This window comes from Aquirufa sp. A-Brett2-W8 (assembly GCF_054558755.1).
The window spans coordinates 1-377,324 of record NZ_JBPXKS010000003.1 but is presented as its reverse complement, the minus strand read 5'-3'; the positions used below and the strand labels follow the sequence as shown (position 1 = coordinate 377,324).

Here is a 377,324-nt window from a genome sequence, read left to right as displayed (position 1 = left end):
ACAAAGAAGATTGAACTATGAGAAAATAAAAACAGCCAAAGATTGCACAGAAAAAAAAGAAATTATACATTCACAAAAACACGAAACACTCCTTAAGGAAAAGTCCACTTTAGTTTGACGACGTACACACATCACCCTACTATACGATGTTGATGAAACAGGGAAAGCATCCGTGGCAAAGCTTATTAAAGATTTAAAGGAGTACCAACTTAAAAGTGTACACCTGCCATTGTCAGGCGAAAAAACAGAAAAAGATATTTCTGATTTCTTTCGCTTAAAACATTCAGCGGATGATTTAATGATGCTGTTTCGTGAGATGCTAGATCACTTGTATGAAGACACCATTGCGGTAATGAAGAGCTGTGAAATTGATTTTGAGAATCCACCAAAAGCACCCGAACCGCTTATTACCATTAACGATGTTACCATTGGAACACCTGGGAACATAGTCTGCGTAGCTGGTTCCGAAGGCAGTGGGAAGACAAATTATTTAGGTGGCATTCTTTCTGGAGCAATTAAACCAGGTGAGATAGAAATTGACACATTGGGAACAACTATCAAAGAGAACATCCATCAACAGGCAGTATTACTCTACGATACTGAGCAATCCGAATTTCAGTTGTATAAAAACTTGACCTACATCATTCGAAGATCTTCACAAGAAAAGCCACCATATTGGTTCAAAGCATTTTGTTTGGTTGGCATCTCAAGAAGTGAACGAATAAATTTAATCCTGGAATCTATGGATCGTTTTTTTTATGAGCATGGTGGCATACACATGGTTGTAATTGATGGTATCGCTGATTTACTTGAAGCTGTTAACGATGAAGAAAGCTCTGTGAAGCTCGTTGAGGAGCTATTTCGAATGGCCGCAATTTACAATACGGTTATTATTTGTGTGTTACACCTTGCACCATCGGGTATGAAACTTCGCGGACACCTAGGATCCGAAGTTCAGCGAAAGGCAGCAGGTATTTTATTAATTGAAAAGGACGACAACAACAATTGCAGTGTGGTGAAAGCATTAAAAGTAAGAGATGGTTCGCCATTGGATGTGCCGATGATGCAATTTGGCTGGAGTAAAGTTGAGGGCCGACATGTTTTCCTTGGAGAAAAAAGCAAGGAAGACTCTGATACCAGAAAAACCAGTGAGCTCAAAGATGTGGCGAGCGAAATCTTCAAGAACCGCGTGTACATCAGTAACCAAAACTTAATTAAGGCCATAATGGAAAGCATGGATGTGAAAGATAGAACAGCCAGATCGTATATAAAATTCATGAAGGATAATGAAATCATTGAGAAAAACCCCTCAAATGCCCTTGAATACTGCCTAATCACCTTGCCTTTCTAACGAAATTCGGAGTTTTTACTGCGAAATTACCAGTTTTAGCCCCCCTTTTCTGGTAAAAGTCCTACGGTTTTCCGTGGGACTTTCTTTTTTACCGCGTGGTTCCGCAGTATTACTGATTTTGACCTTAAATGGCAGAATAATTTCATTCTATGATTATGAGTAATGGCATTAATTTCCTATTTTTGACACGTTTGTCAAATACATAAAGATTATAATGATTAGAGAAATGGAAAAGCCGATTGAATTTGGATCATATATTCATGGTTTACGCAAAGAGAAAAAGTATTCTTTAAAAATCGTTGCAGATAAATTAGGTGTTGATATTTCTCTACTTAGTAAGATTGAAAATGGAGAAAGACAGCTACAATCTCACATGCTGAACGGCTTATCAGAACTATTTAATTTGGATTATAAAGAAATTCAAATTCAATTGTTGAATCAAAGGATTGATGAGCAATTTGGTAAGGAACCCTTTTTCAATGAAGCGATTAAAAAGATATCCGAATTAAAAAACAAATATTAAGACTGTAAATAAACTAGAAATAAAAATATCCAATGGCAAAACAAATAAAAGAGGTTAAAGAAAAAGCAATTGAAGTAACACTTTGGGAAGCGGCAAATAAATTGAGAGGTAGCGTAGAGCCAGCCGAATACAAGCACGTGGTACTAGGATTGATTTTCTTAAAATTTGCTAGTGACAAGTTTGAAGAACACCGCGCAAAGCTTATAGTAGATGGCAAAGAGAAGTATATTGAAATGGCGGACTTCTACAATATGAGCAATGTTTTTTTCTTAGAAGAAATATCACGTTGGAGTTATATTGTAAAAAAGGCAAGGCAAAATGATATTGCTTTAATCATTGATACTGCTTTGCACACCATTGAAAAAGACAACAAATCTTTGAAGGGCGCATTACCCGATAATTATTTTTCTCGTTTGGGTTTAGACATTACGAAGTTGGCTTCTTTGATTAGTGAAATTGATAGCATCAATACACTCAAAGACAAAGAACAAGATTTGGTAGGTCGTGTTTATGAGTACTTCTTAAAAAAGTTTGCAATTGCAGAAGGAAAAGGTAAAGGAGAATTCTATACGCCAAAGACAATTGTAAATTTGATTGCCGAAATGATAGAACCTTATAAAGGTATCATTTATGACCCTGCATGTGGTTCAGGTGGTATGTTTGTTCAATCTATTAAATTTATCAATGCACATAATGGAAGCCAAAAAGAGGTTTCTATTTATGGACAGGAATACACTAAAACCACTTACAAACTAGCAAAGATGAACCTTGCTATTAGAGGTATTTCCGCTAATCTTGGTGAAAAAGATGCCGACACTTTTGCCGATGACCAGCACAAAGATTTAAAAGCTGATTACATCATGGCAAATCCACCATTTAATCAAAAAGACTGGAGAGGTGAAAATGAATTGATTGATGATCCACGTTGGAGAGGTTATGATGTACCACCTAAAAGCAATGCAAATTATGGTTGGATTTTGAATATGGTTTCAAAACTATCTGAAAATGGAATTGCTGGTTTCATATTGGCAAATGGCGCATTGAGTGGCGGTGGCGAAGAGTATAAAATACGTAGAAAGCTCATAGAAAATAATTTGATAGAAGCTATTGTAATTATTCCTAGAGATACATTCTATACAACAGATATAAGCGTTACACTTTGGATTTTAAATAAAAACAAAAAAGCTAGAACCGTTGAAATAAATAGTAAACAGAAAAATTACCGTGATCGCGAAAAAGAAATTTTGTTTGTTGATTTAAGGCGTTGGGGACAGGAATTTGAAAAGCAGTTTATTGAACTTACCGAAGAAGATATTTCCAAAGTAGCAGAAAACTACCACAACTGGCAACAGACTGAAAATAAAAACTCTTACAAAAATGTAGCGGAGTATTGCTATTCTGCAAGCTTTGAACAAATACAAGAAAACGATTTCTCTTTGGTGCCAAGCAAATACATTGAGTTTATTGACCGTGATAGCGAAATAGATTTTGATACGGAAATGAAACGCATACAAAAGGATTTTAAAACTCTTTTGAAAGAAGAAAAACAATCTCAAGAACAATTGATTAACGCTTTTAAAACTTTGGGCTATGAGTTATAAGCGTATTGGAGATTATATACGATTGGTAAGTAACCGCAATAATAATTGGGCAATTTCTAATTTATTGGGAGTAAACATTTACAAGAACTTTATGCCTTCTGTTGCGAATACTTCTGGAGTTGATTTGTCAAAATATAAAATCATTCAGAAAGGTCAATTTGCAACAAACATTATGCACGTAAACAGAGATGAAGTTCTGCCAGTTGCATTATATCAAAATGAAGAACCTGCAATAGTCTCTCCTGCTTACATGACTTTTGAAGTTATTGATGAAAATGTATTGCTCCCCGAGTATTTAATGATGGAATTTCAAAGACCTGAATTTGACAGAAGAGCTTGGACTTATTGCGATTCAAGTGTTAGAGGTGGTTTAGAATGGAATCGCTTTTGTGAAATAGAAATTCCTATACCTGATATTGAAGAACAACGAAAATTTGTTACTCTTTATAATGGCTTATTAACTAATCAAAAAACGTATGCGAATAGTTTAGAGGATTTGCAATTGATTTGTGATACTTACATTGAAAATCTTATTAAAACCGAAGAACTTAAAACACTCGGGGAGTATATAGCAAAAGTTGACAAACGAAACGAAGACAGCTCAATTAAGGATGTGATGGGAATGAGTGTTTTGAAAGAATTTAGAACGCCAAGTGTAAAAGTAAATATGAGCAACCTATCCAATTACAGGATAGTAAATTATAATGAATTCGGCTATGTTCAAACTACCAATAACGAGAAAGTTTTAATTGTTTGCCTTTCAAAATTTAACCATCCAATCATTATTTCTTCAATTCACGTTGTTTTCAAAGTTAAAGACGAAAAAAAATTGTTGCCTGAATTTTTGCAAATGTATTTTAAACGCAAAGACATAGACAGATATGCAAGATTTCATTCTTGGGGAAGTGCAAGAGAAACTTTCAACTGGGACGATATGTGCAATGTAAAATTGCCCATTCCCTGCATCAAAATCCAGGAAGCAATCGTAACTATTTATAACACTTTGGAAACTCGCAAGCGCATCAATGAGCGATTGAAAAATACTATTAAGCCGCTTTGCCCTGTTTTGATGAAGGGTGTTGTGGAGAGTTTTCAATTTCAAAATATAGAAAACTAGAATGATAAAGCAAATAAAGAGCATTAACAATATTGGTAACTTTCGGGAATTCACAACTGGTGGGCCTATTCATTTTGAAAAACTTACATTTATTTATGGTTTAAACACTAGAGGTAAGTCAACATTAACAGACATAATCACTTCGCTGAAAGAAAATGAGCCATCATTAATAACAACCCGAAAATCCATTCCGACAATACCTACAAATCAAAGTGTTAGAATCTCAATAAAACCATTTGGGGCAATAAATCAAACGGACTATATATTTACAAATACTTCTTGGACACACATTCATTCAAATGATGACATTCATATTTTTGGTTCAGACTTTATTCACAAAAATTTATTTACTGGACTTTCAATTGAACGACAGAATAAAGAGAATTTCACAAGATTTATTCTTGGACAACAAGGAGTACAACTTGCAACACAAATTGCTGAAGATAAAAGAGAATTAAGACAGAAAAAAGGTAATATCCCGAATTTGCTCCCGTTATATTTAAGAGGAAAGCAAGAACAGGAATATTTACAATTTTTGAGCACAGACCCAAACTCTATAGATATTGAAGGATCAAGACAACAATTATCTCAAATAGAACAAAGATTAAGTCAAGAAAAGCAGAGACTTAAAAGACCAACAGAAATACTGTCAATTGAAGATATCTCCCAATTTGTAGTTCAAGAAAATAATCTTCAAGATTTAATAAATCAAACAAATGTTCTAATTGGAAGGGAGTTCAGTGAAATTAGTTCCGCTGCAATTGTTAAACTTCAAAAGCATATTGAAAATAATTTTGAAAATACTGATAATGCTACACAATGGATAAAAGATGGTTTAGACTCTCGGAAAATTGATTCTAATAACTGCTCATTCTGTGGTCAATCCCTAGAAAATGCTTCTGATGTACTTAATTCGTATCACTCTTATTTCAATGAAGCTTACAAAGAATATATTTCTGATATTGAGAATGCAATTCAAAACATAGGTAATCAATGGAGAATACTGGCTTACAAATCATTGAATGCCGTCATTGTAAAGCAAGCATTATTGTCACAATATGCTAATTTAATAAACACAGAAGAGTTCAATGGATTAGTGAATCGTATTAATGAATTAATTACATCAACTAACGAAATTGACCTTAATCATCTTTTAGCCCTGTTTACTCAGCAAGTAAATCAAATTTTTATAAATAAAGAAAGGAAGCCACATGAACGTATTCAATCAATTGATTTTATTGACATATTAAATAAGGATCTCAACTACAAGCGTAATTTAATTTCGATAGCAGAAACCATTGAAAGTATAAGAGAGGAAATTCTAGTATTTAAAGAACCCTATCGAGATTTAACTCAGATAAAAATAAGGATTTCAGAAATTGAAGCTGAAATTGAAATTAATAAAAGAGCAATTGCAAGGGTTGAACAAAATGACAATTGTATTTTATACCAAGCAGAACAAGAACTAATCTCAGTTATTGAGGCAAGAATAACTGCAAATGAACTGGCATTATTTACTAATCAAAATCAATATCTTGAAAGGTTTTATACTCGTATTGATTTTCACTTTAAGCAGTTTGGTAGCGAACATTTTACACTTGAAAGAGGTACAGACAATAGAGGTCACCAACCTGTATATTATCTCAAAGTAAAATTCAAGAACGTAGATATTAATGACTCAAATATTGCCAAGGTATTTAGTGAGTCAGACAAAAGGGCTTTGGCTCTCTCATTATTTTGGGCAAAATTAGATTTTCTCACAACCGATGAAAAACTAAGAACAATAATCGTTTTAGACGACCCTATTACAAGTTTTGATGACAATCGCATTTTGAAATCAATTAATCGCATTAAGGAAACACTACAAAGTGTAAATCAAATAATCGTATTAACACATTATTCTCATTTTATTCGAAATTTTCTAGAAAGAGGAATAAATGATGAAATTACGCCATCATTTATTCAAATTCAACAAAACAATAACACTAGTTTTCTTGAGAGAATTACCAATAAGCAATTTGTTGAAAATCCCTACGAAAAAGTTTACTCGAAAATTATGGCTTTCATAAATCGTGAAATAACAGATGATATTAGAAGCGACCTAAGACCGTTTTTAGAAAGCCAATATTTGCCACATTTTTACATCAGAAAATTTCATGAATTCAAATTAAATGGAACACCTTTAGGAACTTTAAGCGGAAAAATTGACGCTCTATTTGCTGGCAATGACCTAGTAAGAGCTAAGTTTAATGAATTTAGAACTACTCTAAACCCTGATTCACATTTGTTTACTAGTAGTAACGAAGAGGACATCAGAAGTTTTGCAAGTGAGATGATGGATTATTTGTATAATTTTTCCCATAACGTTTAGACAATGAAATTCACAAAAGAAAATTAGTGTACGTATGAACAACAGCGATATAATCATATACCAAAACCCAGATGGCAACATCAAAATTGATGTCCGTTTAGAGGAAGAAACCGTTTGGTTGACACAAGACCAAATGGCAACTTTGTTTGGAAAAGCCAAATCCACTATCAACGAACATATCAAGAATGTTTTTGCAGAAGGTGAATTAGATGAAAAAGTGGTAGTTCGGAAATTCCGAATAACCACTCAACATGGCGCTATTGCTGGAAAAACCCAAGAAGTTGAGGTGAATGGATATAACTTAGATGTTATTATTTCTGTTGGTTATCGCGTAAAATCAGCCCAAGGTACACAGTTCCGAATTTGGGCTACACAACGCCTTAAAGAATACATCATAAAAGGATTTACATTAAATGATGATCGATTTAAGTCTGGCACTTCAATGAACTATTTTAACGAATTGCAGGAACGCATTCGCGAAATACGACTGTCAGAACGTTTCTTCTATCAGAAAATAAAAGACATCTATACAACTAGTATTGATTATGAACCCAAAGACGAAAAAACAATTGAATTTTTCAAGGTAATTCAAAACAAATTGTTGTGGGCGATCAGTGAACAAACGGCAGCTGAATTGGTGTATCGTAGAGTTGATGCAAATTTACCTTTGTTAGGAATGCAATCGTTTGATAAGAAAAACGCTGTTTCCATTAAGAAGGCTGATGTAAGCATAGCTAAAAATTATCTGAATGAAGATGAAATAAAATTGCTAGGATTATTGGTAGAGCAATATTTGGCATTTGCAGAAACTATGGCACAACAGCAAACGCCTATGTACATGACTGATTGGGCTCAACGCTTAGATAGTATTTTACAATTGAATGGTAGAGAATTATTGACCCATACAGGTAAAGTTAGTCACGAATTCGCTTTGAAAAAATCAGGAGAAGAATTTGAAAAATACAAAATTGTACAAAAATCAATTGAAAAAGAGCAGAGTTTAAAAGAGATTGAAGATGATATCAAGAAATTGAAAAAGCCCAAGCAATGAAATTCACGGAAGAAAAATTAGAAAGAGCATTTACGGAATTGCTGGGGCAAGAAGGATTCCCTCACCACTTAGGCATTACCATTGCCCGAAAACCTGACGAAGTACTGATAGAAGAAGATTTACAAAACTTTTTGCTAATGCAATATGCAAGTCATGGTATCACAATAAATGAAATTAAATCTATTATTCTTCAGCTCAAATCGCTTTCAGCTACTGATTTGTATGAAAGCAACAAGACATTTTTGCAACTGCTTTCTGATGGTTTTATTCTTAAAAGAGAAGACCGAAATCAAAAGGACATTTACATCCAGTTTATTGATTTTTCAGGACTAAATAATCACCGTCAACCCGATGCAGAACAACTTCTTTCAATTGTCTCTGAGCAACGGGCAGAATATGGATTTGATAATAACATTTACAAATTTGTTAATCAATTAGAGATTCTAGGAACAGAAAAACGAATTCCTGATGGCATTGTTTACATCAACGGTTTGCCATTGGTTGTGTTTGAATTTAAAAGTGCCATACGCGAAGAAGCTACTATTCATGATGCTTTCAAGCAATTAACTATTCGATACAAAAGAGACATACCTGAACTTTTTAAATACAACGCATTTTGTGTTATTAGTGATGGCATCAATAATAAATCAGGGTCATTTTTTGCGCCATATGATTTCTTCTATGCTTGGCGAAGAGTGGCAGGCCTGGCAAAAGACGTTGACGGCATCGATAGCATGTTTACGCTTATACAAGGTATGTTTGATAAAACTAGATTAAGAGATATTATTCGAAACTTTATTTATATACCTGATAGTTCAAAGAAAAACGAAAAAATTGTTTGCCGTTATCCGCAATACTATGCCGCACGAGCTTTATATGATAACATAAAAGTTGCTCAAAAGCCTGGAGGAAATGGAAAAGGCGGTACCTATTTTGGCGCTACTGGATGCGGAAAAAGCTTTACAATGCTTTACCTCACACGTTTATTGATGAAAAGTGAATACTTTGAAAGTCCAACCATTGTATTAATTACCGACCGAACCGATTTAGATGACCAACTTTCGGGACAGTTTACCAATGCAAAAAACTTCATTGGTGACAACACAGTGATGAGTGTGGAAAGCCGAGCAAATTTACGTGAGTTGATACAAGGCCGACAAAGTGGTGGAGTTTTTTTAACCACCATTCATAAATTTACCGAAGACACTCAGTTGCTCAGTGATAGGTCAAATGTGATTTGTATTTCAGATGAAGCTCATAGAAGCCAAGTAAACCTTGACCAAAAAGTAAAAGTGACTGAGAAAGGAGTTACCAAAACATATGGCTTCGCAAAATACTTACACGACTCTTTACCCAATGCCACTTTCGTTGGTTTTACAGGAACACCAATAGATGCAACGCTTGATGTGTTTGGAAAAGTTGTTGATGCCTATACAATGACAGAATCTGTAAAGGACGAAATTACTGTTAGGATTGTTTATGAAGGTAGAGCAGCTAAAGTGATATTGAATAATTCCAAACTAAAAGAGATTGAAGATTATTACGCTAAGTGTGCTGAAATTGGAAGTAACGAAAACCAAATTGAACAAAGCAAAAAAGAAATGGCTCAGATGTATGCCATTATTGGCGACCCTGAACGCCTGAAAGCTGTAGCAGAAGACTTTGTCTCTCATTACGAAAAAAGAATTTCAGAAGGTTCAACAGTAAAAGGTAAAGCAATGTTTGTTTGTAGTACTCGTGAAATTGCCTATGAATTATATAAAAATATTATTGCTTTAAAACCTGAATGGAACGAAATACTAGCTGCGGAAGAAGGTGCTGAACTAACTGATAAGGACAAACGTGAATTAAAGCCTATTGAGCGAATTAAACTTATTGCAACTAGAGGGCAAGACGACCCGAAAGAAATGTATGATTTATTGGGAACAAAAGACCAACGTAAAGAACTTGACCGACAATTCAAAAACGAAAAATCAAATTTCAAAATTGCAATGGTAGTTGATATGTGGCTCACAGGATTCGATGTTCCATTCTTGGATAGCATTTACATAGATAAGCCGATACAAAGACACAATTTAATTCAAACTATTTCAAGAGTCAACCGCAAGTTTGAAGGAAAGAACAAAGGTTTGGTAGTGGATTATATTGGCATCAAAACGCAAATGAATCTAGCGTTAAAGCAATACAGCGAAGGCGACAAAGATAATTTTGAAGACATCGCTGAATCATTAATTATAGTTAGAAATCACATTGACCTACATGGGAAGTTGTTTCATACATTTGAGAGCTCAAAATATTTCAAAGGCACAACCATTGAGCAGCTTAATACGCTGAATATGGCTGCCGAATTCGCACAACAATCTAAAGAATTCGAGACCCGTTTTATGGGATTGGTGAAACGTTTAAAAGCTGCATATGATATATGTGCAGGAAGCGAACAATTAACCCAGTTAGAAAGAGATTATACTCATTTTTATTTAGCGGTTCGCTCAATTATTTTTAAACTCACCAAAGGAAATGCTCCCGATACTGCGCAAATGAATGCCAAAGTGCGTGAAATGATAAAGGAAGCACTGCAAAGTGAAGGTGTTGAAGAAATATTCAAACTTGGAGATGAAGCAGAAACAGAACAAGATATTTTTGATGAAGATTACCTGGCTAAAATTGATAAAATCAAATTACCCAATACAAAAATTAAATTGCTTCAACAGCTTTTAGCTAAGGTGATTGCCGAGATCAAAAAAGTTAATCGAGTAAAAGGAATTGATTTTTCAAAAAAAATGCAAGCTCTTGTCGAACGCTACAACGAACGTGACGCAAATGATATTTTGAGAAGTGAAGTGTATGAGGAAATGGCATCAGCTTTAACGGATCTGATTTGGGAAGTGCATAAAGAATTTTCAGCAGGTGATGCACTGGGAATTGACTTTGAAGAAAAAGCATTTTACGATATTTTGAAAGAGCTTTGTATCAAATACGATTTCAAATACCCTGACGAGAAAATGATTGAATTGGCTAAAGCGGTTAAAGATTTGGTTGACGGTCAAGCCAAATTCCCCGATTGGAACAAACGTGACGACATTAAATCTGCTTTAAAAGTTGGATTGATTCTATTACTTGATGAGTTCGGATATCCTCCAGTAGATAAAGACGAAGTTTATGTTGAGATTTTTGAACAGGCTGAAAATTTTAAGAAAAATCAATTACTGTAATGAATGACCTAATTAGAAATATTTTAATTGCATTTTTAGGTGGTTCATTTGCACTTGTTCTTCAATTGTTTTCGTATAGAAAAGAAAGATTAGGAAACAGAAGGAGTATTTTATACATCCTGATTGAAGTTTATGGTAACATTACTAGACTAGAAAGGCTTAAAGATTCAGATCATTTTTTAGATAAAATATTCTCAAAATTAGATATTGATCCATCAGAAACTGATCAAGTTAAACCGTTTTTAAATGGTATTTTATTTAAAGTAATGTTTGAAGATGTTATAAATGAATTAAATGAACTTAGCGATAATTATTCATCACTTATTCTTTCTTTAGCTTCCGAAAAACCTATTTTGGCTTATAAAATCAGTCATCTTGCAAAATCACTCGAGAAGTCAACGTTATACTTTGATGGTATATCCAATGATTTTAAAACTCAATTTCCTGAAAGTGAACATGAGCAAATCGACAGTTTTATAAAGAATATTTTCCACAATAATATCATTTTTAGTGAAAAGGAAAGTATTCGAAAATCAATATTAAAAGTTGGCCGATCCATTTCGATTTTTCAATATTTTAAAGCAAAAAATATCATTAAGGAGATTAATACGAATCAAATTGATGAAACTGAAATAGAAAAATTTGCAACCATAATCAAACAGGAAATAGAAAAGCAACTGAGTACTATGAACTTGATTGATTCTCAATGAGAACTTTGCAGAAATGTAAATACATTAAATATCCATACTTCCGCCAGCATTAAACCTGCCAGTGGAAGTTGCTTTTCCTTTATCAACCTGTACAATTACATCCACTTCATGGGCGTGTTCGTTAACGCCTTTGAAGTTGCCTTCTTTGGTGGTGTGATAAATGAAAATGAATGAAGTATCAGGGTGCATTTTGCGAAGTTGATCAATGGCATTGACATCCATCCCTGCCTTAGAAACGCTATCGATAAAAACGAATTGAAAATCGTTCAGGTTTTCAGGAACGCGGTCGGTGATGTACAAATTAGGATGATGTGCTTTTAAGCGTTCAATCTTTTCTTTTAGCGTATAACCAAATCCTTCCTCAATGGCACAAAACAATACCTTTCCATGGTGGGCTGCTAGGTAATTTGCAAAGTCTAAACACAAGGTTGATTTGCCTGACTTTGGCAGTCCATAAACCATTGCGGTAAAACCTACGCTTGGATCACCAATGAGCTCCTTGTATTTACCTTGGAGCCCAATTGTTTGAAAGTCCATGGCAAGCAATTCACCCGAACTCACAATCATTCCATTGTCATCATCGTAACCGTTGAGACTTTTTTTTTGACTGAACAGATTTTCTCCTAGAATTCCCATTAATCCATTAAGCTGAGCCTTGTTGATATTCAACATCGCAGAATCACCGTCAATGTAGTTTTTAAGCGTTTGGTAGGCTTCATTTAACTTATCGGCATACTTATCCGATTTCGTGATTTTTCCTTGTTCAACAGCTTTTTTAATGTGATTAAATAATCTTTGAGACCTGTCCTTTACATCACGTTTTCCGTTAAGTGCGATATAGGATTTTAACAAGGCAACAGAAAACATGCCTTCCTGACTATGCGCAATTTCTAAATAACGCTTTAAGTTTTTGCTGTCAATCTTAATTTCTGCCATGTCGCCCATTTTCTCATAGCAAGAAATCAGTTGTTTTTGCATCATGTCAATCTCTTTCGCGTAAGGGGAGTCCTTTCCTATTCTGCGCTCAATAATGGCTTTTTGAAGACTGTGTAACAGGGTTAATATTTGTGCCTGACTTTTTACTTTTCCATGCATGGCAGCGTAACGTTTGATAAACTGAACATCGGTATCAATCAGTTCTACATCTTCGCTGTCGTATTCCTCTTTTTCAACCGCTTCTTTTTTAGGTGGCATTTTACGCGTTGTAGGTGTTGGCTTTGGCGCGGCGGATTTGGTTGCAGTTGATTCTGTTTTACTTGGTAAACTTTTAGAAACGGCAGTTACAGCACTGGGATTTTTATCCAGGTACTCGTCCAGCTTTTGAAAAAAAGCATCCACCACACGTTTGAAGTTTTCGTTTGAGTTGTACGCTGCCCAATTATTTTGAGATGCCCCTTCAACGAGTTTATGTCCTTTGGCAAGGGCTTCGGGTAGATTATCCCAGTTAATGCTGGCGGCTTTTGAAAAGTAGTTGTTCGTATTTAGCATGGTTTAAAAATTTATAAGTTCGTGTTCTATTTCAAGGGCTAAAGCTTCAAGCTCTAATTCACTTGTATTGAATGTTTGTGTTGTTGTAGCTGGGGCTAAGTTTGTTCGGTATTCCAATAAGTAATTCAAGCGCTGAAATTCCGAGGCTCTATCCTGGGCACTTCTGCCTTCAACTTGCAGTGCTGATTTTTTAGCTTGTATTTCCAGCCTAAGCTCCGCCCATTTTGGCGAATTTTCATCGCCGTTATAACTTTGTGATTGATTTTAAATAGCTTGTTTTTCCGCTTCGTATTGAGCCATTACAGTACTTAAATCACTGCTAAGTGAATAACCTCTTGGCTTTAATAAGGTGCGTTCCGTTTTCCGCACCTTGCTCACATACTCTTTGAAATAATTGAGGTAGTAGCGGTTAGAAAAGTAAATTCCGAGCACCTGGTAAGAACTTTCAATTTTCCGTCCAATGGCTAGAATTTCTTTGTCTTGTTGATCCGTTGAATTCAGCACCGCCTCAATATCTTCTTTGAGTTCTTTTGCTTTCTTAGATTGCTTGTTAATCACTTCACCATCCTCGGCCACTTTTGGTGTTTCAACCAAATAATTCGATGCTAACAGCGAAGTATAAAAATAGCGGATGGCTTCAATGGATTTTTCACGGTAAATTTTGTAGTCTCTAATATCGCTTTGTACTTCTTTTAGCATTTCAATGGCTAGTCCGATTTTCTTATAATCGCGATTAAGCTGCTCTTTCGCCTGGTCAAAGAACATGCGCACCAAACGGTCAACATCTGTAATGAGTGCAAGCTTAATTTCCTCTGGATCCATACTTTCTAAATCAAGCACGTTTCCTCTATCACCCCTGAACCAAATGTCATTGATACGAGAGGTCTTCTCTTCTAGCTTCTGGAATACGAATACATCCATGGAATCCTGCACCAAAGGCATTACAATGCGCACATACTGGAACTAATTTCCCTGTCTCCAAATACGACCTTCAAGTTGACGAATGTCTGTTGGATTCCATTCAGGATAGCAGTTGTAAATAACTGTACCGCGTTTTTGTAAATCAATTCCTTCACGAATTGTGGCGGTTCCAATTATGATTTTCACCACGCCATCCAGGAAAGCTTCTTTGATAGTTTCCTTTCGCGTATCGTTGATTTCCGAGGAGATAATTTCTACTTCATCAACCTTAACTTTATCATACATGACCCCACGCTTGTAGCCTACTTCTTTCTCCAGGTATTCTTTGAAAAGCGGAAAAAACAGTTTGCCACGGTTCATGTAAATTACCTGTCCGCTAGCGGTTATCCTTTTGAGATTTTGAAGGAATTTATTGGTGGTGTTGAAATTGCAACCCTTTTCCGTTTTCAAATACATACCAAATTCTGTCACCATGTAGTTGTCGATAGATTTAATCGGCACATCGCTTACTTTGTATTTGCTTCTGAGGAAATTTGAGAAATGATTTTTGGCTGCATTATACTTTTGGCAAGTTGCATAGGTGCTTTCCTTGCCAATTAGCTTGCGAAGTCCCTCGATGTGGTCTTCCCAAATTTCAATAATCATCTTGGCTTTTGCTGTGTTTACTCCGAGTACCGCATCACGCAAAAGTTGCGGAGTAACCGTATCGTGCATAGTAATTAGCTCGCTGTATTTTTGGCGAGTTCGAGTGATAACAGAATCAATGTAGTCATTGAATTCGCGAGCTTCGTGAGAGCGACCAATTACTTTGGCGCGTTTAGAATCCCAGTCAGTAGGTTGAATACTTCGCTGGAGCTGCAAAACTACACGTTCTCCATTGATGTTAATTTTCATTAGAACAGGTACTTCTCCGTTCTTTTTTTCTTTTGTTCTGCTGATGTAAACAACCAGCGAGAAATTTGATTTTTGACTTGACGACATTTGGCACAAATTTTTTACGTTGTGCCCCCCTTTATTTATGTTACAAATGTACGTTTCCAAAGGAGAAAATATGCGCCTAACTCATTGTTTTTCAGTCTTATTATGTCTATTAGCGTCTAAGTGCTTGGTTTCTTTTTTGGCTTCCTAAAAAAGAAACCCCCTAAGAAACCAAAAGTATAGACAAACCTAGACTTTTTTAGACTTTGAAGAACATTAAAAAAGCGCGTAAAACCTTGATTTTACACGCTTTTAGACTGATTTAGAGAATCGTATGGCGGAGAGAGAGGGATTCGAACCCTCGGTACCGTTACCAGTACGCATGTTTAGCAAACATGTCCTTTCGGCCTCTCAGGCATCTCTCCTAGCATTTAAGAGAGCACAAATGTACTAAATATATTTAGTAAATGAAATTTATGCTGAAAAATTATTTAGCCATTAGGTCAAAACTAGAGATAGATTTACCTTCTAAATTAGTTTTTCCCATCAAATATAAGTCCATATTTCTAGCGGCCTCCCGACCTTCAGAGATCGCCCAAACCACTAAAGATTGACCACGTCTAGCATCACCTGCGATGAAAACTTTCTCATTATCAGATTGATATGTTGAACTTGCCGTTAAATTACCACGCTCGTCGGACTTCACTCCTACAGCCGTTAACTGCTCAAACAAGTCATTATGATCCGTATGTAAAAAACCTGCAGCAATAAGTGCTAAATCACAAGGAATCTTTCTGCTATTGATAATCTCTTGCTCCATTTTCCCTTCCTTCATCTGGTAAACTATATCACCAATAATCAGAGCTTCTAATTCACCCTTATCATTTTTAACATATTCCTGTAAGGCGATCGACCATAAGCGCTCCACACCTTCATCATGCGAAGTAGATGTACGTAACATAGAAGGCCAATTAGGCCAAGGAGTAGTGGAAGCTCTATCTACTGGAGGTTTAGGCATTACTTCAATCTGAGTTATAGAGGCAGCTTTATGGCGATTAGATGTTCCTACACAATCAGAACCTGTATCACCACCACCAATTATGACCACCTGCTTTCCTTTCGCATGTATATCATTATTACCATAGACTTCACCTTTATGGTTTACTTCTAGAGAAATCGTGGCATTACGTTTATTTTGCTGAGATAAAAATTCCATTGCTGGATAAATTCCTTTAGCATCATCTCCTTTTGCAAGAATAAAACGAGGTACCGTACTTCCTGTAGCTATCAATACTGCATCAAAATCATTAGTTAGACTAGCTAATTTTTCAGATGTTCCAATATTTGCATTTGTAATAAAGGTAATACCCTCTTTTTTCATCACATCCACCCGGCGTGAAACGACAGACTTATCTAATTTAAAATCAGGAATTCCATAACGTAATAAGCCACCAATTTGATCAGCACGCTCATAAACCGAAACTAAGTGACCTGCCTTATTTAATTGAGCAGCAGCCGCTAAACCCGCTGGACCAGAACCAATAACAGCAATTTTTTTACCACTACGTATTTTAGGCACAAAGGGAATTACCCAACCCTCTGAATAAGCTTTCTCAATAATGGATTTCTCAATTAACTCAATAGCTACTGCTGGTTTATTAATACCTAAAACACAAGATGACTCGCAAGGAGCAGGACAAATTCGTCCTGTAAACTCAGGGAAATTATTAGTGGTGCTTAGAATATCATAAGCGTATTTCCAATTTTGCTCATAAACAGCATCATTAAATTCAGGTATAATATTTCCAAGCGGGCAACCATTATGACAAAATGGAGTACCGCAATCCATACAACGACTGGCTTGTGCTTCCGTATCCGCTGTAGTATTGATTTGTTCAATTTCTTTGTAATCATTAACACGCTCAGAAACAGCTCTTTTAGGAGCTAATATGCGGTCAATTTCTAAAAATCCGGTAGGCTTACCCATTGTCTATTATTTTAAATCTACTTGAATATTTTGATACACTCGATCTTTATCTGCTAATACATCTGAAATAGTTAATTTCCGGGAGCTTAAAGCATTCTTGTAATCAACAGGTAATACTTTCTTAAATTGACTAGCTAAAGCATTAAAATTATCAAAGACTTGTTTTCCTTTAATAGACCCAGTTAAGGCCACATGCTTTTCTAGATACATCAAGATAATATTCTTGTCTTCGGGCGTTAATTCACTAATTTCTACCATTTCGCGATTTACTTTAGCATCGAACTTATTTTGTTCATCTAAGATATAAGCTACTCCGCCTGACATACCAGCACCAAAATTTCTACCCGTATCACCCAAAATAATAACTAAACCTCCGGTCATATACTCACAACCATGATCCCCTATTCCCTCTACCACGACTTTAGCGCCTGAGTTTCTTACACAAAAACGTTCTCCAGCCATACCAGCTAGATAAGCCTCTCCAGAAGTTGCGCCATAAAAGGATACATTACCTATGATGGAGTTTTCAGATGCTTTAAATGATGCCTCAGATGATGGATATGCCACTAAGGTAGCACCACATAATCCTTTACCGACGTAATCATTCGCATCCCCCTCTATTTCGAATTTAATTCCCTTCACAGAGAAGGCTCCAAACGACTGTCCTGCTGTACCTTTAAATTTAATATGAATGGTATCAGCTGGAAGGCCCTTAGCCCCGTATTTTTTAGTTATTTCATTAGATAAAATAGTACCTACCGAACGATTTACATTGATAATATCAAGTTCTGCAGAAACTGCTTGGCCTTTCTCTAACGCAGGCTGAGCTATTTTTAGTAATTCCCAATCTATCTGTTCTGATAAACCATGATCCTGCTCTTCAGACTTAAATACAGCAACTCGATCTGATAATACCGCAGGTGCTAAAATGGGACTTAAATCTAAATTCTTGAATTTCCAATGACTTGAAAGATCCTTCATCTCCAATAAATCCACACGTCCTACCATCTCTTCTAATTTACGGAAACCTAGTTCCGCCATAATCTCTCTCAATTCTTGCGCTAAGAAATGGAATAAATTCACCACATGTTCTGCTTGACCTGTGTACAAAGCTCTTAATTCAGGATTTGTTGTTGCAACTCCTACCGGACAAGTATTTAAGTGACACTTACGCATCATGATACATCCAGCTGTAACTAAAGCAGCGGTCGCTACACCGAATTCTTCTGCCCCTAATAGGGCAGCTACTGCAATATCTTTTCCCGTTTTTATTTGGCCATCTGCTTGAACTGTAACCCGACCACGTAACTTATTTTTAACTAGTGTTTGGTGAGTTTCAGCTAAACCAAGTTCCCAAGGTAAACCAGCGTGGCGAATAGACGATAAGGGAGACGCTCCAGTACCACCATCATAACCAGCAATCAAAATATGATCCGCATGTGCTTTAGCCACACCTGCTGCAATAGTTCCTACACCAGCTTCAGAAACTAATTTAACTGAAATTCTGGCTGCTCTATTCGCGTTCTTTAAGTCAAAAATTAACTGAGCTAAATCTTCAATAGAATAAATATCGTGGTGCGGAGGAGGAGAAATTAAACCTACACCTGGCGTACTATGACGCGTCTTACCAATCCAATCATCCACTTTATGTCCTGGTAACTGACCACCCTCGCCCGGTTTAGCACCCTGAGCCATTTTAATTTGAAGTTCTTTCGCATTCGTTAAATAATGTGCCGTCACACCGAATCTACCCGAGGCTACTTGCTTAATCGCTGAATTCATGGAATCGCCATTAGCCCTTTTTTCAAAACGAATCGGATCTTCACCGCCTTCGCCTGTGTTAGATTTACCACCAATGCGGTTCATCGCAATAGCTAATGTCGTATGAGCTTCAAAAGATATAGATCCAAAAGACATCGCTCCTGTGGCGAAGCGAGCTAAAATATTTTCAATTGGCTCCACTTCATCAATTGAAATAGCCGTACTTGATTTAAACTTTAGTAAACCACGTAAGGTAATGGTCTTTTTACTTTGGTCATCAATTAATTGGGCATATTTTTTATAAACAGCATAATCATTCTGCCTCGTAGCTTGCTGTAATAAATGGATTGTGGCAGGATTAAATAAATGCTCCTCGCCTCTTTGTTTCCATTGGTAGATTCCACCTACTTCTAATTTCGGTGATTCTTGTTTCAATAATTGATATCCGGAAGAGTGCTTAATAAGAGCTTCCTTCGCTATGATATCTAAACTAATTCCACCAATTCGTGAAATCGATCCAGTAAAATAAGTATCAACGACATCCTTGCCTATACCCAAAATTTCAAAAATTTGAGCCCCTTGGTACGATTGCAAAGTAGAAATACCCATTTTAGAGAAGATCTTTAAAAGCTCTCCATTCACCGCTTTGATATAATTATACTCTAATTTATCATAGCTTAAATCTTGATTAACAAAACCCTGATCTTTCATGGCTTTGATTGTTTCAAAAGCCATATATGGATTAATTGCACTCGCGCCGTATCCGATCAAAGTAGCAAAGTGGTGGGTTTCCCACACATCCCCTGCTTCAATAATAATACCCACTTTAGCGCGTTTTTTCGTACGATTCAAGTGGTTATGTACTGAGGCTAAAGCTAATAAGGACGGAATGGGTGCATGGGAACTATCGATTCCTCTATCCGTTAATAAAATGATGGAATAACCATCATCCACTGCATCTTCCGCATATTGATTAATGCGATCTAAAGCTCTCTTCAAAACACCTTCATCGTCCGACGCACGGAAAGTCATGTGAATGGTTTTTGTTTGGAAATTCTCATGATCAATCCAACGGATTTTCTCTACCTCTTTATTACGTAATACGGGTTGTTGAATTTCGATTTGACGACAATGAGATGGACTCTCTTCCAGTAAGTTAGATAAACCACCAATATCAGAAAGTAGCGACATTACCATTCGCTCACGAATTGGATCAATGGGCGGATTCGTTACTTGAGCAAATAATTGTTTGAAATATGAAGATAAATGTTGTGCCTTTTCAGACAATACGGCTAATGGCGTATCGATACCCATAGAACCAAGAGCCTCTTTTCCTGTCTCTGCCATTTGAGCTAGAACAATACGAATATCTTCTGTAGTAAAGCCAAATATCTGTTGTCTAGAAACTAATTGAATAGCTTTTGGCTGCCTAAATTCACTTCCAGCCTCTGGTAAATCCTCTACTCTAATCTTATTATTTAACAACCATTCCCCATAAGGCTGTTGTTGACAAATCTTTTCTTTTAATTCTTCATCAGGAATAATACGTCCTTGTTCCATGTCCACCACAAACATTTTACCAGGCTGTAAACGGCCTTTAGAAACTATAGTGGCTGGATCTAAATCTAAGACACCTGCTTCTGAAGCCATAATCACGTGGTCATCTGAGGTTACCCAATAACGGGATGGACGAAGACCATTACGGTCCAAAGTAGCCCCGATCATTTTACCATCCGTAAATGAAATACTCGCAGGACCATCCCAAGGCTCCATCATTGCCGCATGGTATTCATAGAAATCCTTTTTGTACTTCTTCATGCTTTCGTTACCATCCCAAGCTTCGGGGATCAGCATCATCATCACATGGGGCAAAGAACGGCCCGTTAAATACAATAATTCAATGGCGTTGTCTAGAATGGCCGAATCGGATTGTCCAAGACTACAAACAGGAAGAATCATGTCTAATTCCTCTTGAGTGAAATATTTACTTGAAAACAAGGCTGATTGAGCCTGCATCCAAGAAGAATTACCTTTTACCGTATTAATCTCTCCATTGTGCGCTATAAAACGAAAAGGTTGAGCCAATTTCCATTCTGGGAATGTATTCGTAGAGAAACGTGAATGGACAATGGCTAAAGCTGAGGTAAAATTTTCTTGAAATAGATCTAAGAAATAACCTGGAACTTGCATGGTCGTTAACATACCCTTGTAAATAATGGTACGACAAGACAAAGACGCGAAATAGAAGTTATTATCTAATCCAGAAATAGTTTCGTTTAGCAACTTAGAAACGTACTGCCTAAAAACATATAGCTTACGCTCAAAATCAATCTCTGAGGCACAATCAGCTGGTCTTTCAATAAATAATTGCTGAATCGATGGCTCCGTATTACCCGAATCTGCTCCTATAATTTCCGAATTATCAACTGGGACAGTTCTATAACCTAATACACGCAGTCCTAATTTTTTAGTCTTGCGTTCAATTACCTCTTTACATTCTTTAATCAATATTTCATCTTGGGGAAAGAAAACCATCCCCACTCCATAATTACCTAATGAAGGTAAAGCAAAACCTAGTACACTTGTTTCTTCTAAAAAGAATTCATGAGGCAATTGTACTAAAACACCAGCACCATCACCCGAATTAGGATCACATCCACAGGCACCTCTGTGATCCATCCGAATTAACATCTTAATTGAATCTTGTACAATTCGATGAGATTTAATGCCTTTCAAACTAGCAACAAAGCCAATCCCACATGCATCGTGTTCAAATTCTTTTCTGTACAAACCTACCTCATTCGGATTTCTCATAGTAAACTATAAATATTCTAATAAAATTAATAATAAATCTTAAATCGTTTTTGACTGAATACAAGACAATAAAAGATATAAAATATAAGTAATCTTAAATTTAATTAAAATTATATTTGGCAAAACTTTCTAAAGACAAAATATTCTTCTGATTTGCAAATATCAAAAAAGGAGCATAAATTTTCTTGTTATAGTGCTATTTTAATCATAATCATCGCCACTCGATTCCCCAAATTCACTCTCTCCCTCCGTATCATCCTCATCTTGGAACTCATTCTCTAAATCATTTAGGTAAATAGCATCTACACCTTCTTGTACTGTATTCAATAAAGCTAAATTTTCAATTTTCGCTGCATCTAATCTTTCTGCTATAGCTTCATTCTTAGTAACCACGACAAACAAACCACCTTCATTGGTACAAATCTTTGTTCCTTTACGTATGGCGGAAACGCCATAACCGTCAATTTCTACTGTTTTAGAAAGATTAAGAACCATATTAGCATAATCCTTCTTAAATAATAAACGAATAGCGTTCTCTAATTCTTCTGAATTAGCTGAAGCTAAGTCATTAGCCATCCAATCGATAAGGGCATAACTCTCGTTTTGTTCGAGTTTAAATGAATTTACGTCAGACATGTTGTAAAAACTTAGTTGTGTTAGTATAAATACGATTATATAAATCTTCTTGAGGCTCTTTATTAAAACTTAAGCCTGTAATTTCTTCGAAAAGAAGGATATAGCGCTCAGAAATTTGTTGTACAAATTCTTCAGTAATAGTTGGAATTTGTTGCCCCTCTTTTCCTTGAAATCCATTTGCTATTAACCATTCCCGTACAAACTCCTTAGATAACTGCTTTTGAGCTAAGCCTTTTGCAAATAAATCAGCGTAAGGTTCCCTATAAAAATAACGAGATGAATCTGGCGTGTGAATTTCATCCATTAACATAATCTTACCCTGATGTAAACCAAACTCATATTTAGTATCTACTAGAATCAAATTTTTATCTGCGGCCATTTCTTGTCCTCGTTGAAACAAACGTTTTGTAATAGCGCACAATTCATCCATGTGCATTTTAGAAACGATACCTTGTTCAATAATAGCTGCAACTGAAATATCTTCATCATGGCCTTCGCTAGCTTTAGTCGTAGGTGTAATGATAGGCTCAGGTAGTTGTTGATTTTCTTTTAATCCTTCCGGTAATTTTACACCACTAACTTCCCTTTTACCTGATTTATATTCTCTCCAAAGATGTCCCACTAGATACCCTCTTATAACCATTTCTATGGTAAATGGTTCACATTTTATTCCATAAGCCACATTGGGATCTGGCGTCGCAATTAACCAATTAGGTACTATATCAGCCGTTTTTTGTAAAAAATAAGAGGCTATTTGATTTAAGACTTGACCTTTAAATGGAATAAGTTTAGGCAATACAACATCAAAAGCAGATATACGATCTGAAGTAATCATCAAAAGATGATCTCCAATTCCATACACATCACGCACTTTTCCTTTATAAAAAGAGCGTTGATTAGGAAATTGATACGGAGCTGAAATCATAGTAAGGCTAATTAATAGATAAGGTTCTTTTGCTTTTTTTTCATCAAATCAAGTAAAGATAAAGCTTCTTGCGTATTTATTTTTTGAGATTGGCTAATCATTTGAGTTGATTGCTGTTGTTTCTTTAATTTATTCTGCGGAAAATTGAATGCATACAATTCGTATGACTTTACTAAGGTGTCCACATTGCCATTTTTAATTATAGATTGATGCAAATCCTCCAAACCAGTTGCACTATTACCTCTTAAGGCAGAAAAATGGCTTAATAATATATCGTTCGAAATTGAATTAGATTTTAATGAAACAGATTTCCTCAAATGACTAGTCGAGTGCAACTTTAATTCTAAAACGACTATTACATTTTCAAGAGCAGGATTAATAAATAAGGTAGATCTTTTTAGCTTTTGTGCATTTTGAAAAGCTAATTCATACTTCCGACTCTTTATTTGTTGATTTAATTGCAAAACCTGAAGATTATATTCTTCAGAAGATCTGGAGAATAATCCCTCATAGAATAATATAAAAAGATAAAACAGTGTTGAAAACATCTAAATTTTAATTGCTTTGGCAGTAAATGCTATATCTAAAAATAATAAAAATAGAATCAAAAATACTAAATAGAATCTCACATATGAAGCTCCTATCCAACTATTTAAAAGATTAGTAGATAAAAAAGACGAATTATTTAATTCGCGATCTTCTACTTCCCAATGACCATTTTTCACAGAATATAAAACAAACTGATCTTCTTTAGGAATACGATTTAACTTATCAGTTATAACTAATTTAGAATGAATAACTTGTGATTCATGCGCATGTTCAATTAACTGCAAAAAAGAATCCTTGTTTGTTGATGGAATTATTTGAAGCCATTCTTGCTCTTTAGGCATAAACATAGTTAAACTATAGTGTCCATCCTTAGGCATCTCACTAACCTTAGCATGGATACTCTTCCAAGTAAGACTGGAGCTGTTAGAAGCTATAGCAAACATACTAAAATTATTGCCTGACGTATTTAATTCATTAGAAGGCTTAATGCTAGTCGTATAATAACACAAGACGCAAATGCCTACCAATAAAATAAATCGATAGATATATTTAAAGACAAGCATGCGTGAAATCTTAAACACGCCTCCCCTAGCCTTATAATATTTATATGCGATTAGTAAAGAAGATGCCAAATAAAGGCTTAACAATAAAATACCTATTTCCTTTAAATTCATAAAGACGGGTAAATTCAATAAAATTTAATTGCTATTTTTACAATTCTATCAAAAATAGCATGGATATATTAAAAAGTAAACGCCTAGATCACCTTAAATACGAAATTCGTGGACCAGTTTATGATAAGGCTTTAGCTCTTCAAAATCAGGGTTACAAGATCACTTCACTAAATATAGGTAATCCAGCCGCCTTTGGCTTTGAAACACCTGATGAAATCGTCCATGATATAATTGTAAATATACGAAATGCTCAGGGATATGTTGATTCTAGGGGTTTATTTGCAGCGCGTAAAGCGGTTATGCAGTATTATCAAAACTTAGGCGTAAAAAATATACTTATTGAGGATATTTACATTGGAAATGGAGTTAGTGAGCTTATTTCTCTAGTAATGACGGCATTACTTAATACCGATGATGAAGTATTGATTCCCTCTCCCGATTATCCTCTGTGGACTACAGTAGCAGGTTTAGCAGGTGGTAGAGCTGTTCATTATGCCTGTGATGAAGAAAAAGAATGGGCTCCTGATTTAGTGGATATAGAATCTAAAATAACACCTAAAACAAGAGCTATTGTCTTAATCAATCCCAATAATCCCACGGGTGCTGTCTATTCAGAAGAAACAGTCAAGAAGGTAGTTGCTCTAGCTGTAAAGTATCAACTAGTGCTATTTGCGGATGAAATATATGATAAAATATTATTTGACGGAACGGTTCACCATACGGCTGCTGGTTTATCAGATGATATTTTAATCATTACTATGGGTGGATTATCTAAAAATTATCGCGCAGCGGGGTTTAGAGGTGGATGGATGATATTGACTGGAGCTAAACATAAGGCTAAATCATACATTGAAGGATTGAATTTTTTATTTAGCACACGTCTTTGCGCTAACGTTATTACACAATATGGTATACAAACTGCTTTAGGTGGATACCAGTCTATAAATGATTTGGTGGCTAAAGAAGGTCGCATAAATCGACAAATGAATCTAGCCTACGAGCGTATCAATGCCATAGATGGAGTTAGTGCAGCAAAACCCAAAGGAGCCTTATATCTCTTTCCTAAAATTGATCTATCTAAATTCAATTTTGAAGATGATAATCATTTTGTGATGTCGCTATTAGAAGAGCAAAAGATTTTAGTTGTGGGTGGTCGGGGATTCAATTTTAGCGGAAATGATCATTTTAGAATTGTCTTTTTACCACACGTAGAGCAATTAGGAGTAGCTTTAGACAAGATCGCACAACATTTCGAAAACTACAGAAAATGATCTTTAACCAGTTCTCTCGAAAACAAAAGTTATTTATTTTCCTATTTGGCCTATTTCTTACTAATGCTATCGTAGCAGAGATTATTGGTGTAAAGATTGTAAGTATAGAGCGAACTTTGGGATTTTCACCATTGCATTGGCAAACACCTTGGGGTGATTTCTGGGATTTAAATCAGACTGCAGGCGCGCTGAATTGGCCCTTAGTATTTATAACATCGGATATCATCAATGATTACTTTGGAAAGAAAGGCGTTCGATTCATTTCTTTTACTACTGCCCTATTCATAGCCTTTTCCTTCTTAATCATTTACACTTCCACTCTACTAGTTCCGGCTGATTTTTGGGTGGATGTTAATAAGGGCTCAGGTAATTTTAATATCAACGAAGCGTTCGCGCGCATCTTTCGACAAGGCTTAGGAATCATTTTAGGATCACTATCGGCATTTTTAGTAAGTCAAATCATCGATGCACTCGTATTTGAGAAAATAAAGGCTAGAACTGGATCAAAACATATTTGGTTAAGAGCCACCGGATCTACGCTTATATCTCAATTAATTGACAGTGTATTAGTGATTGGTATTGCCTTTTATCTTTTCGGGAATTGGACTTTTAGTCAATGGATGAACGTTTCATTCAATAATTACTTTTACAAATTCTTTGTGGCTATTTTATTCACCCCAGTCCTATATCTAGCACACTGGGGTATTGAGAAATATTTAGCTCAAGATAAAACGCCTTAAATTATCAGCAATAATCGCTGTGGAAATACCTGCGTTTAAAGATTCCGCCTCACCAAAAGAAGGAATAGTAATTCGTTCGTCTAGTAATTCTAAAACGTCCTCCCGAATTCCATTTGATTCATTTCCTAAAATGATAAAACCATTATCGGGAAACTTATACTGATGAATGTTTTCACCGTTTAATACAGCACCTATCTTTTTAACAGAAGGGTGAGCTTTAAAAAAAACAACTAAATCTACGTACGTGAATTCAATTCGAGAAAAAGAGCCCATCGAGGACATAATCACTTTGGGATTATAAAATTCAGTACAATCATCAGAAAGAACCAATTGTTTAAATCCATACCAATCACAAATGCGAATAATAGTGCCGAGGTTTCCTGGATCTCTGATCCCATCTAAAATAATGGTATAATTTTCTTTTAACTGAAAGGAAGAAAAACTTTTTTGTTGAACGACAGCTAATCCGAAAGAATTAGTAACTAAGGTACTAAGCTTTTGAATAGACTCGGCATCTAAAGAATAGATAGGAGCCTTAGATTGCAGACTAATTTGATTTATTACATCTGATTGAGATTCATTTATAACAAAGAATTCGATAACAAAATCAGATTTTACTAATTCAAACAGAGACTTCTCTCCTTCTACTAAAAATAAATCATTCTCTTTTCTTCCTTTTTTAGAATGTAGGGAATTAATTAACTTTATTTGTTTATTAGTTAGCATCTTTTGAAGAATCAATCAATTATCGGTTTTGTTATCTTGAGTTTGGGTCTCATTTCTTGTGGACAATACCAAAGCTATGAAATACAACAACCTGTTATTAATCAAATTAATATAACAGGAACTCGACAAATTTCTAATCTGGAATTGCGGTCAAATATAATCGGAATAAAAAATTCCTATCATCGATTACTACCTACAAAATTATATACTTATCTGGGCAATAAAAGGAAAAGAAAAGATTCTCTTCAAATTAAACCAAGTTTCATTCAATTCTTTAAATCTCCTAATCCAACCTACAGCCGAAGCTGGTTAGAAACTAACCAAAGTCAGATACAGCGTTATTACCGGGAGAATGGCTTTTTAAAGGCAATTGTAGCGCCTAAAATAGATACGATAGGAAAATTGATTAACGTAGCTTTTCTAATACAAGAAGGAGATCCTAGCTATTTCACTAAAGAAGATTCCGTATCAGTAGATAATCCCATTTTAGCGGAACATGTAAATGCTTATTTAAAGGAAAATAGTGTACTACACCCTATGCAAAGATTGCAGCTATCCTTATTAAAAAAAGAGAAAGAGCAATTAAGTCATCATTTGAGAAATGAGGGTTACTACTATTTTTCGACCGATGCGATAGGTATTCGTTTAAATGACTTGAAAGACAGTACACTTCGCCAAATATCTCTTTTCTATAAAATACCTGAATTTAAAAATCGCAATATAATTTCAAACTACGATCGTTTGTATCGTATAGGTGTACCCGAATTTAACATATCAGATCCATTAGGAAATCCAGCAGTAAATCCACCTTTAAAAAGTTTAAGTAAACTTATTACGTTAAAAGAAGATGATTTGTATTCGGTGGATATTTTTAACCAAAGTTTAAAAAACATCTACTTAACAGATCAATTTAAGACTGTTTCTATTCGTTTTGACACAACTCGTACTCGCCTATTTCCTAAAATTGAATTATTCCAAAATGAGAAATATAATTTTAGTTCCGAGCTAGGCGGAAGCGTATTTAGAGGAATACCAGGACCCTTTCTAACCAATTCCTTCAAAATAAGACGTCTATTTTCAAGTTTAGATTATTTCGATTTTTCTACCCGATTAGGCTACGAGGCTCAATCCGGTTTTATCAATACAACAGACACGCGTAATAATTTAGAACTAAATGTCTCCGCCTCCATTAATTTCCCTACACTCTATTTACCAAAATCACTACTTGGTAAATTAGGCTCTTATTATGGTGCAAAAACTTCAGTAGGAATTGGGTTTGATTTTATTAATAGACCGGAATACCAAAGAACAAATTTTAATATATTCCAGCGCTATACGTGGCAAAAAAGTGAGTTTAGCTATTACACATTTTCTCCTATCAATTTAAACTTATTAAATACTAATTATCCAGAAACGGCCACTTCTGATGCATTTAAAGATTATTTGTTAGAACTTCAATTAAAAGGAAATAATTTATATCGAAGTTTTAACCCCAGTTTTGTTAGCAGTATTTCCTTTCAATACATTTATCGTGACCTATTACCTACCAACGAATTAAAAAATGGAAAGATATTTCAACTGGGTTTAGAATCAGGAGGATCTACATTAAACATATTGCCTAATTATAAATTTAATTTTGTTGCTGATCTACTTAATAGTGGACAGGAGATACAATTTTACCGCTTTCTAAGAGTCAATTTTGACTACCGAAAGTATAAGATGCTGGGCCAAAATCGTAAGTCACAAATAGCGTTTAAACTACTAGGTGGTGTAGCGTATGCTTATGGTGCTGACAATGATTATCAATTGCCTTACGAAAAGAACTTTTTTATTGGAGGACCTTCTAGTGTTAGAGCTTGGAAACCAAGGCGATTGGGTCCTGGTGCGTATGTCTCCTCTTCTAATTTAGTAGAACAACCAGGAAGTATCTTACTCGAATCATCGATAGAATTTAGATTCAAGCTATTTCCTCTATTTGGTCAAATGAATGGGGCTTTCTTCGTTGATGCCGGAAATATATGGAACATGAGTCAAGGTAATACAGATCCCACTACCCAATTCCAGTTAGGAAATTTTTATAATCAGATAGCTGTAGGAACAGGTTTTGGACTACGTTGGGATTTCGACTTCTTTCTTTTGCGCCTAGATTTAGCGACAAAAGTAATTAATCCAGCAAATCCTGTTAATAAAAAATGGGTTTTGCCCGAGACTTCTTTCGAAGGTGGACAAAACCCTATTGAATTTAATATTGGTATTGGATATCCTTTCTAAGGATTATTTACGAGCCATTACTTTAATTGCTTTCTCCACAATTGCATTAGAGTTCAAGCCATATTTCTCCATTAATTCTGCAGGTTTTCCTGATTCACCGAAGGAATCATTAACGCCTACGAATTCCATTGGACTTGGGTGATTTAACGCCAAATATTGCGCAACCGAATCCCCTAATCCCCCATTATACTGATGCTCTTCTGCCGTTACAACGCAGCCAGTTTTTTTAACCGAAGCTAAAATAGCCTGAACATCTAAGGGCTTGATGGTGTGAATATTGATCACCTCTGCCTTAATTCCTTTTTCTAATAGCGCTTCTGCTGCCTGAATAGCTTCCCAAACCAAGTGGCCCGTTGCTATAATAGTTACATCAGTTCCTTCAACTAAGTGTACCGCTTTACCTATTTCAAATTTTTGATCTTCAGGAGTAAAGACAGGAACCACAGGGCGACCAAAACGCAAATAAACAGGACCTTCATAATCAGCAATGGCAATAGTGGCAGCTTTTGTTTGGTTATAATCACATGGATTAATCACTACCATGCCAGGAAGCATTTTCATTAATCCAATGTCTTCCAAAATTTGGTGCGTAGCTCCATCCTCTCCTAGCGTTAAACCTGCGTGTGAACAACAGATCTTCACATTCTTTCCTGAATAAGCAACAGACTGACGAATTTGATCATATACACGACCTGTACCGAAGTTAGCAAATGTCGTAGCAAAAGGAATAAATCCACCTAAAGTCAAACCAGCCGATATACCTATCATATTGGCTTCAGCTATACCTGTTTGGAAAAAACGCTCCGGACTATTTTTGATAAATCCTTCTAATTTTAATGATCCAATTAAATCAGCACACAAAGCGACCACTTTAGGGTTATGCTGACTTAAATACTCCATACCTGCTCCAAAACCTGAGCGCGTATCCTTTTTTGTTTCGTAAGTAAATAATGCCATTTCTATCTGATTAATAATCGCCTAAAGTTTCTTCTAACTGCGCTAATGCGTCTTCTAATTGTTGGTCATTGGGTGCTACACCATGCCATTTATGCGAATACATCATAAAATCGACTCCTGCACCCATTTCTGTTTTCATGATGATCATAATCGGTGACCCTTGACCTAATGTAGCTTTTGCTTTAATCAACGTATTTTGAATAGCTGTTGCATCATTACCGTCCATACGCATCACATTCCAGCCAAACGCTTCGTATTTTGCTTGTAAATCACGGTTGCTCATTACCTTTTCTGTAGGACCATCAATTTGTTGACCATTTTCATCAATAAAAGCAATCAAATTATCTACCTTATGGTGAGGCGCATACATAGCTGCTTCCCAAACTTGTCCTTCATTTTGCTCTCCATCACCCATTAGGCAATAAACAGTAGACGAATCGCCATTTAACTTTTTAGCCTGGGCTGCTCCAATTGAAACACTAAGTCCTTGGCCTAAAGATCCTGACGCAATACGAATACCTTCTAAATGCTCGTGCGGCGTAGGGTGACCTTGTAAACGCGTATTAATCTTTCTAAAAGAAGCTAATTCAGCTGTTGCAAAATAACCTCTGCGAGCAAGAACGCTATAAATAAGAGGGGAAATATGTCCATTAGATAAAAAGAACAAATCTTCGTTCTTTCCGTCCATATCAAATACGACCTTACCGGCTGCATCCGTTTTTAGATTCATTGTACTAAAAAATAGATCTACTAAAAGATCCGTACAACCTAATGATCCACCTGGGTGTCCTGACTGACAAGCATGAACCATTCTTAAAATGTCTCTGCGTACCTGAGAACTAATTTTTTGTATTTCTTGTGTTTGCATGTTCTATAATTAGTGGATTTGGGAACTATGATTTTTCGTGTCCACTTTTTCAATAATATCTGTAATAATTCCTGTTGAGGAGATAATAAAAGTGGTTCTAGCCACACCCATATATTGTTTTCCATACATGGATTTCTCTACCCAAACTCCAAAAGACTCGGCTAATTGATGTTCTGGGTCAGACAATAAAGGAAATTGAAGATTATATTTGGATTTAAACTTAGTATGAGATGAGTTTGAGTCAATACTCACACCTACTACCTGATAACCCTTTGCTTGAAGTGAAGATAAATTCTCATTTAAATTACATGCTTGCGCAGTGCATCCAGGTGTATTGTCTTTGGGATAAAAATACAATACAATTTTATTACTACCAGGAATAGAAAAAGCATTTCCATCGGAATCCATCATCTGAATGGAAGGGGCGGTATCACCTATTTTTAGTTTCATATTAAGAGATGGCTAATTCAAATAATTGAGATCCTTCAAGTGACCCCGTAAGTACGTCACCAATAGTCACAGGACCTACACCCGCAGGAGTTCCAGTGAAAATGTAATCCCCTGTCTTTAAAGTGAAATACCTAGAAACATCTTCGATTAATTCAGCTACATTCCAAATCATCAAGTCTGAATTCCCCTCTTGAACAACAATGCCATTCTTTTGCAAAGCAAAATGAATCGGTTTTTCTAAAATAGAGGAATCAAATGTTTGTAATGAACTAACAAAAGCAGAGCCGTTAAACGCTTTAGCCTTTTCCCAAGGTAAACCCTTTTCTTTCAACTTACTCTGTACATCTCTAGCAGTAAAATCAATACCTAGACCATAAGAATCAATATACTTATGAGCAAATTTTGCCTCAATATTTTTACCCACTTTACCTATCCTAAAAACTAACTCAAGTTCATAATGAACGTCTGAGGAGAATTTAGGATAGTAAAAGTGACTATTTGCATCTAATAAAGCCGTGTCAGGCTTAAAGAATACCACAGGTTCTGTGGGTCTCTCATTCGATAATTCAGCGATATGATCAACGTAATTACGACCGATGCAAATTATTTTCATGACTTATTTCAATACTTCTGAAACTAAACGAGCTGCATCTTTCAATAAAACAGCCGAGAATACTTTCAAGCCTGAACTATTAATAATAGCCGCACCTTCTTCTGCATTAGTCCCTTGTAGACGAACAATAATTGGAATTTTAATTTCTCCAATGTTTTTATAGGCTTCAACAACTCCATTCGCAACACGATCACAACGCACAATACCACCAAAGATATTGATCAAGATAGCTTTCACATTCGGATCTTGAAGAATAATACGGAATCCAGCTTCTACTGTTTTCGCATTAGCTCCACCCCCCACGTCAAGAAAGTTAGCGGGATCACCACCAGATAATTTAATTATATCCATGGTAGCCATCGCTAAACCAGCTCCGTTTACCATGCAACCTACATTACCATCTAATTTCACGTAGTTTAAATCATTTTCAGACGCTTCCACCTCTAAAGGATCTTCCTCTTCAATATCACGTAAAACCGCTAAGTCTTTATGACGAAATAAAGAATTATCATCAATGTCAACTTTAGCATCCACTGCTAAAATCTTATCATCAGACGTCTTCAACACAGGGTTGATTTCGAACATAGATGAATCTGTCTCCACGTAAGCACGATAAAGTGATTGAATGAACTTAACCATTTCTTTCAAAGCTGCTCCGCTTAAACCTAAAGCAAAGGCTACTTTACGCGCTTGGAAGTCTTGCAGACCTACGCGTGGATCAATCCATTCTTTGATAATTTTTTCTGGGCTATGCTCAGCCACTTCTTCGATATCCATTCCACCTTCTGTACTTGCCATGATTACATTGCAAGCTTTAGCGCGGTCTAATAAGATCGATAAATAATATTCTTTAGGCTCAGAATCACCTGGATAATACACATCCTCTGAAATTAAAACCTTATTAACCTTTTTTCCTTCGGGACCTGTTTGATGCGTAATTAATTGCATTCCCAAAATTTGAGAAACACGTTCTTTTACTTCATCTAAGCTTTTAGCTAATTTAACGCCACCCCCTTTTCCACGGCCACCCGCATGAATTTGAGCTTTAACAACAAACCATCCAGTACCTGTGGTAGCTTTTAATTGCTCAGCAGCAGAAATAGCATTATCAACTGAGTCAACCACAATCCCTTCTTGAATGCGCACTCCGTAACCTTTTAAGATTTCTTTTGCTTGATATTCGTGAATATTCATTTAGTAAAATTTTAATTTCGTGAAATTACTATTTATTTGCGTAAATATTAAATAAGAAGTCATTCATTCCCATTTTCTAAAAAAAAGACAAAAAAATGTTAGAATTAAAAAATATTTCCAAAAGTTATGGGACTCAATTAATTCTAGACGATATCTCTTTACAGGTAAAAGAGTCTGAAATGGTTAGCATTTTAGGCCCATCTGGTTCAGGTAAAAGTACACTCCTGCAAATCATTGGAATGCTGATGAAAGCAGACACAGGAAGCGTCCATTTAGATGGATTATCCTATGACTCCCTGACGGAAAAAGATCAGTCCGTTTTTAGGAACCAAAAATTAGGATTTGTTTTTCAGTTTCATAATTTACTAGGTGAATTCACCTGTGAAGAAAATATAAAATTCCCCTTATTTATAAAAGAAACAGCTTTAAGTGAATCGGATGAGGCTTTGTTTGAGAAAATTATTCAAACATTGGGTATACAGGATATTTTAAAAAAATTACCTTCTCAAATCTCAGGTGGAGAACAACAACGTGTCGCGGTAGCCCGAGCTCTCATTAATCGGCCATCCCTCTTATTGGCAGATGAACCCACCGGAAATCTAGATAATAAGAATGCGGAAAACTTATATGCTTTATTTATTGAATTAAAGGCGGTTTGGCAACAAAGAATCATCATGGTGACCCATAACGATAAATTAACCTCTCATTCAGATCAAGTAATTTATCTAAATTCTGGACGAATCGAATAGATTTACTGCCAAAATGTCATAAATTTACAATCTAAATTTCATTGATTGTAAAATGCAGGATTTAAAAGTTTTGACGAAGGAAGAAAAAGATGGCTTAGATGTTCCTAGAATTTCGGAAGATCAAGTGGTGACTAATTCTTTTGGCAAAAAGGTCTATATCGAAAGTTATGGTTGCCAAATGAATTTCGCCGATTCAGAAGTGGTTACCTCTATTCTGCAAGAAAACGGGTATACGACTACATCAAACCTGAAAGAAGCACATACTATTTTATTGAATACTTGTGCTATTCGCGAGAATGCAGAACATAAAATTCGCCATCGCCTGCAAGTTTTCACTCATTTAAAGGCGAAGAATCCAGCTTTAACTATAGGCATTCTTGGTTGTATGGCAGAGCGTTTGAAGACCAAGCTAATCGACGAGGAAAAAATTGTGGATCTAGTAGCTGGTCCTGATGCTTACCGTGACTTACCAGCCTTATTAGAAGAAGTTTCAGATGGCCAAAAAGCCATTAACGTCTTCCTTTCAAGGGAAGAAACCTACGGAAATATTGAACCAGTTAGATTAAACTCCAATGGAGTAACTGCCATGGTAAGTATTATGCGAGGTTGTGATAATATGTGTACATTTTGTGTTGTACCTTATACAAGGGGTCGAGAAAGATCACGCGATTTGCCTTCCATCTTAAATGAATGTGAAAAGCTATATGCGCAAGGATACCGGGAAGTTACTTTATTAGGTCAAAATGTGGATTCCTATAAATGGTCAAGTGATTCAGGTGATCTAGTCAATTTTGCCTCTTTATTAGAAGCGGTCGCCTTAGTTAATCCACTCCTACGCGTTCGATTCTCTACTTCTCATCCGAAAGATATTACAGATGAAGTATTGTATACGATGAAAAAATACGATAATATTTGTAAGAACATACACCTTCCAGCTCAAAGCGGAAGCAACCGCATATTAGAACTTATGAATCGTTCCTATACACGTGAATGGTATTTAGAACGCATTAAAGCTATTCGCTCTATTTTAGGTGACGAATGTGGTATATCACAAGATATGATTTCGGGATTTTGTTCAGAAACAGAAGAAGATCACCAGGAAACTTTATCCTTATTAACGGAAGTTGAATATGATTTCGGTTACATGTTTGCTTATTCTGAACGTCCTGGAACTCCCGCTGAAAAGAAATTTGCTGATGATGTTCCAGAAGAAGTAAAGATGAGACGACTGCAAGAGATCATTAATCTTCAGCGATTACATTCGGCTAAACGCAATGAAATGTGGGTAGGAAAAAAAGTGCAAGTATTAGTAGAAGGAGATTCGAAGAAATCTAAACTACATCATTTTGGAAAAATAGATTCCAATAAAGTCGTTGTTTTTTCTAAAAAGAATGAAGTGAAAGGGGATTATGTTTTTGTGAATGTAACACATTGTACATCAGGAACTTTATTAGGTGAATTATGTTAGATAACAGCCATCTTGCTAGTATAAAAGCGCGTTTTGGGATTATTGGAAACGCTCCTGCCCTATTACGCGCCATATCTGTAGCTGAACAAGTAGCGGCCACAGATATGACCGTTTTAATTACGGGGGAAAGTGGATCAGGTAAAGAATCATTTTCTAAGATCATTCATTCTCTTTCTAAGCGAAAGCATGGTTCGTTTATTGCAGTGAACTGTGGTGCCATTCCAGAAGGGACTATTGATTCCGAATTATTTGGCCATGAAAAAGGATCATTTACAGGTGCTATCGAGGCTAGGAAAGGCTATTTTGAAGTAACAGATGGCGGAACTATTTTCTTAGATGAAATTGCTGAAATGCCATTAGGAACGCAAGCGCGCTTATTGCGTGTCCTAGAAAATGGCGAGTTTTATCGGGTAGGTTCATCTAAGGTTCAGAGAACGAATGCGCGTGTTGTAGCGGCCACTAACCTTAATCTTCAGCAAGCGATAGAAAAAGGCAAATTTAGAGAAGACCTCTATTATCGTTTAAGTACCGTTCCTATTTATGTTCCACCTCTTCGAGAACGTGGAGATGATATTGAATTATTATTCAGAAAGTTTACCACTGATTTCTCAGAGTCACATCGTGTAAAACCGATTATGCTGACGAAAGAGGCTAAGGATTTGCTTCAAAAACAGCGCTTCCCTGGTAATATTAGACAACTAAAAAATCTGGCTGAGCAAATTTCTGTATTGGAAATAGGCGATCGAATTATCGATGAAATCCAATTGCAATACTATTTAGAGTTCAATGAACCTAAATTAGGCAATTCGGTTGTTAAAGCAGATGCTTTCACTGGGCCAGCAGGAATGAATGAACGAGAAATTCTTTATAAAATCTTGTTCGATTTAAAACGAGATGTAACAGAATTAAAGAAGATTCTTTTAAAAGTGGTAGAATCTGATCAGTCTAAAGGCTACGAAATCCTTCATGATAACAGGGCCGTTTTTGAAGAAGTTCGCCATACAGCTGATTCACCTACTTTAAATGCTGGCTTAACCTTGCCTATGCACGAACAGGAGGAAACAAAATTTGAGGAGGAACTCATTGATTCTAGCTTTGAAGAAGTTATCTTGCCAGCAAATGATGTAACCTTATCATTAGAAAAACAGGAAAAAGAAATCATCATTCGTGCATTAAAGAAGAATAAGAACAAACGTAAATACGCTGCTAAAGATCTTGGCATATCAGAACGGACGTTATATCGTAAAATCAAGCAATATGATTTGGAGGAATTGGATTAATATTTTTGTTTTCGCAAGTCTTATTTTAGGCCTGTCCTCCTGCTACAGCTTTAAAGGGGCTAGTTTAGACCCTAAATTACAGACTATTCAGGTTAGCAACATTCGGATGGAAACAGCTGGGGGGCCTGCTAATTTAACTTTGGAAATAAACGAGAAATTAAAAGAATATTTCCAACGTAATACCTCACTAAAAATCAACAACAAGAACCCTGATTTAACCATTGAAGGGAGTATAATTGGATACGAGTTAACTCCTCAAGCTCCTACTGGAGATGATAAAGCCGGTTTAAATCGAATTACATTACGCATTCAATTTCGTTTAACCAATAGGTTAGATGAGGACAAAAACTTTGAGCAAGAATTCTCCTTTTACCAAGATTTTTCTCAAAGTCAAACCTTAACACAAGTAGAAAAGACCCTAATCCCTAAACTAGTGGATCAAATTATTTTAGATTTGTTTAATAAAATTGCTGGTGATTGGTAAAATGAATATGTCAAAGGCACAAAAACTTTGGTTCTTATTGAACAAAATAGAACGAGCAGATCAACAAGATTTAGCAATAGATAAGTCTGCTTATCCTTTTTTCTATTTATTACATTGGAATGAGCGTTTTTCAGTCTTAAAGCAACAAAGAATAGCCTTGCAGTCTGCTCAGCGAAAACACTATTTCAAATCAATCTATGATATTTCAGCAGAGACATCTGAACAACTAATAGAAGTAATCCCTGCGGAGGAAATAAAAGCTATACAAGATACAATTATTGATCAATTCATTCTCAATCAACCCACTTTATCTAAGCCTAAGCGATCTAGTGACGAAGATGAACCAGTTGAGGATTTAGCAGCGGTAGAATTTACCTTGCCGGTTTCTGAAACTATTGCGATTCTATTAACTAAACAAGGCAAATATTTGCAAGCGATTGAATTATATGAGAAGTTAAGTTTGATTAAACCTGAAAAAAGGCTTTACTTTGCATCTCGAATTTCTGAATTACAAAATTTACTAACAGAATAAATATGTTTACTTTACTTATTTCATTGATAATTATCTTCTCTGCCCTATTAGTTGTACTTATTTTAGTACAAAATCCTAAGGGTGGCGGTATTAGTGGAGAATTTTCGTCTTCAGGTGCTACGCAAATGTTTGGTGTTCAAAAAACAGGGGACATTGTTGAGCAATTAACTTGGGGCTTCTCTATTGCTATTCTAGTATTAGTTTTAGCGACGAATTTCACTCTATCTGAAACAAAAGAGGCAAGTACTTCGGTGAATGTCGAAAAAGCAGCTACAAAAACTGTTCCCGTTGCTCCTGCTCCAGTGGCTCCGAAGCAATAGTTATTACAGTTTTTTGTTTATTTATACTGCCAAAATTTCAGCAATGAGTTTTGGCATTATTATTGTTTGACCTATTATACCATGTTTACGCATGGGAGTATAATCTCTAATTTTAAATTAAATTTATAACACATGTCAAATTTAAGTATTAAGCCCTTAGCGGATCGGGTTATTGTGGAGCCAGCTCAAGCTGAAGAGAAAACAGCATTTGGTATTATTATTCCTGACACAGCGAAAGAGAAACCACAAAAAGGATTGATCGTAGCGGTAGGAAATGGAAAAAAAGATGAGCCTATTACAGTTAAAGTAGGCGATTCTGTTTTGTATGGTAAATACTCAGGTACAGAAATCACTATTGACGGTAAAGATTACTTGATCATGCGTGAGTCTGACATTTTTGCAGTTTTATAATTTTAACAATTCATTAATTACAAAATCATATGGCAAAGGAATTATTTTTCGACAGCGAAGCGCGCGAAAAGATGAAAAGAGGGGTTGATACTCTTGCAAATGCGGTTAAGGTAACTTTAGGACCTAAGGGTCGTAACGTTATTATAGATAAAAAATTCGGATCACCCTCTATTACTAAAGATGGTGTGTCGGTAGCAAAAGAAATCGAATTAGAGGATCCAGTTGAAAACATGGGAGCTCAACTTGTTAAGGAGGTTGCTTCAAAAACAGCTGATCAAGCAGGTGATGGAACAACTACAGCAACTGTTTTGGCTCAATCAATCTACACGATTGGTTCTAAAAACGTGGCAGCCGGTGCTAACCCAATGGATCTTAAAAGAGGTATTGAGAAAGCGGTAGAGGCTATTGTAGGTGATTTGAAGAAACAATCACGTGCTATCACTACTTCTAAAGAAATCGCTCAGGTAGCTACTATCTCTGCTAATAACGATTCTGAAATCGGAACGATGATTTCTTCAGCAATGGAGAAAGTAGGTCGCGAAGGTGTAATCACAGTGGAAGAAGCTCGTGGTACAGAAACTGAAGTGAAGACAGTAGAAGGAATGCAATTTGATCGCGGATACTTATCTGCCTATTTTGTGACAAATACAGACAAAATGGAAGTTGAATTAGAGAAACCATTTATCTTAATTTCTGAGAAGAAGGTTTCCTCTATGAAAGAATTACTACCTGTATTAGAGGCAGTAGCTCAAACAGGTCGTCCCCTATTGATTATCTCAGAAGATGTCGATGGAGAAGCTTTAGCTACTCTGGTAGTAAACAAAATGCGCGGTGCATTAAAAGTGGCAGCTGTTAAGGCTCCAGGTTTTGGTGATCGTCGTAAAGCTATGTTAGAAGACATCGCTATCCTAACAGGTGGTACTGTTATCGCTGAAGAAAGAGGTTTCAAATTAGAAAATGCAACCATCGAATATTTAGGTCAAGCAGAAAAAGTAATCATTGATAAAGACAATACAACCATCGTTAATGGTGCTGGTACTAAAGACAATATTGATAATCGTGTTAATCAGATCAAAGCTCAAATCGAGAACACAACGTCTGATTATGACCGCGAGAAATTACAAGAGCGTTTAGCTAAGTTATCAGGTGGTGTAGCAATTCTTTACATTGGTGCTGCTACGGAAGTGGAAATGAAAGAAAAGAAAGACCGTGTAGATGATGCGTTGCATGCTACTCGTGCTGCTGTTGAAGAAGGAATCGTTGCTGGTGGTGGTGTTGCATTAATTCGTGCCATTCAAGCATTAGACAAACTAAAAGGCGAAAACGAAGACCAATTAACTGGTATCAATATTATTCGTCTAGCAGTAGAATCTCCATTACGTACAATCGTTGCGAATGCAGGTGGTGAAGGATCTGTTGTAATCAATGCAGTTAAAGCTGGAAAAGATGACTTCGGATATAATGCACGTGAAGATAAATATGAAAATATGATCGCTGCGGGTATTATCGACCCTACTAAGGTTACTCGTTTAGCATTAGAAAATGCAGCTTCTATCGCAGGTATGTTGTTAACAACAGAATGTGTAATTGCTGACAAACCAGCAAATGAGCCAGCACATGGACACGGCCAAGGTGGCGGTGGAATGGGTGGAATGATGTAGTTTTAATTAGATTAATCCTTGAAAACTCCCCATATTTGGGGAGTTTTTTTTTGAATAATAGAAAATGAAAAGAATAGCCATTGACATGGATGACGTTTTGGCCAAAACAACCCATGTAATTATTGATAGAATCAACCAACTAGTTTCCAAAGAATACACTTACGAGGAGCTATTAACTGGAGATGAGGCCATAAAGTTAGAATTTTATGGACATTATCTAGCTAACAATTCTTTCTTATGGGAACCTGGTTTTTTTACAAATATCCCAGTAAACGAGGATGCAGTAGAGGTCGTAAAAAAACTACATAGTCAATATGAAATCTTCATCGTTTCGGCTGCCACAGAATTCCCTAATTCCTTGAAAGAAAAATTAGATTGGATGGAAATGCATTTTCCTTTTATCACCTGGAGACATATCGTTTTCTGTGGTCATAAACACATGATTCAAGCAGATTATCTAATTGATGATCATGAGAAAAACCTACATACCTTTACAGGGACTCCACTCCTATTTACAGCTCCACATAATATACATATTCATGATTTCAAACGTGTGAATAATTGGAAAGAGATTGAAACACTTTTGTTAGATTAATGAAAAAAACACGTTTTAGTATTGGTATTTTATTTTTTATCTGTGGATTGAATTTTGCTACTTGGGCAACGCGTATTCCTGATTTTAAGACCTATCTACATTTATCCGATGCCCAATTAGGAACCGTTTTAATGGGACTTCCTATAGGTTCTTTGGTATCCTTACCTATAGCTGGGTGGTTGTTAACTAAATACGCATCCAGGTGGATTTGTGTCATGGCTGTAGCCATGTATGTAATTGTCATTCCTGGCCTAAGTTTAATGAATTCCGCTATCAGTCTATTTATTGGTTTGTTTTTCTTTGGGATGGTTGGTGATATTATGAATATAGCCATGAATACGCAGGTAGTAAGTTTAGAGGCCAAAATGAACAAAATCATTATGTCCTCCTTTCATGCCGTATTTTCGATTGGTTTAATGTCAGGCGCATTTTTAGGTGGTATTTTAGAAAGAGCAAATTTCAGTACACAAGAACATTTTGGACTAGTGGCATTATCTAATGTTTTACTTATTCCCTTCAGTATCAGGAATTTATTGACAGACAGACCCGTTCAAGACGAAAATAAACCTAAGTCATCTATATTGAATTTAGGGCCTTATTTGATCATTTTGTCCTTTATAGCCTTTTGTGGCATGTTGTGCGAAGGAGCCATGGCAGATTGGATTTCACTCTATTTTAAAGAATACATTCCTAATTCACCTTATCCAATCACCATCGGTTTTTCATCATTTGCTGTAGCTATGGTAATTGGACGGTTTTTAGGGGATAAAATTTCCTTAAAATATGATGTATCTACTATTCTTATTTTCAACGGAATACTGACCGCGCTAGGAATGATGTTAACCTTAGGAATGGAATCCATTTATTTTAAAGTGACTGGCTGTTTTATAACTGGTATTGGAATTTCTACGGTGGTCCCATTAATTTATTCTCAGGCTGGAAATCAAAAGGAAATTATGCCATCCATAGCTATTGCAGGTGTTTCTACAATTGCTTACGTTGGTTTCCTGCTAGGTCCTGTGTTAATCGGTTATTTGTCAGATTTTGTCGGTTTAGACAAAGCCTTAGTATTAATTGTAGTGCTAGGCTTTTTAGGAGCCTTTATCTCTAAAACTTGGGCAAATAAAAGATGATCATAGAATACCGTAAACCTTCAACGGCATTAGCCCCATTTGTAGACCATTTATGGTAAAAACAAGTGGATGAAGCTGGTATTATACCTTATGATATTGAAACGATTTTTCCTGAAGACCAAACAGTACTGACCTATTCTTTTGGAAAAGACTATTATCGTTCTCATGCGAACACGGAGAACTTTAGGGCCATAAATGGAGTTCAACTAGAGGGACTTCACCAGGCCCCTAATTTTTATAAACATCTGCCAGGTATCCATATTTTTGGGGTAAAATTTAGAGTGGGAGGTTTGTTTCCTTTCTTACTCTCTCCTATCTCTGCAACGAATAATGAGAGTTCAGAAGCGGACACGCTCTTACCAGATCTACCGTCATTAAGTCATACAATCGATTTTGATCAACGTTGCGAAACAATAGAGGCCTACTTATTAGCTCATTTGATTGATAAACAGGCTAAAAAGTATTTGAATTTATTACTAATGCTTCAAGAACTAGATTCAGAATCTAGTGCATTGCCTAGTTCCTATAAAAAACTATCTCGACTATTTCATGAAGTAATTGGTATTAGTCCTAAGGAATACGTTCAAATAAAACGTATTAACCAATCGCTAGCACTATTTGCATCCACAAAAGATATTAAAAGCCAGGATTTAGCTGATCAATTAGGGTATTATGATTCAGCTCATTTTATAAATGAATTCAAGAAGTATACTGGTAAAACTCCCAAAAGCCTCAAAAGCAGTCTTTTTGATATGAAAGACTCGGAATTTATAGATGAATTCAAACAATACATCTCCCCCGAGCATCTATTGCATTACACCTCCATTTTTCAAAAGAATTTATAATTGTCTGTTTTTTACAATTTATATCAACTAAAATTTTTAAATTTTGTAGGATATAAATAAGCTATGAACAAACACGTTATATTTTGGTCGATTACAGTAGGATTAGGCGGTCTACTTTTTGGTATGGACGTCGCTGTTATATCTGGAGCGGAACTAGCCATTCAACAATTATGGCATTTGGATTCTTTCACTCATGGTTTAGCAATTGCGGCTGCCTTGTATGGCACCGTCATTGGAGCAGCATTAGGTGGAGTTCCAGCAGATTTATATGGCCGAAAAAAGACCTTATTTTGGATAGGCTTAAGCTTTTTCATCTCTTCTATAGGCGCTGCTATAGCTCCAGATGTGAATTTATTCATGTTATTTCGCTTTTTAGGTGGATTAGGAATTGGAGCATCCTCCGTAGTCGCTCCTATTTATATTTCAGAAATTGCTCCTGCCAAACACCGCGGTAAACTAGTTATCTCCTTTCAATTAAATATTGTCTTAGGTATTTTAATTGCTTACGTATCTAATTACTTTATTCAAGGTATAGAAAACGATTGGCGAATCATGTTAGGCGTTGTTTCTCTTCCCTCGTTAGTATTCTCGGTGCTAATATTACTAACACCGGAGACACCACAATTTTTATTACTAAAACGCAATGATTTGGTAGGAGCGCGCAAAGTCTTAGAATTAGCCGACCCGAATCCAGAAGAAACCATTTTACGCATTCAAACAAATGCTAAAAAAAGTACTTCCAAGGAATCCTTATTTACTAAGAAATTTGTTTGGCCATTAACCTTAGCCTTTTTATTTGCTTTCTTTAATCAAATGTCGGGTATAAATGCCATCATCTATTATGCGCCTAGAATCTATGAATTAACGGGTTTAGGCAAAGAATCAGCTCTTTTATCAACTGCGGGCATAGGTATCGCTAACTTACTATTTACCCTATTGGGATGGTACTTAATTGATCGTGTGGGACGCAGAATACTCATGTATATAGGTTCGATTGGATATATTATTACACTCAGTCTTATTGCCCATGCTTTTTATACAGAATCGTATACCTTTGTCCCGATCTATATTTTTGCCTTTATAGCCTCACACGCTATAGGGCAAGGTTCAGTTATTTGGGTCTTTATATCAGAAATATTTCCCAATTCGGTTCGCGCTTCAGGTATGGCCTGGGGTTCCTTAACGCATTGGGTGTTTGCGGCATTAGTGGCTAATTTCTTTCCACTATTTACCGAAAGTTACGGTGGAACATTAATTTTTGGTTTTTTTGCCGTTATGATGGTGGCACAATTAGTCTATGTGGCCTTAATGATGCCAGAGACTAAAGGAGCCAATTTAGAAGATATAGAAAAGTCGATAATCATGCATTAATCGTGTTCTTATGATACATTTTGATCCTACCAGTAGCAAACCTAAATACCAGCAACTTATTGATGGTATCATAGATGGAATCAATTCAGGCTTATTAGAGCACGGAAAACAATTACCTTCTATCAATAAGGTGGCTAGCGATTTTAATATGGCTAGAATGACTGTCACTAAGGCTTATGATGACTTACGTGAGAAAGGGTTAATTAGTTCGCACCATGGTAAAGGATTTTACGTAGCAAGTACTAATACGAAAAATGTATTACGCGTATTTATACTGATGGATGCCTTAACACCTTATAAAGAAACATTATATGAAAGTATTATCTCAAATTTAGGCGACGAAGTAAGCCATAACTTATTTTTCCATTACCATGATCTTGAATTGTTCGAAGAGTTAATCACGAATAATTTGGGAAAATACAATCACTACATTATTCTACCTCATTTCAATAAAAATGTAGCTAGGATTATTTCCAAAATTCCTAAGGATAAATTATTGGTACTAGATATAAACGTGAAAGAGTTAAGTGATGATTACGCTATTTTATATCAAAACTTTGAGTCCAATATATATCAAGGACTACTTCAATCGTTAGAAAAAATAAAAAAATACCAACAAACAAATTTAGTATTAAGCTCTAAAAGCTTCCAATATACGCCAGATGGAATAATACAGGGTTTTACTAAGTTCTGCACTGAAAATGAACTTACATTTGATATTATCCCTGATTTAGATGACGATTATGATTTACAAGTACACCAGGTATATATTATATTCCGCGAGTATGATCTTATCAAAATGATCAATTGGACTACTAAAAATAAATTGAAAGTAGGAAAAGACATTGGCATCATCTCCTATGATGACACTCCATTGAAAGAAATAATAGCAGAAGGAATTTCCGTTATTTCAAATGATTTCAAAAAAATGGGAGAGCGCGCTGCTGAAATGATTCATAATCACGAAAAAGGTCGCGAGTCAAACGATTTCTATTTTATCGATAGAGGATCCTTATAGATCTAAATGCACATTTAGCCAACCTGAATCCATCTTTACTCCTAAGGTTTCATAAAATTCAATGGCTGGTTTATTCCAATCAAGAACTTGCCACATCATTCCCGTGCATTTCATTCGCTTAGCCTCCTGTATTGCTTCCTCAATCATACATTTGCCTAATCCTTTACCACGAAAACTTTCTTTAATGTAAAGATCTTCTAAATAGAATCGTCTCCCCTTCCAAGTAGAAAAGCGATAATACCATAAAGAAAATCCACCCAGCTCGCCATTCAAATAGATTAAGTTAGCAAAGAACAAAGGATTATCAGAAAATCCCTCTGCTCTATAATCATCTACAGTACTGCTGACTTCTTCTGGAGCTTTCTCAAAAATGGCTAATTCCAAGACTAATTCTCGAACTAATCCGATATCCTCTTTTGTAGCTCTTCTTATTTCTATCTTATCCATTAATCGCTCGTAATTTTGTTAATAATGATAAAAAATCCTCCGGAAACTTTTGTTCAAATTGCATAAATTCATTCGTAGTTGGATGCACAAATCCTAAGGAAAATGCATGCAATGCCTGTCTAGGGCAAATTTTAAACGCATTATCGATAAATGACTTATAACTAGCCATAGAAGACATGAACCTTATTTTATCGCCACCATAAGTTGAATCTGAAAATAAGGGATGGCCTATGGACTGAAAATGAGCTCTAATCTGATGCGTTCGTCCGGTTTCTAATTTAAACTTGACAAATGAAGCAAAACCATAGGATTCCACTACTTCATAATGTGTTATGGCTATTTTTCCTAATTCATGATCCTCTGGAAATATGGTCATTACTTTACGATCTTTAGGGCTTCTAGCAATCTTACCGCGTAAAGTTCCTTTAGCCTCCTTAGGTACACCCCAACATATAGCATAATAGGTACGCTCAATACTATGTTCAAAAAATTGTTGCCCTAAAAAATTTAAAGCAAACTCTGTTTTACCAATGACTAAAATGCCTGATGTGTCTTTATCAATACGGTGAACAAGACCTGGACGAATATCTTTTTTGCCTGGGAGACTTTGGCAATGAAATAATAATCCATTCACTAAGGTACCTGACCAATTACCTTGAGCAGGGTGTACGACCATTCCAGGCGATTTATTCACTAAAATAAGCTGTTCGTCTTCGTAAATAATATCAATCGGTATATCCTCAGGATAAACCTCCTTGTCGCGAGGAGGGGTTGCAAACGAAACGGATATAGAATCCAGTGGTTTAACACGATAATTAGACTTTATTAAGCCACCATTCACCTTCACTGATCCCGCATCGATACCCACTTGAATCTTATTGCGACTAGATCCCGCAATTTTAATCATCAAATATTTGTCGATTCTGAGTAATTGCTGACCTTTGTCTACAGTAAAATTAAAATGCTCAAATAAATCGTCTTCTTCGTCGGATTCTAAAGCATTCATTTCTGGATCGATGGACATAGCAAATTTTGAATTTAACGCGTTACACTTACCGTCTCCGATAGAAGAAATATTTGATGAATGCTGGAATTCAAAAGGAATTCAGGTTTTTGTCAAAAGAGACGACCTCATACATCCCATCATCTCGGGTAATAAGTGGCGCAAATTAAAAAAATATCTCCAAACCTTCTCATTAAACACTCATTCTGGACTATTAAGTTTTGGTGGAGCTTACTCTAATCACCTTTATGCTCTTGCATATGTAGGTAATAGCCTAGGAATCCCCACGGTTGGAATTGTTCGAGGTGATGAATTACACCCAGCTAGTAATGCCTATTTAAGCCAAATGAACAAGTGGGGTATGCACATGCACTTTATTAGCCGTGGCACTTATCGAGAAAAGCAGATCCCTGAAGGCTATGAGGATTATGTGGTTATAGCAGAAGGCGGTTTTGGCGAATTAGCGATTCAAGGAATGGAAGAATTGGTTACAGAAATACCCGCCTGCGATCATATTTATACAGCCATAGGAACGGGAGCAACGGCCATCGGAATTGCACAATACTATAATGGAACGGTACATGGTATTTTGACGCTAAACAATAAAACAGAAATTGAAGACCACCTAAAGTTCTATCCTAGACCTAATTTAATGATCGACGATCACTATATATTTGGCAAATACGCTAAGCAAACTATACAGTTAGATCAATTTTGTGAAGAATTCCGTACTAAGTACAACATCGCTATCGAACCAATTTATACGGGTCGAATGTTTTATGCCCTAGTCGATCACATAAAAAATGGCCACATAGCTCCCAATACGAAACTAGTGGCCATCCATACAGGAGGAGTTAAATAATTTAACCTACCGATCCTTCTAAAGAAATCGCCAGCAATTTTTGCGCTTCTACTGCAAACTCCATTGGCAATTGTTTTAATACCTCTTTAGCATAACCATTAACAATTAAAGCAATGGCTGTTTCTGTACTTAAACCGCGTTGATTGCAATAAAATATTTGATCCTCACCTATTTTAGAGGTAGTAGCCTCGTGTTCTACGGAGGCTGTGTTATTTTTAACTTCCAAATAAGGGAATGTATGTGCCCCACATTTATCCCCTAATAAAAGGGAATCACATTGTGAGAAGTTCTTAGATCCATCGGCTTTGCGCGCTATTTGAACTAAGCCACGATACGAATTTTGAGAGAACCCAGCTGAGATACCTTTAGATACAATACGGGATTTAGAATGCTTCCCTAAGTGAATCATCTTCGTACCTGTATCAGCCTGCTGGTAATTATTTGTTACCGCTACTGAATAAAATTCTCCGATAGAATAGTCCCCTTTTAAAATAACTGATGGGTATTTCCAAGTAACTGCAGAACCTGTTTCTACTTGAGTCCACGATAATTTTGAGTGAGCACCGTCACAAATTCCGCGTTTGGTTACGAAATTATAGATCCCGCCCTTCCCTTCTTTATCCCCTGGATACCAGTTTTGAACCGTTGAATATTTCACTTCAGCACCTGCATGCACATAAATCTCTACCACCGCTGCGTGCAATTGATTCTCATCACGCATAGGCGCTGTACAACCTTCTAAATAACTAACATAGGATTCATCTTCAGCCACGATCAATGTACGTTCAAATTGACCTGTACCAGATGCATTGATACGGAAATACGTAGAAAGTTCCATCGGGCAACGAACACCCTTAGGGATGTAACAAAACGAACCATCAGAAAATACAGCACTATTCAATGCCGCAAAATAATTGTCTTTTACGGGAACTACTGATCCTAGGTATTTTTTGATTAATTCAGGATATTCTCTTACTGCCTCTGAAATGGAGCAAAAAATGACTCCTTTTTCTAGCAAAGTATCTTTAAACGTGGTGGCTACCGAAACCGAGTCAATCACCGCATCTACAGCCACATTCGAAAGTCGCTTTTGCTCATCTAAGGAAATTCCTAATTTTTCAAAAGTACGACGTAATTCAGGATCAATTTCATCTAATGAATTTAACTGCTTCTTTTGAACAGGAGCAGAATAATACTTTAATTCATCGTATTTAGTAGGAGTATATAATAAATTAGCCCAATCTGGTTCAGCTAACGTCCTCCAATAGCGGTAGGCGGATAAACGCCACTCGAGCATCCAATCTGGTTCATTCTTTTTTTCAGAAATAAAATGAATAATGGATTCACTTAAACCAATAGGAGCTTCATCTGTCTCAAAATGAGACTCAAACCCGTATTTATAATCGGACGAGGTTACTTCTTGTAAAATATCGTCTACTTTCTCTGCCATGATTTTGCATTTAGAATACAAAATTACAAAAGGATTTTAGAGAAAAATAGACTTAGTTTAGAATTAATCTAAACAGCTACAATAAAGGGGTATTTCTTATTAGACTTTCTTCTAAAGAAATAAATGTTTCTGTACGTTGGATACCTGTAACACGTTGAATCTTATCATGAAGTACTTCACGCAAATGCTGTGTATCACGACAAATAATTTTAACAAAAATAGAATAAATACCTGTCGTATAGTGAATATTGACTACTTCTGGAATTTGTTCTAACTGCTTAGCGACATCTTCGTATAAACTGCTTTTATCTAAATATATGCCTAGGAAAGCAGTGATGTCCCACCCGATTTTAGCATAATCAATTAACAGTTGGGCTCCTTTAACTATTCCTAAAGATTCCATTTTTTTCATCCTCACGTGCACGGTACCACCAGAAACATCCAGTCTAGTTCCTATTTCTGTATAAGGTAAATTAGCATCTTTTACTAAAATTTCTAAAATTTTATAATCTAAAGGATCTAGCTCAAACTTCTTTTCCATTGAATTTTCGTAATTATATGAGGTACATATTATAAATTATGCAAAAAAAGACAATTTTATTTGAAAAATTTTGAAAAATTAAAAATCTCCTTTTATATTTGTCCTATTAATTATTGCAAAGGTAATAATTTTCACTGTAGGGTGATGAAATTGGCAGACGTGCCCTCCTGTCTCGGGGGTGGTGAGTTCAGGATAAACGCGGCGTAATGGGTTGACCACTAAATCAGTTCTGTGTCGAGGCTAACTGCACCTTGGAGGTTCGAATCCTTCTCCTACAGCAATTTAATTAATTTGTTTTTAGTTTGTTGATGAAGTGTAATGTTAAAAGCAATCCTATTTTAGGATTGCTTTTTTATTGTTTATAAAATCTATATATTTGGTAGACAAACTAGTTTAAATCTATAGACCCCCAACATCATGTCATTAAGATTAGGAGATATCGCACCGGACTTCAGTGCGGATACCACATTAGGACACATAAACTTTCATGAATTTATTGGAGATTCATGGGTTTTATTATTTAGCCACCCTGCTGACTTTACGCCAGTATGTACAACTGAATTAGGTAAAACGGCTCTATTAAATGGTGAATTCCAAAAACGTAACGTAAAACCCATTGCTATTTCAGTCGATAGTTTAGAATCCCACAATAAATGGGTACCAGATATCGAAGAGGTGAATTCAGTGAAGATGAATTTTCCTATCATTGCTGATCCAGAGAAAACAGTAGCCTTATTATACGATATGATTCACCCAAATGCGTCAGAAAAAGCTACTGTTCGTTCGGTGTTTGTTATCGGGCCTGATAAGAAAATCAAATTAACGTTAACTTACCCAGCTTCGACTGGTCGTAATTTTACGGAAATTTTACGTGTGATTGATTCTTTACAATTAACAGCTAACTACCAAGTGGCTACGCCTGCGGATTGGGTAAATGGAGACGATGTAATTATTGTTCCGGCTGTTTCGAATGAAGATGCGGTGGCTAAATTCCCTAAAGGCTTTACTTCGGTTAAACCATATTTACGCAAAACACCTCAACCGAATTTGTAGAATTGCGTTATTTAATAAAATGCCAACATTCATGTAACGTGGATTTTGGCATTTTTTATTTTAAAAGGCTATTTTTGTAGCTCATTAATATAATCCGCATGTTATCAACGATTAATTTCACATCTACCTCTGCTTATAAGGCACTTCAATCTGACCAAGAAAGATTAGCCTCTACCTTAATTGCTAATCTATTTGATGGCGATTCTAAGAGACAAGCTATATACAGCAAAACATTTAACGATATCTTTTTTGATTTCTCGAAGAACCTAATTGATGAAAAAAGCTTTCAGTCATTGTTGGCTTTGGCAAAAGAATGTGGATTAGAAGAAGCTATTAAAGCACAATTTAATGGCGATAAGATCAATCAAACAGAAGGACGTTCGGTATTGCATACGGCACTAAGAGCCAAACCAACAGCATCTATCCTGGTGGATGGAGAAAATATCATCCCTAAAATTCAAGCAGTAAAAGCGCTGATGAAAGAGTTTTCTAATCGCGTCATATCTGGAGAATGGAAAGGATATACAGGAAAAGAAATCACCGATGTAGTAAATATTGGAATCGGTGGATCAGATTTAGGCCCAGTAATGGTAACTGAAGCTTTAAAACCTTATAAATCAAGATTAAACGTGCATTTTGTTAGCAATGTAGACGGAACGCACATCGCTGAAACATTAAAAAAAGTAAATCCAGAGACAACCTTATTTTTAATAGCATCTAAAACCTTCACTACACAAGAAACTATGGCAAATGCCTTCTCGGCCAGAGATTGGTTTTTAGCCACAGCAAAAGATAACTCAACGGTTGCTAAACATTTTGTGGCATTATCCACAAATATGAAAGCTGTAGCTGAATTTGGAATAGATACAGCAAATATGTTTGTATTCTGGGATTGGGTAGGTGGTCGCTATTCATTATGGTCTGCCATCGGATTATCCATCTGTCTTTCAGTAGGATATGATCATTTTGAAGCATTATTAGCCGGTGCAGAAGCCATGGATACTCATTTCGCCTCTGCCCCATTTGAAAGTAATATTCCCGTTATCTTAGGATTATTAGGAATTTGGTATGTGAATTTTTTCAACGCTCCTACGCATGCCATTTTACCCTATGATCAATATATGCATCGTTTTGCGGCCTATTTCCAACAAGGGGATATGGAATCAAATGGAAAGACAATAGATCGCACAGGAAAACGAGTTAATTATGCAACTGGTCCCGTTATTTGGGGAGAACCTGGTACAAACGGACAACATGCTTTTTATCAATTAATTCATCAAGGAACACAACTGATTCCGGCTGATTTTATTGCACCCGCTGTTACTCATAATAAGATCACAAATCACCATACACTTCTAATGTCTAATTTCTTTGCACAAACAGAAGCTTTGATGAATGGGAAATCAAAAGAGGATGTGGTAGCCGAATTACAAAAAGCAGGATTAAGTGAATTGGAGATAGAAAAATTAGCTCCTTTTAAAGTATTTGAAGGCAATAAACCGACAAACTCATTCCTAATAAAAAAACTAGATCCAGCGACATTAGGTTCGTTAATCGCGATGTATGAGCACAAGATATTTGTTCAAGGGGTGATTTGGAATATCTTCAGCTACGATCAATGGGGAGTAGAATTAGGAAAGCAATTAGCTAATTCCATTTTACCTGAATTAGAAAACGAAAATATAATCACTTCACATGACTCTTCTACTAACGGATTGATTAATCAATTTAAAGCTTGGAGGTAATCATTACTTCAATAAAGTAATCATTTCAGAGATGGAGAGCAGATTCTGTTCTCCATTTTTCATATTCTTAACATTCGCTTTTCCTTCTTTCAACTCCGAATCCCCTATTACGGCTACGTAAGCGATTTTCTTCTTATCAGCGAACTCGAAAGACTTTTTAATTTTGGCAATATCTGGATAAACTTCTGTGGGAATACCTGCTTTTCTTAATTCATTCGCCATTCCTAAACTAGCTTTGCGACCGTCTGCATCAAAATAGGTAAATAAGATAGCGCTTGCACTCGTTGCAATTTCAGGGAATAGCTTTAACTCTTCCATTACATCAAGAATACGTTCAATCCCAAAAGAAATACCAACTCCAGACATATTAGGTAAACCAAATGAACTCGTTAAATCATCATAACGACCACCACCCACAATAGATCCAAAAGGTACATCCACTGACTTGCCTTCATAGATTAAACCAGTATAATAGCTTAAACCACGGGCTAACCTATAATCAAACACAAGGTTATCGGAAGAAAAACCATTCGTTTCAGATAAAGAAAGTACTTCTGTAATCTCTGCTATACCTTGTGAACCGATAACATTAGAACCAAAAAACGCAGTCAATTTGGAAATTTTCTCTTCATTTGCTCCTTCAAACAATACAAGATCCTTAATGGCATCCGTTTTCGCTTGTGAAAAACCATTTTCGACTAACTCCTTTGCCACATTATCCCAACCAATCTTATCTAACTTATCTAGTGCTACTGCAAAAGCTACAAAACGCTCACTTTCACCTAGTGTATCTACAATTCCGGCTAAAATCTTACGAGAATTAAGGTATAGATTCACCCGAAGTTGTAACGATGAAAAGATAGATTGAAATAAGGCAATCAATTCAGCCTCATTTACCAATGAATCTGAACCAATAATATCAGCATCACATTGATAAAATTCGCGATAACGACCACGCTGGGGACGATCTGCCCTCCAAACTGGTTGAATTTGATATCTACGGAAGGGGAAAGCTAAATCGTTGCGATTCATTGCCACGAAGCGGGCAAATGGTACTGTAAGATCATAGCGTAAGCCCTTCTCAGAAATCTTATTAGTTAAAGATTTTGAACCAGAATCGATGTCTGATGGAGAAACTTTGGACAAATAATCCCCACTATTTAATATCTTAAATAATAACTGATCTCCTTCCTCCCCATACTTACCAGTCAAGGTAGACAGATTTTCAATAGCTGGCGTTTCAATAGTTTGAAAGCCAAATCCTTGAAAATGAGTCTTTATAATGTCAAAAACGTAATTACGTTTTGCCATTTCGGTGGGACCAAAATCCCTAGTACCTCGAGCGTTTGCTGGTTTCTGCATGATTGTAAAAAAACAAATTTAATTAATTATGCCTTAATATTTTTGATAATAATTGATTTTAGCTATTTTTGCAAACTTAATTATCAAAGACATGGCAGTAACTAGACTAAAACGTAAAGACAGAAGAAATAAAGCAGTAGCTAACAACAAGGTTGCAGCTATCAAAATCTTAAAAGCAAGACCTATCATCAAATTAGTTGATGTAGAAGCAATCAAAGCTAGCTTCGCTAAATAAGAATAAAATTCTTTATATTTAAACCGGTCTATGCCGGTTTTTTTATGTTCAACAAATCCTCTAAACAATGAAAAAGACTCTATTAATTGTTTCAACGCTACTATTAGCGGGTACAACAAGCACTTTTGCGCAAGATCATCGTCACGTAAAGGTGAATCCGACTAATCCTAACGATACGGAATATTGGGAACCAAGTATCACTGTAGTAACTCCAGGAGCCATTCCTTCCGATGCTATTGTTTTATTTGATGGGAAAAACCTAGATAACTGGGAATCGGCAAAAGATGGTTCACCAGCACTTTGGAAAGTAGCAGAAGGAAAAATGACCGTTGTGGGTAAGACAGGAAACATATCTACAAAAGAAAAATTCACTAACTACCAATTGCACATCGAATGGCAATCCCCTATCGAACCAGAAACCCAGAAAAGTCAAGGAAAAGGAAATAGTGGCATATTTATGCAGGGCATGTACGAAGTTCAAGTAATGAACTCTTACCAAAACCCCACCTATCGTAATGGACAAGCTGGTGCCATATATAAGCAATCACCTCCCTTAGTGAATGCCAGTTCTAAAATGGGGGATTGGAATACCTACGATATTATTTACACAGCTCCTATATTTACTACGAATGGAGGAATTGATACACCTGCATATATAACTGTTATTCACAACGGTATTGTCATTCAAAATCATACAAAGATTCAAGGCACAACGGAATATATTGGTCAACCATTGAATCCTGTCCACGGACCCGGCCCAATTAGCTTACAAGATCACGGAAATCCAGTGAGCTACCGAAATATTTGGTTAAGAAAAATGTAATAAATTTCTTAATTTTGAAGGGAAGGTTTTAAATATAAAAGCCTTCCCTTTTTTTGTTTCTATGAAATACATCATTAGCTGGGTTTTACGATTTATCCCGAGAAAATTCATTCAATTATTTGCACATCGACTGATTAAAGTATACAGTATTTTCTTAACTGGAAATAAGGTGTATTGTCCCGTATGTGATCATTCCTTTCGTCATTTCTTGCCTTATGGGCGCTTAACTCCTCGTGAAAATGCACTTTGCCCATCATGCTTAAGCTTAGAACGCCATCGTTTGATGCATTTGTATTTAAAAAACGAAACATCTTTTTTCACAGAGAAACCAAAGCTATTGCATATTGCCCCTGAATATTGCTTTATTGAACGTTTTGAAAATCACTTAGGCGATAACTATATAACAGCGGATATTGAAAGTCCTTTGGCCAAAGTAAAAATGGATTTACATGATATCCCCTTCGAAGACAATACCTTCGATGTCGTATTTTGTAATCACGTTTTAGAACACGTTAAAGACGATGTTCGTTGTATGCAAGAAATTAGACGGGTATTAAAGCCATCCGGTTTTGCCTTATGCCAAAGTCCACAACGTTACGATCTTGCCACTACTTACGAAGATGCGAGCATTACTGATCCAAGAGAGCGGGAAATTCATTTCTTACAAGATGATCACCTACGGATTTATGGACGCGATTATGGAACGCAATTAGAGAAATCTGGCTTTACAGTACAAGCGGTAAATCTAATTAAAAAATTAGGTCTAACCGAAAGTACCAGAATGGCTTTACCTTTAGAAGAAATCATATACGTTTGTCGTAAATAAGATGAGATATAACCCATTTTCAGCTGAATTATTCAAAAAGAATCGGGCGAAATTGTACGCACAATTACCCCCTAAATCCATTGTAGTCATTAGTTCAAATGACATCATGCCCACCAATGCGGATGGAACCATGGGATTCAGACAGAATAGTGATTTGTTTTACTTGTCTGGTTTAGATCAAGAAGAAACCTTGCTGGTTTTGTATCCTGATGCACCTGAACCCCAATGGAGAGAAATAGCGTTTGTTAGAGAAACTTCAGAACTAATCGAAATCTGGGAGGGACATAAATACACGAAAGAAGAAGCCGCCTCTGTTTCAGGAATTAAAAATATCCAATGGACGCCTAATTTTGACTCGCTTTTAAAGACACTTATTTATTCAGCGAATCATCTTTATTTAACGGATAACGAACATTTGCGCAATGCTTCCATTGTCCAAACACAAAATGCAAGACTCGGTATAACATTAAGAGATACTTATCCACAGCATACGATTGGTCGCCTCGCTCCTATTTTGAGTGACTTACGCATGCTTAAAGAGCCAGAAGAATTACAAGCTTTACAAGTAGCTTGCGATATTACCGAAAAAGGGTTTAGACGAGTTTTAAACTTTACTAAACCAGGAGTAACGGAATACGAAATTGAAGCTGAATTTATTCATGAATTTACACGCAATCGCTCGGAAGGATTCGCCTACACGCCTATTATAGCTTCTGGTGCTAATGCTTGTGTCCTACATTATATTGACAATGCGCTTCCTTGTAAAGACGAAGATATGCTTTTATTAGATGTAGGCGCCTCCTATGCGAATTATAATGCGGACATGACTAGGACTATTCCAGTTAATGGACGATTTAATCCGCGTCAAAAACAGGTCTATCAAGCAGTACATTCCGTGCTGGACTTTGCGACAAAAATCATGCAGCCTGGTATTTTTTGGGTGGATTACCAAAAAGAAGTCGAGCGTTTCATGGAGGGTCAACTTGTCGATTTAGGATTATTTTCTAGAGCAGAAGTCGAGAAACAAAATCCGGCTAATCCATTATTTAAAAAATACTTCATGCACGGAGTGGCACACCATTTAGGCCTAGATGTTCATGATGTTTGGGATAAGTACAAACCTTTTCAGGAAGGAATGGTTCTAACCTGTGAACCTGGTATTTATATCCAAGAAGAAGGTTTAGGCGTACGATTAGAAAACAACCTAGTGATAAAAAAGGGAGAGAATAGTAATTTAATGGAAAATATTCCATTGAATTGGGAGGAAATTGAAGATTTAATGAATCAATAAAACGGGTTAAATGCCTTGTTTTGGCTATATTTGTAGCTAAGTTAACGGGGGCCGCCCCGAGGAGAAATAATTCTATATGAAACACCTGCGTAATTTTTGCATCATTGCCCATATTGATCACGGTAAAAGTACTTTAGCTGATCGATTAATTGAATTCACGAATACCGTTCAAAAACGAGATATGATGAATCAATTGCTCGATGATATGGATTTAGAGCGTGAACGCGGAATTACTATTAAATCACATGCCATTCAAATGCAATATCCGAAAGATGGGGTATTGTATACATTTAATTTAATTGATACACCGGGTCACGTCGATTTCTCTTATGAGGTATCACGTTCTATCGCTGCTTGTGAAGGTGCCTTATTAATTGTGGATGCCTCACAAGGCATTGAAGCCCAAACGATATCCAATCTTTATTTAGCCATCAGCCATGATTTAGAGATCATCCCTGTTCTGAATAAGATTGATTTACCAGGCGCTATGCCCGATGAAGTATCTGATCAAATTATAGACTTAATTGGTTGCAAGAAAGAGGACATCATTCATGCCTCTGGTAAAGAAGGAATAGGAATACAAGACATTTTAGATGCGGTAGTAGCGCGCATTCCGGCTCCTAAAGGTGACCCGGCTGCTTCATTGCAAGCCTTAATCTTCGATTCCACCTTTAATTCTTACCGCGGTATTGAAGTTATTTTCCGCGTATACAATGGTGAAATCAGAAAAGGTGATAAAGTAAAATTCATCAACACCGGAAAAGAATACTATGCTGATGAAATCGGAACATTAGGTTTAGAACAAGAGCCCAAACAAATCATTAAAACAGGCGATGTTGGATACCTAATATCGGGTATTAAAGAAGCGAAAGAAGTAAAAGTGGGTGATACAATCACTCAAGTGGTCAATCCCTGCTTAATAGCCATACAAGGATTTGAAGAAGTGAAACCGATGGTATTTGCAGGTATTTATCCCGTAGAAACATCTGAATTTGAAGATCTTCGCGATGCCATGGAAAAATTGCAGCTAAATGATGCGTCCCTTGTTTGGGAACCAGAAACATCGGCTGCTCTAGGTTTTGGCTTTCGGTGTGGTTTCTTAGGTATGCTGCACATGGAAATTGTCCAAGAACGTCTTGAACGTGAATTTGACATGACTGTCATAACGACAGTGCCATCCGTGAAATTTAAAGTGATTACGACTGCACAGGAAGAATTGTGGGTCTCCGCTCCGGCAGAATTACCTGAACCTAATTTGATTAACATTATTGAGGAACCCTACATTAAGGCACAAATCATCACAAAGTCTGAGTATACGGGTGTGATTATGAGTCTTTGTATGGATAAGCGAGGAATTTTAGTGAATCAAATTTACTTGACGACTGATCGGGTTGAGTTGACATTTGATATGCCTTTATCTGAAGTGGTTTTTGACTTCTTTGATCGCTTAAAGACAATTTCAAGAGGTTATGCTTCATTAGATTATGAATACAAAGACTACGAACCGGGTGACATGGTTAAGTTAGATATCATGTTAAACGGGGACAAAGTAGATGCTTTATCTGCCATTGTACACCGAGATAAGGCCTATGATTGGGGGAAACGTTTGTGTGAAAAATTACGTGAGTTAATACCGAGACAACAATTTGAGATTGCGATTCAAGCGGCTATTGGTCTCAAGATCATCGCTAGAGAAACGGTGAAGGCTTTACGAAAAGATGTTTTGGCTAAATGTTATGGTGGGGATATTTCTCGTAAGCGTAAATTATTAGAGAAACAGAAGAAAGGTAAAAAACGCATGCGACAAGTAGGAAACGTCGAAATCCCACAAGAAGCATTTATGGCCGTTCTGAAACTTGATTAAAGAGAATAATTATCTCATAAAATTTTTAAAAACAGGGTTTAAGGCGTAATTTTAAACTTTCAAATAAAATAAGATGGCTGAAGTTATTAGAATGCCTAAGATGAGCGATACCATGCTGGAAGGTGTGATCGCAAACTGGCTTAAAAAGGAGGGTGACGTTATCAAATCTGGTGACATTATTGCTGAAGTTGAAACAGACAAAGCAACAATGGAATTAGAAAATTATGAGGACGGTACTTTACTATATATTGGTATAAAGGTGGGTGAAGCAGTTCCAGTGGATGGCATTATCGCTATTGTGGGTAAACCTGGCGAAGATTATTCAGCTCTTTTAGCTGCACCAGCAGCAACTACATCCCCTGCTCCAGTAGCATCAGAACCTGTTGCCGCAACAGCTGCACCAGTAGCAGAAGCGATTGTAGCAAGCAAAGATTTAAGTGGAGTAAAAGCTGCCGCGGTTCGTATGCCTAAAATGAGCGATACGATGATCGAAGGCGTGATTGCTAAATGGCTAAAAGCCGTAGGCGATGTCGTTAAAAGCGGAGATATTATTGCAGAAGTAGAGACCGATAAAGCTACCATGGAATTAGAAAACTATGAAGATGGTACTTTACTATATATTGGAGCAAAAGAAGGCCAAGGAGTTATTGTAGATGGTATTATTGCTATCGTAGGTGAGCCTGGTGCTAATTTCCAATTAATTTTAGATGCGGAGGCAAGTCCTAAGGCGTCTGCCCCTGCTACAGCGGCTCCTGCACCAGCGGCACCAGCAGTCGTAGCAGTGGCTAGCGCACCCGGACCAGCTGTTACTAAAGCACCTGTTGTGGAAGAAAAATCTGCAGCGAAACCAGGTGTTGATTTAAAGGCGAGTCCATTAGCTCGTGCTTTGGCAAAAGAAAAAGGATATAACTTAAACTGGATTACAGGAACGGGAGAAGGTAGTCGTATTACAAAGGCCGATGTGGATGAATATAATCCTAGTTCAGGTGGAGCTAACGCTAATTTTACAGGTGGCGTAGAAAGCTTCGAAGATATTCCTAACAGCCAAATGCGTAAAACAATCGCGCGCCGTTTGTCTGAATCTAAATTTAGTGCGCCAGAATTCTATCTAACGATGGAAATCAATATGGACAAGGCAATGGAAGCTCGTGTAAGCATGAACGATACATTCCCTATTAAAATTTCCTTCAATGATATGGTGATAAAAGCAACAGCTTTATCATTAGCGAAGCATCCTAAAGTGAATTCGTATTGGATGGAAGATCGCATTCGTGTGAACAAACATGTACACATTGGTATGGCTGTAGCTGTTGAAGACGGTTTATTAGTCCCTGTTATTCGTTTTGCATCGGAGAAATCAATTGCACAAATTTCAGCAGAGGCTAAAGATTTAGGCGCTAAGGCTAAGAATAAATTATTGCAACCTAAAGATTGGGAAGGTAATACCTTTACTGTATCTAATTTAGGTATGTTTGGTATTGATCAATTCACCTCCATCATAAACTCCCCCGAGTCATGTATTTTAGCAGTTGGCGGAATTAAAGAGACGGTAGGTGTTAAAAATGGTCAATTCTATGCAACGAACATCATGAAATTAACTTTGACTTGTGATCATCGCGTGGTAGATGGTACGACAGGGGCTGCGTTCCTGTTAACCCTAAAACAATACCTAGAGGACCCAATCAAAATGTTTTTATAAAATTGATTCTGCAAGCCTCGAATAACATCGAGGCTTGCTTTTTTAGATATATACCCCAATGAGCACAACTACCATTCGAATTGCTGTACAAAAGTCAGGACGCTTAAGTGATGATTCTTTGAAACTTTTCAAAGAGTGCGGAATCAAATTTGAGTCCGGCAGTTCTAAGCTACGTTCGATTTCAAGCAATTTCCCGATTGAATTTTTATTCCTTCGTGATGACGATATTCCAGGTTACGTAGAAGACGGTGTAGCTGATCTAGGCGTAATCGGATTGAATGTATTAATGGAACACACTAGAAAAGTGGATATCGTAAAAGAATTAGGCTTTTCGAAGTGCCGCCTTTCTTTAGCCATTCCTCGTAGTGAAAAATATACTGATTTAAGCTATTTCGAAGGAAAAAGCATTGCGACGTCTTACCCTAATTTAACCAGTCAATTTTTACAAGCTAACGGAGTTAAGGCTGAAACGCATGAGATATCAGGTTCCGTTGAAATTGCGCCTAGCATTGGTTTAGCCGAAGCAATTTGCGATATCGTTTCTACAGGGGGTACTTTATTAAGCAATGGCTTAAAAGAGGTGGCCACGGTTTTCCAAAGTCAGGCAGTCATGATTTCAAACTCATCGTTGACTGCTGAAAAGAAAGCCCTTTTAGCCAAACTTTTATTTAGAATTGACTCCGTACAACGTGGACAAAATGCTAAATATGTCGTTTTAAATGTGCAAGAAGAGAACATACAGAAGGTTACCGCTTTATTGCCAGGAATGAAATCTCCGTCCATCTTACCCTTAGCCGAAAAGGGTTGGTTTTCTCTTCATTCCGTGATTGAAGAGAATGATTTTTGGAATATCATCGAAAACCTGCGCGATGCAGGTGCTGAAGGTATCTTAGTTTTACCAATTGAAAAAATGATTCTTTAATCATGTTCAAACAGATTCAATACCCCTCTCGATCTGAATACGCAAGCATCTGCAAAAGACCTGCTTTAGAACAAGGCACGTTAGATACGTTAATTACCGATGTATTTGCTCAAGTGAGAAAATCAGGGGATCAGGCATTACGTGATTTAACGGTTACATTCGAGAAGAGAGAAATTACAGAGATCCTATATACCGCTGAAGAAATTAGTCAAAAGGCAGCTCAAACAGATCTAGCTTTACAGAAAGCCATTGATCAAGCGTATTCGAATATTTATGCCTTTCATGAGGCGCAGAAATTAGTCACTACGAAAATAGAGATAAATCCTGGCGTATTCTGTTGGCAAAAAGCAACGGGTATAGATAAGGTAGGTATTTATATTCCTGGAGGCACCGCTCCCCTCTTTTCTACCGTTTTAATGTTAGCTATACCCGCTAGAATTGCGGGTTGTTTAGAGGTAGTACTTTGTACGCCAGCTGTTCATCCGGCCATTTTCTATGCCGCTAAATTATGTGGAGTAACTAAGATGGCAAAAATCGGTGGTTCGCAAGCCGTAGCTGCCTTAAGTCTAGGTACAGAAAGCATTCCTGCTGTTTATAAGATTTTTGGTCCTGGTAATCAATATGTAACTGCTGCTAAAATGTATGCGAATAGATTAGGTACAGCCATAGATATGCCTGCCGGTCCTTCAGAGCTAGCCGTATATGCTGATTCCACCGCAATACCTGCTTATATTGCTTCAGATCTACTTTCTCAAGCAGAACACGGAGTAGATTCTCAAGTAATATTAGTCAGCACCTCGGCTGAAATTATTTCAGAGACGATGAAAGAAATTACATCACAGTTAATTTCTCTGCCCAGAAAAGAGATGGCCGAAAAAGCCTTAGCTAATTCCAAATTTGTATTGGTAGCCAATCAAAAAGACGCCATCGACTTATTAAATGAATACGCTGCCGAACACTTAATTCTGGCCTGCGATAATGAAGAGAGTTTTTCTGATGAAATTCGAAATGCAGGTTCCATTTTCTTAGGTAATTATACCCCAGAATCAGCTGGTGATTATGCTTCTGGCACGAACCACACGCTTCCTACTAATGGATTTGCAAGAGCTTATTCCGGAGTAAACTTAGATTCATTTACGAAAAAAATAACCTTACAGTCGATTTCGAAAAAAGGGCTAGAACAACTAGGAGATACCATCATAAACATGGCAGAGGCCGAATCTCTTCAAGCACATGCAAATGCTGTTAAAGTAAGATTAAACTAAATATGAACTTCGAAGCTTTCATATTGCCACATATTTGGAACCTGAAACCTTATTCATCTGCCAGAGACGAATTTAAGGGGAAAGAGGGCGTATTTTTAGATGCAAATGAAAACCCGTTAGGATCAGGACTTTCTGAAAATTGGAATCGGTATCCCGATCCATTGCAAATAGCCATCAAAGAACAATTAGCCTATATTAAATCCTGCGATATTGATCAAATCTTCTTAGGAAATGGATCTGATGAGGCCATCGATTTAATCATGCGCATGACGTGCCGTTCAGGAGTTCATAATATCATTCTTTGCCCTCCCACCTACGGAATGTATGAGGTTAGTGCTTCGATTAATCAAATTGAGCAAAGAAAAGTTAGTCTAACAAAGGATTATCAATTAGATGTAGCTGGTATTCTTCAGTCCATTGACGAAAATACGCGCTTATTATTTATTTGTTCACCTAATAATCCGACAGGAAATAAGCTTACTAGGTCCGATATTTACACATTAATTGAATCCTTTCAATCAGGATTTATTATCATTGATGAGGCTTATATTGATTTTTCCGATGAACCTAGTTTCTTATTAGAATTAACTAAATATCCCTCCTTGATCGTTTTGCAAACACTTTCCAAAGCCTATGGACTAGCCTCCCTTCGCCTAGGCATGGCTTTCGCAAATCCTACCATAATAAGTTTACTGAATAAAATCAAACCTCCGTATAACATAGGAGGAGCTACGCAAGAAATTGTAGTGAAAGCCTTAGCGAACACTAACTTTAAGAATGAATCTGTCGATCTAATTCTAGCAGAAAGGGCCAGGTTAATAAATCGACTTTCAACCATTTCGGACGTTCTTCAAATTTATCCGTCTGATGCGAACTTTATTCTAGTGCATTTTAATAAAGCAACCGACTTATTCCAATATTTGATTGATTCTAAATTAATTACTAGAAATAGAAGTAATGTCGCTTTATGTGAAGATTCTATTCGGATAACGATTGGGATATCAGAAGAAAACGATAAATTAGTTAAACTAATCACTCAATTCTATTCAGCTTAAGATGTTGAAACGACTAAGTCTACTCTTTTTGTTTGTATGCTGCTTTTCTGAAACGAAGGCGCAAATGAAAGATTGGGCGGCAGGTTTCCGAGTAGGAGAACCAGGTGGTTTTATGATAAAGCGTTATTTACCGAGTGGAAAGAATGCAGTAGAATTTAATTTTGGGTCGTATGGAGGTCTTTGGGGCACTAATCGTTCCTATCAAGGAGGTAGCTTTCAAAACATTGGCTTTTCTATGAATGCGCTTTATTTATGGCATCGCCCTACCTTAGTCAATGCTGATTTACATTATTATTATGGTGCGGGTCCTCAATTTGTATCAAGAAGTTTATTTACAGACAATTCCCTATTCCCTGAAACAAAGCGTGGTTTAGGAGCAGCGAGTGTCGCAGGTTTAGAGTATTTTCCTATCGATGCACCTAATTTGTCATTCTTTGCAGAACTAGGCTTATATACAGAACTTTTACCGAATCCATTTTTTCTACACATTCAAGGCGGTGTAGGGGTAAAAATCAATTTTTAATGGGGATGTAGCTCAGTTGGCTAGAGCGCTTGCATGGCATGCAAGAGGTCGTCGGTTCGAGCCCGATCTTCTCCACACTTACAAACGATCTTTAAAAGATTCATATCCGAATGTTTTGAATAACTGGAATTGACCATTTTTGTCAATTTTTCCAATGCTAGGAAGATTTACCCCATTGAAAGTAGTGGTTTTTACCATAGTATAGTGAATCATATCTTCTAGAATGATTTCATCCCCCATCTGCAATTCTTTTTCAAAAGAATAATCACCGTAAAAATCACCTGCAAGACAAGTCATTCCTCCAAAACGATACGAAGGCTTTCCTGCTTCAGGATCAGAATTAGCTCCTCGTATACGAGGCTTATAGGGCATTTCCAAGGTATCTGGCATATGTGCCGCAAAAGAAACATCTAAAATAGCCACTTTAATTCCAGCTGACTCAACCATATCTAAAACGGTTGATTTAAGAAAACCAGTTTGCCAACCTACAGCTGAACCAGGCTCAAGAATAATCTGAAGGTTCGGGTATTTTACGCGAAATCTTTTTAAAAGTCCAATTAAATGCTCCACATCATAATCATCTTTAGTAATCAAATGACCACCTCCTAGATTCAACCAGGTAAGAGATGGTAATAAATCACCAAATTTTTCCTCGATTACCGTTAAGGTACGTTCCAAAACAAAAGAGTCATTTTCACATAAAGTATGCGAATGTAAACCTTCAATTCCTACAGGTAAATCACCTAGATCAGCACGTCGAATACCTAAACGAGAACCGGCTACACAAGGATTATACATTTCTGTTTCCACCTCTGCATATTCTGGATTTATACGAAGACCACAGGAGATTCCAGCCAAATGAGCCCGATCTTTAAATTGATGGTATTGATTCAAGGAATTAAAGGTGATATGACCGGCATAAGTCACGAATTCCTCCCACTCTGATTCTAAATAAGCAGGCGAATACACATGAGGTCGAACGCCCATTTCTTCAAAAGCTAAACGAGCTTCATGTAAAGAACTGGCTGTGGCTCCTGCTAAATACCGCTTAACTAAGGGGAATTCATGGTAAAAGGAGAAACCTTTTAAGGCACATATAATTTCGACACCCGCTTCTATTTGAACCTTTTTTAATAGTTCTAAGTTAGCTATCAATAAATTTTCCTCCAATACAAAACAAGGAGATGGAATCGAAGTATAAAAAGTCATCTTAATATTCGTGAGGTAATGTGATATTGTGCTGCTCGTCCCAAGGTAAACCATGAATATTTAATAATTCCATAAATGGATCTGGATTAAATTCTTCCACATTGTATACACCAGGAGCAAACCAGGTACCATCCACCATTAAGGAGGCTCCGATCATAGCCGGTACTCCAGTGGTATAGCTAACACCTTGTGCTTGTACTTCTTGATAGCAATCTGCATGATGACAGTTATTCCAAACGTAGTAAGTCACATCCTTTCCGTCTTTAATGCCCTTGATTTGACAACCAATTGACGTTTGGCCTGAATAATTTTCACCTAATGAACCAGGCTCAGGAAGAACTGCCTTTAAGAATTCTAGAGGAACAATATCCATCCCATTAAACTTAATAGGAGCTATCGAAGTCATACCTACATTTTGCAAAACTTCTAAGTGAGTCAAATAGGCTTGACCAAAAGTCATCCAAAAACGCGCTCTCTTTAGCGTGGAGAAGTTCTTTGTTAAAGACTCTAACTCTTCGTGAAATAACAAATAGGATTCCTTGGGCCCTATATTAGGGTAATCAATCGCTTTGTGGATGGACATCGGCTCAATTTCAATCCATTGTCCATTTTCCCAATATTTACCTTTCTGCGTAATCTCACGGATATTAATCTCCGGATTAAAATTCGTTGCAAAAGCTTTTCCATGATCACCTGCATTACAATCAATGATATCCAAGTAATGCATCTCATCGAAATAGTGCTTGTTCGCATAAGAAGTATAAACCCCTGTTACACCTGGGTCAAAACCACAACCTAATAAAGCCATCAAACCAGCTTTCTTAAATTTATCTTGATAAGCCCATTGCCAAGAGTACTCAAACTTAGCTTCCTCTTTAGGCTCGTAATTAGCGGTATCTAAATAGTGAACACCTGCCTCTAAACAAGCATCCATAATAGTTAGGTCTTGGTAAGGCAAAGCCACATTGATTACTAAAAATGGTTTTTCTTCCTTAAACAAGGCTACCAATTCAGGGACGTTATCTGCATCTACCTGACGAGTTCTCACTGAAGTAAGCAAACCAATGGCTGCACATTCGGCTGCGATCGCATCACATTTAGATAAAGTTCGAGAGGCTAAAACGATTTCAGAAAAAGCCGCAGGATTCATCGCACATTTCTTTACGACTACATTTCCTACACCACCTGCACCAATAATTACAATTTTTTTAGACATAGCATTTTAAAAAGAAATGCAAAAATAGCACATCAAAGGCTAAAATCCATATTAATTTTTATATGGGCGTATAATTTTGACGATCTTATCAAGCCAGAATTTTTGATAAAGTAAATCCTCCCTAACCCCATAAGTGGTACTTGCATGGATAAAACTAATGGATGGCTTATCTTTAGTAATTAGAGCTACATGATTAATAAGGCCAACTTTACCGGTAGCAAAAAACACCCAATCGCCTAACTGCACTTCATTAAGTTTAATTACATCACCAAATTTAGCTTGATCTCCAGATACTCGGGGAATTTCAAAATCATTCGATTTATAAACGGTAAATAACAAGCCAGAGCAATCCATTCCTTTTGAATCCATTCCACCAGTGCGATAAGGAACACCTTTAAACTTCTTTGCCTCTTTAATGATGCCTTTGATATCCGCAGAACTGTAATTAGAAGTAGTAGAACGATGAAAGATACGTTTTACAAAAGAACAAGAGTCTAATAATAACAGGAGAAAACCTAAATAGAGTAGTCGCTTACACATAGACTAATTCTTTAGATTCAACATAAATCAAAACACCTTCAGTCACCTGATGACCCATAGCCACTAAGGTTTGTTTATATCTATTAATTTGATCGTGATGTTCAGGCTTTTGCTTACCGGTTTTAAAATCAATCACTTGTAAATATCCTCCGATATTATTCACTCTGTCCGGCCTACTAATTTTTCCATCAGGGCATAATAAATCTACTTCCTTAAAGGCTAATTGATCTTTAGTAAAAAAACTTTGTACTGTTGTATCCTCTAATAAGGCATCCAATAAAGCTAAATCTAATGTAGATTTAGCACGTAAAGCAGGCCAGGACTCCATGTCAGGTAATTGGGCTAATAAATCATGTAATTGATTTCCTATTTCTCTTTTTTTAGAGGCAGAGGTATATAAATCAGCTTTGGCCGTATTTACTCTCAATTGAATAGTTGGAATAATGTCACCCATTTGAATTCGAACCCGCTTTTCGATCGAATTTAATTCCTTATGATCAAAAGACGGAATAAGTGCTGATTCTGAAAAAGAAAAATAGGACATCTTCCACGCTGTTTCACCAGTAAAATAAGGAACTAAAGTAGCTGATTCTATAACTGTTTGAGCGAACTCATACACTAATTTACCGACCGAATTCTCATAGGTTGAAATAGTCTTACTATGCATTTCTGGCTCTGGTACAGTCAATAAAAGATGTAAAGATTGCTTAGGGCGAGTTGTTGCTACATACAACATATTTAAAGCATCTAAAAATATCGCTTCTTTCTCCGCTTGGTTTTGAAGGGCCAAAGCAGGGAAGGCTAGTACCTCGGTCGAATTGACTCGACCATACACCTGATGCAAATGTCTTTCATCCCCCATCCATAAATCGGCAGATTCCTCCTCCCCTAGTTCGTACCAAATCTTTTCTGAATCGGCTTGAAAAGTCCAATTAACAAAAGGAACAATGACCACAGGATACTCCAAACCTTTGGCTTTATGAATGCTAGAAATCGTTACGGCATCCGCTTCATTTGAACCAGCTATGCAATAAGAATTCCTATTTTGATTGAAATGTTGTAAAAAACCCGAAACCATTTTGTCCTTCAAAAGAACATATTCGTTTATTACATCTAAAAATTTCCACAAATAATCTTGACCAGTAGCCTGATTTAATAAATCAAAAACGGAAACCAAATCATACACCCAATGTAATAGATCAGAATAGACAGGAATAACAATACCTTTTTGTGAGAAATAGTGTATAGCATTCAATAAAGCTGAATCTCCCTGCAGCGACGAGACATAGGCTAGGTTTTCTTGACTCACTTGTTCACCCTGTATTTCGGCATGTTGATAAAGTAGTTCATATAAATAAAGATTCTCTTTCGGATTCTCATACAGAGCTAAAAAAGAAAGCAGAAAACCCACAACGGGTGAATAATGAACTAATAAAGAATCAGACGAAATAACCGGGATACCCTTTTCTTTTAATCGCAAAGCTATATAACGAGAATGCTTATTTTTTCTAGTTAATACAGCCAAGTCCTTATATCTAAATCCTATCCTTCTGTTGTGCTCGATTAAATTCAATACCTGCTCAAACATGAATTCATTCTCTGGCTCCGTAAAACCGAATGTCTCTTTTGATTTATGATAAACCAATAGATCCACTTTACCACTAAATTTCGAAGCAGCTACCTTCGCATTTTGTTTCAAATTCTGACCATACAAAGGTGTTATTAATGGACATAAAGAAAGTACCGTTTGATTCTCTGTTAACGAATGATAAAAAGAATTATTAAATTCCACAACCTCCGCTGCGCTTCGGTAATTATCACGTAAAGCCTTAGGCCCTACTTGATTCAACAAATAATCAAAACGTTGTTCATCTAAAGAATCTTCCGTAAAATGACTAGAAACTAGAGTGGGGTCTTGAGTAGCTAAAGAGGCTATAAGACTAACTTCACCGCCTCGAAACTTATATATAGACTGCTTTACATCCCCTACCAATAAACTACGCTTACCAATAGAAGTAGCATTTTCAATCAGAGGCATAAAATTCTTCCATTGTAAAATGGACGTATCTTGAAACTCATCTATGAAAATATGAAAATAACGATCCCCTAGTTTTTCATAGATAAAAGGGATGGGGTCATTAGAAATAATCTCATACACACGTTTAGAAAATTCTGATATAGGAATAGCGGAATTTTCTTGTTGATACAAACGCATTTCACGTTGAATCAAATTAAGTAAGGCTATTTTTTTCAAGTCCTTCAAAACCCAATGAAGAAAGCGATGACGCTTACTATGTAATTCTTGCAGATCCAAAAATTGGGATCCTAAATTTAATAATTCGGAGGAGTAAGTTTCAATTAAAGCCTTTTCGCTGGTAGAGGCTTTAGAAGAAGTCCACGTATTATTTTCAATAGCGGAACGCAAGTAAGCATAGGGTTTATCTGCGATTTCTGGCTTAGCATAGACCGATTTCATGATACCTATAGGACCTTTAGCGCCTTGAAAATACATCGAATCTTCTAATCCAATGGTTGAAATGATTTCCAAAAAAGAAGACGCAATCGCTTTCACCTCTACAACCATTTGGTCCATGGTATCACGTAATTGATGTTCTAAACGTAAGAAATCACTAGTGTGAAAAGGAGCTAATTGTGGTTCAATAGCTAAAAACTTTTCTTCTAAGGTGATCTTTAAAAAGGAATGAAGACTATCGCGCATGCGATTCCAATTTCGACCTTCCGCTATTTCTTGATTAGCAAAAGATAAAATCAATTCACTTAATTCTTGATCACCTGTACTATTAACTTGCTCTAATAGTTGATTTATTAATTCGTGAATGAGCCCATTCGAATCCAATAATACTTCATATTGAGTAGGTAAATTTAATTCATCCACAAACGATGCACTTAGCCGCTGGACAAAGGAATCAATGGTCATAACGGAGAATAATCCGTAATCCTGTAAGATTTGCTGTAAGGTAGTCGATGCCCGAGATGCTAAATCGTCCTTGCTTAAATGAATGCCGTCTTCTGCTAATTCCGTCTGAACTTTTTCTAAAATAGCGATAAATTGAGGTTGGTCTGAAGCAGATGTATGTTCAAAGTTGGGATAATCTGCTAAACCTGCTAAAAAATGCAAAATTCTTTGACGCATTTCTTCCGCTGCTTTAATGGTAAAAGTGACAGCTAAAATACGTCGGAAATATCCTTTCATTTCTACCTCACAGAGCGCCATTTTGATATACTCAATGGTTAAGGTATAGGTTTTACCTGATCCAGCTGAGGCTGAAAAGAGGGTAATTTGTTGAGGTTTCATTCAAATATTATTATGAATGCAAGATAAAATAAAAATAGGATTAATTCGGTATGCTTTTATTTCACTATCTTTGTTTCCCGTAACCAAATCAACAATTCTTTCAATGTCTGGTAAAGGGAATCCCAAGAAATCTAAGTTCATTTTTGTTACGGGTGGTGTAACAAGCTCGTTAGGAAAAGGCATCATTGCCTCGTCTTTAGCGAAGCTACTTCAAGCGCGAGGTCTAACCTGTACAATCCAAAAGTTTGACCCTTATATCAATATTGATCCAGGTACACTGAATCCTTACGAACATGGCGAATGCTATGTAACGAGCGATGGAGCAGAAACCGATCTTGACTTAGGCCATTATGAGCGTTTTTTAAATACGCCTACGAGTCAAGCGAATAATATTACTACAGGTCGTATTTATCATAATGTGATTACAAAGGAGCGTCGTGGTGATTATTTGGGAAAAACCGTCCAAGTAGTTCCTCACATTACCGATGAAATTAAACGTAATATTTTAATTCTAGGTGAATCAGGTAAATATGATATCGTCATTACGGAGATCGGTGGATGTGTAGGTGATATAGAATCCCTTCCCTTTATCGAGGCAGCACGCCAATTAAAATGGGATTTAGGGGAGAAAAACACGCTATTTATACATTTGACCTTAATTCCCTATTTAGCTTCTGCAGGGGAATTAAAAACAAAGCCTACTCAACATAGCGTAAAGCAATTGTCAGAATCAGGAATTCAGCCTGATATCTTAGTTTGCCGTACAGAACATCCGATTCCTCAAGAAATGAAGAAGAAAATCGGATTATTTTGTAACGTTTCTGAAGCTGATGTTATCGAAGCACGCGATGCTTCTACTATCTATCAAGTTCCTCTTTTAATGCAGAATGAACGTTTAGATAGTCGTGTATTATATAAATTAGATATCTATAACGATAAGGAGGCTAACCTAAAGAACTGGACTAACTTCTTAACGAAACTGCAGAATCCGAAGTTTGAAATTAATGTGGGTTTGATTGGGAAATACGTAGAATTAAAAGATTCGTATAAATCAATCGCCGAGTCCTTTATTCATGCCGGAGCTGCTAATGATATAAAAGTCAACTTACAATGGATCTCATCCGAAACAATGGATGCGGAAAATGTATCTGAGACTTTGGCGGGATTAGATGGTATTTTAGTGGCGCCGGGTTTTGGCGAAAGAGGAATTCAGGGTAAAATTAATGCAGTGAAATATGCTCGGGAAAACAAAATACCTTTCTTAGGTATTTGCCTAGGTATGCAATGTGCTGTGATTGAATTTGCTCGAAATGTGATGGGTCTAACAGAAGCTCATTCGTTTGAGATGAATCCAGACAGTCCAGATCCCGTGATTAACTTAATGTTAGAACAAAAAGAAGTCTCTGAAAAAGGCGGTACGATGCGTTTAGGTTCTTATCCTTGTAAGATTGAAAAGGGAACTTTGGCCTATAAAATATATGGTAAATCAGCTATTCAAGAACGACATAGACATCGCTATGAATTTAATAATGACTATCTAGAGCGTTTCCACAAAGCTGGTTTAATTACTTCAGGAATAAACCCTGATTCTAATTTAGTAGAAATAGTAGAAATCGAGAATCATCCTTTCTTCGTGGGAGTTCAATTTCACCCAGAATATAAATCGACGGTAGAAAGTCCTGCTCCCCTATTTGTACAATTTGTTAAAGCAGCTCACCAACACGCTGTTCCATTCATCAAAAATTCAAAATAAACAATCATGGATAGAAATTCCATCACGGGTATCGTATTAATAATGGGTATGCTCTTAGGCTACCAATATTTCTTTGCCCCTAAAGAAGTTCCAGTCGTAAAAGCGAAAGCGCTAACACAAAAGGCAAGCGTTGCAGCCATAAAAGATTCCGCTCAAGTGGTAGCCATCGATAGTTCGTCAAAACCAGAGCAGGTATTTACGCTGGAAAACAAAGATATTGTTGTTAAAATATCTTCTAAAGGTGCTAAACTAGTTTCGGTTCAATTAAAGAACTACAAAAGCTTTGCTACTTTCAATGCAGGTAAAAAAGACGGATTGTTTTTATATAATGCTGCGAGTGATGAATTCTCTATCGAATTACCTACCAGTGCCGGAAAAATAAAAGTATCTACTCTTGATTTTGCAGGTATTCAAACCGGGAATAAAGTAGAATTCGTCAGCACTTTAACCAATGGACAGTCCATAAAATCGAGCTATAACCTCCCAGAAGAGGGTTTTTTAGTGGATTATCAATTAGATGCTAAATCTGTCAGCATCACAGGAGGTGATTATTTTATTCATTGGAAAGAACAAGTTCACCAAACAGAGAAAGACATCACGGAAGAACGCAAGGCCACAATCAATTATTTGCTGACGGAAGATGAAGAATTTGATTATCTATCGGAGAACACGAGTTCTGTGACGAGTGAAAATTTAGACAAGAGCACTAAATGGATCAGTTTTAAAAAGAAGTACTTCTTATCAGGTATCATTCCACAAGGATTTACTTTCAAATCTGCCGCCTTAACTGCTACGCCTAATTTGACTGATAGCCTTAATATCAAAACACTAGACGCACAAATAATCGCATCAGCGCAAGATCTATCTGCTGGTAAATCATCTTTTCAATTCTATTTTGGCCCGAATGATTATGAGATCGTCAATAAAGTAGAGACACCCGAGTTTGGCAAAAATGTTAAACTAAGTTATGATTTTCTATTGCCGATTACGAAATATATCTTTCTTCCCTTATTTGGTTTCTTAGAAAGTCTTTTCAGCAATTACGGTTTATTAATTATTGTTTTAGTATTAATTATCAAAACAGCCTTATTGCCATTGACTTATAAATCATACGTTTCCATGGCTAAGACGCGTATTTTAGCACCCGAAATTGCTGCTATTAAAGAGAAAATCGGAGACGACGCCGCGCGTGTTCAACAAGAAACGATGAAGTTATATGGCGAGGTAGGCGTTAACCCATTAAGTGGTTGTATTCCTGTTCTTGCGACGATGCCAGTCTTAATGGCTGTGTTTATGTTATTCCCTAATTTGATCAATCTACGTCAAGAATCATTCTTATGGGCAAATGACTTATCTACCTATGATTCATTTATCACCTTACCATTTGCGATTCCATTTTATGGATCTCATGTCAGTTTATATTGTTTATTGATGACTGTATCACAATTAGCTTACGGTTATTATAATAATCAAATTACCCCAGATCAACCGGGACAGCCAATCAACATGAAAATGATGGCCTATATAACTCCGGTTATCTTCATGTTCGTCATGAACTCCTTCCCTGCTGGCCTTAGTTTCTACTATTTTGTGTCCAACTTAGTAACGATTGGACAACAGTTAGCGATTCGCAAGTTTGTGAATGAGGATAAGATCAAATCCTTGCTAGATGCTAATCGTTTAAAAATAGCCGCTGGTGGAGGTCCTAAAAAATCCAAGTTCTCTCAATACCTTCAAACACAATTGAAGACAATGGAAGAGCAACAAAAAGCAGCACCTAAAAATCCTAATAAGAAAAAATAAGATGAATACCTTAAGTTCAGCGTATTTTGAAAGAGCCAAAGAATTAATACCTGGTGGGGTTAATTCACCTGTTCGGGCCTTTAAATCCGTTGGGGGTAATCCTGTATTTATTAAATCGGCTAAAGGCGCATACCTACATGATGTAGACGGCAATTCGTATGTTGATCTGATCGGTTCTTGGGGGCCGATGCTATTTGGACATGCACATCCAGTCATTGAAGAAGCATTACGCAACGCATTAGGAAATGGATTTTCTTTTGGGGCTCCTACTTTAAATGAAGTATTAATTGCTGAAAAAATTACTTCTATGATACCTTCCGTTCATAAGGTTCGATTAGTAAATTCAGGAACTGAGGCGACCATGGCAGCTATACGTTTAGCCAGAGCCTATACAAAACGAGATAAGATCATCAAATTTGAAGGATGTTATCACGGACATGCGGATTCTTTCTTAATAGCGGCAGGATCAGGAGTAGCTACCTTAGGTACACCGGATAGTCCTGGGGTGACTGTTTCTACTGCCCGCGATACCTTAACCGCCGTATATAATAATCTTGAAAGCTTAGAGAACCTATTAAAAGCAAATCCGACAGAAGTATCAGCTGTCATAGTAGAGCCGGTTGTAGGTAATATGGGTTTAGTTATTCCCAAAGAAGGTTATTTAGCAGGCGTTAAAAAATTGTGTCAACAATACGGAGCCCTACTTATTTTTGATGAAGTAATGACTGGTTTCCGTCTTTCAGCTAGTGGACACCAAGGATTATCCGGCATTCAACCTGATTTAACCACATTAGGTAAAATTATAGGTGGGGGACTTCCGGTGGGAGCCTATGGTGGAAGAGCAGAAATCATGGATATGATTGCTCCTGCTGGCCCAGTATACCAGGCAGGAACCTTATCAGGCAATCCTTTAGCGACTACGGCAGGTTTAGCCATGTTAAACTTAATAACCGATAATCCCGAAACATATTCCACTTTAGCTTCAAGAGGATTAGCTTTAAAGCAAGCATTAGCATCTGATCTAAAGGAATTAGGGCTAAACTATACGATTAACCAAATTGGATCCATGTTTACTTTATTCTTCACAGATAAAGAAGTGAATAATTTCGACGACGCTAAAACATCTGATACGGCCTTATTTGGTAAGTATTTTAAGGGAATGTTATCCAAAGGGATTTACCTTCCTCCCTCGCAATATGAATCATGGTTCCTATCAACCGCTTTAGGGGACTCAGAATACGATCAAATCATCACAGCTAGCAAAGCAACACTTCGTTCCTTATAACATGAAAACTCCGGCCTACAGCCTGATTATTCCCGTTTATAACCGTCCTGCGGAATTAGATGAACTATTAGCCTGTATCCAAACGCTAGAATTCAAAGATTTTGAAGTTATTGTGATTGAGGATGGATCCACCGACGATTCAGCTTCCATTGTAGAAAAGTATGAAAAATCATTTTCCCTTGCCTATTATGTGAAAGAGAATGGTGGCCAAGGTTTTGCAAGAAACTATGCATTTGAAAGAGCTACAGGAGATTATTTTATCATATTAGATTCAGATGCACTTTTAGAACCAAGCTATTTAAGCGAAGTGGACAAGGCGGTTAAAGCAGAAAATCTAGATTTATTTGGTGGACCAGATCAAGATCATCCCAGCTTCAGCCCCATCCAAAAAGCCATCAGCTATTCGATGACCTCCTTCTTTACCACAGGTGGCATTCGAGGAAAAGAAAAAAACATAGGTGGACAATTTCATCCGAGAAGTTTCAATATGGGAATCTCTAGGAAGGTCTACGAGGCTACTGGTGGATTTAAAATAACCCGAATGGGCGAAGACATTGAATTTAGTATTCGGTGTATCTCGTTAGGCTTTAAATCAGGATTAATTCCTACAGCTTTTATTTACCATAAGAGGAAAACTGATTTTAAGCAATTTTACAATCAATTGCATTTCTTCGGACGTGCTCGCATTAATATTAGTCGATTCTTCCCTAAAGAATTGAAAGCGGTACACTTCTTCCCTTTTCTCTTCTTCTGTTACTATGTGGTCACTGCATTTGCGCTTGTAGCCTTTCCACTTTACGGACTAATTCTTTTATCGGGAATAATAGCGTACAGCTTGCTTATCTTTATTGCTGCGCTGTTTAGCACTAAAAACCTCAAGATTGCCATCCTTTCCATCTTTGCCGCCAATATTCAACTAGTTGCGTATGGTAAAGGATTCGCTGAAGAAGGAGTAAAGAAAATCCTTAATAATACAGCTGCTTAGACAAGTAGTTTTGGACATAATCATTTACTCCATCTTCCAAACTAGTAAATTCTTTCTTATATCCGATAGAACGTAGTTTAGCCATATTGGCTTCCGTAAAATACTGGTACTTATCCCGAATATCAATCGGCGTGTCAATGTATTCGATACTAGGAGTTAAACCCAAAGCCCTAAAAGTCGCCTTTCCTAAATCATTAAATGATCTTGCCTTACCTGTACCTAAATTATAAATACCGGAATTCTTCCGATGCTCCATTAAATAAACACAAACATCAATCAAATCTTTTACATAAATAAAATCACGCATCTGTTCCCCATCTGCATAATCATCCCGATGCGATTTAAAAAGTTTTAAAGAGCCTTTAGATTGTATTTGATGATATGCATGCCAAATAACGGACGCCATACGACCTTTATGATATTCATTCGGTCCATAGACATTAAAGAATTTTAAACCTGCAAAGAAGAAAGGTTTCTTTGATTGGGCAATCGCCCATTTATCGAAATCGTTTTTTGAATCACCATAAGGATTCAACGGTTTCAAATTCGAAAGGGTAGATTCGTTATCATCATATCCGAATTCTCCTAAACCATAGGTAGCAGCTGAACTAGCATAAACTAAAGGGATTTGATAGTTTACACAGGCCTCCCATACCTTCTTAGAATAATCTAAATTAAGCGCATCGAAAATGGTTGTATCAAATTCAGTGGTGTCCGTTCGCGCTCCAATGTGAAAAAAGAATTCGACTTCCTTATTGTTCTTCTCTAACCAGGTAAACAAATCCTTCCGATCAACCTGCTCCATTATAGCCTTATTCGCTAAATTCAAATTCTTTTCAGTAGACGAGAAATCATCCACCGCAATGATATACCTGAATTTTAACTCATTTAATTTTTGAATCAAACAACTACCAATAAAGCCTGCGGCACCTGTAACTATGATCATATAAGAAGTATTTAAAAAACAAATTTACACAGATTCCCGGAAGGTTTATTAACTTTGTACAATTATTGGAACTCTGCTATTGTTTTCCCAGAGTCCCTTCACAAAAACTGAAAACAATGGTATACGTCATCCGAAAGGAACATTTTAACGCGGCACATCGCCTATTCAATCCAGCCTGGACAGAAGAGAGAAATCAAGAAGTTTTTGGCCCTTGTGCTAATAATAACTGGCATGGTCACAATTTTGAATTAATTGTGACTGTAAAAGGCATACCTGATCCAGACACTGGATTTTCGTATGATTTAAAGCAATTAGGGGATTTGATTAAAACGGAAATTATTGATAAAGTCGATCATAAAAACCTTAATTTGGATGTAGACTTTATGGAGGGCAAATTAGCTAGCTGTGAGATTCTTGTGATGGAATTTTGGAAGATTTTAGCTCCTAAAATATTGGCTACTTCTAAATCTGCCACGTTACACAAAATTCATTTAATAGAAACCAACAAGAATTCTGTCGAATACTTCGGAGAAAACTAATGAAATACTTCATCCTTGCAGGAGAAAAATCGGGCGATCTTCATGGATCTAATCTTATCTCAGAAATTAAACAACTGGATAAGGAGGCCGTCATTCAAGCCTGGGGTGGAGATTCTATGTCAAAACAAGGCGCTGACATCCTCGTTCATCATAATCAATTAGCGATTATGGGTATACTGGGAGTCATTCAGAATTTACAGCGCTTAAAAGGATTATTCAAAACCTTTGCAAAACAGATTGACTCCTTTCAACCAGATGCCGTCATATTTATCGATTATGGTGGATTTAATCTGAAGGCAGCTAAAATCGCGAAGAAGAAAGGCTTTCAAACACATTTTTATATTGCACCTAAAGTTTGGGCTTGGAATAAAGGGCGAGTGGATGAATTAAAGAAATGGATCGATCATTTATATGTCATTTTCCCATTTGAATTAAAGCTCTTCCGCCAGGCAGGAATATCCACAGAATATGTAGGAAATCCTCTTCAAGATTCCATTCAGGCATTTAAACCGAATGCGACATTTTCCTTAAAGGGAAAAAAATATATCGCCTTATTAGCCGGAAGTCGTAAACAGGAAATTAAGACAGCCTTACCTTTATTTGAATCTTTAGCTGAGGCTAATCCAGACCTCACCTTTGTTATTGCAGGTCTATCAGAATTGAAGGAATTATATCAAACACGTATTCCTGTCATATTTGACCAGACCTATGATATCGTACAACAGGCGGATATAGCTATTGTCACATCGGGTACGGCTACACTAGAAACAGCTTTATTGAATACCCCTCAGATAGTGGTTTATAAGACGGATTGGGTGTTTTATTCTTTGGCCAAAATCTTTATTCAAATCAAGTATATCTCACTCGTTAATATCATCTTAGATAAATTAACGGTGCCTGAACTAATTCAAGCTAAGTTCTCTGTAGAGCACATGACAGCTTGGCTACGTGAGCTTTTAACGAAAGGGACCAAGTACCAGCAGCAAAAAGAAGATTACAAACAGCTGCAAAAATTAGTAGGTGAAGCTGGGGCTTCTAAGAAGACGGCATCATTAATTTATTCAGCGGCGTCTGCTGCTAAATAATTCTTAATCCAAGATTTTTGAACGCCAGGTATAGATTGATAATAGCGAGCTATATCTAACTTATCTTTTTGAAAATCCCCTGTGGTATAAAAAGGTTCTCTGATTTTAATTTCTTTGTTGACAAAATCAAAACCTATCATAATTAACGGAACTTTTGCCCCATCTGCAATATAATAAAAACCCGTTTTTAATTCTTGTACATCTTTCCGTGTGCCTTCTGGAGCTAATACTGCATAGAAAGATTCTTCCGCATTATAAATATCAACTATCGCATCTACTAGATTAGATTTTGTGCCTCTATTAACCGGATAACCACCTAGCCACATAAAAATGCCACCGAAAGGACCATCAAATAATTCCTTTTTCCCCCAAAATAAAATCGGAATTTTTAATAAGGATCTAGCTCCCAAGCCTATCGGAAAATCTGCCCATGTAGCATGCGGACAAACGATAACCAAGGCTTTCTTTAATTCTCTAGGGACCTCTCCTACCAGCTTCCAACCGGCTAATTTAAATAATACATCAAAAATGGGGCTACTAATTAACATATCGATTAATAATTTGTTGAATTTGGTGTAAGTCTTTGCTTGGATCCACTAAAAAAGAAGGAATGCCTAAAAGATTAGCTGAATTAATATTAGCAACATTATCATCAAAAAACAATGCATCCGATGCATTCAATAAATTTTCTTCTAAGACTTGTTGATAAATTAAGGGATTAGGTTTCACTAAGCCCATTTCAAAAGAATAATAGACACGATCAAATAAACTAAATAAATTTTGACCTTCGGGACCGAGTTTTACCTGCGTGAATCTTTTTACATGAATCGAACTCGTATTACTCAATAAGTATAATTGAAAAGAAGATGTAAGGGACTCAACCCAATCATAAACTCCTTGATGAAAATCCAATAACAAAGCCGAAAATGCCTCATCAAACTCTAGATCAGTACAATTCAGAGATAAATGTTCGCATAAAAAAGCTCTAAATTCTTCATCCGATTGTAAGCCTGACTCATAAGGAACCCACAATTGATTTTCTAGAATTTTTTTTTCAATTTCGACCGCGCTTAAAGACGAATGTGCAGCAAAGGCCTCATAGGTAAGACCTAAATCGATAGGCAATAAGACATTACCTAAATCAAAAATAATAGCCTTCGCCATCTTATTCGATTACCTGTCCCATAGCACCGAACTTATCAATGCGTTGAGTAATACGCGTTGCAGGATCAAGCGCACTTAAAATAGCTAACTCCTTCTTAATTACCGCTTTTAAAGTCGCGGCAGCTGCTTCTGGAGCAAGGTGTGCGCCACCCAAAGGCTCAGGAATAATTCCATCAATTAATTTATTAGCTAACATATCATTAGCCGTTAATTTTAAAGCTTCAGCAGCTTGCTCCTTATAATTCCAACTTCTCCACAAAATAGAGGAGCATGATTCAGGAGAAATAACAGAATACCACGTATTCTCCATCATAAGCACCCGATCACCTACCGCTATTCCTAAAGCCCCACCTGAAGCTCCTTCTCCTATAATGACACAGATTACAGGAACTTTTAACATAAACATATCGCGTATGTTGCGTGCAATTGCTTCCCCCTGACCTCTTTCCTCCGCCTCTAAGCCTGGAAAAGCACCTGGAGTATCAATTAAACACACGATCGGCTTATTGAACTTCTCCGCCATCTTCATCAAGCGAAGCGCCTTGCGATAACCTTCTGGATTAGGCATACCAAAATTACGGTACTGACGATCCTTCGTATTACGACCTTTTTGCTGTCCAATAAACATCACGGAAAATTCTCCATCAATACTCCCAAAACCACCTACCATGGCTTTATCATCCTTCACATTACGATCGCCATGAAGTTCAATAAACTCATCACATAAATGCTCTATATAATCAAACGTATAAGGACGATCCGGGTGTCTTGATAATTGAACACGTTGCCACCGCGTTAAATTTAAAAATGTTTCCTTTTTCAATTCTAAAATCTTATCTGTCAAAGAGGCTACAGTAGCCGTCACATCGACATTATTATCTAGTGCAAGCTTACGCATCTCAATCAATTTATCTTCTAACTCAGCGATAGGCTTCTCAAATTCCAATAATGTTCTCATAAAGGGTAAATTTTGATACAAAAATAAAATTAAAGCTCGAAAGTCTCTTCCTTTTGAGGCAAAATAACGTCATTAAATCCCAATCGATTTAATAGCGAAGAAAATTCAAGCATACTTTCCTCTTCTCCGTGCGATAAAAACACTTTCTTTAACTTCGTCGGCTTTTGCTGCTTCACGAAATCTAATAGACCTGTTTGATCAGCATGGCCAGAGAATACGTCAATTTTACGAATTTGGGCATTTACCTTATACTCACGATCTTTAACTACAATCATATCAGCTCCAGCTAATAATTGACGACCTAAGGTCCCTTCAGCTGAATAACCAATTAATAAAATGGTAGCATAAGAATTCGAAATATTATCAGCAATATGTTGCTCAACACGACCCCCAGAAATCATTCCAGAAGAAGAAAGGATAATACAGGGTTCGCGGTAATCACGAATGGCCCTACTTTCCTTTTCTGTTTGAAGGAATATCAAATTATCCACATCAAATAACTCCTCATTTTCTTTATGAAATTCACGAGCCTCTGGATTTAAGTAGGATAAATATTTAGAATAGATCTTAGTAGAACTGCGGCCCATCGGGCTATCCGTAAATACGCGAACAGCTGGAAAATTACGCTCTTCGATTAATTTATTCAAGGTATATAATACAGCCTGTGTTCGACCTACAGAGAAAGCCGGAATAATTAATCGGCCTGGGCGATCGATACATGTCTCTTTTATCACTTTTCCCAAAGCATCCATCGGACTATCTTTATCCGCATGAATACGATTCCCATAAGTGGTTTCGCAAATCAAATAATCCACTTCAGGAAAAGGCTGAGGGTCAATATGCAAAGGATAATTCGCACGACCAATATCTCCACTAAATCCAATTTTCTTCGTCTCCCCCTTCTCCGTAACCGAAATAAGGACATGCGCGGCACCTAATAAGTGCCCTGCTGGAACAAAGGTTATTTCTAAACCGGGGAATACAATAAATCTACGATTGAACTGAAGAGTTACAAAATTCTCCAGCGCATTCTCCACATCTTTTTGAAGATATAAATCGCCCTTTCGCAAAAGGCGATCCATCTGCTTGTTCTTTTTACGACTTTCCCCTTGCGCAGCGCGTAAACGGCGTAAATGGAGACTAGCTGAATCCATTAACAATAACTCTGATAAATCAGCAGTGGGTGGAGTACACAAAATTTGACCTTCATAGCCCTCCCGATAAAGCATCGGAATATTGCCAGAGTGATCAATGTGTGCATGTGTAAGAATCACCAAGTTAATTAGTGATGCATCAAAGGAAAAAAAAGATTTTTGCTCCACGGGCTCATCGAAGTCGATTTTACGCTCCATGTCCGTTCCACAATCGATTAATATTTGATAGCCGTCGTCCAATATTAACAGAAACATACTTCCTGTTACCTGTCTAGCGGCTCCTAAAAAGGATAATTGCATAGAAAAAAGAAAATAGGGGCTGCAAGAGCCCCTTTTACCTTACAAAAATAAGAGTATTTTCTTAGAAATTAGTTGACAGCAGAGAATTCCGCTTGAATTTTGTCTAATTCGTCTTTCGTATTTAATCGATCAGATAGTAAAGTACGGTAGCGGAAAGTAACAGACTCTCCTTTTTTCAAAGTTAAATTACGTTCATCCTTTCCATTACTAAACACCTTAGCTCCTAATGGATTCACTGCAAACAAACCATAGCCACGAGCATGCCAATAGCTTGGATAAGATACATTAGATGGATGGTCAAAAATAGTCACTGAAATAGGGTGATTGTCCATTTCTCCGTGCAAATTCATCCATTTAGCGCGTGTGCTCCAAACAGCCTCTCCCTTCACTCCTTCTGAGCTCAAATAATCGCCACTCACGCCCGTATTATCCATCACGGGAACCTTCGTCTCCACTCCGTGCGCATCGGTAAATACATCCGGCTTATTAGAAGGAATTTCTAATTGACGTGCGACACGGATAGCGAACATTCCATCTTTCACATCTTTGAATAAAACTTGATCCGCTACAGCCGTTAATGTAGTGATGCGATCTACCGTTCTTGAATCTGCCGTACCTGAAAATACATAAGTCGTCTTTTCTAATAAGACTTTTTGGCCTTTACCATCATTATCAATCCAGTCAGCAGAAACCACTAGCAAACCTTTCTTCGCATCTTGCTTTACAATCGAAGAGTGAACGATCGTTCCCATCTTATGCGTTTGTAAAGAGGCGATAATATTAGTTGAGTTGTTCCAATAATCAAATCCATTCACGTCCTCATAATTTAACCACATGCCTACATGATGCGGATGATCTACACGCTCACCAGCCCGAGGAGCCATCGGATAACCACGCGTGATGGTCGTGCCTTGGGCAGAAATTAAAGGAAATAAAACCGCTTTCTTTAATACATTTTCTCCTGGGAAGAAATACGACGTAAACGGCTTTCCTCCTACGGAAACATCGACAGACGTTTTATCATTCTTAAATGAAACAGGAAGATTTTGAGCTATCGAGCTAAATCCAACAAGTCCTAAACATAAGGTTAATATCTTTTTCATAGTGCTTATTAAATAAAATTCCGAAGGCCAATTGACCTTCGGAATTTAAGTTAAGAAATCAAATTCTAACTAGTAACCTGGATTTTGAGGAAAACTGCTAGAAGTACCTTCAGCTCTGTCAATTTGTAATTGAGGAATAGGTCTCAATATATGATGTGCTTTAATAGATCCTGCAGCTTGTGGATTGTGAAGTTTGACACGCTCAACTAAGTTACCCCAACGGGCTAAATCGAACCAGCGAGATTGCTCACCTAACATTTCACGCTCACGCTCATCCATAACAAAATTTACATTTAAGTCACCAGCAGTAATTAACATTGCAGACTCTTTTCCTGGCCATGCCGCACGTTTGCGAACTATGTTATAGCTAGTAGCCGCATCCGCAGTAGCACCAGAGAAAAATTGCGCCTCAGCTAACATCAAATAAGTATCAGCTAAACGGAATGCGATAAAATCACGTCCACCTTCAAACTGAGTACGATCCACACGACCACCATCAAAATGCTTATTGATAGCTAAGAAAATACGCTCATCGTAACGTGACGGAATAAGTACTTGGTATTTCTTTTTAGCTCTTTCCTCTAAAGACATTTCAACTCCTGGTAAAAAGATAGCCGTATCACCTAGCACATACGTAACTGTCTTCTTCGATAAGTCGAAGCTTGTATTGTAAGTACCTGGCTTATTTGACAAATAAGTATCTTTAAACGTTTTTTTGTAACGACTATCATTTTCTCTGTCTTTAAATAAAACATCGAGCGTATATTTAGTAGGCATATAACGCTTAAATGGACGACCATTTTCTGTATCACGTTGCATACCCGGTAAAACATCATACTCCATACCAAAAAATACGTGCGCATTGTTACCACCAGCATTTGTTAATGGATCACGGGTATATTGAACTGACCATATAACTTCACCATTTGCTTCATTTCCTTGTTTATGAACATCGGCAAAGTTTGGCAACAAGGAGATTCCATAATTCGAAATAACATTTTTAAAGCTTACAATTGCCTTAGCATAATCATCCCCTGCTTTAGCAGAAGAAGTAGCCTTAGTTAAATAAACACGACCTAATAAGTGTTCTGCACCAGCACGCGTGATACGTCCATAATCAACCGATCTTGACTTATTTTCCAAATCTGGCAAAGCGTCTGTTAAATCTTTAATGATTTGCGCATATTGCTCAGCAACAGTGCTACGCTTAACAACTTTCGTGGGAGCTAACGTCTCCGTCAATCGCAAATCTACACCACCAAATAATTGAGTGAATATAAAATAGTGATGCGCACGAATAAATTTAGCTTCAGCGATACGCTGCTTCTTAACGGGTTCTGCTAAACCGGTCACGTTAGGTGCACGTTCAATAATAGCATTACACGTATTAATACCTTGGTAGAAATCATTCCATACTTCCGCCACTTGACCATTTCTTGTATCAAAATCAGTCGTATACGTATTCATGAATTTCCAACTACCATCCGCACCATTCTGGTATGAATCAGTACCAAATACCGTCAAATTCATTCCACGCTCAGTACCATACCATGAACGCATGGATGAATAAGCAGCACTAGTTGCATCATTTAATCCTTTCGCCGTATTGATATAATCATTACCAATACGCGAAACAACATTTTCTGTTAACAAATCATTGCATGATTGAGTACCCAAAGCAACTACTCCAATCAAACCAATATTTGCTAAAAAACTTAATTTTCTAAAAATTTGAAAGCTTTTCATATCTATAAATTTAATTAATTTGATTAAAATTTAAGGTTTACACCGAATGTAGTCACACTTGTTGCTGGTGATACGTTCGTATTAACCTCACCACCACCTACACCTTGCTCACCGTCCACAAATGTTTCAGGATCTATACCCTTGTATTTTTGACGATATTCAGCCAAAATCAATGGTTGTTGAATACTTGCAAAAACACGAATGCTCGACATCTTCAACTTTTTAGCCACATTGTCCGGAAGATTATAACCAATATTGATGTTGCGAATTTTAAAGAATGAACCTTCAAAATAAGTTAACGAACTACCATTCTTAGGGAATTCCTGCGTAACAACTGGCTGAGGGAATTCATTCGTTGGGTTATTAGGTGTCCAATAGTTCAGGTTTAGGTTATTATAACGACCAGCTAACTGATTCACGTTATCATGAAAACGGCTACGAATTAACTGCCCTACACGAGCAAAAACAAAGAACGAAAGATCGAACCCTTTGTAAGTGAAACGGTTCGTTAAACCAGCTGTGAAAGCCGGCACTGCTGAACCTAAGATCTGACGGTCATCCGCATTAATCTTACCATCACCATTAAAGTCTTCAATTCTAATTTGGCCCACTTTATCACCAAATGCCTTTGCAGCATCTGCCTCATTAGTTTGCCAAATTCCGATTTTTTTATAGTCAAAGAAAACGCTAAGCGGCTGACCAATAAAACGACCTGCACCAACATCATCAACTTTACCATTCGCAAGAGAAATAATTGATTCTCTATTGCGGTTGAAAATAAAATCTGATGTCCATTGGAATCCACCACGATCCACATTAACTGTATTTATAGTTAATTCGATACCTGTGTTTTGAGTCTCACCTACGTTCGTTGTAAATCCACCAAAACCAATAGAGGTAGGAAGTGGCTGTGGAGCTAGCAAATTCGTTGTATTTGTTACGTAATATTCAGCAGAACCAGAAATTTTACCTCGGAAGAAACTAAAATCTAAACCAACATTGGATGTGGTAGATGTTTCCCAACGCAATTCTGGATTACCAATTGTATTAGGACGATATCCATAAGCTGCCGTATTGTCCCAAGCATAAGCCGTACGACCTAACAAGGCTTGTGTTTGGTATGGATTAATCGCCTGATTACCGATAGCTCCCCACGAAGCACGTAACTTCATTTGATCAATGGCAGAAATATTCTTAATAAATGGTTCTTCAGACAAATTCCATCCTAAAGCGAATGAAGGGAAAATACCGAATTTAGTATTCGCACCGAAACGAGATGAACCATCCATACGGACTGTGGCAGTAAATAAATACTTTTCTTTATAATCGTAGTTAACACGACCCATATAAGAAAGTAAAGTCCACTCAATTAAATCTGTATTTGAACCAGTAATCTGATTAGCATCACCTAAACGATGATAAGAAGCAGACTCAGCTGGAATACCATTAACCGAAATTGATGTACGCTCATCACGATCACGTTGAATAGATTGTAAACCAGTTACGTTCAAATTGTGAACATCTTTAAATTTCTTATTGTACGTAACGATGTTCTCCAATGTCCAGTTGAACAAGAATTGCTCATTAATACTACCTGTAGCATTACCACCACGGTTATTGTTAGTAAATGCGCCGATAAAACGACCTGCTCTACCAACAGTTAAATCTGGACCAAAGTTGACACGGTATTTTAAACCTTTCGCAATATCCCACTCACCAAATAAACTATTAAAAGTTCTGTAACGCTTATTTTCATCCACATTAGCTCCTGCAACTAATTCAGAGAAAGGATTTGTACGTAAACCATCGTTTGTAGGTAAGAAAACTAAATTTCCATTTGCATCATAAGGTTCTCCTAATGGATTCTCCTGCATCGCACCTCCCAAAAGGTTCAAGTTTTCACCATTACGAATCGAGTTAACAATTAATGTTGACAAACCAATTTTGACCTTATCATTAAACTTGTGATCTAAATTGACGCGGAATGTATAACGAGAAAAATCCTGAGATTTAACCACTCCAATATCTTGAAAAAAGTTAGCCGAAATATTAAAAGTAGTTTTATCACTACCACCGGAAACGCCAACTTGGTGACTTTGAATAGCTCCAGGGCGCAACATTCCACCCACATAATCCGTTGAACGTCCAGTAGCAATACTTGCTAATTCACGTGGCTCAAAGATCTTTGCATCATCTGCAGGTGTTGCGGCTCCTAATGGGTACTGACCTACCGCACGACGAGACTCGCGCTTATATTCAGCATACTGAGACCCGTTCATCACACCAATTGTTCCTAACTCTTGGTTAACACCATAATAAGAATCTACTGATACAACAGTTGCACCCACTTTTCCACGCTTCGTAGTAATGATAACAACACCATTTGCACCACGAGCACCATAGATAGCAGTTGCAGACGCATCTTTCAATACCTCCATTGAAACGATATCATTCGGGTTGATATCATCAATACCACTAGATAGTGGAATACCGTCCACTACATATAATGGATCATTGGATGCGTTGAATGAACGACGACCACGAATACGAATTTGTGGACCAGCTCCTGGCTTAGAACCCGGCTGAACTACGTCTACACCCGCTGCTCTACCTTGCAAGGCTTGACGCGCATTTGTGATAGGTAATTCCTGAATCTCTTTAGCTCCGACAGAAGAAATAGCACCCGTCATTTGACTTTTCTTTTGCGTACCATAACCTACGACCACTACTTCTTGTAATGATTTCGTATCAGTACTTAAAGCCACATTAATTTGTGATTTAGATCCTACTGCTACTTCTTGTGAATTTGAACCCACAGCAGTGAAAACTAAAACAGCAGAACTACCGACTGTGATTTTAAAGTTTCCATCCACATCAGTTGTAGTTCCTTTAGAAGTTCCTTTAACTGAAACACTTGCTCCTGGAATTCCAAAACCATCTTCAGATGACGTTACTTTACCTGAGACCGTCCGATCTTGGGCAAAAATTTGAATACTCAATAACAGCATTATACAGCTAAGGAGCACTTTAGAAAGTAATTTTATTCTCATAGGGTTAAAAAATTAAGTTGTTTGCAAAGTCTTTTGTATCCTATCCCACAAGGCTTTGCATTCTTGTTGGGATAATCTTAAGGGTTTAATTGGGTACTTATTTACTATTTTTAATCTCTTTATCCAGCTCATTCTTTTCGATAACATTTCAATCTTATTAAGATTATATATGCCGAAAAGCAAAAATACTATACGATTTACTCAATTAAATCTTATAATTATTTCATATTAACACGCAAAGGCTTTAGTGGTCATATGTTCTTTCATGACTCTAAGCGCACCAAAAATCAAATTATAAACGGATTGGGTATTAATCTTCATTTGCTCCGATATTTGATCCGTATCCATATTTTCAAAATATTTCAAGGTAATGGCTTCTCTTTGACGCTTACTTAACTTGCTCAAGCTTTGGTACATCGTCTTATGAGACATATGCTCTTCCTCTACCATAACTAATTGTCTTTCAGGAGATGGCATATCTTCCATGAATTGATAATGGTATTGATCGTGGTGGTTTTGATTCTTTAATTGTGATTCTAAAGAGCGAATAATCTTTCGCTTAATAGAAGCCATTAAATAAAACTTAACACTCGTAGTAGGTCCAAGACTTGCATGATTTTTCCAAATCTCAACAAACAAATCGTGTAAGCTATCCTTAATCAAGTCCTTATCACTTGTAATCCCCATACAATAGGTATAAAGTGGTTGAACAAATTGTGAATATAAAATGGCAAACGCTTGTTGATCTCCCGATCTAAACTGATCCCATACCTCTACTTCATTAATGGACTTCTTCATAAATATGATCTAAAATTGTACAATAGCATTATCTTTTATAAATACAGATATATTGCTTTTGGAATATAAACCATTATTCTATAAAATATCAAAGAAAATATTTAATTTTTTCCCGTAAACGTTTACGGAAACGTTTACATTTTAAAAAAGTTTAAAAGACATCGAGTAAATCAGAAATTTTAATCGTTTCTTTGATTAAATGCTAAAAATCAGGAATTGCATTTAATCAATATATACCTCTATGAATAAAAAATTAAACACCCTAGATGCCTCGATGTTAGTTATGGGATCTATGATCGGGTCAGGTATCTTTTTAGTCAGCTCTGAAGTCGCTAGATCCGTGGGCTCCCCTATTTATTGGATTGGAACTTGGCTTTTAACAGCCTTTTTAACCATTACGGGCGCATTTGCGTACGGAAAGCTAAGTTCTGTTTTTCCGAAAACAGGTGGACAATATATATATTTAAAAGAATCGTATAATTCCTTAATTGGATTTCTATTCGGCTGGACGACCTTTTTAGTTATTCAAACAGGTACAATAGCTGCAGTAGCTGTTGCATTTGCTCGTTATGCAGGATTTATTTTTCCTGGGATTTTAAATGATACTCCTTTAGTAGGTGATTTTATCACGACACAACAAATTCTAGCTGCCTCCCTTATTGCTTTATTGACCTATGTGAATAGCAGAGGGGTGCAATTCGCTTCTTTGGTACAGAATATTTTTACTATTACGAAGATCGGAGCCATCATCATCTTAATCATTATTGGATTATATGTCGGAGTCCAAAATGAATGGATACACTTCGAAGGTTTCTTTGCCAAACCATTTACGGTGGATGCAGCTACCAATACCACACATGCGATTGGAGGGTGGGAATTGATCTCTTTGTTTGGCGTTGCGATGATAGGGCCCTTATTTTCCTCGTCTGCTTGGAATAATGTCACCTTTGCTAGCGCGGACTTTGAAGATCCTAAGAAAACCATAGCGAAGGGTTTAGTCTATGGATCCGCTTTAGTTTGCTTATTATACTTTTTAACAAATATGGCCTACTTAAGCATTCTACCTTTACAAGGGGAAGCTGAGGGAGTCAATTCGTATGCACGTGGAATTATGTTTGCCACTCAAGATCGTTTGGGTGCCGCCGCATTAGAAACGGTACTTGGTGGAATCGGAGCGCTAGTGATGGCCGTATTTATTATGATATCGACTTTTGGATGCAATAATGGTATAATTTTAGCTGGAGGACGCTTATTTCAAGCGATGGCAAATGATCGACTTTTCTTTAAGAAAGCAGCAGACACGAATGATAAAGATGTTCCTGTCTATTCTTTGGGAATTCAAGGAATTTGGGCCATTCTATTATGCTTCTCCGGATCATATGGAGCGCTGTTAGACTTCACCGTATTTGCGATCTTGATATTCTATTTCCTAACGGTAGCCTCCGTTTTCAAAACAAGAATCATGCAAAATGAATTGCCCTTGTTTCAGAAATTCCTATTTAGCGGATACCTGCTCTTATTAGTAGGAATCGCTGGAAATCTATTATGGGTTAAAACACTCTCCTCTTCCATCGGATTAGGCATCGTGCTTTTAGGAATACCTTTCTACTTCGTTATGAAGAAATCTCAAAGCAATTGATTTGCTTTCATCCAAGTAATTAGACGATCGAACCACAAGTCCCCACTTGTGGTTTTATTGTTTAGTCCAAAACCGTGACCACCTTTTGCGTAAACGTGTAAGTCAACCGGTACTTTATTAGCTGTTAAACGTTCTGCATACAATAAAGAATTTTTCAATGGAACTGCGTTGTCATCAGATGCATGTACGATAAATGCCTTAGGTGTTTGTGCGTTTACCTGCTCCTCGTTAGAAAATAGAGCTAACTCTTCCTCGGTAGGATTTTTACCCAAGAGACTTTGTGAACTTCCACCGTGGCCAAAAGGTCTAACCGAAATAACAGGATACAACAAAATAGAGAAGTCTGGTCTCAAATTAGCTCCAGCATGAATTCCCGTATAGTCTTTGTTAAAATGAGTAGACGCCGTTGCAGCTAAATGCCCTCCTGCAGAGAAGCCCATAATACCTACTTTGGCAGGATCAACATTCCATTTTACCGCATTCTTACGTACTAAAGCTATGGCTGACTGTGCATCCTGAAGAGGAGCATATTTCTTTTCAATTTGTGCAGAATCAGCTGGCAATCGATAATACAATACTAAAGCAGAAACGCCTATTTCATTAAATTTAGTGGCAATATCATAACCCTCATGAGAGGACGCTAAAATTCGGTAACCGCCACCGGGACAAATCACCACGCAAGCGCGCGCATCTTTAGCATTAGGTGCAGGAAAGAATCGATAAGTAGGAATCGTTACCTTGGAGATACGCTCTATTCCATCGGCTCCTTTTAAAGCAGTTTGCTTATTCGCCATTCCTTTATCATTCGGAATGCCGGCTGAATACAAGGGATGAAAGTCTTGAGCCATAATAGGTGAGGCTAACAATAATAAAAGAATAATTTTTTTCATGAGCACGAGGTCTTTTCAGTAGTAATTAACAAGACAGCTGACAAGATCAAACTACTTGCAAACAACAATATACTACTTAAAGACTCCCCTAGAATAATATTACCCAAAAACAACGCAATTATTGGATTCACATACGTATAAGTGGAAACGAGTGTGGCATCTAATACCTTAGATAGATACCCAAATAATCCAAAACCAAGCATAGAACCAATTAAGGCCAAATAAGCAAAAACAGCCAATGCTTTGAAGGGTAAATCCGCTAAAGCAAACTTCTGTAAATCCCCCTGGTAAATAGAAATAGATAGCAAAATAAGGCCTCCTGTAAGCATTTGGATTGCACAAACCTGCGTAAAGTGATAGGAATTAGCTTTCGTAAATTGAATATAAAATACACCTAAATTCCAAGCTACCACCGCTATTAGAAGAAAGCCCATCCCTCGATAAAAGTCAATTTCTTTCCCTGGAATAGCTAGGTTTTTTTGAGAGGCCAAAAGTATAATTCCAACAAAGCCAATAAGTGTACCTATCAACTTTCGCTTGCTTGGTTTTCGACCAGAAATCCAGAAAAACAATACTAATAATAAAGGGCCGAATGCCATAAAAACAGAGGATAAACCTGATGGAATGGTTTGGCCAGCTAAAGCCATAAATCCATTTCCCAAAGTAATAAGTAATACGCCAGCCATCAGATGAACTTTCCAATGCTGGAGAGTCAATTTCTTCCAATGTCCACCCAAAATAGCCCAAAGTAGAAATAATCCACCAGCTACTAAATTACGAGAAAAGGATATGACCAGTGGTGGAACAAATTCTAAGAGGATTCGTACACTCAGAAAGGTACTACCCCAAATAAGATACAGGCCTCCAAGTGCTAAAATAGTTGCCAACGATATAGCGTTCTTTTTTAACATCTTAGTCCAATAAATCGGGTCTTCTAGCCTGCGTACGCATTACGGCTTGCTCATGCCGCCAGTCTTCAATCTTTTTTTCATGCCCAGATAATAAAACTTCTGGTACATCCATCCCTTCAAAACTAGCAGGACGCGTATAAACTGGAGGAGCTAATAATCCATCTTGAAATGAATCTGTTAATGCGGAACTTTCGTCTCCAATTGCACCAGGGATTAAACGAATAATCGCATCAGCTGTAACAGCAGCAGCTAATTCGCCACCAGATAACACATAGTCGCCAATGGAAATCTCTTTCGTCACATACTTCTCACGTATACGTTCATCGATTCCTTTGTAATGACCACAAATAAATAAGAGGTTTTCACCTAGACTTAATTGATTCACTAAGCCTTGTTTTAAAACGATTCCATCTGGGCTAAAATAAATGATTTCAGTATAGTCACGCTCCGTTTTTAAAAATTCGATGCATTTAGCCAAAGGCTCTACCGCCATCACCATCCCCGCTCCTCCACCAAATGGGTAATCATCTATTTGCTTATGCTTCTTTTCAGAAAAATCATGTAAATCATGAAATACCACCTCGACTAATCCCGCTTTTGCCGCACGTGCGCAAATAGAATGCTCAAAAAAGCTATTCATTAAAGCCGGAACTACCGAAATAATATCAATCCGCATCATTTTCTGTATAAACTTCTAATAATCCATCCGGCAAAATACTATGAACTACTTGATTCTTCTTATCCACCTTAGGGATAATCGCATCGATTAAAGGAATCAATACTTCATGATTTTGATAAATCATCACCACTACATCCTGAGCACCCGTACTATAAATCTCTTTTACGGTACCTAAAGTACCTAAATTAGCATCGATTACCTGGTAACCTACCACTTCATGGTAAAAATATTGATCGTCTTGTAAGGTAGGCAAAGCAGATACAGGTAAAAATACCTTTAAACCGACAAAGTCCTTTGTGGCATCTAAACTATTCACTCCCTCTAGAGTAATTAAGTTTAAATTATCACGAATCTGGATATCCTCCACAAAATAAGGAACCATTTCGTTGCCCTGCTGTAAGAATATAGCATCTAAATCTTCGTAATCATACGGATCATCTACATCTAAATAAAGATGAAAAGCCCCCTTTAATCCATGTGGTTTAGAAAGGGTGCCTAACTCGAAATATTCTGTCTTTGCCATAGGTACAAAAAAAATCATACAAACTTGAGAACAAATTTGTATGATTTTAATTAAATCTAAAAATTATTTTGCTGCTGGAGCTTCTTCTGTTGCTTCTTCAGCTGCTTCTTCCGCTACTGGAGCCTCTTCAACTGCTACTTCCGCTACTGGAGCTTCTTCAACTGCTACTTCCGCTACTGGAGCCTCTTCAGCTGCTTCTTCCGCTACTGGAGCCTCTTCAACTGCTACTTCCGCTACTGGAGCCTCTTCAACTGCTACTTCCGCTACTGGAGCTTCTTCAACTGCTACTTCCGCTACTGGAGCTTCTTCAACTGCTGCTTCTGCTACTGGAACTTCTTCAAATGCTGCTTCCGCTACTAGAGAAGCCTCAGCTACTACTTCGTCAATTTCTACACCTGTTGCCTCTTCGTCCGCTTCGTTAATAGCTTCTACTACGCTAGCAACTAATGCTTCTTCAGCTACTTTGTTTTTCGCAGCAATATTGTCTGCACGCGTATTAGATACTTTAGCCTCAGCTTCTAAACGAGCCGCTTTAGACTTCGCCTTAGACTGTTGTAAAGTAGATGATTTCGTTTGAATCTTCACTTCTTTCTCTGCTTTCCAAGCTTCGAACTTCGCATCTGCTTGTTCTTGCGTGATAGCTCCTTTATTCACACCTACTTGTAAGTGTTTCGCATACATGATTCCTTTATAAGAAAGGATTGCACGAACAGTGTCAGTAGGCTGAGCACCCTTCAATACCCATTGGATTGCTTGTTTCTCGTTTAAAACGACAGTTGCTGGGTTGGTGTTAGGATTGTATGTTCCGATTTTTTCTACAAAACGTCCGTCACGTGGTGCACGAGCATCCGCAACTACAACATCGAACATGGCTAACTTTTTGCGTCCGCGACGCGCTAATCTGATTTTAACAGCCATTATACATGGGTTTATGAGGGATCTCGTCCCTCGGGTTTATAAATAGTCTGCAAAATTAAGCTTTTTTGCAGTCATATCAAAAAAAGAAATAGAGAAAATAAACCGATAAGCCGAATTCTGTCGATGGTTACCCACCGTCCTATCATTTATCTTCGATAAACATCGCTGTTTATCTGTAGCAATCTACCCACTAGCATCGGACGAGCCACCCTTTTGCCTTACGGCAGCTAGCCTATTTGATCTTGCAACGCGTGAGGTTTACCCATGCCTGTTTTGTCACCAAACCAGCGGTGGGCTCTTACCCCACCTTTTCACCCTTACCCCGAAAGGCGGTTATTTTCTGTGGCACTTGCTGTAGAATCCGAAGACTCCCCTTCCAGTTAGGAAGCACACTGCTCTATGTTGTTCGGACTTTCCTCTTTAAAAAGCGATAAGATAGTCTATTTTCTCTGCGACAAAGGTAGGATTTTATTTGGCCAAAGACCAATTCCCTTCAAAAGCCCCTTCTATTAGGACTGAGCTTTTATCAAAATACACCTTTTGAAAATGAACGCGACCGTTCTTAGCCAATGAAATTGAGCTAGGTAATCGCTTCAAAATTTGATTAGGCTGAAAACGAAAAATAGCCGCTTGAGCTTGAAGTTTATTGGCTATATTACGCTTAAATAAGGAAGCAGGAAAAGATAACCCTTCCATTTGGATATCCTTTAATTGAAAACCAAGCGAATTATCAGGATAAAGTACGAAATCAAAATCAACCGCTAAGCGAGACGATTTACCCCGAAATTGATTTAATTGAAAACGTATCCCCGAAGATTGGAATGTAAAATCACCTCTACCTTTCAGTTGAGGATTAGATTCCTTTAGTAATTCCATTAATTCTGGGCCAGATAATTGAAATTGAAAGGGCAAAATAGGCTTACCAACTGAAGGCAAATCCTTTACGGGAATAAATAAAGGCACTTTATTCATTTTACCCGCACTAACCGTGAAACCACCTGAATACCTTAATTGTCCTTTGATACTTGTTTGGTCAAATAATAAGTCACGCATATCTATAGCAGATGACGCATATGGTTCTATCCTATAACCATCGGGAGAATCAGTAAAAAAAGATTGAAACAAAAATGGCTTGGTAACGGTAGATCTAATTTTAGCATTTAACTGATTCTGCATTTGGGATACAATGACATCCTTTTTTTGATTTAACAATTGATCTACCACCGGGGTTACATTAACAGGAAATCCCATCACCTTCACCGATGGCTTCTGAATCCATTGGTAATCATAACCAAGCTCTTTAATTTGCAAAGTACTCAAGCTCGCTAAATTCCATTTTAATTGGATCTTCATCGCTAAGTCCCCAGTAACGGTTCCAGCAGAAATACCTGCAATGGCTGGTTTTGCTTGTAAGCGAACGGGTAGAGATAAATTGATTTGGTCCTTAGTAAGCGTTTGCAACGAAATAGGTGCGAGCAATCTAATGTCTAAGGGAAAATCTAACACAGACGACGCATCAACATTTTGATATAATACAGATCCAGCCTTCAATTGACTTAAGGCAAAGAGACTATCGAAAGATAAAGAAAAATCAATGGTGGTTAATCCGGGTTTTATTGTAGGAAAACGATCCACATAGACCGATTTCTCGCTAATGACAGAAGGAGCAATGGACTTAGAACAAGAGACCACTAAAACAGCTAGAAAAAAAAGTAAAACCCTCATAAAAAAATAGACCTCAATCTTACACGTAAAGACTGAGGCCTAATTATATTATACAAATGACTAAGTTAATAAACCACCGTTAACGGAGATAACCTGCCCAGTGACATAAGAACTCATATCAGAACCCAAAAACAAACAAACATTTGCTACTTCTGTCGCCTGACCACCTCTTTTCATTGGAATAGCTTTCGTCCATTCTTCAATAGCAGCTTCATTTAATTCCTCTGTCATCTCTGTCTCAATAAAACCTGGTGCGATGGCATTACAACGGATATTACGGGAGCCTAACTCCAATGCAATTGATTTAGTAAAACCAATAATACCTGCTTTCGAAGCTGCATAATTAGACTGACCCGCATTACCTTTAATTCCTACGATAGAGGTCATATTGATGATAGAGCCTGATCTTACTTTCATCATCGGCTTGGTTACCGCTTTCGTTAAATTGAAAATAGATTTCAAATTCACACGAATAACTTCATCCCATTGCTCCTCTGACATGCGCATTAATAGACCATCACGCGTAATTCCGGCATTATTAATTAAAATATCAATAGCGCCAAAATCAGCTAAAACGTCCTCTACTAATTTCTCCGATTCTGAATAGGACGACGCATCTGAACGATAACCCTTAGCGACTATGCCAAAAGCACGTAATTCTTTTTCTAATGCTTGACCTTTTTCTATAGATGATAAATAAGTAAATGCTACGTTTGCGCCCGATTGAGCAAAAGTAGTCGCGATAGCCCGACCGATACCTCGAGAGGCACCCGTCACTAAAACGACTTTATTTTGTACTAATGACATATTATTTTTTTTGTTTGGTTAATCCTTTTCTTGTTTTTCTTACCAAAGTCAAACCATCAGCTCCCTCCTCAAAATCAGCCAAAATATATTCTCCTTCTGCTAAAGCCCCTTTCAATATCTCTTCCGCTAAAGCATCTTCTAAATATTTCTGAATCGCTCTATTTAAAGGTCTAGCCCCATATTGAGGATCATAGCCCTTATCAGCCATGAAATCTTTCGCCTTATCCGTTAATTCTACTTCAAAACCAAGATTTACTAAACGAGTTTTTAACTTCGCTAACATTAAATCAATAATTTCATGAATCGCAGGACGCTCTAACGAGTTAAATACAATAATATCATCCAAACGGTTAATAAACTCAGGAGCAAATGCCTTTTTCAACGCATTTTGAATGGTGGTCTTCGCATATTCATCTAAATTATCCAACTTAGATTTAGTCGAGAATCCAATTCCAGAACCAAAATCCTTTAAATCACGCGCTCCAATATTAGAGGTCATAATGATAATCGTATTTCTAAAATCAACTCGACGACCCAAACCATCTGTTAAAATACCATCATCTAAAACTTGTAATAATAAGTTAAATACGTCAGGGTGTGCTTTCTCGATTTCATCTAATAGAACCACTGCATAAGGTTTACGGCGAATCTTCTCCGTCAATTGACCTCCTTCTTCATAACCCACATAGCCCGGAGGCGCTCCTACTAAACGAGATACACTGAACTTCTCCATGTATTCACTCATATCAATACGCACTAGCGCATCCTCCTTATCAAATAAATACGTGGCCAGAACTTTAGCCATCTCTGTCTTACCTACCCCTGTAGGACCTAAAAAGATAAATGAACCAATTGGTTTCTTCGGATCTTTTAAACCTACACGCGTACGCTGAATGGCCTTTACTAATTTCTTAATGGCATCTATTTGGCCGATAACTTGCTTAGCAAGTTCATCTTCCATCTGTAACAATTTGGCCCCTTCTTTAGCCGCTACCCGATTCACTGGTATACCCGTCATTTGAGCAATTACCTCCGCTACGTGCTCCTCGGTAACAGTAAACTTCTGTTTCTTCGAGTCTTCTTCCCAAGCTGCCTTTAATTCTTCTAATTGATCAATTAATTTCTTCTCCCGGTCGCGTAATTGCGCCGCTTCTTCATATTTCTGAGATTTCACCACTTGATTCTTCTCTTTTTTTACGATTTCTATTTGAGCCTCTAGTGCTACAATATCTTCCGGCACATTGATATTAGAAATGTGCACACGCGCACCCACCTCATCTAACACATCGATTGCTTTATCCGGCAAGAAACGATCCGAAATATACCGATCAGAAAGCTTCACAGAGGCTATAATGGATTCTTCCGTGTAAATGACATGGTGGTGATCTTCGTACTTATCTTTAATATTATGTAGGATTTCGATCGTTTCATCGACGGTAGTAGCATCTACCATAACGGTTTGGAAACGACGAGCTAAAGCACCATCTTTTTCAATATATTGACGGTATTCGTCTAACGTCGTAGCACCAATAACTTGTATATCTCCACGAGCTAAAGCTGGCTTAAACATATTAGAAGCATCTAATGATCCTGATGCACCACCAGCACCTACTATCGTATGCAATTCGTCAATAAACAGAATCACATCTGTCGACTTCTCTAATTCATTCATCACCGCTTTCATACGCTCCTCGAATTGACCGCGGTATTTAGTACCAGCCACTAAAGAGGCAATATCAAGCGTAACCACTCTTTTACCAAAAAGAACCCTTGATACTTTCTTCTGAACGATGCGCAAGGCTAAACCTTCTGCTATGGCCGTTTTACCCACACCAGGTTCACCGATTAAAATAGGATTATTTTTCTTGCGGCGAGACAAAATCTGTGCCACACGTTCTATTTCTTTTTCACGACCTACAATCGGATCTAATTTGCCATTTTCAGCAATCTTTGTTAGATCACGACCAAAATTATCTAAAACCGGTGTTTTACTTTTTTCGCCAGGCTTTGATCCAGTAGTACTACCAGAACTTGCTCCACCTGCAGAACCAGAACCAGCACTATATAAGCGTGAATCATCGTCATTATCGTCTGTATCTGAACCTGCTTTGGGATTAGATCCTTGACCATTTCCTGATTGGAATTCAACCATTTCTTTGATTAGATCATAATAGACTTGGTATTTCTCTAAAACTTGTGTCGCCACATTATCTTCATCCCGTAAAACAGCCATCAACAAATGATCTGTCTCCACGACATTGGTCTTGAAATATTTCGCTTCCAAATAGGTTAAGCGCAACACTTTTTCGGCCTGCTTAGTTAGGGGAATATTTAACATGTTCTCCCGATCAAAGGAAGAACGAGTGGTAGAAGCGGTAGAGTGTTCGATGCTTTGGCGTAAAGAATCCAAAGAAACACCAGAACGCAATAATAAATCGATGCCAGGACCTTGTCCATCCCGAATCATTCCTAACATCAAATGTTCAGTACCGATATAATCGTGACCCAAACGTAATGCCTCTTCTCTCGCTAGCGAGATGACTTCCTTCACTTTATTCGAAAATTTAGCCTCCATATCGTCTATTTATGTTCATCAACCATTTGAACACATAAATTGTTCCCTATTTTTTTAAAAACGTCAAAGACTCTTTTCCGTAATTCATTAATAAATCAAGTATTGACAAATTAGGCACAAATTCTGTCCCAAAACATTGCCTATACAGTCTATTTAAATAAATTGATCGCTCTGACCACTCTTTTTTTGCACTAATTAAATCATAACCACTTAGGCCATCAAATTTCTTAAACTCTTGTGTCACACTAAATTCTAAAGGCGAATCTAAAATATGATAAACCAAAGTCAATAAATCAATATTTAAATCTACTAAAAAAAACCTTTTTTTCGCAAAAATTTGACTTAAATATGGCACAAAATATTCGTAGTAGGGTGCATTACCATAAGCTGCTTGAATGGCTCCTTGATGTTGCTTAACCCAGTTTTGGGAATAATCGATCTTCGTATCTTTCGTATGAACTTTTTCTCCTGAAATATGAATAACTGGAACGGTTAAGCGTTCCACGCCATTCGCACCTAAAATCAAACAACGATTGCGAAAAGTTTGTTTGGGAAAATTCTCCTCCACTTCAAAAACCAAAGACGGATTCTGAAGCAAAAGCGTCATGTATTCTAAACTAGGCAAATAATGCGTCTCAATGTGCATTCCCAAAAATTAATCGGATATTTGTAAATCAAAGAACAAAGATAATAAGAATGAAAGTGTCTCCCCTGTTTCTGTACAAACTAATTGGAAGATTACCCCTACCTGTACTATACGGTTTCGCTTCTTTTTGTGCCGTTTTATTCTATCATCTAATTCCATACCGGAAAAAGGTCATTCAAAGTAATTTGAAGAATTCATTTCCGGATGCTTCAGAAAAAGAGTTAAATCAACTCACCTATCGTTTTTATGGCTATTTAACAGATCAATTAGTGGAGTTTTTCAAAGGCGTTTCCATTACAAAAGAGGAGATGTTAGATCGTTTTGAAATCAAAAACGAAGACCTAGTTACCGATTTTATTAAAAAAGGAATTCCAGTTATTTTAGTGGCAGGTCATCAAGGAAATTGGGAATGGGCGATTCACCGCTTAGCATTAAGCAAAAATCCACATGATGTTATTTACCAAAAACTAAATAATCCCACGTTTAATGAATTTACTAAACAAGTGAGATCACGTTTTGGGCATGTCAATTTATTGGAAAAAAGAGAATCAGTCTTATTAACTCGTGAACGAAAAGATATTCCTCGAGTTATCTGTTTAGCTTCTGATCAAGCACCTCAGAAACCAGAAAGTGCCTATTGGACAACATTTCTAAACCAGGATACCGCCTTCTTTACAGGCATGGAACGCTTTGCAAGAGACTATAAGTATCCAGTCGTTTTTGCGGAGGTAATTCGTAAGAAAAGAGGGAAATATACCATGACTTATGAGCTTTTAGCAAATGAGCCTTTTGAAGAATTAGCACCAGGGGAAATTATCGAGCGATTTGCGCGGAGATTAGAGAAATCAATTAATGCGTATCCAGAACAATATTTATGGTCACATCGACGCTGGAAGCATACAAAGCCCGATAAATTAAACCTAAAATGGTCTTAAGAAAAGGGCGAACAATCTCCCGCAGCTTCTCGAATAATATCAAATTCTTGATCTTTAATTTCAATGACGCTGGATGGAATATAAGCTCCTATCCCACCATCTAAGACTAGATCTACCGTATAACCCATTCGTTCGAATATCAAACTAGGATCTGTATAATCTTCTAATTCTAATCCATCTTGTGGCAAAGAAGTTGTTAAAATAGGTACACCTAACTGTTCCACTATTAAAAGAATCGGTTCGTATTCAGGTATACGTAAACCTACCGTTTTCTTTCCTTGTACTAAAATAGAGGGAACTTTTGAGCTTGCAGGCAAGACAAAAGTATAGGCTCCTGGCAGGTATCTTTTTAAGGTTTTGAAGGCGAAATCAGATACTTTGGCATAATTAGCAATTGAACTCAGATCCGCACAGATAATAGAAAAACGGTTCTTCGAGGCCTGAATTCCCTTTATTTCACAAATTCGATTAAGCGCCTTGGTAGAATTTATATGGCAACCTAAGGCATACATGGTATCCGTTTTATAGACGATTACCGCATCCTTTTCCAATGCCTTTACGATCAAATCTAGGTTCGACAGGCTGTTATTTTTATCGTATAGTCGAATTAGTTCTGCCATCATTTATTCAAAGAAATAATCTGTTTCTGCGTCCTCTTTTTCTTCTTTAACTTGATCAATACTGGCATTAATTTCGAATCCGACTAATAAAATAAGCGCGATAAAATAGAGCCAAACCATCAAAGCAATTAAAGATCCAATCGACCCATATACTTTATTATAACTAGCAAAATTGACAAGATAATAAGAGAATAAATTAGTAACTAAAATGGTTAAGATAGAGGCAGTGATAGAACCCGCATTGAAAAATTTCCATCTTTTCGTAATAGCCGGAGCGTAATAATAAATGATTGAAATAGTTAAGAAGAAAATAGCAAATATTAAAAAGTAGGTCAAAATATTCAACATATAAAAGTTAAAATCATAATCGATCAAACCCTTCCCTTTTAAATAACCGATCACTAATTTCCCAACAATAAATACGGAGAAAGCGGTGATAAGAACGAAAGTCAACAAGAAATTTAAAGAAACGGCTATCACCCGTTCTTTGAAAAAGCCTCTATTTTCTTTTGTTCTATACGTTAAGTTAAAGGATCGAATGAGTGCTTGAATGCCACTAGTAGATGCGTATAAGGCAAATATGAATCCAAAAGATAAAACACCACCTGATTTCTTGCGAATTAAATCTAATAACAATTCAGTAAAATCCTGTTGTAGATTTTTAGGAATAGATGACTTCAAAAAATTGACCATCTTCATATCAAAATTATCCACCGGAATGTAGGCCAATAAAGAGAACAAAAAGATGATGGTAGGAAAAACGGCCAACGTGAAATTATAGGCTACCGCAGCCGCGCGCACGTCAATATCAAAATGAAAAATCTTTTTATATAAAATAGTCAGGATTCGTGCCAGAATATAATGTTCCTCGCAGTCCTTCCAAAATAATTTCAGCTCCCTTATAACCTTTTTAATCATCTTTTTTATGAATTAAAATGGCTGTAGTTAACCAATCGGGAGCCTTAACTACCTTTTTACTTACTAAATCCATAAAAACCAATGTTGTCCTACCCTCATGTAGTAAAACATCTGATGGATTATAAATTTTATATTCAAATTCAATGCGAGCTGAAGGCATTTTAATTAGCGAACAGTCTATGCGTATTAAGTCATCATACAAAGCCGGCGCGTGGAATTTAGAATAGTTCTCGTAGACAGGAAGACCGATCCCAGCCTCTTCTAACACCTTATAGCTTACCCCAATATGACGCAATGTTTCTACCCGAGCTATCTCGTAGAAACGCGCATAATTCCCATAATAGACATAGCCCATTTGGTCCGTATCCGCATAACAAACTCGATAAAAAACGCTGTGCTTTAGCATCTTACTGGATTTTACGTTGGTCTAATGCTTTCTGGTAATTCGCCGCATTTTGCATATGCTCTTTGTAAGTTACCGCGAATGAATGATTTTCAGAAAAATCTTCCTTAGCACAGAAATAAATAAACTGATGATGTTCTAAATTCAAAACTCTATCAATCACATCAACAGGTACAATAGAAATAGGACCTGGCGGAAGACCCGTATTCCGGTAGGTATTGTAAGGCGAATTCAGAGCTGTATATTTACCGGTCACCCGCTTAATTGTAAAATCCTTCCAAGCAAATACCACGGTAGGATCAGCTTGTAAAGGCATATTTATTTGTAGACGATTCCAATAAACACCTGCTACGCGAGCTTGTTCTTTAGAATTCTTAGATTCACCATAAACGATACTCGCTAAAATAGCTACCTGAACAGGTGTTAAACCTAATTTCTCGGCATCACTCTTTCTTTTTGTTGTCCAAAACTTCACATAAGCCTTGTTCATTTTTTCCAAAAACTCAGGAAATGAAGTTGTCCAATTCACCTCATAGGTATTAGGAACAAAAATGGCCGGACTAGTTTCTGAATTAAAACCCCATTGTTGCATTAATTCAGTAGAATCCAAAATAGCATAAATCGCAGCAGAATCGTAAGCTGTTTGATTTGCAATCCGACCTGCCATATCCTCTTTTAATCGAAAATTGTTTATCACCACTTTATAGGCATCCTGACGACCATTTCTTAGTTTCCGCAACAACTCCCAGTTACCCATTTCACTATGAATGATATAACGACCTGGACGGATTTTTTCAGGGTAGTTTAGGACTTTAGCCAAAAAACGAAAACTCAATTGATCTCTGACTAAATCGTGTTTCTTCAGCGTATCTAAAACGGTTTCATAGGACGCCTTTTCTAAAATGAATAATTCAAATGGTTGATTAGCTTCTACCCGAAAATTAGGGGTTTTAAAAACCTGCCATACATAATAGGAAAACATGGCCGAAACCAAACTAAATAACAAGATGAAAATCTTTAAATTTTTATTCGACACCATATTAATCAATTTTAAAATCTAAAGTAAAACGCGTGGCTAACGATTTTAAATCTTCAACCACTGGGAATAATAAAGGAATTCCTTCCACTCGACGAATAGCCTCTAATTCACGTTCTGGATCGCCTGGAATAATTACTTGCTTACCTTCTACCGCTTTAGCTGACCTAAATCGACGAATCCATTTATCCATATCTCTGGTAAAATCTTCGGCAGGCCGAAAGGCATCCACTCGCATCGCCCCTAAGAAATGACCAGTTCCATTACCCACTGTTTCACCAGCTTGCATAAAACCCGCTGTCGCAAAGGGTGGCACCCAGGGCCCAAAATTGGCTCCAGATAATACGCCTGATAAAATATCTACAATAGCGCCTAAACCATACCCTTTATGTGAGCCGTGTTCTCTATCTCCTCCTAATGGCAACAAAGCTCCTCCATTTTTTATGGCAAAAGCATCATTAGAAGGATCTCCATTCGCATCTTGCACCCATCCATCTGGAGTATTCAATCCTTTTCTTTGTAAGATTTCTAGTTTACCATATGCCACTGCTGTGGAAGCGAAATCTGCTACAAAAGCTGGCTCCTCATTAGCTGGAATAGCCACTGCAATCGGATTAGTTCCTAATAATTTCTCTTTAGAAAAAGTGGGGGTAACTAAGGGAGCCGCATGAGTCATCGCCCAACCGATCATTTGAGAAGGCAAAGCCTTCATTGCATGGTAGCCGGCAATGCCAAAATGATTTGAGTTTTGAACCGCTACCCATCCTGTACCTACTAAAGCCCCTTTTTCACAAGCAATTTCCATTGCCTTAGGCGCCACTACTAAACCTAAACCTCGATCACCGTCTAACGTAGCTGTGGAAGGAGTTTCATGTAAGATTTTTACTTGTGGCTTCGTATTTAATCGGCCATTATCATATAATCGTACATAACCCGCTAAGCGAGCTACCCCATGAGAATCAATTCCTCTTGCATCAGCAGAAACCAATACATCGGACGCTAATTCAGCCTCTTGTTCACTACAACCAATTGCTGTAAATACAGAAGCTACATATTTTTTCAATAAATGATAATCTGCTTGCATAGTGTAAACTAAACCACAAAGATAATTAGAACAATTGGTAATAATATTGCAAAAATGCACCTAAATTTGAATCACAATTTCATCAAAAACTATGATCCTAATAACATCCGTTTGGTTTTGGCTAGCGCTGATTATCATTCTAGTCATCATTCGCGATATATTTCTTCAAAAAAGCCACACTATATCGCATAATTTCCCAATTGTAGGACATTTAAGGTATTGGCTTGAGACCATTGGACCTGAATTAAGGCAATATATTGTGGCCAATAATCGAGAGGAATTACCCTTTAATCGACAAGAACGCTCCTGGATTTATGCTTCATCGAAGAATGAAAATAATTTACAAGGTTTTGGGACTGATCAAGATTTTAGCGCTCCTGGCTATATTTTCATTAAAAATGCCATGATGGGGTTTAATCCATCTGCGGAACATCTTTTTACTAAAAATCCAGGTGTTTTACCGGCAGCAAAAGTCATCGGTTTATATCATCAGAGAGCGAAGCCTTTTCGCCCCTATTCTGTCGTAAATATATCAGGTATGAGTTATGGTTCTTTATCTGCCAAAGCTATCGAATCATTGAACAAAGGAGCTCTTATCGCAGGTTGTTACCACAATACCGGAGAAGGATCCTTATCACCCTACCACCAAAATGGGGCAGATGTGATGTTAAATATAGGGACGGCCTATTTCGGTGTTAGAGAACTAGATGGCCGTTTCTCCATGGAAAAACTAAAACAAAAAGTAATCGAAAACCCATGTATTAAGGCCATAGAATTGAAATTATCTCAAGGTGCTAAACCTGGTAAAGGTGGCATGTTACCTAAATCTAAAATCAACAAAGAAATTGCAGCAATTCGCCAAATTCCGATGGATAGGGATGCTATGTCCCCCGCTTTCCACTCTGAATTTTCAAATGTTCCTGAAATGGTCGATTTCATTGAAGCCATGGCAAAGGAGACAGGATTACCAGTAGGTGTAAAATCGGCCATCGGAAAATTAGAACAATGGGAAGAGCTAGCCGCTTATATGGCTAAAAATGAAAACGGCCCAGATTTTATTACCATAGACGGAGGAGAAGGTGGTACTGGAGCGGCTCCACATGCTTTTGCTGATCACGTTTCTATGCCTTTTACCTTTGCTTTCGCTAAAATTTACCAAATATTCCAACGTCATAATTTAACAGATAAGATCTTCTTTATTGCCTCAGGTAAATTGGGCTTCCCCGAAAAAGCCTTGATGGCATTTGCTATGGGTGCTGATAGTATTCACATTGCCCGCGAAGCCATGATGTCCATCGGATGTATTCAAGCACAAAAATGCCATACAAATCATTGCCCTACGGGGATTGCTACTTCCAATAAATGGCTTCAAGCTGGAATAGACGTGACCCTAAAAAGCGAGCGCTATTATCGCTATCACTACACTTTAGTGAAGGAAATCGCAGAGATTACCCATGCCTGTGGTTACGAACATCCTTGCCAAATGACTATGGATGACATTGAATGGTCTATGGGAGATAATAATAGAACAATGGCTCTGTCTAAGGCTTTAGGCTATACTAAAACAGAGGCTAGCTATGACGGCTTAGAAGAATTAGTCAAATGTCCGTATTTAGGTGGTCTAAATGCAAGAAAACGGCTATCTTTGTAAAATGTTATCAATATCTAATTTGAACTTCTATTTCGGAAGTCGCGCCTTGTACGAAGGGGCAAGTTTACACATCAAGCCTAGGACGAAAATCGGTTTAATCGGTGCTAACGGAACCGGTAAATCTACTTTATTGCGTCTCATTTCAGGAGAATATACCCCAGACGGAGGAACTATTTCTAAATCCGGGGATTGTACCATCGGCTTTTTAAATCAAGATTTATTGTCTTATCAAACAGATGATAGTATCTTAAATGTGGCGATGCAGGCTTTTGAGAAGCAATTAGAGTTACAACATGATATTGATAAGGTACTTCATAAAATGGAAACAAATTATGAAGACAAAGACATTGATGTATTAGCGAAACTTCAAGAGGATTTTGAACGATTAGACGGTTACACCATTCAATCTCGTACAGAAGAAATTCTAGAAGGTTTAGGATTTAGCACAGATGATTTAAATCGTCCCTTAAAATTATTTTCTGGAGGATGGCGTATGCGGGTTATGTTAGCTAAGCTTTTATTACAAAAGCCTGCCTTGCTCCTGCTGGATGAGCCTACTAACCACTTGGACTTACCTTCCATTGAATGGGTTGAAAAATATATACACGATTATGAGGGTTCCATTGTGGTCGTTTCCCACGATCGCTATTTCTTAGATAGAACCATAGACAGTATTGCTGAAGTTTCAGGCTCTAAAATTACCTTATATCCAGGTAATTATTCTTTCTATATGGAGGAAAAAGCGTTACGAAATGAAATTCAAAAAGGGGCATTTGAAAATCAGCAATCCCAAATTCGTCAAACAGAGAAATTTATTCAACGCTTTAAGGCCAAAGCCTCTAAGGCAAAACAGGTGCAATCCCGCGTTAAAGCTCTGGATCGCATCGATATGATAGATGAGGTAGTGGATGAAAAAGCAAAAGTGAATTTCAAATTTAACTTTGGGACAGAACCTGGTCGCTTTATCTTGTTTTTAGAACATATTTCGAAGGCTTTTGGAGAAAAAGTTATTTTAAAGAATACCTCCGCAACCATTAATAGAGGGGATAAAATTGCGTTAATCGGCGCCAATGGAAAGGGTAAATCCACCCTACTCCGAATTATTTCTGGAACCGAAAAAATACAAGGAGAAAGACGGACAGGTCATAATGTCATCGAATCCTTCTTCGCACAACATCAATTAGAGAGTTTAACAGTAGAAAACTCGTTAATTGATGAATTAAAAGCAACAGGAACGGCTAAGACCGAAATGGAATTGCGCTCCGTTTTAGGCTGTTTCTTATTCTCAGGTGAAGAAGTATTTAAAAAGATCAAAGTACTGTCAGGGGGAGAAAAATCCCGCGTTGCTTTGGCCAAAGTATTAATCTCCGAAGCTAACTTCCTCTTACTCGATGAGCCTACCAATCACTTGGATATGCAGTCGGTTAATATCTTAATTCAGGCATTACAACAATACGAAGGCACGTATGTAGTCGTATCCCACGATCGTTATTTTGTAAGTAACATTGCAAACAAAATTTGGTATATCGAAGATCATGAAATCAAGGAATATCCTGGATCCTTCGATGAATACGAAACATGGATGGCGTCGAGGGAATCAGCTAAACCAGCAGCCGTAAAATCTACAGCCAAGCCGAAAGCCGAATTAGCTCCAGTAGAGGCCAAATCTCCTAATCAAGCCAAGCAAATTGAAAAATTAGAGGCAGAAATAATCGAGATTGAAAATAGTATTTCTGCTATTGAGTTACAAATGGTTGATTTAGCTAATAAAGCTGATTATGCAGGATTAAAAGCGTTGGAAACATCCATGGCAACTGAAAAGGAAAAATTAGCTGCGACTACAGCCTCCTGGGAAGCATTAATCTAAATCGTATGAAGACCTATTTTTCACTTTTGCTGATTTTAAGTCTTCCATTTTGCGCAAATAGCCAAATACAGTCACGAATTCATCATCCGAATATTAAGACAGCTTTCATTAAAAATGAGGCTGTTTTTTTGCATCCCAATGTCGTTTTAAACTTGGGGTCTGAGAACAAATCTAGTCTTCAATTTGATGATTTAGCCCTAAATTATCCCAATTATTACTTTAGGCTCCTACATTGCCAGGCGGATTGGAATCCGTCCCCTTTAGCAGATCTAGAATATTTACAAGATTTTAATGATTTTCCACTGAGGAATCCAGAATCATCCATCGGCACAAAAGTCCCCTATATTCATTATTCAGTGCCTATTCCTTCCGTTAAAGTGAGTGGCAATTATATAGCCATGGTCTATAACAAACGAAATAAGCGAGATACGGTACTTTGCGTACGTTTCTCAATAGCAGAACAAGTAATTACGGCCGCAACTTCTTTTTCCTACGCTAAAACAAACGATTTACGGGCAAGCCATCAAAGCATTGATTTTAAATTACATATCCCTCCTAGTCTAAACTTCACGGGTGATGATCAACTTAAAATTCAATTACGCCAAAACCATCAATCCCATAATCTGTTACATCATTTACCTCCTGGCCAATTTAATAGCCAAGAAAATAGCCTGGTTTTCCCATTTTTTAACCAAGAAAATGCCATTGCAGGAACGAATGAATTCCGAATCATTGACCTTCGAAGTTCGCAACAAAAATTAAGTTTCGTGGATCATATAGAAACAGGAGAAAAAATAAACCGAATCAATACCCAAATCGAACAAGCGCAAGGATTGTATTCCTATGTCCAAAGAAATGATTTGAATGGTTCTTTTGTAATTGAATCCTACGAAAATCGAGAAAATCCCCTACAAGCGGATTATGTAGAATGTACATTTCGATTAAAGCCCGTGGAGACTAAAGATGACATTTACCTGATTGGCGGTTTTAATGACTACAAAATGTCCTCCCTATTACAAATAAATAAAGAGACTGGATTTCTTGAAAATACACAAATATTGAAACAGGGTATTTATAATTACCAGTTTAAAAGCAAAAATCCCTCTAACAGCACATTAGAGGGAAATTATTCTCAAACCGAAAATGTATACGAGCTACTTGTATTCTATCAAAAACCTGGCACACGGTATGATGCACTGGTGGGGTATACTTCGCTAGTCAGTATCCAGTAGTCAGTAAACAGTTCCAGCAGTCACTAGTCGATAGTCAGTCCGGAGGGAATGAGTCCGAAGTTGCGGACGAGAATTTCTATACATTAAATCTAAAGTGCATGATGTCACCATCCGCTACTATATAATCTTTACCTTCTACGCTTAACTTGCCCGCATCCTTACAACCCGCTTCCGTTTTGTATGCCACATAATCAACTAGCTTAATCACCTCAGCGCGAATAAATCCACGTTCAAAATCCGTGTGAATTACACCTGCCGCTGCTGGAGCCTTCCAACCTTTTTGAATCGTCCAAGCTCTCACTTCTTGTACACCCGCAGTGAAATAAGTTATCAGATTTAATAAATGATATGAACTTCGAATTAATTTACTTAATCCAGATTCTTTTAAACCATATTCTTCTAGAAACATGGCACGATCATCCATATCCTCCATTTCGGCAATTTGCGCTTCTAAAGCTGCGCAAACTACAACCACTTCCGCATTTTCAGGTGCGACATTAGCTTTCAATTCATCTACAAATTGATTACCACCTGCTGAAATAGAAGCTTCATCTACATTAGCCACATATATAACTGGCTTGTCAGTCAATAAATATAAATCACCAATAGCGGCTTGACGAAGATCATCATCCATGACAACCGTACGAGCCGAATTACCTTTTTCTAAAGCAGATTTAAATTGAAGCAAAGCAGCTAATTCAGCCTTCGCTTTTGCATCCCCTGCTTTTGCAGCTCGTTCCGTCTTAGAAATCTTTTTATCTACTGAGTCTAAATCCTTAATCTGAAGCTCAAAATCAATAATTTCTTTATCACTTACCGGATTAACTCGCCCTTCAACGTGAATAATATTTTCATCTTCAAAACAGCGTACGACGTGAATGATGGCATCCACTTCTCTAATATTTGCTAGAAATTTATTCCCCAAACCTGCACCTGTTGAAGCTCCCTTCACTAATCCAGCAATATCTGTAAACTCAATCACCGTAGGCAAAATGCGATTCGGCTTTACTAATTCAGCTAAAATATTTAAACGATCGTCCGGTACTGTAACGATACCCACATTCGGTTCGATCGTACAAAAAGGATAATTAGCCGCTTCTGCTTTATTAGAAGAAATAGCACTAAATAAAGTTGATTTACCTACATTAGGCAATCCGACGATTCCACAAGTTAATCCCATAGTAATTTTAAAAATGAAAGGACAAAAGTACGGCTAAAAATCAAAAAGCCCCTGATTTCTCAGAGGCTTTTTCAAATATTTTAAGAGAGCACTATTCCCATTTTAAATCTGTTCCACCAAACTCATCTTCATCACGGTTAAACGAGGTAAAATCAACGTCTGGCATTAATTCAGTCTTCACATGATTAACTGCCTCGTTTAAACCTTCTATAAACTTATCAAAATCCTCTTTGTATAAGAACATCTTGTGCTTTTCATATACAACGCCGTCTTCTTTTTGATGACGACGACTTTCTGTTATCGTAATGTAATAATCTTGAGAACGGGTCGACTTCACATCAAAAAAATAAGTTCTCTTTCCTGCCCGAATACGCTTAGAAAATAATTCTTCTCTATCTCTTTCTTCCACTGATATTTAAATTATAGTTTCACAATGTGTAAAACTACTATTTATTCTGATTCACTCAAAAAAAATCAACTAATTTAAGCAAAGCCCCTCATTCCCTTCATTTTTTTATCCCGATTTAAACCTACATCTTTACTATCATCATCTAAATTCCTAATGATAAAAATACCATCAATAGCTCTATTGATATGCACATTTTTATCCCTAAACACTTTCTCACAAGATTTAGGATATGAAAAAATAGGAATTGCCTCCTTTTATGCTAACTCCTTTTATGGAAAAAAAACAGCTAATGGTGAGCGATTAAAAAAAACTACTGCAACCGCAGCCCATAAAAAATTTCCCTTCAATACTTTAGTAGAAGTAACCAATTTAACTAATCGCAAAAGCGTAATTGTTCGAATAAACGATAGAGGCCCTTATAGAAAAGGCAGAGTGATTGATTTATCCGAAGCAGCAGCTAAAAAATTAAACCTAAAAAAAATAGGTCTTGTTCGAGTAAAGATTAAAATTGTCGGTTTTGAGAATGAATTGATGCTCATTCCCTATCAGAAACTTTCGCTGGTAAGTAATCCCAAATTTAGCCGAAACTTCTACCAAAAGTCACGTCTTAAATACAAGACACACTATAAAATGAAGAAGAATATAAAACACAAAAAGTATATCAATAAAAAATATATTAAACGATAGTTTTACTTACGCTTGTTCTCTAAATACTGAATAAATTCTTTTAAATTTTCGACCGGAATACGCTTACCCACAATTTTCTTTTGTTGATCTAATACATAGACCACCGGCGTAGAATAAACATCAAAGGTATTCTTAAAATCAGTATAATATTCCTCTTTACCAGTCTGGGGATTAATGTGAATATCTATTCCATTCAACCATGAACCTATTTTAAACTCCGTAATAAATTTCTTCCAAGCTTGTTTATCACGGACAATAGAACTTGCCACTACGCCTATATTTTTAGATTTGAAATAATCGTTTAAGGCAAACAATTTAGGCGTTTCTTCCTTGCAGTGACTACAATCCGGATCATAAATGAAGACAACTGTATATTTAAAAGGCAAAGTAGCGATGTTTAAATCCTTACCTGAAACATCAGTCAAATTCATTTTAGGAAAAGGTTTTCCTAGTAACAAGGGCTTAATAATAGCTAGCCTTACCTTCATTCGACGTACTGTACTCGAATCCCATAAAGCTGGCTCCCCGATATAATACTTCTCAGCCAGGTGTACAAAGGCGCCCTCTGTACCTAATATGGGATTATTCTCGTAGGTGCTCGCAATTTTATAAATGATATAGCGTCGAATATCGGTGTCCTTTGCTTTGGCCAAAATAAGATCAGATTCCCTTGCTATCGAATCCGGATCTTGAACAACTAAATCTTTAAAAAACCGCTCTAATTTTCTCTGAAGAAAGGGCGTTCTCACCATTCGCTCATCTGCTAAATCTAAGCCATCAAAATAGTGTTTCTTATAATATTGATATTGATACATTTGCATTTTAGTAGTATCAGCTTTCGATTTTAACGTGCCCGTATACACTGGAATTTCTGGATCAAAAGAGGATTCAATTAACTTAGACACAAATAGTGTAGCATTTTCGGTCTTCCATTGTTTTTGAAAAACCTGAATTTCTTTACTCAAACTTTGCTTCTGAACAGGAGCTAAATTAGGTTGATTAATAGCCGTATATAAATCGTTCATCTTACGCTGAAAAGCATAAAATGCGGTATTTTCGGATGAATTAACGAAAGAGATGGACTTTAAAATATCAGTAGTATCAAGTGTAAAAGAAAAATTAGCATCCTCCATTACCACATCGATATACTTAGATTTGAGAAACGATATCAGGTATAAGCCTTTAGGTAATGACTCATTGCCTTTAAATTGAAATTCACCTGAATCATTCGCCAGTACTGTGTCTTTAATGACTTGTTGGTTATAGCCAAAATAATGAGCTAAATACACTTCCGATTTAGACAAACCGGCAATTTTTCCCTTAATATCGTACTGTGCGAACGAACACGTACCGAATAATAAAATAAAAACAAGAGAACCGACTACTTTCATAAGATTAGAATAAATTTGTGTCTACACTATCAAATTTACGATGTTTTTTATCCTTTCTAAAATACTTGACTTTTTACTTCAACCAATTTGCTGGATATTCATTCTACTAGGCTTTGCCTACTTTAGTCGCTTTTCAAAACGATTTATTGCTATAAGCGTAGGCATATTATTGCTATTCAGCAATGGCTGGTTCGTTAATCAATGCTATTTAGCCTATGAAAGCCCACAAACCTCATTAAAGCAATCCTATCAATGGTGTATCATTCTAGGAGGTGGAATGATGCGATCAGGCGAAGGTTACCGAACAGGAGAAACAGCTGACCGTTTTGTTCAACCCTTATTACTTTACAAAAAAGGATTAGTCAAGAAACTGATTATAACTGGGGGAAATGTCAATATTAAAGGCTTGAAAATCGATGATACACAAGAAAGCAAAAAAGTAAAAGAGGTATTAATCGCAATGGGCGTAGCTGAAAAAGATATTTACTTGGAAGAAGACGCACGAAATACGCACGAAAATGCGGTATATACCAAGCAAATGTTAAAACCATTTTTGGCAGAAAAAATATTATTAGTCACATCTGCGATGCATATGCCTCGTGCGAAGGCTTGCTATCTAAAAGAAGGTTTTTTAGTCGATGATTATCCTGCAGATATAAAGAAAAAGGATACCCCTTCAGGTATCCTTGATCAAATCATTCCTAAAGAACGCAACCTGAGTAAATTCGCTGAATTAATCAGGGAAATCGCTGGTTATGTTATTTATAAGATCGTAGGTTTTGCCTAAGTAGACAAAATTTCCACCATCCGAAATAAATCTTCAGAAACAGGTTTCTTCTTTGTAATCGTATCATGGAAAGGTGTATAAATCAATTGATTATTTACGACACCAGCCATCACATTTTTTTCTCCACGTAATAGACCTTCCAAAGCTCCTAAACCTAATCTACTAGCTAAAATACGGTCAGATGCGGTAGGAATTCCCCCACGTTGAATATGTCCTAAAGTAGTTACGCGAATATCTAAATTTTCGCCCATCTTGTCTTTAATCTTCTTAGCTACTATTTGAGCATTACCTTCTTCATCCCCCTCAGCTACAATCACAATGGAAGACGATTTTTTCTTGTCAAATCCCTTTTGAAGAATGGCTGTTATATCGTCTACAGACGTTAAGTTCTCTGGAATCATAACTGACTCAGCTCCACCTGCAATCGCACATTGTATCGCAATATATCCGGAATCACGGCCCATAACTTCAATAAAGAAAACGCGATCATGTGAGTCGGCCGTATCCCGAATTTTATCCACTGCATCAAGCGCTGTGTTTACGGCTGTATCAAAACCAATCGTATAATCCGTACCGTATAAATCATTATCGATCGTGCCAGGAGCGCCTACCGTAGGTATTTTAAATTCATTATAAAATATCTCAGCTCCAGTAAAAGTACCATTACCACCAATAGCTACTAAACCTTCAATACCAAATTCCTGTAATTTATCGTATGCTTTTTGACGACCTTCTGTGGTCATAAATTCCTTAGAACGGGCTGATTTCAAAATTGTCCCACCACGTTGAATAATATTACTAACTGATTGGGAATTCAAAGGAATAATATCCCCTTTAATCATTCCATTATATCCTCGGACAATTCCAAAAACTTCAACCTCATGGTAAGCAGCGCCACGAACAATTGCACGAATACATGCATTCATTCCTGGTGCATCTCCACCTGAGGTAAATACGGCTATTTTCTTCATCTCTTGTATATTAAAATTTCTTAGACCTCTTAATCATTCAAAAATACAATCTTTCTGTCTTTTTACCTTCATTTTTTCTATTTAAAAAGCAATAAAAACGTAAATTTGGGAAGATCAAATTTAATTTTATTCCGCATATGAACGCAAATGAATTTTTATACGCTTATTTAAATAATGCATCCCCTACCGGATTTGAGGCGAGTGGCCAAAAAATTTGGTTAGATTATATTCAACCATTCATCGACGAAAAAATCATAGATACCTATGGCACTGCGGTAGGTGTTATAAATCCGGGGCAGCCATATAAAGTAGTCATCGAAGCTCATGCGGATGAAATCTCTTGGTTTATCAATTACATTGATGATAATGGCTATTTGTTCTTGCGTCGCAATGGAGGTTCAGATGCCTTAATTGCACCTTCTATGCGCGCTAATATTCATACGAAAGATAAGGTGGTTAAAGGTATTTTTGGCTGGCCAGCGATTCACGTTCGGGATATTGCCAAAGATAAAGCTCCAGCCATCGCTGATATATTCATCGATTGTGGCGCTGCCAATAAAAAGGAAGTGGAAGAAATGGGCATCCACGTAGGAACGGTTGTTACGTTTGAAGATGGGTTAATGGAATTAAACGGCAAATACTTAGTCGGTCGTGCTTTAGATAATCGCATCGGTGGTTATATGATTGCTGAAGTGGCAAGAAGGCTAAAAGAGAATAAGGTAAAATTGCCTTTTACTCTTTATGTAGTCAATTCCGTTCAAGAAGAAATTGGATTACGTGGGGCGGAGATGATCGTTCGCCGATTAAAGCCAGATTTGGCTTTCATCACCGATGTAACACACGATACACAATCACCCATGTATAACAAGAAAACGCAAGGTGATATGTCTTGCGGAAAAGGCCCTGTTATTTGTTATGGTCCTGCTGTACAAAATAATGTGCGTGATTTCATCATCGATGTAGCGCAAGAAAATAAGATTGATTTCCAAAGACAAGCCGTTTCACGTTCTACAGGAACTGATACAGATTCCTTTGCCTATGCAACCGAAGGTGTGGCTTCCGCGCTAATCAGCTTGCCCTTAAAATATATGCACACAACCGTTGAGACCATCGCTAAGGATGACATGAATGCGGTGATTGACCTCATCTACCATTGTTTATTGAAGGTGAAGGGTTGGGAGGATTGGCGATATTTTAATTAACAGTCAGTATCTAGTAGACAGTAACCAGTAGATAATAGATTAGAGAGTAAAGAGTAGAGATGGTATAAATTTCTCTACTCTTATTTTTAGTCCACTGTCCACTGGTTACTGACTACTATCTACTGTCTACTGAATCTTTAAATAGCGCGAAAAAAACTCAAACGTCCTCAACATCTGGTCAATGCGCTGACGGTTATTGCCAGAACGAGTTAGTTCGTGAGTTCCGCCTGGATGACGAACATACTCCACATCGCGTCCTAATACTTTTAGACTTTTGTAAAGCATCTCGCCTTGAATAACCCCTGTCCGCAAATCATTTTCTCCGTGGAAAATAATAAGAGGAGTTTTGATGTTTTGAACATAGCTATAAGGTGATTCACGATCAAGAATTGCTTTAGTAGCTTTTTCCCACGGATATCCACCAAAATAATTAGGTACTAAACGCCAAGCATTGCCTTCTCCCATAAAGGTTGATAATTCATACACGCCTCTTTGAGCACTGGCCACTTTAAATCGATTGGTATGGCCCACGATCCAAGCGACTAGATAACCGGCATAAGAACCTCCCGTTACAGCTAGTTGTGTGGTATCTGCCCAACCCTCAGCAATCGTTAAATCTAATGCCTTCATCACATCTGAGGTAGGTCCTGAACCCCAATCCTTTACATTGGCAGCTAGGAATTCGGATCCATATCCTCCAGAACCCCTTGGATTTGCGTAAACAACGCCCATTCCTTTCGCAGCATAGTATTGGAATTCGTGCCACATACTCGCCTCACCCGTTCCCCACATCGCTGAGGGTCCACCATGAATATTTAAAACTAAAGGATATTTCTTTCCTGCTTCGAATTCCGTAGGCTTCATGACCCAGTAGTCAATTTTTTGTCCTTTTGAATTCGTAAAAGTATGTTTCAAAGGTTTAACAATTTCTTTGTTCGCTAACCAATTCGTATTCAAGGAGGTGAACGTTCTCACTGAATCGGCAGATTGTTGGTAGATTTCGGATGGATTCTCTATACCTGTCTTGGCATAAACAAAACCCGTATTAGTTATATCAAACCCCAAAATACCTGTCTTTTGGTCCGTAATTTGCTTCACTTGCTTAGAGGCTACATCAAAAAAATAAAGGGGTGCCCCACCCTGATCTTGAGCCGTAAAATAGAGCTTGCTTTCATCTAATGACCATTTTACCTGAGTGATTACACGATCAAAAGGAACCTTAATGATTAAAGTAGGATTTATAAGCGAGATTATTTGTAAGGAAGCATTCTGAACTCCTGTTGACTTGGCTTCTTGAAAGACTAACCATTTTTCGGATGGAGATAAGGTTAAATTAGAGATTCTATAACCCGGTTTTTGGTAAATAACTTTAGTAGCCTGAACCGATTTAAAACCAATATAGGAATCCTGCACCTTATCCGGATGAATTAGAGAATCCGCTGGAACGATACCATAGATGCCCTCTGCTCCTATCTCAAAATCAGACAAACGCTGAAAAGGGTTATTAACTAATTCAGTCTTGCCTAATAAACTGGTCTTAAATAAAGCGGGTATTGGCAATTCAGAGGTGGTCGTACTTTCCTCTTGAAAATTCAAACGATTAATCACTTTTGCTTTCTTATCAACCTCATTTTGGGCTAAATAGGCACGCACTTCTTCGATGGATCCGTTTGGATTAGATTTCGCTTTCTTCGCTATGCCCGTTAGCATAGGTTTCTCCAATGTCCAGGTAGGGACTAAACCTTTTTTATTATAAACTGAATCCGTTAAAAATTCTTTCATTGTAAACGAGGCTTGAAAATAAATTTCTGTACCTGAGGCAGCCCACACGGGATTGGATACCGAAAATGGTAAACTAGTAATAGCTTGCGGTTCCCCTCCTGCCAGATCAAGCACATATACCTGAGACTTAGTTCCCATATCTCGCGTAAAGCTAATTTTAGTTCCATCCGGATTCCAAGATGGAGATGAAATCGAATTCTTTCCTGAAGTTAATGCACGCGTTTCTCCTGTGCTAAGATTTCCAAGATGCAAATGTGTTTGATAAACAAAGTCCCCCTTTTTATCTGGATCATCTACTACAGATGTCACCGTATAAATAAATTGTGAACCTTTAGGAGAAACCTGAGGCCTTCCTGCTGTTTTGATTTTAAGTAAATCAGTGACTTGGATTTTCTCTTTGGGACTTTGGCAAAATACAGAAAAAGAAATAAATAGAAATAATAGGTGTTTCATAGAGGAAATGTCTTGTTAAAAAAAATGCTCAGCATCCGAAGACACTGAGCATAAAAATACAAGTTAATTCGATTAAATCAATTTCAAAATCTCTTCTCCGATTGCATCAGTACCTAAAATCATAGATTTATCTGTAGACGCATCAGCGATATCACCCGTTCGGTAACCTTTCTTTAAAACTTGGTCCACCGCATTAATAACCACTTCGGATTCGGCTTTCATACCAAAAGAAATATCTAATAATAGGGCAACTGATAATACAGAGGCCATCGGATTCGCTAATCCCATACCCGTAATATCGTGTGCTGAACCGTGAATAGGCTCATAAACCCCTGTTCCATCACCGATAGAAGCGGATGCTAACATACCCATAGAACCCGCAATTTGAGAGGCCTCATCTGTCAAGATATCACCAAATAAATTGGCTGTTACCACTACGTCAAAACGCTTCGGATCTTTAATCAATAACATAGCTGTTGTATCCACAAACTGGTATTCCACCGTTACATCTGGATATTCTAAAGCAAGTTTCTGAATCTCTTCTCGCCATAAACGAGATGACTCTAATACGTTTGCCTTATCGACAGATACTAAATGCTTCTTACGTGTGCGCGCGGCTTCGAAAGCTTTGCGACCAATACGCTCCACTTCATACCGGCTATATTCGGCCACGTCATAAGCTGTATCGCCATTATTCTTACGTCCTTTCTCTCCAAAATAAATATCCCCAGTCAGTTCACGGAAGAATAAAATATCTGCTCCTCTTAAAATCTCTTCTTTAATACTAGAAGCACTTAATAATTCGTCAAATAATTTAATGGGGCGTAGATTCGCATATAAGCCTAATTCCTTCCGCATTTTCAATAGACCTTGTTCTGGACGAACTTTAGCCGATGGATCATTATCGTATTTAGGGTGACCTACTGCGCCGAATAAAACGGCATCAGAGGCTTTCATCTTTACCAAAGTCTCCGCTGGCAATGGATCCCCTGTTGCTTCAATCGCGACATGACCAATTAATGCTTCATCGTACGTAAAATCATGACCAAATTTAGCCGCAATTTTTTCTAATACTTTTTTTCCTACTATGGTTACTTCTTGACCAATTCCATCACCTGGAACAATTAAAATATGCTTCTTCGCCATTATTATTTATAATTAAATCAAATTCAACATTTTTTTAGTGGCTTTAATTGCTGACACGGTTTGGTCAGAATCTAAACCCCTTGTAATTAATTCTTTTCCTGCATCCGACCACGTAATAATCGTCTCACAAAGAGCATCAGAATCCCCTCCTGGTGGAATTCGCACGGCATAATCCTTTAGAAGAGGTAAAATCTTACCATGTTTCTCAAAAATTATTCCTAATGCTTTCATAAAAGCATCGTATTGACCATCCCCCTGTGCATGCTCTTCAAAAATTTCGCCATTAATCGAAATTTTCAAGGTAACAGACGGACGTAAATCTTTAGAATGCGTTAAAACATAATTCAATACTTGAACACGCTCTTCTATTGCACTACTGTCTAAGACGTCTGAAATAATGTATGGAAGATCATTTTGAGTAACAACCTCTTTGCGATCCCCTAATTCAATAATACGCTGGGTTACTTTCTTTAAATCTTCATCAGATAATTGGATACCCAATGCCGCTAAATTATTTTCAATATTCGCTTTCCCAGACGTTTTACCTAAAGCATATTTACGCTCTCTGCCAAAACGTTCCGGCATCAAATCATTGTGGTACAGGTTATTCTTTTTGTCTCCGTCCGCATGAATACCGGCTGTTTGAGTAAACACATTTTCTCCTACGACAGGCTTATTTACCGGAATACGGAATCCAGAAAAGGTTTCCACTAATTTACTTACCCGGTACAAGGACTTCTCACAAACGGAGGTCTTCACATCCGTTTGGTAATCGTTTAGTACAGCTATTACACTGGCTAAAGGAGCATTACCAGCTCTTTCACCCATACCATTCACCGTTAAGTGTAAGCCATGAGCTCCACAACGTACCGCTTCTAAAGCATTAGCCGTTCCTAAATCATAATCATTATGCGCATGAAAATCAAAATGCGTTTCAGGATAACGAACGATTAATTGCTTTATAAAAACGCAAACCTCATAAGGAGTTAATATTCCCAAGGTATCAGGCAATAAAACACGCTCGATAGGCTGAGTAACTAAAAAATCCAGGTATTGAAAAACATAGTCTGCACTATTGCGCATCCCATTACTCCAATCCTCTAAATAGACATTTACGGATAATCCTTTTGATTTTGCTAAAGAAATGGTCTCTGCAATTTCAGCAAAATGCTGCTCCGGGGTTTTCTTCAATTGGTGTTTGAGGTGATTTAAAGAACCTTTAGTCAATAAATTCATCACCTTTGCTCCCGCATCTAACATCCATTGAACCGAAGTTCCTCCATCCACAAAAGTCAAAACCTCTACTTTATCAAGGTAACCATTCAGTGCTGCCCAAGAAGTGATCTTTTTAACGGCCTGGAACTCGCCTTCAGAAACACGAGCGGACGCAATCTCAATGCGATCCACCTTTAATTCAGTCAATAGCAATTGAGCAATAGTTAGCTTTTCTGATGCTGAAAACGATACTCCGCTGGTTTGTTCCCCATCGCGAAGGGTCGTATCCATTATTTCTATGTGGCGTTTCAAATGATTAGCGGTTTACAGCAAATGCGCTGATTTCAGATTTAATGGCTTGTAAATAATCAATGTCATCGAAACCATTCAATAAGTTATTCTTCTTGTATCCATTAATGGCAAAATTCTCAAATACCCCAGTGGAAACAATCGTAATTTTTTGTTCTGGTAAACTCACCTCTAGTTCAGCCTTAGGATCCGCTTCAATCGCAGTGAAAATCTCATGTAAAAATTCGGGACTAACCTGAACCGGTAAAACACCTACGTTAATGGCATTTCCACGGAAAATATCCGCAAAGAAGGATGAAACCACGCAACGGAATCCATAATCATAAATGGCCCAAGCCGCGTGCTCACGTGAAGAACCAGAACCAAAATTCTTGCCCCCTACTAAAATCTTGCCAGAATAAGTCGGATTATTTAAAACGAAATCAGCCTTAGGTGCATCGTTCTTTTCATAACGCCAATCTCTAAACAAATTATCTCCAAAACCTGTACGCTCAGTTGCTTTTAAGAAACGAGCGGGAATGATTTGGTCTGTATCCACATTCTCAATAGGAAGAGGAACTGCGGAACTTTTTAGTACATTAAAACTATCGTAAGCCATATTGCTTTTATTTATTCGATATTATAAAAATTCTCTTGGGTCAGTTACTACACCAGTAATTGCAGCCGCAGCAGCGACTAAAGGACTCGCTAATAAAGTACGAGATCCTGGCCCTTGACGACCTTCAAAATTACGATTAGACGTACTTACCGCATATTTACCTGCAGGTACCTTATCATCATTCATTGCTAAACAAGCCGAACAACCTGGCTGACGTAAAGCAAATCCTGCTTCTGTTAAAATATCGTAAATACCTTCTTCTCTAATTTGCGCTTCCACTACATGAGAACCAGGAACAACCCAAGCCGTTACATGTTCTGCTTTCTTACGACCTTTTACAATCGAAGCGAAGGCACGGAAGTCCTCAATACGTCCATTTGTACAAGATCCGATAAATACATAATCCACTTTTTTACCAATCATCGAATCATTTTGAGCAAAGCCCATATATTCTAATGACTTTTCATAAGTAGCTACACCACCTTCTATATCAACTGCATTAGGAATATGCTTCGAAATACCCATTCCCATACCTGGATTAGTACCGTAGGTAATCATCGGTTCAATATCAGACGCTAAGAAAGTAATTTCCTCATCAAATGTAGCACTGGCATCTGTCTTCAAGGTCTTCCAATAAGCTAATTGTTTGTCCCAATCAGCCCCTTTAGGAGCTAATTCGCGACCATGGATATAGTCAAATGTGGTTTGGTCCGGAGCAATCATTCCGCCACGAGCACCCATCTCTATACTTAAATTACAAACCGTCATACGGCCTTCCATGGACATTTTTTCAAAAACATCCCCGGCATATTCTACGAAATAACCGGTCGCACCTGAAGTTGTTAATTTAGAGATAATATATAAAGCCACATCCTTAGGTGTAACACCTTTTCCTAATATCCCATTCACGTTAATACGCATTTTCATAGGCTTAGGCTGCATAATGCATTGAGACGAAAGGACCATCTCGACTTCTGATGTACCTATTCCAAAGGCAATAGCACCAAAAGCCCCGTGCGTAGAGGTATGAGAGTCCCCGCAAACAATTGTCATACCTGGTAAGGTAATTCCGTTTTCAGGTCCTACTACGTGAACAATTCCATTTTTAGGATTACCTAAACCCCAATGAGAAATACCATACTTCGCTGTATTTTTCTCCAATTGCAATAGTTGATTCGCGGAAAGCGGATCTTCAACCGGCAAATGTTGGTTAATCGTAGGCGTATTATGATCCGCTGTCGCAAACGTACGTTCGGGGGATAAAACACCTATACCACGTGTTAGTAGTCCCAAAAAGGCAACGGGGGAAGTCACTTCATGAATAAAATGACGGTCAATGAAGAAAACATCGGGACCATCAGCAATTTTACGAACGACATGTGAATCCCATACTTTATCAAATAAGGTTGTTGGGGAATTGCTCATTATATACTTTAATTTAAAAGGCGCTTTAATTATAATTAAGCTACAAAAATCGCGTTTTTTTTGCAAAAATGCAAAGCAAATACCCTGTTAAATAGGAATTTTACCAAATAAAATATTGAAAATTGGCAGGAGAGGGAAATGAAAACGAAGGCCTATTTAATCGAATTACCAATTCCTACGATAATCACAGAAATTAAAATAACCGCAATTCCTCCCATTACCGTTCTCATCGTCTTGGAGGAAACACCTTTCCATTCTTTAAAATAAAGTCCCCAGAAATTAGAGGTAATGATAATGGTGGCCATGTGAAGAATCCAAGAGCTAGCTCCATTCCCTAATTTACTTTCTCCCATTCCATAGAAAAAGAATTGAAGAAACCAGGTAGTGCCAGCCACGGCAGCAAATAGATAATTCATCCGAAGCGGAGCCTTAGAATTTAAGTAATCACCAAAGGACTTATTCGAAAAATTCAAGTACATACAGTACACGAAATTCGTCAAAAACCCACCCCAAAGAACCACAATGAAAATAACATTATTTTGAAAAAGCGGATCGCAACCTTTAGCTACTGCCACAGCCGCCATATCCTTTCCAGCTTCGATACCGAAATTAAAACAAGCGGAACATAAACCAGAGATAATGGCTACGATTAAACCTTTCGTTAAATTAAACTCCTTAATTGTTTCTTGTTTCTGCGCTTGTGATAATTCACTCTCTTTCATCATTCCTGCTTTTCCACACAGAAAAATGCCAAATACACAGACTAAAATCCCCAATAATACCACTTGACCACCCGTACTTCCTACGATATGAGATATCGTGTCTCCATCCACTCCCGCTAACTCCCGATAAATAGGCGGAACTAAAGCTCCGAAAATACTGCACAAACTTAACGCAATCGACATCCCTAAAGACATCCCTAAATAACGCATGGCTAATCCAAAGGTCAAGCCACCGATTCCCCACAAAACACCAAAAACAAAGGTCCAAAAAAACGTATCTGAATCAATGGTTTGAATAATATCCATAAAATCAGGAATGGTCAACCAAGCAGCCAATATTGGCACAATTAACCACGAGAAAACCCCGCCCACTATCCAGGCACTCTCCCATGACCATATTTGAATCTTCCGATAAGGAATGTAAAAACTACCTGAAGCAAATCCACCTAAGGAGTGAAAGAAAAGACCTAATATCGAACCCATAACTAGTAATTAATTGTAAATGTATAATACCCACCTTGTGGGTCTAAAAAAACCAATAGAATAAATAATTTAATTTTGATAAGGTTTAAAACTAAAATCCCACTAAACTAGCATTATAAATTGACTATTTATGTATAAAAGACTACTGATCTTCGCTATCATTCCCCTCGCTTTCTCTTCATCAGATGATTGGGCGGAATATTTAGGCGGTGCTGACAGAAATCATTATTCCACGCTGACACAAATTAATCCTACTAATTTAGATCAAGTAAAGGTGGCTTGGGAATATAGCCTACCTGATTCAGGTCAAATGCAAGTAAATCCACTTATCATAAAAGGAATCCTCTACGGAGTTAGTGCCTCAGTTCAGGCATTTGCATTAGATGCGGGTTCTGGACGTGAAATTTGGCGATTTGGAGATCCAGTTAAGAATTGGTCAAGTACATCCAGAGGGGTAAGTTATTGGACAAATGGAATGGAGAAACGAATCTTATATACGGCTGGACCTAATCTTTGGGCATTGAATGCGGAGACAGGAAAACCGATTTCCAGTTTTGGCGATCAAGGTAAAATTGATCTACATCTAGGATTACCTGCCATTTCAGCTAATAAATTCATCATTTCCAATACACCGGGGACAATCTATCGCAACCTTATTATCATGCCTGTACGCTTATCAGAAGGTGCAGATGCAGCTCCTGGTGATATACGCGCTTTTGATGTAGTCACGGGAAAATTAGTTTGGACTTTTCATACCATCCCATATCCAGGTGAAAAAGGATTTACTACTTGGCCAAAGGATGCGTATAAAAATACCCATACGGGCGCCGCCAATAATTGGGCAGGCATGGCCGTAGATAATGAAAAAGGGATTATTTTTGTTCCTACCGGTTCAGCAGGATACGATTTTTATGGAGGAAATAGAAAAGGAAGTAATTTATATTCGAATTGTCTGCTCGCATTAGATGCAAAAACAGGCAAGCGTATTTGGCATTTTCAAACCACGCACCACGATTTATGGGATCGAGATCTGCCAGCGCCACCTAATTTAATTTCGGTGACTCACCAGGGAAAAAAGATTTCAGCCGTAGCCCAAATAAGCAAACAAGGATTTGTCTTTCTTTTTGACCGAGAAAGCGGAAAACCTCTTTTTCATATTGTTGAGAAAAAGGTTTCAGCATCTACACTTAAGGGTGAAAAAGCTTGGTTAACACAACCCTATCCTACCCTGCCTAAACCATATGCTAGATTATCTTCTGAAATAGGATTAAATGATATTTCACCCTATGCAGAGAATAGAGAAGAGTTACTAAGTACGTTAGCACTTGTGAATAGAGGTTGGCATTCTGCACCTTCAGAAAAAGGGAATCTTATTTTACCCGGATATGATGGCGGTGGAGAATGGGGAGGCGCCGCAGCTGACCCCCAGGGCATTTTATATGTCAATAGCAACGAAATGGGCTGGATTCAAACCATGGTACCAGCGGCACTCGTCCATAATCCAGCAGCAAAAACTTACCAAAGCAATTGCATATCTTGCCATGGTACAGACAAAAAGGGGAATCCATTGAGTGGCTATCCATCGCTTGTTGATATTTCTTCTAGAAAATCGAGAACCTACATTCAACAAATAATTAACAATGGCAAAGGGATGATGCCTGGATTTAGCCACCTATCTTCAGCCGAAAAAGAAAACATCTTAACGTATATCCTGAATGAAATTCCGAAAGAAGTAGTCTCCTCTAAAATAAAAGGGTATCAACCCCCTTACCAGATGACTGGATACAATAAATTCCTAGATTCAAAAGGCTTACCAGCTTTAACTCCGCCTTGGGGAACTCTTAATGCGATTGATTTAAATACGGGAAAATACCTTTGGAAAATACCATTTGGTGATGAACCTGCCTTAGCTCAAAAAGGCATTACCGGAACAGGAGCCGAGAATTACGGAGGTCCCTTAATTACCGCAAGCGGCCTATTAGTTATAGGAGCGGCTAAAGATGGTAAATTACGATTCTATGAAAGTAAAACAGGAAAGCTGCTACGGGCCATACAATTACCAGCAGCAGCTTTCGCAACGCCATCGACCTATATAGTCAATGGAAAACAATTTATAGTTATCGCCTGTGGAGGAACAAAATTAGGCACCCCCAAAGGCAATAAATATATAGCCTTTAGCCTTTAGTTATTCTTTTACAATCGTGGTTGCAAATGGCTTTCCAGAAGAGATTACATGCAACACATATTTGCCCACGCGAATACCCGAGAAATCACTAAATACGATCTCTTTAATCGGAGCTTCGTAGGTATGTTGAAAGATAACAGACCCTAATTGATCATAAATAGCCACAAATGTAGGTTTAGTACTAGGTACAGAGAAACCAATGGTTAATTTATCTACGAAGGGATTAGGGAAAGCTGTATAAATAATTGGATTTTCTTCTTGTACATTTAATTTAATACCAGACGCTGCTATACTGCGTTCTAACAAAGATGGCTGCTTAAATCCTTGGCGAACCACTATTCCTCCTGAAGTAGATGTACCGGTTACGGCGCTTTGCTGACCTATTATCTGTGAATAATATTTACCATCCACTACCGTAGTAGCACCACCCGCACCTATCGATGAACTAATCACCTTTTGAGAGAAGGCAAGATGCGAAAAACCAATCATCATGAATGCAATAAGAACACTTTTCATATATTATTTTTTTAATGTAAGAATAAAATCTTCTACACTTTTACCTTCAAATTCTGAAAAATAAAAACTCAAATCCTCCGCACATTCAAAGCCAGAATCCTTAAACAAACTCTGCAAACACGATTTTTGCAAACAACCCTGCTTAATTAAATTTTTGGCAAATTGAATCCGCAAGCGATTCATTTCATCGGTGAAGTTAGTGAAAAGATAAAGTTCAAAAAAATCATTCAATACCTTTTTGTCTATTTGGACTAATTCCCCGAATTGATGCAAAGTCAAATCCGATTTTAAAAATGGTTTATCAAAGATATAACAAGCATTTATAGCTTGATCCATCTTATAATAAAACTCATCCTGAGGATTGAAAAAACGTTTAAATCGATCTGCATTTAAATAGATTACCTGAGGAAATAAGTACAAAGTACAGACCATGACCATATAGGCAAATAAGGAGATATATTTTATCTCAGTAGGGTGATTTAAAAAAGAATAACTATACGTATTTTCTAACCAAACACCTAAAAATACCGAGCTCATTCCAACAAAAACAACTAGTTGAAGTATAAGAAATATGGATAACCACTTTCCTGCCTGTAGGGCTTTATAAAAATAGCCCTCATTATTCCTTATATAGCGAATGCCCCATACCGTATATATTGTCAATAATAAAGGTCGGAGTATATAGATATGGCTTGCTTGAAAGACTAATCCTAATTGAATAGAGAACATAGATGTCCAATCGCTAAACACTTGCCTAACCACGCCCACTTTATAGGCATAAGGGGATATATAATAGGGTATCGTATCTATAAAAACGAGAATAAAAGGAATAAAATGCCAAAAATCACCCCAACTAATTTTTGTATTTCCACTTCTCAAACTGCGTAGATAAAAGTAGATCAGCGGCCCAATTAAGAAGTATAAAGAAGAGAAATTTCCATATAATAAGACCGTAAATAATAGACTATGTCCTAAGGACATCGAATAAATAGTCAAACAATAAATACCAGAAATAAAAAAAAGAATGGCTAAATAGATATTCGGATTAGCGAATAAGGAACCCCTCGATTTCAAAAAAATGATCGAGGGCGTCATAAAACTAGTAAATAACGTCATGACGAAAATCGATTGAAAAAGAAACAGCATTATTAAGTGGTTAGTTATATTTGTAATGTACAAAATAATACCGAATGAAAACCTAAATGAGTTAAATTACCATTATATCCAATTAGATAATGAAAGTAACCAAAAAATTCTCCCGTTTTTGTTATCATGACATTAGCAGCAGTCTCGCTTAAGTATTTAGAATTTTTAGCATAAAAAAACCATACTCCCTTATCAAGAGTATGGTAAAAAAAAGAGTGGACCAGCATGGGCTCGAACCATGGACCCCCTGATTATGAGTCAGATGCTCTAACCAACTGAGCTACAAGTCCGCATTGTACATCCTTTAAAGGAATTCAATGTGACACAAAATTAAGGAATACTAACCTTTTTAGCTAAATTTCGGAAAAGAATATCCCATGTACCCGACTAAAATAATTAATGACCCGATTTATGGTTTTATTAAAATCAATAATCCATTAATTCTTGAACTTATCGACCACCCTTATTTTCAGCGACTTAAACGTATTAAACAATTAGGTCTAGCTGAATTTGTTTATCCAGGTGCACATCATACGCGGTTTCATCATGCCTTAGGTGCCATGCATCTAATGGATCAAGTGTTAGATAATTTAAAAGCAAAAGGATATTCCATTTCACCCGAAGAGCGTGAAGCAGCAGAAATCGCTATTTTATTACATGATATTGGCCATGGACCCTTTTCACATGTTTTAGAATACACTTTATTAAACGAGGTGAAACACGAAGATGTGTCTACTCTTTTAATGGCAAAATTAAATCAGCATTTTAATGGCCGACTACGTTTAGCCATTGAAATATTTGAAAATAAATACCCCCGTAAATTCTTCCATCAATTAGTATCCTCTCAATTAGATGTAGATCGATTAGACTACTTGAGTAGAGATTCCTTCTATACAGGTGTAAGAGAAGGATTCATCGGTTCTGAACGGCTTTTAAGCATGATGGACTTGAATAATGAACAATTAGTTATCGAAGAAAAAGGTATTTATTCAACCGAAAATTTTCTAATGGCCAGACGTTTAATGTACTGGCAAGTTTATTTACATAAAACAGCCATTGCAGCTGAAACGATGTTAATTCAAATTTTACGTCGGGCTAAATATTTGTTTTCTGAAGACCAAAAGTTACCCTGCTCAGGTCCTTTAAAAACCTTTTTAACAAGCACGTATACTTGGGATGAATTTTCAAAGAATGAAAGTTTACTCATCGCCTTTACTGAATTAGATGATCATGATGTTTGGGCTGCCATAAAGGAATGGAAAAATACCAATGATAAAATCCTAAAGCATTTATGTACACACTTTTTGGCCAGAAAATTATTCACTTGTAAATTAGGCTCTCAGCCACTTCCTAAAGCAAAAAGAGTCGAAATAGAAGAAAATATAAAACAAGAATACGGAATAACAGACGAAGAACTGTCCTATTTTGTAGTAGAAGGCTCTACATCAAACGCCGCCTATGTACAGGGCGACAACACCATTAAGATGGTCGACAAACAAGGCCAGGTGGTCGAGTTACTCGAAGCATCTGATTTACCGACCATACAAGCATTAAGTAAGATTGTAAAAAAATACTATTTTTGTTGTCCAAAGAGCGTATATTTGCAAGGAGAATTGAGCTAAAGGAAATTCTATTAGCCCTTATTAAACATCGTTTGACCGAATGAAATTTACTGTTGATCAAATAGCCCAATTAATTCAAGGAACAGTAGATGGTGATGGTTCAGCAAGTATAACGGCGTTTAATAAAATTGAAGACGGGCAAGAAGGATGTATATCCTTTTTAGCTAATCCGAAATATGAATCATTCTTGTACATCTCTAAGTCAACAGCTATCATCATAGCAAACGATTTAATTTTAAAAGAAAAGCCTTTAGCTACCTTGATTAAGGTTAAAGACCCCTACTCCGCCTTCACTATACTACTTCAAAAATACCAAGAATTTACAAGCGTAAAGGAAACCGGTATTCAAGAACCTACACACATCGCAAAAAGTGCTAAAATAGGGTCTGATTTGTATTTCGGGCCATTTTCAAGCATAGGTTCAGAGTCTAGTATTGGCAATAATACGTACATTGCCGCGCACGTAACCATCGGAAATAAAGTAAGTATTGGCAATAATTGCGTAATTTATCCAGGCGTAGTTATTTATAACGACACCATAATAGGTAATAATTGTACGCTGCATGCGAATGCAGTAATCGGTTCAGATGGATTTGGTTTTGCCCCTCTTGCAGACGGATCTTTTACTACAATACCTCAATTAGGGAATGTAGTTTTAGAGGACGGTGTTAGTGTAGGTGCTAATACGACCATTGATAGAGCCACGATGGGATCTACTTTAATCAAGCAAGGTGTAAAAATTGATAATTTAGTACAAATAGCCCATAACGTAGAAATTGGCGCTAATACGGCCATAGCAGCACAAACAGGTGTTTCTGGTTCTACAAAAATTGGCCAAAACTGTTTAATTGGTGGTCAAGTAGGAGTAGCAGGGCATATTACCGTTGCAGATAGAACCATTGTTACCGCTCAATCAGGGGTAACGAAAACGGTCCGAAAAGAAGGACAAATATTAGGGGGAACACCGGCCTCCCCTAATAGTGAATACTTGAAACGCAATGCTTTATTGCGTCAGTTGCCGGACTTATTAAAACGATTAGAATCTTAATAACGCGTATGAACAATAAGCAACATACTATTACCAATGCTGTAACCCTATCTGGTGTAGGTTTACATACTGGCGTAGTTGCCAATATGACATTTTTACCTGCTCCTGCTAACCACGGGATCAAATTCCAGCGTGTTGATTTACCAGGTCAACCGATTGCAGATGCTGATGTAGACTATGTAGTAGATACCTCACGCGGAACAACAATAGAGCATAATGGCGCCCGTATTAATACTGTGGAGCACGTTTTAGCAGCACTTGTGGGTTTAGAAGTAGATAATATCCTCATTCAATTAGATGGCCCGGAACCTCCTATCATGGATGGCAGTTCCATCAAATTCGTGGAAGCACTAAAAGACGCTGTTTTAGTAGAACAAGATGCGCACCGCAAATTCTTTGAAATTACAGAGGAAGTTCGATTCAAGGATTTAGAAAATGGAATTGAACTTGCGGCATTACCTCTAAATGACTACCGTATAGCGGTAATGGTGGATTATAATTCCAAATTTCTAACAAGCCAACACGCTAATCTGAGCCATGTCTCTCAGTTTGAAAAAGATTTTTCTATGTGCAGAACATTCTGTTTTGTGCATGAAATAGAAGTATTATATAAAGCTGGATTAATTAAGGGTGGTGATTTAAATAATGCTATCGTTATAGCTGATAAAGATTATTCTGAAGCAGAATTAGCTCATTTATCAGATGTTTTGGGAAAACCTAAAATCTCTGTTTCTAAAGAAGCTGGGATACTTAATAATACCAATTTACATTTCAGTAATGAGATGGCACGCCACAAGTTATTAGATTTAATGGGGGATTTAGCCTTAGTAGGGCGTCCTATTAAAGCTCAAATCTTAGCGTCACGTCCCGGTCATGCTTCTAACATAGAATTAGCCAGAAAAATTAAGAAGTTGATGTTAGAAGCAGAGAAAAATAAAGTACCTGTTTATGACCCCAAGCAGCCTCCTATATTTTCTCACGAACGAGTATATGAACTTTTGCCCCATCGCTATCCTTTCCAAATGATTGATAAAATCATTTATTTAGATGATAATAGTGTTGTAGGGGTTAAAAATGTCACCATGAATGAAAATTACTTCATGGGTCACTTCCCTAACAATCCCGTCATGCCAGGGGTTATGCAAATAGAAGCCATGGCACAAACGGGTGGAATTCTCGTATTGAGTTCAGTAGATGATCCAGAAAACTATTGGCCCTACCTTGTAGGTATTGAAAATTGCCGTTTTAGAAGAAGTGTCATACCGGGAGATACAATTATCTTTAAATGTGAGCTTCAAGCCCCTATTCGTAGAGGTATTGCAAAAATGACTGGCAAGGCTTATGTCGCTGGCGTTGTAGTTTGTGAGGCAGAAATGACTGCCAGTTTAGTGCGTAAGTCCTAAGTTTAAAATGTATGATTCATCAGTTAACACATATTGATTCGAACGCTAAAATCGGTGCTAATGTTAGTATCGAGGCATTCACATCTATTCATGCCGATGTAGAAATTGGTGAAGGAACCTGGATTGGATCAAACGTAACCATTTATCCTGGAGCGCGTATTGGTAAAAATGTACGTATTTTTCCAGGAGCAGTTATTTCAGCTATTCCTCAAGATTTAAAATTTGGCGGAGAAACAACCACCGCTGAAATCGGCGATAATTCCACCATTAGAGAGTGTGTAACGATTAATCGGGGGACATCCGATAAATTAAAAACTGTAATAGGCAAAAACTGTCTAATTATGGCTTATGTACACATTGCACACGATTGCGTGATAGGTGACCATTGTATTATTGCTAATTCAGTTCAAATGGCTGGACATGTGACAGTAGGAGAGTTTGCCATCATTGGTGGTTCTTCAGCTATTCACCAATTCGCAACGATTGGTCAACATGTCATGATTTCTGGTGGTTCATTAGTTAGAAAAGATGTTCCTCCATTTACTAAATCTGGACGTGAGCCTTTAACTTATGCTGGCATTAATTCCGTAGGATTACGTCGTCGTAATTATACAGATGAGCAAATAAATATTATTCAAGAGGCCTACCGCTATTTATATTTGAGAGGATTAAATACAAATACGGCATTAGAAGAAATAGAGGCGCAATTACCTAATACTCCGGAGCGAAACGAAATTCTCAACTTCGTTAAGAATTCAGAAAGAGGTATCATGAAAGGCTAATTAAGTATGGAAATTCTTGTTCGTAACCTTTCCAAAAAATTCAGACAAGAATTTGTCATTCGTGATTTTAACTATAGCTTTCAATCAGGCAACTCCTATGCCCTTACAGGGCCCAATGGGTCCGGAAAATCAACTTTATTACAACTAATCGCTCAATTTACGCTTCCTAACTCAGGTAGCGTAGAAATGCTTGGCATTGATCCAGAATCAGTCTATTCACAAATCACTTATGCGGCGCCCTATGTCGAATTGATTGAAGAATATACTTTAAGTGAACATCTGCATATTCTCATTAAAAACAACTACCTCCCAGCATCAATCACTTTAGAATTCTTAGAGGAATTTATCGATTTACAACCGGGTCGAACTAAATTAATTAAGAATTATTCTTCAGGAATGCGTCAAAAAATCAAGTTAGGATTTGCCCTATTATCTGAAAGACCTGTTTTATTGATTGATGAGCCGACGACTAATTTTGACGAAAAAGCCAAGGAGTGGTTCTTTGATAAATTGAATAATCAGCGCGAAAAACTACTTATCATCGCCTCGAATGAAGGCAGAGAAATCGACTTCTGTACTGAATCGATTTCAATAAGTGATTTTAAATAATTTGGCGTAAACGAAATCTAATACTACCCCATAAGAGTAGAAAAAATCCTAGGAAGAAAATCAGGTCACTAAAGCTCAAAAGACCCATACTTAATCGATTATAATGGGAGGATAAGTCCAAAGCCTCCAATCCTATTTCCTTCGCTCCTTGCCAAAAAACAAAATTTAAAACCAAACCCTGAATAAAGGCTACAGGCTGCTTTCTACTTAAACTAGAGGCTAATACCCCAAAACCTACAAAGCATAGTATTAAAAGAAATAGTGCTAGATATCCACCTAAGATCAAAGATGAATCAAAATTACTTTTTGGAAAACCCAAAACAGCCACTGTTTGAACAAAAAGTAAACTAAGCAATAAGGTCAATACACTAATAAAAATAAGTGCTAGCAACTTAGCTGATAAAACTTGACCCAGGGTAATAGGAAGCGATCTTAGCAATTGAAACGTCCCTTTCTCTACTTCATCAGAAAAACTACTCATTGTCAAAGCAGGAACAAAAAACAAAAAGAACCAAGGGCTGAGGTCAAAGAAAACACTTAGCTCAGCAAATCCATAGTCTAAGACATTTCCGTCAATCACCCAGACATAAACTCCCATTAAAACAAAAAAAGACGAAATAGTCCCCCAGCCCATCCAAGAGCTAAAAAAGGCTAAAACATCTTTTTTAAAAAGAGCGAACATCTTATTCGAAAATAGGTTTTTCTCGTTTAACGACAGCAGCGATAATTAAGCCAAAAAGAAAATTGAAAATCAAGCTTGAAATTACAACAGTCACAAATTGAACTCCTGGATTCATGAATAGACTAGTTATTTCCTCTGCGCTCTGAATTTGGCTAGTACTAAGGCCTTGATCTTCCATCCGTTCTCTAGCTAAATCTAGTTGACGTTGCATGGCTGTATTATCAATAAACTGGATATAAATATAGTTAAACGCCCCGGCGACTAATCCGCTGATTGCCCCAGACAAAGTGGCTAATCCTAAACCTTGACCGTAGCTTATATAACCTTCATTTTGTTCTCTAAATTCGCGCAAACAAAGTAATAATATAGTTACGGATAACACCAGAGACCAGATACCCGATATCCAACCTATGGATTCTTGAAAATTTTCAGCCCAACCCATCACATTAACAAGAGTCGAAAAAAGAAAGCTTAATAGACCATAAATAAAACCATACTTCAAGGCAATAATAGATGATGAGGCTGTTGATTCTGTCGAGTTTTCCATAGCTATTTTTTATAGTAGAGTGAAATTAACAAATTAGGTAAAAAACCCAGGGCAATTTTTTGAGAAAAATCATCTTTTGCGATGCTGTAGGCATCAATTGATTTTATACCCGCATGTAAACTATTATAGTATTCTCCACCTTCTTGACTAACAATGACTTCTTTGAAGGAATTTAATTCTAATAAACTTTGTTGAATATAGGCTCCTAGCATTTGTAATCCTGCTTGAGATTGGAAAAAATAATACACGAAAAATGCACTTAATAAAGCTGTAATCACTATTAAGATATATTGGAGTGCAAAATAAACTAGAAAATGTTTCTTTTCGCCTTGGTGATTCTGTGGAAATTTAGAGACATACCACCATTGAAAAAAAAGTAAAAAAATGAAAGTAGGCGCTTTTTTACCCCCTAATGGAATAATGCCAAAAGACTGTAAAACATAGCCATAAGCCACTAGCAAGACTACGAATAGCAATGCAAATAGAACGAAACGACTAATTTCAGAAAACCAGTTATTGACCATTATTGAATTAATCCGTGATAAACCCCAGCCACTTTATAGCTGAACGAATGACCTAAGAAAATAGAATTCTTCGATTTAGAGACGATTGAATTTGACTCATAGACGTGGGACTCATTTTTAATAATCATCCCTTTCATCCATTCTCCAACCTTTAATTCTGGCAGTTGGATTCCTAAGAAGGCAGCCGAATTATGAGATAAATATTGATCTACTTTATCTAATCCTTGCTTTTTCGCTTCGGAGATAAAGGCTATCGCTAAAGTTTCTAAACCAATCGTACCAAAAGCAGCCTGATCAAACTCCAATTCTTTATATTCTACCTCCTGAGGGTGATGATCAGATACGACAGAAGAAATCGTTCCCTCTTTTAAACCTTTCCACAAGGCTAATCTATCTTTCTCTGTCCTAAGGGGAGGATGTACTTTTTTCAGTGTATCGAAATCGGCTAATGCCTCTTCTGTGAATAGCAAGGAATGAACTGCCACATCTGCCGTGACTGGTAAGCCGGCTTTTTGAGCCAAATTGATCAATTTAACAGACTCTGCAGAAGATATACAAGAGAAATGAAGTGAAAAGTTCGCATTGGCTAAACCAAACGAATGCTGCATCACGTAGGCTAGTAGATCTAGATCCCGTTTTACCTGCATCGTTTCCGCTAATTCAGGAATCCCCTTCAATCCTAATAAGGTACTTTGTAATCCTTCGTGAATCTGTCCAAACAAGGATAATCCGCTCACATCAGGTCGTGAAATAACCTTCACGGGAAGTGGCTGTAAATACTGAAGGCATTTTAACATTAAGTCCGTGTCTTGCAAAGATCCTGCACCATGACTAAACCAAGAGGCTCCTGCCTGATGCAGATCCATCAAATCACTAAAGTTCTCTGCCTGATTCCCTAAAGTTAAGGGAGCTGCTGGGTAACAAGCTAAGCCGGTACCAGCCATTTTTTGAGCTATGTATTGAATCGCTTCGGGTTGTTGCGGAACCGGGTCTCCTGTAGGCAGAAGCAGTAAGTCTAAGACGCCACCTTTCCAAGCAGCAGCACGTAAACTATCCCAATCTTCCTTGTTTTCACCACCTGGCAACGTATGATGCACCCGTAGATCGACGACGGAAGGAAACCAAAGTAATTCAGCACCCGATATGACTTCATCAGCATCCGCTTTAATCGAAGGTTCAATAGAAATCCAACGACCATTCTCCGCTAATAAATCCATCTTCTTCCCGTAGTGGGTTGACCGACTATCTTGAATTAAAATCTGATTGAATAAGATCCGCATTTTTTTTGGCTTATAAAAAAACCCTGATTAACAGGGTTTTAAAATCAATGTCCGATAAAGGATTTATATGTTTCCACATCCATCAATTGGGATAAATCACCAGCATCAGCTGCCTTCATTTTCACTACCCAACCATCCCCGTAAGGATCAGAATTTATCAATTCAGGACTGTTATTTAAAGCTGTGTTAAACTCTATAATTTCTCCGGCAATAGGTAAGAACAAATCCGAAACTGTTTTAACCGCTTCAACTGTTCCAAAAACACCATCTTTCGCGATATTTTTTCCTACCGTCTCGACTTCGACAAAAACGATATCACCCAATTCACCTTGAGCAAAATCTGTAATACCGATAATAGCTACGTCGCCATCTAATTTAATCCACTCGTGCTCTTGAGTATATTTTAATTCACTTGGAAAATTCATATAATATCTATTTGCTTACAAAGGTCACTAAATTCTCGATTTTTTGCAAACGATTTTAAATTATTCACTTAAACTATAGCGTATTTGGAAACCTCCTGCCACCGTAGAACGATAGAAGGAATTAGAAACCAGCGGATTATTCATCATCTTATCAAAATAAGCGGTGACCGTTAATTTATTATTCACATTATAACTTATTTGTGGACGGAATTGAAAATTCACAAAACCTTGCGTTACAATCGTCTCCGCATCTAATTTACGCTGTAGCGTACGCGTATCTCGAATCGTTAAATTCATATTGAAGCGCAAATCATTAGGTAAGCGCACGGCTCTACCATTGATTTTAAAAGGTATAAGCAAATTGGCTTTAGTAAATCCTATGGCAACGGTCAAATCCTTATTAGCCAATTCCGCTACTTGTGAATTCGCTAGATTTAAACCTACATTCCGATCTTGGTTATACTCTAAACGTAAAGAGATCTTACTCTTAGTAACCGCATTAACCCCGATTAACGGAGAAAATCTTTCTACAAAAGAAATTGTACTCATTACATAAACGGGAATCAACGTATTGGTCTCAGGATCAAAACGAGTGGAAAGTGGATACAACAAACTATTTAAAGACAAGTTCATATAATCGGTGGCAAATTGACCATATTCCAGCGAGGATACAAAATTTCCCACATTATAGGTGCTTGAGTACATATGCGAAATTGTAAAGGAAGCAAACTTATTCTTTATGCCTGGAAATAAATTCAAGCCATTATAATCTACTTTCCAGTTAGGTAGCGGGATATCATAGAAAGGCGAATACTTGACACTATTCGCTGAAACACCCGAATAGGCTGCAAAGAAAGCCGGAATCAGAACATCCTGGGAGTTCTGATTATAGGTCCCTATTTCAGTTGGTTTAGCCTTGTTTAAACGAGATAAGAGAACCGAACGATTAGATCTAAATTCCTCGAAAACCGTTTCTGGATCAGAAAAGGCCGTCATGAAGGATAGGAATGACATCGAATAATTACCAGATCGTATAGGACTTTGAGATTTAAAAGGACCATTTGCTTGCTCTGGACGGAAAAATTCTTGGTAGTTATCCCCCCGATTATAATTCCCATCTACCTGAATACGCAAATCTTTAGTAGGCTCTAGTTGGGTTGAATAGCTTAACTTTTGGGTTCGCAGCTGGGTGAATGGGGTATTTTGAACTGTACTTTTTGTAAGCCACCCATTTTCAGCTGATTTAAATCGAATACCTTCATCCTGTCCCCCACTGATAAAGTCAAAACCAGGTGCGGAATTAATTGCATTCATACCTAAAATCCCAGGATTTGGCATAAAACCTGGTAAGGTCGTAGATTCATTAACTGAATAATTAACCTGAATTCCGCGCAAAGTTAAAAGTAAACGAGTGATTGATTTCACAGCATTATTCGCTGGAATAACGATATCCTCCTCATCACCAGGATTCCTTGCGACATTCTTGCCAAAAGTTCGAGGACTATTCGCCCAGCGCAATGCTTTTATGCGATTATACAGAGCAACAAAATCAATTTTCCCATTAATAGCCTGCTCCCGGTTATTTTTAATAATATTCCCAAATGGCAAACCTAATGAATCTCGAATGTCAAAAGAGTTAGCGAAATAATTATATCCAATTCGATGCGTATAATCCGCATTCATCCAGTCGGTAAGAACCGATTTCTGTAAAGGTAAACGCCATACCATGCCCGCTTGTTGATCAAAGCTTTTAGCTCTACCTAAAGCCCGCAAACTAATCATCACAGAATCTCGCTTTTCTTGGGTATCCAAATCCCCAATGGGTTCATCAATGATAGAATTCACCTGCGCATTATAATTTAATACGACACTCTTAGTCAAATTCCAATTTAACGCATACTGGCGATTAAAGAACCAATACTTCTCAAATTGGGGAGCCACACCTAGCGTAGTAAATTCGGAATTCCGCATTTGGGTTTTGATGAAACTACGATCCATATCTAATCGAACCAATAAAGACGATGGGACTAGATTTAGATTGAAATCTTTAATCAATTCAAACGACGCTTTCTTAAATGGTTCAAGGAAACGGGATGAACTCGTAAAAGCATATAAAACACTTCCCTTATGAGATAATTGATTGTATTCGGCAATCAGAGGGCTCGTCCGTATCATTTCTGAATAGGCGTACGAGAAAGTAAAATTAGAGAAATCCCAAGGATAGCTATTTTTAGATAGTGCACTTCTCGACTTCTTCACATTCGAAAAATTGAAACCTTTCCGCTCCGTATTATCTTCTACTAGAGTAAGATAAGATTGTTTTTTTACCTCAGAACTAAACTTCTGAATTGAATTCCTTAAGAAAATATCAGGATCAAAAGGATCAAATTCTGGCGAAATATTCCGTCTGTCGTACGTAATAAAGAAAGGTATTTTAAAACCCCAGCTCTTAGGCAATAGTTTGTCTAAATTCAGGTTAGCCGTAATTCCATATTCCAAATTATTTTCGCGACTACGTTCTGAAATTTTGGCCTGAACCCCACCAAAACCGTAATTCTTAAAACTACCATTCATCTGAATCGTACCTAAATCCGCTAATTTCAAACCTAATTTACCTATAGCCGCTTCCCCAGAGGTCTGATCAAAGCCAGACGCCCTTAATTCATTTACCCATATACAGAAAGATTTATTCGTCGTACTCGTATTTCTCACGCCTATCATCGTCACCATCGTGGCGCTTTGATCAGGACGACCCATCACAGTAATTTTATACGTTTTACCAGTAGAACTCGTCACTAGCATAATAAAACGCTCTTGCAAACTCTTCCCTTGCTTGTCTCTCTCCGTTTTCACTTGTTTCACTAAATCAAACTCGATATCAAACTCATTTTCCATCGGCCAAATTTCGGTATCTATACTTTGGCCTTTCTGTGTTTGCGTTAAGCCTGAATTCTCTATTTCATAGTAATTATCTGTCAAATCAGTTCCAATTCGTAAGAATGCACTCACTTGACCATTAATTGCATCCGGACTTTGCATCGAAACAAACATCTTTAAACGCTTGTAATTAATGAAATCGAAAAGCGTATTTTTAAAGACCGCTCTAGCATCCCCAGCACGTAAATTATCCACACATAAGCTCATGGATTGCTCATTCAGACGTGCATTATTAATAGTGGTAATATCTTGATCGCGTACAAATCCAGGAGGCACCACATAAGGAATTGCGGTCTCGCCCTTATTAGCAGGTCCATTTTCTTCAATATTCACACTCGAAACACGGAACTTAGCATCATAGGGTTCCGGCAAATCTTGACCACTTCGCTTATCTAATTCACCCACAAATTTTCGGTAACTATAACCGGATAATTGAAGCTGAGCAAAGCGCAAAACCACTGGCTCTTGAAATTCTTTAAGCACCATTCGCATAAAGCGGATTGATTTAAACGAATTAATCTCACCAGCGGGCGTCTTGTAATTGCGTTTATCTTTAATGGGAATCCGGAATAAATACCAATTAACTCCACCTTCTGAAATCTTATCTACCACAAATCCATTCCCGATTTGAAGGCTAATGGGTTTTAAATCTACCTCATATTCAAAATAAGCCTCATTTTCGTTAACGGTATTGTCATTATTCAAATCCTCCCGATCAGGCAACATACTATTTGCCTCCGTAAAATTGGTATTTGATGGATTCGCCGTAGTAGGGCTATTATTTTCCATTCCCAGGTAATTCTTATAGCGCTGAATAAGTGATTCGGTACTGTTGAATTTTTGGTTTAAGTAATAATCGAAATCATCACCAGCGGGGTCATTTTGAATTATTGCCAAAGCAGGCGCATCTGTCACCCTTCCCTTAATTTGATCTAAATAAGCCTTAAAATGAGTTGTTTCAGTCAGCGCAGTTGCGTCATCAGAGCTATTAGGCAAACCATCTAATCCAATATCTTGCTTCTCTCGACCAGCTGAATTATCAAAGGCATTAATTACGAATTGGCGAGACGGCGCTAAACCCCATTCCGTAGTTTCCACATTTTTACCAGCTCCTGCCGTAATTTTATTCCCGGCAGGTATTCCGTTTTCAAAATTGGAATAACCATCTGGAATGAAGTCCTCGGAAACATCACCAAGATGAAAAACTAATTTACCTCCAGTCTCGTTATTTTTATTAAATATTCCATCCCGAATTTTACCAGCCTCACCCCCTATAAATGGATCCATTAACCAAAATTCAATTTGCTCCACATTCGCATTATCAAAATCCGTATCAGAGCTGATGGCCCTCGTGATAGCGCCAAAATTAGAAGCCGGAGTAGGCAATAATCCTTTCGACGAGAGATTGGTATTAAAATTATACAATCCCCTTTCAGAAGGGAAATAAGCTACATCTAATACACCGATAGGCAGATTAGTTATGTTGTTTGCAAAGTCTTTATTAGGAAACAGCCCTTTAGGCGTAACGACTCTTTCGTAAGCATAGGCGTTAACTTTCGTGGGATCTAAACCCGGAACATCTAAGGCAAATCCACCTTGACCATAAATACTTGCATCCACCGTATAGGCAGCAATTTTAGCCCGATTAAAACCAGCCGCTAATTTACTCCCCGTCACAACATACGATTTAGGAGTAGCTCCCGATTTCCATAAGGTAGACTGGGAGCTTAGATTATAAATGACACGCGCAGCCTCAAAATCATCAATGAAAGCATTGCCTTGAACCCGATCATTTACATTCGGGATTAGTTTCGCAAATTCACCCTGAAAATCAATGACCGATGTTTCTTTTGTTGAAATCAATGGTAGCTTATCTAAGAAGCGCGTAATACCCTGAGAATTCTGCAAAATAGTAGCGTCAAAACCAATGAGCGTATTATCCACCGGTTCATTCCCCATTGCCACCCTTCGGAAAAAGGCAGGAGGACTTTCAGACATATTTTGGATGGTCGCTCCTAGATGCACATTCTTACCTAAATTATAATCTAAACGCGTTCCTAATAAGGTTCGGATTTGATTAGAGAATAAATCAGGTTTTTCATAACAAACCTTAATTTCTCTTCCAGAACCAAAGACGCCTTCATTGATGATTTTCACCCTCCCTGACTGCGGTTCGACTATATAATCTGTACCAGCCGCTAAAGATTGTCCACCAGCCGTAACTGTAACCGATTTTGCCTCAACCCCGAATGGCAAAGAAATATCTCCACCCGAACCCGACTGAAAAGATCCTTTGATAAAAAACTTATTCTTAGTCGATAATTGAGCCGCATCCATTTGAGTCCCCGTATACAATTTATCGAATACATATTTATCTATTAAATTGGTCTCTGATGAGGTGAATTTCGCACGTAGACTACTCCCAAAAGGCTCTAAGACTGGAAAAATAATTTTTCCGTTTTTCGAATCAATCGTAATATCATCAATGTAATCAAAGTTTCCATCCGGCTGAGGATCGCCAGCAAAATTCAATTTATCTAAACCTAAAACCTTCACTAGAGGAATATCTTTGAAGTTAGTCCCTTCAATCAAATTGCTATTATCGATCCCCGTCGCATCATCCTTGTAGACAATTCGCAATTGAAAATTTTGCTTAGTAAGTGCGGAAGTATTCAATGAATAAATATTCTTCATCATTAAATCCCACATGGGATGAGGCTTGCCAGTCGTGGATGAATTTAGGTTATTTCTTATCATACTTGACTTCAGCATTTTAAGAATCAAAACCTCATCATCTTGGCGAGCCTGGTAATCTTCTGTCAACTCCCCTACTTTATATTTACGCCCATTCAGCGTGTATTCATAGGAAACTGCTAAAACTTCATCGTTACGAAGTGGAGCTACTAAGGAAATATAGCCTAATTGGGAATTAAACTTAAATTCTCTATCCGTTAAGCGCTTCGCCCCTTTTAAAACATCAAAATCCGTTCCTCGTTTTAAATTATAGGTCGTCTCTAATCTATCAGTCGCCTCATTCGATTTCCGCAAATTGGGATCTGCTAAAAGCTTCGCATACATCCCATTTGCTTTATTATCTACTGGGCTAGTTGAATTAATGGGTTGAACAATTGGATTTGTATTGTTATAAGGACTAGCTTCACCCAAATCGTATAAGGAGACTAAATTCCGAAGAGTTTCCGTACTTTGGGTACGATTCGTTACATAAACCTCCACACGAGTTACCGTGATACCACTTGAAATAACGGGGAGATTTTTGAGTGCCCTTTCATAATTCGTTCGAAAATAGGATGATAAGAAAAAGTGCTTGTTTTCATCATATTGATCCACTCGTACTTCGAAATTTTTACCCTGCGTTCCACCCTTAAGCGTAATACAATCTTGTTTGGACCTTTGCTGAGCTGCCACAACGGTCATATCTAAGGCCCCAAAACGTAATAAGGTTTTCACACCGAATAAATTTTGAATACCTGGAATCAACTGAGAATTCAAGGTCCAAGAAGTATTTCCCACTTCAATATTTTGGAGAATATCTTCTTCTTGTGTCTTCCAATTTAATTTTAACTGATTCTGAAAGTTAAAACTAGCCTTCGTATCGAAATTGACATTCAAATTAAGCTTATCACCTATCTTACCTTGAAAATTAATCTGAGCCTGTTCATTAAAGAAAAGATTTCCTACATACCTTAATTGTACTGGAATAGCTGGATTATCGACAAATTGTCCCATATAGCCCACATCTAAAAGCAATGAACCATTGGGCTTAAATGAAACCTCTGTGCCGCCAAATATTCGGTCAATAGCCGGAGGTAATTCAATTTTAGGAAATAGACCCCGAGACTTTAAATTACTGCTACCATCTAAACTTTTAGAATAGGATTGCCAAAAGCTTCGATTCACCTCTTGGTTTTGTAATTGATTAAAAGACTTGAAATCAGTTAATTCAGCAGCTCCTGTGGCATCCTTCCGGATAACCATCTTTGAATCTGATTCAAAAGAATAGGTAGGACTAGATTTTTTTGAATAAATAGAAAAGGGGGATTTCCCTTGATTTCGATTTGATTTCTTTAAAGATAACCGCGGCTTTTTACCTGATTTGGAGACGGAATCTACTTGAGCTAGACTCGAAAAAGACAACATCATTCCCAAACCCAAATAGAAGGGTATCCATAATGACCAAAATTGTCTTTTACCTGTACTCAACTATCTCAAGGCTAATTTGATTAAATTTTCTACAGACGCATCCGGATTAGATTTGAGGATACTTTCCAAACTCTTTTCGGCAGCCATACGCGGAATACCCAGCGTAACTAAAGCAGCTAAAGCTTCTTGCTTATGACCAAAATTCGAATCATGGGAGGCTATTCCTGCCTCTACAAATAAGGCATCTTTCTTGCACTTATCTTTCAATTCTAAAATAACCCGTTGGGCAGATTTAGAGCCAATACCTTTAATTGATTGTATCAAAGCAATATTTTCGTTCATAATTGCTGAACGAATTTCATTAGAAGAAAAAGACGACAACATGACTAACGCCGTACTTAGTCCTATACCAGAAACGGAAATCAAGTCTAGAAATAATAGTTTTTCATCCATCGAATGGAAACCAACCAAAGTATGAGAATCCTCTTTCACTTGTAAATGGGTAAACAGCTTGCAACTTTCTTCCCCATCTGCTAAAGAGGCATAGGTCTGAAGTGAAATTTTCACCTCATAACCCACTCCATTCACATCAATTATAACATGCGCACGATCTTTGTGGGCTAATTTTCCTTTCAAATAAGCTATCATAATTACCTGCGTTTACGGCGTTTTTTTGATTTACTTTTTTTCTTTTTATGCTTAACTTTTCGTTTACTTTTTACGTAAGAGCGTTTATTCGTTTTCTTCGTTATGCGTTGTTTTGTCTTGACTAATTTAAAATAAGTCAAAACTTGACCCTTTCTCAAATGGGAACCTTTTATCCGATTCAAGCGCTTAAGTTCCATCACACTTAAACCTAATCTACGAGAAACGGTTGATAAATTATCCCCTCCTTTTACTCGATACGTATATCGCTTAGCAACAGGTACTGGCTCCTCCGTTTCTAAGGTATCATCTTCCATTCTTTCTGGAGCAGATAAATCTGCCCGAGCAGAATCCATGATTTGTGCTCTATTTTGCTCAAAATAAGGGAAACGGTTCGAGGGTAAATGTACTTTAACTTGTTGTGAATTTTTAGGCAGGAAATGTGAAATAATATGCGGATTTAATCGTCTTAGTGTATCTAAAGAAAAACCCGTTAAACGAGATAAGGTATTTAAATTCAAATAGCCACTAACCAAAATACTATCCTTGGGTATATCAATTATCCAATTTTCTGGTTGAATGGAATGATCCCAATGATAATTCATCATATAAGTCATCGCAATGAATTGAGGAACATAAGCCTTTGTTTGCGCAGGTAAACACGCATAAATACCCCAAAAATCATTTGCCCCACCACAGCGGCGCATGGCTCTTTTTACATTAGCAGGACCTGTATTATATGCAGCTAAGGCTAAATGCCAATCTCCGAAAGTTTTGTAAAGACGTTTAAAATATTGACAAGCAGCGTCTGTGGCTCTTTCCGCATCAAAGCGTTCATCAATATATTGGTCTACCCTCATCCCAAAATCACCCCTAGCCGTATTGGGCATAAATTGCCATAATCCACCAGCTCCTTTATTTGAAATAGCCTTATTTTCTAGTCCCGACTCAATGAGCGATAAATACTTTAATTCATCAGGAAGACCATATTTCTCTAGGTACTTTTCATATAATGGAAAATATATATCTTTTTTCTCTAGCATTCTTTGCGTAAAACTCGCTTTTCGAAATGCGAAGATTTCCACAAACTGATGTGTAATAATATTGTAGTTCAGCGGAATGACATTTTCCAACTTTAGTAAACGATCTTGAATTAAACCAGGGTCAATAGAGAACGCAGGAGGCCCTCCTTGCTCGATTTTAGATAAAGAATCAATCTGTTTGAAATCATATGCAGGCATATAAGCTCCAGTAACCTGAGCAAAGGAAACTTGGGTAATAAATAAACAGAAAAGAAAAACAAGTCTATTTCTCATCATTTGTTAGTCTTTCGCCTAAATCTAACATTTTATCCTCTTGAAAAGGATAGGTCATTAATTGAAAACCCATGGGTAATCCGTTAGAATCCTCTCCCATCGGTATGGATAGTCCTGGAATACCCGCCACATTCGCCTGAACAGTAAAAAGGTCCCCCAGGTACATCTGAATAGGATCTAAGGTCTTTTCGCCTAATCGATAAGCAGTCGAAGACGTGGTGGGAGAAACGATAAAATCATAATCTGATAAAATTGCTACCGTTTTATCTTGTATTAAGCGTCGTACTTTTTGGGCTTTAGTATAGTAGGCATCGTAATAATCTGCACTAAGAACGAAAGTCCCTAACATGATACGTCTCTTCACTTCTTCACCAAAACCTTCCCTACGGGATCGCTTGTATAATTGCATCAAATCAACCGGATTAAAGGTGCGATGACCAAATTTCACCCCATCAAATCGGGCCAAGTTTGAACTCGATTCAGCCGTAGTTAATACATAATAAGTAGGCAATAATTGATCTATATAGGGAAAAGCAACTCCCTCTACCGTATAACCTAAACTAATTAATTGAGCTACCTTCTTTTCAAATGCCGCTTTAATCTCTGGTTGTAAACTAGGATGTTCCACCACTTCCTTGATATAAGCAATACGCTTTTTATCAGATGTAGGTGCGGGAATTTGAGCAACTAAAGTACTATCCTGCCCATCATCCCCTTTAATAATATCCATCACTAATCGAGCATCCGAGACATAATTTGCTATGGGCCCGATCGTATCAAATGAAGACGCATAGGCAATTAATCCCCAACGAGAAACCAAACCATAGGTCGGTTTTAAACCAATAACACCACAAAAAGAAGCTGGCATCCGAATAGAACCACCTGTATCTGTGCCTAAAGAGACCTGGCACATACCCGCTTGAACAGCTACCGCTGATCCTCCCGAACTTCCCCCAGCCACATAAGCCTGATTAGCAAAGTTTAAAACAGGACCAAAAGCAGAATTCTCATTCGTGCTCCCCATCCCAAATTCATCACAGTTTTGGCGACCAATAATAATCGCATCTTCGTCCAATAAACGCTGAACTGCTGTAGCTGAAAAGGTGGATTTGAAGGTATTTAAAATCTTACTCCCTGCCTGAGACCCATGTCCTTGATAGCATAATAAATCCTTGATTCCCACTACCAAACCGGCTAATCGTCCTGCTGTACCCGCTTTTAATTTAGCATCCACGACCAATGCCATCGCCTTTGCCTCATCTTCGTACACCTCTAAAAAAGCATTCAATGCTTTATTATGGGAATGAATTTGATTTAAATTGCTTTGAACAATAGTAGAAACCGAAAGCTCACCCGCTAACAATTTCTCCCTGATCTTCACATAGGGTTGACTCGTATAACTCATTAAAAAAGGGAATCTTTAAAAACACAAAAGCATAGTTGAATTTCTTCAACTATGCAGATATAAGATAATAGAGTGACTTATTCTTTCGTATCGTCTAACTCTTTGTTGATCTGATCTTTTACATCATTTTTCGCATTTTGAAACTCGCGAATACCTTTACCCAGGCCTTTCATTAATTCTGGAAGTTTTTTACCTCCAAAAAATAATAAAATCAATAAACCAATAAGCAGCATTTCGCCACCACCAAGGCTATTTAAAAATAATAATATGCTAGCATTCATCATATCGTGTTTTGTCTAAATTTTCGTAAATATATTTAAAAAAGGTTAATTAATCGTGTATTTAAAGATGTTTTTCAAACTCATCCAGCTCCTCTTTAATCGCTTTTCCTACCCAAACTACAATCGCTAAATCATCTGCAAAACCTACAAGAGGTAAAAAGTCTGGAATGAAGTCAAAGGGCATCACAAAGTAGAGTAAAACCGCCGTAATTTTAACTAACGTAATCAAAGGTAATTTCGTATAATTTCCCTGCACATACGCCTTAATCAATGCACTGAAAAGAATTATATACCGGTTCAATAACTTAACCACTGTTAATTCACTAGTAGCAGCCGTTTCTTGTACCTTTTTTAAGGCACCTTTTAATAGTGTTAACAGGCCTAACTTATTTTCAGAAAAAAGTAACTCACTCCTTTCCAATGCTTCTTTAAAAAATCGGGAATCAACAATACGTTTAACCCAGCTCCCTGAAGGTGACATAATTATTTATATTAATGCTTAAATATAATGAAATCATTTAAGGATTTGTCGTATTTTTGTATCGTTTTTTGAATCAGTTGAACCAAAAATTATTATAATGAAAATCACAGTAGTAGGAGCGGGTGCTGTAGGAGCAACTTGTGCTGACAACATTGCTAGAAAAGAATTAGCAGATGAATTAGTTTTATTAGATATCAAAGAAGGTATAGCAGAAGGTAAAACATTAGATATGTATCAAACAGCCAGTCTATTAGGCTTTGATACTACCTTAATCGGGTCGACTAATGATTATACTAAGACAGCTAACTCGGATGTTGTTGTGATTACTTCAGGACTTCCACGTAAGCCCGGTATGACGCGTGAAGAGTTAATCGGTGTTAATGCGGGTATCGTAAAAAGTGTAGTAGAAAATATTTTAAAATATTCAAAAAATCCGATTATCGTGATCATCTCTAACCCGATGGATACGATGACTTATTTAACAAACTCTATTGCAGGACTAGATAAGCACCGCATTATTGGTATGGGTGGTACGTTAGATTCGGCTCGCTTCAAATGCTATTTAGCGAAAGCAATGGACGTGTCTATCAATGATATCTCAGGAACAGTTATCGGTGGTCATGGGGATACGACGATGATTCCTTTAAAGCGATTAGCTACTTATAATGGAGTTCCTGTAGCTCAATTCTTAGATGATTCCACTTTAGATAAAGTAGTAGCTGACACCATGGTGGGTGGTGCGACATTGACAGGATTATTAGGAACCTCTGCTTGGTATGCACCGGGTGCTGCAGGAGCTGCTTTAGTAGAAGCAATTGTTCGTGATGAGAAGAAAATTATGGCTTGCTGTGTTCCTTTAGAAGGAGAATATGGCCAAAAAGATATCTGCCTTGGAGTTCCTGTCGTATTAGGCAAGAATGGTTGGGAGAAAATCGTAGACTATAAATTAACTGCAGACGAGCAGACTGCTTTCAATAAATCAGCTGATGCCGTTCGTAATATGAACGCAGTTTTAGAGACATTATCTCTATAAGTAAAACTGTAAAAAAAAGCCTCTCCTATTCATTTAGGAAATGCTTTTTTATGTCAATATTTCAGTATACAGTAGTCAGTAATCAGTAGACAGTGTCATATTTATATTCTTTATTTAGATCGAATGGCGAGTACTGGGTCCATTTTAGCCGCCACCCAAGCAGGTATAATACCAGAAAGAATTCCAATAAAGCTGGAAATAAATAAACCAGTCACGATGTTTTTCATGGATAATATTAATGGTAAGGCATCTTGCGGTATTAGGGTGAGTAAGACGACTAATCCAATGCCCACTATTCCTCCTATTAAGCTTAAGAATATTGCCTCAAAAAGGAATTGAAAAAGAATAAAATAATTTTTCGCTCCTAGCGATTTTTGTATACCAATAATGTTGGTCCGTTCTTTGACCGATACGAACATGATATTAGCTATTCCAAAACCGCCTACCAATAAGGAGAAACCAGCAATCAAGGCTCCTGCTACATTAAGAGCTGCGAAAATTCCGTCAAAAAATTGATTCAAACCATCTAATCTATTAACTGAAAAACTACTTTCTTGCTTGGGTTTGATAGAACGCAAGGAACGTAGCAAACCAGTCACTTCGCCTTCCAAATTCTCCTGACCTAAATCATCATCTAAAGCCTTAATAGCGATGTCAGGAGAAGGTCTATCTTTTTGAAATACAGCAGAGAAGGTGGAGTAAGGAATAAAAACTTTTTCATCTGGTGTTCCTCCAAATCCCAACATATCATTCCCCTTTTTCTCAATTATTCCAATGACCTGAAATTTAATTCCATTTAATTTAATTTGATCACCGACAACGGCTTGAAGATTTTCAGAAACTTTGGAACCAATGATAACCACATTCAAGGCGTTTTCTGACTCAATAGGTAGAAAATAACGACCAAATTGTACCGGAACACTCGTGATTTGATTGTAATCATAACTTGCTCCCGTCATGTTTACGTCCATACTTGAACTACCCCGAGCAGCAGACGCTGACCGGCCATTATCAATAATGGCAATGGCTTTAGCTGATTTTAAATTATCCTTCAAGAATTGAAACTCCGTATATTTCATCTCCGGACGATTCAAGTATTTCCACCAGGGATAATTGTTTTGCATGATCCAAGGCCATTTACCCACATACAATACACCCGACCCGGCAAAGGAATCAATCTCTGAACGAATGTTCTTATTCAAGGAATCGACCGCAGTAAATACGGCAACGATGGCGAAAATCCCAACACTCACGCCCAATAATGACAAGGTGGTTCTTAAAATATTCGAACGCAATGCCTGGTAGGCAAAAATTAAACTCTCGTAAACTTGTATTAAAAACTTCATAGGGATTTGCTAGAATTCAAATTTAGAAAATTAATCCCTAGAAATACGTTACCTTTTTATGAACAGAGCGTATAAACTTTGAATGGTAATATGAAGGTAAGATTGGATTTTGTAATTTCACTTTTCCTTTAGGAATTATGAGCTGGAGCAATTACGAAGTACGTTTGTTGAAAGACCATTTTGAAGGTCAATTGTTTTTTGACGAGAGCCAATCCTCGCAAATTGCTAAACGTATATATGCTACAGATGCCTCTGTTTATGAAGTAAAACCAGCTGCAGTAGCTATACCGGCCACTTCGAAAGATATCAAAAGACTCATTCTGTTTGCAGCACAAACTAAGACAAGTTTAATTCCCAGGGGTGCTGGTACTTCCTTAGCAGGGCAAGTGGTGGGCGATGGAATTGTGATGGAAATTTCGTCTGCTTTAGGAAAAGTTATTTCATTAAACAGAAAAGAAAAAAGTGTTTGGATAGAACCTGGAATAGTTCGGGATGATTTAAATAAACATCTCGCATCGGCTGATTTATTTTTTGGCCCAGAAACTTCCACTGCAAACCGGGCACTTTTAGGAGGAATGCTAGGGAATAATAGTTGTGGTTTACACAGTATTGTGTGGGGAAATGTACGAGATCATATCTTAGAAACTCGCGCATTTTTAGCTGACGGCACAGAAATTCATACCCATCCCCTAAGTCGCGAAGAATTTTATCATAAGACGACGCTTCAAAATTTAGAAGGAAAAATCTACCGAGAAATTCATCGCATGTTGAATAATCCAGAGATTCAGACGCTGATAAAGGAGAAATTCCCTAAAAAATCGATTACGAGACGAAATACCGGTTATGCCTTAGATGCGCTTGTAGACATGCAGCCTTTTTCGGAAAACGGGGAACCATTTAATTTGTCCAAATTAATCGCAGGTTCAGAAGGTACTTTGGCTGTTGTGCATTCGATGAAATTAAACCTCCTTGACCTTCCTCAATCAGAAGTAGCCCTAATTTGTATTCATTGCACTAGTTTGCAAGAATCATTGCTGGTAAACATTGAAGCTTTAAAACACCCCATTCTTGCATCAGAGTTAGTGGATGACTATATTCTATCTTTCACAGAAGGTCATCCGAATTTCGAAAAAGACCGGGGTTTTATTGAGGGTAAACCGGCGGCCATTCTACTGGTTGAATTACGAGGTGATGACCAGCAAGATCTAGAAAAAAAGGTTTTCACGCTGATTCAAGCGTGTAAAAAACAAAAAATGGGATACGCCTACCCTACGTTGTGGGGACCTGATATTAATAAAGGTTGGGACATCAGAAAAGCGGGATTAGGTCTAATTCGGAATCTTGAGGGCGACACGCAACCCGTGAACTTGATTGAAGATTGTGCCGTAAACCCGTTAGATTTACCTGCCTATATCGCAGAAATACAGCAATTATTAGAAAAGCACCAAACTAAGGCAGCCTATTATGCACATGCCGGTGCCGGCGAATTACACATTGAGCCATTTATTAATTTAAAAAGTGCGGAAGGAATTAAGCTTTTTAGAACATTATTGACTGAGACGGTTGAAATACTGAAGAAATACAATGGCTCCTTAAGTGGCGAACACGGAGATGGTCGTTTACGGGGTGAGTTTATTCCTCATTTGATGGGACAAGAAGTTTATGCCTTATTCAAAGAAATAAAGCAGTTATTTGACCCACATAACCTATTCAATAAAGGGAAAATAACGGATACTCTGGCGATGGATACCGCCCTACGAATTAGCGATTCGAGTAAAACTGAGCCGACCTATTTCTTCGATTATGGTATTTGGAAAAATCCATTAGGGTTAGCAGAAAAATGTTCAGGATCGGGGGATTGCAAAAAAACAGCTCTAAGTGGAGGAACCATGTGCCCTAGTTATATGGCAACCTTGCAGGAAAAGGATTCTACTAGAGCCCGCGCTAATATGCTAAGGCAATTATTGAACTCACCGAAAGAAGAAACATTTACAAACCCTGCCCTGCACGAAATCCTTGATTTATGCTTATCCTGTAAAGGTTGCCAAACCGAATGTCCTTCAGGCGTGGATATGGGAAAGTTAAAGGCAGAAACTTTACAACAATCTTATTTGCAAAATGGAGTTCCGATTCGCACAAAACTAATCGGGCACTTCCCTACTCTGCAACGCTATGCGAGCTATGTGGCGCCTTTGTATAACTTTATAGTGGAATTTCCAGTCACTGCTTCGATAATTAAATATGCCATGGGCTTCTCCTTTGAAAGAAGTCTACCGCCTGTTCAATTCACTAGTTTAGAAACCTGGTTTCATCGTTATTCCAAAAAAAATCCCCAAAATAACTTCAAAAACGGCTTTGTTTACCTTTTTGCAGATGAATTTACGAATCATAACGAAGTTCCTTTAGGCCAAAAGACGATAAAGCTCTTAAACAAATTAGGCTACGGTGTCGCCATTCCTAGCGGAATCATTTCAGGTAGAAGTTATATTTCCAAAGGTATGCTGGTAGAAGCGAAAGCATTAGCCAATGCCAATGTCGATAAATTATACCCTTTGATTTCACTAGAACATCCACTTATCGGAATCGAACCTAGTGCCCTATTAACTTTTCGAGATGAAATACCAGCTTTAGTCGACTCGGAAAAAAGAGAGCACGCTGAAATATTAAAGCCCAATTGCCTATTAATCGATGAATTTATAGCACGTGAATTTAAGGTAGGTAAAATTTCAAAAAGCGCCTTCCACGGTAAACAGCAGAAGATTCTCTTGCATGGCCATTGTCATCAAAAATCCATTGCTGGATTAACCGCCACCCGTATTGCTCTAAGTATTCCTGATCAATATGAGGTGGAATTATTGCCTACAGGATGCTGTGGTATGGCCGGATCTTTTGGCTATGAGAAGAAACATTACAAATTATCGCAACAAATCGCGAACCTTGTCTTATTTCCACGATTGCTTAACAAGCCTATTAAAAGCATCATCGCTAGCAATGGGACCTCCTGTCGACATCAAATCAAAGATGGAATCGAACAAACAGGATTCCATACGGCAGAAATACTTTATAACGCCCTAAAATGATACAGTATAATATTTCTTTATTTTTCGAACCAAGTATCACTGATTCCGCATTGCGAGCATTAAAAACAGTCCTAATGCCTGAAATCGAGAAGCAAGACTTCGTAAGTCAAATCTATCTTTTCGAAATCACTTCACACCAAGAGCCAGACTCAAAAGGCTATTCTTTGCAATGTTGGTTGCCTGAAATGAAAGACTCACACCAAGAATTTATCGAAGGAATTGTATCCGGATTTTTCCAAAAAGAATTTGCGAATCAGTTTGTCTTTTTTCCAAGTCAGCTGAAGAGAATGTAGAAGTCCGGAGGAAAAGAGTCCGGAGGAAAAGAGTTAAATGATAAATATAGTAAAGATTGGAGATTAATTTCCCTACGGACTTCGGACTATTTACCTTCGGACTACCTTGCCCAATCTATCGCCTCTTGCCCCGTTTCGATTAGGTATTGATTGATCTTAGAAAAGGGTTTCGTCCCAAAGAATCCCCCTCTATTTGCCGATAAAGGAGACGGATGCGCTGCTTGAATAATTAAATGCTTCTGAGAATCAATGTGTTTGGCTAATTTTTGGGCATATGCACCCCACAAAACAAATACGACAGATTCTTTTTCTTGACTTAGTTGACTGATTACCTCTTCTGTAAACTTCTCCCAGCCTCTTTTCGCATGAGATCCGGGTTCACCTGAACGAACCGTCAAGACCGTATTTAATAATAAAATACCTTGATTAGCCCAGGGGCTTAAATCGCCATTCATTCGAATCACTTTCAGGTCATTATATAATTCTTTATAGATATTCCTAAGTGACGGAGGCAATGGAAAATTGGGAGGAACCGAAAATGATAAACCCTGAGCCTGCCCTTCTCCATGGAAAGGATCTTGCCCGATAATCACCACTTTAGTTTTTTGAAAAGAACTATGTTGGAAGGCGGAGAAAATGAGCTTAGTCGGAGGAAAGATCACGTACGTGGCAATTTCAGTTTCAAGAAACTGTCCTAATTCTTGAAAATAAATAGCTGAAAAAGATGAATACAACAGCTTTTCCCAATCATTATTCAAAGAATCCGCTATTTTTACATTGATATTACTCATTATACTATTAAAAAGATGACAGAAGCAGTTGATAACGGGTTCTTAGTTACAGTAGACACCACACATCTACCAGAGTTTGAATTGAATCCGCCATATAAGCACTTTTTCTCCTACCAAATTACAATCAAAAATTTGAGTAATCAACCAGGACAATTAGTTAGTCGTTTTTGGGAGATCGTAGACGGTATCGGTTCTAAAGAAACTGTCAATGGGTTGGGGGTCGTAGGGCAGCAACCCATCATAGAAGTAGGTAATTCATTCACCTATACGTCCGGTTGCCCTTTAATCTCTTCCATCGGAAAAATGAGTGGATATTATGTATTCCTTAATCTAGAGAATCAGGCTACTTTTAAAGTGGAAATCCCTGCTTTTGAACTTATCCCCGCTTTTCACTTAAATTAATGAACCGACTGCAGTTTTATTTTAAGTCACAAACGGCGCATGGTTTGCATTCTCCATCCATTTTTGCGTTGTATGTCGAACTTTTGAATCCCTATTTAAACGGTCAGCTATCTTACCTAGAATTAATTGAGGCACTTAAATTGCGTTATCCAGCTTATTCGATAGAGGAAATGGAGGAAAAGAATGATCCTGCCAAAGTCGATGAAAATACACTCCTTCTGCTGAGAAATCCTTACGAAAAGGAAGATTTTTGGAATGCCTTAAAATCGCATCCAAAGGTGATTCAAACCGTGGATTTATATACAGTAGGTTTGGTTTTTTTCAAACCTATCTGCCCAAAGCAAAACTTTTATTTACGAAAGATGTAATAAAAAAGGGGCTCATGTGAGCCCCTTTTAACTATTTTTCTGCTTTCGCTATTTCGACATTCACTCGCTTGCCTTTGATTTGAGCACCGCCCATTTTTTCAATCACGACGTTAGCATATTCTTTCGGAACATCCACAAAAGTATGTTTGTTCTCGATTTGAATCTGACCTAATACATTTCCTGGAATTCCTGATTCTCCTGCGAAGGCTCCTACGATATTCGAAGGAGAGATCTTCTCATTAAATCCAATGTTAACCACTAAACGTACCATGTTTTCATCTGACTTGTAAGGCTTGCCTTCACGATCTACACGTGGACCACGAGGAGCTGAATTACGGTCACCACCTCTTTCGAAGCGACCACCGCGATCACCACCACGGTCACCACCTTTATCGAAGCGACCAGCACCGCGACGATCTCCGCCACGATCTCCACCGCCCCAACGATCACCGCCACCGCCTCTTTCGAAGCGACCACCGCCACTACCGCCGCGTTCATCACGACCATATTTGCGTGAGCTACGTTCCATATCGCCTTCGAGATTTTCATCACCGAATTCGTTCTTCACGACACCCATATTCATCTTCACTAACGCAGCCACTACTTGCTCCACAGTGAAACCAGCATGTTGGAAATTAGGCAATGCATCATCGAATAACTCTAAACCACCTTCAGCGATTGTAGCACCTACCCGATCAATAAACATCCCCTTCTTCACTCCCACTACGTCAGAGAAAGTAGGTATAACTCCTTTATCGATCTTTACTTTCGTGTAGTTCATAATTTCACGCAAGCGATTGCGCTCAGCACCTACCACTAAAGTAAAAGCCTTTCCAGATTTACCTGCACGACCTGTACGACCGATACGGTGTACATAATATTCTTCATCTAAAGGAATATCGTAATTGATTACGGCATCTAAATTATCTACGTCTAAACCACGTGCAGCCACATCTGTCGCCACTAAGAAACTCACATTTCCAGAACGGAAACGATTCATCACCTGGGTACGTTGAGATTGACGCAAATCACCGTGTAATCCTTCTGCTGCATAACCACGCAATACCAATTCTTCCACCACTTCATCCACTCTCTTCTTTTGATTACAGAAAATCAACACTAATTTCAACGAATAAAAATCGATTAGACGCGTAGTCACCTCCATTTTTGCACGCCCTTTCACATCATAGTATAATTGCTCGATGTTAACATTCGTGATTTCGTTTTTAACCACCTTCACTAACTGGGGATTGGTCAAATAACGATTAGTCAAAGCCATAATCGGCTTAGACATCGTTGCTGAGAACAATACTGTCTGACGCTCATTTGGAATTTCTTCCAAAATGCTTTCGATATCATCACGGAAACCCATATCTAACATCTCATCTGCCTCATCTAAAACGACCATCGATGCTTGATTTAATTTCAATGCTCGACGCTCGATTAAGTCGATTACACGACCAGGAGTACCTACTACGATGTTAGCCCCTGCTTTCAAGGACTTAATTTGACGATCGATAGAATCTCCACCGTAAACCGTCGTCACCCAAACCCCTTTAGTAAATTTAGACAACTTCTTCATTTCCTCAGAAACTTGAACCGCTAATTCACGCGTAGGACATAAGATGATTGCTTGAACATACTTCTCAAAAGGAACTATATGCTCAATCATCGGTATACCGAAGGCAGCTGTTTTACCAGTACCTGTCTGTGCTTGTCCGATGACATCACGACCTTCCATCACGAAAGGAATTGCTTCTGATTGGATGGGAGAAGCAAACTCAAAGCCCATTTCTTTTACTGCTTCTAGGATTCCTTCCGACAATGGAAGGGAATCGAAGCGAATTTTTTCACTCATTTGATATATTTTAATTACGATGCCCGAACACATCCGTAATTTAACTCCTGCCGATAGCCTTTAAAAAAAGGAAAAAAGAGAGTTCCTGCGGATGTATTTAATAAACAAAGCACAAAAGTACCGCTTATTAAATTAGAAACCAATGAAATTGTACTATTTTAATGAAGAACGCTTTTTAAAGCTGAAAATGATTTGATTATTCAAGGAATTAGGTAGCGTTGCGATGGTAATTCTTTTGGGATTTAGGCCCTCACCTACTAGTCGATTCTTCACTACATAGGCATGCTCTTTTGCCATAACAACACCTTTTTCAGAAGCCACTTGAATCTGAACATCTACCTCTTTAAATTTATTCATCCCATCGACGATACGCTTGAACAAATACGTCTTAGGAGAAGATAATAATTCGGTTTTATCACTAAAATCAAGTTCCGTACATAGTAGATCTAAGGGTGTCGTAACCGTTGAATCTGAGGCATAGGCATGAAAAGCAACCACAATTGACTCCTTAGGAACTTCGAAAGGTTTTCCATCTGGCCAAACCAGGGTAACAAGAGAATCATTCCTTGTCTTAGCTGAATCTAATACCGCTTTCGTTAAACTATCATTCAGTTTAGTTAAACTATCAATAGGGATGATTTGGTCTGTTTCCTCTTTATCCTCAATTACCTCCTCTTTACGTAAGCCAAAAAACAAGCCAATAGCGATAATTAAAATACCAAACACTACACCAGCTATTACCTTGTAATTTCGTACCGTATTATCTTCAGAAGGAGAATAAGGCTCATCATTTATAGTGGAGTCTCCTTTAAAGACATCTTTTAAGACTAAAACATCGATTAAAGCCACCTGAATCTTAGCAGGAGCTAAAGCATAAAAATCATTTTTAATGGGTTGATAATAATCACCAAAAGATTTGAAATCACGCAAGGCATCATAATCAAACTCTTTCAAACGATACCCATAAAAGGCAAAACTCAAGGTTAATCCTTTAATAATCGTTGAACTTTTGGCCCCTAATTGACCACCTAATAAGGTAGCTATCGCACTTTTTTTATCAGGCAACAAAATACCCATCATTCCTTCACCGTAGCGGTACATCAGTTCGTAATCTGGCATCCCATTTCCCGAACTTACTAATTTAGCTACATCCTCTTGTGGAGCTGATTTAGCTAACATAAAATTATAGAGGGCATTAAAACGGATTCTATTCCGAAATAATTTCAGCACACTACCTAAAACTACGGCCTCAAAGGCAGGAATCAATTCTATCACCTTTTCCTGCTTCTCTGTACAGAGATCAGCTAAACGCTTAGCAAAAAACGCTTTTTCTTCGGGTGTAACTAGTGCAAAAACCTGGCTCATATGGATTATTTCTAGCGCAAAATTACCTTATTTTTTTTATTTGCTTACCTTTGTCATATGAAAAAGGTGTTATTTATTGACAGAGATGGGACTTTAATCGAAGAACCCAAAATTGACCAGCAAGTAGATAGCTATGAAAAGCTGGCTTTCCTGCCGGAGGTAATCTCTAATCTGAAAAAAATCACAACCATAACTGAGTATGAATTAGTGATGGTAACGAATCAGGATGGCTTAGGGACCGCTTCTTTCCCGGAAGAAACGTTTTGGCCAGCGCATCAAAAAATGCTTGACATCTTTTCCTCCGAAGGTATCATCTTTAAACAAATTCATATCGATCGCAGTTTTGCTCACGAAAATAAACCTTCCCGCAAACCGGGTATCGGAATGCTGGGAGAATATTTCTCTACCGCATATGATCTATCAAACTCCTATGTGATAGGAGACCGTCTAACAGATATTGAATTAGCTAAGAATTTAGGCGCTAAAGGTATTCTACTAGGTGATTTAGATATACCTAAGGACTTGCAAGCTTTTACAGCCATTCAATGTACTAATTGGAACGATATACATGAATTCTTTTTATTGCCCGCAAGACGTGTTCTACACGAGCGCAATACGCATGAAACTAAGATATCAATCGAATTAAATTTAGATGGAAAAGGGTTCGCTAAAAATGAAACAGGTGTGGGCTTTTTCGATCACATGTTAGATCAAATAGCCAAGCACGGAAACCTTGATTTAGCTGTAAAAGTAGCGGGTGACCTGCATATCGACGAACACCATACCATTGAGGATACCGGAATAGCCTTAGGTGAAGCATTTGCTTTAGCTTTAGGAAACAAAAAAGGAATCGAACGTTATGGCTTTTTATTGCCAATGGATGATTGCTTAGCGCAAGTGGCGATTGATTTCTCTGGCCGAAATTGGCTGGTTTGGGAGGCTACGTTTACACGCGAAATGATAGGTGAAATGCCTACAGAGATGTTTTTTCACTTCTTTAAATCATTTTCAGATGGAGCTAAATGTAATTTAAATATACAGGCGACTGGAGATAATGAGCACCATAAAATTGAAGCCATATTTAAAGCTTTTGCTAAAGCCATTAAAATGGCAGTTAATCGGGATCGAAAAAATTTAGATTCTTTGCCCAGCACCAAAGGACTTCTTTAAAATTATTCGTAAATTTGTATCATTAAACAACAATTCAATGGGATATTCAGGAGCAGCGTTTTTTATCATCTTGTTTGCAATTTCAATTGCGGTAGGTGTTAAACTTCAACAGATCTATAAAGAGAGAGGAAAATAATCCTCTCTCTTTTAGTTTAATTTCCCTTCGTCTGCAAAACTGTAAAAAGTAGATGCTCCTACGATGAGGTGATCCACCACATCAATATCAAATATCTTCCCCGCTGCCACTACCTGCTTAGTTAATTCTATATCCGAACTACTGGGTCTCATCTGATTACTTGGATGATTGTGCGCTAAAATAATCGAAGATGTTAAACGCTCTAACGCAGACTTATAGAGCAATCGAATATCGACAGTTGTACCCGATACTCCTCCAATACTTAATTTTTCAGCTAAAACAACGGTAGAAGCTCTATTTAAGTGAAATACCCAAAACTCCTCTCGAATCAAATCAGCTAAATAGGGTTTAATCAAGCTGTATGCGTCTATCGAATTCCGAATGACTAGTTTAGTGCTAGACTCAAAAATCTGCCTCCTGCGGCCTAGCTCAAGGCTCGCAACGAGTAATGCCGCCTTAGCTGGGCCAATACCTCTCAATTTCTTGAAATCAAATAAATTATATCGAGCTAAAACGGCTAGATCGCCATCCACCGAATTAATGAGTTCCTGAGCTAATAAAGCGGCAGAATGCTTTGCAAAACCAGAACTAATGATAACGGTCAAAATTTCGACCAATGACAACTCCCCTGCTCCTAATCGAGCTAATTTCTCCCGAGGCAAATCCTCTTTTCTGACAATTTTCATGTAAGAAAGGTAATCCATATAAACGAATAAACCCCTCTTGTGGAGGGGTTTATCACTATAATGATAATCTAAAATTAAGCAGCTACTTTGTTCACTAACTTAGCTAATTTAGATTTTTGATTTGCAGCTTTATTCTTGTGGATGATGTTTTTCTTAGCAAATTTATCTAAAGAAGAAGAAACTTGCTTGAAAAGCTCAATTACCACAGATTTCTCAGTCGTCAATCTCAATTTCTTGATCAAGGTACGAGTTGATTTGTGTTGGTAACGATTACGTAAACGCTTTGCTTCGTTAGAACGGATACGCTTTAATGCTGATTTATGATTTGCCATCTGTTAAATAAAATTCTCTTTTTACAAAATTGAAATGCAAAAGTAACTAATATGAATATAATTAACAAGACTAAACATAAAATTTATCTATTACTACTTGTCAGTTTAGTCGCTCCAGCAAGAAATAGTAGTTCATGGGGATTTTTTGGCCATCGAAAAATCAATTTACTGGCTATATACACTTTACCTTCACCCCTACACAGCTTTTACCGCAGACACTCGAAAGAATTACAAGAATTAGCTGTCTTACCTGACGCTAGGCGTTACATTTTAGACGAAGAAGCGGCTAGGCATTATATTGACCTAGATAAATACCAATTAAATCAAGTTAGTTTTAGTACCTGGGAACAAATGTTACGTCATACACCCGAAGATTCCCTGCGAAAACACGGAATAGTGCCCTGGCATATTCCCATCGTTTATAAACGGCTTGTTCTCGCATTTATTAAGAAGGATAGCCTTCAAATCATCAAGCTTTCCTCCGAACTAGGTCATTATGTCGCTGACGCACACGTTCCTTTGCATACTAGTTCTAATTATGATGGCCAAAAAACGAATCAGGGGGGATTGCATAGTTTTTGGGAATCACGTATTCCAGAACTATTAGGCAACAAATTAGATCATTTCAGTGGTCCTGCGACACATATCATTCACGTTCAAGAGGCAAGTTGGTCTTGGGTCTTAGCTTCCCATAAGCAATTGAAAGACTTATTCAAAATAGCGTCTGAAGTAAGCTCTTCGCTTAAAGAGGGAGAAAAATATAGTTTCGAACAAAAGGGTCAGGCTTTAGTCAAAATCCAAAGCGTAAAATACAGCCTAGCCTACCATAAAGCCCTAAATAACCAAATTGAATCGCGATTTACTGCGGCGATAAAACACGTCGGTGACCTTTGGTATTCGGCTTTGTTAGAAGCTGGCCAACCATCTTTCGAATAAATTTTGCAATTTTGCAGAATGAACTCGAATCCTTTTATTCAATTAAAACCGGGGAAAGACGCACCGGTTAAGCGTTTTCATCCTTGGATATTCTCAGGAGCAATCGCAAAACAAAGTCCTAATCTTCAAGATGGGGATTGGGTAAACGTAATTAGCTCTAGAGAAGAATTTTTAGGAACGGGTCACTTCCATAATGGTAGTATTGCTGTCAAAATCATCTCATTTCAAGCGATTGAATCCAAGAGTTTATTTTGGGAAAAACGGATTCAAAATGCCTGGGATCTACGAGCTTTATTGCCTTTAGACAAAACAAACGCCTTTCGTTTGATACACGGAGAAGGTGATGGCTGCCCTGGATTAATAATGGATTTATACAAAGATGTACTCGTTTTTCAAGCCCATACCATCGGAATGCACCGCGACCGCGATGAAATTGTGGAAGCGATTAAAGTGGTATTAGGAAAAAAAATCAAAGCGATTTATGACAAAAGCCGCGAGACACTTCCTACGGAATACGCCCAGAACTGCGTGAATAGTTTTGTTTTTGGCGAAGTAAGCGTTCCCTATACCGTAAAAGAAAATGGCTTATCCTTTTCCATTAACTGGATTACTGGCCAAAAAACTGGATTCTTCATTGATCAAAGAGAAAACAGAGCACTTTTAGCTAAATACGCGAAAGGAAAATCCATATTAAATACCTTCTGCTATTCTGGAGGCTTTTCTTTATATGCCTTAGAAGCAGGCGCTGCATACGTCATTTCTTTAGACGCATCAGCAAAGGCCATCGATTTAGTTACGGCTAACATCGAATTAAATAAAATGCAGGGATTACAACATGAAGCCATCGTAGGCGAAACCCTACCCTATTTAAAGGCGAATGAAGATGAATTTGACATCATTGTATTAGATCCACCTGCCTTTGCTAAATCAATGAATGCGAAACACAAAGCCTTGCAAGGTTATCAAAAAATCAATGAACTCGCTTTACGCAAAATCAAGAAGAACGGACTCTTGTTCACTTATTCTTGTTCTCAGGTAATCACGCGAGATTTATTCTACAATATGCTCGTAGCGGCAGGAATAGCTGTAGGAAGAGAAATCCAGGTGATACACCAAATGACACAATCCCCTGATCACCCGATTAACTTATTTCATCCCGAGAGTAATTACTTGAAGGGATTCGTACTTAAAGTACTTTAATAAAAAAGGCAGCTCGTGAGCTGCCTTTTTTTTAGTCTACTAATCTAAAAAGCCGATTCCATCGAATCTTGTTCCAAGAGAATAGACTCTTATTCGGGTCTATCGACATCCAAACAAAGAATGCCTTTCCAACGATGTGATCTGACGGAACAAAGCCCCAGAACCGAGAATCAGCTGAATTATGGCGGTTATCACCCATCATAAAGTAATAATCTTGTTTGAAGGTATATGACGTAATTGCCTTGCCTTCTATTGAAATTTGGTAAGCAGAAATCTTAACGTCCTTATTACCTTCATATTTCTGAATAGTCTCCCCATAAATCGCCACATTTTCTGGTGTCAAAGGAACGGTCAAACCTTTTTCAGGAACCTTCAAAGGACCGTAGAAGTCACGATTCCATTTAAATAAAGTGGTATCATGAGGGAAAATATCAATAAATGTCACCCCCTTAGGATCCTTAAATAGACTGGTATCAAATAATTTCTTAAATGGCAATGCTTGAATTTCCTCCATCATTGCTTTAGAGGTGTTCAATTTATAGCCCCAAAGTACATTTTGCGAATCTGGCTCCGCTAAAGGTAACCAGTCGGCTGAATCATAACTCGCATCTGGCGAATTACGTATACCATATTCTTCAAAAAATTTCTCCTCTAAATTCTCCTTCGACTTCATAAAAATGGGATGCTGCATCCGAACCGGATTCACCATCGCCTTTCCATTAACAACCACTTGCTGATCGCGCACCTCAAGTACATCCCCTGGAGTGGCCACGCAACGCTTCACATAAAAGGTGCGTAAATCAACCGGTGCGTCACCATCCTCCTCAAAATTAGGTACATTAAATACCACGGCATCCCCTTGTTTTACAGAGGAGAAACCAGGAAGGCGATAAATGGGTAAATTTAACCAACGCAAATAGGACGGGATATCCGTAAACCAAATCTTTTGATGCGTTAAGGGTAATTGTAATGGAGTTTTAGGCGTTCGAACCCCATAATGTAATTTACTTACAAATAGGAAGTCGCCTACCATCAACGAACTTTCCATCGAAGGAGTCGGAATAGTATAGGCTTCGAAAACAAAAAAGCGAATTAAGGTGGCAGCCACTACAGCAAATGCGACCGAATCTAACCATTCTCTAAAGGCTGATTTTTGTTTTTTAGGTGTTTCTTTCGTTTCCTTCATCTTATTTTAACATATCGTCCATACCTAGGACTCCTTTTTTATCTTTAATCCACTCCGCAGCAATCACAGCTCCTAAGGCAAAACCTTCGCGACTGAATGCCTCGTGAGTGATTTCGATCTGATCTACTTTGGAAATATATTTAACCGTATGAGTGCCTGGAATAACGGACTCCCGTTGCGACCAAATTGCTACTTCATTCGCCGCCGCTATCTCATTATTCACCCATTTGTCTTTCGAGCCATTCGCTTCAATAATGCCCTCGGCAATCGTAATGGCTGTTCCACTAGGTGAATCCTTCTTTTCTGTATGATGAATCTCGTTCGTATAAATATCATACTCTTTATGCGGAGACATCAATTGTGCAAGCATCTTATTCAAACGGAAAAACAAATTCACACCGATCGAATAATTAGACGCATAGAAGAAAGTGGATTGCTTTTCTTTAGTCAAAGCTTCAATCTCTGCTTTCTTTTCTAACCAACCCGTGGTCCCGCAAACGACTGGAATTTGTTTGTTTATGCAAGTCAAGATGTTCGCATAGGCAGATGCAGGATTAGAAAATTCAATGGCTACATCTACCTCAGCAGAAGATAAAGCAGCTAAATCAGCTTGATTATCCACATCTATTTTCGCTACAATTTGATGACCACGTTCCAGCGATAGACGCTCGATCTCTTTGCCCATTTTACCATAACCGATTAATACAATCTTCATCTTTATTTAAAATTAAATGATAAGGTGAGTCCGGATACCAAACTTTGGGAAAAAGGCTGGTAATCTAGTGTCGGTTTCACTTTAAGGCTAATATCATCTGAGACATCAAAAGTTTTCAAATGAGCACTCACATTCGCATCTACTACATTAAGCGTCCATGCTAAAACCATTCCAATAAAGGTATAGTCTCTATTTCTGCGATAACCATCAGTTAAACGCTTTAATTGATTTACATCTAAATCACGTATCGTCCCATCCTCATAAGGTACCGCCACTGTGGTAGGAGGGACATACTTGGGGTCATCCGGATGAGTGGAAACTTGGTAATAAAAATCTCTATATTTTGTATAACGAACATCATTCCAGTTAGCGATCATCCCTAAAGAGACAAAAGCACCGGCCACTAAAGGCAACTTCCAATACTGCCGATTATACAATTGCCCCCAACCGGGAATCATCAATGATTTTAAAGTTGCTTGCCGTGGAATAATCTTGTAAGGTTTAACTACAGGCTTAATCGCCAAACTATCCTTCAAATCCATAGAGGATAAGCTAAATGGCAGTAACAAAACTAAAAGCAAGTACCGAAAGTACATTATTGAACTTTGTTAAGAATTGTTAATAACTCGTCCTTCGATTTAAAACTTAATTTGATCTCCCCTTCCCCTTTTTCATTGATTTTCAAGGCAACAGGTGCTTTAAAAAATGATTTCAAGGACGCTTGCCAAGCTTGTAGCTCTTGGGCAGAAATCTTAACAGTGCCCGGTCCAGCAGTAGGGGCATCCATATTACCTGATTGACGCACCGCATCTTCTAATCGCCGAACAGACCAATCTTCGGCCATGGCTTTTAGGAACAAGGAATTTTGTAATGCCGTATCCTCTAAAGAAACCAAACAACGCGCGTGTCCCATCGACAATTTATTATCCCGAATAGCTACTTGTATGTGCGGTGGCAATTTAAGCAAACGCATATAATTCGTCACAGTCGAACGATTTTTACCCACTCGAGCTCCTAAATCCTCTTGTTTCAAATCGCATTCTTCCATCAATCGCTTATAGGAAAGGGCTATTTCGATGGCATTAAGATTTTCACGTTGAATATTTTCGATTAACGCCATCTCGATCATCTGCTGATCATTTGCCGTTCGAACAAAGGAAGGAATTGTCTTCAATCCAGCCATTCGAGTAGCTTGGAAACGACGCTCTCCTGAAATTATTTGGTATTTTTTGGCAGAAATACGACGTACCGTGATGGGCTGAATGATACCTTGAACACGAATGGATTCTGCTAATTCTTCTAATGCTTCTGGGGCAAAATATTCCCTTGGTTGAAATGGATTTGTTTCAATTAAGTCCAAAGCTATTTCATCCATCAGGTTCACTCCTTCCAGACGTCCTGCGAAATCAGATGGATGACGAGATTGTAAGCCACCACCATCAGAATCCTCTAACAAGGCCCCTAATCCCCTACCTAAACCTGTTCTTTTCTTAGAACTTTCTTGCTTTGCACTCATATATCTTTACCTAGATAGTCACCAATAAACCATTTTTACGAATGATTTCCTTTGCTAAATTTAAATAACTAATCGCCCCTTTGCTATCCGCATCATGTAAGATCGCAGGAACTCCGAAACTAGGCGATTCTGAAAGTCGAATATTACGAGGAATAATCGTCTCAAAAACCATATTTTTAAAGTGAGTATTCACCTCATTCACCACTTGATTAGATAAACGTAATCGCATATCATACATGGTTAATAAAATTCCTTCTATCACAAGGGAGGTATTTAAACGCGATTGAATAATCTTAATCGTATTCAATAATTTTCCCAAGCCTTCTAAGGCATAATATTCACATTGCACTGGAATAATTACTGAATCGGCTGCCGTAAGGCTGTTGATAGTAATTAATCCCAAAGAGGGGGAACAGTCCATGATGATAAAATCATATGAATCCTTCACCGCTTCTAATGCATCTTTCATTTTGCGCTCCCTATTATTCAGATTAATCATCTCAATTTCAGCACCCACTAAATCGATGTGAGAAGGAATAATATCTAAAAAGGGAACTTCGGTAGGTAAAATGCTCTCCTGTACACTAGAAAGCCCCACCATACATTCGTATATGCTGTTTTTAACCTCTTTCGGATTAAAACCTAAACCCGAGGTTGAATTAGCCTGTGGATCCGCATCAATCAATAAGGTTTTAAACTCAAAAGCAGCTAAACTGGCAGCTAAATTAATGGCTGTTGTTGTTTTCCCTACTCCCCCCTTTTGATTTGCAATTGCGATTGTTTTGCCCATAGGATATTTAACGAAATGAATTGACAATATTACAAAAAAGGTTTCACATCTATCTCGAAATTAAATTACATTATTGTATCTTAACATCATAATTTCAGTAAACCTCTATGTCAACAAACAGTACATCTCACCCTAAAGGACTCTATTTTCTTTATTCCACTGAAATGTGGGAGCGCTTCAACTTTTATGGAATGCGCGCGATTTTATCGTTATTTTTAGTCAGCGCCCTTTCGTTTAAACAAGATGAAGCAGCCATCCTTTACGGAGGATTTTTAGGCCTGAGCTATTTAACTCCCATGTTAGGGGGTTACGTTTCGGATCGCTATATCGGAAATCGGAACAGCATCATAGGCGGTGGATTTGCTATGGCCATCGGGCAATTATTACTCTTCTCTTCTGCAAGTAGTTTCACCACAGATGTACATTTAGCAACTAATTTAATGTGGGGTGGCTTACTTTTTTTGATCCTCGGAAATGGTTTTTTTAAGCCTAACATTTCTTCCATGGTAGGACAATTGTATGCGAAAGGAGATAACCGCTTAGACGCAGCATTCACAATTTTTTATATGGGTATAAATACCGGTGCGATGCTAGGGATGCTTATTTGTCCTTGGCTAGGTGATGTGAAAGTGGATGGCGTTCGAGTTATTGAAGCTTTTAAATGGGGCTTTCTAGCAGCAGGAGGTGCTATGCTAATCGGAACCATACTATTTGCCCTTCTAAAAGGAGTATTTTTAAAAGCCCCTGATGGGAGTGGAATAGGTTTAGCTCCTACATTCAGTGAAATAAAATCAGAGGGCTCTGAAACGGAAAAAGCAGAATTCTCCACCCAATCCATTGTTATATCAAGTACCTTATTTATTGGCTTAATAATTGTCTTTCATTATTTATTTATCACTGAGGTCGCTAATCCAATTAAAGACTGGATTTATCCCGTCATTTATTCGTCAGGTGTTAGTCTAGCCTTTCTAATTTTGAGAGATAAGACTTTGACTAAAGTGGAAAGAGATCGAATTTGGGTGATGTATTTTGTGGCCTTCTTTGTTATTTTCTTTTGGGCCGCTTATGAGCAGGCTGGATCATCGTTAACTTTTATCGCAGATCAGCAGACGGATTTGAATTTCTTTGGGATACAATTACCACCTAGTTCTGTCCAAAACGCCAATTCCTTTTTTATTATCATTTTAGCTTTTCCTTTTTCCTGGCTTTGGATTCGCTTATCGAAAAAAGGAATCGAACCTAATTCACCAGGCAAACAAGCTATCGGATTATTACTTTTAGCGATTGGGTATTTAATCATCGCAATGAAAGTGAAAGATTTAGGGTCGGACAAATTAGGCGTGATTTGGTTATTCATCATGTATTTATTCCATACGATGGGGGAACTAAGTTTGTCGCCGATCGGATTATCACTTGTTGCAAAATTAGCTCCGAAGCGATTCTCCTCCTTGTTGATGGGGGTTTGGTTTTTAGCTAACGCGGCGGGATATGCCTTAGCGGGAACTCTGGGAGCGTTATTACCACCCGCAACTGCAGTAGTAGGCCAAACGGTTTTCCCTAGTTTCATAGGCTATGAGATCAAAAATCTCTATGATTTTTTCCTCTTATTTGTCATAATGGCGGGTATTGCCTCTGTAATTTTGTTTGGCCTAGCGAATGGTCCATTAAAAAGAATGATGCACGGCATCCGATAATTTATGAATACACACGATCATCATTTACACGAAAAACATTTAAAGAGTTCTGATTTTATTAGAGACATCGTGATCGGTATGTCCGATGGACTAACTGTCCCTTTTGCCCTAGCAGCAGGTCTTTCTGGCGCTGTCTCATCCGCGAATATTGTTACGACTGCTGGTATAGCTGAAATTGTTGCCGGATCCATTGCGATGGGTTTAGGAGGTTATTTAGCTGGCCAAACAGAACAAGAACACTACGAGTCAGAATTGAAGAAGGAATATGAGGAAGTAGAACGCGTGCCGGAAAGAGAAAAACAAGAAATCAGAGATGTATTCGAAGATTATGGATTGAGTCCTGAGGCGCAAGAAATCGTGGTAGAATGTATTTCAAAAGATAAGGATAAGTGGGTAGACTTTATGATGCGCTTTGAATTAGGCCTAGAACGACCTAATCCCAATCGTGCGCGAAACTCCGCCTTAACTATCGGACTTTCCTATATAGTGGGAGGCTTCATTCCGCTACTACCCTATTTTTATGTTGACAAACCGGAGGAAGGTTTAATTTATTCAGCAGAGGTGACCATAGTAGCTTTAATGTTTTTTGGTTATTTTAAAAGCAAAGTAACAGGCCAAAACCCTATTATTGGATCTCTAAAAGTAACGTCTATTGGCGCAGCGGCTGCTGCAGCAGCCTATTTTGTAGCGTCCTTATTTCAATAAGCAGACACCTTATCATCCCCACGAGAATCTGCACCACCTTGCAGGTTTCCGTTAGGTAATACTAAAATCCCTTCCACAAGTCCAATAGCTGAAACGGGTGAAAAAGTATAGCCTTTTGCCTTTAGACGCTCTTGCTGTGCCTCTGAAAAACGTGCTGGTTCTGCCGTAATTTTATCTGGCATCCATTGATGGTGAAAACGGGGATATTCTACGGCTTGCTGCATATTCATCCCCATTTCCAGGGTATTTAAGACTACTTGGAATACACTCGTAATAATAGTTGCGCCACCAGGGGTTCCCAAGACCATCTTTAATTGTCCATTTTCTTCCACAATGGTGGGTGTCATGCTAGAAAGCATACGTTTATTGGGTTGGATTTCATTCGCCTTCGAACCGATTAAACCATAGAGATTAGGAGAACCTGCTTTGGCAGAAAAATCGTCCATCTCATCATTTAACAGAAAACCGGCACCACCTACAAAAACCTTACTTCCGTATGAATTATTCAATGTAGTGGTAATAGAAACGGCATTGCCCTCCCCATCTACTATACTATAATGTGTAGTCTCTGGACTTTCATAACCCGGAAAACCACCCGCTAGAATATCAGCACTTTTCGTCGCTTGATTAAAATTCATTTGACCCATGCGAGAAGATGTATACGTGGGATCAATTAATTCATTCACCGGAACTTTCACAAAATCGGGATCCCCTAACCAGTTAGATCGATCGGCATACACGCGTCTTTCTGCTTCCACCATCACCTGAATAGTAGAATCCGAACTAGGCCCCCATTTTTTAAAGGTATAGGGCGCCACCATCTGCAATAATTGAGCTAGAGCTACTCCGCCGCTACTTGGTGGAGGCATACCTATGATCTGGTAATTCTTGTATTGACTTTTAATAGGTGTACGCCAAATAGCCTGGTAATTCTTCAAATCCTTTTTAGTGATCAAGCCATTCTTGCCTTTCATCTCCTTGACAATCAAGCTTGCTGTTTGGCCTCTATAAAAACCGGATGATTTTTTGCGTGCGATACGTTCCAGACTAGCTGCTAAATCGGCTTGCACTAAAAGGTCACCGGCTTTCCATTCTTTTCCTTCTTCTGATAATAAATAGGTCTTACCTGGATTTTCCTTCAGAAATTCTACTCTTTGACGATTTAACCCTCTAGCTTCCCTTTCAGTTAGCGATAATCCTTTGCTTGCTAGTTCCACTGCAGGTTGCAAAAGCACCTTCCAAGGCAATTTTCCTAGTTTATCATGCATTTCTTGCATGCCAGCAACCGTTCCTGGCACTCCTACTGAAAAAATACCGGTCATACTTTTACCTGGAATGATTTTACCATCAGCATCTAGATACATATCTCTACTTGCTGCAGACGGCGCTTTTTCCCGATAATCCAATGCATTTACATTTCCTGATTTATCTCGATAGACTAAAAATCCCCCTCCGCCAATATTTCCAGCTGAAGGATGACAAACAGCTAAAGCAAAATTAACTGCTACCGCTGCATCAATAGCATTTCCCCCTTTTTTCAAAATCGCCAAACCAATATCAGAGGCTACAGGATGTGTAGAAACCACCATACCTTGTTTACCTTCTACTAAAGGCTTGCTAGTCGTCTGCGCGGAAATGAAAAATGGAAGAATTAAAAGGAGTAAAAACTTATGCATTTTTAGTTCGATTTGAAATGAAGCGACAAATTAATGGAATCCGATGATTTTTGAACATTGCGTTAATAAAAATATAATTTAACTTTGTGATTATTTAATTAAATCAGATACTAATAGTGGATATTTTCGAGAAGGTAGCTAATAACATGGGTCCCATTGGTGCACATGCACATTATTCCCATCATTATTTTTCATTCCCAAAGTTAACAGGAGAATTAGGTCCTCGAATGACTTTCATGGGCAAAGAAATGTTAAACTGGTCTCTAAACAACTATTTAGGTCTAGCGAATCATCCAGAAGTTAGAAAAGCAGATGCGGATGCCGCAGCAAAATACGGCTTAGCTTACCCAATGGGTGCCCGTATGATGTCTGGAAACACTGATGAACACGAAGAATTTGAACGTCAGTTAGCGGAGTTCGTAGGTAAAGAAGATGCTTTCTTATTGAATTACGGCTACCAAGGTGTTATGTCTTTAGTAGAATGCATGGTCGATCACAAAGATGTGATTGTATATGACGCAGAATCTCACGCTTGTTTAATCGATGGTATTCGTCTTCACAAAGCAAAAATGGGTCAATACTATAAGTTCAATCACAATGATATGGAATCATTGCGCAAGAACTTAGAAAGGGCAACTAAAATAACCAATGAAACTGGTGGTGGTATTTTAGTCATTACAGAAGGAGTATTTGGAATGTCAGGAAAGGTAGGAGCGTTGGATAAAATCGTGGAAATGAAAAAAGATTTCAATTTCCGCTTATTAGTAGATGATGCCCACGGATTTGGAACTATGGGTGATAAAGGAAAAGGTGTAGGTGAATTCCTCAATTGTACGGAAGGCATAGACTTATACTTTTCTACATTCGCTAAATCGATGGCAGCTATTGGTGCTTTCGTTGCTGCTCCTAAGGAAATCATCATGTATTTAAAATACAATATGCGTTCTCAAACTTATGCAAAAGCATTACCTATGCCATTTGTCATCGGTGGAATGAAACGCTTAGAGTTAATTAAAAAGCATCCTGAATTAAGAGAAAAATTATGGGCTAATGTTCGCGCATTACAAAAAGGCCTACAAGATAAAGGTTTCGACATCGGCGAAACACAGTCCCCTGTGACTCCTGTTTTCCTTCACGGTGATTACGATATCACGGCTGTCACAAAATTAGTTAGAGACTTACGCGAAAACATGGGAATCTTCTGCAGTATTGTGGTTTACCCTGTTGTTCCTAAGGGCCAAATCATGTTACGTATCATTCCTACCTCGTCTCATAATTTAGCCGATATTGAATATACTTGTGATTGTTTTGCTGAAGTTCAAGAAAGGTTGAAATCTGGCTACTACGCGCAATAATTGATTGATTAAACGGCTTTTAAGGTGAAAATTATATTTTTTTGTATTTTTTTTCTGTTTTTTCTTGAATTTAATTTGCACTGAACAAGTTTTTTATTAAATTTCGCTTATTAATGCGCTTTAGAGGGCATAAAGACAATCTAATATTATTTACACAACCTAAAAAACAATTTATCATGAGTAGATTTGCACAAGTGAAAGACTTAATTTTATCTTTAGAAGGAGATTTCGAAAAATTCTACGATAAAGGAAATCAAGCAGCTGGTACTCGCGTAAGAGGAGGTTTACAACAAATGAAGACTTTAGCACAAGAAATTCGTACTGAAGTTCAAAACAAGAAAAACTCTGGAAAATAATTTTCCCCTCTCTTGATAAAAAAAGCCCGATAATAATCGGGCTTTTTTTATGTCTAATTTTTAAAAGAGATCTGCATGCATAGCTGAAGCCATTCCATCGACCATTATTTTCCCCCGTTCTAGTTTAAATACTTGCGTCGAAATCTCAGCCGTATGCTTAGCAGGGTTCGTGCTGATAATTTCAAATCTAGCCTTATAGGTATTTTCCACAAAGAGAGGGCGCTTAAATTCGGACACCTGCTTTAAATATACACTCCCCTCTCCAGGAAATTCCATTCCCATCACTCTGGAAAATACGCTTGCAATTAAGGCACCATGAATAATAGGTTTCTTGAAAGGAGTTGTAGCCGCATAAGCTTCATCCCAATGCAAAGGATTAAAATCCCCAGATATTTTACAGAATTCATTTACTTGTTCTTGTGTAAATGAGAATTCGATCTCATACGAGTTTCCAACTTCTAACATAGATTGATCATTTTTTGTAAAATTAAACCAAAATTTGATTCTATTTTTGTGGAAAATTAAATTAATCAGATGATTCACTTTATTCTTAATCCTAATTCCGGAACCTATTCTGCGAAAAAAAGGGCTCGAATATTGGAAAATCTACAGGCAATACCTGATTCAAAGGTTTGGCAAACGGAACGAGTAAACCATGCATCAGCATTAGCTAAACAAGCTATTTCGGAAGGTGCTCATAAAATCATAGCCATAGGAGGAGATGGGACCATTAATGAAGTAGCCTCTGCTCTTTTATATAGTTCCATACCTCTAGGCATCATTCCATTAGGATCGGGCAATGGACTAGCTAGGCATTTACATATTCCGCTGAGTTTCCCAAAAGCTTTACATAGAGCCATTAATGGGCAGGAGATTACCATCGATGCAGGTAAATGGAATGATCGCCCCTTCTTTTGCACAGCAGGTGTGGGATTCGATGCCTATGTAGCGGCACATTTTGCTACGAGAGGGAAAAGAGGTTTTTTGAATTACCTCTATTCTAGTCTAGTTTTACTTTTTCAATATAAGCCCATTATTGTCAAAGAGTTTGGGCCCCTATTTTCCTTGACTGTGGCTAATGCAAATCAGTTTGGGAACAACGCCTTTATATCACCTAATTCTAACCTGCAAGATGGATTGTTAGAGGTAATTCGTATCAAACCGAGCAACCTGTATCAAATTATCATTCTTGGAATAAGTCTATTTTTAAAGAAACTACCTCAGAACAGTCAAAGTGAGGTTTCAACCGTAACTTCTTTCACTTTCCATACAACCTTAGGTATCCCTTACCACCTGGATGGAGAAAGTTTACGAATAGAAAAAGAAAAAAATTTAATCTCCATTTTACCTTCATGTCTTCTCGTAGTAAAATAAATTTCTTATACTTTTTCAAGTTAAAGAATGAATTAAGCACGCTTAATTTGAACAATTTTTAGAAGCAAATTTTTAAGCATTTTTTTTCAAAAAAAAACTGGATTTATTTTTGTTTTCAAATTTGGAACGACATCTTATTTTACTATTTTTGTCTCCCCGCTTAAGAAAAAAGGAATCGTTTTTCTTATTAAGAACCAGTAGAACTTATAAAATATTTAAACTAGGTGAATCCCTAAAAATTCACCCATAGAACCGTTCGACCCAATATATTAATGCAACTCGAAGTTAGAGACTTGTGGAATCAATGCCTGAATATCATCAAAAATGATATTTCAGAACAAAGTTTTTCGACTTGGTTTGCACCCATCGTTCCGCTTAAGTTTTCTAACAATACATTAACGATTCAAGTACCCTCTCAATTCTTTTATGAATGGCTAGAAGAGAAGCATGTTTCAGACCTTAGGAAGGCAATTGATTTGACTATTGGTCGTCAAGGAATGTTAGAGTATTCCATTGTCATCGACAAGGGTGATCGTAAGAATCCCCCCATCACCTTTAATCTTCCTCCTACTAATCAAGCTCAAAATCAAACGGATAAGTCTCATAACTTTCCGAATCCGGCTAAGAGCCCATTTGAGTTAAAAAACTTAGATTCCTTAGAATTAGATTCTTATTTAATTCCAAAATATACGTTTGACAAATTCATCGAAGGGGACTGTAATCGTTTAGGCCGAGCTGCCGGAATGGCCGTAGCCAATAAGCCTGGATTAACAGCTTTCAACCCCTTAATGATTTACGGTGGTGTAGGCTTAGGAAAGACACACTTAATTCAAGCCATTGGCAATCAGATTAAAGATTGCTTTCCCGATAAATTTGTTCTTTACGTTTCTACGGAGAAGTTTACGAATCAGTTTGTGAATGCTATTCGCAATAATTCAATAGAGGCCTTTACTAACTTCTACTTGCAAGTGGATGTATTGATAATAGATGATGTACAGTTCCTGTCAGGAAAAGAAAAAACGCAAGAGACATTCTTTAATATCTTTAATCACCTTCACCAATCAGGAAAGCAAATAATTCTTTCATCTGACCGCGCTCCTAAGGACTTAGCTGGAATGGAGGATAGATTACTTTCGAGATTCAAGTGGGGTTTGACGGCAGATTTGCAACAACCGGATTTTGAGACCAGAATAGCCATCATCCAAAAGAAATTACAGGAAGACGGCATTCAAATTGATTTCGATGTATTAGAGTACTTAGCTCATTCAATCCATACGAATGTACGTGAATTAGAAGGAGTCATTATTTCATTAATGGCGCAAGCTTCACTTACACGAAAGGAAATTGACCTAGAATTAGCGAAGTCAACTTTGAAGAGTATCGTAAATGAGCAAGAGAAAGAATTAAGTGTAGAGAGCATTTTAGATGTGGTGACAAATCATTTCGATGTCGATCTTGATACTTTACGTGGCAAATGTCGCAAGAAAGAGAATGTATTTCCTCGTCAAATCGCCATGTACATGCTCAAAGAGCTCACAAATCTTCCGCTTAAGTCAATTGGCTATCATTTTGGCGGTAGAGATCATAGCACCGTTATACATGCTGTTCAGGCAGTATCTGAAGCAATGGAAACTGACCAAACCGTCGAAAAAACAATACGAAATTTATTTACCCGATTTAATCTAAAGGGTGTTCAATAAAAAAAGAGGCAAAAATTAATTTTTGCCTCTTTTTTTATTGATTACTATTCTGCAGTAACGTCTTTATCTGGTAAAGGCTTATCGTCAACTTTCACCTTTGCTTTAATCTTCGCTTCTAGTTCGTCCATTAATTCCGGATTATCCTTGATGAGATCTTTCACCGCATCGCGACCTTGACCTAAGCGGTTTCCATTATAAGAGAACCAAGAACCTGATTTATCAATCACTTCTAAATCAACTCCTAAATCTAGAATTTCTCCAGCCTTAGAAATACCTTCTCCGTACATGATATCAAATTCTACTACCTTAAACGGAGGTGCTAACTTATTCTTCACGACTTTCACACGTGTTCTATTACCCGTGATGGAATCAGGGCTTTCTTTAATTTGACCTGCACGACGTATATCTAAACGAACTGAGGCATAGAATTTCAATGCATTACCACCTGTTGTTGTTTCTGGTGAACCAAACATAACACCAATTTTATCACGTAATTGATTAATAAAGACGCAGCAACAGCCCGTCTTATTGATCGTACCTGTTAATTTACGTAAGGCTTGTGACATCAAACGAGCTTGAAGACCCATTTTAGAATCCCCCATCTCCCCTTCTATCTCCGCTTTAGGAACTAAAGCAGCCACCGAGTCAATAACGATAATATCAATAGCGCCTGATGAAATCAAATGCTCTGCAATTTCTAATGCTTGCTCTCCATTGTCAGGTTGTGAAATCAATAAATTCTCACAATCAATACCCAATTTCTCTGCATAAGCACGATCAAAAGCATGTTCTGCATCAACAAAGGCAGCTAAACCACCCGCTTTTTGAGCTTCAGCAATCATGTGCAAGGTTAAGGTTGTTTTACCAGAAGACTCAGGACCATAAATCTCCACCACACGTCCTCTAGGCACACCACCTATCCCTAAGGCTAAGTCTAATCCTAAAGACCCCGTTGAAATAACAGGAACGTCCATTACTTTACTATCTGATAGACGCATAACGGTACCTTTTCCGTAAGCTTTATCTAATTTTTCCAGAGTAGTTTGTAAAGCTTTTAACTTTTCAGCCGCTAGGCCTTGTGCATCACTAGCTTGTTTCGCCATTTTCGTTTTTTATCTAAAAATTTATGGGGCAATCGAGTATATTTGTTTTTTCGTTTGGCCTATACAAAAATAGAAAATTGCCTCTAATTTTTTATACAAACAATTGATAATATATTGTGCTTTGGCATGAAAAATCAGACTCTTGTTATTTTTCTTTTCCTGTGTCCATTTTTGAGCCTTTTTGCTCAGGAAAATAGTCCATTGATTGCAGGGGAAAATCTAAAATACCGGATACATTTAGGGTTTATCAATGCGGCAGAAGCTAGCATCAAAAGTAGTTCAGGAACAAGTCAAAATGGCGAGCAATTGCTTCGTAAAGTAGAAATTGAGGGGAAAACGACTGGAGTACTCGAATTATTTAGTCCATTACATGATTACTGGTCAGCGCAAATAGATACCCAAACCCTTTTACCTGTCAAAACTGAAATGCGTAAGCGAGAAGGGCGCTATCGAAAAGAAGAAACGGTCATCTATCAAATGGACAAAGGATTTGCTCGTATCATGTCCCCACAGAATAAGCCTGTTACGACAACTATGGCAGGACCAAAAGATCTTTTGGACCTCATATCTGCCTATTATTTTATACGATCAAAACCCGTTTCCGACAAAAAACCTGGTTCACGTTGGTCCGCACAAGTTTTAGTGGATAGCAAAATTTATGAACTAGTACTGGTTGTAAAAGCGAAGGAAATTATCGAAACGGAGGCGGGGAAAAAAGCGAGTATAAAAACAAACATCTTATTGCCTAAAAACAATTTATTCAAAGAGGAAGATGCTATTCGTCTTTGGATCAGTGATGATGAATACCAAGTCCCTTTGAAGGTTCAAATTAATTTGAAAATCGGCTATTTAAGCATTGATTTAATTGATTATAGCATCCTAGGAAAGAAAATCTATTTCCCTAAGGCCACTTTATAAGCCTCTAAGACTCTACCACGAGCAAATTCGTGATTCACAACAGGTGCCGGATAAGTCAATTCTTGTAATTCGGGCACCCATTTTTTGATGTAAGTTAAAGATTGATCAAATTTTGCCGTCTGGAGGGTTGGATTAAAAACTCGAAAGTAGGGTGCTGCATCGCAACCGCAACCTGCCGCCCACTGCCAGCCACCATTATTTGCAGCAAAATCAAAATCCAATAATTTTTCAGCAAAATAGGCCTCTCCCCAACGCCAATCAATTAGCAAATGCTTCACTAAGAAACTAGCTACAATCATCCTGACTCTGTTGTGCATAAAACCTGTTTCGTTCAACTCCCGCATCCCAGCATCTACTATCGGATAACCAGTCTTGCCAGAACACCAAGCCTTAAATTCCCCTTCATTATTCCGCCAATTCATTCGATCATATTCCTTTCTAAAGGAATGTCCTGCTGAGATGTGGGGAAAATGATGAAGAATATTAAAATAAAAATCACGCCAAATCAGCTCATTCAACCAAACCTCCGATTTGCCGAGTGCTCTACGTACTAGGGAACGGATGGATACGGTACCAAAGCGTAGATGAACCGAGAGTCTAGAGGTTCCTGGTTTAGCAGGAAAATCACGATCAAGAGCATACGACTTAATCAAATCATCTTGAACGGAATTCTCAGGAAAGCTTAATCCTGAGGGCTGGAATCCGATTTCTGATAAAGTAGGTAGCGTAAACGTCTCAGATACATAATTTGAAAGAGACGAGGATGGATATTCCGGCAAATTCGTTTCAGCTAATAATGCTTTCCACTTTCTTGAATAAGGCGTAAAAACAGTATAGGGAGTTCCTGCACCAGAAAGAACCTCGTCTTTTTCAAAAACAACTTGATCTTTAAAAGTGTAAAACTCAATCCCTTTTTCCTTTGCTAGGGCTTTAATACTTGCATCGCGTTCTAAACCATAGCGTTCATAATCGTGATTTGTATAAATACGGACGACATCCCATTGATTCAGTATCTCGGTAAAAACATCTAATGGGTTACCCTTTTTAACGCATAGGTGTCCTCCTATTGTCTCATTTATGTGCTGAATGGCTTGGTGTATGAACTCCACTCGGCCATCAGATATAGAGGGCAAGCGATCGAGAATCTGGGTATCAAAGATAAAGAGCGGGAGAACTGGGACCTCGGAGGACAAAGCTTGGAATAATCCATGATTGTCTTCTACTCTTAAATCACGCCTAAACCAAAATATGGAAACTTTTTTCATCCTCTATGTATCTTAAATGGCTAAACTACGTAGATTCTAGATTGTTTCAAAGATTTACCTTGACAAGCCCCCCTTCAATATGGTATATTTGTAGATTATAAAAATTCAACCCCTCTGAGAATGAAATTATCTGAATTCAGATTTGATTTACCCCAAAATTTAATTGCACTTAATCCTACTGAGAATCGCGAAGATGCGCGCATGATGGTGATTAACCGTAAGAATAAGACGATTGAACATAAAAAATTCACAGATATCATAGATTATTTTGGCGAAGGTGATGTATTGGTAACCAACAATACAAAGGTTTTTCCTGCTCGTTTATACGGAAATAAAGAAAAAACGGGTGCTCAAATCGAGGTGTTTTTATTGAGAGAACTAAATAGAGAACACCGTCTATGGGACGTATTAGTAGATCCAGCACGTAAAATACGTGTAGGTAATAAATTGTATTTTGGCGATTCAGATTTAGTCGCAGAGGTTATTGATAATACCACTTCACGTGGCCGTACCATTCGTTTCTTATATGATGGGAATCACGAGGCATTAATGCAGACGATCCACGAATTAGGAGAAACACCACTTCCAGACGAGATTCGTTTAAAAAGAGCGGCAACTGAAGATGATCGCGAACGTTTCCAAACCATTTATGCAGAGCACGTAGGTGCTGTGGCTGCCCCTACAGCGGGTTTGCACTTTTCGAAAATAGTCATGAAGCGTATGGAATTAAATGGATCTCAGTTCACTCCTATTACATTGCACGTAGGTTTAGGAACTTTCCGCCAAGTAGATGTGGAGGATTTGACTAAACACAAAACAGATTCAGAACACTTTATGATCGATGATTCTACTTGTAATTTTGTTAACGAAGCAATCGATAATAAAAAACATGTATTAGCGATAGGAACGACTGTTATGAAGGCTTTGGAATCATCCGTATCAGCAAGCGGTCACTTAAAACCGATCAATAGCTGGACAGATAAGTTCATCTTCCCTCCTTACGAGTTTAAAATACCTACTGCTTTATTAACTAATTTCCATTTACCAGAATCGATTCTTTTAATGATGGCATCGGCTTTTGGGGGACATGAATTAGTCACAGAAGCATATAAACAAGCTATCAAGGAGAAATACCGTTTCTTCTCCTATGGTGACGTGATGTTAATCATCTAATAGAATTAATCGGGTTTGCTTTGAAAAAATTTGCCATTATTGTCGCAGGGGGCTCCGGCCAGCGTATGCTAAGTGCGGTCCCTAAACAATTTTTGCTTTTGCAGGGCAAACCCGTATTATATCACACGATTTCCGCTTTTTATCAAGCAGACCCGCATACGGAAATTATCCTCGTCTTACCTAGAGATCAATTTGACTATTGGAATTCGTTGATAAGCGAATTACCCAAAATTGCCCACCGTTTAGTCGAAGGGGGGAATTCTAGATTCCACAGTAGTCAAAATGCGATTCAAACGATTAATGAGGATGGATTAGTTGCCATTCACGATGGTGTTAGGCCATTAATCGATCCAGAATTAATTACAAAAGGATTTCGTTCGGCAGTGGAAAAAGGTAATGCCGTTTTAGCCGTTGCATCTAAAGATTCGGTTCGCATGTTATCTGCTGACAATATCGGGTCCGAGCACCTAAATAGGGAGTCAATTCGATTAATACAAACTCCACAAATATTTACTTTTAAAGATTTGAAAGAGGCTTTTAAACAAAAATATGCGGAGGAATTTACAGATGATGCCCGAGTGGTAGAATCCATTGGAATAATAATAAACCTAGTAGAAGGATCTTATAAAAATATCAAAATCACCACACCGGAGGATTTACTATTAGCTGAGATCTTAATGAAATAAGTATGAAAAACGCTTGGAATTGGATTGCAAGAAGTATCCTTCAGTTTAAATTTCCCTTTTTAGGATTTATCCTATTGCTAACCATTGGTTTGGGTTATAAAGCCAGCCAAATCCAACTCAGTTATGAATTAGCCAAAATTCTTCCCAAATCAGACCAGCGCTTTCAACTTTACGAAGGATTCAAAAAGAAATACGGTGAAGATGGGGCCGTGATGGTCATCGCGGTCGAAAATGAGCAACTATTCAGCCCTATAGAGTTCAAAGCTTGGCGCGATTTAACTACTGCCGTTAAAAAGCAGCCAGGGATTAAGAATGTATTATCGCTTTCTACCTTACCAGAATTGTACATCGATTCGACGGAGAAAAAATTCAAGACAAGGAATTTACTAGATTCTTCTTTAGCACTTACTCCAGAAAATCTAGGTCAATTTAAGGCCCGATTGAATGATTTACCCATTTATAAAAACTTCTTATATACGGAAGATTTAAAGACGCACCTACTATTAATTACCCTAGATCAAAAAGTGATTAATGATAAAGGGAGAATCACTTTAGTCAAAAATATCAAAATTTTAGGGGAACAATACCAAGCTAAAATGAAGCATACGGTTCATATGACCGGTATGCCATTTATCAGAACGGAATATACCTCCCAGGTAACTAAGGAATTAGGTTTGTTTTTAGGCTTAGCTATTTTAGTTACCTCCTTGATTTTGTTGTTCTTTTTCCGCTCGTTTCAAGTCGTTTTCTTTGCGAACATCGTTGTACTGGTAGGGATTATTGCCTCGCTGGCTACAATTGTGTTCTTTGGATTTAAAATCACTTTACTATCTGGATTAATTCCTCCGCTTATCGTTGTTATTGGGGTTCCTAATGTAATTTTCTTATTGAATAAATACCACGAAACGTATTTGTCGGGTAAAACGAAAGAGGAATCGTTAATTGAAAGTGCTTCTAAGGTAGGCCGAACGTTGTTTTTAGCCAACCTAACTACCTCTATAGGTTTCGGAGTTTTTGCCTTTACTGGCTCAGCGCTTCTAGTTGAATTTGGAATTGTTGCGGCGCTGAATGTGATGATTACCTTCTTCATTTCGCTGGTACTTATTCCTATCTTTTTTAGCTTTTTAGCCCCTCCACAGAAGAAAGATTTAGCCCATTTTGAATCTGTTCGAGTGAATAAATTCTTAAATCGCGTGGACGTGTGGGTATTGCATCACCGGAAATTCATTTATGGTTTTATTTCTATCGTATTAGTGATTTCGGTTTATGGTTTGACCAAAATTCAAGCCGTAGGTTATATAGTAGATGATTTACCTCGTGATAATGCCATTTATTCCGATTTGAAATTTGTGGAGAATCGATTCAAAGGGGTGATGCCATTTGAGATAAATATTGATGCATTTGAAAAGGGTAGAGCGCTGACACCGGAACTTTTGGCTAAAATCAAACGAACCGAAAAATTACTCGCAAAATACCCGGAATTCACGCAAGGCCTTTCCATTTTAACAGCGACAAAATACCTATACCAAGTCTACCGCGGTGGAGATCCTAAATACTTTGTCTTACCTGGAATTAATGAATTAGCTAAATTAAAGGACTTTCAGTCCAGTTTAAATGGCAATAAAAATAATTTATTCGCCGGCTTCATCGATAAAGACAATCGATTCACTCGAATTAGTTTCCAAATGCAAGATGCAGGAACCGTGCGCACCAGAGTCTTATTTGACGAAATACAACCTAAAATTGACAGCATCTTTCGAACTGATATCGAGACAGGGGAATTATTGGCCAAAGGTGATAAAAAAGGCTACCAAGCCGATGTAACTGGTAATTCAGTCATTTATGCTTTCCAAACAGAGTATTTGCAAGTTAATCTTATCGAAAGTACGATTACGGCGATCATACTTATTTGTATTTTGATGGCGCTGCTATTTAGATCTTGGAAAATGGTGTTAATCTCTACCCTACCCAGTTTAATTCCCTTGATTATCACAGCGGGTTTAATGGGATATTTTGGAATTGCACTCAAGCCCAGTACTATCTTGATTTTCTCCATTGCCTTCGGTATTTCAAGTGATGGCACGATTTATTTTCTCACCCGTTACAAAGAAGAATGGGCTAAGAATAACCAAAACATACAGCAAGCCGTCCAAACCACCATTTTGAAAACAGGGGTATCCATGTTCTATACGGCGATGATTCTATTTTTTGGCTTCTTTATCTTTACCGCATCCACCTTCAAAGGGACACAAGCTTTAGGCATTTTGGTCTCGGTCACACTATTAATGGCCATGATTTGTAATTTAATTTTACTACCCGCTTTCTTATTAGGATTAAATAAAAAAGACGTATCCACTATTTTAGAGGAGGATTTATAAATGACAACAGCCAAACCGTCACTTTATACCCTGCCTTTCTTTTTACTTTGTTTAAGTAACTTTTTATTTTCGGCTAGCTTTTCGATGATTATACCCGAATTGCCTGATTATTTAGCCAGTTTAGGGGGGAAAGAATACATCGGATATACAATTGCTCTTTTTACGCTAGCAGCCGGATTTTCACGTCCATTCTCCGGAAAATTAACCGATCACGTAGGCCGAATACCCATCATGGCTTTCGGTTCCCTCGTTTGCTTTATCTGTGGAGGATTATATCCATTAATGCACACGGTACAAGGATTTTTATTCCTACGCTTCATTCATGGCATGTCCACTGGTACGAAACCGACGGCGACGGCTGCCTACGTTTCAGATGTCATTCCGGAGGACCGTAGAGGGGAAGCGCAAGGTGGATTGGGCATATTTACAGCCACGGGAATGTCCATTGGGCCTGCAATTGGCAGTTTCTTAGCCGCTGAATATGGTATAGACCAAATGTTCTATATCTCCTCTGTTTTTGCTTTGGCATCCATTATCATACTAAGTAGAATGAAGGAAACATTGCCAAAGGCGATGAAATCACGACTCAGCCTTTCTTTATTTAGAATTGGATGGAAAGATGTTTTTGAGCCAAAAATCATTCCTGTATTTTGGATTATGTTATTCGTTTCTTTTTCCGCAGGCGCCATGATTACCCTCATTCCTGATACCTCCAAAATCATCGGCTGGAATAATAAAGGCTTGTATTTTACAATTTATACCATTTCATCTATTTTAATACGCCTATTCTTTTCCAAAGCATCCGATAAATATGGTCGTATTCCCGTATTAATTTTTGGCTGCTTTATGCTAAGTGTATCAATGTTTTTATTAGTTTTCAGCATTAATTCTTATCTATTTATTGCATCGGCTATTCTCTATGGCATTGCATGGGGCTTTAATACACCGACGCTTGCTGCTTGGACGAATGATTTAGGCGATAAGAATCACATGGGACGGGCGATGGCCACCATGTACATTGCTTTAGAAGCGGGAATCGGTTTAGGCGCCTATATCTCGGGAGCCGTTTACCAAGGCGTGGCGAGTCAGATACCTATTCCTTTCTTAATTGCCGCCTTATTGGCCCTATTAGCTTTTTTATTATTATTGAAACAAAAAAGAAATTGGACGTATGGAATTTAGCGAATACTTGATTCAGAAAAATATCTGTTCCACTAGCTTTTCAGCAGGTGAACTAGCTTTGTTTCAAAGTTGGACAAAAGCATTTTCGCTGCAGCATCCGTCCAGCTTTACAGAACAAAACAAGTTCATTATCAATAAAATACGCAGAAAATATCCGCTAAAAAAGGAGTAATTTTTGTCAATTATCGCCTTTATATTTGTAAATAACCGGAAAAACATGGTACTATTTAAACATTTGATTCCATCAATTAGTTAGAAGGTACATATTACGGAAATTTGTAAAAATAAAAAGCAAGATAATGCCCGATAACAATCTACAGAATTTATTTCCTGTCTCAGGTCAAACCCCCAAAGAATACGATTTAACGCAACCCATTGAACAAAAAGAATATTTAGTCAATGGAGAGATGCGTCAATGGAAAGGCAAAACGCAAGACGTTTGGTCGCCTATCTATATAAAAACAGACAAAGGATTCGAACAAAAACGAATCGGCTCCTATCCTATCACGGATGCGGCAGATGCGATGGAAGTTTTATATGCTGGTGTAAAAGCCTATTCCAATGGTCGTGGCGAATGGCCATCTATGACTGTTTCGCAAAGAATCGAATGTGTGGAGAAATTCACTCAAAAAATGATTCAAAAGCGGGATGAGGTCGTGAAATTATTGATGTGGGAAATTGGTAAATCCTTAGGCGATTCTCAAAAAGAATTTGACCGTACGGTACAATATATCTATGATACCATCGGTGCTTTAAAAGATATTGACCGTACTTCGTCTACTTTCTTAATCGAAGAAGGAATCATCGGACAGGTAAGACGTTCCCCCTTAGGCGTTGTACTTTGTATGGGACCATTCAATTATCCATTGAATGAAACCTTTACGACACTTATTCCAGCCCTTATTATGGGAAATATCGTGTTATTTAAACCACCGAAACACGGTACATTATTGCACTACCCATTATTAGAGGCATTTAAGGACGCTTTCCCGGCAGGTGTAATTAATACCTTGTATGGTCGTGGAAATTCGATCATTCCTCAATTAATGGAATCAGGAAAGATCGATGTGTTAACGCTTATCGGATCCTCTAAGGTGGCTGATAAATTAAAGAAGATGCACCCGAAAGTAAACCGCTTACGGGCCATTTTAGGTTTGGATGCTAAGAATGCAGCCATCGTAACTGAAAGTGCAGACTTAGATTCAGCTATTAATGAATGTTTATTAGGGTCTCTTTCCTTTAATGGACAACGTTGTACTGCTATAAAGATCATTTTTGTTCACAAATCTTTAGCAGATAAGTTCAACGAAGGTTTAGCGAAGAAAATAGAAGCCATGAAGTTAGGTATGATGTGGGAACCTGGTGTACAAATCACACCGCTTCCAGAGCCTAATAAGCCAGCTTATTTAACAGAATTAATTGAAGATGCGAAATTGCATGGAGCTAAAGTGATGAACGAACATGGTGGAGAGAACTTCAAATCCATTTTCTTCCCTGCTTTGTTATTCCCTGTAAATAGCAAAATGAAGGTTTGGCATGAAGAGCAATTTGGACCAGTGGTTCCAGTGGTTCCATTCGAAAGCTTAGATGAACCCATTGATTATATCCACGAGTCATCTCATGGCCAGCAAGTAGCTATTTTTGGAACAGATGTAAATCAAATCTCCGAATTAATCGATGCGACGGTAAATCAAGTTTCTCGTGTAAATATTAACGCACAATGTCAGCGTGGACCGGATTCATTCCCCTTCACAGGACGTAAGGACTCTGCAGAGGGAACTTTATCCGTCACTGCCGCTTTGCGCTCCTTCTCGATTCGTACGGTCGTAGCCACGAAAGCAACACAATCAAATAAAGATATCGTCAATGCGATTGTAGAAAATCAACAATCGAACTTCTTATCTACCCGATTTATCTTATAATTGATATGGATTGAATAAAAAAAGGCCAGCAATTCTGCTGGCCTTTTTTATTATTCTTTTTTATAGTGCGGCGCGTTGCGCTTTTACCGCTGGATCAGTGATGAATTCATCGTAGGTCATTAATTTATCTATTTGCCCTTTAGCACCGATTTCAATGACTCTGTTAGCCACTGTGTCCGTCAATTGGTGATCATGACACGTAAACAACATAGTTCCTGGGAATTCGATCATGCCATTATTCAACGCAGTGATAGATTCTAAGTCCAAGTGATTCGTAGGCTCATCAAAAAGTAGCACATTCGCACCCGATAACATCATACGCGAGAACATACAACGTTGTTTTTCCCCTCCTGAGATGACCGTACATTTTTTCAATGCCTCATCACCAGAGAATAGCATACGTCCCAGGAAGCCACGAATGAAACTTTCATCCTTTTCAACCGAATATTGACGCAACCAATCCACTAAATTCATGGAATCGTCTTCAAAATACTTCGCATTATCGTTAGGCAAATAGGTCTGAGTAGTGGTAACCCCCCATTTAAATTCACCTGTGTAGTTCGTATTTTCTCCAGCAAGAATATCTAATAAAGCGGTAATGGCTAAAGATTCCTTAGCTAATAAGGCTATTTTATCACCTTTATTGATAGAGAAGGAAAGATTAGTAAATAAAGGAACTCCATCAGCTGTTTTAGCAGATAATTTATCCACACTTAATAACTGGTCACCTGCTTCTCTCTCCGGTTTAAAATTAATGAAAGGATATTTACGAGAGGATGGCTTAATATCGTCCACTTGTAATTTATCTAACATTTTCTGGCGGGAAGTCGCTTGCTTTGACTTAGCCACGTTTGCAGAAAAACGACGGATAAATTCCTCTAATTCCTTCCGCTTTTCGTCCGTTTTTTTGTTTTGATCTGTTCGTTGACGAGCAGCTAATTGAGATGATTCATACCAGAAAGTATAGGTGCCACCAAATAATTGAATTTTACTAAAATCAAGGTCAGCGATGTGCGTACACACATTATCTAAGAAGTGACGATCGTGAGAAACGACAATTACCGTATTTTTGAAATTCATCAAATATCCTTCAAGCCAAAGAATCGAGTCGATATCCAAGTTATTAGTGGGCTCATCTAATAATAGAATATCAGGATTGCCAAAAAGGGCTTGAGCGAGTAAAACTTTCACCTTATCAGAACCATTTAGGTCCTTTAATAGCGTAAAATGTAAGTCTTCTTTAACGCCTAATCCACTCAATAAAGAACCGGCTTCTGATTCAGCTTCCCAACCATTCAACTCCGCAAATTCCGCTTCTAAATCAGCTGCCTTATTTCCGTCCGCTTCTGTGAAATCCTCTTTTAAATAAATCGCATCCTTCTCTAACATAATGTCATAAAGACGCTTATTACCCATAATCACCGTTTGCAAAACCTCTACTTCTTCAAATTCGAAGTGATTTTGTTTCAAAATTGACATACGCTCACCAGGATTCATCGAAATAGAACCTGTTTGAGAATCAATCTCCCCTGATAATATTTTCAAAAACGTTGATTTACCGGCGCCATTCGCACCGATCAAGCCATAACAGTTACCTTCGGTAAATTTGATATTAACTTCTTCAAAAAGGACTCTTTTCCCAAAACGAAGGGACACATTAGATGCTTGCAACATAGGAGCTGGATTAAATAGGGTGCAAAATTACTAATTTTGGCTTCGATTATCATATTTTTTTTGCAATTTCGAAGCGAATTAAAGACTATGGATCCCACAAATTCATCTAATACCTTACATCTCCGGCTCAACTCGGAGAATTTTCGGGAGCAATTACAAGCTCAACCGAAGAAAGATCCACGTATATCGTCCGTTCAGATTGAAATTTCAAATGAATATTTCCTATTAATTCCGGTAAGTTATGACTCCCCTACCTATCGTTTAGGTTTTTTAGAGAAAGCCTTAGGAGAGCATGCCTTAGTGGGAAAAGAAATTCAGTTGCAGTCTATTCCTGCGGAAGAATCTAATTTAGTTTTTCTGGTTCCCAGTGATTGGAAAGACCTCATTTCGGCTCATTTCCCGTACGCAAAAATTGATTACACGCACACTGTAGCTACCTGTTTGCAAAAAATAGATCAACAATTAACGGTCAATGTGCAGGGAAATTTAGCCTTTACAAGCTTATACCAAGCCAATAAATTACAATTAGCGAATGTTTTTCCATTCGAATCATCCATAGAACTAGCTTTCTATTTACAATCCATTCGTGATGCGTTTTCGTTAAATTGGACTTTATTTCCACCCGTTTTAGTGGCCGGATCTGAAGAAATTTTAGACGCATCCCTTTATCAAATCCCCTATGTCCAATCCTAAAAAAGCATTTTTTCCTGGCTCATTTGATCCATTTACGAAAGGACATGAGGATATTGTGTTAAGAGCCTTGGCTTTATTTGATGAATTGATTATCGGTATTGGTCAAAACTCTAATAAATCCCGCTATTTTCCTTTGGAAAAAATGGAAGAATACATTCAGAAAACATTTGAAGGAAAGCCAGTTAGTGTGGTTACTTACCAAAACCTAACCGCGAATGTGGCACATGAATATGGCGCCAAATTTATCATTAGGGGTTTACGAAATACCACCGATTTTGAATACGAAAACTCGATTTCTCAGGTGAATAGACATATTCACAACGATTTAGAGACGGTTTTTTTGATCACTTCACCCCATTTAGCCCCTATTAGCTCTACGATTATTCGCGATTTACATCGCTACGGAAGCCCGGTGGATCAATACTTACCCTATACTTTGGATTGATTTAAATTTTTCGATCACATATCGAATAGAGGAATAGGTATTCGTTAAGGCTTGAATTTGCTGTTTTTCATTCATCCATTCTACCTTTTCAATACCTTCTTCTGTCTGCGGAATTAGCAACCCTGTGAAATTAGTTTTCATCGAATACCAGCGCGTTTTCTTCAAAACCAACTTATTTTTGTGCGTATACGTATGGTAGCTAGTACAAATTTTATTTCCTAAATCAGCTTTTACATTGCACTCTTCTTCCACTTCTCGGACAGCAGCCGTTTCGAATTTTTCATTTTTCTCTAATTTACCTTTTGGCAAATCCCATTTTCCTAATCGAAACATCCATAAAATATCTTGCTTCTGATTAACGACAACACCCCCAGCGGCTTCCACCAGCTGATACAGCTTTACAATTCTTTGCTTGTATGTCTTTCGATCTTCTACGATAATATAAAGTGCATGGAAATGAATGCCTGATTTAGCATGTAAATTCATCAGCATTTTTTCCACCTGATCGATACTAGCATTTATGATACACGTATGACCAGTAAAACTTTCCACCTTTAAAGGGGATAAGCGAGCATCGATAACTAAATCAAAGTCAACTTTGGATGGTATTTCGCCCAATTCCTTCTTCTTCACAATTCTGATCGGTCGATCATCAATAAAAATTACCATCTGTTCATTTTTCTGACGCAAAATTAGAATTAAATAGTGAAAGATAAACTGAATAAATTATTTTTGTAAATATAAAATTAGAAACTACCCTTATGCAAAATTTGACTATTCCTCAAGAAGTTGCCCAACACCTATTAAAGATCCAGGCTATTCAATTAAGACCGGATCAACCGTTTACTTGGGCATCTGGATGGAACTCTCCAATTTATTGCGATAACCGTGTTTCTCTTTCCTTTCCGGAAGTGCGTACTTATATTAAAAACTGTCTTTCCGCAGCAGTAAAAGCCTATTTCCCCGAAGCAAATATCATTGCCGGCGTAGCTACCGCTGGAATTGCACAAGGCGCCTTAGTGGCCGAATACCTAGACTTGCCTTTTTGTTATGTTCGTCCAGAGCCGAAAAAACACGGAATGGGAAATCAAATTGAAGGCAAAGTTTCATCAGGTCAAAAAGTGGTTCTAATAGAAGACCTCATTTCAACGGGTGGTAGTTCCCTGAAAGCAGCTGATGCTTTAAAGGAAGCAGGAGTAGAAGTATTAGGTATGGTAGCCATCTTCACCTATGGTTTCGAAATAGCTGCAGAAAATTTCAAAAATCACGGTATCCCCTTATATACCCTAAGTGATTATAATGCTTTAATTGAAGAGGCTGTTAAACTCGATTATGTAACAGAAACTCAATTATTAACCCTACAAGATTGGAGAATTTCTCCAAGTACTTGGCGAAAATAATCAGGCAAGCATAAACCCATCTCCATCTGTCGACTGAATCATACCCATTAATTCTAAATTTAAGAGAATTAGGGATAGATCGTCTTGTTTTATTTCCGACCGATTCACGAGTTCATTAAATGAAATATTGCCTTCCCGATGCAAAAAGGAAAGAATGGAAGATTCATTTAGGGTAAATAGTTTTTGCATAAGAGCCGGGTTTAACGCTAACCTATCTTTTACTTGTGCCCAATTAAGTTCCATCATTAGATCTTCCCAAGAGGTGAATATGATTGCTTTTTGATTTCGGATTAAATGATTGCACCCTTTCGAAAAGGGTCTATTTAAACTTCCCGGTACCGCAAATACAGTCCGATTATAGTTATAGGCATAATCAGCGGTAATTAAAGCACCGCCTTTCTCCGCAGCTTCGACTATTACTGTTGCATCTGAAATACCGGCAATTATACGATTCCGAACGGGGAAATGATAAGAGGCTGGAGGTATATGAGGTGCGTATTCAGAAAGCAATGCTCCATTTTGAATGATTGCATTTACATAAGACCCATTTTCGGGCGGATAAATGTGTCTAAAACCACCAGCTAAGACTGCAACAGTAGGGATTTGATAATCAATACAAGCTTTGTGCAAGGCGATATCAATTCCTCTTGCGAATCCACTGACAAAGATTATTTGATCCTTTTGAGCTGCCTCAACAAGGTCACGCGTCACTTTTTTACCTACATCGCTTGCGTGACGAGTTCCTACCGCAGCTACTATTCGATGGTCATTTAAATCTATATTTCCTTTTTTAAATAGAATCAAAGGAGCATCGTACAAATCTTTTATTCGTTGAGGGTAAGCAGAGTCTTCGAAATACAAAATCTCCACTTCATCATCCTGACAAATTAGGACGGTTTTTTCAGCTTCACGCAAAACGTCTCTTGCAAAAGGGCGATAGCTAGCTAATTGAAAAATATCGGGAAGATAGGGATAAAGGGAGGCTAGTTTTTTGCCTTTAACAGGACCGACCTCGGGAAGGTAGGATAATGCGATTTGATAGACTTGTAACGATTTAGTGGTTATCATCGGAGTAATTTTCCGAAACCTACGCTTATTCTAAGTCTAAATCCGCCTTCATCCCTTGTAAAAAATCTCGAATATCAGTTAGTTGATTAATGATGTTTTGATTGGGATTTTTTTCTTTACCGCGAATATTCATGGCTTGCTTAGCACCTTCGATTGTCAAGCCTCGTTCATCTATTAAATTCACCAAAACCTTGATTTTCTCAATGTCTTGTGGAGTATATTTACGAATTCCAGAATCAGCTCGCTTAGGTGATAAATGAGGGAATTGAGTCTCCCAATAGCGAATCTTAGAAGTATTCACTTTGAAAAAAGCTGCGACCTCAGAAATTGAATAATATTGCTTGCTTAATTCCATCAATAATTTTAAACCCAAAATGGGCTTCTTCAAAAAATAGACTTAATTTTGTGATTCCATTTAACATGGCACCTAAAGTAAAACTACAAAGGTTCCATTCATTTTACAATAAAACGCATGACCTCTTCTGAGATACGTCAACAATTTTTGGATTTCTTTCAATCAAAAGGCCATTTAATTGTTCCTTCAGCTCCTTTGGTGGCAAAAAATGACCCTACCCTATTGTTTAACAATTCAGGTATGGCTCAATTCAAAGATTTCTTTTTAGGAAACGGAACTCCTCCCTCGAAAAGAATTGCTGATACGCAAAAATGCCTACGTGTTTCTGGGAAGCATAATGACCTAGAAGATGTAGGATTTGATACCTACCATCACACCATGTTTGAGATGTTAGGTAACTGGTCTTTTGGTGATTATTTCAAACAAGAGGCGCTTACTTGGTCATGGGAATTATTAACAGAGGTGTTTAAATTGCCAAAAGACCGCATATATGTTTCGGTATTTGAAGGAGATAAGAAAGATGGTGTGCCCTTTGATCAAGAGGCTTTTGATATTTGGAAAGCAATTGTAGGAGAAGATCGTATCATCTTTGGAAATAAGAAAGATAATTTCTGGGAAATGGGTGAAACAGGGCCTTGTGGACCTTGTTCTGAAATTCACATTGACCTTAGAAATCAGGACGAAGTAGATTCGATTCCTGGTAAAAATCTTGTAAATGCGGATCACCCACAAGTGGTGGAGATTTGGAATAACGTATTCATGCAGTTTGAACGTATGGCAGATGGTTCTTTAGTACCTCTTCCTAATAAACACGTGGATACGGGAATGGGATTTGAACGTCTATGTATGGCGATTCAAGGAAAGCAATCGAATTATGATACCGATGTTTTCCAAGGAACGATTCAATACATTGCTGCTAAAAGTGGCAAGAAATATGGGGACGAAAAATGGGCAGATATTGCCATGCGGGTTATCGCTGACCACATTCGTGCCATCGCTTTTTGTATTGCTGATGGTCAGTTACCATCTAACAATAAAGCAGGCTATGTCATTCGTCGTATTTTACGTCGAGCAGTGCGTTATGGTTATACCTATTTGGACTTTAAAGAACCTTTCTTGCACCTATTAATTCCGGGTCTTTCACAACAGTTTAAAGGGGTATTCGATGAATTAATCTCCCAAGAGGCTTTTGTTGCAAAGGTGATATATGAAGAAGAAATATCTTTCTTACGCACATTATCTACAGGGTTAATTCGCCTAGATAAATTAATGGAAGATTGCACTGGTAAAGTATTAACTGGTGATGATGTTTTTGAATTAAATGACACCTATGGTTTCCCCATCGATTTGACAGCCTTGATCGCACGCGAAAAAGGATTAGATATCGATGAACCTGGATTCTTAGCGGCGCTTAAATTACAAAAAGAGCGTTCACGTAAGGATGCAGGTGCTAGTGCAGAAGATTGGGTGATCGTAAACGAAGGCGACGAAGTTAGCTTCATCGGGTACGATTCAAATGAGACTGAAACGCAGGTTTTAAAATACCAAAAGATTCAAAATAAAGCGGGTGTACAGTATAAAGTTGTTTTAGAGACTACTCCTTTCTATGCTGAATCCGGTGGTCAAGTAGGGGATTCGGGGGTTTTGTTTTTCGCAAAATCCGGCATTTCACTTCCTATCATAGATACAAAGAAAGAAAACGATTTGATCGTTCATATCGTCTCGGACGAACGCATTGAAAGTTTAGCGGCTGAACCCGTTAAAGCTAGTATAACTATCCTGCGCCGTCGTGCCATTACGCATCACCATAGTTCAACTCACTTAATGCAAGCTGCCTTACAGGAAGTGCTAGGCAAGCATGTGGCGCAGAAAGGTAGTTTAGTAAATGAAGATTTATTGCGTTTTGACTTCTCTCACTTCCAAAAAGTAACGGAGGACGAGATTAAGCAAATCGAGAAGATAGTTAATGCCAAAATCGCAGAGAATATTCCTTTATTAGAAGAACGTAATGTACCGATTGCTCAGGCAAAAGACAAAGGTGCTATGGCGCTTTTTGGCGAAAAATACGGTGATTTTGTTCGCGTGATTACCTTCGATAAGAACTTCTCGGTCGAACTATGTGGAGGAACGCATGTGCCATCCACGGGTGAAATTGGTTTACTCAAGATCACATCAGAAAGTTCAGTCGCTACGGGTGTTCGTCGTATTGAAGCGATTACGTCTCAAAAGGCCTACGAATTATTAAGTGAGCAAGAAGCGATACTAAGTGAAATTAACGACTTATTAAAGGCTCCTAAGGATCTAGTTAAAGCCGTGGCAAACTTAATTGAAAGCAATTCAAGCTTACAGAAAACGGTGGCAGCATACCAACAGAAGGAAGTTTCTGGACTTAAGAGCCATTTAGTAAAGGAAATTGTATCTGGATCTATTGATTCAATTATAAAGCAAGTTCAAGTTCCTACGGCTGATGCTTTAAAGAATTTAGCTTTTGATTTACAAGAAAATCAAGACAACTTATTCTGCCTATTAGCTGCTGAAATTGAAGAAAAAGCAAGTTTAGCGATCTCCATTTCAAAAGCCTTAGTAGATAGCAAAGGCTTAGATGCGGGTAAAATTATTCGCGAATTAGCGAAGGAAGTCCAAGGTGGCGGAGGTGGTCAACCATTTTTAGCTACTGCAGGAGGACAAAATCCGGCTGGAATCCCTAAATTATTAAGTTTAGCGGCTACGTATATCGTCTAAATTCTATGACTTTATTTCCTTTTTCTCCCTTTGAACAGGTAGCCAAGCAAATGGACCTTTGGGGTGAAAAGGGGATTCCTTTCGTCTTTTTAGTGGATTATTCTTTAGAAAATGCTTGGGCAGGATCTATAGATGAGGCGGCTGAATTAGGATTTAGTTTTGAATTTGATTCGGCAGGTATTTCAGCTGAATCCATTTCATTTAGCAAAAAGCCCCTATCGTTCGCGGATTATTCCGAAAAATTTCGTCAGGTTCAAGCAGGCTTAAAAAGAGGGGATTCTTTTCTGCTTAATTTAACAGCAGAAACCCTTGTTGAAACGCCTCTCTCCTTAGAAGACATCTTTCAGCGAGCAGATGCTCCCTACAAAATCTTAGTTCAGGATTATTTTACCTCCTTTTCTCCGGAGACCTTTATACAGATTCAAGAGAATCAAATTGCCTCCTTTCCTATGAAAGGAACGCTGGAAGTAAACGAAGGTGATTCTGAAGCTAGCCTACAAAACGATCCAAAAGAAAAAGCAGAACATGCTACGATTGTGGATTTGATTCGGAATGATTTAAGCAAAGTTGCCTATCCCATTCAGGTAGAAAAATACCAATATGTCGAGAAGGTGAAAACGAATACGGGGGAACTTTGGCAGATGTCCTCCAAAATTACTGGTACATTAATGCCTGAATTTGAGCGAAAATTTGGATCCATTCTACTGGAATTATTGCCCGCAGGATCTATTACAGGCGCGCCGAAAAAAGCCACGATGCAATTAATTGAACAAACGGAACACTATGACCGAGGTTTTTATACCGGAATTATGGGTAAATTTGATGGAACAAGCTTTAATTCAGGTGTATTGATAAGGTTTATCGAAAAGAAACCCAATGGGCTTGTTTTCAAAAGTGGCGGTGGCATTACCGTTTTTTCCGATGTCAAAAAAGAGTACGATGAGTTAATTCAAAAAGTATATCTCCCTTTTTAATATGTTCTCCTTCTTAGAAACAATTTGTATACGGGATGGCCAGGCGCAACACCTCGATTTCCACCAAATGCGGATAAACGAGACGTTTGAACAATTTTTTCCAGAATGGGAGCCCTTTGATGTGGCAGAACTCGTAGCGGAGAAAGAATTACCTGCTCAAGGAACTCATCGACTTCGAATCACCTATCAAGAAGATCCTGAAACAATAGAGATCTTACCTTATGTAAAAAAAGAGATTCAACGTTTCGCCTTGGTCGATACCGGAGAGATTGATTATGGCTTAAAATGGACAGAAAGAGGATTTTTCAAAACCTTTTTAGAAGCTCATCCAGAAGCCGACGAAGTAATTTTCGTGAAAGACGGAAAGGTGCAAGATTGTACCGTGGCGAATTTGGCCTTCTTAAAAGAGGGTATTTGGTATACACCAGAAGATCCCTTGCACTGGGGAACTACAAGAGCCCGATTAATAATCGAAGAGGAATTAGAAGAAACTGATATTTTAGTAGAAGAATTAGCCACCTACGAGCGCGTATGTTTGATCAACGTGTTTAGATCGCTCGAGCTTGAAAACTCCCTTTCGGTAGCGGAATCTATTTTGTAAATTGAATCATGAGTACTGAAAAAAGCCCGAGCTTTTTATTGCACCAAAAATTTCCTTTTGAACCTACCCCTTCTCAGGCGCAGCTGTTTCAGAAGTTAAGTGGCTTTGTGCTAAATAAAGACGAATGGGCTGCGCTAACCTTTATTATCAAGGGTTATGCTGGAACGGGAAAAACGACCGTTATTTCCACCTTAATTAAAATATTGCCTGCATTTGGTTATAAAACTCAATTAATAGCGCCCACTGGTCGCGCGGCCAAAGTCATGGCTAATTATGCCAAGAAAAAAGCGAGCACCATACATAAAAAAATCTACCGCCAAGTAAGCAATCCCAATTCAGGAGCACTCAGTTTTCAACGGATGAATAATTACGCCACTAATACGGTATTTATCGTGGATGAGGCTTCGATGATAACGGATGAATCTGATTTTGGTACTACTAGTTTATTAACGGATTTAATCGAATACGTTTTCACTAATCCGGAGAATGGACATACCGGCAATAAGTTGATCTTCGTGGGAGATACAGCCCAATTACCCCCCGTCGGAAAAAGTCTTTCCCCTGCCCTTTCGAAGGAGTATATCGCAGCTGAATTCCACATGGAAGTGTTAGATCATGAATTAACGGATGTCATGCGCCAAGACCTAGATTCAGGCATTTTATACAATGCCACTGCGTTAAGACAATTGCTTTTAGCGAATTCCACAGCGATCCAGTTTAATACCAAATCGTTCAAAGACATCTTTCGGATGACAGGAGAAAAGATGGAAGACGGGATGCACTATGCCTACAAGAAATTTGGCAAAGAAGAAACCATTTTATTGACTCGGTCGAATAAAAGTGCCGTTCAATTAAATGAATTTGTTAGACGAACCATCTTATACCAAGAAGATGAAATTTCTAGTGGGGATTTATTAATGATCGTTCGTAATAATTACCACTGGTTAGACGAAGATTCGCCAGCCGGATTTTTAGCCAATGGGGATTTTGTGGAAATGATGAAAATCAAACGCGAAGAGGAAATGCATGGTCAGCGTTTCTTAGATGTCACTTTACGCTTATGCGATTATGATGATCACCCACCTATCGAGGCTAAAATCTTATTAGAAACGCTTCATTCGACAGAATCTGCCTTAGGTAAAGAGGCAAACAAAAAATTATATGATTCAGTTTGTGCGGATTACGCACATATTCCCAAGAAAAAGGAACGAACCGAAGCCATTAGAAAAGACCCCTATTTGAATGCTTTACAAGTGAAATTCGCTTATGCCTTAACCGTTCACAAATCCCAGGGCGGTCAATGGTCAGCCGTTTTTGTCGATCAAGGTTACTTAAAAGAAGATCAGATTGATGCCGAATATTTACGTTGGTTATATACAGCCATAACGCGGGCGAGTCATGAAATCTTCTTAGTTAATTTTCATGAACGTTTCTTTTAAAGATTAAACGTGGCCGCGACTCCTGCATGGAATAATTTACCATCGTAGATCGTCAAGCCCTTTTTTAAGGCTTCATTTTGAATACACGCCTCTGTCCAGCCTAGATTTGCTAGTAGATGTACGTAAGGTAAAGTGGCCTGCGTCAACGCTAAAGTAGACGTCTGCGGAACAGCTCCTGGCATATTGGCTACGCAATAATGCACAATTCCATCAATTTCGAAGATCGGGTTTTCGTGCGTCGTAGGCTTGCATGTTTCAATGCAACCTCCTTGATCCACAGCCACATCCACTAGGATAGTTCCCGGTGACATTCTCTTAAGATCGTCGCGCTTGATTAAATGAGGAGCTTTGACTCCATGTAATAATACCGCACCTACGACTAAATCCGCTAAAGGTAATGCCTCTTGAATAGCATAGGACGTAGAGAATTGCGTAGCTACATTAGCTGGCATCACCTCATCTAAATAGCGCAGTCGAGCTAAATTCGTATCCATGATCGTTACATTTGCTCCTAAACCAGCCGCCATCTTAGCCGCCTGAGTTCCCACCACACCTCCACCTAAAATTAATACATTAGCTGGTTTTACTCCTGGAACGCCTCCTAATAACTTACCTTTTCCACCTTGCGGTTTTCCTAGATAAAAGGCCCCCACTTGAATGGCCATACGACCTGCTACTTCAGACATAGGAGTCAATAATGGCAAACTACGATCGGCTAATTCTACTGTCTCATAGGCTATACAAACGGAATTAGAGGCAATCATAGCTTCCGTTAACTCTCTAGAGGCAGCGAAGTGGAAATAGGTAAACAAAATTTGGTTGCGTTTTATAAGCGGAAATTCCGAGGCCAAAGGTTCTTTCACCTTAACAATCATCTCCGCCATCGCATATAATTCAGCAGCTGTGCTTAAAATGGAAGCACCAGCAGCTTTGTATTGTGCATCAGACAATCCAGATCCTTCACCAGCCGAAGCTTGAACATATACTTGATGTCCATTAGCCGTTAAACCTTGGACACCTGCCGGAGTTAAGCCTATCCTGAATTCCTGCACTTTAATTTCCTTCGGAACGCCTATGATCATAATAATAAGTTTTAAAAAGAAAGGCCACCGAAAAATATCCGCTGGCCTCTACCTTTTGATGAAGTGTACTACAACACAAATATAATTAAGACAATAAATTATCTTGCATTTTACCTATAAATAAGTAATATTTACTACATAATTATACTTTTACAGAAATAATTATTAAATCATACAATTAAACAACACAAATTCCGAAAACTTTATGGCAAAAAATACCGGATTAGATGATTTAGACTTAAAAATCCTCCAAATCATTCAAAATGATAGCCAAAAAACCTTGAAAGAGATCTCTGAGCAAGTAAATCTATCCTTAAGCCCTACCCATGATAGAATAAAGCGCATGGAAGCTGATGGATATATTCAGGGTTATGTGGCCTTATTGAATAGAAAAAAACTGAATCTAGGCCTACTTGTCCACTGTCAAGTAACATTAGAGAAACAAAACAGAAAAAACTTTCGCGAATTCGAAGAGGCCATTCTTGCCTTTCCGGAAGTAACGTCCTGCCATTTAGTATCCGGGAACTTTGATTATTATTTAAATGTAGTAAGCGCAGATGTAGCTAGTTACAATCATTTTTACCAAGAAAAATTGGCAGTTTTACCCTCTGTTGCACACATTAGTACCTTGTTTGTGATGGATGAAATAAAACAAACTACGGCATTGCCCGTGTAAATTTTGTATCTTTGTATTCTATTTGGGATCGACCGGTTTTGACAGCTTATGTAGTCCGGTTGTAAGCACGTCGGGAGTTGTTGGCATTTCCTGTTAAAAAAACCATCAAATTATAGCTGGCAATACTTCGTATGCCATGGCTGCTTAGTCTGATAGACTAACCAATTGCCATCGTTCAGCCCTGTCTAAGCTCTGCCGACGGGGGATTCTGAGCGTCGACACGCAGAGTCGCTGTTTCTGATTTCTCTATTGATTCAGTAGTATCCAGAGGATAAGTGTTAGATAAGGTCTGATTTGAACCTGTCTATCATCGAAAATTAATCAAATCTACACGTGTAGAAAGCTTCAGTTCTCTAGGTTTGGACGAGGGTTCGAGTCCCTCCGATTCCACAAATTATTTTTTTCATTAAAAAAGCATTCAGAAAGTCGCAAGACTAGTCGAATGCTTTTTTTACTATGTCTCTGTTATATGAATTAAACATTTTGAAATATATTTACGTTTATTACAAAAAACTCCTTATGAAAATATTCTATTCAATCCTTTTTTCGTCAATTACCTTTTTATCTCTCGCCCAAACGGACAGCACAGAAGTACTGGAAGATTACAGCAATTATGGCGAAGTGGATGGTGTTAAAAGGTACGCTACCCAAAAAGTGCTTAATCAAACTCCAGCTAAAATCATTAGTTTAGGCTACGATTATACTGGTGAATTTCACATGCCTGGAATTCGGATATCTGAATCACTATCTATAATTGAAGATAAACACATAAGCCAAGTAAATGCCTTTAAAGCACAATTGAATATTCCGGTTGTGGCAACCAACAAAATCATTTGGCAATTAGGGGTAAACTACTGGGGCTCTCAGTTTCAAGTTGAAAATCCGGGTAATAATGCATTTGCTAAACAATTAAATCAGTCATCACTGATTAGTGCCGGTATAAATACAACTATTTTCAAACCACTTAATGAGACTAATTTTTTGATCTTACAAGCAAGTGCTGATGTAAATGGATTATTCAACCAAGAATCAAAAGTAACATCTAATGCAATAACGCTGAGCGCTACAGCTATTTATGGTTGGAAGAAATCAGAAAAAAATATGATTGGTACGGGTATTGCCAGAACCTACCGAGCTGGTAGATTATTGTATATTCCTGTATTGTTTTGGAACAAAACATTCAATGATAAATGGGGTATGGAATTACTTCTTCCAGCTAGAGGCTTTATCAGATACAATATCAATACCTCTAATATGATTCAAGCCGGATTTGAATTAGAAGGTAACCAATTTTCCATGCCTATACCCGCTACACAAAGAGATTTATTCTACATACAACGTGGAGAGCTTAAACCTAGAATCATGTGGGATAAAAAAATCACCGGTTTCTTATGGTTCAGCGCACAAGTGGGATTACGCTATAATTACCGATTTGATGTCATGAATAAATACGATGGAAAAGAAGATAACGAACGGTATTTTAGCAGCAAATTAGGGAATCCACTCTTCGTCAATTTTAGTCTAAATTTTGTTTCTCCATATAAAAAAGGCTCTTTAGGAGCCTTTTTTATTATTACTTAGCTACTTGCCTTGTCCAAGTATCTGTTCTACCTATTAAAGAAACCCCAATATACCCTCGCACCTCTAATGTATTCGTATTAATTAAGCGCATTGTGGAGGAATAAGTATTTCCATTCTTAGGATCATAGATATTTCCATCCTCCCATAAATTATCTCCTTTAGGGACAAATCCCCAAATATTAATCAAGCCCAACACAGGTTTAGTCCTAGCAGTCGGCTCTTCATTATTCTTATCTAATTTAGCCTTACCTGTTTCTGGATCAATTGGTTCCTTTAACCAAACTACTTTACCCTGGTATTTACTTCCATTTTTATAAATTCTTACCATGGCATTACCCTCGCCTGATTTCCAAATGCCAATGATAGCATCTGGATTCGTTTCAAGAGCAGTCGATGTAAAAGATTGAAACAGAAGTCCAATAAAGACAAAGGATACTACTTTTTTAAATTGCAACATAGTTTTCATCATAGTGTGTATTTAGAGTTAAAAAGTTGTTTTCTGAGCGGCCATCTTTTCGATATCGGCAACAGATCTAGGAGATCCTTTGGAAAGATTCACATTCCCCGATTCCGTAATTAAAATGTCATCTTCGATACGAATACCAATATTCCACCATTTCTTATCGCATTTACTTCCTGCTGGAATATAAATTCCTGGTTCTACCGTTACCACAACACCCGCTGCTAGAATGCGTGGGCCTAAATCGTGCACATCTAAACCTAAATGGTGAGACGTACTGTGAGGGAAATAGGTACGCGCTTCTTTCTCATTAGCAGCGATGCCTAATTTAATTAAACCTGCATTCACCACAGCACGAGAGGCCGCATCTAAATCACTAAAAGGTGCGCCTACTTTGCAAGCCGCAATACCTGCATCTTGAGCAGCTAGAACGATCTCGTACAAGGCTTTTTGAGCTTCGCTAAACTTTCCATTCGCCGGAACAGTTCGCGTGACGTCTGCCGAATAACCGTGGTATTCCGCTGCACAATCGCTCAATAAAAGATCGCCATCTTTGATCGTTTTCAAATTCGTAATATAATGCAAGACACAGGCGTTTTCAGCCGCACCATTGATGCTATTATAACCCGGATATTCTGAACCTGCGTTTTTGAAATGATACTCCATAATCGCCTGAGCCTGGTATTCTTTCATTCCTGGCTTAATCGCGCGCATCACATCATTGTGCCCTAAAGCACTGATGGAAGCCGCTTTTTGGATTAAAGCAATCTCTTCTGGTAATTTGATACCCCTTAAATTTCGCAAGGTATTTAAAGCAGATCTGGCGGCCAAAGGTTTAGCCGATACAGTAACTAAACTATCTACCAAAGAAGCCATACGTGATAAAGGATCTGGCTTCACCTGGTATTTAGTAAAGATTCCTTCCGAACGGTATAAAGTGTAAACTGAGTCTACAGCAGCTAAAGAAATGGAAGAGGCATTAAATTGATCATTAATGAACACATTTTCCATTTTACTTCTAGCTTTGAAACCTTCGGTTCCTAAAATTTTACCTGTCCAAAGCTCTTTAAATGGATCACGGTTTTGAACAAAAATAAATTCCGTTCCCGTTTTGCCTAATAGGGTTACTGGCTGCTTGAATAACAATAAAACGGCATTAGGCTCTTCTAATCCAGTTAAATAATAGAAATTCTTGTTCTGGGCATATTGAAACTCGGTGTCATTACTACGTTGACGAGTCTGAGAGGCAAAAAAGATCCCCATACCTTTTTCAGACATCTTTTCCTTAAAGGCAGCACGACGACCTGCGTGAAATTCTGGACTTAAATTATCCGTCGGATAATCTTGAGCGATAGCAGATTGCAATGACAAAGTCGCGAACAATCCGATGATGAGGTGTTTAATTTTCATTTGAAAATAGAATTTTGAAGTAGAAAGATAATAAAAAAGGCTTCACTTAGAGCCTTTCAATTAATTTTTTTGGCCAAAATACCGACTCAGCCAGAAACCGCATAAACCCCAAGCACTTATCCATAATATGCTATTTAGCCCTTAAGATTTCAGAACCTGCTAATAAATAACACCCTACACCAAAATCCTCAAAATTAGGGACGGAGGTCTTTGTTACTGGTTGAGAATCCTTTGGCTCCTTCCCTGTTCCTTGTACATAGGATAAGAAACCAGTGGGTTGAACACAGGAATCAATGGCTTTCCAGCCTTTTTCGACTGATTTTTGGTATTTCGAGGCAGGCAATAATCCTTGACGAATGCCCCATGACAGGCCATAAACAAATAAAGCGGATCCGGTTAATTCTGGACCACCATAATTCGATTCATCCGTCAAACTCACATTAAAAAATCCATCCTTACGTTGTAGAGGCAATAATGCCGCTGCCATATCTTGGAAATCTTTCACATATTCTGCTCGAAAGGACGCATTAGCGGGCAGTAAATCTAGCGTCCTAGCTAAAGCGGCAAACACCCATCCATTGCCTCTAGACCAGTAGCAATTAGTTCCATTAGGCTCTTTATAGGGCGGAATGAAGTCTTTGTCTCTCCACCATAAATGCTCCTGCTGATTATACAATTTGACTTTTGTGTCGGTGTATAAATCGTGCATTTTCTTAAAATACCGATCATCTTTAAATCGAAGACCAAGACGCGTATATACCGGCATGCTCATTTGGAGGCAATCTACCCAAGACCAATCGTTCGACTTTTCGGTCGCGACCATATTATCTATATTCTCTTTAATCGGCTTAATACGTGCAGAATCAGCCTTTAAATCAAATAAGTCCAAATAAACCTGACCGCAGGCCTGGTCATCCGCGTTTCTTGTTTTTAACCCATTACGCAAAGACCAGTGGTGAAACTCTCCCCAATCCTCCATGTATTTCAGGTCAGACGCTTTAGGATCTAACTTATATAACTCGATTAATCCCTCATAAAAGACGGAACGAGTCCAAATATTGGAGGGACGCGTCTTATCAGGGCTCACGATTACCTTAGTCACATCGGGCCAAATACCTTGAAAATAAGATTTTGCCAAATGCATATTTGCCAGTACCTGTGTACGATCCGGCTTTACTGCAAAAACGCTTAATGGCAATAGTAAAAAGAGTAATTTCTTCATTAGGCTAAATAGAAGACGGGCGTTAAATCAATAGTAACAGGCGAATGATCTGGATTCGTCTCCATAAGATCCGCCATATAGGCCCACCATTTTTTCATCACTTCCTGAGATGGAAGAGAATCAAGTGTTGATAAATCAGGCGCTTCTACATATCCGAATAGCATACGGGTACTTTCATCCAAGAAAATGGAATAGTTTTGAATACCTGCCTGATGTAGTAATTCGACTAATTCAGGCCAAATTTCATCATGTCTTTTCTTGTATTCAACCGAATGACCGGGAAGTAAATACATTTTAAACGCCTTTCGCTGCATAAGAATTGATTTCTTATAGAAGGCGCAAGGCTTGCGATTTTACTCAGATATTCGTTCAGAAAATGCTTGTAGGGCCGCATCATCGAAGCCTAAATGAGTCACAAAACGAACATAAGATGGGCCAAAAGGAGCGCAATAAATTCCTTTTTCTTTCAATTCTGCTACTTTAGCCACGGACGACAATCCATCTTGCAATTGCAAAATGACAATATTAGTAGCGACAGGTAAAATAGCTTTCACCCAAGGCAGTTTTTCACACAAGGAGGCAATAACACGAGCTCTGGCATGATCTTCTTTTAAGCGGTCTACTTGGTGATCTAATGCATAGATTCCAGCAGCCGCTAATAATCCGGCTTGTCGCCATCCTCCACCTAAACGTTTCCTAACCCTGCGCGCTTTTTTAATAAATTCCTTAGAGCCTAACAGGACGGAACCTATGGGAGCCCCTAATCCTTTCGATAAGCAGACAGAAATAGTGTCAAACCAAGCACCGAATTGCGCCGGTGTTTGACCCGTTTCAGCTAACGCATTAAATATTCGTGCCCCATCTAAATGAAGTGGAATATCCACCGAGCGACAAAAATCCGAAATTTCTTGAAGCGCTTCAGAGGTATAGATACTCCCTCCTCCTTTATTTACCGTATTTTCTAAAGAGACCAAACGACTTTCGCAGGCGTGAATATCATCTGGGGAGATGGCAGAACGGATTTGGCCAACAGATAAACGACCTAAATCGCCCTTCAGCAATTTCACGGATGCACCTGAATTCGCCATAATTCCACCACCTTCATACAAATAGATATGAGAAAGTTCATCGCAAATAACTTCTTGACCTTTAGAAACATGTACCGAAATCGCAATCTGATTCGATTGCGTTCCTGAAACACAGAAAAGCGCGGCTTCCATATGAAAAAGCTTCGCCACTTTCCCCTCTAAGGCATTAACAGTCGGGTCTTCTCCAAAAACATCATCACCCAAAGGAGCCGAAAACATGGCCTCTCTCATTCCTGAAGTAGGTAAAGTAAACGTATCGCTGCGTAATTCGATCTTCATATTAAAATTGCTTTAGATAGGACAATTTAGCTAAAAAACTTTGTTGCATCTGTTGGGTAGTATCTGTTCCCTGATAATTCAGGGTATTAAATACTAAATAAACATAGGACAAAGGCTGGTATTCCCAAGCCAAACGCATGTTTAAAGAATTCAAATTATCCGTCGTATTTTTCTGATAAAATCCAATTAACTGTAAGCGAGGATTAATAGCCAATCGCGTCTCCAAAATCAATAAATTCACTTCTTTCGTTTCCCGATCAGCACCCATATTCTCAAATTTGCCCCAATTCCAAGGTAGACCTAGATTTAGATGCGGTATAGGAGCGATCCTGAATTTAGTGTCCACAGTCTGTAATTGCCCATTATAATAGCCGCCCCATCCGTATTCTGTGGATCCAGAATACTTTGAACTAGGATCACTTGACAGTAAAAAACCTTTTCTGAAATAAGAATAACTACCTGGATTAATCTTAATTCCTACCGGACTGAACGTATCTTCTAAATTTTGAACACTAGCCTCAATATAACCGCCTAAAATTCCTCCATTTTGCAAATTGAACCAAAGTGGTCCTGATATAAGTCGCTGTTCAATTATATTACCCGTCTTTAAACTATGGTATAATTCCGTGTAGACACCCGGTTGCCAAAAACGAATAAATTTAGGCAACCACTTTCCTCGAACATTAAAATCTATTCCTTGTGAATTCGATAAAATATTTCTTCGAGAGACAAAACCCATGGCCGGATTGTACTTTTCTGAAACCATCGTTTGGGTCCAATAAAGAGTCACTAAATTAGTTTTATACAGAAATTGACCATATTCCGCGAATCCTTGATCCCCATTTCGACTATCTTGTGTTAACGTTCCCATACCACTAAAAGAGAACTTATCATTAAATCGAATAAAGGCATCTACGGCACCTGTAGATTGAACGAAGGAGGGAGACGATTTAGTGGTAGCTATCACGCCTACCCTATTTTGCTTACCAAAATTCTCCGAATAACGACCTACAAAGAAATTAGTAAACGGATCACCATCCCCCTCCCCTTGGCGCATATAAATACCCCCTAGATTTCTTTTTTCTGATCGAAAAACAAAACGCGACCCGGCAGTAATGGCAATCGGGTTCACGTTCGCATCTAAACCAATGGTCCTACTAAAAAAGGGCTGAATATACATAGAACCACCTATTATCTCATTAATTGGTGCTAAACCAGCCGAAAACAGCGAGGCATTCTCTAAGAAAAACTGACGTCGTTCTGGGAAAAAGACGGAGAAACGGGAAATATTATTGACTTGGCGATCTACATCAGCCTGCGCAAAATCAGTGTTAAAAGTAAAATCTAAAATGGAAGTGGGACTAATGGCCCATTTGATTTCCCCACCTCCTTTAAAGTCTGAAAGGTTAGCATTTCCTATTTCTGTGCCCTCTGTCTTCTTAGAAACCTGTAATAAATACGGAATAAATCGAATATTAGTTGCCGTAGGTGGAGGAGGAATGATTCCTGTTAATTTACCTGCATAATCCATTCGTAAGGGACTCATCGAACGAGGAAGCGGTGACCAAGCTGATAATTCATTACTTGCGCGTCTTACCCGAAATAAATTTAATCCCCAATCTTGCGTTTTGGTTCCATCGGTCTTAGGATAACGTAATGTTTGCCAAGGAATGGCAAACTCAGCTACCCACGATGAATCAGAACGATGCGTTCTAACTCGATACAAACCATCCCAATCAATGTCAAATTGACGATCATCAAAGGATAATAAATCGCGCTGAGCCGCATAGGCATTGGATTGTAATACAATCGCATTTCGTTTATCATTAAATCCATCTATAGCAATTCCAAACAAATCATTTTCCGTAAAGACATAATCCCTCTTTAAATTAGGCGCACGATACCCATTCTTTCCAATGGTATCATTCAGGATAGCCGCAACGTACAGGAATTGATGATTATAGAGCATTTTGACCTCCGAGGAAAAAGAGGCCTTGCTACATTGAAAAGGCTCCACTTGATAATCTAAAGAAATAGAAGGTGCTTTTTGCCACTCAGATTCATCTAAATGTCCATCCGCTTTTAAATTGCGCTCAATCTTTAGCGGCTGAAATTCTTTCTGCGGGCTAATGGGCTTGAAGACCTCTTACGAAAAGCTACAAAAGGAGATGAAAAGTAAGAGGTAACGCATTTATTTTTTGATGAAGGATAAATAGCACACTCGGATAAATATAGGCAATCCGACTAATACCATTGGCCAAAATTGTATTCCTGACCAAACAATACCTGTAAAACACAAAACGCTAATAATCTGAAGGTATATTTTCCACTTCAAAGGATTTCTAGCAAACCAAATCACTAGCGGAAAATTAAAAGGGAACAGCATCAAAGATGCAGGATTCCATGCCATAACCTCGTGATTAGTAGCCGTTCCTAAAAAGAAAACAAACCAAGCTAAAACCCCTATAATGGAAAATAAAGCTATATCTGCTGCATAAGGAAACTTATTTTTAAACGTAAAAAATCCGACTAATGCCGTCAAAATACTTAAGATTACATAAGGGCCAGTAAAATCAAAACCTGCCTCTGGCGCAACTTCCGCATCATACAAACTAACAGGATTCGCTGATAATTTAGAGGCTAGATTCGTAGCAGATGCTAAATTATCAGGCAAATAACAGGATTGGGAGGCTGTTGCTTTGACATTAGAAGGAATACCTAAAGCTAAATTCATCCCCAGCGTTACCCATGAATTAGGAGCCAGGTATTTGTTCATCCAATCGCGGTACGATTTACCTTCGAGTGAAGGATTCTGCGTCCATGTGTATTTCCCCGGTGCATTCTTCTCAATCATATCCCGAATTCGAGTAGAACAATTATCATAGAAGAATTTATAGGCATACTCTTTGTTTTCAGGCAATAAATTAGTCTCTAAAGCTTGGAAGATGGCGTTTTTTTGGAGTGAATCGAGCTGGAGTTTTTGGGCAATCATCCCGCGTTTTTCGTATTGTGCATTATAATTAAACTCGTCCTGCATCGAATGCACAGAAATCGTGTAGGGTAAAGTTCCCATCAAGAACTTCAAATAGAAATTCTCCGTTTTGAAATCAAAAGTCCCATAACTATAAGCCCGATCAATCCCATTTGTAGGATCATTAATCCATAGAATAGTATGGCCAAAAGCGGCGTGCAACTCCTCTCCTGGTGCTAATGTCACTAAAACCACCTCAGCCTTTGAACTCAATTGAGCTTTAACAGCTATAGAAATCAATAAGAATAAAAGAATCTTTTTCATCTATTTTCCAGCAATTACAATCACAATTTCGCCCCGCACTTTATCCGGATGAGCCACGAAATACGCTAATACCTCTGTCGCTGTACCTCGCACCATTTGTTCGTGCAATTTACTTATTTCTCGTCCGACCATCACTAAGCGATCTGCCGAGATAAATTCAATTATTTGCTCCAAAGCCTTCACCAAACGATGGGGGGATTCATATAGAACAATGGTTCTTTCTTCTTCTGCCAACGCTTTCCAACGAGTTTGACGGCCTTTCTTATGAGGTAAGAAGCCTTCATACACAAAACGATCTGTGGGGAATCCCGAATTTACAAGTGCTGGAACGAAGGCCGTGGCCCCAGGTAGAGATTCCACCTCAATGCCATTATCTACGCAAGCCTTCACTAAAAGATAACCTGGATCAGATATTCCTGGAGTACCCGCATCTGAAATCAAGGCTAAACTTTTACCTTCCTTCAGCATCTTAATTACCCCAGGAACACCCATGTGTTCGTTGTGAGCATGATGTGAATACAAAGGTTTGGAGATATTCAGGTGCTTTAAGAGTTGACCAGAATTACGCGTATCCTCCGCTAAAATGCCATCTACTTCGCCTAATACCCGAATCGCGCGCAAGGTTATATCCTCTAAATTTCCTATCGGTGTAGGTACTAGGTATAATTTCATTCCTAAATTTAATTAAATGACCTGAAACAAAAAAAGCGAAACTTTCGTTTCGCTTTTCGCTCTGGTAGAGAGTGAGGGATTCGAACCCCCGGACCTGTAACAGTCAACAGTTTTCAAGACTGCCGCAATCGACCACTCTGCCAACTCTCTGTCTCCTTAAGAGATTGCAAAAGTAAGGCGTTTTTCCACGTTTTGCAATAGCTCTGTCTAAAATTTTAGATAAAATGTAAGATAAAATCTCTTTTCCCTTGAAAATCAAGGGTCTCCGGAATCCAATTGATGACGATCCCAGCGCGCTCCATTTTTCTAAAATAAGTCATTTGGCGCTTTGCGAATTGATGAATAGCTGATTCAAGGCCTCTTTCAAACTCATCTCGCGAAATCACCCCCTCCACATAATTCACCATCCATTTATACTCTAAGCCCATCCAACGTAATTCTTCAGGATGTACGCCTTCAAATAATAGCTGTTGCACTTCTTCTAACATCCCTTCCTGTAAGCGCTTGGTTAATCTTTGGGAAATTCTATCCCGCCTTAATTCGGTAGACGGATCTAGGCCAAAAACGGTATAGTTAAATTGAATATCCAACGGCTCAGACAGGAAATGAGGTACGTGAGAGAACTGGTAATTCGCTAATAAGGATTCGATATACAATCCTGTTCCGCCACAGAGGATAGGTTGTTTTCCTCGCGAGAAAACGTCATTAATCGCATCAAAAGCAGCTTTTTGAAAATGTGCGACGGAGAAAGCCTCTCCTATTTCATGACTATCAATTAAATGATACGGTATAAAACCATATTCTTTTAGGTCTTTTCCGGTGCCTATGTCGAGGCGACGGTAAATTTGGCGGGAGTCGGCTGATATAATCTCCCCATCTAAAGCGCACGCTATTTCTACAGCTAAAGCCGTTTTACCGCTCGCCGTGGGACCTAATAAAACGATAAGCTTTTGATTAGTAGACATAACGTAGTTTCAAATTTCCCTTATTCACGCGACTTTCCAACTGAATGGGTTCGGTCTCTCCTATCTTAGAAAACCCCACTGACAAAAAACCTTCCCCTGTATTCCATTCCTTGTCCACATAGGTCATTATATTGTGCATTTCAGGATACTGGTCTTTATATGCCTGCAAGAATTTTGTCAAACCACCTACAAGGCGAATGCTTGATAAAGTGGCAATTTCGGTAAGTTCGCCAGACAAACAACCTGCTAAACCTGACTCTTTCATGATGAAGGATTTTCCAAAAACAGCCACCGCCAGTAGTGGATGACCCTCGAACAAATACGAACTTTCGATTCCCCGAAAAACCCGATGCGGCGGAACGATACAGCCAAAATAACTAGAGCCCTTTAAAAAGCCCTTCACGTGTTCCTGATCTAAAAAATCGCGAGCAGTTGCAGCATCGATTGGAACAATACGGGTATCTCGCGCAAAAACGGAACTCAAAGGTGTCGTACGAGCGATAATTTGTTTCTCAATCGAAGCGCGCCGCGACAACCACTGATCTTCCCCAATACAAATATCCCCTTCTTCTGAATTCCCTGGCATCGCTTTAACGCGTACCTTTGTAGACTCGTGATGCCACAATTCTTCACCAATCGACTGAAAACCGATTGAAATAAGGAAATGGGCGAGGCTATTTGGGAACTCTTTTGGCATAAAACGTGTAAATATACAGTAGAATAAGGCGCAAAAGCGCTTTACATCACAAAACAAATAGAAAAAACTAAACAAATGGATTATAGATTTGAGGCGAGCCGGAAAGAAGTTTCCACCTTTACGAATCAAGAGATCAGAGATAATTTCTTACTAGAGAAGATCTTTCATGCGGATCAAATACAATTAACGTATACCATTTATGATCGAATGATCATCGGTGGTGCAATGCCTGTATTAAACACATTAAGCTTACCTAATCCAGAAAAATTAAAAGCTAATTTCTTTCTAGAAAGACGTGAATTAGGGATTATCAATGTGGGGGGCAAAGGCACGGTAAAAGCTGATGGCGAAGAATTTACTATCGATAAATTAGGGGCTGTTTATGTAGGTCGAGGCGTGAAAGAAGTGAGTTTCAGTTCCGATTCGAGCGATAATCCAGCCCAATTCTACCTTTTATCTGCTCCGGCACATGCTCATTTTCCTTGTGCCAAATTAGACAGAGAGCAAGTGCAAACCGTAGTTTTAGGGAGCCTTGAAACTTCGAATCACCGCACGATTTATAAATACATTCATAACGAGGGAATTCAATCTTGTCAATTAGTGATGGGCTTGACGATTTTAGAACCGGGTTCGGTATGGAATACGATGCCAGCACATGTGCATGATCGTCGGATGGAAGCTTATTTATACTTTGACGTGACACCCGGTCATGCTGTTTTGCATTTAATGGGCGAAACGACTGAAACGAAACATATTTGGGTGCATAATCACCAAGCCGTTATTTCGCCACCCTGGTCGATTCACAGTGGGTCGGGGACGAAGAACTATTCCTTTATTTGGGGAATGGCAGGTGAAAATAAAGATTATACGGATATGGATTTTGCTGAGATCTCTGAATTACGCTAACATGAAAAAATTCCTTGTTCTTTTTTTAGGGTTTATGAGCGCTGCGAGTGGTCAAAACTACTCCGAGCTGATGGCGAAGTCCATTATGCACACACACAAAGACTCTATTACTGTAAAAGTAGGAAAACCGGCGGGATGGGATTATGAGCAAGGGTTGGTATTGAAGGCTTTAGAACATGTCTACCAAAGAACCGGGGACGCCACCTACTTTCAGTATATCAAAAAGAACATCGATAGTTTCGTAGATGCCAATGGCCACATTCGCACCTTTCATTTCGATGAATTTAATTCTGATAACATCACCACAGGACGTATGCTCCTGTATTTATACCAAGAATTAGGCGATGAACGCTACAAAAAAGCCGCTGACCTTTTAAGAAAGCAGATTTCGGAGCAGCCAAGAGATTCGGATGGTGGATTTTGGCATAAGAAAAGATACCCGAACCAAATGTGGTTAGATGGCCTGTATATGCTGGAGCCATTCTACGCGGAATATGGACAAATCACCCATCAAGACAACTGGGCTGACATCGTAAAGCAGTTCCAATTAATGTACAAAGGCACTATAGATCCTAAAACAGGTCTTTTATTCCATGCCTATGATCAGGCAAAAGTGCAGCCTTGGGCTGATAAGAGCAATGGACATTCCCCTAATTTTTGGGGTCGTTCGATGGGCTGGTATATGATGGCTTTAGTAGATGTTTTGGATTATATGCCAAAGAATCATCCTTCTAGACCAATCTTGATTCAGCAATTAAATCAGTTATCTGCAGCCATTGCTAAGATTCAGGATTCCGCTTCCGGTGTTTGGTATCAATTACCCGGTTATCCTGGTAAAAAAGGCAACTATTTCGAGGCATCTGCCTCCAATATGTTCGTCTATACTTTTGCTAAGGGAGTCAGAAAAGGCTATTTACCTGTTAGTTTCAGAAAAAATGCTGAACGAGGCTATGCCGGAATCCTGAAAGAATTCATCACAAAAGACGCGGAAGGATACATTCATTTAGAGAAAACAGTCACCGTGGGTGGCTTAGGTGGTGTTCCTTACCGAGATGGTTCGTATGAATATTATTTGAGTGAGCCTTTACGCACAGATGATTTGAAGGGTGTGGGTCCGTTTATTTTGGCCTCTTTAGAAATGGAGATTGCCAAAGAATTATCCATCGGAGCTGGCAAGAAAGTCGTATTAGATTATTTCTTTAACCACGAAACAAAAAATGGGCTTCGCTTCCATTATACGTGGGAAGATCGCAAAGATTCAGGATTCAATCAATGGGGCATTCAATTCGAGCAATTAGGTGCTTCATTAGATACGTTGGGCGCTTCTCCTACGCGTCAGAATTTAAAAGGAGCCTCTGTTTACATCATCGTGGATCCAGATAGTTATAAAGAAACAGCCAAACCAAATTATATGACGGCTGAAGCGGCAGATGAGATTGAGGCCTGGGTAAAAGCGGGAGGACATTTGATTCTGTTAGCGAACGACACAACGAACTGCGAGATTCCAAAATTTAATCTGTTGGCCAAGCGTTTCGGCATCGAATTCGTCGCTCCTAACTTGAATTTCGTTCAAGGCCGCAACTGGGAACAGGGTGCGGTGATGATACCAGCTGGAAACGCCATTTTTGACCCGATTAAAAAAGTATATATTAAGGAGATTACGACGCTTAAGCTAAGTGGGAGCGCGAAATCACTAGTTAATCTGGAAGGTTATTCCGTGATGGCAACTGCTAACATAGGAAAAGGAAAAGTATTTGCGCTAGGCGATCCGTGGTTATACAATGAATACACGAATAACCGTAGAACACCCCTAGAATACGAAAACTTCTTAGCGGCTAAAAAACTGGCCATTTACATGCTAAAGTAGTTTGCGCGGAAAACGATAACCGGTCATTTTTTCCAAGGTCTCTAAAGGAACGGAATAGGTCTGCCAGTTTTTATTCAAATAACGTTCATTCGGGAAAAGTATGCACCAGATTTTCTCAGGTGTGTACACCACTTTCCAGCAATAAGCTGGAACAATGACGTTCGACCCTAAACGGTCTTTAGCCCCAATTCCTCCAGAATAGATTAGCAAATTCATCCCTTTCTTTATCGCTAGTTTACGGCAATAGGCTTCTAACATCTTGAATGGTCCCCGATTCAGCTCGCGAGTCTGCGGAATCATATTCGACATTAAGAATGTCTCCTCATTTAAGTATCCTGATGAAGTTCGATCCTCCGAATTGCAGAGATGCCCCCGATCATAACCAGAATGGGCATAATCCTTTTCATCTACGATCTTAAATCCTCTCGGGAAAGATTCGTCTTGTATAAAACGATTCGTTCTATCCACTGGCCCTACATCACTCGCTTTCAATGTCCATCCTACCCAATTCGCTCGACCCTCCACCCCATTATAGGACATCACATAGCCTTTCTTAACCGAAAGATAGTTCGTCGTAGAAGCAGACGAGGCGCCCGAAATATTGGGCACCCCGACCGATAATAATACACTGAAAATGAGGTTTAAGAGCATTATTTAGCTCTTTTTTCTAAGTCCTCTCGGCTAATATTCATGATACGACCCTTCATTTCCTTTCCGCGATACGAAACGATGCGCATCAATTCAGCGTCCTTGGGCACGGCTACTAATCCAGACACATGGGGATAGTGATTATCAGGATAGGAATTATCAAAACTATAATGGATAGATAATCCGGAGATTTCATTCTTCAATTCCACAAATAATTCGCCTTTCGCATTCTTCGTCACTTTCACGATCGCCTCATACATAGATGGAGCGTATTTCTTGTCTGCTACGTCAAAACGTGCCATATGATCTTCTACGCGGCCAATGAAATTATCCCAGTTCTTGTTTTCATTTGGCGACCACAGGGACTCGGAAATAGCTAGCGCCCGTGGCCACATCATGTATTGCAAATGGCGGTAATTGTATAATTGCTCCGACCACATATTCGCCTGACCCCCTTTTACTAATTTAGCATCCACCCCATCCGGAACCGGATTAAAGGCGTAAGAATCACGTAAGCGAACCATTCTGTAAACCGGTGGCTCTAAAGCACGATCCCCTTGCATTAAATCTACATAGACATTATCGTTCGGCGTCATCACCACTTCGTGGCCTAATTTAGCAGCTTCTACACCCCCTTTAATTCCGCGCCATGACATCACTGCTGTTCCTTTAGGCAATCCACCACCTTCTAAAATTTCATCCCAGCCTAACATACGTTTTCCTTTAGACGTAACAATCTTCTCTAAACGTTTTACAAAATACGCCTGTATCTCTTGTGAGTTCTTCAAGCCCTCACGCGCTCTCAAAGCTAAAATTTCTGGATTCTTATCCCAATAGTTCTTCGGACACTCATCGCCCCCCATGTGGATATAGTCATAAGGGAATAAACTAGCCACCTCTCCCATCACTTTGTCTAAGAACGTATACACATTCTCATTCGCTGGACATAAGGTATTGTCTTGCAAAGCCTCCGGATGACCATGCGACCAATCAATGAAAGGTTCACCAGAAATAACTTCATATTTATCAGCCCCTGGCGTACAAGAAAGCTCAGGATAAGAGGCTACAGCAGCCATCGAGTGACCAGGAACATCTATTTCAGGGACAATATTCACAAACCGATCTTGACCGTATTTTACCAATTCCTTGATATCTTCTTGCGTGTAAAAACCACCATAATTACGAGGCTCATTCGGTTCTGGCTTAGAGAAAGTGGTGAAACGACCCTCTTTCTTAACGTTATAAGCCCCTTTTTTTGTCAAATTAGGGTAGGATTTGATTTCTATTCTCCAGCCCTCATCGTCCGTTAAGTGGAAGTGAAGCAAGTTGTATTTGTATTCCACCATGTCATCGATGAATTTCTTCACGTCTTCTTTAGAAAAGAAGTGACGTGCCACATCGAACATTTGGCCACGCCAAGCAAAACGGGGTGTATCAGAAATCTGAGCGTATGGAATCGACCACTGAATCCCTTTAACGACTGTTTTGGATTCAATTTCTTTAGGTAATAATTGATATAAAGTTTGCAGACCGTAGAACAAACCGGCAGCTTTATTCGCCTGAATCAACACCCCTTTCGCGTTTACTTGAAGGCTATAACCCTCCGATCCTAATTTTGAATTCGACGCTAATTGTATTTGGATAGTCGCGGTTCCCGTTGATTTAACGGTAACTGGTCGACCCGTAGCATTTTTCAGTTTATTGACCAAAGTCGCATATCCCACTTTTAATTGAGCATCTGAAGGACCTGATATGGAAATAGACGCTGGTAAAACAAATTTACCTGCTGGATAAGTAGCCTCTGAGGGAATAGGAATGATAGAGGGCTTTTGTGCGGATGAAACGAAACTTAAGGTTAAACTCAAGCAAACGAGTGCGATGACATTCTTCATAATATAGGTTTTGGTATCGTGTTAAAGTTCCATCAAAATGCAGAATATTCCAAATGGTTTCGTATTTTTGAAATAAGAAGCATTATATACAAAATTCAAAACCATGAATGAAACTGCCACGCTTGCTGCTCAGCAAGTGGAACTCACACACGCTATTGACACTGTTTGGGTGGCCCTTTGCGCCGCTTTAATTTTTCAAATGGAAGGAGGCTTTGCCCTACTAGAAGCTGGATTCGTCCGTTCTAAGAATGCCATCAGTATTATTGCCAAAGTAATGATCGACATCATGTTCGGTGGTGTTGCCTTTTATTTAGTCGGATTCGGGATTGCCTATGGCAAATCCAATGGCTACTGGGCTTTCGACTCCGGCATTATGGAGGGCGATTTAGGTTTAGGTTTGACCATTTCTAATTCACTTTTTTGGTTTATTCAAATGGGCTTCGCCGTGGCGGCTATTTCCATCGTTTCAGGTGGAGTCGCAGAACGGATGAAAATGTGGTCATACGCCGTTTATGTAGCTATTTTTTGTGCCCTTATGTATCCATTAGCAGCAAACTGGGTTTGGAATCCAAACGGTTGGTTAGCTGTAAGAGGCTTTAATGACTTTGCAGGTTCGGCAGCCATTCACGCGATGGGCGGTTTTGCCGCCTTAGCCGGTGCAATCGTTTTAGGACCTCGTTTAGGCAAATACAATGAAGATGGAACAGCGAATGCCATTCCAGGACATAATTTAACCTTATCAGCGGTGGGTGCTTTCATCTTATGGTTCGGTTGGTTCGGATTTAATCCAGGCTCTACCTTAGGAGCTGTGGGTAAATGGGATCTCATCGGGTCTGTTGCGACTAACACCTTCCTTGCTTCGGCAGCGGGTGGTATTGCCACGATTTTATATACTTTTATTCGTTACAAAAAGGTAGATATCACGATGGTTATTAACGGGGTTTTAGCCGGTTTAGTGGCGATTACAGCAGGTTGTAATGTCGTTTCAGCGGATTCCGCCTTGATTATTGGTTTCATCGCAGGTACCATCGTAGATATCGCGGTGGTGGTGGTAGATAAAATGAAAGTAGATGATCCGGTGGGTGCTGTGGCGGTACACGGGGTGAATGGTTTCTTTGGTACGATTGCCGTAGGTTTATTCTCCCAAAAGAATGGTTTATTCATCACCGGCGAAAGCGCGCAATTAATTACGCAATTAATCGGGGTATCAGTTATTAGTGTATTCTCATTTGCAACAACATACACCATCTTTATGGCTTTGAAAAAGACGATGGGCATTCGCTTAAGTCACAAAGCAGAATCTGCAGGTATTGATGCCGTGGAATTTGGAGTAGAAGCGTACACAACTTTTGAATAATAGCTAAATAAACACGATATGAAAAAGGTAGAAGCCATTGTAAAACCATCGAAATTAAAAGCTATTCAACAAGGCTTGATCGATGCCGATATCCCCTGTATGACCGTAGTTCCCGTTCGCGGCGCTGGTTTACAACAAGGATATTCAGAAATATACCGAGGTACAGAGAAGTCGATGATTTTATTGCCAAAGGTCATGATCATCTGCGTCGTAAGCGATGAAAACCTCGAAAAATGCTTAGATGTCATCCTAGATAATGCCTCTGAAGGCAATGTGGGAGATGGCAAAATCTTCGTGTACGATGTTCAGGATGCGATCAGGATTCGGACGAGAACGAGGGGGATTGAGGCTATACGTTGATGAATCGCTTCGCGATTCATCAACAGTATCCAGTATACAGTGGTCAGTAGCTAGTAAGTATCTAGTATACAGTAGTCAGTAACCAGGGAATATTTTTAATAGTCCGGAATCATACGATTTATAGCTTGATTTCGGGCTTTTTTACTGTCTACTGATTACTGTCTACTGATTACTGGATACTGATTACTGTCTACTGGATACTGATTACTGTCTACTGACCACTGTCTACTGATTACTGTATACTGATTACTGACTACTGATTACTGACTACTGATTACAGACTATTAACCACCCGAAAACGTGTAAATAGTTCTTCCGAATACCACCCAATCGTCCTCGTCTTCTTTATCATTGGCGCATGTTCCTTACTTTTATAAGCGAAGGAATCTAGGTTTTCAGACGAGTCCCAAAGACTCAGTGTGGCCTGTTCGATGAGGGGGAATTCGCCCACGCCTTTGGCAAATAATAAACCCGCGCGATTTTCTAGGTATTTACTGGCGTGAGAGACGTAGAACCAAAAAATGGGGGATTTATACCACACAATACTGGCGCGCGTCATCACTAAAAGGGGGCCATTTCCGGGATCCTCGACGATGGAAAAAGGGTTCGATCCGTTCCAAGTTCCGTGGCCTTTGATGGCGACTGCGTCATAGCCTTTCGTAGCAGACGAATGGGAACAAAGTGTTTTCCAACGTTTGTTTGTAGTGAAAAAATGATCTGAGGCTGCTTGATTTTCGAATACGCCTAGAAAGGCATAAGAGGAAAAGTCAGGCCAAATGGAAAAGCCATTGCCGGCTCCTACGCCTAAATGTTTGGCGAAAGAAAGGCCGTCTGACTGCCATTTTTGGACGAATGAGCGACCCATTTCTGCGAAGGCAAAGCGCTTATTTGCGAAGCCTTCGAAGGATAAAAATCGAATAGAAATAATTTGATCACTCATATTCTCAAATTTAGTTGTTTATTTGAACAATTAAAGTGCTAATAGGGTTTAAAAGAAATGAATAAAAAGGGTTTTTATTTTAAAGAGTTTGAGGAGAAGAGCGTCTCCCCTTTTGATAAGCTTTTCGGGATTTTCAAGGAATTAATCACACATACGTCGGGAGATTTTGATGAGGCAATCGAGTGGTTGCGCGAATTAGACAAGGAATACGAGCTGACGGATGAGAAATATACGATTGAGGATTTCATTGAGGATTTGAAGGCCAAAGGTTATATCCGGGAGGAAATCGATGAGAATGGCGGTTCTGGAATGGGGATTACGGCCAAAACAGAGCGAGCCATTCGCCAGACAGCTTTGGAGAACATCTTCGGAAACTTAAATAAAAGTGGATCTGGCAATCACAAGACCAAGGCATCTGGTCAAGGGGATGAAATGACGGGGGAATTTAGATCCTATCATTTTGGAGATAGCTTAGAGAAAATCTCCCTCACGGAGAGTCTAAAAAATGCTCAAATCAATCACGGTATAGGCGAATTCGAATTAACAGAAGAGGATTTAGTGGTAGAAGATTCGCAGTTCAAATCTCAGATGAGTACGGTTTTGATGATCGACATCAGCCACTCCATGATTTTGTATGGCGAAGATCGGATTACACCCGCGAAGAAGGTGGCGATGGCTTTGGCAGAACTCATAACGACCCGCTATCCTAAAGATACGATCGATATTTTAGTTTTCGGAAACGATGCCTGGAGTATTTCCATTAAGGATATCCCCTATTTAAAAGTGGGGCCATACCACACGAATACGGTGGCTGGACTGCAATTAGCGATGGATATTCTGCGCCGAAAAAGGAATACCAACAAACAGATTTTTATGATTACCGACGGAAAGCCGAGCTGTGTTCGGGAAAAAGACGGGACGTATTATATGAATAGCAACGGACTTGACCCCTATGTGACGGAGAAATGTTACACACAGGCGGCGCAGGCACGTAAATTACATATTCCGATTACCACGTTTATGATTGCTAGGGATTCCTACCTGCAGCAATTTGTGGACAAATTTACCGAAGCGAACCAAGGAAAGGCCTTTTACACGGGCTTGAAGGGCTTAGGGGAAATGATTTTCCAAGATTACGATACGAATAGAAAGAAAAGACTCAAATAAGATGATCAACAATTTAGGCGAATTAAAGGCCTCAGGCTACATAAGCAAATCGATTAAAGACGAATTAAGGGACAACTTGATTAAACACATGGAGGCGGGAACGACCGTTTTCGAAGGGGTACATGGTTTTGAAAACTCCGTTATTCCAGAATTAGAGCGTGCGATTTTGTCTCGCCACAATATCAATTTATTGGGTTTACGCGGTCAGGCGAAAACACGTTTGGCTCGTTTAATGATCAATCTTTTAGATGAATACATTCCCTACGTGGCAGGTTCAGAGATTAATGATGATCCGTTAGCACCTATTTCCAGATTCGCCATTGATTTAATTGCAGCACAAGGGGATGCGACACCCATCGCGTGGTTACACCGTTCTGACAGATTTGCTGAGAAATTAGCTACTCCAGATGTTACAGTGGCTGATTTAATCGGGGATGTGGATCCGATTAAAGCGGCGAATTTGAAATTATCGTATGCGGATGACCGCGTGATTCACTTTGGGATGATCCCTAGAGCGAATCGCTGCATCTTTGTCATTAACGAGATTCCTGATTTACAAGCGCGTATTCAGGTGGCCTTATTTAATATTTTGCAAGAGGGTGATATCCAAATCCGTGGTTTCAAATTGCGTTTACCGCTTGATCTTCAATTCATCTTCACGGCGAATCCGGAAGATTATACGAACAGAGGAAGCATTGTGACGCCATTGAAGGACCGTATCGGTTCTCAAATTTTAACCCATTATCCAGAAACCATCGCGATTGCGCGCAAAATTTCGTCACAGGAGGCGCGCGTCAATGCGGCTCAATCGGATCGAGTTTATGTCCCGAATTTAGCCTACGATTTGTTAGAACAAATCATTTTTGAGGCGAGAGAAAGTGAGTATGTCGATACCAAAAGTGGTGTCAGCGCTCGTATGAGTATTTCGATGCTCGAGAGTTTAGTCAGCACGGCGGAAAGACGTGCCTTACTAAATCGCGAGAAATCTACGACTGTACGTTTGGCAGACTTCATGGGAACCATCCCAGCGATCACAGGAAAAGTGGAATTAGTGTATGAAGGAGAGCAAGAAGGCGCGGCTTCCGTGGCTGAGCAATTGATCGGCTCCGCTATCAAAACCTTCTTCCCAGGTCTATTCCCTAAAATCGAAAAGCTTTCCAAGAAGATCGAAGAAAGTCCTTATGCGTCGTTAATGGAAGCTGTTTATTCGGAAGGTGGCATTGTATTGTATGACGAATGTAATGCAGCTGATTATGCTTCGACGTTAAATGAAATTAAGCCATTGAATGAATTGATCAAGAAATACCAGCCAGATTATAAAAAAGAGGATATCCTTTTCTTAAAGGAATTTGTACTCTGGGCGCTGGCGGAGTATCAGAAGTTGGGGAAGGAGAGACTAACTAATGGTTTTCAGTTCCGTGATTTGTTTTAAACTTTTGTAAAGCATAAAGCATAAAGCACAAAGAATAAAGGTGGTATCGCCTTCGGCGATACACTTATGAAATATTCAAAACATACCATAAAAAAAGAGAACGATTTTCGTTCTCTTTTTTTATTCCTACTTTATTCTTTGTGCTTTATGCTCTATGCTTTAGAAAATAGCCTTCGGCTATTTTCCGATACAAAACTTCCCAAAGATATTCTTCAACAAATCGTCATTCGATATCTGCCCCGTTATCTCACCTAAATGATGAAGGGCATAGCGAAGGTCTTGTGCAATGAGATCACCTGTAAGGCCTGTTTTTAACGCGTTTAGAACTCCTTCTAGTGTTTCTTGTGTTTGTAATAATTGCTGGTAGTGACGAAGATTCGTTACTAAGGTTCCATTTGTGCTCACTTGATCTAAACCGACTACGTTTAACAAGGCGGCTTCGAGATCGTTCAGTCCGTCGCGGTTTTTAGCAGAAATAGGAATTAGATCCGGGATAGCCGATTTAAATGTAGATAGATCGGAGATTTGATCAACTTTGTTCAACAACTTAATCACGGGAATCTCTAGTGAACCGAGGGCTTCTACGCCGGCCGCGAGTCCCTCCGGCGTTTCAGACGTCGCATCGGCCATATAAATGACCACCTGCGCTTTCTTCACCCAAGCTTGCGTTCGCTCCACTCCTAGCGCCTCGATGATATCCGTGGTTTCACGTAAGCCGGCCGTATCCACCAAGCGGAATTTGATTCCACCTAAGGTCCATTCGTCCTCAAGGGAATCGCGGGTTGTTCCAGCTATATCAGAGACAATGGCACGATCCTCGTTCAATAAGGCATTTAATAAGGTCGATTTGCCTGCATTTGGTTTCCCCACAATCACAGTAGCCACACCGTTCTTCACCGCATTTCCAGCTCTAAAGCTAGATACGAGTGGGCGGATATTTGTTAGTAATTGATTGACTAGTGCTTCTAAATCCTTGCGATCCGCGAATTCTACGTCCTCCTCACCAAAGTCTAACTCCAGCTCAATGAGAGAAGCAAAATGGATTAATTCCTCGCGTAAAGCAGCTAATTCTTTCGAAAAACCACCTCTTAATTGATGCAATGCCGCATGTTGAGCGGCGGCGGAGTCGGCGGCGATGACGTCAGCTACCGCTTCGGCCTGGGCTAGGTCGAAGGCTCCGTTTAGGAAAGCGCGCTGGGTAAATTCGCCGGCGCGAGCGAAGCGAGCCCCCTGTTCTACAAACAATTGCAAGATACTCTCTTGGATGAAAGGGGAACCGTGACACGATATTTCGACCACGTTTTCCTTCGTGTAGGAACGTGGCGCGATGTATAAACTAGCGACCACTTCGTCATAGACACGACCAGCAGACTCGATACGACCATAATGAATCGTATGAGAAGCTTGGGTGGAGAGATCTTTGGGCTTGAAAACGGCGTTCACGATTTCGATCGCTCGATCTCCTGATAGACGAATTACGCCGATTGCTCCTACCCCTGCGGGCGTCGCTAAAGCTACAATCGTGTCGCTAAAATTCATGTATTACAGTAAATTTGTCAATTTCATCGCGACAGACATATCGCCAGAGATTTTCACTTTTCCCGTCATTACGGCCATCATAGAATTTAATTCGCCGTTTAAGATCGAAGTAAATGTTTCCTCTGTAGTGGAGATGGTGCAATCTGAATCTAAGTTTTCATTCGAAACAGAACCGTCCGCTCCTACGACAATGATGCCGCTTGGAAAGGCAAATTTAAAAGATACGCCTTGTCCTCCTTTTTGGGCAGCTAAAGCAATAATACGATCGTTGATTTCTTGAAATGTCATGTTATATTAATTAAAGCATAAAATTAAGTCATTTTCATCAAACTACACGTTTCGATGGCAAATTGAGGTAAAATCACAGTAAGTACATTGGTCTAAATTCACCGTTTTTTCAAAGGCTTTCTCAGTGGAAATCAATGAATTCACCCAAAAACCTACCAATTCTTCTGATTCGCGCAGGAAGGATGCCACGCTTTCTTCCTCAGAGAATTCTAAAGGAGCCGAAATTAATTTATCTGAAAAATTTCTAAAAGAGATAATACCCGGCTGAATAGTTAATCTAGCTAATTCAAAACCCTGTAAAGGTCCAATTCGTTCTTCAGGCGCTTTTTGTAATTCCTTAGTCACTAAAAACTTATACATCCACAACTGAAAAAGTTTAGCTTTGAGTTCCTCCTCACGCAGGGTTCCCGCCAAACTCTCGCCTGCATTAACGTCTTTTTTCTCCACCTTTCCCGTCTTATAATCGACAATTCGCAATTCTGAACCTCCTTTCAAATCGATTCGATCGATTCGCCCTTTCATCCGTATAGGCCACATCTCGGAGCCCACAGGCACTGAAATTCTGGTTTCCACCACTTCTTCTACCGCCAAAAGTTGAATACGATCTTCATACCAGGACGCCGATTCTTCGAAGTAGCTTCCTAATAAGGTTTTGGCCACCTCCTGAAGTACATAATTAAAGCCTTTCTCCACCTCAAAATTTCCCTCTCGCTCCTTTATATCCTCCATCGCTTCAGCCAATAAAGGGGCTATTAACTCTTTCTTTTGAACTACCGAAAGCGCATCTTCCCATCCACCGGTTGAAATCAAACGTCGATCTAAAATTTCCAACACCTTATGCACCCAGGTCCCAAACACATCCGCCCCCATTTCATCGTCCCGCTGTTTCTCTTGTTGCAGGTTGACGATTTGGGAGAAATAATACTTCAAAGAACAGCTGGAAAACATCGCCACCGATGAAGGGGATAAACCTCGATTCGCTAAAATATCCTTGATTTGAGCAATTAATTCAGGTGTTTTCTCTATGCGTAATTCAGCTTCGCCATCCGCCAAGGTATCTGAACTAAATTTCACAGCTGGCTCGCGCAAAATCAAGTGTGGATTCTTTTTGGCCCAATCATAGCGAATCTGACGTACAAAACGACTCACTTCTTTAGCAGAAGAATCATTTTGTACATACACTAACATCACCTCCTTAGGCCGTTGCAATAAACGGTAAAAGTGATAACTCGTCACCGCATCCGCCTGTGTAAACGTAGGCAGCGAAAAGGCCGCCATATTCGCAATATCGACGGGTATCAAACTTTCGCGCTTCCGCGTTCCCGGCAAACTCCCTTCATTCAACGAGAGAACAATTACCCGGTCAAAGTCCAAAGTCCGCGTCTCAAGTAATCCCATGACGTGCAAGGACCGGTTTTCAGCCCCCTCAAAAGTCATCTTCTGCTGTTGCAACATTTGTTTGCAGAGCGCCTGACCACTTTTTACGGAAATAAAGGCATTCGTTTGTGCAATCTCTTCCAGCTTATCTAACACGGCCAAAGCCTGCAAAATCGCCTGCGATTCCGCATCCCAATCGTCCTTATCTGTTTTGTAAAGTATATCCGTTAACAGGCGAATCAATGCTTTCAGGCAATCTTCGAAAGTGGATGAAGACGGTATAAAAATGTTACCCCCGCTGGGAACTTGTGAGAGATATAAATCTGTCTCTTTCCAGGCAGGTACCTTTATAGATTGCATTAAAGGATGCTCTTTCAAAGACTTAACTAATGCAATCGGGTATTTTTCCAAAGGCACCAAGGCCCACCACATTTCGATCAACGAAAATACCTGGGCCTTCTTCAACGAATAACCCATCGTGATATTCAAGCGATCTTTGAACTCCCCTAAATAAGGCATTAGTGAATCCAACAGGCTTTCGTCGCCTAAAACCAAGGCCACCTGTTCTACATCGCCATGTTCCGCTTGCCAGCTTCGGATTTGCTCTAAAGCCACAAAAATCTGAGCCGACGGATTCGCTAAACCCACAATCTCCACCTCTTTCGGTTTTTCTAACAAATCCCGTTCCATCCAATGAAATGGTCCACGCGATAAATAAGCAGGATTTCCTGGATCAGTGTAATTTTTTAACCAATTTCCAGCCCGATGATGCCTATTCTTTACATAATATTCATCTGCATCCCAAAGCGTCTGCGCCACATTCTCCTTCAATAACAAGCGAATGATGCTTTCCTCCGATTTGGACAATGCATTAAAACCGACAAAATAAATCTGCTTAAAACCGAGTGATTTCCCCGCCTCTAACAACTCCACTAGTTTGCGATAGGCTAAACCTCGGTAAGTCGTTCCTTTCGTTTCCAAACGACTTTTCAGCCGAATATAGACCTCTAAAAGCGAGTCATATAACTTAAAATAGGCGGAGGTATTAGCCGTAATCCATTCATCCGAATGTTCCTGGCCATATTCTTGCCCCCAACGTTCGATCGACTTTGCCTCCGAAAGAAAGGAGAACAAAGCCATAGGGTCCACTAAATAAAGGTCGAGGGTATCGAAATCCTTTAACATCAGTTGGCCCCAGGTCATAAAGCGGTCAAAATCAATTTTAGGATCCACCGCCCTAAAACAGGCATAGGCCTCGAACAATAAATCGATCGGATCCTCGAGCACGGAATCCGTCATCTGAAGCGCGAATTCCTCAATCGTAAAAAAGGCCGGAGATAGAAATGGCCTATCCCCACGAATCGCTAATTCTTTTTTCAGGTAAAGTATACCCCGTTGCGAGGGCATCACGACGGCGATGTCTTTCAACCCTTCCATGCCATGCGCTTGGAACAGGTGATCTGCCGTTTTACCTAAAAATGTCTGCATTACAGATTTCCTTTTTTCATTTCTTTCACCGCAAAATCAACCGCACGCGCCGTGAAGGCCATATACGTTAATGAAGGGTTTTGAGTAGAAGTAGATGTCATACAAGCCCCGTCCGTCACGAAAACGTTTTTCACGTGGTGCAGTTGGTTCCACTTATTTAGAAGTGATGTCTTCGGATCTGAACCCATTCTCACTCCACCCATTTCGTGGATATCTAATCCTGCCGGAGCATGCGTATCGCGCGTTTTGATGTTTTTAAAGCCGGCTTTCTCGTACATCTCTGTGAATTGATCGATAAAGTCTTTAACCATTAGATCATCGTTATTATCGTAGCTCACGTCCATGTGCAATAAAGGCATTCCCCAGTCATCCTTTTTTGTAGCGTCCAAAGTCACTTTATTACTTTCCTTCGGAATCGTCTCCCCCATCATGTGCGATCCAGCGTACCAGTTCGACCATTTAGGATTCAGTAACGAATTCTTCAAGCTTTCTCCTACGGAACTTTGGTCAGCGTGTGTTCCTCTTCCACCACTCATACCCGCCGCATAACCACGTAAGAAGTTCGTTTCTTGCTTGTATAAATTTCTGAAACGCGGAATATAACCTGAATTAGGACGACCACCGGATGTTTTAAAATCTAATAATCCTTCGTAATCCGCAGATAAAGAGGCTCTGTAATTATGGTGCGCTATGTGCGTTCCTAATAATCCACTATCATTACCTAATCCATTCGGGAAACGAGCTGATTTCGAATTCAATAAGATCAAGTTTGTATTGATAGCAGCTGCCGTCACAAAAATAACCTTAGCGTAATATTCCACCATTTCTTTCGTGTGCGCATCTACCACACGAACTCCTACCGCCTTCTGCTTCTTCTCATCGTAAATGATGGAATGAACCACTGAATCTGTTCTTAATGTCATGTTACCCGTCTTCGCAGCCCAAGGTAAAGTAGAGGAATTCGCACTGAAGTAACCGCCGTAAGGACAACCTCTTTGGCATAAATTACGTCCCAAACACGTTCCACGGCCCTGTTGAATATGAATATCACGCGGCTCCGTTAAGTGTGCACAACGACCGATGATCACATGGCGATCCGAGTATAAACGCTTCATTTCTTTTTGGAAATGTTTCTCCACGCAAGTCAATTCCATCGGAGGCAAAAAGTCTCCATCAGGCAAGGAATCTAAACCATCCTTATTCCCAGAAATTCCAGCGAAATGCTCCACATAGGAATACCAAGGATCTATTTCCTTGTAGGTGATCGGCCAAGGCACCGCAAATCCATCACGTGCTGGACCATCAAAATCTAGTTGAGACCAACGCTGAGTTTGACGAGCCCACATAAGCGATTTACCGCCTGTTTGGTAGCCACGAATCCAATCAAATGGCTTGTCTTGAATGTAAGGATGCTCCTTATCTTTGACAAAAAAGTGCTTCGCATCTTCTCTGAAAGCATAGCATTTGGATATAATCGGGTTCTCGGCCACTTCCTCTTTCGTTAATTGTCCGCGGTGTTCGAATTCCCAGGGACTCATCAGCGTAGTCGGATAATCTTCATTATGTGTCACCAGGCGACCTCTTTCGAGCACCAACGTCTTAATTCCTTTATCACAAAACTCTTTAGCAGCCCAGCCGCCAGCCATACCAGAACCTATCACAATTGCACCATAGGTGCGTTTTTCTGCGTTATTTAAAATATTCATTCGTCGGTTTATTTTTTTAGAGGTTCACAGCCATTGAAAAATCCAGGTGCCATCACATAGTTTAAGTGATTCACCATCACGTATTCGGTTGTCATATAACCGCGAATGGTCAGCCCTTTTAGGGTTGCTATGGCTTTTTGAGCATCAGCTCCCATGTTGCCTTTTTCGATTTGGAAAAATACTTGTTCTTTTTCTGACTCGGAAACTTTGTCTATGGCAGGTAAAGCGGCTAAAGCCTTTACCAGGTTTTCAGACGTTTTCGGCTCATAACAATCCTTCAACATGGTCTTCACAAAGGCAGGAACGCCTAATGAAACAGCTCCAGGAATGCTAGACTCAGGTATAATTACCCCCATCCAATTGTTTAATAGAGAATCTTGGTCAGCGCTCCACTGAATTATAGGCGCATCAGCTGCTTTAAGGTCAGTAAAAACAACACTGCCTAAGCTAGCCAGTGCCATTCCCTTCACCCAATTTCGGCGTGAAATCGTGTTCATATGTATTTTAGGTTTAATATTTCTTAATCAAATAAAAGCCAACGAACTCCATAACCAAAGGAACTAGCCATAGCTGGATGTAGGTAAGCGGTATAATAATTCGAATTTAACAATCCTTGGTTAACATTCTGCATTTTAAAGAAGAGTCTAACGCGATTAATTCGTAAGCTAACATAGGCATCTGCCTGCACAAAAGCAGGGATTTCATAGCGGTCTTGCAGGTGAAATTGCTGTATCGTAGGCATATAGGCATCTGCATAATAGGCTGACTGATGCTGGATATCTAAGCCAAACTGCATGTATAATAACTTCTTGTACTGCACATTCAGGGCAAGATTCGCATTAGCCACTAATGCGGGCATCCGAATCACATCTGGACCCGTCTTCGTATTAGCAAGGATTAAAGTAGACCATTCAAATTTACCATGAGTCCCACCGGCTGAAAAACCTGTTCTAAAAACCCCAATGGCATCTGCAGATTGTTTAGCCTTAGACAAGGTATCAAAATAGGCATAATTTCCAATCCGCTGAATCGTCGCGGTAGGACGGAAATAAAGATTTTTACGCTGAAGGTTCAAAGTCCCCGTTAATTCGTCAAATAACACATTATCAAACGATTGATCCCAGCGGAAGGCTGCATTATAGGTCCAGTTTGAAGCTACAGATGGACTGATCGACGTCCGGCTCGCCTTTACCTGAAAGAAAGGAGATATAAAATTCGCCTGCAATCGGTAATCTGATCCTAGCAAGTATTCTCCGTCCGCCGTGAAGTCAATCTTGTCATTAAATTTCTGCTGTAGAAATAATCCCACATAATTCTCTAATCGATTCCGTTGCAAACCGGCCATCGGGTTATTCACATCCCAATAACGCTGTTTAAAATAGGTTCGGTAGGTAAAACCTCTAAATATCCCTTTGAAACCCGTCTGGTGCGCATACGATTGCCATTGATTTTCGTTGTATAGGGAATCTGTTTGTGTTTCGTAATTTTTAGCGTAATAATTCTTATTCAGGTTCGTTGCAAAATCCATGTCCCTAAATTTTGCTGTGCGATTTTCTACGTCGATGCGTTGAAAAAACTGCAATCCTTTAAAGCCAATGAACTCATGATAAAAATGGAACTTAATAAAAGAATCATTTGACTGTGCACCGGAAGTAGCAAATAAGGCACCGTTATCTGTGTATTTCAAGGCTGTAGTCGGATCTAAGCCATTTAATAATTGTACGCCACCTTGATCCTGAATACCCATATCAAAATAATTCAAGTGGGATAATAGGCGGTAGCGGTTATTGCGCGTTCTGTAATTGGTTTGAAGCAATACTCCCCACTGCTCTGTCAGGGTTTGATTCCCTGACTTGTATTTTTGATCTGTTAAAAACTTATCAGAGACCTGGCGTTGAATCTCGAAACCAATGTTCCAAAGCGAATCCACGTTGCGCGCAAAAGTGAAATTCAATCTCGTTTGACCTCCAGCTCCTAAGTAGTACTCTATGTCTGAATAAGGGGATTTAGTTTGGTAATACTTCACCTCGTCCGCCGCAAAGGCATACGGCATGTAGGCGTTATAGCCCATTTGAGATCCTATTTGGTCAGGACGCTTTACGAATACATTTCTAACTGCTGTGCCTTCATTTCCTAAATGAGCCGTTAAAAAACTAGCTCTTTCTTGAAATAAATAGCGGTGAAAAAGGTGCAAACTCGTATCTATGGAATTCTTCGCTCCTCTTCCATTCAATACATCCTCTTCCAGAAAATAAGACGTTGATTGTGGGCCATAGATCATCTTAGTGGAATCATCCAATGCCGCACGACCTGATTTTCCATTCGCGACCGGTTTCGGTGCATTCGGATCTCTTGGCGCCATGGGATCTGGAAATGCATTGGGATCACTCATTCCTCGTCCACCTGCAGACCGCAAATTCTGCGCAAAAGCAGGCGAAAACCCGATAACCATGAAAAGAAATAACAGTCTATATTTCACTCTACAAATTTAATTTTTTCCTAACCAGTCCCAAAACTGCTCTTCCTGATCGATGAAATACATTTCCATCGGCAAATAATATAAATGGTTCGCTAAATTAGGCATAGCGCCTAAGTGAGCCTGAAACCTTACAAAATCCTTGTGCGTAGTCAAAAAACCTTCATCACCTGACATGTTTTTCGCCTGTTGTTCAAATTCCAGTAATTCTATTTCGGTATATTCATGGTGATCCTTGTAAACCACCTCTTCTAGCACCAGACCTAAGGAGGCCGACGCTAAGAAAAAGGGTTGAGGATCTGCAATACCAGCAAATAAGCACCATTTAGTAGGTAAATGCTCACGAGGTCCCACCGGTTTCCCATAACGAACACTCGTATAAAATATCGGCTTCTCCTCTCTCGAATTACGCAAAACGCCTTGTGCAAAATTAGATTTCTGTTCCTTCGTTAAAATGGACGGACAACGCGTCACGATGACCGCATCAGCTCTTGAAATCCCTTTTGCTGACTCCCGCAAACGCCCATGTGGTAATAGCGAATCTTGATAAAAAGGCTGCGAAAAAGTCGAACAAACTAAATTTACCTCCCCTTTTATCGAACGATGTTGAAAAGCGTCATCCAAAATTAACACATCCACTTTTGGCATTTCTTGAACTCCTAGTGTTCGCTTTTCACAAACCGCTACCGGCAGCTCAGGAAATACCATTTTATAGGCCAAAGGCTCATCCCCCACCTCTTCCGCCGTCGATTGCGCTTTCACCTCTATATATCCTTTTGTTTTACGGCCATAACCACGGCTCAATATGCCTAATCGATCACCTCCACGCCAGTTTTGGACTAAATAAGTCACTAAAGGACTCTTTCCCGTTCCGCCTACCGCTAGGTTACCCACCACAATAATTCGAGGCTTTTCAAATGAGCTAGCAGACAAAATTCCCCAGTCATAGAGTTTATTCCGGACATAGGTAATTAGGCCAAAAAGCAAGGACGGAAGAAAGGTAATTAAGTGCTTCATATAATAACCTTAAAGCTAAAAATAATACGGGAGGGCACAAAATCGAATAGAAAATAATAAATTGCATCATGTCTAAAATCAATCTCCGATTTCTTCCCCACGAACTCCTATTTCACTTCGAAGCGGGTACCTCCCGCGGGGTATTAACGAAGAAGAAATCCTATTTCGTGGAGATTTCGGATGGCGTTCGTCAAGGCATAGGTGAAGCCGGCCCATTATTTGGACTAAGTCCAGAGTTTTCGGAAGATTGCTCAGCCACCTTTGAGAAGGCTTTAGCCCCTTTTCAAGGTTTAGCTTTGCCGACAGACATTCAAGAGTGGATCTCTGAAATTCCGTTCGAACAACCGTCGTTTCGATTTGCCTTAGAAACCGCCTTGCTTGATTTTTCTGCTCCCTTTCAAAACGACTTTTCCTCGGGTTTACAAAAAATTCCTATCAACGGACTCATCTGGATGGGATCCGCCGAATTTATGCGCGCGCAAATCGAGCAAAAATTACAACAAGGTTATTCTTGTTTGAAATTAAAGATAGGTGCCATTGATTTTGAGACTGAACTATCACTTATAAAAAGCATTCGATCCCGGTTTTCCGCAGAGGAATTGACTTTGCGCGTCGATGCAAACGGCGCCTTCTCTCCTATTGAGGCTCCTTTTAAACTGGAAAAATTAGCCGCTTTCGATCTTCATTCCATCGAACAGCCCATTAAAGCTGGACAGCCTGACGAAATGAGAAAACTTATAGCTCAGCAAATTCTTCCCATCGCTTTAGACGAGGAACTCATCGGAATGCAGGATAAATCGATTGCCTCGTTCATCGACCCCGATTATATCATCCTTAAACCTAGCTTTTTAGGAGGTATTCAAGCGACTCGAGATTGGATCGATTGGGCTTCAGAAAAGGGCAAAGAATGGTGGATTACGTCCGCTTTGGAATCCAACATAGGCTTGCAAGCCATCGCCCAATTAACCGGGGATTATGACGTCAAAATTCCACAGGGATTAGGAACTGGACAATTGTATACGAATAATTTTGTCTCTGGTCTTTCCATCGAAAAAGGAAATATCAGTTTTGACCCAACATTTCCAAGGGAATCTCCGTTTCAGCCCCTATCTTTGTAAAAAATAAACACTACTTATGAATACGATTGACGAGTCAATGATTGCCATCTTAGAGAAGCGCTTAGAATTGAGTAAGTTAAACTACTCTGATGAATCCTACGATGACGTAGAAGAGATGCTTCATGATTTAGAAGATGATTTCAATGAGAAATACGGCGATCAATTAGAGGACATCTTAGAGAAGGTGCATTTAAAACATTGTCCAGAATCAGACGTATTATTACCTACGGCCTATTTAGCGAAGAAATTCGTGGAGACGGCTGATGGAGAAATAGAAATAGGAAAGAAAGAAGGCGTTCAAGTAGAATGGGTGGAAGATCCCGATGCTAATACCCGCTTAGTTTTACTTCCGGCTCCTACGCGTGTACTCTTAATAAGTCCGAAGGGAATCGAAATTGTTTGGGAAACAAAATAAACGTAAAAAGGGGCTCGCAAGCCCCTTTTTTTATATCCAGTCTATTCCTTTTTTCAGTAGATCAAAGGTCGCCTGACCTTCCGGAAATACCTTCGGATCATACATATATTCCCAAGCGGCCATAGGAGGCAAACTCATCAAAATCGATTCTGTTCGTCCGTTCGTCTCCAAACCAAATTTAGTTCCCCGGTCGTGCACTAAATTAAATTCCACATAGCGACCTCTGCGAATGTATTGAAACTCTTTCTCCGCTTGCGTGTAGTTGCGCGAAGCATTTAGGCGCATTAAATGACTATAAATAGGCTCGAATGATTCCCCAATGGCTTTGACAAACTCAAAAACCGTTTCTTTATCGCCTTTGATGTAATCAAAAAAGATCCCACCGATACCGCGTGTTTCCTCGCGGTGCGGGCTATAGAAATAATCATCAGCCCAAGTCTTGTATTTCGGATAAAAAGCCAAATCAAAGCGATCACAAACCGCTTTCAATTGCTCATGGAACCATTTTGCTTGTTCTGGGATGATAATGTGCGGAGTTAGATCGATACCTCCACCAAACCAAAACTCCCCATTACTTAATTCAAAATAGCGCACATTCATGTGAATGATAGGAACCCAAGGATTTTCTGGGTGCATCACAATGGAAACCCCAGTGGCAAAGAATTCCACTTCCTCTGTTACATGAAGGCTGGTCACCATCTTCGGATGCAAAGGACCTTCGACAGCCGAAAAATTAACTCCGGCCTTTTCTAAAATGGTTCCTTTAGCTAAAACCCGAGTTCGACCGCCACCACCTTCGGCTCGCGTCCACTTATCTTCTTTAAAGGATGCCCTGCCATCTGTCGCCGCAATTCCAGCACAAATGGTATCCTGTAATCCTTGAAAATAGGCGGCAATGTCGTGTTTATTCATTTTACTGAGGAGAACCCGTCGAGTCCGACGCTGTTGCATTGTCTTCTAATAAGGCATTCATGGAGTCTAATTCGGCATCTGATACTTGGAGCGAATCTGGCAAAGCATAAGATCCATTAGAACAATCAAATTCCTTTTTCACGACGCGTCTATCTAATTTTTCAAATGGCTCAGGACGGTACTGAGCTAGCATCGGATCCTTGACCACTTTAATCATAAAGCGTTTGAATATCGGAAGGGCCGTTTTAGATCCTTCGCCTAATGCCCCCGTTCTAAAGTGAATAGAGCGATCATCTCCACCTACCCAAACCCCTGAAATTAAATTATGTGACATCCCTATAAACCAGCCATCAGAGTGATTCGAAGTGGTACCTGTTTTACCAGCAAAAACACGCGCATAACGATTGTCTTTAGGCAATAAAATATCGCCTTCTCCATACAATAGAGAACTGCCGGTTCCTCCTTCGTGGATAACCCCTTCGAGCATATAACGTACTAATTGAGCTGATTCCTTACGAATCACTTGTTCCATGGTAGGATCAAACCGTTGCAATACCTTTCCATTTTGATCTTGAATTTCTTGAACAAGCATGGGTTCTACGTGCATTCCTTCATTGACAAAAGCAGAATAGGCGCCTATCATTTCGAACAGCGTGACATCAAAAGAACCTAATCCAATAGAAGCAACAGCTTTTAATGGACTTTTAATACCCATTTTCTTCGCATAATACATCACCGTATCTGCTCCCACTTCATTGGTTAGGCGAGCCGTAACTGAATTAATACTTTGGGCGAGCGCCCGTTTAATCGGCATTTCCCTGCCCGTAAAACTACCATTTGCATTGCCTGGCCGCCACATTTCCTTTTCCCCTTTGGCATTCTCCACCTCAATCTCAAAAGGCTCATCTTTCATCATATAACACGGAGAAAGATTCTTCGGACCATCGATAGCTGAGGTATAAACAAAGGGTTTAAAAGTAGATCCTGGCTGGCGACGACCCTGTTTTACGTGGTCATATTTAAAATAGTTGAAATCCAATCCACCTACCCAAGCTTTGATATGCCCCGTGAACGGATCCATCGTCATCATACCCGCCTGTAAGAATTTTTTATAATACTGAATGGAATCATACGAACTCATCGTGCGCTTTTCTTCGCCTAACGCATTTCTCGAATACACCCACATATCCCGCTTGACATCCTTCATATAATGCTTTACTGAATCTGGGCTAGTAGGAAAGCGAGAGGCTAAATACTTATAATATTCCGTTCTTTTAGCCACCGTATCAATGAATCCAGTTATTTCTTGACCGTTTTCACCTACCCAGGGGTTTTGGTTTGCCCAATGATTATCGAAATTCCTCTGCGTCGCACGCATTCCTTCTTCTACCGATTCCTCCGCATAAATCTGCATTTTCGAATCAATTGTTGTTACGATTTTCAATCCATCACGATACAGATCCAGCTCAATTTCATTCTTCTCCGCCCATTCGTTCAGGTATTTCGCCACCGCCACTTTGAAATAATTACCCGTTCCATCGTAAGGGGATTCCTCATTTTCGTGTAACTCAATAGGCAACATGGCTAAAGAATCATAATCTACTTTTCGGAGGTAACCAGCTTTCACCATTTGGGCTAAAACTACGTTTCTACGTTTCCAGGCTTTATTTTCTGCCAAAGGTTTCCCCATATACCGTTTCGGATTATAGGTCGTCGTCGCCTTTTGCAATCCCACTAAAATCGCTGCTTCTTGAATATTCAAGCTATCCGGAGAGGTATTAAAATAGGCTTTAGAAGCTACTTTAATACCGTAGGCATTATTGCCATAATCGACCGTATTTAAATACCAAAGAATGATTTCATCTTTGGTGTAAAAACGCTCTAATTTGATAGCTGTGACCCATTCTTTGGACTTATAAATCAATTTGTTTAATCCAGGGATATAACCCAAAAGACCCGTCTTCACGAATCCCTTCTTCGTTCTAGTCTTGAATAAATTCTTTGCTAATTGCTGCGTAATCGTACTTCCTCCTCCTCTATCACCCCCTTTTGCGATTCCCACTATGACCCCGGCCCAAGCTTGAAAATCAATACCCGTATGCTCGTAAAAACGCGCATCCTCAGTCGCCACCAAAGCCTTGACGAGGTAAGGAGAAATCTGATTAAAATCTCGGATAGGCGTTCTATTCTCAGCAAAAAACTTGCCTAATAAAACGCCATCGGCTGAATAAATCTCCGATGCCTGCGAAAGTTTCGGATTCTGTAAATCATCTACACTCGGCATTTCTCCGGTTAAAAAAAAGAAATTAGTTTCGATAACCAATAAATAAATCAATACAAAAAGAGCGCTTTTCGCGAAAATGCGATACCCTCGAACAATGGGTTTATAATAGGGTGCTGTCTTATCTACTTTGGAATCATAATAAGCTTGAACTTTGCGTCCCTGTGTTTGCGCAAATACTTGACCTAAAACCAGGTACCCTACACAAATACTGTATAAACGCTCGCCTACTAACTTCTTAAAACCGGCTAACAATAACAAGCCAACAGCGTAAGCTTTCGTTAATACGAATGCCTTCACCTGAGCGTATTTATCTTTTATTTTAGCTAGCATATTAGTCAATTTCTAATTTTTCCAAGATACTCATTAAATCAGAAAAATCTCTAAAACCGGGACGGTCTTCTTTTCCGGCTGTTAAACCAATTCCCTGAATGGAGGTTTGATCCACCCATTCCTCTAAATCAACTAAGGGCACGTCTAAACCTAAAATAATCGGATATTGCGCCGCCCAAATCTCGATCGACGATTCCATTCCCTGCAAAGACTCCGGTCCATTCCCCACTAATAAAAAATGACTCACATAAGGTGCTGCAGAAGCAAATAAAGACGGTAAATTATCAGTATCGATGTTTACGCGAAGGATTTTCGGTAAATCAATGTCCTGAATCAACACTAAATTGATTTTGGAGTCTATTTCAATGGCGTCAGGCTGATGCAAGGCAACTAAACTTTTAATTTCAGCTGGCTTTAAACCAGCACATTCGCCCACAATTTGAACCCCAGCTAACCAGTTCCTAATTTCCACTAACTTTTCTACTGGCATTGCCAAAGAAAATCCTAACCACTCCACTCCCATTCCCGCACAATAACGCGCATCGGAGAGATTTTCAATGGAACTAACTTTAACTTTGGTTTTTAACATAGACGGCTTTTGTATAGTAGAGCAAAAATACGCTTTGTGGACGTATTTACAAAGATAAGCCGTAACTTGCAGCATAATTTCGTCAGGCATTGAACCTGAGCAGCAAATATGGAAAAAAAAGGACGCGTCTTAGTCGCTATGAGCGGCGGAATCGACAGCTCGGTCGCAGCTGTTTTATTACACGAACAAGGATACGAAGTAATCGGTATGACCATGAAGACCTGGGATTACGCGAGTGCGGGTGGAGATAAAAAGGAAACAGGTTGTTGTTCTTTGGACTCCATAAACGATGCCCGTCATATTGCGGTTTCACTTGGTTTCCCCCATTATATTTTAGATATCAGAGAAGAATTCGGTGATTCAGTCATCGATTACTTCACGAATGAATACGTAGAAGGTCGCACGCCTAATCCTTGCGTGATGTGCAATACGCACATTAAATGGGATGCTTTATTGCGTCGTGCGGATCAATTAGGTTGTGAATTCATTGCGACGGGCCATTATGCCCAGATCAGGCAAGAGAATGGACGTCATATTATTTCCAAAGGCGTAGACGCTTTAAAGGACCAAAGTTATGTGCTTTGGGGCGTTTCACAGGAAAGCCTTGCCCGTACCATTTTACCCCTAGGTCATCTAACGAAAGCGCGCATTCGAGAAATGGCAACCGAGCGTGGTTTCGTCGATTTAGTCAATAAATCCGAGAGCTACGAGATCTGTTTCGTTCCAGATAATGATTACCGTGGATTCTTAAAAAGACGTGTTCCTGAGTTAGAGGAGCAGGTAAAGGGGGGGAAATTCGTCGATTTAGAAGGCAAAATTATTGGCACCCACGAAGGTTATCCGTTTTATACGGTAGGCCAAAGAAAAGGTCTAGGAAAAGCCTTCGGTTATCCAGCCTTCGTGATCGAAATTCGCAAGGAGACGAACGAAGTGGTCATCGGTAAAGTCGAAGATTTGAACCGCACCGGCATGTGGGTGGGTCAATTGAACTTACAGAAGTACGATAGCATTCCAGCTGAAGGCATCGAGACCGTTACAAAGGTTCGCTACAAGGATGCTGGAACAGCGGGTCATATTTTACAAGTGGGCGAAAAAATGAAAGTTGATTTTGCCTTTGATGTGTCTGGCATTGCACCAGGTCAAGCCGCCGTATTTTATGAGGGAGATGATGTCGTAGGTGGTGGCTGGATTTTAAAGTCCTACCTAAAGGGAAGTGTTTTTGAAAATGCACAATCCTTTCAGACTACTTAATTTTCGTGTGAATTCGGGGCATTTGAATGACTTCCATATCGAAAATTCGCTTTCCATCGATCTTAAATTGCAGCGCCGTTTGTTCCGAGTGAAACCCGTGCTGTCCAGCGGCTCCTGGGTTTAAAAAAAGCATTTGATTGCGATTCTGATCCCTTTTTACCTGAAGAATGTGGGAATGACCGCAGACAAAAATCATGGGTAATCCCATCGCAAAAGTCTCTAAAGCATCTGGTTTATAAGAAGAGGGAGCTCCTGCTATATGCGTCATCGCGACGGTTACTTGCTCGCAGGTGAAGCGGGTGATTTTGGGAAACATATTCCGAATCATCCGATCATCAATATTTCCATAGACCCCATAAACGGGTTTACCAAAACCGATCAAGGTATCCGCCACCGCTACCGAACCCCAGTCCCCGCCATGCCAAATCTGATCGCAAGCTTCCACATGGGGAATCAAACGCGGATCCAGATAACTATGCGTATCAGAAAGGACTAGAATCTTTAGCATTTACTTATGTAATGAGATCAATTTACCGGTTGAAATCAAGGCATTCGCTTTCCATTGTGCTTTTTCTGATTCGAAAGCTGCTTTCTTTTCAGCTGTAATTTCTTTCGTCACCCAAGCCGGCGAACCCGCATCTTTCCACGCTGAATACCAAAAAGAGGCCACCCGATGCGAGGATTGAATCATACGGCCCTGAATAGAAAGCCCCAGTTTATCAGCATAAGCTTGTATAAATTCATCCGTATAATAGCGCTGCATCTTTCCATAACGCTCGACCATTTTGAAGGATTTTTCCTCCCCTAAAGCTTGGCGAACCGCCGTTTCAGCTGTAAACATCTCTGGAAGCATCGCGTGAGACTCTAATAATATCTGGAAGATGAAATCCTGAGGTTTGGCAATATACTGAGCCGCCTGAGGTTGGTACAAAGCATAATTCTTCAATTGAGCCTCTGGAACTAAACTTTCCCATAGGACGTGCATCCCCTTTTGGTTTGTCAACTGTCCATCGTGATTTTTCGTGGTATGTAATGGCACGTGTGAATCCGCCACATAATGACCTAGATCTGCCGCATAGAATAAAACGGAATCTTTTAATTCGTTTTTAAAGGCATTCACTAAACGGCCATATACGCGATTCACTTCCCAAGGCACTAAACCTTCCTTGCGCAAGCTATCAAAGGAATATTTAGCCACTGCTTGTTTAAAATCATGAGGAATATCCGTTCGGTAATTAGGTCCAAAAACGTTTGCATCCATATCTAGGTAATGCTTCGAATCCTCTGTCTTGTCATCTTTACGACGCACATCTGGGCGAATCGATTGTTGAACAACATAATCCTGATTCGCATAGAAGAACAGACCTAGGTCAGTCGGCAAAGGATAAATGGCAATTTGTTGTAAGGTTTTGTGGGCCAAAAATCCCCAAGAAACTAGAAAGCCACAGATAAGTAAAAGTGCTATTTTGCGCATATTATTTTTTTGAAATGAATGTTTTAGGTGCTAATCCGTATTGTTTTTTAAAGGCACGGGTAAAATAAGCGGGGTCATTAAAGCCCACTTGGTAAGCTACTTCGGATACGTTTAATGATCCTTTTTCTAATAAAATTCTAGCCTGCTGTAAGCGAATAGAGCGAATAAACTCGTTTCCAGCTAGCGAAGTTAACATTTTCAATTTACGATAGAGTTGCATCTTACTCATATCCATGGCTTGCTCTAGTTGTTCGACATCAAAATCAGCTTCATCTAAATGATCAATCACCACCTGTGTAGCTTTGTAGAGGAATTCATCTTCGAAGACAAGGGTATTTTGGAGATCTTGATTAGTAACAGCATTCTGCCAATTTTTGCGAAGTCTTTCTTTCGCTTCTAGCAATTTATTTACTCTTAATTCCAAAATGTCCGCGTGGAATGGTTTGGAAATGAAATCATCCGCTCCAGACTGCATTCCCTCAATTTGACTTTCCTGAGAACTTTTAGAGGTTAATATCACCACCGGAATATGGCTGGTTTTTGAATCCGCACGAATCGCCTTACATAGATTAACTCCAGACATACCTGGCATCATCCAATCCGTAATCACTACATCAGGCAAATACATTAAGGCCATTTCTAATCCGGTTTCTCCCCGATCAGCTTCGATCACCTGGAAGGATCTCTCGAAAATCTCGCGAATAAAAGCGCGCATCTCCGCGTGATCTTCGACAATAAGAAGAATCTGCTTCTCTTGCTGAATAAAGTCGACTTTTTGACTCTCTGACTCATTGACTGCTGGAAGAGTTCCAGCTTTCACCCAAGCGGGATCAAAAGCCTGCCGTGTAACCGGAAAATGTAATTTAAAATCAGAACCTGCCCCTAAATCACTTTGCACGTCAATAGTTCCGCGATGCACCTCCATTAATTCCTTACATAAGGAGAGTCCCACTCCCGTACCCACCCGATCTGACTTTTCTGGAATTTGATAAAAACGGTCAAAAATATGTTGCATATGCTCCGCACTTATTCCTTTACCCGTATCCATCACGTGAATGGTTACTCTAGAAATTGTCTCCTGACCGCCTTGATAGGACTTATGCAATTCTAAACGAACGCCTATTATCCCTTCTTCTGGGGTAAATTTAAAGGCATTTGATAAAAGATTCGTCACGCATTTCTCGATGATGTCGGCATCATAATAAACCAATAAGGACTCGATGGATATATCCCACTTTAATTTGATTTGTTTCTGCTGAGCGTACGAATCAAAACTTTGCTTAATCGAGTCTAATTGACGCACTAAATCATGCTTCTCCACCACTGGCTGCACATTACCCGATTCAATTTTAGATAAATCCAAAAGTTGATTGATGAGGCGAAGTAGTTTCTGAGCGTTTTGGTAAATGGAATTAATCCTCGTCTTTTGATCCTTATTCAGACTATTATTCGAAATAAAATACTTCTCTAATGGACTTGTTATTAAGGTTAAAGGCGTGCGCAATTCATGGGAAATATTAGTAAAAAAATGCGTCTTTACTTGTTCTAACTCTTTAATTCGTTCTTTTTCAATTTCTTTTAAACGTAAGTCTGTTCGAAAAGCTTCCCTAATCTGAACCTCCCGAATGAAGGCATATATGAGCGCAGCTACTAAAACTACATAAAGAACATAAGCCCACCAGGTACGATACCAAGGTGGTAATACGGTAATCATCAACTCATAAGGTTTCTCCGCCCAAACCCCATCCGAATTACTTGCTTTCACCTTGAAGATATAATCCCCAGGACTTAAGTTAGTATAAGTCGCTGTTCGCTGTGTTCCCACCTGATTCCACTCTTTTTCAAAACCTTCTAAAAAATAGGCATAGCGGTTATTCTTAGGCCTTTGGTATTCCAAGGCAACAAAATCGATACTAAAAACGGTTTGATCTGGCTGCAGAATTAACTGCTTAATCGACAAAATATCAACTAAAAGTGTGGAGTTTTCCTCGCCTACTTCCACGTCTTTATTAAAGATTTTCAGCTTCGTGAAATAGACATCGGGGGCATTCAAGCGCATCCGCAGACTATCCGACTTTAAATAATTCAAACCGTTTACTCCCCCAAAAAACAACCAATTCTGATTATTCTTAGCAATCGCGTTGGTCATAAATTCTTTTCCTTGCAATCCATCGGCCTCTTCGAAACTGACAAACTTCAAGGTTTTTCCGTCCATTTTAGAAATTCCCCCATTCGTCGTAAACCACAAATCCCCTTTCGCATCTTCCACTACGCCACGTATACTATTACTAACTAAGCCATCCTTAACGGTAAACACTTTAAATCCTTTATTAGGCCCCAGATATTGATTTAGACCGCCACCTTGAGTCATCACCCAAATTCTTTTTTCACGATCCTGAAAAACCTGGTTCACGTGATTATAACTTAAGGCACCCGGATCAGCTGATTTAACATAATGACGTAATTCCTTCGTGGCAATTTGATACACATATAAACCATGACCTATCGTACTCAGCCATATTTCTCGATTATCGATAATCCGTATCGAGGAAATTGACTTATTCATCAAATTATACTTCCCTAATACAGAAAAAGGCTCTCCATATTGTTTCGTAGCCGGGTCAAATGAAACTACACCTATTCCCGATGTTCCTAACAGAAATTGATTTGAATAGGGAGTCATCGTATTAAAATTAGCCTCCCTTTTACCTGGCTTAAATGGAAAATCAATTAATTGGTGTTGTTTTGTGAATAGATTAATCCCCTTCCCCCAAAGTCCTAACCAGACCGACCCATCCGTTTGAGGATAGATAAAATTCACATCATAGGTCTCCGTCGAATTTAATTTATTTGCGGATGCGCTTTGTAAATAATGCGTCACAGCCCTTTTCTTATGATTAAAATAGGACAAACCCACATTACTACCTAACCAAATACCGGCATCGCCATCTGCCGCAATGGCACTAACCTTATTGCTCAGTAGGCCTTGTAAGCTATTAGGTTTGTAGCGGAAAACGGAAAATCGAGGTTTTTGAAAAAAGGAAATATTCAAACCAGCCTCCCAGGTACCCACCCATGTATTTTGATTCGCATCCGTAAATAAACTCATGGTAGAATTAGACGAAATACCTACATCTGGATCTGGATTAGACGCAATGTGAGTATAAGAAGTAAAATTCTCTCCATTGAGTTTGTAAACCCCATTATCGGTTCCAATCCATAAATTATTCAAGGCATCTTTTGCCAGTGAGGTAACGATATTTTGCCGTGATAAGGGGTCAGATGCCTGATAAAACACCACTTTAAATTGCTGCGTTTTAGGTGTGAATTGAAAAATCCCCTTCCCATCCGTTCCTACCAGAATATCCCCATTTTTCGTTTCAAACAAAGCCCTAACCCGGTAATTAATGGCGCCAAATTGATACGGAATAAAACTATGTGCATTCAACTGGGAAATCAAATAACCCGTTCTAGTTCCCATCCAAACCGTACCTGAAGAATGCTTAAAGAGTCTCGCCACGTCTTTTACGTAGGCGTTTTTCCACTCACATTCTTCCTTTATTAATTGATTCGTACGTATATCATACACTAGATAACCTACACCTAATACAGCCACCCCTATTTTGCCTTTCCCTAAATTTAGAATACTGGGAATAGTAGAATTGGACAAATCTTGTCCCGCAGGCCCTTTCGTAAATCGAGTGATTTTACCTGTAGCTAATTCGATTTTATTTAAACCTGACGTTCGCGTCCCTACCCAAAGATTCCCTAAATCATCTTCCGTCACAGAAAATATCTCACTACCGCTTAAGGTCTTAGGATCACTAGGGTCATTGCGATAAATCTTAAAATTGTGCCCATCGTAACGATTTAAGCCATCACCTGTGGCAAACCACAAGAAACCCTTTTTATCTTGAATGATTTTATAAATAGAACTTTGGGACAAGCCAGAGTTCGTGCTTAGGCGTTCATAGCGCGTTTGATTTTGGCTGTAGAGACCAAAAAAGATAAACAACAATAAAAAGAAAACGAGTCTATTCATTTGAATCTTAAAATTAGGGAATTAAACCAGGAAATTGGATGGAATTGTCCTGAAATAACCGAATGCAAGAATTGTCCTTGCATTTGTAAGATTCGTCCTATCCTAAACAAAGGCACCCCCGTACATTTGGAACAAGAATTATTCTTCGATATGAATAAGACATTTGTTTCATTTAACGTAAAGAATTCAGGAAATAAACTTCCTAAATACCAGCAATTAGTGAATTCACTTTTGCAGGACATTGAAATGGGGGAATTAAAACCTGGCGAACGATTGCCATCCATTAATGAGGCATCGGAAGAATGCTATCTTTCCCGAGACACCGTGGAGAGAGCGTATACCGAGTTACATAAAATGGGAGCCATCACCTCGATTTTCCGCAAAGGCTACTTCATTTCAGAATCGAGTCTTAAAGTGAAGACGAAAGTTCTTTTCCTCATCGGACGGATGACGGAGACAAATCAGACACTTTATAACGCATTTTTAGATCACTTTGGCAAGAATGTCATGGTGGATATTTATACCTATCAGTACAAACCGCGTGAATTCAAAGAAATCATCGGTCAACAATTAGGGAATTACCATTATTACCTAATTCAACCCCATTTAATCGATGAGGATGAAGAAACGGTGAAGATATTGCAGAAAATAGCCGGGGATCGATTGATTTTATTGGACCAAAATTTCGGAACCATCTGTCATTCTAGTCTAATTTGTCCTCCTAACCCATCGCTAAAAAAGATTTTTAATACCCAACTAAACCTGTTTAATAAGTACCGCAGTCTTAATTTAGTAATGAGCGAAGACGAATACTTCGATCCTGAATTAATTAATGCGTGCAGTGAATTCTGTGAATCGAATTCATTGAATTTCCAAGTATTAGATGGCCTAGAAGAGGACGATTATCGCCAAAATGAGATTTATTTCACTTTGTCCGATAGCGATCTTTTCCAGGCTATCAAATATGCGGATAAAAATAAATGGACACTGGGGAAAGAGGTGGGTATCATCTCCTTGAACGATCATCCATTTAAAGAAATTATTGCTGGAGGAATCACGGTAGTGAGTACTCATCCGGAGAAATTAGGCCAAAAAGCGGCCGAAATGATCCTCACAAATCAAAAAACGGTCGAGGTCATCGAACCTAGCCTGATTATACGACTTTCACTTTAGGGTTTTATTTTGCTAGAAAAGGGCCATGATTTCATGGCCTATTTTTTTTCACATAGTCCAGGTTTCGCTGAATGCCCTTTAATTTTGTTCGCTTGATAGCGGAATAGTGAAATAAGGTTTGGAAAACCTCCTCTGATAATCCCTCCCAATCAACCTCAGCTAAATTACCTGCAAATCTAGGTTCACTATGCGGTTTTGAAAAGCGATTCCAAGGACACACATCTTGGCAAATATCACAACCAAAAATCCAGTTTTGAAAGTCTGACTGTAAACTCGCTGGCATTTGATCTTTCAACTCAATCGTAAAATAGGAAATGCATTTACTCCCATCCACAACGTATGGAGTAATGGCATCTGTAGGACAAGCATCGATGCAACGCGTGCACGTACCACAAAAATCTTTAATAGGCCCATCTGGACTAGCTTTTATATCCAATAAGAGTTCTGCCAAAAAATAGAAACTCCCCTGCTTCGGAATAATCAAATTCGCATTCTTACCAATCCAACCTAGCCCAGATTTCTTTGCCCAAGCCTTTTCTAAAACCGGAGCTGAATCGACAAACATCCTACCAGAAAACTCCCCTAACTCATTTTTTAGAGCGTCCCATAGGTCTTGCATTTTATCTTTAATCACCCGATGGTAATCTTCACCGTAGGCATATTTAGAAATCTTGAAGTCGTTCACCGCGATTTCCTCCGCTGGAAAATAGTTATAAACTAGCGAAACGACGGTTTGACAACCATCCACCAGCTTCCGAGGATCTAATCTTTTATCAAAATGATTAGCCATATAGGCCATTTCCCCGTGTTGATTTGAGTTCAACCAGTCTTCTAGTCTAGGTGCCTCTTCTTCTAAAAATCCTGCCTCAGAAATGCCACAAAAAACAAAACCAAATTGCTGTGCTTTGGCCTTAATAAGATGAGAAATTTGAGCTGGACTTTTTGACATTTGCCTAAAATTACAAAGGTCGATTCATTTATGCCAAAGTGTCATAAAATTGTTTTTGGTATTGAATTTGTATCAAGGATTTGCAATCGTAATTTTGTACCATGAAAAAGAAAGAAAAAAATCAAACGCCTGAGGAAGAAATCGTCAATCAACAAGAAGAAAATGCGCCTGAAACGGAAGAAACAGCTCCAATAGATGAATTAACCGAGATGAAGGAGAAATACCTTCGCCTGTATTCAGACTTCGAGAACTACCGTAAACGCACGGCGAAAGAGAAAATGGAAATGATTCAAACCGCATCTGAACGTTTAATTATCGACTTATTACCCGTAGTAGATGATTACGAGCGTGCCCTAGCGAATGCTCCAGAGGGAGAAATATCAGAAGGAACACAATTAATCTTCGCTAAAATAGGCGCTATTCTACAATCCAAAGGATTAAAAGAATTACCAGCTAAAGGCGAAGTTTTTGATGCTGAATTACATGATTGCATCACTCAATTTCCTGCTCCTAGCGAGGAGGAAAAAGGCAAAGTGGTAGAAGTAGTTGAAAAAGGATATACACTGAACGAAAAAGTCATCCGCTTTGCGAAAGTGGTGGTAGGTAATTAACATAAAATGGCTCAAAAAAGAGATTATTACGAAATATTAGGCGTTTCCAAATCCTCATCGGAAGACGAAATCAAGAAGGCATACCGTAAAATGGCGGTAAAATTCCATCCTGATAAAAACCCCGATAACAAGGAGGCTGAAGAAAAATTCAAAGAAGCAGCTGAGGCCTATGAGGTCTTAAGTAATTCCCAAAAGAAATCGCAATACGACCGTTTCGGTCACGCAGGGATGGGTGGAGCTGCTGGCGGTGGTTTTGGCGGTGGTGGAATGAATATGGAAGATATCTTCTCTCAGTTTGGAGATATCTTTGGTGGCGCAGACGAGAGCCCGTTCGGTAGCTTCTTCAATGGAGGCCGCAGCAGTGGCGGAAGACGTCAACGCAGAGGAACCGACCTACGCATCAAGCTTAAGTTGAATTTAGAAGAGATCGCAAACGGTGTAGAAAAGAAGATTAAAGTAAAACGCCATGTTGCTTGTAAATCATGTGCAGGTAACGGCTCTAAAAACGGTACTGACTTAAAATCATGTGGTACCTGCCAAGGTTCAGGTCAGGTTCGTCAAGTTCAGCAAACGATGTTAGGCCAAATGGTCACCTCATCTACCTGCCCTCATTGTAGTGGCGAAGGAAAAACAGTAGGTTCAAAATGTGGGGATTGCTTCGGTGAAGGACGCGTTTTAGAAGAAGAAATCATCCCAATCAAAATCCCAGCAGGCGTATCCAATGACATGCAATTATCTATGTCAAGCAAAGGAAACGTTCCTCCTCGTGGTGGCGTCGCTGGTGATCTATTAATCGTCATCGAAGAAGAAGCCCATGAGCTATTGCACCGCGATGGAAATAATGTAATCTTCGATCTTTATGTGAATTTCGTAGATGCAGCGCTCGGAACTTCGGTAGAAGTACCTACCATCACTGGTAAAGCTAAAATTACCTTAGATGCTGGAACACAAAGCGGCAAGATTCTACGTTTAAAAGGCAAAGGGATCAAAGAATTAAACGGATATTCCATCGGAGATCAATTAGTCCACGTGAATATTTGGACCCCTAAGCAAGTCAGCAAGGAAGAAACCGAATTATTAGAAAAACTACGCGCCTCCCCTAACTTTGCCCCCCAACCAGGTAAAGGTGAGAAAGGTTTCTTTCATAAGGTGAGGGATATGTTTTCATCGTAAAAGCGAAGCTTTTTTAAAGCACAAAGAATAAAGTTTGTATCGCCTTTGGCGATGAATTCTGAAGTGTTTATTACTATAACATAAAAAGAGCGGCAAGTGCCGCTCTTTTTATTCCTTCTTTATTCTTTAAGCTTTGTGCTCTATGCTTTCTACTGAAGTCGCCCCATCTGCCTAGTAAACTTCGCCTCCAGCTCCTGGTATTTCGCAGGACTAAGTTTCGACGCCTTCAAGGCTGAAACGACTAAATTCATTTCATAGATCGCAATTTGGACATCACGTTCGTGTGAACCATAGCGCCCATCTAAATAATAATCTAATAGTTGATCATCGCGCTTGACGATTTTAGAGGCCATTTTAAGTGCAGCTGCTGGATCACCTACAGCGATATACAATTCAACCATACTGGCAGAGAATTGATCATAAGGGATTACTTTGTCTGGCATTTTTTGGTCTAAGAAATCTAATACCTTTTTCGCCTGAGCATAATTTCCTTCACGCACTAATTGATCCGCTAAACGGTAGACACCTAAACGAGCTGTCACCGATGGAATTCCTAAATAGAAATCCCCGTGGTAATAAATCTGATCGTTATCAAGGCCTCTCCAAAACATCTTTTTCGTGATATTCTTTGTCATCACCTCCGTGTTCACGTAGCCATCATTCGCCCCAGGAATCTTGAAAGGCATTAAACGGTAGGCATAGCCTTCTAATTGCATCGATTCCTTCAGACCTAAATACTGATCATTTGGCAAAGTAGATGCGAAGTAAATCGGACGTTTCCAACCAGACATTGCGTTGTTTGAAATGATCTCTAATTGAATCAGCTCTCCTTTGTAGATATTATGCGATGGCAACTTCCAACCTAAAGCAGGTGACATATACGGTACAAATTGCTTAGGGAACCAGTTTGACTTCGCTACAGCAGCCATGTCAACGGGGATCACCACCGAATCAGTAGGAAGTGTATTAATCGTCTCGCCTAATTGCGTTTGCTCCTGAATAGACGGGCTGTCCTTGTGCAATAAATCCAAATAGTCCGGTAATAACATCGCAGTCAGACCCTCTTTAGGATTAAATAAAATCTGGTCATTTACTCCTTCCATTAACTGATCTTTCGTTAATAGAATAGGTAATGGTTGTGATTCGTATGTTTTCCGCTTCATTTGATCGATATACCAATCCGTTCCTAATAGGGACAAATTACATACACGAACGTCCGTTCTGAATCCTTCGACTTCTTGTACATACCAAAGCGGGAACGTATCATTATCGCCGCCCGTAAATAGAATCGCATTAGGGGCGCAAGAGTTTAATAAGTTTTTAGCAAAATCAATCTGATGGTAACGATCACTGCGATCATGATCATCCCAGTTTTGTTGTGCCAAAATCGCAGGAGCCGTTAAACCCAATAAAGCGACAATCGCCCATTTGGCCTTATCTGCTTTAACAAATTTTTGAATAAACTCCATGATCTGCATCACGGCAAAACCCGCCCAAATCGACATAAAATAAAACGATCCTACGAAGATATAATCACGCTCACGCGGTTCTGTAGGAGGTGAATTCAGATAAACCGTTAAGGCCACACCCGTCAAGACGAACATCAAAATAGTCACTAAAAGGTCTTTATCATTCTTACGAAGCATATAAAAGAAACCTAACAGCACGAAGATAATCGGCAAAAAGTAGTAGTTATTTCTCGCCTTATTATTGCGTAAAATATCTGGTAATTTCGAGGTATCCTCAAAGGCATTGATGGCCCATGCATCTTGCATATCACTTTCGCGACCCACAAAATTCCACAACAAATACCGCATATACATATGCCCTAATTGGTGGGTAAATAAGAATTCTAGGTTCTTACCAAAACTAGGTTTCTCTCCAGCCGGAATACCGAGCATCTCTTGGTATAACTTCACGTGATTCGCTTGACTCGAATACACACGCGGCAATAACATCATTTGGGTCTTATCGTATTCATACACCGGTTTCTTCGTGTACTCCACATATTTCCCGTCCTTCATCTTGTAAATAGGCGTCTCCGCACCCTCTTTATAACCCGTTACCTCCGCAGTATACACCGGGCCATAAATCAAGGAACGCTCGCCATATTGCTCCCGCTTCAAATATTTCAAGAAGTTTAAGATATTGCTCGGATCGTTCTCATTAATCGGCGTATTATAGCCGGAACGCACTAGAGCGACCGTATAGGTTGAGTAACCGATGAGTAAAAAGACAAAAGAGAAAAGCGCGACATTGAGAACTTCCTTCCCTTTAGCATACGAATAACGAATCCCAAAAACGATAGCCGCTAACAATAAGATTAAGAAAACAATCGCTCCTGTCCCATACGAAAAGCCTATGGTATTCACGAAAGTCAACTCAAATTCGAAGGCTAAACTAGGCAAGCCCGGAATAATTCCAGCATTAATAATTCCCAAAATAAATAAGGCAATTAAAATCGAAATCACTCCACCGGTCAAAGTTGGCTTCTCGTAGCGTTTGAAATAATACAATAATCCTAAAGCCGGAAGCGTCACCAAATTCAATAAATGGACACCTATGGATAAACCAACCAAGTAAGCAATGAATAAGATCCAGCGATTCGATTCCGCTCTATCTTCCACTAATTCCCACTTGAAGGCCGCCCAAACGACGATAGCTGTAAAGAAAGACGACATCGCATAAACTTCAGCTTCCACAGCAGAGAACCAAAACGTATCCGAAAAGGTATAAATCAATGATCCTACAACGCCCGAAGCTAATAAACCAAAACGCTCAGTTGCATTCATGGCATCAAAGGACTTATTGATCATCTTGCGACCGATCATCACGATCGTCCAATGCAAGAATAAAATCGTGAATGCGCTGCTTAAAACAGACATCATATTCACCCAAAATGCCACTCGCGTCACATCCCCTAAGGCAAGTAAGGAAAACATTCTGCCCAATAACAAGAACAAAGGTGCTCCTGGAGGGTGCGGAACCTGTAATTTATAGGCGCAAGCAATGAACTCACCACAATCCCAAAAAGAGGCCGTAGGCTCCACCGTCAAAGTATAGGTGATCAAGGCAATAAGGAAAACTCCCCAACCCGTCCAATTATTTACTTTTTTAAAACTCCACATAGGTCAGATTAATTAAACTGTTTTAAGAAACGAACGTCATTCTCTGTGAATAAACGTAAGTCTTTGATCTGGTATTTTAACATCGTGATACGCTCGATTCCCATTCCAAAAGCAAAGCCATTGTACTTCTTAGAATCAATTCCCACATTTTCTAATACATTCGGGTCTACCATTCCGGCTCCCGCAATCTCCACCCATCCGGCTCCTTTACATACATTACACCCATCGCCTTTACACAATAGACAAGTAATGTCCATTTCAGCACTGGGCTCGGTGAAAGGGAAATAAGAGGGGCGGAAACGAACTTTTGTATCCTTTCCAAACATCTCTTTGGCAAAATGATACAACGTATCTTTCAAATCCTTAAAGCTCACATTCTCATCTACATATAGCCCTTCCACTTGATGAAAAAGGCAATGCGCACGAGCTGAAATGGCTTCATTACGGAATACGCGACCTGGCATCACAGAACGAATCGGTGGCTTTTGGTGTTGCATCAAACGAATCTGAACATTAGACGTATGCGTACGCAATAAAACGTCATCTTGAATCTCCCCGGCTCCTTTTTCAATAAAAAAAGTATCCTGCATCTCCCGCGCTGGGTGATTTGCCGGAAAATTTAAAGCGGTAAAATTATAGAAATCAGTTTCAATCTCAGGACCATCTGAAACCGAGAACCCCATGCGATTAAAAATCTCCAAAATACGAGCTCGCACTTTCGTCAAAGGATGTAAACTCCCCTGAGAAATAGGGTTATAAAGCGTTAAATCAGACGGAACTTCAAAGTCAGCGGCATTACCTGCGAAGGATTCTTGCGCTTCAGCAAATTTAGACTCAGCCGAATTTTTCAAGCCATTTAAAGATTGGCCTACCTCCCGGCGATTTTCAGCTGCTACATTTTTTAACTCATCAAACAGCGTCGCTAAACGACTCTTACGTCCAACAAATTGATTTCTAAAAGATTCTAATTCGCCTTCATTGGAAATGACAAACGAGTCAATTTCTGCCTGAAGTGCTTTTATTTGTTCATTCATGTGGGTAATTATAAAATGCGGAAACCGATGGTTGCCTGGAAATAACTTGGTTTTTGAGAATAAGTAAATCCGCTCGGTACGGCTACCGTATTCTTTAATTCCGAGGTCGAACCTTCGTAACGTAAATCTAAAGACAAGTTCAATATATCAAAACCTATCCCGGCTTGGTAGCCAAAACTTGAACGATTTATAATGTCCTGTGAAGTTCCTGAAAAATAAGATTTAACAGCCGCATCTGGACTTATCTCAGCAGAAATGGCATAGGAAGCCACCGGGCCTGCCATTACTCGAAGCGGACCTAATTTAATACCTAATAGTATAGGAACATCTAATGATTTTTGCGAAAAGCCAACAACATTCTCTTTCGTTGTTAGTGTATTAAGGACATCCACATTCACTTCTTTAGCCGTAAAATAGACCTCAGGTTGTAAGAAAATGGTTCTTCCAATTCGGGCAAATGCCCCCAATTGATACCCTGTCTTATTTTCTAAATTCGTATTTAAACTTGCCACTTTTACAGCAGAAAGATTAACTCCACCTTTAATTCCAATTCTAAAATAATCTGCGCGTGAGTGCTTTTGGGCTGAGGCAACAGAAAAGATTCCCATGAATAGGGCAATCATCATCCAAGGTTTTAAGGCGTTCATAGCTATTGTGATTAATTAACTTGTAAAATTATCCTTTTTCATCCGAAAAAAAAGAAAAAACCAAAATCAAAACGTATTTTTGACCACAAATCGTATAAACGTGGCCAAAGTTAAAACCTCCTTTTTTTGTCAATCCTGTGGATATTCCGCACCCAAATGGTTGGGGAAATGTCCCTCTTGTGGAGAATGGAATACCTTCGTGGAGGAATTAGTGGAACAGACGAGTCATCCAGCGGAAGTTTGGAAGACCAAAGGAAGTCCTAAATCAGCCGCAAAGCCTAAATTACTCAACGAAGTCAGCTTCGAAAATCAGCCTAAACTTACCTGCTCTGATCCTGAATTTAATCGGGTATTAGGAGGTGGAATTGTTCCTGGATCTTTGGTATTAATCGGTGGAGAGCCCGGCATCGGAAAATCGACACTCTTATTACAAGTGGCTCTTTCGCTAACCCAAACCCGTGTTTTATATGTCACAGGAGAGGAATCCGAACAACAAATTAAATTAAGAGCGGATCGTTTAGCCTCCAAATCTGACTCGCTATATATCTTAACTGAAACCAATACACAAGCTATTTTCAGGCACCTAGTGGAGCTTGATCCGGAATTAATCATTGTTGACTCGATTCAAACCCTATTTTCTGATCAAATCGAATCCGGCCCAGGCTCCGTTTCACAGATTCGGGAATGTGCGCTTGAGCTCATGCGATTTGCAAAAGAAAGTGGGACACCCATCTTCTTAGTGGGTCATATTACCAAAGAAGGTTCTATCGCCGGCCCTAAAGTCTTAGAACATTTAGTGGATACCGTCTTACAATTCGAAGGGGATCGCCACATGATCTACCGTATTTTACGTACTACTAAAAACCGCTTCGGTTCCACTTCTGAATTAGGCATCTATGAAATGCTAGGCAGTGGCTTGCGACCAGTGACGAATCCATCCGAAATACTCTTATCTCAACGCGACGAACCATCTTCCGGGATCGCCATAGGTACGCTTATGGAGGGAAATCGTCCGCTTTTGGTCGAAATTCAATCCTTAGTAAGCGCGTCCTCTTATGGAAATGCCCAAAGAACGGCCAACGGTTACGATGGAAAGCGCCTCAGTATGTTGATTGCCGTTTTGGAAAAAAGAGGGGGCTATAAACTGGCTACTCAAGATGTCTTCTTAAATATCACGGGGGGAATTCGGGTAGATGACCCAGCTTTAGATTTAGCCACCTGTATGTCGCTAGTTTCTTCCTATGAAGATAAAATCCTAGACTCGTCCATCTGTTTCGCTGCCGAAGTAGGATTAGGCGGGGAATTACGTTCTGTCACACGCATCGATCAGCGTATTGCGGAAGCAGAGAAATTGGGTTTCAAGGAGATTTGGATTAGTAAATACAACCTAAAAGGCTTGAATTATAAGCCCAATAAAATTAAGGTTCGATCAGAAGCGACCTTATTAGATGTTATTCTGCACATTTGGCATCAAAAATAGAAGCCGGGTATTCCACTTCTACTAAGTGTAATCCATGTGCCGGAACGGCACGACCCGCTTTGCATCGGTCTTTCGAGTCTAAAATCTCTTGCAATTGATTTTTATTCAAGCGACCCTGCCCTACTTCTAACAAAGTACCCACGACCGCACGAACCATACCACGCAAGAAACGATTGCCTTGAATAGTAAAAATCAATTCATCGCCCCGATAGGTCCAAAAAGCCTGCATTATAGTGCACTCAAAAGTCGTTACTTCCGTTTTAACCTTAGAAAAGCACTGGTAATCGGTATTTTTGAAAAACAAGGCTGCCGCTTCATTCATAGCTTGAACATCTAGTTCTACGCCGAAACGGTAAGCAAATTGACTTGTAAAGGGACTTTTAAAAGGACTAATGCGGTATTCGTAGGTTCTCGAAAGGGCTGCAAAACGTGCATGGAAATCATCCGCCACTTTATAAATCCCTTGAACTGCTAAAGAATCAGGTAACATTCGATTTATCCGAAACACCGCGTTTTCCTTGACTTTTTTACCTTCCGGCAAATCGAAGTGCGCAAATTGTTGGTGGGCATGCACACCCGTATCAGTCCGTGAACTTCCTACAATTTCAAGCTTAGAACCCCATAACAAACTTAATTTATCCTGCAAAATCGACTGAACCGTCGTTGCATTTGGCTGAATTTGGTAGCCATGAAAAGAGCCGCCATCGTACGAAAAAGCGAGTAGATAGCGGCTCATTTACTTATTTCATTAAAGCAGTTTCAAGTGCCGTATCAAATGATTGATAAGCTGCTGCCACAGTTGATAATTTCACGCCATCTGCCACCATATCCGTTCCTTGAACTGATCCAAGTGCAGAGAACTTCACTCCGTGTACCTGTAAAGCAGATTCAAACGCTGCTATCTTAGCTGCATCTACTGAAACAATCACACGAGATTGCGCTTCACCGAACCAGAAGGCATCCTGACGAATAGCCGCATCTGAATTCACATTAAATCCTACTCCTCTTGGGAAAGATGATTCAGCCAAAGTCACTAATAAACCACCATCTGACACATCGTGAGCAGATTCAATTAATCTAGCCTCGATTAATGATGAAATCGCTTTTTGTAATTGCAGTTCCGTCGCTAAATCAAAATGCGGCGCTGGCGTCGTTTTGATACCTTTATACGAATACACATATTCAGACGAGGCAATATCATTAACTGACTCACCCACTAAATAAATCGCATCCCCTTCTTTTTTAAAGTCCAAAGTCATCTTATTCGCCGGATCCTCTAAAATCCCTAACATACCAATGGTAGGCGTTGGGAAAACAGGGCCTCCATCTGAAGATTGATTATAGAAGGATACGTTTCCACCCGTAACCGGAGTTTCAAATGCCTCACATGATTTTTTCATTCCTTTGATCGCACCCACAAACTGCCAGTATACTTCTGGAACATAAGGATTGCCAAAGTTCAAGCAATTCGTAATCGCCACCGGCAAACCACCCGAACACACAATGTTACGCGCCGCTTCTGCCACCGCCATCGCAGTTCCTTCTTCTGGATCTGCGTTTACGTAGCGAGAATTACAATCCACCGTGATAACAATCGACTTTTGAGAGCCATGTACCTTCACCACCGCCGCATCCGAAGGCGCATTGGTATTGCGGTTCGCACGACCAATCGATGAATCATATTGTTGTGCTACCCACTTTTTAGAAGCAATATTGGGGTGATTCATCATGTAATTCAAAGCCTTTGGCAATTCTTCCTTAGGCAAATCAGCTACTGAATCAATCTTAAATTTCTTAAATTCTTGGTAGTAAGCAGGCTCTTTGTACTCCCGGTGATACACCGGAGCGCCACCACCTAAAACTAAATCGTCTGCTGGGACATCAGCCACTAATACCCCGTCTTGATAGAATTCAAGACGCTTTGTATCAGTAACCGTTCCAATTTGCTCGCAATTTAAATCCCACTTATCAAAAATACGTTTCGCCTCGTGCTCTCTACCTTTCTCCACAACGATCAACATACGCTCTTGAGATTCTGATAATAAGATTTCAAATGGCTGCATGTTGGGTTGACGTGTAGGTACTTTGGAAAGATCAATAATCATTCCATGTTCTCCTTTCGCAGACATTTCAGACGTCGAGCAAATAATACCCGCCGCACCCATATCTTGAATTCCGATGACACAACCTGCTTCAATAATTTCCAAAGAAGCCTCTAACAACAATTTCTCTTGAAATGGATCCCCTACTTGAACCGCAGGTAATTTCTCCGACGACTTCGCCGTAATATCTTCTGATGCAAAACTCGCACCACCAATTCCGTCTTTACCCGTCGCCGAACCTACGATAAATACCCCATTACCTACTCCATAAGAAGTGGCAGATGCTTGAGTACCCACCTTTAATATACCTGCTGAAAACGCATTAACCAGCGGATTCACATTATAACAATCATCGAATTGAACCTCACCACCCACGGTAGGAATTCCAAAGGCATTACCATAATCTCCAATCCCTTTCACCACACCTTTCACTAACCACTTCGTTTTCGCTAAATTAATATTGCCAAAACGCAAAGAATTCAATTGCGCAATCGGACGAGCACCCATCGTGAAAATGTCCCGATTGATTCCACCCACACCAGTCGCCGCACCTTGGTAAGGCTCTAATGCAGATGGGTGATTATGCGATTCAATTTTAAATGCACATCCTAAACCATCCCCTAAATCAACCAAACCGGCATTTTCTTCCCCTGCTTTCGCTAACATACGCGGCGAGTCTTTAGGCAAAGTCTTCAACCAAACGATTGAGTTCTTATAGCTACAGTGCTCAGACCACATAACAGAGAAAATCGACAATTCCGTAAAATTAGGCTTGCGACCTAAAATCTCCTGAATGCGATCATACTCTTCGGGTAATATTCCTAATTTTTTGGCTGTTTCGACGGTGGGAAGGGTTCCGATTGATTCCACTTAATTGAGTTTAAAATTGAAATGCAAAGATAGGAAATCTTACTAAATGGTGAGTGGTAAATGGTAAATGAAAAATGATTTTTTATTGAAACTAAATGCATTCACCATTTACCACTTACCATTTTCAAAGCATAAAGCATAGAGTAAAAAGCATAAATATGGAATAAAAAATGGCTGAAGCTCATTTTTTATGATTTCAGAAGGATGAAAAAACATTTCAAAAAGTCATTCGCGAAGCGAATACCTACTTTGTGCTTTGTGCTTTGTGCTTTGGATTTAAATAGTAAACGGTGGAATTACCACCGTTTACTATTTAAATCCCCCAATACTCCCGATCCTCCGGAACATCGACGTCCCTGAATTTATCTGAAAAGTGAATGATTTCGCATAGCATCGGATTTTGGCGCCAAAATTTTCCTAAACCTTGATCTCCACTCCAATTTTTAAACAAAGGTCGTAAAGCGGTTGGTATTAATACGGGTGGAGAATTAACACCTTGAAAGGAGGCCACGATGGCTCTCTCTGGATTTACTAAGGAGATAATATTTTTCATGTGTGCATTTGTCAAAAATGGCAAATCGCATAATAAGACTAATACATCTTTTTCGGTCTCAATCGCTTTAAGTCCCACAACAAGTGACTCCCCCATGCCTTTTTCCCATCGTTCGACTAGAACATAAGATAAGTTAGGGAACTCTATTTGAAGTTTTGCGATGATTTTAGTCGTTTGTTCCACCTCTGCGCCTAAACAGACAAGCACTTCTTGGCAAACACTAAAGGCTAACCGAATGGATCTCTCTAATAGACTTTGGCCCTGATAAACCAAAACTTGTTTTGCTTCCCCTAAACGGGAGGATGCTCCGGCAGCTAAAATTAATCCAGTCATGTGATAAATATCAATTTCACTAATTTAATTAAAAATTATTAAAGCTTAGGTGGTAATTTTAGACGATGCTTCTAGAAATCGAAATCGAATTTATTCAAAATAACCTACATCGAGATCCTGTCTCAGTGGCCTTGGATGCATCGAAACACCCTGATTTAGCTGTTCCTAAATTAGTAGGCCAAATAAAAGCCCGGCAAAAACTAAAGGATAAAATGCCTACTTGGGTGGCGAATTCTAACGTCTTTTTTCCGCCCAGTTTAGCTCTTGAACAATCCTCTTCCGAAGAAACAGCACACTTTAAAGCTTCCCTAGTACATGGAAAAATCGCGGATTTAACGGGTGGAATGGGATTAGATAGTTTTGCTTTCGCGAAAGCGGGATGCGAGGTTAGCTACATCGAAAGACAGCCTGAATTAGCGGAAATCACCTCCTATAATCACGAAAAATTAAAAGCAGGAAAAATACATCACCATACGGGAGATAGCTTGCACTGGATATCTCAACAAGTGGAAGCTTTTGATTTTATCTACGTAGATCCAGCACGACGAGATGGAGCCGGTAATAAGGTCATCTTGTTACAAGATTGCGAACCGAATGCATTGGAACTAATTTCGTATATCAACGAAAAAACCAACTTACTAATAAAAACGAGTCCTTTATTGGACTTAGATAGAGCTGTTAAAGAATTGCAAGGAGTCGAGAAAATTTATGTTGTTTGTGTCAAAAACGAAGTAAAAGAAGTACTCTTCTTAAAAACTGCACAATCTTCGGATGATCCCATAATAGAAGTTATTGAATTAAGCCATCCGAAACCTTTGATTTACGAAGGGAAAAAATCAAATGAAACAGCAGCGGAAATCTCCATTAGTGCGCCATTGAAGTACTTATATGAACCGCATGCCGGAGTTTTAAAGGCTGGATTCTTTAAATCTGCAGGAACTCAATTAAATAAAATAGCGCCTAATACACATTTATTTACATCTGAAGAACTACATACTAATTTCGCTGGTAGATCGTTTGAGATTTTGGCCGAAGGTCCTTTAGAAAAAAAATGGATACAAACCGCTTTACCTGGTATGAAGGCGAATATTTCCACTCGAAACTTCCCCATTAATGCGGATGAAATCAGAAAGAAATTTCAATTGAAAGATGGGGGTGAATTTACACTTTTTGCCTTCCGAGATCAGTCTACTAAAAACAAGGTTGTCCTAGCTAAAAAAATCTTCTAACTTTACTAGAAATTCAGTTCATATGAAAAAAATATCGATCCTCTTTTTCCTTACTTTCTGCACAATTAGTGCTTCAGCACAAGTATTTACTGGGATGTCTGAAATTGACAAATCAAAGAAAGAAGGAGTTTACACCTTTGTAAATACGCAGGAAAAGTATGCCAAGGCAAGCTGGAAAGCTTATTTAAGTAAATTTGGTAAGGTGATTGAAGGTAAAAATGGATCCTATGCTAGCTCTGATATAAAGATTTCAAGTATTTCAGACAATCCATTAATCGTAGTTTCTAAAGTTTCCGAAGAAAATAAAAAGGTCAAATTATTTATTTCGATTGCAACTTCTTCAGATGAATTTATTCAAACAGGACACGCTAAACTAAGTGAAGCAAGTACCTGGATTGAAGATTTTATTAAAATTGTCGATTTAGAAGAAGGTGTTAGAGTGGAAGAAAATAAATTAACTGAATTAATTTCTGCTCAGGCTAAAAACACGAAGCAAGCAGAACGTTTACTTCGTGAATTAGATTCTAATCAACGCCAAATCAACAATTTAGAAGAACGCTTAAAAGAGGCTAAAATCGAGAAAGAAAAGATTTTAACTAATCAAGTGCAGAATAAATTAGATCAAAAATCAAAAGAGGACGAAATTGCGGTTCAAAAAACGGCAGTAGACGCAGCGAAACAGAAAATCAAATGAAAAAAGGACTAATCGCTGTTTTCACGATTTTGTTTTTTTGCAATTTTGGCAGAGTAGAATATTCCGCACTCAATCCCAAAGCAAAAATAATACTTGTAGATTCTTCTGCTAAATCAATGCCGGCGAATTCGCCAAAGCTAGATAAGCAAGATGTAAGCGAACAGGAATCAACGGAAACATCGGATGAAAGTAGTGGCTGGTCAAAATACATCGTGATCGGGATTAAAACGTTTTTTGCCACATTACTGAAGCTTTTGATAGCCTAATATGCTATCCTACTCTATTTCTACCTCCATTCAAGCACCTGTAAGCCATGTAAAAGATCTTTTTACGGCTGATTTATTGCTAAAATTATCCCCTCCCTTCCCACGTGTAGCTCTTCAGCGTTTTGATGGCTGCAAAAAGGATGACCAGGTTGTTCTTGAAATAAATCTAATTTTACGTAAATTAACTTGGAGCTCACTCATCACCGAGGAAGTACAAACAGAAGAGGAATGGTATTTTATTGACCAAGGAGTGAAGATGCCGTTTGGACTAGCATACTGGCAACACAAGCATCGGGTCAAGAAAATCACAGAACAACATTGTGAAATAATCGATGAAATTTCTTTTGATACTGGCACGCTATTTTTGAATTACCTTCTTTTCCCTTTTCTTTGGGGAATGATTTATTACCGAAAGCCTTTCTATAAAAAATATTTATCTCTCATCAACCCAAAATGAAATTAACATTAACCAATAAAATTATCATCGGATTTGTCCTCGGTCTTGTACTAGGAGAGATCTTTTTCTTGAATTTCGAACCAGAGGTAAGTCAAGATTTAGGGGCTAAGGTTCAAATCGTTTCTAAGATTTTTCTCCGCCTGATCAAAATGATCGTAGGACCCTTAGTATTCTGTACACTAGTGGTCGGAATTGCTAAACTAGGGGATTTCAATGCAGTAGGACGTATTGGGATTAAAACGATTGGCTATTTCTATTTTGCTACTATTCTCTCCTTAGTGACCGGTTTAGTGGTGGTAAATATCACACAACCGGGTAGCTTACAAAGTTGGCCTAAGCCTGCAGCCGGAACAGCAACAGGCATAGATGCCTCTAAAACAAAAACCTTAGAGGACTTTATCCTGCACATATTTCCAGATAGTTTCTTTAAGGCTTTGGCGGAAAATGAAATCCTTCAAATTGCTATTTTCTCCCTGTTTTTTGGTGTTGCCCTCGGTTCTATAGGAGAAGTAGGAAAACGCTTAATTCATGTATTTGAAAACTTAGCAGAAGTCATTTTCAAAATGGTCAATTATGTGATGGAAGTGGCTCCTTATGCAGTTTTTGCAGCAATGACCACGGTAGTAGCTAATAAAGGATTAAGCATATTAATCAGCTATGGTTATTTAATGCTTTGCTTTATGGGTGGCCTTTTGTTCTTCACCGTTGTTATCTTGTGGATCATTTGCTTAGCTAACGGAATTAAATACTGGAAACTTTTAAAAGAGCTAAAAGAAGCTTTACTGATTTCATTTTCAACGGCAAGTTCCGAGGCATCTTTCCCTCAAACGATTGCCGCATTAGAGAAATTCGGTTGCAGCAGACGTATTGTTGGATTTGTATTACCCTTAGGATATAGCTTTAATCTGGATGGATCGATGTTATATATGACATTTGCGACTGGATTTATTGCACAAGCCTATGGCGTTCACCTGAGTTTGGAGCAACAAATCACCATGCTATTAACGTTAATGATTACGTCCAAAGGAATCGCTGGAGTACCTCGCGCTTCTCTTGTCATCATTGCGGGCACCTTAACGATGTTCAATCTTCCAGCAGAAGGAATTGCTCTTTTACTGGGTGTCGATCCTTTTTTAGATATGGGAAGAACGGTCACTTCGGTGGCTGGAAATGGCGTAGCTACTTGTGTAGTTTCGAAATGGGAAGGAGAATTTAATCCGCCTTTGGCTGATTAAAAGTCATTTGTACCGCTTTTCGAGCGGGAATAATGGAAGCCAAGAAAGTAATGACAATGACTACCAAAGCTGTCATCAAGAAATCAAACCATTCCATTTGAATTGGATAAGCATCAATTAAAGCGTTCGGGATTCCTAAAGGGATAATTCCTATCGTTTGTTGTATCCAGCCTAGAGTAAAACCTAGACCCATTCCCACCATAGCTCCGCTAAAACTAATTAATAAGCCCACCGATAGAAAAATCCGGAATAATTGCTGCTTCGTAATTCCCATGGCTAATAAAGTTCGCAGGTCTTTTCTCTTTTCAATAACTAAAAGCGATAAGGCGTAAAAAAGCGTAAAGGAGGCTATGCCCATGATAAATGCCATCAAAATAAAGACAAACAGCTTCTCAATTTTAATCGCTCTTAATAAAATGGCGTGTTGCTGGTCGCGCGTCTGCACCTGATAACTATTACCTAGTAACTTTTGAATGGAAGCCTGCACCTCCCTATCGCTAGCGCCCTCTTGCAACATGATATCCACTCTAGATACAGCTGTTGAATCCGATAAAGTCAATTCGCGCATCCAATTTAAAGGAACAATGATCATTTGGTTATCGAATGTTTGTTCTACTTGCAAAACCCCAGCAGGGTAAAAAGCCTTCTGATTAGCAGCATCGACATTTACTTGAAATTTAGCCAAGGCTTTTTGATTCGGATACCAGGCTTCAACGGGATGAAAAACATCTTCAAAATTCATCCCCATGGCCATAAAAACACCAGCCCCCACCATACCAAAGGGGTGTCCCTCATATTCGACTATATAATCCCCATCTACTACTTGATTTTTCAAACGCTTCGAGGAAATAAAAGACGAATCAACGCCTTTCAAGGTGACTACTAATTGTTTGCCATTATAGCGAATTAAGGCTTGATCTTCCAGGATGGATTGAACAGAACGCACACCAGAAACGGTGGCAATCTCTTTAATTTTAGAAGGACTTAAAGAAAAACGAGTATCTACAGTAGAAATGAGTGTTAAATCTGGATCAAAGGTTTTAAATAAGCCTTTTTGAAAATCTTCCAAACCATTAAAAACGGACAAAATAAGGACCAAAGCCATCACTTCCACTCCCACTCCAATCATGGATATACGAGAAATCAAGGTGATAAAACTCGCCTTAAATGGGGAAAAAAAATACCTTTTCGCTACAAATAAGGAAATACTCATGGACTTAATCTATTTCATCTGCCACCCTATTCGGAATTTCATCTTCTGCGGGTGGAATAACTAAACCTTCGAATAAAGCCTCAATTTTAGCTGCATAAGCTGCTGTATCATCTAAGAAGAACACTAAATTAGGAATGATACGCGCTTGCTTGCGGATACGAATCGCTAAGGCATTACGAATCGCTTTATTTCTATTATCTAATTCGTCCATGACAGACTCCCTGTCATCAATTAATAAGAAACTTAAATAACAACGCGCCACCGAAAGGTCAGGGCTAATTTTCACTTCAGTGACAGTTACCAGTCCTCTGCCAAAAATTTCTTTAAATTCTTTTTGAAAAATATCACTTAAATCTTTCTGTATTTGACGGCCAAATTTTTGTTGACGCTTAGTTTCCATGCTTGCTCTCTTTATCTAGGTCTTTTTATCTCAAAAAACACGTACAAATTTCATAATAATAATTGGAATCACCGTAATTTAGCGCTTTGTTTAGCCAAATATGTTTCAATTTATCAAATCCAACAGCCTTATTTCCATTCTACTCTTTCTGGTGGCAGGTGGATTTTTTGCATTTCTGCAGACTCAGCAGGGATTTAGTTATTTCCCTTGGGAAATAAAGAACTATTTAATTGGCCAAAAACTAAATCAAGGATTTCGACTTTACAAAGACATCCGAGACAATACGGGTCCGTTTGCTACGGGTTTTTATCAGTTATTAGATTTTTTATCCATCCCCTTATCGTCTAATCCCTACATCGCGTTTGGCATCAGTAGCATTCAGGCTTACATCTTCCATCAAACAATCAAAAAATTTGAATTAATGCCTAAAATGGGCGGAATGGCCTTTGGGATTTATCTTTTGTTATTCCACCTCACCATAGAATTTCATGTGCCTGATCCAGCCTTAATAGGCTTAACATTTTTATTATTGGCGTGGACAGAAATTATTCAGCAACAAAGAACCTTACTCGTAAATGACCGGGTATTTTTAGTCGGCATCTATCTAGCCACGGCCACCCTATTTTTCCCAGCCTATTTCTGGTTACTTCCCTGGGCTATTTTAAGTTTATTATTCTATTCTGGTATTTCTATTCGTCAAATACTTCTGACTTTAATGGGCTATTTGATCGTATTAACGATTACATCCATTGTATTTTCCTTCCGAGGAAACCTTCCCTATTTATGGCAAGTATACCGTAATTCCGCCTTCGAGTTTCAATTAATCTCCGTAAAAGAAGGCAAAGAAGTCCTGTTTTTTTATGCACCAGCTATCTTATTTGGCGCTTTTGGCCTTTATAAAGTAGTAGGCAATCCGAAGATTCGCGCGCATGCTCAAAAAGCACAACAAACAACCTTAATCTGGTTGTTTTTCAGTCTAATTGCCATCACCAATTTTCCAGCTTATTATCGAATCAATTTTGTGCTTTTATTGCCCCCATTTGCTTATTTAGGCTTAAATGTATTTTACCTAATCAAAAAATACTGGCAAAAGGAATTGGTTTTTTGGGCTTTAATAGGCGCTGTATTTTTCACTTATCAACAAGATGAGCCGATCGAACAAAAAACGAAAAATATCCAGATAAGCGGCCAAAAACTACTGATATTAGGACCAGAAATCGAAGAATATCTGACTAATGAAATGGTAGGGCCCTTTGTGAATTGGGATTTAGCGAAACCGCTTTTGAGTAATTTAAATTCCTATAAAAACGTCATTATCGTTCAGGAGTATTTTGTAAAAGATCGACCGACCTACATCTATGATTCAGAGGGTTATTTTAAAAAAATTGAACAACACCTTCCCTCTATAACGCAACAATACGTTTTAGTAAGTCCTAAATTATACTGTAAAAAATAGCTTAACAACAAGAAATCTTGTCAACCCGGCCTTGGTGACGACCACCTTCAAAAGGCGTATCTAAAAATACTTGTAAACATGCCTTCGCTTCCTCTAATGAGATGAAACGTACGGGTAGACACAAAATATTGGCGTCGTTGTGTTGACGAACTAAACTAGCTACTTCTGTATTCCAAGCTAATCCAGCTCTAATTCCCGCGTGCTTATTCGCTGTAATAGCAACTCCGTTTGCGCTACCACATAATAATAAACCAAAACTCACTTCGCCTTTCTCCACTGCATCAGCTACAGGATGAGCAAAATCTGGATAGTCCACAGAGTCCACAGAAAACGTTCCACAGTCTTTTACAGAAATACCTTTGGCCTCTAAAAAAGCGATTAAATCATTCTTATAATCAAAACCGGCGTGGTCACCACCTACTGCGAAACTTAAAGGAGCCTTCATGAATTTGTCATTTATTTTTACAAAGGTAGAAGGAATAGTCCTACATTTAGGAAACAATTTTTAAAAATATGACGGAGAATAACTGGAAAGAGGAAGAAGAAAAAATCAAACAAGCTTTTGGTGATAAAACCTGGGCTCAGATTAAATCGGAGGAGTCCTGGAGAATTTTTAAAATCATGAGTGAATTCGTCGAGGGCATTGATAAATTATCAAAGATTGGGCCCTGCGTTTCTATTTTTGGATCAGCTCGAACCAGCCCTGATAATTCCTATTATAAAATAGCAGAAGAAATAGCCGCGAAACTTGTGCGCCATGGATATGGAGTCATTACGGGTGGTGGCCCCGGCATTATGGAAGCGGGTAATAAAGGAGCAGCTAGTGAAAGAGGGCGCAGTGTGGGTTTAAACATCGAATTACCTTTCGAGCAAACGCCTAATCCCTACATCGATTCTGATAAAAATATGAACTTCGACTTCTTCTTTGTTCGCAAGGTCATGTTCGTTAAATATTCCCAAGGATTTATCATTATGCCTGGCGGATTTGGTACGCTAGACGAGATGTTTGAGTCGCTTACGTTGATCCAAACACATAAAATTGGTCGTTTCCCGGTGGTATTAGTAGGAAAAGAGTATTGGAGCGGATTAATCGATTGGATGAAAAAGACCATGGTGACACAGGGAAATATTCATGAAGAAGATCTTGAATTATTTGCCTTAGTCGACACACCGACGGAAGCCGTTCGTGTCATTGACGATTTCTATGCGAAGTACTTATTGAAACCTAATTTTTAGAAAAGAAGCGTTTTATATCTTCCAAAGTCAAGGCATTTAAAGTCAATTCCTTTAAGAGCCCACCTTTTCTACCTACTTTAATTCCCCATTCCATATCTCTTAAACCTGCGATTGCATGGGCGTCTGGATTAATGGAAACAAAAACGCCCTTGTCCATTGCCACATAAATATGGCGCCAATCTACATCTAAGCGATAGGGACTTGCGTTTAATTCAATCGATACGCCATTCGCCTTGCAGGCATCTAAAATCTTCGACATTTGAAGTGGAAAACCTGGTCTTGCTAACAATAAACGTCCCGTAGGATGACCTAAAACAGATGTAAATGGATTTTCAATAGCTTTCATGACACGAGGCATCGCTTTTTTTAAATCCATTATTAAACCAGCATGCACCGAAGCAACGACGTAGTCGAATGAGGATAAAACAGCCGCATCGTAATCCAAACTTCCATCAGGTAATATGTCCGCTTCAATTCCTTTTAGGATTTGGAAATCAGACCACTGCAAATTTAATTGATCTATTTCTTCGTGTTGACGCAATACATCCTCCTCTTTCAAACCTCCCGCATAAGCCGCATATTTAGAATGATCAGCTATGCCAAAGTAGCTCAAACCTAAGTCGCGACAAGCTTCAGCCATTTCGCTAAGGCTATTTTTACCATCAGAATAGGTGGAGTGATTGTGTAAACAACCACGTAAATCTTCGTATTTCACCAGGGATTTATCCCCGAGATTCGTGGCCCATTCAAATTCCCGCAGACCTTCGCGCATTTCGGGCACTATATACGGAAGATTTTGGGATTCATAAATGACCTTTTCTTCCGCAATATCTTTACCGTCAAATTTCTCATAAAAGTGAACTTGAGCTAAGTGATCGGGTGTGGCCGATAGAGCAAAAAGCTTCGTGACAAATTCAATTTTAGATGCAAAATGGATTTCGATCGGAATCAAATGCCCCTTCGCAAATCCTCGCCACGTAAAGGGAGAGGACTCTTTTAAGTCTTCCTCTAAACAATCAACAGACTGCAAAAGACCGGACGCTCCAAATAAATCGTCCGTTTCTACTAAAAATAATATTGAGCTAATTACCTCACAATGACGTCTTAATTCACCCGAGATGGACACTTTAGTAAATGCGGCACTTAATTCTTGTGCGATTTCATCTGCTAAATCTTGCGCCTTATTAATGCGCAATTTGCGTGAATTAGACTTAATGAAATGTATATTTAAGGCAACACTTTCGACAACAGCCCCGCCAAAACCTTTCAAATTAGCTAATCTACCATCTTCACAAGCGGCTAATAAATCATCGATTTCCGTAATCTGTAATTCTTGCCAAATCGTTCGAACCTTTTTAGGCCCTAAGCCTTTAATCTTCAATAGTAACAACAAGCCTGGGGGAGTCTGTTCTATGATTTGCTCCATATCCGAACAAGTACCTGAAGTTGCCACATCTTGCACAATTTTAACCACCACCTTCCCTACACCAGGAATTGCGAGTAATTCATCCTCAGATAAATTAGTTATCAATCCTGGAAATTTATCAAGACCACGCGCAGCAAAGGCTAAATTTTTACTCTTAAATTCATTTAGCCCATGCAGATCCCAAAGCTTTACTAACAGCTCGAGTACGTCTACAATTTGATCATTTTCCATGGCTACAAATATAAGCTAAAATAAAGTGGCTCCCTCTTTCGCAAGTAACCATTCTTTACGCCACAGTCCTCCACTATAACCAACCAGTTTTCCTGTAGAACCGATTACTCGATGGCAAGGATGAAAGAGTAAAATGGGGTTTTGGCCATTTGCGCTGCCTATAGCTTGAGCTGCTTTGGGCATTTTAAGTCGTTTTGCTATGTCGAGGTAGCTAGCAGTTTGTCCTTTCGGGATGTTTTTTAATTCCTGCCAAACCCGCTGTTGAAAAGGAGTTCCCACCTTCGGATCAATAGGAAAAGAGGCCAAATTCCCGGATTCAAAATAGGCCTGCAAAAGGACTATAATTTGTTGAACCTCCGTCTTATGCTCAATTATTTCTGGTTGAACTTGTTCTACAAAAGAACAGGATCTCAGGCCATCATCTGATAATTGAATATGCAATATTCCGATGGGACTCGAGAAATAAAATGTGGAGATAGTCATACGACATCAATATCAGACAAAAAATGGTAAATTTCCACTAATTAAAAGGCTATTTTGGTAAAATTTAAAAATTTATAAAGCTTTGGAAAATCAATCCAAAAATAAAATTCTAAATTATCATCATATCAAGCATTTAAATAATCAATGGCATGAATTTTACCTTTAAAGGCTACGAGACTGATGGATTTTTTGATGAAATGTTCGAAGCGGACGGAAGTGTACGAGCCGGATATGAACACTTCAAGGAACGTGTGGAACAACTCACACAAGATGAATTCTTGCGCCGCCAGCAATCCGCCGAAAGAGCCTTAATGGCCATGGGAATTACTTTCAATGTCTATTCAGAAAACGAAGGAACCGAGCGTATCATGCCAGTGGATATCATTCCCCGAATCGTCGAAGCCAAAGAATGGGAAAAGATTGAAAAAGGACTAATTCAGCGTATCACAGCCTTAAATTTGTTCTTAAATGATATTTATTCGGATCAAAAGATTATCCGAGATGGCATCATTCCTGCAGAAGTTATTCATACCTCTAAAGACTTTTTAAAGGCCTGCATCGGAATCAAACCCGCAAAAAACATCTACATACACATTACTGGAACCGATTTGATTCGAGGTAGTGATGGAGAATACATGATTTTGGAAGATAATTTACGTTGTCCATCCGGAGTTTCCTACATGATGGAAAATCGGGAATTATTGAAGCAAACTTTTCCAGAAGTGGTCGCCAAAACACAGATTAGACCCATCGCCGATTACCCCAATAAGTTATTAGAAATGTTGCGTTTTATCAGTGACCGACCAGATCCGACCGTTGTTGTTTTAACTCCGGGTATTTATAATTCAGCCTATTTTGAGCACTCCTACCTCGCTCAACAAATGGGAGTAGAACTAGTAGATGCGCGTGATTTAGTCGTGCACAAGGGTTATGTAAAAATGCGGACTACGAAGGGTTTCCAAATCGTCGATGTCATTTACCGACGCATTGATGACACTTTTTTAGACCCTAAGGTCTTTAATCCTGATTCTATGATCGGTATTCCGGGTATTTTTGACGTATATAAAAAGGGCAAAGTTGCCATTGCAAATGCCCCAGGAACGGGCGTGGCGGACGATAAAGTAATTTACGCCCATGTGCCACGCATCATCAAATACTATTTAAATGAGGAACCCATCATCCAGAATGTCAAAACCTACATTTGTTCGGAGGAAGATGATCGCAACTATGTCTTAGAAAATATCGAGAAATTAGTGGTGAAGGAGGCAAATGAGGCAGGAGGCTATGGTATGTTAATAGGGCCAAAGTCCACCAAAGAAGAACAAGAAAAATTCAAAACCCTAATTCGTAACAATCCAAGAAATTACATCGCCCAGCCGACTATTTCTTTATCGCGGGTACCTTGCTTAATAGAAGATCATGCCGAAGGCCGACACGTGGATTTGCGTCCTTATATTTTATATGGAGATGGCGTGAATGTCATGCCGGGTGGTTTAACGCGAGTGGCCTTAAGAAAAGATTCACTTGTGGTTAATTCATCACAAGGGGGTGGGTCGAAGGATACGTGGGTTATGTATTAGGTTTTCGGGGTCTGAATCGTTGAAAGATCAAATGATTCCGCCCCCGAAATCCTATTACATAAATAGGGGAAATGGATAGGTCAAATAATTTTGCCTATTCAAAATCCTTCGGACTCATTTCCTCCGGACTATCGACTAGCGACTAAAAATTTCACATATCCATCAAAAAAGGGGCGAATGCCCCTTTTTTGATACCAACTTTGTACTTTGTACTTTTTGCTTTGTGCTTTTAAAAATCAAGAGCTATCCTAGCTCTTGATTTTTAAGTATATCCTCCATCGTCTCCCGCCTCCGAATCACTCTCGCTATACCGCCATCTACTAATACCTCAGCTGGAAGAAAACGTGAATTATAATGGGAGGCCATCGTGAAACCATAGGCTCCAGCATTTGCCATTGCAATAATATCCCCCTCTTTTACTTCATTTAATAGGCGTTCATTTTCTTTCCCTTTCAAGTCAAACGAGAAAGTGTCTGTCTCGCAGATATATCCACTAACCCGGTATTCCTCTTGTTTCGAAGTATCTTGATTAGAGGCATTGAAAATATAGTGGTAGGCACCATACATCATAGGGCGAATTAGGTGATTCAAACCGGTATTAATTCCGACAAAGGTTTTCACTGGATCACACTTAACGACATTAGTCTCGGCTAAGAAAGTGCCTGATTCGCTAACCAAAAACTTGCCAGGTTCCACCCAAAGGCGTAATTCACGGCCGTATTTTGCACAAAATGCGTGGAAGGCGTTGCTCATTATTTGGCCTACTTCCTTCATATTAACACCTGGATCTTCGGGAGAATAAGGCACTTTAAATCCACCACCTAGGTCGATGATTTGTAAGTCTTTGAAGTCATAAGCAAAATCAAAAAGGGCCGATGCTGCTTGCTCAAAGGTCTTTCCGTCTTTTATATCTGAACCGGTATGCTGGTGCAAGCCGATTACATTCATGTTATATTTCTTTATAATAGCTAGAATCTCCGCTTTTTGATGGATTGAAATACCAAATTTCGATTCAGGATGAGCCGTCATAATCTTCTCATTTCCACCCCCAAAAACGTGAGGCTTAATGCGAATCAAACATGGCTGAGAAGAACCATAGGTGGCTCCAAACTTTTCCAAAACGGATAAATTATCTAAGTTGACAATCGCACCTTTGGAAACCGCGTATTCAATCTCCGAAAAATGAACCCCAGAGGGCGTGAAGGTGATATTTTTACCTTCATATCCGGCGATCAAGCCCATCTCTAATTCCTGAGGGGAAACCACATCCATATCGACTCCATTCCCACGCATTAAGCGTAAAATGGATAAATTGGTATTGGCCTTTACTGCATATTTAATAGTCAAATCAATTCCCTCAAAAGCGGCTCTTAAAACCGAGATTTTTTCCCTAATTTTGTTAGCATCGTATACATATAGAGGTGTACCAAATTCTTTGGCCAAATCTGTTAAAGGAATGTTCTGAATTGAATAATATGCCATAGGGAAAATTGTAAGCCACAAAGATACTAATCTAACGAACATGAAAAGAATATTTATCGCCTTATTCCTACTTGCGCCTGTATTCATGCAAGCACAAATCAAGAGTGGACCTATGTTAGGCTATTCTGAAATGAAGGAGGTTTTAGTTTGGGTTCAAACCGAAAAATCTGCTGATGTAAGCATTAATTACTGGGAAAAAGGGGATAATACGAAGCATAAAACGGATCCCATTCATACCGAAAAATCCAATGCTTTTATCGCAAGAATAATTGCAGATGAGGTTACAATGGGTAAAAAATACGAGTACGAGGTAGTTGTGAATGGCAAAAAAATGGTCTTTGATTATGCCTTAGAATTTCAAACACAAGATCTTTGGCAATACCGTCATGATCCCCCTGCTTTCTCCTTTATATTCGGGACTTGTAATTATGTGAATGAAGAAGCAACCGATCGCCCAGGAAGAGGCTATGGCGGGGCAGATGAAGTTTATGCGGCCATGCATGCTAAAAAACCTGATTTTATGCTTTGGGGTGGGGACAATTTCTATTACCGCGAGCCAGATTATACGAGAACTGGAATGATTCACCGCAATGACCATGCGCGCGCCGTAAAATCGATGCAACCGTTGTTAGCGAATGTGCACCACTATGCCATTTGGGATGATCATGATTATGGTCCAAATGATTCAGATCGCTCTTTTCCATTGAAAAACCTGTCATTGGAAATGTTTAAAATGTATTGGGGTAATACCAATTTTGTATTTCCTAATGAAGGTATTACAAGTAAATTTCAATGGGCCGACGTCGAGTTTTTCCTGATGGATGACCGCTGGAAAAAGGCTCCTAATGAGTTAAATGACCCTAATAAAGACTATTGGGGTGCAAAGCAGATGAATTGGTTGATGGATGCCTTAATCTCATCTAAAGCTAGCTTTAAGATTATTGTCAACGGCGGTCAAGTGATCAGCCCGGCCAAAGTTTTTGAAAATATGGCCAATTACGAAGCCGAGAGAACCCATTTATTGAAAGAACTAAAGAACCGTAAAATCCCGGGTGTCCTATTTTTATCTGGCGATCGCCACATCACTAATTTGAACAAATTAGAGCGAGAAGGCACCTATCCCTTATTTGATTTAACTGTTTCGCCAATGACTGCTGGAAAAGCGGATGCGGTAAAGCAGGATTATAACGAGACATTGGTGGAGGGGACTTTGGTACAAGAAAGAGCCTTCTCTAAAATCGAAGTAACAGGACCTTTAAAAGACCGGACCTTAACAATTACTATTTTTAATGTAAAAGGGGAAATAGTCTGGACCAAAGAAATAAAGTCAAACCAATTAAAATAATATGGAAGTAGTTTTAAACCGCTTAGATCAAGATTTTCACTTTGAGGCCAAAGGTTCCTCCCCTATTTCCGTGCACATCGATGCCGCGGAAGGAATCGGTGGACACAATGCCGGTGCTCGTCCCATGGAACTCTTATTAATGGGCCTTGGCGGTTGTACCGCTATCGATGTGATCTTAATCTTAAAGAAGCAAAGACAAGTCGTAGACGATTTCCAAATCCGCGTGCAGGGAGATCGTAAAAAAATCGAAGGAACAGAGAAAAATCCATTCCATGCAATAAACATTCAATTTGAATTAAAGGGCCAAATAGATGGTAATAAAGCCCTAAAAGCCATCCAAATGTCCATGGACAAATATTGTTCTGCCACGGCTCAATTAGAGCCTAGTGCCACTATTACACATACCTTACTATTAAACGGAGAAAAATTCGACGCCTAACATGCAAGCATATTTAGATTTACTGACTCATATCAAAGAAAACGGAACGTTTAAATCAGATCGAACTGGAACAGGAACAACTAGTGTGTTTGGTTATCAAATGCGATTCAATCTAAAAGACGGCTTCCCTTTAGTTACCACGAAGAAAACCCACTTAAAATCCATCATTTATGAATTATTATGGTTCTTAAAAGGGGAAACAAATATTGGGTATTTAACTGAAAATAGTGTGCGCATTTGGGATGAATGGGCTGACGAGAACGGAGATCTAGGTCCTGTATATGGTAAACAATGGAGAAGTTGGGAAGGGGCTAATGGGGTTGTTATTGACCAAATAAAAGAAGCCGTTCAAACCCTAAAAACTAATCCCGATTCACGCCGCATCATCGTCAGCGCTTGGAACGTGGCAGACTTGCCTAAAATGGCTTTAATGCCTTGCCATGCCTTCTTTCAGTTCTATGTAGCGGATGGAAAGCTATCCTGTCAGTTATATCAACGCTCTGCCGATGTATTCTTAGGTGTACCCTTTAATATCGCCTCTTATGCCCTATTAACGATGATGATCGCTCAGGTATGTGATTTAGGCTTGGGTGATTTTGTTTGGACCGGTGGAGATACCCACCTATACAGCAATCATATGGAACAAGTTGAATTGCAATTATCGAGAACTCCTCGGGATTTGCCTACCATGAAAATCAATCCAAAGGTGAAAGATATTTTAGACTTCCAATACGAAGACTTTAGCTTAGAAGGTTATGATCCTTATCCGGGGATTAAGGCGCCTGTAGCAGTGTAAAGCAAAGAGTATAAAGCACAAAGAATAAAGGTGGAATCAAAAAAAGCGGCATTTGCCGCTTTTTTTGATGGATATATTAAACATTTCATGAATCATCGCCGGAGGCGAAACCACCTTTATGCTTTTTGCTCTGTGCTTTACTATTTTACTCCACCTTCAGCTGCTAAAATCCGACAATCCTTATACTCCTCATCGATAAAGATAAAGACATCATCCTTTGCTTTTAAGAACCACTTTTCGATTGCATTGTTCTTCTTGCGCGATAAGGTGATTTGAGCCAGTTTTTGGTAATCATCTTTCAAGTTTGCAAAATGAGGAGGGTGCTTTGCTTTATAATATAAAATTCGAACAGCAGAACGTCCATCATCCGTACGGAATGGAATAGGCGTTGAAATAGTCCCCACTTTCATCGAATCAAGCGCAAAGAACAACGCTGGGTCCATGGTGCCATCATAGGCTAAACGATTCGCCCCAGTTGAAGCTTCCATTAACACACCACCAGCATCTTGGGTTGGTTTGTCTTCTGAAAATTCTTTTGCCGCTTTCTCAAACGTAGTTGAATCGCGTTGAACCAGAACTCGAATACTATCTAAGAATTTAGTCGGGTCAGTCAGATCTAGTTTTTGATAATCGGGTCTTAATAAAATATGGCGTGCATGGTATTCCTGACCTCTGATCTCTAGTAATTGTATTAGATGGAAACCAAATTCTGATTCGACAACCTCGGACATTTGATTCGGTTTCATTCGTAGAGCTGCTGCCTCGAAAGGGGCAACCATGGCACCACGTTTAGCAAAACCTAAATCACCACCACGTTTTCCTGAACCTAAATCTTCTGAGTGCACTTTAGCTAAATCTTCAAAACTCTCCCCCTTCTCCACTCGACGACGGAAGTCCATCAGTTTCGCATATAATTCTTCTTTTTGATTCTTATTAGGCTTAGCGATACGGATGATATGACTAATCTCTACTTCTGCAGGCAAATAAGGTAAGGAATCACGTGGAATTTCATTGAAAAATGCTGCCACTTCTTTAGGTGTGATTTTTACATCATCGGTAATCTTATCCTGCATTTTTCGGCCTGTTAATTGCTCCTTCAAAGATGATCGTAAATCTTCCTTCAACGTCGCAATTGATTTGCCATAAGCTTCCACAATGTTTTTAGCAGAACCGTATTGACCTTCCATCTGCTCCATGCGACTAGTCAATTCAGCCTCAATACGCTTATCTTCTACGATTACAGAATCTATCTCTGCTTTTGCCAGCATGAGTTTATTAACGACTAAACCTTCTAAAATTTGGCAGCGATTAGGCGTGTCAGCCTGACCACTAGTCAGGTATTGCTGGTATTGATTCTCCACCTCAGATTTTAAAATGAAATAATTGTCCACCTTCACGATGATGCGATCCAATACATTTTTATTTTCTACCTCTTGTGCAAAGGCAGATAAACTCCCTAACACACAACACCAACCTAAAACCCAACGAGTCAATTTCATATTTTTAATTTTTCAGTATTTTTCCTAATTCTTCTGTATTAATCACTACTGGATATTGCTGCTTCAATTTAGCTATCCATTCCTTATCTAATCTTTCTTGTAAAGCACGAATCACTAAACCACGCGCTTCTTCAAAAGAACGTGAACGCTCAGGATCTACTTTCTTTATTTCGACAAAAGCGAACTTCCCTCCGCCTTCATACGATTTAGGTCCCACTTTCCATTCAATTGCATCGATAACAGGGGATACTCCTTTTTTAAAATAACCCTCTTTAGCTTCTAAACTCTCCGGTTTTAACGCATTAAATCGCTTGACTACATCCTCCATGCTAGATGAGAAGAAACGAAACGATACCCGGGCATTTTTTACTTTTACTGTCTTCGAGGCTGATTTCAAATTAGCTTCATCTTTTTGAATGATTCGGTGAGATGAAATTCCTTTAGACGTTAAAAAGGCAACTACTTTATTAATTCTAGCTTCTGAGAGACTATCTTCTTCCGATGTATCGCGATGACCCGATATCTCTACCACATAATCCCCATTTTTAGCCATTGTTAAAAATAATTCAGCTATTAATTTAGTGGCAGGCTCCTCGAATTTAGATTCCTTCAAACTAAATGAAATATCTGAAAATTTCTTATTCATTGGGTAAGGAGATTGCTTTAATAAGTCCAAAGCTTCCTTCAATGTTTTCTGTGAATCAGCCACCACTAATTTAGCTTCCACACGGGCAGGCATCACAAACTGAGCCTTATGCTCTTCAAAGAATTTTGCTTGTGCTAATGAGTCGAGTGATTTCTCAAAAATCTCCCGATCTGTCATTTTGCTAAACAAACTTCCTTCTAAAAAATCAGCCATTTGCTCTTTAAAGGCGGGGTATTTGCTTTCCAAATGAGTCTCCTCAGCCTGCAAGGCCTCTTTTTCAATCAGTTCATCTAAATAAGATTGCTCAGAAACGATAGGCAAATAGCCTAAGGCTTTAATACGTCTTTTTTGTTGTGCTTGCACATAACTATAGAAATCCCCCACTTTATATGGCTTATCTAAAATAGAAAAAATAATCTCTTGCAAGAAAGGTTCTGTCCCCGTTCTCTCTACAGACATTCTTTCAAAAGCAGCTTTTTTTACAGCCTCCTGCACAATTACTTTATTTTCAATACGAACACGCTTCATAAAAGCTTGCTTTATTAAACCTTGACGGTCAGCATCAGTCAGCACTTTTTGCTTAATAAACTCCGACATATCTTCAAAAGTCAACAAAGGCTTTTTATCTACTAATTTAAAAAGCTGCCAACCTAAATTAGTACGAATAGGTTTAGAAAGATCTCCGATTGATTCTAAACCAAATAAGGCATCTTGTAATTCCTCACTAAGGTCGGACGAAAAATACCAACGTCTTATTTCGCCACCGCGACCTCTTGAATAGGGATCCTCCGAGTAATTCTTGCAAACCAATTCAAAACTCTCTCCCGCCTTTAAATAAGCTTCTACTTGTTCAATTTTCTTCTTCGCCTCTACTTGCAAACTGGTAGGCGCGTCCACCGCAGCTGAAACAATGATATGAGCTAAACGTATTTTACCTGAGTTAGGTCTTTGGTTCAAAATCTTAACGATATGGTAGCCACTAGAATTCCTGAATGGCTTCGAATATTCCCCTATTCCAATGGAATAAATGGCATTTTCGAAATCGTAATCTGTTTGCAATGAAGTAATATAACCTAAAACACCACCTTTTAGGGCAGAGGATTCATCTTCTGAAAATCGAGAGGCTAAAGAAGCAAAATCTTCACCTGCTTTTAGTTTTTGGTATATATTCTCTATTTTCTGATAGGCAAGCAAGGTATCGGATGGACCAGCATTCTCCCCTAATTTCACCAGGATTTGACTGCTCTTTTTCTCCTCCTTCATTCGCTGATAAGCTTGTTTTACTAGCATATCAAGCGTAGGCATATCTACTAAATAAGGGGTGGCTAACTCTTTCCGGAAACTCACATATTCTTCCTTGAAATCTGGTTGATCCGCTAGTTTCTCTTGTTCTGCCGCTACAATTTTTAATTGATAATCAATGTAATCGGACAAAAAAGCAGCTTGGTTTTCTTTGGTTATGCTATCTGATTCTACAAGCGGTTGATATACCTGTAAAAAACTCTCTGATGATATTTTCTTGGGACCAATCTGAATAGGTGCAGCACTTTGCGCTATACTGGCAAAAGGCAAATACAAGATAAATCCAACAACAATTTTATAATTCTTCATTCTTAAAAATAAGCATACAAAATTACGAATAATCCGTGACAAACACGGTTAATCTACATTAATTTGAACAGTATACTGATATTCATAAGCGTCAATTCCCTTACGCCCCCCTATCCATTTTCCCATTCGTACGAAAGTTTTCGCCGAATCATAATCCCACTGAGTCTCCGATACACCTAATAAGTCTTTTACATCTATTTCACTGAGCCAGTCTAAGCCAAATGAACCCGCTTTCATACCCCATAAAAACCAGGCTACTGGATTTTCTGCTGAGATTAATGCCAAAGGCAAAGACAATACACCACTGACAGAATTAAATCGATTTACCCATTTTTTAGTGGGTTGGTAATCTTCTATTTCGAAGAGAGAAAGCTGAAAACTGGCTTTTTGGCCTGGTTTTAAACGAATAGACAAACTCTTTATTGTATCTAATCGAATCACTTGCCCCTTCTTTACCCGTCCTACATAGGATGAAAAAATTTGAACTGGCAACAATTTCTCGTCTTCTATAATTCCGATTGCTCCCACCACTAGAAGCTCATCCCCTAAAAGTTCCTGAGTCTTTTTTACATTCAAAGTCTGCGGTGAAACACGAATGTTCTTTTCAATTTGCCTTACAGGATCTGCAGACAATTGTATAGCCGGTTTGCGGGAACAAGAAAAAAGTCCAACCAAGAAAATAATCAGAATTAAACGCATGGAGCAGGTTCTTGCTGTGTCAAACAATGGAAACTTCCTTGTCCCCAAATAATCTCACGAGCTGATAAACCAATCACCGGCCGATCCGTAAATAATTCACCTAATATACCTAAGGCAATTTCATCTTGTGGGCAACCAAATATAGGAACCAATACACCCGCATTGCAGATATAGAAATTTGCATAAGAACCTGGGGCTCTAAATCCATCGATCACCACCGCATCAGGCATGGGAATCTCCACAATATGTAAGGGAGAACCATCCAAAAGCACCATCTGCTTTAACTCTTTAAGATTGGCAGCGAGGACGGCATGATTTTCATCTAATTCGTTTGGCTCTACCATGGCGATCACCGTATTCGAATTCACAAAGCGTACCGTATCATCGATATGTCCATCTGTATCATCGCCTACAATTCCATCCGACACCCAAAGCACCTGTGAAACTCCGTAATAGTTAGTCAAATATTCCTCGATTTGAGCTTGATTTAGATGTAGATTCCGATTAGGATTCAATAAACAAGAACGACTCGTCAAAACCGTTCCTGCCCCATTAAAGTCGACTGATCCACCTTCCATTATGATTCCAGGTGAAACAGAGGGTAAGGATAAATGGGAGGCAATAGTTAAGGGAAGTGAGTTATCCTCTTCAAATGGTGGATATTTTCCTCCCCAGGCATTGTATTCCCAATCAACTAACAAACGATTAGAACTACACTCTTTCACTAAAAAAGCGGGACCATGATCCCGGCACCAGGCATCGTTTGTTTTTTGAATATTAAACTCAATTTTAGAGGGATCAATACCATACACAAGTAATTGACTTTCCACGAAGAATTTCAATTCAACAGAATTCACATTGATTCGAACTTGTTCCCCCGCTGAAATAGCTTTGATCAAAGCAAAATATTCCGGATACATTTGACCTAATTTTTCTTCCTGCCAAGAATGGTCATTATGCGGAAACGTAATCCAAGTAGCAATATGGGGATGCCATTCGGCTGGGAAAAAGTATCCTTGTTCTTTCGGAAACATGAGCTTAGGCTTTAATTCGTTCCGCAATCATACGCAGACCTTCTAATGTAATTAATTTATTCACCTCATCGAAATAAGAGGCTAATGGGGTTAAAATAGAGGATAATCCACCTGTGGCGACTACCTTCAGATCTCCCTTTTTATCTTCCTTCACGCGGCTGATCATCTCCTTTACCATACCCACATAGCCCCATAAAATGCCAGCCTGTATCGCTGAAACTGTATCTGTACCTAAATTGAATTCCGGCATTTCGAGTGGAACTTCAGGTAGTTGAGCGGTTTGAGAAAATAATGATTTAACAGCGGTCTTTAAACCTGGAGCAATGGAAACTCCTTCCATTTTACCTTCCGCATTCACTAAAGTAAAAGTTAAAGCAGTTCCAAAATCCACGATTAGCACATTGGACTTATAATTTTCATGTGCATAGACAGCATTTGCCACTAAATCAGAACCAATTTCTTCTGGAACAATTACCTGAATCGTTAATGATTCATATAATTTAGGGTTCATCAGGGCTGGAGCAAATCCAAGCCATAAAGTTAAACCACGCTGAATTTGAGGGGAAATAGAAGGGACGACTGATGAAATTAAGGCCAAAGAAGGTAAACTACCCCCCAACTCTTTAGAGGCCCATTCCTTCTTAATCCAATTCACCACACCATTCGCACTCCAAGGCTGGTGTGTAGGCGTACGTAAAACCGCCTTCCAGGTTTTATCTCCATAAAAACCAAACACGATATCCGTGTTCCCCACATCCACAACTAATAACATCTCTTTCTTCGCGTTTTGTTTATATATCTTTTTCTAATCCTGCCGATAAAATCGGGAATCGCAACCAACTCTTCGGGTCTAAGCTATAGTCATCCACATGGAATCCTGGGGCATATCGCTCCCTTTTCCACTGATTTCTAGCCCAAAGTCGGAAGAATCGACGAACGAATTCCTCGAGCTTTTCTTTGGCAAAAACAGATCCATAGCGTTCATTCACAATCGCCAAACATTCGTGCGGCGAACATAAATCATAAAAAGCCAATCTTTCAATCGTATTCAATATCGGATAAGGCATCAAATCCTCCTCATCCACCTGTTTTTCAGATAATGGACGCAATTCAGCACTTGGTTCTAAGCTATTCACAAAATAAAGACCCTTGTAACCGTGGGCCTCTAACCAAAGCAACCAGGTTCTCAAAAAACTTTTGTCAATCCCCGAAATAGGTGATATCGAGCCCGACGTATCTCCATCCATCGTCGAATAACCCACACTCGCCTCAGAACGATTTGACGTAGCTAATAAGAGTGCATTCTTAATATTAGCCAGCATCCAGGCACTGGGAGCACGAACGCGGGCTTGCACGTTTTGAAGTGTAATATCATCTTGTTCCCAGGTCAAAGGGCGACCGATGGCAGCTTCCACTAAATCGCGGTAGCCTTGCACAATCGAATCAATTTCTATCACATAATGCGTTGAACCAATCCATTCGGCTAATTCACGCGCAGAATCACGCGTATTTTGAGACGAATTAACGGTTCCTTGGTAAATAGTCGTTAATAAATCTGCCATCACACGATCCTTCGAACTTAATGGAATATAATCTAATTTAGCTTTCAAGCCCTCCCAGCCTAAATCCGCTATGGCATTTTGAATACTAAGCGAACAAAGCGAGGCGATAGCAGAGGAATCAGCACCACCAGACAGAGATAGAACCCATCCCTGAGAGCGAGATTTACGTAAATAATCAAATAAGCCTAAAGCTATCGAACGGGAAAATTCCTCTTCTTCTTTCGTAGAAGAACTTTCCCACGCAGGGATTTCTACAGCACTCACTTTATTTTCACTTGATAACTTAAGTTCAAAAACAACCACATCCTCTCCCTTTTCCTCTCGGATAGGCAAGGATAATTCATGGCTGATTAGCGACACATCCTGATAAGAAAAGCGGGGACTTTGTTGCAAAATTTTACCTTCATGAGCGATATAAGCATCCCCATCAAAAATAATACGACCCGCTTCATTGCCTAATAAATTAGCAAAAACATAGGCCCCATCGATGATTTTTGCCCCTTCTAAAATCAAGGATTTCCTGATTTCTGATTTTCCAAAAGCAAAGTGAGACGCGGTCGGATTACAAATAACCGAAACTCCCCGACGTGCTAAATCATAAGCAGGTCTGTTCTCCCCTTCCCAGGCATCTTGACAGATCTCAATTCCTAGCGTAATACCAGCAAAATGAATTCGATAATCCCCTAAGGGTATATTTTTATATTGGGTTCGTCGTCCTTTTTCCCATGCTTTAAACCAACGAGGCTCATAATGAACTCCATCGTCGGCTAAAAATTGTTTCGGAACCAAAGCCTGAATTTTACCTCGGGAAACAATAGCAGACACATTATATAATTCACCTTCAAAAGGTAAAGCTAAGCCTATAATTACTACTATTTCAGTTGTTGCAGCTGCGATAAATTCCAGTGACTCCCACGATTTTTGTGCCGTAAAAGGCGCTAAAAACTGATCTTCGCAGCCATATCCGGAGATACATAGTTCTGGTAAACATAATAGCGCAGCTCCTTGCTCTTGAGCCTGAAAAACAGCCTGCAAAATTCGCTGGCGATTTCCTTCCCAATCCAAAGGCAATTGATTCAGAGCACCTGCTGACACGACTACTACTTGTTTCATCTCGGTTTCTTTTTATTTTGATCAGCTCTAATATGCCTATAACGTGGAGTCCACATCCAAGAAAAGGCCACATTAGGACGATAATAAGACACTCCATGGCGATGTTCTACTTTCACCCGACAGGTTTTATAGGAACAGCGCGCTGACCAACAAGCGGATAATAAACACAAGGTGCTTACAAGCCCGATAGCAATGAAAAGGCGATTTTTTGCGTTTGTTGGATTCATGGATTAGTAAAATTACAATTCTAGACTTAATTTTGGGATACAATTTTAAGTCCAAATGCAATCCGACCCCAAAGATATAAAAACCGACGTAAAAAGAACCGAATTTACGTATCCAGTGATGGAATCTTTTTACACCATTCAAGGGGAAGGTGAATACCAAGGCCATGCAGCCTATTTTATTCGTTTAGGCGGATGTGACGTAGGTTGTCATTGGTGCGATGTAAAAGAATCTTGGCCTATTGATACCCATCCAGTAAAATCCGTGGCTACCTTGTTAGCAGAAGCAATAGAACATCCAGGTCGCTTAGTGGTCATCACAGGAGGGGAACCATTAATGCACGATTTGGGTCCTTTAACAGAAGAATTAAAAACAGCTGGATTTAGAACTCACATTGAAACTTCAGGCGTAGCTGAAAAAATAACCGGCACTTGGGATTGGATATGTTTCTCACCTAAGAAATTCAAGGCGCCTAACGAGGATATTTTGGCCATCACCAATGAATTAAAAGTGGTGGTTAATCACCCATCTGACATTCCATGGGCGCAAGAATGGGCTATGAAATTACCGGCAACAGCTGCATTATATTTGCAACCTGAATGGTCAAAGCAGGATCAAATGAATCCCCTTATTGTGGATTTTGTGAAAGCAAATCCGTCCTGGCGGATTTCGGTTCAAACACATAAATTTTTGCAGATCCCTTAATCTGCCAACCGCAAAAAAAAAGCCCCCGATTTCGGAGGCTTTTCTACTTATAAATGATGCTTATCGCTTCGCAATATCAACAAATGCACGTTCAGGAGAACCTACATAGATTTGACGAGGACGACCGATAGGATCTTTATTAGTCATCATTTCTTTATGTTGAGAAATCCAACCCGGAAGACGCCCAATCGCAAAAAGGATCGTAAACATATTCGTAGGGATATCTAAAGCACGGTAGATGATACCTGAGTAGAAATCTACGTTCGGGTATAATTTACGTGCCACGAAATACTCATCACTTAAAGCCGCAGCCTCTAATTCCTGAGCAATCGCTAAAACTGGATCTTTTACACCTAAAGCAGTCAACACAGCGTCTGCCGCCTTCTTGATAATACGAGCCCGAGGATCAAAGTTTTTATAAACTCGGTGACCAAAGCCCATCAAACGGAATCCCGACGTCTTATCTTTCGCCATGGCGATGAATTTCGATGTATCTCCACCCGCTTGCTTGATTTCTTCTAACATTTCGATGACAGCTTGATTCGCTCCACCATGTAATGGACCGAATAAAGCTAGAATACCCCCTGATATACTGGAGAATACACTCGCGTGTGAAGAACCGATTAAGCGAACTGTAGAAGTGGAACAGTTTTGCTCGTGATCGGCGTGCAGAATTAATAATTTATTTAATGCCTTAGAAACGATTGGGTCTACTTTATAATCTTCGCCAGGTTTAGCAAACATCATTTTCAAGAAGTTAGAGCAATAGTCCAAAGATTGATCAGGTGCCACGATAGCTTCTCCAATCGATTTCTTATAATTCCAAGCTGCTAAAATAGGCAGCGCCGCAATTAAACGTAAGATATTCTCGCTTGTTTCGTCAGGATTATATTGACCTTCCATCAAACCCACAAGAGCAGATAATTCGCTCATCGGGTGAGTGCTAGTCGGAATAACTTGCTCCATTTTCAATAAAGCCTCATTAGTCACCGTGTATTTTTTCACAGCTGTCTCAAACGCATCTAATTGAGATTGAGTAGGTAATTCGCCATTTAAAAGCAAATAAGCCACTTCTAAGAAGCTAGCTTTGTCTGCTAATTCTTCAATACTATAACCACAGTGTCTCAGAATTCCTTCTTCTCCATCTAAAAAAGTAATAGCACTTTTCGTTGCACCCGTATTTTTAAAACCCGGGTCGTAGGTTATGTATCCAGTTAAATCGCGAAGTTTCGCGATGTCGATTGCCTTTTCGTTTTCAGTTCCTATGAAAGTAGGAAATTCGAACGTTTGGCCATCTAGGTTAACAATAGCATTTTGGGACATAGTAGTAGTAAGCTTATAAAATTCAAGCTACTAAGATAATACGTAATTCTTAAAGGAGTATTACCTTTACATATTCAAAAGAAATAAATTCAATATAGACAATTTTTTCTTCTAATATTTCAATGTAATTCGCATTTCATGCCTCAACTACCGGAATTGATCCAAAATTACGCCTTCACATCAAAGGAACGCTTTCTTGAATATGTCCAAATTGATACTCAATCCGACCCTCATTCTAGCAGCAGTCCCACGACAGAGAAGCAAAAAGATCTAGGAAAAATTTTAGTTCAAGAATTACAATCTCTCGGTATTCAAAACGCGCACCTGGATGAATTCGGCTATGTATATGCACACCTAGCCTCCAATGTGCCACATGAAGTTCCCGGACTTTGCTTTTGTGCCCACATGGATACCTCCCCTGATTGTTCCGGTTCAAGTGTAAAACCCATTGTCCATTCGTATTATCATGGACAAGATTTAGTTTTACCAGATGACCCCTCCATCATCATTCGATTAGCTGATCATCCAGATTTAGGAGAGCAAGTGGGAAATGACATCATAACAGCTAGTGGTTTGACGCTTTTAGGAGCTGATAATAAGGCGGGTGTTGCAGAAATTATGGACGTTGCGGCCTTTTATTTTACTCACACAGAAGTACCTCACGGACCTATAACAATCCTTTTTACGCCGGATGAAGAAGTGGGTCGTGGTACAGATCACGTGGATATGCAGAAGATTAAGGCCAAATATGGGTATACCTTAGATGGAGAAAAGCGCGGACATTTAGAAAATGAGACCTTCTCTGCCGATGGATTTGTAGTTAAAATTCAGGGCGTTTCACAGCACCCGGGTTTTGCCAAAGGCCGAATGGAAAGTGCCCTCAAAATCGCCGCAGAAATCGTTAATACCCTTCCTAAAGACCGACTAAGCCCAGAAACGACAGAAGCAAAAGAAGGTTTCATCCACCCCACAGACATAACGGGTAGCGTGGAAGAAGCTACAATCGAGTTCATTATCCGCGATTTCGAAACCGAAAAACTGCGCGAATACGGATTCATTATTCAACAGATTACCGAAATGGTCTTGCGCAAATACCCGAATTCTACTGCCTCCTATACGCAAACCGAACAATACAGAAACATGAACGAAATACTAGTCAATCATCCTGAATGCATTGATTTAGCTATGGAAGCCATGAAATTAGCTGGACTGAAAGCCGAAACTACCAGCATCCGCGGTGGCACCGACGGTTCCCGCTTAACTTTCATGGGATTACCTTGTCCCAATATCTTCGCTGGGGAACACGCTTTCCACAGTAAGCAAGAATGGGTTTCCGTTCAGGATATGCAGAAGGCGACGGAGACGGTTCTTTATTTAGTTGATTTGTTTCAAAATCTAAAGCATAAAGAATAAAGATGGCATAAAAAAATCACCCCTTAAATTATCCCTAGAGGGGATTCCATCTTTGTGCTTTATTCTTTGTGCTCTATACTTTACTTTGAAATAAATTGTTATGTGGTGTGAAGAAATCATTGCGCAGCACACAAAACCATTGAAATAAATTTATTTATGGGGTGCAGAAAATATTGCGCAGCACATTTTCGTACCACCTTCCAAGAAATAAATTGTTATGTGGTGTGAAGAAATCATTGCGCAGCACGATTTCGAACACACATAACAATTTATTCCCATTCAATAGTCGCCGGCGGCTTACTCGAAATATCATACACCACCCGATTCACACCTTTGACCTTATTGATAATCTCGTTCGAAATGCGACCCAAAAATTCATAAGGCAAGTGACACCAGTCTGCCGTCATTCCGTCCACGCTAGATACTGCACGCAAGGCAACAACTTGCTCATACGTACGCTCATCCCCCATCACACCTACGGATTGAATTGGCAAAAGGATTGCTCCAGCTTGCCAAACTTGGTCATATAATCCATCTTCCTTTAAGCCGTTGATGAAAATGGCATCCACTTTTTGTAAGATATCCACCTTCGCTGGGGTAATATCCCCTAAAATACGGATACCTAAACCTGGGCCCGGGAAAGGATGACGGGCTAATATATCTTTTGGGACACCTAATGTTTTACCTACTAGACGAACCTCATCTTTAAATAAAGCATCTAATGGCTCCACCACTTTCAACTTCATGAAGTCAGGTAATCCACCCACGTTGTGGTGAGATTTAATGGTAGCGCTAGGGCCTTTCAACGAAACTGACTCAATTTTATCAGGGTAAATGGTACCTTGACCTAACCAAGAAACGCCTTCAATTAGATGGGCCTCCTCGTCAAAAACTTCGATAAATGTCTTACCAATCGCCTTACGCTTTTCTTCTGGATCACTTAATCCTTTTAGGGCATCATAGAAACGTTGTTTGGAATTAACTCCTTTCACGTTCAAGCCTAAGGTATTGTATGATGTTAATACTTGTTCAAATTCATCTTTGCGCAATAAACCATTGTCAACGAAGATGCAGTAGAGGTTTTTACCGATGGCGCGGTGTAATAAAACCGCAGCCACTGAGCTATCTACACCGCCTGATAGACCTAGAACGACTTTGTCATTCCCTATTTTAGCCTGTAATTCAGCCACTGTTCTATCTACGAATGAATCCGATGTCCACGTCTGAGCGCAGCCACAAATTCCCACGATAAAATTCTTGATTAAAATACTTCCTTCCGTCGAGTGTGTCACTTCTGGGTGGAATTGAATACCATAAATGGGCTTCGATGTATGGGCAAAAGCAGCCACGCGAACGGTTTCGGTAGAACCGATTAATTCATATTCTGCTGGCAATTCCATAATCGTATCGCCGTGTGACATCCAAACCTGAGCTGTTGCAGACAATCCTTTCAATAGTGGACTTTCTTTTACGCTAGTCATGTGTGCACGACCGTATTCGCGGTGGCCTGAGGCTTGCACAGAGCCTCCGCCTTGGTGAGCTAATAATTGTGCCCCATAGCAAATTCCCAAAATGGGTAGAGAACCAAACAGGCTTAAATCCACTCGCGGAGAATCTTCGTCACGTACCGAACACGGACTTCCGGAAAGGATAATACCTTTTACCGATTCGTCAATTGTTGGGATATGATTAAAAGGATGTATTTCGCAATAGACTTGCGCTTCTCTGATGCGACGCGCAATTAATTGAGTCACCTGAGAACCGAAATCAAGAATAAGGATCTTTTCCGCCATGTTTGTTTTTGCTAAAAAATAAACGGTAAATGTCGGAATTTTTTAGCTAATTCTAGCGATAGAGGAGGTAATTTTGGCGCATTTTTCGGTATTGAATTAATCCCGGCTCCCAAGAATCCCGAATTTCTTTCTCTGATTTACCAGCGATGATAGCTAGACGTAGCGAATCTGTTCCCGCTAACTTATCAAAGAAGGCGGGCGAAGTAAAGAATTTCTCGCCTAAACCTGATTTCTGATAGAAATACAAAAGGTATTTTAGACTAAATCCTATATTTCGAGCCGGTAAAGACGAGAGGTTATAACCGTAACAAATTTGGCCTTTTAAAGGAGGATCCATCGCTCCTGGTTTAGGAACGGGGGTGAAGGTATAATCTCCCAAACCAGCGATGTTCGTTCCTGTCACTTGAAACTGCAAATCAGTTCCTCGGCCGATGCTGACATTCGTTCCCTCGAATAAACAAAGGGAAGGGTATAAGGCAATCGCTTGATCGTTTGGCAAATTAGGGGAAGGAGCGATAGTTGCGTGAACCGGAGAGGCATGGCTATAATTGGCGACAGGGATGACGCTAAGTGAGGCTTTGGCCCCATTCGCTAACCAACCTTCTCCGTTAATCATGCGCGCTAATTCTCCTAACGTACAACCATGAACTACTGGAATCGGATTCAAGCCTACAAAGGATGCCTGCGCCTTTTCAAGAACTGGACCATCGACATAATGTCCATTCGGATTAGGACGATCTAAAACTAGCAGGGGTACCTTGCTCTCCGCACAGGCTTCTAAAACATAATGCAAAGTGGATGAATAAGTATAAAAACGCGCGCCTACGTCTTGAATATCAAAAAGTACTACATCAATTCCTTGTAAATCCTCTGGTGTGGGCTTCTTATGTTTCCCATACAACGAAATGAGCGCTAAACCTGTCTTGCTATCCACCTCGTTATCGATATGCGCGCCCGCATCTGCGGTTCCCCTGAAACCATGTTCAGGTGCAAAAATTTTCTTCACCGAAACGCCTAGCGATAATAGGGTATCTGCGAGATGCGTCTTACCAACCACAGAAGTATGGTTAACGACTAATGCAATATTTTTTCCTTTTAAAGAAGGCAGATAAGCTTTGAATTGGGCTGCACCGGGAATAAGCGTGTTTTGGCTATATCCTGTGAAGGCCAAAAGGCTGAACAATAAGGCAATAATATTTGATTTACGCAGCATTCGTGTTTTCTTTGCGGTTCAGAATTGAAAATCAAATCTAATGAATTTCCCTCTTTTTGTCGCTAGGCGTATTCGGAAAACTCAGGACACCTCCTTCTCTAAAACGGTGACCTATGTGGGAATCGGAACTATCGCAGTGGGGACCGCCATTATATTAGTGGCTTTTGCCATTTTATTTGGCTTTAAGTCGGCCATTCAAGAGAAATTAACTAGCTTTTCTGGGGAGGCGCGCATTTCCCAAATATCAGGCAATCGATCCTTATCAGAAAGTCCTTTGGCGCGTAATCTTGAATGGGAGGCCACAACAGTAAAACGTCCGGAGATTGATCATATTCAAGCTCACGTACAACGTCCAGGAATTATTGTTGGTAAAGACGGTTTAGCGGGGATTGTGGTGAAAGGTATTGGAAAGGATTTGCCGGTGAAACAACTGCAGCAAAATATCATAGATGGCTCCGCACATTTAGCAGGCCCTCAGGAGGTAATTTTAAGTACTTCTTTGGCAAAACAACTAAAGGTCAAAACAAATGGTTCTCTGATTCTCTACTTCCTCAGCGCTCCAGAAAGACCTCGTAAAGTGAAAGTCGCCGGCATCTATGAAACGGGACTAGAAGAATTAGATAAAATATTTGTCTTAGCTGACCGCGACTGGGTTCAAAAAATGAACGGCTGGACAGCGGATTCCCTAGGTACCTACGAAGTATACTTTAAGAGCAAGCAAAACGTAGAGGCTAAGACGGAGGCACTGGGTAAAACAATGCCTCCTGAATGGCGCATACAACCTGTGACTGAAATCTATCCAGCTCTTTTCGACTGGATGACCATGCTCGACCGTAATATCGTCATCTTCATTAGTCTCTTATTTGTGGTGGCTTGCTTTAATCTAATCGCTACCCTCTGGGTTTTGATCATGGAACGCGTCCCCATGGTAGGATTGTTAAAATCCATGGGAGCCTCCGCGGCACAGATTCGGCGAATTTTCTGGTGGAATGGACTATTTATTTTAGTCAGAGGATTGCTAATTGGTAATGCAATCGCCTTTTTATTCTGTTATATTCAGTCGACCTACCACCTGATTCCATTGGATCCGGAGAGTTATTACATGAGCAGCGTTCCTATTCAATGGGATGCAGCCACTTGGGGAATCGTGAATGCGCTGACCATAACATTGGTTGGTTTTATGATGAGCATCCCTACCCTATTAATCACTCGAATAGAGCCAAACGAAGCCTTGAACTTTAAGAATTAATGATTCGCCAGCTACTCCTTCTTATTTTTCTTAGCATTACTGTTGCGAAAGCGCAAGATAGCCTCCGCTATTCCATTGACTTAAATCGACTGCAAAACGACCGCCTTACCGTGGAAGTGAAATTACCCGCAGGTGTGAAGGAGTTTTGTTTCCCTAAAATGGTTCCGGGAACTTATGCGATTTATAATTTTGGTCGATACGTCCAAAACCTACAAGCCTACGATGCCTCCGGAAAGCCGATTATGGTCATTCGAAAAGATACTAATTCCTATACATTTGCGAATGCCTCCTCCCTTAGTTATGAAGTAGATGACTCATGGGATAGTCCAGAGATAAAGGGACCTTATGTTTTTGAACCAGCTGGAACGAATTTTCAACAAGACACGCTTTTTGCGCTGAATACCCATGCTTTACTGGGTTATATAAAAGGCAGAGAACTGCTGCCTGTTTCACTACAATTAAATGTACCACCTGGGATGGTTGCCTCCTCGTCCTTAATCGAAAAAAATGGACGTTACTCAGCAGCTACCTACCAAAGTCTAACCGACGCTCCCCTCCTCGTAGCAGCTCCTGACACCGTTCATCTCCACCTGGCTAATGCAGAGATCCTCATCTCTGTCTATTCACCAAATCAAAAAATAAAGGCGTCAGAGATTACGACACAATTAAAACCCCTATTAAAAGCGCAATTGCACTACCTGGGAGGCCGATTCCCCGTAAATAAATATGCTTTTTTGATTGTGATGTCTGAGCATCTGAAAAATGGAAGCTATGGGGCATTAGAACATGCGCAATCGTCATTTTATTATTTGCCAGAAGATTCCATCAATGTGATGGGGCCTGTGATAAGGGATGTCAGCGCTCACGAGTTCTTCCATATTCAGACCCCTTTGAACTTACATTCAGAAGAAATTGGTCGATTTGACTTCCAAAACCCTCAGATGTCAAAGCATCTTTGGCTCTATGAAGGCCTCACCGAATATGCTGCGCAACATATGCAGCTGCAGGGTGGATTAATCAGTCTGACGGAATTTTTAGAACGTATGACGGAGAAATACCGAACGATGCACTTCAGCTACGACAATACCGTTCCTTTTACTAAACTAAGTAAGGGCGTATTAAATAAACACAAAGAGGAATATGGGAATGTCTACCAAAAAGGAGCCCTAATCGGCCTCTGCCTTGATTTATACTTACGCAGCGAGACAAATGGCGTGTATGGAACGCAACAATTAATCAGGGATTTATCCGCTCGGTTTGGCTCTTCAACCTCATTCAAGGATGATGAACTATTTAGAATTATTGCGGAGACAACAAAAATGAAGGGTATCAATCAATTCTTCGCTAACTATGTCAGTGGAAATAAGGACTTGCCTCTTGGACTACTTTTGGAAAAAATTGGCTGTGAGTTACGCAGCACAGATGAGAAGAAAGATAAAGTTCGCTTCCTAGATGACCTGAAGCAGGAGTTAAAGGAAAGTAAAAACCCAAGCCCGTCCCAATTGAAACTGAGACAGGCTTGGATATATAATTAAATACTATGTGATTCTACTACGGCAATCGCCACCATATTCACAATCTCACGTACTGACGCACCTAATTGCAATACATGCACTGGCTTACGCAATCCGAGTAAAATAGGTCCTATGTATTCGATATCGGCTGCCTCCTTCAATAAATTATAGGCAATATTAGCCGAAGACAGGTTAGGGAAGATTAGCGTATTCGCCGTATCATTTCCCAAAGTTGCAAAAGGATAGTTCTGTTGTCTTAATTCCTTATCAAAGGCCAAATGCGCTTGCATCTCCCCTTCGATCACCCATTCCGGATGTTTCTCCTTCAAAATGGCTGTGGCCGCGCGCATCTTCAAGGCATCGTCTCCATCCGCTGAACCAAAGTTAGAATAGGACAACATCGCAATTTTAGGCTTTAGATTAAAACGTTCCACCGCCTCTGAGGTCAATTCCGTAATCTCCACAATATCAGCCACCGAAGGCTGGAAATTAATCGTTGTATCCGAGAAGAATAGTGGCCCTTGTTTACTAAGTAACAGGTACATACCCGCTACCTTATTCACCCCTGGCTTTTTACCAATGATTTGCAAAGCAGGGCGAATCGCATCCGGATAATTCTTCGTTAATCCAGAAATGACACCATCGGCTCTATCTGTCTCTAACATCATGGCAGCAAAATAATTGCTCTTGCGAACTTGCTTCTCCGCTTCCCAACGCGTGAATCCACGACGTTTACGCTTCTCATAAAATAATTCAGCAAACTCGGCTAACAGACCCGCATTATCTGGGTGTTTGAAATCAAAGATCTCAATATCCCCTAAATCGATATGATGCTCTTCGCAAATGGCATCGATATTTGCCTTGCGACCTAATAAAATTGGTTTTGCGATTCCTTCGTCCAATACTTCACGAACTGCCTTAAGCACCTTTAGGTTCTCTGCTTCCGCAAAAACAATCCGTTTCGGTTTGGATTTTGCCCTTTTCAAGATGAATTTCATCACTTGATTGTCTAATCCCAAGCGTTTAGCTAATTGACTTTCGTAGGCATCCCAGTTTAAGATGGGCTTAGTCGCCACACCAGAATCCATAGCAGCCTTCGCCACAGCCATCGAAATGGTGGTGATTAAGCGTGGATCCACTGGTTTAGGAATAATGTATTCAGGCCCAAAACTCAAGGACTTCTCATTATAAGCTAAGTTAACAATATCAGGAACCGGTTTTTTAGCTAAGCAGGCCAAAGCCTTTGCCGCCGCTAGCTTCATCTCATCATTTATCTCAGACGCTCTTACATCTAAAGCTCCCCGGAAGATAAATGGAAAGCCTAATACATTATTGACTTGGTTAGGAAAGTCCGAACGACCTGTCGCCATAATCAAATCTTTCCTCACTGCCTTCGCCTCTTCATAACCAATCTCCGGCGTAGGGTTTGCCATTGCAAAGACGATCGGTTTCTTCGCCATCGCAGCGATCATCTCGGGTTTTAGGATGTTACCCACAGAAAGACCCAAAAATATATCAGCCCCCTTCATCGCATCAGCTAAAGAGGTTATTTTTCCAGCCTTTCCAGCTAATGGGGCTAAATAGCGATTCAAATCAGGGCGATCAGACGAAACTAATCCGTCCTTATCGAAAATATAAAAGTTCTCAATGCGCGCACCGAGTTTCAAATACATTTTAATACACGAAATAGCAGCAGCGCCAGCACCAGAGACAACGAAGCGAGCCTTTTCAATCTTCTTGTCCACAATCTCTAGGGCATTCAATAAAGCCGCAGACGAAATGATGGCCGTCCCATGCTGATCATCATGCATAATCGGAATCTTCAAACGCGCTTTTAATTTCTCTTCGATCTCAAAGCATTCCGGTGATTTGATATCCTCTAAGTTAATCCCGCCAAAAGTAGGCTCCAAGCGAGCCACCGTATCCACAAAATCATCTGGATCCGTCACGGCTAACTCGATATCAAATACATCAATATCAGAGAAAACTTTAAAAAGTACGCCTTTCCCCTCCATCACGGGCTTACTCGCCTCTGGACCAATATTTCCTAAACCTAAAACAGCTGTACCATTAGAGATGACGCCTACTAGGTTTCCTTTGGCCGTATAATCATAGACTTTCTCTACATTTTCTGCAATTTCTAAACATGGCTCTGCCACACCCGGCGAATACGCTAAAGACAAATCGCGCTGAGTAGCGGTGGATTTCGTCGGTTTTACTTCAATTTTTCCAGGTTTCCCTCCTGCATGATACTCGAGAGCATCTTGTCTTAAAATGGATGAATTAGACATATATGATTAGTTAGTTGATTCATCTGATTGAAATTCTCCCTCATGTTTAGCAAGCCAAACCGTCGCCACACCGTTTCCAATAAAATTAGTAATCGCTCTTGCCTCTGACATAAATCGATCCACTCCTAATAAGAGCGCTAATCCTTCCACAGGAATTACTTGTAATGCACTTAAAGTAGACGCTAAAACTACGAATCCACTTCCGGTCACCCCTGCTGCCCCTTTCGAAGTCACCATCAATATACCCACGATGGTCAGCATCTGTTCCCAAGACAAATGTACACCATAAACTTGGGCTAAAAATAAGGTAGCCATAGATAAATAAATACTCGTGCCATCTAAGTTAAAGGAGTAACCAGCCGGTACGACTAAACCCACTACCGACTTAGAACAGCCCATTTTCTCTAATTTATGCATTAAAGAGGGGAGCGCCGCCTCTGAAGAGGAGGTGCCTAAAACGATTAATAACTCCTGTTTGATATAGCCCAAAAAAGACCAAATTCGCTCTCCACAAGACCGCATAATAAATCCTAGAATCACGAAAACGAAGATTCCCATCGTTACATAGACCGTCAACATTAATTTAGCCAAAGGAACTAAAGAATGAATCCCAAACTTGCCTATCGTAAAGGCCATCCCACCTAAAGCTCCCAAAGGCGCTAAATACATAATGATCTTTAGTCCTTTAAACACCCAATGTGACGCTTGCTGCATACCAGAAATCATCCTCGCCTTTCCGCGCACAAAGTTTAAAAAGATGCCAAAAAAGATGGAGAATCCCAATACCTGCACCGTAAAATTTTCCTTTAAAAAGCCGACCCAAGAGAATCCGGCTGCTTTTTGGGTATATTTAGAAATATCACCACCTGCAATATCATCTCGTATTACACCTATTCCGGGTTCAATCAAGGTAGAAACGGCAAGACCAATCAATAAGGCGATGGTAGTCACCACCTCAAAATACAAAAGTGCCTTTCCTCCTACGCGACCAACCTTTTTTAGATTACCCATATTCACAATCCCTAAACTAATTGTTAAGAAAATGATGGGATTGATAAATATCTTCACTAAACTGATAAAGACGCCACTAAATACTTCACTAAGCGTAGGACCAAAACTTAAATCAGCACCCAAAAGATTATAGGTGAATTTAGATTCCAATACCTTATATAAAGCTAGTTCAGGTGAAAAGTGACCAATGAATACACCTAGTAAAATGGATAATAAAACCCAAAAAGTCAGGTTCTGTAAAATAGTTACGCTCTTCATTCGTTTATGTTAGGTTGTAAAACAAATGTAAGAATTATTAAGAAAAATCATCGCTTGTGTTTCTGCCTATATTTCCCGAATTTTGTAGGCTAATTACCTTTCGATAAAAATCAACATGTCAGAAAAAATCAAATGCCTTATTATCGGTTCTGGCCCAGCCGGCTATACCGCAGCTATTTATGCTTCACGAGCAGGCTTACACCCCATCATGTACCAAGGCAGTCAACCAGGTGGACAATTAACGACGACGACAGAAGTTGACAATTTTCCCGGCTACCCACAAGGCACTGATGGACCCGCTATGATGGTGGATTTAGAAAATCAAGCTAAGCGTTTTGGTACGGATGTTCGGTTCGGAATGGCCACTAAGGTTGATTTTACCAGCTCCCCTAAGAAAGTTTGGGTTGATGATACAATTGAAATTGAAGCAGATGCAGTCATTATCGCGACAGGAGCTAGTGCAAAATGGTTAGGACTAGAAGGAGAAACGACATTTAATGGATTAGGCGTTTCGGCGTGTGCGGTATGTGATGGATTCTTCTATCGCAATCAAACAGTTGCTGTGGTAGGCGCGGGTGATACAGCAGCAGAAGAGGCTAGTTATTTAGCTAATTTATGTACCAAAGTACACTTAATCGTACGTCGTGGCGAAATGCGTGCCTCTTTAATTATGCAAGAGCGCGTGAAGAATAATCCGAAGATTGAGATCCACTGGAATTCAGAAACAGAAGAAATTTTAGGGGATGCGAACGGGGTAACCGGCATTCGCATCGTCAATAATATAAGTAAAGCAACAGAAGAAATCGCCTTAACTGGTTTCTTTGTCGCTATAGGCCACCAACCTAATACGTCCATATTTAAGGGACAATTAGAGATGGATAAGCAAGAATATCTAGTTACTGAAAAAGGAAGTTCACGAACGAATATAGAAGGCGTTTTTGCTTGTGGAGACGTTCAAGATTCCATTTATCGTCAGGCGATTACCGCAGCAGGAACTGGCTGTATAGCGGCATTAGACGCGGAGCGTTGGTTAGCGGCAAGCAATTTACATTAATCAAGTATTATGAGGTTAATTACCTATATTTTTGGATGTTTACTGCTGCTGACGGGCTTAAGCTTGAAGGCTCAGGAGCGGAATTTATTCAAGAAAAAAACAGAAATCGAAGTCAAATCTAATTCGCAGCTTTTCCAAGAGAAGAACAAGAAAAAAGATGACTTAGATGAACTACCTCCTTTACTATTTAGAAACGAAACCGAATCCATTGGAGTGACGGCAGGTTCTGAAATGCAGGTACGCAAATTCGAACCCATCAAGGTTTTGAATGCCAGTATCAGCAATTTTGATACCACTTCTATTGATGAAGGGGAGAATTTAATCGTGGAAATCGAGGAAGAAGTTGCGCCGGAAGGAACGGAAGATTTCGTGTCTGTAGCCTCTTATTTTGCGATTTGGGATACGAAAATTATTGATCCATACGATATTGATGCTAAAGAATTTGATGAGCCAGTTGATATCGAATTGTATAATACAGCAGCAGGTCGGAATTGGGCAGCACCTTTAGAAATTGTGAAACAAACGAGTCCTTTTGGGCCTCGTTGGGGACGTTTGCATGCAGGTGTAGATTTAGACTTAGAAACTGGTTACCCTGTGAATTCTGTTTTTGATGGAATTGTTCGCGTGAGTCATTATGATCGCTCAGGTTATGGCAATTATGTGGTAGTTCGTCATTACAATGGCTTTGAGACCTTATATGGCCACTTAGCCTCCCCTGGCGCTGAGCCAGGAACCATCGTAAAAGCGGGCGATCAAATCGGCGTGGGCGGAAGCACCGGCCGCAGTACGGGTTCCCACTTGCACTTTGAGACACGGTATGAGGGTAATCCGATGAACCCTAAAAATATTTATAGCTTCAATCCCTTCGAACCCGTTTCTGATCACATTATTATTACCGCTCGATCTTTTGACATTCGCTCACTTTCTTTGAAAAACGAATTCGGATCCGTAGGGGATAAAGTGCGTTCTAGATCAAGAGCCTGGACGAAGGTTCGTCAAGGGGATACGCTAGGAGCCATTGCTAGACGTACTGGCGTTTCGATTGCTAAATTGAAAAAATTAAATGGTATGAGGAACTCATCGGCTATCCGAGCGGGGCGCCGAATCCGTATCCATTAATTCCCGTTATTTCCGATGAAACTAGATATTCTTGTCATGGCCGCTCACCCAGACGATGCTGAATTAAGCTGTTCTGGAACTATTTTAAAGCACATTGCTGCCGGTAAAAAAGTAGGCATCGTAGATTTTACCAGAGGCGAACTAGGCACACGGGGGACTCCTGAAATTCGCTTACAAGAATCGGCAGATGCCACTAAAATTTTAGGACTTCACGCAAGAGAAAACCTAGGTATTCGAGATGGATTTTTCAGAAACGATGAAAAGACTCAATTGAAACTTATCGAAATTATTCGCAAATACCAGCCAGATATCGTTTTAGCTAATGCCCTAGTAGATCGCCATCCTGACCATGGCAAAGGAGCACAATTAGCCATTGATGCCTGTTTTCTATCGGGATTACGCCAAATCAAAACAGGCGACCTATCTGCCTGGAGACCCGCACAAGTATACCATTACATTCAGGATCGGTATCTAGAGCCTGATTTCGTCGTTGATATTTCTGCTCACTGGGATCAAAAAGAAGCCGCTATACGCGCCTTTAAAAGTCAATTCTTCGATCCTAATTCAACGGAGCCAACCTCTTATATCTCTAGCCCAGACTTCTTAAACTTCATCCAAGCGCGAGCAATGGAAATGGGGCATAAGATTGGGGTGAAGTTCGGGGAAGGGTTTCAAAAGCAAGGATCGTTGGAACTTAAATTTCTTATTTAAATTTTATTTAAAGCATAAAGCACAAAGAATAAAGCATAGAGTTTGAATCGCCTACGGCGATCACTTTATGAAATGTTTTTTGTCTACGTAATCATCAAAAAGGGCTCAAAATTTCGAGCCCTCTTTGATTCCAACTTTATTCTTTGTGCTTTATGCTTTATTATTTTAAAAGCGCCTACGGCGCTTTTAAGGCGCTACCCGATAACACTCCCACTCCCCTTTCTCCCTAGCATCATACACTACTCGGTCGTGTAAGCGTGACGGTCTGCCTTGCCAAAATTCGAAATAATCTGGAATTAAGCGATAGCCACCCCAGTGATCTGGTTTAGGAATCGTTTTGCCTTCGTATTGCGCAGCTAGTTCAGCGTAACGTTTTTCTAATTCTTCGCGGGAAACTCGGGTACTTTGTTCTGAAACCCAGGCCCCTAATTGAGATTCACGCGGACGAGAATGAAAATAGGCGCTAGATAATTCGACAGAGAGTTTTTCGACGTGACCTTCGATGCGGATTTGGCGTTCTAGTTCTCCCCAAAAAAAAGTGACAGACGCTTGCGAAGTAAAAGCTAATTCCTGGCCTTTACGGGATTCGTAATTAGTGAAAAAACTAAAACCATGATCGACTGTTTTTAATAAAACGATACGACCTGAAGGACGCCCTGAAGAACTTAAAGTACTTAAAAACATCGCATTAGGCTCATTTAGCTGAGAAGATTGAGCTTCTTTAAACCAAGTAGCAAATTGGGCAAAAGGATCAGGATGTACGTGGGCTTCATGTAATTCCCCTTTTTGGTAGTTCAAGCGTAGGTCTGCTAAGTTCATAATTTCGAGGATAAATTTGTTATATTTACAAAGGCAATCTCTATCCCCAAATATAGCTGAATTACATGAAAAAATTATTCCTTTTTGACGCGATGGCTTTGATTTATCGCGCGCATTTTGCTTTTGCTAAAACACCTCGAATTTCTTCGAAGGGAATTAATACTTCCGCCGTTTTTGGCTTTGCAAATACGATCTTAGAGGTCATTAATAAGGAAAAACCAGATTATTTGGGGGTTGCTTTTGACACACCTAAACCTACCTTTCGACATGTGGAATACACACCGTACAAGGCTCAGCGTCAGGAACAACCAGAAGATATTTCGATTGCAATTCCCTACGTGAAGCGTTTAGTAGAAGCCATGGATATCCCCATTTTGATTTTAGATGGCTATGAGGCGGATGATGTGATTGGGACAATTGCAAAGAAGGCGGTGCGAGCGAATCCGGATATCGTAGTCTATATGATGACTCCAGATAAGGATTATGGACAATTAGTAGAAGAGCGCATTAAGATGTACAAACCTGCCTTTATGGGTAAGGGTGTAGAGGTTTTAGGGCCTAAAGAGGTGTGCCAACGCTGGAACATCGAAAACGTGGATCAAGTGATTGATATGCTCGGTTTGATGGGCGATGCGGTGGATAATATCCCAGGCATCCCGGGTGTAGGTGAAAAGACTGCTCAAAAACTGATCGAGCAATATGGTTCTTTAGAAAACTTATTAGATAATACCGATCAACTGAAAGGAAAATTGCAGGAAAATTTGGTCAATTTCCGCGAGCAAGGCATCCTTTCAAAGCATTTGGCCCGTATTATGCTCGAAGTACCTATTGAATATGAAGAGGAAAAACTTGTAGCAACGCCACCTAATCGCGCTTTATTAGAACCCTTATTAGAAGAATTAGAATTTAGAACGCTGCGCAAACGAATTTTAGGAGAGGACGAACCCGTGGTGGCTAAAGTGAAAGCTTCGCCTAAAGTGGATTCGAACCAGATGGATATGTTCGGTTCACCTATCGCTGCCACATCGTCAGTGGAAGCGGAAGAAGAAGTCGAAAGCACGACCAGCTATTCAAATTTAAGCAATACGGCGCACCAATACCATTTAGTGCAAGGGGAAAGTGCGATTAAATCATTGATTAGCTTTTTGGATCGCCAGGATTCCTTCTGTTTTGACACCGAAACGACGAGTTTAGTGGCCATTGAGGCTCAGTTAGTGGGCATGTCCTTCTCTTACCGCAAAGGTGAGGCCTTTTATGTGCCTTTCCCGGAGGATCAGGTTGCTTGTCAGGCACAGGCAGATTTATTTAAAGCTATTTTTGCCAAAGAATCCACCATTAAAATCGCTCAAAACATCAAATATGACATGAGCGTCCTGCGTAATTACGGCATTGAAATCAAAGGGGCAACCTATGACACCATGCTCGCGCATTATCTGATCGAACCGGAGAAACGCCACGGAATGGATGCTTTGGCATTCGCCTATCTAAGCTACGAACCCATGTCGATTGAAAATTTAATCGGTAAAAAAGGGGCTAAGCAAGGCAATATGCGGGAAGTCGAGCTAAACCTCATCAAAGAATACGCTGCGGAAGACGCAGACATTACCCTGCAATTAAAACCCTTTTTAGATAAGCAATTAACAATTAATCCCAAGGCTATTCAGCTCTTACATGAAGTTGAGATGCCGCTGGCACGTGTTTTATCAGCGATAGAATGCGAGGGTATAAACTTAGATGTTCCTTTTTTGCAGGAAATGTCTAAAACTTTGGAAGCAGATTCCAAGGCAGTTCAAGAAAAGATTTTTGCGACCTCTGGACAAGTTTTCAACATCGCCTCGCCCAAGCAATTAGGGGAGATTTTGTTCGAAAAATTAAAGCTAGATCCGAAAGCAAAAAAGACCAAAACAGGTCAATACATGACGGGCGAAGAAGTTCTATCTAAATTAGAATCGGAACATGAAATCGCCTCTTTAATTCTTGACTTCCGCGAATTGCAGAAATTGAAATCGACCTATGTAGATGCGCTTCCTGCACTTATATCCCCTAAAACGGGCCGTATTCACACCTCCTTCATGCAAGCTGTGACAGCCACCGGCCGTCTGTCTTCGAAGGATCCTAACTTACAAAACATCCCGATTCGTACCGTGCGTGGTCGTGAAATCCGCAAGGCCTTCATTCCTCGCGACGAAAACTACCTGATTTTATCAGCCGATTATTCCCAAATCGAACTCCGCATCATGGCCGCCTTCTCTAAAGACGAATCCATGCTGGACGCCTTTAATAACGGACTAGACGTTCACAAAGCGACAGCCGCTAAAGTATTCCATGTTCCCTTAGAAGAAGTCACATCGGATATGCGTCGCAAGGCGAAAACGGTGAATTTTGGGATTATTTATGGTGTTTCAGCTTTCGGGCTTGCCGCACAATTAGCTATCTCACGTACCGAAGCAAAGGAAATCATCGATCAATATTTCGTCGAATTCCCTAAGGTGAAGACTTTTATGGACCAAAGCATCGCCGACGCCCGCGAAAACGGCTACGTCGAAACCGTGTTAGGTCGTCGTCGCTACTTACGTGATATCTTATCCGCAAACATGAACGAGCGTGGATTTGCAGAACGCAATGCCATCAACGCCCCTATCCAAGGGTCAGCCGCCGATATGATTAAAGTCGCGATGATTCAAATCCAAGACTTCCTCGAAAAAGAGAACCTAAAATCAAAAATGATCCTAACCGTTCATGATGAATTGGTGTTCGACGCGCATAAAGACGAAGTCGACTACCTAAAAGTGCAGATTAATAAAATCATGTGCGAGGCCATGGATTTAGGTGTCGCGATGGAAACCGGCATTGGCGTGGGCGAAAATTGGCTGGAAGCGCATTAAAAATCAGCTTCACTGATTTTTAATGCTTAAAGCATAAAGCACAGAGTTGGAATCGCCTTCGGCGATGATTTCAGGTAAAATATTTCATAAAATCAAAAAGAGCTCGAATTTCGAGCTCTTTTTATTCAACCTTTATTCTTTATGCTCTGTGCTTTATGCTTTAATTTAGTCCAAAAACCTCTCCGTAATCCCCCCATACGAATCAATCCTCCTATCTCTAAAGAAAGGCCACGTTCTACGGTAGTATTCACTAGAATCAACGTTGACGTCCACTAAAGCGATTTCCTCTTGATCGTGAGAGGCTTGGAAAATAACGCGACCGAAGGCATTGGAAACAAAGCTCCCTCCCCAAAATTGTTGACCATTTTCTACGCCTACACGGTTCACAGAAACGACAGGAACGCCGTTTGCAATTGAATGAGATCGCTGGATGGTTTGCCAGGCTTGGTATTGTTCGCGGTTGATTTCACCGTCTTTTTCTTCTAAATCCCAACCGATGGCGGTAGGATACACTAAAACTTCGGCACCTTTTAGGGCAGTTAAACGAGCTGCTTCGGGATACCATTGATCCCAGCAGATCAGCACACCGATTTTGGCATACATCGTATCAAAAACCTGGTAACCTAAATCTCCTGGAGTGAAATAATATTTTTCATAATATCCCGGATCATCTGGAATGTGCATTTTACGGTATTTTCCGAGGTATTTTCCATCAGCATCAATCACCGCCGTAGTGTTATGATAAAGTCCCGCTGCTCGCTTTTCAAATAAGGAGGCAATGATAACGACTTTTAATTCCGCCGCCAAAGCTCCTAATTCCTCCGTCGATGGACCCGGGATCGCCTCTGCCAAAGCAAAGAAATCCTGCTTTTCCTCAAAACAGAAATAAACCGATTTAAACAATTCTTGCAAGCAAATCACTTGCGCACCTTTACTCGCGGCGTCGCGAATAGAGGAAATCGTTTTTTGCCAGTTTTCTGAAACAGTTGAGCTACAGGATAGCTGAATTAAGGCGAAGGAAACGTTTTTCATCAATATCTTGGTTATTACCTTGTAAATCTGGGTAAAATTAAGAAAAAACACGTTGCAAGCCTCATTCTTTGATTCTTTTCGGTAAATTGCAAATCAATATGACAAGATTTATTTCGATTTAATGGAAAACAAAAAACAAGATACCGCCTCGGCATTGAAGGAAATTATTTCACACGCGAAAGAATATGGTTTCGTATTTCCTTCTTCGGAAATTTATGATGGTTTGCAAGCGGTATATGATTATGGTCAAAATGGTGTTGAGCTTAAGAACAACCTAAAAGCGGTTTGGTACAAAGCAATGACCATGTTGAATGACAATGTAGTCGGCTTAGATGCATCGATTTTTATGCACCCATTAACATGGAAAGCATCAGGTCACGTCGATTCGTTCAACGATCCTATGATTGATAATAAGGATTCTAAAAAGCGTTATCGGGCTGATACCCTTTTAGAAGAAAGAGCCGCGCAATTAGAGGATGAAGGAAAAGAGACGGAGGCGAAGGCGTTATTACAAAAGATGGCGAAATGCTTAGATGCAGGAGATTTAGACGGAGTTCGCCAGATTATACTTTATGAAAATATCAAATGCCCCGTGTCGAACACGGCTAATTGGACTGAGGTACGTCAATTTAATTTGATGTTCTCGACACAAGTAGGCGCAGTTTCTGAGGATGCGAGTTTGATTTATCTACGTCCTGAAACAGCTCAGGGGATTTTTGTGAATTTCTTGAATGTCCAAAAGACAGGCCGAATGAAGGTTCCTTTTGGGATTGCTCAAATAGGAAAAGCGTTTCGTAACGAGATCGTAGCTCGTAATTTCATCTTCCGCATGCGGGAATTCGAACAAATGGAGATGCAATTCTTCGTTCGTCCTGGCACGGAAATGGAATGGTATGCAAAGTGGAAAGAAACACGCATGAAATTCCATCAAGCACTAGGTTTACCAGCTACTTCTTTGAAGTTTCATGATCACGACAAATTAGCACACTACGCAAATGCGGCAGTGGATATTGAGTATAAATTCCCGTTTGGTTTTAAAGAGATGGAAGGAATCCACTCAAGAACGGATTTTGACTTAAAAGCGCACCAAGATTTATCTAGAAAAAAACAACAATACTTTGACCCAGAAATAAACGAAAATTACATACCTTATGTAGTCGAAACGTCCGTAGGGGCTGATCGTTTATTCTTAGCGATTCTTTGCAATGCCTATACAGAAGAAACGGTGGGCGAAGGGGATCAAGAAAAACAACGTGTTTACTTGAATTTCCACGCAGCTTTAGCTCCTGTGAAAGTAGCTGTGCTTCCGTTAGTCAAGAAGGATGGTTTAGCAGAGAAAGCGCAAGAGATTGTTAAGAACATTAAATTTGCCTTTAATACCACGTACGACGATGGAGGCGCCATAGGCAAGCGTTATACTCGTCAAGATTTAATTGGAACACCGTATTGTGTGGTGGTGGATTACCAAACCATGGAAGACAACACCGTGACCGTTCGCGATCGCAACACGATGACCCAAGAGCGCATTTCTATAGCAGACCTAAAAGAGAAAATTGGTCATGCTGTATCGATGGAGCGTATTTTTGAAAACTGTTAAGTTAAAACGCAAACAACGACGATTATGATCACCGAAGAGACGAATCCAGCTGAAGAATTGGAAACAACGAACGAAGCACCAGAAACCACCCCCACTCCTATCGAAGAGGTTACCGCAGTCGAAGAGACCGCTGTTGAAGAGACTGTAGTCGAAGCAGCAGCTCCAGCTGAAGTTGTTTTTCCTGTGGTAGAAGAAAAGTCTGTGGAATTTCCAAGTTTAGACCTTTCAAAAGCAACAAAAGAGAGCATTCTTGCTTTTTATGAGCAATTGAAAGCCATTCTTCAAGCGAGCGCCTCATCGGCGAATTTTAAAAAGGTCGATGAATTAACGAAAGAAGTTAGAACAGTTTGGGAAGCCATTAAGCAGGGCGAACGCGCTGAGGCTTTAGCTGCTTTTAAAGCTGGAAATGAAGATTCAGAAGAAGGATTCTCTTTTAAGGGGGATGAAATCTCGCAAAAAATCGACGCTATATCTGCCTTTATTCGAACAGAGAGGTCTGCTTTCTTCTCTAATTTAGAGAAATTAAGAGAGAAGGCGTTAGAAGGGAAAACGCGTTTAATCAATGAATTAAGAACATTAGTAGATTCGGATGATAATTCAGATCCTGCACACGTAAATGCTAGCTTTAAGGCCTTCAAGAAGATTCAAGAAGAGTGGAAAGGTTTAGGAAGTGTGCAAGGTCCGATGAATCAAACGCTTTGGCAGAGTTATCATGCCTTAGTGGATCGTTTCTATAGTAATAGAAGTATTTTCTTCGAATTATTAGAATTAGATCGTAAGAAAAATTTACAAGCTAAAGAGGTTATTGCGGCTAAACTTGAGCTAATGGCTGCTGCCATTAGTGAAGGAGGAAATGTTCAGAAACTGTTAAAAGAAGCAGAAGAACTTTTCGAAGAGTATAAGCACATTGGACCTGCGAATAGAGACGATAATGAGGCACTTTGGACGCGTGTTAAGAAATCATTAGATGTACTTTTTGAACAAAAAAGAGCTCTAAATGATGCGCAAAAACAAGTTTTCTCGGATAATTTAAAAGTGAAGCGTGAAATCGCAGATCTGATGAAGCATTATGCAAGCTTCACTGCAGCTAATATTAGCGAGTGGAATCAGGCATCTAAAGCCGTTTTAGCGCTACAAGAGCAATGGAATAATTTAAAAGGTGGATTGCCTCGTGATGGAGGAAAAGAGGTGAGTCATAACTTTTGGTCAGACTTAAAAACTTTCTTCAAACATAAGAGTGAGTTCTTCTCGAAAATCGATGCAGAACGCAAAGCGAACTTAGCCGCGAAGCAAGCCTTAATAGACCAGGTAAATGGTATCGTAGAAACGGGCACCATCACCCCTGAAGTGACTCAAATGGTCATCGAAACACAGAAAAAGTGGAAGGAGATCGGTCACGTACCAGAAAAACAAAAAGATTCCATCTACGCGAAATTCAAGGCAGCGTGTGATGATTACTTTAATTTAACGCGCGAAAAAGGTAAGAATGCGAAGGATATAGAGTTCGATGCGAATTTAGAGGCTAAGAAAGCGATTCTAACCGAAATGGAAGCTATGTTACAGGATCCTAGTCTTTTAGCTTCTTTAGGCCAAAAGAAAGCGGCATGGGACGCAATCGGCTTCGTACCACGAAGAGATGTAAAAGCAATTCAAGAAAGTTTCCGCACCACGTGGAATGCTTTGATTGATTTAGCAAGTACACAACCGAAAGAACAATTAGCAGCATGGGGCTTTGAATTGAAATCGTTGGCTTCTGAAGCAAATACAGGTGGGGAGGAGAAAAAATCAGCTGGTCCAGATGCGCGGAAGAAAATTCAAACTCTTGAAAATGATATCGCCGTGTTAACCAATAACTTAGAATTCTTTGCGAAGTCTAAAAACTCGGATAAACTACGAGAGGAAGTTGAAAAGAAAATCGCTCAAGCGGAAAAAGAACTCGCACAATTGAAAAAAGATTAATTTTTTTCAATCAATCTTTTGCGTTTTAATCCATTTGGCTTACTTTTGTGAACTCAAATGCGCCTCCTTAGCTCAGCTGGTAGAGCAACTGATTTGTAATCAGTAGGTCATTGGTTCGATCCCGATAGGAGGCTCAAAAAGCTCGACAGCAATGTCGGGCTTTTTTGTTTTAGTGGCAGTTCAACCGAACAAGTAATTAATACATCAAATGCTGCTTAGATGAATTACGCCAGCCAGCCTGACTCTCATAATTAACGAAATACACTTTCAAATCGGCTTGGCTTTCGTAGCGAACAAAATAGATCTTCCTCTTAGCTTGACTCACATAAGAAGTAAAGAACCACTTGCCATCATTCATTCCTGCTTGACTTTCGTATTTCACTTTGAAAACTTTTAAATCAGCTTGACTTTCATAATTAACGACAAATACTTTAACATCTGCTTGGCTTTCATAGTCTACAGAAAAGATCTTTTGACACTTAGCTGAAAAGCTAAATAAAAGGATAACGCCTAACAAAGCTATTTTTTTCATATAATTTATAATTAATTATCTACTGCTTGGACAAAGTCATCCAAAAAATTAAATAAATCAAGATTACAGCGCCAAGGCTTATACCAAAGGTCAAACCACCAATACCTAGCGATAAAACGATGAAAATAGCCCGTAATACACCAGAGGAAATTCCGAATGACCTAGCCATTCCACCTAATACGCCACCTAGCCATCTATCATTTGCATTTCTGTCCATAAAAATCAATTTTTAGGTAAACCATCCTTCAATTTTTTCTCTATATCGGGGTGTAAAATGACTTTTCCGAATATCCCCACCCCTACCATTTTGATCTTTCCATCCCAACGAACATTGGTAATTGAGAATAAATAATAGTCATCAATAACTACATTTTCATCTACAAACTTATCTGTAAATGCACCTCCAATTGCAGCTCCAAACGTTGCCCCTAATTGAGCAAATTCATTGTCATTTTCACTCTTTAGTTTATCGATTTCTGAGTTCAATAATTGCCGTATTTTGTCTTTCAAAATGAGCTTATGTTCAGCAGAAGAAGGGTTCGTTGCAAAGGCTCCAATACACAAAAGAAGTAAAAATAATAGGTATAAATTTCTAGACGAACTAGGACCACTTGAGTCTTGTCTTTGCTTCACAGTTGAATTCGTCATGGGATACAATTTTATGTTTTATTGAATTTAAGAACTTATAATATAGTACATCTATTTTGTCGAAAGTATTTATTTAACGGTTATTATTAAAAAAGGAATCGAAAATCTTCATTTTCATTTAAAAGTGCATTATATTGCACATAATATACTGAAATAAGCTATTTTTCGAAATTATAATAACCAAAAGAGCATTATAATGCACCTAAATAACCTCATTGAAACCCTGAAAAAGCGCCGAATTAGACTGCAAGTGACTCAAGAAACGCTCTCTTTGTTAACAGGTGTCAGCTTAAGAACGATTAAACAATTGGAAGCAGGTAAAGGTAATCCGACCTTAGAAACCATTCAAAAATTAGCTGATGTTTTAGGGTTAGAATTGCGATTAGAAATTAAAAATACAAGCATAGAAAATGAGGTCGATAACGATTCTATATAAGACTGAAATGGCAGGAATTTTGAGCCAATTAGCTAACGGAAGTTTTCATTTTCGGTATTTAGAAACATGGCTTGAAGACAAGAAAAAACCGGCCATAAGTTTGACCATGCCGAAGTCAAAAAAGGAGTTCAAATCCCCTCACCTCTTCCCCGTATTTTTTCATTTATTACCGGAGGGAGCAAACAAACAGGCGGTCTGTAAATTCAAGAAGATAGACCCGGCGGATCATTTTGGAATGCTACTTCACACCGCTCAATTTGATACGAGTGGAGCCATCACCATTCATCAGTCACTGAACTAAATGTATACCCAACTCCTCTTTTGTCCAAGTACGTTAACGGAAGGAAATACAAGCTACAGCCGCTCTGCCGTTCAGCGACTTTTCTCTAATCATAAAGTCGCCCATGTACTTCCTTATGATTCTCCGTCGAGTTCTGAATTAGTGGCTGGTACTTTCTTTGAGAATAGAACCAGTATGTCAATTGCTGGGGCTCAGGAGAAATATTCTTTGGTATTAGAGAAGAATAAATTGCGACTTGCACAACCAGGGGAAAGCGGGCAGTACCTTTTGAAGCCGATTCCTACCTTAGGGAGGAATAAACACGGGATGCCTGCAAACGAACATCTAACGATGCAGATTGCCCGGCAGGTGTTTCAAATCGAGACAGCGGAGAATGGGATTATATTCTTCCAAAATGGAGAAATGGCCTATTTAACGAAACGCTTCGACTATAATGAGGCAGGACAAAAGCTGGCAAAAGAGGACTTTGCCGTTTTAGCAGGCAGAACACCACAAACCCATGGCATTAATTACAAATACGAAGGAAATTACCTCGAATTGTTCCAAATCATGCAACAATTCGTGCCTGCTTATGCTGTCGAAGCTTCTAAACTATTTAAACTCATCCTTTTTAATTACCTATTCTCGAATGGGGACGCGCATCTAAAGAATTTCTCCTTATTGGAAACATCCGATGGGGATTTCGTTTTGAGCCCTGCCTATGATCTTTTAAACACAGAGATGCACCAGGCAGAAATTGATTTCGCACTTCAAGGTGGTCTCTACCCTAAATCACAATACCAAGGCAAAATACTGAACCAATTTCAACAATTGGGTAAACTGGCCCATATCCCAGAGAAGATGGTGGAACGCATTATAACTCAAATGCTAGCGAACCCAACAGAGGTCGAAAGATTAATAAGAAATTCTTTCCTGGATGAAAGTGCTCAAAAAAACTATTTGCAAAGCTACCAAGGGAGACTAAAGCGGTTAAAATACACCTAAACGTCCCACATCTCCTCTACCGTCCTGATAATCCCAGGTAAATCCTGTTTTTTCATACAATCAAAATGGCCTTTAGGACATGTTTTTGTCCCAAAATTCGAGCAAGGTTGACAGCTTAAGTCAGGCACAATAGATTGAAAAATGCGAGCAGAGGATTCCGCAGACATCAATGGTTCCACTTGTAGGGCGGGCGATGTGGCTCCCCAGATGGCAATCACATTTTTATCAAACGCACAAGCGATATATAACATGCCGGTGTCATGTGAGATGACTTCTCGGGCTTTGGAAACAATTAAAGCAGATTCATGCAAAGAATAAGTGCCGCAGGTATTTACGATGCGCGCAGGATCCAGTAATGCTAATTCGTCCCCATCCGCTTTTTCCTCTTTCCCACCCACTAGGACGATGGGGTACGGAATTTGGGAACATACTACCTTCAATGATTCTAAAGGCAATTTCTTCGTAAAATAGGAAGCTCCAATGACTAAAGCCACATAGCCGCCAGGAAAAAAAGAGGGCTCACTAGTGCCGGACGGAACAAAATAATCCAGCCCCTTTCCGTCGTAGGTGACGCCTAATGGGGATAAGGTATCCACGCTTCGCAATGAAATATGACGCTCAGGCATCCGATTGACTCCGAATTTGGTTAATAAAAACTTCGCAACACTCAGTTTATTATAGGATAAATAAGGGACACCTAAGGCCTTACGAATCCGCAAACTGCGCAAATTCTTATGCAAATCGATGATATAATCGAAGGAAAAGGCCTTTAATTCTTGGATGGTGGCGGTTAAATCATTTTCGAAATAATGAAAGTGATCTACGTATGGATTCGCCTCAGTTACCGCCTTCATCGACTTCTTTGTTAAGAAATGAATCTCCACACCAGGAATCTGCTGCTTCGCACAACGAAGTGCTGGGGAAGCTAAAACGATGTCACCGATGGCCGAAAAACGAATAAAAAGTAGACGCATAATTAAATTCTGAATTTAAAGTTAATTCATCCCGGGAGAATTTCTATTGTAAATGTTTTAATTTAAATTTAGGTATGCAACGTAGAAACTTCATCAAAGGAGGCCTATTGGCCTCTACCCTTTCCCTAAATTCGTCTTCCTCCCCTCTATCGCCTGTTGAATTTACACCCATCAGTGCGGAAGAACGTAAGATGCGAGTGACGAAGGCGCAGAAATTGATGTCTGAAAAATAAATTCAGGCCATCATTTTAGATGCAGGGGTTAACTTGAATTATTTCACGGGCATTAATTGGCATCCATCCGAGCGATCGATGTTAGCCGTAATTCCGGTAAAGGGTGAGATTCAGTTTATTTGCCCGGCATTTGAGGAAGACCGATTTCTAGAAATGGCTCCGGCAGGAACGAAAGTTCAGATTTGGGAAGAGGATGAGAATCCATTTGCCTTAACTATTTGCGTTTTACAAGGTATAGGAATTCATGCAGGCCTAATAGGTATCGAGGAATTCTGTCGTTTCTTCATTTTCGATGGACTGCGAAAAGCAGGTGCAAACTACAGTTTCAGCAGTGCTGATCCGATTACGATTCCTTGCCGAATCATTAAATCCCCAGCCGAAATTGCCTTAATGCAAAAGGCAAACGATGCCACGGTTAAAGCGATACAAGCGGGAATCGCTGCTTTAAGCTTAGGCTGCAGTCCACATCAAATCTCCCAAAAAATTGCTCAAGCACACGCAGAGCAAGGAACGGTGCATGGATTTGCGTCGGTAACTTTTGGGGTGGCTAGCTCTTTCCCACATGGAAGTTCTAAAAAACAAATCTTAAAGTCGGGTGATGTAGTCATGTTAGATTGTGGATGCAGCGTGGGTGGTTATGAATCCGATATAACACGGACGATTGTTTTTGGAGAGCCTAGCGCAAAGCAAAAACAAATATGGGATTTAGAAAAGAAGTCTCAGCAAGCCGGTTTTGAGGCCGCTAAACTAGGTGCACCGGCCGAAAACGTGGATTTTGCTGCGCGTAAAGTATTAGTTGACGCGGGTTTTGGACCAGATTATAAAATGCCGGGATTACCACATCGTACAGGACACGGCATCGGTATGAGCGGTCACGAATGGGGTAATATGGTGCGCGGAAATAAGGCACCTTTAGAAATAGGGATGTGTTTCAGTATCGAACCTACCATTGCGATTCCAGGCGAATTTGGTGTAAGACTGGAAGATTGCGCTTACATGACGGCAGAGGGCCCTAAATGGTTCTCTCAACCTAGCCCATCGATTTCAGAGCCTTTTTAATTCCAAAACCCGATTCACACAAGCAGGAATATCGCGGTCATAATGACTAACGTAAAGCAAGGTCATTTCTGAATTCGCTGCCAAATAATCCAGCACTGACTTCAAATGCTCCGTCTGCACACCATCTAATCCTTGGCATGGTTCATCGAGTATTAACAGTTCTGGATTCTTCACTAAGGCACGCGTAATCAACACCATACGTTGTTCTCCGCCTGAAATCTGCAAGAAGGACCTCTCTGCTAAATGGGCGATCCCCATTACTTGCATCCAGTGATTTACTTGCTCCATTTGCTCTTGCGCGACCCGCTTAAACAAACCCTGCGTATCAAAGAGCCCAGATGCCACCACCGAAAAACAAGATCCCCCTTCTTTAAAATACAAGTGTAATTCCGGGCTCAAAAACCCGATTTTTCGTTTGATATCCCAAATACTCTCGCCAGTCCCTCGTTTCCGATCAAATAAAGTAATATCCTGCGAATAGGCCTGGGGATTATCCGCTGTGATTAAACTAATTAACGTCGACTTACCTGCCCCGTTGGGCCCTTTTATGGCCCATCTCTCCCCTTTCTTAACTTCCCATGTAAAATCATTTAAAATAGTTTTGGCGCCATATTTAATCTGCACCTTATCCATTTTAACGGCAACCGCGAATGGCTCTAAGGGACGCAGAAAAGGCATGGGTTTCTCTGGAGCTATCTGTCGGGATGGTAATTCAATGATTTGATTAATAAAATCGGGTACATCGCCAGGGGAAGACACCAATATAAAATGGATGCCTTTATCGTGCAGTGCGAGTAATCCTGTAGTTAAAGTCTCTCGTCCTTTTACATCTAAACCCACATAGGGATTATCTAAAATCAACAAATCGGGTTGATAGGCTAAGGCTTTCACAATTTGCAAACGTTTGTTCTCCCCATTCGAAAGCTGGATCATCGGTCTCTTTAATAAACCATCCATCTCGAAAAGCTGAAGCCAATCACCAACGGTTAAATCCATCAGCTCCTCCTCCACCGTATAAGAATCGTCAGAATCAGATGAATTAAAACGCTGTTGTAAGTAGAATTCAGATAAATTACTGCGATTCTTGAATTGATGCTGTTGCTCCACGAGCATCACATGGGCCCGCTTATCCGGAATTCGCGAAGACAAAAAGACTTCACCAGTTCTGAACAAACGACCCGCTAAGGCTTTGGCTAATGACGTTTTTCCTGAGCCCATGGGACCCACGATAGCAGTTAACTGTCCTGGTAAAATTGTAAATGAAATGTTCGAAACGACAGATAGAGCGCCCAAAGAAACGGAAACATTAGAAATTTTAGCCGGATAGGATTTCAAGAATTATTACTTATTTTTATCAAAATTAAACCTATTACATGAAAAACAATAACAACAATCCCTCACGCCGCCAGTTTTTGGCAGCCGGCTCAATGGCCTCATTAGGCTTATTTTGGGCATCCAACTCTTCCTTTAGTTTTGCAAAACCAAGCTCAGTTTTTGGTGGTGTTCAGGTAGGAGCCATTACGTATTCTTTCCGCAGTATGCCGGGAGATATCAAACAAATCATCCAGTATTGCGTAGATTCGGGTGTTTCTGCCATTGAATTAATGGGGGATGCCGTGGAAGATTATGCAGGCCGTCCGGTAAATCCGGTACCGATGCGTTGGACTCCTGGTCAACCTCGTCCTACCTTAACTGATGAACAACGTGCGGCGATGGCAAAATATCAAAAGGATGTGTCTACTTGGAGAGAGTCTGTTTCAATGGACAAATTCAAGGAAGTTCGCAAGATGCTAGATGACGCAGGAATCTCTGTATATGCTTACAAACCGAATGCTTTCAGCGAGAGAAACTCGGATGCAGAGGTAGAATCGGCTTTACGCGCAGCGAAAGTACTGGGTGCTAAATCGGTTACCGTTGAATTACCTACTTCATCAGCTCAAACACAGCGTTTAGGTGCTTTAGGTGAAAAACACAAGGTCTATTTCGGATACCACACCCATTTACAGGTGAAGGATACGGTGTATGATGAGGCTTTGGCCCAAAACAAATACAACTCCATCAACTTAGATTGTGGTCACTATATCGCGGTGGGAGCTCCTCACACGACCGCTACTTTACTAGCATTCATCGAAGCGAAGCACGACCGTATCACCAGTATGCACATCAAGGACCGTACAACAAAAGAACACGGCACAGGTAACCTCGAATGGGGAAAAGGCGACACGCCTTTAAAAGAGGTTTTAACCTTATTAAAGAAAAATAAATATAAATTCCCAGCAACAATCGAACTAGAATACGACGTTCCTGCGGGGTCTACTCCGGTAGAAGAAGTGAAGAAATGTGTGGCTTATGCTAAAAATATATTAGCTTAATTTAAAAGGGCCGCCTCGTATATCGAAGTGGCCCTTTTTTTATTTATACGCATCTATCGTCTCTATACTGCCATCCGGTCGGTATTTCAACTCAGTCACTTTGATATTTCTTAAGTGGGTCTTACCCGAAATCTCCACATCGTGGTAATAGAGATACCATTTGCCATTTTGTTCCACAATCGAATGGTGATTTGTCCAACCTTTCACTGGCTTTAAGATAACCCCTTGGTAAGTAAATGGTCCATAAGGACTAGTTCCCGTCGCATAGGCGATATTATGCGTATCCCCCGTGGAATAAGAGAAATAATATTTCCCTTGGTATTGGTGGACGAAAGCGGCTTCGAAGAAACGACGATCATGATCTTCTGATAATAAAATTTTGCCCTGTGCATCCAAAATCTGCACATTGCGTGGCGTCTCGGTCATCTGCTTCATATTCGCATCTAATCGTGCCACTTTGGCCATCAAAGCTGGTTGTCCATTTGCCGGTTGCGACTCATCCGTAGCACCATAGCTACCTGACTTCCATCGTTGCAATTGTCCACCCCAGATACCTCCAAAATAAAGGTAATAAGATCCATCTTTGTCCTTGAATACGCATGGGTCAATGCTAAAAGAACCCTTCATGTACTCCTTCTCCGCTTTAAATGGACCTTCCGGTTTCGAAGCAGAGGCCACTCCAATACGGAAAACACCCTCCTTATCTTTGGCAGGAAAATACAAATAATAAGTCCCTTTTGATTCCGCTGCGTCAGGCGCCCAAAGCATCTTCGAAGCCCAGGCCACATCCTCTAATTTCAAAGCTACTCCGTGGTCAACCACGGGACTAGCTGGTGTTTTTTGAGATAATACATGATAATCCCGCATCGCAAAATGACTTCCTAAATCGTCCTCCTTTACACCCGCATCGATGTCGTGAGAGGGATAAATGTAAATTTGGCCTTGGAATAAATGTGCAGACGGATCTGCTGTGAACATATGAGAAACCAATGGTTTCGACTGACCCATCGCGGCTAAACTAAGTAGACTTAATGCAAGTATTTTTTTCATGTGTATTCGTTTATGTTTAAAGGCTCGAATTGTTTATTTTTACTTCCATGAAACCGATCGAAACTGCCTTATTATCTTATGGAATGTCTGGACGTGTTTTTCACGCCCCCTTCATTCAATTACATCCTGGATTCAATTTAGTAGGATCCTGGGAACGCTCCAAGAAAAACATTGAAAATGCCTATCCTGGTGTGCAGTCGTATGATTCAATGGAAGCCGTTTTAGCTGACCCTTCGATCGAATTAGTCATCGTTAATACACCCATCTATTCTCATTTCGAGTATGCAACCGCAGCTTTAAATGCGGGTAAGCACATCGTAGTGGAGAAAGCCTTTACCTGCAATGCAGCAGAGGCTCAGGCGCTGGTGGATTTAGCAAAAGAGGTGGGTAAGCTGATTTATATCTACCAAAATCGCCGTTGGGATTCTGACTTCTTAACCTTGAAAAAGGTACACCAATCGGGCGTTTTAGGCGATATCGTGGAAGCTGAGTTTCATTTTGACCGCTATAATCCGTTAATGTCCCCCAAAAGACACAAAGAAGATGCCGGTCCAGGCGCAGGAATCGTCACAGATCTAGGACCCCATTTAATTGATCAAGCCTTACATTTGTTTGGAAAACCAACTCATGTTTTCGCCGATCTTCGCAAAACTAGACCCGGGACGGAGGTCATCGACTTATTCGAGATTCTATTGTATTATCCAGCCTTGCGTGTTCGATTAAAAAGTGGTTATTATTTCAAAGAACCCATCCCTGCTTTCCAATTGCATGGAACGAAAGGCAGTTTCATCAAAACCCGTTCCGATCGCCAAGAAGTCGATTTAGATAAAGGACACGTTCCAATGGGTGAAAACTGGGGCGTAGATGCGCCGAGTGAATACGGTTTATTACACGTAGACGGAAGCAGTCCTGAACGTGTTACTTCCGAAAAAGGAAATTTTATGGCTTTCTATGAAAATGTGTATCAATCTTTGCGGGAGGGTGCCCATCCAGCTGTACCAGGAGAAGATGGAATCGCGAGTATGCGCGTAATTGATGCGGCCTACGAAAGTTTAGATAAACAAGCAGTTATTACGTATTAAGATGGAATTATTCAATCAATTTGAGCCGGAATTAAGTAAAAAAATTCAACAAGTGGGCGTCGTTCGTAAATTCAAAACAGACGAATACTTGATGAAAACGGGGCAATCCATTCGCTCCGCTGTTTTAGTGACTAAAGGCATCATCAAGGTATTTCGGGAAGACGAAGAGGGTAACGAGGTGTTTATGTATAACCTTCATCCCGGGGAGGCTTGTGCCATTTCGATGACTTGTGCGGCTCGGCAATTATCGTCTCAGATTATGGCCAAAGCCCTCGTAGACACCGAAGTCATCGCCATTCCTGCCGAATTAATGGACGAATGGGCCACAAAATATAAAAGCTGGTACCAATTCGTTCTAGAAACCTACCGCTCTCGTTTCGAAGAATTACTAGACACTTTAGATCAAATCGCCTTTAGAAATCTAGATGAACGCTTACTTTGGTACTTAAAACAGCATCAAAAAAGTCTTAAGACAAACATCATGAAGGCCTCTTTTACCGAAATTGCGCAAGAATTAAACTCTTCAAGAGAAGTAATTTCCCGCTTAATGAAGAAATTAGCGGAGAAAGGCTTCATCAAAATCAATAAAAATCAAATTGAGATTGTGGATTTAAGGATGTGATTTTCATCACGGACAAAGTCCCATTTTTGCGACAATTTGCAGGCCTAAATATAAAAGCATGCAAAAAAACGCCTTATACATTCTATTCTTTCTCTTATTTTCAGCTTCACTCGTAGCCCAACATCAAGAAATACATACGCCTCCACATCTTTGGAAAGGCAAAAAAAGTGTCGCAGAGGATTCTACTTCCTTATTATTCGCTTTCAAACACGGAAAAGTGCATGGTAATCTTCGCTACTTTTTCATGGCCACAGAGAATCAAGATCATTTAACCGATGCACATGCAAATGCAGCGGGTGGTGGTCTTTTTTATGAAACGGCCTCCTTTAAAGGATTTCAATTCGGAGTGGGTGGTTATTTTATCTACGATGTGAATTCATCTGACATGACTCATATTGATCCTTATACCCAAACAGTTAGTCGATATGAAACATCCCTTTTTGACCTAGAGAATTTGGCCAATAAGCATGACTTAGATCGATTAGAAGAACTATACTTGAAATACAATTTCAAAAAATCTCATATTACGGTAGGAAAACAGCTCATTAATACGCCATTCATCAATTTGCAAGACGGAAGAATGCGCCCAACGGAGGTAGGTGGTTTGTATGGAGAGCTTTTTCCGGGAAAAAAGAACAAACTAGAGGGAGGATACTTATATGAAATTTCTCCGCGTGGAACGGTGGATTGGTATAGTATAAGTGAGTCTATCGGAATCTACCCTAATGGTACTAGCGTGACTGGTGCAAAAGGGAATTACAAAGGACACATTGAATCTAATGGGGTTTATCTTGTAGGATATACTCATCAATTGCAGCAAGGCAACTCGCTCAAGCTTTGGAATGTATATGTGGAAAATGTATTCAACACGAGTATGTTGCAATGGGATATGAAACAAGGTGCTTGGGTTGCGGGCCTCCAATATACGCAACAACAAGCAGTTAACGATGGTGGAAATGAAGACCCTAGTAAGACCTATTTTTCATCTGATCAACGGTCGCGCGTTATCAGCTCTAAGCTAGGTTATGAGTCAGGTAAATGGAAATCATCTCTTAATTATACCCACATCACCGCTGAAGGCCGTTATTTAATGCCTCGAGAATGGGGCAGAGATCCTTTTTATACCTTTATGCCACGCGAACGAAATGAAGGCTTAGGCGATGTGAATGCGTATGTAGGGAAAGTTAATTATGCTTTTGCCAAAGCTCCTCTAAAGGCTAGCCTCAGCTATGGCTATTTTCAACTGCCAGATGTAAAGAACTATGCATTAAACAAATATGGCTTGCCTAGCTACACGCAATTGAATCTAGATCTTACCTATGAGTTTACCGATTTCTTAGAAGGTTTAGAAATTCAAGCCTTATATGTATATAAAGCAAACCAGGGAGAAACCTATCAAAATGAAAAATACATCATCAATAAGGTCAATATGAGCAATTATAACCTGATTTTGAACTTTCACTTCTGATAAAAACTTTTTTTATGCTTGTGATAAAAATCACGAAAAAGCTCTAAAAATGGCCCCAAATTTGTAGTATCAAAAAACAATAATAAACGCATGGAAATTATAGGATATTTTGCGTCCCTACTTATCGGAATCTCACTGGGCTTAATCGGTGGTGGTGGATCCATTTTAACAGTACCCGTATTGGTTTATCTTTTCGGAGTTGAACCCATTTTAGCAACCGCTTACTCTCTTTTCGTGGTAGGTGCCAGTTCATTAGTAGGAGCATTTCCAAAGTACAAGCAAGGTTTAATCAACGTAAAAACTGCGGTCATTTTTGGTATCCCTTCTATCGCCGCGGTATATGCCACTAGAAAATTCATCGTTCCACTAATCCCCTCAGAAGTATTTACTGTAGGTGATTTTGTGGTAACCAAGTCTATTCTAATGATGGTGTTATTCGCTGTATTAATGGTAGCGGCTTCCATCTCCATGATTCGTGGAAAATGTGAACAATGTGAGAAGGATAAATTAGGCACTTACGTGGAAGAAGAACAAGTGTTCAATTACCCTTTGATCCTTTTAGAAGGAGCTGTGGTAGGCACATTAACAGGCTTAGTAGGTGCAGGAGGCGGATTCTTAATCATACCCGCTTTAGTAATGCTCTCTAAATTATCCATGAAGCAAGCAGTAGGAACTTCCCTATTAATCATCGCAGCAAAGTCTTTAATTGGATTTACCGGTGATCTTGGTCATCATGCCATTGACTGGAACTTATTATTAACTGTTACAGGTCTGGCGATTGTAGGTATATTCTTCGGCGATATAATTAGTAAAAAAGTAGACGGGGATAAATTAAAAGTAGGTTTTGGATGGTTTGTTTTGGTGATGGGAATCTATATCCTGATCCAACAATTAGCCTTCCCATTGAAATAGATTAAACACATTCATAGCATAATAAATACGAAAATGAAAGTAGAACAAATTTACACGGGATGTTTAGCACAAGGTGCTTACTACATCGAGAACAATGGAGAAGCAGCGATCATCGATCCACTTCGCGAGGTTCAACCTTACATCGAGAAAGCAGAGCGTAACGGCGCGAAAATTAAGTATGTATTTGAAACACACTTTCATGCTGATTTCGTTTCAGGTCACATCGACTTATCTGCAAAAACAGGTGCTCCTATTGTTTACGGACCAAATGCAGCGTGCCAATTTGAGTGTATCACTGCAACGGATGGCCAAGAATTCCCATTAGGTAACGCTACTATCCGTGTCATTCACACACCGGGTCACACCATGGAATCGACATGTTTTCTATTAATCGACGAAAATGGCAAGGAAACCAGCTTATTCTCAGGTGACACCTTATTCATCGGTGATGTAGGTCGTCCAGATTTGGCACAAAAAGTGAAGGCTGATTTAACCGAAGATATTTTAGCGGGTCTTTTATTCGATTCATTACGTAACAAAATCATGCCATTAGCAGATGATATCATCGTATATCCTGCACACGGAGCTGGTTCTGCTTGCGGTAAAAACATGAGCAAAGAAACGACAGATACCTTGGGTAACCAAAAGAAAACGAACTATGCTTTGAATCCAGCATTAACAAAAGAAGCATTTAAGAAAGAGGTTTTAACAGGCTTAGTGGCTCCTCCAGCTTATTTTCCTCTGAATGTTTTGATGAATATCCAAGGATATGATTCAATCGATAAAGTGCTAGAGCGTGGCCAACATGCTTTAAGTCCTGAAGGATTTGAAGCAGCAGCAAACGAAACTAGTGCGTTAATCCTAGATACGCGTGATGCGCAAACTTTCGCAGCTGGCTTTGTCCCTAACTCAATCAACATCGGTATCGATGGATCTTTTGCTCCATGGGTTGGCGCCATGATTCCAGACATTAAACAAGAAATCTTGTTAGTAACAGACGAAGGCCGCGAAGAAGAAGTTATCACGCGTTTAGCTCGTGTAGGTTATGACTTTACCATTGGCTATCTAAAAGGAGGGTATGCATCATGGAAAGCTTCAGGTAAGGAATTTGACCAAATCGAATCAATTGAACCTGCAGAAGCATTCAAACGCCACGCAGCTGGGGAAGGTGAAATCATCGACGTGCGCAAAAATTCTGAGTACTTATCTGAGCACGTGGTTGATGTGGAAAATGCTCCTTTGGATTTCATCAATGACAGCATGTTGAAAATCGACAAAAACAAGACCTACTTCGTACACTGTGCAGGTGGTTACCGTTCGATGATTTTCAACTCGACATTAAGAGCTCGTGGATACGATAACTTAATTGATATCAATGGTGGTTTCAAAGCGATCAAAGAGTCAGGCAAGTTCCAAGTATCTGATTATGTTTGTCCTTCTACCCTTTTGTAATCATGGAAGAATTATTAGCTAATCCCACGACTACGGTTGTAGATGTAAGAGAAACAGGTGAATTTGCTGGTGGCCACTATAAAGGCGCTATTAATATTCCTTTAGGAATTGTTCCATTACGCTTAGATGAATTCAAGGCTATGAATGGACCGATTGTGGTTTACTGCAGAAGTGGTAACCGCTCAGGTATGGCTATGTCGTTATTAAAACAAGCAGGTCTCTCTGAAGTATATAATGGAGGAGGATTAAATGATATGTTAATTTACCAAAACTAATATGCTAGCTAGCCTAACACAAAATTGGGGTTTCATGCGCATTATCCGCCTAGTTATAGGTGGATATGCGCTTGTTGAAGCTATTCGTGCATCAGATGTACTTATCGGAATTATGGGAACTGTCCTTATAGGCATGGCCTTATTCAATCTAGGCTGTGGCGCACAAGGTTGCGGCGTTCCTGCACCACAAAATAAAAACACACAAACAGAAGAAGTAGAATATGAAGAAATTCATTCAAAGTAGATTCTGGCAAATCCTGGGAGGAATATTCGGCGGTATAGCTGGATATTTCTACTGGAGAGAAATTGGTTGTGTTACGGGCACTTGTCCCATTACAAGCAAACCGCTAAATAGTATTATTTATTTTGCGGTTTTGGCTTATTTTGTGACGGGAACGATTGAAGGTTTTAGAGCACAAAAAATAAAGAAGAGTAGAGAATGGTGAATGGTAAATGGTGAATGCTTACTCCGGACTAATTACCTCCGGACTGACTACTGACTACTGACTACTGGATACTGATTACTAACAATTAAATACTTTTAAAATGGAAACAATTACCCAACCCTGGCCTTGGTATACGGCAGGAATTATCATTGGACTTATTGTCCCTGCCCTATTGATTTTAGGGAACAAGCACTTTGGTATATCAGCGAATTTACGCCATGCCTGCGCGGCATGTTTACCTAGTAACATCCCCTTTTTTAGTTATGACTGGAAAAAAGAATCTTGGAACTTCTTCTTTGTGGGAGGAATTTTAGTGGGAGGCATCATTTCTACACTCTACTTAGGATCTGATGAAGCAGTCATTGTTCACCCGGATTTAGCCAAAGAATTAGCTACCTATGGTATCAACGATTTCTCTGGGATGGTTCCTGCTCAGTTGTTTTCATTTGAAAGCTTATTTACGGTTCGTGGACTAGTCATGATGGTAGGTGGTGGTTTCTTAGTAGGCTTCGGTGCTCGTTATGCAGGCGGATGTACCTCTGGACATGCAATCATGGGCCTTTCTGATCTTCAATGGCCATCATTAGTCGCTACTATCTGTTTCATGATAGGTGGTTTCGTCATGGCTAATTTCATTTTACCCTTTATCTTACACTTATAATACCCATGGAAAAGAAGACAACAGAACATGCAAATCCAGTAGATTTTGAAGTACGTTCATTAGACACCATGTGTGTCAACGAATCTGAATTGGTTCACCCTTGGTGGTATAATTTCAAATATGCAGCCGTAGGCGTGATTTTTGGTATCGTATTTATCAAAGCAGAGATTATATCTTGGTTTCGTATCCAGGAAATGTTCCGCTTACAAAGCTTTCACATGTATGGTGTGATCGGTACAGCAGTGGTAGTAGGAGCCATCTCCATATTTATTATTAAAAAATTCAAAATCAAAAGTATCCACGGAGAGGAAATTACGTTCACAGACAAGAAGTTTAATAAGGGCCAAATCATTGGTGGCTTAATCTTTGGTCTTGGATGGGCATTAACCGGCGCCTGCCCAGGCCCTCTTTTTGCTCAGGTGGGTACAGGAGCATTTGTCATATTAGTTGTTGTCCTAAGCGCAACAGCGGGCACTTGGGTATATGGTAAGTTTAGAGATCAATTGCCTCACTAAGAGATAAGAGAGTATAGAGTAGAGAGGGATTTCGGTTTAAGTCGGAATCCCTCTTTTGTTTATGTGGATTACCAACTAACTGATAGGGTAAAAATGGTTTTATAGGTAGATTGCAAGCTCTATTCATCATCATCATTCCTTAAATGCAAAACTACACTTCTATAAATTCCTATCCACTATCGTCTTTAAATTACCAATTTTTGGTACATTTAGAAAAAACTTCGATCATGGGAAAAAACACATCTGTATCATTGGGTAATTATTTTGAATCTTTTGTGGAGAATACCATTTCAGAGGGAAGATTTAAAAATACAAGTGAGGTAATCCGTGCAGGACTTAGATTATTGGAAGATGAAGAAAACAAAAGAATCGCATTAAAAAATGCAATCCAAGTTGGAATAGAAAGTGGTATTTATGAAGCTTTCAACCCAATTGAACACCTCAATTCGCTAAAGGATCTAAAAAGAAATGAGTAGATATGTATTGACTCAAAAATCAGTACATGACATAGCTGAAATCTGAAAATTTACACGAATTAATTGGGGAGAGAAACAAGCGTATGAATATTATCAAGAACTGATAGATACCATTCAATTGCTCTCTAGCACTCCTGCAATTGGCAGAAAATATGATCATGTTTATGACAAATTGAGAGGATACCTAGTACTTAAACATGTAATTTTCTATTCAATTACCTCTGTTGAAATAATCACAATTGTAAGAATACTTCACTCGAGAATGGATTTGAAGAGTAATATTGACTCTTAGTTTCTACTTATGTTTTTCCGCCCAAGCCTTGATCGGCTTGTAAGGTCCGTATTTATGTTGTTCTTCCGTAAATGGATCAGCATAAGGACCAAAAGGGTGATCAAATGGCTTCTTTGCGATATTAGGCCAATCTTTGGATAAATCTTTCGAAGGGCGAGGCATCGAATTCACATAAGCTGCCACATCCCAAGCTTCTTCATCTGATAATTGAGGTTTCTCGTAATTCGCTCCTAAAGGCATGTTGTATTTTACATATCCTGCGAAATTTGACATACGGTAAAGCCCAGCGCCATGATTGTAACTATGGGGTCCCCAAAGCGGAGGATAAGTATACGATTCCCCATTTTCAGCCAGTACGCCACTGCCATCTGCTTGATGACAAGACTGGCATTTGGATGCGTACACTTCAGCACCCTTGGTGGGATCAATCGCACGCTTTAAACCTTTTAATTTAAAAATCCCTGATCCTTTAGGTGACTTGCCTTTCTTAACATCAGTGCCTAGCCATTTGATATAGGCCAAAATCGCCCGCATCTCCTTGCTTTCAGCTGCCAACGCTTGCCCATTCAAACTACGTTCAAAACAATCATTTACGCGCTTAACTTGATCCTCTATAGCGCCTGAGCGAGCCCTAAATTTCGGATAGGTAGACTGAACGGCGAAATAGTTATTTCCCCAAGGCTGGGTGCCCGCATTTAAGTGACAGTTTTGGCAATTCATCCCGTTGGAAATGGCCTTGACGGAACCTTTTGGCCCTAAATATTCAGACGTGTGGGCAATTAATTCCCGACCATACACCACTAATTCTTTCTCCTCCGGCTTCAAAGACATCATCCGCCAGTCAGACGGCGCCGTCCATACATGAGTGAAATTGGAATCAGGAGCGGCATAGACAGCAATAGAATCTAGTTTACTCGAGCCTGCATTTTGGTAGGTACGAAAACCTAAAAAGCCCAAAAGGAAGATCAGTAAACCGAACAAAAAAGTTTTAAGAATCTGATATTGCAATTTCAAGGAGTCTAAATTAATATTTTAAATAAGCCCAACCAGCCTCCTGCTTTAACACAACCTCCGCAACCCCAGATGGTACCGCTCCTGCTTGAATTAAAATGGTGGAACGATCTATTTTACGTTCGCGAATGGTATTTTCACAGGCTTTAAATAAAACGCCGGTAGCTGCTAATTCCGCAATTTTAGCTTTTTGAGTGGTTTTCCCATCCACTAAAATGCTAATTCCTGCACCATGAGCAACTAATTCAATTTGAGTATTGGGTCCCAATGCAGTTTGAAGATTAGAAATATTTTTCAATGCTCCGTGCCAAACCAAGGTGTCCGACGTATTCAATTGCACAACTACTTTGTGCGCTTGTGCCTTTACTGCAATGGAAACGCAAATGAAAATAAGCGTACTTAATAAGATCTTTTTCATAGTTTCTATTTGTTTCTTTTTGCAATGATAGCTGAAATTTACTAAAAGACTAGAGACAAATGTCACGTTGACACCTTTTTCGATGACCTATATTTGCCTACATAAACACAGAAAATATGGTAGAATTACTAAAGAATTTATTTGGCTTTGGACCAAAGGTAGACTATAAAGCTCTTTTAGCAGATGGTGCAACACTTGTGGACGTTCGCACTCCAGCAGAATTTAAAGATGGGCACATTAAAGGCGCCATCAACTTACCCTTACAAACTTTAGGATCTAATTTGAACAAATTAAAGAAAGATCAGGTTATCATTACTTGTTGCCGCTCGGGAAGCCGTAGCGGAATGGCTCGCCGCCAGCTTCAAGCCGCAGGTTATACGCAGGTGTATAATGGAGGAGCATGGAGCAGCTTGAGATAAGAGAGTAGAGAGAAGAGATAGTAAATGGTGAATGTTAAATGGTAAATGGTGTATGATGAATTATTTAATCTCTAATCTATAATTTACTTCGGACTAAGTACGCAGGACGACTAAACGACAAAGTCGTGACTAAATCACGAAGTGATGACTTACTCGCATAGCGACTGATTACTGACTACTAGATACTGACAATTATGAGCAAATTCGACGAACTATTGAAATCACCAGAACCCGTATTAGTTGATTTTTCAGCTGAGTGGTGTGGCCCATGCAAGCAATTAAAGCCTATTTTAGAGCAATTAAAGTCTAAAATTGGAGATTCTGCCAAAATCATTAAAATCGATGTCGACAAGAATCGTACCTTAGCAGATAAATTCCAAATCCGTTCCGTACCCACCTTGATCCTTTTTAAAGATGGAAAGTCGGTTTGGCGTCAGTCAGGAGTTATTCCTGCAAGTACTTTGGAAGGAATCATTAAACAGCATTCAAAATGAGAAACATTCTATATTCATTTCTAATCATTGGTCTATTATTTTCTTGTGGGCCAAAAGAAGGACTACAAGACCTAGTCGCCACAGAGTTCCAAACAGCCATGGCTGGGGAGTCAGGAGCGCAGATTTTGGACGTGAGAACCAGTGATGAATTTCAAAATGGCCACATCGAAGGAGCCATCAATGCAGATGTAAGCTCTCCCGCTTTCGCACAAATCGCTAATGGATTAGCGAAGGATAAAACCGTTTTCGTGTACTGCTTATCTGGAGCTAGATCCTCCTCAGCTGCAGGAATGCTAAAAGAAATGGGCTTTAAATCAATCGTCAATTTAACTGGCGGCATGTTAGCTTGGCAATCGGCTAATTTGCCTGTCGCTACAGGTGAAACAAAAGCGAGTGCATCAGCGGGATTAACCGAAGCAACTTTCGCAGAAAAAATCAAAGGAAAACCGATGGTCATCATCGACTACAATGCGACTTGGTGTGGCCCTTGCAAACAATTAAGCCCTATTTTGAAGGAATGGGTAAAAGCCCAAAACGGAAAAGTCGAACTGATCGAAATCGATGTAGACGAAAACCAAGAGTTGGCTAAATCAAAGAAAATCGAAGCGATTCCGTACCTAGAAATGTACAAGAACGGGGTTAAGACTTGGAGTAGTGTGGGATTGATTGGGAAAGAGGAGTTAGACAAGTCGCTTAGCGACTAAGTTATATACATCGCCTCGCGACTAAGTCATCGCGCTGCGATTTAGTCGCCTTCGGCTTAGTCGTCGCTGCGCGACTTAGTCCGGAGGGAATTTTAGAGTGGAGATTAGAGATTATGGAGTAAACATTTACCATTCACCATTTACCATCTCTTCTCTATACTCTCCTCTCTCTACTCTTTTTTTGCGACCTCAAACCCTATCGACACCGAATTAACGCAATAACGTAATCCTGTAGAGGTAGGGCCATCGTCAAACACGTGACCTAAGTGGCCTCCGCATTTAGCACAGGTGATTTCGACACGACGCATGCCTAGGGTGTTATCTACGGTTTCTTTGATAACTCCAGCTTTTACTTCTTTATCAAAACTAGGCCAACCACAATGCGAATCAAACTTCGAATTTGAGCTAAAAAGTGGTGCGCCGCAACCTCTGCAGGTATACATCCCTTTCTCGTTGTGCATTAGAAATTTTCCGGTATAGGGCTGTTCTGTACCTTTTTGGCGTAAAATATAATATTCGTCGTCCGTTAATTTAGCCTTCCATTCGGCCTCAGTTTTAGGCAAATTTTCCATCGTGTTCGTTGCTATCGTTTGTTTAGGCGTTTGTTTGGGTTGTTGTCCACAAGCCTGCAGGCTAATGAATACGAGTACTAATCCTAGAATCTTTTTCATGTGATTATATTTTATAGCATAACGCAAGATAAGGGAAAAAGGTTTAAGCTGCTGCGCAGCAGTCGTCCTTCGGACTTAGTCGACTGCGTCTTAGTCATCGCTTCGCGATTTAGTCCGGAGTAAACATTTACCATTCACCACTTACCATTCACCATTCTCTACCCTCTATCCTATCCATCTCCTCTCTCTACTCTCTTATCTCTAATCTCCTTTATTCTTTGTGCTTTATGCTCTATGCTTTACGCATACCGCGGATCCACCCGCCACGCTAACTTCCGCAATTGTTGCACGCGTAGGGTTCGGTGGCCAAAATCGTCCATCGACACGCCCTGCATCCAATAAATTCCACTGCCGCGGAAAGAATAGTTCTTCAGGTCTGAAGGAAAATGGACGGTATCAAAGAATTCGCCTTGCAGGTCCACAAAGTAGCCAAAATACATTCTTTCGCCCTGCTTCGTTCGAGTGGATTTTAAGGTGACGAGGTAGCCGATGATATCGCCTTTGGGTAAAACTAAATCCGCATTTAATAAGGTTTCTGGTAATTCCTCTAACAATAAAAAAGGCGAGCAAAGGGGGAAACCGAGAATCTCCCATTGGTCGAAAGCATCCTCCTCGGGTTCGTGGATAAGCGGAGGCAAAACCCCGATGTCTGGGGAAAGTTCCTCGAACATCTCCATCGAGACCACCGTAGAGACTTTGCCTTGGAAGCGGGCGTGCGCCTCCCATAATAGTGGCTTTTTCGCCTGACCTAGGTTACGAAAGGCGCCTATGCGAATCAACAGAATCGATTGCTCTAGCCCGATGGAGACGCGGTGCACAAAATCCTCCCAAGAACGGAAAGGCCCAGACTGCCTCCGCGCTTCCAATATTTCCTGAATGACCCGCTTCTCCAGACCTTTGATGTGTACCCAGCCTAAATAAATCCGCTTGCCTTCGATCCGAGTTAGATAATCGCTCTCATTAATCTCGGGTGCCTCCACCTCTGCCCCGCAGCGTCTTGCCTCGTGCACATAAAATTCAGTCCGGTAGAATCCCCCAAAATTATTGATCACCGCCACCATAAATTCAAGTGGGTAATAGGTCTTCAAATAGAGGCTTTGGTAACTTTCTACGGCAAAAGAAGCCGAATGCGCCTTCGAAAAGGAATAGCCCGAAAAGCTTTCCATCTGCCTCCACACCTCCCGCGAAACGGCTTCGGGATAGCCTTTTTTGGCACAATTCTCGAAAAAAGCCTGCCTGATGCGGTCAAATTCTGCGCGAGAACGGTATTTACCTGACATTCCGCGGCGCAGGACATCAGCCTCCGCCAAAGTCAATCCGGCAAAATAGTGTGCCACCTTGATCACATCTTCCTGGTAGACCATCACACCATAGGTTTCCTTCATCAGCTCCCCCATCAGCGGATGCACCGGCTCGTAGGAATCGGGGGCGTGGAAACGCTCGATGTAGGCTTTCATCATCCCGGATGAGGCGACACCGGGGCGAATGATGGAGGATGCGGCGACTAGGGTAATGTAATCTTGGCAACGTAGCTTCTTTAAGAGCGAGCGCATCGCGGGTGATTCGATGTAAAAGCAGCCCATCGTCTCGTGGCGCATCAGCTGTTTGCGCACGCCTTCGTCTTTCATAAAGTCCTGCACGCGGTGGACGTCGACATCGACTCCGCGGTTTGCGCGGATGATATCGACGGACTCTTTGATGTGGCCGAGGCCTCTTTGGGACAAAATATCAAACTTCGCAAAGCCGATTTCCTCCGCCACGTACATATCGAACTGGCAGATGGGGAAACCTTTAGGCATCCCCTCTAAGGCCGTGTAAGCGGATAAGGGCACATCCGAAATGAGGATACCGCCCGCGTGGATGCTGAGGTAATTAGGGAAATCGAGCAGGAGCTGACCGTATTTGACAATCAACTGCTGCAACTCGGAACTCACCTCCCGCATCGCCGCGGCTGGATCGAGCCAGGCGTCTATCTCGGCTTTGGGAAGACCAAACACCTTCGCCAGCTCCCGGTAAATGGACTTATCTCGAAACGTGACATAGGTGGCCAGCAAACACACGTGCTTCGCCCCATAGCGCTTAAAGATGTAATCGATAATATCATCCCGCTCATCCCAGGAAAAATCAATATCAAAATCCGGCGGACTCGTCCGGTGTTTGTTGATGAAACGCTCGAAATAGAGGTCTAATTCCACCGGATCCACATCCGTAATCCCAATGCAATAGGCCACAATGGAATTTGCCCCGGAGCCACGACCTACGTGAAAATAGCCCCTAGAACGTGCATAACGAATAATGTCCCAGGTAATCAGGAAATAGGCATTGAAATCCAGCTCGTGAATAATCTTCAATTCCTTCTCCACCCGCGCCTTCGCCTCGCGATCCCCCCGCGGATAGCGAAAACGCAAACCCTCGTAAGCTAGCTTCGTTAAAAGCGCTAAATCGTCCTCTTTAGAAGAGCTAAACAGCGAACGGTTCTTCGGCTTTTTAAAATCAAAGCTAAAATGGCAATCGGATAGAATCTTATCCGCCTCCGCTAATAGCTGCGGATAATCCGCACAAGAGGCCGCTAGTTCCGCAGGAGTATAGAAACGTTCGTCTACCTGCGCCTGGTCCTGCTTCGACAATTTGCTCAATAGCGTATTCTTATCCACCGCGCGCAGCAAACGATGCATCGAAAATCTGCGCTGATCTAAAAACGTAAAGGGCTGACACCAGACAAAATCATGCAGGTCTTTTTCCTTCCAAATTTGCTTCAAGTCACTCGCTCGTACGCCCCAGCGCTCCTGCGAACCGAGCGTCTTGATCTTTTTCCGTAGAGCCAAAGGATAAATTATCCAAATATCGTCTGAAACCGGAGGTCGCTCTGGCCAGGGCTCTTTGGACACTAAATACTTCGTGGCAAAATCATTGATCTGCGCAAAACCGACTTCATTCCGCGCTAAACAAATATAACCTGCTGTAAATTCCATCCCCACCACAGGCTTAATCCCCTCCTGCTGGCAAGCTTGCACGAAATCGAATACCCCAGAACTCCGGTGGATATCCGTTAAGGCCAACGACGTAATGCCTCGCGCCTTCGCCTCCTGAACTAATTGCTCAGGCGAAAGCGTGCCATAGCGCAAGCTGTAGTAGGAATGGCAATTCAAATACATCTATTCGTCGTTTTTAGCGTGTGACGCACCCGCAGATATAGCAGCGGGTAATCGATTTCTACGTTCGGCACTCCCCATCAATCCACTCGCGCGCAAGATGGAAAACTCGCCGTAGCGGTTCTTCAGGGAGTCCATCGCCTGGTAAAGCGGCACTAGCTTAGCCCCGTCATCAAACAGGTTCAATTGCTCTTGGCCTTGTAATAGCTTCGAGAAGCGCACCCCGATCAGCCGAATTAATAGCCTCCGATCATACAGCTTCTCGAACAATTCATAGACCGCCGGAATCAGGCGGTGGTCGCTGGCGGAAGCGGGGATACTGATTTGACAGGTATGGGTGTCAAAATTCGAGTAACGCACCTTCACCGTAATACAGGACGTACATTGCCCCAGCTTGCGCAAATCATAGCTCAGTTGCTCGGTCAGCGAACCCAGGATCCGTCGTAACAAAATCACATCCGTACTATCCTGCTCAAACGTTATCTCCTTAGACAAGGACTTCTGCTCGGAATAAGGCACCACAGGACGCAAATCGATGCCGTTGGCTCTTTCCCAAAGCATCGTCCCCGACTTCCCAAAGGTTCGCTCTAATACTCGCTGCGGCATTTGGCTGAGCGTCCCTACATGGATGATCCCCATATTGCGTAGCGTCTGGGCCGTAACGGCGCCTATCATCGGGATCTTGTTCACCGTCATGGGCGCTAAAAAGGCTTTCTCCTGACCTGCTGGCACCTGAAACTCGCCGGCGGGCTTGACGTGATTCGTAGCGACTTTGGAAACCGTCTTATTCACCGATAAACCAAACGACATCTGCAATCCTATCTGCTTTTTAATTCGATCCCGCAGATCCTGGGCAAAGGCGTAAGACCCAAAGAAACGCTCCATCCCCGTCATATCTAAATAAAACTCATCAATCGAGGCTTTCTCCACTAAAGGCGCCCGCTCCATAATCAGCGAGGTCACCATCTCCGAATGCTGCACATACGCCTCGTAATCTCCTCGCAACACAATCGCGTCCGGACACAATTTCAACGCCATCTTCATGGGCATCGCAGAACGCACCCCAAAAGCCCGCGTCTCATAACTACACGCCGCCACCACGCCTCGATCCGACCCGCCGCCCACAATGACCGGCTTGCCCACAAGTCGTGTATCCCGGAGTCGCTCTACCGAGACAAAGAAACTGTCTAAATCCATGTGCACAATCGCGCGCTCCTGCATAAAATTGGTAGATATTTGGGTATTTTGAATACCTTTCGTAACTTCGAAAAGTATACGAAGAAATTTTAGATACGAATTTTATTCATTTTCCTTTAATAAGCAAATCGCATGAGCACTTTTTTTAGTCAGAATTTACGTTTTTTACGCAGCAAGATGTCGGAGAAAACGTCGCAGGAAAAACTGGCGGAATTACTGAATATTAAGAAGCCGACTTTGGGCTCGTATGAGTCCGGAAGAGCGGAGCCTAAATATGCGGATTTGATCTCCCTAGCGGAGTTTTTTAAGGTTGAAGTGGATGAATTATTGAAGGAAGATTTGTCTACAAGAATCCCCGGCCTGTCGAACAAACCTAAGCTACGAATTTTAGCTACGACGGTCGATGCGAACAATGAGGAGAATATCGAGATGGTTCCGGTCAAAGCTTTGGCAGGATACACCGCCTCCTACGACGACCTCGACTTCGTCCGCGACCTCCCTACGTTCCAAGTACCTTTCCTGCCTAAAGACAAGAAATACCGCGTTTTCCCCATCAAAGGCGAATCGATGTTGCCCCTACAGCCGGGCTCTTTAGTCTTCGCTGAATATGTCGAAGACTGGACCCAAATCAAGGACGGAACCATCTGCATCGTCGTTACCCGCGAGGACGGCGTCGTATTAAAGCAGGTCATCAACCACCTCGCAGAACGCAAAGTATTGATCCTGAACTCTACGAACAAGACCTACGATCCTTACCCGATTTTGGGCTCTGAAATCCAGGAAATCTGGAAGTTCGCGGGGTATTTCCACGATGCGTTTCCTGAAGTATAAAGTAAGAGTCAATAAGTCGCCGGATAAATCCGGCTTAGTCAAAGAGTCGAATGAAAACGACCTCTACGCTATTGACTAAGTCACAGAGTGACGACCCTTTGACCAAGCCGAGGGCGGCCCCGCCGCTTGAGGCGACTCATTTACCATTTACCACTCACCATTTACCATCTCTACAGATGATCCTTAAAATTGCCACCTCCCTTTCCATTTCCGAAAACCAAGTTCGGAAAACCATCGCCCTATTGGACGAGGGCGCCACGATTCCCTTTATTTCCCGCTACCGCAAGGAGGCGACGGGAAGTTTGGATGAGGTGCAGGTGGCGGCGATTCGGGACCTAAGGGATCAATATGTGGAATTAGAGAAGCGTCGCGAGGCGATCTTGAAGTCCTTACAGGAACTGGAGAAATTGACGCCGGAACTGGAGAAGGCGGTTCGAGGGGCAGAGACTTTGGCCAAATTAGAAGACATCTACCTTCCCTACAAACCTAAGCGCAAAACGCGCGCAATGGCAGCCCGCGAAAAAGGCTTACAAGAACTCGCAAACCAAATCCGATTACAAGGCCTAAAAGACCCAGAGGTCTTAGCGGCTGAATACTTAGACAATGTAAAGGAAGCACTTGCAGGGGCTCGGGATATTTTAGCAGAGGAGATGATGGAAACGGCTGAGGCGAGAGAGGAATCTAGAAACCTATTTGCCCGTAAAACCACCGTCAAATCAACAGTCGCGAAAGGCAAGCAAGAAGCAGGCATAAAATACAAAGACTACTTCGACTGGTCTGAATCCCTGGCTCAAGCGCCGTCTCATCGGGTTTTGGCCCTATTTAGAGGCGAAAATGAGGGAATTTTGAACCTAAACCTAGCGGGTCCGGACGAGGATGTTTTAAATAGATTAGAGCGCCGCTTCCTGACCGGAAACAATGCCTGTGCAAAACAAGTGGGACTGGCCATCCAAGACGGCTATAAACGCTTGCTGATGCCAGCCATGGAAACCGAAATGCGAGCTGAGGCGAAGAAACGCGCAGACGAAGAAGCGATTCGTGTCTTTGCAGAAAATATCAGACAACTTTTATTAGCCGCACCCTTAGGCCAAAAACGTGTCTTAGCCCTCGATCCTGGTTTCAGAACGGGTTGCAAAGTCGTTTGCTTAGATGAACAAGGCACGCTATTAGCAAACACGGCGGTCTATCCTCATACAGGACCGGGACAAGCAGCTGAAGCAGCACATACGATCCAAGCCTGGGTCAAACAATATAAAGTACAAGCCATCGCCATCGGAAACGGTACAGCAGGCAGAGAAACCGAGTCTTTTGTACGCGCTTTGAAGCTAGAGGGCATCACAATTATTATGGTGAACGAAAGCGGAGCATCCATCTATTCAGCCTCTGAAGCGGCACGGGACGAGTTTCCAGACAAGGATTTGACCGTTCGTGGCGCAGTTTCCATTGGGCGTCGTTTGATGGATCCTCTGGCAGAACTGGTTAAAATTGATCCTAAATCCATCGGTGTGGGGCAATATCAGCACGATGTAGACCAAAAGAAACTGCAAGCCTCCCTAGATGACACCATCATCTCTTGCGTGAACTCGGTAGGTGTGGAATTAAACACGGCCTCTAAACAGATTCTATCTTACGTTTCTGGCTTAGGTCCGCAATTAGCCCAAAACATCATCGACTACCGCACGAAGAACGGCCCCTTCATCAAGCGATCAGACCTAAAAAAGGTCACGCGTTTAGGAGAAAAAGCCTTCGAACAGGCAGCCGCTTTCTTACGGATACGCAACGCAAAAAATCCGTTAGATGCTAGCGCAGTACACCCGGAACGTTACGAAATCGTCGAAAAGATGGCAAAAGATTTGAACTGCAAGGTTTCAGATCTGTTAGCGAACGAATCGTTGCGCAAGCAAATCCGCCTGAGTCAATATGTAAGTACTGAAGTGGGAATGCCTACTTTGACAGATATTATGGAAGAGTTAGCTAAACCAGGACGTGACCCTCGAGAGCAATTCGAAGCCTTCGAATTCACCGAGGGGGTAAACTCGATCAAAGATCTTCGCGTAGGAATGACGCTTCCAGGAATTGTGACCAACATTACGAATTTTGGTGCCTTTGTAGATATCGGCGTTCACCAAGATGGCTTAGTTCACGTCAGCCAGCTAGCAGACAAGTTTGTGAAAGATCCCAATGAAGTAGTCAAAGTGGCACAAAAAGTGCAAGTCCGTGTGACGGAGGTGGATGAGGCAAGGAAGCGGATTGCGCTGAGTATGAAGAGCTAATGATGAATGGCGAATCTATAGTTTTAAAGCATAAAGCACAAAGAATAAAGTACAAAGATGGTATCGCCTTCGGCGATGAGTATGTGAACTGTTTAAAAATTCGAGGAAATAGTTCACGAATCCATCCCCGAAGGGGATTCCTGCTTTATTCTTTGTGCTTTATGCTTTGTGCTTTAAATTATAATGCACTTACCATTCACCATTTTAATTAATCTTTCTTCTTACAGCAATTCGGCAACTTCGCATAGTCTTTAGCGATCGCCTTCACCTCATCTGCATCGTATCCCGTTTCTGAGATTACTTTTCTGATACCTGATGCATCGATTTTTGCCGCATCGAACTCCACGGTGATGACCTTGTCGTCTAGATTCAAATCGGATTTAGCCACGCCTTTCGTCAAAGCTAAATTCTTTTCGATGCGCTCTTTGCACATTTCGCAAATGGCAGATGTTTTAATCTTAACCGTTTCTTTAGGGCCCGCAAGCGTTAAAAACGGCAGAATCAATAAAAATAAGAACTTTTTCATAGGATTATTTTTTAACTAATTTAAGATCCATCGTGCAAGCAGGACACTTCCCTTTTTTAGCATAGGTCTTTTTGCCTTCGCACTTCATTGGACAAGCATATTCTTCTTTTTTACTCTCTTTGGCAGCCTTTTGATCTGCCTTTTGAGTTACCTGACTTGTGGACGCAAAGGCCCCAAACATTCCCATTACTAGGGTCGAAACTACGATGTACTTTTTCATATTAATTGATTTTATAACGGATTCCTGTATATACCATGGTGCCGGTAATCGGCCCCCAAACCATCGAAGCATCAAATCCTGAAGCAAATGGATCTTTAGCTACATAAATGGGATTCTTTTGGGTAAAATTAAAAAGATTTTCCACTCCTACATATAATTCCCACTTTTTAAATTGACGGGTAACTTGCGCATAAACCGTAGAGAATGGTGGCGCTGTTACTTCTTGAATTGCATCAGTATGTAAATGCGCTAATTTATGGTCTGGTATTCTCCTAGAGCCATTCCATTGCCAGGTTATATCATACTTCCAAATCTCGTAAGGCGTCGAATAAGCTAAATTAACTAGCACACGATCTTTATTAAGATAAGGCTTTGACAGTCGAATCAAACCACCATCCATCCGTAAATAGTCTGCTTGAACATCTTGGTAACGGTAGGCAGCCTTGATTTCAAATCGTTTAAACGGACTATAATTGAACTCTGCTTGAATACTCGTAGCAAAAGACTCTCCACGCATGGCATACATTCGTATAGTCGACCCCGCCTCCATATCGACCATCCATTGATTTGTGAAATCGGTTCGGAAGGCATCTACTACCAGATTAGCTTTTCTAGATCCAATGTTCATATTCTTAGTTAGCGTAATTCCATAATTCCAGGAGGCCTCCAGCGGATTGAGATCCCCAACTAATTTTAAGGCTCGGTTATTGATTAAGAATCCCATATTTTCTGCCAAAGGATTCACCCGGCGCCACCCTTTCCCGGCAGATAATCGAACAATCCAATCCGGCGCTACATCCCACTTCATATGTAAACGAGGTACCCATTGGGTGCCTAGTTGATTGTGAAAGTCGACTCTTTGGCCTAGAACCACCGTTAATTTAGTAGGAATTGTCCACGTATATTCACCATAAATTCCAGGCACCATTTCTGTCCTGGAATAAGCTGAATCAATATAGGACTCTTGATAAGCATCCATCAAAAAGCTAGCACCGGTCTTCCAGGTATGATTTGTGTTGCCAATAATGGATTGAAAAATCAAATTACCGTACACACTTTGCTCACGCCCTCGGTAATTTTTCATGGAAAAGTAGGAATCATTTGAATGGTTCGCCGTACTTAAAATTAATGCCAAACCTTGATAAGGCTTAGCAGGGTACAAGCGAGCGATCTTAGCAAAAGTCTCCAAGCGCTCGGTCTTGCTCCCAAAGCCGTAGATCTTATACCGATCGGAATTTGATTCAATGCCGTTTTGACCTCCTAAACGATCCTCATGTAAGTAATTTGCTCCCCATTGAATCATCCAACGATCTGTGGCATATTTCCAGCGATTTAACACATTGATGAGGTTAAATAAAGGTAAGTCCAAAAAGCCATCTCCATTACCATCAAATCGAGCAACTTGCTGGGAATAATGCGTAAATACGCCTGTAGACAAGCGTGAATTAAAACGATGTGCGCCTTGTTGATTGACCTCAAAACGCCCCTGAGAGTTCGTATAGGTATTTAAATAATAAACCTCCGAAGTATCTGGCTTTGCCAGATCCACATTGATGGCCCCCGTCATAGATTCATATCCATTTACAACGGAGATTGTTCCTTTGGCTAAATCAATCGATTTAATCCAGGTTCCTGGTAAATAATTTAAGCCGTAGGTAGATTTCAAACCTCTAATCGACGGGATATTCTCTACATTCGTTTGCACATAATTTCCTGCTAAGCCCAGTAATTGAATTTGCTTCGAACCCGTCACAGCATCTGCATAACTAACAGATACCGACGCATTCGTCTCAAAGCTCTCAGATAAATTACAGCAAGCTGCCTTCCCTAAGGTTTTGATTGTCATAACCTCGGTGGCGAGAATGGCGTTGTCGTCTTTTTGACCCGGATTCGCGATCACCCGAAACTCTTTTAATTCTGTATCGCGTTCGATACTATCCTTTTTTATGACTTTTTGGGCCTGTAAAAGCGTAGAAAAACTTAGAAGAATAAGTAATTTATACATGGTATATTGATTTAAATGATAGAAATAGCTGTTACCCTATTTCCTCAAATCAAATACGTTTGCAATTGAGCTAAGCGAACTTGCCGCGATAAGGGTGGAGCGTTAGCTTGAAAAGATGAAAAAGAATCAAGTTCTTGATAAAAATTTTCTGATGAAGGAATAGCCATGGGCTGCGATGCCGAAACAAAAGCCAAGTTAATGGCTTTTACACCCCTCGTGAAATCAAAATTAAATTTCACCTGGTATTTCCCTAGCAAACAACATTTAGCCCTAGAAATATATGCTTGGGATGTATTTTTACAGCAAGATTCTGCTTTAGAGAAGCTGGTTTTCTTAGCCCCTGTAAACACACAAGTCGCTTCGGTCCATGAAATTCCAAGGCTGCCGAAAAGAATCCAGGCAGCGAGAAAAAGGGACATGAAGGATTGGGCGAACAATTTCATCAAACAAAATTAACTTAAAATTCTTAATTTGCTTTATGCTTCAGCGGTTTATTTTCCTATTACTATTCAGCGCTTGCTTACCCTTGAAGGCGCAAACCTACCGCTATTTGATTCTTTTAAAGGACAAAGGCTCAAACAATTATTCGTTAAACAAGCCAGAGGCCTTTTTAAGTTCCAAAAGCCTAGAACGCCGTAGAAAGAATCGCGTGGTCCTGACTTCACAAGACTTACCCATTAGCCAAAGCTACCTTGATCAAATAAAAGCCACGGGCGCCAGCATCCTATTTCCATTAAAGTGGATCAATGGTGCCCTTATTACCCAAAAACCAAGCGATTTAAAGAAAACTCTTGCCTTAAGTTGCGTCAAAGGCCTTTATTGGAATTTTCCTGCTGACTCGAGTCAAGCAAAGCAAATTCTATCCGGGACACAATCGAGCGCGGTAAGCCCCGATTACGGAAATTCATCCTACCAAATCAACCAATTAGGCATCGACCAGATGCATGCAAAAAATATACTCGGTCAAGGATCACTCATCACGCTACTCGATGACGGATTCAAACAAGCCAACACTGTTTCTTACCTTCAAAACACCTTTTCCGAAAAACGGATTATTGCTACTTTAATTACTGACCCAACAGTTACCTCCATATATACAGCTGGCGGCCACGGAACAAACGTCCTTTCAACAATAGCCGGTTATGAACCAGGGAAATTAATTGGGACTACCTACAAAGCCTCCTTTGCCCTAGCCCAAACCGAAGAAAGTGGACATGAATTAATTGTAGAGGAAGCCAATTGGCTACGTGGAGCCGAATGGGCAGATAGCTTAGGGACAGATATTATATCCTCTTCTTTGGGCTATTCTACCTTTGACAATCCCTTGCATAATCATAGCTATGCGGATATGAATGGCAAATCAACCTTAGTTTCCAAAGCCGCCGGATGGGCAGCCAGCAAAGGAATTTTAGTTACCATCAGTGCGGGAAATGAAGGAGCCAATAGCTGGAAATACATCACAGCACCAGCAGACGCAGACTCCATTTTAACAGTAGGTTCCGTTACTGCGTTAGGCAATAAATCGTCTTTCAGCTCAATTGGGCCCAGTTTCGATGGTCGAATAAAGCCTGATGTGGTGGCGATGGGATCTTCCACCGTCGTGGGTTATACGGATGGAATGATCGGGATTTCCAATGGCACCTCCTTTTCAGCTCCACTAATTGCAGGATTAGCAGCAGGGCTACTACAGACATTTCCTAGGCACACGGCGCAACAAATCAGAAATGCCTTGCTTAAATCAGGGACTCAATTTGCGAAAACAGATATGCTTTTAGGCTTTGGCATTCCCAATTATGACAAAGCCATAGCTGCCATGGAACTCATTTTAGAAAATGAACCAGATGCTTCCAAACTCATCATTTACCCTAATCCAGTTAGTTCGGGTTCTGCCATTCATATTTCGATGCCCTATGCTAATGCCGAAGTGGAATTACTAAATAATATAGGTGCTGTGGTTCATACTTTTAGATTAAATCAATCAGAGTCAACTATTTACTTGGCACCTTTCATTTCTGGGAAATATTATTTTAGATTTACCACACAATCAACCTCTATTGTCAAACCTATCCTATTACTATGAAAACACGCTTTCTTTCGCTCGATATTTTGAGAGGAATCACACTTGCGGGTATGATCCAAGTAAATAATAATGGCAATGGAGATTTCACCTATGGCCCTTTATTGCATGCTAAATGGAATGGCTTTACTCCTACAGACCTCGTTTTTCCTAGTTTTTTGTTCATGGTGGGTGTTGCGATGCGCTTTTCATTTAAAGCATTTAATTATGAATTGACACCCTCTGTTCGCAACAAGATTTTAAAGCGGACATTGTATCTTTTTTTAATCAATTACTTTGTTTTCTATTTCCCATTCCTTGATTTTTCTTTCGAAAATTTACGCTTTCTGAATGTATTACCCAGGATAGCCCTGTCTTATTGTGCCGTTTCTTTCATCACATTACAAGTTCCTAAAAAATGGCTTACTTGGATAAATGCGGGAATTTTACTGTCATTTTGGGGGATTTTGTATGTCTTTGGAGATACGGGATCTTGGATGGATATTAGTTCAAATGCCGTGCGGAAATTAGATCTCTTTTTATTCGGAGAATCACATTTATACCACGGTAATGTAGTAAATGGCCTCCGAATCGCTTTTGACCCGGAAGGCTTTTTGAGTACCTTACCAGCTATTTCGACGTGCCTTTTTGGCTACCAGGTGAGTTTGTATTTAGAGAATCAGGCCAAAGAAGGGAAATCTGCCTTAACCGGTCTACTCGGCTGGGGTACTGCCTTAATTGTAATTGCACTCCTTTGGGATCATGCTTTTCCTATCAACAAAAAATTATGGACAAGCTCTTTTGTCTTGATTTGCGCAGGGATTGATTTTATCTTGATCGGCTTACTAAACTGGTGGATTGAGACCAAAGAGCGTCATTTTGGTAACACCTTCTTCCTTGTTTTTGGCACCAATTCTATTCTTGCTTATGGCATTTCAGAGATAATTGCCATCCAATTAGGCAAATTTCAAATACAGAATATGTCAGCCAGCGATTGGTTATACTGGCATATTTTCGAGCCTATTTTTGGCAAATTCAACGGATCACTCGCTTATGCGATAGCTTTTGTACTGGTTTGCTGGGGGGTATGTTGGGTGTTTTGGCGCAAAAAATGGTTTCTCAAGGTTTAATAAAAAAGAGTTCTAAAATTGGGCTGCGCCATAATTTTGTGAATCTCTTTTTTAAAACCTTTCGATTCTTTACAAGAATTGATGTGGCTAATATTAATTTTCAAATGATAAAAATCAAAAACTATTCTTACGAACTCTAAAAAGAGCAAGCGATTTAAAATCTGAAGGCTGTTTTAGTTTGGGGATTTTAGAAATTATGACGTAGACCAATTTGAAAATCCCCAAACTAAATGGCCTCAGATTTATAAAGAAGCGCTGCACCAAAAACCCCAGCCGAATCCCCCAACTTAGGCTTCACAATCGGAGTCAAGACCTCTCCAGAATTGAAAATGTATTTCTTAATTCGTTCGATTCCCTCTGAATAAAGTAAATCGATATTACCCACGCCACCACCAATGACGATTACTTGAGGGTCCAATACATTAATTAGGGTGGAAACGGCGCGTCCAAAATTCTCTAGCATACGCTCGATGGTTGCAGAAGCGAAAGTATCTGTTCCGGCTAAATGCGCTTGAAGAATTTGGGGCATTCTGAGTTTTTGACCACTTTGGGACATATAAAAACCCTCTAAAGCTGGGCCCGAAATCACGTGTTCCACGCATCCTGACTTACCGCAATAACAAGGCGTCCCGCCTTCTTCTAAGATGTTATGACCCCATTCGCCACCTATTCCATGCAAACCATTGATTACCTGACCGTGGACAACTAAACCACCACCCACACCGGTTCCCATGATGATCCCAAAAACGACCTCAGCCTTAGGATTTACATCCTGAACAACTCCCATCAAGGTTTCTGCCAAAGCAAAGCAATTAGCATCATTCGCTAACCGAACCTGAGCTCCAGTAGCTTTTGCTAAATCAACCGCCATCGGACGACCGTTCATCGAGGTCGTGTTGCAGTTTTTCATGGTTTGGGTAGCGGGATTCAATACACCTGGAGTGGCAAAACCAATATGCGTAGGCGAAACACCAATCTGATCAGACACCCGCGATACCAAACGAGCGACTTGCGAAATAATATGTTCGTAGCCCTTAGAGGCCTCAGTGTCAATGCGTTCACGCGCGATGATGTGAGTTAGGTCATCGGCAGCTAAAACAGCGCATTCGATTTTAGTTCCACCTAAATCGATGCCCCATAAATAAAATTGTTTCATAGGTTTAGCGACGGTTATCGTTATTTTCAAAGATACTCAAATAACTTAAATAGCGACTATGGGCGATTTCGCCCGCCTCAAATGCTTTTAAAACCGCACAGGATGGCTCCGAAATATGTAGGCAATTATTGAATTTACATTCGCCTATTAAGGCACGCATTTCGGGAAAATAGTGTGATAATTCCTCTTTTTCGATCTCCATGACCCCAAGTTCATTGATGCCTGGGCTATCGATTAAGTAGGTTTCTGGCCCTAATTCCCACATGGTGGAGTAGGTGGTGGTGTGCACCCCTCTTTGGGCAAAATCAGAAATCTCATTCACTTTGATATTCAAATGTGGAGATACTAAATTCAATAAACTAGATTTCCCCACGCCCGAATGTCCTGCTAATAGCGACACTTTTCCGGCAAACATTGCTTTAAACTCGTCTACACCTTGACTTCGTGGAATGGAGGTAAACAAAATGCCATAGCCTAAATCCTGATAAAGGGCTGCGTAGCCGAAGATTTGGTCCTCCTCCTCCTCATTAAATAAGTCCATCTTATTAAAAACGATGGTAACCGGGATGCGAAAAGCTTCGGCAGTCACTAAAAAACGATCTAAAAAGCCCAAAGATGTTTTAGGAGATTTTAAGGTCATCACGAAAATGGCTTGATCCACATTCGCGGCCATTAACTGCCCCTGACCGGTTTTATGAACGGATTTTCGGATGATGTAATTCGTGCGCGGAATGATTTCCTCTATAACCACTGTTTCGTTCGCTTCATCCTCTACGGCATAAATGACACGATCACCGACGGTGACTGGATTCGAAGTTTTGGGGCCTTTTAATTTAAATTTACCCTTCAAACGGCCTTTAAATACCTTTCCAGACTCGGAACGAATTTCGTACCAAGATCCGGTTGAACGCATAATTAAGCCTTTACTTCCTTCCATTGATTGCTAAATTACGCACAAATTCCATGATTCTTTCGGTTGCTCCCGCTTGTAATTGCACGAAAGCACGAGATTGCACTTGCTTATTTACAAATAAATCGTCTCTGGCGTAAATCCCGCGCATTGTTTTATCTAATTCATCAGACGATCCGATCGGGAAGGCAAGTCCTAATTCAATTAACTCTCTTGCTTCTCGGAATTTCTGGTAGTTTTTATTGCCAAAAAATACGGTTGGACCAAATACCGCAGCTTCTAAAGTATTATGTAAACCATCGCCAAATGCTCCACCAACGTATGCGAAGGATGCTCCATTATATAAATTCGCTAAACGCCCCACCTCGTTGACAAAAAGCACATCGGCATTTTCAATAAAAGGACCTATCGAGTAAGTCACCTGTAAATCTATCTGATCTTCCCAAGTCTTCAACTCACCCGAATGAATTTCATGGGGTGCAATCACCCATTTGAAGGGATATTTCTTTGAATTAATTATCGGGATTAAACAATCCATATCCGCCTGCCACGCAGAACCGACCACCATAAATTCTTTATTATCTAAAAATTTAGTTAATAGATTCCAGGGAACGGGATTTCGCAAGGTGTCTAACACACGATCAAATCGAGTATCTCCAGCCACTGTTACATTCGGCCGCTGAAGCAAATCGGCAGATGCCTGATCTTGAACAAACAGATGTTCAAAACAAGCTAATAAGCGAAGAAAAAAACCTCCATACCAGTTGAAAAACACTTGTTTTGGCCTAAATATAGCTGAAACTAAAATGGTTGGAATCGATCGCTTTTTTAATCCAGTTAAATAATAATGCCAAAATTCATACTTCACAAAAACCGCCAGCGAAGGCTTCACTAAATCTATAAATCGAGCACTAGTAAAATAGCCGTCTAAAGGCAAATAACTAACATAATCAGCACCAACATAATTCTTTCGTACCTCATAACCGGAGGGTGAAAAGAAGGTCACTAAAATAAAATGCGATGGATTCTCCTTTTTATACGACTCAATAATGGGTCTCCCTTGCTCAAATTCGCCCATCGATGCGGTATGAAACCAGACCACGGGTTTTTTATTCGTTTCAAAATGTTCTTCTAGACCATCCCAAACATGTTTTTGGCCCTCATTCATCAAATGCGCTTTGCTTTGAAACAAGGCGGCTAAACGAATAAGCCCTCGATATAAAAACAAGACAAAAGAATAGAGGCAAACCCTCATTTTTTACTAAATTTGATATTGAATTGATAAAATTACGAAAAAGGCAGGTGAATATGAATTGGATACCCTTGACTGATGAGAAACAACTGGCAGAAATCGTGAATATGTCGCAAGAAAAACCAGTGGTCATTTTCAAACATAGTACGCGTTGCTCCATCTCCTCTACGGCATTAAATCGTTTTGAAAGAGCTTGGGATTCGGAAAATGCTCCTGCCTATTATCTGGATTTAATTGCCTATAGACCTATTTCAGGCCAAATAGCTAGTCAATTCGACGTTGAACATCAGTCCCCACAAGTACTGGTGATTGATAAGGGTGCATGCCCTTATTCTGCCACTCATTGGGACATTTCAGTAGAAGAAATCAAACCTTTTATCCATGCCTAGATTTTTTTTATTTTGGGTGATTTTTAGTGTCCCTTTGCTTATGATGGGCCAAAGAAAATCAGCAGCACCCCAGAAAAAAGAAATTAATGCATCCTCTTCTTCCTGGGGAATTGGCGTAAATACCAATACAAACTCGGGCATTTTAGGTGGCTTTAGCTTTATTAAATCATTTAAAAACCGATCTTTCGTAAATGTGGATCTAACGAATACTAAAGATTACCGCGAATTCGATTCCCCCTTTTCCTATAATGGTAGAACTTACGTAGAAGGAAAATTAAATTATTTGATCAATTTCAGACCTGAATACGGTCGCCAATGGGCTTTATTAAAACAAGCAAGTGAAGGAGGAACGAGTTTGAATGGTCGCATTGCAACGGGTCCTACCATCGGAATTCAAAAGCCCTATTTTGTAGACATTGTTTATACAGAAGCGGGAAAGTCTATTTCTGCGAGTGTTCCGATGGCAAAAGCTTTGGACAATACCTATACTAAATCCATCATCAGCGGTGAAGGCAGTTTCTTTTCCGGGTTATCAGAATCGAAATTTATCCCCGGATGGCACGTAAAAACGGCTCTAGAGTTTAAATTTGAGACCTTAAAACAGAACTACCTTGCCATCGAGACGGGATTTATCGTCGATTTTTTCAGCCAGCCTGTGGAAATTTTAAACCAAACAAACCCTAGATCCGTTTATACAACGGGTTATGTGACCTTTTTCTTTGGAAAAAGTAAATAGATAAAATATGATTGAATTACCTCAAGTAAGTCCTGCCGCTAATTCTCGCAAACCAGATTGGTTACGCGTTAAATTACCGATCGGCGAAAAATATACGAACGTGCGTAAAATCGTGGATGAATACAAATTACACACGATTTGCCAGTCCGGAAATTGCCCTAATATGGGGGAATGCTGGGGTGAAGGAACGGCTACTTTCATGATACTAGGAAACGTTTGTACGCGCTCTTGCACTTTTTGTGCCGTTGCAACGGGACGTCCTATTGAATATGATGAAGACGAACCACGCCGAGTGGCAGATGCCATCCAATTAATGAAAGTGAAGCACGCGGTAATTACCTCGGTGAATCGCGATGAATTAAAAGATAAAGGGGCTGAAATTTGGTACCAAACTGTTCGCGCGGTGAAAGAAACCACCCCTTTAACGACGATTGAGACATTAATTCCAGATGTAAAAGCCAATTGGGATGCCCTTATTCGGATGATTGAAGGCGGTCAGGAAGTTGTTTCACACAATATGGAAACAGTGGAACGTTTATACCGCTATGTTCGCCCTCAAGCAAAATATGTGCGTAGTTTAGAGCAAATCAAGCGCACAAAGGAATTCGGCAAACGCAATAAATCAGGCATTATGCTTGGTTTAGGTGAGACGCAAGACGAGGTGTTGAAAGCGATGGACGACCTCATCGAAAACGGATTGGATGTGTTGACTTTGGGACAATACCTACAACCGACGAAAATGCACCATGAAGTGATCGAATGGATACACCCTGATACATTCGCTATGTACAAAGAGGAAGGATTGAAACGCGGGCTTGCCTACGTAGAATCCGGCGCACTTGTACGTTCTAGTTACCACGCGGAAAAGCACATCTAGTTTATGCAATTACCCGGCCCAGCCTATCGAGAATACGATTACATCCTAGCGGGCGGGGGAATGGCAGGATTATCTTTGACCTATTACTTATCTAAAAGTAGTCTTAGTTCGAGGCGCATTTTGATCATCGACCGGGGAATTCGACGAGAACAAACTTTTTGCTACTGGAGTGCTGAAACTAGTGGTTTCGATTTTCTAGCCGAGAAATCCTGGGAATCGCTCTACTTTCATAGTTCTCGTCCGTCTTCGAAACAAATTCCTATTGAACCCTATGCCTATCATAAAATCAATAGTAAGAACTGGTTTTCGCATGTGGAAGCGGAATTAAGTAAGTACCCTAACATACATTTCTTAGCGGCCGAAATCCAATCCATAGCTTTTCAAGGCGTAGGATCTTTAGTCCAAACATCAGAAGGCGAATTCTACGCCTCCGAAAAAATCTTTGACAGTTTCAGCCCATTTCCTTGCGATAATGCAAACCCTAAACATCTCAAGCAACATTTCTTAGGATGGGAAGTGGAATGCAATTTCAATAATTTCGATACGGACGCGGCGCATTTATTTGACTTTCGAGTGGCTTTTGGTAAAGAATGTGAGTTTATGTATGTCCTCCCTACCAGTCCTCGCAAGGCCCTATTCGAATATACCTTTTTCTCTGGAACCTTACGCGAACCAGAATTCTACCGGGATAAGATTAAATCCTATTTGTTCGCCTATTATGGCCTAACGGAGGATGATTACCTGATAAAAGAGGAGGAAAGTGGGGTAATTCCGATGCGCAATAATCCAAACGCGGTGGAGAATCTATATCAAAAACATCTAAAAATCGGAACTAGTGGTGGCTTCGTAAAATCCACAACCGGCTACAGTTTTTACCGAACCCAAAAATTCTGCCAAGACTTAGTGGCAGCCCTCGAAAAAGGCCCTTCCCCACAGCTAGTAATTCCACATCGACCTTGGAAAATCTGGTTAGACGAGGTCTTCCTACACGTATTGATTGATCAAAGAATAGCGGGGTCTAAAGTCTTTGAAAGCCTTTTTTACAATAACAAACCAGCCTTACTATTAAAATTCCTGCAAGAAGAAACCACTTGGAAAGAAGACCTAAGATTAATGTGGTCCGTTCCTACTTTGCCTTTTGTGAGAGCCGCATTGAAAACTATTAACCGGTCAAAAATTAAATGAATTGAACTTGCGGGTTCCTTGGAATAATCGTATTTTTGGCCTGATTTTAATCTCAAAAAACAAATAATATTCGCCCATGGCATATCTATTCACCTCTGAATCGGTTTCTGAAGGACACCCAGATAAAGTAGCTGATCAAATTTCTGATGCGTTAATTGACCATTTCATGGCCTTTGACCCCACTTCTAAAGTGGCATGCGAAACACTTGTAACCACTGGTCAAGTAATTTTAGCTGGCGAAGTAAATACAACGACCTATTTAGACGTACAAGCCATCACACGTGAAGTAATTCGCAAGATTGGTTATACGAAGTCAGAATATATGTTTGAGGCAAACTCTTGCGGTATTTTATCAGCGATTCACGAGCAATCAGCGGATATCAACCAAGGGGTGGATCGCAAGAACCCAGAAGAACAAGGTGCAGGTGACCAAGGAATGATGTTCGGTTTCGCTACGAAGGAGACTGACAACTACATGCCTTTGGCCTTAGACTTAGCCCACAAAATCTTACAAGAACTTTCAGCTATCCGCAATAACGAGCCATCGTTAATCGGATACCTTCGTCCTGATGCAAAATCTCAGGTGACGATTGAATACAGTGATAACCACGTGCCACAACGTATCGAAACGATTGTTGTTTCGACACAGCACGATGACTTCGCGCCAGAAGCTGAGATGTTAGCGAAAATCAACAAGGATATCGTTGAGATCGTTATACCTCGCGTGAAGGCTAAATTGAAGCCTGAATTGCAAGCTTTATTTAATGATGCTATCACCTACCACATTAATCCAACTGGTAAATTCGTGATCGGTGGTCCACACGGAGATACAGGTTTAACAGGTCGTAAAATCATCGTAGATACCTATGGTGGAAAAGGGGCTCACGGTGGTGGTGCTTTCTCTGGTAAGGATCCGTCCAAAGTAGACCGTTCAGCTGCCTATGCAACGCGTCATATCGCGAAAAACTTAGTCGCTGCTGGTTTATGTGACCAAGTATTAGTGCAGGTTTCTTATGCGATTGGTGTAGCTAAACCTTGCGGTTTATTCATCGATACCTACGGAACAGCGAAAGTAGATATGACAGATGGCGAAATCGCACGTAAAGTAGAGGCTATCTTCGATATGCGTCCTTACTTCATCGAGCAACGTTTGAAATTACGTAACCCGATCTATTCTGAGACGGCAGCTTATGGACACATGGGACGTAAGAACGAAATCGTTACAAAAGAATTCACTGGTCCTAACGGCCAAAAAGTAAGCAAAGTAGTGGAATTATTCACTTGGGAAAAATTAGATTACGTAGATACAGTGAAGACTGCTTTCGGAATTTAATTCTCCCTATAGCTCTAAACCAAAAGAGGCGACCTTCGGTCGCCTCTTTTGGTTTATTTTTTTTCTACATTTTCTCGCTAGCCAGATCTTCGGCTCGAAGCGCCTTCACGGCATTAGTTTTAGATTTAAATCGTTTAATCTGTTCTGCAATCGCATGTAGCGCTAAGTCTAATGCTTCTTCAAATGATTTTGCTGTTTCTTTCACAAATAACACCGCACCAGGTACCGTGATCTTAATTTCTAACATTTTCTCTTTTACCTTTCCTAAACTTGTCGAAACTTTAAGAAACACCTCACCTCCGGTTATTCGGTCATAAAAAGTGTCTAATTTGTTTAACTTTTCTTGAATGCTTTCTACCAATTTGCGGTCCGCAGTAAAGTGGATCGCGTGAACTTGCACTTTCATAAGCTTAAAATTTAATGGTGAAAAACGCTTTGGGAATCTTAGCAAAGCTGACAGAAAAAAGAACGTTTCAGATTCGTTATAAACGTATCTTATTTTTAGGCAGATGTCAAGTTTTTAACAGATTTTATTTGGCTACGCCAAAAAAATCTGTTAAAAAAGTCGCTGCTTCGCCGCCTAGTCGCCTGCGGCTTAGTCGCTAGTAGGGAGTCGCCTGCGGCTTAGTCGACTTCGTCTTAGTCGCGACTATGTCGCTTAGTCCGGAGGAAAAGAGTCCTGAGGGAAATAGGCCGAAGGCCGCACCACTATACGATCGCCCCCGGCGATTCCATCATTTACCACTTACCATTCCCCTCTCTACTCTATACTCTCCGATCTCTAATCTACTTTATTCTTTATGCTCTATGCTTTCCCTCTATACTCTCCTATCTCTAATCTAGATATTTCAACCTCACTAACCTCACCGCCACCCCATTCTTCCTCAAAAAATCATGCCAAAAATACTGAATGGCCGATAAATGATCATTCGGTGATTTGACTTCGACGAAGGCAAATTCATCTCCTTTTTGGATAAATAAATCGGGGAAACCCTTTACATGCGTACCTAGATGCTCCCATAGGTAATGAGAAATTGCCGCCAGCCCATCGGTAGGCATCACGGTCAAAAACCGCTCCATCAGATCAAAATCAAGGGAATACCAATCCACTAAGGGATTCATCGCTCCTTGATTTGCCTCAGCTCGCGAGCGCAACAAATCAAGTAAACCCACACGATCAGACAATAAATGCAGCGGCAATTCACCCGCAAAACTCTCTTTTCCATAATGACTCGGCGCCCATTGAAAGGGATGATGAAAGCCTTCTTTGCGATCGGCAAAGATCAAATCCCAGGCGAAAAGACCGAGGAAATTACGCCAGATTTGATTCTCCGTAAAGGCTGCATAATAGCCTTCAGATTGAAAATAGGCAACAACTCCAGCTTCTACTTGACCGATATATTCGGGTGAAATTTCAATGATTTCAGCTTGCTTAAGCGAAGAGGTGACTTGTTTGATGGATTTCTTGGAGGCTTGTTTGGCCAAAAAATCTTCGAAAAAATGAATCTCCGTAGGAGAAACACAAATCTCTAATCCTACTCTAGCCCAAGCCACCGCTTCTTCCAAATCTCCTAATTTCTGCAAAATCCGAACGCGGCGCTCTAAAGAAGCCCCAGACAAAGAAACCTCATATACTTCCAAGGCTTCTATATAGGCTTTATTCCGCTCTAAGGAGCGTCCTAAAGCAAAACAGGCAGACTCAAAAGACCGAATCGATGACTCTAAAAGGGACGACGACAAGGGTAATATATGTACACGCCAAGAAGCCAAGATTTCATCCACACTTACTGTCGTGTTAAAAAACCATTCACGCCACATGGAGATAGCCCATTTTTGTTCCGCTTCTTCTCGCGTTTGGAAATAAGGCTTTAAATCTTCCTCCTGAACCTCCACAAAGGCTCGATGGCCTAGGTCGCGCACCACGAAGTCGGTTAAATCGCGGGATCGCGTCCCAAAAAACAAGAACTGAAGGAAGGCAAAAACCTCCACTCTCGCCGGCGCTACCACGCCTGAAGAAAAAGAAGCGATTAAATCAACCGAGGAAACCAAGGCAGCCACTTCGTCTTTAGAAGCGGAGCTAGGAACTTTGATGCCTTGTTTTTTGGCCAAAAGAACACATTCCTGCTTTGTAAAAATCGATTCCGTTCCTTCAGAAATATCCATTAAAAAACCAGCGGAGCGCAAAACTTGCAGTGGACGTGCTACATCCCCTATCTCTGGATAAGCTAATTTCTCTATCCGAAAATAAGGCGAACGCCGGGAGGCTAAACGCAAAAACAGGCATTGCGCAGCAAAAGATAAGTCAGAAAAATCTTGTAAAAATACTATTTCAGATTCCTGCAAAAGGGGTAAATAATGCCGGTCTATGTAGCGAAGAATATAGCTAAAATGATCCCAATAATAGGTAGCAGACAATTCTATTTCGCTTTTTTCGCTCATTGCTCAATATTGTTTATCTTTGTTTACCTTTTTAGGGATTATCCTTTTATTCATAAATCAAAACAAAAATATGCAAACTGTTGCTAATTTCAATTTTGCTGGTAAAAAAGCGCTAGTACGTGTTGATTTCAATGTTCCATTAAACGAACGTTTCGAAATTACAGATGATACCCGAATTAAGGCGACGATTCCTACCATCCAAAAGATTTTAAAAGACGGAGGATCGGTTGTGTTAATGTCTCATCTAGGTCGTCCGAAGGATGGTCCTACTGAAAAATACTCGCTAAAGCACTTAGTTACTCCATTATCATTGGTTTTTGGTGTTAAAGTAAAGTTTGTTTCAGATTGTATTTCAGATGAAGCAGTGGAAATAGCAAATGGTTTACAAGCAGGCGAAATCTTGCTTTTAGAAAACCTTCGTTTCTACAAGGAAGAAGAAAAAGGGGATGTTGATTTTGCTAAAAAACTAGCTCGTCTAGGTAATGTGTGGGTGAATGATGCCTTCGGAACAGCACACCGTGCACACGCTTCCACAGCGGTGATCGGACAGTTTTTCACAGATAAAGTGAGCGGCTACGTGATGCAAGCAGAATTAGATAATGCACAGAAGATTCTTGAATATTCCGAACGTCCGTTTACGGCGATTATGGGTGGATCGAAAATCTCGGATAAAATCTTGATTATTGAGCGTCTTTTAGACAAAGTAGATAATTTAATCATCGGCGGCGGTATGACCTATACCTTCTCGCTTGCTGAAGGCGGTAAGATAGGCAATTCTATCTGTGAGCCAGATAAAGTTGCTTTAGCGAAGGAATTAATCGAAAAAGCGAAGGCCAAAGGCGTGAACTTAATCATGCCTTTAGACAATGTTTGTGCAGATGATTTCAATAATAATGCTAACCGCCAAACGGTAGAACGCGGTGAGATTCCTGATGGTTGGGAAGGTTTAGATATCGGACCTAAATCCATTGCCTTATTCCAAGAGACGATTGCAAAATCAAAAACGATACTTTGGAACGGCCCAATGGGTGTTTTTGAATTCCCTCATTTTGCCATTGGCACAAACGCAATTGCAGATGCCGTAGTAAAAGCAACAGAAGAAAATGGTGCTTTCTCCTTAATTGGAGGTGGTGACTCCGCTTCTGCTGTAAATAATGCAGGTTATGGCGATCGCGTTAGCTACGTGTCCACTGGTGGAGGTGCTTTATTAGAATATATGGAAGGTAAAACTTTACCTGGGGTTGCGGCTTTAGAGGCTTAGGAACTCAAAAATTATATAAAATTGCCGAAGGCGAGGAATGTTTCCTCGCCTTTTTGTATTTTAGTCTTTTGACCCAAATTGCCTCTATGATTCAGTATAAAAAACCCAGCCATCTACGTTCTAGCTACCTAAGTTTAGATAGTCGCCAAATTTATGAGCCATCTAAAACGGCCTTTTTTGCGGTGAACGGCCTGAACCACGATGGGCACCAATATATGGAATCTTTATATGCCAAAGGTGTAAGGGAGTTTATCGTCGAAGAATCAGCATGGCACGGAATTTTAGCTGAAAAAGCAGCTAACTGGGAACAGACAAACATTTATGTCGTCGAAAATAGTATCGCCACCCTACAATCAATTGCCAAAAGCCACCGAGAACAATTTCATTTTCCTGTACTGGGCATAACCGGATCAAATGGCAAAACAATCTGCAAAGAATGGCTCGCCATCTTGTGTAACGGCAATTTCTCCGTGGTCAAAAGCCCGAAAAGTTATAATTCTCAAATCGGTGTTCCCCTTTCCATATGGGCCATGCAGGAGAAACATACTTTGGGAATTTTCGAGGCCGGTATTTCTCAGGTAGGTGAAATGGAAAAGATTGAAGCGATGCTGCAGCCTGATTATGGTATTTTTACTCATTTTGGAGAAGCGCATGGTTCTAATTTTAATTCAGACGAGGAAAAGCTAAGAGAGAAATTAACGCTATTTAAAAAGGCCAAAAAACTCGTCTATCGAGTAAAAGACCTTCAAAATGATCCCATCAATCGAATTATGCAGGAGATAAATCCATCCTGCGAATTATACGGCTGGAATACGATTAGTCCAGAGAAGGGATTGTTTACATTTTGGCAAACAAAAGGTAAATCCTCTCAAATAAAAGTTATCAAAGCAGCACAAAGCGAGGCCTTCATCGACAGTCAAATTGATTTCACAGACGAAGCATCGCTAGAAAACGCAACGCATTGTATCATTATGGCCTCCATTTTAGGCCTTAACCGAGACGAATTAGGTTTAAAGGCTAAATTACTTAAGCCTATATCCATGCGTCTTGAAATGAAAGAAGGATTGCGTGGAAATACACTAATAGACGATTCCTATAACAACGATTTAGATGGCCTTCGTCTAGCTTTACCTCTTTTACAGAAAAAGGGGCAGATGAAAAGCGTTTTAATCTTGAGTGATTTTCTAGAAACGGGTTTACCTGAAAAAGACCTCTATTCCACCATTTCAGGCTTAATTCAGCATCAAAAAATTGATCGAATCATAGGAATAGGAGAACAAATTATCCGTAATAAGACCATATTTAACCAAATAGATGTCTTCCATAGTACCGATGATCTTATCGCATCGGGTCTTTTAAATTCGATTAGTAATAGCCAAATATTACTCAAAGGAGCTCGAAAATATAATTTTGAGAAACTTGTACACGCCTTAGAAAATAAGACCCATAGAACGCAATTAGAGGTTAATTTAGATGCTATACAGCATAATTTAACCTACTTTAAAAAGGACATCGGCCCCGAAACAAAACTAATGGTCATGGTCAAAGCATTTGCTTATGGGACAGGAGCCATTGAAATAGCCACGCTACTACAAAATAGCGGTGTTGATTACCTAACCGTAGCTTATACGGATGAAGGCGTATACTTGCGAAAACATGGTATATACGTCCCTATAATGGTCATGAATCCGAACATAGAAGAGTTTGATAAATTAACAGAAAATGGCTTAGAACCTGAAATCTACAGTTTTGAACTTCTAAAAGCAATCGATGAATACGGAACACAACAAAGTAAAAATATCAAAATCCATATCAAATTAGATACGGGGATGAAAAGATTAGGATTTGAGCCAGCTGAAATCGCTGAATTAGCAGAGAATTTAGCTCAAATGCCTCATTTGTGGGTGGCTAGTATCTTGAGTCATTTAGCTGCTGCAGATAGTCCTCAACATGCTCCATTTACAGAAGAACAAATACATCAATTCAAGATCGCTACTCTTCAAATAGAAGAGAGCTTAGGCTATCAAACTATCAAGCATATCGCGAACTCCGCTGCCATACAAAATTACCCTTCAGCGCGCCTAGATATGGTACGATTAGGCATCAGTTTATACGGAATAACAGGTAATCCGAACGTAAAAAATAAGATTGAAAACGTTTTAACCTTAAAAACATCCATTTCTCAGATAAAAAACATAGCCTCAGAGGTAACTATTGGCTACGGAAGAAGAGGAAAACTCAATCAATCTGGACGCATTGCGACCCTCGCAATAGGATATGCAGACGGCTATTCAAGAGCCTTGGGAATGGGCAAAGGAAGCTTCGAAATCAAAGGAAATTTATGTCCCACGGTAGGTACCATTTGCATGGATATGTGCATGGTAGATATCAGTGAATTCCCTGACATTTCACTAGGAGATACCGCTATAGCCTTTGGCGGAAAAATACAATTATACGATTTAGCCAAACAGGCTGAAACTATCCCTTACGAACTCATGACAAATATCAGCGAGCGGGTTAAGCGGGTGTATGTAACTCAGTAGGCTAAAGTCACGGCTTTGCCGTTTAGTCGTCACTTTGTGACTTAGTCGACTACTTCTTAGTCGCTGGACTAGTTGAATCATTTACCATTAACCATTTACCATTCAAAATCTCAAATCTATACTCTCCTCTCTCTAATCTATTATTTAGCATTATAGCTATATATAAATAGTATACTTTACAGTATAGCTAATTAATACTTGTTTATTTTGCTAATTAATTAGTCATACTGCTATATAGTTTATCAATAACCTGATTTGGAGATTTAAATTGAATATATTAACTTAGCTAAATATCAAATAATAGCATGGCTGTAGAGAACATAGCAAAGGCTTTAGGGGATGAGTCCAGACGGAAAATCATCGAACTATTAAAGGAAGGAGAGCTTCCCGCTACGGCTATATTTGATCAATTTGACTACGCCGCCCCTACTATTTCCAGGCATTTGTCCGTTTTAAAAGATGCAGGTTTAGTTAGTACGCGTAGAAATGGTGTCTTCATTTACTATCAATTAGAGAAGGATGCTCTTCGTCAATTAGACGAATGGCTCTCCCCTTTTCTACCTAAACCAAAGGCAATACCTAAAGAAAAATCGGAGCCGACTCCTAAAATACCGAAAGAAAATCCTTTTGATAAATTCCAGTCTGAATTCTAATTTATAAAAATAATTCAATTTAAAATGAAGCGATTTGTGTTCATTATTCGAGGCCCAGTGGCAGGAATTTCAAGCGAATTTAGCTTGGCATCGGAGCTAGAATTAGATCAAATTCGGACCTGGTTAAAGGGCCTAAAAGCGACTTATGCAGACATGCTTTTTCAGAAATTTTCAAGTGAGTTGAAGGTGCTAAATCAAAGTGGAAAAATAGACCACCGACTGACCCAACAAATTGAAGGTGGTGAAATTTCTCAGATCGTCACACTGATTTTACCGAGCTTAGAGGTAGCCGAAGAAATTGCCGCTAGTTTTCCCTACCCTAATGAGTTTTACAGTCTCGAATTGAGAGAAATGGCGTAAATAGTATAAAATTCAACGAAAAAAGGCTCATACTCAACGTATGAGTCTTTTTTATTTATTCGCCACGAGAATCGCGTATTTTTTGTCTCCTTATAGATTGATCTCGCCTACCATATTCTCAGGCTTTACCCATGCATCAAACTCTTCCGCTGTTACATAACCTAACGAAATCGCTGTTTCCTTTAATGTAGAGCCATTTTTATGGGCTGTTTGTGCTATTTCGGCTGCTTTATAATAACCAATTTTGGTATTTAAGGCTGTAACTAGCATTAATGAGTTATTTACGTGCTTTGCAATGTTATCGTGCAAAGGCTCGATGCCTACCGCACACTTATCATTAAATGCCACACATACATCCCCGATCAAACGAGCAGAATGTAAGAAATTATAAATCATCACCGGCTTGAATACATTTAGCTCGAAATGGCCATTCGATCCACCAATTCCGATGGCTACGTCATTACCCATTACTTGGGCCGCAACCATGGTCATTGCTTCACATTGCGTAGGATTTACTTTACCGGGCATGATCGAAGATCCCGGTTCATTATCAGGGATATGAATCTCTCCAATTCCAGAACGAGGGCCAGAAGAAAGCATCCGAACATCATTTCCTATCTTCATTAAGCTTACTGCCACCGTTTTTAAAGCTCCGTGAGCTTCTACGATTGCATCGTGCGCAGCAAGAGCCTCAAACTTATTTTCTGCCGTCACAAACGGCAATCCAGTCAATGTGGCAATATGCTTGGCTACATTTTCAGAATAACCTTTAGGGGTATTAATACCTGTCCCTACGGCCGTTCCTCCTAAAGCTAGTTCAGAAAGGTGCGCTAAGCTATTGTTTATCGCACGTAAACCGTGATCTAATTGTGATACATAACCAGAGAATTCCTGTCCTAATGTCAAAGGGGTCGCATCCATGAAGTGTGTACGACCTATTTTAACTACGTTTTTAAATGCTTTTGACTTTGCTGCTAACGTATCTCTCAATTTTGTAATTCCAGGGATAGTGACTTCCATTAACGACTGGTAGGCAGCAATGTGCATCGCAGTAGGAAAGGTGTCATTAGAAGATTGAGACTTATTAACATCATCGTTAGGATGTACAAACTTCTGCTCATCTAGCAAGTTTCCACCCTGTAATACGTGAGCGCGATAAGCAATCACCTCATTACAATTCATATTTGACTGCGTTCCTGAACCAGTTTGCCAAACCACTAAAGGGAATTGGTCTGCCCATTGTCCACCTAAAATTTCATCGCAAACTTGACCAATTAAATTCTTTTTAGCCTCATCTAAGACACCTGCCTCAAAATTCGTAATCGCCGCTGCCTTTTTTAAATACGCAAAGGCACGAATGATCTCTTTAGGCATTTTATTAATATCCTGAGCTATCGGAAAATTCTCAATCGAACGTTGCGTTTGAGCACCCCAATAAACATGAGCAGGCACTTGCACCTTACCCATAGTATCTTTTTCAATTCTATACTCCATACGATGTTTTGTATTAAATTTGTCTTAGTTAACAAAAATACCACCAAAAACAATAAGATGCTTACAATTTACGGAATTCCTGCATGCAACACGATGAAAAAGACTTTTGACTTTTTAAACGAAAAAGGGATTCCTTTTGAGTTCCACGACTATAAGAAAAAGGGCATCAGCGCTGAGCAATTACGCTTTTTTATGGATCAATTAGGCGAAGAAATCGTCCTTAACAAACAAGGGAGTACCTATCGACAACTAAACGATTCGGAGAAAGTAAATTTAGATATATTCACTTACCTACAAGAAAAAACATCTGCCATTAAGCGACCTATATTAGTCCAAAATGACAGATGTATTGCTGGATTCAAACCAGAAGAATTAGATGTTTGGCTAACTATATAATTAACCTTTATAGAACATCCATTTGGCCATCTCTTTCACCGTAATTTTCTTTCCATACATCAAGATTCCCACCCGGTAAATGCGGGCTGAAATCCAGCTGCAACCTAAAAATCCTAGTACTAGAAGAACCATCGAAGTAGCTAATTCCCACATAGGCACACCATAAGGCAAACGAACCATCATATTGATGGGGGAAGTAAATGGAATCATCGAAGCCCAAAAAGCCATCGTGCTGTCTGGATCCTGCATCGTAAATTGTGCCATAATAAAGGCCAAAATAATGGGCAGCATCACAATAAAAGTAAATTGCTGGGCTTCAGCTGTGCTCTCCACCGCACTACCTATCGCCGCAAAAAGAGAACTATACAGCAAATACCCAAATAAGAAATAGAACAAAAATCCGCCTAAAACTAATGGGATATTGGTGCTTTCGATCACCTTTGTTACTTCATCCATCGGAGATGCTTCCATCGTTTTCGCGACTTCTGGGTCGGCCTTTTTCACCTGCTCTACCCTCTGTTGAATCGGACTAGAACCATAGAATGTAGAGGCTACTTGAGTCAGCCCAATCGTTAACACAATCCACAGCAAGAACTGCGTCAAACCGACCATTCCTACACCCAAAATCTTGCCCAACATCAATTGATACGGCTTGATTGATGAAATGATCACCTCAATGATTCGACTACTTTTCTCTTCAATAACGCCAGCCATCACCTGGGAACCATATAATAGCAAGGTAATATATAAGAGCATTCCCATCACTCCTGCTAGAATCATTGCTCCACCCGAGGATGAACTGGTCTCATCCCCAGTAGATGAAACAGAAATGGTCTCGCTATTAATCTCAACTTGCGTTTTTTCGTATACCTCTGAAGCGATGCCTGCCTTCTGCATTAAAGTGGCACGTACCTTTTTCTCAATGACACGCTCAATAGAGGATTTTAGAGGGAGGCTTAAATTCTTCTCCGAATAAATCTTTAGCTCTTTTGAATCACTCAATATGTTTTTAGGCAAGTGAACAAATGCCACGAAACCCTCCTCCGTAAAGGTCTTCTTCAATTCAGCAGCAGGCTTATTCACGAGCTTGAAATCCACCTCTTTATCCACTAAATCTTTGGCCTGAAACAAACCACTCTCATCTAAAATCTCGATTCGTTTCACCTCTTTGTCTTGCATCGCTAGCCAAATAGGTATGGCATAAATCGCCGTAATCAATATAGGCCCTAATAGAGAGGCTATCCAGAATGATTTCTTTTGAATTCGGGTCAAATACTCCCGTTGAATCACTAATAATATCTTGTTCATCGCTTATTTCGTTTCTTCTACTACCTGAATAAAAATGTCATTAAAAGAGGGGGTCACTTCCTTAAATTCGAAAAGATCCACTTGTTTAATCAAGGCAGAAATAGCCTGATTTGTCCCATTCGATTTAGCTAATTTAATTACCGCCGAATGCTGTTCAGCATCGATAGAAACTACTTCAAAAGCAGAGGAATTAGTCAATTCACCCGAAAACTTCACCGCATATTCATCTTTCTTAAATCGATTGCGCACCTCTTCCTTTTCCCCTGTTAAAACAACTTTCGCTTGATTTATTAAGGCTATGCTGTCGCATAACTCTTCCACTGATTCCATTCGGTGAGTGGAAAACAAAATACTTGTGCCTCGTTCTTTTAATCCCAAAATCTCATCCTTCAGCATATTTGCATTAATAGGATCGAACCCAGAAAACGGTTCATCTAAAATCAATAATTTCGGTTCATGAACCACTGTTGCGATGAACTGGGTCTTTTGTTGCATGCCTTTAGACAAATCATCTACTTGCTTATTCCACCAGTCTTTAATATCCAATCGGATAAACCAATCTTTCAATCGACTTTGCGCTTCAGCTTTAGAAAGCCCCTTTAATTGAGCTAAATACATCAATTGGTCTCCTACCTTCATCTTCTTGTATAAACCCCGCTCCTCAGGCAAATAACCTATCTGTTCCACATGTTTTGAATGTAAGAGTTCCCCATCAAAAATAACCTGCCCCTCATCGGGTGCCGTTATTTGAGTAATGATTCGAATGAGGGAAGTTTTACCGGCGCCATTGGGACCTAGAAGACCAAATATTTGGCCTTTCGGAATCTCCAAACTAACCCCAGCCAGTGCTGTGTGATCCGCATAACGCTTCACCACATGTTGAATAGATAGTATCATAGATTGAAATTATTGAGACGAATTTAAACAAAAAATACGTTCAACAACCTAAAAAAAGGATGAACGCAAAATACAGCGGATAAATAAATTTAGGAGATGATTTTAGACACAAAATCCCAAATAACCACCCCCATACTCACGGACACATTAAGGGAGTGTTTTGTTCCAAATTGAGGAATTTCTAAACTAAAATCTGCCTCTTGAATCCACGCATCATTGACCCCAAAGACTTCGTTACCGAATACAAAAGCGTATTTTCGACCTGTAACAGGCTTGAATTTTTCTAAAGAAACGGAGCCTTGTACTTGCTCCACACAAACGATTTGGTATCCCTCAGAACGCAAGGCTTTGAGGCTATCTGCTGCATCCGCAAAATAGACCCAGTCTACAGACTCATCCGCACCTAAGGCAGTTTTTGAAATCTCTCTATGAGGGGGTTGCGCAGTTATTCCGCATAAATGAATCGATGAACAACGAAAAGCATCCCCTGTTCGAAACGCAGAACCAATGTTATTCATACTCCTTATGTCATCCAAAACGATCACAAAAGGGAATTTCTCTATATTTTTATAAGTGGACACATCGAGCCTATTGAGCTCATCCATTGATAATTTAGTAGACATGTTTAGGCAATCCAAGAGAAAGGATAAGCCAATTCAGGCACCTTTACTCGATCTGCTAATTTTTCTAATCGAGCTGGCAAATTAGCTACATAATCACGTGCCTTCTCTGCCGTTTCATTCAATCCCTTCATGTTTTCGATATCCCAATCAGTGATTAAACCCTTCATGATGGTTATATAGTCAGTGGTAGTATATACCCCTAAACGTTGTGCTGCATCAGAGAAATGCTCAAATAAAGAACTTTTCGCACCATTTATTTCGCGTAAAAAATGCGCTGGCATCACAATTTTCTTTTTCATCATATCAGCGAAAGCAAGCATCATTTCATTCGGATCTAAAGTAAAAATTTCAGAAACAAAAGAACGATATGCCTTGTGGTGACGTAATTCATCCGCCGCTATTTGTGCACACATACGTGACAATAAAGTATTACCATGTTGCTTAGCTAAGGATGCTGTTCTACGGTGAGAAATATTCGTTGCTAGTTCTTGAAACGAAGTATAGACAAAATTCCGATAAGGATCAGCTGTTGTTCCAATATCAAAACCATCCGCAATTAGATATTGAGTAGAAATGGCCACCGATTTCATATTTACCTTACCAGAAAGATACAAATACGTATTTAACAGGTTTCCATGACGATTTTCTTCAGCAGTCCAGGTACGAATCCACCGAGACCAGCCATCTGTTTGGTCTACTTGATTCACCGACTCCATACCTAATAACCAGGATTCGTAGGTAGGTAAAGCTTCTTCTGTAATAGTATCACCCACTAAAACAGCCCAATAATCGTAGGGCAATTCATTAGCGGCTTCTTGCAAAGCTTTCACATCATCAAAGAACGAATCCTTAGTCGAATCGGGTAACATATCAGCAGGCTGCCAATTGGTATCGATCGGGACTAAATAGTCCTTCACATAGTTATCCATATTTTTAGCGAGCTCCGTCATGACCTCGAATCGAGTGTGAATTTGTGACATATTTTTTTTATTAAATTATTAACTAGTGAAGGTACACAAAAAAACCTATTTAATCTCCCAAATACGCAATTCCTTTATCCTGAGTTCTCCGCCTAAGGATACTAATCGAACAGATTCTTTTTTAGTCGGAAAACGCAAGGAGCTGATGGCTACCGTGCCATCTTGTGCCAATAATTCTAAAGTGGAACGATCTACCACGAGCTGCAAAACCTTATCTCCACCAGGTGTAAATGGCGCTGATTGAATCATATCAAAACCTGGAGCTGGAATTTGACCACTTAATCGGCGATCAATAAACCAATCTCGACTCTTTTCATCGAAACCAATTCGGGTCAATTCCGGGTTGTCTTTTGCCCCATCACCCAACTCAATTCCCCATTGTTTGGCATTCGTAGCATCGACTTTTAGCTCAATTACATAGGTCTTGTTTTGCAAAAACTTCATGCCAGATAAGTCCTTCGAACCCTTTAAAACTAGATTATGAGCTTCGTAATCAGGTTTTAATTTTGTCAAATCAGGCTTCAAAACTTGTTTTAGTCGCAAGCCCTGCGACGTGCGAACGAGGGATAAAGTTCTGGCCAAAGACATTTGGCCTTTATAAGGAAAAGTAGGTTGCTCCTTCGCATAGGACCAACTCAGCATCCATCCTAACCAATATGCCTCTTTATTTACCGTATTATAAAAAGGAATAGCTGCATAGAAGTCGCGGCCATAATCCACATAATTCACCTGCTCTTTAGGCGCGTCATTTGTAAAGGTTTTTCCATCGAAATCCCCTACGAAATATTGCATACCCACTGCCTTTTTATAGGGTCCTTGACTAGATACAGCAAATACCCATTTCGTATCCTTAGAACCTTCTACAGGCAATTCCATTAAGGATGGACATTCCCAAATCATATCCACATCGCCTTGATGGCCAAACTCACTCAAATAATTCCAATGCAAAAGATCTTTAGAACCATAAAATTGCACCGTAAATTCCCAAGGTTTCACCACTGACATCACATATTGATGAGATGGTTCATGCCAAATAATATTAGGGTCTCTAAAATCCTTCAATTGAATGGAAAGCACTGGATTTTGATCGTATTTAGTCCAGGTTACACCTTCATTATTTGAAAAAGCAAGGTGCTGCTCTTGTAAGGTATTGGGATAATCGGCCGTATATATCGCAATCAATAAGGGTTTATTCAGGTCCCCTAAACCAGAAACATGGTCTTTATCCAACACCACACATCCAGAAAAAATGTACTCTTTTCCATGCGGAATAGCCACAGGCAATTCCTCCCAATGCAATAAATCTTTACTTTTCGCATGACCCCAGCTCATATTTCCCCACTCATTCCCTTTCGGATTATGTTGGAAAAATAGGTGGTAATATCCATTGATATAGATTAATCCATTGGGATCATTTGTCCAGTTTATCTTCGGACTAAAATGAATGGCTGGGCGCCATTGTTCCGTAGGTTTTTGGGAAAAAGAATTAAACGCCAGAAGCGTTAAAATGAATAAAGTCGATTTTATTTTCATCAATTTGGAGATAGTAAGCATTTTTTAAATGAGGATTAAACCAATCCCCTAAATTGTAATAGGTGGCCCCAGAAGCTATAGGATAAGCAATCGGATGATGGCGGTGACCAAAGACAAAAGCTTCAATTGCGGGCTTTAATTGAGCCATTTCATTTACATAAGACACAATATAATCCGTCTCTGGATCAAATGCCTGCTCCCCTTTCGATAGCGTACCTTCTTTTCTAGTGGATGACCAAAAATTGGCTAAACTTATTCCCACATTCGGATGTAAGAATCCAAAAAGCCACTGAGCCAAAGGATTTGTAAAGACCTTCTTTAACATCTTATAACCGGTATCTCCCGGACCTAAACCATCTCCATGGCCGATGTGAAGCAAAAAGGTTTTAGCTGCCGTTTTAATGGATAAATCGGATGGGGAACGGTAAATCTTAGCGCCCACTTCTTTTTCTAAATAATCCCACATCCAAAGATCATGATTACCTACAAAAATATGAATGGAAATACCTTGATCTGCCAGCGCAGATAGCTTTCCTAAAAAGCGAACAAAACCACGCGGAACGGCCGTTTTGTATTCAAACCAAAAATCAAATAAATCCCCTAATAAGAATACATCTTGCGCATCCGACTGGACTAGATCTAACCAGTTAACTAAAGCTTTCTCTCGTTCCCTTGAAGATAATTCATCTGGAAATCCCAAATGAAAATCAGATGCGAAATACACTTTTTTCCAAGGACTAAGATCTATTTGAATCATATAAAAAATAGGGGTGCCCTGTGAGGCACCCCTGTTAATTAACTATCTGTAGCTTTAGGCTTTCTAGCTCTTGGCTTCGCAGCCACGTCTTTAGAGGCTACTGGCTTTTTAGCCGGCGCCTTTTTTACTGGGGTCTTTTTAGCCACTTCAGCCTTTTTAGGTGCATTCTTCTTCTCCTCAGCTAGATCGCGCTCATCTTTAGCATCTTTGCGCTTCTTCTCTGTTTCGCCTTTGATAAACTCTTGGTAAGAGGTTAGTTGCTCAAATGGACGCGGGCCTACTAGAGCCTCTAAATCACTTTGAAACAAGACCTCTTTTTTCAATAATTGCTCTGCTAAAATCGTCAATTTATCTTTCTTGGATTTCAACAATTTCTTCGTGCGCTCATAAGCTTCTTTGATGATTTTTCGAACTTCTTCATCAATTTCACGCGCCGTCGTTTCAGAATAAGGCTTATTAAACTGGTATTCTGAACCTTTAGAATCGTAATAAGATATATTACCTAATTTCTCATTCATACCATAAATGGTCACCATGGAGTAGGCTAATTTTGTAATACGTTCTAAATCGTTTTGAGCTCCTGTGGAGATCTTTCCAAACACAATTTCTTCTGCTGCACGACCACCTAAAGTCACACACATTTCATCCATTAATTGCTCCGTACGATACAAGAATTGCTCCTTAGGCAAGTATTGTGCATAACCTAAAGCAGCAACACCACGAGGTACAATCGACACCTTCACTAAAGGATTCGCATGCTCTAAGAACCAGCCTGCAATAGCGTGCCCTGCTTCATGGTAAGCTACAATTTTCTTCTCCTCGGGAGAAATCAATTTGTTTTTCTTCTCTAATCCACCTATCACACGATCCATCGCCTCTTGGAAGTCATTCATATCCACAGCTGTTTTAGAACGACGAGCTGCGATTAAAGCTGCTTCGTTACAAACATTTGCGATCTCTGCACCAGCAAAACCAGGAGTTTGAGCTGCAAGCTCCTTAGGGTCCGTATCAGCAGCTAATTTCAAGGGCTTTAAATGCACTTTGAAGATTGCCTCACGTCCAATAATATCGGGTTTGTCAATCGAAATTTGACGATCAAAACGGCCTGGACGAAGTAAAGCTGGATCTAATACATCTGGACGGTTTGTTGCCGCCATTATGATAATACCAGAATCGGTAGCAAAACCATCCATTTCCACTAAAAGGGAATTTAACGTGTTTTCACGCTCATCGTTTCCTCCTGGCATAGAACCACGACCACGGGAACGACCTACCGCATCAATTTCATCGATAAAGATGATACAAGGCGATTTTTCTTTTGCTTGCTTAAATAAATCCCGGACACGTGCTGCCCCAACACCCACAAACATTTCAACGAAATCCGAACCTGAAAGCGAGAAAAATGGAACACCCGCTTCTCCGGCAACCGCTTTAGCTAATAACGTTTTACCCGTACCAGGAGCACCTACTAATAGCGCACCTTTCGGGATTTTACCTCCTAAATCAGTGAATTTTTTAGGGAATTTTAAGAACTCGACAATTTCTTGAATCTCCTCTTTGGCCTCATCTAAACCAGCCACATCATCAAAAGTAATCTTCACTTTCGATTCTCCTTCGATTAATGTCGCACGAGAACGACCAATATTGAATATCTGACCGCCACCGCCAGCTCCACCACCCATGCGGAAGAACAAGAAGTAGAAACTTAATCCCATCAATATGAAGAAACCCCAAGTACCTAACCAGTCCAAAGGACCTGTTCTCGTCTCCGGAGAAGCCATGACTTGTTCATTGCGCGGGAACGTTTTCTGTCGATCTTCTAAGAATCTCTCAAAACTCTCTTTTGAATTTATTTCGAATTCAAAGTGAGGAACTTGTGCCGTAGGCACTAATTTCTGAGTCGTATTTTTCTTAAAATATTTCGGAATATAGGCTGTCTTCAGACTTACTTCGACTATTTTATCATTCACAATTATGACCTTCTCCACCTCTTTTTGAATCAACATCGACTCAAACTGCTTGATCGTGATAGGCTGCAATGTCGTTTCTTTCGAAAAGAAAAACATACTAATAACTGCGATCACTAAACCTACGACCATCCAGCTCTGGAATCCTCCTACTGGTTTCTTAGGCATTCTTGGTTGTAAGCCAGAGCGCTTCGCATTTTTGAAATTGTTACCTTGTTTGGCCATTTTATATTTTTATAGTTGGGCATTAAACACCTAGAAAGGTGCAAAGGTTCTAATAATCTAAAAATAAAATTAATCTGGGAAAACCGTGAATTTCGCATCCCCCCACAACTCTTCTAACTTAAAGAAAGCACGTTTATCCTTTAAGAATACGTGGACAATGACATCATAATAATCCATCAAAATCCACTCCCGGTTTGCTTTTCCTTCTACCGCACGAACGTGAATTTTACCTGATTCCCAGACCTCTTTATCGACCGAATCAGCGATCGCTTCAATTTGCGTATCTGAAGTACCCGAACAAATCACAAAAAAGTCCGTAAAAGCATTGTCTACCTTACGTAAATCCAACACCGTAATTTCCTGTGCTTTTTTATTCTGCATGCCTTTTACCACCCAGCTCACCATTTCTTCTGACGCATCGACTTTGTTAGCGACTTTCTTAAGAGTTTTACTCATAAATGTTTTTTCTGTATTAATTTGTATAACAAGAAACCAATAACGAATAAAAATCTAAATTTGTTCTTGTAACCCTAAAATTACAAATAATAATTGAACAATTACCAAGCCCCTACCCGCTTCGTTGGCAAAAAGAGTAAATATCTAGACATTTGTCCATCGACAAATTCTGTGGCCTTTCAAGAGGCTTTAAATGAAGATTTACCGGAGGGGTTTGCTTGGGTTGCAGGCCACCAAACTGCAGGCAGAGGTCAAAGAGGAAATACCTGGAATACGGAACCGAACCAAAACCTTACCCTGTCTTTTTTACTGCGACCTCCGCACCATTTATTAGACAAACAATTCTATCTGAGCAAAGCCATTGCAAACGGTATTTTGGCCGGATTAGAATCCTGGTCGCGAGCAACGCAAGGTGAAAGTTTCAACTTTGAAATAAAATGGCCTAATGACATCTACCTTGATGGCATTAAAATGGGAGGCATCTTAATTGAAAATAATTTTCAAGCGGGAAAGTGGAGTTTCTCCATCATTGGAATTGGATTAAATATCAACCAAATTCTATTTGAAAATATGAGAGGCACTTCCCTTCGATCCTATTTGGACCTAAAGCAAGCCATCTCACTGCCCGAAATCTATAATTATATCTCACAAGGTGTGGAAGAATCATACACCCTATTCACCGGGGAGCAATTCGAAAAAATCGACGAAATCTATCACGAAAGATTATTTAGGCGCTTGCAATGGGCTCCATATGAAGCGTCAAATGAAAAATTTACAGGAAAAATTTTAGGCGTTAATGAACAGGGATTATTAGAAATTGAAAAAGAATTCACGGTAGAATCCTATGATTTGAAGGAAATAAGTTTTATTTTTCCTTACTAATTTACCTTTAAACTCGATTCATGATAACGCATTACCAAAGCAATTTGGAGAATTTTCTACATTGGGAAAATCACACTCCTGAGACCCTCTATTTAAAACAACCGCATGGAGATCAATTCATTGACTACTCCTACTCTGCTGCTGCAATCGAGGTAAAAAAAATAGCCCACTACATTCAAGTTACGCTAAAAAAGGGTTCAAAGAATGTAGGTATTTTGTCTAAAAACTCGGCCCATTGGATTATGGCAGACTTAGCTATATCAGCAGCAGGAGCTATTTCGGTCCCTTTCTATGCAACTCTAACTAAGGACCAACTAAATCAGGTACTGGTCCATTCCGAGTGTCAAATTTTAATCGTTGGTAAATTAGATCATTGGGACAAAATCAAAGACGGAATTCCGGCGAACATCTTACTTATTCATACGCCCGAAAGTACAGAAAGATCTGGTACGCAGTGGTCAGATATTGTTGCAAGCACCTCTGAGATTTCGACGCGTCCTAGTCCCAATTCCACTGATATTGCCACCATCGTTTATACATCAGGAACTACTGGTATGCCGAAAGGCGTAATGATTACTTACGGTGGAATAGAAGCTGGAATTAATATGGCTCGAGAAATTGCCTTAGTAGACCTTCCTAACACACGATACATCTCTTATTTGCCTTTGTGCCATATCGCAGAACGAAATTTCGTTGAATTTTCAGCGACAGCTGCAGGTGGAACCATTTATTTTGTTGAAAACCTAGATACCTTTTCTACGAATTTAGCCAGCGCCAGACCTACTCATTTCTTAGCGGTTCCACGTATTTGGTCAAAGTTTCAAGAGGGTATTTTACTGAAAATAGGAGGCCAAAAGAAGCTCAACCTTCTATTGAGCATTCCAATTGTCAAAAACATCATTCAGAAAAAGATCCAAAAGGGACTTGGCCTTGATTGTGCTAAACTAGCTGTGACCGGTGCAGCACCAATTACAGAGGAGCTTCTATTATGGTTTCAAAGACTGGGCATCTTTATACAAGAAGCTTATGGGATGACAGAAAATATGGGCTTAACCACGCTTATGCCACGCGATCAAATCAAATTAGGAACAGTCGGCCGCATTCATCCCGATTGTGAAACTCGGATTGATTCTATTTCTAATGAAATCCAAATGCGCGCTCCCTACAATACGACAGGTTATTTTAAGGAGCCCAACCTAACTAAGGAATTGTTTACGGAGGATGGTTGGCTAAAAACAGGGGACCAAGGCAAATTGACTACAGATGGGTTTATTTCCATCATTGGACGCGTTAAAGATAATTTCAAAACAGCTAAAGGGCATTATGTTGCCCCGGCGCCAATTGAAAACAAGTTAAACACTCACGAATACATTGAACAAGTCTGCGTTGTAGGCGTAAATCTGCCTCAGCCGATTGTTCTAGTTGTACTGAGCGCATTGGGGAAATCGAAAGATCGCTCAGATATCCTTAGCACCTTGCAATCCCTTCGCGAAGAAGTCAATCCTGCATTAAAAAATTATGAACATTTAAAGAAAATGGTCGTAGTGCAGGAAGATTGGACCATTGAAAATGAATGCTTAACTCCTACCATGAAAATTAAACGCCCAAGCATAGAGAAAAAATACGAGGCTAACTTCGAGCCTTGGTATGCGAGCCAAGAGACGATTGTATGTGAATAAATCGCTCTAAATGACTAAATTGCGAGGTGAAGTCAATCCGCCTCCTTTTAATTCTAATTCTCTACTTGTTTCTCACGGAAACAGCGAAGGCGCAATACATCATAGTAGATAGTGTCATTTTTAAAGGAAACGAGAAAACGAGAGATAATATCCTTCTGAGAGAATTAGACTTCCTACCTGGAGACTCTATTTTTATTTCTGAATTAGATAAACGATTAGAATTCAATCGCCGCAAACTGACCAATACGAATTTATTTATTTGGGTGAAGGGAGATTATCACCAGAGTCAAACAGATCATATTAAAATTACCTTCGAATTCTTAGAACAATGGTATTTATTAGGCTACCCCATCTTTCAATTAGCAGACCGAAATCTAAATGATTGGTGGTCTAGAGGACGATCATTGGAGCGTACCATCTATGGAGCCCATTTCATCCATAACAACTTCAGGGGAAGAAACGAAAGGCTTAGTTTTAAAGCGGAGACGGGATTTACACAACGTTTAGAATTAGGTTATTCTAATCCTTATATTGATACAAAAAAAACACTGGGATTAGGAGCTGCGCTAAGCTATACTACCAATAAAAATCTTGCTGCTAGGACCATAAATGATACCTTACAGATTTTAAGTAGCAATAAAATTCTACGAGAACGCTGGAGTGGGGCTTTGAGCTTTCGCAAACGTCTCAAGTTTTACGATTTCCACTTTGCCGAAATACGCTACAGCCATTCGGTGGTAGCAGACACTATCAGTCAATTGAATCCAAATTACTTTTACAAAGGATCTAATGAGCAAAACTTCTTACAATTAACGTATGCCTACTCCTACGATTTTCGGGATTTCGCACCCTATCCATTGAGAGGCAAAAAGATCGATCTCGCTTACAATTTTTATGGGATATTAGCGCAAGATGCCTTGAACTATTGGGACGTTAAAGCCTCCATTGCGTATTTTTTTGATATGGGATCTAATTTTTTCATTACTACACAATGGAAAGCCAAGATTACGCAAGAAAACAAAAACATCCCCTATGCGAACTTGCAAGCACTCGGATATGGAAATGATAATGTGCGCGGCTATGAATTAAACGTCATTGATGGTACCAATTATTTACTTTCTAAAAACACGTTTAAATACCAATTATTTAATAAAATCATTCCGATTAAATTCATTCCTTACAAGCAATTCAACCAAATGCCGATTGCAGTTTATCCAACCGTATTTTTTGATTTTGCATACGTCTACCAACCTAATCCCGAATTATCCGCCACACGCTTTGCTAATCGGTGGATTTATGGCATGGGACTGGGTTTTGACATAGTGACCTATTATAATTTTGTTTGTAAACTAGGCGTTCCCATCGTAAATGGAGGAAAATCGGGCTTAGTAGTTAGTATTGGAAGGGAATTTTAGACAAAAAAAAAGCCGATCAAAGACCGGCTCATTTTAAAAATACCTAACCACTAATAATCTTATATATCTTATAGGCCTAAGACCTTTAAATTCTATTTTTGCTTCAAAAATAACATTTTTTATTGTCAATGGCGAAATTCAATTATTTTTGACAAATAAAAAAATCACCCTTAATGATAATTATATGTCGAACCCGTTAAGTAAACCAATTGTTTCGTTTTTGGCCTTATTTATTTTTTCTATTGCAATCGTTAGTTTAGCATCATGCAGCCAGGATAAGCAAAGTGAAAATACAGATAGCGCTCAAACGGAAGCCATCACGGCTGCTTGGGAAGATAGCGGTGATTGGGTGCAGAAACTATCTTTGAGCCCAAACAAAATAATCAGAAATACAACCTGGGGACAAGACTTTAATTCTATTCAAGATTCCCTAGACTTAGCTGAAGCACAACCAGATAAAGGCAAATCCTACACGCTTTATTTTGATGAATCTGATTTGAATTTCAGTGATATCACGTATGCTCCGAATGAGCAAAATAAATTAGTGGAGATCAATTTTGATATTTTTGTGGATGCTGCACAAGATGTTCAACCATTAATTGATCAGTGGAAAGGCTACTTGGATAGCAAGTTTGGCGCATCAGAAGTAAGTGGGCAACAAATTCTTTGGGCTAAAAATAAAAATACCCGAATCTTATTAGAGAACGTAAGTACGCCCAAAGATCCGGGTATAAAAATCAGCTTTAAAGCCGCTAATTAAATTTTATAAATCCAACCACGTGTGTCATCGATTTCGCCTAAACGAATTTGGCTGATCTCGTTGAATACTTTAGCCGAAAAATCTGACTCTTGGCGCGCTGGCAATTCATAATCCTTTCCATCAAAACCAATCGTTTGGATAGGTGCAATAACGGCAGCGGTTCCTGCTCCAAAGGCCTCAGTCACAGCACCTGAACTAATACCTTCCACTAGCTCCTTTACGGATAAAAGTCGCTCCTGCACTGCAACACCCCAATCTTTGGCAATTTGTATCACCGACTTTCGAGTAACACCATCTAAAATGGTATCACCTGTAGGCGCAGTTACTAGAACTCCATTAATGATAAACAGTAGATTCATTGTGCCTGCTTCCTCTACGTATTGGTGTGTCGCTGCATCTGTCCAAATAATCTGATCATAACCGGCTTTATTCGCCTGAACAGTTGGATAAAGAGAACCTCCGTAATTTCCTGCATTCTTCGCAAAACCTACTCCCCCTTTTGCGGCACGAATAAATTCTGTTTCCACCCGAACACGCAAGGGCTTTGTATAATACGAACCTACCGGGCAATTGAAAATAATAAACTTATAGGTCGTGGAAGGAGAAACTCCTACATATTCATCCGTCGCAAACATGAAGGGACGAATGTACAAAGAGCAACCCTCTTTTTCTGGAACCCAAGCATTATCTAATTCGATTAATTGCTTTAGACCTCCTAAGAAAATCTCTTCTGGAACTTCTGGCATGCACATACGAAGCGCTGACTTATTAAAGCGCTTCAAATTTTCTTCTGGACGGAAGATTAATACCTCTCCTTTTTTAGAACGATATGCTTTCATACCTTCAAAAATCGACTGGCCATAATGAATCGACATCATCGCTGGCTGATATGACAAGGGACCATAAGGTTGAATTTGGACAGATTTCCAAGCTCCGTCTGCATATTCAGCGACGAGCATGTGATCAGCAAAACTGCGGCCGAAAGCCAAATTGTCAAAATCCACCTCGCTTAAGCGAGATGTAGGCGTTTTTTGAATGGGGATTTGCATAAAGTTTTGTTTCTACTTGCCTGAATTCCAAGGTATCTCGGGGATACCAAGTGAATGGTGCAAATAACGGCACATCATAAATAAGTAATCTGATAATCTATTCATATAAGCGATCGCAGTCGCATAATCTTCTTTTTCTTCCACTTGAACCCAACGAATTAGGCAACGCTCTGCTCTGCGACAAACGGTCCGAGCTATTTGTGCGGCCGCAATGGTGGGATGTCCACCAGGCAAAATAAAGAAGCGCATCGGTGCTACTTTACTATCAATTTCGTCAATCATGTCCTCAATCGCCACAATATCTTCTAGGGAAATCAATTTCATATTCCCTAAATATTCCTTCGAATCACTTGCCACGTGGGCGCCTAAAACGAATAGACTTGACTGTATTGATTGCAAATTAGACGCTAACTCCTTGTCTAGCTGACAGATCAGAGCACCCAGGTGACAATTTAATTCATCGATATCTCCGATAGCATCCATTCGGACGTCAGATTTAGACAATCCTTTTCCATCCGCTAAGCGCGTAAATCCACCATCTCCATTCTTCGTATAGATTGCCATTATATTAGGTTTATCTACAAAAATAATAGAAATAAAGATTAGGTCGGTATGAATTTCAAAACTAATTTTACAGACATTTTAATCAACTATGTCGATAGACTATTTTGCATCTCGAGTTTGGCGAATTTTTTCCATGTTGGCGTTCGGAATCTCCTTACTATTTATTTACCGAGGCCTTCCTGATCCGACAGCGGTGCATTTTGGAGAAACAGGACGAGGGGATGGATTTTTGCCAAAAGAAGACGTCTTCTACCTAGTCGCGGGAATCAGTACTTTATTAAATGTTTTGGCCCTCTTATTGATTAAATCCATCGAAAAAATTCCAACAGAAAAATGGTCACAAATTTTAGCCGTTTTTGCTGAAAAAGGCAATGGAGCCATTAAAAGTACCTTTGTCAATTGGTTACACTTCTTTCCTGCCATCATTAATACTTATTTAATCTTAGTGATGAGAGCATTACTTATGCTAAATGACGAAAGAACTAACCAAACAGATTATAGCTACTTGCCAGCTTTAGGTATTGTATTCCTATTGCTTTGGCTGATTTATTTACCGATTCGATTATTCACAAGCCCTAAATTCGAAGAAGAACTATGAGTATTCAAATGCCGAATATTCCCATTCAGGCTTTTGATTATTCTTTACCTGAATCGAAAATCGCTCAATTTCCTTTAGCTAACCGACACGATTCTAAACTATTAGTCTATTCTGACGGGCTTATTAAGCACGAGGCATTTCGAAATTTAGCAGATCAATTGCCTGAAAATGCGCTATTAATTTTCAATAATACCAAAGTCATTCCTGCACGCATTCCTCTGTTGAAAGAAAATGGCGTTGCGATCGAACTTTTTTTATTGCATCCTACATCCGATTCAGCTCCTACCGAACAATTAATGGAGAGTAAAGGAGAAATTACTTGGGAATGTTTGGTGGGGAATAAAAAGCGTTGGAAGGACGGCGATGTGCTAAAAAACGGTGATCTACGCTTTTCTTGGTTAAATCGAGAGGAGAATCAGATTCAAATTAATTGGAATACAGACCAAAGTTTTGCCCAAATACTAGATGAAATCGGCAAAATACCCCTTCCTCCTTATATGGAGCGCGAGGCAGAACTCAATGATTCAGATCGTTACCAAACTTTATTTTCGGAAAAACTCGGAGCCGTAGCCGCTCCCACAGCCAGCTTACATTTCTCCGATGAGGTATTAACCGATGTAGACCGTCGCGGAATTCAGAAAACGTACCTTACCTTGCACGTAGGGGCCGGAACTTTCTTACCCGTAAAAGAAGATGACGTTGAAAACCATCCGATGCATCGGGAACAATTAGTCTTTACCCCTGCCTTAATTGAAACATTACTAGCACATAAAGGACCCTTTGTTCCTGTTGGAACCACTTCATTACGTGCTTTAGAAAGTTTATATTGGAGTGGAGTTTGGTTACATGAAAAAAGACCTTTAGAAAATGGAGTCCTTATTATTCCCAAAGAATTCGCTTACGAAAAGAGAGAAAAAAGCATTTCGATCAAAGATTCACTCGAAGCCGTTCTTACCTATATAAAGGTTCAAAAGCTGGAACATTGGCTAGCAGAAACGGAAATATTAATTATGCCGGGCTATACCCTACATTTCTGCGATGCCCTGGTGACCAATTTTCATCAACCTAAATCAACCCTTTTAGTATTGATTGCCGCACTAATTGGCGATGATTGGAAGAACGTTTATAAGGCTGCTTTGGACAACGAATACCGCTTCCTTAGCTACGGGGATTCCTCCATATTATATAAAAAGCAGGATATTTAGTATTTTTGCATAAAATAATACATTATGACAAATTTCATTGAAGAATTACGTTGGAGAGGGATGTTACACGATATGATTCCTGGTTTAGAGGATCAGTTAGCCAAAGAAATGACGGTGGCTTATATCGGTTTTGACCCTACTGCACCGAGTCTTCATATTGGAAATTTGGCAGCAATTATGCTTTTAAAGCATTTTCAACTGGCTGGTCATAAGCCCATTGCTTTAGTGGGTGGAGCTACCGGAATGATTGGCGACCCATCTGGAAAATCGGCTGAACGCGATTTTCTTTCGGAAGATACACTTCGCGCAAATCAAATAGGTATACAATCACAGCTAGAAAAGTTCTTGGAATTTCATGGCGGAGCTAATTCAGCCGAATTGGTAAATAATTACGATTGGTTTAAAGAATTCAGCTTCCTAGGTTTCCTACGTGAAGCAGGTAAACTCTTGACCGTTAATTATATGATGTCCAAAGATTCGGTAAAAAAACGCCTAGAAACCGGCATTTCCTTCACTGAATTCTCCTATCAATTATTACAAGGCTACGATTTTTACCACTTATATAAGACGAAGAATGTGAGTCTTCAAATGGGCGGATCTGATCAGTGGGGAAATATTACCACAGGTACAGAAATCATTCGCCGGAAGGAAGGACACGATGAAGATGCCACAGAACGTGCGGCCTTTGCATTAACCACTCCTTTAGTTACTAAGGCAGATGGATCCAAATTTGGTAAATCAGAATCGGGTAATGTTTGGTTAGATCCCACAAGAACCTCTCCTTTCGCCTTCTATCAATTTTGGTTAAATGCCGCCGATGCAGATGTACCGCGTTTAATCCGCGTATTTACCTTATTTACGAAGGATCAAATCGATGAAATGGAACGCGCTCATGCAGAGGCACCTCATCTTCGCTTACTTCAAAAAGCCGTAGCCGAAGAAGTAACCACCCGTGTTCATGGTGCAGACGTTTGTACATTAGTGATCGAAGCATCTGCCCTACTCTTCTCTAAAGATGCAATTGAACTATTAACTGAAGCCTCAGATGCACTTGTTGCGCAATTACCCGTCTATGAAGTGTCTGCTTCTTTATTATCAGAATGCCAAAACCTAACCGACCTTATCAGCGTCGGAACAGAAAATCTAATTTGTTCTTCTAAAGGCGAAGCTAGAAAAGCCATCCAAGGAAATGCCATCAGTGTCAATAAGGTCAAAATCACTGACCCTGCTAGCCCACTAAATTTCGATAAAATCAAGGGCAAATTCCTTTTAATAGGAAACGGAAAGCAGAAAAATTATATTTTATCCTTCAAATAGTATAGGATTTAGATTCCCTTCAAAATAATTACAAAATAATTAGAGCGCAGTTTGTAGATTATAAAATAATCCTACATCTTTGCACTCCCAATCGCTAGGAACAGAAGGTTTCTAGGGCAAGACTGAGAGTAAATCGAGTGATTAGATTCACACCAGAGCGGGTTGCTTTGGACGGTTTATTGGAGGTACAAGA

At 39.4% G+C, this 377,324-nt stretch carries 335 protein-coding genes, 5 tRNA genes and 2 other RNA genes; 165 read left to right on the top strand and 177 right to left on the bottom strand.

What is annotated here, in order from left to right; translation table 11 throughout:
• The first annotated feature begins 172 nt into the window (after positions 1 to 172).
• The 8 genes from ACST13_RS03550 to ACST13_RS03515 all read left to right on the top strand — a co-directional run bounded on the left by ACST13_RS03550 (position 173) and on the right by ACST13_RS03515 (position 11,936).
• On the top strand, positions 173 to 1,351 hold the full coding sequence (locus ACST13_RS03550) for a hypothetical protein (RefSeq protein ID WP_459521841.1): 1,179 nt from the start codon (positions 173 to 175) through the stop codon (positions 1,349 to 1,351).
• Between the two features lie 226 nt (positions 1,352 to 1,577).
• On the top strand, positions 1,578 to 1,874 hold the full coding sequence (locus tag ACST13_RS03545) for a helix-turn-helix domain-containing protein (protein ID WP_459521840.1): 297 nt from the start codon (positions 1,578 to 1,580) through the stop codon (positions 1,872 to 1,874).
• A 32-nt stretch (positions 1,875 to 1,906) separates the two neighbouring features.
• Positions 1,907 to 3,475, top strand: coding sequence for a type I restriction-modification system subunit M (locus ACST13_RS03540; protein ID WP_459521839.1), 1,569 nt, complete (start codon positions 1,907 to 1,909; stop codon positions 3,473 to 3,475).
• Complete coding sequence (locus ACST13_RS03535) at positions 3,465 to 4,592, top strand: restriction endonuclease subunit S (RefSeq protein WP_459521838.1); 1,128 nt, start codon at positions 3,465 to 3,467, stop codon at positions 4,590 to 4,592. The genes ACST13_RS03540 and ACST13_RS03535 overlap by 11 nt, the downstream gene beginning before the upstream one ends.
• 1 nt (position 4,593) lies before the next feature.
• Complete coding sequence (locus ACST13_RS03530; RefSeq protein ID WP_459521837.1) at positions 4,594 to 6,963, top strand: AAA family ATPase; 2,370 nt, start codon at positions 4,594 to 4,596, stop codon at positions 6,961 to 6,963.
• Between the two features lie 34 nt (positions 6,964 to 6,997).
• On the top strand, positions 6,998 to 8,014 hold the full coding sequence (locus tag ACST13_RS03525) for a virulence RhuM family protein (RefSeq protein ID WP_459521836.1): 1,017 nt from the start codon (positions 6,998 to 7,000) through the stop codon (positions 8,012 to 8,014).
• Positions 8,011 to 11,226 (top strand): type I restriction endonuclease subunit R, encoded by a 3,216-nt coding sequence (locus tag ACST13_RS03520; RefSeq protein ID WP_459521835.1) that lies wholly within the window; start codon positions 8,011 to 8,013, stop codon positions 11,224 to 11,226. The genes ACST13_RS03525 and ACST13_RS03520 overlap by 4 nt, the downstream gene beginning before the upstream one ends.
• A complete protein-coding gene (locus tag ACST13_RS03515; RefSeq protein ID WP_459521834.1) occupies positions 11,226 to 11,936 on the top strand; it encodes a hypothetical protein in 711 nt (236 codons plus the stop codon). The genes ACST13_RS03520 and ACST13_RS03515 overlap by 1 nt, the downstream gene beginning before the upstream one ends.
• Positions 11,937 to 11,960: 24 nt before the next feature.
• Here ACST13_RS03515 and ACST13_RS03510 read toward each other — a convergent pair whose 3' ends face one another.
• The 10 genes from ACST13_RS03510 to ACST13_RS03465 all read right to left on the bottom strand — a co-directional run bounded on the left by ACST13_RS03510 (position 11,961) and on the right by ACST13_RS03465 (position 24,609).
• Entirely contained in the window at positions 11,961 to 13,424 is a 1,464-nt protein-coding gene (locus ACST13_RS03510; protein WP_459521833.1) for an AAA family ATPase, read from the bottom strand.
• 264 nt (positions 13,425 to 13,688) lie between these two features.
• A complete protein-coding gene (locus ACST13_RS03505; protein WP_459521832.1) occupies positions 13,689 to 14,378 on the bottom strand; it encodes a hypothetical protein in 690 nt (229 codons plus the stop codon).
• Between the two features lie 9 nt (positions 14,379 to 14,387).
• Positions 14,388 to 15,326, bottom strand: a complete 939-nt coding sequence (locus ACST13_RS03500; RefSeq protein WP_459521831.1) for a helicase-related protein — start codon at positions 15,324 to 15,326, stop codon at positions 14,388 to 14,390.
• Between the two features lie 272 nt (positions 15,327 to 15,598).
• Positions 15,599 to 15,688: transfer RNA gene (locus ACST13_RS03495), tRNA-Ser, on the bottom strand.
• 62 nt (positions 15,689 to 15,750) lie between these two features.
• On the bottom strand, positions 15,751 to 17,250 hold the full coding sequence (locus tag ACST13_RS03490) for a glutamate synthase subunit beta (protein ID WP_459521830.1): 1,500 nt from the start codon (positions 17,248 to 17,250) through the stop codon (positions 15,751 to 15,753).
• A gap of 6 nt (positions 17,251 to 17,256) precedes the next feature.
• Complete coding sequence (gltB, locus tag ACST13_RS03485) at positions 17,257 to 21,825, bottom strand: glutamate synthase large subunit (protein WP_459521829.1); 4,569 nt, start codon at positions 21,823 to 21,825, stop codon at positions 17,257 to 17,259.
• Between the two features lie 201 nt (positions 21,826 to 22,026).
• Positions 22,027 to 22,461, bottom strand: coding sequence for an STAS domain-containing protein (locus ACST13_RS03480; RefSeq protein WP_459521828.1), 435 nt, complete (start codon positions 22,459 to 22,461; stop codon positions 22,027 to 22,029).
• Positions 22,454 to 23,386, bottom strand: coding sequence for a phosphoribosylaminoimidazolesuccinocarboxamide synthase (locus tag ACST13_RS03475; RefSeq protein ID WP_459521827.1), 933 nt, complete (start codon positions 23,384 to 23,386; stop codon positions 22,454 to 22,456). The genes ACST13_RS03480 and ACST13_RS03475 overlap by 8 nt, the downstream gene beginning before the upstream one ends.
• 11 nt (positions 23,387 to 23,397) lie before the next feature.
• A complete protein-coding gene (locus ACST13_RS03470; RefSeq protein ID WP_459521826.1) occupies positions 23,398 to 23,934 on the bottom strand; it encodes a hypothetical protein in 537 nt (178 codons plus the stop codon).
• On the bottom strand, positions 23,935 to 24,609 hold the full coding sequence (locus ACST13_RS03465; protein ID WP_459521825.1) for a hypothetical protein: 675 nt from the start codon (positions 24,607 to 24,609) through the stop codon (positions 23,935 to 23,937). It abuts the gene before it with no gap.
• Between the two features lie 59 nt (positions 24,610 to 24,668).
• Between ACST13_RS03465 and ACST13_RS03460 the strand changes: the two genes are divergently transcribed.
• Together ACST13_RS03460 and ACST13_RS03455 are read left to right on the top strand one after the other, a co-directional pair.
• Positions 24,669 to 25,880 (top strand): pyridoxal phosphate-dependent aminotransferase, encoded by a 1,212-nt coding sequence (locus ACST13_RS03460; RefSeq protein ID WP_459521824.1) that lies wholly within the window; start codon positions 24,669 to 24,671, stop codon positions 25,878 to 25,880.
• Entirely contained in the window at positions 25,877 to 26,620 is a 744-nt protein-coding gene (locus ACST13_RS03455) for a queuosine precursor transporter (protein ID WP_459521823.1), read from the top strand. Before ACST13_RS03460 ends, ACST13_RS03455 begins: the two co-directional genes overlap by 4 nt.
• Here the strand turns inward: ACST13_RS03455 and ACST13_RS03450 are convergent.
• Positions 26,597 to 27,361, bottom strand: coding sequence for a TrmH family RNA methyltransferase (locus ACST13_RS03450; protein ID WP_459521822.1), 765 nt, complete (start codon positions 27,359 to 27,361; stop codon positions 26,597 to 26,599). The genes ACST13_RS03455 and ACST13_RS03450 overlap by 24 nt on opposite strands.
• Between ACST13_RS03450 and tamL the strand changes: the two genes are divergently transcribed.
• On the top strand, positions 27,350 to 29,617 hold the full coding sequence (gene tamL / locus ACST13_RS03445; RefSeq protein ID WP_459521821.1) for a translocation and assembly module lipoprotein TamL: 2,268 nt from the start codon (positions 27,350 to 27,352) through the stop codon (positions 29,615 to 29,617). The genes ACST13_RS03450 and tamL overlap by 12 nt on opposite strands.
• Before the next feature lie 3 nt (positions 29,618 to 29,620).
• Here tamL and ACST13_RS03440 read toward each other — a convergent pair whose 3' ends face one another.
• From ACST13_RS03440 to sucC, 5 genes are read right to left on the bottom strand one after another with little or no spacing between them, the layout of a single operon-like run.
• Positions 29,621 to 30,574 (bottom strand): transketolase family protein, encoded by a 954-nt coding sequence (locus ACST13_RS03440; protein WP_459521820.1) that lies wholly within the window; start codon positions 30,572 to 30,574, stop codon positions 29,621 to 29,623.
• Between the two features lie 10 nt (positions 30,575 to 30,584).
• Entirely contained in the window at positions 30,585 to 31,442 is an 858-nt protein-coding gene (locus ACST13_RS03435) for a transketolase (RefSeq protein ID WP_459521819.1), read from the bottom strand.
• Positions 31,443 to 31,451: 9 nt separating this feature from the next.
• Positions 31,452 to 31,892 carry a thioredoxin-dependent thiol peroxidase gene (gene bcp, locus ACST13_RS03430; protein ID WP_459521818.1) on the bottom strand — a complete coding sequence of 147 codons (441 nt, stop codon included), beginning with the start codon at positions 31,890 to 31,892 and terminating at the stop codon, positions 31,452 to 31,454.
• Position 31,893: 1 nt separating this feature from the next.
• On the bottom strand, positions 31,894 to 32,505 hold the full coding sequence (locus ACST13_RS03425; RefSeq protein WP_459521817.1) for a fumarylacetoacetate hydrolase family protein: 612 nt from the start codon (positions 32,503 to 32,505) through the stop codon (positions 31,894 to 31,896).
• A 3-nt stretch (positions 32,506 to 32,508) separates the two neighbouring features.
• A complete protein-coding gene (sucC, locus tag ACST13_RS03420; RefSeq protein WP_459521816.1) occupies positions 32,509 to 33,699 on the bottom strand; it encodes an ADP-forming succinate--CoA ligase subunit beta in 1,191 nt (396 codons plus the stop codon).
• A gap of 95 nt (positions 33,700 to 33,794) precedes the next feature.
• On the opposite strand from sucC, the gene ACST13_RS03415 reads away from it, so the two are divergent.
• The 13 genes from ACST13_RS03415 to ACST13_RS03355 all read left to right on the top strand — a co-directional run bounded on the left by ACST13_RS03415 (position 33,795) and on the right by ACST13_RS03355 (position 45,566).
• Positions 33,795 to 34,448 carry an ABC transporter ATP-binding protein gene (locus ACST13_RS03415; protein WP_459521815.1) on the top strand — a complete coding sequence of 218 codons (654 nt, stop codon included), beginning with the start codon at positions 33,795 to 33,797 and terminating at the stop codon, positions 34,446 to 34,448.
• A gap of 52 nt (positions 34,449 to 34,500) precedes the next feature.
• Entirely contained in the window at positions 34,501 to 35,916 is a 1,416-nt protein-coding gene (gene miaB / locus ACST13_RS03410) for a tRNA (N6-isopentenyl adenosine(37)-C2)-methylthiotransferase MiaB (RefSeq protein WP_459521814.1), read from the top strand.
• Positions 35,910 to 37,196: a sigma-54 interaction domain-containing protein gene (locus ACST13_RS03405; protein WP_459521813.1), complete on the top strand. Its 1,287-nt coding sequence runs from the start codon at positions 35,910 to 35,912 to the stop codon at positions 37,194 to 37,196. The genes miaB and ACST13_RS03405 overlap by 7 nt, the downstream gene beginning before the upstream one ends.
• Positions 37,174 to 37,680 (top strand): LptE family protein, encoded by a 507-nt coding sequence (locus ACST13_RS03400; protein WP_459521812.1) that lies wholly within the window; start codon positions 37,174 to 37,176, stop codon positions 37,678 to 37,680. The genes ACST13_RS03405 and ACST13_RS03400 overlap by 23 nt, the downstream gene beginning before the upstream one ends.
• Positions 37,681 to 37,687: 7 nt before the next feature.
• Positions 37,688 to 38,212 carry a hypothetical protein gene (locus tag ACST13_RS03395; RefSeq protein WP_459521811.1) on the top strand — a complete coding sequence of 175 codons (525 nt, stop codon included), beginning with the start codon at positions 37,688 to 37,690 and terminating at the stop codon, positions 38,210 to 38,212.
• 2 nt (positions 38,213 to 38,214) lie between these two features.
• Entirely contained in the window at positions 38,215 to 38,532 is a 318-nt protein-coding gene (secG, locus tag ACST13_RS03390) for a preprotein translocase subunit SecG (RefSeq protein ID WP_459521810.1), read from the top strand.
• A gap of 132 nt (positions 38,533 to 38,664) precedes the next feature.
• Positions 38,665 to 38,943, top strand: coding sequence for a co-chaperone GroES (locus tag ACST13_RS03385; protein WP_459459856.1), 279 nt, complete (start codon positions 38,665 to 38,667; stop codon positions 38,941 to 38,943).
• A 29-nt stretch (positions 38,944 to 38,972) separates the two neighbouring features.
• Entirely contained in the window at positions 38,973 to 40,604 is a 1,632-nt protein-coding gene (gene groL, locus ACST13_RS03380) for a chaperonin GroEL (protein ID WP_459521809.1), read from the top strand.
• Between the two features lie 64 nt (positions 40,605 to 40,668).
• The gene (locus tag ACST13_RS03375) at positions 40,669 to 41,199 is read left to right on the top strand and encodes a 5' nucleotidase, NT5C type (protein WP_459521808.1); all 531 of its coding nucleotides are present in this window, start codon (positions 40,669 to 40,671) and stop codon (positions 41,197 to 41,199) included.
• On the top strand, positions 41,199 to 42,332 hold the full coding sequence (locus ACST13_RS03370) for an MFS transporter (RefSeq protein WP_459521807.1): 1,134 nt from the start codon (positions 41,199 to 41,201) through the stop codon (positions 42,330 to 42,332). The genes ACST13_RS03375 and ACST13_RS03370 overlap by 1 nt, the downstream gene beginning before the upstream one ends.
• Before the next feature lie 65 nt (positions 42,333 to 42,397).
• Complete coding sequence (locus ACST13_RS03365; RefSeq protein ID WP_459521806.1) at positions 42,398 to 43,177, top strand: helix-turn-helix domain-containing protein; 780 nt, start codon at positions 42,398 to 42,400, stop codon at positions 43,175 to 43,177.
• A gap of 63 nt (positions 43,178 to 43,240) precedes the next feature.
• Positions 43,241 to 44,548 carry a sugar porter family MFS transporter gene (locus ACST13_RS03360; protein ID WP_459521805.1) on the top strand — a complete coding sequence of 436 codons (1,308 nt, stop codon included), beginning with the start codon at positions 43,241 to 43,243 and terminating at the stop codon, positions 44,546 to 44,548.
• A gap of 10 nt (positions 44,549 to 44,558) precedes the next feature.
• Positions 44,559 to 45,566 (top strand): GntR family transcriptional regulator, encoded by a 1,008-nt coding sequence (locus ACST13_RS03355; RefSeq protein WP_459521804.1) that lies wholly within the window; start codon positions 44,559 to 44,561, stop codon positions 45,564 to 45,566.
• On the opposite strand, the gene ACST13_RS03350 is transcribed toward ACST13_RS03355, so the two are convergent.
• Both ACST13_RS03350 and ACST13_RS03345 read right to left on the bottom strand, forming a co-directional pair.
• A complete protein-coding gene (locus ACST13_RS03350) occupies positions 45,561 to 46,013 on the bottom strand; it encodes an N-acetyltransferase family protein (protein WP_459521803.1) in 453 nt (150 codons plus the stop codon). The two genes, ACST13_RS03355 and ACST13_RS03350, sit on opposite strands and share 6 nt — an antisense overlap.
• Entirely contained in the window at positions 46,006 to 47,037 is a 1,032-nt protein-coding gene (locus ACST13_RS03345) for an RluA family pseudouridine synthase (RefSeq protein ID WP_459521802.1), read from the bottom strand. Before ACST13_RS03345 ends, ACST13_RS03350 begins: the two co-directional genes overlap by 8 nt.
• Between ACST13_RS03345 and ACST13_RS03340 the strand changes: the two genes are divergently transcribed.
• Positions 47,030 to 47,878, top strand: coding sequence for a 1-aminocyclopropane-1-carboxylate deaminase/D-cysteine desulfhydrase (locus tag ACST13_RS03340; protein ID WP_459521801.1), 849 nt, complete (start codon positions 47,030 to 47,032; stop codon positions 47,876 to 47,878). The genes ACST13_RS03345 and ACST13_RS03340 overlap by 8 nt on opposite strands.
• A gap of 1 nt (position 47,879) precedes the next feature.
• On the opposite strand, the gene sufB is transcribed toward ACST13_RS03340, so the two are convergent.
• Entirely contained in the window at positions 47,880 to 49,328 is a 1,449-nt protein-coding gene (gene sufB / locus ACST13_RS03335; RefSeq protein WP_459521800.1) for a Fe-S cluster assembly protein SufB, read from the bottom strand.
• Between the two features lie 76 nt (positions 49,329 to 49,404).
• On the bottom strand, positions 49,405 to 49,869 hold the full coding sequence (locus ACST13_RS03330) for an Lrp/AsnC ligand binding domain-containing protein (protein WP_459521799.1): 465 nt from the start codon (positions 49,867 to 49,869) through the stop codon (positions 49,405 to 49,407).
• A gap of 417 nt (positions 49,870 to 50,286) precedes the next feature.
• Here ACST13_RS03330 and ACST13_RS03325 point away from each other — a divergent pair, with 417 nt between their 5' ends.
• The gene (locus tag ACST13_RS03325) at positions 50,287 to 50,922 is read left to right on the top strand and encodes a peroxiredoxin (protein ID WP_459521798.1); all 636 of its coding nucleotides are present in this window, start codon (positions 50,287 to 50,289) and stop codon (positions 50,920 to 50,922) included.
• A gap of 98 nt (positions 50,923 to 51,020) precedes the next feature.
• Entirely contained in the window at positions 51,021 to 52,667 is a 1,647-nt protein-coding gene (gene pgi / locus ACST13_RS03320) for a glucose-6-phosphate isomerase (protein WP_459521797.1), read from the top strand.
• A 3-nt stretch (positions 52,668 to 52,670) separates the two neighbouring features.
• On the opposite strand, the gene hisS is transcribed toward pgi, so the two are convergent.
• Positions 52,671 to 54,029: a histidine--tRNA ligase gene (gene hisS, locus ACST13_RS03315; protein ID WP_459521796.1), complete on the bottom strand. Its 1,359-nt coding sequence runs from the start codon at positions 54,027 to 54,029 to the stop codon at positions 52,671 to 52,673.
• Between the two features lie 91 nt (positions 54,030 to 54,120).
• Between hisS and ACST13_RS03310 the strand changes: the two genes are divergently transcribed.
• The 11 genes from ACST13_RS03310 to ACST13_RS03260 all read left to right on the top strand — a co-directional run bounded on the left by ACST13_RS03310 (position 54,121) and on the right by ACST13_RS03260 (position 64,607).
• Positions 54,121 to 54,264 carry a hypothetical protein gene (locus ACST13_RS03310; protein WP_201737843.1) on the top strand — a complete coding sequence of 48 codons (144 nt, stop codon included), beginning with the start codon at positions 54,121 to 54,123 and terminating at the stop codon, positions 54,262 to 54,264.
• A gap of 67 nt (positions 54,265 to 54,331) precedes the next feature.
• Positions 54,332 to 55,087, top strand: a complete 756-nt coding sequence (locus tag ACST13_RS03305) for a 3-keto-disaccharide hydrolase (RefSeq protein ID WP_459521795.1) — start codon at positions 54,332 to 54,334, stop codon at positions 55,085 to 55,087.
• Between the two features lie 61 nt (positions 55,088 to 55,148).
• Positions 55,149 to 55,913 carry a class I SAM-dependent methyltransferase gene (locus ACST13_RS03300; protein WP_459521794.1) on the top strand — a complete coding sequence of 255 codons (765 nt, stop codon included), beginning with the start codon at positions 55,149 to 55,151 and terminating at the stop codon, positions 55,911 to 55,913.
• A 1-nt stretch (position 55,914) separates the two neighbouring features.
• Positions 55,915 to 57,204, top strand: a complete 1,290-nt coding sequence (locus ACST13_RS03295) for an aminopeptidase P family protein (RefSeq protein ID WP_459521793.1) — start codon at positions 55,915 to 55,917, stop codon at positions 57,202 to 57,204.
• Positions 57,205 to 57,280: 76 nt separating this feature from the next.
• On the top strand, positions 57,281 to 59,068 hold the full coding sequence (gene lepA, locus ACST13_RS03290) for a translation elongation factor 4 (protein ID WP_459521792.1): 1,788 nt from the start codon (positions 57,281 to 57,283) through the stop codon (positions 59,066 to 59,068).
• Positions 59,069 to 59,141: 73 nt separating this feature from the next.
• Entirely contained in the window at positions 59,142 to 60,767 is a 1,626-nt protein-coding gene (locus ACST13_RS03285) for a 2-oxo acid dehydrogenase subunit E2 (protein WP_459521791.1), read from the top strand.
• 58 nt (positions 60,768 to 60,825) lie between these two features.
• Complete coding sequence (gene hisG, locus ACST13_RS03280) at positions 60,826 to 61,689, top strand: ATP phosphoribosyltransferase (RefSeq protein WP_459521790.1); 864 nt, start codon at positions 60,826 to 60,828, stop codon at positions 61,687 to 61,689.
• Between the two features lie 2 nt (positions 61,690 to 61,691).
• On the top strand, positions 61,692 to 62,954 hold the full coding sequence (gene hisD, locus ACST13_RS03275) for a histidinol dehydrogenase (protein ID WP_459521789.1): 1,263 nt from the start codon (positions 61,692 to 61,694) through the stop codon (positions 62,952 to 62,954).
• A gap of 2 nt (positions 62,955 to 62,956) precedes the next feature.
• Positions 62,957 to 64,009, top strand: a complete 1,053-nt coding sequence (gene hisC / locus ACST13_RS03270; RefSeq protein WP_459521788.1) for a histidinol-phosphate transaminase — start codon at positions 62,957 to 62,959, stop codon at positions 64,007 to 64,009.
• 1 nt (position 64,010) lies between these two features.
• On the top strand, positions 64,011 to 64,532 hold the full coding sequence (locus tag ACST13_RS03265; protein ID WP_459521787.1) for a hypothetical protein: 522 nt from the start codon (positions 64,011 to 64,013) through the stop codon (positions 64,530 to 64,532).
• Position 64,533: 1 nt separating this feature from the next.
• Positions 64,534 to 64,607, top strand: a tRNA-Ala gene (locus ACST13_RS03260).
• A gap of 3 nt (positions 64,608 to 64,610) precedes the next feature.
• Here ACST13_RS03260 and nspC read toward each other — a convergent pair.
• Genes nspC through ACST13_RS03240 form a run of 4 tightly spaced genes read right to left on the bottom strand, consistent with a single transcriptional unit; the run spans position 64,611 to position 70,813 of the window.
• Positions 64,611 to 65,741, bottom strand: coding sequence for a carboxynorspermidine decarboxylase (gene nspC, locus ACST13_RS03255; protein WP_459521786.1), 1,131 nt, complete (start codon positions 65,739 to 65,741; stop codon positions 64,611 to 64,613).
• Between the two features lies 1 nt (position 65,742).
• On the bottom strand, positions 65,743 to 66,957 hold the full coding sequence (locus ACST13_RS03250; RefSeq protein WP_459521785.1) for a saccharopine dehydrogenase family protein: 1,215 nt from the start codon (positions 66,955 to 66,957) through the stop codon (positions 65,743 to 65,745).
• A 51-nt stretch (positions 66,958 to 67,008) separates the two neighbouring features.
• Positions 67,009 to 67,497 (bottom strand): C40 family peptidase, encoded by a 489-nt coding sequence (locus tag ACST13_RS03245; RefSeq protein ID WP_459521784.1) that lies wholly within the window; start codon positions 67,495 to 67,497, stop codon positions 67,009 to 67,011.
• Positions 67,490 to 70,813 (bottom strand): UvrD-helicase domain-containing protein, encoded by a 3,324-nt coding sequence (locus ACST13_RS03240; RefSeq protein WP_459521783.1) that lies wholly within the window; start codon positions 70,811 to 70,813, stop codon positions 67,490 to 67,492. Before ACST13_RS03240 ends, ACST13_RS03245 begins: the two co-directional genes overlap by 8 nt.
• Positions 70,814 to 70,916: 103 nt before the next feature.
• Between ACST13_RS03240 and ACST13_RS03235 the strand changes: the two genes are divergently transcribed.
• From ACST13_RS03235 to ACST13_RS03220, 4 genes are read left to right on the top strand one after another with little or no spacing between them, the layout of a single operon-like run.
• Positions 70,917 to 72,566, top strand: a complete 1,650-nt coding sequence (locus ACST13_RS03235) for a CTP synthase (protein ID WP_459521847.1) — start codon at positions 70,917 to 70,919, stop codon at positions 72,564 to 72,566.
• A gap of 6 nt (positions 72,567 to 72,572) precedes the next feature.
• Positions 72,573 to 74,369, top strand: a complete 1,797-nt coding sequence (gene yidC / locus ACST13_RS03230) for a membrane protein insertase YidC (RefSeq protein ID WP_459521782.1) — start codon at positions 72,573 to 72,575, stop codon at positions 74,367 to 74,369.
• 1 nt (position 74,370) lies between these two features.
• Entirely contained in the window at positions 74,371 to 75,654 is a 1,284-nt protein-coding gene (gene hemL, locus ACST13_RS03225; protein WP_459521781.1) for a glutamate-1-semialdehyde 2,1-aminomutase, read from the top strand.
• A 1-nt stretch (position 75,655) separates the two neighbouring features.
• Positions 75,656 to 76,639, top strand: a complete 984-nt coding sequence (locus ACST13_RS03220) for a glycosyltransferase family 2 protein (protein ID WP_459521780.1) — start codon at positions 75,656 to 75,658, stop codon at positions 76,637 to 76,639.
• On the opposite strand, the gene rfaD is transcribed toward ACST13_RS03220, so the two are convergent.
• Positions 76,620 to 77,585, bottom strand: a complete 966-nt coding sequence (gene rfaD, locus ACST13_RS03215) for an ADP-glyceromanno-heptose 6-epimerase (protein WP_459521779.1) — start codon at positions 77,583 to 77,585, stop codon at positions 76,620 to 76,622. The genes ACST13_RS03220 and rfaD overlap by 20 nt on opposite strands.
• 116 nt (positions 77,586 to 77,701) lie before the next feature.
• On the opposite strand from rfaD, the gene ACST13_RS03210 reads away from it, so the two are divergent.
• Both ACST13_RS03210 and lpxB read left to right on the top strand, forming a co-directional pair.
• On the top strand, positions 77,702 to 78,124 hold the full coding sequence (locus ACST13_RS03210; RefSeq protein ID WP_459521778.1) for a 6-pyruvoyl trahydropterin synthase family protein: 423 nt from the start codon (positions 77,702 to 77,704) through the stop codon (positions 78,122 to 78,124).
• Positions 78,124 to 79,209 (top strand): lipid-A-disaccharide synthase, encoded by a 1,086-nt coding sequence (gene lpxB / locus ACST13_RS03205; RefSeq protein WP_459521777.1) that lies wholly within the window; start codon positions 78,124 to 78,126, stop codon positions 79,207 to 79,209. The genes ACST13_RS03210 and lpxB overlap by 1 nt, the downstream gene beginning before the upstream one ends.
• Here lpxB and ACST13_RS03200 read toward each other — a convergent pair.
• The 8 genes from ACST13_RS03200 to ACST13_RS03165 all read right to left on the bottom strand — a co-directional run bounded on the left by ACST13_RS03200 (position 79,182) and on the right by ACST13_RS03165 (position 89,482).
• Entirely contained in the window at positions 79,182 to 79,757 is a 576-nt protein-coding gene (locus ACST13_RS03200; RefSeq protein ID WP_459521776.1) for a 1-acyl-sn-glycerol-3-phosphate acyltransferase, read from the bottom strand. The two genes, lpxB and ACST13_RS03200, sit on opposite strands and share 28 nt — an antisense overlap.
• On the bottom strand, positions 79,747 to 80,373 hold the full coding sequence (locus ACST13_RS03195; protein WP_459521775.1) for an HAD family hydrolase: 627 nt from the start codon (positions 80,371 to 80,373) through the stop codon (positions 79,747 to 79,749). The genes ACST13_RS03200 and ACST13_RS03195 overlap by 11 nt, the downstream gene beginning before the upstream one ends.
• Before the next feature lies 1 nt (position 80,374).
• Positions 80,375 to 81,331 carry an acetyl-CoA carboxylase carboxyltransferase subunit alpha gene (locus ACST13_RS03190; protein WP_459521774.1) on the bottom strand — a complete coding sequence of 319 codons (957 nt, stop codon included), beginning with the start codon at positions 81,329 to 81,331 and terminating at the stop codon, positions 80,375 to 80,377.
• Between the two features lie 29 nt (positions 81,332 to 81,360).
• On the bottom strand, positions 81,361 to 82,785 hold the full coding sequence (locus ACST13_RS03185; protein WP_459521773.1) for an MBL fold metallo-hydrolase RNA specificity domain-containing protein: 1,425 nt from the start codon (positions 82,783 to 82,785) through the stop codon (positions 81,361 to 81,363).
• Between the two features lie 68 nt (positions 82,786 to 82,853).
• Positions 82,854 to 83,888, bottom strand: a complete 1,035-nt coding sequence (locus ACST13_RS03180) for a DUF6807 domain-containing protein (protein ID WP_459521772.1) — start codon at positions 83,886 to 83,888, stop codon at positions 82,854 to 82,856.
• A 69-nt stretch (positions 83,889 to 83,957) separates the two neighbouring features.
• Positions 83,958 to 85,634: a RagB/SusD family nutrient uptake outer membrane protein gene (locus tag ACST13_RS03175; protein WP_459521771.1), complete on the bottom strand. Its 1,677-nt coding sequence runs from the start codon at positions 85,632 to 85,634 to the stop codon at positions 83,958 to 83,960.
• Between the two features lie 23 nt (positions 85,635 to 85,657).
• On the bottom strand, positions 85,658 to 88,684 hold the full coding sequence (locus ACST13_RS03170; RefSeq protein WP_459521770.1) for a SusC/RagA family TonB-linked outer membrane protein: 3,027 nt from the start codon (positions 88,682 to 88,684) through the stop codon (positions 85,658 to 85,660).
• Positions 88,685 to 88,912: 228 nt separating this feature from the next.
• Positions 88,913 to 89,482, bottom strand: a complete 570-nt coding sequence (locus ACST13_RS03165) for an RNA polymerase sigma factor (protein WP_459521769.1) — start codon at positions 89,480 to 89,482, stop codon at positions 88,913 to 88,915.
• Positions 89,483 to 89,723: 241 nt separating this feature from the next.
• On the opposite strand from ACST13_RS03165, the gene ACST13_RS03160 reads away from it, so the two are divergent.
• Positions 89,724 to 91,121, top strand: coding sequence for an APC family permease (locus tag ACST13_RS03160; RefSeq protein WP_459521768.1), 1,398 nt, complete (start codon positions 89,724 to 89,726; stop codon positions 91,119 to 91,121).
• On the opposite strand, the gene ACST13_RS03155 is transcribed toward ACST13_RS03160, so the two are convergent.
• The 10 genes from ACST13_RS03155 to ACST13_RS03110 form a co-directional block, all read right to left on the bottom strand.
• Positions 91,109 to 92,011: an alpha/beta hydrolase gene (locus tag ACST13_RS03155; protein ID WP_459521767.1), complete on the bottom strand. Its 903-nt coding sequence runs from the start codon at positions 92,009 to 92,011 to the stop codon at positions 91,109 to 91,111. The two genes, ACST13_RS03160 and ACST13_RS03155, sit on opposite strands and share 13 nt — an antisense overlap.
• Positions 92,008 to 92,922: an EamA family transporter gene (locus tag ACST13_RS03150; protein WP_459521766.1), complete on the bottom strand. Its 915-nt coding sequence runs from the start codon at positions 92,920 to 92,922 to the stop codon at positions 92,008 to 92,010. The genes ACST13_RS03155 and ACST13_RS03150 overlap by 4 nt, the downstream gene beginning before the upstream one ends.
• A 1-nt stretch (position 92,923) precedes the next feature.
• On the bottom strand, positions 92,924 to 93,598 hold the full coding sequence (gene trmD, locus ACST13_RS03145; RefSeq protein ID WP_459521846.1) for a tRNA (guanosine(37)-N1)-methyltransferase TrmD: 675 nt from the start codon (positions 93,596 to 93,598) through the stop codon (positions 92,924 to 92,926).
• Complete coding sequence (gene rimM / locus ACST13_RS03140) at positions 93,588 to 94,124, bottom strand: ribosome maturation factor RimM (RefSeq protein WP_459521765.1); 537 nt, start codon at positions 94,122 to 94,124, stop codon at positions 93,588 to 93,590. Before rimM ends, trmD begins: the two co-directional genes overlap by 11 nt.
• Positions 94,125 to 94,187: 63 nt before the next feature.
• Positions 94,188 to 95,042: a 30S ribosomal protein S16 gene (gene rpsP, locus ACST13_RS03135; RefSeq protein ID WP_459521764.1), complete on the bottom strand. Its 855-nt coding sequence runs from the start codon at positions 95,040 to 95,042 to the stop codon at positions 94,188 to 94,190.
• A gap of 90 nt (positions 95,043 to 95,132) precedes the next feature.
• Positions 95,133 to 95,489, bottom strand: an RNA gene (rnpB, locus tag ACST13_RS03130) — RNase P RNA component class A.
• A gap of 21 nt (positions 95,490 to 95,510) precedes the next feature.
• Positions 95,511 to 96,767: a DUF4403 family protein gene (locus ACST13_RS03125; RefSeq protein WP_459521763.1), complete on the bottom strand. Its 1,257-nt coding sequence runs from the start codon at positions 96,765 to 96,767 to the stop codon at positions 95,511 to 95,513.
• Positions 96,768 to 96,827: 60 nt separating this feature from the next.
• Positions 96,828 to 97,574, bottom strand: a complete 747-nt coding sequence (gene fabG / locus ACST13_RS03120; RefSeq protein WP_459521762.1) for a 3-oxoacyl-[acyl-carrier-protein] reductase — start codon at positions 97,572 to 97,574, stop codon at positions 96,828 to 96,830.
• 1 nt (position 97,575) lies between these two features.
• Positions 97,576 to 100,149, bottom strand: a complete 2,574-nt coding sequence (locus ACST13_RS03115; RefSeq protein ID WP_459521761.1) for an ATP-dependent Clp protease ATP-binding subunit — start codon at positions 100,147 to 100,149, stop codon at positions 97,576 to 97,578.
• A gap of 46 nt (positions 100,150 to 100,195) precedes the next feature.
• Positions 100,196 to 100,795: a WbqC family protein gene (locus ACST13_RS03110; protein WP_459521760.1), complete on the bottom strand. Its 600-nt coding sequence runs from the start codon at positions 100,793 to 100,795 to the stop codon at positions 100,196 to 100,198.
• Between the two features lie 50 nt (positions 100,796 to 100,845).
• Here ACST13_RS03110 and ACST13_RS03105 point away from each other — a divergent pair, with 50 nt between their 5' ends.
• Positions 100,846 to 101,730, top strand: a complete 885-nt coding sequence (locus ACST13_RS03105) for a lysophospholipid acyltransferase family protein (RefSeq protein WP_459521759.1) — start codon at positions 100,846 to 100,848, stop codon at positions 101,728 to 101,730.
• On the opposite strand, the gene ACST13_RS03100 is transcribed toward ACST13_RS03105, so the two are convergent.
• Genes ACST13_RS03100 through ACST13_RS03080 form a run of 5 tightly spaced genes read right to left on the bottom strand, consistent with a single transcriptional unit; the run spans position 101,727 to position 105,791 of the window.
• Positions 101,727 to 102,353, bottom strand: coding sequence for an L-threonylcarbamoyladenylate synthase (locus ACST13_RS03100; RefSeq protein ID WP_459521758.1), 627 nt, complete (start codon positions 102,351 to 102,353; stop codon positions 101,727 to 101,729). The two genes, ACST13_RS03105 and ACST13_RS03100, sit on opposite strands and share 4 nt — an antisense overlap.
• The gene (locus ACST13_RS03095; protein WP_459521757.1) at positions 102,354 to 103,268 is read right to left on the bottom strand and encodes a YihY/virulence factor BrkB family protein; all 915 of its coding nucleotides are present in this window, start codon (positions 103,266 to 103,268) and stop codon (positions 102,354 to 102,356) included.
• Positions 103,261 to 103,674, bottom strand: a complete 414-nt coding sequence (locus ACST13_RS03090; protein ID WP_459521756.1) for an acyl-CoA thioesterase — start codon at positions 103,672 to 103,674, stop codon at positions 103,261 to 103,263. The genes ACST13_RS03095 and ACST13_RS03090 overlap by 8 nt, the downstream gene beginning before the upstream one ends.
• 1 nt (position 103,675) lies before the next feature.
• The gene (gene mltG / locus ACST13_RS03085) at positions 103,676 to 104,710 is read right to left on the bottom strand and encodes an endolytic transglycosylase MltG (RefSeq protein WP_459521755.1); all 1,035 of its coding nucleotides are present in this window, start codon (positions 104,708 to 104,710) and stop codon (positions 103,676 to 103,678) included.
• A gap of 1 nt (position 104,711) precedes the next feature.
• A complete protein-coding gene (locus ACST13_RS03080; RefSeq protein ID WP_459521754.1) occupies positions 104,712 to 105,791 on the bottom strand; it encodes an Ldh family oxidoreductase in 1,080 nt (359 codons plus the stop codon).
• 91 nt (positions 105,792 to 105,882) lie between these two features.
• Between ACST13_RS03080 and ACST13_RS03075 the strand changes: the two genes are divergently transcribed.
• From ACST13_RS03075 to ACST13_RS03065, 3 genes are read left to right on the top strand one after another with little or no spacing between them, the layout of a single operon-like run.
• Entirely contained in the window at positions 105,883 to 107,442 is a 1,560-nt protein-coding gene (locus ACST13_RS03075) for an FMN-binding glutamate synthase family protein (protein WP_459521753.1), read from the top strand.
• Position 107,443: 1 nt separating this feature from the next.
• Complete coding sequence (locus ACST13_RS03070; protein WP_459521752.1) at positions 107,444 to 109,309, top strand: ABC-F family ATP-binding cassette domain-containing protein; 1,866 nt, start codon at positions 107,444 to 107,446, stop codon at positions 109,307 to 109,309.
• A 5-nt stretch (positions 109,310 to 109,314) separates the two neighbouring features.
• The gene (locus ACST13_RS03065) at positions 109,315 to 110,541 is read left to right on the top strand and encodes a type IX secretion system plug protein (RefSeq protein WP_459521751.1); all 1,227 of its coding nucleotides are present in this window, start codon (positions 109,315 to 109,317) and stop codon (positions 110,539 to 110,541) included.
• Positions 110,542 to 110,617: 76 nt separating this feature from the next.
• Here ACST13_RS03065 and ychF read toward each other — a convergent pair whose 3' ends face one another.
• Positions 110,618 to 111,721, bottom strand: a complete 1,104-nt coding sequence (gene ychF, locus ACST13_RS03060) for a redox-regulated ATPase YchF (RefSeq protein WP_459521750.1) — start codon at positions 111,719 to 111,721, stop codon at positions 110,618 to 110,620.
• 91 nt (positions 111,722 to 111,812) lie between these two features.
• The gene (locus ACST13_RS03055) at positions 111,813 to 112,130 is read right to left on the bottom strand and encodes a DUF3276 family protein (protein ID WP_459459731.1); all 318 of its coding nucleotides are present in this window, start codon (positions 112,128 to 112,130) and stop codon (positions 111,813 to 111,815) included.
• A gap of 153 nt (positions 112,131 to 112,283) precedes the next feature.
• Here ACST13_RS03055 and ACST13_RS03050 point away from each other — a divergent pair, with 153 nt between their 5' ends.
• The gene (locus ACST13_RS03050; RefSeq protein ID WP_459521749.1) at positions 112,284 to 112,817 is read left to right on the top strand and encodes a septal ring lytic transglycosylase RlpA family protein; all 534 of its coding nucleotides are present in this window, start codon (positions 112,284 to 112,286) and stop codon (positions 112,815 to 112,817) included.
• Between the two features lie 2 nt (positions 112,818 to 112,819).
• Here the strand turns inward: ACST13_RS03050 and ACST13_RS03045 are convergent, their stop codons facing one another.
• On the bottom strand, positions 112,820 to 114,208 hold the full coding sequence (locus ACST13_RS03045) for a DUF4369 domain-containing protein (protein WP_459521748.1): 1,389 nt from the start codon (positions 114,206 to 114,208) through the stop codon (positions 112,820 to 112,822).
• A gap of 40 nt (positions 114,209 to 114,248) precedes the next feature.
• Between ACST13_RS03045 and ACST13_RS03040 the strand changes: the two genes are divergently transcribed.
• A complete protein-coding gene (locus ACST13_RS03040) occupies positions 114,249 to 114,995 on the top strand; it encodes a YdcF family protein (RefSeq protein ID WP_459521747.1) in 747 nt (248 codons plus the stop codon).
• Here the strand turns inward: ACST13_RS03040 and pfkA are convergent.
• A complete protein-coding gene (gene pfkA, locus ACST13_RS03035) occupies positions 114,992 to 115,966 on the bottom strand; it encodes a 6-phosphofructokinase (protein ID WP_459521746.1) in 975 nt (324 codons plus the stop codon). The genes ACST13_RS03040 and pfkA overlap by 4 nt on opposite strands.
• 137 nt (positions 115,967 to 116,103) lie before the next feature.
• On the opposite strand from pfkA, the gene ACST13_RS03030 reads away from it, so the two are divergent.
• Complete coding sequence (locus tag ACST13_RS03030; RefSeq protein ID WP_459521745.1) at positions 116,104 to 117,168, top strand: M42 family metallopeptidase; 1,065 nt, start codon at positions 116,104 to 116,106, stop codon at positions 117,166 to 117,168.
• A gap of 126 nt (positions 117,169 to 117,294) precedes the next feature.
• Here the strand turns inward: ACST13_RS03030 and ACST13_RS03025 are convergent, their stop codons facing one another.
• The 6 genes from ACST13_RS03025 to rhaT form a co-directional block, all read right to left on the bottom strand.
• Positions 117,295 to 119,403, bottom strand: a complete 2,109-nt coding sequence (locus ACST13_RS03025) for a S9 family peptidase (RefSeq protein WP_459521744.1) — start codon at positions 119,401 to 119,403, stop codon at positions 117,295 to 117,297.
• A 72-nt stretch (positions 119,404 to 119,475) separates the two neighbouring features.
• Positions 119,476 to 120,549, bottom strand: coding sequence for a 3-isopropylmalate dehydrogenase (gene leuB, locus ACST13_RS03020; RefSeq protein ID WP_459521743.1), 1,074 nt, complete (start codon positions 120,547 to 120,549; stop codon positions 119,476 to 119,478).
• A gap of 12 nt (positions 120,550 to 120,561) precedes the next feature.
• A complete protein-coding gene (locus ACST13_RS03015; protein ID WP_459521742.1) occupies positions 120,562 to 122,055 on the bottom strand; it encodes an alpha-isopropylmalate synthase regulatory domain-containing protein in 1,494 nt (497 codons plus the stop codon).
• A gap of 25 nt (positions 122,056 to 122,080) precedes the next feature.
• Complete coding sequence (leuD, locus tag ACST13_RS03010; RefSeq protein WP_459521741.1) at positions 122,081 to 122,671, bottom strand: 3-isopropylmalate dehydratase small subunit; 591 nt, start codon at positions 122,669 to 122,671, stop codon at positions 122,081 to 122,083.
• Between the two features lie 21 nt (positions 122,672 to 122,692).
• Positions 122,693 to 124,096, bottom strand: a complete 1,404-nt coding sequence (gene leuC, locus ACST13_RS03005) for a 3-isopropylmalate dehydratase large subunit (RefSeq protein ID WP_459521740.1) — start codon at positions 124,094 to 124,096, stop codon at positions 122,693 to 122,695.
• A 152-nt stretch (positions 124,097 to 124,248) separates the two neighbouring features.
• Complete coding sequence (gene rhaT / locus ACST13_RS03000; protein ID WP_459521739.1) at positions 124,249 to 125,301, bottom strand: L-rhamnose/proton symporter RhaT; 1,053 nt, start codon at positions 125,299 to 125,301, stop codon at positions 124,249 to 124,251.
• 130 nt (positions 125,302 to 125,431) lie between these two features.
• On the opposite strand from rhaT, the gene ACST13_RS02995 reads away from it, so the two are divergent.
• Positions 125,432 to 127,486 carry a pyrroloquinoline quinone-dependent dehydrogenase gene (locus ACST13_RS02995; RefSeq protein WP_459521738.1) on the top strand — a complete coding sequence of 685 codons (2,055 nt, stop codon included), beginning with the start codon at positions 125,432 to 125,434 and terminating at the stop codon, positions 127,484 to 127,486.
• On the opposite strand, the gene ACST13_RS02990 is transcribed toward ACST13_RS02995, so the two are convergent.
• From ACST13_RS02990 to ACST13_RS02980, 3 genes are all read right to left on the bottom strand, one after another.
• On the bottom strand, positions 127,487 to 128,002 hold the full coding sequence (locus ACST13_RS02990) for a T9SS type A sorting domain-containing protein (protein ID WP_459521737.1): 516 nt from the start codon (positions 128,000 to 128,002) through the stop codon (positions 127,487 to 127,489).
• A 3-nt stretch (positions 128,003 to 128,005) separates the two neighbouring features.
• Positions 128,006 to 129,097, bottom strand: coding sequence for a hypothetical protein (locus tag ACST13_RS02985; RefSeq protein ID WP_459521736.1), 1,092 nt, complete (start codon positions 129,095 to 129,097; stop codon positions 128,006 to 128,008).
• 267 nt (positions 129,098 to 129,364) lie between these two features.
• Positions 129,365 to 129,438, bottom strand: a tRNA-Ile gene (locus ACST13_RS02980).
• An 87-nt stretch (positions 129,439 to 129,525) separates the two neighbouring features.
• Between ACST13_RS02980 and ACST13_RS02975 the strand changes: the two genes are divergently transcribed.
• The 5 genes from ACST13_RS02975 to ACST13_RS02955 are packed head-to-tail and all read left to right on the top strand — an operon-like array spanning position 129,526 to position 134,612.
• Complete coding sequence (locus tag ACST13_RS02975) at positions 129,526 to 130,770, top strand: HD domain-containing protein (RefSeq protein WP_459521735.1); 1,245 nt, start codon at positions 129,526 to 129,528, stop codon at positions 130,768 to 130,770.
• A gap of 40 nt (positions 130,771 to 130,810) precedes the next feature.
• A complete protein-coding gene (lpxD, locus tag ACST13_RS02970; protein WP_459521734.1) occupies positions 130,811 to 131,818 on the top strand; it encodes a UDP-3-O-(3-hydroxymyristoyl)glucosamine N-acyltransferase in 1,008 nt (335 codons plus the stop codon).
• Between the two features lie 8 nt (positions 131,819 to 131,826).
• A complete protein-coding gene (locus ACST13_RS02965) occupies positions 131,827 to 133,221 on the top strand; it encodes a bifunctional UDP-3-O-[3-hydroxymyristoyl] N-acetylglucosamine deacetylase/3-hydroxyacyl-ACP dehydratase (protein ID WP_459521733.1) in 1,395 nt (464 codons plus the stop codon).
• Positions 133,222 to 133,232: 11 nt separating this feature from the next.
• Positions 133,233 to 134,003, top strand: coding sequence for an acyl-ACP--UDP-N-acetylglucosamine O-acyltransferase (gene lpxA, locus ACST13_RS02960; protein ID WP_459521732.1), 771 nt, complete (start codon positions 133,233 to 133,235; stop codon positions 134,001 to 134,003).
• A 6-nt stretch (positions 134,004 to 134,009) separates the two neighbouring features.
• The gene (locus tag ACST13_RS02955) at positions 134,010 to 134,612 is read left to right on the top strand and encodes an ABC transporter ATP-binding protein (RefSeq protein ID WP_459521731.1); all 603 of its coding nucleotides are present in this window, start codon (positions 134,010 to 134,012) and stop codon (positions 134,610 to 134,612) included.
• Here the strand turns inward: ACST13_RS02955 and ACST13_RS02950 are convergent.
• The 11 genes from ACST13_RS02950 to ACST13_RS02900 form a co-directional block, all read right to left on the bottom strand.
• Positions 134,605 to 135,294, bottom strand: a complete 690-nt coding sequence (locus ACST13_RS02950; protein ID WP_459521730.1) for an ABC transporter permease subunit — start codon at positions 135,292 to 135,294, stop codon at positions 134,605 to 134,607. The two genes, ACST13_RS02955 and ACST13_RS02950, sit on opposite strands and share 8 nt — an antisense overlap.
• A 1-nt stretch (position 135,295) precedes the next feature.
• Positions 135,296 to 135,841 (bottom strand): DUF4199 domain-containing protein, encoded by a 546-nt coding sequence (locus ACST13_RS02945; protein WP_459521729.1) that lies wholly within the window; start codon positions 135,839 to 135,841, stop codon positions 135,296 to 135,298.
• 2 nt (positions 135,842 to 135,843) lie between these two features.
• Positions 135,844 to 136,365: a hypothetical protein gene (locus ACST13_RS02940; protein ID WP_459521728.1), complete on the bottom strand. Its 522-nt coding sequence runs from the start codon at positions 136,363 to 136,365 to the stop codon at positions 135,844 to 135,846.
• A complete protein-coding gene (locus ACST13_RS02935; protein WP_459521727.1) occupies positions 136,365 to 137,645 on the bottom strand; it encodes a dihydroorotase in 1,281 nt (426 codons plus the stop codon). The genes ACST13_RS02940 and ACST13_RS02935 overlap by 1 nt, the downstream gene beginning before the upstream one ends.
• Positions 137,646 to 137,689: 44 nt before the next feature.
• A complete protein-coding gene (gcvH, locus tag ACST13_RS02930) occupies positions 137,690 to 138,070 on the bottom strand; it encodes a glycine cleavage system protein GcvH (RefSeq protein WP_459521726.1) in 381 nt (126 codons plus the stop codon).
• Positions 138,071 to 138,130: 60 nt separating this feature from the next.
• Complete coding sequence (gene sov, locus ACST13_RS02925) at positions 138,131 to 145,168, bottom strand: T9SS outer membrane translocon Sov/SprA (protein WP_459521725.1); 7,038 nt, start codon at positions 145,166 to 145,168, stop codon at positions 138,131 to 138,133.
• A 60-nt stretch (positions 145,169 to 145,228) separates the two neighbouring features.
• Positions 145,229 to 145,816, bottom strand: coding sequence for a Holliday junction branch migration protein RuvA (gene ruvA / locus ACST13_RS02920; RefSeq protein WP_459521724.1), 588 nt, complete (start codon positions 145,814 to 145,816; stop codon positions 145,229 to 145,231).
• Positions 145,817 to 145,818: 2 nt separating this feature from the next.
• The gene (locus tag ACST13_RS02915; protein ID WP_459521723.1) at positions 145,819 to 147,129 is read right to left on the bottom strand and encodes a lytic transglycosylase domain-containing protein; all 1,311 of its coding nucleotides are present in this window, start codon (positions 147,127 to 147,129) and stop codon (positions 145,819 to 145,821) included.
• Positions 147,119 to 148,534, bottom strand: coding sequence for an Asp-tRNA(Asn)/Glu-tRNA(Gln) amidotransferase subunit GatA (gene gatA, locus ACST13_RS02910; RefSeq protein ID WP_459521722.1), 1,416 nt, complete (start codon positions 148,532 to 148,534; stop codon positions 147,119 to 147,121). Before gatA ends, ACST13_RS02915 begins: the two co-directional genes overlap by 11 nt.
• 77 nt (positions 148,535 to 148,611) lie before the next feature.
• Positions 148,612 to 148,815, bottom strand: a complete 204-nt coding sequence (locus ACST13_RS02905) for a Sec-independent protein translocase subunit TatA/TatB (RefSeq protein WP_315857617.1) — start codon at positions 148,813 to 148,815, stop codon at positions 148,612 to 148,614.
• 61 nt (positions 148,816 to 148,876) lie between these two features.
• A complete protein-coding gene (locus ACST13_RS02900) occupies positions 148,877 to 149,296 on the bottom strand; it encodes a YkvA family protein (protein WP_459521721.1) in 420 nt (139 codons plus the stop codon).
• Positions 149,297 to 149,393: 97 nt separating this feature from the next.
• On the opposite strand from ACST13_RS02900, the gene mdh reads away from it, so the two are divergent.
• Positions 149,394 to 150,329: a malate dehydrogenase gene (gene mdh, locus ACST13_RS02895; protein WP_459521720.1), complete on the top strand. Its 936-nt coding sequence runs from the start codon at positions 149,394 to 149,396 to the stop codon at positions 150,327 to 150,329.
• A 110-nt stretch (positions 150,330 to 150,439) separates the two neighbouring features.
• Here mdh and ACST13_RS02890 read toward each other — a convergent pair whose 3' ends face one another.
• On the bottom strand, positions 150,440 to 151,675 hold the full coding sequence (locus ACST13_RS02890) for an ABC transporter permease (protein WP_459521719.1): 1,236 nt from the start codon (positions 151,673 to 151,675) through the stop codon (positions 150,440 to 150,442).
• Between the two features lie 137 nt (positions 151,676 to 151,812).
• Here ACST13_RS02890 and ACST13_RS02885 point away from each other — a divergent pair, with 137 nt between their 5' ends.
• Positions 151,813 to 154,755, top strand: a complete 2,943-nt coding sequence (locus ACST13_RS02885) for an FAD-binding and (Fe-S)-binding domain-containing protein (protein WP_459521718.1) — start codon at positions 151,813 to 151,815, stop codon at positions 154,753 to 154,755.
• Positions 154,752 to 155,048 carry a DUF4286 family protein gene (locus ACST13_RS02880; protein WP_459521717.1) on the top strand — a complete coding sequence of 99 codons (297 nt, stop codon included), beginning with the start codon at positions 154,752 to 154,754 and terminating at the stop codon, positions 155,046 to 155,048. Before ACST13_RS02885 ends, ACST13_RS02880 begins: the two co-directional genes overlap by 4 nt.
• A gap of 101 nt (positions 155,049 to 155,149) precedes the next feature.
• On the opposite strand, the gene ACST13_RS02875 is transcribed toward ACST13_RS02880, so the two are convergent.
• Positions 155,150 to 155,839 (bottom strand): uracil-DNA glycosylase, encoded by a 690-nt coding sequence (locus ACST13_RS02875; RefSeq protein ID WP_459521716.1) that lies wholly within the window; start codon positions 155,837 to 155,839, stop codon positions 155,150 to 155,152.
• A 15-nt stretch (positions 155,840 to 155,854) separates the two neighbouring features.
• Between ACST13_RS02875 and apaG the strand changes: the two genes are divergently transcribed.
• Both apaG and ACST13_RS02865 read left to right on the top strand, forming a co-directional pair.
• A complete protein-coding gene (gene apaG / locus ACST13_RS02870; protein ID WP_459521715.1) occupies positions 155,855 to 156,241 on the top strand; it encodes a Co2+/Mg2+ efflux protein ApaG in 387 nt (128 codons plus the stop codon).
• Positions 156,241 to 156,609, top strand: a complete 369-nt coding sequence (locus ACST13_RS02865) for a hypothetical protein (RefSeq protein ID WP_459521714.1) — start codon at positions 156,241 to 156,243, stop codon at positions 156,607 to 156,609. The genes apaG and ACST13_RS02865 overlap by 1 nt, the downstream gene beginning before the upstream one ends.
• 31 nt (positions 156,610 to 156,640) lie before the next feature.
• Here the strand turns inward: ACST13_RS02865 and ACST13_RS02860 are convergent, their stop codons facing one another.
• Positions 156,641 to 158,467: a DEAD/DEAH box helicase gene (locus tag ACST13_RS02860; protein ID WP_459521713.1), complete on the bottom strand. Its 1,827-nt coding sequence runs from the start codon at positions 158,465 to 158,467 to the stop codon at positions 156,641 to 156,643.
• Positions 158,468 to 158,620: 153 nt separating this feature from the next.
• The gene (locus tag ACST13_RS02855) at positions 158,621 to 159,832 is read right to left on the bottom strand and encodes a hypothetical protein (protein ID WP_459521712.1); all 1,212 of its coding nucleotides are present in this window, start codon (positions 159,830 to 159,832) and stop codon (positions 158,621 to 158,623) included.
• Between the two features lie 57 nt (positions 159,833 to 159,889).
• On the opposite strand from ACST13_RS02855, the gene hisB reads away from it, so the two are divergent.
• The gene (gene hisB / locus ACST13_RS02850; RefSeq protein WP_459521711.1) at positions 159,890 to 161,002 is read left to right on the top strand and encodes a bifunctional histidinol-phosphatase/imidazoleglycerol-phosphate dehydratase HisB; all 1,113 of its coding nucleotides are present in this window, start codon (positions 159,890 to 159,892) and stop codon (positions 161,000 to 161,002) included.
• 147 nt (positions 161,003 to 161,149) lie between these two features.
• Here hisB and radC read toward each other — a convergent pair whose 3' ends face one another.
• On the bottom strand, positions 161,150 to 161,824 hold the full coding sequence (gene radC, locus ACST13_RS02845; protein WP_459521710.1) for a RadC family protein: 675 nt from the start codon (positions 161,822 to 161,824) through the stop codon (positions 161,150 to 161,152).
• Positions 161,825 to 161,898: 74 nt separating this feature from the next.
• Positions 161,899 to 162,156 carry a 30S ribosomal protein S20 gene (rpsT, locus tag ACST13_RS02840; protein WP_459521709.1) on the bottom strand — a complete coding sequence of 86 codons (258 nt, stop codon included), beginning with the start codon at positions 162,154 to 162,156 and terminating at the stop codon, positions 161,899 to 161,901.
• A gap of 51 nt (positions 162,157 to 162,207) precedes the next feature.
• On the opposite strand from rpsT, the gene ACST13_RS02835 reads away from it, so the two are divergent.
• Both ACST13_RS02835 and ACST13_RS02830 read left to right on the top strand, forming a co-directional pair.
• Positions 162,208 to 163,092 carry a zinc dependent phospholipase C family protein gene (locus tag ACST13_RS02835; RefSeq protein ID WP_459521708.1) on the top strand — a complete coding sequence of 295 codons (885 nt, stop codon included), beginning with the start codon at positions 162,208 to 162,210 and terminating at the stop codon, positions 163,090 to 163,092.
• 18 nt (positions 163,093 to 163,110) lie between these two features.
• Positions 163,111 to 164,292 (top strand): class I SAM-dependent rRNA methyltransferase, encoded by a 1,182-nt coding sequence (locus ACST13_RS02830; protein WP_459521707.1) that lies wholly within the window; start codon positions 163,111 to 163,113, stop codon positions 164,290 to 164,292.
• Positions 164,293 to 164,323: 31 nt separating this feature from the next.
• Here the strand turns inward: ACST13_RS02830 and lepB are convergent, their stop codons facing one another.
• From lepB to ACST13_RS02805, 5 genes are read right to left on the bottom strand one after another with little or no spacing between them, the layout of a single operon-like run.
• The gene (gene lepB / locus ACST13_RS02825) at positions 164,324 to 165,478 is read right to left on the bottom strand and encodes a signal peptidase I (RefSeq protein WP_459521706.1); all 1,155 of its coding nucleotides are present in this window, start codon (positions 165,476 to 165,478) and stop codon (positions 164,324 to 164,326) included.
• Position 165,479: 1 nt separating this feature from the next.
• On the bottom strand, positions 165,480 to 166,193 hold the full coding sequence (gene dapB, locus ACST13_RS02820; RefSeq protein ID WP_459521705.1) for a 4-hydroxy-tetrahydrodipicolinate reductase: 714 nt from the start codon (positions 166,191 to 166,193) through the stop codon (positions 165,480 to 165,482).
• Positions 166,194 to 166,195: 2 nt separating this feature from the next.
• The gene (locus ACST13_RS02815) at positions 166,196 to 166,735 is read right to left on the bottom strand and encodes a DUF5683 domain-containing protein (protein WP_459459644.1); all 540 of its coding nucleotides are present in this window, start codon (positions 166,733 to 166,735) and stop codon (positions 166,196 to 166,198) included.
• A gap of 53 nt (positions 166,736 to 166,788) precedes the next feature.
• Positions 166,789 to 167,709, bottom strand: a complete 921-nt coding sequence (locus tag ACST13_RS02810; protein ID WP_459521704.1) for a ParB/RepB/Spo0J family partition protein — start codon at positions 167,707 to 167,709, stop codon at positions 166,789 to 166,791.
• Between the two features lie 10 nt (positions 167,710 to 167,719).
• Positions 167,720 to 168,499, bottom strand: a complete 780-nt coding sequence (locus ACST13_RS02805; RefSeq protein ID WP_459521703.1) for a ParA family protein — start codon at positions 168,497 to 168,499, stop codon at positions 167,720 to 167,722.
• Between the two features lie 107 nt (positions 168,500 to 168,606).
• On the opposite strand from ACST13_RS02805, the gene ACST13_RS02800 reads away from it, so the two are divergent.
• Positions 168,607 to 170,193, top strand: coding sequence for a peptide MFS transporter (locus tag ACST13_RS02800; RefSeq protein WP_459521702.1), 1,587 nt, complete (start codon positions 168,607 to 168,609; stop codon positions 170,191 to 170,193).
• Positions 170,194 to 170,196: 3 nt separating this feature from the next.
• Positions 170,197 to 170,898 carry a VIT1/CCC1 transporter family protein gene (locus ACST13_RS02795; protein WP_459521701.1) on the top strand — a complete coding sequence of 234 codons (702 nt, stop codon included), beginning with the start codon at positions 170,197 to 170,199 and terminating at the stop codon, positions 170,896 to 170,898.
• On the opposite strand, the gene ggt is transcribed toward ACST13_RS02795, so the two are convergent.
• Positions 170,892 to 172,574 (bottom strand): gamma-glutamyltransferase, encoded by a 1,683-nt coding sequence (ggt, locus tag ACST13_RS02790; RefSeq protein WP_459521700.1) that lies wholly within the window; start codon positions 172,572 to 172,574, stop codon positions 170,892 to 170,894. The genes ACST13_RS02795 and ggt overlap by 7 nt on opposite strands.
• A 116-nt stretch (positions 172,575 to 172,690) precedes the next feature.
• Between ggt and ACST13_RS02785 the strand changes: the two genes are divergently transcribed.
• Both ACST13_RS02785 and ACST13_RS02780 read left to right on the top strand, forming a co-directional pair.
• Positions 172,691 to 173,929, top strand: a complete 1,239-nt coding sequence (locus ACST13_RS02785; RefSeq protein ID WP_459521699.1) for an aminotransferase class I/II-fold pyridoxal phosphate-dependent enzyme — start codon at positions 172,691 to 172,693, stop codon at positions 173,927 to 173,929.
• Positions 173,930 to 174,105: 176 nt separating this feature from the next.
• A complete protein-coding gene (locus ACST13_RS02780; RefSeq protein WP_459459636.1) occupies positions 174,106 to 174,285 on the top strand; it encodes a histone H1 in 180 nt (59 codons plus the stop codon).
• Positions 174,286 to 174,345: 60 nt separating this feature from the next.
• Here the strand turns inward: ACST13_RS02780 and ACST13_RS02775 are convergent, their stop codons facing one another.
• Positions 174,346 to 174,750: a MaoC family dehydratase gene (locus ACST13_RS02775; RefSeq protein ID WP_459521698.1), complete on the bottom strand. Its 405-nt coding sequence runs from the start codon at positions 174,748 to 174,750 to the stop codon at positions 174,346 to 174,348.
• A gap of 69 nt (positions 174,751 to 174,819) precedes the next feature.
• Here ACST13_RS02775 and ACST13_RS02770 point away from each other — a divergent pair, with 69 nt between their 5' ends.
• Complete coding sequence (locus tag ACST13_RS02770; RefSeq protein WP_459521697.1) at positions 174,820 to 175,659, top strand: diacylglycerol/lipid kinase family protein; 840 nt, start codon at positions 174,820 to 174,822, stop codon at positions 175,657 to 175,659.
• A gap of 272 nt (positions 175,660 to 175,931) precedes the next feature.
• A complete protein-coding gene (gene dnaA / locus ACST13_RS02765) occupies positions 175,932 to 177,359 on the top strand; it encodes a chromosomal replication initiator protein DnaA (RefSeq protein ID WP_459521696.1) in 1,428 nt (475 codons plus the stop codon).
• 44 nt (positions 177,360 to 177,403) lie between these two features.
• On the opposite strand, the gene recA is transcribed toward dnaA, so the two are convergent.
• Positions 177,404 to 178,462 carry a recombinase RecA gene (recA, locus tag ACST13_RS02760; protein ID WP_459521695.1) on the bottom strand — a complete coding sequence of 353 codons (1,059 nt, stop codon included), beginning with the start codon at positions 178,460 to 178,462 and terminating at the stop codon, positions 177,404 to 177,406.
• Between the two features lie 126 nt (positions 178,463 to 178,588).
• Between recA and ACST13_RS02755 the strand changes: the two genes are divergently transcribed.
• Entirely contained in the window at positions 178,589 to 179,380 is a 792-nt protein-coding gene (locus tag ACST13_RS02755; protein ID WP_459521694.1) for a DUF3108 domain-containing protein, read from the top strand.
• Here the strand turns inward: ACST13_RS02755 and ACST13_RS02750 are convergent.
• Entirely contained in the window at positions 179,356 to 180,645 is a 1,290-nt protein-coding gene (locus ACST13_RS02750; RefSeq protein WP_459521693.1) for a cryptochrome/photolyase family protein, read from the bottom strand. The genes ACST13_RS02755 and ACST13_RS02750 overlap by 25 nt on opposite strands.
• A 120-nt stretch (positions 180,646 to 180,765) precedes the next feature.
• Here ACST13_RS02750 and queA point away from each other — a divergent pair, with 120 nt between their 5' ends.
• The 5 genes from queA (at position 180,766) to ACST13_RS02725 (ending at position 187,986) form a co-directional block, all read left to right on the top strand.
• Positions 180,766 to 181,818 (top strand): tRNA preQ1(34) S-adenosylmethionine ribosyltransferase-isomerase QueA, encoded by a 1,053-nt coding sequence (gene queA, locus ACST13_RS02745; protein ID WP_459521692.1) that lies wholly within the window; start codon positions 180,766 to 180,768, stop codon positions 181,816 to 181,818.
• 20 nt (positions 181,819 to 181,838) lie between these two features.
• Entirely contained in the window at positions 181,839 to 182,504 is a 666-nt protein-coding gene (locus ACST13_RS02740; RefSeq protein ID WP_459521691.1) for a 2-C-methyl-D-erythritol 4-phosphate cytidylyltransferase, read from the top strand.
• A 2-nt stretch (positions 182,505 to 182,506) separates the two neighbouring features.
• The gene (locus ACST13_RS02735) at positions 182,507 to 184,882 is read left to right on the top strand and encodes an efflux RND transporter permease subunit (RefSeq protein WP_459521690.1); all 2,376 of its coding nucleotides are present in this window, start codon (positions 182,507 to 182,509) and stop codon (positions 184,880 to 184,882) included.
• A complete protein-coding gene (locus ACST13_RS02730) occupies positions 184,883 to 186,064 on the top strand; it encodes an MFS transporter (protein WP_459521689.1) in 1,182 nt (393 codons plus the stop codon).
• A gap of 299 nt (positions 186,065 to 186,363) precedes the next feature.
• The gene (locus ACST13_RS02725; protein ID WP_459521688.1) at positions 186,364 to 187,986 is read left to right on the top strand and encodes an NADP-dependent glyceraldehyde-3-phosphate dehydrogenase; all 1,623 of its coding nucleotides are present in this window, start codon (positions 186,364 to 186,366) and stop codon (positions 187,984 to 187,986) included.
• A gap of 60 nt (positions 187,987 to 188,046) precedes the next feature.
• On the opposite strand, the gene ACST13_RS02720 is transcribed toward ACST13_RS02725, so the two are convergent.
• Positions 188,047 to 189,660, bottom strand: a complete 1,614-nt coding sequence (locus ACST13_RS02720) for an ABC-F family ATP-binding cassette domain-containing protein (protein ID WP_459521687.1) — start codon at positions 189,658 to 189,660, stop codon at positions 188,047 to 188,049.
• Positions 189,661 to 189,747: 87 nt separating this feature from the next.
• Here ACST13_RS02720 and ACST13_RS02715 point away from each other — a divergent pair, with 87 nt between their 5' ends.
• Together ACST13_RS02715 and coaD are read left to right on the top strand one after the other, a co-directional pair.
• Positions 189,748 to 190,353 (top strand): DUF3822 family protein, encoded by a 606-nt coding sequence (locus tag ACST13_RS02715; RefSeq protein ID WP_459521686.1) that lies wholly within the window; start codon positions 189,748 to 189,750, stop codon positions 190,351 to 190,353.
• Entirely contained in the window at positions 190,340 to 190,798 is a 459-nt protein-coding gene (gene coaD / locus ACST13_RS02710; RefSeq protein WP_459521685.1) for a pantetheine-phosphate adenylyltransferase, read from the top strand. Before ACST13_RS02715 ends, coaD begins: the two co-directional genes overlap by 14 nt.
• Here coaD and ACST13_RS02705 read toward each other — a convergent pair.
• On the bottom strand, positions 190,778 to 191,467 hold the full coding sequence (locus ACST13_RS02705; RefSeq protein WP_459521684.1) for an NUDIX hydrolase: 690 nt from the start codon (positions 191,465 to 191,467) through the stop codon (positions 190,778 to 190,780). The two genes, coaD and ACST13_RS02705, sit on opposite strands and share 21 nt — an antisense overlap.
• A gap of 92 nt (positions 191,468 to 191,559) precedes the next feature.
• On the opposite strand from ACST13_RS02705, the gene pyrE reads away from it, so the two are divergent.
• Positions 191,560 to 192,198, top strand: coding sequence for an orotate phosphoribosyltransferase (gene pyrE / locus ACST13_RS02700; protein ID WP_459521683.1), 639 nt, complete (start codon positions 191,560 to 191,562; stop codon positions 192,196 to 192,198).
• Here pyrE and dprA read toward each other — a convergent pair whose 3' ends face one another.
• Both dprA and ACST13_RS02690 read right to left on the bottom strand, forming a co-directional pair.
• On the bottom strand, positions 192,199 to 193,266 hold the full coding sequence (gene dprA, locus ACST13_RS02695) for a DNA-processing protein DprA (protein ID WP_459521682.1): 1,068 nt from the start codon (positions 193,264 to 193,266) through the stop codon (positions 192,199 to 192,201). It lies immediately after the preceding gene.
• A 25-nt stretch (positions 193,267 to 193,291) separates the two neighbouring features.
• Entirely contained in the window at positions 193,292 to 193,654 is a 363-nt protein-coding gene (locus tag ACST13_RS02690) for a MerR family transcriptional regulator (RefSeq protein WP_459521681.1), read from the bottom strand.
• A gap of 84 nt (positions 193,655 to 193,738) precedes the next feature.
• Between ACST13_RS02690 and alaS the strand changes: the two genes are divergently transcribed.
• The 4 genes from alaS to ACST13_RS02670 are packed head-to-tail and all read left to right on the top strand — an operon-like array spanning position 193,739 to position 199,377.
• Positions 193,739 to 196,363, top strand: a complete 2,625-nt coding sequence (alaS, locus tag ACST13_RS02685; protein WP_459521680.1) for an alanine--tRNA ligase — start codon at positions 193,739 to 193,741, stop codon at positions 196,361 to 196,363.
• Positions 196,364 to 196,368: 5 nt separating this feature from the next.
• A complete protein-coding gene (locus ACST13_RS02680) occupies positions 196,369 to 197,337 on the top strand; it encodes an aminodeoxychorismate synthase component I (protein ID WP_459521679.1) in 969 nt (322 codons plus the stop codon).
• A gap of 1 nt (position 197,338) precedes the next feature.
• Positions 197,339 to 197,938, top strand: coding sequence for an aminotransferase class IV (locus ACST13_RS02675; RefSeq protein ID WP_459521678.1), 600 nt, complete (start codon positions 197,339 to 197,341; stop codon positions 197,936 to 197,938).
• Positions 197,939 to 197,946: 8 nt separating this feature from the next.
• Positions 197,947 to 199,377 carry an ATP-dependent DNA helicase gene (locus ACST13_RS02670; RefSeq protein ID WP_459521677.1) on the top strand — a complete coding sequence of 477 codons (1,431 nt, stop codon included), beginning with the start codon at positions 197,947 to 197,949 and terminating at the stop codon, positions 199,375 to 199,377.
• Here ACST13_RS02670 and ald read toward each other — a convergent pair.
• The gene (gene ald / locus ACST13_RS02665) at positions 199,374 to 200,459 is read right to left on the bottom strand and encodes an alanine dehydrogenase (RefSeq protein WP_459521676.1); all 1,086 of its coding nucleotides are present in this window, start codon (positions 200,457 to 200,459) and stop codon (positions 199,374 to 199,376) included. The genes ACST13_RS02670 and ald overlap by 4 nt on opposite strands.
• A gap of 205 nt (positions 200,460 to 200,664) precedes the next feature.
• On the opposite strand from ald, the gene ACST13_RS02660 reads away from it, so the two are divergent.
• The 3 genes from ACST13_RS02660 to ACST13_RS02650 all read left to right on the top strand — a co-directional run bounded on the left by ACST13_RS02660 (position 200,665) and on the right by ACST13_RS02650 (position 202,716).
• Positions 200,665 to 201,135, top strand: coding sequence for an Lrp/AsnC family transcriptional regulator (locus ACST13_RS02660; RefSeq protein ID WP_459521675.1), 471 nt, complete (start codon positions 200,665 to 200,667; stop codon positions 201,133 to 201,135).
• Positions 201,136 to 201,159: 24 nt separating this feature from the next.
• Positions 201,160 to 201,528: a transfer-messenger RNA gene (ssrA, locus tag ACST13_RS02655) on the top strand.
• 126 nt (positions 201,529 to 201,654) lie between these two features.
• Positions 201,655 to 202,716, top strand: a complete 1,062-nt coding sequence (locus ACST13_RS02650; RefSeq protein ID WP_459521674.1) for a DUF6268 family outer membrane beta-barrel protein — start codon at positions 201,655 to 201,657, stop codon at positions 202,714 to 202,716.
• Here the strand turns inward: ACST13_RS02650 and ACST13_RS02645 are convergent.
• The 11 genes from ACST13_RS02645 to ACST13_RS02595 all read right to left on the bottom strand — a co-directional run bounded on the left by ACST13_RS02645 (position 202,709) and on the right by ACST13_RS02595 (position 212,804).
• Positions 202,709 to 203,185: a DUF2147 domain-containing protein gene (locus tag ACST13_RS02645; RefSeq protein ID WP_459521673.1), complete on the bottom strand. Its 477-nt coding sequence runs from the start codon at positions 203,183 to 203,185 to the stop codon at positions 202,709 to 202,711. The genes ACST13_RS02650 and ACST13_RS02645 overlap by 8 nt on opposite strands.
• A gap of 15 nt (positions 203,186 to 203,200) precedes the next feature.
• Positions 203,201 to 204,586 (bottom strand): aminopeptidase P N-terminal domain-containing protein, encoded by a 1,386-nt coding sequence (locus ACST13_RS02640; protein WP_459521672.1) that lies wholly within the window; start codon positions 204,584 to 204,586, stop codon positions 203,201 to 203,203.
• A gap of 130 nt (positions 204,587 to 204,716) precedes the next feature.
• Complete coding sequence (locus tag ACST13_RS02635) at positions 204,717 to 205,808, bottom strand: glycoside hydrolase family 88/105 protein (protein ID WP_459521671.1); 1,092 nt, start codon at positions 205,806 to 205,808, stop codon at positions 204,717 to 204,719.
• Positions 205,808 to 206,122 carry an L-rhamnose mutarotase gene (rhaM, locus tag ACST13_RS02630; protein ID WP_459521670.1) on the bottom strand — a complete coding sequence of 105 codons (315 nt, stop codon included), beginning with the start codon at positions 206,120 to 206,122 and terminating at the stop codon, positions 205,808 to 205,810. The genes ACST13_RS02635 and rhaM overlap by 1 nt, the downstream gene beginning before the upstream one ends.
• A 39-nt stretch (positions 206,123 to 206,161) precedes the next feature.
• A complete protein-coding gene (locus tag ACST13_RS02625; RefSeq protein ID WP_459521669.1) occupies positions 206,162 to 207,175 on the bottom strand; it encodes a threonine aldolase family protein in 1,014 nt (337 codons plus the stop codon).
• A 1-nt stretch (position 207,176) separates the two neighbouring features.
• Positions 207,177 to 209,273, bottom strand: coding sequence for a carbohydrate binding family 9 domain-containing protein (locus tag ACST13_RS02620; protein ID WP_459521845.1), 2,097 nt, complete (start codon positions 209,271 to 209,273; stop codon positions 207,177 to 207,179).
• A gap of 93 nt (positions 209,274 to 209,366) precedes the next feature.
• The gene (locus ACST13_RS02615; RefSeq protein WP_459521668.1) at positions 209,367 to 210,470 is read right to left on the bottom strand and encodes an Lnb N-terminal periplasmic domain-containing protein; all 1,104 of its coding nucleotides are present in this window, start codon (positions 210,468 to 210,470) and stop codon (positions 209,367 to 209,369) included.
• A complete protein-coding gene (gene rsmI, locus ACST13_RS02610) occupies positions 210,471 to 211,142 on the bottom strand; it encodes a 16S rRNA (cytidine(1402)-2'-O)-methyltransferase (RefSeq protein ID WP_459521667.1) in 672 nt (223 codons plus the stop codon). It lies immediately after the preceding gene.
• Between the two features lie 62 nt (positions 211,143 to 211,204).
• Positions 211,205 to 211,292 (bottom strand) — tRNA-Ser (locus ACST13_RS02605).
• Positions 211,293 to 211,357: 65 nt separating this feature from the next.
• Entirely contained in the window at positions 211,358 to 212,107 is a 750-nt protein-coding gene (locus ACST13_RS02600) for a tRNA (adenosine(37)-N6)-dimethylallyltransferase (protein ID WP_459521666.1), read from the bottom strand.
• Positions 212,097 to 212,804, bottom strand: a complete 708-nt coding sequence (locus ACST13_RS02595) for a hypothetical protein (RefSeq protein WP_459521665.1) — start codon at positions 212,802 to 212,804, stop codon at positions 212,097 to 212,099. Before ACST13_RS02595 ends, ACST13_RS02600 begins: the two co-directional genes overlap by 11 nt.
• A gap of 75 nt (positions 212,805 to 212,879) precedes the next feature.
• Here ACST13_RS02595 and kduI point away from each other — a divergent pair, with 75 nt between their 5' ends.
• The gene (gene kduI, locus ACST13_RS02590; RefSeq protein WP_459521664.1) at positions 212,880 to 213,710 is read left to right on the top strand and encodes a 5-dehydro-4-deoxy-D-glucuronate isomerase; all 831 of its coding nucleotides are present in this window, start codon (positions 212,880 to 212,882) and stop codon (positions 213,708 to 213,710) included.
• Position 213,711: 1 nt separating this feature from the next.
• Positions 213,712 to 215,577, top strand: a complete 1,866-nt coding sequence (locus ACST13_RS02585; RefSeq protein WP_459521663.1) for a glycoside hydrolase family 88 protein — start codon at positions 213,712 to 213,714, stop codon at positions 215,575 to 215,577.
• Here ACST13_RS02585 and ACST13_RS02580 read toward each other — a convergent pair.
• The gene (locus tag ACST13_RS02580) at positions 215,569 to 216,228 is read right to left on the bottom strand and encodes a DNA/RNA non-specific endonuclease (RefSeq protein WP_459521662.1); all 660 of its coding nucleotides are present in this window, start codon (positions 216,226 to 216,228) and stop codon (positions 215,569 to 215,571) included. The genes ACST13_RS02585 and ACST13_RS02580 overlap by 9 nt on opposite strands.
• Positions 216,228 to 218,117, bottom strand: coding sequence for a beta-N-acetylhexosaminidase (locus tag ACST13_RS02575; RefSeq protein ID WP_459521661.1), 1,890 nt, complete (start codon positions 218,115 to 218,117; stop codon positions 216,228 to 216,230). The genes ACST13_RS02580 and ACST13_RS02575 overlap by 1 nt, the downstream gene beginning before the upstream one ends.
• A gap of 103 nt (positions 218,118 to 218,220) precedes the next feature.
• On the opposite strand from ACST13_RS02575, the gene ACST13_RS02570 reads away from it, so the two are divergent.
• Together ACST13_RS02570 and ACST13_RS02565 are read left to right on the top strand one after the other, a co-directional pair.
• On the top strand, positions 218,221 to 219,474 hold the full coding sequence (locus ACST13_RS02570) for an ammonium transporter (protein WP_459521660.1): 1,254 nt from the start codon (positions 218,221 to 218,223) through the stop codon (positions 219,472 to 219,474).
• 18 nt (positions 219,475 to 219,492) lie between these two features.
• The gene (locus ACST13_RS02565) at positions 219,493 to 219,834 is read left to right on the top strand and encodes a P-II family nitrogen regulator (RefSeq protein WP_459521659.1); all 342 of its coding nucleotides are present in this window, start codon (positions 219,493 to 219,495) and stop codon (positions 219,832 to 219,834) included.
• Between the two features lie 274 nt (positions 219,835 to 220,108).
• Here the strand turns inward: ACST13_RS02565 and ACST13_RS02560 are convergent, their stop codons facing one another.
• Positions 220,109 to 220,774: a spheroidene monooxygenase gene (locus ACST13_RS02560; protein WP_459521658.1), complete on the bottom strand. Its 666-nt coding sequence runs from the start codon at positions 220,772 to 220,774 to the stop codon at positions 220,109 to 220,111.
• A gap of 57 nt (positions 220,775 to 220,831) precedes the next feature.
• Here ACST13_RS02560 and ACST13_RS02555 point away from each other — a divergent pair, with 57 nt between their 5' ends.
• Both ACST13_RS02555 and ACST13_RS02550 read left to right on the top strand, forming a co-directional pair.
• Positions 220,832 to 221,941 carry a vWA domain-containing protein gene (locus tag ACST13_RS02555; RefSeq protein WP_459521657.1) on the top strand — a complete coding sequence of 370 codons (1,110 nt, stop codon included), beginning with the start codon at positions 220,832 to 220,834 and terminating at the stop codon, positions 221,939 to 221,941.
• Between the two features lies 1 nt (position 221,942).
• Positions 221,943 to 223,373, top strand: coding sequence for an AAA family ATPase (locus ACST13_RS02550; RefSeq protein ID WP_459521656.1), 1,431 nt, complete (start codon positions 221,943 to 221,945; stop codon positions 223,371 to 223,373).
• Between the two features lie 177 nt (positions 223,374 to 223,550).
• On the opposite strand, the gene mnmE is transcribed toward ACST13_RS02550, so the two are convergent.
• From mnmE to lpxK, 7 genes are read right to left on the bottom strand one after another with little or no spacing between them, the layout of a single operon-like run.
• Positions 223,551 to 224,912, bottom strand: coding sequence for a tRNA uridine-5-carboxymethylaminomethyl(34) synthesis GTPase MnmE (gene mnmE, locus ACST13_RS02545; protein ID WP_459521655.1), 1,362 nt, complete (start codon positions 224,910 to 224,912; stop codon positions 223,551 to 223,553).
• Between the two features lie 3 nt (positions 224,913 to 224,915).
• Positions 224,916 to 225,200: an SCP2 sterol-binding domain-containing protein gene (locus ACST13_RS02540; RefSeq protein ID WP_459459546.1), complete on the bottom strand. Its 285-nt coding sequence runs from the start codon at positions 225,198 to 225,200 to the stop codon at positions 224,916 to 224,918.
• A gap of 42 nt (positions 225,201 to 225,242) precedes the next feature.
• Positions 225,243 to 228,065: a PD-(D/E)XK nuclease family protein gene (locus tag ACST13_RS02535; protein ID WP_459521654.1), complete on the bottom strand. Its 2,823-nt coding sequence runs from the start codon at positions 228,063 to 228,065 to the stop codon at positions 225,243 to 225,245.
• Positions 228,065 to 229,771 (bottom strand): GMC oxidoreductase, encoded by a 1,707-nt coding sequence (locus ACST13_RS02530; RefSeq protein ID WP_459521653.1) that lies wholly within the window; start codon positions 229,769 to 229,771, stop codon positions 228,065 to 228,067. The genes ACST13_RS02535 and ACST13_RS02530 overlap by 1 nt, the downstream gene beginning before the upstream one ends.
• Positions 229,772 to 229,779: 8 nt before the next feature.
• Positions 229,780 to 230,268: a gluconate 2-dehydrogenase subunit 3 family protein gene (locus ACST13_RS02525; RefSeq protein ID WP_459521652.1), complete on the bottom strand. Its 489-nt coding sequence runs from the start codon at positions 230,266 to 230,268 to the stop codon at positions 229,780 to 229,782.
• Positions 230,269 to 230,291: 23 nt separating this feature from the next.
• Positions 230,292 to 232,250 (bottom strand): putative porin, encoded by a 1,959-nt coding sequence (locus ACST13_RS02520; protein WP_459521651.1) that lies wholly within the window; start codon positions 232,248 to 232,250, stop codon positions 230,292 to 230,294.
• Positions 232,251 to 232,259: 9 nt separating this feature from the next.
• Entirely contained in the window at positions 232,260 to 233,264 is a 1,005-nt protein-coding gene (gene lpxK, locus ACST13_RS02515) for a tetraacyldisaccharide 4'-kinase (RefSeq protein ID WP_459521650.1), read from the bottom strand.
• A gap of 68 nt (positions 233,265 to 233,332) precedes the next feature.
• Here lpxK and ACST13_RS02510 point away from each other — a divergent pair, with 68 nt between their 5' ends.
• Positions 233,333 to 234,382: an o-succinylbenzoate synthase gene (locus ACST13_RS02510; RefSeq protein WP_459521649.1), complete on the top strand. Its 1,050-nt coding sequence runs from the start codon at positions 233,333 to 233,335 to the stop codon at positions 234,380 to 234,382.
• 16 nt (positions 234,383 to 234,398) lie between these two features.
• Complete coding sequence (locus ACST13_RS02505) at positions 234,399 to 234,797, top strand: hypothetical protein (protein ID WP_459521648.1); 399 nt, start codon at positions 234,399 to 234,401, stop codon at positions 234,795 to 234,797.
• A 30-nt stretch (positions 234,798 to 234,827) separates the two neighbouring features.
• Here the strand turns inward: ACST13_RS02505 and hemF are convergent, their stop codons facing one another.
• Genes hemF through ACST13_RS02490 form a run of 3 tightly spaced genes read right to left on the bottom strand, consistent with a single transcriptional unit; the run spans position 234,828 to position 238,912 of the window.
• On the bottom strand, positions 234,828 to 235,709 hold the full coding sequence (gene hemF, locus ACST13_RS02500; protein WP_459521647.1) for an oxygen-dependent coproporphyrinogen oxidase: 882 nt from the start codon (positions 235,707 to 235,709) through the stop codon (positions 234,828 to 234,830).
• A 1-nt stretch (position 235,710) separates the two neighbouring features.
• On the bottom strand, positions 235,711 to 238,323 hold the full coding sequence (locus ACST13_RS02495; protein WP_459521646.1) for a transglycosylase domain-containing protein: 2,613 nt from the start codon (positions 238,321 to 238,323) through the stop codon (positions 235,711 to 235,713).
• Between the two features lies 1 nt (position 238,324).
• On the bottom strand, positions 238,325 to 238,912 hold the full coding sequence (locus ACST13_RS02490) for a hypothetical protein (protein WP_459521645.1): 588 nt from the start codon (positions 238,910 to 238,912) through the stop codon (positions 238,325 to 238,327).
• A gap of 108 nt (positions 238,913 to 239,020) precedes the next feature.
• Between ACST13_RS02490 and mnmA the strand changes: the two genes are divergently transcribed.
• Complete coding sequence (gene mnmA, locus ACST13_RS02485; RefSeq protein ID WP_459521644.1) at positions 239,021 to 240,163, top strand: tRNA 2-thiouridine(34) synthase MnmA; 1,143 nt, start codon at positions 239,021 to 239,023, stop codon at positions 240,161 to 240,163.
• On the opposite strand, the gene ACST13_RS02480 is transcribed toward mnmA, so the two are convergent.
• The 3 genes from ACST13_RS02480 to ACST13_RS02470 are packed head-to-tail and all read right to left on the bottom strand — an operon-like array spanning position 240,156 to position 245,679.
• Positions 240,156 to 240,671 carry a metallophosphoesterase family protein gene (locus ACST13_RS02480; protein WP_459521643.1) on the bottom strand — a complete coding sequence of 172 codons (516 nt, stop codon included), beginning with the start codon at positions 240,669 to 240,671 and terminating at the stop codon, positions 240,156 to 240,158. The genes mnmA and ACST13_RS02480 overlap by 8 nt on opposite strands.
• Complete coding sequence (locus ACST13_RS02475) at positions 240,672 to 241,637, bottom strand: zinc dependent phospholipase C family protein (RefSeq protein WP_459521642.1); 966 nt, start codon at positions 241,635 to 241,637, stop codon at positions 240,672 to 240,674. It abuts the gene before it with no gap.
• A 1-nt stretch (position 241,638) separates the two neighbouring features.
• Complete coding sequence (locus ACST13_RS02470; protein WP_459521641.1) at positions 241,639 to 245,679, bottom strand: two-component regulator propeller domain-containing protein; 4,041 nt, start codon at positions 245,677 to 245,679, stop codon at positions 241,639 to 241,641.
• A gap of 150 nt (positions 245,680 to 245,829) precedes the next feature.
• On the opposite strand from ACST13_RS02470, the gene ACST13_RS02465 reads away from it, so the two are divergent.
• Positions 245,830 to 246,852: a winged helix-turn-helix domain-containing protein gene (locus ACST13_RS02465; protein WP_459521640.1), complete on the top strand. Its 1,023-nt coding sequence runs from the start codon at positions 245,830 to 245,832 to the stop codon at positions 246,850 to 246,852.
• A gap of 31 nt (positions 246,853 to 246,883) precedes the next feature.
• Here the strand turns inward: ACST13_RS02465 and queG are convergent, their stop codons facing one another.
• Positions 246,884 to 247,801, bottom strand: coding sequence for a tRNA epoxyqueuosine(34) reductase QueG (gene queG, locus ACST13_RS02460; RefSeq protein ID WP_459521639.1), 918 nt, complete (start codon positions 247,799 to 247,801; stop codon positions 246,884 to 246,886).
• A 101-nt stretch (positions 247,802 to 247,902) separates the two neighbouring features.
• Between queG and ACST13_RS02455 the strand changes: the two genes are divergently transcribed.
• Both ACST13_RS02455 and dnaJ read left to right on the top strand, forming a co-directional pair.
• Positions 247,903 to 248,412 carry a nucleotide exchange factor GrpE gene (locus ACST13_RS02455; protein WP_459521638.1) on the top strand — a complete coding sequence of 170 codons (510 nt, stop codon included), beginning with the start codon at positions 247,903 to 247,905 and terminating at the stop codon, positions 248,410 to 248,412.
• 6 nt (positions 248,413 to 248,418) lie between these two features.
• The gene (gene dnaJ / locus ACST13_RS02450; RefSeq protein ID WP_459521637.1) at positions 248,419 to 249,585 is read left to right on the top strand and encodes a molecular chaperone DnaJ; all 1,167 of its coding nucleotides are present in this window, start codon (positions 248,419 to 248,421) and stop codon (positions 249,583 to 249,585) included.
• Between the two features lie 149 nt (positions 249,586 to 249,734).
• Here the strand turns inward: dnaJ and ACST13_RS02445 are convergent, their stop codons facing one another.
• From ACST13_RS02445 to ACST13_RS02435, 3 genes are read right to left on the bottom strand one after another with little or no spacing between them, the layout of a single operon-like run.
• A complete protein-coding gene (locus ACST13_RS02445; RefSeq protein ID WP_459521636.1) occupies positions 249,735 to 252,713 on the bottom strand; it encodes a protein O-mannosyl-transferase family in 2,979 nt (992 codons plus the stop codon).
• A gap of 8 nt (positions 252,714 to 252,721) precedes the next feature.
• Positions 252,722 to 253,747 (bottom strand): phenylalanine--tRNA ligase subunit alpha, encoded by a 1,026-nt coding sequence (gene pheS / locus ACST13_RS02440; protein WP_459521635.1) that lies wholly within the window; start codon positions 253,745 to 253,747, stop codon positions 252,722 to 252,724.
• Positions 253,748 to 253,755: 8 nt separating this feature from the next.
• Positions 253,756 to 254,394, bottom strand: a complete 639-nt coding sequence (locus tag ACST13_RS02435; RefSeq protein WP_459521634.1) for a porin family protein — start codon at positions 254,392 to 254,394, stop codon at positions 253,756 to 253,758.
• Positions 254,395 to 254,494: 100 nt separating this feature from the next.
• On the opposite strand from ACST13_RS02435, the gene radA reads away from it, so the two are divergent.
• The gene (gene radA / locus ACST13_RS02430) at positions 254,495 to 255,874 is read left to right on the top strand and encodes a DNA repair protein RadA (protein WP_459521633.1); all 1,380 of its coding nucleotides are present in this window, start codon (positions 254,495 to 254,497) and stop codon (positions 255,872 to 255,874) included.
• Here the strand turns inward: radA and truA are convergent.
• The 3 genes from truA to ACST13_RS02415 form a co-directional block, all read right to left on the bottom strand.
• Complete coding sequence (truA, locus tag ACST13_RS02425) at positions 255,846 to 256,610, bottom strand: tRNA pseudouridine(38-40) synthase TruA (protein WP_459521632.1); 765 nt, start codon at positions 256,608 to 256,610, stop codon at positions 255,846 to 255,848. The two genes, radA and truA, sit on opposite strands and share 29 nt — an antisense overlap.
• A 4-nt stretch (positions 256,611 to 256,614) precedes the next feature.
• A complete protein-coding gene (gene purL / locus ACST13_RS02420; RefSeq protein WP_459521631.1) occupies positions 256,615 to 258,846 on the bottom strand; it encodes a phosphoribosylformylglycinamidine synthase subunit PurL in 2,232 nt (743 codons plus the stop codon).
• Positions 258,847 to 259,159: 313 nt separating this feature from the next.
• A complete protein-coding gene (locus ACST13_RS02415) occupies positions 259,160 to 259,732 on the bottom strand; it encodes a nucleotidyltransferase family protein (protein ID WP_459521630.1) in 573 nt (190 codons plus the stop codon).
• Positions 259,733 to 259,797: 65 nt separating this feature from the next.
• On the opposite strand from ACST13_RS02415, the gene ACST13_RS02410 reads away from it, so the two are divergent.
• The 5 genes from ACST13_RS02410 to ACST13_RS02390 are packed head-to-tail and all read left to right on the top strand — an operon-like array spanning position 259,798 to position 263,613.
• Positions 259,798 to 260,961, top strand: coding sequence for a class I SAM-dependent methyltransferase (locus tag ACST13_RS02410; protein WP_459521629.1), 1,164 nt, complete (start codon positions 259,798 to 259,800; stop codon positions 260,959 to 260,961).
• Positions 260,962 to 260,983: 22 nt separating this feature from the next.
• Positions 260,984 to 261,655 (top strand): zinc ribbon domain-containing protein, encoded by a 672-nt coding sequence (locus ACST13_RS02405; protein WP_459521628.1) that lies wholly within the window; start codon positions 260,984 to 260,986, stop codon positions 261,653 to 261,655.
• Complete coding sequence (locus ACST13_RS02400) at positions 261,652 to 261,921, top strand: hypothetical protein (RefSeq protein ID WP_459521627.1); 270 nt, start codon at positions 261,652 to 261,654, stop codon at positions 261,919 to 261,921. The genes ACST13_RS02405 and ACST13_RS02400 overlap by 4 nt, the downstream gene beginning before the upstream one ends.
• Position 261,922: 1 nt before the next feature.
• Positions 261,923 to 262,378: an SRPBCC family protein gene (locus tag ACST13_RS02395; RefSeq protein ID WP_459521626.1), complete on the top strand. Its 456-nt coding sequence runs from the start codon at positions 261,923 to 261,925 to the stop codon at positions 262,376 to 262,378.
• The gene (locus tag ACST13_RS02390) at positions 262,375 to 263,613 is read left to right on the top strand and encodes a dicarboxylate/amino acid:cation symporter (RefSeq protein WP_459521625.1); all 1,239 of its coding nucleotides are present in this window, start codon (positions 262,375 to 262,377) and stop codon (positions 263,611 to 263,613) included. The genes ACST13_RS02395 and ACST13_RS02390 overlap by 4 nt, the downstream gene beginning before the upstream one ends.
• Here the strand turns inward: ACST13_RS02390 and ACST13_RS02385 are convergent.
• Both ACST13_RS02385 and rbfA read right to left on the bottom strand, forming a co-directional pair.
• Positions 263,591 to 264,826 (bottom strand): ABC transporter permease, encoded by a 1,236-nt coding sequence (locus tag ACST13_RS02385; RefSeq protein ID WP_459521624.1) that lies wholly within the window; start codon positions 264,824 to 264,826, stop codon positions 263,591 to 263,593. The two genes, ACST13_RS02390 and ACST13_RS02385, sit on opposite strands and share 23 nt — an antisense overlap.
• A gap of 4 nt (positions 264,827 to 264,830) precedes the next feature.
• Positions 264,831 to 265,226, bottom strand: coding sequence for a 30S ribosome-binding factor RbfA (gene rbfA, locus ACST13_RS02380; RefSeq protein WP_459521623.1), 396 nt, complete (start codon positions 265,224 to 265,226; stop codon positions 264,831 to 264,833).
• 100 nt (positions 265,227 to 265,326) lie between these two features.
• On the opposite strand from rbfA, the gene ACST13_RS02375 reads away from it, so the two are divergent.
• Positions 265,327 to 266,682: a DUF6427 family protein gene (locus tag ACST13_RS02375; RefSeq protein ID WP_459521622.1), complete on the top strand. Its 1,356-nt coding sequence runs from the start codon at positions 265,327 to 265,329 to the stop codon at positions 266,680 to 266,682.
• 1 nt (position 266,683) lies between these two features.
• Here ACST13_RS02375 and rpiB read toward each other — a convergent pair whose 3' ends face one another.
• Positions 266,684 to 267,127 carry a ribose 5-phosphate isomerase B gene (gene rpiB, locus ACST13_RS02370; protein WP_459521621.1) on the bottom strand — a complete coding sequence of 148 codons (444 nt, stop codon included), beginning with the start codon at positions 267,125 to 267,127 and terminating at the stop codon, positions 266,684 to 266,686.
• Between the two features lie 68 nt (positions 267,128 to 267,195).
• Here rpiB and ACST13_RS02365 point away from each other — a divergent pair, with 68 nt between their 5' ends.
• Positions 267,196 to 267,918: an LOG family protein gene (locus ACST13_RS02365; protein WP_459521620.1), complete on the top strand. Its 723-nt coding sequence runs from the start codon at positions 267,196 to 267,198 to the stop codon at positions 267,916 to 267,918.
• Here ACST13_RS02365 and ACST13_RS02360 read toward each other — a convergent pair.
• Positions 267,908 to 269,575 carry a PHP domain-containing protein gene (locus ACST13_RS02360; protein WP_459521619.1) on the bottom strand — a complete coding sequence of 556 codons (1,668 nt, stop codon included), beginning with the start codon at positions 269,573 to 269,575 and terminating at the stop codon, positions 267,908 to 267,910. The two genes, ACST13_RS02365 and ACST13_RS02360, sit on opposite strands and share 11 nt — an antisense overlap.
• Positions 269,576 to 269,590: 15 nt before the next feature.
• Complete coding sequence (locus tag ACST13_RS02355; protein WP_459521618.1) at positions 269,591 to 270,058, bottom strand: methylated-DNA--[protein]-cysteine S-methyltransferase; 468 nt, start codon at positions 270,056 to 270,058, stop codon at positions 269,591 to 269,593.
• Between the two features lie 149 nt (positions 270,059 to 270,207).
• On the opposite strand from ACST13_RS02355, the gene ACST13_RS02350 reads away from it, so the two are divergent.
• Entirely contained in the window at positions 270,208 to 271,638 is a 1,431-nt protein-coding gene (locus tag ACST13_RS02350) for a circularly permuted type 2 ATP-grasp protein (protein WP_459521617.1), read from the top strand.
• Positions 271,639 to 271,881: 243 nt separating this feature from the next.
• Here the strand turns inward: ACST13_RS02350 and lysA are convergent, their stop codons facing one another.
• Positions 271,882 to 273,120: a diaminopimelate decarboxylase gene (gene lysA, locus ACST13_RS02345; protein WP_459521616.1), complete on the bottom strand. Its 1,239-nt coding sequence runs from the start codon at positions 273,118 to 273,120 to the stop codon at positions 271,882 to 271,884.
• A gap of 40 nt (positions 273,121 to 273,160) precedes the next feature.
• On the opposite strand from lysA, the gene ACST13_RS02340 reads away from it, so the two are divergent.
• Genes ACST13_RS02340 through ACST13_RS02330 form a run of 3 tightly spaced genes read left to right on the top strand, consistent with a single transcriptional unit; the run spans position 273,161 to position 275,700 of the window.
• The gene (locus tag ACST13_RS02340) at positions 273,161 to 274,465 is read left to right on the top strand and encodes an alkaline phosphatase D family protein (RefSeq protein ID WP_459521615.1); all 1,305 of its coding nucleotides are present in this window, start codon (positions 273,161 to 273,163) and stop codon (positions 274,463 to 274,465) included.
• A 1-nt stretch (position 274,466) separates the two neighbouring features.
• A complete protein-coding gene (locus ACST13_RS02335) occupies positions 274,467 to 274,904 on the top strand; it encodes an OsmC family protein (RefSeq protein ID WP_459521614.1) in 438 nt (145 codons plus the stop codon).
• Between the two features lies 1 nt (position 274,905).
• On the top strand, positions 274,906 to 275,700 hold the full coding sequence (locus tag ACST13_RS02330) for a thymidylate synthase (protein WP_459521613.1): 795 nt from the start codon (positions 274,906 to 274,908) through the stop codon (positions 275,698 to 275,700).
• 140 nt (positions 275,701 to 275,840) lie between these two features.
• Here ACST13_RS02330 and ACST13_RS02325 read toward each other — a convergent pair whose 3' ends face one another.
• From ACST13_RS02325 to ACST13_RS02300, 6 genes are read right to left on the bottom strand one after another with little or no spacing between them, the layout of a single operon-like run.
• Entirely contained in the window at positions 275,841 to 277,199 is a 1,359-nt protein-coding gene (locus tag ACST13_RS02325; protein WP_459521612.1) for a peptidylprolyl isomerase, read from the bottom strand.
• Between the two features lie 4 nt (positions 277,200 to 277,203).
• Entirely contained in the window at positions 277,204 to 279,456 is a 2,253-nt protein-coding gene (locus tag ACST13_RS02320) for a peptidylprolyl isomerase (RefSeq protein ID WP_459521611.1), read from the bottom strand.
• A 48-nt stretch (positions 279,457 to 279,504) separates the two neighbouring features.
• The gene (locus ACST13_RS02315; protein ID WP_459521610.1) at positions 279,505 to 280,155 is read right to left on the bottom strand and encodes a hypothetical protein; all 651 of its coding nucleotides are present in this window, start codon (positions 280,153 to 280,155) and stop codon (positions 279,505 to 279,507) included.
• Entirely contained in the window at positions 280,146 to 281,189 is a 1,044-nt protein-coding gene (locus tag ACST13_RS02310; RefSeq protein ID WP_459521609.1) for an agmatine deiminase family protein, read from the bottom strand. The genes ACST13_RS02315 and ACST13_RS02310 overlap by 10 nt, the downstream gene beginning before the upstream one ends.
• Before the next feature lie 4 nt (positions 281,190 to 281,193).
• Positions 281,194 to 281,961: a type III pantothenate kinase gene (locus tag ACST13_RS02305; protein WP_459521608.1), complete on the bottom strand. Its 768-nt coding sequence runs from the start codon at positions 281,959 to 281,961 to the stop codon at positions 281,194 to 281,196.
• Between the two features lie 19 nt (positions 281,962 to 281,980).
• Complete coding sequence (locus ACST13_RS02300; protein ID WP_459521607.1) at positions 281,981 to 283,864, bottom strand: nitrilase-related carbon-nitrogen hydrolase; 1,884 nt, start codon at positions 283,862 to 283,864, stop codon at positions 281,981 to 281,983.
• A 282-nt stretch (positions 283,865 to 284,146) separates the two neighbouring features.
• Between ACST13_RS02300 and ACST13_RS02295 the strand changes: the two genes are divergently transcribed.
• On the top strand, positions 284,147 to 284,794 hold the full coding sequence (locus tag ACST13_RS02295; protein WP_459521606.1) for a 7-carboxy-7-deazaguanine synthase QueE: 648 nt from the start codon (positions 284,147 to 284,149) through the stop codon (positions 284,792 to 284,794).
• 60 nt (positions 284,795 to 284,854) lie between these two features.
• On the opposite strand, the gene ACST13_RS02290 is transcribed toward ACST13_RS02295, so the two are convergent.
• The gene (locus ACST13_RS02290; protein WP_459521605.1) at positions 284,855 to 286,117 is read right to left on the bottom strand and encodes a citrate synthase; all 1,263 of its coding nucleotides are present in this window, start codon (positions 286,115 to 286,117) and stop codon (positions 284,855 to 284,857) included.
• Positions 286,118 to 286,255: 138 nt separating this feature from the next.
• Here ACST13_RS02290 and pepT point away from each other — a divergent pair, with 138 nt between their 5' ends.
• Positions 286,256 to 287,530 carry a peptidase T gene (gene pepT, locus ACST13_RS02285; protein WP_459521604.1) on the top strand — a complete coding sequence of 425 codons (1,275 nt, stop codon included), beginning with the start codon at positions 286,256 to 286,258 and terminating at the stop codon, positions 287,528 to 287,530.
• Positions 287,531 to 287,799: 269 nt separating this feature from the next.
• Here pepT and guaA read toward each other — a convergent pair whose 3' ends face one another.
• Together guaA and ACST13_RS02275 are read right to left on the bottom strand one after the other, a co-directional pair.
• Positions 287,800 to 289,323 carry a glutamine-hydrolyzing GMP synthase gene (guaA, locus tag ACST13_RS02280; protein ID WP_459521603.1) on the bottom strand — a complete coding sequence of 508 codons (1,524 nt, stop codon included), beginning with the start codon at positions 289,321 to 289,323 and terminating at the stop codon, positions 287,800 to 287,802.
• A gap of 52 nt (positions 289,324 to 289,375) precedes the next feature.
• Positions 289,376 to 290,536, bottom strand: coding sequence for an exo-beta-N-acetylmuramidase NamZ family protein (locus ACST13_RS02275; protein WP_459521602.1), 1,161 nt, complete (start codon positions 290,534 to 290,536; stop codon positions 289,376 to 289,378).
• 40 nt (positions 290,537 to 290,576) lie between these two features.
• On the opposite strand from ACST13_RS02275, the gene ACST13_RS02270 reads away from it, so the two are divergent.
• Complete coding sequence (locus ACST13_RS02270) at positions 290,577 to 291,785, top strand: ABC transporter permease (RefSeq protein WP_459521601.1); 1,209 nt, start codon at positions 290,577 to 290,579, stop codon at positions 291,783 to 291,785.
• The gene (locus ACST13_RS02265; RefSeq protein WP_459521600.1) at positions 291,785 to 293,320 is read left to right on the top strand and encodes a M61 family metallopeptidase; all 1,536 of its coding nucleotides are present in this window, start codon (positions 291,785 to 291,787) and stop codon (positions 293,318 to 293,320) included. Before ACST13_RS02270 ends, ACST13_RS02265 begins: the two co-directional genes overlap by 1 nt.
• On the opposite strand, the gene ACST13_RS02260 is transcribed toward ACST13_RS02265, so the two are convergent.
• Together ACST13_RS02260 and ACST13_RS02255 are read right to left on the bottom strand one after the other, a co-directional pair.
• Positions 293,317 to 295,590: an NADP-dependent malic enzyme gene (locus tag ACST13_RS02260; RefSeq protein ID WP_459521599.1), complete on the bottom strand. Its 2,274-nt coding sequence runs from the start codon at positions 295,588 to 295,590 to the stop codon at positions 293,317 to 293,319. The two genes, ACST13_RS02265 and ACST13_RS02260, sit on opposite strands and share 4 nt — an antisense overlap.
• Positions 295,591 to 295,596: 6 nt before the next feature.
• Complete coding sequence (locus ACST13_RS02255) at positions 295,597 to 296,859, bottom strand: cation:dicarboxylate symporter family transporter (RefSeq protein WP_459521598.1); 1,263 nt, start codon at positions 296,857 to 296,859, stop codon at positions 295,597 to 295,599.
• Positions 296,860 to 296,974: 115 nt separating this feature from the next.
• Here ACST13_RS02255 and trxB point away from each other — a divergent pair, with 115 nt between their 5' ends.
• From trxB to bshB1, 3 genes are read left to right on the top strand one after another with little or no spacing between them, the layout of a single operon-like run.
• Positions 296,975 to 297,913, top strand: coding sequence for a thioredoxin-disulfide reductase (trxB, locus tag ACST13_RS02250; RefSeq protein WP_459521597.1), 939 nt, complete (start codon positions 296,975 to 296,977; stop codon positions 297,911 to 297,913).
• A 9-nt stretch (positions 297,914 to 297,922) separates the two neighbouring features.
• The gene (locus ACST13_RS02245; protein ID WP_459521596.1) at positions 297,923 to 299,032 is read left to right on the top strand and encodes a peptidoglycan DD-metalloendopeptidase family protein; all 1,110 of its coding nucleotides are present in this window, start codon (positions 297,923 to 297,925) and stop codon (positions 299,030 to 299,032) included.
• Between the two features lie 15 nt (positions 299,033 to 299,047).
• Positions 299,048 to 299,743 carry a bacillithiol biosynthesis deacetylase BshB1 gene (gene bshB1, locus ACST13_RS02240; RefSeq protein WP_459521595.1) on the top strand — a complete coding sequence of 232 codons (696 nt, stop codon included), beginning with the start codon at positions 299,048 to 299,050 and terminating at the stop codon, positions 299,741 to 299,743.
• Between the two features lie 186 nt (positions 299,744 to 299,929).
• Here bshB1 and pdxH read toward each other — a convergent pair whose 3' ends face one another.
• The gene (pdxH, locus tag ACST13_RS02235; protein ID WP_459521594.1) at positions 299,930 to 300,562 is read right to left on the bottom strand and encodes a pyridoxamine 5'-phosphate oxidase; all 633 of its coding nucleotides are present in this window, start codon (positions 300,560 to 300,562) and stop codon (positions 299,930 to 299,932) included.
• A 65-nt stretch (positions 300,563 to 300,627) separates the two neighbouring features.
• On the opposite strand from pdxH, the gene polA reads away from it, so the two are divergent.
• Positions 300,628 to 303,447 (top strand): DNA polymerase I, encoded by a 2,820-nt coding sequence (gene polA / locus ACST13_RS02230; RefSeq protein ID WP_459521593.1) that lies wholly within the window; start codon positions 300,628 to 300,630, stop codon positions 303,445 to 303,447.
• 165 nt (positions 303,448 to 303,612) lie between these two features.
• On the opposite strand, the gene ACST13_RS02225 is transcribed toward polA, so the two are convergent.
• Positions 303,613 to 304,479 (bottom strand): carbon-nitrogen hydrolase, encoded by an 867-nt coding sequence (locus ACST13_RS02225; RefSeq protein ID WP_459521592.1) that lies wholly within the window; start codon positions 304,477 to 304,479, stop codon positions 303,613 to 303,615.
• Positions 304,480 to 304,600: 121 nt separating this feature from the next.
• Here ACST13_RS02225 and ACST13_RS02220 point away from each other — a divergent pair, with 121 nt between their 5' ends.
• The 3 genes from ACST13_RS02220 (at position 304,601) to ACST13_RS02210 (ending at position 308,169) form a co-directional block, all read left to right on the top strand.
• Positions 304,601 to 306,076 (top strand): glycine--tRNA ligase, encoded by a 1,476-nt coding sequence (locus ACST13_RS02220; RefSeq protein WP_459521591.1) that lies wholly within the window; start codon positions 304,601 to 304,603, stop codon positions 306,074 to 306,076.
• Positions 306,077 to 306,100: 24 nt separating this feature from the next.
• Positions 306,101 to 308,035, top strand: coding sequence for a DUF349 domain-containing protein (locus ACST13_RS02215; protein WP_459521590.1), 1,935 nt, complete (start codon positions 306,101 to 306,103; stop codon positions 308,033 to 308,035).
• A 61-nt stretch (positions 308,036 to 308,096) separates the two neighbouring features.
• A tRNA-Thr gene (locus ACST13_RS02210) sits at positions 308,097 to 308,169 on the top strand.
• 62 nt (positions 308,170 to 308,231) lie between these two features.
• On the opposite strand, the gene ACST13_RS02205 is transcribed toward ACST13_RS02210, so the two are convergent.
• From ACST13_RS02205 to ACST13_RS02195, 3 genes are read right to left on the bottom strand one after another with little or no spacing between them, the layout of a single operon-like run.
• Complete coding sequence (locus ACST13_RS02205; protein ID WP_459521589.1) at positions 308,232 to 308,567, bottom strand: DUF6150 family protein; 336 nt, start codon at positions 308,565 to 308,567, stop codon at positions 308,232 to 308,234.
• 19 nt (positions 308,568 to 308,586) lie between these two features.
• Complete coding sequence (locus tag ACST13_RS02200) at positions 308,587 to 308,784, bottom strand: PspC domain-containing protein (protein ID WP_459521588.1); 198 nt, start codon at positions 308,782 to 308,784, stop codon at positions 308,587 to 308,589.
• A gap of 5 nt (positions 308,785 to 308,789) precedes the next feature.
• A complete protein-coding gene (locus ACST13_RS02195) occupies positions 308,790 to 309,215 on the bottom strand; it encodes a hypothetical protein (RefSeq protein WP_459521587.1) in 426 nt (141 codons plus the stop codon).
• A 196-nt stretch (positions 309,216 to 309,411) separates the two neighbouring features.
• On the opposite strand from ACST13_RS02195, the gene ACST13_RS02190 reads away from it, so the two are divergent.
• From ACST13_RS02190 to ACST13_RS02180, 3 genes are read left to right on the top strand one after another with little or no spacing between them, the layout of a single operon-like run.
• The gene (locus ACST13_RS02190) at positions 309,412 to 309,651 is read left to right on the top strand and encodes a helix-turn-helix transcriptional regulator (protein WP_459521586.1); all 240 of its coding nucleotides are present in this window, start codon (positions 309,412 to 309,414) and stop codon (positions 309,649 to 309,651) included.
• A 7-nt stretch (positions 309,652 to 309,658) separates the two neighbouring features.
• Entirely contained in the window at positions 309,659 to 309,952 is a 294-nt protein-coding gene (locus tag ACST13_RS02185; protein ID WP_459521585.1) for a HipA N-terminal domain-containing protein, read from the top strand.
• On the top strand, positions 309,953 to 310,936 hold the full coding sequence (locus tag ACST13_RS02180; protein WP_459521584.1) for a type II toxin-antitoxin system HipA family toxin: 984 nt from the start codon (positions 309,953 to 309,955) through the stop codon (positions 310,934 to 310,936).
• Here the strand turns inward: ACST13_RS02180 and ACST13_RS02175 are convergent.
• Complete coding sequence (locus ACST13_RS02175) at positions 310,933 to 311,910, bottom strand: glycosyltransferase family 9 protein (RefSeq protein WP_459521583.1); 978 nt, start codon at positions 311,908 to 311,910, stop codon at positions 310,933 to 310,935. The two genes, ACST13_RS02180 and ACST13_RS02175, sit on opposite strands and share 4 nt — an antisense overlap.
• A 74-nt stretch (positions 311,911 to 311,984) precedes the next feature.
• Here ACST13_RS02175 and ACST13_RS02170 point away from each other — a divergent pair, with 74 nt between their 5' ends.
• Positions 311,985 to 312,143, top strand: a complete 159-nt coding sequence (locus ACST13_RS02170; protein WP_459521582.1) for a hypothetical protein — start codon at positions 311,985 to 311,987, stop codon at positions 312,141 to 312,143.
• Entirely contained in the window at positions 312,144 to 313,202 is a 1,059-nt protein-coding gene (locus ACST13_RS02165) for a M24 family metallopeptidase (protein ID WP_459521844.1), read from the top strand. It abuts the gene before it with no gap.
• On the opposite strand, the gene ACST13_RS02160 is transcribed toward ACST13_RS02165, so the two are convergent.
• A complete protein-coding gene (locus ACST13_RS02160; RefSeq protein WP_459521581.1) occupies positions 313,188 to 314,537 on the bottom strand; it encodes an ATP-binding cassette domain-containing protein in 1,350 nt (449 codons plus the stop codon). The genes ACST13_RS02165 and ACST13_RS02160 overlap by 15 nt on opposite strands.
• Positions 314,538 to 314,575: 38 nt before the next feature.
• On the opposite strand from ACST13_RS02160, the gene ACST13_RS02155 reads away from it, so the two are divergent.
• A complete protein-coding gene (locus tag ACST13_RS02155) occupies positions 314,576 to 315,574 on the top strand; it encodes a sugar phosphate isomerase/epimerase family protein (RefSeq protein WP_459521580.1) in 999 nt (332 codons plus the stop codon).
• Positions 315,575 to 315,613: 39 nt separating this feature from the next.
• Here the strand turns inward: ACST13_RS02155 and ACST13_RS02150 are convergent, their stop codons facing one another.
• Entirely contained in the window at positions 315,614 to 316,624 is a 1,011-nt protein-coding gene (locus tag ACST13_RS02150) for a glycoside hydrolase family 43 protein (RefSeq protein WP_459521579.1), read from the bottom strand.
• Positions 316,625 to 316,671: 47 nt separating this feature from the next.
• Between ACST13_RS02150 and ACST13_RS02145 the strand changes: the two genes are divergently transcribed.
• The 12 genes from ACST13_RS02145 to ACST13_RS02090 all read left to right on the top strand — a co-directional run bounded on the left by ACST13_RS02145 (position 316,672) and on the right by ACST13_RS02090 (position 324,825).
• Positions 316,672 to 317,706: a Gfo/Idh/MocA family oxidoreductase gene (locus ACST13_RS02145; RefSeq protein ID WP_459521578.1), complete on the top strand. Its 1,035-nt coding sequence runs from the start codon at positions 316,672 to 316,674 to the stop codon at positions 317,704 to 317,706.
• A 1-nt stretch (position 317,707) separates the two neighbouring features.
• The gene (locus tag ACST13_RS02140; RefSeq protein ID WP_459521577.1) at positions 317,708 to 318,328 is read left to right on the top strand and encodes a Crp/Fnr family transcriptional regulator; all 621 of its coding nucleotides are present in this window, start codon (positions 317,708 to 317,710) and stop codon (positions 318,326 to 318,328) included.
• Positions 318,329 to 318,386: 58 nt separating this feature from the next.
• Positions 318,387 to 319,796 carry an OprD family outer membrane porin gene (locus ACST13_RS02135; protein WP_459521576.1) on the top strand — a complete coding sequence of 470 codons (1,410 nt, stop codon included), beginning with the start codon at positions 318,387 to 318,389 and terminating at the stop codon, positions 319,794 to 319,796.
• Positions 319,797 to 319,886: 90 nt separating this feature from the next.
• Positions 319,887 to 320,708, top strand: coding sequence for a sulfite exporter TauE/SafE family protein (locus ACST13_RS02130; RefSeq protein WP_459521575.1), 822 nt, complete (start codon positions 319,887 to 319,889; stop codon positions 320,706 to 320,708).
• A 33-nt stretch (positions 320,709 to 320,741) separates the two neighbouring features.
• Positions 320,742 to 322,160, top strand: coding sequence for an MBL fold metallo-hydrolase (locus tag ACST13_RS02125; RefSeq protein ID WP_459521574.1), 1,419 nt, complete (start codon positions 320,742 to 320,744; stop codon positions 322,158 to 322,160).
• A gap of 2 nt (positions 322,161 to 322,162) precedes the next feature.
• The gene (locus tag ACST13_RS02120; RefSeq protein ID WP_459521573.1) at positions 322,163 to 322,435 is read left to right on the top strand and encodes a rhodanese-like domain-containing protein; all 273 of its coding nucleotides are present in this window, start codon (positions 322,163 to 322,165) and stop codon (positions 322,433 to 322,435) included.
• 34 nt (positions 322,436 to 322,469) lie between these two features.
• Positions 322,470 to 322,679 carry a hypothetical protein gene (locus ACST13_RS02115; protein ID WP_459521572.1) on the top strand — a complete coding sequence of 70 codons (210 nt, stop codon included), beginning with the start codon at positions 322,470 to 322,472 and terminating at the stop codon, positions 322,677 to 322,679.
• The gene (locus tag ACST13_RS02110; protein WP_459521571.1) at positions 322,657 to 322,881 is read left to right on the top strand and encodes a hypothetical protein; all 225 of its coding nucleotides are present in this window, start codon (positions 322,657 to 322,659) and stop codon (positions 322,879 to 322,881) included. Before ACST13_RS02115 ends, ACST13_RS02110 begins: the two co-directional genes overlap by 23 nt.
• Before the next feature lie 100 nt (positions 322,882 to 322,981).
• Complete coding sequence (locus ACST13_RS02105; protein ID WP_459455236.1) at positions 322,982 to 323,542, top strand: YeeE/YedE family protein; 561 nt, start codon at positions 322,982 to 322,984, stop codon at positions 323,540 to 323,542.
• Between the two features lie 68 nt (positions 323,543 to 323,610).
• Positions 323,611 to 324,057: a DUF6691 family protein gene (locus tag ACST13_RS02100; protein WP_459521843.1), complete on the top strand. Its 447-nt coding sequence runs from the start codon at positions 323,611 to 323,613 to the stop codon at positions 324,055 to 324,057.
• A 227-nt stretch (positions 324,058 to 324,284) separates the two neighbouring features.
• Positions 324,285 to 324,533 (top strand): type II toxin-antitoxin system ParD family antitoxin, encoded by a 249-nt coding sequence (locus ACST13_RS02095; protein ID WP_459521570.1) that lies wholly within the window; start codon positions 324,285 to 324,287, stop codon positions 324,531 to 324,533.
• A gap of 58 nt (positions 324,534 to 324,591) precedes the next feature.
• Positions 324,592 to 324,825 (top strand): type II toxin-antitoxin system RelE/ParE family toxin, encoded by a 234-nt coding sequence (locus ACST13_RS02090; protein WP_459521842.1) that lies wholly within the window; start codon positions 324,592 to 324,594, stop codon positions 324,823 to 324,825.
• A gap of 3 nt (positions 324,826 to 324,828) precedes the next feature.
• Here ACST13_RS02090 and ACST13_RS02085 read toward each other — a convergent pair whose 3' ends face one another.
• Positions 324,829 to 325,806 (bottom strand): c-type cytochrome, encoded by a 978-nt coding sequence (locus tag ACST13_RS02085; protein WP_459521569.1) that lies wholly within the window; start codon positions 325,804 to 325,806, stop codon positions 324,829 to 324,831.
• Between the two features lie 43 nt (positions 325,807 to 325,849).
• A complete protein-coding gene (locus ACST13_RS02080; RefSeq protein WP_459521568.1) occupies positions 325,850 to 326,254 on the bottom strand; it encodes a DsrE family protein in 405 nt (134 codons plus the stop codon).
• 116 nt (positions 326,255 to 326,370) lie between these two features.
• Here ACST13_RS02080 and ACST13_RS02075 point away from each other — a divergent pair, with 116 nt between their 5' ends.
• The 3 genes from ACST13_RS02075 to ACST13_RS02065 all read left to right on the top strand — a co-directional run bounded on the left by ACST13_RS02075 (position 326,371) and on the right by ACST13_RS02065 (position 327,871).
• A complete protein-coding gene (locus ACST13_RS02075) occupies positions 326,371 to 326,673 on the top strand; it encodes a rhodanese-like domain-containing protein (RefSeq protein WP_459521567.1) in 303 nt (100 codons plus the stop codon).
• A 194-nt stretch (positions 326,674 to 326,867) separates the two neighbouring features.
• Positions 326,868 to 327,167 (top strand): thioredoxin, encoded by a 300-nt coding sequence (gene trxA, locus ACST13_RS02070; protein ID WP_459521566.1) that lies wholly within the window; start codon positions 326,868 to 326,870, stop codon positions 327,165 to 327,167.
• A complete protein-coding gene (locus tag ACST13_RS02065; protein WP_459521565.1) occupies positions 327,164 to 327,871 on the top strand; it encodes a thioredoxin domain-containing protein in 708 nt (235 codons plus the stop codon). Before trxA ends, ACST13_RS02065 begins: the two co-directional genes overlap by 4 nt.
• Before the next feature lie 170 nt (positions 327,872 to 328,041).
• On the opposite strand, the gene msrB is transcribed toward ACST13_RS02065, so the two are convergent.
• The 3 genes from msrB to dinB form a co-directional block, all read right to left on the bottom strand.
• The gene (gene msrB, locus ACST13_RS02060) at positions 328,042 to 328,542 is read right to left on the bottom strand and encodes a peptide-methionine (R)-S-oxide reductase MsrB (protein ID WP_459521564.1); all 501 of its coding nucleotides are present in this window, start codon (positions 328,540 to 328,542) and stop codon (positions 328,042 to 328,044) included.
• A 239-nt stretch (positions 328,543 to 328,781) separates the two neighbouring features.
• Complete coding sequence (locus tag ACST13_RS02055) at positions 328,782 to 331,697, bottom strand: DNA polymerase III subunit alpha (protein ID WP_459521563.1); 2,916 nt, start codon at positions 331,695 to 331,697, stop codon at positions 328,782 to 328,784.
• Positions 331,698 to 332,915 carry a DNA polymerase IV gene (gene dinB, locus ACST13_RS02050; protein ID WP_459521562.1) on the bottom strand — a complete coding sequence of 406 codons (1,218 nt, stop codon included), beginning with the start codon at positions 332,913 to 332,915 and terminating at the stop codon, positions 331,698 to 331,700.
• A gap of 108 nt (positions 332,916 to 333,023) precedes the next feature.
• Between dinB and ACST13_RS02045 the strand changes: the two genes are divergently transcribed.
• Together ACST13_RS02045 and ACST13_RS02040 are read left to right on the top strand one after the other, a co-directional pair.
• Positions 333,024 to 333,722 (top strand): XRE family transcriptional regulator, encoded by a 699-nt coding sequence (locus tag ACST13_RS02045; protein ID WP_459521561.1) that lies wholly within the window; start codon positions 333,024 to 333,026, stop codon positions 333,720 to 333,722.
• 176 nt (positions 333,723 to 333,898) lie between these two features.
• Positions 333,899 to 335,995 (top strand): Tex family protein, encoded by a 2,097-nt coding sequence (locus ACST13_RS02040; RefSeq protein WP_459521560.1) that lies wholly within the window; start codon positions 333,899 to 333,901, stop codon positions 335,993 to 335,995.
• Positions 335,996 to 336,203: 208 nt separating this feature from the next.
• Here the strand turns inward: ACST13_RS02040 and ACST13_RS02035 are convergent, their stop codons facing one another.
• The 4 genes from ACST13_RS02035 to ACST13_RS02020 are packed head-to-tail and all read right to left on the bottom strand — an operon-like array spanning position 336,204 to position 339,189.
• Positions 336,204 to 336,521 carry a heavy-metal-associated domain-containing protein gene (locus ACST13_RS02035; RefSeq protein WP_459521559.1) on the bottom strand — a complete coding sequence of 106 codons (318 nt, stop codon included), beginning with the start codon at positions 336,519 to 336,521 and terminating at the stop codon, positions 336,204 to 336,206.
• Positions 336,522 to 336,525: 4 nt separating this feature from the next.
• Positions 336,526 to 336,741 carry a heavy metal-binding domain-containing protein gene (locus ACST13_RS02030; protein ID WP_459521558.1) on the bottom strand — a complete coding sequence of 72 codons (216 nt, stop codon included), beginning with the start codon at positions 336,739 to 336,741 and terminating at the stop codon, positions 336,526 to 336,528.
• A gap of 1 nt (position 336,742) precedes the next feature.
• Positions 336,743 to 338,746 (bottom strand): TonB-dependent receptor plug domain-containing protein, encoded by a 2,004-nt coding sequence (locus ACST13_RS02025; RefSeq protein WP_459521557.1) that lies wholly within the window; start codon positions 338,744 to 338,746, stop codon positions 336,743 to 336,745.
• A 44-nt stretch (positions 338,747 to 338,790) separates the two neighbouring features.
• Positions 338,791 to 339,189, bottom strand: a complete 399-nt coding sequence (locus ACST13_RS02020; RefSeq protein ID WP_459521556.1) for an HYC_CC_PP family protein — start codon at positions 339,187 to 339,189, stop codon at positions 338,791 to 338,793.
• A gap of 35 nt (positions 339,190 to 339,224) precedes the next feature.
• Here ACST13_RS02020 and ACST13_RS02015 point away from each other — a divergent pair, with 35 nt between their 5' ends.
• Both ACST13_RS02015 and ACST13_RS02010 read left to right on the top strand, forming a co-directional pair.
• Entirely contained in the window at positions 339,225 to 340,826 is a 1,602-nt protein-coding gene (locus tag ACST13_RS02015; protein ID WP_459521555.1) for a S8 family serine peptidase, read from the top strand.
• The gene (locus tag ACST13_RS02010) at positions 340,823 to 341,932 is read left to right on the top strand and encodes an acyltransferase family protein (protein WP_459521554.1); all 1,110 of its coding nucleotides are present in this window, start codon (positions 340,823 to 340,825) and stop codon (positions 341,930 to 341,932) included. Before ACST13_RS02015 ends, ACST13_RS02010 begins: the two co-directional genes overlap by 4 nt.
• Before the next feature lie 226 nt (positions 341,933 to 342,158).
• Here ACST13_RS02010 and ACST13_RS02005 read toward each other — a convergent pair whose 3' ends face one another.
• Genes ACST13_RS02005 through ACST13_RS01995 form a run of 3 tightly spaced genes read right to left on the bottom strand, consistent with a single transcriptional unit; the run spans position 342,159 to position 345,253 of the window.
• Complete coding sequence (locus ACST13_RS02005) at positions 342,159 to 343,088, bottom strand: ROK family protein (protein WP_459521553.1); 930 nt, start codon at positions 343,086 to 343,088, stop codon at positions 342,159 to 342,161.
• Positions 343,089 to 343,092: 4 nt separating this feature from the next.
• Entirely contained in the window at positions 343,093 to 344,025 is a 933-nt protein-coding gene (gene rsgA / locus ACST13_RS02000) for a ribosome small subunit-dependent GTPase A (RefSeq protein WP_459521552.1), read from the bottom strand.
• Positions 344,012 to 345,253 carry a 3-deoxy-D-manno-octulosonic acid transferase gene (locus tag ACST13_RS01995; protein WP_459521551.1) on the bottom strand — a complete coding sequence of 414 codons (1,242 nt, stop codon included), beginning with the start codon at positions 345,251 to 345,253 and terminating at the stop codon, positions 344,012 to 344,014. Before ACST13_RS01995 ends, rsgA begins: the two co-directional genes overlap by 14 nt.
• A 53-nt stretch (positions 345,254 to 345,306) precedes the next feature.
• Here ACST13_RS01995 and ytxJ point away from each other — a divergent pair, with 53 nt between their 5' ends.
• From ytxJ to metK, 5 genes are all read left to right on the top strand, one after another.
• Positions 345,307 to 345,639, top strand: a complete 333-nt coding sequence (gene ytxJ / locus ACST13_RS01990) for a bacillithiol system redox-active protein YtxJ (RefSeq protein WP_459521550.1) — start codon at positions 345,307 to 345,309, stop codon at positions 345,637 to 345,639.
• Entirely contained in the window at positions 345,632 to 346,375 is a 744-nt protein-coding gene (locus tag ACST13_RS01985; protein WP_459521549.1) for a hypothetical protein, read from the top strand. The genes ytxJ and ACST13_RS01985 overlap by 8 nt, the downstream gene beginning before the upstream one ends.
• A 7-nt stretch (positions 346,376 to 346,382) precedes the next feature.
• Entirely contained in the window at positions 346,383 to 347,252 is an 870-nt protein-coding gene (gene lipA, locus ACST13_RS01980) for a lipoyl synthase (RefSeq protein WP_459521548.1), read from the top strand.
• 3 nt (positions 347,253 to 347,255) lie between these two features.
• On the top strand, positions 347,256 to 348,437 hold the full coding sequence (locus ACST13_RS01975) for a lycopene cyclase family protein (protein ID WP_459521547.1): 1,182 nt from the start codon (positions 347,256 to 347,258) through the stop codon (positions 348,435 to 348,437).
• A 76-nt stretch (positions 348,438 to 348,513) separates the two neighbouring features.
• A complete protein-coding gene (metK, locus tag ACST13_RS01970) occupies positions 348,514 to 349,770 on the top strand; it encodes a methionine adenosyltransferase (RefSeq protein ID WP_459521546.1) in 1,257 nt (418 codons plus the stop codon).
• 64 nt (positions 349,771 to 349,834) lie between these two features.
• Here metK and ACST13_RS01965 read toward each other — a convergent pair whose 3' ends face one another.
• Both ACST13_RS01965 and ACST13_RS01960 read right to left on the bottom strand, forming a co-directional pair.
• The gene (locus ACST13_RS01965; RefSeq protein ID WP_459521545.1) at positions 349,835 to 350,176 is read right to left on the bottom strand and encodes an HPF/RaiA family ribosome-associated protein; all 342 of its coding nucleotides are present in this window, start codon (positions 350,174 to 350,176) and stop codon (positions 349,835 to 349,837) included.
• Positions 350,177 to 350,604: 428 nt separating this feature from the next.
• Positions 350,605 to 352,209, bottom strand: coding sequence for a VRR-NUC domain-containing protein (locus ACST13_RS01960; protein WP_459521544.1), 1,605 nt, complete (start codon positions 352,207 to 352,209; stop codon positions 350,605 to 350,607).
• A gap of 70 nt (positions 352,210 to 352,279) precedes the next feature.
• Between ACST13_RS01960 and ACST13_RS01955 the strand changes: the two genes are divergently transcribed.
• The 4 genes from ACST13_RS01955 (at position 352,280) to ACST13_RS01940 (ending at position 357,026) form a co-directional block, all read left to right on the top strand.
• Complete coding sequence (locus tag ACST13_RS01955) at positions 352,280 to 353,470, top strand: phosphoglycerate kinase (protein WP_459521543.1); 1,191 nt, start codon at positions 352,280 to 352,282, stop codon at positions 353,468 to 353,470.
• 86 nt (positions 353,471 to 353,556) lie between these two features.
• Complete coding sequence (locus ACST13_RS01950; RefSeq protein ID WP_459521542.1) at positions 353,557 to 356,013, top strand: bifunctional UDP-N-acetylmuramoyl-tripeptide:D-alanyl-D-alanine ligase/alanine racemase; 2,457 nt, start codon at positions 353,557 to 353,559, stop codon at positions 356,011 to 356,013.
• A gap of 305 nt (positions 356,014 to 356,318) precedes the next feature.
• On the top strand, positions 356,319 to 356,666 hold the full coding sequence (locus ACST13_RS01945; RefSeq protein WP_459521541.1) for an ArsR/SmtB family transcription factor: 348 nt from the start codon (positions 356,319 to 356,321) through the stop codon (positions 356,664 to 356,666).
• A 24-nt stretch (positions 356,667 to 356,690) separates the two neighbouring features.
• A complete protein-coding gene (locus ACST13_RS01940) occupies positions 356,691 to 357,026 on the top strand; it encodes a hypothetical protein (protein ID WP_459521540.1) in 336 nt (111 codons plus the stop codon).
• 90 nt (positions 357,027 to 357,116) lie between these two features.
• On the opposite strand, the gene fumC is transcribed toward ACST13_RS01940, so the two are convergent.
• Positions 357,117 to 358,520 (bottom strand): class II fumarate hydratase, encoded by a 1,404-nt coding sequence (gene fumC / locus ACST13_RS01935; protein ID WP_459521539.1) that lies wholly within the window; start codon positions 358,518 to 358,520, stop codon positions 357,117 to 357,119.
• Between the two features lie 57 nt (positions 358,521 to 358,577).
• On the opposite strand from fumC, the gene ACST13_RS01930 reads away from it, so the two are divergent.
• Positions 358,578 to 358,916, top strand: a complete 339-nt coding sequence (locus ACST13_RS01930) for a Spx/MgsR family RNA polymerase-binding regulatory protein (protein ID WP_459521538.1) — start codon at positions 358,578 to 358,580, stop codon at positions 358,914 to 358,916.
• Here ACST13_RS01930 and ACST13_RS01925 read toward each other — a convergent pair whose 3' ends face one another.
• The 8 genes from ACST13_RS01925 to rsfS form a co-directional block, all read right to left on the bottom strand.
• Positions 358,917 to 360,224, bottom strand: coding sequence for an ABC transporter permease (locus ACST13_RS01925; protein ID WP_459521537.1), 1,308 nt, complete (start codon positions 360,222 to 360,224; stop codon positions 358,917 to 358,919).
• Between the two features lie 3 nt (positions 360,225 to 360,227).
• Positions 360,228 to 361,121 (bottom strand): ABC transporter ATP-binding protein, encoded by an 894-nt coding sequence (locus tag ACST13_RS01920; RefSeq protein WP_459521536.1) that lies wholly within the window; start codon positions 361,119 to 361,121, stop codon positions 360,228 to 360,230.
• 89 nt (positions 361,122 to 361,210) lie between these two features.
• Positions 361,211 to 361,744, bottom strand: a complete 534-nt coding sequence (locus ACST13_RS01915) for an RNA methyltransferase (RefSeq protein ID WP_459521535.1) — start codon at positions 361,742 to 361,744, stop codon at positions 361,211 to 361,213.
• 2 nt (positions 361,745 to 361,746) lie between these two features.
• The gene (locus ACST13_RS01910; protein ID WP_459521534.1) at positions 361,747 to 362,724 is read right to left on the bottom strand and encodes an acyl-ACP desaturase; all 978 of its coding nucleotides are present in this window, start codon (positions 362,722 to 362,724) and stop codon (positions 361,747 to 361,749) included.
• A gap of 45 nt (positions 362,725 to 362,769) precedes the next feature.
• Positions 362,770 to 364,257 (bottom strand): glycoside hydrolase family 32 protein, encoded by a 1,488-nt coding sequence (locus ACST13_RS01905; RefSeq protein ID WP_459521533.1) that lies wholly within the window; start codon positions 364,255 to 364,257, stop codon positions 362,770 to 362,772.
• Positions 364,211 to 365,014: a UDP-2,3-diacylglucosamine diphosphatase gene (locus ACST13_RS01900; RefSeq protein WP_459521532.1), complete on the bottom strand. Its 804-nt coding sequence runs from the start codon at positions 365,012 to 365,014 to the stop codon at positions 364,211 to 364,213. Before ACST13_RS01900 ends, ACST13_RS01905 begins: the two co-directional genes overlap by 47 nt.
• A 38-nt stretch (positions 365,015 to 365,052) precedes the next feature.
• Positions 365,053 to 367,206: an ATP-dependent zinc metalloprotease FtsH gene (gene ftsH / locus ACST13_RS01895; protein WP_459521531.1), complete on the bottom strand. Its 2,154-nt coding sequence runs from the start codon at positions 367,204 to 367,206 to the stop codon at positions 365,053 to 365,055.
• A 69-nt stretch (positions 367,207 to 367,275) separates the two neighbouring features.
• Positions 367,276 to 367,662 carry a ribosome silencing factor gene (rsfS, locus tag ACST13_RS01890; RefSeq protein ID WP_459521530.1) on the bottom strand — a complete coding sequence of 129 codons (387 nt, stop codon included), beginning with the start codon at positions 367,660 to 367,662 and terminating at the stop codon, positions 367,276 to 367,278.
• Between the two features lie 93 nt (positions 367,663 to 367,755).
• On the opposite strand from rsfS, the gene ACST13_RS01885 reads away from it, so the two are divergent.
• The 4 genes from ACST13_RS01885 (at position 367,756) to ACST13_RS01870 (ending at position 372,398) form a co-directional block, all read left to right on the top strand.
• Positions 367,756 to 368,544, top strand: a complete 789-nt coding sequence (locus ACST13_RS01885) for a biotin--[acetyl-CoA-carboxylase] ligase (protein ID WP_459521529.1) — start codon at positions 367,756 to 367,758, stop codon at positions 368,542 to 368,544.
• Between the two features lie 20 nt (positions 368,545 to 368,564).
• Positions 368,565 to 370,223, top strand: coding sequence for an AMP-binding protein (locus tag ACST13_RS01880; protein ID WP_459521528.1), 1,659 nt, complete (start codon positions 368,565 to 368,567; stop codon positions 370,221 to 370,223).
• Between the two features lie 65 nt (positions 370,224 to 370,288).
• Positions 370,289 to 371,638, top strand: coding sequence for a BamA/TamA family outer membrane protein (locus tag ACST13_RS01875; RefSeq protein ID WP_459521527.1), 1,350 nt, complete (start codon positions 370,289 to 370,291; stop codon positions 371,636 to 371,638).
• 184 nt (positions 371,639 to 371,822) lie between these two features.
• On the top strand, positions 371,823 to 372,398 hold the full coding sequence (locus tag ACST13_RS01870; RefSeq protein WP_459521526.1) for a hypothetical protein: 576 nt from the start codon (positions 371,823 to 371,825) through the stop codon (positions 372,396 to 372,398).
• Here ACST13_RS01870 and ACST13_RS01865 read toward each other — a convergent pair.
• Entirely contained in the window at positions 372,395 to 373,447 is a 1,053-nt protein-coding gene (locus ACST13_RS01865) for a branched-chain amino acid aminotransferase (protein WP_459521525.1), read from the bottom strand. The genes ACST13_RS01870 and ACST13_RS01865 overlap by 4 nt on opposite strands.
• Before the next feature lie 12 nt (positions 373,448 to 373,459).
• Positions 373,460 to 374,011 carry a cob(I)yrinic acid a,c-diamide adenosyltransferase gene (locus ACST13_RS01860; RefSeq protein ID WP_459521524.1) on the bottom strand — a complete coding sequence of 184 codons (552 nt, stop codon included), beginning with the start codon at positions 374,009 to 374,011 and terminating at the stop codon, positions 373,460 to 373,462.
• An 88-nt stretch (positions 374,012 to 374,099) separates the two neighbouring features.
• Between ACST13_RS01860 and ACST13_RS01855 the strand changes: the two genes are divergently transcribed.
• Genes ACST13_RS01855 through tyrS form a run of 3 tightly spaced genes read left to right on the top strand, consistent with a single transcriptional unit; the run spans position 374,100 to position 377,131 of the window.
• A complete protein-coding gene (locus ACST13_RS01855) occupies positions 374,100 to 374,609 on the top strand; it encodes a hypothetical protein (RefSeq protein ID WP_459521523.1) in 510 nt (169 codons plus the stop codon).
• Entirely contained in the window at positions 374,606 to 375,814 is a 1,209-nt protein-coding gene (locus ACST13_RS01850) for an S-adenosylmethionine:tRNA ribosyltransferase-isomerase (protein ID WP_459521522.1), read from the top strand. Before ACST13_RS01855 ends, ACST13_RS01850 begins: the two co-directional genes overlap by 4 nt.
• A 24-nt stretch (positions 375,815 to 375,838) precedes the next feature.
• Positions 375,839 to 377,131 carry a tyrosine--tRNA ligase gene (gene tyrS / locus ACST13_RS01845; RefSeq protein ID WP_459521521.1) on the top strand — a complete coding sequence of 431 codons (1,293 nt, stop codon included), beginning with the start codon at positions 375,839 to 375,841 and terminating at the stop codon, positions 377,129 to 377,131.
• The last annotated feature ends 193 nt before the right edge of the window (positions 377,132 to 377,324 follow it).

Excerpts from the sequence above, each read along its gene's own strand:
- ACST13_RS03545 (WP_459521840.1), top strand. The coding sequence starts at position 1,578 with ATGGAAAAGCCGATTGAATTTGGATCATATATTCATGGTTTACGCAAA.
- ACST13_RS03540 (WP_459521839.1), top strand. The coding sequence starts at position 1,907 with ATGGCAAAACAAATAAAAGAGGTTAAAGAAAAAGCAATTGAAGTAACA.
- ACST13_RS03535 (WP_459521838.1), top strand. The coding sequence starts at position 3,465 with ATGAGTTATAAGCGTATTGGAGATTATATACGATTGGTAAGTAACCGC.
- ACST13_RS03530 (WP_459521837.1), top strand. The coding sequence starts at position 4,594 with ATGATAAAGCAAATAAAGAGCATTAACAATATTGGTAACTTTCGGGAA.
- ACST13_RS03525 (WP_459521836.1), top strand. The coding sequence starts at position 6,998 with ATGAACAACAGCGATATAATCATATACCAAAACCCAGATGGCAACATC.
- ACST13_RS03520 (WP_459521835.1), top strand. The coding sequence starts at position 8,011 with ATGAAATTCACGGAAGAAAAATTAGAAAGAGCATTTACGGAATTGCTG.
- ACST13_RS03515 (WP_459521834.1), top strand. The coding sequence starts at position 11,226 with ATGAATGACCTAATTAGAAATATTTTAATTGCATTTTTAGGTGGTTCA.
- ACST13_RS03510 (WP_459521833.1), bottom strand. The coding sequence starts at position 13,424 with ATGCTAAATACGAACAACTACTTTTCAAAAGCCGCCAGCATTAACTGG.
- ACST13_RS03500 (WP_459521831.1), bottom strand. The coding sequence starts at position 15,326 with ATGTCGTCAAGTCAAAAATCAAATTTCTCGCTGGTTGTTTACATCAGC.
- ACST13_RS03490 (WP_459521830.1), bottom strand. The coding sequence starts at position 17,250 with ATGGGTAAGCCTACCGGATTTTTAGAAATTGACCGCATATTAGCTCCT.
- gltB (WP_459521829.1), bottom strand. The coding sequence starts at position 21,825 with ATGAGAAATCCGAATGAGGTAGGTTTGTACAGAAAAGAATTTGAACAC.
- ACST13_RS03480 (WP_459521828.1), bottom strand. The coding sequence starts at position 22,461 with ATGTCTGACGTAAATTCATTTAAACTCGAACAAAACGAGAGTTATGCC.
- ACST13_RS03475 (WP_459521827.1), bottom strand. The coding sequence starts at position 23,386 with ATGATTTCAGCTCCGTATCAATTTCCTAATCAACGCTCTTTTTATAAA.
- ACST13_RS03470 (WP_459521826.1), bottom strand. The coding sequence starts at position 23,934 with ATGTTTTCAACACTGTTTTATCTTTTTATATTATTCTATGAGGGATTA.
- ACST13_RS03465 (WP_459521825.1), bottom strand. The coding sequence starts at position 24,609 with ATGAATTTAAAGGAAATAGGTATTTTATTGTTAAGCCTTTATTTGGCA.
- ACST13_RS03460 (WP_459521824.1), top strand. The coding sequence starts at position 24,669 with ATGGATATATTAAAAAGTAAACGCCTAGATCACCTTAAATACGAAATT.
- ACST13_RS03455 (WP_459521823.1), top strand. The coding sequence starts at position 25,877 with ATGATCTTTAACCAGTTCTCTCGAAAACAAAAGTTATTTATTTTCCTA.
- ACST13_RS03440 (WP_459521820.1), bottom strand. The coding sequence starts at position 30,574 with ATGGCATTATTTACTTACGAAACAAAAAAGGATACGCGCTCAGGTTTT.
- ACST13_RS03435 (WP_459521819.1), bottom strand. The coding sequence starts at position 31,442 with ATGCAAACACAAGAAATACAAAAAATTAGTTCTCAGGTACGCAGAGAC.
- bcp (WP_459521818.1), bottom strand. The coding sequence starts at position 31,892 with ATGAAACTAAAAATAGGTGATACCGCCCCTTCCATTCAGATGATGGAT.
- ACST13_RS03425 (WP_459521817.1), bottom strand. The coding sequence starts at position 32,505 with ATGAAAATAATTTGCATCGGTCGTAATTACGTTGATCATATCGCTGAA.
- sucC (WP_459521816.1), bottom strand. The coding sequence starts at position 33,699 with ATGAATATTCACGAATATCAAGCAAAAGAAATCTTAAAAGGTTACGGA.
- ACST13_RS03415 (WP_459521815.1), top strand. The coding sequence starts at position 33,795 with ATGTTAGAATTAAAAAATATTTCCAAAAGTTATGGGACTCAATTAATT.
- miaB (WP_459521814.1), top strand. The coding sequence starts at position 34,501 with ATGCAGGATTTAAAAGTTTTGACGAAGGAAGAAAAAGATGGCTTAGAT.
- ACST13_RS03405 (WP_459521813.1), top strand. The coding sequence starts at position 35,910 with ATGTTAGATAACAGCCATCTTGCTAGTATAAAAGCGCGTTTTGGGATT.
- ACST13_RS03400 (WP_459521812.1), top strand. The coding sequence starts at position 37,174 with ATGATTTGGAGGAATTGGATTAATATTTTTGTTTTCGCAAGTCTTATT.
- ACST13_RS03395 (WP_459521811.1), top strand. The coding sequence starts at position 37,688 with ATGTCAAAGGCACAAAAACTTTGGTTCTTATTGAACAAAATAGAACGA.
- secG (WP_459521810.1), top strand. The coding sequence starts at position 38,215 with ATGTTTACTTTACTTATTTCATTGATAATTATCTTCTCTGCCCTATTA.
- ACST13_RS03385 (WP_459459856.1), top strand. The coding sequence starts at position 38,665 with ATGTCAAATTTAAGTATTAAGCCCTTAGCGGATCGGGTTATTGTGGAG.
- groL (WP_459521809.1), top strand. The coding sequence starts at position 38,973 with ATGGCAAAGGAATTATTTTTCGACAGCGAAGCGCGCGAAAAGATGAAA.
- ACST13_RS03375 (WP_459521808.1), top strand. The coding sequence starts at position 40,669 with ATGAAAAGAATAGCCATTGACATGGATGACGTTTTGGCCAAAACAACC.
- ACST13_RS03370 (WP_459521807.1), top strand. The coding sequence starts at position 41,199 with ATGAAAAAAACACGTTTTAGTATTGGTATTTTATTTTTTATCTGTGGA.
- ACST13_RS03360 (WP_459521805.1), top strand. The coding sequence starts at position 43,241 with ATGAACAAACACGTTATATTTTGGTCGATTACAGTAGGATTAGGCGGT.
- ACST13_RS03355 (WP_459521804.1), top strand. The coding sequence starts at position 44,559 with ATGATACATTTTGATCCTACCAGTAGCAAACCTAAATACCAGCAACTT.
- ACST13_RS03350 (WP_459521803.1), bottom strand. The coding sequence starts at position 46,013 with ATGGATAAGATAGAAATAAGAAGAGCTACAAAAGAGGATATCGGATTA.
- ACST13_RS03340 (WP_459521801.1), top strand. The coding sequence starts at position 47,030 with ATGGACATAGCAAATTTTGAATTTAACGCGTTACACTTACCGTCTCCG.
- ACST13_RS03345 (WP_459521802.1), bottom strand. The coding sequence starts at position 47,037 with ATGTCCATCGATCCAGAAATGAATGCTTTAGAATCCGACGAAGAAGAC.
- sufB (WP_459521800.1), bottom strand. The coding sequence starts at position 49,328 with ATGGCAGAGAAAGTAGACGATATTTTACAAGAAGTAACCTCGTCCGAT.
- ACST13_RS03330 (WP_459521799.1), bottom strand. The coding sequence starts at position 49,869 with ATGGAAAAGAAGTTTGAGCTAGATCCTTTAGATTATAAAATTTTAGAA.
- ACST13_RS03325 (WP_459521798.1), top strand. The coding sequence starts at position 50,287 with ATGTCATTAAGATTAGGAGATATCGCACCGGACTTCAGTGCGGATACC.
- pgi (WP_459521797.1), top strand. The coding sequence starts at position 51,021 with ATGTTATCAACGATTAATTTCACATCTACCTCTGCTTATAAGGCACTT.
- hisS (WP_459521796.1), bottom strand. The coding sequence starts at position 54,029 with ATGCAGAAACCAGCAAACGCTCGAGGTACTAGGGATTTTGGTCCCACC.
- ACST13_RS03310 (WP_201737843.1), top strand. The coding sequence starts at position 54,121 with ATGGCAGTAACTAGACTAAAACGTAAAGACAGAAGAAATAAAGCAGTA.
- ACST13_RS03305 (WP_459521795.1), top strand. The coding sequence starts at position 54,332 with ATGAAAAAGACTCTATTAATTGTTTCAACGCTACTATTAGCGGGTACA.
- ACST13_RS03300 (WP_459521794.1), top strand. The coding sequence starts at position 55,149 with ATGAAATACATCATTAGCTGGGTTTTACGATTTATCCCGAGAAAATTC.
- ACST13_RS03295 (WP_459521793.1), top strand. The coding sequence starts at position 55,915 with ATGAGATATAACCCATTTTCAGCTGAATTATTCAAAAAGAATCGGGCG.
- lepA (WP_459521792.1), top strand. The coding sequence starts at position 57,281 with ATGAAACACCTGCGTAATTTTTGCATCATTGCCCATATTGATCACGGT.
- ACST13_RS03285 (WP_459521791.1), top strand. The coding sequence starts at position 59,142 with ATGGCTGAAGTTATTAGAATGCCTAAGATGAGCGATACCATGCTGGAA.
- hisG (WP_459521790.1), top strand. The coding sequence starts at position 60,826 with ATGAGCACAACTACCATTCGAATTGCTGTACAAAAGTCAGGACGCTTA.
- hisD (WP_459521789.1), top strand. The coding sequence starts at position 61,692 with ATGTTCAAACAGATTCAATACCCCTCTCGATCTGAATACGCAAGCATC.
- hisC (WP_459521788.1), top strand. The coding sequence starts at position 62,957 with ATGAACTTCGAAGCTTTCATATTGCCACATATTTGGAACCTGAAACCT.
- ACST13_RS03265 (WP_459521787.1), top strand. The coding sequence starts at position 64,011 with ATGTTGAAACGACTAAGTCTACTCTTTTTGTTTGTATGCTGCTTTTCT.
- nspC (WP_459521786.1), bottom strand. The coding sequence starts at position 65,741 with ATGACTTTTTATACTTCGATTCCATCTCCTTGTTTTGTATTGGAGGAA.
- ACST13_RS03250 (WP_459521785.1), bottom strand. The coding sequence starts at position 66,957 with ATGTCTAAAAAAATTGTAATTATTGGTGCAGGTGGTGTAGGAAATGTA.
- ACST13_RS03245 (WP_459521784.1), bottom strand. The coding sequence starts at position 67,497 with ATGTGTAAGCGACTACTCTATTTAGGTTTTCTCCTGTTATTATTAGAC.
- ACST13_RS03240 (WP_459521783.1), bottom strand. The coding sequence starts at position 70,813 with ATGAAACCTCAACAAATTACCCTCTTTTCAGCCTCAGCTGGATCAGGT.
- ACST13_RS03235 (WP_459521847.1), top strand. The coding sequence starts at position 70,917 with ATGTCTGGTAAAGGGAATCCCAAGAAATCTAAGTTCATTTTTGTTACG.
- yidC (WP_459521782.1), top strand. The coding sequence starts at position 72,573 with ATGGATAGAAATTCCATCACGGGTATCGTATTAATAATGGGTATGCTC.
- hemL (WP_459521781.1), top strand. The coding sequence starts at position 74,371 with ATGAATACCTTAAGTTCAGCGTATTTTGAAAGAGCCAAAGAATTAATA.
- ACST13_RS03220 (WP_459521780.1), top strand. The coding sequence starts at position 75,656 with ATGAAAACTCCGGCCTACAGCCTGATTATTCCCGTTTATAACCGTCCT.
- rfaD (WP_459521779.1), bottom strand. The coding sequence starts at position 77,585 with ATGATCATAGTTACAGGTGCCGCAGGCTTTATTGGTAGTTGTTTGATT.
- ACST13_RS03210 (WP_459521778.1), top strand. The coding sequence starts at position 77,702 with ATGGTATACGTCATCCGAAAGGAACATTTTAACGCGGCACATCGCCTA.
- lpxB (WP_459521777.1), top strand. The coding sequence starts at position 78,124 with ATGAAATACTTCATCCTTGCAGGAGAAAAATCGGGCGATCTTCATGGA.
- ACST13_RS03200 (WP_459521776.1), bottom strand. The coding sequence starts at position 79,757 with ATGTTAATTAGTAGCCCCATTTTTGATGTATTATTTAAATTAGCCGGT.
- ACST13_RS03195 (WP_459521775.1), bottom strand. The coding sequence starts at position 80,373 with ATGGCGAAGGCTATTATTTTTGATTTAGGTAATGTCTTATTGCCTATC.
- ACST13_RS03190 (WP_459521774.1), bottom strand. The coding sequence starts at position 81,331 with ATGAGAACATTATTGGAATTTGAGAAGCCTATCGCTGAGTTAGAAGAT.
- ACST13_RS03185 (WP_459521773.1), bottom strand. The coding sequence starts at position 82,785 with ATGCAATTATCCTTTTTAGGAGCCGCTAGACAGGTAACAGGAAGTATG.
- ACST13_RS03180 (WP_459521772.1), bottom strand. The coding sequence starts at position 83,888 with ATGAAAAAGATATTAACCTTATGTTTAGGACTTGTTGGATTTAGCTCG.
- ACST13_RS03175 (WP_459521771.1), bottom strand. The coding sequence starts at position 85,634 with ATGAAAAGCTTTCAAATTTTTAGAAAATTAAGTTTTTTAGCAAATATT.
- ACST13_RS03170 (WP_459521770.1), bottom strand. The coding sequence starts at position 88,684 with ATGAGAATAAAATTACTTTCTAAAGTGCTCCTTAGCTGTATAATGCTG.
- ACST13_RS03165 (WP_459521769.1), bottom strand. The coding sequence starts at position 89,482 with ATGAAGAAGTCCATTAATGAAGTAGAGGTATGGGATCAGTTTAGATCG.
- ACST13_RS03160 (WP_459521768.1), top strand. The coding sequence starts at position 89,724 with ATGAATAAAAAATTAAACACCCTAGATGCCTCGATGTTAGTTATGGGA.
- ACST13_RS03155 (WP_459521767.1), bottom strand. The coding sequence starts at position 92,011 with ATGAAAAAAATTATTCTTTTATTATTGTTAGCCTCACCTATTATGGCT.
- ACST13_RS03150 (WP_459521766.1), bottom strand. The coding sequence starts at position 92,922 with ATGTTAAAAAAGAACGCTATATCGTTGGCAACTATTTTAGCACTTGGA.
- trmD (WP_459521846.1), bottom strand. The coding sequence starts at position 93,598 with ATGCGGATTGATATTATTTCGGTAGTTCCGGCTTTAATGAATAGCTTT.
- rimM (WP_459521765.1), bottom strand. The coding sequence starts at position 94,124 with ATGGCAAAGACAGAATATTTCGAGTTAGGCACCCTTTCTAAACCACAT.
- rpsP (WP_459521764.1), bottom strand. The coding sequence starts at position 95,042 with ATGGCTGTTAAAATCAGATTAGCGCGTCGCGGACGCAAAAAGTTAGCC.
- ACST13_RS03125 (WP_459521763.1), bottom strand. The coding sequence starts at position 96,767 with ATGAGGGTTTTACTTTTTTTTCTAGCTGTTTTAGTGGTCTCTTGTTCT.
- fabG (WP_459521762.1), bottom strand. The coding sequence starts at position 97,574 with ATGTCATTAGTACAAAATAAAGTCGTTTTAGTGACGGGTGCCTCTCGA.
- ACST13_RS03115 (WP_459521761.1), bottom strand. The coding sequence starts at position 100,149 with ATGGAGGCTAAATTTTCGAATAAAGTGAAGGAAGTCATCTCGCTAGCG.
- ACST13_RS03110 (WP_459521760.1), bottom strand. The coding sequence starts at position 100,795 with ATGCACATTGAGACGCATTATTTGCCTAGTTTAGAATACATGACGCTT.
- ACST13_RS03105 (WP_459521759.1), top strand. The coding sequence starts at position 100,846 with ATGAAAGTGTCTCCCCTGTTTCTGTACAAACTAATTGGAAGATTACCC.
- ACST13_RS03100 (WP_459521758.1), bottom strand. The coding sequence starts at position 102,353 with ATGATGGCAGAACTAATTCGACTATACGATAAAAATAACAGCCTGTCG.
- ACST13_RS03095 (WP_459521757.1), bottom strand. The coding sequence starts at position 103,268 with ATGATTAAAAAGGTTATAAGGGAGCTGAAATTATTTTGGAAGGACTGC.
- ACST13_RS03090 (WP_459521756.1), bottom strand. The coding sequence starts at position 103,674 with ATGCTAAAGCACAGCGTTTTTTATCGAGTTTGTTATGCGGATACGGAC.
- mltG (WP_459521755.1), bottom strand. The coding sequence starts at position 104,710 with ATGGTGTCGAATAAAAATTTAAAGATTTTCATCTTGTTATTTAGTTTG.
- ACST13_RS03080 (WP_459521754.1), bottom strand. The coding sequence starts at position 105,791 with ATGCAAGCAGATTATCATTTATTGAAAAAATATGTAGCTTCTGTATTT.
- ACST13_RS03075 (WP_459521753.1), top strand. The coding sequence starts at position 105,883 with ATGATCCTAATAACATCCGTTTGGTTTTGGCTAGCGCTGATTATCATT.
- ACST13_RS03070 (WP_459521752.1), top strand. The coding sequence starts at position 107,444 with ATGTTATCAATATCTAATTTGAACTTCTATTTCGGAAGTCGCGCCTTG.
- ACST13_RS03065 (WP_459521751.1), top strand. The coding sequence starts at position 109,315 with ATGAAGACCTATTTTTCACTTTTGCTGATTTTAAGTCTTCCATTTTGC.
- ychF (WP_459521750.1), bottom strand. The coding sequence starts at position 111,721 with ATGGGATTAACTTGTGGAATCGTCGGATTGCCTAATGTAGGTAAATCA.
- ACST13_RS03050 (WP_459521749.1), top strand. The coding sequence starts at position 112,284 with ATGATAAAAATACCATCAATAGCTCTATTGATATGCACATTTTTATCC.
- ACST13_RS03045 (WP_459521748.1), bottom strand. The coding sequence starts at position 114,208 with ATGAAAGTAGTCGGTTCTCTTGTTTTTATTTTATTATTCGGTACGTGT.
- ACST13_RS03040 (WP_459521747.1), top strand. The coding sequence starts at position 114,249 with ATGTTTTTTATCCTTTCTAAAATACTTGACTTTTTACTTCAACCAATT.
- pfkA (WP_459521746.1), bottom strand. The coding sequence starts at position 115,966 with ATGAAGAAAATAGCCGTATTTACCTCAGGTGGAGATGCACCAGGAATG.
- ACST13_RS03030 (WP_459521745.1), top strand. The coding sequence starts at position 116,104 with ATGAACGCAAATGAATTTTTATACGCTTATTTAAATAATGCATCCCCT.
- ACST13_RS03025 (WP_459521744.1), bottom strand. The coding sequence starts at position 119,403 with ATGAAACACCTATTATTTCTATTTATTTCTTTTTCTGTATTTTGCCAA.
- leuB (WP_459521743.1), bottom strand. The coding sequence starts at position 120,549 with ATGGCGAAGAAGCATATTTTAATTGTTCCAGGTGATGGAATTGGTCAA.
- ACST13_RS03015 (WP_459521742.1), bottom strand. The coding sequence starts at position 122,055 with ATGGATACGACCCTTCGCGATGGGGAACAAACCAGCGGAGTATCGTTT.
- leuD (WP_459521741.1), bottom strand. The coding sequence starts at position 122,671 with ATGGCTTACGATAGTTTTAATGTACTAAAAAGTTCCGCAGTTCCTCTT.
- leuC (WP_459521740.1), bottom strand. The coding sequence starts at position 124,096 with ATGAGCAATTCCCCAACAACCTTATTTGATAAAGTATGGGATTCACAT.
- rhaT (WP_459521739.1), bottom strand. The coding sequence starts at position 125,301 with ATGGGTTCGATATTAGGTCTTTTCTTTCACTCCTTAGGTGGATTTGCT.
- ACST13_RS02995 (WP_459521738.1), top strand. The coding sequence starts at position 125,432 with ATGTATAAAAGACTACTGATCTTCGCTATCATTCCCCTCGCTTTCTCT.
- ACST13_RS02990 (WP_459521737.1), bottom strand. The coding sequence starts at position 128,002 with ATGAAAAGTGTTCTTATTGCATTCATGATGATTGGTTTTTCGCATCTT.
- ACST13_RS02985 (WP_459521736.1), bottom strand. The coding sequence starts at position 129,097 with ATGACGCCCTCGATCATTTTTTTGAAATCGAGGGGTTCCTTATTCGCT.
- ACST13_RS02975 (WP_459521735.1), top strand. The coding sequence starts at position 129,526 with ATGTACCCGACTAAAATAATTAATGACCCGATTTATGGTTTTATTAAA.
- lpxD (WP_459521734.1), top strand. The coding sequence starts at position 130,811 with ATGAAATTTACTGTTGATCAAATAGCCCAATTAATTCAAGGAACAGTA.
- ACST13_RS02965 (WP_459521733.1), top strand. The coding sequence starts at position 131,827 with ATGAACAATAAGCAACATACTATTACCAATGCTGTAACCCTATCTGGT.
- lpxA (WP_459521732.1), top strand. The coding sequence starts at position 133,233 with ATGATTCATCAGTTAACACATATTGATTCGAACGCTAAAATCGGTGCT.
- ACST13_RS02955 (WP_459521731.1), top strand. The coding sequence starts at position 134,010 with ATGGAAATTCTTGTTCGTAACCTTTCCAAAAAATTCAGACAAGAATTT.
- ACST13_RS02950 (WP_459521730.1), bottom strand. The coding sequence starts at position 135,294 with ATGTTCGCTCTTTTTAAAAAAGATGTTTTAGCCTTTTTTAGCTCTTGG.
- ACST13_RS02945 (WP_459521729.1), bottom strand. The coding sequence starts at position 135,841 with ATGGAAAACTCGACAGAATCAACAGCCTCATCATCTATTATTGCCTTG.
- ACST13_RS02940 (WP_459521728.1), bottom strand. The coding sequence starts at position 136,365 with ATGGTCAATAACTGGTTTTCTGAAATTAGTCGTTTCGTTCTATTTGCA.
- ACST13_RS02935 (WP_459521727.1), bottom strand. The coding sequence starts at position 137,645 with ATGCGGATCTTATTCAATCAGATTTTAATTCAAGATAGTCGGTCAACC.
- gcvH (WP_459521726.1), bottom strand. The coding sequence starts at position 138,070 with ATGAATTTTCCAAGTGAATTAAAATATACTCAAGAGCACGAGTGGATT.
- sov (WP_459521725.1), bottom strand. The coding sequence starts at position 145,168 with ATGATGTTGTCTTTTTCGAGTCTAGCTCAAGTAGATTCCGTCTCCAAA.
- ruvA (WP_459521724.1), bottom strand. The coding sequence starts at position 145,816 with ATGATAGCTTATTTGAAAGGAAAATTAGCCCACAAAGATCGTGCGCAT.
- ACST13_RS02915 (WP_459521723.1), bottom strand. The coding sequence starts at position 147,129 with ATGAGAAATAGACTTGTTTTTCTTTTCTGTTTATTTATTACCCAAGTT.
- gatA (WP_459521722.1), bottom strand. The coding sequence starts at position 148,534 with ATGAGTTATACGAGTCAACCCTATGTGAAGATCAGGGAGAAATTGTTA.
- ACST13_RS02905 (WP_315857617.1), bottom strand. The coding sequence starts at position 148,815 with ATGAATGCTAGCATATTATTATTTTTAAATAGCCTTGGTGGTGGCGAA.
- ACST13_RS02900 (WP_459521721.1), bottom strand. The coding sequence starts at position 149,296 with ATGTCACCTTCAGGGAGCTGGGTTAAACGTATTGTTGATTCCCGATTT.
- mdh (WP_459521720.1), top strand. The coding sequence starts at position 149,394 with ATGAAAATCACAGTAGTAGGAGCGGGTGCTGTAGGAGCAACTTGTGCT.
- ACST13_RS02890 (WP_459521719.1), bottom strand. The coding sequence starts at position 151,675 with ATGAAGTTTTTAATACAAGTTTACGAGAGTTTAATTTTTGCCTACCAG.
- ACST13_RS02885 (WP_459521718.1), top strand. The coding sequence starts at position 151,813 with ATGAGCTGGAGCAATTACGAAGTACGTTTGTTGAAAGACCATTTTGAA.
- ACST13_RS02880 (WP_459521717.1), top strand. The coding sequence starts at position 154,752 with ATGATACAGTATAATATTTCTTTATTTTTCGAACCAAGTATCACTGAT.
- ACST13_RS02875 (WP_459521716.1), bottom strand. The coding sequence starts at position 155,839 with ATGAGTAATATCAATGTAAAAATAGCGGATTCTTTGAATAATGATTGG.
- apaG (WP_459521715.1), top strand. The coding sequence starts at position 155,855 with ATGACAGAAGCAGTTGATAACGGGTTCTTAGTTACAGTAGACACCACA.
- ACST13_RS02865 (WP_459521714.1), top strand. The coding sequence starts at position 156,241 with ATGAACCGACTGCAGTTTTATTTTAAGTCACAAACGGCGCATGGTTTG.
- ACST13_RS02860 (WP_459521713.1), bottom strand. The coding sequence starts at position 158,467 with ATGAGTGAAAAAATTCGCTTCGATTCCCTTCCATTGTCGGAAGGAATC.
- ACST13_RS02855 (WP_459521712.1), bottom strand. The coding sequence starts at position 159,832 with ATGAGCCAGGTTTTTGCACTAGTTACACCCGAAGAAAAAGCGTTTTTT.
- hisB (WP_459521711.1), top strand. The coding sequence starts at position 159,890 with ATGAAAAAGGTGTTATTTATTGACAGAGATGGGACTTTAATCGAAGAA.
- radC (WP_459521710.1), bottom strand. The coding sequence starts at position 161,824 with ATGAAAATTGTCAGAAAAGAGGATTTGCCTCGGGAGAAATTAGCTCGA.
- rpsT (WP_459521709.1), bottom strand. The coding sequence starts at position 162,156 with ATGGCAAATCATAAATCAGCATTAAAGCGTATCCGTTCTAACGAAGCA.
- ACST13_RS02835 (WP_459521708.1), top strand. The coding sequence starts at position 162,208 with ATGAATATAATTAACAAGACTAAACATAAAATTTATCTATTACTACTT.
- ACST13_RS02830 (WP_459521707.1), top strand. The coding sequence starts at position 163,111 with ATGAACTCGAATCCTTTTATTCAATTAAAACCGGGGAAAGACGCACCG.
- lepB (WP_459521706.1), bottom strand. The coding sequence starts at position 165,478 with ATGAAGGAAACGAAAGAAACACCTAAAAAACAAAAATCAGCCTTTAGA.
- dapB (WP_459521705.1), bottom strand. The coding sequence starts at position 166,193 with ATGAAGATTGTATTAATCGGTTATGGTAAAATGGGCAAAGAGATCGAG.
- ACST13_RS02815 (WP_459459644.1), bottom strand. The coding sequence starts at position 166,735 with ATGGATTTGAAGGATAGTTTGGCGATTAAGCCTGTAGTTAAACCTTAC.
- ACST13_RS02810 (WP_459521704.1), bottom strand. The coding sequence starts at position 167,709 with ATGAGTGCAAAGCAAGAAAGTTCTAAGAAAAGAACAGGTTTAGGTAGG.
- ACST13_RS02805 (WP_459521703.1), bottom strand. The coding sequence starts at position 168,499 with ATGGGCAAAACAATCGCAATTGCAAATCAAAAGGGGGGAGTAGGGAAA.
- ACST13_RS02800 (WP_459521702.1), top strand. The coding sequence starts at position 168,607 with ATGTCAACAAACAGTACATCTCACCCTAAAGGACTCTATTTTCTTTAT.
- ACST13_RS02795 (WP_459521701.1), top strand. The coding sequence starts at position 170,197 with ATGAATACACACGATCATCATTTACACGAAAAACATTTAAAGAGTTCT.
- ggt (WP_459521700.1), bottom strand. The coding sequence starts at position 172,574 with ATGCATAAGTTTTTACTCCTTTTAATTCTTCCATTTTTCATTTCCGCG.
- ACST13_RS02780 (WP_459459636.1), top strand. The coding sequence starts at position 174,106 with ATGAGTAGATTTGCACAAGTGAAAGACTTAATTTTATCTTTAGAAGGA.
- ACST13_RS02775 (WP_459521698.1), bottom strand. The coding sequence starts at position 174,750 with ATGTTAGAAGTTGGAAACTCGTATGAGATCGAATTCTCATTTACACAA.
- ACST13_RS02770 (WP_459521697.1), top strand. The coding sequence starts at position 174,820 with ATGATTCACTTTATTCTTAATCCTAATTCCGGAACCTATTCTGCGAAA.
- dnaA (WP_459521696.1), top strand. The coding sequence starts at position 175,932 with ATGCAACTCGAAGTTAGAGACTTGTGGAATCAATGCCTGAATATCATC.
- recA (WP_459521695.1), bottom strand. The coding sequence starts at position 178,462 with ATGGCGAAACAAGCTAGTGATGCACAAGGCCTAGCGGCTGAAAAGTTA.
- ACST13_RS02755 (WP_459521694.1), top strand. The coding sequence starts at position 178,589 with ATGAAAAATCAGACTCTTGTTATTTTTCTTTTCCTGTGTCCATTTTTG.
- ACST13_RS02750 (WP_459521693.1), bottom strand. The coding sequence starts at position 180,645 with ATGAAAAAAGTTTCCATATTTTGGTTTAGGCGTGATTTAAGAGTAGAA.
- queA (WP_459521692.1), top strand. The coding sequence starts at position 180,766 with ATGAAATTATCTGAATTCAGATTTGATTTACCCCAAAATTTAATTGCA.
- ACST13_RS02735 (WP_459521690.1), top strand. The coding sequence starts at position 182,507 with ATGAAAAACGCTTGGAATTGGATTGCAAGAAGTATCCTTCAGTTTAAA.
- ACST13_RS02730 (WP_459521689.1), top strand. The coding sequence starts at position 184,883 with ATGACAACAGCCAAACCGTCACTTTATACCCTGCCTTTCTTTTTACTT.
- ACST13_RS02725 (WP_459521688.1), top strand. The coding sequence starts at position 186,364 with ATGCCCGATAACAATCTACAGAATTTATTTCCTGTCTCAGGTCAAACC.
- ACST13_RS02720 (WP_459521687.1), bottom strand. The coding sequence starts at position 189,660 with ATGTTGCAAGCATCTAATGTGTCCCTTCGTTTTGGGAAAAGAGTCCTT.
- ACST13_RS02715 (WP_459521686.1), top strand. The coding sequence starts at position 189,748 with ATGGATCCCACAAATTCATCTAATACCTTACATCTCCGGCTCAACTCG.
- coaD (WP_459521685.1), top strand. The coding sequence starts at position 190,340 with ATGTCCAATCCTAAAAAAGCATTTTTTCCTGGCTCATTTGATCCATTT.
- ACST13_RS02705 (WP_459521684.1), bottom strand. The coding sequence starts at position 191,467 with ATGGTAATTTTTATTGATGATCGACCGATCAGAATTGTGAAGAAGAAG.
- pyrE (WP_459521683.1), top strand. The coding sequence starts at position 191,560 with ATGCAAAATTTGACTATTCCTCAAGAAGTTGCCCAACACCTATTAAAG.
- dprA (WP_459521682.1), bottom strand. The coding sequence starts at position 193,266 with ATGATAACCACTAAATCGTTACAAGTCTATCAAATCGCATTATCCTAC.
- alaS (WP_459521680.1), top strand. The coding sequence starts at position 193,739 with ATGACCTCTTCTGAGATACGTCAACAATTTTTGGATTTCTTTCAATCA.
- ACST13_RS02680 (WP_459521679.1), top strand. The coding sequence starts at position 196,369 with ATGACTTTATTTCCTTTTTCTCCCTTTGAACAGGTAGCCAAGCAAATG.
- ACST13_RS02675 (WP_459521678.1), top strand. The coding sequence starts at position 197,339 with ATGTTCTCCTTCTTAGAAACAATTTGTATACGGGATGGCCAGGCGCAA.
- ACST13_RS02670 (WP_459521677.1), top strand. The coding sequence starts at position 197,947 with ATGAGTACTGAAAAAAGCCCGAGCTTTTTATTGCACCAAAAATTTCCT.
- ald (WP_459521676.1), bottom strand. The coding sequence starts at position 200,459 with ATGATCATAGGCGTTCCGAAGGAAATTAAAGTGCAGGAATTCAGGATA.
- ACST13_RS02660 (WP_459521675.1), top strand. The coding sequence starts at position 200,665 with ATGGCAAAAAATACCGGATTAGATGATTTAGACTTAAAAATCCTCCAA.
- ACST13_RS02650 (WP_459521674.1), top strand. The coding sequence starts at position 201,655 with ATGAAAATATTCTATTCAATCCTTTTTTCGTCAATTACCTTTTTATCT.
- ACST13_RS02645 (WP_459521673.1), bottom strand. The coding sequence starts at position 203,185 with ATGATGAAAACTATGTTGCAATTTAAAAAAGTAGTATCCTTTGTCTTT.
- ACST13_RS02640 (WP_459521672.1), bottom strand. The coding sequence starts at position 204,586 with ATGAAAATTAAACACCTCATCATCGGATTGTTCGCGACTTTGTCATTG.
- ACST13_RS02635 (WP_459521671.1), bottom strand. The coding sequence starts at position 205,808 with ATGAAGAAATTACTCTTTTTACTATTGCCATTAAGCGTTTTTGCAGTA.
- rhaM (WP_459521670.1), bottom strand. The coding sequence starts at position 206,122 with ATGCAGCGAAAGGCGTTTAAAATGTATTTACTTCCCGGTCATTCGGTT.
- ACST13_RS02625 (WP_459521669.1), bottom strand. The coding sequence starts at position 207,175 with ATGAAGATCGAATTACGCAGCGATACGTTTACTTTACCTACTTCAGGA.
- ACST13_RS02615 (WP_459521668.1), bottom strand. The coding sequence starts at position 210,470 with ATGAAAAAGATTCTTTTATTCTTATTGATTTCTATAGCTGTTAAAGCT.
- rsmI (WP_459521667.1), bottom strand. The coding sequence starts at position 211,142 with ATGAAATTATACCTAGTACCTACACCGATAGGAAATTTAGAGGATATA.
- ACST13_RS02600 (WP_459521666.1), bottom strand. The coding sequence starts at position 212,107 with ATGTCTACTAATCAAAAGCTTATCGTTTTATTAGGTCCCACGGCGAGC.
- ACST13_RS02595 (WP_459521665.1), bottom strand. The coding sequence starts at position 212,804 with ATGCCAAAAGAGTTCCCAAATAGCCTCGCCCATTTCCTTATTTCAATC.
- kduI (WP_459521664.1), top strand. The coding sequence starts at position 212,880 with ATGGATTATAGATTTGAGGCGAGCCGGAAAGAAGTTTCCACCTTTACG.
- ACST13_RS02585 (WP_459521663.1), top strand. The coding sequence starts at position 213,712 with ATGAAAAAATTCCTTGTTCTTTTTTTAGGGTTTATGAGCGCTGCGAGT.
- ACST13_RS02580 (WP_459521662.1), bottom strand. The coding sequence starts at position 216,228 with ATGCTCTTAAACCTCATTTTCAGTGTATTATTATCGGTCGGGGTGCCC.
- ACST13_RS02575 (WP_459521661.1), bottom strand. The coding sequence starts at position 218,117 with ATGAAGAATGTCATCGCACTCGTTTGCTTGAGTTTAACCTTAAGTTTC.
- ACST13_RS02570 (WP_459521660.1), top strand. The coding sequence starts at position 218,221 with ATGAATGAAACTGCCACGCTTGCTGCTCAGCAAGTGGAACTCACACAC.
- ACST13_RS02565 (WP_459521659.1), top strand. The coding sequence starts at position 219,493 with ATGAAAAAGGTAGAAGCCATTGTAAAACCATCGAAATTAAAAGCTATT.
- ACST13_RS02560 (WP_459521658.1), bottom strand. The coding sequence starts at position 220,774 with ATGAGTGATCAAATTATTTCTATTCGATTTTTATCCTTCGAAGGCTTC.
- ACST13_RS02555 (WP_459521657.1), top strand. The coding sequence starts at position 220,832 with ATGAATAAAAAGGGTTTTTATTTTAAAGAGTTTGAGGAGAAGAGCGTC.
- ACST13_RS02550 (WP_459521656.1), top strand. The coding sequence starts at position 221,943 with ATGATCAACAATTTAGGCGAATTAAAGGCCTCAGGCTACATAAGCAAA.
- mnmE (WP_459521655.1), bottom strand. The coding sequence starts at position 224,912 with ATGAATTTTAGCGACACGATTGTAGCTTTAGCGACGCCCGCAGGGGTA.
- ACST13_RS02540 (WP_459459546.1), bottom strand. The coding sequence starts at position 225,200 with ATGACATTTCAAGAAATCAACGATCGTATTATTGCTTTAGCTGCCCAA.
- ACST13_RS02535 (WP_459521654.1), bottom strand. The coding sequence starts at position 228,065 with ATGCAGACATTTTTAGGTAAAACGGCAGATCACCTGTTCCAAGCGCAT.
- ACST13_RS02530 (WP_459521653.1), bottom strand. The coding sequence starts at position 229,771 with ATGAATATTTTAAATAACGCAGAAAAACGCACCTATGGTGCAATTGTG.
- ACST13_RS02525 (WP_459521652.1), bottom strand. The coding sequence starts at position 230,268 with ATGAACACGATTTCACGCCGAAATTGGGTGAAGGGAATGGCACTGGCT.
- lpxK (WP_459521650.1), bottom strand. The coding sequence starts at position 233,264 with ATGAAGCACTTAATTACCTTTCTTCCGTCCTTGCTTTTTGGCCTAATT.
- ACST13_RS02510 (WP_459521649.1), top strand. The coding sequence starts at position 233,333 with ATGTCTAAAATCAATCTCCGATTTCTTCCCCACGAACTCCTATTTCAC.
- ACST13_RS02505 (WP_459521648.1), top strand. The coding sequence starts at position 234,399 with ATGAATACGATTGACGAGTCAATGATTGCCATCTTAGAGAAGCGCTTA.
- hemF (WP_459521647.1), bottom strand. The coding sequence starts at position 235,709 with ATGAATAAACACGACATTGCCGCCTATTTTCAAGGATTACAGGATACC.
- ACST13_RS02495 (WP_459521646.1), bottom strand. The coding sequence starts at position 238,323 with ATGCTAGCTAAAATAAAAGATAAATACGCTCAGGTGAAGGCATTCGTA.
- ACST13_RS02490 (WP_459521645.1), bottom strand. The coding sequence starts at position 238,912 with ATGTTAAAAACCAAAGTTAAAGTTAGTTCCATTGAAAATCTCTCCGAT.
- mnmA (WP_459521644.1), top strand. The coding sequence starts at position 239,021 with ATGGAAAAAAAAGGACGCGTCTTAGTCGCTATGAGCGGCGGAATCGAC.
- ACST13_RS02480 (WP_459521643.1), bottom strand. The coding sequence starts at position 240,671 with ATGCTAAAGATTCTAGTCCTTTCTGATACGCATAGTTATCTGGATCCG.
- ACST13_RS02475 (WP_459521642.1), bottom strand. The coding sequence starts at position 241,637 with ATGCGCAAAATAGCACTTTTACTTATCTGTGGCTTTCTAGTTTCTTGG.
- ACST13_RS02470 (WP_459521641.1), bottom strand. The coding sequence starts at position 245,679 with ATGAATAGACTCGTTTTCTTTTTATTGTTGTTTATCTTTTTTGGTCTC.
- ACST13_RS02465 (WP_459521640.1), top strand. The coding sequence starts at position 245,830 with ATGAATAAGACATTTGTTTCATTTAACGTAAAGAATTCAGGAAATAAA.
- queG (WP_459521639.1), bottom strand. The coding sequence starts at position 247,801 with ATGTCAAAAAGTCCAGCTCAAATTTCTCATCTTATTAAGGCCAAAGCA.
- ACST13_RS02455 (WP_459521638.1), top strand. The coding sequence starts at position 247,903 with ATGAAAAAGAAAGAAAAAAATCAAACGCCTGAGGAAGAAATCGTCAAT.
- dnaJ (WP_459521637.1), top strand. The coding sequence starts at position 248,419 with ATGGCTCAAAAAAGAGATTATTACGAAATATTAGGCGTTTCCAAATCC.
- ACST13_RS02445 (WP_459521636.1), bottom strand. The coding sequence starts at position 252,713 with ATGTGGAGTTTTAAAAAAGTAAATAATTGGACGGGTTGGGGAGTTTTC.
- pheS (WP_459521635.1), bottom strand. The coding sequence starts at position 253,747 with ATGAATGAACAAATAAAAGCACTTCAGGCAGAAATTGACTCGTTTGTC.
- ACST13_RS02435 (WP_459521634.1), bottom strand. The coding sequence starts at position 254,394 with ATGAACGCCTTAAAACCTTGGATGATGATTGCCCTATTCATGGGAATC.
- truA (WP_459521632.1), bottom strand. The coding sequence starts at position 256,610 with ATGAGCCGCTATCTACTCGCTTTTTCGTACGATGGCGGCTCTTTTCAT.
- ACST13_RS02415 (WP_459521630.1), bottom strand. The coding sequence starts at position 259,732 with ATGACTGGATTAATTTTAGCTGCCGGAGCATCCTCCCGTTTAGGGGAA.
- ACST13_RS02410 (WP_459521629.1), top strand. The coding sequence starts at position 259,798 with ATGCTTCTAGAAATCGAAATCGAATTTATTCAAAATAACCTACATCGA.
- ACST13_RS02405 (WP_459521628.1), top strand. The coding sequence starts at position 260,984 with ATGAAAAAAATATCGATCCTCTTTTTCCTTACTTTCTGCACAATTAGT.
- ACST13_RS02400 (WP_459521627.1), top strand. The coding sequence starts at position 261,652 with ATGAAAAAAGGACTAATCGCTGTTTTCACGATTTTGTTTTTTTGCAAT.
- ACST13_RS02395 (WP_459521626.1), top strand. The coding sequence starts at position 261,923 with ATGCTATCCTACTCTATTTCTACCTCCATTCAAGCACCTGTAAGCCAT.
- ACST13_RS02390 (WP_459521625.1), top strand. The coding sequence starts at position 262,375 with ATGAAATTAACATTAACCAATAAAATTATCATCGGATTTGTCCTCGGT.
- ACST13_RS02385 (WP_459521624.1), bottom strand. The coding sequence starts at position 264,826 with ATGAGTATTTCCTTATTTGTAGCGAAAAGGTATTTTTTTTCCCCATTT.
- rbfA (WP_459521623.1), bottom strand. The coding sequence starts at position 265,226 with ATGGAAACTAAGCGTCAACAAAAATTTGGCCGTCAAATACAGAAAGAT.
- ACST13_RS02375 (WP_459521622.1), top strand. The coding sequence starts at position 265,327 with ATGTTTCAATTTATCAAATCCAACAGCCTTATTTCCATTCTACTCTTT.
- rpiB (WP_459521621.1), bottom strand. The coding sequence starts at position 267,127 with ATGAAGGCTCCTTTAAGTTTCGCAGTAGGTGGTGACCACGCCGGTTTT.
- ACST13_RS02365 (WP_459521620.1), top strand. The coding sequence starts at position 267,196 with ATGACGGAGAATAACTGGAAAGAGGAAGAAGAAAAAATCAAACAAGCT.
- ACST13_RS02360 (WP_459521619.1), bottom strand. The coding sequence starts at position 269,575 with ATGGAAAATGATCAAATTGTAGACGTACTCGAGCTGTTAGTAAAGCTT.
- ACST13_RS02355 (WP_459521618.1), bottom strand. The coding sequence starts at position 270,058 with ATGACTATCTCCACATTTTATTTCTCGAGTCCCATCGGAATATTGCAT.
- ACST13_RS02350 (WP_459521617.1), top strand. The coding sequence starts at position 270,208 with ATGAATTTTACCTTTAAAGGCTACGAGACTGATGGATTTTTTGATGAA.
- lysA (WP_459521616.1), bottom strand. The coding sequence starts at position 273,120 with ATGGCATATTATTCAATTCAGAACATTCCTTTAACAGATTTGGCCAAA.
- ACST13_RS02340 (WP_459521615.1), top strand. The coding sequence starts at position 273,161 with ATGAAAAGAATATTTATCGCCTTATTCCTACTTGCGCCTGTATTCATG.
- ACST13_RS02335 (WP_459521614.1), top strand. The coding sequence starts at position 274,467 with ATGGAAGTAGTTTTAAACCGCTTAGATCAAGATTTTCACTTTGAGGCC.
- ACST13_RS02330 (WP_459521613.1), top strand. The coding sequence starts at position 274,906 with ATGCAAGCATATTTAGATTTACTGACTCATATCAAAGAAAACGGAACG.
- ACST13_RS02325 (WP_459521612.1), bottom strand. The coding sequence starts at position 277,199 with ATGAAATTGACTCGTTGGGTTTTAGGTTGGTGTTGTGTGTTAGGGAGT.
- ACST13_RS02320 (WP_459521611.1), bottom strand. The coding sequence starts at position 279,456 with ATGAAGAATTATAAAATTGTTGTTGGATTTATCTTGTATTTGCCTTTT.
- ACST13_RS02315 (WP_459521610.1), bottom strand. The coding sequence starts at position 280,155 with ATGCGTTTAATTCTGATTATTTTCTTGGTTGGACTTTTTTCTTGTTCC.
- ACST13_RS02310 (WP_459521609.1), bottom strand. The coding sequence starts at position 281,189 with ATGTTTCCGAAAGAACAAGGATACTTTTTCCCAGCCGAATGGCATCCC.
- ACST13_RS02305 (WP_459521608.1), bottom strand. The coding sequence starts at position 281,961 with ATGTTATTAGTTGTGGATGTGGGGAACACGGATATCGTGTTTGGTTTT.
- ACST13_RS02300 (WP_459521607.1), bottom strand. The coding sequence starts at position 283,864 with ATGAAACAAGTAGTAGTCGTGTCAGCAGGTGCTCTGAATCAATTGCCT.
- ACST13_RS02295 (WP_459521606.1), top strand. The coding sequence starts at position 284,147 with ATGCAATCCGACCCCAAAGATATAAAAACCGACGTAAAAAGAACCGAA.
- ACST13_RS02290 (WP_459521605.1), bottom strand. The coding sequence starts at position 286,117 with ATGTCCCAAAATGCTATTGTTAACCTAGATGGCCAAACGTTCGAATTT.
- pepT (WP_459521604.1), top strand. The coding sequence starts at position 286,256 with ATGCCTCAACTACCGGAATTGATCCAAAATTACGCCTTCACATCAAAG.
- guaA (WP_459521603.1), bottom strand. The coding sequence starts at position 289,323 with ATGGCGGAAAAGATCCTTATTCTTGATTTCGGTTCTCAGGTGACTCAA.
- ACST13_RS02275 (WP_459521602.1), bottom strand. The coding sequence starts at position 290,536 with ATGCTGCGTAAATCAAATATTATTGCCTTATTGTTCAGCCTTTTGGCC.
- ACST13_RS02270 (WP_459521601.1), top strand. The coding sequence starts at position 290,577 with ATGAATTTCCCTCTTTTTGTCGCTAGGCGTATTCGGAAAACTCAGGAC.
- ACST13_RS02265 (WP_459521600.1), top strand. The coding sequence starts at position 291,785 with ATGATTCGCCAGCTACTCCTTCTTATTTTTCTTAGCATTACTGTTGCG.
- ACST13_RS02260 (WP_459521599.1), bottom strand. The coding sequence starts at position 295,590 with ATGTCTAATTCATCCATTTTAAGACAAGATGCTCTCGAGTATCATGCA.
- ACST13_RS02255 (WP_459521598.1), bottom strand. The coding sequence starts at position 296,859 with ATGAAGAGCGTAACTATTTTACAGAACCTGACTTTTTGGGTTTTATTA.
- trxB (WP_459521597.1), top strand. The coding sequence starts at position 296,975 with ATGTCAGAAAAAATCAAATGCCTTATTATCGGTTCTGGCCCAGCCGGC.
- ACST13_RS02245 (WP_459521596.1), top strand. The coding sequence starts at position 297,923 with ATGAGGTTAATTACCTATATTTTTGGATGTTTACTGCTGCTGACGGGC.
- bshB1 (WP_459521595.1), top strand. The coding sequence starts at position 299,048 with ATGAAACTAGATATTCTTGTCATGGCCGCTCACCCAGACGATGCTGAA.
- pdxH (WP_459521594.1), bottom strand. The coding sequence starts at position 300,562 with ATGAACTTAGCAGACCTACGCTTGAACTACCAAAAAGGGGAATTACAT.
- polA (WP_459521593.1), top strand. The coding sequence starts at position 300,628 with ATGAAAAAATTATTCCTTTTTGACGCGATGGCTTTGATTTATCGCGCG.
- ACST13_RS02225 (WP_459521592.1), bottom strand. The coding sequence starts at position 304,479 with ATGAAAAACGTTTCCTTCGCCTTAATTCAGCTATCCTGTAGCTCAACT.
- ACST13_RS02220 (WP_459521591.1), top strand. The coding sequence starts at position 304,601 with ATGGAAAACAAAAAACAAGATACCGCCTCGGCATTGAAGGAAATTATT.
- ACST13_RS02215 (WP_459521590.1), top strand. The coding sequence starts at position 306,101 with ATGATCACCGAAGAGACGAATCCAGCTGAAGAATTGGAAACAACGAAC.
- ACST13_RS02205 (WP_459521589.1), bottom strand. The coding sequence starts at position 308,567 with ATGAAAAAAATAGCTTTGTTAGGCGTTATCCTTTTATTTAGCTTTTCA.
- ACST13_RS02200 (WP_459521588.1), bottom strand. The coding sequence starts at position 308,784 with ATGGACAGAAATGCAAATGATAGATGGCTAGGTGGCGTATTAGGTGGA.
- ACST13_RS02195 (WP_459521587.1), bottom strand. The coding sequence starts at position 309,215 with ATGACGAATTCAACTGTGAAGCAAAGACAAGACTCAAGTGGTCCTAGT.
- ACST13_RS02190 (WP_459521586.1), top strand. The coding sequence starts at position 309,412 with ATGCACCTAAATAACCTCATTGAAACCCTGAAAAAGCGCCGAATTAGA.
- ACST13_RS02185 (WP_459521585.1), top strand. The coding sequence starts at position 309,659 with ATGGCAGGAATTTTGAGCCAATTAGCTAACGGAAGTTTTCATTTTCGG.
- ACST13_RS02180 (WP_459521584.1), top strand. The coding sequence starts at position 309,953 with ATGTATACCCAACTCCTCTTTTGTCCAAGTACGTTAACGGAAGGAAAT.
- ACST13_RS02175 (WP_459521583.1), bottom strand. The coding sequence starts at position 311,910 with ATGCGTCTACTTTTTATTCGTTTTTCGGCCATCGGTGACATCGTTTTA.
- ACST13_RS02170 (WP_459521582.1), top strand. The coding sequence starts at position 311,985 with ATGCAACGTAGAAACTTCATCAAAGGAGGCCTATTGGCCTCTACCCTT.
- ACST13_RS02155 (WP_459521580.1), top strand. The coding sequence starts at position 314,576 with ATGAAAAACAATAACAACAATCCCTCACGCCGCCAGTTTTTGGCAGCC.
- ACST13_RS02150 (WP_459521579.1), bottom strand. The coding sequence starts at position 316,624 with ATGAAAAAAATACTTGCATTAAGTCTACTTAGTTTAGCCGCGATGGGT.
- ACST13_RS02145 (WP_459521578.1), top strand. The coding sequence starts at position 316,672 with ATGAAACCGATCGAAACTGCCTTATTATCTTATGGAATGTCTGGACGT.
- ACST13_RS02140 (WP_459521577.1), top strand. The coding sequence starts at position 317,708 with ATGGAATTATTCAATCAATTTGAGCCGGAATTAAGTAAAAAAATTCAA.
- ACST13_RS02135 (WP_459521576.1), top strand. The coding sequence starts at position 318,387 with ATGCAAAAAAACGCCTTATACATTCTATTCTTTCTCTTATTTTCAGCT.
- ACST13_RS02130 (WP_459521575.1), top strand. The coding sequence starts at position 319,887 with ATGGAAATTATAGGATATTTTGCGTCCCTACTTATCGGAATCTCACTG.
- ACST13_RS02125 (WP_459521574.1), top strand. The coding sequence starts at position 320,742 with ATGAAAGTAGAACAAATTTACACGGGATGTTTAGCACAAGGTGCTTAC.
- ACST13_RS02120 (WP_459521573.1), top strand. The coding sequence starts at position 322,163 with ATGGAAGAATTATTAGCTAATCCCACGACTACGGTTGTAGATGTAAGA.
- ACST13_RS02115 (WP_459521572.1), top strand. The coding sequence starts at position 322,470 with ATGCGCATTATCCGCCTAGTTATAGGTGGATATGCGCTTGTTGAAGCT.
- ACST13_RS02110 (WP_459521571.1), top strand. The coding sequence starts at position 322,657 with ATGAAGAAATTCATTCAAAGTAGATTCTGGCAAATCCTGGGAGGAATA.
- ACST13_RS02105 (WP_459455236.1), top strand. The coding sequence starts at position 322,982 with ATGGAAACAATTACCCAACCCTGGCCTTGGTATACGGCAGGAATTATC.
- ACST13_RS02100 (WP_459521843.1), top strand. The coding sequence starts at position 323,611 with ATGTGTGTCAACGAATCTGAATTGGTTCACCCTTGGTGGTATAATTTC.
- ACST13_RS02095 (WP_459521570.1), top strand. The coding sequence starts at position 324,285 with ATGGGAAAAAACACATCTGTATCATTGGGTAATTATTTTGAATCTTTT.
- ACST13_RS02080 (WP_459521568.1), bottom strand. The coding sequence starts at position 326,254 with ATGAAAAAGATCTTATTAAGTACGCTTATTTTCATTTGCGTTTCCATT.
- ACST13_RS02075 (WP_459521567.1), top strand. The coding sequence starts at position 326,371 with ATGGTAGAATTACTAAAGAATTTATTTGGCTTTGGACCAAAGGTAGAC.
- trxA (WP_459521566.1), top strand. The coding sequence starts at position 326,868 with ATGAGCAAATTCGACGAACTATTGAAATCACCAGAACCCGTATTAGTT.
- ACST13_RS02065 (WP_459521565.1), top strand. The coding sequence starts at position 327,164 with ATGAGAAACATTCTATATTCATTTCTAATCATTGGTCTATTATTTTCT.
- msrB (WP_459521564.1), bottom strand. The coding sequence starts at position 328,542 with ATGAAAAAGATTCTAGGATTAGTACTCGTATTCATTAGCCTGCAGGCT.
- ACST13_RS02055 (WP_459521563.1), bottom strand. The coding sequence starts at position 331,697 with ATGTATTTGAATTGCCATTCCTACTACAGCTTGCGCTATGGCACGCTT.
- dinB (WP_459521562.1), bottom strand. The coding sequence starts at position 332,915 with ATGCAGGAGCGCGCGATTGTGCACATGGATTTAGACAGTTTCTTTGTC.
- ACST13_RS02045 (WP_459521561.1), top strand. The coding sequence starts at position 333,024 with ATGAGCACTTTTTTTAGTCAGAATTTACGTTTTTTACGCAGCAAGATG.
- ACST13_RS02040 (WP_459521560.1), top strand. The coding sequence starts at position 333,899 with ATGATCCTTAAAATTGCCACCTCCCTTTCCATTTCCGAAAACCAAGTT.
- ACST13_RS02035 (WP_459521559.1), bottom strand. The coding sequence starts at position 336,521 with ATGAAAAAGTTCTTATTTTTATTGATTCTGCCGTTTTTAACGCTTGCG.
- ACST13_RS02030 (WP_459521558.1), bottom strand. The coding sequence starts at position 336,741 with ATGAAAAAGTACATCGTAGTTTCGACCCTAGTAATGGGAATGTTTGGG.
- ACST13_RS02025 (WP_459521557.1), bottom strand. The coding sequence starts at position 338,746 with ATGTATAAATTACTTATTCTTCTAAGTTTTTCTACGCTTTTACAGGCC.
- ACST13_RS02020 (WP_459521556.1), bottom strand. The coding sequence starts at position 339,189 with ATGAAATTGTTCGCCCAATCCTTCATGTCCCTTTTTCTCGCTGCCTGG.
- ACST13_RS02015 (WP_459521555.1), top strand. The coding sequence starts at position 339,225 with ATGCTTCAGCGGTTTATTTTCCTATTACTATTCAGCGCTTGCTTACCC.
- ACST13_RS02010 (WP_459521554.1), top strand. The coding sequence starts at position 340,823 with ATGAAAACACGCTTTCTTTCGCTCGATATTTTGAGAGGAATCACACTT.
- ACST13_RS02005 (WP_459521553.1), bottom strand. The coding sequence starts at position 343,088 with ATGAAACAATTTTATTTATGGGGCATCGATTTAGGTGGAACTAAAATC.
- rsgA (WP_459521552.1), bottom strand. The coding sequence starts at position 344,025 with ATGGAAGGAAGTAAAGGCTTAATTATGCGTTCAACCGGATCTTGGTAC.
- ACST13_RS01995 (WP_459521551.1), bottom strand. The coding sequence starts at position 345,253 with ATGAGGGTTTGCCTCTATTCTTTTGTCTTGTTTTTATATCGAGGGCTT.
- ytxJ (WP_459521550.1), top strand. The coding sequence starts at position 345,307 with ATGAATTGGATACCCTTGACTGATGAGAAACAACTGGCAGAAATCGTG.
- ACST13_RS01985 (WP_459521549.1), top strand. The coding sequence starts at position 345,632 with ATGCCTAGATTTTTTTTATTTTGGGTGATTTTTAGTGTCCCTTTGCTT.
- lipA (WP_459521548.1), top strand. The coding sequence starts at position 346,383 with ATGATTGAATTACCTCAAGTAAGTCCTGCCGCTAATTCTCGCAAACCA.
- ACST13_RS01975 (WP_459521547.1), top strand. The coding sequence starts at position 347,256 with ATGCAATTACCCGGCCCAGCCTATCGAGAATACGATTACATCCTAGCG.
- metK (WP_459521546.1), top strand. The coding sequence starts at position 348,514 with ATGGCATATCTATTCACCTCTGAATCGGTTTCTGAAGGACACCCAGAT.
- ACST13_RS01965 (WP_459521545.1), bottom strand. The coding sequence starts at position 350,176 with ATGAAAGTGCAAGTTCACGCGATCCACTTTACTGCGGACCGCAAATTG.
- ACST13_RS01960 (WP_459521544.1), bottom strand. The coding sequence starts at position 352,209 with ATGAGCGAAAAAAGCGAAATAGAATTGTCTGCTACCTATTATTGGGAT.
- ACST13_RS01955 (WP_459521543.1), top strand. The coding sequence starts at position 352,280 with ATGCAAACTGTTGCTAATTTCAATTTTGCTGGTAAAAAAGCGCTAGTA.
- ACST13_RS01950 (WP_459521542.1), top strand. The coding sequence starts at position 353,557 with ATGATTCAGTATAAAAAACCCAGCCATCTACGTTCTAGCTACCTAAGT.
- ACST13_RS01945 (WP_459521541.1), top strand. The coding sequence starts at position 356,319 with ATGGCTGTAGAGAACATAGCAAAGGCTTTAGGGGATGAGTCCAGACGG.
- ACST13_RS01940 (WP_459521540.1), top strand. The coding sequence starts at position 356,691 with ATGAAGCGATTTGTGTTCATTATTCGAGGCCCAGTGGCAGGAATTTCA.
- fumC (WP_459521539.1), bottom strand. The coding sequence starts at position 358,520 with ATGGAGTATAGAATTGAAAAAGATACTATGGGTAAGGTGCAAGTGCCT.
- ACST13_RS01930 (WP_459521538.1), top strand. The coding sequence starts at position 358,578 with ATGCTTACAATTTACGGAATTCCTGCATGCAACACGATGAAAAAGACT.
- ACST13_RS01925 (WP_459521537.1), bottom strand. The coding sequence starts at position 360,224 with ATGAACAAGATATTATTAGTGATTCAACGGGAGTATTTGACCCGAATT.
- ACST13_RS01920 (WP_459521536.1), bottom strand. The coding sequence starts at position 361,121 with ATGATACTATCTATTCAACATGTGGTGAAGCGTTATGCGGATCACACA.
- ACST13_RS01915 (WP_459521535.1), bottom strand. The coding sequence starts at position 361,744 with ATGTCTACTAAATTATCAATGGATGAGCTCAATAGGCTCGATGTGTCC.
- ACST13_RS01910 (WP_459521534.1), bottom strand. The coding sequence starts at position 362,724 with ATGTCACAAATTCACACTCGATTCGAGGTCATGACGGAGCTCGCTAAA.
- ACST13_RS01905 (WP_459521533.1), bottom strand. The coding sequence starts at position 364,257 with ATGAAAATAAAATCGACTTTATTCATTTTAACGCTTCTGGCGTTTAAT.
- ACST13_RS01900 (WP_459521532.1), bottom strand. The coding sequence starts at position 365,014 with ATGATTCAAATAGATCTTAGTCCTTGGAAAAAAGTGTATTTCGCATCT.
- ftsH (WP_459521531.1), bottom strand. The coding sequence starts at position 367,206 with ATGGCCAAACAAGGTAACAATTTCAAAAATGCGAAGCGCTCTGGCTTA.
- rsfS (WP_459521530.1), bottom strand. The coding sequence starts at position 367,662 with ATGAGTAAAACTCTTAAGAAAGTCGCTAACAAAGTCGATGCGTCAGAA.
- ACST13_RS01880 (WP_459521528.1), top strand. The coding sequence starts at position 368,565 with ATGATAACGCATTACCAAAGCAATTTGGAGAATTTTCTACATTGGGAA.
- ACST13_RS01870 (WP_459521526.1), top strand. The coding sequence starts at position 371,823 with ATGTCGAACCCGTTAAGTAAACCAATTGTTTCGTTTTTGGCCTTATTT.
- ACST13_RS01865 (WP_459521525.1), bottom strand. The coding sequence starts at position 373,447 with ATGCAAATCCCCATTCAAAAAACGCCTACATCTCGCTTAAGCGAGGTG.
- ACST13_RS01860 (WP_459521524.1), bottom strand. The coding sequence starts at position 374,011 with ATGGCAATCTATACGAAGAATGGAGATGGTGGATTTACGCGCTTAGCG.
- ACST13_RS01855 (WP_459521523.1), top strand. The coding sequence starts at position 374,100 with ATGTCGATAGACTATTTTGCATCTCGAGTTTGGCGAATTTTTTCCATG.
- ACST13_RS01850 (WP_459521522.1), top strand. The coding sequence starts at position 374,606 with ATGAGTATTCAAATGCCGAATATTCCCATTCAGGCTTTTGATTATTCT.
- tyrS (WP_459521521.1), top strand. The coding sequence starts at position 375,839 with ATGACAAATTTCATTGAAGAATTACGTTGGAGAGGGATGTTACACGAT.